The organism is Agromyces sp. GL_144 (genome assembly GCF_057834305.1).
This window is the reverse complement of record NZ_CM174399.1, coordinates 691,338-1,139,950: the sequence shown is the minus strand read 5'-3', so window position 1 is coordinate 1,139,950 and position 448,613 is coordinate 691,338. Positions and strand designations below refer to the sequence as shown.

At 71.0% G+C, this 448,613-nt stretch carries 416 protein-coding genes and 6 pseudogenes (2 of these 422 cut by a window edge); 176 read left to right on the top strand and 246 right to left on the bottom strand.

The window, feature by feature from the left end; translation table 11 throughout:
- From allB to AC3IPY_RS05065, 10 genes and pseudogenes are all read right to left on the bottom strand, one after another.
- Positions 1–475, bottom strand: a pseudogene (allB, locus tag AC3IPY_RS05110) (allantoinase AllB); its annotated part reaches 878 nt to the left of the window's first position; the annotation flags it as partial.
- Positions 476–883: pseudogene (locus AC3IPY_RS05105) on the bottom strand (glycerate kinase); the annotation flags it as partial.
- 207 nt (positions 884–1,090) lie between these two features.
- A pseudogene (locus AC3IPY_RS05100) lies at positions 1,091–1,807 on the bottom strand (glycerate kinase); the annotation flags it as partial.
- Between the two features lie 2 nt (positions 1,808–1,809).
- Positions 1,810–3,606 (bottom strand): glyoxylate carboligase, encoded by a 1,797-nt coding sequence (gcl, locus tag AC3IPY_RS05095; protein WP_489187129.1) that lies wholly within the window; start codon positions 3,604–3,606, stop codon positions 1,810–1,812.
- A 15-nt stretch (positions 3,607–3,621) separates the two neighbouring features.
- On the bottom strand, positions 3,622–4,500 hold the full coding sequence (locus AC3IPY_RS05090) for a 2-hydroxy-3-oxopropionate reductase (RefSeq protein WP_489187128.1): 879 nt from the start codon (positions 4,498–4,500) through the stop codon (positions 3,622–3,624).
- Positions 4,501–4,599: 99 nt separating this feature from the next.
- On the bottom strand, positions 4,600–5,415 hold the full coding sequence (locus tag AC3IPY_RS05085; protein WP_489188437.1) for a hydroxypyruvate isomerase family protein: 816 nt from the start codon (positions 5,413–5,415) through the stop codon (positions 4,600–4,602).
- 340 nt (positions 5,416–5,755) lie between these two features.
- A complete protein-coding gene (locus tag AC3IPY_RS05080) occupies positions 5,756–6,568 on the bottom strand; it encodes a bifunctional allantoicase/(S)-ureidoglycine aminohydrolase (RefSeq protein ID WP_489187126.1) in 813 nt (270 codons plus the stop codon).
- Positions 6,569–6,638: 70 nt separating this feature from the next.
- Positions 6,639–7,919, bottom strand: a complete 1,281-nt coding sequence (locus tag AC3IPY_RS05075; protein WP_489187124.1) for a DUF6986 family protein — start codon at positions 7,917–7,919, stop codon at positions 6,639–6,641.
- A 2-nt stretch (positions 7,920–7,921) separates the two neighbouring features.
- Positions 7,922–9,547: a malate synthase A gene (aceB, locus tag AC3IPY_RS05070; protein ID WP_489187123.1), complete on the bottom strand. Its 1,626-nt coding sequence runs from the start codon at positions 9,545–9,547 to the stop codon at positions 7,922–7,924.
- Positions 9,544–10,956 (bottom strand): NAD-dependent malic enzyme, encoded by a 1,413-nt coding sequence (locus AC3IPY_RS05065; protein ID WP_489187121.1) that lies wholly within the window; start codon positions 10,954–10,956, stop codon positions 9,544–9,546. The genes aceB (AC3IPY_RS05070) and AC3IPY_RS05065 overlap by 4 nt, the downstream gene beginning before the upstream one ends.
- A gap of 231 nt (positions 10,957–11,187) precedes the next feature.
- Here AC3IPY_RS05065 and AC3IPY_RS05060 point away from each other — a divergent pair, with 231 nt between their 5' ends.
- From AC3IPY_RS05060 to AC3IPY_RS05035, 6 genes are all read left to right on the top strand, one after another.
- The gene (locus AC3IPY_RS05060; RefSeq protein WP_489187119.1) at positions 11,188–11,937 is read left to right on the top strand and encodes an IclR family transcriptional regulator; all 750 of its coding nucleotides are present in this window, start codon (positions 11,188–11,190) and stop codon (positions 11,935–11,937) included.
- 205 nt (positions 11,938–12,142) lie between these two features.
- Positions 12,143–12,310 carry a hypothetical protein gene (locus AC3IPY_RS05055; protein WP_489187118.1) on the top strand — a complete coding sequence of 56 codons (168 nt, stop codon included), beginning with the start codon at positions 12,143–12,145 and terminating at the stop codon, positions 12,308–12,310.
- Positions 12,311–12,471: 161 nt separating this feature from the next.
- Positions 12,472–14,010, top strand: a complete 1,539-nt coding sequence (locus tag AC3IPY_RS05050; RefSeq protein WP_489187116.1) for a xanthine dehydrogenase small subunit — start codon at positions 12,472–12,474, stop codon at positions 14,008–14,010.
- Positions 14,007–16,451, top strand: coding sequence for a xanthine dehydrogenase molybdopterin binding subunit (gene xdhB, locus AC3IPY_RS05045; protein WP_489187115.1), 2,445 nt, complete (start codon positions 14,007–14,009; stop codon positions 16,449–16,451). The genes AC3IPY_RS05050 and xdhB overlap by 4 nt, the downstream gene beginning before the upstream one ends.
- Positions 16,451–17,512: a xanthine dehydrogenase accessory protein XdhC gene (xdhC, locus tag AC3IPY_RS05040; protein ID WP_489187114.1), complete on the top strand. Its 1,062-nt coding sequence runs from the start codon at positions 16,451–16,453 to the stop codon at positions 17,510–17,512. Before xdhB ends, xdhC begins: the two co-directional genes overlap by 1 nt.
- Positions 17,509–18,336, top strand: a complete 828-nt coding sequence (locus AC3IPY_RS05035) for an SDR family oxidoreductase (RefSeq protein WP_489187112.1) — start codon at positions 17,509–17,511, stop codon at positions 18,334–18,336. Before xdhC ends, AC3IPY_RS05035 begins: the two co-directional genes overlap by 4 nt.
- Positions 18,337–19,135: 799 nt before the next feature.
- Here the strand turns inward: AC3IPY_RS05035 and AC3IPY_RS05030 are convergent.
- Entirely contained in the window at positions 19,136–20,611 is a 1,476-nt protein-coding gene (locus tag AC3IPY_RS05030; RefSeq protein WP_489187111.1) for an NCS2 family permease, read from the bottom strand.
- Positions 20,612–20,627: 16 nt separating this feature from the next.
- Positions 20,628–21,227 (bottom strand): nucleoside deaminase, encoded by a 600-nt coding sequence (locus AC3IPY_RS05025; protein ID WP_489187110.1) that lies wholly within the window; start codon positions 21,225–21,227, stop codon positions 20,628–20,630.
- Positions 21,228–21,509: 282 nt separating this feature from the next.
- On the opposite strand from AC3IPY_RS05025, the gene moaA reads away from it, so the two are divergent.
- On the top strand, positions 21,510–22,703 hold the full coding sequence (gene moaA, locus AC3IPY_RS05020; RefSeq protein ID WP_489187109.1) for a GTP 3',8-cyclase MoaA: 1,194 nt from the start codon (positions 21,510–21,512) through the stop codon (positions 22,701–22,703).
- Between the two features lie 491 nt (positions 22,704–23,194).
- Here moaA and AC3IPY_RS05015 read toward each other — a convergent pair whose 3' ends face one another.
- Both AC3IPY_RS05015 and AC3IPY_RS05010 read right to left on the bottom strand, forming a co-directional pair.
- Entirely contained in the window at positions 23,195–23,803 is a 609-nt protein-coding gene (locus AC3IPY_RS05015) for an FMN-binding negative transcriptional regulator (RefSeq protein ID WP_489187108.1), read from the bottom strand.
- An 89-nt stretch (positions 23,804–23,892) separates the two neighbouring features.
- Entirely contained in the window at positions 23,893–25,122 is a 1,230-nt protein-coding gene (locus AC3IPY_RS05010) for a ThiF family adenylyltransferase (protein ID WP_489187107.1), read from the bottom strand.
- A 136-nt stretch (positions 25,123–25,258) separates the two neighbouring features.
- On the opposite strand from AC3IPY_RS05010, the gene AC3IPY_RS05005 reads away from it, so the two are divergent.
- Complete coding sequence (locus AC3IPY_RS05005; RefSeq protein WP_489187105.1) at positions 25,259–25,513, top strand: MoaD/ThiS family protein; 255 nt, start codon at positions 25,259–25,261, stop codon at positions 25,511–25,513.
- 85 nt (positions 25,514–25,598) lie between these two features.
- On the opposite strand, the gene AC3IPY_RS05000 is transcribed toward AC3IPY_RS05005, so the two are convergent.
- From AC3IPY_RS05000 to AC3IPY_RS04965, 8 genes are all read right to left on the bottom strand, one after another.
- Positions 25,599–26,828, bottom strand: a complete 1,230-nt coding sequence (locus tag AC3IPY_RS05000; RefSeq protein WP_489186172.1) for an IS30 family transposase — start codon at positions 26,826–26,828, stop codon at positions 25,599–25,601.
- A 97-nt stretch (positions 26,829–26,925) separates the two neighbouring features.
- Entirely contained in the window at positions 26,926–28,251 is a 1,326-nt protein-coding gene (locus AC3IPY_RS04995; RefSeq protein WP_489187104.1) for an FAD-binding protein, read from the bottom strand.
- A 545-nt stretch (positions 28,252–28,796) separates the two neighbouring features.
- Positions 28,797–29,816: a LacI family DNA-binding transcriptional regulator gene (locus AC3IPY_RS04990; RefSeq protein ID WP_489187103.1), complete on the bottom strand. Its 1,020-nt coding sequence runs from the start codon at positions 29,814–29,816 to the stop codon at positions 28,797–28,799.
- Between the two features lie 70 nt (positions 29,817–29,886).
- On the bottom strand, positions 29,887–30,645 hold the full coding sequence (locus tag AC3IPY_RS04985) for a phosphatase PAP2 family protein (protein ID WP_489187102.1): 759 nt from the start codon (positions 30,643–30,645) through the stop codon (positions 29,887–29,889).
- A 196-nt stretch (positions 30,646–30,841) separates the two neighbouring features.
- A complete protein-coding gene (locus AC3IPY_RS04980; RefSeq protein WP_489187100.1) occupies positions 30,842–32,014 on the bottom strand; it encodes a hypothetical protein in 1,173 nt (390 codons plus the stop codon).
- Positions 32,011–32,364, bottom strand: a complete 354-nt coding sequence (locus tag AC3IPY_RS04975; protein ID WP_489187099.1) for a GntR family transcriptional regulator — start codon at positions 32,362–32,364, stop codon at positions 32,011–32,013. Before AC3IPY_RS04975 ends, AC3IPY_RS04980 begins: the two co-directional genes overlap by 4 nt.
- A 333-nt stretch (positions 32,365–32,697) precedes the next feature.
- Entirely contained in the window at positions 32,698–33,972 is a 1,275-nt protein-coding gene (locus AC3IPY_RS04970; protein WP_489187097.1) for a multidrug effflux MFS transporter, read from the bottom strand.
- Between the two features lie 344 nt (positions 33,973–34,316).
- Positions 34,317–35,489, bottom strand: a complete 1,173-nt coding sequence (locus tag AC3IPY_RS04965) for an ROK family transcriptional regulator (RefSeq protein ID WP_489187095.1) — start codon at positions 35,487–35,489, stop codon at positions 34,317–34,319.
- 144 nt (positions 35,490–35,633) lie between these two features.
- Here AC3IPY_RS04965 and AC3IPY_RS04960 point away from each other — a divergent pair, with 144 nt between their 5' ends.
- The 5 genes from AC3IPY_RS04960 (at position 35,634) to AC3IPY_RS04940 (ending at position 45,068) form a co-directional block, all read left to right on the top strand.
- Complete coding sequence (locus AC3IPY_RS04960) at positions 35,634–36,959, top strand: extracellular solute-binding protein (protein WP_489187093.1); 1,326 nt, start codon at positions 35,634–35,636, stop codon at positions 36,957–36,959.
- A gap of 1 nt (position 36,960) precedes the next feature.
- Complete coding sequence (locus AC3IPY_RS04955; protein WP_489187092.1) at positions 36,961–37,947, top strand: carbohydrate ABC transporter permease; 987 nt, start codon at positions 36,961–36,963, stop codon at positions 37,945–37,947.
- Positions 37,947–38,843 carry a carbohydrate ABC transporter permease gene (locus tag AC3IPY_RS04950; protein WP_489187091.1) on the top strand — a complete coding sequence of 299 codons (897 nt, stop codon included), beginning with the start codon at positions 37,947–37,949 and terminating at the stop codon, positions 38,841–38,843. The genes AC3IPY_RS04955 and AC3IPY_RS04950 overlap by 1 nt, the downstream gene beginning before the upstream one ends.
- Positions 38,844–38,845: 2 nt before the next feature.
- Positions 38,846–41,227 (top strand): beta-xylosidase/alpha-l-arabinosidase, encoded by a 2,382-nt coding sequence (locus AC3IPY_RS04945; RefSeq protein ID WP_489187090.1) that lies wholly within the window; start codon positions 38,846–38,848, stop codon positions 41,225–41,227.
- Between the two features lie 148 nt (positions 41,228–41,375).
- Positions 41,376–45,068, top strand: a complete 3,693-nt coding sequence (locus tag AC3IPY_RS04940) for an endo-1,4-beta-xylanase (protein WP_489187089.1) — start codon at positions 41,376–41,378, stop codon at positions 45,066–45,068.
- Between the two features lie 111 nt (positions 45,069–45,179).
- Here the strand turns inward: AC3IPY_RS04940 and AC3IPY_RS04935 are convergent, their stop codons facing one another.
- Positions 45,180–46,223 carry a LacI family DNA-binding transcriptional regulator gene (locus tag AC3IPY_RS04935; protein ID WP_489187087.1) on the bottom strand — a complete coding sequence of 348 codons (1,044 nt, stop codon included), beginning with the start codon at positions 46,221–46,223 and terminating at the stop codon, positions 45,180–45,182.
- A gap of 114 nt (positions 46,224–46,337) precedes the next feature.
- Between AC3IPY_RS04935 and xylA the strand changes: the two genes are divergently transcribed.
- From xylA to AC3IPY_RS04910, 5 genes are all read left to right on the top strand, one after another.
- Positions 46,338–47,528 (top strand): xylose isomerase, encoded by a 1,191-nt coding sequence (gene xylA, locus AC3IPY_RS04930; RefSeq protein WP_489187086.1) that lies wholly within the window; start codon positions 46,338–46,340, stop codon positions 47,526–47,528.
- Positions 47,529–47,735: 207 nt separating this feature from the next.
- Positions 47,736–49,238, top strand: a complete 1,503-nt coding sequence (locus AC3IPY_RS04925; RefSeq protein WP_489187084.1) for a xylulokinase — start codon at positions 47,736–47,738, stop codon at positions 49,236–49,238.
- A gap of 199 nt (positions 49,239–49,437) precedes the next feature.
- A complete protein-coding gene (locus AC3IPY_RS04920) occupies positions 49,438–50,499 on the top strand; it encodes a sugar ABC transporter substrate-binding protein (protein ID WP_489187082.1) in 1,062 nt (353 codons plus the stop codon).
- 110 nt (positions 50,500–50,609) lie between these two features.
- Complete coding sequence (locus AC3IPY_RS04915; protein ID WP_489187081.1) at positions 50,610–51,362, top strand: ATP-binding cassette domain-containing protein; 753 nt, start codon at positions 50,610–50,612, stop codon at positions 51,360–51,362.
- Positions 51,359–52,654: a sugar ABC transporter permease gene (locus AC3IPY_RS04910; RefSeq protein ID WP_489187080.1), complete on the top strand. Its 1,296-nt coding sequence runs from the start codon at positions 51,359–51,361 to the stop codon at positions 52,652–52,654. The genes AC3IPY_RS04915 and AC3IPY_RS04910 overlap by 4 nt, the downstream gene beginning before the upstream one ends.
- 114 nt (positions 52,655–52,768) lie before the next feature.
- On the opposite strand, the gene AC3IPY_RS04905 is transcribed toward AC3IPY_RS04910, so the two are convergent.
- Entirely contained in the window at positions 52,769–53,875 is a 1,107-nt protein-coding gene (locus tag AC3IPY_RS04905; protein WP_489187079.1) for a glycerate kinase, read from the bottom strand.
- Positions 53,875–55,929, bottom strand: a complete 2,055-nt coding sequence (locus AC3IPY_RS04900; RefSeq protein ID WP_489187078.1) for a beta-galactosidase — start codon at positions 55,927–55,929, stop codon at positions 53,875–53,877. The genes AC3IPY_RS04905 and AC3IPY_RS04900 overlap by 1 nt, the downstream gene beginning before the upstream one ends.
- Before the next feature lie 312 nt (positions 55,930–56,241).
- Between AC3IPY_RS04900 and AC3IPY_RS04895 the strand changes: the two genes are divergently transcribed.
- The 5 genes from AC3IPY_RS04895 (at position 56,242) to AC3IPY_RS04875 (ending at position 62,030) form a co-directional block, all read left to right on the top strand.
- Positions 56,242–57,690: an NAD-dependent succinate-semialdehyde dehydrogenase gene (locus AC3IPY_RS04895; RefSeq protein ID WP_489187077.1), complete on the top strand. Its 1,449-nt coding sequence runs from the start codon at positions 56,242–56,244 to the stop codon at positions 57,688–57,690.
- 131 nt (positions 57,691–57,821) lie between these two features.
- Entirely contained in the window at positions 57,822–58,784 is a 963-nt protein-coding gene (locus AC3IPY_RS04890; RefSeq protein WP_489187075.1) for a hydroxyacid dehydrogenase, read from the top strand.
- A 52-nt stretch (positions 58,785–58,836) separates the two neighbouring features.
- On the top strand, positions 58,837–60,150 hold the full coding sequence (locus AC3IPY_RS04885; RefSeq protein WP_489187074.1) for an ABC transporter substrate-binding protein: 1,314 nt from the start codon (positions 58,837–58,839) through the stop codon (positions 60,148–60,150).
- 66 nt (positions 60,151–60,216) lie between these two features.
- Positions 60,217–61,116 (top strand): carbohydrate ABC transporter permease, encoded by a 900-nt coding sequence (locus AC3IPY_RS04880; protein ID WP_489187073.1) that lies wholly within the window; start codon positions 60,217–60,219, stop codon positions 61,114–61,116.
- Positions 61,113–62,030: a carbohydrate ABC transporter permease gene (locus tag AC3IPY_RS04875; RefSeq protein WP_489187071.1), complete on the top strand. Its 918-nt coding sequence runs from the start codon at positions 61,113–61,115 to the stop codon at positions 62,028–62,030. Before AC3IPY_RS04880 ends, AC3IPY_RS04875 begins: the two co-directional genes overlap by 4 nt.
- Before the next feature lie 38 nt (positions 62,031–62,068).
- Here AC3IPY_RS04875 and AC3IPY_RS04870 read toward each other — a convergent pair whose 3' ends face one another.
- Positions 62,069–63,073: a LacI family DNA-binding transcriptional regulator gene (locus AC3IPY_RS04870; protein WP_489187070.1), complete on the bottom strand. Its 1,005-nt coding sequence runs from the start codon at positions 63,071–63,073 to the stop codon at positions 62,069–62,071.
- A 197-nt stretch (positions 63,074–63,270) separates the two neighbouring features.
- On the opposite strand from AC3IPY_RS04870, the gene AC3IPY_RS04865 reads away from it, so the two are divergent.
- The gene (locus AC3IPY_RS04865) at positions 63,271–63,954 is read left to right on the top strand and encodes a ThuA domain-containing protein (protein WP_489187069.1); all 684 of its coding nucleotides are present in this window, start codon (positions 63,271–63,273) and stop codon (positions 63,952–63,954) included.
- A 42-nt stretch (positions 63,955–63,996) separates the two neighbouring features.
- Here the strand turns inward: AC3IPY_RS04865 and AC3IPY_RS04860 are convergent, their stop codons facing one another.
- Positions 63,997–64,953: a zinc-binding dehydrogenase gene (locus AC3IPY_RS04860; RefSeq protein WP_489187067.1), complete on the bottom strand. Its 957-nt coding sequence runs from the start codon at positions 64,951–64,953 to the stop codon at positions 63,997–63,999.
- Positions 64,954–65,029: 76 nt separating this feature from the next.
- Here AC3IPY_RS04860 and AC3IPY_RS04855 point away from each other — a divergent pair, with 76 nt between their 5' ends.
- Positions 65,030–65,461 (top strand): MarR family winged helix-turn-helix transcriptional regulator, encoded by a 432-nt coding sequence (locus tag AC3IPY_RS04855; protein ID WP_489187066.1) that lies wholly within the window; start codon positions 65,030–65,032, stop codon positions 65,459–65,461.
- A 21-nt stretch (positions 65,462–65,482) separates the two neighbouring features.
- Here AC3IPY_RS04855 and AC3IPY_RS04850 read toward each other — a convergent pair whose 3' ends face one another.
- The 12 genes from AC3IPY_RS04850 to AC3IPY_RS04795 form a co-directional block, all read right to left on the bottom strand.
- Entirely contained in the window at positions 65,483–66,685 is a 1,203-nt protein-coding gene (locus AC3IPY_RS04850; RefSeq protein WP_489187064.1) for an alpha-L-fucosidase, read from the bottom strand.
- Positions 66,682–67,389, bottom strand: coding sequence for a hypothetical protein (locus tag AC3IPY_RS04845; RefSeq protein ID WP_489187063.1), 708 nt, complete (start codon positions 67,387–67,389; stop codon positions 66,682–66,684). Before AC3IPY_RS04845 ends, AC3IPY_RS04850 begins: the two co-directional genes overlap by 4 nt.
- 7 nt (positions 67,390–67,396) lie before the next feature.
- Positions 67,397–68,314 carry a carbohydrate ABC transporter permease gene (locus AC3IPY_RS04840; RefSeq protein ID WP_489187061.1) on the bottom strand — a complete coding sequence of 306 codons (918 nt, stop codon included), beginning with the start codon at positions 68,312–68,314 and terminating at the stop codon, positions 67,397–67,399.
- Positions 68,311–69,219 (bottom strand): carbohydrate ABC transporter permease, encoded by a 909-nt coding sequence (locus tag AC3IPY_RS04835; RefSeq protein WP_489188436.1) that lies wholly within the window; start codon positions 69,217–69,219, stop codon positions 68,311–68,313. The genes AC3IPY_RS04840 and AC3IPY_RS04835 overlap by 4 nt, the downstream gene beginning before the upstream one ends.
- A 167-nt stretch (positions 69,220–69,386) precedes the next feature.
- Entirely contained in the window at positions 69,387–69,521 is a 135-nt protein-coding gene (locus AC3IPY_RS04830; RefSeq protein WP_489187060.1) for a hypothetical protein, read from the bottom strand.
- Between the two features lie 37 nt (positions 69,522–69,558).
- Positions 69,559–70,686 carry an ABC transporter substrate-binding protein gene (locus AC3IPY_RS04825; RefSeq protein WP_489187058.1) on the bottom strand — a complete coding sequence of 376 codons (1,128 nt, stop codon included), beginning with the start codon at positions 70,684–70,686 and terminating at the stop codon, positions 69,559–69,561.
- A gap of 257 nt (positions 70,687–70,943) precedes the next feature.
- Positions 70,944–71,093, bottom strand: coding sequence for a hypothetical protein (locus tag AC3IPY_RS04820; protein WP_489187057.1), 150 nt, complete (start codon positions 71,091–71,093; stop codon positions 70,944–70,946).
- Positions 71,086–72,213: a Gfo/Idh/MocA family protein gene (locus AC3IPY_RS04815; protein WP_489187056.1), complete on the bottom strand. Its 1,128-nt coding sequence runs from the start codon at positions 72,211–72,213 to the stop codon at positions 71,086–71,088. The genes AC3IPY_RS04820 and AC3IPY_RS04815 overlap by 8 nt, the downstream gene beginning before the upstream one ends.
- Positions 72,213–73,226, bottom strand: a complete 1,014-nt coding sequence (locus AC3IPY_RS04810) for a DUF6807 domain-containing protein (protein ID WP_489187055.1) — start codon at positions 73,224–73,226, stop codon at positions 72,213–72,215. Before AC3IPY_RS04810 ends, AC3IPY_RS04815 begins: the two co-directional genes overlap by 1 nt.
- A gap of 292 nt (positions 73,227–73,518) precedes the next feature.
- The gene (locus AC3IPY_RS04805; RefSeq protein WP_489187053.1) at positions 73,519–73,782 is read right to left on the bottom strand and encodes a hypothetical protein; all 264 of its coding nucleotides are present in this window, start codon (positions 73,780–73,782) and stop codon (positions 73,519–73,521) included.
- 380 nt (positions 73,783–74,162) lie between these two features.
- Positions 74,163–74,519, bottom strand: a complete 357-nt coding sequence (locus AC3IPY_RS04800; RefSeq protein ID WP_489187052.1) for an Imm8 family immunity protein — start codon at positions 74,517–74,519, stop codon at positions 74,163–74,165.
- A 214-nt stretch (positions 74,520–74,733) separates the two neighbouring features.
- Positions 74,734–76,395, bottom strand: a complete 1,662-nt coding sequence (locus AC3IPY_RS04795; protein ID WP_489186430.1) for an IS30 family transposase — start codon at positions 76,393–76,395, stop codon at positions 74,734–74,736.
- Between the two features lie 261 nt (positions 76,396–76,656).
- Here AC3IPY_RS04795 and AC3IPY_RS04790 point away from each other — a divergent pair, with 261 nt between their 5' ends.
- Together AC3IPY_RS04790 and AC3IPY_RS04785 are read left to right on the top strand one after the other, a co-directional pair.
- Positions 76,657–77,178 carry a GNAT family N-acetyltransferase gene (locus AC3IPY_RS04790; RefSeq protein ID WP_489187050.1) on the top strand — a complete coding sequence of 174 codons (522 nt, stop codon included), beginning with the start codon at positions 76,657–76,659 and terminating at the stop codon, positions 77,176–77,178.
- Positions 77,175–77,447: a hypothetical protein gene (locus AC3IPY_RS04785; RefSeq protein WP_489187048.1), complete on the top strand. Its 273-nt coding sequence runs from the start codon at positions 77,175–77,177 to the stop codon at positions 77,445–77,447. The genes AC3IPY_RS04790 and AC3IPY_RS04785 overlap by 4 nt, the downstream gene beginning before the upstream one ends.
- A gap of 184 nt (positions 77,448–77,631) precedes the next feature.
- Here AC3IPY_RS04785 and AC3IPY_RS04780 read toward each other — a convergent pair whose 3' ends face one another.
- The gene (locus AC3IPY_RS04780) at positions 77,632–77,853 is read right to left on the bottom strand and encodes a PLDc N-terminal domain-containing protein (RefSeq protein ID WP_489187047.1); all 222 of its coding nucleotides are present in this window, start codon (positions 77,851–77,853) and stop codon (positions 77,632–77,634) included.
- 89 nt (positions 77,854–77,942) lie between these two features.
- Here AC3IPY_RS04780 and AC3IPY_RS04775 point away from each other — a divergent pair, with 89 nt between their 5' ends.
- On the top strand, positions 77,943–78,401 hold the full coding sequence (locus tag AC3IPY_RS04775; RefSeq protein WP_489187046.1) for an SRPBCC family protein: 459 nt from the start codon (positions 77,943–77,945) through the stop codon (positions 78,399–78,401).
- Positions 78,398–78,874 (top strand): DUF1990 family protein, encoded by a 477-nt coding sequence (locus tag AC3IPY_RS04770; protein WP_489187044.1) that lies wholly within the window; start codon positions 78,398–78,400, stop codon positions 78,872–78,874. The genes AC3IPY_RS04775 and AC3IPY_RS04770 overlap by 4 nt, the downstream gene beginning before the upstream one ends.
- 18 nt (positions 78,875–78,892) lie before the next feature.
- On the opposite strand, the gene AC3IPY_RS04765 is transcribed toward AC3IPY_RS04770, so the two are convergent.
- From AC3IPY_RS04765 to AC3IPY_RS04755, 3 genes are all read right to left on the bottom strand, one after another.
- Entirely contained in the window at positions 78,893–80,464 is a 1,572-nt protein-coding gene (locus tag AC3IPY_RS04765; RefSeq protein WP_489187043.1) for a transporter, read from the bottom strand.
- Positions 80,446–81,234, bottom strand: a complete 789-nt coding sequence (locus tag AC3IPY_RS04760; RefSeq protein ID WP_489187042.1) for an ABC transporter ATP-binding protein — start codon at positions 81,232–81,234, stop codon at positions 80,446–80,448. The genes AC3IPY_RS04765 and AC3IPY_RS04760 overlap by 19 nt, the downstream gene beginning before the upstream one ends.
- 146 nt (positions 81,235–81,380) lie before the next feature.
- A complete protein-coding gene (locus AC3IPY_RS04755; RefSeq protein ID WP_489187041.1) occupies positions 81,381–82,196 on the bottom strand; it encodes an MBL fold metallo-hydrolase in 816 nt (271 codons plus the stop codon).
- A gap of 90 nt (positions 82,197–82,286) precedes the next feature.
- Between AC3IPY_RS04755 and soxR the strand changes: the two genes are divergently transcribed.
- From soxR to AC3IPY_RS04735, 4 genes and pseudogenes are all read left to right on the top strand, one after another.
- On the top strand, positions 82,287–82,784 hold the full coding sequence (gene soxR / locus AC3IPY_RS04750; RefSeq protein ID WP_489187040.1) for a redox-sensitive transcriptional activator SoxR: 498 nt from the start codon (positions 82,287–82,289) through the stop codon (positions 82,782–82,784).
- A gap of 49 nt (positions 82,785–82,833) precedes the next feature.
- Positions 82,834–83,784, top strand: a complete 951-nt coding sequence (locus AC3IPY_RS04745; RefSeq protein WP_489187039.1) for an NAD-dependent epimerase/dehydratase family protein — start codon at positions 82,834–82,836, stop codon at positions 83,782–83,784.
- Positions 83,781–84,701 (top strand): annotated as a pseudogene (locus AC3IPY_RS04740) (5-dehydro-4-deoxyglucarate dehydratase); the annotation flags it as partial. The gene AC3IPY_RS04745 and the pseudogene AC3IPY_RS04740, both read left to right, overlap by 4 nt.
- A gap of 143 nt (positions 84,702–84,844) precedes the next feature.
- Positions 84,845–85,909, top strand: a complete 1,065-nt coding sequence (locus tag AC3IPY_RS04735) for a mandelate racemase/muconate lactonizing enzyme family protein (protein WP_489187038.1) — start codon at positions 84,845–84,847, stop codon at positions 85,907–85,909.
- A 43-nt stretch (positions 85,910–85,952) separates the two neighbouring features.
- Here the strand turns inward: AC3IPY_RS04735 and AC3IPY_RS04730 are convergent, their stop codons facing one another.
- Positions 85,953–87,308: a Gfo/Idh/MocA family protein gene (locus tag AC3IPY_RS04730; RefSeq protein ID WP_489187037.1), complete on the bottom strand. Its 1,356-nt coding sequence runs from the start codon at positions 87,306–87,308 to the stop codon at positions 85,953–85,955.
- 262 nt (positions 87,309–87,570) lie between these two features.
- On the opposite strand from AC3IPY_RS04730, the gene AC3IPY_RS04725 reads away from it, so the two are divergent.
- The 4 genes from AC3IPY_RS04725 (at position 87,571) to AC3IPY_RS04710 (ending at position 92,773) form a co-directional block, all read left to right on the top strand.
- On the top strand, positions 87,571–88,653 hold the full coding sequence (locus tag AC3IPY_RS04725; RefSeq protein ID WP_489187036.1) for a LacI family DNA-binding transcriptional regulator: 1,083 nt from the start codon (positions 87,571–87,573) through the stop codon (positions 88,651–88,653).
- A gap of 714 nt (positions 88,654–89,367) precedes the next feature.
- On the top strand, positions 89,368–90,591 hold the full coding sequence (locus AC3IPY_RS04720; RefSeq protein ID WP_489188435.1) for a Gfo/Idh/MocA family protein: 1,224 nt from the start codon (positions 89,368–89,370) through the stop codon (positions 90,589–90,591).
- Positions 90,592–90,593: 2 nt separating this feature from the next.
- On the top strand, positions 90,594–91,898 hold the full coding sequence (locus tag AC3IPY_RS04715) for a dihydrodipicolinate synthase family protein (RefSeq protein WP_489187035.1): 1,305 nt from the start codon (positions 90,594–90,596) through the stop codon (positions 91,896–91,898).
- A complete protein-coding gene (locus tag AC3IPY_RS04710) occupies positions 91,895–92,773 on the top strand; it encodes a sugar phosphate isomerase/epimerase family protein (protein ID WP_489187033.1) in 879 nt (292 codons plus the stop codon). The genes AC3IPY_RS04715 and AC3IPY_RS04710 overlap by 4 nt, the downstream gene beginning before the upstream one ends.
- 119 nt (positions 92,774–92,892) lie before the next feature.
- Here AC3IPY_RS04710 and AC3IPY_RS04705 read toward each other — a convergent pair whose 3' ends face one another.
- Complete coding sequence (locus tag AC3IPY_RS04705) at positions 92,893–94,662, bottom strand: ABC transporter ATP-binding protein (RefSeq protein ID WP_489187031.1); 1,770 nt, start codon at positions 94,660–94,662, stop codon at positions 92,893–92,895.
- 45 nt (positions 94,663–94,707) lie between these two features.
- Between AC3IPY_RS04705 and AC3IPY_RS04700 the strand changes: the two genes are divergently transcribed.
- Entirely contained in the window at positions 94,708–96,084 is a 1,377-nt protein-coding gene (locus AC3IPY_RS04700; RefSeq protein ID WP_489187030.1) for a GNAT family N-acetyltransferase, read from the top strand.
- A 183-nt stretch (positions 96,085–96,267) separates the two neighbouring features.
- Entirely contained in the window at positions 96,268–97,833 is a 1,566-nt protein-coding gene (locus AC3IPY_RS04695; protein WP_489187029.1) for a peroxidase family protein, read from the top strand.
- Positions 97,834–97,909: 76 nt separating this feature from the next.
- Here AC3IPY_RS04695 and AC3IPY_RS04690 read toward each other — a convergent pair whose 3' ends face one another.
- On the bottom strand, positions 97,910–99,670 hold the full coding sequence (locus tag AC3IPY_RS04690) for a SulP family inorganic anion transporter (protein WP_489187027.1): 1,761 nt from the start codon (positions 99,668–99,670) through the stop codon (positions 97,910–97,912).
- The gene (locus tag AC3IPY_RS04685) at positions 99,660–100,787 is read right to left on the bottom strand and encodes an AI-2E family transporter (protein WP_489187026.1); all 1,128 of its coding nucleotides are present in this window, start codon (positions 100,785–100,787) and stop codon (positions 99,660–99,662) included. The genes AC3IPY_RS04690 and AC3IPY_RS04685 overlap by 11 nt, the downstream gene beginning before the upstream one ends.
- Before the next feature lie 249 nt (positions 100,788–101,036).
- Here AC3IPY_RS04685 and AC3IPY_RS04680 point away from each other — a divergent pair, with 249 nt between their 5' ends.
- Entirely contained in the window at positions 101,037–102,476 is a 1,440-nt protein-coding gene (locus tag AC3IPY_RS04680) for an MDR family MFS transporter (RefSeq protein WP_489187025.1), read from the top strand.
- 14 nt (positions 102,477–102,490) lie between these two features.
- On the opposite strand, the gene AC3IPY_RS04675 is transcribed toward AC3IPY_RS04680, so the two are convergent.
- From AC3IPY_RS04675 to AC3IPY_RS04665, 3 genes are all read right to left on the bottom strand, one after another.
- Positions 102,491–103,981 carry a lipase maturation factor family protein gene (locus AC3IPY_RS04675; RefSeq protein WP_489187024.1) on the bottom strand — a complete coding sequence of 497 codons (1,491 nt, stop codon included), beginning with the start codon at positions 103,979–103,981 and terminating at the stop codon, positions 102,491–102,493.
- Positions 103,982–104,075: 94 nt separating this feature from the next.
- On the bottom strand, positions 104,076–105,533 hold the full coding sequence (locus tag AC3IPY_RS04670; RefSeq protein WP_489187023.1) for a phytoene desaturase family protein: 1,458 nt from the start codon (positions 105,531–105,533) through the stop codon (positions 104,076–104,078).
- A 30-nt stretch (positions 105,534–105,563) separates the two neighbouring features.
- Complete coding sequence (locus AC3IPY_RS04665; protein WP_489187022.1) at positions 105,564–106,286, bottom strand: NUDIX domain-containing protein; 723 nt, start codon at positions 106,284–106,286, stop codon at positions 105,564–105,566.
- A 93-nt stretch (positions 106,287–106,379) separates the two neighbouring features.
- Here AC3IPY_RS04665 and AC3IPY_RS04660 point away from each other — a divergent pair, with 93 nt between their 5' ends.
- Positions 106,380–107,249 (top strand): MBL fold metallo-hydrolase, encoded by an 870-nt coding sequence (locus AC3IPY_RS04660; RefSeq protein WP_489187020.1) that lies wholly within the window; start codon positions 106,380–106,382, stop codon positions 107,247–107,249.
- Positions 107,250–107,332: 83 nt separating this feature from the next.
- Here AC3IPY_RS04660 and AC3IPY_RS04655 read toward each other — a convergent pair whose 3' ends face one another.
- Positions 107,333–107,635, bottom strand: coding sequence for a DUF1540 domain-containing protein (locus AC3IPY_RS04655; protein ID WP_489187018.1), 303 nt, complete (start codon positions 107,633–107,635; stop codon positions 107,333–107,335).
- Between the two features lie 454 nt (positions 107,636–108,089).
- Here AC3IPY_RS04655 and AC3IPY_RS04650 point away from each other — a divergent pair, with 454 nt between their 5' ends.
- Together AC3IPY_RS04650 and AC3IPY_RS04645 are read left to right on the top strand one after the other, a co-directional pair.
- Positions 108,090–109,175 carry a trans-sulfuration enzyme family protein gene (locus AC3IPY_RS04650; RefSeq protein WP_489187017.1) on the top strand — a complete coding sequence of 362 codons (1,086 nt, stop codon included), beginning with the start codon at positions 108,090–108,092 and terminating at the stop codon, positions 109,173–109,175.
- Positions 109,176–109,258: 83 nt separating this feature from the next.
- The gene (locus AC3IPY_RS04645) at positions 109,259–109,597 is read left to right on the top strand and encodes a YybH family protein (RefSeq protein ID WP_489187015.1); all 339 of its coding nucleotides are present in this window, start codon (positions 109,259–109,261) and stop codon (positions 109,595–109,597) included.
- Between the two features lie 127 nt (positions 109,598–109,724).
- Here the strand turns inward: AC3IPY_RS04645 and AC3IPY_RS04640 are convergent, their stop codons facing one another.
- Complete coding sequence (locus AC3IPY_RS04640; protein ID WP_489187014.1) at positions 109,725–110,630, bottom strand: alpha/beta fold hydrolase; 906 nt, start codon at positions 110,628–110,630, stop codon at positions 109,725–109,727.
- A gap of 58 nt (positions 110,631–110,688) precedes the next feature.
- On the opposite strand from AC3IPY_RS04640, the gene AC3IPY_RS04635 reads away from it, so the two are divergent.
- Positions 110,689–111,501 (top strand): EI24 domain-containing protein, encoded by an 813-nt coding sequence (locus AC3IPY_RS04635; protein ID WP_489187012.1) that lies wholly within the window; start codon positions 110,689–110,691, stop codon positions 111,499–111,501.
- Here the strand turns inward: AC3IPY_RS04635 and AC3IPY_RS04630 are convergent.
- The 3 genes from AC3IPY_RS04630 to AC3IPY_RS04620 all read right to left on the bottom strand — a co-directional run bounded on the left by AC3IPY_RS04630 (position 111,477) and on the right by AC3IPY_RS04620 (position 113,865).
- Positions 111,477–112,058, bottom strand: coding sequence for a class I SAM-dependent methyltransferase (locus AC3IPY_RS04630; protein WP_489187010.1), 582 nt, complete (start codon positions 112,056–112,058; stop codon positions 111,477–111,479). The genes AC3IPY_RS04635 and AC3IPY_RS04630 overlap by 25 nt on opposite strands.
- Positions 112,059–112,153: 95 nt before the next feature.
- Positions 112,154–113,095, bottom strand: coding sequence for a cytochrome b/b6 domain-containing protein (locus AC3IPY_RS04625; protein ID WP_489187009.1), 942 nt, complete (start codon positions 113,093–113,095; stop codon positions 112,154–112,156).
- A gap of 188 nt (positions 113,096–113,283) precedes the next feature.
- Positions 113,284–113,865: a TetR/AcrR family transcriptional regulator gene (locus AC3IPY_RS04620; RefSeq protein ID WP_489187007.1), complete on the bottom strand. Its 582-nt coding sequence runs from the start codon at positions 113,863–113,865 to the stop codon at positions 113,284–113,286.
- 113 nt (positions 113,866–113,978) lie between these two features.
- On the opposite strand from AC3IPY_RS04620, the gene AC3IPY_RS04615 reads away from it, so the two are divergent.
- The gene (locus AC3IPY_RS04615; protein WP_489187005.1) at positions 113,979–114,824 is read left to right on the top strand and encodes an alpha/beta hydrolase; all 846 of its coding nucleotides are present in this window, start codon (positions 113,979–113,981) and stop codon (positions 114,822–114,824) included.
- Positions 114,825–114,898: 74 nt separating this feature from the next.
- Here the strand turns inward: AC3IPY_RS04615 and AC3IPY_RS04610 are convergent, their stop codons facing one another.
- The 6 genes from AC3IPY_RS04610 to AC3IPY_RS04585 all read right to left on the bottom strand — a co-directional run bounded on the left by AC3IPY_RS04610 (position 114,899) and on the right by AC3IPY_RS04585 (position 119,714).
- Positions 114,899–115,321, bottom strand: a complete 423-nt coding sequence (locus tag AC3IPY_RS04610; RefSeq protein WP_489187004.1) for a DUF1801 domain-containing protein — start codon at positions 115,319–115,321, stop codon at positions 114,899–114,901.
- A gap of 20 nt (positions 115,322–115,341) precedes the next feature.
- Complete coding sequence (locus AC3IPY_RS04605) at positions 115,342–115,896, bottom strand: hypothetical protein (RefSeq protein ID WP_489187003.1); 555 nt, start codon at positions 115,894–115,896, stop codon at positions 115,342–115,344.
- Between the two features lie 84 nt (positions 115,897–115,980).
- On the bottom strand, positions 115,981–116,592 hold the full coding sequence (locus AC3IPY_RS04600) for a histidine phosphatase family protein (RefSeq protein WP_489187001.1): 612 nt from the start codon (positions 116,590–116,592) through the stop codon (positions 115,981–115,983).
- 89 nt (positions 116,593–116,681) lie between these two features.
- Positions 116,682–117,125 carry a VOC family protein gene (locus AC3IPY_RS04595; RefSeq protein ID WP_489187000.1) on the bottom strand — a complete coding sequence of 148 codons (444 nt, stop codon included), beginning with the start codon at positions 117,123–117,125 and terminating at the stop codon, positions 116,682–116,684.
- 319 nt (positions 117,126–117,444) lie between these two features.
- On the bottom strand, positions 117,445–117,831 hold the full coding sequence (locus AC3IPY_RS04590; protein WP_489186998.1) for a VOC family protein: 387 nt from the start codon (positions 117,829–117,831) through the stop codon (positions 117,445–117,447).
- 344 nt (positions 117,832–118,175) lie between these two features.
- Positions 118,176–119,714: an ATP-dependent DNA ligase gene (locus AC3IPY_RS04585; protein ID WP_489186996.1), complete on the bottom strand. Its 1,539-nt coding sequence runs from the start codon at positions 119,712–119,714 to the stop codon at positions 118,176–118,178.
- Positions 119,715–119,854: 140 nt separating this feature from the next.
- On the opposite strand from AC3IPY_RS04585, the gene AC3IPY_RS04580 reads away from it, so the two are divergent.
- The gene (locus AC3IPY_RS04580; RefSeq protein ID WP_489186994.1) at positions 119,855–120,322 is read left to right on the top strand and encodes a heme-degrading domain-containing protein; all 468 of its coding nucleotides are present in this window, start codon (positions 119,855–119,857) and stop codon (positions 120,320–120,322) included.
- 111 nt (positions 120,323–120,433) lie between these two features.
- On the opposite strand, the gene AC3IPY_RS04575 is transcribed toward AC3IPY_RS04580, so the two are convergent.
- Positions 120,434–120,868 carry a TA system VapC family ribonuclease toxin gene (locus AC3IPY_RS04575; protein ID WP_489186993.1) on the bottom strand — a complete coding sequence of 145 codons (435 nt, stop codon included), beginning with the start codon at positions 120,866–120,868 and terminating at the stop codon, positions 120,434–120,436.
- On the bottom strand, positions 120,865–121,113 hold the full coding sequence (locus tag AC3IPY_RS04570) for a hypothetical protein (RefSeq protein WP_489186991.1): 249 nt from the start codon (positions 121,111–121,113) through the stop codon (positions 120,865–120,867). The genes AC3IPY_RS04575 and AC3IPY_RS04570 overlap by 4 nt, the downstream gene beginning before the upstream one ends.
- Before the next feature lie 119 nt (positions 121,114–121,232).
- Between AC3IPY_RS04570 and AC3IPY_RS04565 the strand changes: the two genes are divergently transcribed.
- Positions 121,233–121,841 carry a dihydrofolate reductase family protein gene (locus AC3IPY_RS04565; RefSeq protein WP_489186989.1) on the top strand — a complete coding sequence of 203 codons (609 nt, stop codon included), beginning with the start codon at positions 121,233–121,235 and terminating at the stop codon, positions 121,839–121,841.
- A 39-nt stretch (positions 121,842–121,880) separates the two neighbouring features.
- On the top strand, positions 121,881–122,363 hold the full coding sequence (locus AC3IPY_RS04560; RefSeq protein WP_489186988.1) for a GNAT family N-acetyltransferase: 483 nt from the start codon (positions 121,881–121,883) through the stop codon (positions 122,361–122,363).
- Here AC3IPY_RS04560 and AC3IPY_RS04555 read toward each other — a convergent pair.
- Positions 122,301–123,089: an SDR family oxidoreductase gene (locus AC3IPY_RS04555; protein ID WP_489186986.1), complete on the bottom strand. Its 789-nt coding sequence runs from the start codon at positions 123,087–123,089 to the stop codon at positions 122,301–122,303. The two genes, AC3IPY_RS04560 and AC3IPY_RS04555, sit on opposite strands and share 63 nt — an antisense overlap.
- A gap of 25 nt (positions 123,090–123,114) precedes the next feature.
- On the bottom strand, positions 123,115–123,822 hold the full coding sequence (locus AC3IPY_RS04550) for an NUDIX hydrolase (protein ID WP_489186984.1): 708 nt from the start codon (positions 123,820–123,822) through the stop codon (positions 123,115–123,117).
- 124 nt (positions 123,823–123,946) lie between these two features.
- Between AC3IPY_RS04550 and AC3IPY_RS04545 the strand changes: the two genes are divergently transcribed.
- Complete coding sequence (locus AC3IPY_RS04545) at positions 123,947–124,678, top strand: endonuclease/exonuclease/phosphatase family protein (protein ID WP_489186982.1); 732 nt, start codon at positions 123,947–123,949, stop codon at positions 124,676–124,678.
- 234 nt (positions 124,679–124,912) lie between these two features.
- Here the strand turns inward: AC3IPY_RS04545 and AC3IPY_RS04540 are convergent, their stop codons facing one another.
- Positions 124,913–125,728 (bottom strand): siderophore-interacting protein, encoded by an 816-nt coding sequence (locus AC3IPY_RS04540; protein WP_489186980.1) that lies wholly within the window; start codon positions 125,726–125,728, stop codon positions 124,913–124,915.
- A gap of 123 nt (positions 125,729–125,851) precedes the next feature.
- Here AC3IPY_RS04540 and AC3IPY_RS04535 point away from each other — a divergent pair, with 123 nt between their 5' ends.
- Both AC3IPY_RS04535 and AC3IPY_RS04530 read left to right on the top strand, forming a co-directional pair.
- Positions 125,852–126,220, top strand: a complete 369-nt coding sequence (locus AC3IPY_RS04535) for an iron chaperone (protein ID WP_489186978.1) — start codon at positions 125,852–125,854, stop codon at positions 126,218–126,220.
- A 21-nt stretch (positions 126,221–126,241) separates the two neighbouring features.
- Positions 126,242–126,607, top strand: coding sequence for a hypothetical protein (locus AC3IPY_RS04530; RefSeq protein WP_489186976.1), 366 nt, complete (start codon positions 126,242–126,244; stop codon positions 126,605–126,607).
- 97 nt (positions 126,608–126,704) lie between these two features.
- Here AC3IPY_RS04530 and AC3IPY_RS04525 read toward each other — a convergent pair whose 3' ends face one another.
- The gene (locus tag AC3IPY_RS04525; protein WP_489186974.1) at positions 126,705–127,082 is read right to left on the bottom strand and encodes a PLDc N-terminal domain-containing protein; all 378 of its coding nucleotides are present in this window, start codon (positions 127,080–127,082) and stop codon (positions 126,705–126,707) included.
- Positions 127,083–127,239: 157 nt separating this feature from the next.
- Between AC3IPY_RS04525 and AC3IPY_RS04520 the strand changes: the two genes are divergently transcribed.
- Genes AC3IPY_RS04520 through AC3IPY_RS04510 form a run of 3 tightly spaced genes read left to right on the top strand, consistent with a single transcriptional unit; the run spans position 127,240 to position 129,802 of the window.
- Entirely contained in the window at positions 127,240–127,950 is a 711-nt protein-coding gene (locus AC3IPY_RS04520; protein ID WP_489186973.1) for a DUF2306 domain-containing protein, read from the top strand.
- Positions 127,947–129,158: a sensor histidine kinase gene (locus AC3IPY_RS04515; protein WP_489186971.1), complete on the top strand. Its 1,212-nt coding sequence runs from the start codon at positions 127,947–127,949 to the stop codon at positions 129,156–129,158. Before AC3IPY_RS04520 ends, AC3IPY_RS04515 begins: the two co-directional genes overlap by 4 nt.
- Positions 129,155–129,802 carry a response regulator gene (locus AC3IPY_RS04510; protein WP_489186969.1) on the top strand — a complete coding sequence of 216 codons (648 nt, stop codon included), beginning with the start codon at positions 129,155–129,157 and terminating at the stop codon, positions 129,800–129,802. Before AC3IPY_RS04515 ends, AC3IPY_RS04510 begins: the two co-directional genes overlap by 4 nt.
- A 228-nt stretch (positions 129,803–130,030) precedes the next feature.
- Here the strand turns inward: AC3IPY_RS04510 and AC3IPY_RS04505 are convergent, their stop codons facing one another.
- Together AC3IPY_RS04505 and AC3IPY_RS04500 are read right to left on the bottom strand one after the other, a co-directional pair.
- Complete coding sequence (locus AC3IPY_RS04505) at positions 130,031–131,392, bottom strand: serine hydrolase domain-containing protein (RefSeq protein ID WP_489186967.1); 1,362 nt, start codon at positions 131,390–131,392, stop codon at positions 130,031–130,033.
- A gap of 53 nt (positions 131,393–131,445) precedes the next feature.
- Positions 131,446–132,657: an MFS transporter gene (locus AC3IPY_RS04500; protein ID WP_489186965.1), complete on the bottom strand. Its 1,212-nt coding sequence runs from the start codon at positions 132,655–132,657 to the stop codon at positions 131,446–131,448.
- Positions 132,658–132,735: 78 nt separating this feature from the next.
- Between AC3IPY_RS04500 and AC3IPY_RS04495 the strand changes: the two genes are divergently transcribed.
- Positions 132,736–133,194: a winged helix-turn-helix transcriptional regulator gene (locus AC3IPY_RS04495; protein WP_489186964.1), complete on the top strand. Its 459-nt coding sequence runs from the start codon at positions 132,736–132,738 to the stop codon at positions 133,192–133,194.
- 51 nt (positions 133,195–133,245) lie between these two features.
- Here the strand turns inward: AC3IPY_RS04495 and AC3IPY_RS04490 are convergent, their stop codons facing one another.
- From AC3IPY_RS04490 to AC3IPY_RS04480, 3 genes are all read right to left on the bottom strand, one after another.
- A complete protein-coding gene (locus AC3IPY_RS04490) occupies positions 133,246–133,872 on the bottom strand; it encodes a VOC family protein (protein ID WP_489186963.1) in 627 nt (208 codons plus the stop codon).
- Positions 133,873–133,985: 113 nt separating this feature from the next.
- Positions 133,986–135,668, bottom strand: coding sequence for a carboxylesterase/lipase family protein (locus AC3IPY_RS04485; RefSeq protein WP_489186962.1), 1,683 nt, complete (start codon positions 135,666–135,668; stop codon positions 133,986–133,988).
- Positions 135,669–135,791: 123 nt separating this feature from the next.
- Positions 135,792–136,424, bottom strand: coding sequence for a CGNR zinc finger domain-containing protein (locus AC3IPY_RS04480; RefSeq protein WP_489186961.1), 633 nt, complete (start codon positions 136,422–136,424; stop codon positions 135,792–135,794).
- Between the two features lie 63 nt (positions 136,425–136,487).
- Between AC3IPY_RS04480 and AC3IPY_RS04475 the strand changes: the two genes are divergently transcribed.
- The 4 genes from AC3IPY_RS04475 (at position 136,488) to AC3IPY_RS04460 (ending at position 139,487) form a co-directional block, all read left to right on the top strand.
- A complete protein-coding gene (locus AC3IPY_RS04475; RefSeq protein ID WP_489186959.1) occupies positions 136,488–137,786 on the top strand; it encodes an MFS transporter in 1,299 nt (432 codons plus the stop codon).
- A 97-nt stretch (positions 137,787–137,883) separates the two neighbouring features.
- Positions 137,884–138,102, top strand: a complete 219-nt coding sequence (locus AC3IPY_RS04470; protein WP_489186957.1) for a DUF2188 domain-containing protein — start codon at positions 137,884–137,886, stop codon at positions 138,100–138,102.
- A gap of 236 nt (positions 138,103–138,338) precedes the next feature.
- A complete protein-coding gene (locus AC3IPY_RS04465) occupies positions 138,339–139,028 on the top strand; it encodes a class I SAM-dependent methyltransferase (protein ID WP_489186955.1) in 690 nt (229 codons plus the stop codon).
- 228 nt (positions 139,029–139,256) lie between these two features.
- Positions 139,257–139,487: a YybH family protein gene (locus AC3IPY_RS04460; RefSeq protein ID WP_489186954.1), complete on the top strand. Its 231-nt coding sequence runs from the start codon at positions 139,257–139,259 to the stop codon at positions 139,485–139,487.
- A 52-nt stretch (positions 139,488–139,539) separates the two neighbouring features.
- On the opposite strand, the gene AC3IPY_RS04455 is transcribed toward AC3IPY_RS04460, so the two are convergent.
- The 8 genes from AC3IPY_RS04455 to AC3IPY_RS04420 all read right to left on the bottom strand — a co-directional run bounded on the left by AC3IPY_RS04455 (position 139,540) and on the right by AC3IPY_RS04420 (position 149,216).
- Positions 139,540–140,463, bottom strand: a complete 924-nt coding sequence (locus AC3IPY_RS04455) for a carbohydrate ABC transporter permease (RefSeq protein ID WP_489186953.1) — start codon at positions 140,461–140,463, stop codon at positions 139,540–139,542.
- Positions 140,460–141,401 carry a carbohydrate ABC transporter permease gene (locus AC3IPY_RS04450; RefSeq protein ID WP_489186952.1) on the bottom strand — a complete coding sequence of 314 codons (942 nt, stop codon included), beginning with the start codon at positions 141,399–141,401 and terminating at the stop codon, positions 140,460–140,462. Before AC3IPY_RS04450 ends, AC3IPY_RS04455 begins: the two co-directional genes overlap by 4 nt.
- The gene (locus AC3IPY_RS04445) at positions 141,398–142,753 is read right to left on the bottom strand and encodes an ABC transporter substrate-binding protein (protein WP_489186951.1); all 1,356 of its coding nucleotides are present in this window, start codon (positions 142,751–142,753) and stop codon (positions 141,398–141,400) included. Before AC3IPY_RS04445 ends, AC3IPY_RS04450 begins: the two co-directional genes overlap by 4 nt.
- 30 nt (positions 142,754–142,783) lie before the next feature.
- Entirely contained in the window at positions 142,784–143,878 is a 1,095-nt protein-coding gene (locus tag AC3IPY_RS04440) for an enolase C-terminal domain-like protein (protein WP_489186950.1), read from the bottom strand.
- A gap of 69 nt (positions 143,879–143,947) precedes the next feature.
- Complete coding sequence (locus tag AC3IPY_RS04435) at positions 143,948–147,229, bottom strand: discoidin domain-containing protein (protein ID WP_489186949.1); 3,282 nt, start codon at positions 147,227–147,229, stop codon at positions 143,948–143,950.
- Positions 147,230–147,260: 31 nt separating this feature from the next.
- Positions 147,261–148,028, bottom strand: a complete 768-nt coding sequence (locus tag AC3IPY_RS04430) for a FadR/GntR family transcriptional regulator (protein ID WP_489186948.1) — start codon at positions 148,026–148,028, stop codon at positions 147,261–147,263.
- 237 nt (positions 148,029–148,265) lie between these two features.
- Positions 148,266–148,490, bottom strand: a complete 225-nt coding sequence (locus AC3IPY_RS04425) for a hypothetical protein (RefSeq protein WP_489186946.1) — start codon at positions 148,488–148,490, stop codon at positions 148,266–148,268.
- A 132-nt stretch (positions 148,491–148,622) separates the two neighbouring features.
- The gene (locus AC3IPY_RS04420; protein ID WP_489186945.1) at positions 148,623–149,216 is read right to left on the bottom strand and encodes a TetR/AcrR family transcriptional regulator; all 594 of its coding nucleotides are present in this window, start codon (positions 149,214–149,216) and stop codon (positions 148,623–148,625) included.
- Positions 149,217–149,260: 44 nt separating this feature from the next.
- Between AC3IPY_RS04420 and AC3IPY_RS04415 the strand changes: the two genes are divergently transcribed.
- Positions 149,261–150,094, top strand: coding sequence for an alpha/beta fold hydrolase (locus AC3IPY_RS04415; protein ID WP_489186943.1), 834 nt, complete (start codon positions 149,261–149,263; stop codon positions 150,092–150,094).
- A gap of 51 nt (positions 150,095–150,145) precedes the next feature.
- On the opposite strand, the gene AC3IPY_RS04410 is transcribed toward AC3IPY_RS04415, so the two are convergent.
- Positions 150,146–151,171, bottom strand: a complete 1,026-nt coding sequence (locus AC3IPY_RS04410; protein ID WP_489186942.1) for a hypothetical protein — start codon at positions 151,169–151,171, stop codon at positions 150,146–150,148.
- A gap of 279 nt (positions 151,172–151,450) precedes the next feature.
- Positions 151,451–154,054 carry an ATP-dependent Clp protease ATP-binding subunit gene (locus AC3IPY_RS04405; RefSeq protein WP_489186940.1) on the bottom strand — a complete coding sequence of 868 codons (2,604 nt, stop codon included), beginning with the start codon at positions 154,052–154,054 and terminating at the stop codon, positions 151,451–151,453.
- A 501-nt stretch (positions 154,055–154,555) separates the two neighbouring features.
- Here AC3IPY_RS04405 and AC3IPY_RS04400 point away from each other — a divergent pair.
- The 3 genes from AC3IPY_RS04400 to AC3IPY_RS04390 all read left to right on the top strand — a co-directional run bounded on the left by AC3IPY_RS04400 (position 154,556) and on the right by AC3IPY_RS04390 (position 156,641).
- Entirely contained in the window at positions 154,556–155,218 is a 663-nt protein-coding gene (locus AC3IPY_RS04400) for a PIN domain-containing protein (protein WP_489186939.1), read from the top strand.
- Between the two features lie 257 nt (positions 155,219–155,475).
- Positions 155,476–156,261, top strand: coding sequence for a DUF6414 family protein (locus tag AC3IPY_RS04395; protein ID WP_489186938.1), 786 nt, complete (start codon positions 155,476–155,478; stop codon positions 156,259–156,261).
- 167 nt (positions 156,262–156,428) lie between these two features.
- A complete protein-coding gene (locus AC3IPY_RS04390; RefSeq protein WP_489186936.1) occupies positions 156,429–156,641 on the top strand; it encodes a hypothetical protein in 213 nt (70 codons plus the stop codon).
- 289 nt (positions 156,642–156,930) lie between these two features.
- Here the strand turns inward: AC3IPY_RS04390 and AC3IPY_RS04385 are convergent, their stop codons facing one another.
- The gene (locus AC3IPY_RS04385; protein WP_489186935.1) at positions 156,931–158,091 is read right to left on the bottom strand and encodes a N(5)-(carboxyethyl)ornithine synthase; all 1,161 of its coding nucleotides are present in this window, start codon (positions 158,089–158,091) and stop codon (positions 156,931–156,933) included.
- Positions 158,092–158,286: 195 nt separating this feature from the next.
- Complete coding sequence (locus tag AC3IPY_RS04380; RefSeq protein WP_489186933.1) at positions 158,287–158,853, bottom strand: TetR/AcrR family transcriptional regulator; 567 nt, start codon at positions 158,851–158,853, stop codon at positions 158,287–158,289.
- 84 nt (positions 158,854–158,937) lie between these two features.
- On the opposite strand from AC3IPY_RS04380, the gene AC3IPY_RS04375 reads away from it, so the two are divergent.
- On the top strand, positions 158,938–159,372 hold the full coding sequence (locus AC3IPY_RS04375) for a tautomerase family protein (protein ID WP_489186931.1): 435 nt from the start codon (positions 158,938–158,940) through the stop codon (positions 159,370–159,372).
- Between the two features lie 211 nt (positions 159,373–159,583).
- Here AC3IPY_RS04375 and AC3IPY_RS04370 read toward each other — a convergent pair whose 3' ends face one another.
- On the bottom strand, positions 159,584–160,528 hold the full coding sequence (locus tag AC3IPY_RS04370; protein WP_489186930.1) for a LysR family transcriptional regulator: 945 nt from the start codon (positions 160,526–160,528) through the stop codon (positions 159,584–159,586).
- Between the two features lie 72 nt (positions 160,529–160,600).
- Here AC3IPY_RS04370 and AC3IPY_RS04365 point away from each other — a divergent pair, with 72 nt between their 5' ends.
- A complete protein-coding gene (locus AC3IPY_RS04365) occupies positions 160,601–161,620 on the top strand; it encodes an EamA family transporter (protein ID WP_489186929.1) in 1,020 nt (339 codons plus the stop codon).
- On the opposite strand, the gene AC3IPY_RS04360 is transcribed toward AC3IPY_RS04365, so the two are convergent.
- The 5 genes and pseudogenes from AC3IPY_RS04360 to AC3IPY_RS04340 form a co-directional block, all read right to left on the bottom strand.
- Positions 161,520–162,104, bottom strand: a complete 585-nt coding sequence (locus tag AC3IPY_RS04360) for a DUF6036 family nucleotidyltransferase (RefSeq protein WP_489186928.1) — start codon at positions 162,102–162,104, stop codon at positions 161,520–161,522. The two genes, AC3IPY_RS04365 and AC3IPY_RS04360, sit on opposite strands and share 101 nt — an antisense overlap.
- Complete coding sequence (locus AC3IPY_RS04355; protein WP_489186927.1) at positions 162,101–162,679, bottom strand: helix-turn-helix domain-containing protein; 579 nt, start codon at positions 162,677–162,679, stop codon at positions 162,101–162,103. Before AC3IPY_RS04355 ends, AC3IPY_RS04360 begins: the two co-directional genes overlap by 4 nt.
- Positions 162,680–162,743: 64 nt before the next feature.
- A complete protein-coding gene (locus AC3IPY_RS04350; RefSeq protein WP_489186926.1) occupies positions 162,744–163,094 on the bottom strand; it encodes a metallopeptidase family protein in 351 nt (116 codons plus the stop codon).
- A 60-nt stretch (positions 163,095–163,154) separates the two neighbouring features.
- Positions 163,155–163,508, bottom strand: coding sequence for a hypothetical protein (locus tag AC3IPY_RS04345; RefSeq protein ID WP_489188444.1), 354 nt, complete (start codon positions 163,506–163,508; stop codon positions 163,155–163,157).
- A 67-nt stretch (positions 163,509–163,575) separates the two neighbouring features.
- Positions 163,576–164,187: pseudogene (locus AC3IPY_RS04340) on the bottom strand (NAD(P)/FAD-dependent oxidoreductase); the annotation flags it as partial.
- Positions 164,188–164,269: 82 nt separating this feature from the next.
- Between AC3IPY_RS04340 and AC3IPY_RS04335 the strand changes: the two are divergent.
- The 4 genes from AC3IPY_RS04335 to AC3IPY_RS04320 all read left to right on the top strand — a co-directional run bounded on the left by AC3IPY_RS04335 (position 164,270) and on the right by AC3IPY_RS04320 (position 166,611).
- Complete coding sequence (locus AC3IPY_RS04335; protein WP_489186925.1) at positions 164,270–164,836, top strand: helix-turn-helix domain-containing protein; 567 nt, start codon at positions 164,270–164,272, stop codon at positions 164,834–164,836.
- 74 nt (positions 164,837–164,910) lie between these two features.
- Positions 164,911–165,486 carry a dienelactone hydrolase family protein gene (locus tag AC3IPY_RS04330; RefSeq protein WP_489186924.1) on the top strand — a complete coding sequence of 192 codons (576 nt, stop codon included), beginning with the start codon at positions 164,911–164,913 and terminating at the stop codon, positions 165,484–165,486.
- Positions 165,487–165,493: 7 nt separating this feature from the next.
- Entirely contained in the window at positions 165,494–165,946 is a 453-nt protein-coding gene (locus tag AC3IPY_RS04325) for an SRPBCC family protein (protein ID WP_489186923.1), read from the top strand.
- A gap of 8 nt (positions 165,947–165,954) precedes the next feature.
- The gene (locus AC3IPY_RS04320; protein WP_489186922.1) at positions 165,955–166,611 is read left to right on the top strand and encodes a CatA-like O-acetyltransferase; all 657 of its coding nucleotides are present in this window, start codon (positions 165,955–165,957) and stop codon (positions 166,609–166,611) included.
- A gap of 288 nt (positions 166,612–166,899) precedes the next feature.
- Here the strand turns inward: AC3IPY_RS04320 and AC3IPY_RS04315 are convergent, their stop codons facing one another.
- From AC3IPY_RS04315 to AC3IPY_RS04300, 4 genes are all read right to left on the bottom strand, one after another.
- Positions 166,900–167,199, bottom strand: coding sequence for a putative quinol monooxygenase (locus AC3IPY_RS04315; protein ID WP_489186921.1), 300 nt, complete (start codon positions 167,197–167,199; stop codon positions 166,900–166,902).
- On the bottom strand, positions 167,196–168,749 hold the full coding sequence (locus AC3IPY_RS04310; RefSeq protein WP_489186920.1) for an HNH endonuclease: 1,554 nt from the start codon (positions 168,747–168,749) through the stop codon (positions 167,196–167,198). Before AC3IPY_RS04310 ends, AC3IPY_RS04315 begins: the two co-directional genes overlap by 4 nt.
- 142 nt (positions 168,750–168,891) lie before the next feature.
- Positions 168,892–169,494, bottom strand: coding sequence for a hypothetical protein (locus AC3IPY_RS04305; RefSeq protein ID WP_489186918.1), 603 nt, complete (start codon positions 169,492–169,494; stop codon positions 168,892–168,894).
- The gene (locus AC3IPY_RS04300) at positions 169,487–170,083 is read right to left on the bottom strand and encodes a dihydrofolate reductase family protein (protein ID WP_489186916.1); all 597 of its coding nucleotides are present in this window, start codon (positions 170,081–170,083) and stop codon (positions 169,487–169,489) included. Before AC3IPY_RS04300 ends, AC3IPY_RS04305 begins: the two co-directional genes overlap by 8 nt.
- A 195-nt stretch (positions 170,084–170,278) precedes the next feature.
- On the opposite strand from AC3IPY_RS04300, the gene AC3IPY_RS04295 reads away from it, so the two are divergent.
- The 4 genes from AC3IPY_RS04295 (at position 170,279) to AC3IPY_RS04280 (ending at position 172,324) form a co-directional block, all read left to right on the top strand.
- Positions 170,279–170,989, top strand: coding sequence for a hypothetical protein (locus AC3IPY_RS04295; protein WP_489186915.1), 711 nt, complete (start codon positions 170,279–170,281; stop codon positions 170,987–170,989).
- Between the two features lie 9 nt (positions 170,990–170,998).
- Positions 170,999–171,310 (top strand): hypothetical protein, encoded by a 312-nt coding sequence (locus tag AC3IPY_RS04290; RefSeq protein WP_489186914.1) that lies wholly within the window; start codon positions 170,999–171,001, stop codon positions 171,308–171,310.
- 1 nt (position 171,311) lies between these two features.
- Positions 171,312–171,722 carry a hypothetical protein gene (locus AC3IPY_RS04285; RefSeq protein ID WP_489186913.1) on the top strand — a complete coding sequence of 137 codons (411 nt, stop codon included), beginning with the start codon at positions 171,312–171,314 and terminating at the stop codon, positions 171,720–171,722.
- Between the two features lie 152 nt (positions 171,723–171,874).
- Positions 171,875–172,324: a nitroreductase family deazaflavin-dependent oxidoreductase gene (locus tag AC3IPY_RS04280; RefSeq protein ID WP_489186912.1), complete on the top strand. Its 450-nt coding sequence runs from the start codon at positions 171,875–171,877 to the stop codon at positions 172,322–172,324.
- A 40-nt stretch (positions 172,325–172,364) separates the two neighbouring features.
- On the opposite strand, the gene AC3IPY_RS04275 is transcribed toward AC3IPY_RS04280, so the two are convergent.
- Together AC3IPY_RS04275 and AC3IPY_RS04270 are read right to left on the bottom strand one after the other, a co-directional pair.
- Positions 172,365–172,838 (bottom strand): cupin domain-containing protein, encoded by a 474-nt coding sequence (locus AC3IPY_RS04275; RefSeq protein WP_489186911.1) that lies wholly within the window; start codon positions 172,836–172,838, stop codon positions 172,365–172,367.
- A gap of 70 nt (positions 172,839–172,908) precedes the next feature.
- Complete coding sequence (locus AC3IPY_RS04270; protein ID WP_489186909.1) at positions 172,909–173,844, bottom strand: SDR family oxidoreductase; 936 nt, start codon at positions 173,842–173,844, stop codon at positions 172,909–172,911.
- A 50-nt stretch (positions 173,845–173,894) separates the two neighbouring features.
- Between AC3IPY_RS04270 and AC3IPY_RS04265 the strand changes: the two genes are divergently transcribed.
- Positions 173,895–174,464, top strand: a complete 570-nt coding sequence (locus AC3IPY_RS04265) for a TetR family transcriptional regulator (RefSeq protein WP_489186907.1) — start codon at positions 173,895–173,897, stop codon at positions 174,462–174,464.
- 10 nt (positions 174,465–174,474) lie between these two features.
- Complete coding sequence (locus AC3IPY_RS04260) at positions 174,475–174,891, top strand: DUF7144 family membrane protein (RefSeq protein WP_489186906.1); 417 nt, start codon at positions 174,475–174,477, stop codon at positions 174,889–174,891.
- Here AC3IPY_RS04260 and AC3IPY_RS04255 read toward each other — a convergent pair.
- The 7 genes from AC3IPY_RS04255 to AC3IPY_RS04225 form a co-directional block, all read right to left on the bottom strand.
- Positions 174,824–177,235: a cation-translocating P-type ATPase gene (locus AC3IPY_RS04255; protein WP_489186904.1), complete on the bottom strand. Its 2,412-nt coding sequence runs from the start codon at positions 177,233–177,235 to the stop codon at positions 174,824–174,826. The two genes, AC3IPY_RS04260 and AC3IPY_RS04255, sit on opposite strands and share 68 nt — an antisense overlap.
- Positions 177,236–177,245: 10 nt before the next feature.
- A complete protein-coding gene (locus tag AC3IPY_RS04250; protein WP_489186903.1) occupies positions 177,246–178,616 on the bottom strand; it encodes an NAD(P)/FAD-dependent oxidoreductase in 1,371 nt (456 codons plus the stop codon).
- Between the two features lie 49 nt (positions 178,617–178,665).
- On the bottom strand, positions 178,666–179,595 hold the full coding sequence (locus tag AC3IPY_RS04245) for a ferredoxin family protein (protein ID WP_489186902.1): 930 nt from the start codon (positions 179,593–179,595) through the stop codon (positions 178,666–178,668).
- On the bottom strand, positions 179,592–180,773 hold the full coding sequence (locus AC3IPY_RS04240) for a cupin domain-containing protein (RefSeq protein ID WP_489186901.1): 1,182 nt from the start codon (positions 180,771–180,773) through the stop codon (positions 179,592–179,594). The genes AC3IPY_RS04245 and AC3IPY_RS04240 overlap by 4 nt, the downstream gene beginning before the upstream one ends.
- Before the next feature lie 83 nt (positions 180,774–180,856).
- Positions 180,857–181,111: a BatC protein gene (locus AC3IPY_RS04235; RefSeq protein WP_489186900.1), complete on the bottom strand. Its 255-nt coding sequence runs from the start codon at positions 181,109–181,111 to the stop codon at positions 180,857–180,859.
- 126 nt (positions 181,112–181,237) lie between these two features.
- On the bottom strand, positions 181,238–182,113 hold the full coding sequence (locus AC3IPY_RS04230; RefSeq protein ID WP_489186898.1) for an RNA polymerase sigma-70 factor: 876 nt from the start codon (positions 182,111–182,113) through the stop codon (positions 181,238–181,240).
- The gene (locus tag AC3IPY_RS04225) at positions 182,110–182,706 is read right to left on the bottom strand and encodes a carboxymuconolactone decarboxylase family protein (protein WP_489186897.1); all 597 of its coding nucleotides are present in this window, start codon (positions 182,704–182,706) and stop codon (positions 182,110–182,112) included. The genes AC3IPY_RS04230 and AC3IPY_RS04225 overlap by 4 nt, the downstream gene beginning before the upstream one ends.
- 117 nt (positions 182,707–182,823) lie before the next feature.
- Between AC3IPY_RS04225 and AC3IPY_RS04220 the strand changes: the two genes are divergently transcribed.
- A complete protein-coding gene (locus AC3IPY_RS04220) occupies positions 182,824–183,858 on the top strand; it encodes an NADPH:quinone reductase (protein ID WP_489186895.1) in 1,035 nt (344 codons plus the stop codon).
- Positions 183,859–183,883: 25 nt separating this feature from the next.
- On the opposite strand, the gene AC3IPY_RS04215 is transcribed toward AC3IPY_RS04220, so the two are convergent.
- The gene (locus AC3IPY_RS04215) at positions 183,884–184,555 is read right to left on the bottom strand and encodes a LysE family translocator (RefSeq protein WP_489186894.1); all 672 of its coding nucleotides are present in this window, start codon (positions 184,553–184,555) and stop codon (positions 183,884–183,886) included.
- A 111-nt stretch (positions 184,556–184,666) separates the two neighbouring features.
- Between AC3IPY_RS04215 and AC3IPY_RS04210 the strand changes: the two genes are divergently transcribed.
- Positions 184,667–185,119, top strand: coding sequence for an Lrp/AsnC family transcriptional regulator (locus tag AC3IPY_RS04210; RefSeq protein WP_489186892.1), 453 nt, complete (start codon positions 184,667–184,669; stop codon positions 185,117–185,119).
- A gap of 42 nt (positions 185,120–185,161) precedes the next feature.
- On the opposite strand, the gene AC3IPY_RS04205 is transcribed toward AC3IPY_RS04210, so the two are convergent.
- Genes AC3IPY_RS04205 through AC3IPY_RS04195 form a run of 3 tightly spaced genes read right to left on the bottom strand, consistent with a single transcriptional unit; the run spans position 185,162 to position 187,397 of the window.
- A complete protein-coding gene (locus AC3IPY_RS04205; RefSeq protein ID WP_489186891.1) occupies positions 185,162–185,944 on the bottom strand; it encodes a hypothetical protein in 783 nt (260 codons plus the stop codon).
- On the bottom strand, positions 185,941–186,885 hold the full coding sequence (locus tag AC3IPY_RS04200) for an ABC transporter ATP-binding protein (RefSeq protein ID WP_489186890.1): 945 nt from the start codon (positions 186,883–186,885) through the stop codon (positions 185,941–185,943). The genes AC3IPY_RS04205 and AC3IPY_RS04200 overlap by 4 nt, the downstream gene beginning before the upstream one ends.
- Entirely contained in the window at positions 186,882–187,397 is a 516-nt protein-coding gene (locus AC3IPY_RS04195) for an NUDIX hydrolase (RefSeq protein WP_489186889.1), read from the bottom strand. The genes AC3IPY_RS04200 and AC3IPY_RS04195 overlap by 4 nt, the downstream gene beginning before the upstream one ends.
- Before the next feature lie 71 nt (positions 187,398–187,468).
- Between AC3IPY_RS04195 and AC3IPY_RS04190 the strand changes: the two genes are divergently transcribed.
- Complete coding sequence (locus AC3IPY_RS04190; RefSeq protein ID WP_489186888.1) at positions 187,469–187,939, top strand: CinA family protein; 471 nt, start codon at positions 187,469–187,471, stop codon at positions 187,937–187,939.
- 64 nt (positions 187,940–188,003) lie between these two features.
- Here the strand turns inward: AC3IPY_RS04190 and AC3IPY_RS04185 are convergent, their stop codons facing one another.
- The 5 genes from AC3IPY_RS04185 to AC3IPY_RS04165 all read right to left on the bottom strand — a co-directional run bounded on the left by AC3IPY_RS04185 (position 188,004) and on the right by AC3IPY_RS04165 (position 193,049).
- The gene (locus tag AC3IPY_RS04185; RefSeq protein ID WP_489186887.1) at positions 188,004–190,880 is read right to left on the bottom strand and encodes a lamin tail domain-containing protein; all 2,877 of its coding nucleotides are present in this window, start codon (positions 190,878–190,880) and stop codon (positions 188,004–188,006) included.
- A gap of 124 nt (positions 190,881–191,004) precedes the next feature.
- A complete protein-coding gene (locus AC3IPY_RS04180; protein WP_489186886.1) occupies positions 191,005–191,436 on the bottom strand; it encodes a hypothetical protein in 432 nt (143 codons plus the stop codon).
- A 41-nt stretch (positions 191,437–191,477) separates the two neighbouring features.
- Positions 191,478–191,810: an ArsR/SmtB family transcription factor gene (locus tag AC3IPY_RS04175; RefSeq protein ID WP_489186885.1), complete on the bottom strand. Its 333-nt coding sequence runs from the start codon at positions 191,808–191,810 to the stop codon at positions 191,478–191,480.
- The gene (locus AC3IPY_RS04170) at positions 191,807–192,283 is read right to left on the bottom strand and encodes an SRPBCC domain-containing protein (RefSeq protein ID WP_489186884.1); all 477 of its coding nucleotides are present in this window, start codon (positions 192,281–192,283) and stop codon (positions 191,807–191,809) included. The genes AC3IPY_RS04175 and AC3IPY_RS04170 overlap by 4 nt, the downstream gene beginning before the upstream one ends.
- 115 nt (positions 192,284–192,398) lie before the next feature.
- Positions 192,399–193,049 carry a GyrI-like domain-containing protein gene (locus tag AC3IPY_RS04165; RefSeq protein ID WP_489186883.1) on the bottom strand — a complete coding sequence of 217 codons (651 nt, stop codon included), beginning with the start codon at positions 193,047–193,049 and terminating at the stop codon, positions 192,399–192,401.
- A gap of 101 nt (positions 193,050–193,150) precedes the next feature.
- Here AC3IPY_RS04165 and AC3IPY_RS04160 point away from each other — a divergent pair, with 101 nt between their 5' ends.
- Positions 193,151–193,618 (top strand): VOC family protein, encoded by a 468-nt coding sequence (locus tag AC3IPY_RS04160; RefSeq protein WP_489186882.1) that lies wholly within the window; start codon positions 193,151–193,153, stop codon positions 193,616–193,618.
- 18 nt (positions 193,619–193,636) lie between these two features.
- Here AC3IPY_RS04160 and AC3IPY_RS04155 read toward each other — a convergent pair whose 3' ends face one another.
- The gene (locus AC3IPY_RS04155; protein ID WP_489186881.1) at positions 193,637–194,035 is read right to left on the bottom strand and encodes a PPOX class F420-dependent oxidoreductase; all 399 of its coding nucleotides are present in this window, start codon (positions 194,033–194,035) and stop codon (positions 193,637–193,639) included.
- 163 nt (positions 194,036–194,198) lie between these two features.
- A complete protein-coding gene (locus AC3IPY_RS04150) occupies positions 194,199–195,182 on the bottom strand; it encodes a helix-turn-helix transcriptional regulator (protein WP_489186879.1) in 984 nt (327 codons plus the stop codon).
- 67 nt (positions 195,183–195,249) lie between these two features.
- Here AC3IPY_RS04150 and AC3IPY_RS04145 point away from each other — a divergent pair, with 67 nt between their 5' ends.
- A complete protein-coding gene (locus tag AC3IPY_RS04145; RefSeq protein ID WP_489186877.1) occupies positions 195,250–196,407 on the top strand; it encodes an epoxide hydrolase family protein in 1,158 nt (385 codons plus the stop codon).
- A gap of 42 nt (positions 196,408–196,449) precedes the next feature.
- Here AC3IPY_RS04145 and AC3IPY_RS04140 read toward each other — a convergent pair whose 3' ends face one another.
- From AC3IPY_RS04140 to AC3IPY_RS04100, 9 genes are all read right to left on the bottom strand, one after another.
- Positions 196,450–197,337, bottom strand: coding sequence for a hypothetical protein (locus AC3IPY_RS04140; protein ID WP_489186876.1), 888 nt, complete (start codon positions 197,335–197,337; stop codon positions 196,450–196,452).
- A gap of 129 nt (positions 197,338–197,466) precedes the next feature.
- A complete protein-coding gene (locus AC3IPY_RS04135) occupies positions 197,467–197,943 on the bottom strand; it encodes a GNAT family N-acetyltransferase (RefSeq protein WP_489186875.1) in 477 nt (158 codons plus the stop codon).
- 57 nt (positions 197,944–198,000) lie between these two features.
- Positions 198,001–198,798, bottom strand: coding sequence for an MBL fold metallo-hydrolase (locus tag AC3IPY_RS04130; RefSeq protein ID WP_489186872.1), 798 nt, complete (start codon positions 198,796–198,798; stop codon positions 198,001–198,003).
- Between the two features lie 84 nt (positions 198,799–198,882).
- Positions 198,883–199,740, bottom strand: a complete 858-nt coding sequence (locus AC3IPY_RS04125; protein ID WP_489186871.1) for an ABC transporter ATP-binding protein — start codon at positions 199,738–199,740, stop codon at positions 198,883–198,885.
- On the bottom strand, positions 199,737–200,810 hold the full coding sequence (locus tag AC3IPY_RS04120; RefSeq protein WP_489186870.1) for a FecCD family ABC transporter permease: 1,074 nt from the start codon (positions 200,808–200,810) through the stop codon (positions 199,737–199,739). The genes AC3IPY_RS04125 and AC3IPY_RS04120 overlap by 4 nt, the downstream gene beginning before the upstream one ends.
- Positions 200,807–201,862: an iron chelate uptake ABC transporter family permease subunit gene (locus tag AC3IPY_RS04115; RefSeq protein WP_489186869.1), complete on the bottom strand. Its 1,056-nt coding sequence runs from the start codon at positions 201,860–201,862 to the stop codon at positions 200,807–200,809. The genes AC3IPY_RS04120 and AC3IPY_RS04115 overlap by 4 nt, the downstream gene beginning before the upstream one ends.
- A gap of 11 nt (positions 201,863–201,873) precedes the next feature.
- Positions 201,874–202,788, bottom strand: a complete 915-nt coding sequence (locus tag AC3IPY_RS04110; RefSeq protein WP_489186867.1) for a siderophore-interacting protein — start codon at positions 202,786–202,788, stop codon at positions 201,874–201,876.
- Entirely contained in the window at positions 202,785–203,753 is a 969-nt protein-coding gene (locus tag AC3IPY_RS04105; protein ID WP_489186866.1) for an ABC transporter substrate-binding protein, read from the bottom strand. Before AC3IPY_RS04105 ends, AC3IPY_RS04110 begins: the two co-directional genes overlap by 4 nt.
- A gap of 121 nt (positions 203,754–203,874) precedes the next feature.
- Positions 203,875–204,690, bottom strand: coding sequence for a helix-turn-helix transcriptional regulator (locus tag AC3IPY_RS04100; RefSeq protein ID WP_489186865.1), 816 nt, complete (start codon positions 204,688–204,690; stop codon positions 203,875–203,877).
- Between the two features lie 54 nt (positions 204,691–204,744).
- Between AC3IPY_RS04100 and AC3IPY_RS04095 the strand changes: the two genes are divergently transcribed.
- Positions 204,745–206,451: an ABC transporter transmembrane domain-containing protein gene (locus AC3IPY_RS04095; protein WP_489186864.1), complete on the top strand. Its 1,707-nt coding sequence runs from the start codon at positions 204,745–204,747 to the stop codon at positions 206,449–206,451.
- Positions 206,448–208,241: an ABC transporter ATP-binding protein gene (locus AC3IPY_RS04090; protein WP_489186863.1), complete on the top strand. Its 1,794-nt coding sequence runs from the start codon at positions 206,448–206,450 to the stop codon at positions 208,239–208,241. The genes AC3IPY_RS04095 and AC3IPY_RS04090 overlap by 4 nt, the downstream gene beginning before the upstream one ends.
- A 22-nt stretch (positions 208,242–208,263) precedes the next feature.
- On the opposite strand, the gene AC3IPY_RS04085 is transcribed toward AC3IPY_RS04090, so the two are convergent.
- From AC3IPY_RS04085 to AC3IPY_RS04075, 3 genes are all read right to left on the bottom strand, one after another.
- Positions 208,264–209,685: a mechanosensitive ion channel domain-containing protein gene (locus AC3IPY_RS04085; protein WP_489186862.1), complete on the bottom strand. Its 1,422-nt coding sequence runs from the start codon at positions 209,683–209,685 to the stop codon at positions 208,264–208,266.
- A 2-nt stretch (positions 209,686–209,687) separates the two neighbouring features.
- Entirely contained in the window at positions 209,688–211,853 is a 2,166-nt protein-coding gene (locus AC3IPY_RS04080) for an adenylate/guanylate cyclase domain-containing protein (RefSeq protein ID WP_489186860.1), read from the bottom strand.
- 117 nt (positions 211,854–211,970) lie between these two features.
- Positions 211,971–213,563 carry an ABC-F family ATP-binding cassette domain-containing protein gene (locus tag AC3IPY_RS04075; protein ID WP_489186858.1) on the bottom strand — a complete coding sequence of 531 codons (1,593 nt, stop codon included), beginning with the start codon at positions 213,561–213,563 and terminating at the stop codon, positions 211,971–211,973.
- 357 nt (positions 213,564–213,920) lie between these two features.
- On the opposite strand from AC3IPY_RS04075, the gene AC3IPY_RS04070 reads away from it, so the two are divergent.
- From AC3IPY_RS04070 to AC3IPY_RS04060, 3 genes are read left to right on the top strand one after another with little or no spacing between them, the layout of a single operon-like run.
- Positions 213,921–215,636, top strand: coding sequence for an ABC-F family ATP-binding cassette domain-containing protein (locus AC3IPY_RS04070; protein ID WP_489186856.1), 1,716 nt, complete (start codon positions 213,921–213,923; stop codon positions 215,634–215,636).
- Positions 215,637–215,666: 30 nt separating this feature from the next.
- On the top strand, positions 215,667–217,046 hold the full coding sequence (locus AC3IPY_RS04065) for an FAD-binding oxidoreductase (RefSeq protein ID WP_489186855.1): 1,380 nt from the start codon (positions 215,667–215,669) through the stop codon (positions 217,044–217,046).
- Positions 217,047–217,068: 22 nt separating this feature from the next.
- Positions 217,069–218,178, top strand: coding sequence for a DNA glycosylase AlkZ-like family protein (locus AC3IPY_RS04060; protein WP_489186854.1), 1,110 nt, complete (start codon positions 217,069–217,071; stop codon positions 218,176–218,178).
- Positions 218,179–218,190: 12 nt separating this feature from the next.
- On the opposite strand, the gene AC3IPY_RS04055 is transcribed toward AC3IPY_RS04060, so the two are convergent.
- The 6 genes from AC3IPY_RS04055 to AC3IPY_RS04030 all read right to left on the bottom strand — a co-directional run bounded on the left by AC3IPY_RS04055 (position 218,191) and on the right by AC3IPY_RS04030 (position 223,779).
- Positions 218,191–219,015, bottom strand: a complete 825-nt coding sequence (locus tag AC3IPY_RS04055; protein WP_489186853.1) for an alpha/beta fold hydrolase — start codon at positions 219,013–219,015, stop codon at positions 218,191–218,193.
- A 140-nt stretch (positions 219,016–219,155) separates the two neighbouring features.
- The gene (locus AC3IPY_RS04050; protein ID WP_489186852.1) at positions 219,156–220,700 is read right to left on the bottom strand and encodes an HNH endonuclease signature motif containing protein; all 1,545 of its coding nucleotides are present in this window, start codon (positions 220,698–220,700) and stop codon (positions 219,156–219,158) included.
- Positions 220,701–220,947: 247 nt separating this feature from the next.
- A complete protein-coding gene (locus AC3IPY_RS04045; protein WP_489186851.1) occupies positions 220,948–221,271 on the bottom strand; it encodes an L-rhamnose mutarotase in 324 nt (107 codons plus the stop codon).
- A complete protein-coding gene (locus tag AC3IPY_RS04040; RefSeq protein WP_489186850.1) occupies positions 221,268–222,053 on the bottom strand; it encodes an SDR family NAD(P)-dependent oxidoreductase in 786 nt (261 codons plus the stop codon). Before AC3IPY_RS04040 ends, AC3IPY_RS04045 begins: the two co-directional genes overlap by 4 nt.
- Complete coding sequence (locus AC3IPY_RS04035) at positions 222,050–222,904, bottom strand: fumarylacetoacetate hydrolase family protein (RefSeq protein WP_489186849.1); 855 nt, start codon at positions 222,902–222,904, stop codon at positions 222,050–222,052. Before AC3IPY_RS04035 ends, AC3IPY_RS04040 begins: the two co-directional genes overlap by 4 nt.
- A complete protein-coding gene (locus tag AC3IPY_RS04030) occupies positions 222,901–223,779 on the bottom strand; it encodes an amidohydrolase family protein (protein WP_489186848.1) in 879 nt (292 codons plus the stop codon). Before AC3IPY_RS04030 ends, AC3IPY_RS04035 begins: the two co-directional genes overlap by 4 nt.
- 65 nt (positions 223,780–223,844) lie before the next feature.
- Between AC3IPY_RS04030 and AC3IPY_RS04025 the strand changes: the two genes are divergently transcribed.
- Positions 223,845–224,630 (top strand): FadR/GntR family transcriptional regulator, encoded by a 786-nt coding sequence (locus AC3IPY_RS04025; protein ID WP_489186847.1) that lies wholly within the window; start codon positions 223,845–223,847, stop codon positions 224,628–224,630.
- Positions 224,631–224,649: 19 nt separating this feature from the next.
- On the opposite strand, the gene AC3IPY_RS04020 is transcribed toward AC3IPY_RS04025, so the two are convergent.
- From AC3IPY_RS04020 to AC3IPY_RS03995, 6 genes are all read right to left on the bottom strand, one after another.
- A complete protein-coding gene (locus AC3IPY_RS04020; RefSeq protein ID WP_489186846.1) occupies positions 224,650–225,624 on the bottom strand; it encodes an aldo/keto reductase in 975 nt (324 codons plus the stop codon).
- Between the two features lie 107 nt (positions 225,625–225,731).
- Positions 225,732–226,961 (bottom strand): fumarylacetoacetate hydrolase family protein, encoded by a 1,230-nt coding sequence (locus tag AC3IPY_RS04015; protein ID WP_489186845.1) that lies wholly within the window; start codon positions 226,959–226,961, stop codon positions 225,732–225,734.
- Between the two features lie 45 nt (positions 226,962–227,006).
- A complete protein-coding gene (locus AC3IPY_RS04010; protein ID WP_489186844.1) occupies positions 227,007–227,201 on the bottom strand; it encodes a hypothetical protein in 195 nt (64 codons plus the stop codon).
- Between the two features lie 124 nt (positions 227,202–227,325).
- Positions 227,326–227,613, bottom strand: a complete 288-nt coding sequence (locus AC3IPY_RS04005; protein ID WP_489186843.1) for an SRPBCC family protein — start codon at positions 227,611–227,613, stop codon at positions 227,326–227,328.
- Positions 227,610–227,756, bottom strand: a complete 147-nt coding sequence (locus AC3IPY_RS04000; RefSeq protein WP_489186841.1) for a hypothetical protein — start codon at positions 227,754–227,756, stop codon at positions 227,610–227,612. Before AC3IPY_RS04000 ends, AC3IPY_RS04005 begins: the two co-directional genes overlap by 4 nt.
- Positions 227,757–227,778: 22 nt before the next feature.
- Positions 227,779–228,771: an ArsR/SmtB family transcription factor gene (locus AC3IPY_RS03995; protein ID WP_489186840.1), complete on the bottom strand. Its 993-nt coding sequence runs from the start codon at positions 228,769–228,771 to the stop codon at positions 227,779–227,781.
- An 88-nt stretch (positions 228,772–228,859) separates the two neighbouring features.
- Here AC3IPY_RS03995 and AC3IPY_RS03990 point away from each other — a divergent pair, with 88 nt between their 5' ends.
- Both AC3IPY_RS03990 and AC3IPY_RS03985 read left to right on the top strand, forming a co-directional pair.
- On the top strand, positions 228,860–229,261 hold the full coding sequence (locus AC3IPY_RS03990; protein WP_489186838.1) for a cupin domain-containing protein: 402 nt from the start codon (positions 228,860–228,862) through the stop codon (positions 229,259–229,261).
- Positions 229,262–229,321: 60 nt separating this feature from the next.
- On the top strand, positions 229,322–229,612 hold the full coding sequence (locus AC3IPY_RS03985) for a DUF4287 domain-containing protein (protein WP_489186836.1): 291 nt from the start codon (positions 229,322–229,324) through the stop codon (positions 229,610–229,612).
- A 177-nt stretch (positions 229,613–229,789) separates the two neighbouring features.
- On the opposite strand, the gene AC3IPY_RS03980 is transcribed toward AC3IPY_RS03985, so the two are convergent.
- The 5 genes from AC3IPY_RS03980 to AC3IPY_RS03960 form a co-directional block, all read right to left on the bottom strand.
- A complete protein-coding gene (locus tag AC3IPY_RS03980; RefSeq protein WP_489186834.1) occupies positions 229,790–230,347 on the bottom strand; it encodes a hypothetical protein in 558 nt (185 codons plus the stop codon).
- 1 nt (position 230,348) lies between these two features.
- A complete protein-coding gene (locus AC3IPY_RS03975; protein WP_489186832.1) occupies positions 230,349–231,725 on the bottom strand; it encodes an aldehyde dehydrogenase family protein in 1,377 nt (458 codons plus the stop codon).
- Between the two features lie 49 nt (positions 231,726–231,774).
- On the bottom strand, positions 231,775–232,707 hold the full coding sequence (locus tag AC3IPY_RS03970) for a carbohydrate ABC transporter permease (protein ID WP_489186831.1): 933 nt from the start codon (positions 232,705–232,707) through the stop codon (positions 231,775–231,777).
- A gap of 9 nt (positions 232,708–232,716) precedes the next feature.
- The gene (locus AC3IPY_RS03965) at positions 232,717–233,601 is read right to left on the bottom strand and encodes a carbohydrate ABC transporter permease (RefSeq protein WP_489186829.1); all 885 of its coding nucleotides are present in this window, start codon (positions 233,599–233,601) and stop codon (positions 232,717–232,719) included.
- Between the two features lie 67 nt (positions 233,602–233,668).
- Positions 233,669–234,943 carry an ABC transporter substrate-binding protein gene (locus AC3IPY_RS03960; RefSeq protein ID WP_489186828.1) on the bottom strand — a complete coding sequence of 425 codons (1,275 nt, stop codon included), beginning with the start codon at positions 234,941–234,943 and terminating at the stop codon, positions 233,669–233,671.
- 209 nt (positions 234,944–235,152) lie between these two features.
- On the opposite strand from AC3IPY_RS03960, the gene AC3IPY_RS03955 reads away from it, so the two are divergent.
- The 6 genes from AC3IPY_RS03955 to AC3IPY_RS03930 all read left to right on the top strand — a co-directional run bounded on the left by AC3IPY_RS03955 (position 235,153) and on the right by AC3IPY_RS03930 (position 242,455).
- The gene (locus AC3IPY_RS03955; protein ID WP_489186827.1) at positions 235,153–236,190 is read left to right on the top strand and encodes a Gfo/Idh/MocA family protein; all 1,038 of its coding nucleotides are present in this window, start codon (positions 235,153–235,155) and stop codon (positions 236,188–236,190) included.
- A complete protein-coding gene (locus AC3IPY_RS03950) occupies positions 236,187–236,942 on the top strand; it encodes a GntR family transcriptional regulator (RefSeq protein WP_489186825.1) in 756 nt (251 codons plus the stop codon). The genes AC3IPY_RS03955 and AC3IPY_RS03950 overlap by 4 nt, the downstream gene beginning before the upstream one ends.
- A complete protein-coding gene (locus AC3IPY_RS03945; RefSeq protein ID WP_489186823.1) occupies positions 236,942–239,011 on the top strand; it encodes a primary-amine oxidase in 2,070 nt (689 codons plus the stop codon). Before AC3IPY_RS03950 ends, AC3IPY_RS03945 begins: the two co-directional genes overlap by 1 nt.
- Before the next feature lie 21 nt (positions 239,012–239,032).
- Complete coding sequence (locus AC3IPY_RS03940; RefSeq protein ID WP_489186822.1) at positions 239,033–240,058, top strand: SIS domain-containing protein; 1,026 nt, start codon at positions 239,033–239,035, stop codon at positions 240,056–240,058.
- Positions 240,055–240,942 carry an N-acetylglucosamine kinase gene (locus tag AC3IPY_RS03935; protein ID WP_489186821.1) on the top strand — a complete coding sequence of 296 codons (888 nt, stop codon included), beginning with the start codon at positions 240,055–240,057 and terminating at the stop codon, positions 240,940–240,942. The genes AC3IPY_RS03940 and AC3IPY_RS03935 overlap by 4 nt, the downstream gene beginning before the upstream one ends.
- Before the next feature lie 112 nt (positions 240,943–241,054).
- Positions 241,055–242,455, top strand: coding sequence for an APC family permease (locus AC3IPY_RS03930; RefSeq protein WP_489186819.1), 1,401 nt, complete (start codon positions 241,055–241,057; stop codon positions 242,453–242,455).
- Between the two features lie 85 nt (positions 242,456–242,540).
- Here the strand turns inward: AC3IPY_RS03930 and AC3IPY_RS03925 are convergent, their stop codons facing one another.
- Positions 242,541–243,299, bottom strand: coding sequence for a GntR family transcriptional regulator (locus tag AC3IPY_RS03925; protein WP_489186818.1), 759 nt, complete (start codon positions 243,297–243,299; stop codon positions 242,541–242,543).
- A gap of 200 nt (positions 243,300–243,499) precedes the next feature.
- On the opposite strand from AC3IPY_RS03925, the gene AC3IPY_RS03920 reads away from it, so the two are divergent.
- Genes AC3IPY_RS03920 through AC3IPY_RS03910 form a run of 3 tightly spaced genes read left to right on the top strand, consistent with a single transcriptional unit; the run spans position 243,500 to position 246,763 of the window.
- Positions 243,500–244,783, top strand: coding sequence for an ABC transporter substrate-binding protein (locus AC3IPY_RS03920; RefSeq protein ID WP_489186816.1), 1,284 nt, complete (start codon positions 243,500–243,502; stop codon positions 244,781–244,783).
- 58 nt (positions 244,784–244,841) lie between these two features.
- Positions 244,842–245,792, top strand: a complete 951-nt coding sequence (locus AC3IPY_RS03915) for a carbohydrate ABC transporter permease (RefSeq protein ID WP_489186815.1) — start codon at positions 244,842–244,844, stop codon at positions 245,790–245,792.
- A gap of 14 nt (positions 245,793–245,806) precedes the next feature.
- Positions 245,807–246,763: a carbohydrate ABC transporter permease gene (locus AC3IPY_RS03910; protein WP_489186813.1), complete on the top strand. Its 957-nt coding sequence runs from the start codon at positions 245,807–245,809 to the stop codon at positions 246,761–246,763.
- Here the strand turns inward: AC3IPY_RS03910 and AC3IPY_RS03905 are convergent.
- Complete coding sequence (locus tag AC3IPY_RS03905; protein WP_489186812.1) at positions 246,703–247,689, bottom strand: hypothetical protein; 987 nt, start codon at positions 247,687–247,689, stop codon at positions 246,703–246,705. The two genes, AC3IPY_RS03910 and AC3IPY_RS03905, sit on opposite strands and share 61 nt — an antisense overlap.
- Between AC3IPY_RS03905 and AC3IPY_RS03900 the strand changes: the two genes are divergently transcribed.
- Both AC3IPY_RS03900 and AC3IPY_RS03895 read left to right on the top strand, forming a co-directional pair.
- Positions 247,652–248,551: a hypothetical protein gene (locus AC3IPY_RS03900; protein WP_489186810.1), complete on the top strand. Its 900-nt coding sequence runs from the start codon at positions 247,652–247,654 to the stop codon at positions 248,549–248,551. The two genes, AC3IPY_RS03905 and AC3IPY_RS03900, sit on opposite strands and share 38 nt — an antisense overlap.
- A gap of 58 nt (positions 248,552–248,609) precedes the next feature.
- A complete protein-coding gene (locus tag AC3IPY_RS03895; protein WP_489186809.1) occupies positions 248,610–249,185 on the top strand; it encodes a GNAT family N-acetyltransferase in 576 nt (191 codons plus the stop codon).
- Here the strand turns inward: AC3IPY_RS03895 and AC3IPY_RS03890 are convergent.
- A complete protein-coding gene (locus AC3IPY_RS03890) occupies positions 249,160–249,678 on the bottom strand; it encodes a GNAT family N-acetyltransferase (protein WP_489186808.1) in 519 nt (172 codons plus the stop codon). The genes AC3IPY_RS03895 and AC3IPY_RS03890 overlap by 26 nt on opposite strands.
- Positions 249,679–249,759: 81 nt before the next feature.
- Between AC3IPY_RS03890 and AC3IPY_RS03885 the strand changes: the two genes are divergently transcribed.
- From AC3IPY_RS03885 to ectB, 4 genes are all read left to right on the top strand, one after another.
- Complete coding sequence (locus tag AC3IPY_RS03885; RefSeq protein ID WP_489186807.1) at positions 249,760–250,737, top strand: prenyltransferase/squalene oxidase repeat-containing protein; 978 nt, start codon at positions 249,760–249,762, stop codon at positions 250,735–250,737.
- 120 nt (positions 250,738–250,857) lie between these two features.
- Positions 250,858–252,165, top strand: coding sequence for an aminotransferase class V-fold PLP-dependent enzyme (locus AC3IPY_RS03880; protein WP_489188434.1), 1,308 nt, complete (start codon positions 250,858–250,860; stop codon positions 252,163–252,165).
- A complete protein-coding gene (sufU, locus tag AC3IPY_RS03875) occupies positions 252,162–252,629 on the top strand; it encodes a Fe-S cluster assembly sulfur transfer protein SufU (RefSeq protein ID WP_489186806.1) in 468 nt (155 codons plus the stop codon). Before AC3IPY_RS03880 ends, sufU begins: the two co-directional genes overlap by 4 nt.
- A gap of 42 nt (positions 252,630–252,671) precedes the next feature.
- Entirely contained in the window at positions 252,672–253,940 is a 1,269-nt protein-coding gene (gene ectB, locus AC3IPY_RS03870) for a diaminobutyrate--2-oxoglutarate transaminase (RefSeq protein WP_489186804.1), read from the top strand.
- Between the two features lie 75 nt (positions 253,941–254,015).
- Here the strand turns inward: ectB and AC3IPY_RS03865 are convergent, their stop codons facing one another.
- The 4 genes from AC3IPY_RS03865 to AC3IPY_RS03850 all read right to left on the bottom strand — a co-directional run bounded on the left by AC3IPY_RS03865 (position 254,016) and on the right by AC3IPY_RS03850 (position 258,885).
- On the bottom strand, positions 254,016–256,499 hold the full coding sequence (locus AC3IPY_RS03865; RefSeq protein WP_489186802.1) for a M1 family aminopeptidase: 2,484 nt from the start codon (positions 256,497–256,499) through the stop codon (positions 254,016–254,018).
- A 123-nt stretch (positions 256,500–256,622) separates the two neighbouring features.
- On the bottom strand, positions 256,623–257,093 hold the full coding sequence (locus tag AC3IPY_RS03860) for a recombinase family protein (protein ID WP_489186800.1): 471 nt from the start codon (positions 257,091–257,093) through the stop codon (positions 256,623–256,625).
- Positions 257,094–257,179: 86 nt separating this feature from the next.
- Positions 257,180–257,692 (bottom strand): MarR family winged helix-turn-helix transcriptional regulator, encoded by a 513-nt coding sequence (locus AC3IPY_RS03855; RefSeq protein ID WP_489186799.1) that lies wholly within the window; start codon positions 257,690–257,692, stop codon positions 257,180–257,182.
- 191 nt (positions 257,693–257,883) lie between these two features.
- Complete coding sequence (locus AC3IPY_RS03850; protein ID WP_489186798.1) at positions 257,884–258,885, bottom strand: SDR family NAD(P)-dependent oxidoreductase; 1,002 nt, start codon at positions 258,883–258,885, stop codon at positions 257,884–257,886.
- Between the two features lie 119 nt (positions 258,886–259,004).
- On the opposite strand from AC3IPY_RS03850, the gene AC3IPY_RS03845 reads away from it, so the two are divergent.
- Entirely contained in the window at positions 259,005–259,610 is a 606-nt protein-coding gene (locus AC3IPY_RS03845) for a TetR/AcrR family transcriptional regulator (RefSeq protein WP_489186797.1), read from the top strand.
- Between the two features lie 56 nt (positions 259,611–259,666).
- Here AC3IPY_RS03845 and AC3IPY_RS03840 read toward each other — a convergent pair whose 3' ends face one another.
- From AC3IPY_RS03840 to AC3IPY_RS03805, 8 genes are all read right to left on the bottom strand, one after another.
- Complete coding sequence (locus AC3IPY_RS03840; protein WP_489186795.1) at positions 259,667–260,554, bottom strand: alpha/beta fold hydrolase; 888 nt, start codon at positions 260,552–260,554, stop codon at positions 259,667–259,669.
- A gap of 16 nt (positions 260,555–260,570) precedes the next feature.
- The gene (locus tag AC3IPY_RS03835) at positions 260,571–261,401 is read right to left on the bottom strand and encodes an alpha/beta hydrolase (RefSeq protein WP_489186794.1); all 831 of its coding nucleotides are present in this window, start codon (positions 261,399–261,401) and stop codon (positions 260,571–260,573) included.
- Positions 261,402–261,512: 111 nt separating this feature from the next.
- Positions 261,513–262,337, bottom strand: coding sequence for an alpha/beta fold hydrolase (locus AC3IPY_RS03830; RefSeq protein ID WP_489186793.1), 825 nt, complete (start codon positions 262,335–262,337; stop codon positions 261,513–261,515).
- A gap of 108 nt (positions 262,338–262,445) precedes the next feature.
- Positions 262,446–265,196, bottom strand: a complete 2,751-nt coding sequence (locus tag AC3IPY_RS03825; protein ID WP_489186791.1) for a helix-turn-helix transcriptional regulator — start codon at positions 265,194–265,196, stop codon at positions 262,446–262,448.
- Positions 265,197–265,221: 25 nt separating this feature from the next.
- A complete protein-coding gene (locus tag AC3IPY_RS03820) occupies positions 265,222–265,740 on the bottom strand; it encodes a MarR family winged helix-turn-helix transcriptional regulator (protein ID WP_489186790.1) in 519 nt (172 codons plus the stop codon).
- Positions 265,737–267,032, bottom strand: coding sequence for a flavin-dependent oxidoreductase (locus AC3IPY_RS03815; RefSeq protein ID WP_489186789.1), 1,296 nt, complete (start codon positions 267,030–267,032; stop codon positions 265,737–265,739). The genes AC3IPY_RS03820 and AC3IPY_RS03815 overlap by 4 nt, the downstream gene beginning before the upstream one ends.
- A 69-nt stretch (positions 267,033–267,101) precedes the next feature.
- Positions 267,102–269,606 (bottom strand): glycoside hydrolase family 2 protein, encoded by a 2,505-nt coding sequence (locus tag AC3IPY_RS03810; protein ID WP_489186788.1) that lies wholly within the window; start codon positions 269,604–269,606, stop codon positions 267,102–267,104.
- Positions 269,607–269,615: 9 nt separating this feature from the next.
- Complete coding sequence (locus AC3IPY_RS03805) at positions 269,616–270,173, bottom strand: MarR family winged helix-turn-helix transcriptional regulator (protein WP_489186786.1); 558 nt, start codon at positions 270,171–270,173, stop codon at positions 269,616–269,618.
- Between the two features lie 124 nt (positions 270,174–270,297).
- Between AC3IPY_RS03805 and AC3IPY_RS03800 the strand changes: the two genes are divergently transcribed.
- The 3 genes from AC3IPY_RS03800 (at position 270,298) to AC3IPY_RS03790 (ending at position 272,955) form a co-directional block, all read left to right on the top strand.
- Positions 270,298–270,867, top strand: coding sequence for an NADPH-dependent F420 reductase (locus tag AC3IPY_RS03800; RefSeq protein WP_489186785.1), 570 nt, complete (start codon positions 270,298–270,300; stop codon positions 270,865–270,867).
- Between the two features lie 144 nt (positions 270,868–271,011).
- Positions 271,012–272,271: an AI-2E family transporter gene (locus AC3IPY_RS03795; protein ID WP_489186783.1), complete on the top strand. Its 1,260-nt coding sequence runs from the start codon at positions 271,012–271,014 to the stop codon at positions 272,269–272,271.
- 15 nt (positions 272,272–272,286) lie between these two features.
- Entirely contained in the window at positions 272,287–272,955 is a 669-nt protein-coding gene (locus AC3IPY_RS03790; protein WP_489186781.1) for a GAP family protein, read from the top strand.
- A 15-nt stretch (positions 272,956–272,970) separates the two neighbouring features.
- On the opposite strand, the gene AC3IPY_RS03785 is transcribed toward AC3IPY_RS03790, so the two are convergent.
- A complete protein-coding gene (locus AC3IPY_RS03785) occupies positions 272,971–273,669 on the bottom strand; it encodes a BMP family ABC transporter substrate-binding protein (protein ID WP_489186780.1) in 699 nt (232 codons plus the stop codon).
- A 152-nt stretch (positions 273,670–273,821) separates the two neighbouring features.
- Here AC3IPY_RS03785 and AC3IPY_RS03780 point away from each other — a divergent pair, with 152 nt between their 5' ends.
- The 4 genes from AC3IPY_RS03780 to AC3IPY_RS03765 all read left to right on the top strand — a co-directional run bounded on the left by AC3IPY_RS03780 (position 273,822) and on the right by AC3IPY_RS03765 (position 279,233).
- Positions 273,822–275,051, top strand: coding sequence for a HupE/UreJ family protein (locus tag AC3IPY_RS03780; RefSeq protein ID WP_489186779.1), 1,230 nt, complete (start codon positions 273,822–273,824; stop codon positions 275,049–275,051).
- A 148-nt stretch (positions 275,052–275,199) separates the two neighbouring features.
- Complete coding sequence (locus AC3IPY_RS03775; RefSeq protein WP_489186778.1) at positions 275,200–277,629, top strand: purple acid phosphatase family protein; 2,430 nt, start codon at positions 275,200–275,202, stop codon at positions 277,627–277,629.
- An 80-nt stretch (positions 277,630–277,709) separates the two neighbouring features.
- Positions 277,710–278,807, top strand: coding sequence for a hypothetical protein (locus tag AC3IPY_RS03770; RefSeq protein WP_489186777.1), 1,098 nt, complete (start codon positions 277,710–277,712; stop codon positions 278,805–278,807).
- A 27-nt stretch (positions 278,808–278,834) separates the two neighbouring features.
- Positions 278,835–279,233 carry a hypothetical protein gene (locus AC3IPY_RS03765; RefSeq protein ID WP_489186776.1) on the top strand — a complete coding sequence of 133 codons (399 nt, stop codon included), beginning with the start codon at positions 278,835–278,837 and terminating at the stop codon, positions 279,231–279,233.
- Positions 279,234–279,243: 10 nt separating this feature from the next.
- On the opposite strand, the gene prpB is transcribed toward AC3IPY_RS03765, so the two are convergent.
- Positions 279,244–280,143 carry a methylisocitrate lyase gene (gene prpB / locus AC3IPY_RS03760; protein WP_489186775.1) on the bottom strand — a complete coding sequence of 300 codons (900 nt, stop codon included), beginning with the start codon at positions 280,141–280,143 and terminating at the stop codon, positions 279,244–279,246.
- A 172-nt stretch (positions 280,144–280,315) separates the two neighbouring features.
- Between prpB and AC3IPY_RS03755 the strand changes: the two genes are divergently transcribed.
- The gene (locus AC3IPY_RS03755; RefSeq protein ID WP_489186774.1) at positions 280,316–281,323 is read left to right on the top strand and encodes an LLM class flavin-dependent oxidoreductase; all 1,008 of its coding nucleotides are present in this window, start codon (positions 280,316–280,318) and stop codon (positions 281,321–281,323) included.
- Positions 281,324–281,338: 15 nt separating this feature from the next.
- On the opposite strand, the gene AC3IPY_RS03750 is transcribed toward AC3IPY_RS03755, so the two are convergent.
- The 4 genes from AC3IPY_RS03750 to AC3IPY_RS03735 form a co-directional block, all read right to left on the bottom strand.
- Entirely contained in the window at positions 281,339–282,661 is a 1,323-nt protein-coding gene (locus AC3IPY_RS03750) for an LLM class flavin-dependent oxidoreductase (RefSeq protein WP_489186773.1), read from the bottom strand.
- The gene (locus AC3IPY_RS03745) at positions 282,658–284,058 is read right to left on the bottom strand and encodes an O-acetylhomoserine aminocarboxypropyltransferase/cysteine synthase family protein (RefSeq protein ID WP_489186772.1); all 1,401 of its coding nucleotides are present in this window, start codon (positions 284,056–284,058) and stop codon (positions 282,658–282,660) included. The genes AC3IPY_RS03750 and AC3IPY_RS03745 overlap by 4 nt, the downstream gene beginning before the upstream one ends.
- A 283-nt stretch (positions 284,059–284,341) precedes the next feature.
- Positions 284,342–285,271: an aldose 1-epimerase family protein gene (locus AC3IPY_RS03740; RefSeq protein WP_489186771.1), complete on the bottom strand. Its 930-nt coding sequence runs from the start codon at positions 285,269–285,271 to the stop codon at positions 284,342–284,344.
- Between the two features lie 41 nt (positions 285,272–285,312).
- Positions 285,313–286,509, bottom strand: a complete 1,197-nt coding sequence (locus AC3IPY_RS03735; RefSeq protein ID WP_489186770.1) for an MFS transporter — start codon at positions 286,507–286,509, stop codon at positions 285,313–285,315.
- Positions 286,510–286,777: 268 nt separating this feature from the next.
- Between AC3IPY_RS03735 and AC3IPY_RS03730 the strand changes: the two genes are divergently transcribed.
- Complete coding sequence (locus AC3IPY_RS03730) at positions 286,778–287,389, top strand: DNA alkylation repair protein (RefSeq protein WP_489188432.1); 612 nt, start codon at positions 286,778–286,780, stop codon at positions 287,387–287,389.
- A gap of 55 nt (positions 287,390–287,444) precedes the next feature.
- On the opposite strand, the gene AC3IPY_RS03725 is transcribed toward AC3IPY_RS03730, so the two are convergent.
- The 6 genes from AC3IPY_RS03725 to AC3IPY_RS03700 form a co-directional block, all read right to left on the bottom strand.
- Entirely contained in the window at positions 287,445–288,236 is a 792-nt protein-coding gene (locus tag AC3IPY_RS03725) for a PspA/IM30 family protein (RefSeq protein ID WP_489186769.1), read from the bottom strand.
- The gene (locus AC3IPY_RS03720; protein WP_489186768.1) at positions 288,233–288,892 is read right to left on the bottom strand and encodes a hypothetical protein; all 660 of its coding nucleotides are present in this window, start codon (positions 288,890–288,892) and stop codon (positions 288,233–288,235) included. Before AC3IPY_RS03720 ends, AC3IPY_RS03725 begins: the two co-directional genes overlap by 4 nt.
- A gap of 173 nt (positions 288,893–289,065) precedes the next feature.
- Entirely contained in the window at positions 289,066–289,989 is a 924-nt protein-coding gene (locus AC3IPY_RS03715; protein ID WP_489186767.1) for a lytic transglycosylase domain-containing protein, read from the bottom strand.
- A 179-nt stretch (positions 289,990–290,168) separates the two neighbouring features.
- Positions 290,169–290,654, bottom strand: coding sequence for a nucleoside deaminase (locus AC3IPY_RS03710; protein WP_489186766.1), 486 nt, complete (start codon positions 290,652–290,654; stop codon positions 290,169–290,171).
- A 77-nt stretch (positions 290,655–290,731) separates the two neighbouring features.
- Positions 290,732–292,951 carry a HelD family protein gene (locus AC3IPY_RS03705; RefSeq protein ID WP_489188431.1) on the bottom strand — a complete coding sequence of 740 codons (2,220 nt, stop codon included), beginning with the start codon at positions 292,949–292,951 and terminating at the stop codon, positions 290,732–290,734.
- A gap of 221 nt (positions 292,952–293,172) precedes the next feature.
- Positions 293,173–295,521 (bottom strand): hypothetical protein, encoded by a 2,349-nt coding sequence (locus AC3IPY_RS03700; protein ID WP_489186765.1) that lies wholly within the window; start codon positions 295,519–295,521, stop codon positions 293,173–293,175.
- A 410-nt stretch (positions 295,522–295,931) separates the two neighbouring features.
- On the opposite strand from AC3IPY_RS03700, the gene AC3IPY_RS03695 reads away from it, so the two are divergent.
- From AC3IPY_RS03695 to AC3IPY_RS03675, 5 genes are read left to right on the top strand one after another with little or no spacing between them, the layout of a single operon-like run.
- Positions 295,932–296,717 (top strand): IclR family transcriptional regulator, encoded by a 786-nt coding sequence (locus AC3IPY_RS03695; RefSeq protein WP_489186764.1) that lies wholly within the window; start codon positions 295,932–295,934, stop codon positions 296,715–296,717.
- A gap of 30 nt (positions 296,718–296,747) precedes the next feature.
- Positions 296,748–298,145, top strand: a complete 1,398-nt coding sequence (locus AC3IPY_RS03690; RefSeq protein ID WP_489186763.1) for an aldehyde dehydrogenase family protein — start codon at positions 296,748–296,750, stop codon at positions 298,143–298,145.
- Complete coding sequence (locus tag AC3IPY_RS03685; RefSeq protein ID WP_489186762.1) at positions 298,142–299,629, top strand: sugar ABC transporter ATP-binding protein; 1,488 nt, start codon at positions 298,142–298,144, stop codon at positions 299,627–299,629. Before AC3IPY_RS03690 ends, AC3IPY_RS03685 begins: the two co-directional genes overlap by 4 nt.
- The gene (locus tag AC3IPY_RS03680) at positions 299,626–300,624 is read left to right on the top strand and encodes an ABC transporter permease (RefSeq protein ID WP_489186760.1); all 999 of its coding nucleotides are present in this window, start codon (positions 299,626–299,628) and stop codon (positions 300,622–300,624) included. Before AC3IPY_RS03685 ends, AC3IPY_RS03680 begins: the two co-directional genes overlap by 4 nt.
- 55 nt (positions 300,625–300,679) lie before the next feature.
- Complete coding sequence (locus AC3IPY_RS03675) at positions 300,680–301,648, top strand: sugar ABC transporter substrate-binding protein (protein ID WP_489186758.1); 969 nt, start codon at positions 300,680–300,682, stop codon at positions 301,646–301,648.
- Between the two features lie 195 nt (positions 301,649–301,843).
- Here the strand turns inward: AC3IPY_RS03675 and AC3IPY_RS03670 are convergent, their stop codons facing one another.
- Positions 301,844–303,235 carry a class I SAM-dependent methyltransferase gene (locus AC3IPY_RS03670; protein WP_489186757.1) on the bottom strand — a complete coding sequence of 464 codons (1,392 nt, stop codon included), beginning with the start codon at positions 303,233–303,235 and terminating at the stop codon, positions 301,844–301,846.
- Positions 303,232–304,635 carry an FAD-binding oxidoreductase gene (locus tag AC3IPY_RS03665; protein ID WP_489186756.1) on the bottom strand — a complete coding sequence of 468 codons (1,404 nt, stop codon included), beginning with the start codon at positions 304,633–304,635 and terminating at the stop codon, positions 303,232–303,234. The genes AC3IPY_RS03670 and AC3IPY_RS03665 overlap by 4 nt, the downstream gene beginning before the upstream one ends.
- A gap of 133 nt (positions 304,636–304,768) precedes the next feature.
- On the opposite strand from AC3IPY_RS03665, the gene AC3IPY_RS03660 reads away from it, so the two are divergent.
- Positions 304,769–305,338, top strand: coding sequence for a TetR/AcrR family transcriptional regulator (locus AC3IPY_RS03660; RefSeq protein WP_489186755.1), 570 nt, complete (start codon positions 304,769–304,771; stop codon positions 305,336–305,338).
- Between the two features lie 90 nt (positions 305,339–305,428).
- A complete protein-coding gene (locus AC3IPY_RS03655) occupies positions 305,429–305,854 on the top strand; it encodes a hypothetical protein (protein ID WP_489186754.1) in 426 nt (141 codons plus the stop codon).
- 4 nt (positions 305,855–305,858) lie between these two features.
- Here AC3IPY_RS03655 and AC3IPY_RS03650 read toward each other — a convergent pair whose 3' ends face one another.
- A complete protein-coding gene (locus tag AC3IPY_RS03650; RefSeq protein ID WP_489186752.1) occupies positions 305,859–306,830 on the bottom strand; it encodes a LysR family transcriptional regulator in 972 nt (323 codons plus the stop codon).
- 77 nt (positions 306,831–306,907) lie between these two features.
- Here AC3IPY_RS03650 and AC3IPY_RS03645 point away from each other — a divergent pair, with 77 nt between their 5' ends.
- Positions 306,908–308,662, top strand: a complete 1,755-nt coding sequence (locus tag AC3IPY_RS03645) for an L-aspartate oxidase (RefSeq protein WP_489186751.1) — start codon at positions 306,908–306,910, stop codon at positions 308,660–308,662.
- Between the two features lie 47 nt (positions 308,663–308,709).
- Here AC3IPY_RS03645 and AC3IPY_RS03640 read toward each other — a convergent pair whose 3' ends face one another.
- Positions 308,710–309,006, bottom strand: coding sequence for a DUF2277 domain-containing protein (locus AC3IPY_RS03640; RefSeq protein ID WP_489186750.1), 297 nt, complete (start codon positions 309,004–309,006; stop codon positions 308,710–308,712).
- A gap of 244 nt (positions 309,007–309,250) precedes the next feature.
- On the opposite strand from AC3IPY_RS03640, the gene AC3IPY_RS03635 reads away from it, so the two are divergent.
- Complete coding sequence (locus AC3IPY_RS03635; protein ID WP_489186749.1) at positions 309,251–310,018, top strand: hypothetical protein; 768 nt, start codon at positions 309,251–309,253, stop codon at positions 310,016–310,018.
- A 24-nt stretch (positions 310,019–310,042) separates the two neighbouring features.
- On the opposite strand, the gene AC3IPY_RS03630 is transcribed toward AC3IPY_RS03635, so the two are convergent.
- Positions 310,043–310,753, bottom strand: coding sequence for a response regulator (locus tag AC3IPY_RS03630; protein WP_489186747.1), 711 nt, complete (start codon positions 310,751–310,753; stop codon positions 310,043–310,045).
- Entirely contained in the window at positions 310,750–312,501 is a 1,752-nt protein-coding gene (locus tag AC3IPY_RS03625; protein ID WP_489188430.1) for a sensor histidine kinase, read from the bottom strand. Before AC3IPY_RS03625 ends, AC3IPY_RS03630 begins: the two co-directional genes overlap by 4 nt.
- 117 nt (positions 312,502–312,618) lie before the next feature.
- Here AC3IPY_RS03625 and AC3IPY_RS03620 point away from each other — a divergent pair, with 117 nt between their 5' ends.
- Together AC3IPY_RS03620 and AC3IPY_RS03615 are read left to right on the top strand one after the other, a co-directional pair.
- On the top strand, positions 312,619–314,076 hold the full coding sequence (locus AC3IPY_RS03620; RefSeq protein WP_489186745.1) for a cation:dicarboxylate symporter family transporter: 1,458 nt from the start codon (positions 312,619–312,621) through the stop codon (positions 314,074–314,076).
- Positions 314,066–314,920 (top strand): HpcH/HpaI aldolase/citrate lyase family protein, encoded by an 855-nt coding sequence (locus AC3IPY_RS03615; RefSeq protein ID WP_489186743.1) that lies wholly within the window; start codon positions 314,066–314,068, stop codon positions 314,918–314,920. Before AC3IPY_RS03620 ends, AC3IPY_RS03615 begins: the two co-directional genes overlap by 11 nt.
- Here AC3IPY_RS03615 and AC3IPY_RS03610 read toward each other — a convergent pair.
- From AC3IPY_RS03610 to AC3IPY_RS03580, 7 genes are all read right to left on the bottom strand, one after another.
- A complete protein-coding gene (locus AC3IPY_RS03610; protein WP_489186742.1) occupies positions 314,908–315,759 on the bottom strand; it encodes a DUF6999 family protein in 852 nt (283 codons plus the stop codon). The genes AC3IPY_RS03615 and AC3IPY_RS03610 overlap by 13 nt on opposite strands.
- A 1-nt stretch (position 315,760) precedes the next feature.
- Positions 315,761–316,498, bottom strand: coding sequence for an iron-containing redox enzyme family protein (locus AC3IPY_RS03605; protein WP_489186741.1), 738 nt, complete (start codon positions 316,496–316,498; stop codon positions 315,761–315,763).
- Positions 316,495–317,667, bottom strand: a complete 1,173-nt coding sequence (locus tag AC3IPY_RS03600) for a 3-oxoacyl-[acyl-carrier-protein] synthase III C-terminal domain-containing protein (RefSeq protein WP_489186740.1) — start codon at positions 317,665–317,667, stop codon at positions 316,495–316,497. The genes AC3IPY_RS03605 and AC3IPY_RS03600 overlap by 4 nt, the downstream gene beginning before the upstream one ends.
- A gap of 80 nt (positions 317,668–317,747) precedes the next feature.
- Positions 317,748–318,491: a formylglycine-generating enzyme family protein gene (locus AC3IPY_RS03595; protein WP_489186738.1), complete on the bottom strand. Its 744-nt coding sequence runs from the start codon at positions 318,489–318,491 to the stop codon at positions 317,748–317,750.
- 43 nt (positions 318,492–318,534) lie between these two features.
- The gene (locus AC3IPY_RS03590) at positions 318,535–319,440 is read right to left on the bottom strand and encodes a transposase (RefSeq protein ID WP_489186737.1); all 906 of its coding nucleotides are present in this window, start codon (positions 319,438–319,440) and stop codon (positions 318,535–318,537) included.
- A gap of 61 nt (positions 319,441–319,501) precedes the next feature.
- Positions 319,502–320,647 (bottom strand): peptidoglycan-binding domain-containing protein, encoded by a 1,146-nt coding sequence (locus AC3IPY_RS03585; RefSeq protein ID WP_489186736.1) that lies wholly within the window; start codon positions 320,645–320,647, stop codon positions 319,502–319,504.
- A gap of 69 nt (positions 320,648–320,716) precedes the next feature.
- Entirely contained in the window at positions 320,717–321,187 is a 471-nt protein-coding gene (locus AC3IPY_RS03580) for a DNA alkylation repair protein (RefSeq protein WP_489186735.1), read from the bottom strand.
- 94 nt (positions 321,188–321,281) lie between these two features.
- Between AC3IPY_RS03580 and AC3IPY_RS03575 the strand changes: the two genes are divergently transcribed.
- Positions 321,282–321,689: a VOC family protein gene (locus AC3IPY_RS03575; protein WP_489186733.1), complete on the top strand. Its 408-nt coding sequence runs from the start codon at positions 321,282–321,284 to the stop codon at positions 321,687–321,689.
- Positions 321,690–321,731: 42 nt separating this feature from the next.
- Here AC3IPY_RS03575 and AC3IPY_RS03570 read toward each other — a convergent pair whose 3' ends face one another.
- On the bottom strand, positions 321,732–322,331 hold the full coding sequence (locus AC3IPY_RS03570; RefSeq protein ID WP_489186731.1) for a TetR/AcrR family transcriptional regulator: 600 nt from the start codon (positions 322,329–322,331) through the stop codon (positions 321,732–321,734).
- Between the two features lie 61 nt (positions 322,332–322,392).
- On the opposite strand from AC3IPY_RS03570, the gene AC3IPY_RS03565 reads away from it, so the two are divergent.
- The gene (locus tag AC3IPY_RS03565; protein ID WP_489186730.1) at positions 322,393–323,190 is read left to right on the top strand and encodes an SDR family NAD(P)-dependent oxidoreductase; all 798 of its coding nucleotides are present in this window, start codon (positions 322,393–322,395) and stop codon (positions 323,188–323,190) included.
- Positions 323,187–323,798, top strand: a complete 612-nt coding sequence (locus tag AC3IPY_RS03560; protein WP_489186728.1) for a LysE family translocator — start codon at positions 323,187–323,189, stop codon at positions 323,796–323,798. Before AC3IPY_RS03565 ends, AC3IPY_RS03560 begins: the two co-directional genes overlap by 4 nt.
- An 18-nt stretch (positions 323,799–323,816) precedes the next feature.
- Here the strand turns inward: AC3IPY_RS03560 and nrdF are convergent, their stop codons facing one another.
- The 5 genes from nrdF to AC3IPY_RS03535 form a co-directional block, all read right to left on the bottom strand.
- A complete protein-coding gene (nrdF, locus tag AC3IPY_RS03555) occupies positions 323,817–324,797 on the bottom strand; it encodes a class 1b ribonucleoside-diphosphate reductase subunit beta (RefSeq protein WP_489186726.1) in 981 nt (326 codons plus the stop codon).
- A gap of 42 nt (positions 324,798–324,839) precedes the next feature.
- A complete protein-coding gene (nrdE, locus tag AC3IPY_RS03550; RefSeq protein WP_489188429.1) occupies positions 324,840–326,945 on the bottom strand; it encodes a class 1b ribonucleoside-diphosphate reductase subunit alpha in 2,106 nt (701 codons plus the stop codon).
- A gap of 26 nt (positions 326,946–326,971) precedes the next feature.
- Positions 326,972–327,403 carry a class Ib ribonucleoside-diphosphate reductase assembly flavoprotein NrdI gene (nrdI, locus tag AC3IPY_RS03545; protein WP_489186725.1) on the bottom strand — a complete coding sequence of 144 codons (432 nt, stop codon included), beginning with the start codon at positions 327,401–327,403 and terminating at the stop codon, positions 326,972–326,974.
- Between the two features lie 78 nt (positions 327,404–327,481).
- Complete coding sequence (nrdH, locus tag AC3IPY_RS03540; RefSeq protein ID WP_489186724.1) at positions 327,482–327,715, bottom strand: glutaredoxin-like protein NrdH; 234 nt, start codon at positions 327,713–327,715, stop codon at positions 327,482–327,484.
- 397 nt (positions 327,716–328,112) lie between these two features.
- Positions 328,113–328,607, bottom strand: coding sequence for a winged helix-turn-helix transcriptional regulator (locus AC3IPY_RS03535; RefSeq protein WP_489186722.1), 495 nt, complete (start codon positions 328,605–328,607; stop codon positions 328,113–328,115).
- An 82-nt stretch (positions 328,608–328,689) separates the two neighbouring features.
- On the opposite strand from AC3IPY_RS03535, the gene AC3IPY_RS03530 reads away from it, so the two are divergent.
- Complete coding sequence (locus tag AC3IPY_RS03530; RefSeq protein ID WP_489186721.1) at positions 328,690–330,141, top strand: MFS transporter; 1,452 nt, start codon at positions 328,690–328,692, stop codon at positions 330,139–330,141.
- A 284-nt stretch (positions 330,142–330,425) separates the two neighbouring features.
- Here the strand turns inward: AC3IPY_RS03530 and AC3IPY_RS03525 are convergent.
- From AC3IPY_RS03525 to AC3IPY_RS03510, 4 genes and pseudogenes are all read right to left on the bottom strand, one after another.
- A pseudogene (locus tag AC3IPY_RS03525) lies at positions 330,426–331,313 on the bottom strand (acyltransferase family protein); the annotation flags it as partial.
- Between the two features lie 295 nt (positions 331,314–331,608).
- Positions 331,609–332,220: a LuxR C-terminal-related transcriptional regulator gene (locus tag AC3IPY_RS03520; protein WP_489186720.1), complete on the bottom strand. Its 612-nt coding sequence runs from the start codon at positions 332,218–332,220 to the stop codon at positions 331,609–331,611.
- A complete protein-coding gene (locus AC3IPY_RS03515) occupies positions 332,217–333,560 on the bottom strand; it encodes a sensor histidine kinase (protein ID WP_489186718.1) in 1,344 nt (447 codons plus the stop codon). The genes AC3IPY_RS03520 and AC3IPY_RS03515 overlap by 4 nt, the downstream gene beginning before the upstream one ends.
- 139 nt (positions 333,561–333,699) lie before the next feature.
- Positions 333,700–334,275, bottom strand: a complete 576-nt coding sequence (locus tag AC3IPY_RS03510; protein ID WP_489186716.1) for an HhH-GPD-type base excision DNA repair protein — start codon at positions 334,273–334,275, stop codon at positions 333,700–333,702.
- 124 nt (positions 334,276–334,399) lie between these two features.
- Here AC3IPY_RS03510 and AC3IPY_RS03505 point away from each other — a divergent pair, with 124 nt between their 5' ends.
- Positions 334,400–334,780 carry a glyoxalase superfamily protein gene (locus AC3IPY_RS03505; protein ID WP_489186715.1) on the top strand — a complete coding sequence of 127 codons (381 nt, stop codon included), beginning with the start codon at positions 334,400–334,402 and terminating at the stop codon, positions 334,778–334,780.
- A gap of 85 nt (positions 334,781–334,865) precedes the next feature.
- On the opposite strand, the gene AC3IPY_RS03500 is transcribed toward AC3IPY_RS03505, so the two are convergent.
- The 15 genes from AC3IPY_RS03500 to AC3IPY_RS03430 form a co-directional block, all read right to left on the bottom strand.
- Positions 334,866–335,984 carry a substrate-binding domain-containing protein gene (locus AC3IPY_RS03500; RefSeq protein ID WP_489186714.1) on the bottom strand — a complete coding sequence of 373 codons (1,119 nt, stop codon included), beginning with the start codon at positions 335,982–335,984 and terminating at the stop codon, positions 334,866–334,868.
- Between the two features lie 93 nt (positions 335,985–336,077).
- Positions 336,078–337,430 (bottom strand): multiple monosaccharide ABC transporter permease, encoded by a 1,353-nt coding sequence (mmsB, locus tag AC3IPY_RS03495; RefSeq protein WP_489186713.1) that lies wholly within the window; start codon positions 337,428–337,430, stop codon positions 336,078–336,080.
- Complete coding sequence (mmsA, locus tag AC3IPY_RS03490) at positions 337,427–338,947, bottom strand: multiple monosaccharide ABC transporter ATP-binding protein (RefSeq protein WP_489186712.1); 1,521 nt, start codon at positions 338,945–338,947, stop codon at positions 337,427–337,429. Before mmsA ends, mmsB begins: the two co-directional genes overlap by 4 nt.
- A 193-nt stretch (positions 338,948–339,140) precedes the next feature.
- Positions 339,141–340,148 (bottom strand): LacI family DNA-binding transcriptional regulator, encoded by a 1,008-nt coding sequence (locus tag AC3IPY_RS03485; RefSeq protein WP_489186711.1) that lies wholly within the window; start codon positions 340,146–340,148, stop codon positions 339,141–339,143.
- A gap of 340 nt (positions 340,149–340,488) precedes the next feature.
- Entirely contained in the window at positions 340,489–342,033 is a 1,545-nt protein-coding gene (locus tag AC3IPY_RS03480; RefSeq protein WP_489186709.1) for an MFS transporter, read from the bottom strand.
- A gap of 99 nt (positions 342,034–342,132) precedes the next feature.
- Positions 342,133–342,963: an aldo/keto reductase gene (locus AC3IPY_RS03475; protein WP_489186707.1), complete on the bottom strand. Its 831-nt coding sequence runs from the start codon at positions 342,961–342,963 to the stop codon at positions 342,133–342,135.
- A 120-nt stretch (positions 342,964–343,083) separates the two neighbouring features.
- Complete coding sequence (locus tag AC3IPY_RS03470) at positions 343,084–344,025, bottom strand: cyclase family protein (protein ID WP_489186705.1); 942 nt, start codon at positions 344,023–344,025, stop codon at positions 343,084–343,086.
- Positions 344,022–345,437 (bottom strand): APC family permease, encoded by a 1,416-nt coding sequence (locus AC3IPY_RS03465; protein WP_489186703.1) that lies wholly within the window; start codon positions 345,435–345,437, stop codon positions 344,022–344,024. Before AC3IPY_RS03465 ends, AC3IPY_RS03470 begins: the two co-directional genes overlap by 4 nt.
- Positions 345,438–345,729: 292 nt before the next feature.
- Complete coding sequence (locus tag AC3IPY_RS03460; protein WP_489186702.1) at positions 345,730–346,932, bottom strand: cystathionine gamma-synthase; 1,203 nt, start codon at positions 346,930–346,932, stop codon at positions 345,730–345,732.
- Positions 346,933–347,068: 136 nt separating this feature from the next.
- Positions 347,069–348,442 (bottom strand): cystathionine beta-synthase, encoded by a 1,374-nt coding sequence (locus tag AC3IPY_RS03455; RefSeq protein WP_489186701.1) that lies wholly within the window; start codon positions 348,440–348,442, stop codon positions 347,069–347,071.
- Positions 348,443–348,569: 127 nt separating this feature from the next.
- Positions 348,570–350,042 (bottom strand): sugar porter family MFS transporter, encoded by a 1,473-nt coding sequence (locus AC3IPY_RS03450; RefSeq protein WP_489186700.1) that lies wholly within the window; start codon positions 350,040–350,042, stop codon positions 348,570–348,572.
- Positions 350,043–350,155: 113 nt separating this feature from the next.
- Positions 350,156–352,096: an ABC transporter ATP-binding protein gene (locus tag AC3IPY_RS03445; protein ID WP_489186699.1), complete on the bottom strand. Its 1,941-nt coding sequence runs from the start codon at positions 352,094–352,096 to the stop codon at positions 350,156–350,158.
- Positions 352,097–352,204: 108 nt separating this feature from the next.
- Positions 352,205–353,200, bottom strand: a complete 996-nt coding sequence (locus tag AC3IPY_RS03440) for a carbohydrate ABC transporter permease (RefSeq protein ID WP_489186698.1) — start codon at positions 353,198–353,200, stop codon at positions 352,205–352,207.
- Positions 353,197–354,165, bottom strand: coding sequence for a carbohydrate ABC transporter permease (locus AC3IPY_RS03435; protein WP_489186697.1), 969 nt, complete (start codon positions 354,163–354,165; stop codon positions 353,197–353,199). Before AC3IPY_RS03435 ends, AC3IPY_RS03440 begins: the two co-directional genes overlap by 4 nt.
- Positions 354,166–354,294: 129 nt before the next feature.
- A complete protein-coding gene (locus tag AC3IPY_RS03430) occupies positions 354,295–355,653 on the bottom strand; it encodes an ABC transporter substrate-binding protein (RefSeq protein WP_489186696.1) in 1,359 nt (452 codons plus the stop codon).
- Between the two features lie 257 nt (positions 355,654–355,910).
- Here AC3IPY_RS03430 and AC3IPY_RS03425 point away from each other — a divergent pair, with 257 nt between their 5' ends.
- Positions 355,911–356,960 (top strand): LacI family DNA-binding transcriptional regulator, encoded by a 1,050-nt coding sequence (locus AC3IPY_RS03425; RefSeq protein WP_489186695.1) that lies wholly within the window; start codon positions 355,911–355,913, stop codon positions 356,958–356,960.
- A 40-nt stretch (positions 356,961–357,000) separates the two neighbouring features.
- Here AC3IPY_RS03425 and AC3IPY_RS03420 read toward each other — a convergent pair whose 3' ends face one another.
- From AC3IPY_RS03420 to rplJ, 4 genes are all read right to left on the bottom strand, one after another.
- Positions 357,001–358,239, bottom strand: coding sequence for an MFS transporter (locus AC3IPY_RS03420; protein WP_489186693.1), 1,239 nt, complete (start codon positions 358,237–358,239; stop codon positions 357,001–357,003).
- Positions 358,236–358,694: a MarR family winged helix-turn-helix transcriptional regulator gene (locus AC3IPY_RS03415; RefSeq protein ID WP_489186692.1), complete on the bottom strand. Its 459-nt coding sequence runs from the start codon at positions 358,692–358,694 to the stop codon at positions 358,236–358,238. Before AC3IPY_RS03415 ends, AC3IPY_RS03420 begins: the two co-directional genes overlap by 4 nt.
- A 148-nt stretch (positions 358,695–358,842) precedes the next feature.
- The gene (gene rplL, locus AC3IPY_RS03410; RefSeq protein WP_157425994.1) at positions 358,843–359,226 is read right to left on the bottom strand and encodes a 50S ribosomal protein L7/L12; all 384 of its coding nucleotides are present in this window, start codon (positions 359,224–359,226) and stop codon (positions 358,843–358,845) included.
- A gap of 49 nt (positions 359,227–359,275) precedes the next feature.
- A complete protein-coding gene (gene rplJ / locus AC3IPY_RS03405) occupies positions 359,276–359,764 on the bottom strand; it encodes a 50S ribosomal protein L10 (RefSeq protein WP_489186691.1) in 489 nt (162 codons plus the stop codon).
- Positions 359,765–360,409: 645 nt separating this feature from the next.
- Between rplJ and AC3IPY_RS03400 the strand changes: the two genes are divergently transcribed.
- Together AC3IPY_RS03400 and AC3IPY_RS03395 are read left to right on the top strand one after the other, a co-directional pair.
- Positions 360,410–362,056, top strand: coding sequence for an MDR family MFS transporter (locus AC3IPY_RS03400; protein WP_489188428.1), 1,647 nt, complete (start codon positions 360,410–360,412; stop codon positions 362,054–362,056).
- 1 nt (position 362,057) lies between these two features.
- Positions 362,058–362,510: a MarR family winged helix-turn-helix transcriptional regulator gene (locus tag AC3IPY_RS03395; protein ID WP_489186689.1), complete on the top strand. Its 453-nt coding sequence runs from the start codon at positions 362,058–362,060 to the stop codon at positions 362,508–362,510.
- Between the two features lie 150 nt (positions 362,511–362,660).
- Here the strand turns inward: AC3IPY_RS03395 and AC3IPY_RS03390 are convergent, their stop codons facing one another.
- The 6 genes from AC3IPY_RS03390 to AC3IPY_RS03365 form a co-directional block, all read right to left on the bottom strand.
- The gene (locus tag AC3IPY_RS03390) at positions 362,661–365,000 is read right to left on the bottom strand and encodes a Xaa-Pro dipeptidyl-peptidase (protein WP_489186688.1); all 2,340 of its coding nucleotides are present in this window, start codon (positions 364,998–365,000) and stop codon (positions 362,661–362,663) included.
- Positions 365,001–365,103: 103 nt separating this feature from the next.
- On the bottom strand, positions 365,104–367,500 hold the full coding sequence (locus AC3IPY_RS03385; protein WP_489186686.1) for a M64 family metallopeptidase: 2,397 nt from the start codon (positions 367,498–367,500) through the stop codon (positions 365,104–365,106).
- Positions 367,501–367,661: 161 nt separating this feature from the next.
- Positions 367,662–368,783 (bottom strand): COG1470 family protein, encoded by a 1,122-nt coding sequence (locus AC3IPY_RS03380; RefSeq protein ID WP_489186684.1) that lies wholly within the window; start codon positions 368,781–368,783, stop codon positions 367,662–367,664.
- Between the two features lie 199 nt (positions 368,784–368,982).
- Entirely contained in the window at positions 368,983–370,215 is a 1,233-nt protein-coding gene (locus tag AC3IPY_RS03375; RefSeq protein ID WP_489186682.1) for a PucR family transcriptional regulator, read from the bottom strand.
- A gap of 161 nt (positions 370,216–370,376) precedes the next feature.
- Entirely contained in the window at positions 370,377–371,948 is a 1,572-nt protein-coding gene (locus AC3IPY_RS03370) for a sensor histidine kinase (protein ID WP_489186681.1), read from the bottom strand.
- On the bottom strand, positions 371,945–372,685 hold the full coding sequence (locus tag AC3IPY_RS03365; protein ID WP_489186679.1) for a response regulator transcription factor: 741 nt from the start codon (positions 372,683–372,685) through the stop codon (positions 371,945–371,947). Before AC3IPY_RS03365 ends, AC3IPY_RS03370 begins: the two co-directional genes overlap by 4 nt.
- Positions 372,686–372,908: 223 nt before the next feature.
- On the opposite strand from AC3IPY_RS03365, the gene AC3IPY_RS03360 reads away from it, so the two are divergent.
- Both AC3IPY_RS03360 and AC3IPY_RS03355 read left to right on the top strand, forming a co-directional pair.
- Complete coding sequence (locus AC3IPY_RS03360; protein ID WP_489186677.1) at positions 372,909–374,462, top strand: ABC transporter permease; 1,554 nt, start codon at positions 372,909–372,911, stop codon at positions 374,460–374,462.
- Between the two features lie 85 nt (positions 374,463–374,547).
- The gene (locus AC3IPY_RS03355; protein WP_489186675.1) at positions 374,548–375,216 is read left to right on the top strand and encodes an ABC transporter ATP-binding protein; all 669 of its coding nucleotides are present in this window, start codon (positions 374,548–374,550) and stop codon (positions 375,214–375,216) included.
- A gap of 97 nt (positions 375,217–375,313) precedes the next feature.
- On the opposite strand, the gene AC3IPY_RS03350 is transcribed toward AC3IPY_RS03355, so the two are convergent.
- Positions 375,314–376,549 carry a sensor histidine kinase gene (locus AC3IPY_RS03350; protein ID WP_489186673.1) on the bottom strand — a complete coding sequence of 412 codons (1,236 nt, stop codon included), beginning with the start codon at positions 376,547–376,549 and terminating at the stop codon, positions 375,314–375,316.
- Positions 376,542–377,210, bottom strand: coding sequence for a response regulator transcription factor (locus tag AC3IPY_RS03345; protein ID WP_489186672.1), 669 nt, complete (start codon positions 377,208–377,210; stop codon positions 376,542–376,544). Before AC3IPY_RS03345 ends, AC3IPY_RS03350 begins: the two co-directional genes overlap by 8 nt.
- Before the next feature lie 153 nt (positions 377,211–377,363).
- On the opposite strand from AC3IPY_RS03345, the gene AC3IPY_RS03340 reads away from it, so the two are divergent.
- From AC3IPY_RS03340 to AC3IPY_RS03320, 5 genes are all read left to right on the top strand, one after another.
- The gene (locus tag AC3IPY_RS03340; protein WP_489186671.1) at positions 377,364–377,924 is read left to right on the top strand and encodes a hypothetical protein; all 561 of its coding nucleotides are present in this window, start codon (positions 377,364–377,366) and stop codon (positions 377,922–377,924) included.
- Positions 377,921–379,039 carry a peptidoglycan-binding protein gene (locus tag AC3IPY_RS03335; RefSeq protein WP_489186670.1) on the top strand — a complete coding sequence of 373 codons (1,119 nt, stop codon included), beginning with the start codon at positions 377,921–377,923 and terminating at the stop codon, positions 379,037–379,039. The genes AC3IPY_RS03340 and AC3IPY_RS03335 overlap by 4 nt, the downstream gene beginning before the upstream one ends.
- Positions 379,036–379,776: an ABC transporter ATP-binding protein gene (locus tag AC3IPY_RS03330; protein ID WP_489186668.1), complete on the top strand. Its 741-nt coding sequence runs from the start codon at positions 379,036–379,038 to the stop codon at positions 379,774–379,776. The genes AC3IPY_RS03335 and AC3IPY_RS03330 overlap by 4 nt, the downstream gene beginning before the upstream one ends.
- On the top strand, positions 379,773–380,960 hold the full coding sequence (locus AC3IPY_RS03325; RefSeq protein ID WP_489186667.1) for an ABC transporter permease: 1,188 nt from the start codon (positions 379,773–379,775) through the stop codon (positions 380,958–380,960). Before AC3IPY_RS03330 ends, AC3IPY_RS03325 begins: the two co-directional genes overlap by 4 nt.
- A 175-nt stretch (positions 380,961–381,135) precedes the next feature.
- Positions 381,136–381,858 (top strand): amidase domain-containing protein, encoded by a 723-nt coding sequence (locus AC3IPY_RS03320; protein ID WP_489186666.1) that lies wholly within the window; start codon positions 381,136–381,138, stop codon positions 381,856–381,858.
- Between the two features lie 330 nt (positions 381,859–382,188).
- Here the strand turns inward: AC3IPY_RS03320 and AC3IPY_RS03315 are convergent, their stop codons facing one another.
- Positions 382,189–383,013, bottom strand: a complete 825-nt coding sequence (locus AC3IPY_RS03315) for a class I SAM-dependent methyltransferase (protein WP_489186665.1) — start codon at positions 383,011–383,013, stop codon at positions 382,189–382,191.
- Between the two features lie 51 nt (positions 383,014–383,064).
- On the opposite strand from AC3IPY_RS03315, the gene AC3IPY_RS03310 reads away from it, so the two are divergent.
- Together AC3IPY_RS03310 and AC3IPY_RS03305 are read left to right on the top strand one after the other, a co-directional pair.
- Positions 383,065–383,667, top strand: coding sequence for a TetR/AcrR family transcriptional regulator (locus AC3IPY_RS03310; RefSeq protein WP_489186664.1), 603 nt, complete (start codon positions 383,065–383,067; stop codon positions 383,665–383,667).
- A 28-nt stretch (positions 383,668–383,695) separates the two neighbouring features.
- On the top strand, positions 383,696–384,142 hold the full coding sequence (locus tag AC3IPY_RS03305) for a bleomycin resistance protein (protein WP_489186662.1): 447 nt from the start codon (positions 383,696–383,698) through the stop codon (positions 384,140–384,142).
- Between the two features lie 298 nt (positions 384,143–384,440).
- Here the strand turns inward: AC3IPY_RS03305 and AC3IPY_RS03300 are convergent, their stop codons facing one another.
- Positions 384,441–384,803 carry a metalloregulator ArsR/SmtB family transcription factor gene (locus tag AC3IPY_RS03300; RefSeq protein ID WP_489186661.1) on the bottom strand — a complete coding sequence of 121 codons (363 nt, stop codon included), beginning with the start codon at positions 384,801–384,803 and terminating at the stop codon, positions 384,441–384,443.
- A gap of 89 nt (positions 384,804–384,892) precedes the next feature.
- Between AC3IPY_RS03300 and AC3IPY_RS03295 the strand changes: the two genes are divergently transcribed.
- The 7 genes from AC3IPY_RS03295 to trxB all read left to right on the top strand — a co-directional run bounded on the left by AC3IPY_RS03295 (position 384,893) and on the right by trxB (position 390,562).
- Positions 384,893–386,245, top strand: a complete 1,353-nt coding sequence (locus AC3IPY_RS03295) for an NAD(P)-binding domain-containing protein (RefSeq protein WP_489186659.1) — start codon at positions 384,893–384,895, stop codon at positions 386,243–386,245.
- 14 nt (positions 386,246–386,259) lie between these two features.
- A complete protein-coding gene (locus AC3IPY_RS03290) occupies positions 386,260–386,757 on the top strand; it encodes a GNAT family N-acetyltransferase (protein WP_489188427.1) in 498 nt (165 codons plus the stop codon).
- An 86-nt stretch (positions 386,758–386,843) separates the two neighbouring features.
- Entirely contained in the window at positions 386,844–387,698 is an 855-nt protein-coding gene (locus tag AC3IPY_RS03285; RefSeq protein WP_489186657.1) for a metalloregulator ArsR/SmtB family transcription factor, read from the top strand.
- Between the two features lie 16 nt (positions 387,699–387,714).
- Positions 387,715–388,470 (top strand): MIP/aquaporin family protein, encoded by a 756-nt coding sequence (locus AC3IPY_RS03280; protein ID WP_489186655.1) that lies wholly within the window; start codon positions 387,715–387,717, stop codon positions 388,468–388,470.
- A gap of 3 nt (positions 388,471–388,473) precedes the next feature.
- Positions 388,474–388,914, top strand: coding sequence for an arsenate reductase ArsC (locus AC3IPY_RS03275; RefSeq protein WP_489186653.1), 441 nt, complete (start codon positions 388,474–388,476; stop codon positions 388,912–388,914).
- 24 nt (positions 388,915–388,938) lie between these two features.
- The gene (locus AC3IPY_RS03270; RefSeq protein WP_489186651.1) at positions 388,939–389,589 is read left to right on the top strand and encodes an arsenate reductase ArsC; all 651 of its coding nucleotides are present in this window, start codon (positions 388,939–388,941) and stop codon (positions 389,587–389,589) included.
- A complete protein-coding gene (trxB, locus tag AC3IPY_RS03265; protein WP_489186649.1) occupies positions 389,582–390,562 on the top strand; it encodes a thioredoxin-disulfide reductase in 981 nt (326 codons plus the stop codon). Before AC3IPY_RS03270 ends, trxB begins: the two co-directional genes overlap by 8 nt.
- 37 nt (positions 390,563–390,599) lie before the next feature.
- Here trxB and AC3IPY_RS03260 read toward each other — a convergent pair whose 3' ends face one another.
- Positions 390,600–392,120 (bottom strand): SulP family inorganic anion transporter, encoded by a 1,521-nt coding sequence (locus AC3IPY_RS03260; RefSeq protein WP_489186647.1) that lies wholly within the window; start codon positions 392,118–392,120, stop codon positions 390,600–390,602.
- Between the two features lie 141 nt (positions 392,121–392,261).
- On the opposite strand from AC3IPY_RS03260, the gene AC3IPY_RS03255 reads away from it, so the two are divergent.
- Entirely contained in the window at positions 392,262–392,651 is a 390-nt protein-coding gene (locus tag AC3IPY_RS03255; protein WP_489186646.1) for a MerR family transcriptional regulator, read from the top strand.
- A 281-nt stretch (positions 392,652–392,932) separates the two neighbouring features.
- Here the strand turns inward: AC3IPY_RS03255 and AC3IPY_RS03250 are convergent, their stop codons facing one another.
- Entirely contained in the window at positions 392,933–393,322 is a 390-nt protein-coding gene (locus tag AC3IPY_RS03250) for an SIP domain-containing protein (protein ID WP_489186644.1), read from the bottom strand.
- A gap of 211 nt (positions 393,323–393,533) precedes the next feature.
- Here AC3IPY_RS03250 and AC3IPY_RS03245 point away from each other — a divergent pair, with 211 nt between their 5' ends.
- The 3 genes from AC3IPY_RS03245 to AC3IPY_RS03235 all read left to right on the top strand — a co-directional run bounded on the left by AC3IPY_RS03245 (position 393,534) and on the right by AC3IPY_RS03235 (position 396,829).
- Positions 393,534–393,926 carry a RidA family protein gene (locus AC3IPY_RS03245; protein WP_489186642.1) on the top strand — a complete coding sequence of 131 codons (393 nt, stop codon included), beginning with the start codon at positions 393,534–393,536 and terminating at the stop codon, positions 393,924–393,926.
- 109 nt (positions 393,927–394,035) lie between these two features.
- Entirely contained in the window at positions 394,036–395,763 is a 1,728-nt protein-coding gene (locus AC3IPY_RS03240) for a molybdopterin-dependent oxidoreductase (RefSeq protein WP_489186640.1), read from the top strand.
- Between the two features lie 55 nt (positions 395,764–395,818).
- Positions 395,819–396,829, top strand: coding sequence for an SDR family oxidoreductase (locus tag AC3IPY_RS03235; protein WP_489186638.1), 1,011 nt, complete (start codon positions 395,819–395,821; stop codon positions 396,827–396,829).
- 4 nt (positions 396,830–396,833) lie between these two features.
- On the opposite strand, the gene AC3IPY_RS03230 is transcribed toward AC3IPY_RS03235, so the two are convergent.
- From AC3IPY_RS03230 to AC3IPY_RS03200, 7 genes are all read right to left on the bottom strand, one after another.
- A complete protein-coding gene (locus AC3IPY_RS03230; RefSeq protein ID WP_489186637.1) occupies positions 396,834–397,865 on the bottom strand; it encodes a sugar phosphate isomerase/epimerase family protein in 1,032 nt (343 codons plus the stop codon).
- Complete coding sequence (locus AC3IPY_RS03225) at positions 397,862–398,740, bottom strand: sugar phosphate isomerase/epimerase family protein (protein ID WP_489186635.1); 879 nt, start codon at positions 398,738–398,740, stop codon at positions 397,862–397,864. The genes AC3IPY_RS03230 and AC3IPY_RS03225 overlap by 4 nt, the downstream gene beginning before the upstream one ends.
- Positions 398,741–398,886: 146 nt before the next feature.
- Entirely contained in the window at positions 398,887–400,098 is a 1,212-nt protein-coding gene (locus AC3IPY_RS03220; RefSeq protein ID WP_489186634.1) for a substrate-binding domain-containing protein, read from the bottom strand.
- Positions 400,098–401,288 (bottom strand): ABC transporter permease, encoded by a 1,191-nt coding sequence (locus tag AC3IPY_RS03215; protein WP_489186632.1) that lies wholly within the window; start codon positions 401,286–401,288, stop codon positions 400,098–400,100. Before AC3IPY_RS03215 ends, AC3IPY_RS03220 begins: the two co-directional genes overlap by 1 nt.
- On the bottom strand, positions 401,285–402,391 hold the full coding sequence (locus AC3IPY_RS03210; protein WP_489186630.1) for an ABC transporter permease: 1,107 nt from the start codon (positions 402,389–402,391) through the stop codon (positions 401,285–401,287). The genes AC3IPY_RS03215 and AC3IPY_RS03210 overlap by 4 nt, the downstream gene beginning before the upstream one ends.
- Complete coding sequence (locus AC3IPY_RS03205) at positions 402,388–403,995, bottom strand: sugar ABC transporter ATP-binding protein (protein WP_489186628.1); 1,608 nt, start codon at positions 403,993–403,995, stop codon at positions 402,388–402,390. Before AC3IPY_RS03205 ends, AC3IPY_RS03210 begins: the two co-directional genes overlap by 4 nt.
- On the bottom strand, positions 403,992–405,098 hold the full coding sequence (locus AC3IPY_RS03200) for a Gfo/Idh/MocA family protein (RefSeq protein WP_489186626.1): 1,107 nt from the start codon (positions 405,096–405,098) through the stop codon (positions 403,992–403,994). Before AC3IPY_RS03200 ends, AC3IPY_RS03205 begins: the two co-directional genes overlap by 4 nt.
- Before the next feature lie 117 nt (positions 405,099–405,215).
- Here AC3IPY_RS03200 and AC3IPY_RS03195 point away from each other — a divergent pair, with 117 nt between their 5' ends.
- The 4 genes from AC3IPY_RS03195 (at position 405,216) to AC3IPY_RS03180 (ending at position 409,115) form a co-directional block, all read left to right on the top strand.
- Positions 405,216–406,403 carry an ROK family transcriptional regulator gene (locus tag AC3IPY_RS03195; protein WP_489186625.1) on the top strand — a complete coding sequence of 396 codons (1,188 nt, stop codon included), beginning with the start codon at positions 405,216–405,218 and terminating at the stop codon, positions 406,401–406,403.
- Between the two features lie 50 nt (positions 406,404–406,453).
- On the top strand, positions 406,454–407,155 hold the full coding sequence (locus tag AC3IPY_RS03190; protein WP_489186624.1) for a YqaJ viral recombinase family protein: 702 nt from the start codon (positions 406,454–406,456) through the stop codon (positions 407,153–407,155).
- Entirely contained in the window at positions 407,152–407,937 is a 786-nt protein-coding gene (locus AC3IPY_RS03185; protein WP_489186622.1) for an alpha/beta fold hydrolase, read from the top strand. The genes AC3IPY_RS03190 and AC3IPY_RS03185 overlap by 4 nt, the downstream gene beginning before the upstream one ends.
- Positions 407,938–408,140: 203 nt before the next feature.
- Positions 408,141–409,115: an NADP-dependent oxidoreductase gene (locus AC3IPY_RS03180; protein WP_489186621.1), complete on the top strand. Its 975-nt coding sequence runs from the start codon at positions 408,141–408,143 to the stop codon at positions 409,113–409,115.
- 70 nt (positions 409,116–409,185) lie between these two features.
- Here AC3IPY_RS03180 and AC3IPY_RS03175 read toward each other — a convergent pair whose 3' ends face one another.
- Complete coding sequence (locus tag AC3IPY_RS03175) at positions 409,186–410,148, bottom strand: ArsR/SmtB family transcription factor (RefSeq protein ID WP_489186619.1); 963 nt, start codon at positions 410,146–410,148, stop codon at positions 409,186–409,188.
- Positions 410,149–410,204: 56 nt separating this feature from the next.
- On the opposite strand from AC3IPY_RS03175, the gene AC3IPY_RS03170 reads away from it, so the two are divergent.
- Positions 410,205–411,665, top strand: a complete 1,461-nt coding sequence (locus tag AC3IPY_RS03170) for an MFS transporter (protein ID WP_489186617.1) — start codon at positions 410,205–410,207, stop codon at positions 411,663–411,665.
- Positions 411,666–411,855: 190 nt separating this feature from the next.
- Positions 411,856–413,226, top strand: a complete 1,371-nt coding sequence (locus AC3IPY_RS03165) for a cryptochrome/photolyase family protein (protein ID WP_489186615.1) — start codon at positions 411,856–411,858, stop codon at positions 413,224–413,226.
- 16 nt (positions 413,227–413,242) lie between these two features.
- On the opposite strand, the gene AC3IPY_RS03160 is transcribed toward AC3IPY_RS03165, so the two are convergent.
- From AC3IPY_RS03160 to aceA, 3 genes are all read right to left on the bottom strand, one after another.
- Complete coding sequence (locus tag AC3IPY_RS03160) at positions 413,243–413,833, bottom strand: GNAT family N-acetyltransferase (protein WP_489186613.1); 591 nt, start codon at positions 413,831–413,833, stop codon at positions 413,243–413,245.
- Positions 413,834–413,971: 138 nt separating this feature from the next.
- On the bottom strand, positions 413,972–415,684 hold the full coding sequence (gene aceB / locus AC3IPY_RS03155) for a malate synthase A (RefSeq protein ID WP_489186611.1): 1,713 nt from the start codon (positions 415,682–415,684) through the stop codon (positions 413,972–413,974).
- 29 nt (positions 415,685–415,713) lie between these two features.
- Positions 415,714–417,048, bottom strand: coding sequence for an isocitrate lyase (aceA, locus tag AC3IPY_RS03150; RefSeq protein WP_489186609.1), 1,335 nt, complete (start codon positions 417,046–417,048; stop codon positions 415,714–415,716).
- A 373-nt stretch (positions 417,049–417,421) separates the two neighbouring features.
- Here aceA and AC3IPY_RS03145 point away from each other — a divergent pair, with 373 nt between their 5' ends.
- From AC3IPY_RS03145 to AC3IPY_RS03115, 7 genes are all read left to right on the top strand, one after another.
- Positions 417,422–417,793 carry a PadR family transcriptional regulator gene (locus AC3IPY_RS03145; RefSeq protein WP_489186607.1) on the top strand — a complete coding sequence of 124 codons (372 nt, stop codon included), beginning with the start codon at positions 417,422–417,424 and terminating at the stop codon, positions 417,791–417,793.
- Complete coding sequence (locus AC3IPY_RS03140; protein WP_489186605.1) at positions 417,790–419,283, top strand: permease prefix domain 1-containing protein; 1,494 nt, start codon at positions 417,790–417,792, stop codon at positions 419,281–419,283. Before AC3IPY_RS03145 ends, AC3IPY_RS03140 begins: the two co-directional genes overlap by 4 nt.
- 253 nt (positions 419,284–419,536) lie before the next feature.
- Positions 419,537–420,727 (top strand): ABC transporter ATP-binding protein, encoded by a 1,191-nt coding sequence (locus tag AC3IPY_RS03135; RefSeq protein ID WP_489186604.1) that lies wholly within the window; start codon positions 419,537–419,539, stop codon positions 420,725–420,727.
- 72 nt (positions 420,728–420,799) lie between these two features.
- Entirely contained in the window at positions 420,800–421,981 is a 1,182-nt protein-coding gene (locus AC3IPY_RS03130) for a polyamine ABC transporter substrate-binding protein (RefSeq protein WP_489186602.1), read from the top strand.
- Positions 421,974–422,858, top strand: a complete 885-nt coding sequence (locus tag AC3IPY_RS03125; RefSeq protein ID WP_489186601.1) for an ABC transporter permease — start codon at positions 421,974–421,976, stop codon at positions 422,856–422,858. Before AC3IPY_RS03130 ends, AC3IPY_RS03125 begins: the two co-directional genes overlap by 8 nt.
- Positions 422,855–423,817, top strand: a complete 963-nt coding sequence (locus AC3IPY_RS03120; RefSeq protein ID WP_489186599.1) for an ABC transporter permease — start codon at positions 422,855–422,857, stop codon at positions 423,815–423,817. Before AC3IPY_RS03125 ends, AC3IPY_RS03120 begins: the two co-directional genes overlap by 4 nt.
- Before the next feature lie 108 nt (positions 423,818–423,925).
- Positions 423,926–425,581 carry an amidohydrolase gene (locus AC3IPY_RS03115; RefSeq protein ID WP_489186597.1) on the top strand — a complete coding sequence of 552 codons (1,656 nt, stop codon included), beginning with the start codon at positions 423,926–423,928 and terminating at the stop codon, positions 425,579–425,581.
- Positions 425,582–425,723: 142 nt separating this feature from the next.
- On the opposite strand, the gene AC3IPY_RS03110 is transcribed toward AC3IPY_RS03115, so the two are convergent.
- On the bottom strand, positions 425,724–426,803 hold the full coding sequence (locus AC3IPY_RS03110; protein WP_489186595.1) for an NAD-dependent epimerase/dehydratase family protein: 1,080 nt from the start codon (positions 426,801–426,803) through the stop codon (positions 425,724–425,726).
- A gap of 506 nt (positions 426,804–427,309) precedes the next feature.
- Here AC3IPY_RS03110 and AC3IPY_RS03105 point away from each other — a divergent pair.
- Together AC3IPY_RS03105 and AC3IPY_RS03100 are read left to right on the top strand one after the other, a co-directional pair.
- Positions 427,310–428,887, top strand: a complete 1,578-nt coding sequence (locus AC3IPY_RS03105) for an HNH endonuclease signature motif containing protein (protein WP_489186594.1) — start codon at positions 427,310–427,312, stop codon at positions 428,885–428,887.
- A complete protein-coding gene (locus tag AC3IPY_RS03100) occupies positions 428,884–429,471 on the top strand; it encodes a cysteine hydrolase family protein (protein ID WP_489186592.1) in 588 nt (195 codons plus the stop codon). The genes AC3IPY_RS03105 and AC3IPY_RS03100 overlap by 4 nt, the downstream gene beginning before the upstream one ends.
- 40 nt (positions 429,472–429,511) lie before the next feature.
- Here AC3IPY_RS03100 and AC3IPY_RS03095 read toward each other — a convergent pair whose 3' ends face one another.
- On the bottom strand, positions 429,512–430,585 hold the full coding sequence (locus AC3IPY_RS03095; RefSeq protein WP_489186591.1) for a helix-turn-helix transcriptional regulator: 1,074 nt from the start codon (positions 430,583–430,585) through the stop codon (positions 429,512–429,514).
- A gap of 105 nt (positions 430,586–430,690) precedes the next feature.
- Between AC3IPY_RS03095 and AC3IPY_RS03090 the strand changes: the two genes are divergently transcribed.
- From AC3IPY_RS03090 to AC3IPY_RS03070, 5 genes are all read left to right on the top strand, one after another.
- Positions 430,691–431,104, top strand: a complete 414-nt coding sequence (locus tag AC3IPY_RS03090; RefSeq protein WP_489186589.1) for a VOC family protein — start codon at positions 430,691–430,693, stop codon at positions 431,102–431,104.
- A gap of 150 nt (positions 431,105–431,254) precedes the next feature.
- Positions 431,255–432,811 carry a helix-turn-helix domain-containing protein gene (locus tag AC3IPY_RS03085; protein WP_489186587.1) on the top strand — a complete coding sequence of 519 codons (1,557 nt, stop codon included), beginning with the start codon at positions 431,255–431,257 and terminating at the stop codon, positions 432,809–432,811.
- Between the two features lie 146 nt (positions 432,812–432,957).
- On the top strand, positions 432,958–434,406 hold the full coding sequence (locus tag AC3IPY_RS03080) for an NAD(P)/FAD-dependent oxidoreductase (RefSeq protein ID WP_489186586.1): 1,449 nt from the start codon (positions 432,958–432,960) through the stop codon (positions 434,404–434,406).
- Positions 434,403–434,789 (top strand): cupin domain-containing protein, encoded by a 387-nt coding sequence (locus AC3IPY_RS03075; RefSeq protein WP_489186584.1) that lies wholly within the window; start codon positions 434,403–434,405, stop codon positions 434,787–434,789. The genes AC3IPY_RS03080 and AC3IPY_RS03075 overlap by 4 nt, the downstream gene beginning before the upstream one ends.
- Positions 434,790–434,830: 41 nt before the next feature.
- Positions 434,831–435,400 (top strand): MOSC domain-containing protein, encoded by a 570-nt coding sequence (locus AC3IPY_RS03070; protein ID WP_489186583.1) that lies wholly within the window; start codon positions 434,831–434,833, stop codon positions 435,398–435,400.
- A gap of 23 nt (positions 435,401–435,423) precedes the next feature.
- Here AC3IPY_RS03070 and AC3IPY_RS03065 read toward each other — a convergent pair whose 3' ends face one another.
- From AC3IPY_RS03065 to AC3IPY_RS03050, 4 genes are all read right to left on the bottom strand, one after another.
- Positions 435,424–436,122, bottom strand: a complete 699-nt coding sequence (locus AC3IPY_RS03065) for a hypothetical protein (protein WP_489186581.1) — start codon at positions 436,120–436,122, stop codon at positions 435,424–435,426.
- A 112-nt stretch (positions 436,123–436,234) separates the two neighbouring features.
- Positions 436,235–436,969: a winged helix-turn-helix transcriptional regulator gene (locus AC3IPY_RS03060; protein ID WP_489186579.1), complete on the bottom strand. Its 735-nt coding sequence runs from the start codon at positions 436,967–436,969 to the stop codon at positions 436,235–436,237.
- Between the two features lie 2 nt (positions 436,970–436,971).
- Positions 436,972–437,406, bottom strand: coding sequence for a VOC family protein (locus AC3IPY_RS03055; RefSeq protein ID WP_489186578.1), 435 nt, complete (start codon positions 437,404–437,406; stop codon positions 436,972–436,974).
- 107 nt (positions 437,407–437,513) lie between these two features.
- Positions 437,514–439,190, bottom strand: a complete 1,677-nt coding sequence (locus AC3IPY_RS03050; protein WP_489186577.1) for a PucR family transcriptional regulator — start codon at positions 439,188–439,190, stop codon at positions 437,514–437,516.
- Positions 439,191–439,336: 146 nt separating this feature from the next.
- Between AC3IPY_RS03050 and AC3IPY_RS03045 the strand changes: the two genes are divergently transcribed.
- From AC3IPY_RS03045 to AC3IPY_RS03035, 3 genes are read left to right on the top strand one after another with little or no spacing between them, the layout of a single operon-like run.
- Complete coding sequence (locus AC3IPY_RS03045; protein WP_489186575.1) at positions 439,337–440,947, top strand: CoA-acylating methylmalonate-semialdehyde dehydrogenase; 1,611 nt, start codon at positions 439,337–439,339, stop codon at positions 440,945–440,947.
- A 35-nt stretch (positions 440,948–440,982) separates the two neighbouring features.
- On the top strand, positions 440,983–442,431 hold the full coding sequence (locus AC3IPY_RS03040) for an aspartate aminotransferase family protein (protein WP_489186574.1): 1,449 nt from the start codon (positions 440,983–440,985) through the stop codon (positions 442,429–442,431).
- Positions 442,432–442,455: 24 nt separating this feature from the next.
- Positions 442,456–443,997 (top strand): flavin monoamine oxidase family protein, encoded by a 1,542-nt coding sequence (locus tag AC3IPY_RS03035; protein WP_489186573.1) that lies wholly within the window; start codon positions 442,456–442,458, stop codon positions 443,995–443,997.
- Here AC3IPY_RS03035 and AC3IPY_RS03030 read toward each other — a convergent pair.
- The 4 genes from AC3IPY_RS03030 to AC3IPY_RS03015 form a co-directional block, all read right to left on the bottom strand.
- The gene (locus tag AC3IPY_RS03030; protein WP_489186572.1) at positions 443,894–444,646 is read right to left on the bottom strand and encodes a Pr6Pr family membrane protein; all 753 of its coding nucleotides are present in this window, start codon (positions 444,644–444,646) and stop codon (positions 443,894–443,896) included. The two genes, AC3IPY_RS03035 and AC3IPY_RS03030, sit on opposite strands and share 104 nt — an antisense overlap.
- Positions 444,647–444,707: 61 nt before the next feature.
- Positions 444,708–445,607, bottom strand: a complete 900-nt coding sequence (locus AC3IPY_RS03025) for an amino acid ABC transporter ATP-binding protein (RefSeq protein ID WP_489186570.1) — start codon at positions 445,605–445,607, stop codon at positions 444,708–444,710.
- On the bottom strand, positions 445,594–446,262 hold the full coding sequence (locus AC3IPY_RS03020) for an amino acid ABC transporter permease (RefSeq protein ID WP_489186568.1): 669 nt from the start codon (positions 446,260–446,262) through the stop codon (positions 445,594–445,596). The genes AC3IPY_RS03025 and AC3IPY_RS03020 overlap by 14 nt, the downstream gene beginning before the upstream one ends.
- Before the next feature lie 34 nt (positions 446,263–446,296).
- Complete coding sequence (locus tag AC3IPY_RS03015) at positions 446,297–447,103, bottom strand: amino acid ABC transporter substrate-binding protein (RefSeq protein ID WP_489186567.1); 807 nt, start codon at positions 447,101–447,103, stop codon at positions 446,297–446,299.
- Between the two features lie 360 nt (positions 447,104–447,463).
- On the opposite strand from AC3IPY_RS03015, the gene AC3IPY_RS03010 reads away from it, so the two are divergent.
- Positions 447,464–447,793 (top strand): hypothetical protein, encoded by a 330-nt coding sequence (locus AC3IPY_RS03010; RefSeq protein ID WP_489186566.1) that lies wholly within the window; start codon positions 447,464–447,466, stop codon positions 447,791–447,793.
- 100 nt (positions 447,794–447,893) lie between these two features.
- On the opposite strand, the gene AC3IPY_RS03005 is transcribed toward AC3IPY_RS03010, so the two are convergent.
- Positions 447,894–448,613, bottom strand: partial view of an acyl-CoA dehydrogenase family protein gene (locus AC3IPY_RS03005; protein ID WP_489186565.1) — the 3' portion only. 480 nt of this gene lie beyond the right edge of the window; only the last 720 of its 1,200 coding nucleotides appear in the window; its start codon lies beyond the right edge, outside the window; its stop codon occupies positions 447,894–447,896.

The following is a 448,613-nucleotide window of genomic DNA, read 5'->3' as shown; positions in this document are numbered from 1 at the left end:
ACTTGAAGCCGAAGACGCCCTCGTCGACGAGCGGCGCGAGGTGCTCGAGGCTGCCGGGGACGAACCCGCCCCAGAAGCCGACGTCGACGAACGCCTTGCCCTCGGCCGCGGCGCGCTTGACCTCGAGGGCCTCGACCGAGATCGTGGGCGGCACGCTGTTCAGCGGCATGTCGACGATGGTGGTGACCCCGCCGGCGGCCGCGGCACGCGTCGCCGAGGCGAAACCCTCCCATTCGGTGCGGCCGGGTTCGTTCACGTGCACATGCGTGTCGACGAGCCCCGGCAGCAGCACCTCGTCGAGGGCGAGGTCGACCGCCTGTACGGCCCGGAGGTTCGCGCCGAGCGGGGCGATGCGCGCGACGACGCCGTCACGGACCCCGACCTCGCGCGGCGCGAACTCGCCGTCGACGAGCACGCGGTCGCCTCGCACGACCAGGTCGAAGGGGGCGGATGCCGCGACGAGGTCCAGCTCGATCTGCTCCGCGAGCTCGGCGGCGAGGCGTTCGAGCAGCTCTGGCGCCTGGGCGATGGCGCGGTCGGCGTCGGGTTCGAGTTCGAGCAGCTGGCGCACGCCCGCGAACCCGGCGGCGCGGAGTGCGTCGTCGTCGAGCGTGGTGCGGCCGCAGAGCGCGTAGACGGGCACGCCCGCCTCGGCCGCCGCACGGGCCACGCCGATGGGCGTCTTGCCCATGAGGCTCTGCGCGTCGAGGCTGCCCTCGCCCGTGATGACCGCGTCGGCGCCGCGGAGCGCCTCGGCGAGGCCGGTGAGGGCGATCACCACGTCGACGCCGGGCCGGCGCTCGGCGCCGAGCACGGCGAGCGCGGCGAATCCGACGCCGCCGGCCGCGCCCGCGCCCGCGGTGGCCGCGGCGATGCGCGGCGGCACGGGGAACGCGCGGGCCGGCGCGCCCGTCGGAGACGCTGTGCCCGACGGAGACGCGGTGCCCGCCGACGACGCGGCATCCGTCGACGACGCGGCATCCGTCGACGACGCGGCATCCGTCGACACCGCGGCATCCGTCGACACCGCGGCATCCGTCGACACCGCGGCATCCGTCGACCCCGCGGCATCCGTCGACCCCGCGGCATCCGTCGACCCCGCGGCATCCGTCGCCTCGAGCACCTCGACGAACCGCGCGAGCGCGGCGTCGAGTGCGGCGACGTCGGCGTCGTCGGCGCCCTTCTGCGGGCCGAAGATCGCGGCCGCGCCCGTGACGCCGAGCAGCGGATTGTCGACGTCGCTCGCGAGCACGACGTGCGCGGTCGAGAGCCGCGGGTCGAGGCCCGCGAGGTCGACCGAGGCGAGGTGCGCGAGCGCGCCGCCGCCGATCGGCAGGTCTGAGCCGTCGGCGTCGAGCAGCCTCGCGCCGAGTGCCGTGATCAGGCCGGCGCCGCCGTCGGTCGAGGCGCTGCCGCCGATGCCGAGCACGAGCTCGCGGCATCCGGCGTCGAGGGCGGCACGCAGGAGTTCGCCGGTGCCGAAGCTCGTGGCCCCGAGCGGGTCGGGCGCGCCGCCCGGCAGGAGGTCGAGCCCCGACGCCTGCGCCAGCTCGATGACGGCGATCTCGCCGCGCACGGCGAACGCGGCCTCGTCGGGCGCACCCGTCGGGCCGGTCACGATCGCCGTGCGACGTTCGAAGCCTGCGGCGAGCGCGGCCTCGAGCGTGCCCTCGCCGCCGTCGGCGACCGGCACCGACACCACGTCGATCGAGGGATCGGCCGACCGCAGCCCCGAGGCGACGCGGTGCGCTGCCTCGGAGGCGGTCAGCGACCCCTTGAACTTGTCGGAAGCGACGACGATGCGCATGTTCAGACCCGCTGCAGCGACAGGATCGCGGTCGGCGCGTCTTCGGGCGAGGCGGCGATCTCCTCGAACTCGTTGACGCCGTCGATCTCGACGCCCATCGAGATGTTCGTGACGCGCTCGAGGATGACCTCGACCACCACGGGCACCCGGTGCTCCTCGAGCAGTGCCGCCGCCTCCGCGAACGCGGCGCCGAGGTCTTCGGGCCGCTCGACGCGCACGGCCTTGCAGCCGAGCCCCTCGGCGACCTTCACGTGGTCGACGCCGTACCCCTGCCCGGGGCCGCCCTCGACCTGGGGCGAGTTGATGTTGTCGAACGCGAGCGACACGTGGTAGTCCATCTCGAAGCCGCGCTGCGACTGGCGGATGAGTCCCAGGTAGCTGTTGTTCACCACGACGTGGATGTACGGCAGGTTGAACTGCGCGCCGACCGCGAGCTCCTCGATCATGAACTGGAAGTCGTAGTCGCCGCTGAGGGCGACCACCGTCTCGCCGGGCTTGCCGCGCACGACGCCGAGCGCCGCGGGGCCGGTCCAGCCGAGGGGGCCGGCCTGACCCGCGTTGATCCACTTGCGCGGACCGAAGACGTGCAGCATCTGGGCGCCCGCGATCTGCGAGAGGCCGATCGTCGTGACGTAGGTGGTGTCGGCGCCGAACGCGAGGTTCATCTCCTCGTAGACGCGCTGCGGCTTGATCGGCACGTTCTCGAAATGCGTCTTGCGCTGCAGGCGCGCCTTGCGCTCGCGCACCTCGTCGGCCCAGCCCGAGTAGTCGGGCAGCTGCCCGGCGCTCGCCCGCTCGCGAGCGACGACGAGGAGCGCGTCGAGTGCAGCCGCGGCATCCGACACGATGCCGTAATCGGGTGCGAACACGCGCCCGATCTGCGTCGGCTCGATGTCGACGTGCACGAAGGTGCGCCCGCGCGTGTAGGTGTCGAGGCCGCCCGTGTGGCGGTTGGCCCAGCGGTTGCCGATGCCGATCACGAAGTCGGAGGCCAGGAAGGTCTCGTTGCCGTAGCGGTGCGAGGTCTGCAGGCCGACCATGCCCGCCGCGAGGCGGTGGTCGTCGGGGATCGTGCCCCAGCCCATGAGGGTCGGCACGACGGGCACGCCGAGCAGTTCGGCGAGCTCGACGAGCTGCGCCGACGCGCCGGCGTTGATGATGCCGCCGCCGGCGACGATGAGCGGGCGCTCCGAGGCGGTCAGCAGGTCGAGCGCCTTCGCGGCCTGCGCGCGGGTCGCCGCGGGCTTGGCGACGGGCAGCGGCTCGTACGTGTCGATGTCGAACTCGATCTCGGCCATCTGCACGTCGATCGGCAGGTCGAGCAGCACGGGGCCCGGCCGGCCGCTGCGCATGAGCTGGAACGCCTGCTGGAACGCGCCCGGAACCTGGGCCGGCTCGAGCACCGTCATCGCCATCTTCGTGAGGGGCTTCGCGATCGACTGGATGTCGACGGCCTGGAAGTCCTCCTTGTGCAGCTTCGCGACCGGCGCCTGGCCGGTGATGCAGAGGATCGGGATCGAGTCGGCCATGGCCGCGTAGAGGCCGGTGATCATGTCGGTGCCCGCGGGGCCCGACGTGCCGATGCAGATGCCGATGTTGCCGTCGGCGGCGCGCGAGTAGCCGTCGGCCATATGCGAGGCGCCCTCGACGTGGCGGGCGAGGGTGTGCCGGATGCCGCCGTGCTTGCGCATCGCGGAGTAGAACGGGTTGATGGCGGCGCCGGGGAGGCCGAACGCCTCGGTGGCGCCCTCCTTCTCGAGGATCAGTACGGCGGCGTCGACGGTACGCATGCGAGTCATGGGAGTGTCCTTCGGTTACTCGCGGCCTGCGGCGGCGAGGGTGAGCTTGAAGAGTCCGGAGTGGTCGAGGCCGCCGTCGCCGCGGGCGACGGTCGAGCTCACGAGCTGGGCGACGTGCGCCCCGAGCGGCACGACGATGCCGGCCTCGCGGGCGGCGCCGGTGACGATGCCGAGGTCCTTGCTGTGCAGCGCGAGCCGGAAGCCGGGGGTGAAGTCGCGGTCGAGCATCTTGCGCCCCTTCTGGTCGAGCACCTTGGAGCCGGCGAGCCCGCCGCCGAGCACCTGCAGCGCGGCATCGGTGTCGACGCCGTAGGCCTCCAGAAAGAGGATCGCCTCAGCGAGCGCCTGGATGTTCACGGCGACGATGAGCTGGTTCGCGGCCTTCACGGTCTGGCCGGCGCCCGAGGGGCCGACGTGCACGATCGTCTTGCCGACGGCCTGCAGCACGGGCAGGGCCGCTTCGAAGTCGGATGCCTCGCCGCCGACCATGATCGAGAGCACGCCGTCGACGGCGCCCTGCTCGCCGCCCGAGACGGGCGCGTCGAGCGGGCGCAGGCCCGCGGCGCGGGCGTCGGCGGCGACCTGCTGCGCGACATCCGGGCGGATGCTCGAGGCATCGACCCAGATCGCGCCGGCCTTCGCATTCGCGATGATGCCGTCTTCGCCGCCCGCGACGGCCGCGACGTCGGGCGAGTCGGGCACCATCGTGATGATCACGTCGGCGTCGGCGACCGCGTCGGCGACGCTCGCCGCGCCCCGGCCGCCGGCCGCAACGAGCTGCTCGATGCGCTCGGGCGAGCGGTTGTAGCCGGCGACCGCGTGGCCTGCCTTCAGGAGGTTGCGGGCCATGGGCAGGCCCATGATGCCGAGTCCGATGACTGCGATGTTCGTCATGCTGTGGTCCTTTGCGATGCGTGAGGTGTGGGGCGGCGGGCCGTGCGGGGGTCCCGGTGCGGCCGGCCGCGAGTGCGTGGCGCGGTGACGCCCTGGTGTTCAGCGGGCGTCGGCGCCGGCGGCCGCGGGTTCTGCGGCCGGCCACGCGAACGCGGTGTCGATGGGGGCCTTGTACTCGAGGCCGATGGGGCCGGCGTAGCCGAGCTCGCGGCTGCGGGCGATCCACGCGTCGAGCGGGAGGGTGCCGGTACCGGGGGCGCCGCGACCGGGGTCGTCGGCGATCTGGATGTGGCCGAAGTCGGCCGCGTGGGCTTCGATGACGGATGCCACGTCGTCGCCGTTCACGGCCAGGTGGTAGAAGTCGGCGAGGAGCTTGACGTTCTCGACGCCCGACACGGCGCGGACGCCGTCGATGACCCGCAACGCGTCGGCTGCGGTGAGCAGCGGATAGCGGGCCGCGCCGCTGACCGGCTCGACGAGCACGGTGCCGCCGATGGCGCCGACGCCGGCCGCGGCCGCCGCGAGGTTCTCGATCGCCACGGCGTCCTGCTCGGCGGGGTCGACGCCCTCGACACGGTTGCCGTAGAGCGCGTTGAAGCCGCGCGTGCCGAGCTCGCGGCCGATGCCGGCGACGACGTCGACGTTGTCGCGGAACTCGGCCGCACGGGCGGGCCAGGAGAGGAGGCCGCGGTCGCCGCCCGGCATGTCGCCCGCGGCGAAGTTCAGGCCGGTGAGCTGCACTCCGGCGTCGCGGATCGCGGCGATGAAGGCGTCGACGTCGCGATCGGCCGGGACCGCCTCGGCGAAGGGCCACCAGAACTCGACCGCGCCGAACCCGGCCGCGGCGGCGGCCGCTGGGCGCTCGAGGAGCGGCAGCTCGGTGAGGAGGATCGAGCAGTTCACCGTGTACGTCATCATCGACTTCCTTCTTGTTTCCGCGATTCGGAATTTAACTTCTGCGTGATGAAATACTAAGCGAGGGTGGCGCGGGCGTCAACACCTTCTCGACCTCCGTCGGATGCGCGCCCCGCCGAATGCAGGAAGAACCGCCGACACGCCGAGGATTCGGGGCACGACACGCCGCGCGGCATCCGGAACTTCCTGCATCTCGCAGCGAGCGGATGTCACGGCGAGCGGATGCCGCGGCGAGCCAGCCCCGCACCCGCCGGCGGGCACGACGAAGCGCCCGGCGATGTCCCATGGATCGCCGGGCGCCGAGGCTCGTGCACGAGGGGCGAACCCCGCGACAACGCGCCTACGTCAGCCGGATCTGCCGATTGACGTCCTTGTACAGGAGGTACCGGAACGGGCCGGGCCCTCCCGCGTAGCAGGCCTGCGGGCAGAACGCGCGGAGCCACATGAAGTCGCCGGCCTCGACCTCGACCCAGTCGTCGTTGAGGCGGTAGACGGCCTTGCCCTCGAGCACGAAGAGCCCGTGCTCCATGACGTGGGTCTCGGCGAACGGGATGACCCCGCCCGGCTGGAACGTCACGATGTTCACGTGCATGTCGTGCGCCAGGTCGTCGGGGTCGGCGAAGCGCGTCGTCGCCCACGCGCCGTTCGTGCCGGGCATCTCGCGCGGCGCGACGTCCTGGTCGCGGGTGACGAAGGACGCGGGCGGCGCGATGCCGTCGACGGCCTCGTACGCCTTGCGGATCCAGTGGAAGCCTGTGATCTCGCCTCCGCGGTTCTCGAGCGACCACGAGGCACCGGCGGCCACGTAGGCGTATCCCCCGGCCTCGAGCAGGTGCTCCTCCCCCTCGAGCGTGAGGGTCAGTTCGCCCGTCGTGACGAAGACGACCCCCTCGACGCCCGCCTCCGGTTCGGGTCGCGCGGCCCCGCCGCCCGGCGAGATCTCGACGATGAGCTGGGCGAACGTGGTCGCGAACCCGGCGATGGGTCGCGCGATGATCCATGAGCGCGCCTGCTCGAAGCCGGGCAGGTTGCTCGTGACGATGTCGCGCAGCACGCCCTTCGGGATGACGGTGTACGCCTCCTTCACGACCGCACGGTCGGTCAGCAGGTCGGTCTGGGGCGGCAGCCCGCCCTCGGGGGTGTAGTAGCTCATCGGGGTTCCTGTTCGAGCGGGCCGACCTCGGTCGGGTGGGATGTGGTGGGGCGGATGCCGCGGGCCGGCGTCATCCGGCGGTCACGGGGTCCGCGGCGACCTCCGCGAGCCGCGGGTGCGCGAGGCCGACGAGCGCAGGGCGGTCGATGCCGATGTCGGCGGCGACCTCGTCGGTCGTGATCGCCCCGCAGGCGACGCCGCGCAGCACGACATCGGCGAGCGCCCGAGCGGTGGCCGGCTCGTCGAGCACGGCACCGGGCGTGCGCTCGAGATACGCACGCAGGCGGGCGGATGCCTCGGGGTAGGCCTCGCGGTAGAACGCGAACGTCGCGAGGTACCGCGTGGGCAGTTGGTGGGCGTGCAGGTCCCAGCCCTGGTAGTAGCCGCGCTCGAGCGAGCGGCGCACGAGTCTGGCGTGCAGCGCCCACGCCTCGTCGGCCCGTTCGCCGATCGGCAGCACGTTCGTCGAGCCGTCGGAGAGCCGGATGCCGGTGCCGGCGACCGCGAGCTGCATGACGCCCTTGGCGAGGTCGGCGACGGGGTGCTCCATCGACTGGTGGCGCGCGGCGATCGCGAGCGAAGCGCTGTAGTCGTAGGTGCCGTAGTGCAGGCCGCTGATGCGCCCGGGGGCGGCGAGCGGCAGCTGCGCGACGGGCGAGCGGCCGTCGGCGCCGAGCACGAGCTGCGGCGTCTCCACCTGCACCTCGAAGCGCAGGCGTCCGTCGGGCAGGCCATGGGCACGTTCGAGTGCGGCCGCGGCATCCGCCATCGCCTCGACCTGCGCGACCGTGGTGACCTTCGGCAGCGTGAGCACGAGGCCGTCGGGCAGCGGGCCGCGCTCGACGAGCCCGCTCACGAACAGGTCGAGGGTGCGAAGGGCCCGGCGCCTGGTCGACGCCTCGAGGCATTTGAAGCGGATGCCGATGAACGGCGGCGCGACGCCGGCCTCGACGGCATCGGCGACGCGGGCGGCCGCGAGCGCGGCATCCGCGTCTTCGGCCTCGTCGCCGCGGTCGCCGTAGCCGTCCTCGAAGTCCAGCCGCAGGTCTTCGATGGGCTCGCGCTCGAGCTTGGCCGCGACGCGCGGCACGACGTCGTCGGCGATGCCGGCCTGGATGCCGACGCGCTCCGCGAGCGCCGCGAGTCCCCCGGCGTCGTCGACGGCCGCGATCGCGGCGCGCCCCCACTGCGCGGGCAGCTCCGGAGCGAACCGGTCGGCCGGCACGTACACCGTGTGCACGGGCTGGCGCGAGCCGTCATCGCCCGGGTACGCGGTGGCGAGCAGTTCGTCGGTGGCCGCGAGCCGGGCGTCGATGCGGTCGAGGTCGGCCGCGGTGAGTGCGCTCGCCATGCTCAGTCCAGCAGCTCGTAGGCGGGCAGCGTGAGGAAGTCGACGTACTCCTCCGACAGGCAGATGTCGGCGATGAGCTCGGCGGCGGGCTCGTAGCAGCGGGCGAAGAGCTCGGGGGCGACCTCGCCGCGCAGGCGCCCGACCTCCTCGGCGAGCGCGGCCCGCACGAGCTCCGGCGTGATCCGCCGGCCGGTGTCGGCGAAGACGACGCCGTTGCGCAGCTGCTGCCACACCTGCGAGCGCGAGATCTCGGCGGTCGCGGCATCCTCCATGAGGTTGTGGATCGCGACCGCGCCGTTGCCCGAGAGCCACACGGCCGTGTAGGCGACGGCGACGTAGAGGTTGGCGTGCAGTCCGGCCTCGGTGACCTCGCCGTCGGCGGAGGCCACGTCGAGCAGCTGCGCGGCGGTGACCTCGACCTCGGGCCGCTGCCGGCCGAGCTGGTTCGGGCGGTCGCCGAGCACGGCGTCGAACACCTCGCGGCAGACGGGCACGAGATCGGGGTGGGCGACCCAGGAGCCGTCGAAGCCGTCGTTCGCCTCGCGCGTCTTGTCGGCGCGCACCTTCTCGAACGCGGCCGCGGTGACCTCGAGGTCGTTGCGGTTGGGCACGACCGCGGCCATGCCGCCCATCGCGGCGGCGCCACGGCGGTGGCACGCCTTCACGAGCAGCTCGGTGTACGCGCGCATGAACGGCGCCGTCATGGCGACCGAGGCGCGGTCGGGCAGCACGAAGGCCTCGCCCGCGTCGCGGAACACCTTGATCATGCTGAAGAGGTAGTCCCAGCGGCCGGCGTTCAGTCCGGAGGCGTGCTCGCGCAGTTCGAAGAGGATCTCGTCCATCTCGAAGGCGGCCGGGATCGTCTCGATGAGCACCGTGGCGCGGATCGTGCCGCGCTCGATGCCGAGGTGCTCCTGGGCGAAGACGAACACGTCGTTCCAGAGTCGGGCCTCGACGTGGCTCTCGAGCTTCGGCAGGTAGTAGTACGGGCCGTGGCCGTTCGCGATGAGCAGCTTCGCGGCGTGGAAGAAGTGCAGGCCGAAGTCGACGAGGGCGCCGACGGCCTGCTCGCCATCGATGCGCAGGTGCCGCTCGGGCAGGTGCCAGCCTCGCGGGCGGGTGACGACCGTCGGGCGGCGCAGGTCGGTGCGCAGCGCGTACGGCTTGCCGGCGGGCGAGGTGTAGGCGAGCGTGCCGCGGGCGGCGTCGCGCAGGTTCTTGACGCCGCCGACGACGTTGTCCCAGGTCGGGCTCGTGGCGTCCTCGAGGTCGGCGAGCCACACGCGCGCGCCCGAGTTCAGGGCGTTGATCGCCATCTTCGGCGGTGCGGCCGGACCCGTGATCTCGACGCGACGGTCGAGCAGGGCCTCGGGGGCGGATGCCACGTGCCAGTCGCCCTCTCGGACCTCGCGCGTCTCGGCGAGGAAGTCGAGCGTGCCGCCGGCGGCGATGCGCTCGCGTTTCACCTGCCGCTCGGCGAGGAGCTCGTCGCGCGTGCCGGCGAAGCGGCGGTGCAGTTCGGCGACGAAGGCGAGCGCCTCCGGCGAGAGGATCTCGTCGGCGCCCTCGATGCTCGTCGCGCGCGTGATCTCGACGACGGGTGCGGCCTGGACGGCTGGGGTGGTCATGCTGCGGATTCCTCCTGTGCGGATGCGGTGCGGTGCGCGGCGGCGGCGACCGCCTCGGCGACGACGCGGGCGACGTCGGGGTCGAAGACGCTCGGGATGATGTAGCTCGGGTTGAGCTCGTCTTCACCGACGCAGGAGGCGATCGCCTCGGCGGCCGCGACGAGCATGTCGGGCGTGATGTCGACGGCGCCGGAGTCGAGCAGGCCGCGGAAGAACCCGGGGAAGGCGAGCACGTTGTTGATCTGGTTCGGGAAGTCGCTGCGGCCGGTGGCGACGACCGCGGCGTGCCTTGCCGCCGCGACGGGGTCGACCTCGGGGTCGGGGTTCGCCATGGCGAACACGATCGAGCGGTCGGCCATCGAGGCGATCTCGGCCTCGCCGAGCAGGTTCGGCGCGCTCACGCCGATGAAGACGTCGGCGCCGACGAGCACCTCGGCGAGCGTGCCGTGCACGCCCTGCAGGTTGGTGTTCTCGGCGATCCAGGTGCGGTGCGGGTCGTCGTAGGTCTCGCCGCGGTGGATCGCGCCCGTTCGGCTGCACGCCACGATGTCGCGTGCGCCCTCGGCGACGAGCAGCTGGATGATCGCCGAGCCGGCCGCCCCGACGCCGGAGACGACGATGCGCACGTCGGAGAGCCGCTTGCCCACGAGGCGGAGCGCGTTCACGAGTGCGGCGAGCGTCACGATCGCGGTGCCGTGCTGGTCGTCGTGGAAGACGGGGATGTCCAGCTCCTCGCGGAGGCGGCGCTCGATCTCGAAGCAGCGCGGCGCCGCGATGTCCTCGAGGTTGATGCCGCCGTAGACGGGGGCCAGGGCCTTGACGATGCTGATGATCTGCTCGGTGTCCTGGGTGTCCAGGGCGACCGGCCAGGCGTCGACGTCGGCGAACTGCTTGAACAGGGCGGCCTTGCCCTCCATGACCGGGATCGAGGCGAGTGCGCCGATGTTGCCGAGGCCGAGCACGGCGGAGCCGTCGGTGACGACCGCGATGGTGTTGCCCTTGACGGTGAGGCGGCGGGCGTCGGCCGGCTGCTCGGCGATGGCGAGGCACACGCGCGCGACGCCCGGCGTGTAGGCGCGGGAGAGGTCGTCTCGGTTGCGCAGCGGCGTCTTCGGCACGATCTCGAGCTTGCCGCCGGCGTGCAGGCGGAAGGTGCGATCGGCGACGTCGTGCACGACCACGCCGTCGCGGGCCGCGAGCGCCTCGGCGACCTGCGTGGCGTGCTCGGCGCTGACGGCGTAGCAGGTGAGGTCGACGAGCACGCGGTCGCCCGTGGACTCGCTCACGTCGACGGCGGTGACCACGGCGCCCGCATCGGCGACCGTGACGACGAGCTCGCTCGTCGCCGTGACGCCCGCGGGGGCCTCCACGCGCAGCTGGATGGAATAGCCGGGACTCGGGTTCGCCATCGAAAGTCCTTCCCGGATGGCGGGGCCACCCTCTGTCGTGAAAACCGTTGGGACAAGTTTTCGTATGATGGACATTATTCTCTACAGTTCGGAAACACAACCCCGCGACGCCAAAATCCCCGGGCACCGTCACGGCGTGCGGTATCTTGGCTGAACCCCGACAGGTTTCCGCGATGCGGATAACTCGTGCCGCATGCGCACACGAGCCTCGAACGAACTGGAGCAGCACGGATGGCCGACAGCCCGACCGAAGGCGTCAAGTCCGTCGCCCGAGTCTTCGACCTGCTCGAACTCATCGCCGACGCCGGCGGCGACGTCACGCTGAGCGAGCTCTCGACCACGGCCGAGCTGCCGCTGCCGACGATCCACCGACTGCTGCGCACCCTCGTCTCGCTCGGCTACGCACGCCAGCTCGCGAACCGCCGGTACGCGCTCGGCCCGCGCCTCGTGCGCCTCGGCGAGGTCGCCAACCGCCAGTTCGGCCAGCTCGCGAAGCCGCAGCTGAAGGACCTCGTCGCACGCCTCGGCGAGACCGCCAACCTCGCCACGATCGACGGCGACCAGGTCATCTACGTCTCGCAGGCCCCGTCACCCCACGCGATGCGCATGTTCACCGAGGTCGGCCGACGGTCGGGGCTGCACAACACGGGCGTCGGCAAGGCGATCCTCTCGCAGTTCGACGACGAGGTGGTGCGCGACATCGTCGCGCGCACGGGGCTGCCGAAGACCACCGAGTACTCCATCGACTCGATCGACGCCCTGCTCGAGGACCTGCACCTCAGCCGCGAGCGCGGCTACGCGATCGACGACAACGAGCAGGAGATCGGCGTGCGCTGCTACGCCATGACCGTGCCCGGCGCCCCGGTGCCGACCGCGGTCTCCGTGTCGGGCCCGGTCGCGCGCGTCGACGAGGCGTTCGCCGAGCGCGCCATCCCCGTGCTGCGCGAGGTCGTCCAGGACATCGCGGCCGCCACGGCCTGACCCGGCTCGATCGGCCCACCGCCGCGCAGCGATGGCGCTCGGCGGCGCATCGTCGACCCCTGCGCCTACGGCCGCCCCGTGGCATCCGCTCGCCCACGACCGCCCACGATACCTCTTGACGGCGCACGGAACCTCGCCTACTCTTTCCGTAATTCAGAATCTAGATTCCACATCTCGGAATCGACTCATCGGAGAGGAGCGAGACATGTCCCACCACCGCCAGGAGGCCGCGGGCGTCGCCCGCCCCTATGCGTTCACCGCCTCCAACGTGATCGATCCCGACATCCACATGCCGCCGCGCGTGGTCCGGGAGCCCGGCCGGTTCGCGCGACTGCTGCACCGCATGCCGGTGCTGCGGTGGCTCACGCCGTAGGGTTTATCCGCTCTGCGGAATCCTGATTTCGGAGCGCAAGAACTTCCTGCACGGACGCAGTATCATGGGATGACTGCCCGAGGCAGGCGCGGCGCGAGGTGGGGCCATCGGGGCCCCGGTGCCGCAGGTGTCGATGCTGACGCCGAATCCGAGGAGATCCGATGCCCGACATCGCCGTCACCGTCAACGGGGCCGTTCGCCCCCTGCACGGAGTCCCCGCCCACACGACCGCCCTCGACTGGCTCCGCGAGACCGGCCTGCCCGGCAGCAAGGAGGGCTGCGCCGAGGGCGAATGCGGCGCCTGCGCGATGCTGCTCGCCACGCCCACCGCCGACGGCGGCACCGCCTGGACGCCCGTGAACGCGTGCCTCGTGCCCGTCGCGGCGTTGAACGGCCAGGAGATCGTCACGGCCGAGGGGCTCGGCGACCCCGACGACCTGCACCCCGTGCAGGCCAAGCTCGCCGAGGCCGGCGGCTCGCAGTGCGGGTACTGCACCCCCGGCTTCGCGTGCAGCATGGCCGGCGAGTACTACCGTCAGGACCGCACGGCGACGGATGCCTCGGGCGCGGCCTCCGGCCCCTCCCGCCCCTCCGGCCACGATGAGGGCTGCCCGGCCGACGCTGCGCCCGGCGATGCCTCGCATGACGCCGCCTCGCATGACGCCGAGCACGGCCCCAACGGCTTCGACCTGCACGCCCTCAGCGGAAACCTCTGCCGGTGCACGGGCTACCGCCCGATCCGCGACGCCGCGTACACGCTCGGATTCCCCGAGGCCGGCGACGAGCTCGCCGAACGGCGCCTGCGCCCGGCGCCCGAACCCGTGCCGACCGACGTCGAGGTCGACGGCAGCCGCTTCGTGCGGCCCGCGACGCTCGACGAGGCGCTGCGCCTGCTGAACGACGAGCCGACCGCCGTGCTCGTCGCGGGCTCCACCGACTGGGGCGTCGAGGTGAACCTCCGCGGCCGGCGCGCGCCGCTCGTCGTCGCGATCGAGCAGCTCGACGAGCTCCGCACGCTCTCCGTCGGCGAGCATGTCGTCGAGATCGGCGCCGCCCTCTCCCTCAGCGAGATCGAGCGACGCCTCGACGGCCGCGTGCCGCTGCTCGCCAAGCTCTTCCCGCAGTTCGCGTCACGGCTCATCCGCAACCGCGGCACCATCGGCGGCAACCTCGGCACGGGCTCCCCCATCGGCGACACCCCGCCCGCGCTCCTCGCCCTCGGCGCGAGCCTCGTGCTCGCCTCGGTCGACGGCGAGCGCGAGGTCGACCTCGCCGAGTACTTCACCGGCTACCGCCAGACGGTACGGGCGAAGAACGAGCTCATCCGCGCCATCCGCATCCCGCTGCCGCTCGCCGAGGTCACCGCGTTCCACAAGATCGCCAAGCGCCGCTTCGACGACATCTCCAGCGTCGCCGTCGCGTTCGCCCTCGACCTCCGCGACGGCATCGTCGTCGACGCCCGCATCGGCCTCGGCGGCGTCGCCGCGACCCCGCTCCGTGCCCGCGCCACCGAGGCGGCGCTCATCGGCCGGCCGTGGAACATCGCCACCGTGCGCGCCGCCTCCGCGGTGCTGCGCGGCGAGGGCACGCCGATGTCCGACCACCGCGCGAGCTCGGAGTACCGCTCCCTCATGCTCGGCACCGCGCTGCTGAAGCTCTACAGCGCAACCGTCATCGAATCCAAGGAGGTCTCGGCATGAGCAGCCTCGCCGAACGCCCCGCGAACTCCGTCGTCGGCCTCCGTGCCACCCACGAGAGCGCGAAGCTGCACGTGACCGGTGCCGCGATGTACACCGACGACCTCGCCGCGCAGACCGTCGGCACGCTCACCGCGTGGCCGGTGCAGTCGACGAAGGCGCACGCCAGGGTGCGCATCGACGTCGCCCCGGCCTACGACGTGCCCGGCGTCGTGCGCGTGCTCACCGCCGACGACGTGCCCGGCGTCAACGACGCCGGCATCAAGCACGACGAGCCGCTCTTCCCGAGCGAGGCCATGTTCTACGGGCACGCCCTCGTCTGGGTGCTCGGCGAGACGCAGGAGGCCGCGCGCCTCGGCGCCGAGGCCGTGCAGGTCGAGTACGAGCCGCTCCCCTCGTTCGTCACCGTGCGCGAGGCCATCGCGGCCGAGTCCTTCCAGGGCATCGCGCGCACGGTCGTCCGCGGCGACGCGGCGTCGGCCATGGCGGCATCCGACCGCGTGTTCGAGGGCGTCACCGAGTTCGGCGGGCAGGAGCACTTCTACCTCGAGACGCACGCCTCGTTCGCGATCCGCGACTCCGAGGGGCAGTACTTCGTGCAGTGCTCGACGCAGCACCCCTCCGAGACGCAGGAGATCATCGCGCATGTGCTCGACATCCCGAGCAACGAGGTCACCGTGCAGTCGCTCCGCATGGGCGGCGCGTTCGGCGGCAAGGAGATGCAGCCGCACGGGTTCGCGGCGATCGCGGCCCTCGGCGCGAAGCTCACCGGGCGCCCCGTGCGTCTGCGCCTGAACCGCACGCAGGACATCACGATGACCGGCAAGCGGCACCCGTTCCACATCGAGTGGAAGGCGGGCTTCGCCGCCGACGGCGCGATCCAGGCGCTCGAGGCCACGCTCACCGCCGACGGCGGCTGGAGCATCGACCTCTCCGAGCCCGTGCTCGGCCGAGCGCTCTGCCACCTCGACAACGCCTACTGGATCCCGAACGTGCACGCCGACGGGCGCATCGCGAAGACGAACAAGACCTCGCAGACCGCCTTCCGCGGGTTCGGCGGCCCGCAGGGCGTGTTCCTCATCGAGGACATCCTCGGCCGCGTGGCACCGCAGCTCGGCCTCGAGCCGGCCGACCTGCGTCGCCGCAACTTCTACCGGCCGGGGCAGACCACGCCCTACGGCCAGCTCGTGAAGGACGCCGAGCGCATCGAGGCCATCTGGAGCGAACTGCTCGCCGACAGCGACTTCGCCGCCCGTCGGGCCGAGATCGACGCGTTCAACGCTGCGCACCCCGACGTCAAGCGCGCCCTCGCGATCACGCCCGTGAAGTTCGGCATCTCGTTCAACTTCGCGGCGTTCAACCAGGCCGGCGCCCTCGTGCACGTCTACAAGGACGGCTCGGTGCTCATCAACCACGGCGGCACCGAGATGGGCCAGGGCCTGCACACGAAGATGCTGCAGGTCGCGGCCACCGCGCTCGGGCTCGAGCTGCACCAGGTGCGCCTCGCCCCCACGCGAACCGACAAGGTGCCGAACACCTCCGCGACCGCGGCATCCTCCGGCGCCGACCTCAACGGCGGCGCGGTGAAGAACGCCTGCGAGCAGATCCGCGAGCGCATCGCCAAGGTCGCCGGGCGCCTGCTCGGCGTCGACGAGCGCGACGTGCGCTTCGAGGGCGGCTTCATCACCGGCCTCGGCAAGCCCGAGCGCCTCCCCTTCGCCGAGGTCGTGAACGACGCCTACCTGCAGCGCGTGCAGCTCTGGGCCGCGGGCTACTACCGCACCGAGGGCCTGCACTGGAACCCCGACCTCATGCAGGGCTCCCCCTTCAAGTACTTCGCCTACGGCTGCGCGGCCACCGAGGTCGAGGTCGACGGCTTCACGGGCGCCTACCGCGTGCGCCGGGTCGACATCGTGCACGACGTCGGCGACTCGCTCTCGCCCATGATCGACATCGGCCAGGTCGAGGGCGCCTACGTGCAGGGCCTCGGCTGGCTCACGCTCGAAGAGCTGCGCTGGGACGAGTCCGACGGCCCGCACCGCGGCCGCCTGCAGACCCAGTCCGCGAGCACCTACAAGCTGCCGAGCTTCTCGGAGATGCCCGAGCAGTTCCACGTGCGCCTGTTCGAGCGCGCCACCGAGTCCGGTGCCGTCTACGGCTCGAAGGCCGTCGGCGAGCCGCCGTTCATGCTCGCCTTCAGCGCCCGCGAGGCGATCCGCGAGGCCGTCGGCGCCTTCGGCCCGGCCGGCCACAGTGTCGAGCTGGGCTCGCCCGCCACGCCCGAGGCCGTGTTCTGGGCCGTCGAGAACGCCCGCGCCGCGGCATCCGACCTCGATGCGTCGGTCGCGACGGCCTCGGCGCTCACCACGGCGGATGCCACGGCAACAGGCGAAGCGGATGCCGCGGGCGAGACATCCGGCCACCGGGTGACGGTCGACGCCTGATGGTCGCGCGCACCCTGGACTGGCTCGACGCCCTGCGGCGCCTGCGCGACGAGCGCACGCCCGCGGTCGTCGTGACGCTGGCCATGGTTCGCGGGCACGCGCCGCGCAACGGCGGCGCCAAGATGGTCGTCGCCCCGACGGAGCTCTTCGGCACCGTCGGCGGCGGCAACCTCGAGGCGACCGCCGCGCGGCGAGCCCGCGACATGCTCGAGGCCGGCGCCGGCGAACCCGAACTGCTGACGCTGAAGCTCAGCGACAAGACCACGACCGAGTACGGTGTGCAGTGCTGCGGAGGAGAGGTCACCATGCTGCTCGAACCCGTTCGGGTCGTGCCGTCGATCGCCGTGTTCGGCATCGGCCACGTCGGCCTCGAGCTCGCGCGCATCCTGTCGCGCCAGGAGCTCGACCTGCACCTGATCGACTCGCGCGCCGAGATGCTCGCCCCCGAGCGGCTCGGCACGGCGGGCGCCGACGGGCCGCTCCCCGACGGGTCGGGCGCCGACGGGCCGGTCCCCGACGGGTCGGGCGCCGACGGGCCGCTCGCCGACGCCGTCGCGACCGTGCACGTGCATCACGCCCCCGTGCCCGAGGCGGTGCTCGCGCAGCTCGAGCCGGGCGCGCACGTGCTCATCATGACCCACGACCACATGGAGGACCTCGCGATCACCGAGACCGCCCTGCGCACCACGGGCCTCGGTTCGATCGGACTCATCGGCTCGTCGTCGAAGTGGTCCAGGTTCCGCGCGCAACTGCTCGACCTCGGCCACGGCGAGGCGTCGCTGGCTCGCGTGACAACGCCCATCGGCATCCCCGAGGTCGCGGGCAAGGCGCCGGCGGTCATCGCCGTGAGCGTGGCGGCCCGCATGCTGCAGCTCATCGAGGAGGCGCCGGCGGCCGATGCGGAGTCGCCTGCCGAGGCTGTTCCGGCTGAGACCGCTGCCGCAGAAGATGCGCCCTCGGAGGCGGCTCCCCAGGAGGCAGCGCCTCCGGGGGCTCCTCCCTCGGAGGCTGCTCCCTCGGAGGCTGCTCCCGCGACCGCGGCGGCGTCGGTCTCGACGTGACCGCGCGCTCGGCGATCGTCACGGGTGCCGGCACCGGCATCGGGCGCGCGATCGCCGGGGCGCTGCTCGCCGACGGCTGGGGCGTGACCCTCGCCGGACGCACCCGCGAGACGCTCGCGGAGGCCGCGACGCTCTCACCCGACGCCGAGACCGCGGCCTCGGCGCCACGACCGCACCCCGGCCCGCACACCGGCCACGCCGCCTCGCACCACGGCGGCCATCCGAACGCGCTGGTCGTCGTCGCCGACGTGACCGACCCGGCGAGCGTCGAGGCCCTCTTCGCGGCCCACGTGGCCCGCTTCGGCCGCCTCGACCTGCTCGTGAACAACGCCGGATCGTTCGGCTCCCCGGCGGATGTCGGTGAGCTCACGCCCGCCGACTGGCAGGCCGTGCTCGCGGTCAACGTCACCGGTGCCGTGCTCTGCGCGGGCGCGGCGTTCCGGCAGATGAGCTCGCAGGCGCCCTCGGGCGGACGCATCGTCAACAACGCCTCGATCTCGGCCGAGTCGCCGCGCCCCCGGTCGGTCGCCTACACGACCACGAAGCACGCCATCACCGGCCTGTCGAGGTCGATCGAACTCGACGGACGCCCCCACGCCATCACCTGCACGCAGGTCGACATCGGCAACGTGCGCACGGAACTGCTCGACGGCATCGTCGGCGAGGGCGCCCTGCAGGCCGACGGCAGCCGCCGCATCGAGCCCACGATGTCCGCGGGTCCGCTCGCGGACCTCGTCGTGCACGTGGCGAACCTGCCGCTCGGGGTGAGCGTCCCGCGCCTCACGGTGACGGCGGCTGGCATGCCGTTCGTCGGCCGCGGCTGACGCCCCGCACGGCCGCGGCATCCGCCCGCCCCGCAGCATCCGCCCGCCCCGCAGCATCCGCCCGCCCCGCAGCATCCGCCCGCCCCGCAGCATCCGTCCGCCCCGCGGCATCCGCCCGCCCCGCAGCATCCGTCCGCCCCGCGGCATCCGCCCGCCCCGCAGCATCCGTCCGCCCCGCGGCATCCGCCCGCCCCGCAGCATCCGTCCGCCCCGCGGCATCCGCCCGCCCCGCAGCATCCGTCCGCCCCGCAGCATCCGCTTGGTTGCAGAATTCAGGAACGGACGTCGCGACAAGGCCGAACCCGCACCGGACCCCCATGCGCATCGGACCCATAACCCGCACATGTTCCTGAATTGTGAAGCAAGCAAGCAGCACCCGCAGCATCCGTCCGCTCCGCAGCGTCCGCTTGGTTGCAGAATTCAGGAACGGATGTCGCGACAAGGCCGAACCCGCACCGGACCCCCATGCGCATCGGACCCATAACCCGCACATGTTCCTGAATTGTGAAGCAAGCAAGCAGCACTCGCGGCATCCGCCGCCCCGCGGCATCCGCTTGGTTGCAGAATTCAGGAACGGACGTCGCGACAAGGCCGAACCCGCACCGGACCCCCACGCGCATCGGACCCATAACCCTCACATGTTCCTGAATTGTGAAGCAAGCAGGCAGGCACCCGCCCGCGAAGAACGCCCCGCACCGCTCGCGAGGAGCTGGTGCGGGGCGTCGTCACGGCCGCATCGTCGGGACCGTGGCCGCCGGCTCCGACGTGCGGAGCGTACAGAGCCGGCGGAGCCGCGGTGCTATCCGGCGCCGATGATCGACTCGATGGGTCCGCGCACGAAGTACAGCGCGAAGCCGGCGGCGACGATCCAGAGCAGCCAGTGCACCTTTCGCGCGCGACCGGATGCCGCGTTGATGAGCGCCCACGCGATGAAGCCCACGCCGATGCCGTTCGCGATCGAGTAGGTGAGCGGCATCGTGACGATGGTGAGGAACGCCGGAAGCGCGATCGAGAACTTGCGGAAGTCGATCTCGCGCACCTGGGCCATCATCATCGCGCCGACGACCACGAGCGCGGCCGAGCCGACCTCGATCGGCACCACGAGGGTGAGCGGCGTGAGGAACGTGGAGGCGAAGAACAGCAGGCCCGTGACGACCGACGCGAGGCCCGTGCGGGCGCCCTCGCCGATGCCCGACGCACTGTCGACGAAGACCGTGTTCGACGAGGTCGACGTCGCACCGCCGACGATGGCGCCGGCGCCCTCGATGATGAACGCCGAGCGCAGGCGCGGGAACGTGCCGTCCTTGTGCGCCAGGCCGGCGTTCTTCGCGAGGCCGGTCATCGTGCCCATCGCGTCGAAGAAGTTCGTGAACACGAGCGTGAACACGAGCATCGTCGCCGACAGCGCGCCGATGCGCTCGAACGCCCCGAACAGGTCGAACTGCCCCACGAGGCCGAAGTCGGGCACCGTGAAGATCTGCGTCGGCAGCTCGGGGATGGTCATGTGCCATCCGTTCGGGTCCTCGAAGCTCGGGCCGAGCTTGAGGATCGACTGCGCGATGATCGCCACGATCGTGGTCGCCACGATGCCGATCAGGATGCCGCCGGGCACCTTGCGCGCCACGAGGATGCCGATGAGCACCACGCCGAGCAGGAAGATCGCCGTCGGGATCGAGGTGATCGAGCCGGCGTCGCCGAGCTGCACGGGCGGACCGGCCGGCGTGCGGTTGACGAACCCGCTGTCGACGAAGCCGATGAACGCGATGAACAGGCCGATGCCGACCGTGATCGCGGCCTTCAGCGCCTTCGGCACCGCGCGGAAGATCGCCGTGCGCGCCCCGGTGGCCCCGAGCAGCACGATGATGACGCCGTTGATGACGACGAGGCCCATGGCCTCCTGCCACGTGACGTTGCCCACCACCGAGACGGCGAGGAAGGAGTTGATGCCGAGGCCCGCGGCGATGGCGAACGGGAGCCGCGCGACGACGCCGAACAGGATCGTCATGATGCCGGCGGTCAGCCCTGTGGCCGCGCCCACCTGAGCCGGGTCGAGGATGTGCCCGGTGACGTCGGGCGCACCGCCGATGATGAGCGGGTTGAGGATGACGATGTAGGCCATCGTCACGAACGTGACGATGCCGCCACGGATCTCACGGCCGAACGTCGAGCCGCGCTTCGTGATCTCGAAGAAGCGGTCGAGGCCGCCCTTGATCGTCGGGGGCGTCTCGGGTTCGGGGGTGCCCGCATCTTCGCGGACGGTGGTCGATTGTGACACTTGGTGGATCTCCTGCTCAGTAGTCGATACGAGAGATGGTGCTGTTCCACTCGGTGAAGGGAGCCACGCGCCGATCGGCGCCGAGGTCGATGTTCGCGACCGGCATGATCGCCTTGTCTTCACGGCCGCCTTCGAAGTAGCGGTAGAAGACGGCGTCGTCGAAGCCCGCATCCGCCGCGTCGTCGCGGTTCGCCGCGAAGTACACGCGGTCGATGCGGGCCCAGAGCGAGGAAGCCAGGCACATGGGGCACGGTTCGCAGCTCGTGTAGAGCGTCGCCCCGCTGAGGTCGAACGTTCCCTGGCCCTGGCACGCGTTGCGGATGGCCGAGACCTCCGCGTGCGCGGTCGGGTCGAGGTTCGCGGTGACGCGGTTGACGCCCTCGTAGACGCTGCCGTCGGCGGTGACGACGATGGCGCCGAACGGGCCGCCGTTCTCGCGCACGTTCTGCGTGGCGAGGTCGACGGCGCGTGCGAGGTACCACGCGGCGAGCTGCGCCGGGTCGGATGCCGCGTTGGAGTCGGTTCCGGATGCCGCGTCGGATCCGATGCCGGACGCCGCGTCGGATGCCGCGTCGTTCAGGAGGGTGGGCTGTGCCGTGCTGGCGAACGTGTCCATGGTGAGTCGAGCTTCCTTGCTGTCTCGCCGGTCGAGGAGCCCGTCTGCTCGGGTCTGCCTCTGACGGGGTGGATCCTCTTCGATCCGGCGGGGGTCTTCGTCAGGTGAGTGGGTGTGCGGGCATTCGGACCTTTGTGAGGGCGGTGACTCGCGGGTTCGACCCTAACAGCGGAAATCGTCATTGGCTACACCTTTTCGGAATGTCGTTTCCGGAGAGTGAAATCGGATTCGGGTGCAGATGACCCTTCCGGTGTTAGCGTTGACGCCACGAGAGGGGTTCGCATGACGCACGCGGCGACGACGCCGGCCATCGCGCCGGTGAGCCTCGGCATGCCCGCGACGCTTCGCGCGCCGGCAGCGAGCGGCACCGTGACCGCCGCCGACGGCGCATCGACGTCGCCACGGCGCGGGCTCGCGGCATCCGTTCGACGCCTGCCCTCGACCGGCGGGCTGAGCGACCTGCGCGGCCGCCCGCTGCACGACCTGCGCATCTCGGTGACCGATCGCTGCAACTTCCGCTGCGTGTACTGCATGCCGAAGGAGGTGTTCGGCCGCGACTACGCGTTCCTCGACCGCGACGAGCTGCTGAGCTTCGAGGAGATCACCCGCATCGCCCGCGTCGCGGCCGCGCACGGCGTCGAGAAGCTGCGGCTCACGGGCGGCGAGCCGCTGCTGCGCCGCGGGCTCGAGGAGCTCATCGCCCAGCTCGCCGAGCTGCGCACGCCCGACGGCCGTCCGCTCGAGATCGCGCTCACGACGAACGGCTCGGCGCTCGCGATGAAGGCGGCCTCGTTGGCCGCGGCGGGCCTCACCCGGGCCACGGTCTCGCTCGACTCGCTCGACGACGCGCTGTTCCAGTCGATGAACGACGTGCGCTTCCCGGTCGGCCGCGTGCTCGACGGCATCCAGGCCGCGCACGACGCCGGCCTCGGCCCCGTGAAGATCAACATGGTCGTCAAGCGCGGGCTCAACGACCACGAGATCCTGCCGATGGCCCGGCACTTCAAGGGCACGCCGTTCACGCTGCGCTTCATCGAGTACATGGACGTCGGCACCTCGAACGGCTGGGAGCTCGGCGAGGTCGTGCCCTCGGCCGAGATCGTCGAGCGCATCGGCGAGCAGATGCCGCTCGAACCGGTCGGTGCGACGACCCTCGGCGAGACGGCCGCCCGCTGGCGCTACGCCGACGGCGAGGGCGAGATCGGCGTGATCTCGAGCGTGACCCAGGCGTTCTGCGGCACCTGCAACCGCGCGCGCATCTCGACCGAGGGGCGCCTGTTCACGTGTCTGTTCGCCTCGAAGGGGCACGACCTGCGCGCCCTGCTGCGCGGCGGCATCGACGACGCGGGCCTCGCCGACGCGCTCGGCTCGATCTGGGGCGCGCGCGACGACCGCTACTCCGAGGTGCGTGCGACGCTCACGCCCGAGCTGCGGGCCGCACGCCCCAAGATCGAGATGAGCTACATCGGCGGATGACGCCGGCACGGCCGCAGTGCGGTCCCGCCCGCAGTCCGAGCGCGGCGCCGCGCTCGGCGCTCGCGGCGCAGGTGACTCGTGAGTCCGGCTGCGAGCGGACGACACGCACGCGACGACCCCGTCGAACGGGGAACTCCCTCGAACGTCGGTGCCGAAGTGCCGAAGTGCCGCGAACTTGAAGAGGGACACCCCGCATGAGCCCCGCCGGACGAAGACCTGTCCGGCCGGAAACCTCGCCGAACGGAACCTCGCCGAACGGAGACCCCGCCGAACGGAGACCCCGCCGGACGGAGACCTCACCCGGAAACTCGGTACCGAAGTACCGAAGTACCGAAGTACCGCGAACCTGAAGAGGGACACCCCGCCCGAACACGGCCACCCCGGGCGATCACGGCCACCCCGGCCGAACAAGGTCGCCCCACCCGAACACGTTCACCCCGCCCGAAGACGTTCACCCGCCCCGGCAACTCGACGCAGAGCCGAATCGGCCCCTACTGCGGCCCCGGGTGCACGCGGCGCATCTCGTCGGCGAGGCCGGGGTTGCGCTCGTCGAGGTGCGCGATGACGTTGTCCGCGACATCCGCCGCCTTGTTCTGGCTCAGCTTGGCGCGGGCGTCGAAGCGGTCGACGCGCATGCGCAGCCCGACCGTGCCCTTGGCGACGCGGCGCGTGCCGGCCTCGTCTTCGGCGAGGCTGCGGCCGCCCGCGTGGTGCTGCTCGAAGTGGTCGGTCAGGCGGCCGAGCATCTCGTAGTTCTCGTCGTCGGAGAGGATCTCGGGGGTTCCGTAGAGGTGCGCGGTGACGTGGTTCCAGGTCGGGATGACCTCGCCCGGCGCGTACCAACTCGGCGACACGTAGTCGTGCGGGCCCTGGATGATCACGAGGATCTCGTGCCGCCCGAGCTCATGCGCCACCTCGTCGGGCCGGCCGAAGTGGCTGATGATCGTGATGCCGTCGGTCTCCTCGTCGAGGATCACCGGGTAGTGGGAGGCCACGAGCCCCGTGCTCGCCGGCGACACGAACGTGGCCCAGGCGTTGCCGCGGATGAGCCGCTTGACCTCGTCGGGATCGGTCATGAGGTAGCGGGGCGTGTGGCGCATTCGGGATCCTTCGGGGTGGCTGGCGACTGTGCGTGGACGACGGGTGGAGACGGGCGAGCGGATGCCGCGGGCGAGCGGATGCCGCGGGGTCAGCGTTCCACGAGGTCGTCGGCGACGCTCGCGAAGCGGTCGATGCCGCCGACGAGGAACACGACGTCGGGGTGACCGCGCTCGAGCAGCAGGCGGGCCGCGCGGCGCGAGCGCAGGTCCTGCTCGCAGTAGACGATGAGCGGCGCGTCGCCAGCACCGGGCTCGGCGCCCGCGACGAGGTCGCCGAGCGGCAGCAGCTCGCTGCCGGCGATGCGCCGGAGCGCCGCCTCCTGGGGCTCCCGCACGTCGAGCAGGCGCACCGCCTCGCCGTCGCGCACCCTGGCGAGCACCTCGGCGGCGCTGACCCCGCGCGGGGCCGACGCCTCGGAAGCGGGCCCGGTCGCGGCATCCGCCCCTCGGGGGTCGCCGATGGCGTCCTCGGCAGGCGATCGCAGCCCGCAGAACAGCTCGTAGTCGACGAGCGAGGTGATCTCGGGAGCGTCGGCGATCGCCTCGTAGGTGATCTCGCGCGAGCGACCGGTGAGGGCGTCGACCGTCGTCACTCGGCCGAGCAGCGGCTCGCCGATGCCCGTCACGACCTTCACGACCTCGGTCGCCATGAGGGCGCCGACGAGCGCGCAGATGCTCGGCAGCACGCCGCCCTGCTCGCAGGAGAGCACCTCGTCGGGCGACGGCGGCACCGGGAACAGGTCGCGGTAGGTCGGCCCGAACTCACGCCAGGACACGCCGACCTGCCCGTGGAAGCGCAGGATCGAGCCCCACACGAGCGGGATGCCACGGAGCAGCGCCGCATCGTTCGCGAGGTACCTCGTCGGGAAGTTGTCGCTGCCGTCGACCAGCAGGTCGTAGTCGGCGAGCACGCCGGGCAGGTTCGCCGAGGTGAGGCGCTCGCGGTGACGGACGACCCGGCACTCGGGGTCGATCGCCGCGACCGTCTCGGCGAGGGAGTCGACCTTCGCGCGGCCCACGTCGGCCACGCCGTGGCTGACCTGGCGGTGCAGGTTCGAGAGCTCGACGGTGTCGTCGTCGGCGATGCCGATCGTGCCGACGCCACTGCCCGCGAGGTACGGCACGAGCGCGCTGCCGAGGCCTCCGGCCCCGATGACGAGCACCCGGGCCGCGGCGAGGCGACGCTGGGCGAGCTCGCCGAACCCGGGGAGCATGAGCTGCCGGCTGAACCGCGAGACGCGCGCGGCGCTCAGCGGCGGGCCCGGCTCGACGAGCGGGCCCGGACGCACGACGACCTGTGGCGGCGACACCGGATCCATACCGCCATCCTCGCACGCGGCGCCGGGCAGGTGGCCGGCGTCGGGCGTGGGCGACCGGCGGTCGGCGGCGCGGGTCTGATGCACGTCGGCGTCACGTCGACCTCGAGGCATCCGCTCGCGCGTTAGCATCGAACCCATGACCGCCGTGACCGTCCGCTACTTCGCCGCCGCCGCCGAGGCGGCCGGCCGCGAGGAGGAACGGCTCGAGGTCGAGGCGGCGGGCTCACCCACGGTCGGCGACCTGCGCGCCCTGCTCCTCGCGCGCTACGGCGCCCCCATGGAGCGCGTGCTGCGGTCGGGGTCGTTCCTCGTGGGCGGGCGCGTCGAGCGCGATCCGGCGGCGGCGCTGTCCGACCGCGTCGACATCCTGCCGCCCTTCGCCGGCGGCTGATCCCGCGCCACGAATGCGTTTCTCAGGAACGACCCCCTGATTCCGGCCGCTTCTCAGGAGGAATTCGGCGAATCCGCGGGCGGTCTCAATTGGCTAGCGCAACGCCGTTGATTAGTTGGTCCAGCTTGTGGGCTGGGCTGCGGAAGTTCAAGGTCTGTCGGGGGCGGATGTTCAAGAGCCGCTGGGCCTCGGCGAGTTCCTCGTCGGTGACGTCATTGAAGTTCGTGCCTTTGGGATAGAAATCGCGGATCAACCCGTTCGTGTTCTCGTTCGTGCCGCGCTGCCAGGGCGAGTGCGGGTCGCAGAAGAACACCGCACAGCCGGTCGCGACCGTGAACATCGAATGTGATGCCATCTCGGAGCCCTGGTCCCACGTGATCGTCTTGGTCAGCGCGGTCGGCAGGTCCTGGATCATGCCCGCGAGGACCCCGGTGACGGTCTCGCTGTCGCGTACCCCGGGGAGCCGGCCTAGCAGCGCGAACCTGGTCTGCCGTTCGACCAGCGTGACGATGCCGGAGTTACCCGGGCCGACCACGAGGTCCCCTTCCCAATGGCCGGGCACGGCCCGGTCATCGACCTCTGCTGGCCGGTCGACCAAGCGCGCCCCGTCCAGCCACGGACGGTTCGTCCGGGTCGGCAGCTTCGACCGCGGGACACGACCCTTCCGGCCTGACCGCAGCGCTTTCTCGACGGTCAGCTCGTGCCGCAGTGCGCCTCTGCCCTGCAGATAGAGCGCCTGATAGATGGTCTCGTGCGACACCCACATCTCCTCACGGCCCGGGAACGCAACCCGCAGCTCACCGGCAACTTGTTGCGGTGAGAACCGCTGGTTCAACCGTGACACGACTTGGGCGCGCAGCGCTGGATCATCCAGTTTCCGGGCCACATGCCGGGCCCGTCTGCTCAGCGCCCCGTGATGGGCCAGCTCGGCCGAGTAACGGCGTTCACCCCAATGGGTGACGAGATTCGCGCGGATCTCTCGCGACACCGTCGACACATCCACACCAAGCCCACCGGCGATCCTCCGCATCGACATCGGCGGACTGAACGACCTTGCTGATTGGATGAACGCCCGATCCGCAAGCGTCAACCGCCGATACGCCCGATCCTCGGACTCGGCGATCACCGCGTCCATCGGCACCGGCACAGCACCACCCGAGGCTCCCAGCTTCTGCTTCATGCCCACGAGCTTCGTCCAATGCCAGATCGTCACATCGTTGACACCCAGACGCTGCGCAACCTGAACAGCCGACACCCCACGAGCGAGCAACCCATACGCTTGCCCGCGTACCTCCCACGGAACCTTCTTCGCCACAGCACACCGCCTCCGCACCGAGGCGTTGCGCTAGAAACCTGAGACCGCCGCGGCATCCGCAGGAAAAACTCCTGAGCAAAGCTCCCGCTGGGGGAGGTCAGAGGCCGAGGCGCGCGAGCAGGTCGTTACGGAACACGCCCGCCGGGTCGAGCCTCGCCCGGAGCGCGGCGAAGTCGTTCCAGCGGGGGTAGAGGCGCGGCATCCGCTCGCTCGCCTCGTCGACGTCGAACAGCTTGCCCCAGTGCGGACGGGCGTCGAACGGCGCGAGCGTCGCCTGCAGCGTCGGCAGCAGCGCCTCGACGCCCGGCTGGTCGGGCACCCAGGTGAAGTGGATGCCCACGGCGGGCCGGCCGTACGCCGGCGAGAGCCACAGCGCGTCGGCGGCGACCGTGCGGATCTCGCTCACCTGCACCAGCGGCGCGATCGACTCCGCGAGTCCGCGCACGGCGGCGATCGCGTCTGCGGCATGCTCGCGCGGCACGAGGAACTCCGACTGCAGCTCGTCGCCGTTCGAGGGCGTGAACGCGAGCTTGAAATGCGGCAGGCGCTCGAACCACGGCCCGGGCACGCCGAGCTGGTCGGTGCAGTGCTCGGCCGAGACCTCGGGCAGCGGATGCCGCTTCACGGCCGCCGCCCGGACGCCCATGGCCTCGAGGGAGGCCGGCGCCGCAGCGACCGGAGCGTCGGCGGACGGCGCGTCCACACCGACCGACGGAGTACCGACGCCCGCGACATCCGCTCGCTGTTTCAGCCAGAGCTGGTCGACGACATCGGGATCGTGCCAGGTCGTGAACAGGCTCGTCGAGGTGGCGAGCCCCGTGACGGCGTCGAGGTCGGCGAGCACGGCCGCGAGGGGCAGCCGCTCGAAGACCGTCTGGGCGACCTCGTAGCTCGGCTCGATGTCGAGCTCGAGGGCCACGACGATGCCGAGCGCGCCGAGCGCCACGACCGCGCCGTCGAAGTCGGCGTCGCCCCGGCGCAGGCGCACCAGTGTGCCGTCTGCCGTGACGAGCTCGATCGCCGCCACGGCGGTCGCGAGCGACCCGAGACGGTCGCCGGATCCGTGCGTTCCGGTCGCGACCGCGCCGCCGACCGAGATGTGCGGCAGCGAGGCGAGGTTCGCGAGCGCCCAGCCCTCGCGATCGAGCGCCTCGGCGAGCTCGCCGTAGCGAAGGCCGGCCGACACGCGCACGGTGCGGGCCGCGTCGTCGATCTCGACGATCGCGGGCAGGCCGCCGGTCTCGATCGCCAGCCCTTCGGTGTCGGCGATGCGGTTGAACGAGTGCCGCGAGCCGAGCGCGCGCACGCGGAGTCCATCGTTCGCGGCCGCCGCGACCAGCGCGGCGAGCTCGTCGACCGAGCCGGGCCGGGCGAATCGGGCCGCCCCGTAGGCGAGGTTGCCGGCCCAGTTGCGTTCGGTCATCGTGCTCCAGTCGTCATGCGGGGCTCGCCGGTCGACCCATCGGTCGGCTCAGCTGCAGGAGATCGGGCCCTCTGCGCGCTGCGGGCGGGGGATGGGGCCTGATCTCCTGCACGGTATCAGCAGGTCAGCAGGCTCGCCCGAGCGAGCCGGCTCAGCCGGCTCATCCGGCTCGGCCGGCTCAGCCGGCTCATCCGGCTCGGCCGGCTCGGCCGGCTCATCCGACCCAGCCGAGCCAGCCGACCTGAAGACATCGTTCCCGGGCCCGCCGTCGGCGCCTCACCCGCGACACCGGATGGGACCTCACCCTCGCGACGGCTGCGGCGCCCCGGCGGGAAGACCGGATGGGACCTCACCCTCGCGACGGCTGTCGCCTCACCCGCGAGACCGGATGCAGGAAGAACTCCGGACACGCCGCAGCTGAGCACCCCGACACGCCGCACACAGCCCGAAACGTCCTGCAACCGCCACGACCGAGTGCGCCGGTCGGCCAGGTCGGCCCAGCCGCCCCCGGCCGGGTCAGCTCATGACCGAGCGACCGCCGCGACCTACGCGACCGCCGCGACCGCCGACTCGCGCTCGGCGATGCGGAAGTCCGCGAGCTGCAGGCGCGCGGGCCCGACGTCGGAACCCCGCGCGATGCGCTCGACGAGGGTCGCGACGGCGGTGCGCGCGATCCACTCCCGCCCGGGATCCACGGTCGTCAGCGACGGGATCGAGTACCTGGCCTCGTCGAGGTCGTCGAAGCCGATCACCGCGACATCCTCGGGCACCGGCCGCCCCGACACCTGCAGCACGCGCATCGCGCCGAGCGCGAGCGTGTCGTCGAGCCCGAACACGGCGTCGAACGAGGCGCCGCGCTCGAGCAGCTCGGTCATGCAGCGCGCACCGTTCGAGCGATGCCACAGCGTCGTGTAGCCGATGAGCGACTCGTCGTAGGCGATGCCGTGCGCCTCGAGCGCCTCGCGGTGCCCCTGCATACGCAGCGCGGCCGAACCCACCAGTTCGCCCTCGTGGGCGCCGACGACCGCGATGCGGCGCCGGCCCGACGCGATGAGGTACTCGGTCGCCGCTCGCGCCGCCTCCACGTTGCGCATCGTCACGTGGTCGGTGGGGCCGCCGAAGATGCGCTCGCCGAGCAGCACCAGCGGGTAGTCGACCGACAGGCTCGCGACATCCGCCTCGCTCATGCCGAGCGCGCTGAAGATCAGGCCATCGGTCATCTTCAGGCGGGGGCTGCGCAGCAGGTCGAGCTCGCGCTCGCGGTCGCCGCCCGTCTGCTCGACGAGCACGACGAGCCCGGCCGCCTCGGCCGCCTCGATGACGGATGCCGCGAGCTCGGCGAAGTAGCTCAGGCCGAGTTCGGGCACCGCGAGCGCGATCGCCCCGGTGCGACCCGACTTGAGGCTGCGGGCTGTGAGGTTGGGCACGTAGCCGAGCTCGGCGATGGCCGCCTCGACGCGTTTCCTGGTGGCCGGGCGGATGTGCGGATACGCGTTGATGACGTTCGAGACCGTCTTGATCGAGACGCCCGCCACGCGCGCCACATCGTGCAACGTCACGGACATGTGGCCTCCCGGGTTCCTGCGGGTACTCTACAACGTTGTAGTCGACGTGGCCGCCGACGGATGCCGCGGCTCATCGCCCTCGCGGCGGCGTCACGTGCGCCTGGGCGAACGCCGCGTTGCGCTCCGAGATGCGTGCGAGCCGCGCGAGCCGCTCGCGCTCGAGCGGCACGGCGAACGCCGCCCACAGCACGAGTGCGACGCCGGCGCCGACGAGCGCACCGCCGACCGTGTCCGAGAACCAGTGCACGCCGAGGTACGTGCGGCTGATCGCCATGAGCACCGTGTAGGCCGCACCCGCGACCCAGACCCAGACACGCGGGAAGATCACGCCGAGCGCGAGCGCGATGGTCGCCGCGTTCGCCACATGCCCCGACGGGAATGAACCGAAGTCGCTCGTGACCATCATGTCTTCAGGGCGCGGCCGGCCGACGAGTTCCTTCAGCAGCTGCACGACGAGCGCGCTCGCGGCCGAGGCGACGATGAAGTACAGCGCCGCCCACGGCCGCCGCAGCAGGAGCAGCACGACGGCGAGCGCGACCGGCACGAGGAACACGCCCACCACTCCCCCGCCGAGCATGTTCATGAACAGGGCGAACAGGTCGCCGACCGGCCCGTGGATCTCGAGGACCTCTTCGGCCCACTCCTCGTCGACCACGAGCGGAAGGTTGCCGTTGCGCCCCGCGATCAGCAGTCCGAGCAGCGCCGCCGTGACCACGGCCGCGACGCCGCCGATGAGCGGCGCCCGACGACGCATGCGATGCACCTGCGCCGCGCGCTGCGGCACGGACAGGTCGTCGGCCGGCGTCGCGGTCTCGTCGGGCTCGGTCATGCCCCCAACGTAGCGACGGCGACGGATGCCGCGACGACGGCACGCGGCATCCGTCGTCGCCCGCGCGGGGCGGCCGGGACCGCACCCGTCGACGACGCAGGCCTCTCGGCCGGGCAGGTCGACCCGGGCGGGACGAGCCGGGCCGGACGACCCGGGCAGGTCGCCTCGGCACGGCACCACGCGGGCACGCCCGGGCTCACCCGTCGGCGCGCGCCACCAGCCCGTTCAGCAGGGCTGCGCCGGTCGCGGCATCCGCCACCGTGACGACCAGCGGCGGCGAGGTGCGCCGAGCGACCTCGATCGCCGAACCGGAGCGGATGATGACGCCGCGCCGCCCCGTCGCGTCCCATCGGAAGCCCCAACCGCCGAACTCGCCCGCCGACAGCTGCACGGCCGCGGCCGAGACGACCTCGTCGACGGGCACCTGGGCCACGCGGAATCCGAGTGCCGTGCGCACCGAGAGCCCGCCGCCGTCGACCGTGACGCGGACGGCCGCCGTCGAGGCGAGGGCGATCACCGCGATGAGCAGGACGATCCCGATGACCCATCCGGTCTCGGGCGCGAGCACGACGGGCACGGCGCAGGCCAGCACGATGATTCCGGCGAGCGCCCAGATCGGCCACGGTGCTCGGGCGGTCGAAGTCCACACGGCCGTCTCTCCGGGTGCGAGTTCGAGCGCCGGCGTCGCGTCGGGCGTCGTGACGGGCTCGGACGCGGGCAGCAGGATCCAGGCGAGGAAGCCGACCGCCGCGCCGAGCAGGAGGCCGCCGATCACGATCAGGATCACGGCCGCATCCGTGGGCGCACCGCCGTCGAGCTGGAGCCCCGTGAGCGCGAGCATGATGAGGGTCAGCGAGGTGGCCACGGCGGGGGCGAACACGGCGGACGGACGTGCATATCCGGTCGCGCGCCGGCCCGCGGCATCCGCCGTTCGGCTGCCGGCGCCCGCCCCGGCTCCGGAGTAGACGGCCGCGGCGATGACGCCGCTCACGAACAGCGAGATGCCGATGTAGAAGGCGATGAAGCCGAGCGGCGGCATGTAGCCGTCGGGCCCGTCGACGCCCCAGTGCGTGATGAGCTCGTCTGGCAGGCGGGGCAGCCACGTGAGCAGCACCGTCGTGCCGATCGCGATGATGGCGAGCGGCACCCACACGACCACTGCGCGGAGCAGGCGCCGGTTGCGTCGATCGATCGCAGCCGCGTCGCCGGGGCGCTCGCCCTGGTGCGGGGCGGATGCCGGGGGGCCGGCCGGCTTCGTCGCGTCCGGCTTCGTCGCGTCGGCCCGGCTCGGAGCGGGGCTCGCCGAATCGGCGGGGTCGGGGTTGCGGTTCGCGGGGTTCATGCGGTTCGCGGGGTTCGTCGGGTTCATCGGGCGAGTTCCTCTCGGACGAGTGCGAGCACGGTGTCGGCCGCGAGCCCGTGCTCTCGGGCGACCCCGGCGAGTTCGGCGGCGAGGCGCCGCACGTCGTCGAGGTGCGGGTCGGCGTGCGTGACGATCGCGCCGCGACCGCGACGCAGTTCGATGAAGCCCTCGTCGCGCAGCGTCTGGTAGGCGTGCAGCACGGTGTGGGTGTTCACCTCGAGGGATGCCGCGAGCTCGCGCGCCGCGGGCAGGCGGTCGCCCCCGGCGAGTCGGCCGGCGAGCACCTCGGAGCGCACGGCGCGCGCGACCTGCTCGAAGATGGGGGCGCCCGATGCGGGGTCGATGCGGATGATCACACTTCTATTGTTCTATGAACAACTAGAACAATGCAACCCGGCGACGGCCGTCCCTGCAGCGAACGCGAGTAGGTGCGACGAGCGCGTGCGATCCGCAGGCGCTCGCTCGTCGCATGTGCTCGCGTTCGCGCACCGCGGCATCGGCCAAGTCGGACACTGCGTCGGCACGAGACATCCGCTCGCCTCGCCCTCTCGCGGCAGAACCTCGCCGGAACCGCGCCGGAACCAGGTCAGAACGCCGCTCGCGCGTCGGAACACGGATCGAGCGGTGTTCCGGCGAGCGAACGGTGTTCCCTGCCGGGGGCGGGCCCGACGCGATGAGCCGAACGCGCGTCAGTCGCTGAGCGGCGGCACCGTCTTCGGGCGCACGAGCAGCCAGAGCGCCGCGACCGCGATGAGCGCTGCGCCGATCTGCACGATCGCCATGGGCACGGCGCTGCCGACGCCCATGAGGCCGATGAGCGGCGAGATGACCCCGGCGAGGCCGAAGTTCAGCGCGCCGAGCAGGGATGCCGCGGTGCCGGCCTCGGCGCCGTGATGCGCGAGCGCGAGCACCTGCACGGCCGGGAACGAGAAGCCGCAGGCGAGGATGTAGATCCACAGCGGGATCGCCGTGCCCCAGAACCCGGCACCCGAGGAGTCGAGCACCATGATCGCGACGGCCATCGAGAGGTGCACGAGCGTGGTGATCGCGAGGATCCACTGCGGCGCGACGCTGCCGCGCATGAGGCGAGAGCTCGTCTGCACGCCGATGATGACGCCGACGGAGTTGACCGCGAAGAGCAGCCCGTACTGCTGCGCGCTGAACGCGTAGACCTCCTGGAAGAGGAACGACGAGGTCGAGAGGTACCCGAAGAGGCCCGTGAAGGTCATGCCGCCGATGATCGCGGCGCCGAGGTAGACGCGGTCGCGGAAGAGCGCGGCGTAGCGGTCGCGCAGCGTCGAGTGCCCGGCGACGTGACGGCGCGACGCGGGCAGCGTCTCGACGATGAGGAACGAGACGGCGAGCACGACGACGAGGCCGTAGACCGCGAGCACGACGAAGATGCCGCGCCAGTCCATGACGTTCAGCAGCTGCGATCCGATCACGGGCGCGAGCACCGGCGCGAGGCCGTTCACGAGCGCGAGGCGCGAGAGCATGCGCACGAGCGGCTTGCCGCCGAACAGGTCGCGCACCATGGCCATGGCGACGACGCCGCCGGCCGCGGCGCCGAAGCCCTGCAGCAGGCGGAAGACGCTCAGCCACACGATGTCGGGCGCGAACGCCGCACCGACGGATGCCGCGATGTGCAGCAGCGTCGCGAGGATGAGCGGCAGGCGGCGGCCGACCTTGTCGCTCCACGGGCCGACGATGAGCTGGCCGAGACCGAAGCCGATCATGGTGCCGGTGAGGGTGAGCTGCACGGCGGCGGCGGAGACGCCCAGTTCGTCCTGCAGCACGGGGAACGCGGGCAGGTAGAGGTCGATCGTGAAGGGCCCGAGCGCGGTGAGCGCGCCGAGCACGATGACGTAGACGAGTCGCTGGCGACGGCTCAGCAGGTCGCCCGGGTGGGTCGGGGCCGAGTAGTCGTCGGGGCGGATGATGGGGATGGAGGCGGTTGCAGACATGCGGATTCCAGGCGTGCTCGGATGCGGCGGCGCACGCCCTCGGACGCCGGGAGACGGGAAACGGCGCCCCGTGGGACGCCGCCGTGGTGCGATCCGGCCGCGCATGGCTCGAATCGATTCGACTGTGGTCGAGTCTACCGGGCGACCCCCTCCCCGGGGCAAGTCCGAACCGGGCTCGCCTTTCGGTCGCACGGGCAGGCGAATCCGCCTCGTCCTTCTGCCGGATTCGGAGTTCTGGCGACACGCCGCTCGAGGGGCGGGCCCAGCACGGCATGTCGCCGAATCGCCGAATCGAGCGAGAGGGGTCGCTCGGTCCGAGAGCGGATGCCGCGACGCGGCGCAGCTCAGCCCGCGAGCGGATCCGCCAGAAGGCCCGCGAACGCGAGCTCGGCCGCCCCGATGAGCAGGCGGTTCTCGCCGAGCTCGGCCACCCGGATGTCCAGGCTCTCGGATGCCACGGGCAGCGCCTGCGCGGCGACCGCGGCGTCGAGCGCCTCGGCGTCGTGCGTCGCGAGCGTGGCGAGGAATCCGCCGAGGACGATGAGCGAGGGGTTCAGCACGTTGATCGCGTTGCCGAGCGCGGTCGCGAGGATCCGCTGCTGCCTGGCGAGCTCGTCGGCGACGGCGGGGCTCCGCGATGCGGCGAGCGCGGCGGCGAGGGTCGGCTCGTCGGCGTGGGCATGGGCGAGACCGACGGCCTCGAGCAGGCGGGCACGGCTCACCTCGTCTTCGAGCACGCCGCCGGGCGCACGGCGATCGTCGGGGCTGGCGATGCCGGGGCGGTTCTGGCCGAACTCCCCCGCGTAGCCGCGCGTGCCGCCGACGAGGCGGCCGCCCACGACGAGGCCGCCGCCGATGCCGCTCGCGCCGCCGTTGAGGTAGACGAGGTCGTCGACACCCCGCCCGGCGCCGAAGAGGTGCTCGGCGCGCGCACCGAGGCTCGCGTCGTTCGCGACGCCGGCGGGCATTCCCGTCGCGGCTTCGACGAGCGCCCGCACCGGGGCATCCGTCCACTCGAGGTGCGGGGCCCAGCGCACGAGCCCGTCGTCGGAGCGCACCTGCCCCGGCACGGCGAGGCCGACGCCGACGAGCCGGGCGTCGGCCAGTTCGGTCGCGCGCCACCGCGCGACGAGGCCCGCCACGAGTTCGGCGGTCTCCTCGGGCGTGACGAGGTGGTCGACCTCGATGCGCTCGCGCGCGACGATCTGCGCGTTCAGGCCGACCGAGGCCACGGTCACGGCGTCGACCTCGGGGTTGACCGTAATGGCCTGCACCGCGGGGTGGGCCGCGACCACGGGCGACGGCCGGCCGACGCGGTTCGTCGGGTCGGGTGCGCGCTCCTCGACGAGGCCGAGGTCGACGAGCTCGGCCGCGAGTGACGCGACGGTGGAGCGGTTCAGGCCGGTCTCGGCGGTGAGGCGGGCGCGGGAGAGCGGCCCCTCGAGATGTGCGAGCACGAGGAGTTTCGAGAGGTTTCGCCGGTGGACGCCGTCGAAGGTGCCGGGTCGGTCTGCCACGGATGCCACTCTACGTTCCCGTCCGACGCGGAAAACCGGGCCGCGCCGGATTTGTTGCGCTTGACGGCAAATGGATGCCGACGTATATTCGAGACGTCCAGATCACTTTCGGCGTTGCGGCCGAAACTTTCGAGAGGTTCAATGATGAACAGACGCAGCACGAGGCTCGTCGCACTGGGAGCGGCCGCGGCATTCGCGGTCGGCGCCCTCGCCGGTTGCACGCCCGCCGGCGACGACGGCGACGGCGCCTCAGGCGACGAGGTCACCATCACCTGGTGGCACAACGGCACCGGCGAGCCGCTGAAGTCCTTCTGGGAGGACGTCGCCGGCGAGTTCGAGGCCGACCACCCCGGAGTCAACGTCGAGGTCGAGGCCTTCCAGAACGAAGACCTCCAGCGCACGCTCATCCCGAACGCCCTGCAGGCCGGCGGCGACGCCGCGCCCGACCTGTTCATGGTGTGGGCCGAGGGCGAGATCAAGGCCCAGGTCGAGGCCGGCTACCTCAAGGACCTCAGCGGCCTCACCGACGTCGTCGAGAGCGTCGGAGCCTCCGGCACCGGCTGGAACGTCGACGGCAAGCAGTACGGCATCCCGTTCCGCTTCGGCATCGAGGGCATCTGGTACAACGCCGACCTCTTCGAGAAGGCGGGCGTCACCGAGACGCCTGCCACGTTCACCGAGTACGACGCCGCCCTCGACAAGCTCGCGGCATCCGGCGTCGCTCCGATCGGCGTCGGCGCCGGCGACGGCTGGCCGGCGGCGCACTGGTGGTACCAGTTCGCCATCAAGACCTGCTCGCCCGAGTCGCTCGCCGAGGCGGCCGACACCCTCGACTTCAGCGACCCCTGCTTCGTCGAGGCCGGTGAGAACCTCAAGGCCTGGATGGACTCCTTCGACGGCGACCTGCCGTTCCAGTCGAACCCGACCAGCACCCCGGCGCAGAGCGTGCCGAACAGCTCGGCCGGCCTGCTCGCCTCGCAGACCACCGCGCAGGAGCTCATGGGCACCTGGCACCGCGGCGAGGTCGCGAAGCTCGTCCCCGGCGCGCCCGCCGACAACCCGCCCGCACCCGAGTGGCTCGCGTGGATGCCCGTGCCCGACATCGAGGGTGCCTCGGGTGCACCGGGTGCCGCGCTCGGCTCCGGTGACGCGTGGGGCGTCTACGCCGACGCTCCCGACGAGACGCTCGAGCTGCTCGAGTACGTCATGAGCGAAGACGTGCAGACGCGCTTCGCGGCGACGGGCGAGATCCCGACGGTCGCGGGCGCCGAGGCCGGCATCACCGACCCGGTGCTCAAGCAGATCGCCGAGGGCACGGTCAACGCCTCGCTCGTCGTGACCTGGCTCGACACCCAGTACGGCCCGGTCATCGGCCAGGCGATGAACGACGCCATCGTCAACCTCATGTTCGGCGACGGAACCCCCCAGTCCGTGCCCGACGCGATGAACGCAGCGGCGGCCACGCTCTAGCATGACCGCTCTCAAGACGGCCGGGCCCGCGGTGACCGCGGGCCCGGCCCCCTCCCGCACCCCGAGACGCACCGCACGGCGCAACACGCGCAAGTGGGGCGAGATCTCGCTCTTCGCCGGCCCCGCCGTGCTCGTCTACTTCCTCTTCGTCCTGCTTCCCGTCGCGCTCGCGGCGTACTACAGCTTCTTCAACTGGAACGGCCTCGGTCCGCTCGAGCGGTTCATCGGGCTCGACAACTACACCCGGCTCCTGGCGGATCCCGTCTTCCACCGCTCGGTGTACAACAACTTCTTCATCATCGTGATGTCGCTGCTCGTCCAGGGGCCGCTCGCGATCCTCGTCGCACTGCTCATGAACCGGCCGTTGCGCTTCCGCGGACTGCTTCGCGCGCTGATCTTCGTGCCCTACGTGCTGAGCGAGGTCACGGCGGGCCTGGCGTGGCAGATCCTGCTGCAGTCCGTGCCCCCGACGCGCATGGGTCCGGTCGACACGCTCCTGCAGGCGATCGGCATCGAGAATCCCCCGGCCTGGCTGGCCGACCCCGACGTCGTGATGTGGACCATGTTCGCCATCCTCACGTGGAAGTACCTCGGCCTCGCGATCATCCTGATGCTCGCCGGACTCGCCGGCGTGCCCGAGGAGCTCTACGAGGCCGCGTCGCTCGACGGCGCGGGCTGGTGGAAGACGCAGTGGTACATCACCGTTCCGCTGCTCGGACCCACCATTCGCATCTGGGCGTTCCTGTCGATCATCGGCGCGCTGCAGCTCTTCGACATGGTGTGGATCGTGACCGGGGGCGGACCGCTCAACGCCTCGTCGACGATGGCGGTCTACATGGTCAAGAACGGCCTGAACGTCACCCAGATCGGCTACGGCAGCGCCGTCGCCGTAGTCCTGTTCCTCATCTCCCTCGTCATCGCCCTCGTCTACCAGCGCTTCGCGCTGCGCCGGGACCTCGCGGGAGCCATCACCGGAGGAGTGCGCTGATGACCGCAACGACCGCCATCACCGTCGGCGACGGCGTCGCCGTCCCTCGGCGCCGCGCCGGCCAGCGCTTCGACTGGGGCCAGCCGATCGTCTACCTCGTCGCGCTGGCCGTCGCCGCCCTCGCGGTCGGACCCGTGCTCTACGTCTTCATCTCGGGCTTCCGCACGAACCCCGACTTCTTCACCGACCCGGCAGGCATGCCCGACCCGTGGACGACCGACAACTACGTGCGGGTGCTGACCGACCCCACGTTCTGGAACCAGGTGCTCGCGAGCACGGTGACGGCGCTCGGCACGACCCTCGGCGTCATGCTGCTCGGCGTCATGGCCGCGTTCGTGATCGCGCGCTACGACTTCAAGGGTCGCGAGTTCATGTACGCCATGTTCACGACGGGACTGCTGTTCCCCCTCACGATCTCGATCCTGCCGTTGACGGTGCTGCTGCGGCAGATGAACCTGTTCGGCAGCTGGTGGGGGCTCATCATCCCCCAGGTGGCGTTCGCGCTGCCCACGACGATCATCATCCTCGTGCCGTTCCTGCGCGCCATCCCCGGCGAGCTCGAGGACGCGGCGATGGTCGACGGCACGAGCCGGGTCGGGTTCTTCTGGCGCATCATGCTCCCGCTCTCGATGCCGGCCCTCATGACGGTGGGCGTGCTCGCCTTCGTCGGCAGCTGGAACGCGTACCTCCTGCCGCTCTTCGTGCTGCAGGCCGGCGGCGCCGGCGTCGACAGCTACACGCTGCCGTTGGGCGTGCAGTTCTTCTCGACGGCCTACGGGCAGGACACCACCGGCGTGCTCTCGTACACCGCACTCGCGATGCTGCCGGCCATCCTCTTCTTCACGCTGGCGGAGAAGCGCATCGTCGGCGGCCTGCAGGGAGCGGTGAAGGGATGACCATGCAGCAGTCCCCCGCGGACACCCCGCGCAGCTGGCAGGATGCCTCGCTGCCGGCCACCGACCGCATCGAGGCCCTCGTGCAGGCCCTCACGCTCGAGGAGAAGGTCGCCCAGCTCTACGGCGTGTGGGTGGGCGCCTCCGACGACGGCACCGACGTCGCGCCGAACCAGCACGAGATGATCGGCGACATCGACCTCGACGCCCTGCTCGCCAAGGGGCTCGGCCAGCTCACCCGGCCGTTCGGCACGGCTCCCGTCGACCCGGGCGTCGGTGCGCTGTCGCTGGCCCGAACCCAGCGGCGCATCGTCGCCGAGCACCGCCTCGGGGTGCCGGCGGTGGCGCACGAGGAGTGCCTCGCGGGCTTCGCCGCATGGGGCGCGACCGCCTACCCCGTGCCGCTCAGCTGGGCGGCCACCTTCGACCCCGAACTCATCGAGCGGATGTCGCGTCGCATCGGCGACGACCTGCGTTCCGTCGGCGTGCACCAGGGCCTCGCGCCCGTGCTCGACGTCGTGCGCGACGCGAGGTGGGGCCGGGTCGAGGAGACGATGGGCGAGGATCCGTACCTCATCGGCACCGTCGGCGCGGCCTACGTGCGCGGCCTCGAGTCGGCCGGCGTCGTCGCGACGCTCAAGCATTTCGTCGGCTACTCGGCCTCGAAGGCCGGGCGCAACCTCGCGCCCGTGTCGGTCGGGCCGCGCGAACTCGCCGACGTGCTGCTCCCGCCGTTCGAGATGGTGCTGCGCGAGGGCCGGCCCCGCTCGGTCATGAACGCGTACACCGACCTCGACGGCGTGCCGACGGCCGCCGACGCCTCGTTGCTCACCGACCTGCTCCGCGGGGTCTGGGGCTTCGAGGGCACCGTGGTCGCCGACTACTTCTCGGTCGCGTTCCTGCAGACCCTGCACGGCACGTCGGGTTCGCTCGCGGATGCCGCGGCTGCTGCCCTCATCGCCGGCATCGACGTCGAGCTGCCCACCGTGCACGCCTTCGGCGCCCCCCTGTTCGAGGCCGTGGCCGACGGCCGGCTCGACGTCGCGGTCATCGACCGGGCGCTCCGCCGGGTGCTCGCGCAGAAGCTCGAGCTCGGGCTCCTCGACGCCGGCTGGGATCCGACGCCGGAGGCGCTGCGCGGGGTCGCCGACGACCTCGACGCGGTACGCGGCACGATCGACCTCGACCCGCCCGCGAACCGGGCGCTCGCGGCCGAGATCGCCGAGCGCGCCATCGTGCTGCTGCACAACGACGGCACGCTGCCGCTCGCCGCGCCGACCCGCATCGCGGTGATCGGGCCGAACGGCGACGACCGGTTCGCCGTACTCGGCTGCTACTCGTTCCCGGCGCATGTCGGCGTGCATCACCCCGAGTTCGGCGACGGCATCGAGCTGCCGACGCTCGTGGAGTCGCTCGCCGCCGAGTTCCCCGGCGCCGAGGTCGTCTTCGCCCGCGGCACGAGCGTCGACGGCGGCGAGACCGAGGGGTTCGCCGAAGCCGTCGCCGCGGCATCCGATGCCGACGTCGTGGTGCTCGCCCTCGGCGACCGCGCCGGGCTCTTCGGCCGGGGCACGAGCGGCGAGGGCTGCGACGCCGAGTCCCTCGCGCTGCCCGGAGCGCAGGGCGACCTGCTCGAGGCGGTGCTGGACACCGGCACGCCGACCGTCGTGACCCTGCTCGCGGGCCGCCCCTACGTGCTCGGCACCGCTCCCGAGCGCGCGGCCGGAATCCTCGAGGCGTTCTTCGCGGGCGAGGAGGGCACGAGGGCGCTCGCGGGCATCCTGAGCGGGCGCGTGAACCCGAGCGGACGGCTTCCGGTCTCGGTCCCCGCGTCGGCCGGCGTGCACCCGTCGACCTACCTCGCGTCGCCCCTCGCCGCCCGGAACGGCGTCTCGAGCATCGACCCGACGCCCAGGTACCCGTTCGGCCACGGCCTCACGTACACGCGCTTCGCCTGGGGCGACGCGACCGGCGAGGCATCCGAGGTCCCGACCGACGGCGACGTCGCGGTCGGCGTGCGCGTCGCGAACGTTGGCGAGCGCGCGGGCGTCGAGGTCGTGCAGCTGTACCTGCACGACCCGGTCGCGAGCGTCGTGCGGCCCGTGCAACGGCTCATCGGCTATGCCCGAGTCGAGCTCGCGCCGGGCGAGGCCGCCGACGTGCGCTTCGTGGTGCCGGCCGACCTCGCGTCGTTCACGTCGCGAGGCGGCGAGCGCATCGTCGAGCCGGGCGAGCTCGTGCTCGGCCTCGGGCCTTCGAGCTCCGAGCTGAGCCGCACCCACCGGGTCCGGCTCACCGGCGCGGTGCGGCAGGTCGACCACACCAGGCGACTGCACCCGGAGTTGACCGTCGAACGGGTCCAGGTCGAGGCATCCGTGATCGCCTGACCCCTCCAGCCACCGGCCGACGGCGCACTCTCCCGCTGCCGTCGGCCGGTTCCCCCTCGAAAGGACTCCCGCAGCACCACGCACCACTCCGCACCGGATCCAGGGCCGCGACGACGCGGTCCGCTCGACGCGCGAAGGAGCGCACCTCATGCAACGACGCAGATCAGGAATCCTGGGACTCGTGACCGCCGCGGCGGTCGTGATCACGCTCGGCGCGATCGCATCCCCGGCTTCGGCGGCACCGACGACGGTGCTCGCGAACGACTTCGAGACCGGCGAGGCGCGCACCGGCGGCGGCAGCCTCTCGGTGTCGGATCGCACCGCGAACTGGCAGGGCGTGTCGCTCACCGCGGCGACCCTCGGACTCGTCCCCGGCAGCACGTATGCGTTCGAGGCGTGGGTGAAGCTGCCGGCGGGCACCGCGGGCACCAGCGGCATCCACTTCACCGCCGAGCAGACGCCCGCCGCCGGCGGCGACGACGTCTACACGTGGATCGGCGGCAACGTCACGACCGGATCCGGCGAGTGGGTGAAGATCGGTGGCGACTACGTCTTCCCGGCGGGCCTGTCGGGGGCGAACATCTACATCGAGGCCGATGATCTCGCGGGGGCGTCTCCGTCGTTCCTCGTCGACGACCTCGTGATCACGACCGAGGACGACGGCACCGTTCCCCCGCCGACCGGCGAGACGGTCATCGAGACCGACTTCGAAGACGGCCTCGACGGCTGGGGACTGCGCGGCGGCACCGGTTCGACGCCCGCGACCGTGCAACTGACGAGCCCGGGCCACGAGAGCGGTCAGGCCGCGATCGCGACGGGTCGCGCCGGCCAGGGCGACGGCCTCGGGCACGACGTGACGGGCCTGCTCGACCCGCGCGTGACCTACGAGCTCAGCGCGTGGGTGCGCTTCGCCGACGGACAACCCGTCGACGAGGTCTGGCTGAGCCGCGCGAACACGGTCGGCGACGCCGACCCCACGTTCTCGACGCTCGGCCAGTTCGACACCGTGACGAACGAGGGCTGGACGCAGGTCGCCGCGACCTTCCAGGGCTCAGCCGCCGACGCATCGCAGATCTACTTCGAGACGCGCTGGACGAGCGCCGACCCCGTCGGCAACACGAGCGACCTCCTCGTCGACGACATCTCCCTGCGCGTGCCCGCTCCCCCGGTGATCGAGGAGCTCACGCCCATCAAGGACACCGTCGACTTCCCGGTCGGCGTCGCGATCGACAGCCGGGAGACGGCGGGCGCGGCTTCCGAACTGCTGCTCCGCCACTTCGACCAGGTGACGCCGGAGAACTTCATGAAGCCCGAGGCGTGGTACGACGCCGAGGGGCATTTCGTCACGAGCAATGCCGAGTCCGACGCACTCATGGACTTCGCGCAGGCGAACGACCTGCGCGCATACGGTCACGTGCTCGTCTGGCACAGCCAGACGCCAGCCTGGTTCTTCCAGGACGACGCAGGCGACCCGCTCGCGGCAGACGACGCGGGCAGGGCGGTGCTGCGCGATCGCCTGCGCACGCACATCTTCGACGTCGCCGGCTACCTCGCCGACCGGTACGGCGAGTTCGGCTCCGACACGAACCCGCTCACCGCGATCGACGTCGTGAACGAGGTCGTCTCCGACGGCGGCGAGTTCGCCGACGGCCTGCGCCGCAGCGAGTGGTTCCGCATCCTCGGCGAGGACTTCATCGACCTCTCGTTCGCGTACGCCGACGAGGCGTTCAACGGCGAGTTCGCGGCCGAGGGCACCGGCCGTCCCGTGACGCTGTTCATCAACGACTACAACACCGAGCAGGGCGGCAAGCAGGGGCGCTACCACGCGCTCGTCTCGCGTCTGCTCGAGCGCGGCGTGCCGGTCGACGGCGTCGGGCATCAGTTCCACGTGAGCCTCGCGATGCCCGTGTCGGCCCTCGAAGGCGCGATCGAGTCGTTCGAGGATCTGCCCGTCACGCAGGCGGTCACCGAGCTCGACGTCACGACCGGGACCCCGGTCACGCAGGCGAGGCTCATCGACCAGAGATACTACTTCCGCGACGCCTTCCGGGTGTTCCGTGCGCACGCCGACGACCTGTTCGCGGTCACGGTGTGGGGCCTCACCGACGGTCGCAGCTGGCGGGCGTCATCGGGCGCCCCGCTCGTGTTCGACGACACGCTGAAGGCGAAGCCCGCGTACCACGGCATCGTCGACGGCGAACTGCCCCCGCGCGCACGCGCCGCGAACGTGTTCGCCGGCGACGTCGTGCTCGACGGTGCGGCGACCGCCGCGCCCGAGTGGGCGCTGCTGCCGTTGCACGCGATCGAGGACTCGGCACGGTTCCAGCTGCGCTGGGCTCCCGACCACCTGACCGCGCTCGTGTCGGTCGACGACGCGTCGACGGACGCCTCGGACGGTGTCGAGCTCACGCTCGGCGACACGACCTGGTCGGTCGACCGCGACGGAACCGGCGACGTGCCCGCGATCGCGACCGAGCGGGCGGGCGGATACGACCTGGTCGCGCACCTGCCACTGGCGGACGCCTCGAACGGCGACCTCCTCGCGTTCGACGTCGGGGCGATCGACGGCGGCGACACCGTGGCGTGGAACACGCCGGGCGAGCTCGGCACGCTGACCCTCGTCGAACCGCTCTCGGCCCTCGACGTCGTCGAGGCCGCCGAGGCGCCGGTCGTCGACGGTGAGATCGACGGGGCATGGGCCGACGCGAACACGGTGACGACCGAGAAGCAGGTGCAGGGCACCGACGGCGCCATCGCGGCCGTGCGCACGCTGTGGTCGGGCGACACGCTGTATGTGCTCGCCGAGGTGGCCGACCCGATCGTGGACGTCTCGGGCTCGGACCCGTGGGTGCAGGACTCGGTCGAGATCTACGTCGACCCCGGCAACGCCAAGAACGGCTCCTACCGCTACGACGACACCCAGATCCGTATCAGCGCGGTGAACGCGGTGTCGTTCGGCACCGGCGACGAGCCGTTCCAGCGGGCACGCGTGGTGTCGGCGACGGCGGCCACGGACGGCGGATACCTCGTCGAGGCGTCGGTGAGGCTGGGCGACTTCGCGGGCCTCGGCACCGTGCAGGGCCTCGACTTCCAGGTCAACGACGCGTCGGACGGCGCCCGCACCGCGATCCGCAACTGGGCCGACCCGACCGGAGCCGGCTACCAGTCGACCGCCCGTTGGGGCGTCGGCCTGTTCGTCGCGGCCGACGACGACCCGGGCGAGCCGGGAGAACCCGGTGAGCCCGGTGACCCCGACGGGCCGACGGTCTCGCTCGGCGCGTCGAGCGTGGCCGCAGGCGGGAGCATCGAGGTCGAGCTCAGCGGCTTCGATGCCGACGTCGAGGTGTCCCTGCTGCTGCAGGAGCCGACGACGGGCGTCGTGTCGCTCGCAGCTCCGTTCGCCGCTCCCTTCGCCGCCCCGTTCGCGTCGGCTCCCTCCGGCTCCGTCGCCGCGCTCCTCGCAGCCCCGGTCGAGCTCGCGACGGTGACGACGGATGCCTCGGGTGCCGCCCGTCTCGTCGCCACGGTGCCCGTGTCGACGGTGCCCGGCGCGTACGAACTCGCCGCGGTCTCGGACGGCGCGACGCTCGCCACGGCACCCGTCGAGGTCACCGCGGCGGGCACGGGCACCGATCCGGGTGCGGATCCCGGCACCGAGCCGGGATCCGGCGCGGAGGGCCCCGACGGCACGGACGGCGCCGGCACGGGCGGCGACACCGGCGGCGCGAACGGGTCGGACCTCGCCTCGACGGGCGTGGAGGCCGGTGTGTGGCTGCTGCTCGCCGCGCTGCTCGCGGCGGCCGGGACGCTCCTGATGGTGCGTCGACGCCGCGCCGCCTGAGATCGGGCTCGGACTGCGGGAATTCGGGGCTCCGTGCCCGCCACGGCGGGCATGGAGCCCGCTTTCCTGCACGGCGTGTCGTCGGCAGGCCACGGGGCCGGCGGGCGTGCGTCAGGCCTGCGCGGGGGGCGCCGTGCTCTCGCGCACGACGAGGCTCGTCGCGAGGTCCATGCGGGGCGTCGGTGCGGCGCCCGCGAGCGGGTCGTCGGACAGGCGGATGGCCAGGCGTGCCGCCTCCTCGCCCATGCGACGCAGGGGCTGGTGCACGGTGGTGAGCGGCGGGCTCACCCACCGTGCGAGCGTGATGTCGTCGTAGCCGACGATCGAGAGGTCCTCGGGCACCGAGAGCCCGACCTCGCGTGCCGCGTCGAGCGTGCCGAGCGCCTGCAGGTCGCTGCCGGCGAAGATCGCCGTGGGCCGGCGGTCTTCGGGCAGTGCGAGCATCTGCCTCGCGCGGTCGCGGCCGCCCGCGACCTCGAACGTGCCGAATCGCACCCACTCGGGATCGACCTCGAGGCCGGCGGAGTTCATCGCGCTGCGGTAGCCGTCGAGCCTGGCCAGCGAGCACATCATGTCTTCTGGCCCGGTGATCGCGGCGATGCGGCGGTGGCCGAGCTCGATGAGATGCCGGGTCGCGGCGAGCCCGCCCGACCAGTTGGCCGAGCCGACGCTCGGCACGTCGGGCGAGGGGTCGCCTGCCGGGTCGACGATCACGAACGAGATAGCCCTGGCGCGAAGGCGTTCGCGGTACTCGGCCGAGAGCTCCGAGAACACGAGCACGACGCCGACGGGACGCCGACGGATGACGCCCTCGATCCAGTCGGGGTCGGGGGCGTGCCGGTCGCCGCTCACGGTGAGCACCACGCTCAGGCCGTGCTCCTTGGCCACGGCCTCGACGCCGCCGATGAGCTCCATCGACCAGATCGGGTCGAGCCCGTGGAAGACGAGTTCGAGCAGCTCGGGGCGGGACTCGGATCGGCCGGTGCCGCGGCGCACGTACCCGCGCGCGTGGAGCACGCGCTCGACGCGCTGCCGTGTCGCCTTCGACACATCGGTGCGGCCGTTCAGCACCTTCGAGATGGTCGACAGGCTCGCGCCGGTCTCGTCGGCGATCTCGGCGAGGGTGACGCGTTCGCGCGTGGCATCCGTATTCATCTTTCGAATCATAATCGCGAAAGTTCCGAGCGCGAGGACTTGTGCGAATCTGATTCCGAGGTTTATGTTGTAATTATCAACAAATCACCGCAACACCTGAAAGGCGGACCGCTCATGGTCGATGCGCCCACCCGCGAAGACAAGTTCTCGTTCGGACTCTGGACCGTCGGTTACAACGGCACCGACCCGTTCGGCGGCCCGACCCGCGAACCCCTCGATGTCGTGCACGCCGTCGAGAAGCTCGCCGAACTCGGCGCCTACGGCCTCACGTTCCACGACGACGACCTGTTCGCGTTCGGCTCGAGCGATGCCGAGCGCCAGACGCAGATCGACCGCCTGAAGGGCGCGCTCTCCGACACCGGGCTCATCATCCCGATGGTGACGACGAACCTCTTCAGCGCCCCGGTCTTCAAGGACGGCGGCTTCACGGCCAACGACCGCGACGTGCGCCGGTACGCCCTCCGCAAGGTGTTCCGCCAGCTCGACCTCGGCGCCGAGCTCGGAGCGAAGACCTTCGTCATGTGGGGCGGGCGCGAGGGCGCCGAGTACGACTCCGCGAAGGACATCCGCCAGGCGCTCGAACGCTACCGCGAGGCCGTCAACCTGCTCGGCGACTACGTCACCGACAAGGGCTACGACATCCGCTTCGCGATCGAGCCCAAGCCCAACGAGCCCCGCGGTGACATCCTGCTCCCCACGCTCGGGCACGCCATCGCCTTCATCGACTCGCTCGAACGCCCCGAACTCGTGGGCCTGAACCCCGAGGTCGGCCACGAGCAGATGGCCGGGCTGAACTTCGCCGCCGGCATCGCGCAGGCGCTGTACCACGGCAAGCTCTTCCACATCGACCTCAACGGCCAGCGCGGCATCAAGTACGACCAGGACCTCGTGTTCGGCCACGGCGACCTGCACAACGCGTTCGCCCTCGTCGACCTGCTCGAGAACGGCGGGCCGGGCGGCGTGCCCGCCTACGAGGGCCCGCGCCACTTCGACTACAAGCCCTCGCGCACCGAAGACGAGAAGGGCGTGTGGGAGTCGGCCGCGGCCAACATGCGCACCTACCTGCTGCTCAAGGAGCGCGCCGCGGCCTTCCGCGCCGACCCCGACGTGCAGGAGGCCCTCGAGGCCGCGAAGGTGTACGAACTGGCGACGCCGACGCTCGCCGACGGCGAGACCTACGACGACTTCCTCGCCGACCGATCGGCATACGAGGACTTCGACGCCGGCGCCTACTACGGCGGCAAGGGCGGCGGCTTCGTGCGGCTGCAGCAGCTCGCGACCGAGCACCTCCTTGGAGCCCGCTAGCGCCCACCGACCCGCCCGGCGCGTCGTCGACGCGACGCGCCGGGCGTCAACCGGTTCACGATTCGGCAGGAGATCGGGCTTCGGGGCGATTCGGGGCCCGAGGCGGGGGTTCACCGGCCCGGCACCCCGCAGTCCTCCTGAATGGTGAACGACAGAGAAGTACAGAAGAGTACAGAAGTACAGAAGAACCGAGAGAGGGGGCGGGCGATGGCGCTCGTCGCAGGAGTCGACTCGTCGACGCAGTCGTGCAAGATCGTGATCCGGGATGCCGCGACGGGAGAACTCGTGCGCTCCGGGCGCGCGCCGCACCCCGACGGCACCGAGGTCGACCCGGCCGCCTGGTGGGGCGCGCTGCTCTCGGCGATCGCCGACGCCGGCGGGCTCGACGGCGTCGAGGCCGTCGCGATCGGCGGGCAGCAGCACGGCATGGTCGCGCTCGACGTCGACGGCCGGGTCATCCGCGACGCCCTGCTCTGGAACGACACACGCTCGGCGCAGGCCGCGCTCGACCTCATCGCCGAGGTCGGCGCCGACGCGTACGCGCGCCGCACCGGCGTCGTGCCCGTGGCCTCGTTCACGGCGACCAAGCTGCGGTGGCTGCGCGACGCCGAGCCCGCGCAGGCCGAACGCGTCGCCGCGGTGGCGCTCCCCCACGACTGGCTGACCTGGCGGCTGCGCGGATACGGGCCGGTCGACGAGTCCGTGCTCGGGCCCGTGCTCGACGAGCTCACGACCGACCGGTCGGACGCGAGCGGCACCGCCTACTGGGGCCCAGACGGCTACGACCGCGAACTGTTCGTGCGGGCGCTCGGGCACGACGCGGTGCTGCCGCGCGTGCTGGGCCCGCACGAGGCCGCGGGGCGCACGCCCGACGGCATCCTCGTGGGCGCGGGTGCGGGCGACAACGCCGCCGCGGCGCTCGGCCTCGACGCGGCCCCGGGTGACGTCGTCGTCTCGATCGGCACGAGCGGCACCGTCTTCGCGGTGACGGATGCCTCGATCGTCGACGCCTCCGGAACCGTGGCCGGGTTCGCCGACGCCACCGGCCGGTCGCTCCCCCTCGTCGCCACGCTCAACGCCGCACGGGTGCTCGACGCGTTCGCCCGGGTGCTCGGGGTCGACCACGACGGGCTCGGGCGGCTCGCGCTCGAGGCCGAGCCCGGGGCATCCGGAGCCGTGCTCGTGCCCTACTTCGAGGGCGAGCGCACGCCGAACCTGCCCGACGCGACGGCCCGGCTCGAGGGCCTGACGCTCGCGAACACGACGCCGCAGAACCTCGCGCGCGCCGCGATCGAGGGCATGCTGTGCGGACTGGCCGACGGGCTCGACGCGGTGACCGCGCTCGGGGTGGCGGCCGACCGCGTGCTGCTGATCGGCGGCGCCGCCCAGAATCCCGCGGTGCGCGCCGTCGCCGCCCAGGTGTTCGACGCCCCGATCGTGGTGCCCGCGCCCGGCGAGTACGTCGCCGACGGCGCCGCCCGACAGGCGGCCTGGGTGCTCACCGGGCACCGTCCGGAATGGACCCTCGAGATCGCCGCGAACCTGCCGATCGACCACCGTCGGGTCATCCGCGAACGCTATGCGCGGGCGTCGGCCACGGCGTCCGCGACCGGCTCCGAGGCGGCCTCGCCCGAGGCATCCGCGAACCGAATCGATTCGACCCCGAACTGGGGCCACGGCGACCGAGAGGAGGCCGAGTCGGCCCGGTGACCGGGCCATCCTTGCCAACACTGAGCACAACGCGTTCCACCCCTGATGTGACGTGTCACATCCCGACCGGCGTTACTCGATCGTTATCGAACCCGGTCTACCGATTCGCTTACAGAGCAGTCAGTATCCTCATGCCGACGTCAGTGCAGACGCGGCAGCAGTGAATGTCCTGCACACTCACCACGAGAAGGGGAGAACGATGAAGAAGTCTTCATTGATCTCGATCACAGCCCTCGCCGGAGCATCGATGCTGATGCTCGCGGGGTGCTCCGGCAACAGCGGTGACGGAGGCGACGGCGGCGGAGAGGCCGCGACCCTCGCCTGCGTCATCCTGCCCGACGCGGCCTCGTCGCCGCGATGGGAGAACGGCGACCGTCCTGCCCTCGAGAAGGCGATCACCGACGCCGGCTTCGAGGCCGACATCCAGAACGCCCAGGGCGACACCAGCAAGTACGCCACCATCGCCGACCAGCAGCTCAGCAAGGGCTGCGGCGTCATGCTCCTCGTCGACTACAACGGTGCCGCCGTCGCGGTCACCGCCAAGGCGCAGGAGCAGGGCATCCCCGTCATCGCGTACGACCGTCCGATCGAGGGCGCCGACTACTACGTCTCGTTCGACAACGAGCAGGTCGGAGCGCTCGAAGGCCAGTCGGTGCTCGACGGACTCGAGGCGGCCGGCAAGGACCCGGCCACCGCGATCGTCGTGTACATGGGCGGCGACCCCGCCGACGGCAACGCCAAGATGTTCCACGACGGCGCGGTCGGCGTCATGGAGGCCGCCGGCATCAAGCCCGCCCAGGAGCCCCCGGGAGTCTGGGACGGCGACAAGTCGGCGACCAACTTCGAGCAGGCCCTGACCGCCCTCGGCGGCAAGGTCGACGCCGTCTGGGTCGCCAACGACACGAACGCCGCCGGCGTCATCACGGTCCTCGACAAGAACGGCCTCACCGTTCCGGTCTCGGGTCAGGACGCCTCGATCGCCGGCCTGCAGAACGTGCTCCTCGGCAAGCAGACCGCCACGGTCTACAAGCCGTTCGCACTCGAGGCCGACGCCGCATCGCAGCTGGCCATCCAGCTCCTGAACGGCGAGACCCCCTCGGTCGACAAGAAGCTCGACGACGGCACGCCGTACATCGCGGTGACGCCGGTGCTCGTCGGACCCGATGACGTGCAGAAGGTCGTCGACGACGGCAACGCCGACGCCGCCGAGATCTGCACCGCCGACGTGGCCGACGCCTGCGCCGCCCACGGCGTGGGGTAGCCCCGAGCCGGAGACCGGCGGGAGGCTCCTGGACGATTCCGTCGTCCAGGAGCCTCCCGCTCCCGCATCGACACCAGGGACAGCGCAGTTCCACAGAGAAAGGACCCGGCATGGACATGCCGATCATCGAGCTGAAGGGGGTTGTGAAGAGCTTCGGGCCGGTCGACGTGCTGAAGGGCGTCAACTTCGCGGCGTACCCCGGAAAGATCACCGCCCTCGTCGGCGACAACGGCGCCGGCAAGTCGACGCTCATCAAGGGACTCGCCGGCGTGCAGCCCTACGACGGCGGCGAGGTGCTCTACGAGGGCTCGCCCGTGAACCTGCACAGCCCCCGCGATGCCGGCGACCTCGGCATCGAGGTCGTGTATCAAGACCTCGCGCTCTGCGACAACCTCGACATCGTGCAGAACATGTTCCTCGGCCGCGAGGAGCTCTCGTCGGGCACCTTCGACGAGGGCCGCATGGAACGCGAGGCCGCCGAGACCCTGCGCCAGCTCTCGGTGCGCACGGTCAAGTCCGTACGCCAGAAGGTCTCCTCGCTCTCGGGCGGGCAGCGCCAGACCGTCGCCATCGCGCGCTCGGTGCTGAAGAAGGCGAAGGTCGTCATCCTCGACGAGCCGACCGCCGCCCTCGGCGTCGCGCAGACCGCGCAGGTGCTCGCACTCGTCAAGCGCCTCGCCGAGCAGGGCGTCTCGGTCATCATCATCAGCCACAACCTGGTCGACGTGTTCGAGGTCGCCGACTACATCAGCGTGCTCTACCTCGGCCAGATGGTGGCCTCCGTCAAAGCGAGCGAGACCAACAACGAAGACGTCATCGGCTACATCACCGGCGTCAAGACCTACGAGGGGACTCCGGCATGAGCACGCAGAACACCGGTGCGCCGCCGACCGAGTCGACCACGGCACTGTCGGCGCTCAGCACCGAGCAGCTCATCGGCAGCGGCCAGGAGGGCGGACTGCTCGACCAGGTGCGCGCCTGGGTGCAGCGGGTGCGCGGCGGAGACATGGGCGCGCTGCCCGCCGTCGCCGGCTTCATCGTGCTCAGCATCCTCTTCACCGCCCTGAGCCCGTACTTCTTCACCGAGCGCAACTTCGCGAACCTGCTCACCCAGGCCGCCACGCTCGTCATGCTCGGCATGGCGCTCGTGTTCGTGCTGCTGCTCGGCGAGATCGACCTCTCCGCGGGTGTGACCGCGGGTCTGACCATGGTCATCTTCGTCGTGCTCATCGCGGTCGTGAACCTCAACTGGATCCTGGCGCTCGCGATCGCGTTCCTCACGGGCATCGCGATCGGCACGTTCATCGGGTTCTTCGTGGCGAAGGTCGGCATTCCGTCATTCGTGGTGACGCTGGGCCTCTTCCTCGGATTCCAGGGCCTCGAGCTCATCATCATCGGCGCGGGCGGCCTCTACCGCGTCGAGACGCCCGAGATCCTGGCGATCCAGAACAGCACGATGCCGCCGTGGGCGGGCTGGGTCATGATCGCGGTCATGCTCGCCATCTCGGCGACGATGTCGTTCGTCGACCGCGCCCGGCGCACCCGCGCCGGCGTGCCGAACCGCACGATCGCGCTCGTGTGGGCGAAGCTCATCGCCATCGCGGTGCTGGGCGGCGTGGTGGTGTTCATCCTGAACCAGAACCGCGGCACGGGGTTCAAGGCCATCGAGGGCGTGCCGATCGTGGTGCCGATCACGCTCGCCATCCTCTGGCTCGGCACGTTCGTGCTGGACCGCACGAAGTTCGGCCGCTACATCTACGCGGTCGGCGGCAACGCCGAGGCGGCGCGTCGTTCGGGCGTCAAGGTCGCGATGATCCGCTGGTGCGCGTTCATCGTGTGCTCCTCCCTCGCGGTGGTGTCGGGCCTGTTCAGCATCAGCAAGGTCGGTTCGGTGGATGCCGCGGCCGGGCGCGAGATCGTGCTGAGCGGCGTCGCGGCGGCCGTCGTCGGCGGCGTGAGCCTGTTCGGCGGTCGCGGTCGCCTGATCCACGCGGCCATCGGCGCGCTCGTCATCGCCGTCATCACGAACGGTCTCGGCCTGCTGAACCTGCCCGCCGGCGTCAACTACGCGGTCACGGGAGGCGTGCTCATCCTCGCCGCCACGATCGACGCGGTCTCGCGCAAGCGTGCCGGCGGCTCGATCCTGAGAATCTGACCGCGATCGTCACGACGGAACGGGCCCGAGCGGATGTCGCGCGGGCCCGTTCCTCGTTTCGTCGGCGTGCGTGCGGGGCTGAAGCCCGAAGATCGAGTGGATGGCGGGTCGCGGTCAGCCGACCTCGCGCGCGAGGCGGGCGCCGGCCTCCTCGAGCCAGTGCGCACCGTCGGCCATCGCCGCGGCGCCGCTGCCCGCGAGGTCGGTGAGCGAGACGGATGCCGCGAAGCGGCCGGTGCCAGCCGTGATCGCCCCGGCGACGAGGGCGACGTCGACACCGGCGCGCTCGGCGATGCGTGCGACCTCGGTCGGCGCCTTGCCCGCCTCGGACTGCCCGTCGTAGCGCCCTTCGCCGGTGATCACGAGGTCGGCTCCGGCGACGGCCTCGGCCAGGCCGACGGTGCGGGCGATGAGCTCGGCTCCCCCGCCGAGCTCCGCGCCCCAGGCGAGCATCGCGAAGCCCGTGCCGCCGGCCGCGCCCGTGCCGGACGCCGAAGCGTCTGCGCGGGCGCCGGTCGTCTCGTGCGCGGCCAGCCCCTCGGCCAGCCGCGAGAGGTTCGCCTCGATGATCGCGACGGTCGCGGCATCCGCCCCCTTCTGCGGCGCGAAGACGGCCGCGGCCCCGGCCGGGCCGAGCAGCGGGTTCGTCACGTCGCCGAGCACGACGGCGCCACCGGTCGGCAGGGCGCGGAGGCCCGAGAGGTCGACGTGCGCGAGGTCGGCGAGGCCGCGGTTGCCGTGCGGAACGGGCCGGCCCGCGGCATCCGCGAACCGTGCGCCGAGAGCCGCGAGCGCGCCCGCGCCGCCGTCGCTCGTCGCGCTGCCGCCGAGGCCGAGCAGCAGGCGTTCGACGCCGTGGTCGAGCGCTGCGGCGATGGCCTCGCCGAAGCCGATGGTGTGCGCGTCGAGCGGCTGCAGCGGATCGAGCATGGTGATGCCCGACGTCGACGCGAGTTCGACGACGCCCGTGCGGTCGGGAAGCAGCACCCAGCTCGTCGCCACGAGCCGCGAATCGGGGCCGTGCACCTCGACGGGCATGCGCACGGCGCCTGGCACCGCCGACAGGAACGCGTCGAGCGTGCCCTCGCCGCCGTCGGCCATGGGCATCTCGACGATCTCGTCGCCCGGCCGCTCGCGCGACCAGCCGCGGGCGATCGCCGCGGCGGCCTCGGTCGCCTCGACGGTGCCCTTGAGCGAGTCGGGCGCGATCACGATGCGCATCAGCGTGCCGCCTCGTCGTCGAGGTCGTCGAGGTCGTCGAGGTCGTCGACGAGCACGAGCGCCCAGTCGTAAGCGCCGAGCACGACCCGGTCGACGCGCTCGCCGGTGATCGCGTCGAGGCCGGCGATCTGCACCTCGACCGACTCGACCGTGCCGGCGCCGGCGTGGTTGACGAGCGTGACGAGCCCTCCGCGACGGGCCGCCTCGACGTGCTCGGGCAGGCCGGCCACGACCGGCCCGATGCCGGCATCGGCGAGCACGTGGTCGACGATCGCCTGCGCACCGCGCTCGTCGGGAACGGTCGCGAGGTAGCGCGCCGTGCCGCGGCCGGTGCGGCGAACCGTGAGCGCCGGGTCGCCGGTGCGACGACCGCCGGTGAACGAGGCCTCGACCGAGGCATCCGTCACGTGGATCTCTTCAGCGAGCAGGGTGCCGACCGACTCGGCGAGCCCTGATGCACCTTGCGAGGCGCCGCCGAACGGCGCGAACCGCTCCCCCGGCGCGCCGGCCGGGGCATCGGGCGCGACGAGCGCGCCGAAGTCCTCGAGCCGCACGCCGAACGTCGCGCCGAGCTGCGTGAGGAACCCGCCGACGCGGAACCGGTCGATCTCGTCGACGACGTCAGCGTACGGCCCGGCGAGCAGGTGCCCGCCGCCCTCGACGAACGAGGTGAGTGCCGTGGCATCCGCCTCGCGCACGAGTCCGAGCAGCGGCGCGATCGCGAGCTGATACCGGTCGTCGACCCGCGCGGCGGGCACGACGTCGACCTGCACGTGGCGGCGGTGCAGCGCGCGGTGCCAGCGCTGCACGACGGCGAGGTAGTCGAGCCCGTTCATGGGGTGGTCGGATGCCTCGACGGCCCACCAGTTCTCCCAGTCGAAGACGAGCGCCACCCGCGCGTCGCGACCGCCGACGGGAAGCTCGGGCAGCGCCGCGAGCTGCGCGCCGAGCGCGGTGACTTCGCGCCAGGTGCGCGTCTCGGTGCCCGCGTGCGGCAGCATCGCCGAGTGGAACTTCTCGGCGCCGGCGCGCGACTGCCGCCACTGGAAGAACAGGACGCCGTCGGCGCCGCGCCCGATCGCCTGGGCGCTGAGCGCGGCCATCTGGCCGGGAGCCTTCGGCGCGTTCGACGGCCGCCAGTTGAGCGCGTTCGTCGCCTGCTCCATGAGGTACCACGGAACCTCGGGCTTCAGCGAGCGCACGAGATCGCGCTGGAACGCGGCCGCTCGGAAGCTCTCTGGGTCGTTCGGGTCGGGGTAGCAGTCGTCGCTGATGAGGTCGAGATGCGGCGCCCACTGCTCGTAGTTCGCGGGCTTGAACGCGCCCATGAAGTTCGTCGTGATCGGCTGGGTCGCCCCGGCCGCGCGGATGAGATCGCGCTCCATGAGGTAGCACTCGAGCAGCATGTCGCTCGTGAACCGGTGGAAGTCGAGCATCTGCCCCGGGTTGCGGCTGTACGGCGCCTTGCGCGGAGGGAACACCTCGTCGAAGGACTGGTAGCGCTGGGCCCAGAAGTTCGTGCCCCAGGCGATGTTGAGCGCGTCGACGTCGCCGTAGCGGTCGGCGAGCCACCGGCGGAAGGCGTCGCGCGCGGCGTCGGAGTAGTCCATGTTCAGGTGGCAGCCGTACTCGTTGTTGACGTGCCACATGACGACGGCCGGATGCCGCGCATAGCGTTCGGCGATGGCGCTCACGAGCTCGCCGGCGAGGCGTCGGTACACCGGCGAGGAGGGCGCGAACTGCTGCCGGCTGCCCGGCCAGTACGCGGCGCCGTCCTCGTCCTGCGGCAGGAGCTCGGGGTACGCAGCGCTCGCCCACGGCGGCGGTGAGGCCGTCGCCGTGGCGAGGTCGACGGCGATGCCGCCCTCGTGCAGCAGGTCGATCACCCGGTCCAGCCAGGCGAAGTCGAACTCGCCCTCGCGCGGCTGGATGCGCGCCCACGAGAAGATGCCGAGGCTGACCATCGTGACGCCGGCCTCGCGCATGCGCGCGACATCCTCGGGCCAGATCTCCTCGGGCCACTGCTCGGGGTTGTAGTCGGCGCCGTAGTGCACGTGGATCCTCCGTCGTTGGGGTCGCGGACGCGGGAAAGCGTATTCCCCCAGCCTATCGGGGACGTGATCAGACTCGCACAGGATCGCCCGCCCCCACACCGCCGCGCGAAGGCCTCGACATCGGCCCTCGTGAAGCGCATCGCGAGACTGCGCATTCCTAGTTGTCCTGTCATCGGGCCTGAGAAGCCCGGAATACCAAGTGGAATGCGCTTGCTTGACAACGCCGAACGGGGCACGTATCTTGTTCCTGCGGGCGCCAGCGTCGATGCTGGAACGGCCCACCGATCTCGTCCGCACGAAGGAGACAACGACGTGACCACCCTGGCGACGCATCGCATTCCCGACGGCGAGCTGCTGATCGACGGCACGTGGATCCCCCTGTCCGGGCGCGCGACGATCGAGGTCGAGAACCCGGCGACCGGCACCATGGTCGGCGCCGTCGCCATCGCGACGACCACCGACATCGACGACGCGCTCGCGGCGGCCGACCGCAGTTGGGCGAACTGGCGCGAGACCAGCCCTCACGCCCGTTCGGCGATCATCGTCGCCGCCGCGCAGCTGCTCCGCGAACGGGCCGATGACATCGCGCACGCCATGACGCTCGAGAACGGCAAACTCCTCGCCGACTCGCTCGACGAGGTCTCGTACACCGCCGACATCATGGAGTCGCTCGCGACCGAGGCGCCCCGCTGCTTCGGCACGGTGCTGCCGACGGCGGCGTCCGAAGGCCGCATGATGGTGATCGATGAGCCGATCGGCCCGGTCGCGGCCTTCACCACGTGGAACTACCCGCTCACCGTTCCCGGGCGCAAGGTCGCGGCGGCTCTCGCCGCCGGCTGCACGGTCGTGCTCAAGCCCGCCGAGGAGACGCCGTCGAGCGCCGTGGCCCTTGCCCGCGCACTCGCCGATGCCGGCCTCCCCGACGGGGTGCTCAACGTGCTGTTCGGAGACGCCGCGCAGATCTCGTCCCGACTGATCGCATCACCGGTCATCCGCAAGGTGTCGTTCACCGGCTCCACCCCGGTCGGCAAGCTGCTCGCGGCACAGGCCGGCGCCCACGCGAAGCCGACCATGCTCGAGCTCGGCGGCCACGCCCCCGTCATCGTCTTCGACGACGTCGACATCGACGACGTGGCCCGACAGGCCCTCGGCGCGAAGATCCACAACTCGGGCCAGTCCTGCGGGTCCCCGGTGCGGTTCTACGTGCACGCGGCGGTCTACGAGCGATTCGTGGAGCGCTTCGCCGAACTGCTCGACGCGGTCGTCGTCGCCGACGGGTTCGCCGACGACGCCGAGATGGGGCCGCTCGCGAACGCCCGACGCTTCGCGGCGATGGCACCGATCATCGACGACGCGATCGCCCGTGGCGCCCGCGTCGTCACGGGCGGCACCGGCGACGACTCGTCGGGGTACTACTGGCGCCCGACCCTGCTCGCCGACGTCGCCGACGGCGCCGTCGTCATGAACGAAGAGCCGTTCGGCCCGATCGCGGCCGTGACGACCTTCACCGATGAAGACGAGGTCGTCGCCAGGGCCAACGGCCTTCCGTACGGCCTCGGCGCCTACCTGTTCACCGGCTCCGCAGACCGGGCCCTTCGCATCCCTCCTCGCCTGGACGTCGGCATGGTGAGCGTCAACCGCTTCGGCGTGGGGGCACGCGACACCTTCTTCGGCGGCCGCAAAGAGAGCGGGTACGGCTCCGAGGGCGGCCCGGAGGCCGTGGCGGAGTACACCGTCAGAAAGCTCATCGCGCAGGCATGAACCCCTCGACACAGGGCCGCACCGGCGGCCGCACGAGTTCTCAGCCCACTGGGAATGCGCTTCCCGACGTCCGTCCGATGCAGGCCGGCGCCGACGATGAGCTCGCCCCATCGCTTCGCGGCGCCTTCGCCATGGCACCGCATCTCCCGTCCGCCCTCTTCGACCGCGGAGCCGCCGCCGGCCTGCGCGCGCGCATGGACCTCCTGGTCGCCGCGCCCATCACCGACTTCGCCGCCGTGGATCCGCACCGGCTCACCGAGCTGGAGATCCTCATCACCGGCTGGGAATGCCCGAGAATCGGTCCTCGAGAGCTGGACCTCATGCCGAATCTCCGCGCCGTCTTCCACGCTGCCGGCACCGTGAAGAGCCATCTCGACGAGGAGGTGTGGCGACGCGGCATCCGCGTCACGACGGCTGCGGCGGCGAATGCCTATCCCGTCGCGGAGTACACGCTCGCGATGATCCTCCTGGCTGCGAAAGGCGTGCTGCCGCAGGCCTCCATCCTCGATGAAGGCAACGATCTGCGCGCCGCCGACATCGGCTCGTACCGCAAGACGGTCGGCATCATCGGAGCCTCGACGGTGGGCCGGCAGGTCATCCGCCTGCTCACCGCCTTCGATTTCCGCGTGCTGCTGTTCGATCCGCTGCTCGACGACGGCGATCCGATCCTCGACCTGGTCACCTGGTCGGGGCTCGACGAACTGCTGTCACAGTCCGCGATCGTGAGCATCCACGCACCGCTGCTGGCGTCGACCCGCGGCATGATCGGTGCCGACGAGCTGTCGCGTCTCCGCCCGGGGAGCACGATCATCAACACCGCACGCGCGCCGATCATCGATCAGGAGGCGCTCATCGTCGCCGTGCGCGAGCGCGGCGTGCGCGCCATCCTCGACGTGACCGATCCCGAGCCCCTGCCTTCGGCGCATCCGCTCCGGCTGCTGCCGGGCGTGCTCGTGACCCCCCACGTCGCCGGGGCGCTCGGCAACGAACTGCGACGACTCGGCGAGGCCGTCGTGCGCGAGCTCGAACGCTACGCGAAGGGGCTCCCTCCCGCGTATCCCGTGCGGCTGGAGGACCTGACGGCGATGGCGTGATCGGCACCGAGAACCTCCAAGAGACACCACCCAACACATGAAGGAGCAGTCAATGAAGACGAACACAGCTCGACGCATCGCGACCGCCGCGATGGTCGCGACGGCGACCACGGCGCTGATCGCCGGATGCACCGCCGGAACCTCGCCCGATGACGAGGGCACGTCCGGTCCGGTGGACCTCACGTTCACGTCGTGGGACCCGAACATGGACAAGATCGTCGACGTCTGGAACGACGAGAACCCCGACATCCAGGTCGAGCTCGTCAGCCCCAGCGAGAACGCCGACGAGCTCGTGACCAAGTGGATCGCGCAGAACTCGGCGGGCAACAACCCCGACATCGTCAAGGTCGAGTACCAGTCGCTGCCGGCCCTGATCGCGAACGGCGTCGTCGTCGACCTCGGGCCCTACGCCGACATCACGGGCAAGTTCGACGACGCCGCGCTGGCACAGGTGCAGTTCGACGACAAGATCTACGGCGTGCCGCAGGACTTCGCCCCCCTCGTGCTCTTCTATCGGCAGGACATCTACGAATCGCTCGGCCTGTCGGCGCCGAAGACGTGGGACGAGTACGCCGAACAGGCCCGAGCGATCCACACCGCCGATCCGAAGCGCTACATCTCGACGTTCAGCGCCGGAGACCCCGGCTGGTTCGCCGGGCTGGCGCAGCAGGCCGGTGCGAACTGGTGGAGCGTCGACGGTGATGCCTGGACCGTCAGCGTCGACGACGACGCCAGCGTCGAGGTCGCCGACTACTGGAACGGGCTCATCGACGAAGGCGTGGTCAAGTCCGATCCGTTCTGGTCGACGCAGTGGAACGCCGAGATGACCGACGGCACGCTCGCCACGTGGATCAGCGGCGCCTGGGCACCCGCCCAGCTCCCGAACATCGCCGGTGACACTGCCGGCAAGTGGGCGGCGGCTCCCCTGCCGGCTTGGACCGAGGGCGACGACGCGACCGGGATCTGGGGCGGCTCCGCCATGGCCGTCACCGCCAACTCGAAGCACCCCGCCGAGGCGGCGGCCTTCGTCGACTGGCTCAACACGAGCGACGAGGCCCTGAAGATGCAGATCTCGGAGATCAACATCTACCCGGCCGCGACCGCCGGCCGCAGCCTGCCCGAGCTCGCCGACCCGCCCGCGTTCATGTCGAATCAGCCCGACTACTATTCGATCGTCGGAGACATCGCCCCGAGCGCCCGCAGCTTCGACATCTGGGGCCCGAACGTGACGGTCACGTTCGGCGCGTACCGCGACGGCTTCGCCGCAGCACTCCAGAACGGCACGCCGCTCTCCGACGGGCTCGCTTCGATGCAGAAGGCGACGTTCGACGACATGGAGAAGCTCGGCTTCTCGGTCGAGCAGTAGATCCTCATGGAGGATGCGGTGCCGTCGTGAACGGCGCCGCATCCTCCCGACCACCTCGGAGAAACCATGCCCACCGCACCCGTGGCGCGCCGATCGCTGCACAGCAACAAGCTGGCGATCGCGCTCGTCGCACCCGCCATCGTGCTCCTGGCCGTCTTCACCGTCGCGCCCGCGATCTACGCCTTCATCCTCAGCCTCCTGCAGCGCCGCGTCAGCGGCGGCGTCTTCGGCGGCACCACCACCGAGGTGTTCGTCGGCTTCGAGAACTACCTCGCGTCCTTCCAGGACCCCGAGTTCTGGGCGAGCATCGGCCGGATGCTCGTGGTCGCCGGCATCGGCGTGCCGGCCACCGTCCTCCTCGCCACCGTGTTCGCGCTCTGCCTCGACGCCAAGGGGTCGAAGCTCGCCGGCTTCGCGCGCATCGTGATCTTCCTGCCGTATGCGGTCCCTGGCGTCATCGCGTCGCTCCTCTGGGGGTTCCTCTACCTTCCGGCGACGAGCCCCATCGGCGGCGACGTCATCGACTACTTCGGCAACACCGAGGTCTTCTTCTCGGTCGCGAACATCGCGGTCTGGACCGTCGTCGGATTCAACATGGTCATCCTCTATACCGCGCTCCGCGGCCTGCCGCAGGAGATCTACGACGCCGCCTCGCTCGACGGGGCGGGCGAACTGGCCATCGCCGTGCGCATCAAGCTCCCGATGATCGTACCCAGCATCGTGATGGTGTCGGTGCTGTCGGTGCTGGGGGCCCTCCAGCTCTACAACGAGCCGACGACGCTGCGTCCGCTCGCGAACGCGATCAGCTCCACCTGGGTCCCCTTGATGAAGGTCTACAACGACGCGTTCGTCGCGAACAACATCTATCAGGGCGCCGCCACGGCGCTGCTGATCGTGGCACTGACGATCGGCGCGACCGTCGTCGTGAACGTGATCGGATCGAGAATCGGGAGCCGCCAGCGATGACCACCCTGACCGAGACCATCACGACAGCAAACGCGCGAAACGCGCCGCGCGCGAGGCGCCGTGCACCGCTCAACCTCCCGGCGACGCTCATCCTCGCGATCGGCGCGATCTACACGATCGTCCCGGTGCTGTGGATCCTCGTCGCCTCGACCAAGACGAGCTCCGAGCTGTTCTCGACGCCGGCCTACCTCCCGTCGTTCAACGGCGGCCTGTGGCAGAACCTCAGCGACCTCTTCGCCTATCGCGACGGCGTGTTCGGTCGCTGGGCGCTCAATTCGCTCATCTACGCAGGTGGCGGCGGCCTCATTGCGACGCTCGTGGCGGCAGCGGCGGGCTACGCCCTCGGAAAGTACCGGTTCCGTGGCAGCAGGTGGCTGTTCCGTTTCATCGTCGCGGCCATCATGCTCCCGCCGATCGCCCTGGCGATCCCGCAGTGGCTTCTGCTCTCGCAGGTGAACATGACCAACAACTACCTGTCGGTCATCCTCCCGCTCCTGGTCAGTCCCTTCGCCATCTACCTGTGCAAGGTCTACGCCGAGGCTTCGGTGCCCGACGAGCTCATGGAAGCCGCTCGCATCGACGGCGCGAGCGAGCTTCCGCATCTTCGGCTCGGTGGGGCTGCGTCTCATGATGCCGGCGCTCGTCACCGTGTTCCTGCTGCAGTTCATCGGCATCTGGAACAACTTCCTGCTGCCCTCGATCATGCTCACCGATCCCGACCTGTACCCGCTGACCCTCGGCCTGTACGGCATGCTCCGCGTCAGCGGCAGTCAGGCCGCGCTCTACTCGAGCGTCGTCGTGGGGTCGGCCCTGTCGATCGTGCCGCTGGTGATCCTGTTCATGAGCCTGCAGCGCTTCTGGCGCGTCGACCTGATCTCGGGGGGCGTCAAGGCGTGAGCGGCGTCGAGGCGTGAGCTCCGGTCGAGGCATGGGCTCGCGTCGGGGCGCGAGCTCAGGCCAGTCTCGGCGTCGTGTCGCGCAGCACGACCGTGGAGGGGAGCATCGCGGGACTCTGCTTCTGACCCGTGATCAGCGAGATCACCTCACCACCGATGTCGCCGACCGGAACGTGCACGGTCGTCAGGCTCGGTACCACGTTGCGCAACGTGCGGATGTCGTCGAAGCCCGCGACGGCGATGTCCTCTGGCACGCGGATGCCCCGATGACGCAGACCCGCAATGGCCCCGAGCGCCATCTCATCGTTGACGGCGAAGATCACCTGCGTGTTCGTGAGCACGGCGTCGTCGAGGGTCGCGATCGCTGCGCGCGCGCCGTCCCAGCTGAACGGCGAGTAGGTGACGTCCTCCGCGGTGAGTTCGATTCCGCGCTCGGCGAGTCCGGCCCGGAGTCCGTCGATGCGATCACGGGTGGCGACCAGATGCTCCTCGCCGCCGAGCACGTGGAACGAGCGGTATCCCAGACGCGCGAGCGCTGTGGCCAACCGCCGGGCTCCCCCGACGTTGTCGAGGTCGAGCGAGTCGAACGGCAGGCTCGTGCTGCTGACGACGACGACCTTGCCGCCCGCCCGTTCGTAGGTCTGCAACTCCTCGACGAGGCGCTCGGTGCCGTCGGCCGAGAGCGAGCCGCTCTCGGCGAGCACGATCGCCCGTGCGCGCTGACCGCGCAGTTCGCGCACGAGCTCGATCTCGCGTCCGACCCGGCGCTCCGTGACCGCGACGGTCACGCGCAGGCCGACCTGCTCCGCGCTGGCCATGAGGGCCGCGGCCATCGACGAGAAGTAGTCGGATGCGATGTCGCTCACCAGCAGGGCGACCGTCGAGGTCGTGCCCTTGGCCACGGCCTGCGCCTGCACGTTCGCCGCGTAGTGGAGCTCCGCCGCCGCCGCCATGACCCGCCGTGCGAGATCGTCGCTCACACTGCGCGCGCTGCCGTTGATGACACGAGAGGCCGTCGACTGGGACACGCCCGCCCGCCGTGCGACATCGGAGAGCGTCACCGATTGCGCATGCTGGTCGGACGGCGTCATCGCCTCGCACCCCCGTCTCGTCAGGTTTCCCTCACTCTAGTGGCGCGCGAGGCCGCCCCTGAACGGGTCGCGCACAGGATTCGCCCAGTCGAGGATCCGCTCCACGCCGGGCCTCGGCACCCGATCCCCACGCTTCCGTTCGACTCCGGCAGAGAGGCATGATCCGCATGACGAGCAGCAACCCGAAGACCACGATCGTGGTGGGCCACGGCCGCTATGCCGACCCGTGGCATCCCTACGAGCAGGTCGCAGGAGGCCTGTCGGACCTCCTCGCGGCCGACGGATGGCAGGTGACCGTCGACGATGACGTCGACGGCGCGATGACCAGGCTCGATGGGGAGGATCTCCTGGTCGTCTCGGCGGGCGACCCGTGGCGCATGCCGACTCCCCGGTTCGGCGCACCCGGAGCCTCGATCGCGGGTCTGCGTGCCGCGCTCGACCGCGGCATCGGCGTGCTCGCCCTGCATTCCGCCGCCGCGAGCCTGCGCGACTATCCCGAATGGGCGCCGGCGATCGGGGCCGTCTGGGTACCGGGGGCGTCGATGCACCCGCCCTTCGAAGAGCACGCGCCCGTACGCGTGCTCGACCATGCGCTGACGCGCGGGCTCGGGGAGTTCACCGTCGCCGACGAGCGGTACTCCTGGTTGCAGCCCGCCGGCGACCGCGAGGTCCTGCTCGACCACGACCACGACGGCGTGCCCCACCCGCTCGTCTGGGTTCGGCGATTCGGACGATCGCGCGTCGCCTATGACGGGCTCGGTCACGACTCGCGGTCCTACGACTCCGCGCCGCATCGGGAACTCGTGCGCCGTCTCGCGAGGTGGGCCGGCGGGAGCGTCGACGCAGTGTGATCGAACGGCACGCCGTCGAGCCCGCCGTCGCGCACAAGTGCGTCAGGGCACGAGTACGATGCGCCGGCCCGAGCGGCCGTCATCGGCCCAGGCCGCCGCGACGTCGGCCAGCGGCACCGCATCGGCGTCGACCGCGAAGGTGCCCGCGGCGATCTCGTCGGCGAGCGACGGAAGCAGTCCGACGATGTCGCGCGTCGGCACGGAGCCCTGCCCGCTGCCGACGATGGTCAGGCGTGCGGCCCGGAGCGCCGCCGACGGGATGCTCGCCTCCTGCCCGGCGACCGACCCGATCTCGACCCAGGCGAGCGGATGCCCCCGATCGGCGCGTGCCGTCACGATGGCGACCATCGCCGCGGCGGCCGGCTCGCCCCAGACGTAGTCGAGCACGACGTCGACGTCGGCAGCGGATGCCGCGAGCCGACGTGCGACCTCGGCGGAATCACCGGCGAGCGAGACGAGTTCGCCCGCCCCGAGCGCCTCGAGGCCCGCGAGGCGGCCGGCGTCGCGGCCGGCTGCCACCACACGGCTCGCACCGAGGCGGACGGCGGCCTGCACGGCCATGCGCCCGGCGTTGCCGGTGGCCCCGAGCACGAGCACCGACTGGCCGGGCTCGAAGGCGATGCGCTGCCGCAGCGCGATCCACGAGGACATCGCTGGGTTCATCGCGGCGGCGACGGCGATCGGGTCGGCGTCGTCGGCCAGCGTGATCGTGCGGCGGGGATCGACCGCGACCCGCTCGGCCATGGCCCCGAGGTTCGCACCGTCGAGCGCGAAGTAGCGCAGGCGACCGGATGCGTCCCGACCGACGCCGTCGACGCCCGGGATGAGCGGCAGCTCGCCCGTGCTCGAGTAGTGCGAGCCGGCGGCCCGCGACCTGACCAGCGGATGCAACCCGCACGCGACGACGTCGAGCACGATCTCGCCGACCGCGGGCTCGGCGTCGGCGAACGTCTCGTACGCGGGCGCCTGCCCGAACGACCTGACCACTGCTGCCTGCATGTCCACTCCCTGTTTTGATTCGTGTTACGAACCATTATTAGTTGGGAGTACGAACCATGTCAAGTAGACTGCTCGCATGACCAGTCCAGGGAGCGCCGACGACCGCCTCATCGACGCCCTCGCGCAATCGGCGTACGCCACCATGGCCGTGCTCAATCGCGCCGCCGCCGACCACGACCTCTCGCTCACCCAGCTGCGGGTCATCGGAATCCTGCGCGACCGTCGCCTGCGCATGTCCGCACTGGCCGACCACCTCGGCCTCGAGCGCTCGACCATGTCGGGCCTCGTCGACCGTGCCGTGCAACGCGGCCTCCTCGAGCGCGCGCCGAGCGCCGAGGACCGCCGGGCGATCGAGGTCGGCATCAGCCCTGCGGGGCTCGAGCTCGCCGACCGGGTGCTCGCCGAGATCCGCTCGGGCCTCGGTCCTGCGGCCGGCGCGCTGCCCGCGGCCGATCAACTGCAGCTGGCGTCGCTCCTCGAGCGCACTCTTCCGACGGCCGGCGCCTGAGGGCCGCCTCGCCGATCGGCCTCAGTCGGGCAGCACCACCACGGTCACGGGGCGACCATCCACAGCCCGAGCGGATGCCGCGGCCCCGTCGGCGACCACCACGACACGCTCCGGCGTGGCCCACGCCCGCCACCACGCGGCATCCGTCACCTCGACCTCGCCCGGATCGAGCGGGCGACGCCCGAGCGTGAACGGCTTGATCGCGGTCATCCAGGCGGCGACGCCCTCGAGCGTGCGGCGCTGCACCGCCGGGATCTCGCCCTCCGCCGTGGGCCCCACGTTCAGCAGCAGACGCCCGCCGCGCGACACGACGTCGGCGTAGAGGCGGGCGAACTCGCGCGGCGAGAGCGTGAGCGACTCGTCCTCGACGCGGTTGTAGCCGAACGAGAAGCCGAGGCCGCGGCAGTGCTCCCACCCGGCACCCGCCTCGTGGTCGGTGTCGTGCGCGTACTCGCTCGTGGCGTAGTCGCCGACCGGCGCTCCCCAGCGGTCGTTGACGATGCCCTCGGGCACCGCCGCGCGGTACCGGGCGAGCAGCGTCTCGATCGAGTGCGGCCCGGGCCGCTTGCCCGCGTCGGGCCAGTCGATGTCGTTCCAGATCAGGTCGGGAGCGTATCGGTCGACGAGGTCGGCGACCTGCGCGAACGCGTACGCGTTGTACGCGGCATCCGTGGGCCGAAGGGTCGTGACGTCGGCGCCGGACCGCAGCGGCGGCAGTTCGGTGAACGCCCAATCGAGCCCGCCCGAGTAGTAGACGCCGAAGCGCAGCCCCTCGGCGCGCACGGCGTCGGCGAGCGGGCCGATGAGGTCGCGGCGCGGCCCGCGGGCGACGGTCGTGAGTGAACCCGCCCCGGGTGCGTCCCAGAGGGCGATGCCGTCGTGGTGCTTGGTCGTGGGCACGACGTAATCGGCCCCGACCGAGCGGAACAGCCGCGCCCAGTCGGCCGGATCATGGGCTTCGGCATGCCACCGGTCGAGCAGCGCATCGTAGGGCGCGCCGCCGAATTCGCGCGCGTGATGCCGCGCGGCCGGCGACCCCTCGATGCGGATCGTGTTCGCGTACCACTCCGCGTACGCGTTGTGCTCGAACCACTCGCCGTCGGGCACCGTGCCGAGCGCACCCGACGGCTCGGCCCACGCCGGCACCGAGTACGCGCCCCAGTGCACGAAGATGCCGAGGCTCGCCTCTCGCGCCCACTCGGGCAGCGGCCGCGCAGAACTCATGCGTCTCGGGCGTCCCGAGGGTCGCGGGCATCCAGGGTGTCTCCGTCGGCGTCGCCATGCCGCCGCGGCCGCTCGGGCACCGCCACGATCGCGAGCGCGACGCAACCGAGCGCCGGGATGATGAGCGGGAACAGCTGCCACGTCACGACCCCGGCGAAGCCCGCGGTCGCCAGCAGGTAGGCCGCGCCGGCAGGGTCCGCCCGCAGCACCGACGGCACCGACCTCAGCGCCGCGAGCCAGCCCGTCTCGGGGGTCCAGCGAGCGGATGCCGCGAACAGCGCGAGCACGAGGGCGGCGAGTCCGATCCATCCGACGATCGCGATCAGCGGCCCGCCGGGCAGCGCACCCGAAGCGGCCAGGTCGAGATCGAGCACGAGGATGAGGGCGAGCAGGGCGGATGCCGCGCCGACGGCGGTGCCGCCGAGCAGCCCCGCCCGCACATCGCGCCAGAACCAGGCGAGGCCGGAGTCCTCGGCCAGGAGGAACCGGCGCAGGTGCCGCACCCCGGCGGCCAGCGCGGCCGGCAGCGTGATGACCGGCAGCGACACGAGGGCGATCAGCACGCCGATCACCAGCACCTCGCCGAGCAGTCCGAACGCGCTCTTGGCACCCGGGAACCGGGCCTGCCCGGCCGCGTCGTCGTGCGTCGGGCCGGCGCCCGTCGCCGCGGCGCGACGGGCGGCGCGATCGGCTGCTCGCGACATCCGGAACCTAGCCCTTCAGCCCTTGGGTGGCGACGCCGTCGACGAGGAACCGTTGGAAGACGATGAAGAAGATGAGGATCGGCAGCAGCGCCAGGAACGACACGGCCATGGTCGCCCCGTAGTCGGACGTCGAGGTCTGGTCGTTGTAGAGCTTCAGCGCGATCGGCAGCGGGTACTTCTCGGGCGAGTTCACGTAGAGCAACGGACCCAGGAAGTCGTTCCAGGTCCAGATGAACGTGAAGATCGCCGAGGTGATCAGGGCCGGCTTGATGAGCGGGAGGATGATCGAGAAGAAGATGCGGATGTGTCCGGCGCCGTCGATGCGGGCGGCCTCGTCCATGTCGCGCGGGATGTTTCGGATGAACTGCACGATGAGGAAGACGAAGAACGCCTCGGTCGCGAGGAACTTCGGCAGGATCAGCGGCCAGTACGTGTCGACGAGCTCGAGCTTGTTGAACAGGATGTACTGCGGAATGATGATGACGTGGAACGGCAGCAGCAGCGTTCCGATCATCGCCGCGAACAGCAGCCCGACCCCGCGGAACCTGATGCGGGCGAACGCGTAGGCCGCGAGGGCTGATGAGAACAGGGTGCCGATCACGGCCATCGCCGCGATGAACAGCGAGTTCGCGAAGAACCGCCACAGCGGGGTGCCCGCGATGCCCTCGACGACCTTGAAGTAGTTGTCGACCGTCGGGTTGTCGGGAATCAGGCCGGGGTTCTGGCCGAACTCGCTCGAGGGCTTGAACGTCGCGAACAGCATCCACACGAGCGGATAGAGCACGATCGCGGTGAGTGCGAGCAGCACCACGAACCAGATGATCGTGTTGACCGTCTTGCGCTTGATGCGACGACGGCGCTGGGGGGCGGCCGGTTCGGTCGCGACCTCGAGCATCTCGGCGCGGGGGACTTCGATCGTGCTCATCGGCTCTCTCCTGCGTAGTGCACCCAGCTCTTGGACGTCTTGAAGAGGATGAACGCGATGATGGCGACCACGATCACGAGCACCCAGGCCATGGCGGCCGCGTAGCCGAACTGGCCGTCGGCGAAGCCGCGCTTGTAGAGGTAGACGGTGTAGAAGTTGGTCATGCCGGCCGGGCCGCCCGAGCCGTTCGAGATGATGTAGGCCGACGCGAACACCTGGAACGCGTTGATGATCTCGAGCAGCAGGTTGAAGAAGATGACGCTCGACAGCATCGGTATCGTGACCGACCGGAACTTGCGCACCGGGCCGGCGCCGTCGACCTCGGCGGCCTCGTAGAGCTCCAGCGGGATCTGCTTGAGTCCGGCGAGGAAGATCACCATCGGAGCGCCGAACTGCCAGACCGCGAGCAGGATCATCATCGGCACGACGAGGGCGACATTTCCCACCCATCCGCCGAGCTCGATGCCGAAGAAGCTCAGGCCGTTGTCGACCGGGCCGTTCGTGGAGAACATCGCCCGCCACACGATCGCGACCGAGACGGAGGCCCCGATGAGTGACGGGGCGTAGAACGAGGAGCGGAAGAAGCCGGACCCCTTGTTGCGGTAGTTGAGCAGCATCGCGATGCCGAGTGCGGCGGCGAGCTTGATCGGCGTGCCCACGAGCACGTAGACCAGCGTGATCTGCACCGACTGGATGAACTGCGGGTCGTTCGTGAACATGCGCACGAAGTTGTCGAACCCGACCCACTCGGGGTCCTTGAACAGGTTGTACTTCGTGAAGGCCAGGTAGAGGGAGTAGATCATCGGCCCGAGCGTGAGCCCGAGGAACCCGATCATCCACGGCACGAGGAACCCGAACCCGGCGAGCGACTCGCGTCTCGCGGCGCGACGTCGGCCCGGACTCATCGAGGGCCCGCCGCGTTCGGCTCGGCGCAGTTCTCGGCGCATGGCCTTCGCGTCGGCTCCCGCCGTCACGATGGACTGGGTGGTGGTCACGTGGAACTCCGATTCTTCCTGAGGGTACTCCGGGCGGGGCTGCCTGCCCCGCCCGGAGTCGCGGCGCGAGCGCCGGGTTACTGGTTCAGGACGACGTCCATCTCGCTGAAGAACTGCGAGACCGCGTCATCGACCGTGAGCGTGCCGTAGACGAGCTCCGTGCCGATCTGCCGGAACTTCTCCTCGAGGGTGCCGTAGCCGACGATCGGCACGGGCGGGGCGTCGCCGAGGCGGTCGGCGATGGAGGCCTCATAGTCGGCGATCTGCTGGCTCAGCGGGTCGAGGTCCGCGCCCTCGAGCGCGGTCGTCGAGGCCGGCAGGCCGCGGTTGGTGCCGAACGCAGCGCCCGACTCGGGGCTGTTGATGAGGAAGTTCACGAGCGTCGCGGCGGCCTCGGGGTGCTCGGTCTTGGCCGAGATCGAGTGCAGCATCGAGGGCTTGAGGTACAGGTCCTTCGCCCCCTCTTCGGTGATCGGCGGGGCGATCAGGCCGAGCTCGGTGTACGACTCGCCCAGGTTGCCGAGGTAGCCGGCGCCGAAGTTGTCCCACGTGCAGCTCGCTCGCGGTGAGTGCCGCGTCGAAGCCCGAGAGCGGGTAGACCTCCTCGAGGCGCTGCTGGTCGATGACCGTGCCGTCGGTACGGATGGTGTCGCCCTGCTCCCAGAACGCCTTCAGGTCCTCTTCGGTGAAGTTCGGCTCGCCGTCCTCGGTGAAGAGGTCCTCGCCGGCGGCCCGCTGCTGGATCTCGAAGTTCTGGATGCGACCGGTCCAGTCGGTGCCGCCCCAGAGCTCGGCGCCCTTCGCGGATGCCGCGTCGGTGACCTCCTTCATCCAGGCGTCGTAGTCCTTCCAGTCACCGCCCGCGAACTCGTCGATGCCGACCGAGTCGAGCAGCTTCGGGTTCGTGTACAGGCCCCACGCGTTCGTGGAGGTCGGGATGCCGGTGGTCTCGTCGCCGACGACGCCGATGTCGAGGATGTTCTGCGCGAGCGGCTCGGTGTCGATGATGTTGCCGAGGTAGGGGTTCAGGTCGAGCAGGAGCCCGTTCTCGGAGTACTGGCGCAGGTACGAGTAGTCGAACTGCATGACGTCGGGCAGGCCGCCGCCGGCCGCCTCGGTCTGGCGCTTCTCCCAGAACTCGGGGAAGCCGAGGAACGAGGTGTTCACCGTGATGTTCGGGTACTCCTCGTTGAACGCGGCGATCGCCTGGTCGTAGAGGTCGGCGCGCACGTCGTTGCCCCAGAAGGCGAGGTCGAGCGTGACCTTCTCGTCGGGGTCGTAGGTGGCGGCTGCATCGGAACCGCCGCCCGAGCACCCCGTGAGCACGAGTGCCGCGCTCGCGGTCAGTGCGGCCGCGGCGAGCGCTGTGCGTCGCATGCGAATGTTGAACATCGTTGTCCTCCCGGAAACGTCAGTGTCTGCCTGGTGCCTGTGAGCGCTCTCGGAAAGCGCTTGCCCAAATGTAACCGAGCGATGCCGGGCGGTCAACCAAAATCGCAAAATCGTTTCAATTCGTGATCATCCAGGGATGCCGCGACCCACGCCGGATCACGAGAACTCCAGATCAGCGGATGATTCGTCCGATTCGATCCGGCGCCCGTCTTCGGGCGCCGGGCCATCGCATCGGAGCTCGCTCAGGCCTCGGGCAGGGCCGAGACCGGCGCGTCGCGGTCGCAGTCCAGCCTGCCATGCTCCACGCGCAACTCGGCCGCGAAGATCGCGCTCGCCTGCGCGGCCGGCGCGCGTCGTCGACTGGAGGCTCGGCGCACGCCGTCGTCAGCCACGGCGCAGGTCGGTCACCGGGCTCTCGAGGCTGCGCCGGTGCGCGGCATCCGCTCGCAGCGTCTCGGGCGTGACGACCTGGCCGCTCGCGGCCGACGCGTAGATCGCGGTGACGATCTCGAACGAACGCGCGACGCCGCTCGCCGTCGACGGAAGCGGGGCGCCCGAGCGCAGCGCCGCGTAGATGTCGCGCACGAGCGGATCGTGGCCGCTGCCCTCCTCGACGTCGGGCAGCGCCCAGGCCGCCTGCACCTCGGGCGAGACATCCGGAGCCGGCGTGATGCGCCAGTGCTCGTGCGCGTGCCCGTAGAGGTGATCGACCGTGATCGTCGCCAGCTCGGTGTCGATGCGCACCGAGCTCGTCTGCCGCGGCGAGAGGGCGCTCGTGACGACGGATGCCACGACCCCGCCCTCGAACGTCACGACCGCGGTCGAGACATCCTCCATCTGGGTCTCGCGGTCGAGGCGCCAGAGCTGGCCCCTCACGCTCGTCCAGTCACCGAGCAGCCAGGCGAGCAGGTCGATCTGGTGGATGCCGAGACCGAGCGTCGGACCGCCGCCCTCGGTGGCCCACTTGCCGCGCCACGGCACGGCGAAGTACGCCGGGTCGCGGTACCAGAGCGTGCTGCAGGTGGCCACGAGCGGACGCCCCAACGCACCGGAGTGCAGCAGGTCGCGCACCTGCGCCGGAGCGGTGCCGGTGCGCTGCTGGAACACGACCGCGAGGCGACGGTCGTTGCGGGCCGCGGCATCCGTCATCGCGTCGAGCTCGTCGAGGCTCAATGCCGCGGGCTTCTCGCAGACCACGTGCACGCCCGCGTCGAGCGCGGCGATCGTCTGCTCGGCGTGCACCCCCGGGGGCGTGAGCACGTGCAGCACGTCGACGCCGCCACGCTTCAGCAGGTCGGCGAGCGAGTCGTCGACGCGCGGCACGTTCCACCGGTCGGCGAAGCGGCGGGCGTGCGCCGGGTCACGATCGGTGATCGCCACGAGTTCGGCGTCTGGCGAGGCGGTGAGGGCCGCGGCATGCGAGTCGGCGATGGCACCGGTGCCGACGAGGGCGGCGCGCAGGGGGCGGGTCGCGGGCGGCATCGTGCCTGCGGTGTCAGGGTTCGCGGTCATCAGTTTCCTTCTGCGGTTCGGACTTCGAGCTCCAGCAGGCCGTCGAGCGCGGCGGCGCCGGCCGCGGCGAGCCGCTCGGCCCGGTGGGGATCGCTCGCGCCGTCGGCGATCACCACGCCGTAGCGCAGCTCGAGCGTCGCGCCGGGCGCGACGATGTGCTCCTCGCTGAAGAACGGCGCAGGGCAGAGACAGGCGAACTCCTCGGCGCGCGCGAACCACTGCGGCGGATGCTGCACGTTCGCCGCGTGATCGACCATGACCACGGTCGACGCCGTTCCGGTGCCGTCGTGCCGTCCGCTGAACCCCATCCACGGCGAGCGGATGCCTCGCAGCTCATCGCCGCCCGCAACCCCCGGCGCGAGCAACGAGCCGCCCGTGAACGAACGCGGACCTCGCCAGAAGAGTCCGCCGTAGCCGGCGTTCTCGCGGCCGCGCGTCGTCGGCGACCCGATCGGGATCCCCCGGTCGGTCGTGTTGCGCAACCTGGTCTCGAAGCCGAGCAGCCAGGCGTCGTCGGCGAGCGTCGTCGCCGCGATCGTGCGCTCCTCCGCGAAGACGTGCTCGCCGGCCTCGGTCACCCAGTCGAGGCGCTCGACACGACGGGCGCCGGTCGTGGCATCCGATCGCGGTGCGGCGTCCGCCCGCCCGTCGGCAGTCGTACGCTCCGAGGCATCCGCTCGCCCTGGGCCCTCTGGTGCGCCGAACGCGCAGTGCCGCTGCTCGCCGTTGTTCGGCAGCTGCACGTAGCCCTCGCCGCGCACGAAGGTTGGTCCGCCCCAGAAGTTCTCGTCGCCGACGACCGGCAGCGACCAGGCGATGCCCTTGTGCCAGACGTGGTCGTGCGGGCGGAACAGCGAGACGACCTCGCCGCCGAGCGTGCGGATCGGGCTGAAGTACGGGCGCGGCGACTCGAGGCGCACATCGGCCGGTCGGAACACGTACTCGGCGAGCACCGTCTCGCCACCACGGATCAGCAGGCGGTCGTCGGCCTCGTCGATGCGGATGTCGGGCATCGGTCTCCTTCGATCGTCGTCGATCCGGCGGTCTGCGTGCGCAAGCTGCTCGGGAAAGCGTTATCCAACCCTACACGGCGCACCGGTCGATGCGAGGGCCGACGCACGCTCGCGGCACCCAGCCCTCAGCCGACGAGCAGCACGACGGCCACTCCGACGAGCACGACCAGCATGGCGGCGCCGAGCACGATGAGCAGGGTCCGATTCACAGCCGAAGCCTACCGGCGGACCCGCCCCGCCATCAGGTGCCCCTGCACCCGCGCCGGTCGCCGACCGCCTGACCGCAGCGGAGCTACCTCTGCCGCCTGCCGAGCGCGAACCCCACGGCGCCCGCCAGCACGATGAAGCCGAGCGCCACCGCCGCCCCGCCGACCAGGACCGGTGTCGTGAGCAGGATGCCGAACCCCGGAGCGAACACGGACGCCGCCAGCGGCTGGTAGGCGAACCAGCCGAACGACGCGGCCGGCTGCGCGACGCCGGCGAGCAGCATGACGACCACGCCTCCGACGACGAGCACGGCGGCGCCCGCGAGCACGATCAGCATGGTGCGCGGCATCCGTTCCACCCTCGAAGCGTAGCGGGCTGCAGCACGGCGCTTCCGATTCGCATCGAGTGAACGACTCACAGGAGCCACCTGCACGACACGCGCAACGCCACGGCGCATCACCTCGAGTCGTCCTGCACCTTGCGGAGACTCCCACGTGTTGCCTTGTCCGCAAGCGGATTGCTGCCAGGACGGTCACGGCGACGGTCGTCCAGAAGGCCGGGCGGCGTAGCAGCGGCGGCTTCCCTGTCCCGGGAGTCTGCTCGGATGTCATTCAGAAAAGATAGCGGCCCCGTGAACGTGGTAGTCGAACACCTGCACGCGGCCTACGCCGCGAGATAGCCGTCCAATCGCGAGGCTTTGCAGACGGATCCCTCTGCAGGGCCCCTCGATCAGGGCCGGTAGTCTTCGAACTCCCAGTGGCCGAGTCGACCGAGGCGTTCCGCGATCTCGACCCAGGTGTCCCCTTCCACGCGCTCCACTCTGAGGGCGAGCCAGTCGTGGAGCGCCCGCTTGTCAAATTCGTCGAGGTTGACGATTAGGTGATGCCTGGCGTCGTAGATACCACCGGCGGTTCGGCAAGCGCGCGCGAGCCATTCGGGCGTGCAAACGGTGATGTCGAAGCTTTCGTCGCCGGGGCTGTCAGCAGGGCCGACGATCAATCGAGCGTGGAGACAGAATTCAGTCGGTTCGGCGGAGAGACTCGCCGGATCCGGCTCGAAAGCAAGGCTTCTCAAGGTCGCGTGCATGAGACGATCGTGCCGCATGAAGTGGATGCGAGGGCACCGACCATGCGTGCTGCGGTTCAGAGCCCGCAAGCCGGTCAGACAGCGGACGTTGAGCCGATAGCGGAGAAACGCGCCCGCCTGGCGAATGAGGTGCCCGTTCACCCCGCCCGATGAAAATGCCCGCCGAGGTGCGGCGGATTCTGGTGGTCGACGCAACGGGACAGGTGTTTGCAGGCTATCGGAGTGCTGTTGCCGGGGCGCGGTGTTCTTGTCGGAGGCGTCGTGCTGGGGTGTCGTAGTCGAGGGTTTTCCGTGGGCGGTGGTTGATCTCGTTGACGACGCGGGCGACGTGCGCGGTGGTGTGTTGGGCGAGGTTCGTGCCTTTCGGGAAGTACTGGCGGAGGAGTCCGTTGAAGTTCTCGTTCGCGCCGCGTTGCCAGGGGCTGGCGCGTTCGGCGAAGTAGATCGGGATTCCGGTCGCGTTCGTGAGGGCTTCGTGGCTGGACATTTCCACGCCCTGGTCCCAGGTCAGGGAACGCTTCAAGTGTTTGGGCAGGGTCGCGAACGCGCCGATCACGGCGTGGTTCACGGACGCGGCGGTGTGGTCCTTGGGCAGGTTGATGACCATCCCGTACTGGGTTTTCCGTTCACGGAGGGTGACCATCGCGGACACGGATCCGACCCCGACGATGAGGTCGCCTTCCCAGTGTCCGGCGGTCAGTTTCGTTTCGATCTCAGCGGGTCGTTGGTCGATCATGGTCATGTTCCGGATCCTTGAGCCCTGCCCGGTGCGGGTGCGCCAGCGGGTCTTCCGGATCCGCCGTCCGGTGCGCAGCTTCGACGCGTACCGCTGGTGCAGTCCGCCGGGTTCGCGGAGGAGCAGGGCACGGTAGATGGTCTCGTGACAGACGTGCATGCTGGGCTCGTCGGGGTAGGCCTTCCGGAGCCACCCGGCGATCTCCTCGGGTGACCAGCACCGGTTCAGCTTGCGTTGCACGAGCCGTCGCAACACGGCGTTGCCGACGAGCCTTGGGGTCTTCGGTCGGGCGCGTTGCCGGTGCGCGTCATGGTCCGCGGTGCGGGGCAGGTAGTTCCCGGCCTGGTCGGTGTGCCGGCGTAGTTCCCGGCTGATGGTCGACGGGTGCCGGCCGAGTTGGCGGCCGATCTGACGTATCGAGCATCCCAATCGGAGCAGGTCCGCGATCTGCATCCGCTCCCGCCCGGTCAGGTACCGCCCTGTCGATGGCCGTGGTGGGGTGAGTGAGGGGATGAGGAAGTTGTTCTGCTTCCGGATCTGGGTTCCAGCACGACGCGACATACCGAGGATTCTGCAAGCGTCGACGTTGCTGACGCCCTCGCGCATCAACTGCCAGTACCGGTCGGTGCGTTCCCGACGACGTGTCGTGGCATCGGTTTCGCCGAGCATGGCGTCGACCAGCCCGGCCGACGCATGCAACGCGTCCCGGTGTGCCGCGGTTGCTGCGTTCCGTTTGCGGCGTTCCGTGGCCTGCCGGTCGAGTTCGAAGGCGTCGGCCCGACCCGGGGTGATTCGTAGCCGGTGGGCGCACCGCGTCACCCTGACTCCGCTGGAGCGAAGTTCATCGAAGCGGCGTTGGATCCACCGGTAGCCCGTGGAACGAGCCACGCCCGCCGCCCGGGACGCGGCATCGCAGCCCGCACCCGACTCGAACGCGACCCAGAACACCTGCTCGCGTGACGGATCGACACGCAGATGATGGCGGCCATCACGCCCGACTACCGCTTCCCAGTCCGGCAACCGACTCGAACGGAACCCGAGCGCATCGACCGCGTCACCAGGACTCAGCCCGCCACGACGGAGCTGGACATACCGGTCACGCAGGAACCGGTACCCGACCTCCTTATCGATCCCCGCCATCCGGGCGGACCCTTTGAGGCCGTGCCCTTGACTGATCGCCGCGAGAAACCGCACAGCCGCGGGAGAAGAGAACAACGCCACCACGAGCAACAACCTCCAGAACGGGGTGTTGCATCGATCAATAGAATCCGGGGTGCGCCTACTGCGACGGCACCGCCGGGAGCTTCGGTTTCCATCGACTTGGCGATTGTCGGCGTGTGCGAGAAACCCTCGGGGGTTGTGCGAGAACCTCCGCACAACATCCGTGACTACCGTTGACCCATGACGATCGACTTCGCCGTGCGCCGCGCCGAACTCGCGGACGTGCCCGGCATGGCGCGCGTCATCGTGGAGTCCTGGCGCGAGACCTACCGCGGCCTGATGCGCGACGACGTGCTCGACGACCCCGACTTCCCGCACCGGCGCGAGGCGTACTGGACGGCCGCCCTGAGCGATCCGAAGTACGCGCAGAACGTCGCCGCCGTCGCCGTGCACGACGGCTCGGTGGTCGGCGTCGCAATGTCGGGTTCGTCGCTCGACGAGGCCGACGGGCCGCGGCAGCTGTACGTGCTCTATGTGCTCGCCCGGCTCCACGGCTCGGGCGCGGGCGCGGCGCTCCTCGACGCCGTCCTCGACCCGGCCGAGCCCGCGGTGCTCTGGGTCGCGGATCCGAACCCCCGCGCACAGGCGTTCTACCGAAGGCACGGCTTCGCCGCCGACGGGTCGACCAGGGTCGAAGAGGATGTGCGCTCCATCCGAATGGTCCGGGCCAGGGAATCCGATGCAGCCGAGGCGACCGCATGACCGCGCCAGCGCCGAAGCCTCGGCCGTACACGCGGAGCGCCGGCGCGCTGCGCTGGCCCTGGATCTTCCTCGCCGCGATGATCGGTATCGCCGTGTTCCTGCTGACCAGCGTCAGTCAGGGCGCTTGCTCCGACTCGCCGGACCCGGCGGCGAGCCACTGCGAGACCGGCCCGGCGATCGGCGTCGCCGGCGTGTGGATCGCCTGGATCGCCTACGCCGTCTTCGTCGTCTTCTGCCTGGTCAAGACGATTCGAGCGCGTCGCGCCTGAGCGCCGAGGGCCTTGCCGGTCGGCACTTCGACGACGAGCCGGTCGAGATCAGCGGATGTCGCGAGTCAGCGGATGTCGCAGGTCAGCGGATGTCGCAGGTCAGCGGATGTCGCAGGTCAGCGGATGTCGCAGGTCAGCGGATGTCGCAGGTCAGCGGATGTCGCAGGTCAGCGGATGTCGCAGGTCAGCGGATGTCGCAGGTCAGCCGGATTCCGAACGGATGCGGCCCGGCGGCGAACCAGACGATCGCGGTCACGAACGGGAAGAAGACGACGGCCGCGACCCAGACCCAGCGCTCGAGCTCCTCGAATTCGGCTGACCTCATGATCTGCGTGATCGCGAATACGATGGCACCCAGGTACGCGACGGCGACCACGATCGCGATCGCAGCGCTGAAAGGATCCATGTTCGGACCATAGCGCGCCCCGCGCGGCGACACCACCGCCACAGCCGCATCGGACGGCCATCCGTGCCGCCGCCTGAGATGATCGACGGGTGGTCAGCACCTTCAGGATCGTCACCCGCACCGACGTCTCCGTCGAGCGCCTGTTCGAGGCATCCCTCAGCATCGACGAGCACGTGGCGTCGATGGCGGGTTCGGGTGAGCGGGCGATCGGCGGCGTGACGAGCGGATCGATCGCGCTCGGCGAGACGGTCACGTGGCGTGCGAGGCATTTCGGCATCTGGTTCACGATGAGCTCGCAGATCACGAGCCTCGACCGGCCGCACCGGTTCGTGGACGAGCAGGTCGCGGGTCCCTTCCGCTCGTTCGTTCACGAGCACACGTTCGCCGACGACGGGGAGACGAATGTGATGGTCGACACGCTCACGATCGCCTCGCCGATCTTCGGACGGCTCGCCGAGCGCCTCGTGCTCGTTCCCTACCTGCGCCGACTCATCGAGCAGCGCAATCGCCACCTCATCGAGGCGCTCGGCTCGACGAGCACCGCATGACGGACCCGCAGCTGCCGGTCTGGCCTGCGGGCGACGCCGCCGGGTTCCGGCGCTCGGAGGCGTCGGCGCTGATCGGCAGCGGCGAGGCCCTGTGGGAGCGTGCCGCCCGCGACATCCTGAGCTGGAAGGTGAAGACCAGGAGCGGATTCAGCGTCGAGGATGCCCGCCCCGTGGCATCCGGCGCTCGCCTGATCGTCACGGCCCGGGTGCTCTGGATCACGGTGCGCGAACCCGTCGAGGTCGTCGCCGTGGTCGAGACTCAGTCGCGCGTCGGATTCTCGTATCGCACGCTGCCCGGTCACCCGGTCTCGGGCGAGGAGGCGTTCATCGTCCACCGTGACGGTGCCGACGTCGTGTTCACGGTGCGATCGCTCACGCGGCCGGCGCCGCAGCAACCGTGGCGCGCCCTCTACCCGATGCTGCGCGTCGCGCAGGTGATCGCCAGGCGCAGGTACCTGCGCGCGCTGCGGTAGCCCGGATCGCGGCCGTCACTACTTCTGTCGCTGCAGTTCCGCGAGCAGCTCGGGGCCCCTGCGGTCGAGAATCCGGCCGCCGACACGAACGCCGATGACGAGCAGCACCGTTCCGAGCACGATGCCGACGACGAGCGAGATCCAGCCGTAGAGGACCTGGCCGGTCGCGAAGCCGACGATCGCGAGCACGAGTTCGGGCAGCACGAGGACCGCGAGGATGCCCCACGTCGCGAACAGCGACAGCATCAGGCTGAAACCGCCGCCGGGCTTCGACTTGAAGGGGCTCTCGCCCGGAGCGGGCACGGCGAAGACGAATCGACCCGAGATCAGCGACGACAACGCGAACCCGCTGAGCAGCACGCCGATCGTGATGCCGAGCAGGCCCGGAAGCGCCGTCCACGTGTCGGACAGCCAGACGGTGGCGAGCACGACAACGAGCGAGAGCGGCACGGCGAAGACCGCGAGGGCGAGCACCCGGCCGATGCGATCGTCGCGTCCGCTCACGCCCTTCTGCAGGTGCAGTGCGAAGGCGGTGTTGTCGTACGAGACATCCGTGTAGATCGACATGGAGAGCAGCACGGCGATGATCGGGCCGACCCAGTTGAACGCGGCCAGATCGCCGTTCGTGCCCGAGTAGACGAGGATGAACACCGGCACGAGCGGCAGCGTGATGAGCGACTGCGAGTACCGGGGGTCGCGGATCCAGTACGTCAGCGCCCTGGCCGCGACAGCTCCGGCCGGCGTGCCGGGGAAGATGCCGAAGAAGCCGAGTCCGCGCTTGGCCGCCTTCGCCGGTGCGGACCGCGCGGGGGTCTCGAGCGCCTTGGCCAACCCCCACCGCCAGACGAGCCAGAACGCGGCCAATGTGGCGAGGCCGATGAGGAACTCGAGGCCGGCGCGACCGAACTCGCCGGCCGCGACGTCGGCCGGAACCGCCCAGACGGCGCCGAGCGGCGTCCATGCGATGACCGAGGCGATCTGCGGAAGCGCGTCGAAGCTGTCGCTCAGCAGCCGCTGCACGCCGAGGATGATCGGCCCGAGGAGCACCAGCGGGATGAAGACGACCAGGCCCTTGGCTTCGCGGAACCGACGACCCTCGCCGATGATCGAGGCGATCGCGACGAGCATCCGCGATCCGACGACGCAGGTGAGCACGCCGATCACCGCGCACACGATCGCGACGAGCGCGGCGAGCGGATGCTGCCACCATGTCAGGGCCGTCGCGAGAGACGCGATCGAGGTCACGATGCCGGGCACACCGAGGATCCCGCTCACCGTGAGCCCCACGAGGAGCGTGCGAAGCGGGATCGGGAACGTCACGAGCCGCGAAGGCTCGACGGTCTGGTCGATGCCGGATGTCAGCACGGGCAGGACCGTCCACCCGAGGATGAGAGCGGCGCCCGCGAGCACGATGACCGCACGGGCGACCTCGGTCGGCGCGAAGCTGAGACCGATGAGCCCGACGACGATTCCGATCATGATGCCGAGACCGTAGAGCCCGCCGATCACGAACGCGACGAGCTGCCACGGGCTGCGCCTCAGCGAGTTCGCGAGCAGGAGGAACCGGAGCCTTACGAGAGTCGCAACCATTCCGGCCCTCCTCCCGATCGACGGCCGCCCACGAGGTCCATGAAGCGATCCTCGAGCGTCGAGTCCCCGCGCACCTCGTCGGTCGTGCCCGACGCGAGCACTCGACCCTCGGCGATGATCGCGACGTGATCGCACATGCGCTGCACGAGGTCCATCACGTGGCTCGAGACGATGACGGTGCCGCCCGACCGCACGAACCCCTCGAGGATGTCGCGGATGTTCGCCGCCGAGACCGGGTCGACAGATTCGAACGGCTCGTCGAGCACGAGGAGCCGTGGGGCGTGCACCAGCGCGCAGGCGAGCGCGATCTTCTTGGTCATGCCCGCGGAGTAGTCGACGACGAGCGTGCCGCCGGCGCTCTCGAGATCGAGCAGGTGCAACAGGTCGGCGCCGCGCTCGGCGGCGACGTCGCGGTCCATGCCGCTCAGCAGGCCCGCATAGGTCACGAGTTGGATGCCGGTGAGCCGGTCGAAGAGCCGCACGCCGTCGCTGAGGATCCCGACGAGCCTCTTCGCCTCGAGCAGGTCGCTCCAGACGTCGACGCCGTGGATGCTGATCGCGCCGGCATCCGGTCTCAACAGGCCGGTGGCCATCGACAGCGTCGTCGTCTTGCCGGCGCCGTTCGGTCCGACCAACCCGAAGAACGAGCCGTTCGGCACGTCGAGGTCGAGTCCCGCGACGGCGGCCTTGTCGCCGAAGGCCTTGGCCAGGCCCCGGATCTCGAGGGCGGGCGCCTCATTCGCCACCGTGGGCCGAGCTTCGTCCGTCATGCACATCTCCGATCCGATCGTGTTCCGCGAACCCGACCCACGATACGAACTCGAGGCCGCCGGCGTATCCCCCGCACGGGGGATACGGGAGCTGCGGATGCCTCGCAACGACCCGGTCGGAGACGCATCGCTCGGGGGCGCGAACGTCACTCCGACACTTCGTCGCGCAGCCAACTGATGTAGCGGCGCAGCGAGCGGCCCGTGATCTCATGCGCCTGCGCGGGCAGTTCGCCGAAGGCGCCGTACAGCCGGTCGAACTCCAGCGCCAGCACCGTGTCCATGATGCGACGCACCGCTCGCTCGGGCAGCGGGATGTTGTTGACGAAGCTGCGCATGACGTTGACGGAGCTGCGGTCGGCTCCGATCGCGATCGTGTCGCCGGTCAGCAGGACGCCCCGCCCCTCGGCCCCGGCCGGCCAGTGCACGACGCTGCTGCCCGCGAAGTGGCCACCGCATTCGAGCATCACGAGTCCGGGCAGGAGCTCGACGCGGTCCTGCCAGAGCGTGATGGCCGGGTCTGGTCGCCTGATCCACGCCTCGTCCTTCGCCGCGACGTAGACGGGCGCATGGTCGAAGGCGTGGCTCCATTGAATGGACGATCCGGTGAGGTGCGGATGACTCGATGCGATCGCCGCGACGCCGCCGAGAGCGCGGACCGCCTCCACTCCGGCGTCGTCGATGAAGCCCGGAGGCTCGAAGAGCAGGTTGCCGGCCCCGGTCTGCACGAGCAGCCCGCGCTGCCCGATGCCGAGCCCGGGCTCGGTCGTGATGCCGTGCAGGCCCGGCTCGATCTCGAACGCGGCGATGCGATGGCCCCGCTCGGCCAGCTGCGCGCGCGTCGTCCACCGCTGCCCGCCCGCCGGAACGTACTGGCGGTCGTCGGAGCAGATGGCGCACGACGCCGGCGGCGTCTCGGTGTCGGAGTGCTCGATCGCGCACGTGGCACAGGTCCAGATCGTCATGGGAGAAGCCCTTCGTTCGGTGACGGCACGGCCAGCCTGCATGCTCAAGTGGACTTGAGGTCAACCCCGTCCCGCATCGAGAATGGCGACATGGCCCCGATCGCCCCGAACGAGCTGCTGTCCATCGGCGAGACGGCGTCGCGCGCCGGCGTCACCGTGCCCACGCTCCGGTACTACGAGGAGCGCGGCCTGGTCACCGCCGTCCGCGAGGCGGGCGGACGGCGCCGGTTCCCGCGGCATACCCTGCGTCGTCTGGCCGTCATCGCGGCCGGCCAGCGCGTGGGGCTCTCCTTGGAGCAGATCCGGCTCGCCATGGCCGAGCTGCCCACGGATCGCGCTCCGAACCAGCGGGAATGGCGCAGGATGAGCGCCGGTTGGGCGAGCCTGCTCGCCGTGCGGGTGCGCGAACTGCAGGCGTTGCAGACCGACCTCGACGGATGCATCGGCTGCGGCTGCCTCTCGCTCGGGCGCTGCGTGCTGTTCAATCCCGACGACGAGGCCCGCACCGAGGGCTCCGGCAGCAGGTGGCTCCGGCACGCGATCGAGGACGGCGCCTCGTCGCCGGAGTTGTCGCCGCCCCGGCCGTGATCTACGGTAGGAGGGAAAGCGATTTCCCAAGGGCGGGCGAAGGAGCGACATGCGGGTCATCGTCACCGGATCAGCCGGGCGGCTCGGGCGCAGCGTCGCCGTCGGGCTCGCGGCATCCGGCCATCAGGTCATCGGCGTCGACCGCGTCACCGCCGGGCTCGACGGCGTGGAGGAACGCACGGCCGACCTCACCGACGCCCTCGCGACCCGGTCCCTCTTCGACGAGGTCCGGCCTGAGGCCGTCGTGCACCTCGCCGGCATCGCCGTGCCGTTCAGCGCTCCCGAGCACCACATCCTCATGACGAACACCGCGCTCGTGCACACCGTGCTGGCCGCCGCGGTCGACGCGGGCGCCGAACGCGTGCTCGCCGCGAGCAGTCCGACCGTGCTCGGCTACAGCGATCCGGCCTGGCGTGCATCGCGGGTGCCGCTCGACGAGACGGTGCCGCCCGAACCGGCCAACGCCTACGCGCTCTCGAAGCTCGTCATCGAAGAGACGGTGCGCATGTTCGCCCGCACCTCCCCCGGCGCGTTCGGGTTCTTCCGCCCCTGCTACGTCATCTCCCCCGAGGAATGGGCCGGCGCGCCGACCCAGCAGGGCCACACCCTCGAGCGGCGTCTCATCGACCCGGCGCTCGCGGCCGTCAGCCTGTTCAACTACCTCGACGCGCGCGACGCCGCCGCGTTCGTCGACGCCTGGCTCGCCGCGCCGGCCGAGGCGGTCGACGGCGAGGGGTTCTTCGTGGGAGCGGCCGACGCACTGGCCGTGCACCGCATCGCCGACCTCTGGCGGGAGTACGCACCCGCGCTCGGTGAACCGGCCGACGCGCTCGGCCGGGGCCGGCCCGTGTTCGCGATCGACAAGGCCGAGCGGCTGCTCGGCTGGCGGCCCGAACGCGCCTGGCGCACCGAACTCGACCCCGCCGCGCTCGAGCGCGTGCTCGCGGCATCCGACGCGTTCACCGCACACGACGAACTCACCGAAACGAGTCCCCGATGACCACGACCGCTCCCCTGCCCGGCCCGTCGTTCGACGGCGTGCTCTTCTTCCCGGTCACGCCGTTCGGCGCCGACGGCGCGCCCGACCACGAGCTGCTCGCCGAGCACGTCGCCTCGCGGATGCCATTCGGCCCCGGCGGGGTGTTCCCGGCGTGCGGCACGGGCGAGTTCCACGCGCTCTCGGCCGGTGAGGCCATCGAGGTCGTCCGCACGACGGTGCAGACCGTGAACCGACGCGTGCCCGTGATCGCGGGCGCCGGCGGTCCGCTCGGCCACGCGATCGAGCTCGCGCGCGGCGCCGAGGCCGCTGGCGCCGACGGCCTGCTGCTGCTCCCGCCGTACCTCGTCTCGGGCACTGCGGACGGGCTCGTCGCCTGGGTCGAGGCCGTCGCCGCGGCATCCGACCTGCCCGTGATCGTGTACCACCGCGGCACGGCCCGGTACACCGCCGACGCGATCACGCGCCTCGCCGCGAACCCGAAGGTCGTGGGCTTCAAGGACGGCACCGGCGACATCGGCCTCGCTCAGGAGATCGTGCTCGCCGCAGAGGCCACCGGCCGCGACTTCGCGTTCTTCAACGGCCTGCTCACCGCCGAGCTCAGTCAGGGCGCCTACCGCGGCATCGGCATCCCGCTGTACTCGTCGGCGGCGTTCGCGATGATCCCCGAGCTCGCCGCCCTGCACTACCGCGCCTACACCGACGGCGACGAGGCGACGCGCCTGCGCCTGCTCGCGGAGTTCTACCGGCCCCTCGTGAACCTCCGCGACGAGACGCCGGGCTTCGGCGTCTCGCTCATCAAGGCGGGCCTGCGCCTGCGCGGCCTGCCCGTCGGCCCGGTGCGCCCGCCGCTCGTCGACCCGACCCCCGAGCAGGAGGCGCGCCTCGGCGCGATCCTCGAGCGCGGACTCGAGCTCGCCGACGAACTCGGCGACGGCGGCGATGCCGCGAGAACCGAGCAGCGAGCGGATGCCTCGCAGCGGTCGGATGCCTCGCAGCGGGCGGATGCCTCCGGCGCGAGCGCCGCCGATGCTGCGGCGAGCGCGGCGGCGGTGCCGGCCCGGTGACCGCCGAGATCCGCAGCCTCGCGACCCGCCGCATCCGCGTGCCGCTCAGCCGCCCGTGGGGGCCAGACGTGCGCGACCTCTCCCTCGTCGAGGTCGTCGTCGAGGACGCCGACGGTGCAGAGGGGCGCGGCTTCTCGTGGACCCCGTCGATCGGCGCGGCCGCCGTCGAGGCGCATCTCGCGAACGACATCGCCGCGTTCGCACTCGGACGCGACGCCGACGCGTCGGCCATGTGGCATCCGCTCTGGGCGCACCTGCACGAGGGCGGCAGCGGCGGCATCACGACGATCGCGATGGCGGGACTCGACCTCGCCCTCTGGGACCTCGCCGCCCGCCGCGCCGGCCTCGGCATCGCCGACCACCTCGGCCGGCACCACGAGACCGCGACCGTCTACGGCAGCGGCGTCAACCTGCACTACCCGCTGCCCGAGCTCGTCGCGCAGGCCGAACGGTGGGTCGAGGCGGGCTTCGAGGCCGTCAAGGTCAAGGTCGGCAGCCCCGACCTGGCCGACGACGTCGCCCGCATCCGGGCGGTGCGCCAAGTGCTCGGCCCCGACCGCGGCCTCATGATCGACGCGAACCAGCGGTGGAGCCTCGAGCAGGCCGAACGCGCCGTCGGCGAGCTCTCGGCGTTCGACCCGACCTGGATCGAGGAGCCCCTGCGCGCCGACGACCTCGCCGGCCACGTCGCCCTGCGGCAGCGCATCGACGTGCCGATCGCGCTCGGCGAGAACCTGCACACGCGCTACCGCTTCGCCGAGTTCATCGACGCCGGCGCCGTCGACCTCGTGCAGCCGAACATCGTGCGCGTCGGCGGCATCACGCCATTCCTCGAGATCGCCTCGCTCGCGGCCTCGCGCGGGGTCGGCCTCGCGCCGCACCTGCTGCTCGAGCTCTCGGCGCAGCTCGCGCTCACGCTGCCCGGCGACCACCTCGTCGAGGCCGTCGAGGACGCCTCCTTCGAGGCGCTCGGCGCACTCGCCTCCCCCTCACCGGTCGAGGTCGACGGATGCCTCGTGCACACCACGGGGCAGCCGGGCCTCGGCCTGCGCTTCGCCTGAACGCCCGAGCCGCGGATCACCCCGGCCCGCGGCATCCGCTCGCTCAGACGCCGAGCTCGAGCTCGCTGATCAGCACGGGGCGACCGGTCTCGAGCGAGAGGTTGCCCGCGATGCCGACGGACACCGCGCGCACGCCGTCGGCGTAGCCGGCGACGCGGCCGAGCGGCGCGTCGTCCGTCACCCGCCGGAAGAGGTGGTCGAGCAGGAACGCGTCGCCGCCGCCGTGGCTGCCGATGCCCTCGGGAATGGGCACGACCTCGGCGCCCTCCCAGTGGCGCTGCACGACGAGCCGCTCGCCGTCGGGGCGAACGCCGTCGACGGCCGAGGCATCCGGATGCATCGAGGGGTCGACGATCACGCGACCGTCCTCGCCGATGAGCACGGCGCCGCGCTCGACGACCTCGAGCTCGGCGCGGCCCTCGGTGCCGTTCACGGTCACGCGATACCCCTCCCAGGGCGCGTGGGCGTTCAGCGAATAGCTCATGGTCGCGCCGGAGTCGTAGTCGACGAGGGCGGCGAGGTTGTCCTCGATGGTGATGCCGGCGTCGAACACGTCGCGGTCGCGCAGGTAGCCGTCGTGGTGCTCCTGGTCGAGGTAGAGCTCCTTCATGCGCGCGTCGCCCGCGAGGTCGAGCGCGAACGGGTCGCCGGATGCCCCGGTGCCGGTGCCGGTGCCGCGGGCCGGCCGCTCGCCCAGCCCGCGCGCCTCGGCGTTCTCGGCGCCGTAGAACCGCAGGCCGCCGCTCGCGAAGACGCGCACGGGCGCCGCGCCGATCCACCAGTTCACGAGGTCGAAGTGGTGCGAGGCCTTGTGGATGAACAGCCCGCCCGAGTTCTGCTTCTGCCGGTGCCAGCGGCGGAAGTAGTCGGCCCCGTGCACCGTGTCGAGCGCCCACTCGAAGTGCACGCTCGTGACCCGGCCGATGCGGCCGTCGGCGATGACCTGCCGCAGCGTCGAGTTGCGCGGGCTGTAGCGGTAGTTGAACGTCGTGATGACCTCGCGGCCCGTCTCGGCGATGGCCTGGCCGATGCGGCGCACGCTCTCGGCGTCGATCGTGAGCGGCTTCTCGACCACGACGTCGGCGCCGGCCCTCAACGCGCGCACGACGTACTCGGCGTGCGTGAAGTCGGGCGTGGTGATGACGACCCGGTCGATGCGCTCGTCGGCGATCATGCGCTCGAGGTCGCCGACGTCGTATCGGGCGGGGGCCGGATGCCGCGACGCGACGACCTCGCGTTCGTAGACGTCGAGGCGCCCGGGGTTCACATCGCACCACGCCACGAGGTCGGCGATCTCGGCGACGTGCTCGGCGCCGAACGCGGTTCCGGACATCGCCGCGATGTACATGCCCGCCCTGCTGCCCGTGCCGATGAGTGCGTACCGTTCGTGCTGCGTCATGCCGTGCTCCATCGCGTGGTCGGTCGATCGGCGGCACCTGCGGAAATCGCTCGCCCAGCGACATCCGACCTGCGCCTCGTTCCGCAGGAAACCAGCGGGAAAGCGCTATCTCAACCTGCAGTACAGTTCTACCAGCAACACCGGGCGATGCGAAACCCCGCCGCGCGACCCGCGCGGTAGAGTCGAGGCGCTCGGCCGAGACGCGACCCCGCGCGACGCGACCCACCCACGCGACGCGGCCGACCTGCGACCAGGAGGACCCATGGCTGAGGGCGGCCCCACCACCCGGCGATCGACGCCGGCCACCCTGCACGACGTCGCCCGCGAGGCGGGCGTCTCGCTCGCCACCGCCTCCCGCTCGCTGAACGGCAGCGCCCGCAAGGTCAACGAGGAGTACCGCGAACGCGTGCTCGCCGCCGCCGCCAAGCTCGGGTACACCCCCAACCTCTCGGCGCAGGCCGTCGCCCGCGGCACGTCGACCACGGTCGCGCTGCTCGTGGCCGACATCGCCGACCCGTACTTCTCCTCGATCGCCGCGGGCGTCGTCGGCGCCGCGGGCGAAGACCGCCTCATCGTCACCATGGCCGAGACCAAGCGCGACGCCGAGCGCGAGCTCGAGCTCGTGCGGGCGATGCGCGGGCAGCGGCCTCGCGTGATGATCCTCTCCGGATCCCGCAACATCGGCGACCCCAACGCCGCCGCCCTCGAGGCCGAGCTCACCGCCTACGAGCAGACCGGCGGCCGTGCCGTGTTCATCAGCGAGAGCGACCTGCCGTTCCGCACCCTGCCGCTCGCGAACCGCGCCGGCGCACGCGACCTCGCCGTCGAGCTGCACGCGCTCGGCTACCGTCACTTCGCCGCCCTCACCGGCCCCGAGACGCTGCGCACCGCGCACGATCGCATCGCCGGATTCTCCGAGGGGCTCGCCTCCTCGGACGCCCGCCTGCCCGACGACCGGCTCTTGCGCAGCGCCTTCACGCGCGACGGCGGCTACGACGCCATGCGCCGCCTGCTCGAGTCCGGCCTCGGCGACACCCAGGTCGTCTTCGCGCTCAACGACGTCATGGCCATGGGCGCCATGTCGGCCATCCGCGACGCCGGGCTCGAACCCGGCCGCGACCTCGCCGTCGCCGGCTTCGACGACATCCCCACCGTTCGCGACGTCACGCCCCGCCTCACGAGCGTGCGCATGCCGCTCGAGCGCATCGGCGAGCAGGCCCTGCGCCTCGCACTCGATGACGACGCGGATGCCTCGACCGAGCGCGCCTCGCCGGTCGGCACCTCGTCGGGCGACATCTCGCCCGAGGTCGTCATCCGTGAGAGCACGCCCCGCCTCGAGGCCTAACACCCCGACCACGCCAAGCTCGCGGGCGCCGCTCGCCATGCCCAGGTGACGACCTGCAGGAGAATTCGCCGCGCAGCGCCACCTGCGCTGCGTCCGGCCCACATCCTCCGACATTCCGACCCCGACCCCGACCCCGGCCGGGGCGGGCGCCGCTCGCCACCCCGCCATGCCCAGGTGACGACCTGCAGGAGAACTCGCCGCGCAGCGCCACTTGCGCTGCGTCCGGCCCACATCCTCCGACATTCCGACCCCGACCCCGACCCCGGCCCCGGCCGCGGCGGACGACCTGCAGGAGAACTCGCCGCGCAGCGCCACTTGCGCTGCGTCCGGCCCACATCCTCCGACATTCCGACCGCGACCCCGACCCCGGCCCCGGCCGCGGCGGACGACCTGCAGGAGAACTCGCCGCGCAGCGCCACTTGCGCTGCGTCCGGCCCACATCCTCCGACATTCCGACCGCGACCCAGGGGGCGGCCGGGGCCGCGGCCGGGGTCGCCCCCGACCCAGGGGCAGTTGCCGCTCCGATACCGGTCTTGCGCGTCGCGCACCCGTGTGGCACACTCTGGTAAACGCTTTCCCAGTGCAGGGAGTGGCATCGCCCACCTCCTGCCCCGTCGAACAGGATTCACCGTGGCAGACACCGCAGCCAACGCAGGCGCAGCACCCGCAGGCACCTCCACCTCAGCAGCCGCGCCGCAGAGCATCGGCATCATCATGAACGGCGTCTCGGGCCGCATGGGGTACCGTCAGCACCTCGTGCGCTCGATCCTCGCGATCCGCGAGCAGGGCGGCGTGCTCCTCGCCGACGGCGAGACCCGGGTGCAGGTCGAGCCGATCCTCGTCGGGCGCAGCGAGAAGAAGCTCGCCGACCTCGCCGCCAAGCACGGCATCGAGCACTACACGACGAATCTCGACGAGGCGCTGGCCGACGACCGCTGGCAGATCTACGCCGACTTCCTCGTGACGAAGGCGCGCAAGGCCGCGATCACGAAGGCCATCGCCGCCGGCAAGGCGATCTACACCGAGAAGCCGACGGCCGAGTCGTTCGAGGAGGCCCTCGAGCTCGCCCGCCTGGCCGACGAGGCCGGCATCAAGAACGGCGTCGTGCACGACAAGCTCTACCTGCCCGGCCTGCAGAAGCTCAAGCGCCTCATCGACTCGGGCTTCTTCGGCCGCATCCTGAGCGTGCGCGGCGAGTTCGGCTACTGGGTCTTCGAGGGCGACTGGCAGCCCGCCCAGCGCCCCAGCTGGAACTACCGCGCAGAAGACGGCGGCGGCATCATCGTCGACATGTTCCCGCACTGGAACTACGTGCTCGAGAACCTCTTCGGCCGCGTCGAGTCGGTCTACGCGAAGGCCGTCACCGAGATCCCCGAGCGCGTCGACGAGCGTGGCGAGGCCTACCCGGCCACGGCCGACGACGCCGCCTACGCGATCTTCGAGCTCGAGGGCGGCGTGGTCGCCCAGCTCAACTCGAGTTGGACCACGCGAGTCAACCGCGACGAGCTCGTCGAGTTCCAGGTCGACGGCACGCACGGATCGGCCGTGGTTGGCCTCTTCGGCTGCAAGATCCAGCCGCGCAACGCGACGCCCAAGCCGGTGTGGAACCCCGACCTCGCCGACGAGCACGACTACGCCGGCGACTGGATCGAGAGCCCCGGCAACCGCGAGTTCGAGAACGGCTTCAAGACCCAGTGGGAGGAGTTCATCCGCCACGTCGTCGAAGACGGCCCCAACGAGTTCGACTTCCTCGCCGGCGCGCGCGGCGTGCTGCTCGCCGAGCAGGGCCTCGCGTCGAGCCGCGAGGGTCGCCGCATCGAGCTCCCGGTCGTCACGCTCGCCACGAGCACGAGCACGAGCACGAGCACGAGCACGAGCGAGAACCGAGCGGATGTCGCAGCCGACGTCGAGGCTCCCGAGTTCGTCGGAGCGCGCTGACCATGACCTCGCTCACCCTCCTCGACCCTGACGGAACGCTGCGTTCCGCGGGCCTCGCCGAGGCTCCGGCGTTCGCGAAGCCGCGGCATCCGCTCGCCGGCAGAGTCGCGTACGCGGCCGCGCATGTCGTGCCCAAGGCCCACGCCGACAACACGCCGGGGCAGCCGGCCGAGATCGACTGGGACGCGACGCTGGCGTTCCGCCACCACGTGTGGTCGTGGGGTCTCGGGGTGGCCGACGCCATGGACACGGCCCAGCGCAACATGGGCCTCGACGCGGCGGCCACGCGCGAGCTCATCTCGCGCAGCGCGGCCGAGGCGGCGTCGGTCGGCGGCAAGCTCGTCGTGGGCGTGAACACCGACCACATCGACGAGGAGCAGATCTCGCTCGACCGGGTCATCGACGCCTACAAGGAGCAGCTGCACCACACCGAGGACGCGGGTGCGGGCGTCGTGCTCATGGCGAGCCGCCATCTCGCGCGCGCGGCACGCACGGCCGACGACTACCGCCGGGTCTACCGCGAGGTGCTCGCCGCCGCGAGCACGCCGGTGGTGCTGCACTGGCTCGGCACCGCGTTCGACCCCAGCCTGGCCGGCTACTTCGGTTCCGAGGACACGGATGCCGCGGCCGAGACCCTGCTGCAGATCATCGGCTACAACGGCGACAAGGTGCAGGGCGTCAAGATGAGCCTGCTCGACGCCGACGCCGAAATCGCCGTTCGGCGACGCCTGCCTGCGTCGGCGCGCATGTTCACGGGCGACGACTTCCACTACGTGGGGCTCATCGAGGGTGACGAGCAGGGCCACTCCGACGCGCTGCTCGGCGCGTTCTCGTGCCTCGCGCCGAACGCGTCGGCGGCGATCCAGGCGCTCGACCGCGGCGACGTCGCGGCGTACCGCGAGATCCTCGCGCCGACCGAGCCGCTCTCGCAGCAGGTCTTCGCCGCGCCCACGTACTACTACAAGACGGGCGTCGCATTCCTGGCCTGGCTGAACGGCCACCAGGCGGCATTCCAGATGGTGGGCGGCCTGCACGCGGCTCGCAGCCTGCCGCACCTCTCGCGCATCGTCGAACTCGCGAACGCGTCGGGCGCCCTCGAGCGCCCCGAACTCGCGGCGGCCCGCTGGCACTCGCTCCTCACGCTGAACGGCGTCGAGGTCACGTCGGCACCGGCGACGGATGCCGCGAGCCGAGCGGATGCCGCGACCCGGGCGCGCGGCGCGGCCGATGCCGCCGGCACGTCAGAGGACTCCGCGTCGGCGGATGCCGTCGACGCGGCATCCGTCGACGAGGAGGTGCTCGCATGAGCGCCCACCCACGCCTCTCGATGAACCAGGCCACGATCAAGTACGCCTCGCTCGCGGAGGCCCTGCGGGTCACGGCCGACGGCGGATACGAGTCGATCGGCTTCTGGCGCGAGCCCGTGCAGGCCGTCGGGCTCGACGAGGCGGCCCGCCGTCTCGCGGACTCGGGCCTGCGGTTCTCGACGTATTGCCGCGGGGGCTTCTTCACCATGCCCGAGGGCCCCGAGCGACGTGCCTCGATCGACGACAACCGTCGCGGCATCGACGAGACGGCGACCCTCGCGGCCGCCGGGGCTCCGGGCAGCACGCCCGTGTTCGTGCTCGTCGCGGGCGGCCTGCCCGAGGGGTCGACCGACCTCCTCGGCGCCCGGTCGCGCGTGGCGGACGCCCTCGACGAGCTGGCCCCGCACGCGGCATCCGCTGGGGTCACGCTCGCGATCGAGCCGCTGCACCCGATGTACGCGTCCGACCGGGCCGTGGTCTCCACGCTGCGTCAGGCGCTCGACCTCGCACGGCCGTTCGACCCTGCGGTCGTCGGTGTCGCGGTCGACACGTTCCACATCTGGTGGGATCCCGACGTGCTCGCGCAGATCGCCCGCGCCGGGGCATCCGGCCGCATCGCGACCTACCAGGTCTGCGACTGGAGGGCCCCGCTCGAGGCCGACGTGCTGCTCTCGCGGCATGAGCCGGGCGACGGCGTGATCGACTTCGCGAGCCTCACGGCAGCCGTCGAGGCCACCGGGTACGACCGCGACATCGAGGTCGAGATCTTCAACCAGGAGATCTGGGACACCGCATGGCCCGACGTCGTCGACCGCACCGCGCGCGCGTTCGAGACGGCCGTGGCGCCGCATCTGCGGGCGTCGGTGCGCGCGTAGGCTCGCGCGGCAGCGCCGCACACGGCAGCGCCGCACACCGCAGCGCCGCTCACCGCATCGCCTCGATCCCCTCTCGTCATCTCGACGGGAGGGGATCGAGGCGTTCGGGGGGGCGATCACTACGCCGACTGGACCCGGTGCAGCTCGGCGTAGCGCCCGCCGGCGGCGAGCAGCTGGGCATGCGACCCGATCTCGACGATGCGCCCGTGCTCGAGCACGACGATGCGGTCGGCCGAACGGATCGTCGAGAGCCGGTGCGCGACCACGAGGGTCGTCCGCCCGCGCATGAGGTGCTCGAGCGCGACCTTGATCTTCGCCTCGGACTCGGGGTCGAGCGCGCTCGTGGCCTCGTCGAGCAGCAGCACGCGCGGGTCGCGCACGAGCGCCCGGGCGATCGAGAGGCGTTGCCGTTGGCCGCCCGAGAGGCGTGCTCCGCGCTCGCCGACCACGGTGCTCCACCCGTCGGGCTGGGCCTCGACGATCTCGAGCGCGTTCGCGTCTCGGAGGGCGGCGAGCACCCGGGCGTCGTCGACCTCGCCGAGACCGTAGACGATGTTCTCGCGGATGCTCCCCTCGAAGAGCACGGACTCCTGCGGCACGACCGAAACGAAGCTGCGGAAGGTGCGCAGGTCGAGTTCCTCCATGTCGGCGCCGTCGAGGAGCACGCGCCCGCTCGTGGGCCGCAGGAACCCCAGCACGAGGTTGAGCAGCGTCGACTTGCCAGATCCGGACGAGCCCACGAAGGCGACGGTCTCCCCCGCGCGGATGTCGAGGGTCACGTCGTCGAGGGCCGCACCCGGCCCGTCGTCGTAGCGGTAGCCGACGCGCTCGAGGCTCAGGTCGCCGCGCACCTCGGTGACGTGGCGCTTGCCCTCGTTGCGTTCGAGGTCGGGGTCCTGCATGACCTCGCCGATGGAGCGGATCGATTCCGTGCCGCGCGCGATGATCGGCAGCAGCATGAGCAGGTTCGTCGCGGCACCCGTGAGCAGCGCGAAATACGAGCTCAGCAGCACGACCTGGCCCGGCGTGATCGGGATGAGTCCGGTGATCGAGATCCAGGCGGCGAGCACGAGGCATCCGACGCCCAGGAGCTGCAGGCTCACCCACGAGAGCGAGGCGAAGCGGCCGTTCAGCAGGTCGAGCTGGAAGCCCGCCACGCGCACGCCCTCCGCGCCGTGCGCGACCCGATCGACGGCGGTCTGCTCGAGCCCATGGGCGCGCGTGATCGGCAGGAGCGTGGCCATCTCGCCGACGCGCGCCGAGAACTGCTCGACCTCACGTCGGAACGTGGCGTTGCGCGTGGCGCTGCGGCGGTTGAGCACGGCTCGCAGCATCACCGCGAGAGGGATCGCGAGCGCGTACACGGGCAGGAACGCGGGCACATTGATCGCCGTCATGACGACGGCGCCGACGAGCACCATGGTCGCCGAGAGCAGCGGATGCGCCGTCTGCTGGAGCATGACCTCGATGTTCTCGACGTCGCGCACGACCTTGGTCTGCACGACGGCCGAGTTGGCCCGCGAGTGGAACCCGATCGACAGGGCCTGCAGCCGGGCCGCGAGCGCATTGCGCAACTCGGCGCCGATGGCCCGAACGGCCCCCATGTACAAGCGGGTGTACTGCACGTGGTTCGGGTAGTTCTGCGCGAGCGCGACGACGGCGACGGCCGCCCAGACCATGAGCGTCGACAGCGGTCCGCCCGCCACGACGACGTCGATGATGGCAGCCGTGATGACGGGCAGCAGCCAGAGCGGGGTGTCCTTCACGCTGAAGAAGGCGACTGCACCGAGCACCCGACCGCGATGCAGGCCGAGCAGCCGGAACACGGATCGCGACGGATGTCTCCCGTCGATCGCGTGCTCGATTCGGGAAAGCGCTTGCCCACTCATGGGTCCATTCTGCCCCGGATGTGCGCCCATGGGTACGCTGGGGAGATGTTCGATCCGCACAGCGTTCAGGCCGATCCCACCGCGGTGAACGCGCTCGCCGGACGCGGACTCGACTATCGCGCACTCGACCCGGCGGACGAAGCGGCGCTGCAGGCCTGGGTGCAGGCCGAGACCCGCGGGTTCCACCATGCGCGCCCCGAAGCGGCCGAGCTGCGACGCTCGCTGCAGATCGCGCGCCAGCGCAACGTCCGCGGCGTCTACGACCCCACGGCGCACGACCCGCAGGTGCCGGTCGCGACGGTCGACGGCTGGCCGTCGGGCCTCAGCGTGCCGGGCGGCCGCAGCGTCGACGCGTGGGCCGTGAGCGCCGTCACCGTCTCGCCCACGCATCGCCGTCGCGGCATCGCCCGGGCGCTGCTCGAGGCCCAACTCCGCTACGCGAAGGCCGCCGGCGCCTCGCTCGCCATGCTCACGGTCACCGAGGCGACCATCTACGGTCGCTACGGCTTCGGCCCCGCGGCATCCGCTGCGACCGTGCACGTCGACCGGCGGCGCGTGCACTGGACCGGCCCCGAGGCGCCCGGCCGCGTGCAGTTCGTGGAGCCCGCCGACCTCATCGGCAAGGCCCCGGCCGTCGCCCGCCGCGCCGTCGCCCGCACCCCGGGCGAGATCGATCGCTGGCCGGGGCTGCTCGAGCGCCACCTCGGGCTCGTCGACCCGAACAGCGCCGACGCCCGCGCGATCCGCTTGGCGCGCTACGACGACGCGTCGGGGCAGGCGCAGGGCTTCGTCGCGTTCCGCGTGGTGCGGGCGCCCGATGAGCCCGGCGCCGTCGAATGCGACCTCTTCGTCGCCGCGACCGACGACGCCGAGCGCGCGCTCTGGCGCTTCCTCGTCGAGCAGGACTTCGTGACCGAGATCCGCGTGCGCCTGCGCAGCGTCGACGAACCGCTGCCGTGGCTCCTCGAGGACCCGCGCGCGGTGAGCCTGCACGACGTATCCGACCACCTCTGGCTGCGCGTGCTCGACCCGGTCGCGGCCCTCACAGCCCGCGGCTACAGCGCGGCAGGCACGCTCACCCTCGAGATCGCCGACCCGCTCGGGCACGCCGACGGCACGTTCGTGCTCGACGTCTCGGGCGACGGCCGCGCCGAGGTGCGCAGGGCCGACGACGCACGCCGGGCCGATGAGGCGACGGATGCCGCGAGCAGCCACCCCCGCTCCGGTCGTCGTTCGCGCGTGCAGGCCGCGCATGGCCTGCGGCTCGACGCCCGCGAGCTCGCGTCGATCTACCTGGGCGGCACGCGCCCGTCGGTGCTCGCCCGCGCCGGACGCATCGCCGAGCTCGCTCCGGGCTCGCTCGCCCTCGCCGACCGGCTCTTCCACGCGCCGCGAACCCCGCACCTCAGCATCTGGTTCTGAGGCCCGGCGGGCTCGCCCGACGAACGCAACGCCGACCCCGCGGCATCCGCTCTCCGCTCGTCAGGGTCAGCACTGATGAGCATTGCTCATCTCGAACGTACGCTCGCGGTGTTCACCCGGAGCCGCTGCGACGACCTGCCGCGCCGTCGCAGCACTCCGGCGCCACCCCGAAGGACGAGAGCCATGCCACACGCCAGAGCGCACTCGATCGTGCACCAGGAAGTCCCGCACTCCCGCAGTCATGAGGGGCGCTTCGGGCGACTCTTCGGCCGAGGGTTCACCACGTGGTCGCCGCCCGGAACGACCGAGGCCGACCAGCTCCAGGCGATCAGCGATTTCGCCGTCGACGAGATGTTCACGGAGGACACCCCGCCCGACAGCGCGACGCCCGTGGGCTACACGTACTTCGGCCAGTTCATCGACCACGACATCACCTTCGACCCGCAGTCGAGCCTGACCAGGCACAACGACCCCGACGGGCTGCAGAACTTCCGCTCGCCGCGGTTCGACCTCGACAGTCTCTACGGCCGGGGCCCCGACGACCAGCCCTACCTCTACGACCATGCCGAGGTGCTGCACGACGGCTTCAGCGGATTCCTCAAGACCGGGTTCGGCGCCAACCCGTCGGGCATCGAGCCCGACCTGCAGCGCAACGCCGACGGCGTCGCGATGATCGGCGACCCCCGCAACGACGAGAACATCATCGTGTCGCAGCTCCAGCTCGCGTTCGCGCGTGCGCACAACGCCACGCTGCGCAAGCTCGCGGCGGCGTCGGATGCCACGACGAAGTCGGGTCGGGAGCAGTTCCTCGAGGCCCAGCGCATCACGGTCTGGTTCTACCAGTACCTGGTCTGGAACGATTTCGTGTCGCGGATCGTCGACCCCGAGGTGTTCGCCAGGGCCATCGCGTTCGACGAGGATGCCGGGGACGGCGACGGCCCCTTCTACACCGTGACCTACGGGCTCAAGGACGTCTACGACTGGAGCGAGAACCCGTTCATGCCGGTCGAGTTCTCGGCGGCGGCCTACCGCTTCGGGCACTCCATGATCCGCGGCGGGTACCAGATCAACTTCCCGCTGCAGGGCGGCGTCGGCGCGCAATTCGGCAAGCCCATCTTCGCGTCGCCGGGCACGACCCGACCGGCCGTCCCGGTGCCGGGCCCGGCAGACCTGCGCGGGGGATCGAAGCTGCCGGCCAAGCACACCCTGCAGTGGGACTGGTACTTCGATTTCGCGTCATCCGTGAAGCCGATCTTCCCGCAGATGGCCCACAAGATCGACACGCACCTCAGCAGGTCGGTGTTCGACATCCCCGGCGGCCCGAACCCGAACCCGTTGGCCGTGCTGAACATCCGTCGGGGCTGGAAGATGGAACTGCCGCCCGCCACGGAGATCGCGCATGCCCTGCACATCCGGCCGCTCGAGGGCCTGCAGCCCCTGGAGGAGTCGTTGTGGGTCTACATCCTCAAGGAGGCGAGCGTGCAGCACGACGGCGAGCGACTCGGCGCCGTCGGCTCCACGATCGTCGCCGCCGTGTTCTCGGGGCTGCTGCGCGGTGACGCCTTCTCGTACCTGAACCGCAGACCGCACTGGACCCCGGCGCAGGAGCTCGTCGACGGGCAGCCGCTCTTCGTCAAGGCCTCGGACGAGCGCGACGATCACGACCCCGAGAAGTGGGAGATCGTCGACCTGATCCGCGCATCGGGCCTGCCCGAGGCGGTGCCCGACATGGCGGCGTTCGTCGACTGACCGCTCGGCGCCGGCCCGGCGCCATCCGCTCGCCGTGTTCCTGCGGGAGATCGCCGCGTTCCTGCGGGAGTACCGATCAGCCGCGATCGGGGTCGGCCCGCACCCAGCTGCGCGCGTCGTGCACGGCGTCGCGCACGCCGGCGCCGATCCACTCGTTGCCGCGCACGATGCCGCCCTCGCCGAGCTCGGCCGCGAGTCCGGCGAGCTCGAGCTGCTTCATGACCCGGTCGCTCGAGACGACGAGCACGAGACGCGAGCCCCGCTGTTCGAGGTCGCGTCCGTACCGCTTCAGCACGTCGATCGCGGCGAAGCCGAGCTGGTCGATGCCGCGCAGGCGCAGCACGACGACCGCGCGTCGCGTGCGCTCGTCGACCGTGGGCAGCTGCGACTCGAAGCGGGGTGCGCTCGCAAAGAAGAGGCTGCCGTAGGGCTGGAGCACGACGACGCGGTTCGAGCCGATGTGGTCGACGGGCGCGACCTCGCGCATGCGTCCGTCCTCGACGAGCTCGAGCTGGCGCACGCGCACCGAGTTCGACTGGTCGGCGACGAAGAGCACGATGCCGAGCGCGACGCCCACGAGCACCGCGAACTGCAGCGGGATCACGAGCGTGAGCACGAACGTGACCGCCATGATCGTGAGCGGGAACGCCCCGGAGCGTGCAACCGAGTAGACCTGCGCCGGCTTGATCGTGCCGAACCCGACGACGATGAGCAGCGCCGCGAGCGCGGGCATCGCGACGAAGCCGACGAGCCCTGAGAACAGCAGGATGGTCACCGCCATCACCGCGCCCGCGATGAAGAGCGAGAGCCGGGTCTTCGCACCGCCCGCGACGGCGAGCGCCGATGCCGACATCGAGCCGCCGACGGGCATGCCCTGGAAGACGCCCGCCACGAGGTTGCCCGCCCCCTGGCCGAGGAAGTCCCGTGAGGCCGGGACCGGCCGGCCGTCGGGATTCGGGAAGGCGGCCGAGACCGCCGCGCCCTGCACGAGCCCGACGAACGCGAGCGACAGCGCGGGCACGAGCAGGAACACCACGTCGTCGAGCACCGGCAGCACCGGCCCCGGCAGGCCCCTCGGCACGTCGACCATCTGCTGGATCGTCATCACCGAGGCCCCGAACCAGCCGTTCAACGCCGCGGCGAGCGCAGACCCGAGCACGATCGCGACGACGAGGCCGAGCGAGCGCAGACGGGTGCGCTGCAGCCAGAGGATGAGGCCGACGGTGACGAGTCCGACGACCGTCGTCGGCAGGTCGACGCGCCAGAGGTGGGCGACCAGGTCGAGCGTGCGCACGATGCGGTTGCCGCCCTCGGCGTCGTAGCCGGTGAAGTTCGACAGCTGGCCGAGGATGATGTTGACGCCGACGGCGGTGATGAACCCGGTCATGACGGCGGTGGGCACGAATCGCAGCAGGCGCCCGGCGCGCAGCAGCCCCGCGATGAGCATCATCACGCCGGTCAGGATCGCGAGCGTGTAGAGCGCCCGGTCGGGGTCGGGCCGGGTGTCGAGCCCGCTGTCCGAGACGACGAGCGACATCGCGCCCGTCGCCTGCACGGCCAGGAACGCACTGCCCGTGGCGAAGGCCGCCCCGACCATGCCGAAGAGGTAGCCGTACAGGCCCGCGAGCGGGTTGACGCCGGCGAGCAGCCCCGATGCGAGCCCGTCGGGCACGCTCTCGAGACCGAGCACGAGGCCCGACGAGACATCCGACTTCAGCGTGCGGCGGTCGAAGAGCCCTCGCGCGCGCCGCACCCCGTCTGAGAGCGAACTCCGCACGCCCGACCAGAGGTTGCCGACGCGCCCCCGTGAGGGCGAGTCGCCCTCGTCAGTGGGCATCCTGCCTGGGGAAGATGACCTTCTCGACGATGATGATGAGCGAGGCCGCCACCGGGATCGCCACGAGCGCGCCGAGCACGCCGCCGAGGGTGCCGCCGGCGACCGCGGCGATGACGACGAGCGCACCGGGAACGGCCACCGCCCGGTTCATGATGCGCGGGCTCAGCACGTATGCCTCGACCTGCATGTAGACGACGTAGTAGATCGCCGCGACGAGCGCGGTGAGCGGCGAGGCCGCGAGGCAGACCAGCGAGATGATGATCGCGCCGCTCAGGGTTCCGACGAGCGGCACGAGCGAGAGCAGGAAGGCGATGAACGCCAGCAGGATCGGGGCGGGCGCACCGATGATCGACAGGAAGATCAGGCTCAGCACGCCGTTGATCGCACCGAGCGAGAACTGGCCGATCACGTACCGGCCGACCGATCCCGTGATCTCCTCGGTCACCTCGCGGTAGCTGCCGCGCGAGCTGGCGGGCACGAACCGCACCGAGTAGCGCTTCATCGAGTCGAGCGAGGCGAGGAAGTAGAGGGTGAGGATCAGCACGATCGTCGCGCCGGTGAAGCCGCCCGCGATGCCGACCCCGACCGCGAGGATGCCGCCGCCGAGGGCGCCGAGGTTCGCGGGGTCGGCGAGCCAGTCGCCGGCCGAGGCGATGGCGTCGTCGATCGCGTGATCGCCGCCGCCGAGCGCGTTCAGCCAGGCCACGAAGTCGCTGTGCAGCACGTTGTCGCGGATCTCGTCCCAGTTCTTGACGATGAACTGGGTCTGCTCGACGATGATCGGCACGATCGCGGCGATGAGGCCGACGAAGATGCCGATGACCCCCGCGAACACGATGAGGATCGCCGCCCATCTCGGCAGCTTCCGCCGCTGCAGCCAACTGACGACCGGGTCGAGGCCGAGGGCGAGGAACAGCGCGAGCGCGACGTAGAGCAGCACGGTGCCGAGCTCTGCGAGGATTCCGCCGAGCAGGAGCGCGAGCAGCACCCCGAGCGCACCGATGAAGCCGATGCGGAACGAGCGGATCTTCACCTCGGGCGCGTGCGAGGCGCTGTCGGTCGTGATCTGGGTGGCCGGCGGCGCCTGGGGCGCCACTCGCTTCGTTCGGATCGGCATGATCCGAACGTAGCCCGCGGCTGCGCCGGGCGCATCTGCTTGACCCGGCGAGTTCGATCCGCTATTCGCCCAGAGCTTTTCTCAGGAGTTTTCGGCCGGATGCCCGGAATCGGGCGAAATCCTCCTGAGAACAGCCCTGTTTCCGGAGGTGGCTCCTGAGAAAAGCGATTGACGGCGCGGAATGAATCCGGCGCGAGCGCGTTGGCCTTCTGTGTGCGCGCTCGAACGCGCCCGCACGCGAGGGGGAACGTGACCGAGACCGCTGCCGTCGGATTCCGCTCTGAGCGCGGGCCCGTGCTCGTCGCCGTGATGCTGGCCACGGGCCTCATCGCGATCGACTCCACGATCCTCGCGACGGCGGTGCCGTCGATCGTGGCCGACCTGGGCGGCTTCACGCAGTTCCCGTGGCTGTTCTCGATCTACCTGCTCGCGCAGGCCGTGTCGGTGCCGGTGTACTCCAAGCTCGCAGACACCGTGGGCCGCAAGCCCATCATGCTCATCGGCATCGGCCTGTTCCTCGTGGGCTCCGTGCTCTGCGGATTCGCATGGGACATGACCTCGCTCATCGTGTTCCGTGCCGTGCAGGGCCTCGGCGCCGGCGCCGTGCTGCCCGTGTCGATCACGATCACGGGCGACATCTACACGGTGCGCGAGCGGGCGCGGGTGCAGGGCTACATCGCGAGCGTCTGGGCGGTCTCCTCGGTCGTCGGCCCGACGCTCGGCGGGCTCTTCGCCGAGTTCGCGTCGTGGCGCTGGATCTTCTTCGTCAACATCCCGCTGTGCCTGATCGCCGCCTGGATGCTGATCCGCGGCTACCACGAGTCCGTCGCCCGCGAGAAGCACCGCATCGACTTCGCGGGCGCGACGGCGCTGACGATCGCGTCGACCCTGATCATTCTCGCGGTGCTCGAGGGCGGCCAGGCGTGGGCCTGGCTCTCGTGGCAGTCGATCGGCGCCTTCGCCGTCGGCGCGCTGCTCCTCGTCGCGTTCGTGTTCATCGAGCGCCGGGCGGCCGAGCCGGTGCTGCCGCTGTGGGTGTTCTCGCGCCGGCTCATCGTGACGACCTCGCTCATCTCGCTCGGCGTCGGGGCCGTGCTCATCGGGCTGACCTCGTACGTTCCGACCTTCCTCGAGGCGACCGCAGGCGCGAGCCCGCTCATCTCGGGTCTCGCGGTCGCGGCGCTGACGCTCGGCTGGCCCATCGCGGCGAGCCAGTCGGGGCGGCTGTTCCTGCGCATCGGCTTCCGGCGCACGGCGCTCATCGGCCTCGCGGTCGCGGTGCTCGGCTCGGCGGCGCTCGTCGCGGCCTCGCTCGAGCCGAACGTCTGGACCACCGCGATCGCCTGCTTCATCGTCGGCCTCGGCCTGGGCCTCGTGGCCTCGCCCACCCTCATCGCCGCGCAGTCGTCGGTGCCGTGGTCCGAGCGCGGCGTCGTCACGGGCGCCAACATGTTCCTGCGCTCCATGGGCAGCGCGGTCGGCGTCGCGATCTTCGGCGCGGTCGCCAACGGCGTCATCGCCCGGTCGGGGCTCGGCGACCACTCCCCCGTCGCGATCCACGCCGCGTCGACGGCCGTCTTCGTCGCGGTGCTCGTGGCCGCGGTCGTCACGATCGCGGGCGGCATCGCGATGCCGAGGGCGCATGTCGACGACATCGAGCACCGCCCCGCTGAGGCCGCACAGGCCTGACCCGGGCCGGCGAGTCAGCCCCGCAGCGACGTCGGCGCCATGACCTCGCCCTCGAGCGTGCGCACCCAGCGCACCCGCGACTCGCGATGCTCCCGGTGCGTCGCGAACCGGTAGTGGTACGCCCTCACGCGCACCCGCGCCGGAGGCGCCCCGCCGAACGGATCGCGGGCGAGCAGGCGCAGCGTCGCGGCATCCGCCTGCAGCAGTCGCAGCAGGAACACCTCGAACCACGGCTCCCACATGCGCCCGAGCGGCAGGAACCACATGAGCCAGTCGAGCCGCAGGTGGTAGGGCGCCCACTGCCGCGGCACCGCGCGCACGTCGCCGGGCTTGCCCTTGAACGCGTACTCGCGCCAGTCCTCGTCGAGCTCGACCCCGCCCGGCCCACCCGGCGAGGGCGCCAGAGTGCCCTCGACGACGATCTCGATGCGACGCTTGGTCACCGTGCCGAACGCGCCGTAGGCGTTCACGAGCATCCACCGGTTGAAGCTCGCGTTCATGAGCTGACGGCGCGACACGAGGTTGCGCAGCGGCCACCAGCTGAGCACGAGCAGCAGGGCGGATGCCGCGAGCACGACGATGATCCACCAGAGAGGGCTCGTCGTGGCATCCGTCCCTGACGCGCCCGGCGCGAGCGACGCCGGGATCGCCGGCATGACCGCATGCCACACCGAGTCGGGGATCGCCGCCGCAGCCAGCACCACCGTGATCGCGTTGAGCCACGCGAAGTTGCCCGTGACGATGAGCCAGAGCTGCGTGAGGACGACCACGGCGGCCGCGATCGCGCCGACCGGCACGGGGCCGATCCATGGCACGAACAGCAGGAACGGCACGACGAGCTGAGCGACGTGGTTGCCGAGCACCTCGGCGCGGTGGAACCACGGCGGCAGCAGATGCGCCTGCCGGCTGAGCGGGCCCGGCATCGGCTGCGTCTCGTGGTGGTACATGAGCGCGGTGAGGTCGCGCCACTCGCGCCCGCCGCGGATCTTGATCGTGCCCGCGCCGAACTCGAGGCGGAACACGAGCCACCACACCGCGATGAGCACGAGCAGCGGCGGCGGCACCTGCTGCGACCCGAGGAACGCGACGGTGAAGAGCGCCTCGCAGAGCAGCATCTCCCAGCCGAAGCCGTAGAAGGTCTGCCCGACGTTCACGATCGACAGGTAGCTCACCCAGAGCGCGACGAAGACGAGCAGCGGCACCCAGGGCGGACCCAGCTGCGGCAGGCCGAGCACGACGGATGCCGCGAGCACGGCCCCCGTCGTCGCGACGGCCACGAGGCGACGATCGGTGTACCCCCAGCGGAACACGCTCGGACCGCGCAGCCGCCCGCCGGTCGCGCGCAGCAGTTCGGGCACGGGCAGCAGGCCGTGCTCGCCGAGCAGTGGCCGGAACTGGTTCAGCGTCGAGACGAACGCCACCAGCGCGAGCACGGCGACCCCGCGCTGCAGCACCTCGCGGGCGATCTCGTAGTCGTGCGCATCGAACCAGCCGAACCAGTCCACGCCCTCACGCTACGCCCGCACGCCTTCCGCCGGTCGAGGAGGCGCGCCAGCGCCGTATCGAGACCACGCGGCGCCAGGGTCTCGATACGCTCCGCTACTCGACCGACCGCACCCCGAACCGCTCGCGCAGCGCGAGCCTGGCCGCGAACCAGCCGTTCATGCCGTGCACGGCCGGCCCGGGCGGCGTCGCGCTCGAGCAGAGGTAGACGCCTGGCAACGGGGTGCGCCACGGCGCCGGCGAGACCACGGGCCGCTTCACGAGCTGCGCGAGCGTCATCTCGCCCGCGTAGATGTCGCCGCCGAGGTAGTTGGCGTTGCGCGCCGCCATGTCGGTCGCCGTGCTCGACGCCGACGCGAGCACGAGGTCGCGGAACCCCGGTGCGAACCGCTCGACCTCGGCCGTGACGAGCTCGGTCGCGTCGAACGTCGAACCGGCGGGAACATGCGTGTACGCCCAGAGCACGTGCTTGCCCGCCGGCGCGCGGGTCGGGTCGAGCACGCTCGGCTGGGTCGCGAGCACGTACGGATGCCGCGGCGCGGCGCCGACCCCGGGTTGGCGTCCGCCGTGCACGGCGTTCTCGGCGGCCGCGATCTCGGCGCGCGTGCCGCCGAGGTGCACGGTCGGCGCCCGCCCGACGAGCGGATTCGCCCATGGCACCGGCCCGTCGAGGGCGAAGTCGACCTTCGCGACGCCCGAACCGTACCGGTACCGCTGCAGCGCGCGCCGGTATCGGGGCGGCAGGCCGGCCTCGCCGAGCAGCAGCTCGGGGTTGGTGTCGAGCAGCACCACGCGCGAGTCGCGCACCTCGGAGAGGCGCTGCACCGCGGCATCCGTCACGATCTCGACGCCCCGCTCGCGCAGCTCGTCGAGCATCGCATCGGCGATGGCCTGCGAGCCGCCGCGCGGGAACCCCCAGCCGACGCCGTGCCCGTGCATCGCGAGCAGCAGCCCGGCGCCGGCGGACGCGAGCGAGGGCATCCGTCCGGCCGCATGGGCGACGACGCCCGTCAGCAGCGCCTCGGCGATCTCGCCGGGGAGGCCGCCGGGGAAGCGGGCGTTCCAGAGCGCGGGCAACCCCTGTTCGAGCGCACGCAGGCCGAAGCGCACGGCGGCCACAGGGTCGCGGGGCACGCGCAGCAGCTGCGAGCCGGTGAACGCCACGACGCCGCGCTCGCGGGCGAGCAGCGGCGCGACGAGCCGGCGCCAGGCGGGCCCCGCAGCACCCAGTTCGTCGACCGTGCGGTCGAGGTCGCGCCAGGCGATGCCCGCCCGGCCACCGTCGAGCGGATGCGCGTACGACGCCTCGGGCACGAGCCAGTCGACCTGCTCGAGCAGCCCGAGCCGCCGGAACACCGGCGAGGCGAGCGCGGCCGGATGCACCGCGGAGCCGACGTCGTGCCGGAACCCCGGCAGGGTGAGCTCGGCCGTGCGCACGCCCCCGCCGAGCGTCGAGGCGGCCTCGAGCACGCGCACCGAGAGTCCGGCTCGCGCCGCGACGACCGCGGCGACGAGCCCGTTCGGCCCGCTGCCGACGACGGTGACGTCGGTCATCGGGTCACCGCCTGCACGCCGATCGCCGCATCAGAACGTGTTCATGTAGATCCACGGCAGCCGGTCCATCATGAGCCGGTGCCGGTTGCCCTGCGCGTCCGGCGCGTCATCGGGCACGGCATGCGATTGCGCATGCTCGGCGTCGGCGTCGAACGCCTCGTCCTCCTGCCAGAGGACGGCCGTGCGGTCGTCGTTGTAGCGCGAGATGTAGGGGCGGATCTCGCCCCCGCGCAGCTCGGCGAGCGCCTCGTCGACGGATGCCGCGTGCGTGAGTCCGTGCACCGTCACCCAGGTCGGCGGCCAGAGCGTCATGCCGCCGGTCGCGTGCCGTTCGAGCACGTCGATCGGGCGGATCCACTGCACGGCGACGAGCTCGTCGGGCGCGAGCACGAGCTCGCCCTCCGGCACGCGCGCCGCGAAGAACCAGGTGCGCAGGCGCTTGGGCGATCCGGGCGGCGGCGTCCAGTGCGAGAACGGCACCAGGTCTTCGGCGGCCAGCTCGAGGCCGACCTCCTCGAACGTCTCGCGCACGGCGGCGCGCCGCGCGGCGACCTCTGCGTCGAGGCTTCCGCCCGCGGCATCCGCTGCATCGACCGCCCCGCCGGGGAACACCCACGCGTCGGCGAAGGAACCGCGGTGCGGGCGTTCGGCGAGGAGCACCTCGACGCCGCGTTCGCCGTCGCGGAGGAGCACCACGGTCGCGGCGAACCCGTCGACCGTGTCGTCCATGAGGGCATCGAGCTCGGCGGACATGCCTTCCACAGTAGAGCGGTCGGCCCCGAACCGCACCCGGCTGCCGTCTCGCGGCGAGCCCGGGCGCCACTGCGGAGTCGTACACTTCGGAGCATGAGCGATCGGCTTCGGCATCCCCTGCGCGCCTCGACTCCCCCGGTGGCCGTCTCGCGGTTCGCGACCTGCGTGCTCGCCCCGAATCCGGGGCCGATGACCCTCGAGGGCACGAACTCGTACGTGCTGCGCGCACCCGGCGCCGCGGGCGTCGTCGTCGTGGACCCGGGCCCGCTCGACGAGGCGCACCTCGAACGCCTGGCGGGCTTCGGCACCGTCGAGCTCGTGCTGCTCACCCACAACCACGGCGACCATCGCGACGGCCTCGCGCGCTTCGCCGAGCTGGCCTCCGCCCCGGTGCGCGCGATCGACCCCGTGTACTGCGTCGACGCGAAGCCGCTCGTCGACGGCGAGCGCATCGAGGCTGCGGGCGTCGTGATCGACGTGCTGGCGACGCCGGGCCACACGGCCGACTCGGTCTGCTTCTCGCTGCCCGACGACAGCCCGCACGGGTCGGTGCTCACGGGCGACACGATCCTCGGCCGCGGCACGAGCATCATCGCCGACCCCGACGGCGCGCTCGGCCCCTACCTCGACTCGCTCGAACACCTGCGCACACTCGGCCGCGCGGGCGACCGCCCCGGCAACCGCACCGGCGGCCATGCCGTTCGCGCGCACGTCGCGGTGCTCCCCGGCCACGGGCCGGTGCTGCAGGACCTCGGCGACATCTGCGACGAGTACCTCGCCCACCGCGCCGAACGGCTCGACCAGGTGCGTGCCGTGCTGCGCCGCCTCGACGCCGATCCGGCCGACCCGGCGACCGTCGCCCGCGTCGTCGACACGGTCTACGCCGAGACCGATGCCGCGGTGCGGCCGGCCGCCGAGGCCTCGGTGCGGGCACAGCTCGCCTACCTGCGCGAGCACGGCTGAGCGCACTCGGTCGCTCGCCCGCTGCACGTCACGAAGCCCGACGCGTCTGCGCCGGGCCCCGGAGTTCGGTGGTGTTCGAGCCGCTACTCGGTCGCGTAGGTGAGGCAGTCGGCGCTGTCGGCGCCGGCCCCGATGCGAACGGATGCCGCGGTGCATTCGAGCGAGTCGTTGTGCACGCACTCCGACCGCTGGCAAGCGCCCACGTGCGTGACGACCTTGTCGAGGCCGCCGCGCGTGCCGAGCGGGATGAACGTGGCGCACTCCGCGTCGCCGACGGCGCCCGCGATCGTGACGGCCGCGGCGTGGCAATGCGAGTGGTCGTTGTAGGAACAGCCGGCCACCGAACACTCGGAGACGGCGGGCAGTTCGTCGAGGGTCATGCTCATCGGGACCTCCACGGTGACTCGGATGCGTACCGCGATGGTACGCCCGAGCCTGCGGTGCCCGCCATGCATGGGGCCCGCTTTTCCCCAGATCAGTGCCAGTTTTCTTCTTAGGAGAGCCTCACCTGACCGCCTCGGTCGCGGGCGATTCGCGGATGTCTCGTGCGCGGCGGGGTCGACCCGTCGGCGCGCTCGCGACAGAATGGGACGCACACACGTCGAAGGGGAACGCAATGTCGATCGAAACCGTGATCTGGTCCGTCTTCGCGCTCATCGCCACCGTCGGGGGCATCGGCCTCGTGGCGGCCCTCCTCGCACTCATCAAGGCGCCGAAGAACTGAGTCGGGCGCGCACGCGACGGTCGGTCGCGGCGTCGGGCGCGCCCCGCCGTGCGGGTTACGCTGGCTGAGCCCGTGCGTGCGGCACGAGGCATCCGCTCGCTTCCTGGAGGTTCTTCGTGCCCGATTCGACGACGGCTGCGCCGGTGCTGCACCCCGAGACGCGTCTGATCATCGCCGGCAGGCCGCCGCACGTGCCCGACCAGCCCATGAACGTGCCGGTGCACCTCACGTCGACCTACGTCGCGGGCGGCGACCTCGAGTACGCCCGCTACGGCAACCCGTCGTGGACGGCCTTCGAAGACGCGCTCGGCGGGCTCGAGGGCGGCCGGTGCACCTCGTTCGCGTCGGGCATGGCCGCGATCACCGCGGTGCTCGACCTCGTGCCGGAGGGCGGCACGGTCGTCGCGCCCCGGCACTCGTACACGGGCACCGTCGCGCAGCTCGACCAGCTCGCGGCGAAGGGCCGCCTGCGGGTCGTCTACGTCGACATCAGCGACACCGCTGCCGTCGCTTCGGCGCTCGAGGGCGCGTCGCTCGTGTGGATCGAGTCGCCCACGAACCCGGCGCTCGAGCTGGCCGAGATCCCGGCGCTCGTCGCCGCCGCGCACGAGCACGGCGCACTCGTCGCCGTCGACAACACGTTCGCGACGCCGCTGCTGCAGCGCCCGCTCGAGTCGGGCGCCGACCTCGTCGTGCACTCGGCGACCAAGTACATCTCGGGCCACAGCGACGTGCTCATGGGCGCCGTCATCGCGGCGACCGACGAGCTGGCCGAGAAGGTGCTCGCGTACCGGTCGCTGTTCGGTGCGATCCCGGGCCCCTTCGAGGCCTACCTGGCCCTGCGCGGCCTGCGCACCCTGCCCGTGCGGCTCGAACGCGCGCAGGCCACCGCGAAGGAGCTCGCCTCGCGACTGGCCGGCCACCCCGCGCTCGAGGAGGTGCGCTACCCCGGATTCGGTGCGATCATCTCGATCGTCGTGCGCGGCGGCAAGGAGCCCGCCGACCTGCTCGTGCAGCGCACCGCGCTCTGGGTGCACGCCACGAGCCTCGGCGGCGTGGAGTCCACCTTCGAGCGCCGCCGCCGCTGGCAGCTCGAGCAGCCGACGATCCCCGACGGTCTCGTGCGGCTCTCGGTCGGCCTCGAGCACGTCGACGACCTGTACCGCGACCTCGTGGGCGCCCTCGACTCGCTCGGGGCCTGACCGCCGGCCCTCGCGAACTCCCCCTCTCGCGGAATCGGCCGCCGGCCCGCAGACTGGGAGGCGACCGATCCAAGGGGGACGACATGACCGACCTGCAGGTTCCCGTGGCGCTGCGCGCCTTCATCGAGAGCACGAACCGCGGTGACACCGCGGCGTTCCTCGACGGCTTCACCGACGACGCGACGCTCGACGACTGGGGCCGCGTGTTCCACGGCCGCGACGGCATCGCCTCGTGGAACGAGACCGACAACATCGGCAAGCGATCGCATTTCGAGGTCGTGGGCATCGAGCCGACCGACGACCCCGACACCGTCATCGCGAACCTCGAGGTCACCGGCGACGGCTACAACGGCACCGGGCCGATCACCTTCACCTCGGCGGGCGACAAGCTGCGCCGCGTGGTCATCGCGCCCACCCACTGACCCGCGGTGCGGGGCACGTCCGGGCTCGGCACCGCCCGCGCGCGACCGACGCGGTCTCGTGGACGCAACCACCGCGTCAGCCCGCCCGCCACCTCGGCCTGCCCGCAACGTCGGCCCGCGCGCCGCGTCAGCGCTCGAGCAGCCAGTCCATCGCGTCGGGCACGACGTCGAGCACCGAGACGTGGCCGTCGTCGAGGCGCATCCAGAGGGTCGCGTCGGGCAGATGCGCGAGCAACCACGAGGCGTGCGTGCGCGGTACCACGCGATCGCCCTCGCCCTGCACGATGAGCACGGGCGCAGCGACCTCGGCGAGGTCGAACCCCCACGGGTTCACGAAGGCGACGTCGTCGTCGATGAGGCCGTCGTCGCCGAACTCCGCCGACTTCGCGACATCCGCTCCCAAGTCCGACCAGCCCCCGTCGAGCGCGGCGAAGTCGACGGCCAGGAACTGCTCGGGGTCGAACTCCGCGGTCCCCGCGTAGCGTGCGCGGCCGGCGCGGCCGCCCTCGAGCGCGGACCGCAGGCCGCCCGGCGAGCGCATGCCGGCGAACCAGTCGAAGCGGTCGGTGCACGGGGCGAGGCCGGCGAGCGTCACGACGCCGGTCACACGCTCCGGATGCCGCGCCGCGACCGCCAGCGCATGCGGGCCGCCGCCCGACGCGCCCATCGAGTCGAACCGGTCGACGCCGAACGCATCGGCGACGGCGATCGCGTCATCGCCGGCCGAGGCCACATCGCGCCCGGGTCGCGCGGTCGACCCGCCGTACGACGGGCGCCCGTACGAGATCACGCGGATGCCTCGACGCGTCGCCGCGGCCACCACGGGCTCGAGCGGGGCACCCGTCTGCGGCGAACCGTGATGCCACATGAGCACGCGGCCGGTCGAGGCATCCGCCGTCGAGGCATCGGGCGAGGCATCCGTCGTCGACGCAGCCGTCGTCGACGCAGCCGCGGCCCCGTCGGGAACCCCCGTGTCGTAGGCGCGCAGCACGCGGCCGTCGGGCAGGGGAACGTCGAGGGCGATGGTCGGCATGGCGTCTCCTCGGTCGGTTCGACAATGGCCCGGGAGCACCAGCCTAGGCTGAGCAGCGATGATCGAACGGTTCCTCCTCGGGGTGCGCATGCTGCTGCGCGGCTTCGGTTTCTGGCGACGGCAGCCGGGCGCGATGCTGCTCGGCCTCGTGCCCGCCGCGATCGTGTGGGTCGTCGTGCTCATCGGGCTCGTGGCGCTCGGCGTCAGCCTGCCGAGCATCACCGTGTGGGCGACGCCGTTCGCCGCCGGCTGGGTCGAGCCGTGGGCGACGATTGTGCGCACGGCCGTCGGCGCCGTCATGCTCGGCGGGGCGATCGTGCTCGCCGCGGTCACGTTCACGGGGCTCACGCTCATGGTCGGCGATCCGTTCTACGAGCGCATCTGGCGCGCGGTCGAGGCCGACCTCGGCGGCGAGCCGACCGGCGACGGCATCGGGTTCTGGCGCTCGGCGCGCGACGCACTGGGCTTCATCGGGCTCGGCGTGCTCGTCTCGATCGGGGTCGCGCTCAGCGGACTCGTGCCGCTCATCGGCGGCGTGCTCGCGCCCGTGCTCGGCGTCGTGCTCTCGGGGCGGCTGCTCGCCTGGGAGCTCACGGGTCGCGCCTTCGAGTCGCGGGGCATCGGGGCCGAGGAGCGCGCCGCACTGCTCCGCGGGCACCGCACCCGCCTGCTCGGGTTCGGCGTCGCGACCCAGCTCTGCTTCATGGTGCCGCTCGGAGCGATCTTCACGATGCCCGCGGCCGTCGCCGGGGCGACCATGCTCGCGCGCGGCGTGCTCGACGACGTCGCGGCGCGCGCGGCGCAGGCACCCGCGGCATCGACCGCGCGGCCGACCCGATCCGGCGATCAGCCCGGCGCGACCCCCTCGTAGAGCAGCACCGGGACCGCCCCGAACGGCAGCGACCGCACGCGGAGCCGACGTGCGTCGACGCCCGTGAACCCGGCGGCCTCGAGCACGGGCTGCGGATCGCGGTTCCAGTGGCAGCCGTGGTCGAGCCAGGTCGAAAGGGGCGTCGCGACGTCTTGGATCACGCGCTTGAGCGTGCCGCGCGGCGCAGCGACGTGGTCGACGAAGACGACGCGCCCGCCTGGCACGAGCACGCGGCGCACCTCGGCGAGCGCGGCTGCGACGTCGTGCACGGAGCAGAGCACGTAGGTTCCGACGACGGCGTCGACCGAGGCATCGGGCAGCGGGATGTGCTCGGCCGTCGCGTCGAGCGGAGTCGACGCATGCCGCCATTCGCGGGCGCGGGTGGCCAGCTCGGCACGGCGGCCGGCGTCGGGCTCGAGTCCCGTCCATGCGACATCGGGATCGAACGCGCCGAAGTTCTCGCCGTCACCGGCGCCGATCTCGAGCACACGGCCCCGCACGCGGCCGATGAGCTCGCGTTCGAGGTCGTCGAGGTCGTCGTTCGTGATCAGGTCCACGCCCGGCCACGATACCCGGCGGCACCGACGGCGTCAGCCCCGCGGCATCCGCAGCTCAGCCCCGTCGGCCCCGCGGCATCCGCGGACCAGCCGGCTCAGCCCCTGACCGTGCCGCCCTTGGCCGCGATGCGCTTCAGCAGCGGCGGCTTCGCGAGCACCCAGGCGACCGCGATGACGACGACGGATGCCGCGAACACGACGAACCCGATCCAGTCGTCGGCGTCGCGCGAGGCGTACATCTGGTTGAGCTTGCGGAGTGCCCCGGTGGTGAACACGAGCACGACGTGCACGAACGTGAACACGATGAAGAAGAGCATCACCGGGTAGTGCACGGCGCGTGCGAGGCGCTCGGGCACGGCGCGCGCGAGGCGCCCCGCGGGCGGCCAGACCGACGAGAGCCGCAGGCCGGTGAGGATCGCGAGGGGCGCCGCGACGAACACCACGGCGAAGTAGGCGAGCTGCTGCAGCGCGTTGTAGACGACCCACGAGTTCTCGGTCGGCCACTCGAGCGAGGCGTACTGCAGCGCGGCCGAGATCGCGTTCGGCACGACCGACCAGTCGGTGGGCACGATGCGCAGCCACTGGCCGGTCGCGAAGAGCAGCACGAGGTAGAGCACGCCGTTCAGCACCCAGAACGCGTCGAGCCAGAGGTGCAGCCAGAGGAAGATGCCGAGGCGGCGCGGCGCGCGCTTGGTGCGCGGCCAGCGCGTGTTGTCACGGGTGAAGAAGCCGGGCGGGCGCTTCTTGGAGCGCAACTGGTACCCGGTGCGCACGATGAGCACGAGGAAGAACACGTTGAGGAAGTGCTGCCAGCCGAGCCAGGCCGGGATGCCGACGGGGGTGCCCTCGGGCGGGGGCACGATGCCCGGATACGTCGTGATGAAGTCTTCACCGGCGGGGCTCTGCCGCAGCCAGCGGGCCACGAGCACGATCACGACCACCGCCACGACGGAGACGAGGGTCGTCCAGCCGACGAGCCGGCGACGCGCCTTCACCCACTCGACGGCGCGCGAGGTCTTCGAGGCGGTCTCGGTCATCGCGCGGTGGAGTCCTTCCGGAGGGCAGACACGATCGGCCTCTGCGGCCGGTCGTTGCGGGGGCGATCACGTACGGGTCGCGGCAGGGCGACGACGACGGATGCCTCGACGATAGCGCCGCGACCTGAGCGGTGCGAGTCGGGCGCGCAACACATCGCCACAGCGCCGGCCCCGCGGCATCCGCTCGCTCAGGCCGGCAGCCCCGCCGCCTGCCGCGCCGCGCCGACGAACGCGGGGCGCACGCGCTCCCAGCCGTCGAGGTAGCCGCCGACCATCGCGGCGTCGCGCAGCAGCACGAGCTGGCCCGCCGCGAGCGCGGGGTCGGGGTTTCCGGCGGCGGTGAGCAGCGACTCGAGCGTGCCGCGGAACCAGTCCCGGTGCTCCCCCACGGCGACGCGCACGCCGCTGGCGGCCTCGGGGTACTCGGCGGCCGCGTTGATGAACGGGCAGCCCCGCGTGTGCAGGCGCGCCACGTCGTCGGCCAGTGCCTCGATCACGAGCTCGAGCAACTGTTCGGGGTCGTCGGTCACCTCGCCCGCGCGCTCGAACGCGCCGCGGATGGTGGCGTCCTCGACGCCGAGATACGCCTCGACGAGGTCCTCCTTGCCCGGGAAGTGGCGGTAGAAGGTGGCGCGGGTGACGCCGGCCTCGCCGATGATGCGGTCGACGCCGACGGCGTGGATGCCCTCGCGATAGAAGAGGTCGGATGCCGCGGCGACGAGCTTCTCGCGCGCCACGGAGGTGCCTGCTGAGGTGGTTCGAGTGGCCATACACAACATGATAGAACGATCTTTCTCTTTTTGCTTGACAAAACGAGAACGGGTGGTCTACCTTGAGGTCAACAGCAAAACAAGACCGATCGTTCTACTTAGGAGCAGGCATCATGACCACCACCGACAAGACCCCGATCGTCCTCATCCACGGCCTCTGGATGACCCCGAAGAGCTGGAACACGTGGGCCGAGTACTTCGAGGCCCGCGGCCACCAGGTGATCCGCCCGGGGTGGCCCGGCATCGACGACCGCGAGGTCGCCGACATCCGCTCGAATCCCGAAGCCCTCAAGGGCGTCGGCCTGAAGCAGATCGCCGACCACTACGAGCGCATCATCCGCGCCCTCCCCCAGAAGCCGATCATCATGGGCCACTCGTTCGGCGGCCTGCTCACCCAGATGCTCGCCGATCGCGGCCTCGGGGTCGCCTACGTCGGCGTGACGCCCGGCCAGCCAGCCGGCATCACGACGCTGCCGCTCTCGACGCTCTGGACCGGCACGCCGATCCTCTCCAACCCGTTCGCGAAGAACGGCGCGAAGCCCATCTCGAAGTCGCACTTCCACTTCACGTTCGGCAACGACCTCTCGCGGGCCGAGTCCGACGCGATCTGGCAGGACTTCGCGGTGAACTCCTACAACCGGGTCTTCTTCGAGGGCGTCGCGGGCGCCTTCAACGAGAAGGGCGGCGTCAGCCACGTCGACTACGCCCGCGCCGACCGCGCCCCGCTGCTGGTCATCACCGGCGGCATCGACCACGTCGTGCCGCCGGCCATCGGCAAGGCCATCGTGAAGAAGTACCACGCCACCGGCAGCCCGTCGGTCGTCGAGTACCGGGAATTCGCCGGCCGCACGCACCGCATCGTCAGCCAGGACGGCTGGCAGGAGGTCGCCGAGTACGCCCTCACCTGGGCTCTCGAGCACGCGGTGGGCGCAGACACCGACGCCCCCGCCGACGCGTGAGCGGATGCCGCGACCGTCGCATCTCGCATCGCATGACGCCCGCACCGGCCGAGCCGGGGCGGGCGTCGGCTCGTTCAGCCGAGCTGTGACCTCGTCTCGGCGAGGGAACGCTCGAGCAGCTCGCGCAGCACATCGCGATCCACCCCGTCCAATCGCGTGAGGTGGAGGCAGACCTTGCTCGCGCGGTGCTTGCCGAGTGCGGCCAGGAGATCGGGCCAGCGCGTCGCGAAATCGTCGGCGAGGTAGATCGTGTGATTCCTGGGGCCCGGCGCGAAGGCGAGCAGCGGTTCCCGGCCGCCGCGGCCGCTCTCGTAGCGGTACTCGACCTCGCCGAACCCGACGATGCGGCCGGCCCACACGACGGGCGGCTCGCCGGTGATCCCGCCGAGCAGTTCGACCAGTTCGCCGACCTCGGCCCGGCGCGGACCGGTGGCGCGGTCGAGCACGACCTCGACCGGCAGGTCGGATGGGGACATCGCGGGCTGACTGGTGGTCACGGCGACTCCTTCGTTGCGATTCACTCAGTGTCGCCGTGCGCCTCCGGACCGCGCAGCCCGACCCGGTCGGGCACCGACATCGGCACGCGCGGCAACCAGGCGTTCACCTCGGGCCAGGCACGGCCGGTGGGCAGCCGGCGCAGCAACGCCGCCAGCGAGGCATCCGCCGACGGCCAGGGAATGACGCGCGTCGGCGACTCCGCGGCCAGCACGCCGAGCCACCAGTGCTTCCAGGTGACCGGCAGGTCTTCGGGGTGCAGCACGACGTAGTAGTCGGGCACGTTCATCTCGCGGCGGCCCGCGGCATCGAGCGCGCGTTCGATCTCGAGTTCGAGCACGCCGAACGTGGACTGGTCGTCGAAGAACTCCACCCACGCCGCCGCCACGTGGCCGAGCGGGTCGTGGTCGTGCACGACGTACGGGGCGTTCGATCCGGCCGACCAGCGCACGACCTCGTCGTCGGAGGCATCCGCGAGGCTGGCCGCCTGCACGTTCGGGAAGCGCTCGAGCGAGCGGATGGCCTGCGACGCCTCGTCGCCGACCACGACCAGAGTCGTGCTGACCGGTGGCTCCATTTTCGGAGTCTACGTCGGCGTCGCGGCCGGGCCACCGTCGGCGCGCGATCCGACTCCGAACCGAAACACGGCCCCGGCCGAGAACTACGCGGCGCGCTCGTCTCCGGCCGCGCGCGCCTCGATGCCGACGGCGACCTCGGCGAACTCGATGCCGGCGACGGTGTGCACCCGCCACGCGGCATCCTCGAACCGCACATGCGAGCTCGACAGGTTGTCGAGTCGCGGGTAGTGCCGGGGGTCGTGGCCCGAGATGCCCGAGAGCGTGTAGCGGATGAGGCTGCCGTGCGCGATCGCGAGCATCGGCGCTCCGCCGTGGTCGGCCGCGATGCGCTCGAGCCCGCGGAGGCCGCGCAGGGCCACCTCGGTCTCGGGCTCCTTGCCCGGGATGTCACGATCGGGCCAGCGCTTGGCGATCTCGGCAACGTGCACGCCCTCGGCCTGGCCGTACTCCTGCTCGAGCAGCTCGTCGTACGTGCCGCCGAGCGGCAGCGCGAGCGCGTCGGCGAGGATCTCGGCCGTCTCGCGGGCGCGCCCGAGCGGCGAGCTCACGACGCCCTGCCACAACCCGCCCGAGAAGGCGGATGCCGCGGCGCGGGCCTGCGCCCGCCCCACATCGTTCAGCGGAATGTCGGTGCGCCCCTGCAGGCGTCCGGCGGCGTTCCAGTCGGTCTGACCGTGGCGGATGAGGGCGAGCATGACCTTCAGCCTAGGCAGATGCGGCTGGGAAGGCGCTCACCGCACGCCGGTCACGCGCGCATCACCCGCCCATCGCGACCACCGTGCCGTCACCCGCCCATCGCGACCGTGCCGTCGGAGAGCACGGGCGAGAGCACGCCGAAGAGGTTGCCGTCGGGGTCGAGGAGGTACCCGCCCCGGCCGATGCCCTGCATGTCTTCGAGCGGCGAGGACACCGTGCCGCCGAGTTCGAGCCCCCTGGCGAAGATCGCCTCGACGTCGTCGACGCCGACCACGAAGTTCGCGCCGTTGACGGGTGCGCCGGCCTCTGGCCTCGGCCCCTGGCGCTGGGTCAGCCCGCCGTTGATGCCGAGTCCGGCCTCGGCCTCGGCGTTGCCGATCGCCCCCTCACCGGTGTCGATCATCCAGTAGGGCGCATCGCCGAACTGCGTGAACCGCCAGCCGAACAGCTCGGAGTAGTAGTCGACGAGCTGCTGCGGCTCGGATGCGTGGATCTCGAAGTGGACGACGAGGTTGGCCATGATCTCCCCCATGATTCGACGATGGCGACGATTCGACGGCGCCGGCGGTTGCGCGAGCGGATGTCGCGGCCGGGCCGCGGCTCGCGGGCGCCGGCGCCCGACGCGGCACACGTTACCCGCTGCCTCCGACGGCCACCACCGGTCTGCGGCCTGCACGGTCGCGGCGTCGCGGTCGCGGCGTCGCGAATTCAGGACGCGTGGGCGCCACGCCGTGCACACGCCCCTTTCGCCACGGCGTGTCGGCGCGGCATCCTGAATTCGACACGTGACCGGCCCCGCAGCATCCGCCGGACGTCCGGCATCGCCGGGTACCAGTCGGCATCGCCACGCGTCAGTCGAGCTCCTCGAAGAGGGTCAGCTGCACGGCGGCTGGCCCGCGCAGTCGCGAGTTCATCGACCGCCAGGGCGTCTCGCGCGGCTCGGCGATGAGCTCGGCGCCGGCCTCGACGAGGCGGGCCGTCACCGTGACGGCGTCGTCGACCTCGAGCGCGACGCGCAGGTGATCGCTCGGCCGCCCCTCTGCCTCGACGCGGTCGATGTAGCGCACCTGCGCCGGGTTCGAGAGCTCGAGGGTCGCCCGCCCGGCATCGAGGATCACGACCTCGGCCCCGTCGTCGCCGCTGTACGCCTCTTGCGTCGGCATGCCGAGCACGTCGCGGTAGAACGCGAGCGCCGCCTCGAAGTCTTCAGCCTCGACGACGAGCCGCAGCTGTCGCACGCGGCCCGCCGCCTCGTTCGGTTCCGTCGGTTGCGTCGACTCCGTCGAGTCCGTCGGTTCCGTCGGTTCCGCCGGTTCCGTCGGTTGCGTCGGTTGCGTCTGTCCCACCTGCCCACCCATGCGTCTTCCTCTCGATCGCGTGTGCTCCTGCTCCGCCCAACGCGCCGTTCGCACCGTTCCTTCCCGACGGCGGTGTCGCGAATTCAGGATGTGCGTCCGACACGCCGCGCGCGGGACGGCTCGCCACGGCGTGTCGGTCGCCCTTCCTGAACTGGACACGCGCGCACGCGCGTCCCGCGCCCCGCGCCCGGCGCCGACACGCGCACACGCAATGCGCGTGCCTGCTACTCGCGCAGCAGCCCGCGCAGCGTCTGGATCGTGTCGGCCTCGGCGGCCGGCTTGTCGTCGCGGTAACGCTTGACGCGCGCGAAGCGCAGCGCGATGCCGCCGGGGTATCGGCTGGAGCGTTGCACGCCGTCGATGGCGATCTCGACGACGGTGATCGGCTCGACGAACACCGTGTGCGCGGTGCTGCGCGTCTCGATCTGCGGGAAGCGTTCGGTCTGCCACCGCAGCAGCTCGTCGGTGAGCCCCTTGAACGTCTTGCCGACCATGACGTACTCGCCCGGCGGCCCGAACTCGCCGACGGCGTCGAGCGCTCCGAGGTGCAGGTTCGACAGCAGCCCGGTGCGCCGCCCGGAACCCCATTCACAGGCGAGCACCACGAGGTCGTAGGTGTGCACGGGCTTGACCTTGATCCAGCTCGCGCCGCGGCGCCCGGCCGCGTAGGGCGCGTCGACCGCCTTGACCACGACGCCCTCTTGGCCTGCGGCGAGCGCCTCACGCGAGACGCGCTCGGCGACCTCGGCGTCGGCGGTGATCTCGCCCGGGATGCGATGCGCGCCCGCGATGCGCTCGAGTTCGCCGATGCGGGCCCGCAGCGGTTCGTCGAGCAGGTCGCGCCCGTCGACGTGCAGCACGTCGAAGAACCACGGATGCAGCAGCGTCTCGCGCGCGAGATCGGCACCGAACCTCGACATCGTCTCTTGGAACGGGCGCGGCGCGCCGTCTTCGTCGAGCGCGAGGGTCTCGCCGTCGAGGATCACGTCGCGCACGGGCATGCCGCGCACGATCTCGACGACCTCTGGCAGCCGGTGCGTGACATCGGCGAGGGTGCGGGTGAAGATGCGCACGTCGTCGCCGCTGCGGTGCACCTGGATGCGCGCACCGTCGAGCTTGTACTCGACGGAGGCCTCGCCGGTGGTCTCGAGGGCGGCCGAGGGGCTCGCCGCGGTCGCGGCCAGCATGGGCTGCACGGGCCGGCCGACGACGAGCCCCACGGCGTCGAGCTCGTCGGCCGTGCCGGTGAGGGCGAGCCGCGCCGTCGCGCCGAGGTCGCCCTGCAGCATGGCCGCGCGCCGCACGCTCGCGACCGGACGATCGGCGGCCTTCGCGATCGCGTCGGTGAGCACGCCCTCGAGCGCGCCCGTGCGCATCTCGCCGAGCAGCGCGCGGGCGATGAACTGCTGCTCACGGGCGGTGGCCGAGGCGATGAGGTCGTGCAGCTCTCGGCCGCGATCGAGGTTCGAGCCGGCGCCGGATGCCGCGGCGAGACGCTCGAGCACGGCATCGAGCTCTGAGACCGTGAGCGACGCGGCATCCGCCGGCTCGGCCGTGGCCAGCACGGACTGCATGCCGCGCCACCCGACGCCGAGGCGACCCTGTCGCGGCTTGCCCACGAGCAGGCCGATCGCGGGCTCGATCTCGTCGGGAGCCGTCTGCGCCAGCCGCGCGAGCAGGTCGGCGAGCGCCTCGACCTTCGCCAGCCGCGAGCGGGTCGCGGTGACGGCGTCGGTGGTGGTGACGAGGTCGTCGAGCAGCACGGGGCCAGTCTCGCACCGACGACCGACACGCGGGCCGAAGGTCTCGATACGCTCGCTGCGCTCGCACTCGACCGGCCGGCGGGTTCGCCGGTCGGCCGCGGGCCGGACTACTCTGGGCGAACCGCACCTGAGGAGTCTTGATGTCGGAACTTCCCGTCTTCACCGTCGCCGATCTCGAGGCGCAGCCCCAGCTCGACCTGCCGTCGTTCGTCAACGACGACGCCGTCGACCTCGGCGTCACGGCGATCGAGGTCATCCGCAAGCGGCACCTGAACCTCGCCGTTCGAGTCGTGCTCCGCGGCGACGAGGTGTTCCTCGCGAAGCTGCGCGACACCGGTCCGGGCAACGACGAGTGGCTCGCAGGCAAGGCCGCGGTCGTCGAGCGCTTCGGCGAGCCGTCGCTGCTCGTGCGCCGCCGGCACGAAGAGGCGGGCACGCCCTTCCGCGAACGCGACGACGTCGACCACGACGCCCTTCGCGCGTACGGCGGTTCGCTGCCGATCCGCGTCGACGGCGAGCTCGTGGGCACGATCACGGTCTCGGGCGAGCCCGACGTGATCGACCACGAGGTGGCCAGTGAAGCCGTGCGGCGGTTCCTGACGCGCTGACGCCGGCTCGCGGCATCCGCTCGCGTCAGGCGTGCGAGCTCAGCCTGCGAGCTCAGGTCGGCCAGCTCAGCCCGGCCCGGCCCAGGCAGGCCGGCCCAGTCAGGCCAACGCTCAGACGGGCACGACCTCGACATGCGCACGATCGGGCTCGGCGAGTGCCGCGGCGAGCTTCGCATCGAATGTCGCGAGCACGAGGCCGGCACCGGCGGCGAGGTTCACGAGATGGAAGTCGGTGGCTTGGCGGTGCCCGACCAGCGCCGACATCTCGATGCGCGGATCGGCGAATGACGCTTCGTCGCCGACGAAGCGCTGACCCGGTTGTTCACGCAGCCGCCTCAGCAGTTGGATCGCGTCGGCCGGCGAGAACGCCGCACCCGTGACCGCGGGGTTGGCGACGAGCCGCAGGAGACCCGCCTCGGTCATGGGCGTCGTCGCCCACGAGTGCACGCCGGCGAACCATCGGTGCGCGGCCACATGGTGCTCGTGCGCGGGCGCCACGAGCGCGAGCAGCACGTTCACGTCGAGCAGTCGGGTCGGCTCGCTCATGCGTCGTCGCGCAGTTCGGCCACCAGGTCATCGGTGATCACGTGGTCGACCGGCCCGAGGGGCAGCACCGGAAACCCCTTCGGCGCCGCCGGAGACGCCGCGCCCGAGGCATCCGCAGTCAGGCCGGCAGACAGCCCGCGCAACGCGAGATCGGAGACCGCCGTGCCGATCGAGCCGCCGTTCTGCGCCACCAGCGCCTTGGCCGCGCGAACCACGCGGTCGTCGAGATCGAGCGTGGTCCTCATGATCTGATGCTACCGCATCACCGCATCGCCGCATCACGCCGGGTCGCGAACGGTCCTAAGCTGTTCGCGCCGGATTGCGATGGAGCACACGCGAGCGAGGACACGCGAGGGAGCACACCATGGGAACCATCTCGGTCGACCTGTTCGTCACGCTCGACGGGGTCTACCAGGGGCCCGGCGGCCCCGACGAAGACGAGTCGGGCGGCTTCGCGTTCGGCGGCTGGCAGGGCGCCTATCTCGACGACGAGAACGGCGCCGTGATCGGCGAGGGCATCGAGCACATGGACGCGCTGCTGCTCGGCCGTCGCACGTACGACATCTTCGCCGGGTTCTGGCCGCACCGCGGCGAGGAGGAGATCGCCGTGAAGTTCAACGCGATGCCGAAGTTCGTGGTGTCGCGCACACTCGCCGAGCCCGAGTGGGCCGGAACGACGGCGCTGTCGGATGTCGCGGAGGTCGCCGCCCTCACGCAGCGATTCGACGACATCCACGTGATCGGCAGCGGTGACCTGGCGCGCTCGCTCATCGAGGCGGGCCTCGTCGACCGGCTGAACCTGTACGTGTACCCGATCGCCCTCGGATCGGGCAAGCGGCTGTTCGGCGGCGAGTTCGGCGTTCCGACCGCGTTCCGGCTGGCCGAGCCGCCCCGCGTGTTCGACACCGGCGCGATGCTGCTCGTCTACGAGCCCGTCGGCCCGGCGGTCACGGGCTTCGACATGTCGAAGTAGCGCTGCGGATGCCTCGGGCCGATGCCCGATGATGGGGTGATGCAGCACGGATACCGCCTCTCCACCGACCCGGCCGAGCTCGATCGCGAGCGCGTGCACCGCTGGCTGTCGACCGACGCCTACTGGGCGCTCGGCCGGCCGCGGGAGCGGCAGGACGCCGCGATCGACGCCTCGCGCAACTACGGCGTCTTCGACGAGGCATCCGGCGATCAGGTCGCGTACGCGCGGGTCGTGACCGACGGCGTGAGCTTCGCGTGGCTCTGCGACGTCTACGTCGACCCGGCCGTGCGCGGGAACGGCGTCGGCGTCGGCCTCATCGAGGGCGTCGTCGCCGACCTCGAACCGTTCGGGCTCCGCCGCATCATGCTCGCGACGGCCGACGCGCACGGCCTGTACGCGAAGTTCGGCTTCGAGCCGCTCGCCGAGCCGGCCCGCTGGATGGTCAGGCTCGCGCCGACGTCAGGGGCGGGCGGCATCGCCGGCGGCAGCAGCAGTGGCGGCAGCACCGTCGGGGCTTCGTAGCCAGGTCTCGAACGTCTGCGTGCCGAGCACCGCGTCGGAGCCCGGCAGCGTCTCGCCGTGACGCATGGCGGCGAACTGCGGGCCGGGCACGGTCACCGGCACGACGGGGCCACGAAGCCCGCGAGCCTGCGCGAGCCGGCGCACCATGTCGCCGATGTCCTCCCGCTGCGGTCCGGCGAAGTCCGCGCTGCGCCCGGCCGGGCCCCGCTCGGCGAGCGCGACGAGCCGCTCCCCCACCTCTCGCGCGGCGACCGGCTGCGACGGGAACCTCGGCGCGAGGTGCACGCCCGCGAACGAGAACGCCCGCAGCATCTGGTCGGCGAACTCGTGGAACTGCGAGGCCCGCATGATCGTGAACGGAACCGCACCCGCCTCGACGGCCCGCTCCTGGGCTACCTTGCCGGCGTAGTAGCCGTACGATCCGCGATCGACGCCCACGATCGAGAGCACGACGTGGTGCCCGACCCCGGCCGCCTGCTCGGCGTCGAGCAGCGTCTTCGTCACGAACGTGAAGAACGCGGTCGACGCACCGGCCGACATCGAGTTCGTGTTCGCGGTGTCGATCACCGCGTCGACCCCCTCGAGCGCCGCCCGCACACCGGTGCCGCCGATCAGGTCGACGCCGTTCGAGCGGGTCAGCACTACCACCTCGTGCCCTCGTTCGCGAGCGGATGCCACGACCCGGCGTCCGACGGTGCCGGTTCCTCCGGCGACGGCGACTCTCATGCGGTTCGTCCTCTCGTTCAGGCGCTCATTGCGCCAGGTCGTCGCGCTCGACGATGCGGTCCTCGTTCCACGGCACGCTCCAGCCGAGCTCGTCGAACATGCGCGCGAGCACGAGGGCCGTGAAGCCCCAGACGACGCGTCCGCCGACGGTGAACGCCGCACCGCGGTACACGGTGCCGCCGAACGTCATCTCGGTGCTGCCCCGGTTGGCGGGGTCGAGCAGGTCGGCGACGGGCACGCGGAACACCTCGACGGATTCGTCGTGGTCGACGGCCGCGACCTCGGACGGCCTCGTCCACCACGCGGGAACCGGCGTCACGAGGTGGTTGCTCACGGGTACCGGCAGGGGTGCGAGCGTGCCGAGCGGCTCGACGTCGTCGGGATCGACCCCGGTCTCCTCAGCAGCTTCGCGGAGCGCCCCGGCGATCGGGCCGTCGTCGGACTCCTCGATGCGCCCGCCGGGGAACGCGATCTGGCCCGGATGGCTGCCGAGCGTCGACGCCCGGCGCAGGAGCAGCACGTCGAGGTCCCGGGCGACCACGGCCGTCGGCGCCCCGTCGCCGCCGCCGCCTCCGGCCCGCGCGGGCAGGTCGTCGAGCACCCCGAAGAGCACGAGCACCGCGGCCGGGCGTCTCGCCGCGGCATCCGTCGCCCATCTCGGCAGGTCGGTGAGCCAGGTGATGCCTCGCTCGCAGAGGGCGATCAGCTCGGCACGGGCGTCTGCAGTGCTCATGACCGGGTTCCGACCTCGCGACGCAGCATGTCTGCCATCCTGCCACTTCGACCAGCCCGTGAACCCACGGTGAAACGCGAGGCAACCCCAGCCGAAACCCACGCCGGAGGCTTACGCTGGAGCAATGCTGGTGATCAGCTACAACCTCCGCAAGCATCGCGCGATCTCCGAACTCGCGGCGCTCGATGAGCGCTACTCGCCCGACGTCGTCTGCCTGCAGGAATGCGACACGCTCGACCTCGCCGAGCAGGTGGGCCGCCTGCGCTTCGCCCACTCGACCATCGGCAGCCGACTCGGGCTCGCGATCTACTACCGGGCCGACCGCATCGAGATCCGCGGGTTGCGCACGGTCGCGCTGAAGAAGTCGATGCACGACCGCGTGCTGCGGCCCGCGCACGAGCGCCTGCTCGGCGCCCGCCTCTACGACCGGCAGCACGACCGCGAGGCCATCGTCGCCTCGTTCCACGCTGCGCCGCTCACCGCGCTGAACTCGCTTCGCCGGCACCAGATCAACGCCGCGCTCGGCGAGCTGCAGCTGCTCGGGCCGAACCTGCCGACGCTCATGGTCGGCGACTACAACTATCCGATCTTCAAGGACAACCTGGCCGAGAAGGTGCGCGAGGCGGGCTACGACCTGACCCTCAGCGACAGCCGCACGTACACGCGCTACAAGTTCTTCCGCGGGCACTTCGACCTCGCGACCTCGGCCGGGTTCGACATCCGCAAGGTCGAGACGCTGCCGCGCGGGTCGAGCGACCACCTGCCGATCATGGTCGACGCGGTCTACTCCGACTCCGCGGCCGCGCACGCGGCGGCCCGCGACGAGCCCGTCGACGGCACGCCGATCGTCGCCTGAGCTTCGCGATCCGGCCGCGGTGCCTCGATGCCGATGCCGGTGCCGGTGCCGACCGCGGTGCCTCGATGGGTCGGCCACGGTGCCCGGACGTCGCGGAGCCGTCGGTGTGTGCGGGGCATGGCACGTGCGAATACGGTGCCGAAGTGCCGAAGTACCGCGCGTTCCAGGAGCGACCCCACCGCGCCCGCCGGTCGCGTCCTCCGGGCGCCCGACCCGCCGACCCGCCGGCCCGCCTCAGTGCCCGCGCTTGGCGGCCTTCCAGTACCCGCAGAAGACGACGTTCGCCTTCGGCACGCCGCGCTCGTTGACGAGGTGCCGGCGGGCGCCGGTCGCGAGCGCCGACTCCCCGGCGGCGAACGCCGCGACCGTGCCCGACGGGAACTCGAGGCCCATCACGAACTCGAGCGCCCGCACGCCGGCGGGCTCGTCGTGGTCGCGCACGATCCAGTGCACGGTGACGCCGTGCGGCTCGCCGCAGTCCTGCCGGTCCGCGGCATCCGGGACCTCGATGATCGCGTGGCCCCTGGCGTCGCGCGGCAGGTCGCGCAGGATCCCGGCGACCGCCGGCAGCGCACTCTCGTCGCCGATGAGCAGACTCCAGTCGGCGTCGATCGCCTTGTAGCCGCAGCCCTGGTCGATGAGCCCGACGGATGCCCCGACGGGGAGCGACTCGGCCCACGGCCCGGCGACGCCCTCGCTGCCGTGCACGACGAAGTCGATGTCGAGCTCGGCCGTGGTGCCGGCCGAGGCGGCACGGAACTCGCGGACCGTGTAGTTGCGGATCACGGGCCTCGTCGCCTTCGGCAGCACGAGGTACTTGAGATAGCCGCCCATGTCGTACTTGTCGGACAGGTTGTCGAAGCGGGTGTGGTCCGAGGTCGGCACCGCGAGTCGGAACCACTGGTCGAATCCGATATGCCGCCAGTCGGCGAGTTCGGGCCCGCTCAGCGTGATGCGCACGAAATGCGGCGAGATGCGCTCGGCGCGCACGACCTCCGCGGTGACGACGCCGGTGTCGGCATGGGTGATCTCGAGGTTGCTGATGGCCACGGGTGCTCCTGGGGATGAAGGTAAGGCTCACCTTACCTGATTGGGATCAGGGTGGGAACCATTCGGCGACGGCCTCGCAACGGGCGGATGCCGCGGCCCCGCCTCTCGGCTAACCTGTGCGCCATGACCGACAAGCCCACCACCGTCGACGAGTACCTCGCCGCCTTCGAAGGCGAGTCCGCCGCTCGCCTCGCGGCCGTGCGCGCCGCGATCCACGAGGTGCTGCCGGGCGCGGAGGAGAAGCTCCGCTACGGCATCCCGGCCGTCGCGATCCGGGGTCGCTACTGGATCCACTTCGCCGGCTGGAAGCAGCACATCGGCCTGTACCCGGTCGCTCGCGGCGACGAGGAGCTCGAGGCGCGCATCGCGCCCTGGCGCGCGGCCAAGGACACGGTGAACCTCCCGTACTCCAAGCCGCTGCCGCTCGACCTCGTGCGCGACATCACGCGGCACGCCCTCGAACTGCACGGCGGCGACGACCACCTCGTCTGAGAGGTCTGGCAGACTCTCGGGATGACCAGCCCCGAACAGGTTCCCACTTCCGCCACCGCCGCCGCACCGGCATCCGCCCGCCCGTTCCCGCTCGGCCTCGTGTCCTTCATCGCCGGGGCGGCGGCGATCCTGCTGCAGTTCGCCATGCAGTTCGTCTTCGTGCTGCTCGTGAGCTCGGTGGGCTACCTGGCGGTCGCGCCCGTGCAGATGGTGGCGTCCGTGATCGCCTTCGTGCTCGGCGCGGGCGCGCTCGTCGCCGGAATCATCGTGCTGCTGAGGCGCGGCGCGCCCAAGGCGCTCGCCGCAGCGGGCACGACGCTCGGTGCCGTCGTGGTGCTCGGCATCGTGGTGAGCCTGATCCAGGGCCTGCTGCTGAACCTGGTCTGACCGGCCGGGCTGCACGCCGGCCACCACGAGAGACGGCGGATGCCGCGACCGCGCGTGCTGCCGCGGCATCCGCGTTGCTCGTGTCGGTGCGGCCGGGTCAGCCGCCCGCTTCGCCCTCGACCTCGCGCTTGCGGCGCTCGAGTTCGGCGCGACGCCGGTAGTACTCGATCTCGCGATCGAGCTCGGCCAGTTGCTCTTCGGTGGAGCGGGCATCGGCGCGTGGCGCACGCGGGGCCGGCGTGCTGCGTCGGGTGCGGTCGGCGCGGATCGCCTCGAGCGCGGGGTTCGGCGCGCCGCTGCCGTACTCGCGCCCGAGCGTGAACCACAGCAGCGTTCCGATGAGCGGCAGCAGGATGACGAGCAGGAGCCAGCCGAACTTCGGCAGGTGCCTCACCTGCGATTCGTCTCGCATGATGATGTCGACGAGGGCGGCGATCATCGCGGCGAGCACGATGAGCGGGAGGACTGCGACCATGGCCGCCAGCCTAGAGGGAGCGCGTTCTCGGCTGCAGCCCTTCACGGCGAGCCGGTTCGCGTTCACCGCCCGGGTCGCACTCCCTCGGCCGATCGGCCGATCCGATCCGAGCCGGACGGCGGATGTCGCGGGGCCGGCGCCGAGCCAGCATCGAGGCATGACCGCAACGGACCGACTCGCGCAGCCCGCCGCCCGCCGCACCCACCGGAGCCGCCGCCGACGCCGCGAGTGGCTCGCACCCGCCGGCCTCATCGCGCTCACGCTCGTGCCGATGGCGGCGGGCGCGTCGCGCCTGACCCAGCTCGGCACGGGCGCGACCGTGACCGCCGAGAACGCCCGGTTCTTCGACTCCCCCGTGCCGGTGATCGCGCATATCGTCGGGTCGAGCCTGTTCCTCCTGCTCGGCGCGCTGCAGTTCGCGCCGTCGTTGCGGCGGCGGCGCTGGCACCGCTGGTCGGGCAGGATCGTCGCGCCGGCCGGACTCGTCGCCGCGGCATCCGGACTGTGGATGGCGGTCGCCTACGACCTGCCGGCGAACAGCGGCGTGGCGCTCATGCTCATCCGCATCGTGCTCGGCGTCGGGATGGCGGCGGCCATCGTCGTCGCCTACCTCGCGATCCGGCGCGGAGGCGGCACCCCGCAGAGCGTCACGACGCACAGCGCGTGGATGACGCGCGCCTACGCGATCGGACTCGGCGCCGGCACCCAGGTGCTCACGATCATGCCGTGGGCCCTGCTCGTCGGCGAACCCGCGGAGCTCGAGTACACGCTGCTCATGGCGCTCGGCTGGGCGATCAACCTCGCGATCGCCGAGGTCGTCATCCGCCGCCGCGCCCGTCGCACCCGCGCCCCTATCATGAGGGCATGACGAGCCCCGTGCGGTCGCTGTGGAACGCACCGGCCGCGGTGCCGCCGCCTCCGCGCCGGGTGTGGCGCGACTGGGCGCTCGTCGGCGTGCTCGCGCCGCTCGCCCTCGTCGAGGCATCCCTTCGACCGGATGTCCCGTGGCGCTGGCTCTGGGCGGTCGTGCTCGTCGCCCTCGTGCCGACGCTGCTCTGGCGGCGAACGCGGCCGTTCACGATGCTGGCCGTCGCGTTCACCGTCGGCACGGTCGTCGGCCTCGCCCTCGGCGACGACCCGCAACTGTTCACGACGGCGTACTTGCTGCTGCTCGTCTACGCCGTGCTGCGCTGGGGATCCGGCCGCGCGATGCTCGGCGGCCTCGCCCTCGTGACCGCGGGCACGCTGCTGTCGCTGGTGTGGCAGTCGTCGACCGTCGGCGACGTGATCGGCGGCATCGCGGTGGTCGTCACCGTCTGCTCGCTCGGCCTCGCGTTCCGCTGGCGGGCCGGCGCGCGGGCGCGCGAGCTCGAGCGGCTGCGACTCGTCGAGCGCGAGCGGTTCGCGCGCGACCTGCACGACACGGTCGCCCATCACGTGTCGGCCATCGCGATCCAGGCGCAGGCGGGCTCCGCGGTCATCGAGCGGAATCCGGATGCCGCAGCCGACGTGCTGCGCGTCATCGAGGTCGAGGCGTCCCGAACGCTCGACGAGATGCGGTCCATGGTGCGCGTGCTCCGGCGGGACGACGACGCCGTGGAGCTCGGCCCGACCCCCGCGGCATCCGACCTGAAGCGGCTCGCGACGCCGACGGGCATCGCCGGTGGCGCCGCCGGCCCGGTCGTCGCGGTCGACGTCGCCGGCGACCTCCGCTCGCTGCCGCCGGCGGTCGGCGCGACCGTCTTCCGCATCGCGCAGGAGGCCGTGACCAATGCGCGTCGGCACGCGCGCGACGCGACCCGAGTCGACGTGCGCGTCGAGGTCGACGACTCGGGCGTGCGACTCGAGGTGCACGATGACGGCCGGGGCGCGGCATCCGCTCGCCCTGGTTCCGGGCCCGGGGCTGCGCCCGGTGCTGCACCCGCGCACACGGCCGGCTACGGCATCAGGGGCATGATCGAGCGGGCGACGCTCCTCGGCGGCACCTGTTCGGCGGGGCCATCGGGTGCGGACGGCGCCGGCTGGACCGTGACGGCCGTGCTCCCGCGCACCGACCGGCTCGGAGGGTCCCGATGAGCGAACCCGTGCGCGTGCTCATCGCCGACGACCAGGAACTCGTGCGAGCGGGGCTGCGGATGATCCTCGACGCGCAGCCCGGCATCGAGGTGATCGGCGAGGCGCGCGACGGCGTCGAGGCGGTCGCGATGGCGCGGTCGCTGCGGCCGGACGTGTGCCTCTTCGACATCCGGATGCCGCGGGCCGACGGCCTCGCCGCCACCCGTGAGCTCGCGGGGCCCGGCGTCGCCGACCCGCTGCCCGTGGTCGTGATCACCACGTTCGACCTCGACGAGTACGTCTACGAGGCGTTGCGGTCGGGCGCGAGGGGCTTCCTGCTGAAGAACGCCGGGCCCGCGCTGCTGCGCGAGGCGGTGCATGCGGCCGCGCGCGGCGATGCGCTCATCGACCCGAACGTGACCGTGCGACTCATCGAGGCGTTCGCGGGGTCGACTCCTGCGCGCGGGGCGCAGCCGTCGACCCCGCTCACGGACCGTGAGGAGGACGTGGTCGCCGCCGTCGCCCGCGGCCTCGGCAACGCCGAGATCGGCCGCGAACTGCACATCTCGCTCAGCACCGTGAAGACGCATATCGCGAGCGCCATGGCGAAGGTCGGCGCCCGCAATCGCGTCGAGCTGGCGATCTGGGCGATCGAGCGACGCTGACCGCCCGCACCGGGCCCGCGCGCCTCGCGCCGGGGCTGAGTGAACGCCCGGCTCCGCGCTTGGGGGGTGAGAGCCGGGCGCCCGTTCGGCGGGAGAACCCCGCCTCACCCGCGACCTGAGACGGTCGCGTATGTGCGGGCGACGCTACGCCGCCCCGCCGAGATCCGCGAGCGCACTCGGCGCACTGCGAGCGACCTCCCAGCCCGCTGTCGGACTCCGCGGCGCGCGTCAGCCGAGCGCGGCGATCGCGTCGGCGACGAGCCGCACCTCGGACGCCTCGTCGTCGAACGCCGGCGTGAAGCCCATGCGCACGACGACGAGGTCCTCGGAGGGCACGATGACGACCTTCTGGCCGTCGTGGCCGCTCATGTGGAACGTGTCGGCGGGCAGCTCGGGCCAGCGCAGGCTGCCGTCGGGCAGCGCGTTGACGCGGAAGCCCATGCCGTAGCCCGGGTCGTCGGTCTGCTCGACGTCGGTGACGGTGAGGCTCTGCGTCATCCAGTCCACTGGCAGCATCCGCTCGCCGTTCCACTCGCCGTCCTGCAGCGCGAACTGCCCGACGGCGGCCCAGTCCCGCGGGGTCGCCCAGAGATACGAGGAGCAGACCGGTGTGCCCGCGGCATCCGGCTCGAAGATCGCCGACGACAGGCCGAGCGGACCGAGCAGGGTCTGCCGCGGCAGGTCGGCGCCGAGGCCCGTGCGCTCGGCGAGCACCGAGCAGAGCAGGGTCGTGCTGCCGCTGGAGTACTGCTGGTACGTTCCCGGCTCGTGCAGCAGGGGCAGGCTCGCGACGTAGGCGCCCATGTCGGGCTCGAGGTAGAGCATGCGCGTGATGGGCGTGCCGAGGTCGTAGGTCTCGTCCCACTCGAGGCCGCTCTGCATGCGCAGCAGGTCTTCGACGGTGATGTCGGCGCGCTCGTCGTTCCACTCGGGGCGCAGGTGGTCGTCGTCGAGCGAGACCACGCCCTGCTCGACGAGCACGCCGGTCATGAGGTCGGTCACGCTCTTGGACATCGACCAGCCGAGCTGCGGGGTCGAGGCGTCGAAGCCGTCGGCGTAGCGTTCGGCGACGAGTGCGCCGCCCTTCGCGATGACGACGGCGCGCGTGCCGAGCGCTTCGGTGTCGGATGCCGCGAGCCCGTCGCCGAACGCACGCCCCATCGCCTGCTCGAGGGCGGCCCCCGCCTCGGGGGTCGGCGCCTCGGCGCTCGCGTCGCCGGCGAACGGGTTGCCGTCGTCGTCGATGGGCGTCGCGTCGCCGAGTTCGGGGCGATCCCAGGCGAGCGTGCAGCCGAAGCCCTCGGTGAACCAGGCGCGCTGGTGCGCGATCGCGCCCAGGACCGAGGCCGTCGTCGTACCGGCATCCGCGTCGGCGTCGACCTGCAGGTACGGCACGAGAGGGTTCGGCGGCAGGTCGGTCGCGGGGTCGTCGCGACCGGCGACCTCGGTGACGGCGCAGGCGTTGTGCGCCGCATAGCCGGTGCCCGTGAGCAGGATGGGCTTCTGCCATAGGTAGACCCCGGTGAACGCGGCGATGAGGACGAGGGCGGTGACGGCGACGATGACGATCACCCGACGGAGGATGTGCACCAGCGGATGCTAGCAAGCACCTCGCCCGCGACCGAATCGCGGTCGGTTTCCGCTCAGAGTGCGCCCTCGGCCGGCAGCGCCCCGGTCGTCGCCGGGCGAGGGCGCGGCCCGAAGTTGGCGACGACGAGCGCGGCGAATCCGATCAGCAGGATCAGCGGGGTGCCCACTTCGAGCGCGACCTGCAGGCCGACGGTCGTTGCGAGCGCGCCCAGCCCCAGCGCGGCGAGGGCCTGCACGAGGTAGCCGACCACGTACGCCGCCGAGATGACCGCCGCCCGCTCGTCGGCAGGGGCGGTCGCGGTGACGAGTCCGAGGCCGCCGGAGAACATGAGACTGTAGCCTCCGCCGGCCACGATGGACGCGGTGATGAACGCGGGCAGCGAGTGCGCCGCACCGGCCAGCACGAGCAGGCCCAGCCCTGCCACGGCGAGCAGCGGGCCGATGGTCACGGCGAGGCGCGGCCGCATGCGCCTGGCGACGATTGCGACCACGCCGATCACGACCGCCGAGAGCGCGATGATCGAGCCGTCGACGAAGGCATCGTCGGATCGCACGAGGTCTCGGGCGATCTGCGCCCCGAGCGCGAGGAAGATCGCGCCCATCGCGTAGGCGGCGGTGATGCCGAGTGTGCCGGCGACGAACGGCCGGCGCTCGGCACGCGGCATCCGCGGCACTCGGGGTCGCCAGGGGGCGGCGGCCTCTTCACGGGTGTGGCGCGGCAGCGCGAACGTGAACGCGGCGACGACGACCGTCACGGCGGTCAGCACCCAGAAGCTGAGATGCATGGGAGCCGGGGCGTACTGGACGAGGAATCCGCCGAGGACGGTCGAGAGCGCCAGCCCGGTCGCGGTCGCGGCCGTGGTCGCCGAACTGGCCCGGCTCGCCCCGTCGGGGCCGCCGAACTCGACCATCGCGGCCGTTGCCGGACTCAGCGAGAGGCCGACGCCGACGCCCATGAGCCCCCGCCCGATGAACACCCAGGTGAGGTCGGGCGCGAGCCCGAACGCGATCGCCCCGAGGCCGAGGGCGGTGAGGCCCATGAGGATCACGGCGCGACGGCCGATGACGTCGGAAAGGTTGCCGAACACGATCAGCACGGGCACCAGCACGATCGGGTAGATCGCGAAGATCGCCGTGGTCACCGTCGGCGGCACGTTCCACTCCGCGGCGTAGAGCGGATAGACCACGGTCGGCGCCCCGCTCGCCCAGAGCGCGAGCCCGGCGACGGCGGCGGCCGTGAAGAAGCTTGCTCGTCTGCCCAGCATGCGACACCCCTCTGAGTTGGAATGCACAACGTAGCATGCTGAATCTGATTCTCCTATCCAGGCGGGTATCATCGATGCATGGCCGACACCGCCCCCTCACTGCAGCGCTGCTCGATCGCGCGCACCCTCGACGTGCTCGGCCAGAAGTGGTCGCTGCTCATCGTGCGCGAGGCGATGTGGGGGCGAACCCGGTTCGCCGAGTTCCGCGAGCGGTTGGGGGTCGCGCCCGACATCCTCACCGACCGCCTGGGCCGCCTGGTCGAGGCGGGCATCCTCACCCGTCGCCCCTACCGCGATGAAGGCGAGCGCGAGCGCGAGGAGTACGTGCTCACCGACGCCGGGCGCGCCCTCACCCCCGTGCTCGCGGCCATGGTCGCGTGGGGCGACGAGTTCCGCCCGACCGGAGTCGGGCCGGCGAGCATCTACACCGCACGCGATACCGGGGCGCCCGTGCGACTGGCCTTCCTCGACGCCGACGGCGTGGAGCATGCCCGCGCCGAGGTCGTGCCGGTGCGCGGACCGGGCGCGCTCGGCTGAGCCGCGCCGCCGGTCCCGGTCGCACGTCGAGGCGGCCTGATCCGAGCTCGTCTACGCCCAGACGAACCCGTCGGGGTCGATGAACGCGCCGCCGTCGGAGTCGACGCGGATGCGGTGCGAGCCCGTGCCCTCGGCGTCGACGCCGGCCTGCTTGGCGAGGGCGCGGCGCTTGTAGAGGCCGAGGCCGATGGGGCTCTCGCCGGTCGCGAAGTCGACGTAGCTGCCGAAGCTCTTGCCGACGGCGAGGCCGCGGGCCGTGTAGAACCTCTTGCTCGCCGACACGTCTTCGGCGCCGAGGAGCAGCACGAGGTGCTCGAACGCCTTGGTGGCGGGGCCGGTGTCCTTCTTGTTCGAGGTCGCGAGGTTCCAGATGGCGCCGTCGGGCGCCTGCACGACGCCGCCGAAGCCCCAGAGCGACTTCTCCATGGGCTTCAACGGGGTCGCGCCCGCGTCGATCGCCGCAGAGAACAGCGCCTGCACGTTCGCGGGCTGGGCGACCACGAGCGACAGCGTGTATCCGCGGAAGCCGCCGGTCGCGGCATCCGATGCCACGGTGCGCACCTGCTGCTCGAGGCCGAACGCGTCCTGATAGAACCGCGCGGCCGCGTCGGGGTCGGAGGCCTCGATCGTGATCGAGGCGATGGTCGAGATGGTCTGAGTGGTGTCGGTGGTGTTCATGGTCTTGAACCTACGCAGGGCCGCGGCATCCGGCTTCTTGATTTCTGATCGATCGATCGGCCCCCGGTCTCGATACGGCGCCGGCGCGCCTGCTCGACCAGCGTTCGAGGCCGTCACCCCGCCAGCGACGGCGCGAACGCGTCCCAGGCGCGGCGGCGTTCGGCGCGCGGATCCGACTCGATGCGATCCGTCGCGTCGATCACGAGCGTCGCCCGTGTGCCCTCGTCGTAGCGGGGCCAGAGCTGACCCGGGCCGCCGCGCTCGGGACTGCCGCGCCCCGGCTCGCCGCGCTCGGCGAAGTGCAGCCAGAGCCGACGCATCCGCTCGCCCGCGTCCTTGTACGCCTCGTACCCGCCGAGCGAGGTGATCATGCGAGCCAGCGGAACGTCGGTGCGGTCGAACAGGGCGAACATCTCGATGCCGTGGGTCGCGTCGAGACCGACGAGCTTGAGCAGCCGCGGCGCGAAGTCGAAGCGGTAGACCCAGACCGGCGCCCACCGCGAGGCGACGTCGGCGACGCGCGTGCTCGGATACCAGAAGCCGTAGTCGCCGCCGAAGTCCGCCGCCGGGCGCCGGGCCGGCAGGTCGGGGTACGCGTCGCGCATCGGCTGCCGGGCGTCGCCGGGGGCGCGCGCGAACAGATCGTCGATGCGACTCGCGCTGCGCGGCAGGATGTCGACGCGGCCGCGGAAGATCGACCCCTCCCGCGCGTTCGTGCCGATGATGAGCGGCACCCGGTGCGCGCGCCCCTCGCGGAACGCGACGAACGGCCGCTCGGGCACGATCTCGCCGTCGACGACGGGTGCGAAGCAGAAGGCGCCGGGGTAGGCCTCGGGCGTGCGCACCTGCAGGGCGACGGATGCCGCGACGAGATCATCGACGTCGGCGTCGGCCAGCAGGCGATCCGCGGATGCCGCGGCGCGGTCGGATGCGTCACGATCCGACGAGGCACGGTCGAGGGCGTTCTCCCGAACGGTCTCGCGCAGGAGCGCGACGTACTCCGACGCCCACCGCGCCGCGAGTTCGCGCGAGTAGACCGCGTCGGGCGGCGGACTCTGCGCGATGGCCCCGGCGAAGAGTCCGCGCGCCGAGGGCATCGTCATGAGCGTGGTGACCGCGTTGCCGCCGGCCGATTCGCCGAAGATCGTCACCCGCGACGGGTCGCCGCCGAACGCGGCGATGTTCTCGCGCACCCAGCGCAGGGCGGCGACCTGGTCGCGCAGGCCGAGGTTGCTCTCGAAGACGCGGCTCGCGCTGCCGTACCTGGTGAAGTCGAGGTACCCGAGCGCGCCGAGCCGGTAGTTGAAGCTCACGTAGACGACCCGCCCGCTGCGCACGAAGCCCTCGCCCTGGCCCGAGAAGTCGCGCGACGAGCCCGCGCTGTAGCCGCCGCCGTGCAGGAACACCATGACCGGGAGGGGCGGTGCGCCGCGCGAGTCGGGCGCGCGCGGCACGCCCGGCTCGCCCGGCACGCCCTGCTCGCGCTCGGGCGCGAACACGTTCACGCTGAGGCAGTCCTCATCGGCGTGCGCGAGCACGGCGCCCGGCCGCACGAGCCGCACGACGCGGGCCTGCGGCGCCATGGCACCGAACCTCGCCGCCTCGCGGATGCCGTCCCACGGCTCGACCGGTGCCGGCGCCCGGAACCGTCGCGACCCCGTCGGCGCTGCCGCGTACGGCATGCCCCGCCACGCGAGCACCCCGCCCTCGCGCACGCCGCGCACGAGGCCGCCGGTGACGCGGACCAGCAGTCCGTCGTCGCCGGTTCCCCCGGTGCTGCCGAGGTCTTCGCTCATCCGTTCACGCGGCTCACCGGCCCATTCAATGCCCGGGAGCGGGTGGCCGCCAGTGCTTGCGCCGAACGGAGGGGGGCGGTATCGGTGTCGGCCCGGCCGGTCTCAGGGTCTCGATGCGCTCCGCTACTCGACCGACAGGGCTTCGGATGTCGCGGCCGCTGCATCGCGCACGCGCGCGTAGTGCTCGCGCACCCGGTTGCGGTTGCCGCAGTCGGAGGCGACGCACCAGCGGCGGTTGTGCCGGGGCGACGTGTCGAGGAACACCCAGCCGCACTCCGCGTCGGAGCACTGGCCGAGCCGGTCGAGGTCGTCGCGCAGCAGCAGGTCGACCGCGGCGAGCGCGATGCGCCGACGCGGCAGCGCGAGGTCGAGCGGGAACGCCCAGCTCCACCCGTCGCCGTCGCGCTCGAGTCGCCCGGCCGCAACCGCGGCCGCATGCTCGCGTACGACCGGTTCGCTCGGCGCCGCCTCGTAGGCGGCGGCGTACAGCGCCTCGCGGAGGTCGAGCACCGCACGGAGTTCGTCGGCGGCGCCGGCGGCATCCGTCTCGCCGAGGCGTGACAGTTCGGCCCCCGTGACGGCGTCGATGAGCCCGACCTGCTCGGTCCAGCGCACGACATCGGCGTATGCACCGACGTGTTCGAGACGCCGCTCGGGGCTGAGCCGCCACGACACGGTGTTGACGAGATCGAGCGCCACGGCCCCCGCGACCTGCGGATAGGTCTCGCGTGAGACGTAGGGTGCGGCATCCGTCATGCGACGAGTCTAATGCCTGACCGAGGCTTTACCCATTCGCGCCGATCTGCCATCGTATAACGCATGACCTCCGCTACAACCATTAGCAGCGAGACGCGATGGAAGCGCGACTTCGGCTCGCTCTGGACCTCGCAGGGCGCGTCGGTGATCGCCCAGCAGGTCGGCGAGCTCGCGCTGCCCCTGCTCGCGGTGCTCGTGCTGCACGCCTCCGCGGCCGAGCTCGGCCTGCTCGCCCTCGCGCGCTGGGTGCCGTTCCTGCTGCTGGCGCTGCCGCTCGGCGTGCTCGTCGACCGAGTTCGGGGCCGCCCGCTCATCGTCACGGCCGACTGGTCGCGCGCGGCACTCAGCCTCGCGATCGCGGCGACCGCCATCGCCGGGGTGCTCTCGTTCCCCCTGCTCGCCGCGCTGGTCGCGATCATCGGATGCTTCACCGTGCTGTTCGAGGTCTCGTACCAGTCGGTCGTGCCGGGCATCGTGCCCGCCTCGCACCTCTCGTCGGCGAACGCGAGGCTGCAGGCGACCTCGGCGGCCGTGGAGATCGGCGGACCGGGCCTCGGCGGACTGCTCGTGCAGCTGCTCACCGCGCCGTTCGCGATGCTCGCCGACGTCGTCGCCTACGCGGTCTCGGCGATCGCGATCGGCCGCATCCGCACGCCCGAGATCCCGGCCGGGCGCACCGGCACCTTCGTCGCCGAGCTCCGCGGCGGCCTGCGCCATGTGCGCGGCGACCGCTACCTGATGGCGAACCTCGGCTTCTCGGCGCTCTACAACCCGTTCGCGCAATGGATCATGGTGCTCTTCACGCTGCACGCCGTGACGTCGCTCGGCCTCGACCCGGCGCGACTCGGGCTCGTGCTCGCGATCGGAGCGGGCGGCGCGCTCATCGGTTCGCTGCTCGCCGCGCCCGCCGTGCGCCGGTTCGGGGCCGGGCCGCCGCTGCTCTGGTGCGCGGTCGTCGAGTGCGTCGTGCTCCTGCTGGTCCCCGTGGCGGATGCCTCGTGGGGCGACCTGCTCGTCATCGCCATGCTCGGCGGGGTGTTCGCCGTCAACGGCTTCGGCACGGCCATGTCGAGCGTGATCCTCGTGACGATCCGCCAACTGCGCACGCCCGACCGACTGCTCGGACGCGTCAATGCGAGCATGCGGTGGATCACCTACGGCACGATCTCGCTCGGCGCCGCCGCAGGCGGCTTCGTCGGCGAGCTCGTGGGGACCCGCGCAGGACTCGCGATCGGTGCCGCGCTCTGCCTCGGCACCGTGGTGTGGGTCGCGCTGTCGCCGCTCCCCCGCATCGGCGACCCGGCCGAACTCGCGATCGCGGGTCGCACGGATCCCGTGCCGGCCGCGGCATCCGACAGATGAACACCACGTCAACCTGCTGACACGCGACCCTCATCGGCGTACCGTGGCGCTCAGCGCGGCCTCACGGTGCGCGCGACACGACACGAGGGGGCGGCACATGGCCGATGGCGACGTCGAGACGCATTCCAATCGCGGGCAGTGGGAGAACCGCGTCGAGGGGCATCCGGAGGATTCCCAGAGCTACGCCGACCGCGACGAGGCGATCGAGGCCGGGCGGATCTACGCCGAGGAGCACGGCACGGCGCACACGGTGATCGACAGCGATCCGACCGGCGTGATCACCGACGAGGACCCGCCGACGGACGAGCCGGCGTAGCTCGGCCGAGGGACGACCAGCGAGCCGGCGTAGCCAGGCCGGGGCCGCTGTCGGGCGGTGTCCGTTGCCGATCGGACGCTACACGGCTAAACGGCTGCATGGCTGCATGGCTGCATGGCTGCATGGCTGCATCATCTCCGAACGGATGCCTCGAGCCGAGCCTTTCCCCAGCGCGCGGCGTTGCCGAACCGGCAACCCGGCGTGCCATCGCCGCGCCCGAACCGTACGCTCGTGACATGACCGCACCTGCCCACGAGGCCGAACACGAGCACGACCACGAGCATGAGCGCGGGCACCAGCACGACGAGGCCGCCTCGATGTTCGAGGCGCCCGGCTGGGAGCAGCGCTACTCGGGCGAGCAGACCGTCTGGAGCGGCAACCCCAACGCGCAGCTCGTGGCCGAGGCATCCGCGTTGACCCCTGGCACCGCGCTCGACGTGGGCTGCGGCGAGGGCGGCGACGTGATCTGGTTGGCGCAGCAGGGCTGGCGCGTGACCGGGGCCGACTTCTCGACGAACGGCCTCGCCCGTGCCGCCGGCCACGCCGAGGCCGCCGGCGTCGCCGGGAACACCGACTGGTGGCAGGTCGACGCCCGCACGTTCGCCGCGGGCGGTCGGCAGTACGACCTCGTCACGACGCATTTCCTGCATCCGCCGGACGGCGGCATGGTCGACGTGACCCGCCGCCTCGCGGAGGCCGTCGCGCCCGGCGGTCACCTGCTCGTCGTCGGCCACGCCCCGTCCGAGAAGTTCACCCACCTGAGCGAGAGCCATCGGTCGGCGATGTTCCTCGCCGATGGCCTGCTGCCCGCCCTGCCCGAGGACTTCGACGTGCTCGTGGCCGAGCAACGCCCGCGCACGATGACGCGCGACGGCGTGACGATGGACGTCGAGGACGCCACCCTGCTCGCCCGCCGCCGCGCCTGACGCACCCGGATCGTGCCGGCCGGTGATTGTGGCCGGCCGCAGACCGGAGGATCCTGTGATCCATGAACGACCGTGAAGAGTTCCTGATCTGGGTGCAGAACGAGTTCGTGCGGGCCGAGCGGGCGATGTTCGACGGCGACGACGGCCCGCGTCGCGCGATCTGGTCGAGTGAGGAGCCGGTCAGCGTGCTCGGCGCGTGGCGCAACGCCGCGAATCGCGCCGAGCTGCGTGGAGGCGTTCGAGGTGCTCTCGGCGACCTTCTCGAACTGCACCGAGTATTCGTACGACCTGATCACCTTCGACGTGCGAGGCGACCTCGCCTACACCGTGGGCTACGAGCGCGTCTCGGCCTCGATCGACGGCGAGCCTCGCACGTTCACGCTGCGCGCGACACAGGTCTACCGCCGCGAGCCCGGCGGCTGGCGCATCGTGCACCGCCACGCCGACGACGTCGGGTAGGGGCGAGCCGGTAGACGAAGGCCCACCCGCTCGACGCGGGCGGGCCCTCGGATCATTCCTTCGTCGAGCCGGCGAGCATTCCGGAAACGAGCGCTCGCTGCGAGAAGAGGAACAGCACCAGCACCGGGAGGATCGCGATGACGATCGCGAGTGCCAGTTCGGGGCTGGTGATGTCCAGACCCGCTCCCGCGACCGGGTTGAACGACGGTGTCGACGACAGCAGTTGGTTCAGGCCCACCTGGATCGGGAACTGGCTGCTCTTGGGCAGCACCAGGTACGGCAGGAAGAAGTTGTTCCAGTTGCCGACGAAACTGAAGAAGGCGACCAGGGCAACGACGGGCTTCGCGAGCGGCAATGCGATGCGCACGAAGATCTGCCACTCGTTCGCGCCGTCGATGCGCGCCGCCTCGAGCATCGATCGCTGCAGGCTCGTCGCGAAGTAGATGTACACGAGGTACACGCCGAACGGGTAGAACGAGAACGGCAGGATGACCGACCAGATGGTGCCGATCAGTCCGAACAGGTTCAGCTCGAGGAAGATCGGGAGCACGAGCGCCGACGACGGCATGATCATGACGATGAGGGTCGTCATGAGCAGCAGCTTGCGCCCGCGGAACCGCGTGAGCGCGAGTGCGTAGCCCGCGGGCACGCTCGTGACGAGTGTGAGCAGCAGCGCGATACCGGAGTACACGGCCGAGTTGCCGAGCCATTGGAAGACCGCGCCGCCCTGGAAGTCCATGAGGTGGTTCCACGCGACGGCGAGCTGCTCGAAGGAGCCGAACGACAACGGCGGCCGGTCGATGAGCTCCGAGGCCGTCTTGGTCGGGGCGAGCAGCACCCAGATCGCCGGGATGACGAAGAACACCAGGAGGGCGGCCAGCACGATGACGACCACGGCCATCGAGGCGAACGAACCGGCCCTGGGCCGACGCGACCTGACGGGCGAGGAGTCGACCGTCGAATTGAGTGCACTCATTCTTCTTCATCCACCTTGAACAGACCGGAGCGGGTGACGAGCACCACGGCGAGGATCACGCCGATCACCAGCAGGAACAGCGAGATCGCGGCGGCGCCGTTGAAGTCGCCGTTCTGGAAGGCGAACACGTACGCCAGCTGGTTCGGCGACCATGTCGGGCTGACGCGCCCGAGACTCGCCGTCTGCAGGAGCTGCGGCTCGACGAAGAGCTGGGTGCCGGCGGCGAACGCGAGGATCGCCATGTACACGATCCACTTTCGGATCATGGGGATCTGCACGTGCCAGGCCGTCTTCCACGGCCCGGCGCCGTCCATGCGCGCGGCCTCGAGCACCTCGTCGGGAATGTTGTTGAGTGCGCCGTACATGACGACGATCCATCCGCCCGCGCCCGTCCAGAAGGCGATGATGACGAAGATCACCGGCAGGTTGGCCGGGTCGAGCACCTGGCCGAAGGTGTCCATGCCCATGGCACGCAGCAGGCCTGCGGCCGGGCTCACGTTCGGATCGAGCATGAAGAGCCAGACGAGCACGCTGGCGACCCCGGCCAGCGCTCCGGGGATGTAGTAGAGGAACCGGAACACCGCCGACAGACCGGGGCGCATGCGGCCGCGGAGGATCACGGCGACGACGACCGTGAGCACGATGACGGCCGTGAGCCACATCACGAGGTACACGGTGATGTTCAGGAACGCCGGCGCGAACCGGTAGTCGCCCATCACCTTGACGAACTGGCCGAGACCCGTGAACTGCCCGAGGTCGTTCGTGAACGCCAGGTAGATGGCGTAGACCGTGGGGAACACGCCGAAGGCCAGCAGCAGCACCACGTACGGGGCGGCGAAGACGAGCCCCGCCCAGCCCACCCGGCGGCGCGGAGCGCGCCGCCGGACGGGCTGGGCTTCGACGAGGGCGGCTGCGCGCCCGGCATCGAGAGCGGTCATTCGTTGACGACCGTGTACCCGACCGACTCCGCCTCGTCGGTGATCGCCTGCTGCCAGGCCGGGAGGGTGTCGGTCAGGGACGCACCGCCAGTGATGGCCGGCAGCACGACGCTCGACCAGGCCGTCGCGCTGTTGAAGCGGGTGTTCCCCCAGCCCGTCCAGACGGCGTCGGCGGCGACGGTGAACGCCTCGGTGATGTCGTTCGCGAAGTAGTCGCTGTTCGCGGGGTTCTCGAGCCACACCTTCGCGCCGTCGACGTACGCGGGGTACGTCGGGGCGTTCTCGAGGTTCTCGTCGGAGGTCGTGAGCCACTCGGCGAGCGCCGTCGAGGCCTCGAGGTTCTTGCTGTGCGCGGACACCATCCACGTGCCGCCGCCGACGTTGCCGGTCACGGCGTCACTCTCGCCGTCCCACTTGAGCGGGACCGCAGCGCCGATCTGGCCCGCGGGCACCTTGAACGCCGAGTCGAAGAGGTACTTGCCGTACCACGAGGGGCCATTGGCCATGAGCACCTTGCTGCCGTCGAAGCCCTGGCTGAAGAAGCCCTCGGTGCTCACGGAACCGGCGTCGATGAGCGTGTCGAGCAGCGTCGACATGCGCGTGCACGCCGGATCGTCGAGCGCGACCCGCAGGGTGTCCGCAGACTGCAGCTCCTGCGCCGGGCAGGCCGCCGACCAGAAGTACGACTCGTGCGAGTTGGTGTCGCCGACCGAGCCGACCAGGTAACCGGGGTGCTCGGCCGCGACCTTCTCGCCGAGGGCCTGGTACTCCTCCCAGGTGGTCGGGACGTCGTAGCCGAACTCGGTCATGAGCGCGTCGTTGTACCAGAGCACGACCTGCGCGATGTCGTTGCGGAGGCAGTACGTGTCGCCGTCGACTTCGCACGGGGTGAGCGATCCGGCCGCGAAACCGTCGAGCACGTCCTGGTCGACGAGGCCCTCGTTCAGCGGGGCGGCGAACGGTGTCTTGCCGGGCGAGGTGGGCTTGGTCGCCCAGGTGATGTCGGTCGGCGTACCGAAGACGACGTCTGGCCACCCTTCGCCGGTGCGGTCGAAGAGCTGCACCTTCGTCTGCAGGTAGGTGGAGCCGTCGGCGCCGCCGTCATAGGTGACGATGTCCATCTTCACGTCGGGGTTGGCCTCCTGGTACGCCTCGACCGACGCGAGGCGGGTGGAGTCGGCCCAGACGACGATCTCGGACCCGGCGACCTGGTCGACGGGCTCGAACGCCGCCGACGTGTCGGTGGCGGACTGCTCGGCGCTGGCGCAGCCGGCGAGCAGGGCGATGGTCGTGATCGCCGTTGCGACGAGCGCTCCGCGTCGGGCGACGCGGAGGGGCGGGGTTGACTGCATTGTCGTTCCTTTCATGGGGGTTTGCGTGAGTCAGGCGGCTCGGGCGAACGAGGCGACCGATGCCGGGTAGTCGAGACCGGCGGGAAGCGCGATGCCGGGTTCGGTTGGGGCGTGCACGAGGCCGTTCTCGTCGACGGCGGCCTCTCGCCGCACCGGGTTCGAGGTGACGAGCGACTCGTAGTACGTCGTGTTCGAGATGGCCATGCACAGGTGCTGGTTCGGGATGTCGGACCCGTGCACCTCGGCGCGCAGGCGGAACCCGTCGGCGAGGTGCGCGGTGCGCATCGCACCGGTGATCCCGCCGCGGAGCGTCGTGCTGGCCCGCACGCCGAACGTCGCGGCCCCGGCTGCGATGAAGTCGGCCGAGTTCATGTGCGCGCCGTCGGATGTCTCGGCGACGACGAGCGGCACCGAGATCGCGCTCGCGAGTCGGCCGTAGGCGGTGATGCTGAACTCCCGCATCGGCTCCTCGTACCAGAGGTAGTGCGCTTCGGAGAGCGCACGTCCGAGCTGGATCGCATCGGGAAGGTCGAAGCCCGCCGATCCGTCGTACATGAGGGGCACGTCGTCGCCGACGTGCTCGCGCAGTGCGAGCGCGAGTTCGGCGTCCTTCCTGGCGTCGCCCCAGGCGTGCAGCTTGATGCCGTGGTAGCCGAGCGCGAGGGACTGGTCGGCCACGTCGAGGAACTCCTCGATCGTGGCGAAGGTCGTGGTCGACGCGTAGGCCGGGATCGACGTGCGGTACCCGCCGAGCACGCGCCAGACCGGTTCGTTCGCGATGCGTCCGGCCAGGTCCCAGAGTGCGACGTCGACGAGCCCGAAGGCCGGCAGCGGCAGCTCGTGGATGCGGTCGAGCTCCCAGATGCGGTGCCAGATCCATTCGCGGTTGAGCGGGTCGGCGCCGATCAGCTCGGGTCGGTACACGCGTTCGACGAGGTCCTCGAGCATGACCGCCGCGCCGGGGCGCGAGAAGAAGGCGACGCCTTCGGCTCCGGTGTCCGTGCCGATGCGCAGCACCGCGCCGTCACCGGCGGGCGCGCTTCCGGCGAGTCCCTCCCGCCACTTGAAGGGCGGGTCGGCCGCGGGCACGTACACCCGATGGACCTCGACGTGGGTGATTCTCATTGCTGCTCTCTCGTTCGTGTGGTGCTGGTGGTGCGCGGCCCGCGCGGTCGCACCGTACGGGCCGGTGGTTCAGTAGTCGCCGTAGACCTTGATCTCCCAGAGGCTGCCGCCGTTCCAGCTGGAGTCGGTGACCGTCAGCCGCAGGTAGCGCATCATCACGGGTAGCTCGGCGATGCTGATGTTCTCGTTCTGGGTGGTCTTGCGCCCGGTGCGGTCGTCGAACATCGACCAGGTCTCGCCGTCGAGCGACGACTCGAGCCGGTAGGCGTATCCGCGCGGCAGTTCGAAGACCGACACGACGCTCGTGACGTCGATCGCCTCGCCGAGGTCGACCTGGATCCATGACGGGTCGGGCATGCCGATGCCCTGGGCCCATCTGGTTCCGGGGTCGCCGTCGACGGCGTGCTCGGGCAGGTTCGGCTCGGAGAACGAGGAGACCGTGACCGGGCGACCCGTGGCGAGGTTCGTGTCGGCCGGCATCGTCACGTCTGCGGCGGCACTCGGCGCCGAGCGGTTCAGCGCCGCGTCACGGGCGACGACCGTGAAGCTGTGCGCCGATTCGGGTTCGAGCCCGCTGACGCGGTAGGTCGTCGAGGTCGTCACGGCCAGGCGCGTGTCGCCGTCCCAGAGCTCGTAGCTCGCGGGGTCGCCGGCAGGCGGCGTCCAGCTCAGGTCGACGACGCTCGGCAGCAGGATCCGTGCTTGCGGGGCATCCGGAGCCGCCGGGGGTTCGGTGTCCTCGCCGGGCGCAGCCTCGGCGCCGTAGACCTCGAGTTCGTAGATGCTGCCGCCGTTGCCGCTGGTGCCGGTCACGTCGAGACGCACGTAGCGTCCGCGAACGGGCTGCGCGAGGCTCGTGTAGTTGGCCGAGGCGGTCGTGTTCTCACCGGTGTGGTCCTCGAGGGTGATCCAGTCGAGCTCGTCGGTCGACGTCTCGAGCCGGTAGCGGTAGCCGCTCGACAGCTCGAAGGTCGTGATGAGCCCGTCGAGGTCGTACTCGGCGCCGAGGTCGACCTGGATCCACGAGGGGTCGGGAAGGCCGCGGCCCTGCGCCCAGCGCGTGGAGAGGTCGCCGTCGAACGCCCGCTCGGGGACGTTCTCGTCGGAGAACGACGAGGCGGTCACGCTCTTGCCGACCGCCACGTTCGGCGTCGCGGGCATCGTGAGCGTCGTCGCAGGGCCGGCCTCGGACTCGTTGGCCGCCGCATCGCGTGCGGTCACGGTCACCCGGTACTCGCGTCCGACCTCGAGGCCGGTCAGCCGCACCTCGGGCTTCTTCGACGCGGCCACGAGCTCGCCGTCGAGGAACACGGAGTACCCGGTGACGCCGATGTCGTCGGTCGCGGGCGCCCAGCTCAGTTCGGCGATGGTCGGGAACGGGGCGGATGCCTCGATGGCGCCCGGCTTCGACGGGTGGACCGTGTCGGCGGCCGGGGCCTGCGGGTCGAGGTGGCGGTACGCGGGCTGGAGGCCGGCGTTGTTCACGACGCTCGCCGGCAGCTGCTCGCAGCCGTCGACGACCGAGTTGTTCGCGACGAGCGATTCGATGGTGTTGCCCTGCGTCGAGAACCGCCCGGTCGAGGTGACGTTGTGCTGCACGTCGAGCCCGATGCCGCGGTTGACGAGCAGCCACTGGAACTCGACGTTGCAGAACGCGTTGTTGAACGTGCGGAACTTGCTCGACGCCTCGTCGTGGTAGATCGCGCCGTAGGCCGCGTGCGGGACATCCGTGATGAGGTTGCCGGCCACGATGCTCTCGGGCGCGTTGCTCAGCGTGTAGATCGCCCCGCCGTCGGCCTGCGAGCGCATGATGTCGCTGATGTGGTTGTACCGAACGATCGTCTCGCGGCTCGGCGTGTCGGTCTCGTAGGGCGTGATGCCGCCGTTCGTCGGGAAGTAGTTCTCGTTGCCGCCCTTGTCGGTGAGGCCCCAGCCCCAGCCGACCGAGATGCCGCTGTAGGGCAGGTGCGAGATGCGGTTGTGCTCGATGACGGTGTGGTCGGTGTAGCCCGCGAGGATCGCGACCGAGCCGCGGTAGTTCGTCGCGACGTCGGTGATGACGTTGTTCTGCACGGTCGTGTCCTTCGTCACGGAGCGAAGGTCGTCGGGATGGTGGTCGACGATGTCGGTGCCGCCGATCTGCACCCCGGTGGCGGCGACGTCGCGGAAGACGTTGCCGATGATGTCGGTGCCCTGGGTGCCGGTGTTGAGGTTCAGGCCGACGGCGCCGAGGTGCGTGAAGACGTTGCCCTCGAAGTCGATGTCGTGGCCGTAGTCGACGTTGACCGCGCCGGGGGTCTTCTTCCAGTTCAGGCGGGTCGAGTCGAACGTCGGGTTGTCCTTGCCGACCATGCGGAATCCGGCCTGTCCCTCGATGAGCCCGTCGGGGCTGCTCGGCTCGAGCCAGGTGGAGTGCGAGAAGGTGAGGCCCTCGAACGCCACGTTCGTCACGGGCTTGTCGATCGTGCCGGCGAGCTCGACGAGCGACTGCACGCGGGGCAGCACGATCTCGGAGCTGTTCGGGTCCTTGCCGTCGAGCGGCAGGTAGAAGAGGCGCTTGGCGGTCTTGTCGAGGTACCACTCACCGGGCTCGTCGAGCAACTCGTACGCGTTCTCGAGCCAGGTGGGGTTCTGGATCTCCTGGCCCTCCTGCAGGTGGGCGTTGTGCCAGCACGGCTGCTGCATGACCATGCGGTCGGCACTGATCGAGTCGACCAGGCAGCGCTGCAGCTTCCACCCCCATGACGAGGCGACCTCGACGTCCTTCTGGTTCTTCCACGACTGCATCGAGGCGTCGGTGATCGCGTATCCGGTGTCGGTCTTCGAGAAGCCGCCCGGGTTCTGGCCGCTGCGCGCGCGGGTCGCGGGCGCGCCGTCGACGTAGAGCTGTCGTGCGTCGGCCGATCCGACGTTCGCGCTCCAGATGCCGCGCCCCGCGTCGCTGACCTGCCACTTCTTGACGAGCGTGCCGCCGCTGATGACGGGCTCGGCACCGGGCGCGGCCTCCCAGGTGATGGTGTGGCCGTTGGTGCCGGAGTCCCGCGAGGTGAGCGTGAACGTGTCGTTCAGTCGGTAGGTGCCGTCGAGCAGGCGCACGTTGATGTCGGTGATCATGTGGCGGTTCACCAGGCGCACCGCGCTGCGCGCGTTCTCGATCGTCTTGAACGGACGCTTCTTGGTGCCGAGTTGCAGCCCGGTGGCGTCGGGTGAGACGTAGATGTTCAGCGCGGGCAGCGACTTCGCCGCCACGGGCGCCGCCGAGGCGGACCCGGCGGTGACGACCGGCACGAGGGCGACGGTCGCGGCGAGTGCGACGCCGAGAAGGCGCGCGAAAGCTCTGGAGCTCTTCATTGAATTCCTTGCGTGTGGTGTGCGGGAAGGGTCAGTCGGGCAGTCGGGTGAACAGTCGCGTGCGGATGCGATGCTCGAACTGCGCCCGGGTGGTGTCGATGTGGGCTACCATCAACGTCGAGGCGAGCTCGCTGTCACCCGCGGCGATGGCCTCGGCGATCTCGATGTGCTGTGCGCCGGCGTCTGAGAGCGGCCCTGCGGCGTCGCCGTGGAAGAGCAGCACGTCGGACTGCGCGGCGAACCGCCGGGTGTTGGCGACGCTCGCCTGGAGGAAGACGTTGCCGGCCGCGGTGGCGATGGCGGTGTGGAACGCCGCGTCGGCCGTGGCGAACGCGTCTGGGTCGTTCGCCGCGCCGGCGTCGAGCGAGGTCTTCGCCGAGTCGCGGATGGCGCGCACCTGGATCGGCGTCGCCGACGTCGCGGCACGCCGCGCGGTCTCGGCCTCGGTGAACTGCCGGTAGTCGATCAGCATGAGCACCTGCTCCATGTCGGTCGGCTGGAAGTTCGCGAGCTCGGCGTCGGCGAGGACGCCGATGGACTCGGCCACGAAGATGCCGGCGCCGCGACGAACGCTGAGCCGGCCGAGCGCGGAGAGCACCTTGACCGCCTCGCGGGTCACGTTGCGCGTGACGCCGAGGATCTCGGCGAGACCCTGCTCGGTGGGCAGGCGATCACCAGGGCGGAGCCCTTCGCGGGAGATGTACTGCAGCAGTTGCTCGGCGACGAGTTCGTAGCCCGGTCGATACGGCGCCGCCGCCTCGACTGGCTCATCGATCGCCCCGGCCGCCTCTGCCACCATGCTGCTCTCCTTCGAATCGAACGTTCGATGAGTATTACACAACACGCGGCGTTTCCACAATGAATCACATTAACTTGCCGAAGAACGGCGCAATCTCGCCGTAGCTACAGAATGAATCAGATCCATTTGCGATCTTGATGAACCGCTCGACATGGATCCGGCCTCGCAACGACGAAGTGGCCGCAACCCTGGTCCAGGGTTGCGGCCACCGCGATGTCGCGAGCGGATGTCTCGAGATCAGGCCGCGTGCCGCCCGCGCGCGGCGCGAGTCGTCAGCGTCCGCAACGAGACGGCACGGCGTCGATGCCCGGCCGCATGCCCGGCCCCGAGCTGCAGCTCCGCGGATGCCGCGGCGAGCGCGATCGACCCCGGTCGTTCGTGATCCGCGTCGCGCCCGCACACGCACGGCAGGGCGGTTCGCTCACCGAGCGTCCCGGTCACGTATTCCAGGTGGGTCGTCATGGGCGCGGGTCCTTCCTCGGTCGCGGGCGGTGGCATTCGCCCTCACCCCTAGAGATGCAGGATGCCGCGGATCATGACGCGCGACATCCGGATCAACCCTGAGGATCCGCCTCGACTCCCCCACTCCCGGCGTCAGCGATTCGACCGACCCTCGGCGACCGGGCCGCTCTCGGCGAGCAGCGGAAGCAGCAGCTCGCGAAGCGCGCGCTCCGTCTCGTGCACGTCGAGGCCGCCGTCCAGGCGCAGGATGCGCCACGTCGTGGCATCGCAGACCGCGATGATCTGCGCCAGCCGGCGGGCACGCGCCCCGACGTCGAGCGTCGCCGGCAGTGCGAACGCCCGACGGCACCAGTCGACGTGGTACGCCCGTCCGCGGGCGGCGAGTTCTGGCAGGCCCGCGACCTGCGGGGCCTCGGAGTAGGTCTTCAGGATGAGCGCGCCGTACCGCTCGTAGTGCTCGACCAGGGCGCGGATCGTCTCGTCGGGCGAGGCACCCCTCGCCGACTCGCGGGCCGCGGCGATCCTGCCCAGCTCACGCTCGACGGTGGCGTTCATGAGCGCGGGCTTGCTGCCGAAGCGACGGATCACGGTCTGGCCGGTCACGCCGGCGTCGTCGGCCACGTCGTCGAGGCGGATCTGGTCGTACGGCGTCGTCGCGAAGCGCGCGAGCATGGCGTCGATGATCCGCTGCCCCGTGAGTTCGGCGGCCTCGGCGCGTGCGGTCATCCGATAGGGTCGACGATTCATGTTAGTTAAGCTAACATCAAAAAATGAACACGATGACGGAACACGCCGAGCGCATCCCGACGCGACTCGGCGCACTGCACGCTCGCATCATCGGCTCGGGGCGCACGACGATCCTCTGGTCCTCGATGTTCGTCGACAGCCACACGTGGGACGACCTCGTGCCGCTGCTCGCGGACGCCGATGACGAACGCCGCCGATTCGTGCTGATCGACCCGCCGGGGCTGGGCGCCAGCGACCCGCTCGGTCGACGCAGCACGATCGCCGAGGCAGCGGATGCCGCGCGCGACGCGCTCGACGCCCTCGACACCGGAGGCCCGGTCGACTGGGTGGGCAACGCCTTCGGCGGGCACGTGGGGCTGAACCTCGCGACCGATCCCGCACGCCTGCGCAGCCTGGTCGCGATCAGCTCCCCGACCGAGGCGATCGCGCCCGACCTCCGACGCAAGATCCAGCTCCTCAAGCCGCTGCTGCAACTGGCCGGCCCGGTCGGGCCCATGCGCGCGGCCGTCATCGACGCGATGCTGACCGAGCGGTCGGCGGCCACGCCTCATATGCGCCAGGTCGTGCTCGACAGCCTGCAGCGCCCCACTCGCCGCAGCATGGCGCTGGCCCTGCGCTCGTTCATCCTCGACCGCGTCGACGTGACCGACCGGCTCGCCGACATCCGCGTGCCCAGCCTGTTCGTCGCCTCCGACGACCGCGGCGACTGGAGCCCCGCCGACGCCGAGCGTGCCGCCTCCCTCACACCGCACGCGCAAGTGCTGACGATCGAGGGGGCGCGCACGCTCGTTCCCCTCGAGCAGCCGCAGGCGCTCGCCGCCGCGATCCGCGCCTTCTGGCGAGGGTTCGCGGGCTGAGCCGTCACGCAGTCTGCCGAACGCCCCGAAGTCCGACGTTCGCGCTCGACGTCAGGAGTCGCACGAGAGGACGTTGATGCCGCCGTTGGCCCACTCGTAGCTCCACGGGCTCGACATGCCTGATTCCAGTCCGTTGCCGAAGTCGTTCGTGGGGAACGACTTCACCACCCTCGGAGTTCCGCACTCCTCCTTGGGCACCCAGTACTCGTCCCAGAGCATCGGCCAGAGCTCGCTCACCGGCGGCGTCTCCACGATCGGGTCCTCGGGCAGCGCAGGAGTGCTCGGCCCCATCGCGATGGGAATCGGAATGTCGGGCGTCGACCCGGAGACCGGCGCCTGAGCGCCGCTCCAGTCACCCTCGACGTCGACGTCGACGTCCTGCTCCTCGCGGGCGAGCCTGGCGGCGGCCTCGGCCGTCGACGCTTCGAGCGCGGTGATCGCGTCGATCCATTCCCGCAGGCCGTCTGCGGTCCACTCTTCGCCGAGAGCGGCCAACACCGTTCGGACTCGATCCGATGACTCGACGGATGCCGCGGCATTCACGACCAGGATGCCCTCGGTGCCGCCGATCACCCCGTCGACCAGTGTCTTCGCCGAGGATCGAGCCGCACCCATCGCGTCGGCGAGTCCCGAACGTGCGACATCGAGTTCGGCAGCCCGATCGTCGAGGTCCTTCATCGCATCGGCCAGGGCCACCCGGGCGGTTCGCAACTCGTCGACGCCGGCGTCGTCATGCACCAGGACGGTCGTTTCGACCGATGCGGGCAGTGGCGACGACGCGATCGTGAGCTGCTCGAGGGATCGCTCGACCTCCGTCCTCGCGGAGGGGTCGAACCGCTGCGGCGGCAGCTGCAACGTGGCGGAGAGCTCGGCGGCCAGCTCGGCGGCCTCCGCGAGGTCCGCGTCGTACTTCGCAGCGACCGCGCTGAGGGACTCCGCCTCGGACTCGAATTCGGATGCCGTGGTCTCGACGTCCGCGAGGAGCGCCCGACGCTGATCCTCTTGCGCGCCGAGGGCGGCTGCGACGGATGCCCCGGCGCCGAGCACGAGCAGGGCGACGACTCCGAACACGATCACTCGCCGGCGCCCGACGCTGCGCAGCATCCCGGAGAGACGCGCGGCCACGCCCGTCACGAAGGGTTCACACGGGCGTGCGGGTGAGACCCGGGGGCGATCATCATGGCAAGAACGTAGCAAATGCAGGGCGCCTGCACATGGCCGATGCATGACGCAGGCCCGGTCCCTCGAGAGGGACCGGGCCTTGCCTGAAATCGTCCGGCACTTCGGTACTTCGCCACCGCGATTCCGAGCGGATGCCTCCGGCTGCGCCGACAGCGCCGAACCAGACGACGCCGGCTACGCCGCCAGTGGCACCGCCACGGTCGCGCGGGGCACGGGCGTCACGATGAACGAGCCGTCCGCGGCATCCACCCGCACGCCCTCGCCGTCGCCGAGCGCACCCGACACGAAGAGGTCCGCGATGCGGTCGTCGACCTCGCGCTGGATGGTGCGACGCAGGGGTCGGGCGCCGTATTCGGGCTCGTATCCGCGTTCGGCAAGCAGCGCGACCGCGGCATCCGTCGCCTCGAACTCGACCTCGCGGGCCGCGAGACGAGCGGAGGTCGCACCGAGCATGAGGCGCACGATCTGGGAGAGCTCCGAAGCGCCGAGCTTCTGGAACAGCACGATCTCGTCGATGCGGTTCAGGAACTCGGGGCGCATGGCCTCGCGCACCTTGCCCATGACGCGGTTGCGCACGTCGGCCGCGGAGCTGAAGCCCGAGGCATCCGTGCCCGCGACGAACCCGAGCGCACCCGAGCGCGACGCGAGGAACTCCGAACCGAGGTTCGAGGTCATCACGATCACCGTGTTGCGGAAGTCGACCGTGCGGCCCTGGCCGTCGGTCAGGCGACCGTCGTCGAGCACCTGCAGCAGCAGGTTGAACACGTCGGGGTGCGCCTTCTCGATCTCGTCGAACAGCACGATCGAGTACGGGTTGCGCCGCACGCGCTCGGTGAGCTGCCCGGCCTCGTCGTAGCCGACGTATCCGGGAGGGGCGCCGACGAGGCGCGACACCGTGTGCCGCTCGCCGAACTCGCTCATGTCGAAGCGGATGATCGCGCCCTCGTCGTCGAACAGCCGGTCGGCCAGCGCACGCGCCAGCTCCGTCTTGCCGACGCCCGTCGGGCCGAGGAACAGGAACGATCCGACCGGTCGACGCGCGTCGCCCATGCCGGTGCGGCTGCGGCGCACGGCCTTGGCGACCGCGGTGACCGCGTCGTCCTGGCCGATGACGCGCGCGTGCAGCTCGCCCTCGAGGTCGCCGAGGCGCTCGCGCTCGGTCTCGGTGAGGCGGTTCACCGGAATGCCGGTGGCCCGCGAGATCACCGCGGCGATCTCGGGCTCATCGATGACGGTCGAACGCTCAGCACCGTCGGAGCCGAGACCAGCGGATGCCGCGGCCTGCCCCTTCTCGGTCGCCTCGTCGAGCTTGCCCTGCACCTTCGAGATCTCGTCGCGGATGCGCGAGGCCTCCTCGTAGTGCTCGGCGCTCACGGCGGCGTTCTTGTCGGCCTCGAGGTCGGCCAGTCGCGCGATGAGCGCGGAGACATCCGTCTTCATGCCGAGCTTGAGGCGCAGTCGCGCCCCGGCCTGATCGATGAGGTCGATGGCCTTGTCGGGCAGCACGCGGTCGGTGAGGTACCTGGCCGAGAGCTCGACGGAGGCCCGCAGCGCGGCATCCGTGTACTCGACGCCGTGGTGCTCCTCGTAGGCCGAGCGCAGGCCCTGCAGGATGAGCACGGCGTCTTCGATCGAGGGCTCGCCGACGCGAACCGGCTGGAACCGGCGCTCGAGGGCGGGGTCCTTCTCGATCGTGCGGTACTCCTTGAGCGTGGTCGCGCCCACGAGGTGCAGGTCGCCGCGCGCGAGGCGGGGCTTCAGGATGTTGCCGGCGTCGGTTCCGCCGTCGCCAGAGCCGCCCGCGCCGACGACCGTGTGGATCTCATCGATGAAGATGATGAACTCGCCCTTGTTCGAGGCGATCTCCTCCATGGTCTTGGTGAGGCGCTCCTCGAAGTCGCCGCGGTAGCGGGTGCCGGCGAGCATGCCGGGCAGGTCGAGCGAGATGACGCGCTTGCCGAGCAGGGCCTCGGGCACCGACTCCTCGACGATCGCGCGGGCGAGGCCCTCGACGATCGCCGTCTTGCCGACGCCGGCCTCGCCGATCAGCACGGGGTTGTTCTTCGTGCGGCGGCTGAGGATCTCGATCGTCTGCTCGATCTCGTCGACGCGCCCGATCACGGGGTCGAGCTCGCCGTCCTCGGCGAGGGCCGTGAGGTCGGTGCCGAACTTGTCCAGCATGGGGGTCGCGGATGCCTCGGAGCCGGCGCCGTTCGCACCGTACTGCTCGTCGTCGCCCTCGAACCCGGCCTCGACCGTCTCGCGGATCTGCTGGGTCAGCGCCTCGGCGGTGACGCCGGCGCGCGCCAGCACCTGGCCGGCGGGGGCGTCCTGCCCGAGCACGAGTGCGAAGAAGAGGTGCTCGGGGTCGATGTAGGTCGAGCCGGCCGAGCGTGCCACCTGGTAGCTGTGGAACAGCGCGCGGGAAGCGCTCGGCGTGATCGTGGCCGCATTGATGTCGGCGACGTCGGATGCCGCGGGCAGGCGTGCCTCGGTCGCGGTGATGATGCGCTCGGGCGCGACGCCGACGCGGGCGACGGCCTGCTTCACGCTGTCGTCTTCGACGATCACGCGCAGGATGTGCAGGGCGTCGAGCTCGGTCTGGCCGCGTTCGAGCGCGAAGCGTCCTGCCTTCTGCAGGATGCCTTGCGTGCGAGCGGTCAGGAACCGGCTGAGGTCGATCGACCGAGCCTGGCGAGCCTGCTCACCCGCGAGATACCGGCTCAGAAACTCGTCGAACGAGCTCGCACCGGCTTCGGGGTTGAAGTCTTCGGGCACCAATCCTCCTGGAACTTGAGTGGCATACGCTCAAGTTCAACGCGGAGGGGTCCGCGGTATTCCCGCGCGTCCAGCATGCGTTTACGGAAGGGCGTGCATCACATCTGCGAGCGGTAACCGACGTCACCGCGGGGAATCGTCGACGTAGCGTTGAGGCCCCGACTCGACCCATAAGCCAGCCTCGGCGGCGATAGATTTAGTCCCTTCATCGAAACCCCTTCGACGTGAGCATTGCCAGGGACTTGGTCTCCGAGAGGCAGCGTGCACAACTAACTCGAACTAGGCGCTGGACCCGGTCCGCACGCGCTGATCCCATGGTTCGCGACAAGATTCTCAGAGCCGCAATATCGATGCATGCAAAGCCTGTCAATCCCCCGGAATGGGGCGGTCTGCCAGAGGGGATGAGTTTGCGATCGATGCGTCAGCGTGCAAGTATGAGACACATAACTCCCCACCGTCCTCCGGGACTGGTGGGGCTTTTTTTACCCATTTGGAGCGCCGATGCCCGACCTCAGAGCTGCTGTGATCATCGACTATCAGAATGTGCATCTCACCGGCAGGGGGCTTTTCGAGCCATATCAGCCTCCACATGAGCACCTTGTGCACCCCCTCCACTTCGCAAACCAACTAGTTTCCCGGCGCAACGCGAATCAACGAGCGGGAATGGCGCACGCTGTCCTCACCAAGGTCCTCGTCTATCGCGGGTTGCCGTCCGTAGATGTGGACCCCAAGGCCTACGCACGAAACCTCGCCCAGAAAGCAAACTGGGAACTGGACCCCCGGGTGAACGTGACGCTGAGACCGCTCAAGTACCGTTACCAACGCACGGCGGATGGGCGAAAAGCAACCGATGCGCGCGGGCATTTCATGATCGACGGCAAGCCGCAGGAGAAAGGCGTAGACGTACTCTGTGCACTAGCACTCGTGCGTGAAGCAAGCGATCCGAACGTCGATCTCGTAGTCCTCGCCTCGCAGGATTCTGACTTGGAGCCCGCACTCGATGAGGCGTGCGCGCTGGGAAGTGCAAAAGTTGAGACAGTCTCCTGGTTTGACCATGGTCAATGGCACAGCCGCGAAATACGCCCTGCGACACAAAAGATTTGGAACACGCGGCTGAATGCTAACGCCTTCTCCGCCTGCCGGGATGTTGAGGACTACAGCTAACGAACCGTGGCGCCATCTGGCCCAACAGCAGGGGCGAGCTATCCGTCATCATCTCTCGCCGCACCGGCGTCGACCAGTGACGTCGACGCTCTGGCGCAAGTGTCCTAGTCTTTGGCCGCGATCGAACATCGGAACCTCGAGCGGACTGCGGTGGTGTCAGAGAAACACGAGGGAGGTGTGCCCGTGAACTGGGGGTTCCATGTCCGGTGCGCACAGTACGTTCGAAGGAACTGTCTCCTAGGTCGAATGGATTAATCTTGCTCCGCAATTTCCTGTATCTGAACGAACCGCAGCTCGACCAGTACATCGCCCAAGTGGAGGACGGGCTGCGCAAGGCGATGAGTCGTTCTGAAAAGGATGGGACTCGCGCAGGTGGGGCCCTTGGAACGAAGGTCCTCGGGGTGAGCGGTGAGAAATCTGGCGAGCAGACCGTCACTGAGGAACTTGCCGACACTAGTCCGGCGAAATTCGAACGACTGCAGCAACTCGTTGATGGCGCAGAGGAGCAGTTCGGGTGGGTGACGATTCTGCAGGAGGCGGATCTCGAAGGGGTCCGTCTCGGCAACCTCGTCGATGTCACATGCGAGCTCTACGAAGCAGATGCTTCCAAGATCGCGAGCCCTGGGGGCCTGCTCGACGCCATTCCGCTGATGAAGATGATGGCGAATCTTTCAAGAGGGCAGGGAACGAACCCGCTTGCCGGGATGCCGGACAACGAGTCATTGGACACTATGGCGGCATTCGGCGCGGCCATGCCGACCAGCATCGTCTTGGGCGATGTCGTGGATTCTGCTTGGCGCATCGTGGGCTCGTTGAAGGGCGAGCCTCTCGACGAGATCGACGGAGACGCTCGAGTTGTCGGCAAGGTCTCGAAACTGTGGGGAGCGTCGGCATGGCGCCCGCTGCCTGGGCTGCCAATCATTTCTCAGATGCCCCGTGATCAGCGTCGGGAGTTCGAGCGGAAGGGGCCGACGCCCGGGCAGGAGATGTTCTGGGTTGAAGGTCCCGCGCTCCAATTAGATGTTCTTGCGATCTACCGCTAAGCAGCGTCCGGCCGAAATGACGAAACCCTTCTCGCTGGTGTGGTCCTGGTTTTGGGCAGCATCCATACCGAGGTCGGATGCGCGCTCGATGTCGGCCAAGGTGAGTCACCAAGGCCGACGAGGTACCGCTCCGATCCACTGAGCCGCCCGCATCCTAGGGTCGCCACATGCCCCACCACCCACGCACCGCGATCACCGGCGGCGCCGGCTTCGTCGGACGCCCCCTGGCCCAACAGTTCGGGCCCGAGGCATCCGTCATCATCTTCAGGCGCACCGGCGTCGACACCGGGGACGTCGACGCGCTCACGCAGGCGTTCGAGGGGTGCGAGGTCGTCGCGCACTGCGCGGGCATCAACCGCGAGATCGGCGGCCAGACCTAACGGGTCCACGTCGAGGGCACCGCGAACGTGATCGAGGCAGCCAAGCGCGCCGAGGTGCGCAAGGTCATCATGCTGAGGTTCCTGCGGGCGCGCCCCGACTGCGGGTCCGCGTACCACGAGCCGAAATGGGCGGCCGGGTCTCGATACGCGTCGCTTCGCGGCGCCACTCGACCACCGGGACAGCGACTCCACGATCTTCAAGGCCGGCATACCAGCTGCCACGGCGCTGCGTGCACGCCACGAGCGTTACGACGCCAGCCAAGGAGTTGCCACCATCACCCCGTAACGCTCACACGAGCGCGGGATACGGGTACTCGGCCGAGCGCCCCTGGAACTGCAGGACCGCCTCGTTGCGCACGCGACCGCCCTCGATCTCGATCGCACGGCTGATCGTGTCCGACTCGGCCCACGCCCCGGGGCCCTCCATCACGGTGCGGAGGAACGGCATCAGGGCTTCGCTGATCTCCCACGTGGCCGAGTTCCACAGGTACGACGGGCTGTGATCGACGGCGTAGTAGTTGGTCGAATCACCGACCGTGAACATCGGGTCGGCGAACGAGGTGGGCCGCGCCCACTCGAATCCCATGCCCTCGTCGATCGAGACGTCGACGATGAGGCTGCCGGGGCGGAAGGCCCCGAGGTCCTCGGTGCGCAGGTAGGTGAGCGGTGCGTTCGGATCCTGCAGGGTGCAGTTGACGACGATGTCGTGCGCGGCGAGGAACGGGGCGAGTGGGACCGGGCCGTCCTCCGTGTTCACGGTGCTCGCGAACGGCGCCTCGGGGTCGTGTTCGAACTGGATGATGTCGACGGACGGGATCGGGGAGCCGACGGCCGCCGTGTCGCGGTTGGTCAGCACGCGCACGTCGTGGATGCCATGCGCGTTCAACACGGTGACGGCGCCGCGCGCGGTCGCGCCGAAGCCGATCACCACCGCGTTGAGCCGCCGCCCGTAGTCGCCCGTCGAGCCGCACAGTTGCAGGGCGTGCAGCACGGAGCAGTACCCCGCGATCTCGTTGTTCTTGTGGAACACGTGCAGCCCGAACCCGCCGTCGGCCTTCCAGTGGTTCATGGCCTCCCACGCGATGAGCGTGAGGCCCTTGTCGATGGCGTATTGGGTCATGTCCCGGTCCTGCACGCAGTGCGGCCAGCCCCACAGCACCTGTCCGTCTCGGAAATCGGCGAGGTCGGATGCGAGCGGCTTCGGCAGGGCGATGACGTCGGCCTCGGCGATGATGGCCTCGCGGGTGGCCATCGCGCCCACCAGCGGAGCGAGCTGTTCGTCCGAGAAGCCGAAACGCTCGCCGTAGCCGTGCTCGAGGATCATGTTCGCGCGCAGGTCGGCGTCGATCCGCTCGAGGTGGGAGGGATGGATCGGCAGTCGCCGCTCGTCGGTCTTGCGCGAGGTGACCAACACCCCGAGTGTGAGCAGAGCGGGTGTCGGCGTGTTCATGTGGGCTCCAGTTGTGCGGCTGCCGGTGTCGGCTCGAGCTCGCTCACCGGCATCCGTCATGGCAGGTGTGGACCACGGGTGAACCGCCGTCCGTCGAACCGGCGTCCTTCCCTGAGGGTACGTCACGGACGTTCGCGCGATCGCAGGTCGCGGTGAGGCCGCGCGCAGAATGCAGATCCGCGACTCGGACATCGCCTACGCCGCCTCGACTGCAGCCTCGACCGCCGCGACCGTCTCGGCCGCCACCGCGTCGAACACGGCGATGTCGCGCTCGGCCCGCGCCAGCAGCACGCCGCCCTCGCTCGCCCCGAGGAGCAGCGCCGCCAAGCCGGCCGCACGGTCGGATGCCACGCCGCCGGCGATGAGCAGTTCGGTGAGGCGCCCGCGCCACGAGCGGAACACCTCGCCGGCACCCTGGAGCAGATCGCCTGACTCGGCGTCGACCGTGACGGCGGCCACGGCGCATCCGACGCCGAAATCTGTCGCGGTGAGCAGCGCCCGCCACATGCCGAAGAACCGCGAGGCCACCTCGCCGGCTGGCAGGCCGTCGAACTCGGCGAGTTGAGCCAGCGACCGGTCGCCGGCCGCCTCCACCGCGGCGCGCACCAACTGCTCCTTGCCCTGCGGGAAGTGGTGGTACAGCGAACCACGCGGGGCGCCGGATGCCTCCAGTACCTCGGTGAACGAGGTGCCACGTGAACCGTGGCGTGCGACGAGCACGGCGGCGCTGTCGATCATGCGACGTCGGGTGTCGGTGGCCATGTGCCCTCCTGAGCCTTGACTACGATGCTCGTCATAATCTACAGTTATGACGAGCATCATATTTCTTGAACCGGGGGTTCCACCATGCCGATGATCGATCTCTACGCTCCGCGCGGCACCTTCGCCGACACCCACGACCTCGCCGAGCGCGCCGCGAACATCGTGAAGAACGTCGAGCAGGTGCCCGACATCCCCATGTTCCGCAACAACACGGCCGCCTTCGTTCACGAGCTCGAACCCACTGCGATCTCGGATGCCGCGGGGGCGGGCGATCACGTTCGCGTTCAGGTGCTCACGAACGCCGGGGCACTCGACCGCGACAAGCAGCTCGCGGTCGTGGCCGAGCTCACCGCACTCGTGGTCGAGGCATCCGACGCTCACATCCCGACCGAACGCGTGTGGGTGCTGCTCACCGAGGCCGCGCCCGGCGGATGGGGCCTCTTCGGTCACGCCCACACCAACGACGAGATCGTCGCGGCGGCTCGCGCCGAGATCGGTCGGTTGCAGTCGGGCAGCTGAGCGCGGTCGTGCGCCCACCGGCCCACCCCTGAAGTGGGGCGCTGACCGGTGCGGTCCTGGCGATGCTCGGCAACGGTGACGGCGGAACGGGCGACGCATCGACTGCGGTGCTGAAGGCGCTGGCGCCGCTGCTCCGTCCGGTGCTCAACGGCTCGCCGACCGCGCCGTGCGCCGCCCCGTGGGGGTGAGCGCCCGACGCCGATGAGGCCCGTCAGTCGGCGCGCCCGGCCACCGCTGCCCGCACCGCATCGAGCACTGCCTGCAGCGCGGGCGAGTCGGCCTGGCTGCGCCGATGCACCGCCGCGATGTCGCGCGTCGACGCCGGCTGCACGGTCGGCACCGCCACGAGATCGGGATGCAACGGCGGCCGCCCCATGCGCGGCACCAGCGCGACGCCGAGGCCCGCCCGCACGAGCTCGAGGTGGTTCTCGAACTCCATGGACTCGTGCACGATGCGCGGCGCGTTCGAGACGCCGTCGAAGAGGCGGCGCAGCCATTGCCGGCAGATCGTCGAGTCGAAGGTCGCGATCCATTCCTCGTGGGCGAGGTCGAGGGGCGTCAACTCGCGCCGATCGGCCAAGGGGTGATCGTGGCGCAGGATCACGTCCGCGACATCCGTGAACAGGGGCGTCTCGACGAGGTGCTCGGGCATCGCGAGCGCCAGCCCGCCCCACCGGTGCACGATGCCGAGGTCGCGCTGACCGGATGCCACGAGCGCGACGGTCTCCCACGGCTCGCTCTCGCGCAGCGGCACCCGCAGGTCGGGGTGCGCGGCACGCAGGCCGGGCAGCACATCGACGAGCAGGCCGCGCACCGCGGACGAGAACGCGCCGAGGCGCACCTCCCCGGTGACTCGGCGGCCGGCGTCGCCGGAGGCATCCGCCCCACTGCTGCCGCCGGCCAGGTGCAGGTCGGCCTCGATGCGCTCGAGGTCGGCGAGCACGGTCGACGACGAGGTCACGAGCCGACGCCCGGCATCGGTCAACACGACGCCACGGCCCACTCGCTCGAGGAGCGCGACACGGGTGCCGCGCTCGAGGCGCTTGATCTGCTGCGACACCGCCGAGGGCGTGAAGCCGAGCGAGTCGGCCGCCGCCGCGACGCTGCCGTTCGTGGCCACGGCCCGCAGCGCGACGACGGCTTCGAGATCGATCATGCAGCGATGCTACCGAATCAGTCGGAGAAATGATCGCTGGTGTTTCCGGATGCCGCGAGCCAACCTGAATCCATGACGAGACGCGACATGCTCCTGGCCGCCCTGGTGGCAACCCTGTGGGGCTTCAACTTCGTCGTGATCGACTGGGGCATGCACGGCATCCCGCCGCTCTTCTTCGTCGCCGTGCGCTTCGCGATCGTCGCACTCGCGGTGGTCGTCGTGCCACGCCCGCTCGCGAACTGGAAGACCGTCGTCGGCGTCGGGCTCTTCATGAGCCTCGGCCAGTTCGCCCTGCTCTACACGTCGATCTCGTTGGGGCTGCAGCCCGGCATCGCGGCCCTGCTGCTGCAGGCGCAGGTCGTGCTGACGATCGTGGTCGCGGCGCTCGCCCTGCGCGAGCGCCCCAGTCGTGTGCAGACGATCGGCGTGCTCGTCGGCACGGTCGGGCTCGGCGTCGTCGCCCTCGGTCGCGGCGGCGATGCGCCGGTGCTCGCGGTCGTGCTGTGCCTGCTCGCCGCCCTCTCGTGGGCGATCGGCAACGTCATCTCGCGCCAGGCCGGTGTGGTCGCGCCCGCCAAGCGACTCGGCGCGCTCTCCCTCACGGTGTGGTCGTCGCTCGTCGTGCCGTTGCCGGCGCTCGGCCTGTCGGCGCTCATCGAGGGGCCCGACGCGATCGCCGCCGGCATCGCAGCGTTCGGCTGGCGCCCGATCCTCTCGACGCTGTACACGGCTGGGCTCTGCACCCTCGTCGGCTACGCGATCTTCAACGCGCTGCTCGCACGAAACCGCTCCGCGTCGGTCGTGCCGTGGGTGCTGCTCGCGCCGGTGGTCGCGATGGCCTCTGCAGCGCTGCTGCTCGGGCAGGTGCCGAACCTCTGGGAGACGATCGGTGGGCTCGTGCTCGTCGCCGGGGTATTCATCGCGAACGCAGCGGCGCGGAAGCGCGCCGAGCACGCGGCATCCGCACCCGAACCGGTCAGCCTCGACGCCGCTATGACCGGGGCCACAGGTCTGCCGGCGGCGGCGACACCGGCGGATGGAGGGGCCCATCGGCGAGGATCCGCTGCACCATCGCCCAGGTTCGATCAGTGAGCGCGTCGCCGGGGTAGAACTCGCCGAAGAGATCGTCTGCGGCCTGCACCGACTCGACACCGCACAACGCGAGCAGTTGGCGGATGTCGTCGGTGTCACGCCCGGGCCGGCCGGCCTTCAACTTCATCGCGAGCAGTGCGTCGGCGGGTGCGACCTCGATCGTCACGAGGTCGTCGTGATGGATCGGCTCCCATCGGATGTCTCGTCCCCACCATGGCGCAAGCTGCGCGGCCTTGAAGTTCAGCCAGTCGAGCTGCCATCCCCGCCGCTCGGCAATGCGCTCGGCAGCCTCGACGACCTCGGACTCGTTGCCCGGGCTCACCTGCACGGCATCGACATCGACCGTGGTACGCCGGTCGAAGTGCCGAAGCGCGAGTGCCCCGCCGCCGATGATGCGCAGCCCGATCGGATGACCGGCCGCGTGCAGCTCGGCGACGAGCTCGCGGAGCCCGTCGATCAGGTCATCTCGGTCGAGCAGGATCACACGCTCTCCAGGGAGTCCCGCCAGACCAGCACCCCATGCTCGAGGAACTCCTCGGGCACGGCCGAGCGCGGCGGCACCGGATCGGCCGGATCGACCGCCAGCGGCCGGGCTCGCTCGAGGCGACGCTCGCGCGCACTCGTCCACTCGGGTGCCGGAACACCCGCGTGCCCGAGGCGGTAGTCGACGAGGGCTGCGATGGCGGCATCCCACGTCTTGGATCCCGTCGATTCGGGCTCGGTGATCGCCAACACGCCGCGCAGCAGCCCTCGCTCGGCGACGAGGTTGTCGTTCATCTGGATGAAGGCGCGGAACGCGGACCGGACGTCGTCGCGCCCGAGCGCGTGCCTGATATCAGCCGCGACGGTCGCGACGTCGTCGCGCGTGGTCGGTGCCGCGTAGAGGCGATGGCCCGCGCCGGCGAGCAGGCGCGTCGCCGTCGCGAACCGTGGGTCTTCGCCCGCGCTCTCGGCGAGGGCGACACGGCTCTGCGAGAGCCCCGCTCGGTGAGCGAGCTCCCGCTGCGTGTAGCGACGAGCACGCCGGGCGGAACGCACCAACGTTGCGATCTCGGCCATGCTCACCTCACTTATGATTCGGTATACCTCATCATAACAGCCACTACTGCTGCTAGGGCAACGACTACGCCCAGCCCAGCTCCCCGAGCCGCTTGTCGTCGAGCCCGAAGTAGTGGCCGATCTCGTGCACGAGCGTGATGCGCACCCGGGCGCGCAGCGCGTCGAGGTCGGCGCTGTGCTCCTGCATGGTGTTCTTGAACAGCGTGATGCGGTCGGGCAGCTCGCCGTAGCCGTAGACCCCGCGCGTCTTCAGCGGGCGACCGCTGTACAGCCCGTAGAGGCGCGGACGCTCGTTGACGGGCTGGTTCGCGGTGAGGATCGCGACGTTCTCGAGCCCCTTCACCATCTCGTCGGGCAGCGCGTCGAACACGTCGGCGACCATGCGCTCGAACTCGTCATCGGAGATCTCGACCATGAGCCCATTCTGCGCGCGGCACTTCGACACGGGGGCGATGTTCGCCCTGAGCGCTTCCGATCACCGAGCGGATGCCACCGCCATGGCGATGTCGTCAGCCACGAGGTCGGCGTTCAGCGCCCCGGCCACGAGCGAGCCGAGGCCCAGCGACACCGAGACGTTCGCGCGCAGGTTCACGACGTTGCCGACCGCCCAGACGCCGGGCACGGAGGTGCGCCCGTCGTCGTCGATCTCGACCCAGCCCTCGGGTCCGGCCCCGCCCGAGGCATCCGTCGTCGCCGCCCCGAGCGAGCGCAGCAGGGCATCGCGCGGGCGCAGCGTCGGGCCGGTGAAGATCACGCCGACGGCGACCACGCGCCCGCCGACCTGCACGCCCGCGAGACGGTCTGCGCCATCGATGACGAGGCCGGTCACGGCCCCGGGTTTCGATGCGGATGCCGCGTGCCTCCAGTCGCTCGAGTTCGAGGGCGGATGCCTCGCCGACGGCGTTCTCGAAGTACACGACCCGGTCCGACCACTGCCGCAGGAGCTGCGCCTGCTCGACGCTGCGCGGTGAGGTCGCGACGATGCCGATGACGTCGTCGCGGTGCTCCCATCCGTCGCAGTACGGGCAGACGACGACGCCGCGACCCCACTGCTCGCGGAAGCCGGGGATGTCGGGCAGCACGTCCTCGAGGCCGGTCGCGACGAGGAGTCGGCGGGTGCGGATCGTGCCCTCCGCGGTGTCGACCTCGATGGTGCCGGCTTCGATGGCGCCGGCCGCGATGGTGCCGGCTTGCCCGGTGTCGTCACCCGCTCGGGCTGCCGACACCCCGCCGTCGATGAACCGCACGCCGTAGCCGGCGGCCTCCTCGCGCCCGCGCTCGCGCAGCCGCAGCGGCGGGAGCCCGTCGTGGCCGAGCACCCCGTGCATGTGGGCGGCGGTCCTGTTGCGGGGCCGGCCCTCGTCGACCACGACGACCCGTCGACGCGCTCGCCCGAGCGAGAGTGCCGCGCTGAGGCCGGCCGGGCCTCCGCCGACGATGACGACGTCCGCTGTGCCCGAGGCATCCGCTGTGCTCGAGGCATCCGCTCGTTCCTGTGCTGTGTCCATGCCGTCAATGCTTGCGCGGCACCCGACGGAACAGCAATACTGATTGCCGGAACAGCAACAGCGAGCAGCGGGGAACAGCAGCATGGAGCAGCGCGACGAACTGGCCGGAATCGGCGAACGGCTGCGCGCGATCCGCGAGTCCAGGGGCATGACGCTGCGCGCGGTGAGCGAGGCGAGCGGCATCTCGACGAGCACCCTGTCGCGCCTCGAGTCCGGTTCGCGGCGGGCGCAGCTCGACCTGCTGCTGCCGCTCGCACGGCTGTACCGGCTGCCGCTCGACGACCTCGTCGGGGCCCCGGCCCTCGGCGATCCGCGCATCCACCCGCGACCCCGGCTGCGGCACGGCGTCGTGACGGTGCCGCTTTCGGGCGGCTCCGGGTCGTGGGAGGCGTTCAAGCAGGTGCATCCGCCGACGCCCGAGAAGCCCATCCGGCAGTTCGTGCACCCCGGCTGGGACTGGGTCTACGTGATCTCGGGGCGCATGCGGCTGCTCCTCGGCGACGACGACCTCATCATCGAGGCCGGCGAGGCCGCCGAGTTCGACACCCGGGTGCCGCACGGGTACGCCAACCCCGGCCCCGACATGCTCGAAGTGCTGTGCCTCTTCAACGCGGACGGCGCGCGGGTGCACACGCGCACGTCCGCGTGACCTGCCCCTGTCGACACTGCGCTGTCGACACCGGGCTGTCGACACTGTCGCACCCCGCGAGTATCGTCACGCACATGTCAGAGGTCCTGCTCTTCCACCATGCGCTCGGCCCCAACGAGGGCCTGCGCGCCTTCGCCGACGAACTGCGCCAGGCGGGCCATACGGTGCACGCGCCCGATCTCTTCGAGGGGCGCACGTTCGGCTCGATCGACGAGGGGGTCGGCTACGCCCGCGAGGTGGGCTGGGGCGAGATCATGGCCCGCGGCGAGCGCGCGGCTGAAGCGCTGCCGAACGGACTCGTCTACGCGGGCTTCTCGCTCGGCGTCCTGCCGGCGCAGATGCTCGCACAGACCCGGCCCGGGGCGAAGGGTGCGCTGTTCTTCTACTCCTGCGTGCCGGCCGACGAGTTCGGCACGTGGCCGGCGGGGCTGCCCGCGCAGATCCACGGCGCCGAGGGCGACCCCATCTTCATGGACGAGGGTGATGTCGACGCCGCACGCGCCCTCGTCGCGGCATCCGACGCCGTCGAGCTCTTCCTCTACCCCGGCGACCAGCACTACTTCGCCGACTCCAGCCTGCCGAGCTACGACGCCGCGGCGACGCGACTGCTCACCGAGCGTGTGCTCGAGTTCCTCGCGCGGGTCGGCTGAGAGCCCGATGCCCCAACGCCGCATGCGCCACGAGTTCGCGCTTCGTGCCGCACCCCGCGAGATCGCCGAGCACCTCGCCGAGCCGCGCAACTACGTCGGCCTCTCGCCGCTCGTCGTCGAGGTGCGCGACATCGCGCGCGACGGCACGGCGAGCCGGTACGTCGCGGTCGAGCGCTTCCCGCTGCCGTTCGGGCGTCATCTCGACAACGCCATCGACGTCACGCTCGGGCTCGACGACACCGACCCGGCGGCGCTCGTCGTCGGCGGCGACGTGGTGAGCCCCGGTCGCGTTCGCATGCGGTATCGATACGACATCCGAGCGGATGCCGCGGGCTCGCGCGTCATCGACACGCTCGACCTGCGTGCGCCGTTCGGCCTGCTCCGCTTCGCGGCGTCGCGTGCCCGCGCCGTGCAGCTCGAGCGCGCCAAGGTGCTCGCGCGGCGCCTCGAAGTATCGTGAATCGCACGATGAGCACTCCCGACCCGATCGACCTCGACACCTGGAACCGCCGCGAGACGTTCGAGCACTACCACCACCGGGTGCCGTGCACCTACGCGATCACGGTCGAGCTCGACGTGACCGCGTTCGCCGCAGCGCTGCGCACGTCGTCGCGCAAGACGTACGTCGCGCAGATCTGGGCGATCGCGACGGTCGTGAACCGACACCGCGAGTTCCGCTTGGCGCTGACCGAGGCCGGCGAGCCGGCCGTCTGGCCGGTCGTGCACCCCGCCTTCACGGTGTTCAATGCCGAGCGCGAGACGTTCGCCGCGGTGTTCGCGACGTACGACGCCGACTTCGGGCGCTTCCACGACCGTGCGGCCGAACTGCTCGCGGGCGCGGCGAGCGCGACCACGATGTTCCCGCAGGGCGAGCTGCCGCCGAACGCGTTCGACGTGTCGAGCCTGCCGTGGACGAGCTTCACCGGGTTCACCCTGCAGATCGACGGCGGCACCGACCACCTACTGCCGATCTTCACGCTCGGGCGCTACATCGAGCGCGGCGAGCGCGTCTTCATGCCGATCGCGGTGCAGATCCACCATGCGGCGGCCGACGGATTCCACACGGCACGACTCGTGCGCGAGCTCGAGGAGCTGTTCGCCGAGCCGAGCTGGGTGAGCGCGTGAGCGCGTGAGCGCGTGAGCGCGTGAGCGCGTGAGCGCGTGAGCGCGTGAGCGCGTGAGCGCGTGGCATCCGCTCGCTGAGAGGCTGCTCGTCGCTGCGCTCAGGGCCAGCCGCGATCGCGTGCGACGGTGAACGCCTCGAGGGAGTTGCCCACGGTGCTCGTCGAGAGGGAGCACTCCGGCGCGATGTCGTCGATCGTCGCCCTCGCCGGCCGATGCCCGCAACACCTCGCCCCTCGCTCTCGGTGAGCGGGCTGTCTCGCATACCGAGCGCCACGGAGACGAGCAGTTCTAGAGGCCGGTCGGGGCCAACTTCTGGACTCGGGCGGGACCGGCGCGGAACGCGCGGTTCGCAGCGTCGGCGGCCACCATGTGGGGTGCGACGTCGTGGGCGTCGATGGCCTGCTGGGACTCCCACTCCTCGAGGATCACGAATCGGTCGGTCTCGTCTTCGACGGCGTAGAGCTCGTAGCGACGGCATCCGGGCTCCGCGCGAACGAGCGGCGCGAGCGTTCGGAAGGCCTCCCGCTGCCGCTCGCCCTGCCCCGGCAGGGTGGTGATCTCGACGACGATGCTGATGGGTTCTGTCACGCGGGCGAGTCTATCGACGCCGAGAGCGCTCCGAACGGACGCTCGGGGTAGGTGCGCGTGACGTGGCCGGTCGGTGAGGTCCAGCGGATGACGCCCCCGGGCTCCTGCGTCATGCGCCAGCGGGTTCGGTGCTTGAGCCGGTGATGGGAGCGGCAGAGATGGGCGAGGTTCTCATGGCCGGTCTGCCCGCCGCGCGCCCAGTCGACGGTGTGGTCGATGTCGGTCTGGCGGGCGCGGCGACCGCACCCCGGGAACCGGCAACCGCCGTCGCGGACGGCGAGGTAGCCGGCCAGGTCTGCGGGAACCCGATAGGTCGTGCGCCCGTAGGAGAGGAAGGCGCCGGTCTCGGGGTGCGTCAGGATGCGCTGGAAGCTCGGCGCGTGGGCCGCGAGCCTGCGTGCGGTCTCGGCGTCGATCGGGCCGTAGCCATCGAGTTCGGCCGGTTCGTCGGTGTGGCCGAGCAGCGAGAGCACCGGCACGGTCACGAGGATGCGGGGCACCACGGCTCCGATCGCCGTGAGCCGTGCGAGCGGCGCGAGCGCAGGGTCGTCGAACTCGCCGGCGCCTTCTGCGCACAGTTCGCCGGCCAGCTCACCGGACAGCTCGCCCGCCAGCAGGAGGTCGGCCGCGAGGTCGGCGGCGCGCTGTGCCGAGGTGCGCGTGTCAGCCCGACCACCGAGGCTGGCACTCGGGTCGTTCGGGTCGTTCGGGGCGCCGGCGAGACCCGCGGCGTCTGGCGCATCGGCGGCGTCCGCGACGCCCGTGGCGTTTGCGACGCCCGCGGCGCCCGTCGCGTCCGCGACGCCCGTGGCATTCGCGGAGTCCGTGCCTTCGGCGCGACCCGCGGCATTCGCCCTGATCAGGCCACCCACGACCGCATCACCCGCGCGAACCGCGATCGCGTCGAGCCTCGCCTTGATGGCGTGGGCGCGCTCGGCCCGCAGCAACACGCTGAGCCAGGCCATGCCGTCGCGCGCGGGCTCGATGCAGACGCGGCGCTCGAGCTCGGCCTCGGCACGCCGCTGCTCGAGCGGAAGGGGTTCGAGGCGCTCGCGCAATCGGAGCAGGCTTCGACGCAGCGATGCATTGGTCTGCCGAGCCGCACGATCGACGGCCTCCGTCTCGAGGCGCGTGGCCAGGGCCGCGGATGCGCCCGTGGTGACCTCGATGATCGTGCGCACCTGCTCGAGCCCGAGGTCGCCGGCGGCGAACGCGGCGGCCGCGATCGGCAGCTGTTCGAGCCGCATCGCGTCGCCGAGCATGCCCGACGCGCGCGCGCCGGAGACGACCAGCCTCGTCGCGAGCTCGGCGACGAACGCGCGCGTGGCGAACTCGCGATCGCTCGACGAGCTGCCGTCGTGCACGCCCTCGAGCAGCGCCGCCCGGTCGCGAGCGCGCGCCACGAGACGCAGTTGCTCGGCCTGAGCCACGCGGATGCCGCGCTCGAGCTCAACGATCGCCGCGAGTTCGGCCGCGAGTTCGGCCTCGAGCTCTGCGGCGGTGCCGTCGGGACGCGGCGCTCCTGCCGACGGCGTCTCGAGGGGTTCCATGCTTCGATTCCATCACGACCCACCGACATTCATCGGCCATCAGAAACCAGCCTTGACCAGCACTATTCCCTGTGGACAATCTGCCGCGACCGGCGCCTGTGGAGGACGAGTCGAAGAAGCACGGAGCCCGACGAGAAGAGCGTCAGACCCCGCTCCGCATCGCCCTGATCCACCGCCGCCGCGCGGCGAGCAACGGCTCCACGTCGAGCACTCGCTCGAGCGCGACATCCGCCATCGGATGCCCGATCGCGACGACGACCACGGTGGCCGGGCCGATGCGTCCGGCGGCCCAGGCTCGATCGCCGTCGACCCAGAGTTCGAACGGCTCGGCCACGCCGTCGACCGGGATGTCGATGATCTCATCGGGCGCCGACGGACCGACGGCGAACGGCGACCTCGCCGGCGGCGACCCAGGCAGCGACCCAGGCAGCGACCTAGGCGGCCGTTCATCACTGCCCGCAGCGGAGGCGGCGAACGCCCGCCGCTCGGCGACGAACGCCCGCGGCTCGAGGTCGTCGACCATGACCTCCACGCGCGGCCCGGTCTCGGCCGTGAGCACGCCATCGGCGATACACGTCACCGCGCGGATGCCGCTGCCGAACGACCACTCGCCGAGCATCGTCGCGCCGTGCCATCCGCTCACCGTGTAGGCCGGTCGATCGGCGAATCCGCGGCGCACCTCGCCGTCGGTGTCGTCGAGCACCGACCAGAACTCGTCGGGATCGAGCCTGCCGACCTCATGCATGCCGCGACCCAGCCGGCGCCCCAGCCGGCGCCCCAGCCGGCGTCCCCGCCGACGACCCCGCCTGCGACCCCGGCGCGTACCTCGCGGCGATGATGCCCGACTCGTACGACTCGACGCCGAGCAGCCGGAGCCCGACCGGATGCGGCGAGCGCAGCCGGACCTCGGCGTCGCCGATGAGGAACGGATGGATGCCGACGTGCACCTCGTCGACCAGGCCCGCGTCGACGAGGGTCGCGGCCAGCTCGCCGTAGCCGTGCGAGATGATCGAGCCGTACCGATCGCGCAGCGCGCGCACCGCCTCGGCGACGTCGCCCTCGATGAGCGTCGCGTTCCAGTCGAGCGGCCCGGTCAGCGTTCGCGAGGCGACGAACTTCGGCAGCGCGTTGTAGTGCGCCGCGAAGCCGCGATCGTCCGTCTGCTTCGGCCAGTACTCGCGGAAGAACTCGTAGCTCTCCCGCCCGATCAGCACCGCGTCGGCACCGAAGACGAGGGCGTCGGAGGCCCGCTCCAGCCCGGGATCGTGCTCGTCGAACCACTGGTCCATCTGGTCGAACACCCCGTCGAGCGTCATTTCGAATGAGATCGTCACGGTTCCCATGTCCTCCAGCATGCGCCGAAGGCCGGCGGATGTCACGGGCCGGCCTCGCGGGCGGATGTCACGGGGCCGACCTCACGGAGTCGACCTCACGGAGCCGACCTCACGGGACATCCGTGACCGCCCGGATGCCGCACGACGCGACTCGGCGTACCGTACCGGTCGTCACCGTTCCACCGAGGAGGAGCCATGACCGAGCGCATCGTCGCCGACGTGGGCGACACGGACAGCGAGCGGATGCCGCGACGACAACGATGGGCGCGCGTCGTCGTCGGGGCGACTGCGGGCCTCGCGTGGGCGGGCGCCCTGCGCGCGTGGATGGCCGAACTCAGCGGGCCCATGTCCGTCGTCAGCTGGGCGACGTTCGAGGCCGTGCTGCTGCCCGGGCTGGTCGTGGGCGCGGCGGTCGGATGGGCCTCGAGCGTCGGCCCCGCGGCATCCGCTCGGGAACGACGGATGCTGCGCTGGTGCGCGGCTTCCCCGCTGGCCTTCGCGATCGCCCCGATGCTGCAGCCGGGGGCGCTCGTCGACTTCGTGACGCAGGGCCTCGGCGGCGGCGCCGTGCTCGTGGCGCTCACGGCGATCGTCGGCGGCTGGGCGCTCGGAGGCGGGCGCCCGACCTGGGCCCGGATCGTCTGCGGCATCCTGGCCTTCGGCATCTCGCTCGTGGGCGCGCTGCTGACCGGCCCGCTCGTGCGCGGAAGCACCCTCGCGCTCACGCTGCCGCGCGGTGCATGGATCGCCGTGTTCGACCTCGCCCTCATGTGCGTGCTCATCGCGGCGTCGAGCATCCCGTTCCGCCGGCTCTCCGCGCTCCGATCCTCTGCACTCCGATCCTCTGCACTCCGATCCCCTGCGCTCCGATCCTCTGCGCCCCGGCTTCCCGAGGATCACGGCTAGCCTTGGCGGGTGACCGACTCCAGGGCGAAGACGACCCGCCGCATCGAACTCACCCTGCACCGGCCGTGGTTCGCGCTGCACCGGGGCGTGAGGCCGACGCTCGTGATCGGCGGGCTCGGACATCCGGCGCAATGGGGCGTCGGCACCTGGCAGGTTCCGACCGACGAGTCGGTGACGATCGGCGTGTTCCTCTTCAACCGTGTCTGGCGCTTCGGCCAGGCCGAGTTCGCGCTCGAGCCGCGGCATGCGCCGGCCCTCGTGTACCGGGCCCCGGTGCTGCCGTTCCTGCGTGGACGCCTTCGCCCGAGCGGTTCGGCGTAACGTGCGCATCCGTGCCGTCGATGTCGTCGACGTGTTCGTCTACCTCGTCGTGCTCGGCCTGTTCACGCAGTTCTTCCCCGACGTGATCGCCGAGTCGTTCCTCGTGTCGCTGCTCACCGCAGTGCTGTTCAAGCTCGCGCTCGAGGTCATCGCCGTCCTGAAGACCCGGATCCTCGACCGCATGCGCGCGTCGCGCACGGCGGCGCGCAGGGTGGCGAACGTCGCCCTGCTGATGCTGCTCGGCGGCGGCAGCAAGTTCCTGATCCTGTGGATCACCGACCTGGTGTTCGGCGACGCCGTGCAGCTCGGCGGATTCCTCTCCGTCACGCTGCTGATCGTCGTGCTCATGCTCGCCCGCGCCGGCATCCGGCGACTCGTGGACGGTCCCCGCCCGCGCGACGGTTCGGCATAGCGCCGCCCAACGCCCGGCACGCACCGCCCGACGCCCACCGCCCGGCTCCCGGCGCCCCGGCTGCAAGCCGAGGCCTCCGGGCGCAACCCCCTTGAGGCACTCGTGACCGGCAATGAGACTTCGAGAACCGCGAACCGGATCGGAGGAACACGATGAGCGAACAGGATGCACCGAAGAAGTACGAGCCGAACGGCGCCATGAAGGCCGCGAACGCCGTGATGCGAGTGCTGGCCCGCGCCGGCCTGATCCCGAAGACCTCGGTGCTCTCGGTGCGCGGCCGCAAGAGCGGCGAGCTCCGCTCGATGCCGGTCACGCCCATCGAGGTCGGCGGGTCGGTGTGGCTGGTCTCGCCGTACGGCACGGTCGCGTGGGTGCACAACGTGCGAGCCGCCCCAGAGGTGCGGCTCTCGCGCGGCCGCGCGAGCCGGAGGTTCGCCGCACGCGAGGCCCGACCCGACGAGATCGGACCGGTGCTGAAGCGCTACGTCGCGGTCGCCCCGCTCGTGCTGCCCTACTTCACGGCGAAGCCCGACGACGCCCCGGAGGCCTTCGCCGCCGAGGCCGATCGGCATCCGGTGTTCGAGCTGACAGCACTGAGCTGACCGCGCTGAGCTGACGCCGGCGAGCTGATCGCGCCTCGACTCAGGCGTGCTCGTCGGGCTGGCCGCCCGGGGGCTGCACGCTCCAGGCCGGCGGTTCGTCGACGCCGGCCTCCTCATCGCGGTCGGCGTCCTCCTTGGTGGCCTGCACGATGCCCGCGGCATGGTGCACCGGTGCGTAGACCACGTAGAGGCGCATGGGCTCGTCGCCGATGTTCTCGACGTCGTGCCAGGTGCCCGCCGGCACCTGGATGCTCCAGCCGTCGGAGACCTCCTGCTGGAGCGGGAGGTCGTCTTCGGCCGGACCCATCTTGACGAGGCCGCGGCCCGCGTCGAGCCGCAGGAACTGGTCGGTCTCGGGGTGCGCCTCGAGCCCGATCGACTCCCCCACGGGAATCGACATGAGGGTCACCTGCAGGTACTTTCCGCTCCAGGCGACCGTGCGATACGTGGCGTTCTGCTTCGTCGCCGTCTCGAGGTCGAACACGTTCGGCTGAGGTCCGTTGTCGATGCTCATGTTCTGAAGCTATGCCCGGATGCCGCGACCCGGCCAGCCCTTGCGAACGATCCGCTCCTCGTGCAACGACTCAGAAGTACGCGCCCGCGGCGAGGTCCTCGAGCAGGGTGGGGTGCGTCGGCTCCCATCCGAGCAGCGCGCGAGTCTGCTCGCTCGAGGCCGGGATGTCGGCGCCGAAGAAGCCTCCGACCCAGCCGAAGTGCTCGGCCGCGGCATCCGGCGCGATCGACGCGGTCGGCAGGCCGAGTCCGCGGCCGATGGCCTCGGCGATCTCGCGCGTGGCGATGCCCTCCTCGGCGACCGCGTGCACGCGACTGCCGGCCGGCGCGCCGTCGACGGCGAGGGCGACGAGGTGCGCGGCGTCGAGGCGGTGCACGGCCGGCCACCGGTTCGCGCCGTCGCCGAGGTAGCCCGCGACGCCGCGATCGCGCGCGATGCCGACGAGCGCGGACATGAAGCCGTGGTCGCCGACGCCGTGCACGGTCGGGGCGAAGCGCAGGGCGACCGAGCGGATGCCGCGCTCGGTGAACCCGAGGGCGAGCGTCTCGCCGCCGCCACGCGGGGATTCGGGCGTGCTGTGCGGCGAGGCATCCGCTTCGGTGGAGGGTCGGCCGTCGGCGAGCCCGACCATGCCCGAGGCGAAGAGCAGCGGCTTGCCCGAGCCCTCGAGCGCGTCGCCGAAGGTCTCGATGGCGGCGCGTTCGGTGCGGCCGGCGGCCTGGTAGTCGCTGAAGTCGTGCACGAAGCCGAGGTGCAGCACGCCGTCGGCGGCGGCGGCCTGCTCGCGCAGCGTGTCGAGGTCGGCGAGCGTGCCCCGAACGGCGGTGGCGCCCTGCGCCTCGATGGCGGCGGCGGATGCCTCGGAGCGGGCGAGCCCGACGACCCGGTGGCCTGCGGCGAGGAGTTCGGCGACGGCGGCGGATCCGATCCAGCCGGATGCACCGGTGACGAAGAGGTTCATGGTGGTGTCCTTTCCTGTCAGGCTCGTGATGTCATAGCCTGACATCACTCAGGATAGCACCGATGTCAGCATCTGTCATCACCTAGACTGAACCCATGGCACGATGGGAAGGCGGCTCGCAGGAGCGACTCGGCAGGGCGGCGCTCGAACTCTTCGGCGAGCGCGGCTACGAGCAGACGACCGTCGCCGCGATCGCCGAACGAGCGGGCGTGACCGAGCGCACGTTCTTCCGCTACTTCACCGACAAGCGCGAGGTGCTCTTCGACCGCTCCGGGGGGCTGCAGCAGGCCGTCGTCGCCGCCATCGCCGCCGCACCCGACGACCTGCCGGTCCTCGAGACCATGGTCGGTGCGTTCGCCGCGGCCGGCACGCTCATCGAGGGCGACCGCGCCTTCTCCGTGCAGCGGGCCGCGGTCATCGCCTCCGACGCGAGCCTGCAGGAGCGCGAGCTGCTCAAGCTCGAACGCCTCCGGCTGGCCTCGGCGGCCGCGCTCCGCGAGCGCGGTACTCCCGACGCCGCCGCCGAGGTCGCGGCCTCCGCCGGCGTCGCGCTCTTCCACGTCGGCTTCGCCCGCTGGCTCCTCGACGACGGGGCGTCGCTTCCCGACTGCATCCGGGCGGCGCACCGCGACCTGCGGGCCGTGGTCGACGAGCGGGTCGGCTAGGGTCGCCCCTATGACCACGCGTGCGCCGCGTCCGCCGACCGAGCTCATCGTCGCCGTCGTGCTCGGCTACCTCAACGGCGTCGTGCAGGTCATCGCGGGCATCGCGCTGATGTTCGGCCGCTACCTGCCCGACACCTCCGAGACCGAGCGGTTCGTCGTCACCATCGTGGGCGCCTGCGGCATCCTGCTCGGCCTGTTCATGATCACGATCGCGTCGGGCCTCACCCGGGCGCGCCGCGACGCGCGCGTGCTCGTGACCGTGCTGCTCGGCATCTCGATCGCGCTCGACGTGGTCAGCGTGGTGGCCTCGCCCGATCAGTGGTTCCTGTACGTCGAACTCGTGCTCGCGGCATCCGCCGTCACGGTGCTGTGGACGGGTCGAACCGCACGGTTCTTCGCACGTACCGAAGGTGCGCGTACCGGATGACCTCGATCGCGGCGATGCTCACGACCGACACGAGCAGCACGAGCGCCGCCGTCACGATGGTCGGGTCCTCGAACATCAGGAACTCGGTCACGAGCGGCACCGAGTAGACGAGGATCAGGCCGATCATCATCGAGCCGATGATGAGGATCTTCCAGCCGTCGATCGGGCGCGAGAGCACCGTGAGCACCCAGAGGCCGATGATCGTGAGCAGCAGCGTCGACCCCGTGCGCAGCTCGTCTTCGCCGATGCCGGCCTGCGTCGCCGCCCAGCTGTAGACGAGCAGCGCCACCGCGATGACGATGCCCGCCGGGATCGCGAAGCTCAGCGACCTCCGCAGGAACCCCGGCTCGTAGCGTCTGGCGTTCGGCATGAGCGCGAGGAAGAACGCGGGCAGCCCGATCGTGAGGCCGTCGATGACCGAGAGCTGGCGGGGCAGGAACGGGAACTCCAGCACGAACGCGCCGAACAGCACCGCGAGCCCGGTCGCGTAGACCGTCTTCGTGAGGAACAGCATCGAGACGCGCTCGATGTTCGCGATGACCTGGCGGCCCTCGGCGACCACGCCGGGCAGATGCGAGAACCTGCCGTCGAGCAGCACGATGCGCGCGACCGCCTTCGTCGCCGACGCCCCCGACTCCATCGCGATGCCGATGTCGGCCTCCTTGATCGCGAGCGCGTCGTTGACGCCGTCGCCGGTCATCGCGACCGTGTGCCCGTCCTGCTTCAGCGCGACGACGATGGCCTTCTTCTGCTGCGGGGTCACGCGGCCGAAGACGAGGTGGTTGCGCAGCACCGCGGCGAGCTGCACCGGGTCTTCGGGCAGCTGCCGCGCGTCGTATCCGGTCGGCGCGTCGAGGCCGACGCTCCTGGCGATCGCGGCGACGGTGTCGGGGTTGTCGCCCGAGATGATGCGCACGGCGACGTCCTGCTCGGCGAAGTACGCCAGCGTCTCCGCGGCATCCGACCTGATGCGCTCGCGGAACGTGACGAGCGCGACCGGCTCGAGGTCGCCGGGCAGCAGCTCGGTCTCCTCGTCGAGCGGCTCACGGCCGTGCGCGAGCACGAGCGTGCGAAGGCCGGATGCCGCGAGCTCACGTGCGTCGCCCGCGAGCCGGTCGTCGGGGAAGACCATCTCGGGCCCGCCGAGCACCCAGCTGCCCGCGGCCCCGCTGCCTTCGGCGTCACCGCCCGCGGCGAACTCGACCGCGCTCCACTTGCGGGCCGATGAGAACGGGATGCGGGCGACCGGCGCGGCGGCGGGCACCTCGTCGTAGGGCTCGGCGAGGCAGCGGGCGGTGGCGTTCGCGTCGGGGTCGGCGCCGTACCAGGCGAGCACGTGGCGCCAGCCCGAGGCATCCGTGATGGGGTGCTCCGCGTCGAACACGATGCTGCCCTCGGTGAGCGTGCCCGTCTTGTCGAGGCAGATGAGGTCGACGCGCGCCAGCCCCTCGACGGCCGCGAGCTCCTGCACGAGCACCTGCTGCCGCGCGAGCTTCACCGCGCCGACCGCGAACGCGATGCTCGTCATGAGCACGAGGCCGAGCGGGATCATCGCCACGAGCGCGGCGATCGTGTTCACGGCGGCCTGGCGCCAGTCGCCCGACTCGAGGGCCTGCTCCCAGCCGCCGAACACGAACATCTGCGCGTTGAACACGAGCAGGGCGATCGGCCCGACGATCCAGCTCACGACGCGCAGCACCCTGTCGATCGAGGAGCGCAGCTCGCTCGCGACGAGCGAGAACTTCTTCGCCTCGGCGGCGAGCTTGTTCGCGAACGAGTCGGCCCCGACCCGCACCACGACGGCCTCGCCCTCGCCCGCCATCACGACCGAGCCCGAGAGCACCTCGTCGCCCGGCACCTTGTCGACCGCGTCGGACTCGCCGGTGAGCATCGACTCGTCGAGCTGCAGGTGAGCGGATGCCGCGACGCGGGCATCGGCCGGAACCTGATCGCCCGCGCGCAGCACGAGCACGTCGTCGAGCACGACCTCGGCGACGGCGACCTCGCTCACCCCGCCGTCTCGGCGCACGCGCGCCCGAGGCGCGTGCAGCAGCGCCAGCCTGTCGAGTGCGGCCTTCGCGCGGAACTCCTGCACCGAGCCGATGACCGTGTTCGCGATGGCGCTGATGCCGAACAGGGCGTCCTGCCAGCGGCCGAGCAGCAGCAGCACGAGGAAGCAGGCGGCGATGATGCCGTTGAACAGCGTGAGCACGTTCGCCCGCACGATGCTCGCGACGCTGCGGCTCGACTGCTGCGTGAACGCGTTCGAGCGGCCGTCGGCTGTGCGCTCGGCGACCTCGGCGGCGGTGAGGCCGGTCGGGGTCTCGAGGTCGGTCGCGGTCATGGCCGGCCCCTCAGCGCCCCGCGACGAGGTCGGCGACGTGCGCGATCGGCGACGTGGTCGCTCGGCCGCGCAGTTCGGCGCGATCGGCCGCGTGGTACGCGCCGTAGATCGCCTGCACCGCGAGCCAGCGCAGCGGCTCGACCTCCCACCTGCGCGCGCGATGACCCACCCACGGCAGTCGGGTGAGCGGGGTGTCGTGGCCGAGCACGAGGTCGCGCAGCGTGCGGCCGGCGAGGTTCGTCGCCGTCACCCCGGTGCCGACGTAGCCTCCGGCCCAGCCGAGTCCGGTCGAGCGGTCGTGCACGACGGTCGCGGCCCAGTCGCGGGGAACGCCGAGCACCCCCGACCAGGCGTGATCGATCGAGGCATCCGCCGCTGCCGGGAAGAAGCGGGTGAGCAGTGCCGTGAGGCTCTCGATCGTGCGCGGCTGCGTGCGGCCGTCCTGATCGACGCGCGAGCCGTAGCGGTAGGGCACGCCGCGGCCGCCGAATGCGATGCGGTCGTCGGCGGTGCGCTGGGCGTACATGTAGACATGCGCCATGTCGCCGAGCGTGTCGCGATCGTTCCAGCCCAGGTCTTGCCAGACGGATGCCGCGAGCGGTTCGGTCACGATGAGCGAGGAGTTCATGGGCAGCCAGGTGCGGTGCTCGCCCTGCAGGTCGGGCGTGAAGCCCTCGGTCGCGCGCAGGATGTGCGCGGCGCGCACGGTGCCGTGGTCGGTGCGCGCCTCGCCCTCGCGGATCTCGGTGACGGTCGTGTTCTCGTAGATCGTGACGCCCAGGCGCTCGACCGCCTCGGCGAGCCCGAGCGCGAGCTTCGCGGGGTGCACGCGCGCGCAATGCGGATGCCACGCACCGCCGAGGGTGCCCGCCACGTTCACGCGCGCCGAACTCTGCGCGGCGTCGAGCAGCTCGAGGTCGGTCGCCGGCCACGACTGCTCCGACGCGGCGAAGGCCTTCAGCCGGCCGAGCTGCGCGGGCGTGTTCGCGATGGTGAGTTCGCCGCCCTTGTGGATGTCGGCGTCGATGCCCTCGGCCGCGGCGACCGTGATCACCTCGTCGACGGTCTCGTTGAGCGCGACCTGCTGGGCGATCGCGGCGTCGCGCCCATGGCGCTTCACATACTGCTCGCGCCCGCCCGTGACCGAGTTGGTGAGCCACCCGCCGTTGCGTCCCGAGGCGCCGTAGCCGGCGAAGCGCCGCTCGAGCACGGCGACGCGCAGGTCGGGCTGGTCGCGCTTGAGGTAGTACGCCGCCCAGAGTCCCGTGTAGCCGGCGCCGACGATCGCGACATCTGCGTACAGGTCGCCCGGCAGCGCCGGGCGGGGCGAGGGCAGGCCGACCTGCTGCAGCCAGAACGAGACGCCGCCGTTCTGCGTCATCGGTGATGCTCCGTCATGTGCGCTCCTGTCGAATCGACGCCTGCCCAGCCTAGGAGGAAACGATTCGCCGCAGGGCGTACTGCCGCACCCGGACCGGCCGCGTCGCCGCGCAGGTGGAGAGCAGCGGCGGCGAGGCCTCCTCGACGAGGTCGACGACGATCGAGGCGTCGGCGCCGTCCCCGGTGGGGTCGCCGTCGACCGCGAGGCGCACGCGCCATCCGTCGGCGGTCGCGACCTCCTCGATCGGCGGGTACGCGACGATGCGGTCGTCGCCGAACGCTCGCCGCGCATAGTGCTGGGCGGCCTGCACTGCGTGGCTGAGCGAACTGCGCCCGCGCAGGCGATCGGGCACCACGAGGCCCGAGTCGAACGCATCGGCGATGCGCCTCGGATCGCCGTCGTCGGCGTACCCGTAGTAGAGGCCGTGCGGGAACACGACCATCGTGCCGGCGAACCGGTCGCCGCCGACGTGCGAGCACTCCCAGGTCTGCTCGGGCCTCGCCGCGGCGAGCGCGGCGGCGACGCGGCGACCCCGCACGGCGCAGCATCGATCGTGGCGGCCATGTGCGCACACCGCGTAGACGGGTTCGCTCGAGGCCGTGCCCGCCGAGCCGTCGAGCGGCAGGTCGAGCAGTTCCGCGGCATCCGTCGCCTCACCCCAGGCGATCGACTCGCTGCCGGGCCGGGAATCGACGACCGCCCAGCGCTGCACGGGTGGCGGCGTGCGACGCCCCGGTCGGCGGATCGCGAGGATCCGCAGGTCGGCCGCCTCCGCACGGCGCACGAGCCGGCGCCCGACCTCACGGTCGAACGGCGCATCGAGCAGCGCGTTCGGACCCCAGCTCGTCGCGACCTCGAGGAGCAGCCAGCGCATGCCGCGCGGCGCCGTGCCCGCGAGCGGATCTGCTCGCTCGCGGGCACGGTCGCTGCACGGCGCCCATGGCGTCGAGAGCGTCGAGGGCTCGGCCGCGAGGCTCACGCCGGCGACACCGCGAAGCCCTCGCGCACGAGCCGGCGCGCGACGACGACCGCGCTCTCGGCGTCGAGTCCCGGCAGGTCGCCGATGACGACGGGCCCGCCCTCGACCAGGCGCCGCACGGCGGCCTCCGCCTCGATCGGCAGCGACAGCGTCTTCGCGCGCGACACGAGTCGGACCCGATCGCCGGTCGCCTCGACATGCGCCGCCAGCGATGCGCGCCAGCGGACGGTGGATGCCGCGTCGAGCTCCGCGATCGCGGCCAGCGTGGCCAGCGGTGCGAGCGGTTCGGGGCGGATGTCGCGCTCGAAGCGTCGCGCGAGCGCGGAGGCCGTGCCCGCGGCATCCGCTCGCTGGAGCAGGTCGACCAGCCCGTCGATCGTCTCGCGCAGGATGGCGCCGGACTGCCCGTGGTCGTCGGGGTCGACGCCGAGGGGCAACGAGGCCCGCAGGCGCTCGCTCTCGCCGATGCGGGCGAGGAGCTCGGTCACGACGTCGGCGTGGGTGTACGCCGAGATGCCGATCGTGAGGTGCACAGAGGTGGCGTCGCCGCCGGCGGTCGCGGAGTGGATCCATCCGCGCGGCAGGTAGAGCGCGTCGCCCGGTCGCAGGACGGCGTCGATGACCGGCGGCTCGAGGGCGGCGGCCGCGACCTCGTCGGCGTGCTCGCTCCACGGCTGCGAGCTCAGCGGGTCGACGTGCACGGGTGCGTGGATGCGCCAGTGCTTCTCGCCAGAGATCTGCAGCACGAACACGTCGTGCGTGTCGTAGTGCGCATCGAATCCCTGCGCCGACGGCGGAGTGATGTACGCGTTGACCTGCACCGGATGCCGCAGCTCGTCGGCCAGCTCCCGTGTGAAGTCGATGATCGGCGGCCACAGCCGGTGCAGGCCCTGCAGCACGATCGTGGCGCCGTCGGCGAATCGGTCGAGCACCTTCTCGCTCGCGACCTGGTCGCCGACCTCGGCGCCGTAGCCGCCCGAGGCCGTGTACGCCGAGGCCGGCAGCACCGCGCCGTCGCGAGCCATGCGGATGAACGGGGTGCGCAGGCCCCGGCGCGTGATCAGCTCGTCGACCGCATCGGCACTGAACAGGTCGTCGAAGCCCAGCGGCAGCTCGGCCGCCCGCGAGAGCAGGGCCGTCGTGGCCCAGACCTCGTCGGCGAACTGCCGAACGGGCATGCCGACGCATCGCGACAGCGCCGGCCGCGAGGGTGCCGGCCGCGAGGGGGCCGGCCGAGCCGACGCGGGCTCCGCTGCCGCCATCAGGCCGATCCGTCGGCGCCGCCGTCGTGCCCCTCGCGGTTCGCGCCGCCGTCGGCCGTTCCCTCGCCGGCATCCGCCGAACCGTCCGCGCCGCCGTCGTGCCCGTGCGGGTTGGCCCCGCCGTCGGCCGCGCCCTCGCCGCCCTGGTCGGTCGAGTTCGGCTCGGAGAGATCCTGTCGGCCGTTCTCCGGCTCGGCGATGCCCTCGCGGCCGTCCTTCGGCTCGAGCGTGATGTCTTCGTCTCCGATGGACATGGCGTCCCCCTTCTCGATCGCCGCGACCCAGCGCCGCGGCCCGTCTCCGGGCAGCGTATCGAGCGCGTCGCGCGGCGGCCATGGGTTGACAGACGGCCGGTCGCGACCGCGCGCGACCGGCCCCGGTCAGCGGGCCAACGAGGCCTCCACGTCGAAATGCGCCAGCTTGTCGGGGTTCGCGATCGAGTAGATGCGCGTGACGAGCCCGCGCTCGACCGTGAAGCTGACGATGCCCACGAGCCGTCCGTCGACCTCGATCCGCACGCCCGGCTGGCCGTTCACCTGCGCCATCGACATGACGACCTCGCCCGCGGCCTTCGAGAAGCCGCCCACGAGGTACCGCGCCAGTCGCTCGGATCCCACGATCGGGCGGCGGGCCGCGCCGTGCACCTTGCCGCCGCCGTCGGCGACCGAGACGATGTCGGGGGCCATCACGTCCATGAGGCCCTGCACGTCGCCGCTCGCGAGCGCCGCCAGCAGCCGCCCGACCACCTGCTCGTGCTCGGACCTGGCGACCTCGACGCGCGGGCGGCGCGCGGCGACATGCGTCTTCGCCCGATGCGCGATCTGCCGCACCGCGGCGGGCTCCTTGTCGACGGCTCCCGCGATCTCGTCGTACGGCACGTCGAAGACCTCGCGCAGCACGAACACGGCGCGCTCGGTCGGGCCGAGCGTCTCGAGCACGGTGAGCATCGCGATCGACAGGCTCTCGGCCAGTTCGACGTCGTCGGCGACATCCGGACTCGTCAGCAGCGGTTCGGGCAGCCACTCGCCCACGTACTCCTCGCGGCGCCTCGCCTGCGTGCGGATCTGGTTCAGCGCCTGCCGCGTGACGATGCGCACGAGGTACGCGCGCGGCTCGCGCACCGTCGACCGATCGACCTCGGCCCACCGCAGCCAGGACTCCTGCAGCACGTCCTCGGCGTCGGCCGCGGAGCCGAGCATCTCGTAGGCGACGGTGAAGAGCAGCCCGCGGTGGGTGAGGAACGGATCGTCGGTCATGCCGGCGACACCGCCTCGGGGGCCGGCCTGGTTGCGAGGGGCGCCAGTCCGCAGGCATCCGCGAACTCCTCCGAGTGGATGCCGAGCGCGACGTTCATGCGCGCGCTCATGTTCATGAACGCGACGCGGGCGGCGAGCTCGACCAGTGCGGCCGGGCCCAGCTCGCCGAGCAGCGCGTCGGAGAGCTCGTCGGTCACGGCCGGCGGGGTCTGGCTGGCAGCCTCGGCGTACTCCATGACGCGTCGTTCGGTCGGCGTGAACACGGCCGACTCGCGCCAGCGCGGCACCTCGCGCACCTTCGCCTCGTCGAGGCCGTGGTCGTGCGCCATGAAGTAGTTGAAGTCGAGGCAGAAGCTGCAGCCGACCGTGGCCGCGGCCGACATGGCGGCGTACGACGCGAGCTGCGGGTCGAGCTCCTTCCAGCCCTCGACCTTGCGGCCGATGCCCATCGCGTCCTTCATGACCGAGCGCTGGTGCCAGAGCACGCCGACCGAGTCGGGCACGCGGCCCATCATCTTGCGGGCCATCGTCTTCACGAGGGCGCCGTAGACGCCGGTGACCTCGGCGGGCGGGATGCGGGTGTCGGTGGACATGTCTCCTCCAGTGTGTCGTCGACGGATCATTCCGTCGACATGGAGACACCGCCCGGCGCCGGGTTGTGACATGCCCGGCCGCGGAAGGTTCAGGGCCCCCGGTGCGTTGGCCACAGCATGAGAGCGATCGCGTACTCGAAGACCGGTGACTCGTCCGTGCTGCAGCTCGTCGAGCGGGAGGCGGCCGAGCCGGCAGCCGGCGAGGTGCGCGTGCGCATCGTCGTCTCCGGCGTGAATCCGACCGACTGGAAGGCGAGGGCGGGCTCGAAGCCCGGGCAGGCCGCGCCGTTCGACGAGGTCGTGCCGAACCAGGACGGCGCCGGCGTCGTCGACGCCGTGGGCGCCGGCGTGGCCGGGTTCTCCGTGGGCGACCGGGTGTGGGCGTACCTCGCCGCGCACGAGCGGCCGACCGGCACCGCGCAGCAGTTCGCGGTGCTCTCGGCCGATCATGTCGTGCAGCTTCCGGATGCCGCGGGCTTCGACGTCGGCGCATCGCTCGGCGTGCCCGCCATGACCGCGCACCGCGCCCTCACCGTCTCCGAGGCCGGTCCGGCGCGGCTCGGGCCCGGCGCACTCGCCGGCCGCACCGTGCTCGTCGCCGGCGGCGCCGGCGCGGTCGGGCATGCCGCCATCCAGCTGGCGCGCTGGTCGGGAGCCACCGTCATCACGACCGTGAGCTCGCCCGAGAAGGCGGCACTCGCGACCGCGGCCGGTGCGCACCACGTCGTGAACTACCGCACCGAGGACGCCGCGGCGGCCATCCGCGCCATCGCCCCCGACGGCGTCGACCAGGTCGTCGAGGTCTCCCCCGCCCGCAACGCCGAGCTCAACGCGGCCGTCATCGCGAACCACGGCAGCATCTCGGTCTACGCCACCGACGGGGGCGCCGAGATGACGCTCGACGTGCGCCGGCACTTCGCACTCAACGTGCGCTACCAGTTCCTGCTGCTCTACACGGTGGGCGAGGCGGCGCTCTCGGCCGCAGCCGAGGACATCGGCCTCGCGCTCCGCGACGGCGCGCTGCCCGTCGGCGCGGAGGCCGGGCTGCCCCTCACCCGATTCCCGCTCGAGCGCGCGGCCGAGGCGCATGACGCGGTCGAGGCGGGCGCCGTGGGCAAGGTGCTCATCGACGTGGATCCCGGCGCGGCCTGAGCCGTCGCGCCGGCCTCAGCCGGCCTCAGCCGGCGAGGGAGAGATGCGACAGCTGCTCGACCACGAGCACCACGGCGAGCACGACCATCGCGGCGCCCGACACTCGGGAGACGACGTTCAGGGCCGTCGGGCGGGCGCGCAGCACGGCCCGCGCGCTGACGCCGACGACGGTGTAGACGAGCGCGCAGCTGCCCACGAAGATCAGGCCGAGCACCGCGAGCTGCACGGGCATCGGCCAGGCTCCCGCGGCATCCGTGAACTGCGGCAGCAGCACCACGAGCACGAGCAGCCCCTTCGGGTTCAGCCCGCTGACGCCGGCCCCCTGCGCGAGGCGCAGCCACGGTCGAGGGGCGGATGCCACGACGGAGCCTCCGACGGACGCGTCGATGCCGGCAGGGGCACCCGCGACGGCCGGCGGCTGCAGCAGCACGCGCACCCCGAGCCACACGAGGTACCCGGCCGCCGCGAACGTCAGCACGGCCAGCACCCACGGCAGGGCCGCGACCGCGGCGCCGACCCCGACCGCGACCGCCGTCACCGCGGCGAGGTAGCCGACGAGGATGCCGGCCAGCGACGGCACGATCGACCGATCGCGCAGGCCCGAGGCGATGATGTACGCCCAGTCGGGTCCGGGCAGCACGACCATGAGCGTCATCATGCCCCAGCAGGCGAGCAGCAGCTCGGGATTCATCGCCATGCCTCTCGTTCGTACACCTCAGGGTTCGATACGACGAACCTAGGCAAGAACCCGCCGAAGAGGTTCCCGAAGTTCTCCCCTCAGGCGCGCTGGAGTGGAAGAATTCACCCCATGGACGCCATCGATCGACGAATCCTTGCCGAGCTGCAGGAAGACGGCCGTCTGAGCCTCACCGAGCTCGCCGATCGCGTGCAGCTCAGCATGTCGCCGACGCACCGCCGATTGCGCGCGCTCGAGGCATCCGGCGCCATCAGCGGGTACCGCGCGATCATCGACGCCGAGGTCGTCGGCCTCGGATTCGGCGCGCTCGTCTTCGTCACGATGGAGCAGGCGAACCGGGCGACCGTGCCCGCGTTCGACGAGGCGGTGGCCGAGATCCCCGAGGTGATCCAGGCGCTGCGGCTCTTCGGCGACCCCGACTACCTGCTGCGCGTCGCCGTGCCCGACCTGCCCGCGTACCAGCGTCTGTGGGACGAGAAGCTCTCGGCCCTGCCGGGCGTGCGCCGCGTCGAGTCGACGCTCGTCATGAAGACCATCGTCGACGACCGCCCGCTGCCGATCTGAGCGGGCCCGGCAATCCGGGCGAACGGGTGTCGCGGCATCCGCTCAGGCGTTGCGGCGCTTCACCCGCACGGTCGCGAAGACGACGAGCACGATCGTCCAGGCGACCGACCAGATCGCCCCGGCGACGGGATCGAGCTGGCTCGGGTCCGGCGTGACGCCGAAGAAGTTGCTCGACGCCTTGCCCGGGAACGTCTCGCTGAAGGCCATGAAGACGTCGAACGGCACGAGGCTGATGAGCGTCGGCACGATGTAGAGGTACCCGATCAGGACGCCGAGCGTGGCGATGGTCGAGTGGAAGACGAGGCCGAAGGCGGTCGCCGAGACCGCGAGCACCGCGGCGAAGAGCGTCGTGTCGCCGAGCACGCGCAGCACCTCGGGGTCGCCGAGGCTCGCACCGCCGCCGTGCAGGGCGATCGACAGCGCGAGCCCGGCCGCCGTGGCGATGCCGCCGACCACGATGCCGACGAGCGCCGAGAGCAGCACCTTCGCCAGCACGAGCGGCGTGCGCGAGGGCACCGCGGCGAAGTAGACGGTGATCGCGTGGTTCTCGTGATCGGCCGTCGCGATCGTCGCGCCGAGCAGCAGCACGAGCAGGCCGGTGACCACGAAGCCCTTCGCCACCGCATCGAGCACGTTCGCCTCGGTCGCGTCGGGGATCGCCGTCGTCCAGAATGCGACGACGAGCAGCAGCCCGACGACGGCCGACCCGGCGAACCACCACGACGCGCGCAGCGACGTGAGCTTCAGGAGCTCCGAGGCGAACACGCCGCCGAAGGAGACCCTCGTGCGCTCGAGTGCGGCGGCGTCTGCGGTCGTGGCGGTCATCGCACTGCTCCGTCCTGCGCGCCGTCGGCGGCGACGCCGGCCCCCGACGCGTACTCCTGGTCGTCCTTCGTGAGGCTGAGGAACGCGTCCTCGAGCGAGCCCTGCTGCGGCGTCAACTCGAAGAGCACGATCGCGTGGGATGCCGCGAGCTCGCCCACCTGCCTGGCCGTCGCGTTCGCGACGAGGAGCGCGCCGTCGGGCGACCGCTGCGCGGAGGCGCCGATCGCCGTGAGGGCCGCCGACAGCTGGTCGGCCTGCGGGGTGCGCACGAGCACGTCGGACTGCGTCGCCCTGGCGATGACCTCGGCGACCGGCCCCTGCGTGATGAGACGCCCGCGCCCCATGACCACGAGGTGGTCGGCCGTGAGCGCCATCTCGCTCATGAGGTGGCTGGACACGAGCACCGTGCGCCCGGCGGCCGCGAGCGACTTCATGAGCTCGCGGACCCAGTGCACGCCGTCGGGGTCGAGCCCGTTGACCGGCTCGTCGAGCACGAGCACCTGCGGGTCGCCGAGCAGGGCGGCGGCGATGCCGAGGCGCTGGCGCATGCCGAGCGAGTAGGTGCCGACCCGCCGCGAGGCGGCCTCGGTCATGCCGGTCAGCCGCAGCACCTCGTCGACGCGCGACACCGGGATGCCGTTCGTCAGGGCGAGTGCCCGCAGGTGCACGCGGCCGGCACGCCCCGAGTGCAGGGCGGCCGGATCGAGCAGCGCACCGAGCTCGTGCAGCGGCCGCTCGGAGCGGCGGAAGTCGCCGCCGTTGACCGTCACGGTGCCCTTCACCGGCCGGTCGAGGCCCACGATCATGCGCATCGTCGTCGACTTGCCGGCGCCGTTCGGGCCGAGCAGGCCCGTCACCGCGCCGGGGCGAACCGTGAAGCTCACGTCGTCGACCGCCGTCTTCGCGCCGAAGACCTGCGTGAGTCCCTCGATCTCGATCATCGGATCCCTTCCCTGCGATCGGTTGATCCGCCGTCTGCGCTGCCACCCTCGAAGCGCGACGGGCCGGCGGATGCCTCGAGCGCGAGTTCGATGCGCCGGCGGTGCTGTTCCTGCACGCCGTCGAGGTCGTCGAGCGGATGCCACGCGACCTCCGTCATCTCGCCGTCGGCGGGGTACGGCTCACCCTCGATCCAGGAGCAGCGGAACACGAGGTCGAGGTAGTCGACCACGTCGCCGTTGCCGTACGTGACGCGCGGCATCTGGTGCACCCAGGCGAGCCGGTCGGCGCGGATGCGCACGCCGGCCTCCTCGAGCGCCTCGCGGCACGCGGCATCCGCCGGCTCCTCGCCGGGATCGACGATGCCCGTGATCGGCGTGAGCGCGCCGTTGTCGGAGCGGCGCCCGAGCAGGATCTCGTCGCCGCGCACGATCACGGCCGTGACGCCGACGAGCGCGAGGGGGGCGTGGCCGACGTGGCGACGCAGGTCGAGGACGAAGTCGGGGGTCGCCATGCCGCAACGCTACGCGAGCGACCGGCCCCGGCGCGAGCACCGTGCCGGACAGGGTGACTACGATCTCTCGCATGACCGATCTGCAGGATGCGGCGGAGCTCGTCGCCAGGGCTGCTTCGGCGACCGGCGCTCGCGTCGCGGTCGCCGAGTCGCTCACGAGCGGGCGCCTCGCGAGCGAACTCGGCCATGCGAGCGACGCCTCCGAGTGGTTCCGGGGCGGCGTCGTGGCCTACGACACGCGCGTCAAGCAGGAGGTGCTCGGCGTCACGCCGGGGCCCGTCGTGAGCGCCAGGTGCGCGACCGAGATGGCCGTCGGCGTTCGAGCCCTCTGCCACGCGGATGTCGCGGTCGCGGTGACCGGCGTCGGCGGGCCGGGGCCCGACGAGGGCGAACCGGAGGGCACCGTCTTCCTCGGCTGGGCGACCCCCGACGACTCGGGCAGCGAACGACGGAGCTTCGACGGCGACCCCGCCGCGGTCGTCGAGCAGACGGTCGCCGAGGCGCTCGCGATCCTCGCGAAGCTGCTCTCCGCCGGCCCCTGAGACGGCGGATGCCGCGACAGCACGTGCTGTCGCGGCATCCGCGTGGGTCGGTGATGGGTGCTGCCTAGCGTGCAGCCTCCGCACGACGGCGGCGCAGGGCGATCGCGCCGGCACCCAGGCCGAGCAGCAGCAGGACGCCCGCCGCCCAGAGCGCGCCCTGCACCTCGGCGCCCGTGTGCGCGAGGCCCGAGCCGGTGCCCGACGTCGAGGCATCCGTGCCGGAGTCGCCCGAACCCGAGTCGCCCGTGCCGGGCTCGCCTGCGCCGGGCAGGTCGGTGCCGCCGTCGGTCGCGACGGTCACCGTGATGGGCGTCCAGCCGACGAGCGAACCGTCGGCCGCCTGGATCACGAGCTTGTGCTCGCCCTCCGCGAGGTCCGCGGGCAGGGTGACCGTCACGGTGCCGTCGGCCGCGACCTCCGCCGAGCCGAGCGAGACCGGAGCCGAGTACACCCAGGCCCAGATCGTCTCGCCGGCGTGGTCCGTGCCGACGCCGATCCGAACCGTCTCACCCGGCGCGGCCGTGGCCGGCCCGGTGACGCCGCCGCGGTTCGCGTCGGTGAGGAGCGACTCGTCGATCGGGGTCGGAGCGCCGGGGTCGGTCGGGTCCGTGACCGTGACGCCGGGCAGGGTGCCGGTGCGCAGCGCGGCCGGCTGCTCGCCGTCGGCGAACCACCAGACCGGGCGCGTCGTGACGAGCGACGGAGCCGGGTCGGCCGAGCTCAGCGAGGCCGGCGCCGTGGCGAAGCCCTCGTTGTTGAGGTTCGGCATGCCGGCCGGGCGGGCCACGTGCACGATCGCGGGCTCGGCGCCCGTGAACGCGATGCGCGCGGCCTCGCCCTCGCAGCCGTCGTCGCACACGGCCCAGAGCTGGTCGAGCACGGTGTCGTAGTCGAGGGCCATGACGCCGCCGAGGCCGGGGTCGATCGCGGCGATCTGGGCGAAGGAGCCGTCGGCGTTCAGCGCGTAGGCGTAGACCACGCCGTTGTCCTCGACCGCGACGAAGAAGAGGCCGTCGCCGTGACCGGGGTAGTCGGCCGGGTCGTACACGGAACCCGTGTTCGCATCGACGAGGCCGGTGAGGTCGGAGTCCGCCACCCACTCGACCGCCTCGAGGCCCGTGTTCGCGGCGACGTCGGGCAGCGAGGCCGTGAGGTCCCACTCCTGCGAGGCGACGACGTCGGGGCCGGGCGCCTCGGGGTCGACCGCGAGCACGACGTTGGCGTTGACGCCCTTGTTCGCGTTGTCGCGTTCGGAGGCGATGTAGAGCAGGCCGTCTCCGGCGGACGTGATGCCCTCGGTGTCGGGGCCGGCCTTGGCCGGGGCGTCGGCATCGCGCTGGAAGCGCACGCGCTTGCCCTCCGTCCAGCCGTCGGCGAAGGCGACGCTGCCGTCGGCGGACGCGTCGAGCTTCCAGAAGGTGCCGGTGCCGTTGTCGACGGCCCAGAGCACGACGCCGTCGGCGGTCTGCTGCGTGTCGAGTCCCGACGAGTCCTCGAGGAACATCGTGGCCTCGTCGACGACGCTCACCTCTGCCGAGCCGGGCCAGGCCACGACGTCGCCCGGTTCACCGGGTTCGCCCGGCTCGCCGGGGTCGGTGCCGCAGGCGTTCGCGGCGCCCTTCGTCGAGGCGGTCGAGTCGCCGAACTCACCGGTGCCGTCGGGGCAGCGCGCGTAGGTGACGGCCGCGTGCGGCCCCCACGAGTACTCCGCCACGGTCGTGCCCGCCGCGTTGCGCACGGTGGCCGTCTCGTTGTTGCCGAGCCCGAAGTCGAAATGCGTGTTCTGGTCGAACACGAAGAATGCGCCGGGCGCGAGCGTCGTGCCGGATGCCACCGGCGTGACGTCGGCGGCGTGGCCGATCGGGTCGTTGTCCATGAGGGTCCAGCCCGAGAGGTCGACGGGCGTCCTGCCCGTGTTCACGATCTCCACCCAGTCGGTCGCGTCGCCGTTGGACTCGACCTCGTTGATCGCGACGGAGGGCAGCACGCAGTCGTTCGGCTCGCCGGGCGTGACGCGGGCGAGGCTCCACGGGCCGGTGGCGTCGGGGCAGCGGGCGTAGCTGGCGGCCGCCTCGTTGCCGTCGATCGCGGGGTGGGCCGTCCACGAGTACTCGTCGAGCTTCGTGCCTGCGGTGTCGTAGAGGCGGATCGAGTCGGCGCCGCCGATGCCGATCGGCGACTGGAACTCGAGGGGCTCGCCCGCGGCATCCGCACCGATGGTCGTGCCCTCGACGACGAGTCGCTCGCCGGCGCCGATCTGGGTGCCGGCCGCGAAGAACCAGCGGTGGTCGTCGCTGTTGTCGCGCAGCTCGTAACCCGAGACGTCGATGGCCGAGGTGCCGGGGTTGATCAGCTCGACCCAGTCGGCGGGGCCGGAGTCGATCTCGTTGAGCAGCACCGAGCCCGGCGTCGCGGGCTCCTCGGGCGCGGCGCAGACGTTCGGCGCTCCGAGCGTGACCGCCGTGGCGTGCGCCCACTCGCCGCCGTCGGCGCAGCGCGACCAGTCGGCCAGCGGCGCCGTGTTCACGAAGGTGTACGAGTCGACGACCGTGTCGGCGGCATCGAACAGGGTGACGGCGTCGCCCTTGCCGAGGCCGAACGGGAACCCGGGCACGGCGTCCTTCGCCAGCACGAGGAATCCGCCGGGCGCGATCGTGGTGCCGGCCGGGATGACGCCGGTGGCGGCGGGGTCGAGCTTGTCGTCCTGCACCTTCCACCCCGAGACGTCCACCGGGGCGGATGCCGCGTTGAAGAGCTCGATCGAGTCGGGGGTGCCGTGCGACGCGGGGTCGTACACGATCTCGTTGACGACGACGCCGGCGTCGGCGCCTCCGTCGGCCGCGACCGCGGCCCCGGATGACGCGAGCAGCGCCGCGCCGGAGATCACGGCGACGGCCGCGATCATCGCGGACGCGCGACGGATGGATGGGGAGGACGACATGAGGGCGCTCCTGACGAGGGGTGAGGGGTCGCCGCCTACTCGACCGTTCGGCGCTGAACGGAGCGTGTCGCGAGGGTGAACCGCCGGGGTCGGAGCCGTGTCGAGGTGGGGTGCCGGCGCGTCGTCAGGGGCCGAGCATCCCGGCCCGGCAGAGCCGTCGACGCACCCAGTCGGCGGCATCGGCCTGCGCGAGCTCGCCCGAGCGCACGACCCGCACGAACTCAATGGCCTCGGCGCTCAGTCGCCCGTCGGGGCTGCCCGGGTCGTCGCGCAGCACGTGCACGGTGAGCCACCACGAAACGCGCCCGCCGACGCGCGCCGTGACGGCGACCGTGCCGGCGAAGTGCCTGGCCTGTCCGTCGGTGCCGTCGTCGACGGGCGCGCGGAACCCACGGCCCTTCAGGTGGTTTCGGCCCCCGGACGCGGCATCCGTGACCCAGAAGGGCCCTCGGCGCACGCCGCCGACGCGACCGAGCTCCTTGAGGAAGTGCCGGTTCGAGAGCCCGCGCGCGGCGAGTCGCTCGATCGAGTCCGCGAGGGCGGCGCAGGCGTCCATCCGTCCACCGTACCGACGGCGGTGGCCGGTGCGGCGCGCCTTCAGAGTCCCTCGGCGATCTCCTTGATCGCGGCGAGGCGGCGGTCCCACTGCGTGCCGATGGTCTCGAGGCTGCGGGCGGTGTCGCCGAGCTGCGCGCCGATCACGCGGAAGCGGATCTCTCGGCCCACGCGCACGGGCTCGACGAGCCCGACCTCCTGCAGCACGACGAGGTGCTTGGCGATCGCCTGGCGAGTGACGGGCAGCCGCCCGGCGAGGGCCGACGCCGACGCGTCGCCCTCGCCGAGCGCGGCCAGGATCGACCACCGGGTCTCGTCGCCGAGTGCGGCGAACACCGGAACCAGCGTCGCGCCGTCGATGGCCGCGGAGCTCACGCGCCGCCCTCGAGCAGGGCGACGAGCTTGTCGAGTTCGGAGACCCACCCGGCGGCGTGCTCGGCCATGTTCCTGCTCGGGTCGGAGGTGCGGTCGAACCCGGTCTCGACGACCGTGAGCTCGGTGCCGTCGCCGACGGGCTCGAGCGTGAAGGTGAAGACCGTGGCGTGGTCGTCGAGCTCGTCGGGCAGGTGACCGAGGGCGTCGTCGTTGGCCCAGCGGTACGAGATGCTGCGGGGCGCCTCGACGGCCTCGACGGCGAGCGGCACGCGCCCGTACCCCTCGAACGTGATGCTCCCCCGCGCACCGGGGCCGGCGCCGTCGAGTTCGGCGCGCCCGAACCAGCGGCTGATCTGCTCGGGTTCGGTCACGGCCCGCCACACCTTCTCGACGGGTGCGGCGATGCGGATGGTGCGGCGCACCGTGTAGTCGGCCTCGTCGATGACGGATGCCTCGTTGTCGGTCATGCTCATGATGATCGTTCCTCTCGCTGGGTCATGCAACCCTTCGGTTGCGCGAATGACTGCAACCTCAGAGTTGCATATTGCGGCGGGAGGCGCAACCCGTGGGTTGCAATTCATTCGTCGGTCAGATCGTCCGAACCGGCTGGCGCAGCACCGTCCTCAGCTTCTCGGGCGCGGTGCGCCGCGCATCACTCAGGTAGATCTCGTGGTGCGCCCCGTTGAAGGCGAGGCCGTGCTGCGGCATCCACTCGTCGTGCAGGCGCGCGAGCGTCGGCGCCTCGTCGTCGTACGAGCCGACGTGCAGGATCTGCACCGAACGCCCCTCGTCGAGATGCTCGAGGCGCAGCAGGTCGAGCGCGGGATTCGGTTCGGCGCGCTTCGACGCCGCCTTGGCGCGCGCCGCCTCGACCGCCGCGGCGACGGCCTGCTCGTCGATCCAGTCGGGCTGGTCGATGAGCATGGTCCAGCTCCACGACGCCTTGTCGCGCGCGACGAACGCACCGCGATCCTCAGCCCACCAGAGCCCCTCGAGCGGTGCGACCGCGAAGTCGCGGCCGAGCTCCCGCTTGCTCGCGAACTTCACTGCGTAGGCGACGCCGAACAGCGCCTCGACGGCCTGCACGTAGGCGGGAGTCGTGTTCGGATCGCCGTGTCCGTCGATCGCGAGGTAGCGCATCGGCGGCACGTCGACGATCGCGAAGTCCTTCGCCGAGGGCGCGTAGAGCTCGCGGTGCGACCGCTTGACGTCGTACTTCTCCTGGGTCGGCTCGGTCATGTCGCCGAGCGTACGCCCGGCCGCGGACGGTTCTCGACCGGATGCCGCGCGCCGGACATCGGCGTAACGTGGGCGGCGCCCACGGAACAAGGAGGTCGCCGATGGCCGAGCTCTCGCCCATCCAGCCGTGCCTGTGGTTCGACAGCCAGGCGCGCGAAGCCATGGAGTACTACGTCGGGGTCTTCCCGGACTCGCGCATCGTCTCGATCGAGCCGTACCCCGACGAGTCCCTCGACGAGCATTTCGCCGGCATGTCGGGCAAGGTGCTGAACGGGCGGTTCACGCTGAACGGCGTGGACTTCGTCTGCCTCGACGGCGGGCCGCTGTTCACGTTCACCGAATCGATCTCGTTCGTCGTCTCCTGCGCCGACCAGGCCGAGATCGACCACTACTGGTCGAAGCTCTCGCATGTGCCCGAGTCGGAGCAGTGCGGCTGGTGCAAGGACCGCTTCGGCCTGAGCTGGCAGATCATCCCGGCGAACATGGACGAGCTCACGCGCCGCCCCGAGCAGATCCAGGTGATGATGCGTCAGAGCAAGGTCGTCATCGCCGAGCTCGAGAACGCCTGAGGGTCAGCGCACCGAACGTCAGCGCCCGTTCACCTTCTCGATGCGCATCTCGAGGATGACGCGATCGGCCTTGTCATCGGGCGCCTGCTGCCCGGGGTTGCCGTAGCGCTTGCCGAGGTGCACGTAGAACGCCCCCTCGGGGTCGGGGGTCACCTCGGCGAGCCGCCCGCGCACCTCGACGTAGCGCAGCGGGTTCTCGGGGTCGAGCGCCTCGAGCGTCATGTGCGGGTTCGCCTGCAGGTTGCGGTACTTCGCGCGCTTGGTCGTGTGCGTGAAGCGGATGACGCCCGCCTCGGCGTCGAGCTCGAACCACATCGGGTTCACCTGCACGCTCCCGTCAGGTCGCACGGTGGCGAGGTGCCCGAAGACGGGTGCGGTCAGGATGCGGGTGGCGTGCTCGTCGAGTTCGATCGTCATGCCTCCAGTCAACCGCACGGATGCCGCGTGCCGCACACACTCAGATCTCGGTGTGACCCGGGTCGGCGGCCGCGGGGCTTCCTCCACCTGGAATCGGCGCCAGAGTGCGGAATCGGCAGCCCCGCGTGCGCACTCCCGCACCGAATCCGCACTCAGGCGAGACTCAGGCGAGCGACGGGTGGCCGTCGGCCGCCCGGCGGTACCGGTCGGCGTAGACGCGCAGCAGGTCGCGCAGCTCGGGCGGCGACTCGACCGTGAAGTCCATGCCGAGCATGCCGATGTACGCGGCGATCGTGTCGAGGCTGTCGGCGCCCGTGAGCAGCACCGATTCGTCGGCCGAGACCTCCTCGACGATGCCGACGGCCGGGTGGATGCGATCGAGCACGGCGGATGCCGCGGCCTCGACCCGCAGGCGGGCGTGCACATTCCATCCGCTCACCGCGACCTGCCGCATCGTGAACGCGGTGTAGTCCCCGCCGGGAACGAGGCGCGGCTCGAACCGTCGCCGGGTCGGCATGCGCGGACGCAGCCGGTCGGCGCGGAAGACGTCCCACTCACCCGACTCGGGATCGCGCGCGACGAGGTACCACCGCCGCAGCCAGGAGAGCAGGCGGTAGGGCTCGACGAGGCGCGGCATGTCGTCGCCGGCATCGCGGGCGTCGTCGAACCGCAGCCACTCGACCGAGCGGATCGCCGTCGCGATCGCACGCAGCACCTCGGGGTCGACCTCGGGATCGGGGGCATCGGTGTCGTTGTTCTCGGGCGCGCGGTCGATGACGCTCGCGACCGCCTCGACCATGGGCCGCAGCCGCGGCGGCAGCACCTGCTCGAGCTTGGACAGCGCGCGCCGGCTCGACTCGCCGACCCCGGCGACGCCCGTGGCCGCGCGCAGGCCGATGGCCACGGCGACGGCCTCCTCGTCGTCGAGGAGCAGCGGCGGCAGGTGCCCGCCCGCGCCGAGCCGGTAGCCGCCGACCGAGCCGCGCGTCGCCTCGACGGGGTAGTCGAGGCCGCGCAGGCGCTCGACGTCGTTGCGGATCGTGCGCGTGGTGACGCCGAGGCGCTCGGCGAGCTCGGGCCCCGACCAGCTCGGGCGCGATTGGAGCAGCCCGAGCAGGGCCAGCAGCCGGCCCGCGGTGTCGGTCATGCGCGCCTCCGACGAATTTCGACCATCAGGAACGATCCTTTCCGCTATCGACCGTACCGTCGAAGACATGAACAACGCAGCCATGAACAACGCCAGCGCATCCCAGACCGACATCCGTCCCTTCACCGTGGCCGTGCCGCAGGCCGGCCTCGACGACCTCGCCGACCGCCTCGCCCGCACGCGCCTGCCGCAGGCCGCGCCCGCCGACGACTGGACCACCGGCACCCCGAACCACTACCTGCGCGACGCGGTCGAGCAGTGGAAGACGTTCGACTGGCGAGCCATCGAGGCCCGCATCAACGCCGTGCCCCACTTCATCACCGAGGTCGACGGCCAGCCGATCCACTTCATCCACGTCGTCTCGCCGCACGCCGAGGCGACGCCGCTGCTGCTCGCGCACACCTACCCCGGGTCGTCCGCCGATTACCTCGACCTCATCGCCCGCCTCGTCGACCCGGTCGCGCACGGCGGCCGCGCTGAAGACGCGTTCACGGTCGTGATCCCGGATGCCCCGGGCTTCGGCTTCTCGAACCCGGTGCGCGAGTCGGGCTGGACGATCGCCCGGGTCGCCCGCGCCTACGACACGCTCATGCGGCGTCTCGGCTATGAGCGCTACGGCGTGCACGGCTCGGACAACGGCGCGATGGTCGCCCGCGAGCTGGGCCTGCTGAATCCCGAGGGCTTCCTCGGCCTGCACGTGCTGCAGCTCTTCTCATTCCCCTCGGGCGACCCGAGCGAGTTCGAGCGGCTCGAGCCGGCCGACTACGCGGGCCTCGAGCACATGCAGTGGTTCCAGAAGGTCGGCGGCTACAACACGATGAACGCGTCGCGGCCGCAGACCATCGCGGCGGCCCTCAGCGACTCCCCCGTCGGCCTGCTGGCCTACAGCGAGCTGTTCGAGTCGTTCGGCAACGGCACGTCGAAGGTGCCGCTCGAGAAGATCCTCACGGCGGTGAGCATCGCCTGGTTCACGAACTCGGCCGCGGGCATGAGCCGTGCCTACTACGAGAACGCGCAGGTCGAGCCCGAGCCCGCCGTGAACCACGCCCCGACCGGCGTCGCCGTCTTCGCCGACGACTTCCAGACGATCCGGGTGTTCGCCGAGCGCGACAACGACGCCATCGTGCACTGGAGCCGGTTCGCCGAGGGCGGTCACTTCGCCTCGCTCGAGGTGCCCGAAGTGCTCGCCGGCGACATCGCGGCGTTCTTCTCCGCGCTCAGCTGACTCCCGCATGCGCCCCGGTCACTCGCCGGGGCGCTTGCACGGTCAGGCGAGCAGCAGCGGCAGCAGTTGGATGCCGATCGCGCTCGCCACGAACCGGTCGCGGCGGTCGCCCGTGAGCTGCGCGACCCAGTCGAAGCGCCCGACGTCGACGAGCTCGACGAAGTCGCCCACGGGCGAGTGCACCCCGTAGCCGACGCGCAGCCCGTCGTAGTAGGCCTCGTTGGCGAGCGCCTCGCGCACGACCTCGGTCTGCGGCCAACGCTCGGCGATGGCGGCGGCGACCCGGTCGCCGAGCACGGCATGGCCGCCGTCGACGCGCACGATCGCCCTCGATCGGGCGCCCGCTCCGAATCCGGCTGCCGCCGCGCTCTCCAGCAGCCGCCGGTACGCACCGAGCTGGCCGAGCACCGCGTCGACCTCGAAGCCGTCGTCGGCCCGAGCACGGCCGGCATCGGCGAGCGCGAACATGCGGAAGTGCCGGGTTCGACCCCGACCGCCCGGTGCCGGCTGCATCCGCAACGTCTGGTGCAGCGTGCAGAGTCGCACGGTCTCGCTCGGCGTGCGCCGCAGTCGCGACGCCGCCTCGAGCGCGAGCACGTTCGTGGGGTCCGACACCACCTCGACCGGCCGGATCGTCGAGAGCACGCGGTCCTGCGAGGTCGGCGCGAGCACCGAGGTCGCCCCGAGCGGCGCGACCGGCGAGAGCAGCAGCGCCTCGTGATCGGATGCCGCGGCGAGCGCGATCCCGTCGAGCGCCACGCTCGTGCGCAGGTCGACGGGCGACGGGGCCACGAGCCCGTCGTCCGCCCACTGGGCGAGCAGCTGCGCGGGGCGCCGTCGGCCCGCGGCGTCCCGCATCTCCGCAAGCAGGGCACCGCGACGATCGTGCACGGGCGGGGCAGCGGATGCCGCGGACCGGTCGTCGTTCATCGCCCCATCATGCCGCGCGCCGTGTCGACGGTACGGTCGAATCGGCGCCCGAGTGCCGAATCGGCGGGCGCGGATCCGCACTCACGCGCCGATTCCGCACTCCAGCACGGCAGCGCCCGAGCATCAGCCTCAGTCGCGCGCGGCGAGCTCCAGCGTGTAGAAGACGCTGTTCGGGTCGAGGTCGTACGACCCGAACGGCGGGCACTGCGCGAATCCGGCCTTCTCGTAGAGCGAGCGCGCGGGGGCGAAGAACGGTTCGGTGCCGGTCTCGAGGCTGACGCGCGCGTATCCGCGCCGCCGCGCCTCGTCGAGCACATGCTCGAGCAGGCGCCGACCGAGGCCGCGACCGCGCGCCGCGGCATCCGCCCGCATCGACTTGAGCTCGCCGTGATCGGGTGCGAGCTGCTTCAGGGCGACGCAGCCGAGCACGTCGTCGCCGTCGGAGATGGCCCAGAAGGTGACCGCGGGGTCGGACAGGCCCGACACGTCGAGCGCGTGCACGCTCTCGGCGGGCGAGGTCGCGTGCATGTCGGCGAGATGGTCTTCGAGGAGGCGCAGCACGCGCGGGTCGGCGAGGTCGCCGCGGTCGATCAGGAGTTCTGGCACTCGAGGATTCTCGCAGTCGAATGCGTCGGCGTGGTTACGCGCCGCAGCGGCCGGCGCTCACACCTCGACCGCGATGCCGTCGACGAGCCACACGGCGCGATCGTGATCGGATGCCGCGGCCTCGTCGATCGCGTCGCGGAGGCCGCGCTCGCCGTCGACGAAATGCGACCAGCCGTCGTAGTGCGCGAATACGGCGGCCCGCGGCGCCGCGATGCCGACGAGCTCGACGACGTCTCGGCCGGTCATCGTGAAGCGCAGGGGCCCGGTGACGCCGAAGCGCACGCCGCCCGCATTGGCGAGCATGACGTCGATCTCGAGCTCCTCAGCCGTGCGCCGGAGCGGCCCGAAGAGCACCGTGTCGCCGGTGACCCAGAGCGCGACGCGCTGCTCGCCCTGCCGTCTGATGGCGAAGCCGATGACGTCGCCGACGATGGCGTGCGTCAGCGGCGGGCCGTGCCGGCACGGCGTGGCCGTGATCACGAGGGCGGGCAGCCCGGGTCGCACCCCGGGCAGCGTGACGGACTCACCCGCCGCGAGCCCGTGCAGCCGGGCGGCGTCGAGCGCCTCCGCGAGCCGGCCCGCACCGCTGGCGGTCGTGACGACGGCGCCGACCGACGGCAGCATCGCGCGCCCGGCGTCGTCGAGGTTGTCGGCGTGGTGGTCGTGGCTGACGAGGGCGACGTCGACGGCTCCGAGCTCGTCGGCGGTGATCGCGGGATCGAGGGTCTTCGTCGAGCCGGTGCCCCACCCGAACTCGTAGTGGCGCCCAGCGGGATCGAACGTCGGATCGACGATCAGGCGCCACCCGTCGAGCTCGACGAGCACGGTCGGGCCGCCGATGCGCGTCAGCTTCATGCCCGTGACACTAGGGCACGCGGTGCCGCCGCGTCGAGAGCCCCGAACGGGCCGGGCCCGCGCCGTGCGCGCCGCCCGCGCGCATCACGCGGGGCGCGGCACGACCATCGGGGTGCCCGTGTGCGGGTCGGGGATGATCGTGCAGGGCAGGCCGAAGACCTCCTCGACGAGGTCGGCGGTCAGCACGTCGCCCGGCGAACCCGTCGTGACGACCCGACCGCCCTTCATGACGACGAGGTGGTCGGCGTACCTGGCGGCCTGGTTGAGGTCGTGCAGCACGGCCACGAGCGTTCGACCGCCCTCGAGATGCAGGCGGCGCAGCAGCTCGAGCAGCTCGTACTGGTGGGCGATGTCGAGGAAGGTGGTCGGCTCGTCGAGCAGCAGCAGCGGCGTCTGCTGCGCGAGCACCATGGCGACCCAGACGCGCTGCCGCTGCCCGCCCGAGAGCTCCTCGACGAGACGGCCCGAGAGGTCGGCGGTGTTCGTCGCGGCGAGCGCTTCGGCGACCGCGCGCTGGTCGGCGGTGCTCCACTGCCGGAAGACGCCCTGGTGCGGGTGCCGCCCTCGCGCGACGAGGTCGGCGACCGTGATGCCGTCGGGCGAGAGGGAGGTCTGCGGCAGCAGGCCGAGTCGTCTGGCGACCTCCTTGGCCGGGTACTCGGTGATCGCCCGGCCGTCGAGCACGATGCGACCGGATGCCGGCGCCATCACCCGCGCGAGCGAGCGCAGCAGCGTCGACTTGCCGCAGGCGTTCGGGCCGACGACGACCGTGAACGAGTCGGTCGGGATCTGCACCGAGAGGTTCTCGGCGATCACGCGCCGGTCGTAGCCGAGCGTCACGCCCTCGGCGGCGAGCCGCGACGGGGCGAGTCGCTCCGGCCGGGGCCGGGTCGCGGCATCCGTCTCGGTCGTCGTCTCGTGTTCGGTCACGACATCGGTCATCGTCGTCTCGCCTCCGTGATGAGCAGCCAGATCAGGTACACGCCGCCGATGCTCACCGTGACGATGCCGACGGGCAGCTGCGTCGGCGCGAAGAGGTGCTGGGCGACGAAGTCGCTCGCGATGAGCACGAGCGCGCCCATCGCGGCGGCGGCCGAGAGGGTGACCCCCGCCGAGCGGGTGAGCCGGCGCGCGAGCTGCGGCGCGGCGAGCGCCACGAACGCGATCGGCCCGGCCGCCGCGGTGGCGGTGGCCGTGAGGGCGACGCCGAGCACGACGAGGCCGAGTCGCGTGCTGCGCGTGCGCACGCCGAGCGCGACGGCTGCGTCGTCTCCGAGCTCGAGCAGGTGCATGCGCCCCGACAGGCTCGCGGCGACGGCCCAGAGCACCGCGAGGATCGCCACGGCGGGCACGGCCTGCTCCCAGCCCACGGTGTTCAGCGAGCCGGCGCCCCAGGCCGCCGCGGCCATCGCGATCACGAGGTCGGCCTTCAGCAGCAGCCAGGTGTTGAACGAGGCGAGCATGGCGGCGACGGCGATGCCCACGATGATGAGGCGGAACCCGTGGAACCCGCGCCGGTAGGCGAGCAGGTAGACCACGAGCGCGGTGCCCAGTCCGCCGACGAGGGCGCCGGCGGCCGTCGCCAGGTATCCGGTGCCGAACCCGATGATCACGAGCAGCGCGCCCGTGTAGGCCCCCGCGTCGAAGCCGATGATGTCGGGGCTGCCGAGCGGGTTGCGCGTGAGCGATTGGAAGATCGCGCCCGACGCCCCGAGCGCTGCCCCGAGCACGAGGGCGAGCAGCACCCGCGGCATGCGCCAGTCGAGCACGACGAGCTGCGAGCGCGCATCGCCGCCGCCGAAGACGGTCGCGATCACGTCGGGCACGGGCACGACGTAGTCGCCCGTCGCGAGGCTCACGACGCCGACGGCGAGCGCGGCGAGCACGAGCAGGGAGACGACCACGAGGTGGCGCACCCCGACTCGCGCGCCGAACCGGCCCCGCCGCGACCGGACGACGATCGAGCGGTAGCCGTGATCGACCTCGGGTGCAGGGGCCTCGACGGCGCTCACAGTCCGCTCACCCTTCGACGGCGCACGAGCGCGATGAGCACGGGCGCGCCGACGAACGCCGTGACGATGCCGACCGGCAGTTCGCCGCTCGGCAGCACGATGCGGCCGAGCACGTCGCTCGCGAGGAGCAGCACGGGAGCGGCGATGAGCGTGCCGGCGAAGATCCATCGCTGGTCGGGGCCCGTGAACCAGCGCACGGCGTGCGGCACCATGAGGCCGACGAAGCCGATGGGGCCGGCGGCCGCGGTGGCCGCCCCGCAGAGCAGCGTGACCGAGACGATCGAGAGCACCCGGGTCGCGACGACGCGCGAGCCGAGGGCGACGGCGAGCTCGTCGCCGAGCGCGGCCGCGTTCAGCGGCTTCGCGACGAGGAACGCGAGCGCGAGCCCGACGACGATGAACGGCGCGACGGCGAGCGTCAGGTCGGCCGGGGCGACGGCGATGCTGCCCGCGTTCCACCCGCGCATGAGGTCGAAGACCTTCGGCAGCAGCAGGGTGATGCCCGACGTGAGCCCGCCGAGGAACGCGCCGATGGCCACGCCCGCGAGCATCACGCGCAGCGGGTCGGGCCCGCCCCGCCCGATCGCCCCGATCGCGTAGACCGCGAAGGTCGCGACGACCGCCCCGAGGAAGCTGAACCAGACCGTGCCGGTGAGCGAGGTGATGCCGAAGGCCGCGGCGCCGAGCGTCACGGCGAACGCCGCACCCGCGTTCACGCCGAGGATGCCGGGGTCGGCGAGCGGGTTGCGCGTGAACGCCTGCATGACCGCCCCCGCGACGCCGAGCGCGGCCCCCGCGAGGATGCCGAGCACGGTGCGCGGGATGCGCATCTCGCGAACGATCGTCCCGGCCTCGTCGGCCGAGCCCCCGAGGCCCGCGAGCACCTGGTCGATCGAGAGTCCCTTCGATCCGACCGCCAGGCTGAGCATCACGCAGAGCGCCAGCGCCCCGACCGCGGCGCCGAAGCCCAGGAGCCTCCGGCCGTTCGCCGCCGCGATCGCGCGTCGCGCGCCCTCGGCCGCGGCGACCGTGGGGGCCGAGGCATCCGTCATGGTCATTCCGATCAGAGCCCGTGCGCCTCGAGCGTCTGCTCGTACTCGTCCTCGACCTCTTCGGCGTCTCGGCTCTCGTCGCCCCACATCTCGCTGAGGCGCGTGCGCACGTCGTCGGGCAGGGCCTCGTAGCGCTCGGTCCACTGCTCGGCACGCTCGGTCCAGTAGCCGACGACCTTGTAGGCCGTCGAGGGCAGCTTCAGCTCGTGGCGCAGGTAGCGGCGCACGCCGCGGGTCGTGCGCGTCTCGCCGGCGACCCAGACGTATCCGGGCTCGGTCGGGAACTCGCTCGCCCGCACGATCTCCTCCAGCCGGCTCGGCGAGTGGCCGTTGCCGCCGTGCACCCAGCTCAGCTCCACGTGCGGGGGCAGCTCGGGCCGCTGCTCGTCGCGGTCGTCGGAGACCTCGAGCACCACTCGGGTGCGCACGCCGGCTGGCGCCTGCTCGGCGAGCCGAAGCGCGGCGGGGAGCCCGGTCGCATCGGCGACGAGCAACTGCCAGCGGATGTCTCGTGCCGGTTCGTAGAGCCCGCGGGGCGTGTTGACGCCGACGACGTCGCCGACCTTCGCGCCGAGCGCCCAGGCTGCTGCGACACCGCCCTCGTGCACGACGAAGTCGATGACGAGCCGGCGCTCGGCCTCGTTCCACCCGCGCACCGTGTAGGTGCGCACCTCGGCGGGCTCGACGTCATCGGGGAACGCCCAGTAGCCGTCATCCGTCGCGGTCGGCAGGTTCGGCTCGGCGTGGCCGGTCGCGGGCAGGAAGACGCGGAGGTACTCGTCGCCCACGCCCGAGCTGACGAACCCCTCGAGGCCCTCGCCCTCGAAGGCGATGCGCAGCATGCCCGGCGTCAGGCGCCGGATGTCGGCGACCTCGACGCGGTGCACGCGGTTCACGGCGCGATTCTCGGCGGCGGAGCGGCTCACGGCAGCAGCGCCTTCTCGATGACCTCGAGCAGGCCGTCCTGGCCGCTCGGCGAGCCGTAGCTCATCTCGTAGTTGTAGCCGTACACCCGGCCGCCGGCCACGGCGGGCAGCGCCGTCCAGAGCGCGTTGGACTTCAGCGCCTCCTCGTCGGTGATGAGGCCCGAGCCGTCTTCGGCGACACCCGTGAAGATCACGTCGATGCCGGCGAGGTCGCCGAGCTGCTCGGCGCTGAGGCCGGTGCCGGTCGAGTCGACGACGCCGTCGCCGTCGCCGTCGGCGAGCGGGCTGATCTCGAGGCCGAGGTCGGCGAACACGAGGCAGGAGATGCTGTAGCAACCCACCGAGACCTGGCCGTCCCAGTACGACACGTCGGCGACCACCGGGGCGATGCCCTCGGCCTCGAGCTGCGCCTTCACGTCGGCGATGCGCGCCTCGTAATCGTCGAGCCAGGCCTGTGCCTGCGCCTCTCGACCGAGGTCGGCGGCCACCTTCGCGAACTTGTCGCGCCAGTCGCCGCCGTCGAACCCGTTGTAGGTGTACGTCGGCGCGATGGGCGTGAGCATGTCGTGCAGGTCGGTCTCGTAGCCGAGGCCGTTGAGGATGAAGTCGGGGCCGACCTCGAGGATGTGCTCGAGGTTGAACTCGGGGTAGTTGTGGAACCCGGTGATGCCCTCGAGCTCCTCCTGCGGGAAGAAGCCCGGGAAGGAGTCCCAGTCGTCGCGGATCGGCTGCTCGTCGGCCAGCGGGTAGCCGAGCGTGATGAGCATGTCGACGTCGGTCGTGTAGAAGCCGAGCGCCGCCTTCGGCTCGGCGGGCACGCTCACCTCGCCGAACTCGGTGTCGACGGTGATGGTCTCGTCGGCGGCCTCCTCGGAGGCGCTCGCGGAGGCGCAGGAGGCGAGCAGTGCGGTGGCGGCGACGGCCACGAGGGCGGCGCGGAGGGCGCGCGTGGGAGAAGTCTTCATGTCGGCTTTCATTTCCGGGAATCGGAGAAGGAGGGAAGCTTAGGCTTACCTAAGCAGCGTCTTCGATCCTGCATCACCCGGATGTCGCGCCCCGGCCATCCGGTTGCGCGGAGCGGACAGATCAGGCGCCGCGCCCGACGAAGGCGCCCGGCGTCGTGCCGAGCTCGCGGCGGAAGGCCTGCACGAACGCACTCGGCGTTCGATACCCGACGCGACGGCTCACCGCACCGACCGGATGCTCCGCCGCGAGCAGTTCGATCGCCGCGCGCATGCGCGCCTTGGTGCGCCATTCGGCGAAGGAGAGCCCGGTCTCCAGCTTGAAGAGACGGGTGAGATTGCGCTCGCTCGCGCCCACGAGGCCGCCCCACTCCCCCAGCGTGCGATCGTCGGCCGGATCGGAACGCACCGCCTCGGCGATGCGACGCGTGCGGTCGTCTTCGGGCATCGGCACGTCGAGCCGCACCAGGTCCGCTCGGTGCAGCAGCCGCACGGCGAGCTGCTCGGCCATCGCACGCGTCTCGTCGTCGAGGTCGCGCGTCGAGAGCTCCTCGAGGATCGCCCGCACGACGGCCGGAACCGCGACCGCCCCCGTTCCGGTGCGCGGTGCTCCGAGCGCATGACCGACGTACGTGCAGGAGAACTCGGTGCCCGATCCCGCAGAGACACGGTGCGGCGTGCCCGCCGGGAGCCAGAGCCCGACCGTCCACGGCACGGCGTGCACGCCCTCGTCGGTCTCGACCACGAGCGAGCCGCGCGTGCCCCACAGCAGTTCGTGCACGTCGTGACGGTGCCAGCCCCATTCCTCGTCGCGCTGCACCGCGAAGGAACTCGTGACGACGCCCTCGACCCCGACGGCGACCTCGAAGACGTCGCCATCTGCGTGTGCCGTGCGAGCGGCTCGGGCAGGAACGCTGCGGGTTTGGCCGGTATGCGACATTCTTCGGCTCCTTATCGCCGATTCTGTGAGCGAAGGCTATCCTAAGCTTTCGTCGTGCCCGATCCAACCCTGCCCGATCCAACCCCCCTTCCCAAGCCGATCCCACGCGCGGTCGCGACGATCTTCCGGCGCCGCCGGCTGCTCGTGCTCGCCTCGATCATCGGACTCATCGGGCACCAGGTCGCCGAAGCGCTCGTCCCCGTCGTGATGGGCGCCGTCATCGACCGCGCGATCGCCCCCGGCGACGTCGCCGCCCTCGCATGGGGCCTCGCCGCACTCGCGCTGCTCTTCGTCGGACTCCTGTTCGCGTGGCGCCTGGGCGAACTCGCCGCCACCCGTTCCGTCGAGCAGGGCGGTCGCGACGTGCGCCGCGGGCTCGTCAGCCGCATGCTGGCCCCTCGCGGCTTCGCCGTGCGACGCACGCCCGGCGAACTGCTCAGCATCGCCGGCACCGACGTCGACCGCACCGCGGCGATCGTCTGGGTCGTCGGCAGTGCCGCGGCGCAGCTCGCGGCCGTGCTCACGGCCGCCGTCTCGCTCCTGCTCATCTCGACCACGCTGGGAATCCTCGTGCTGGTCGCGACGCCCGTGCTCGTGCTGCTCATGCACGTCGTCACCGCGCCCCTCGAGCGTCGTCTGCACGCCGAGCAGGCGGCGGTCGCCGCGGCCAGCTCGACGGCGGGCGACCTGTTGACGGGCCTGCGCACGATCACCGGGCTCGGCGCCGAGCAGGCCGCGATCGACCGATTCACCGTCGTCAGCCGTCGCTCGCTCGACGCCTCGCGCCGCGCCGTGACCGCCAAGGCCTCGTACACCGCGGCGAGCATGTCGGGGTCGGCCCTGCTGCTGGCCGCGATCGCATGGGCCGCGGGGGCCGAGGCGCTCGCCGGCACGATCACGGTCGGACAGCTCATCGCCGTGCTCGGACTCGCCCAGTTCCTCTCCTGGCCCGTCGCCGGGCTGGCCTTCCTCGGGGCCGAGATCGCCTCGACGCGCGCGTCGGCCCGGCGCGTCGACGCCGTGCTCGATGCGGCGCCGGCCGTGCCGGAGCGAGATGCGTCCATGCCCGCGACCGCCGCCGGCGCCCCCGGACTCGTGCTCGTGCTCGACGCGCTCGAGACCCCGCACCTGCCCGCGCTCGATCTCCGCATCCCGACCGGCGCCCTCGCGGCGATCCGGCTCGCCGACGGGCTCGCGGCGATCGAGCTCGCCGAGGTGCTCGCCGGCGCCCGGGTGCCATCGGCCGGCCGCGTGCTCGTCGACGGCGCCGAACCGCAGAGCCTGCTCGCTCCTCCCCACCAGGCCGCCCTCTTCGCGGGCACGCTGCGCGACAACCTCCGACTCCACGCCGAACACGACGACGAACGCCTGCTGGCCGCCGCGCACGCGGCCGCGCTCGAGGACGTCATCGACGGCCACGACGCACTCGACCGGGCCGTCGGCGAGCGCGGACTCACCCTCTCGGGCGGTCAGCGGCAACGCGTGGCCCTCGCCCGCGCCCTCGCCCGCGATGCGCGGGTGCTCGTGCTGCACGACCCGACGAGCGCGGTCGACTCCGTGACCGAGGCGCGCATCGCCGAGCGCCTGCCCGCCCTGCGCGAGGGCCGAACCACGATCCTCCTCACGAGCAGCCCCGCCCTGATCGGCGCCTGCGACCTCGTGATCGACGTGCCCGCCACGAGCGGACGAGCGGATGCCGCAGGGCCGGCGGATGCCGCGACCCCGACGTTCCTGCACGACGACGTGGAGGTCCGCGCATGACGACCACGCCCCTCCCCACTTCCTCTCCGACGCGGACGCGTCGAGCCGTCGGCGGACTGCTCCGCGGTCGCCGGAGTGCGCTCGTCGCCGCGAGCGCGGTGCTGCTCGCGGCATCCGTCGCCGGGCTCATGCTGCCCGCCGCGTTCGGCGGCATCGTCGACGCGGTGATCGACGGCGACGGAGGTCGCCTGGCCCCGCTGCTCGTCGTGATCGCCGTCGTCGGCGTGGCGAACGCCGTGCTCACGGGCCTCGGCCGACTGCTCGTCGCGCGCGTCGGCGAGGGCGTGCTCGCCGAGCTCCGCGAGCGCGTGCTCGCCCGTCTCATCCGCCTCCCGTCGACGGTCGTCGAGCGCGCCGGCCGGGGCGACCTCGTCTCCCGCGCATCGAACGACACCCGCATCGTCGGCGATGTCGTCAACGGCGTGCTGCCGGCCTTCGTGGGCGCCGCCTTCACGATCGCCGTGACCGTCGTCGGCCTCGGCGTGCTCGACTGGCGGTTCGCCCTCGCGGCCCTCGCGGCCGTGCCCGTGCAGGTCATCGCGCTCCGGCGGTACCTGCGACGGGCTCGGCCGATCTACCGCGACGCGCGTGCGGCCGAGGGCGAGCGTGCGCAACGGATCCTCGAGTCGGTCGACGCGGCCGACACCGTGCGCGCGATGGGCGTCTCACGACAGCGGGAGGCCGTGATCGACGAGGCCGCCGGCGTCTCGGTCGACCTCGAGCTGCGTGCAGCCCGGGTGGGCGTCGGGTTCTGGAACGAGCTCAACCTGGCGGAGTTCATCGGCCTCGGCGCGGTGCTCGCCGTCGGCTTCGTCCTGGTGAACGGCGACGTCGCGACGGTGGGCGCGGCCACGGCCGCCGCCCTGTACTTCCACTCGTTGTTCGGCCCCATCGGATCCGTGCTGGCGAGCATCGACGACCTGCAGCGTGCCGCCGCCGGCCTCGCACGGCTCGTCGGAGTGCTCGAGCTTCCCGAGCGGCCGGCGCGCCCCGAGCCCCTGCGCGGCGTCGCGGCCGACGTGGAGTTCGACGGCGTCGGATTCGCCTACGACGGTGACCCGGCCGGCCCTGGCGACGGGAAGGCGACACCGGTGCTCGAGGGCATCAGCTTCGGCATCCGCGCCGGAGAGACCGTCGCACTCGTCGGCGCCAGCGGCGCGGGCAAGAGCACCGTCGCCGCGCTCGTGCTCGGGTCGCTCACCGCCGGGCGCGGCACGGTCTCGGTGACGGCCGGCGCCGGTGCCGCATCCGAGCGAGCCGACGCCGAGGCATCCGCCATGCACCGTGTGCCCAGCGTGGGCCTCGCCGACCAGGACCCGCATGTGTTCGCCGGCACGCTCGCCGAGGATCTGCGGCTCGCCAAGCCCGCCGCAGACGAGGCGGAACTGCGCGCCGCGCTCGCGGCGGTCGATGCCGCCGCCTGGGCCGACCGCCTGCCCGACGGGCTCGACACGACGGTGGGCTCAGGTGGTCACGCCCTCACGCTCGTGGAGCGTCAGCAGGTGGCCCTCGCGAGGCTGCTGCTGCACGACCCCGCGGTGCTCGTGCTCGACGAGGCCACGGCAGCGGCCGGCGGCGACGGCACGCATGTGCTCGACCGGGCCGCCGCGAGGATCGCAGAGGGGCGCACCACGATCACGATCGCGCACCGCCTCGACCAGGCCGCACGAGCGGACCGCATCGTCGTGCTCGACCGCGGCCGGGTCGTCGAGATCGGCAGCCACGCCGAACTCGCCGCTGCCGACGGGGTCTACGCGCGCCTGTGGGCGGCCTGGTCGGCGGGGCGCTGAGCGAGCACGCGGACCCGAGCGATCAGCCCAGCCCCAGCGTCCCCCGCATGACCCCCGCCGAGGCGAGCGCCTCCGACGCGAGCTTGCGCTTGAGCTCGATCGACTGGCCCATCTCCTGGGCGAGCAGCGGACGCTTGCGCACGAGCTCGTCGAGCGTCTCGAGGGGCACGACGAGCACCGTGAGCACGTCGGCCGCGATCGCCGTCGTGAGCGTCTTCTCGCGCGTGAGCGCCGTCTGGCCGATGTAGTCGCCGGGCTCGGCCGTCGCGAACTCGATGCGCCCGCCGCCTGCCTCGACGGCGAGCCGCACGCGACCCTCGATGATGAACCGCACGTCGTGCGGCAGGACGCCCTCCGGCAGCACGACCTCGCCGAGCCCGTACCGCTCGAGCCTGGCCGTCTCCAGCACGAGCTCGCGCTCCGCCTCGCCGAGGTGCAGCGTGGGGCCGACCACCTGCAGCGACCGTTCGAGCCGGCCGGGCTCGGCGATCGGGTCCGTCGAGTCGCCGTCGAGTGCGAGGCCCCGCCGTCTCGCCGCGTACCAGAGCCACGCGAGGTACAGGCTCAGCGCCTGCGGCGCGAACTCGGGGCCGTTGATCGGCAGCGTCACCTCGTACTTGCCGGCGCCCTGGTAGTCGGCGCTCGCGCGCCGTCCGTCCGCTCGCATGGGCAGGGAGTCGGCCACCTCCACGAGGAGCTCGATGACCTCGTGCGGCGGGTCGTCGGTCGTGAACGCCACCGCCGAGGTCACGAAGTGGGTGCCGGCCGGCTCGCTCATGTTCGTGAACGAGGCGCCCGACAGCGTCGAGTTCGGGATGATCTGGATGCCGGCGTCCGTCTCGATGTGCACGGCACGCCAGTTGACCTCGATGACGCGACCCTGCACGCCGGCCGCGTCGAGCCAGTCGCCGATCTTGAACGGCTGCTCGAACAGGAGCAGCAGGCCCGAGATCACCCCGCCGACGGCGTTCTGCAGCGCGAGGCCGATCACGATCGACGTGACGCCGAGCGCGGCGATCAACCCGCCGACATCCGCGTTCCAGACCCATTGGAAGAGCAGGGCGAGTCCGACCACCACCAGGACGAGCCGTGCGAGCTCGACGAAGATCGAGGGGATGCGCTCACGCCATGACCCGGGCGCCGCGTTCGAGAACAGCGCAACGTTGAATGCGGAGAGCACGAGCAGGATCAGGAGGAACCCGAGCACCGTCGCCACCACGCGCACCCACACCTGGTCGGCGGGCGACTGGATCGCGAAGGCGAGCAGGGCGAACAGCGCCGCGACGGGCACGACCCAGTTGCGCAGGAGGCGCACCGGACGGGCCGCGGGATGGTTGCGCCTGGTGAGCGCACCGAGCAGCTCGGTCAGGACGACGAGGAGGATCGGCACGCCGAGCCCGATGGCCAGGGCCCACCAGATCCATCCGTCCTCGAAGGCGTCCACGGCTACTCGATCCGCCAGACGGTCTGCGTCTTGCCGCGCAGCTCGACCGTGCCCGCCTCGGTGAAGGTGATGCTGTCCTGCATGCGGTCGCGCACGGCCTGGCTCACGTAGATGCCGGGCCGACCGGCCACACTGCGAACGCGGTACGCGAGGCTCACCGCGTCGCCCCACAGGTCGTACGCGAGGCTCGTGCGCGCCACCAGCCCGCTCGTCACGGTTCCGGTGTCGACGCCCGCGCGGATGTCGATGGCGGTGTCGTTCTGCGAGTTGAACCGTTCGACGACCGCGCGCATCTCCTTGGCGAACTCGACGGCCCGCCGCACGTTGTCGACCCGAGGGACGATGAGTCCCGAGCTCACGAGGTAGCCGCCGCGAAGCGTTCGCACCTTCTCGACACCGGCCTTGGTCGCGGCCTCGTCGAACCCGCGCATGAGGGAGTTGAGCAGCGAGGTCTCGCGATCACCCGAGAGCGCGTCGGCGTACTCCTCGAACCCGACGAGCTCGGCGAAGACGACCGAGACGTTCTCGTGCTCCTCGGAGATCGTCTCCTCGCCCTCCTTGTACCGCTTCGCGACGTTCTCGGGCATGAGCGTGAGCATGAGCTTGCGGTTCTCGGTCTGCTGCTCGTCGATGAGCTCCTGCTTCACGCGCAGGCTCGCGGCCATGTCGTTGAAGGCGGTGCCGAGGTCGCCGATCTCGTCGCGGGAGCCGAGCGGCACCGAGACGGCGAGGTCTCCGCCGGCCACGCGCCGAACGGCGTCGACGAGCTTCCGGATCGGGCGGGTGAACACCTGGGCGAGCACCAGCGAGAGCAGGCTGACGGCGAGCATGATGACGAGCAGCGAGATCACGAGCGTGCGGGTGAAGTCGGCCACCGGCGCGAAGGCCTCGGCCGTGTCGATGCGCGCGACGGCGATCCAGTCGAGGCCGTCGATCTCGACCGGCGTGTACGCCGTGATGTTCTCGCTGCCGAGGTATCCGATCGACAGCGAGGTGCCGCTCCGGCCCTTCAGCGCCTCGTCGACCGAGAGCGTGTTCACGGGCTGCAGCAGCACGGTGCCGTTCACCTCGACGACCCGGTCGGCCGTCGTCGGCGGCGTGCCCGTCGAGATCGCCCGCTCCCGATAGTCCTCCGGATCCTCGGCGAGCACCCTCGAGATGCTGCGCATCAGGTGATCGCGACCGACGAGGTAGACCTCGCCGGTGTCGCCGAGCCCCTGCTCCTTCCAGCGCTCGTGGCCGGTCATCACGTTGTTGATGGTGTCGAACGGGATCTGGGCCGCGAGCACCCCGGTGATACCGGAATCGTTGCCGACCGGCGAGAGCACCCACAGCGTCGGGGCGTTCAGCGACGGGATCCACCGCTCGTAGTCGGTGGTCTCGAGCGCACCGACGCTGTTGCTGGCGACGACCTCGCGATACGCGTCGGCGAACAGGGAGTCCCGGAACGGCCCGTCGAGCACGTTGGTGCCGAGGTCCACGCCCTTGTACGCGGAGTAGACGACGTCCCCCTCGAGGTTGAGCAGGAGCAGGTCCTCGTACCCGACCTGGTCGACGAGCCGTGTCAGGTAGTCCCCGTACTGCGCGGTCGCCTCCGAGTACGCCGTGCCGTCGCCGGCATCGTTCACCAGGAGCGCGGCGTCGAAGTCGTCGAACTGCGCCGTCAGGTGGTACTGCGCCCACTTGCCGGCGTTGGATTCCGGGATGAAGGCCGTGGGGCTGTAGGCGTCGCCGGTCGCCGCCTCCAGCTGCGGGTTGAACGTGTCCGTGTAGTAGGCCTCGAGCTCCGCCTCCTGGTCGGCGGTGAGCTCGCGGTTCTGCAGCTCGTCCCAGCCCGCGTTGATCTCCCGCGACGCGGTCTGCGCGCTGAGGTTGCGCGAGTCGAGGGTGACGCCGTTCTGGACGCCCTCCATCGCGGACTCGAGTTCACCGACCCGCAGTTCGCGGATCGTGGTGAGCTGGTCGAGCGCGGCCGCCTGCAACGAGTCGCGCCCGTTCACGTACCCGATGACGCCGACGATCACCGAAGAGGCGAGGCTCACGCCGAGCAGCATGATGAGCAGCTTCGACTGGATGCTGAGACCGCCACGACGGACTCGACGCTTGCGCGGCGACGGGGGTTCCGAGTCCGCACTCGCCTGCGCGCGCAGGCGCTCGCTCTCGGTCACTGGGCTCCGCGATTCCGCAACGCTCACTGCGTTCCCCCCGGTCGGCTCACGCGTCACTCTATTGACACGCCGAACGCGGGGGCAAGGAAAAGCGCGAGACTGCGGATGCCTCGGGGTCTACAGCGCGCCGGTCGCCGGCGTCTCGCGCACGCGGCCGGCGCCCTCGAAGACGAGCAGCCGGTCGGCGAGCTTGTCGACGAAGAACCGGTCGTGGGACACCACGATCACGGCGCCCGGGAAATGCGTGAGCGCCCGCTCCATGACCTGGGTCGAGGTGATGTCGAGGTGGTTCGTCGGCTCGTCGAGCACGATGACTCCGGCCCCCGAGAGCAGGCACTGGGCGATCGCGACCCTCGCCCGCTGGCCGCCAGAGAGGGTGCCGATCTTCTGCTTCAGGTCGGCCTCGGAGAACTGCAGCATCGCGAGGAACCGGTTGACGGACTTCTTCGTCGCCGTGAACGCGAGCGAGTCGGGGTACGCGTTCACGGCATGGCCGACCGTGTCCTCGAGGTCGAGCTCGGCGTAGACGCGGTTGTACGACACGAACCGCACGCCCTTCGCCCAGCGAACGCTGCCGGCATCGGCCTCGGTCTCGCCCGTGAGCACGTCGAGCAGCGTGGACTTGCCCGAGCCGTTCGAGCCGAGCACCGCGACCCGGTCGCCCCGGTGCAGGTCGAACGAGAGGTTCTCGAACAGCGGCGCGCCGCCGAAGCTCTTCGTCAGCCCGGTCACGGTGAGCAGGTCGTTGCTGACGCGCAGGCCCTCGTAGATGCCCGTGATGATCTGGTCGATCGGACGCGGCGCCTGCCGCTTCTTGATGTCGGCGAGGCGCCGTGCGACCGCGTTCGACGGGTTGCGTGCCGCCTCGCGGCGCGCGGCAGAGGCGGACTGCTCGTAGGCGAGCAGCTCCTCTTCATGCGCGAACTGCTTCTCGAGCATCTTCAGGCGCGACTGCTTCGCGTGCACGTACGCCGAGTAGTCGCCCTCGTACTCCTGCAGGCGGTAGTTCTCGAGCTCGATGATGCGCGTGACGACGCCGTCGAGGAACTGCCGGTCGTGCGAGACCACGAGCACGGCGCCCGCGAACGAGGCGAGCCAGTTCTCGATCCACTTCACGCCGTCGAGGTCGAGGAAGTTCGTCGGCTCGTCGAGCAGCAGCACGTCTGGCGACTGCACGAGGATCTGCGCGAGCGCGGCCCGGTTGCGCCATCCGCCCGACAGCCGGCCCACGGGCAGCGCGCGACGCTCCTCATCGAAGCCGAGACGGGTGAGCACGGTGTCGATCGTCGTCTCGTAGGTCCAGCCGCCGACGTGGTCCATGCGCTCGAACAGCTCGCCCTGCTCGGTGAGCAGCCGGGTCATCTCGTCGTCTGGCATGGGTTCGGCGAGCGCCAGCCCGATCTCATCGAGCCGCGCCTGGGTCTCGTGCACGTCGGTGAAATGCGCGCTCAGCGTCTGCTGGATGCTGAGCTCGCCGTCGAGCTCGGAGAACTGCGAGAAGTACCCGATCGTGGTGCCGAGCGTGAGGTCGCGGGTGCCACTGCTCGGCTCGCGCCGCCCGAGCACGACCTCGAGCAGGCTCGTCTTGCCGGTGCCGTTCTTGCCGATGAGGCCGACGCGGTCGCCCTGCTTGAGCTTGAGGAACGCCTCCTTCAGCACCGGGCGCCCGTCGAACTCGATGCTCACGTCGTTCAGGCGGATCAGGCTCACGGAAGGTTCCTTGCGATCGGGGTTCAGAAGGGCGACGGCGAGCGGATGCCTCGAGCCGGCCCTCGCCGTCAACCCTACGCGGCCCGCCCTGTGCACTTCGGTCGCATCGGGTCTTGCGCGGGACCATCCCGGTCGGTAACCTCTCCGGGATGGGTACGCTGATTTTCCAGTAGGTGGCCGACCGCGTCGAGCTCTGCTCCGCGGTCGCTGTTCCGACCTGCACGATTCAGCTCCGCACCACCTGAACCCTCGACCGTCGCCGCACGCCGCGAACGCACCCTGAGGCGCCACCCACCGGCGCATCCACGACGGGTGTACCCCGCGGCATCCCGCGACGGTCCGGAAGGACCGGTCCCCTTGACCACCGCACATCCGACCTCCGCACGTCCCACCACCGCGCGCCCGGCCGCCTCGCAACTGTCGCTCCGCTCGGTCACGAAGCGGTTCGCCGACCACGTCGTGCTCGACCGCGTCGACCTCACGGCCCGGCCCGGCGAGCACATCGGCGTCATCGGCGACAACGGCGCAGGAAAGTCCACCCTGCTCCGCGTGATCGCGGGCGAGCTCGAGCCCGACGACGGCGAGGCCGTCGTGATCGCGCCCGGCGGGCGCAGCGCGCTCGACCAGGTGCTCGAACTCGCAGACGACGCGACCGTGCAGCACGCCGTCGACGCGTGCTGGCACGAGCTCCGCACGCTCGAACGCGAGCTGCGCGACGCCGAGGACGCCATGGGCGCGGCCTCCACCCGAGCCGACGACACCGCGTTGGCGGCCGAGCTCGAACGCTACGCCGAGCTGCGCGACCGATTCGACGCCCGCGACGGCTACGGTGCGCCCGCCCGATTGGAGGCCGCACTCGCGGTGCTCGGCGTCGGCCGCATCGGGCGCGGGCGCCGGTGGACCTCGCTGTCGGGCGGCGAGCGGCGCCGCGTCGCCCTCGCCGCGGTGCTGGCCGCGAACGCCGAGCTGCTGCTGCTCGACGAGCCGACGAACGACCTCGACGACGCCGCATGGGACTGGCTCCTCGGCGTGCTGCGCGCCCACCGCGGCACCGTCGTCGCGGTCACGCACGACCGCGCGTTCCTCGAGGCCTTCACGCAGACGATCTGGGAGGTCGACGCGGCGTCGGTCGCCAGGTACGGCGACGGGTACGCCGGCTACCGGGCCGCGAAGGCCGCCGAGCGCGAGCGGCAGCGACTCGCCCACGAGGAGTGGAAGGCCGAGCTCGTCCGGCATCGCTCCCTCCTCACGGCGAACGCCGGCAGGCTCGACGCGATCCCGCGCAAGCTCGAGAAGGCCGGCATGGGCGCCGGGGCATTCCGCATGCGCGGCCGCGACCACGGCGCGATGGGCCGCATCCGCAACGCGAAGGAGCGCATCGCACGGCTCGAGGAGCTCCCGGTCGCGCCGCCGCCCGAGCCGCTGTCGTTCGCGCATGGGCTCGAGCGAGCGCAGCAGGCGCCGGATGCCGCGACGCAGCCACTCGTCGCCCTCGAGGACGTGCGGGTGGCCGGCGTGCACGTCGAGCAGCTCGTGCTGCACGCGGGCGATCGCCTGCTCGTCACCGGCCCGAACGGCGTCGGCAAGACGAGCCTGCTCCGCGCGATCTCGGGCGAGGCTCAGCCCGAGGCCGGATCCGTGCGCGTGCACGGGCGCGTCGGTCACCTGCGACAGGAGGCGTCGCGCCCGAACGGGAATGGCACGGGCGGGCGGTGGACGCTCCTCGAGGCGTACGCACGAGGCATCCGCCATGACGAGGCGACCGCGGCGGAACGGCTGCTGCGCCTCGGCCTCTTCCACGAGCGGGAGCTGGGGGTTCCGGTGGGCGGCCTCTCCTATGGGCAGCGCCGACGCCTCGAGCTCGCCCTGCTCGTGAGCCGCCCGCACGACGTGCTGCTGCTCGACGAGCCGACGAACCACCTCGCGCCCGAACTCGTCGACGAGCTCGAGCAGGCGCTCGTCGGCTTCGAGGGGGCGGTCGTGCTCGTCACGCACGATCGGCGCATGCGCGAGCGCTTCCGCGGTCGACGGCTCGTGGCCGGGTCACGTAACGATGTCCGAGGCCGCGAGTAACGTGGCCGCCGGACGAGAGGGGCTCCACCGATGACCGATCCGACGACCGATGCCCGCGCGAAGGCGCTCGAAGACCTGCGAACCGACCTCACCGGCACGCTCGTGCTGCCCGGCGACGAGGCGTACGACGCCGCGAGGGCGCCATGGAACCTGAGCATCGACCAGCGACCGGCGGCCGTGGCGGTGCCGGCGGATGTCGCGGACGTGCAGGCGATCCTCGCGGCTGCGGCGGCCGTCGGGCTCGGCGTCACGACGCAGCCCAACGGGCACGGGGCCGCCGGCGACCTCGAGGGCGTCATCGTGATCCGTCCGTCGGCGTTCGACGAACTGAGCGTCGACGTCGAGGGGCGCGTGCTGCGCGCCGGGGCCGGCGTCAACTGGGGCGCCGCGCTGCAGGCGCTCGACGGCACCGGGCTCATCGCGCTCGCGGGCTCGAATCCCGAGGTCAACGTCGTCGGGCTCGCCATCAACGGCGGGCATTCCATGTTCAGCCGACGCAACGGGCTCACCGCCCGATCGATCGTGGCCGTCGAACTCGTCGACGCCTCGGGCGAGGTGCGCCGCGTCTCCGACGTCGACGACGACGTCTCGCTCATCTGGGCGCTGCGCGGCGGCGGCGGGCACTTCGGTGTCGTGACCGCGATCGAGCTCGCCCTGCACGAGGGCGGCGCGCTCTTCGGCGGCGGCCTCGTGTTCTCTGCCGAGGCCGCGGTGCCCGTGATCTCGGCCGCGTTCGCGCTGGCGCGCGATGTGCCGGAGCTCGGTCTCGACATCGGCATGATGCGTTTTCCCGATCTCGAGGCGATGCCGCCGCATCTGCGCGGGCGCACCGTCGCCTCGATCGGACTCGTCCACGTCGGCGACGAGGCGACCGGTCGCGGGTACGCCGAACGGCTGCTCGCCGTCGCCGAGCCCATCGCCGATGCACTCACCGTGTTCACGATCGGGCAGCTCGCCGCCGTGGCGGCCGAGCCCGTCGACCCGATGCCCACGGCCGACTTCGGCGCGACGATCGGCAGCGACGACGACGCGTTCGCCGCCGAATTCGTCGAGGCGTTCCTCGCTGGTGCCGAGCACGGGCTCATGCGCTGCGGCCTGCGCGCCATGGGCGGGGCCACGGCCGAAGAGCTCGGCTCCGAGTTCGCCGCGGTCGGCGCCATCCGTGCACCGCTGCTGCTCAACGCCGGGGTGCTGCTCATGAACCCGTCGATCGACCCGGTCGCCGCCCTGCAGCCGCTGCGAGACCTCTCGGCGCGGCACGGAGTCATCGGCGGCGTGCCGTCGATGCTCGGCGCCGGGCCGCTCGCCGACGCCTACCCGCCGGCGGTGCTCGAGCGCCTCGCCTCCGTCAAGCATCGGGTCGATCCCGCGGGCGTCATCCGCAGCAATCGGGCGATCCACGCGGAGTGACGGCCTGCACCGGCGATCCTCGATGAGCGTTCACCAGCTCGATGCGGCGACAGCGCGTCGCGTGGCCGTGCGCGCGCAGATGCTCGACGCAGAGCGTCCGTCGGGCCTGCTTCCGATGGTCGAGCGCCTCACGCTGCTGCAGGTCGACCCGACCGCCGCCATCGCGCCCAACGCCGACCTCGTGGCGTTCAGTCGGCTCGGCTCGACGTACCGTCCAGCCGACCTCGTGCGAGCGCTCGAGCACGACCGGTCCCTGTTCGAGCTCGACGCCCTGATCCGGCCGATCGGCGACCTGCCGTTCTTCCGGGCCGAGATGGCCGCGTGGCCGACGTGGGAGCGCGCCAGGGTGTGGCTCGAGCAGAATGCCGGGTTCCGACGAGACGTGCTGCGCCGGCTCGCGGCCTCACCCGAGCCCCTGCCGTCACGCGACATCGAGGACACCAGCGTCGTGCCATGGGAGTCGACCGGCTGGACCCACAATCGCAACGTCGGCCGCATGCTCGAGTACCTCGCGCTCCAGGGCGAGCTCGCGATCGCCGGGCGACGCGGGCGTGAGCGGCTGTTCACGATCGCCGATCGCGTCTACCCTGCCGAGACCGCATCGCCCACGTTCGAGCAGGCCACCCGGGCACGCGACGAACGGCGCCTCGCGGCGCTCGGCATCGCGCGGGCGAAGTCGACGAAGATGCCGCTCGAACCCGTCGATGTCGGCGAGGCCGGCGAGCCCGCCGTGGTCGAGGGCGTGCCGGGCGAGTGGCGCGTCGATCCCGCCGTGCTCGACGAGGTGCGCTCGGGCTTCACCGGGCGCACCGCCCTGCTCTCGCCGTTCGATCGGCTGGCCTACGACCGGCTGCGGGCGCAGCAGCTCTTCGATTTCGAGTACTCGCTCGAGATGTACAAGCCGGCCGCGAAGCGGCGCTGGGGCTACTTCGCGTTGCCGATCCTGCACGGCGACCGTCTGGTGGGCAAGCTCGACGCCGTCGCCGATCGCAAGCGGGGCGTGCTCGTCGTCAACGCCGTCCACGAAGATGCGGGCTTCGACTCTTCGACGAGAGCGGGCGTCGAGGCCGAGATCGCCGACCTCGCCGACTGGCTCGGACTCGAGATCGACCGGACGGCGCTCGAGAGCTGACGTTCGTGCGGCTCAGGCCTCGTCGAGGAACGCGACCGCACCCTGCCGGAACTCCCGTGAGACCGGTGCGTTGAAGTGGTGGCGCCCCGGCAGTTCGAGGAAGCGGCTGCCGGGGGTGGCATCCGCCAGTGCCCGCGATCGCTCGAGGATCGCGTCCTCACTGCCGGTGGCGAACAGCACGGGCTGCGTCGGCGGGTTGGCGACATCCGGATCCGCGTCCCCCAGGCGCATGCCCTCGGCCAGTGCGATGAGGGCGCGCAGGTCGTTGCCGGGCACGCGCTCGGTCAACTGCACGTAGTTGCGGGTGACCTGGTCCTCGACGGGCGTGCCGTGGTCGACGTAGGCGCGGGCCTGGTCGATCTGCAGGCGCGCGAGCGGGCGCCCGTCGGGGATGCCGCCGAGAACGGCCCGATCGACACGCTCGGGGTGGGCGACGGCGACCTGCCAGCCGACCCGGGCGCCGAGCGAGTACCCGATGTAGTGCGCGCTGTCGAGCAGGTAGGTGTCGAGCACGGTGACGATGTCCTCGACGAAGAGCTCCATGACGTAGGCGCGGTCGAGGTAGGGCTTGTCGCTGGCGCCGTGTCCGCGCTGGTCGATCGCGAGCACGCGGTAGCCGGCCCGAGTGAGGTCGCGCACCCAACCGGTGATGACCCAGTTGTCGCGCGCGCTCGACGCGAAACCGTGGACGAGCAGCACGGGCGTCGCCTCGTCGTCGCCCCAGGTGTAGGTCGCGATGCGCCGTCCGTTGGTGCTCATCACGAACTGCGGGGCGGGAACCTCGGTGATGCCGGGGATGCCGGGGACGTCAGGGGTGCCAGGGGTGCCAGGGGCCATACGGCCCATCATGCCGTGCCGGGTGCCCCGCGGGTTCCAACAGGGACCGTCACGGACGGGCTCTCGACGATGATGCCGATGCGTGACGGGTCACGAACGCACGACGGAATCCTCGAGGGCACAGCCGCGGAACCGAGACCTCAGAACGGTGGAGCGTCGCCGGGTGACGCCTTCGACTGCCGGGGCACCTCGGACGGTGCTGATGGTGGTGGTGCTGATGGTGGTGGTACTGGTGGTGCTGCCGATTCGCCGGTTGGGATGTGGTGTTCGGGGTGTGTGGTGTGGGTGCTTCCGCCGGGTGAGGTCCATTCGAGGACGCCGCCGGCATGGTGTCGTACCGCCCAGGAGGTCTCGTGTTTGAGGTGGTGGTGTGCGGCGCAGAGGTGGGCGAGGTTGTCGAACGCGGTCGTGTTGCCGTACGCCCAGTCTTGGGTGTGATCGATCTCGCAGCGTGCGGCACTCCGGTTGCAGCCCGGGAATCGGCAGGACCGGTCGCGGACCTCGAGCCACCGCTTCAGGTCCGCCGGCGGGCGGTACCGGGTGCGGTCCACGTCGAGCACGGTACCGGTGACGGGGTGGGTCAGGATGCGGGTGAACGAGGGTGCGTGCGCTGCGAGGCCGCGGGCGGTGTCGTCATCGATGGGGCCGTACCCGTCGAGCACGGCCGATGCGACGGGCACATCGGCAACGGTGCGCGCAGCCGGGTCGGCGAGGAGAGTGAGCACCGGGACCGTGACGTGCACGCTCGGACGCACCGACGCGACCGCGCCGGCCAACGCCGCCCCGCACGGCAACGCCCCGTAGAGCAGCAGATCGCGCGCGGTATCGGCACGCACCTGATCGGGTGCGACGTGACCCGAAGCCGTGGAATATGCGACACCGGAAGCTTCGTCACCGGCCAACACGACCCGGGCCGTGCCGTCGAGACGGTCGGCGATCAGCGCGGCATCGGCCGCGGGCAACAGCAGGTGCAACCAGCTCATGCCGTCACGCGCCGGTTCGAGCTCGACCCGACGAGTCGCACGCGCCGCCCGATGCCGGTCGGCGAGGGACTCGGCCAGCAGCTCTTCACGAAGCGCTCGCGCCTTGCGTCGCAACGTCGCCGCCGACACCGTGACGGCCGCCTGCGCGAGACGCTCATCGAGGCGGGACAACACCCCGTGCTCGTCATCGACGCCGGCGGTCTGCTCGATGATGACCCGCGCATGCTGCAGCGACAGATCACCGGCCCGCATCGCCGCCAACGTCGCCGGCAACGACGTCGACAACGTCCACGCCTCATCGACCTGACGTTGCATGCTGCGCTCGGACACCCGCAACGCCGTCGCCAACTCCGCCACGACACTGCGGTGCGCCATCTCACGACGACGCGACCCCGACACCGACGACGCCACGAACACCGCCTCAGCCCGCAAAGCGTGACCCAGCGCGAGGAACATCAGATCCACCCGCATCGACGCCTGCATCGCCTCGACCCGCTGCGCCCCCACCACCGCATCCACCAGGCCCGCGAGCTGATCTTGCGCGAGGGCATACGGCGAACGCACCACCAGGCCAGCCGCCGATTCAGCCGCCGGTTCGGTCGCCGATTCAGCCGCCTCGCCAGCAACCTCGACGCCCTCAACGGACCGCGACGCATGCGCCGAATCACCACCGAGATGGGGTGCTGAACCGTCGCTTCGCATACCTCGATTCTAACGTGTCTCACCTCGAGTTTCGAACAAATGTTCGACTTGCGGAGACGGTGATCTCACCGTTGAAGATCGCCGCGACCGTCGGCCGCTCACGACGGGGCATCCGTTTCGCACTGCACTCGCAAGGCCGGCCGACCAGCCGACCAGACGCCCGAGCTCCCGGCCACTCGACCACCCGGCCACTCGGCCACGCCCCGGAGCGAACGCGGAAGCCCCCGCACCTCGGTCGAAGGACACCTCAGTCGAGGTGGAAGACCTCGGGGATCTCCATCCACCACTCGCCCTCGACGCGCTCGGCGAAGGGGCGCTGCAGCGGCTCGCATACCGACCACCAACGCTGCGTCTCGGTGTCGGCGGCGATCGCCGCCATGTCGGCCTCGAGATCGTCGCCGACGTACTCCATGTACGAGAACAGCACGTCGCCGTGGCGGTAGATCGAGTAGTTGCGCACGTTGCTCGCCGTGAGGCGCGCGAGCACCGCGGGCCAGACCTCGGCGTGCAGGCGCTCGTACTCCTCACGGTTCTCGGGAGGCAGGCCGATGACCGACGCGAGGCGTCTCACGCGCGCGCTCCCGCCGGCCGCGGACGCAGGTGCGAGACGCCGCCGTCGACATCGAGCGCCATGCCGGTCGTCGAGACCGAGCGCGGGTCCGCGAGGTAGGCGATCGCGACCGCGACCTCCTCGGGCGCGACCATCTTGCCCGTGGCCTGTCGGGCGTCGAGCGCCGCACGTTCGGCGACCGGGTCTGCGAAGCCCTGCAGCATCCGGTCGACGAAGGGGGTGTGCACCGTGCCGGGGCACACGCAGTTGACCCGGATGCCCTCGGCGACGTGGTCGGTCGCCATCGCGTAGGTGAGCGCGAGCACGGCGCCCTTCGACGCGGAGTAGAGGGCGCGCTGCGGCAGGCCGTTGAGCGCCGCGATCGACGAGACGTTGACGACGGATGCCGCATCCGAGCGTCGCAGCCACGGCAGCGCCGCGGCGGTGACCCGTGCCATGCCGATGACGTTGACGTCGAGCACGCGCGCCCACTCGGCGTCGTCGTTCTCGGCGACCGTGCCGACCGCGCTGATGCCGGCGTTGTTCACGACGATGTCGATGCCGCCGAGCCGCTCAGCGGCCGCGGCGACGGCCGCGTCGATCGAAGCCCGGTCCGTGACATCCGCCGTGAACCCGATGAGCGGGTCGGGCAGGCCGTCGAGGTTGCGATCGAGCACTGCGACGGTCGCGCCGCCCGCGACGAGCTCCTTCGCGGTCGCGAGCCCGATGCCCGATGCCCCGCCCGTGACGATCGCGACCAGGCCGTCGAACGGGCCGGCTCCGGAGAGCGCCCCGGCGCTCATGCCTGCACCAGCTTCTGGCTCGCGCGGCCGAGGCCGTCGATCTCGAGCTCGACGGTGTCGCCGGCCCGCAGGTACGGATTGCCCTCGAGTCCGAGCGCGACGCCCGCGGGGGTTCCGGTGTTGATGAGGTCGCCCGGGCGCAGCACCATGAACTGGCTGAGATACCAGATGACGTGCGCGACGGAGAAGAGCATGTCGGCCGTCGTGCCGTTCTGGCGGGTCTCGCCGTTGACCCAGAGCCGCAGGCCGAGCGCCTGCGGGTCGGCCACGTCGGACGCCGGCACCAGCACCGGTCCGAGCGGGTTGAACGTCTCGCAGCTCTTGCCCTTGTCCCACTGGCCGCCGCGCTCGAGCTGGAACTCGCGCTCCGAGACGTCGTGCGAGACCGCGTAGCCGGCGACATGCGCGAGCGCCTCGTCGGGCGATGCGAGGTAGCGCGCGGTCGTGCCGATGACGACGCCGAGCTCGACCTCCCAGTCGGTCTTCGTCGAGTTGCGCGGGATGAACACGTCGTCGAACGGGCCGACGACGGTCGAGGGGTCCTTCATGAAGACGACGGGTTCCTCGGGCAGTGCGGCGCCGGTCTCCTCCGCGTGATCGCGGTAGTTCAGGCCGATGCAGACGACCTTGCCGGGCGCCGCGATGGGCGCACCGACGCGCAGCCCCGTCGGGTCGAGCGACGGCAGCGTGTCGAGGGCGGCCGCGACGCGGGCGATTCCGTCGGCGGCGAAGAACGCGCCGTCGAAGTCGGCGGTCAGCGACCGCGCGTCGAGGGTGCGGGCACCGACCCGGACGACGGGCACCTCGTGCCCCGCATCGCCGAGACGCGCCAAGGTGAACTGGTCAGTCATTCAGGGAGCTCCGATTCAGAAGAGGGAAGGGAATAGAACCTGCGGGCGGTTCCCGCGAGGATGCCGGCGCGCTCGGCGTCGGCGAGTTCGGCGAAGAGCTCGGAGAGCCCCTGCCAGACGTGGACGTACCCGCCCGCGACGAGAGAGACGGGCCAGTCGCCGCCGTACATGAGCCGGTCGGGCCCGAAGACCGCGAGGGCGTGCTCGAACACCGGGCGCACCGAGTCGACCGTCCATGCCGCCGGGTCGCCCGCCGCGCCGTAGAGTCCCGAAACCTTGCCGTGCACGCGCGGGTTCTCGGCGACGCGGGCGATGAGCGAGGCCCACCGCTCGAACGCGTCGGGCGAATCGAGCCCGATCGGCGGCTTGTTCAGGTGGTCGAGCACGAGGTCGAGCTGCGGATGCCGCGACGAGATCTCGAGCACCGCTTCGAGGTGCTCGGGCAGCACGCCGACCACGTCGAACGGCACGCCCGCGGCGGCGAGCAGGCCGAGGCTCTCATCGACGTCGGGGCGCCGCAGCCAGCGCGGATCGGGCCGATCGTGGATGAGGTTGCGCACCCCGCAGAAGCCCGGCCGCTGCTGCAGCTCGGCCAGGCGCTCGGCCGCGCGGGCGGGTTCGTGCAACGGCACGTAGCCGACGACGCCCAGCACCTCGGGGTGGCGGCCGGCCACCTCGAACATGTGGTCGGTGTCGTCGTCGTTGTCGGCCGCCTGCACGAGCACGCTGCCCGTGACGCCCGACGCTGCGAACTCGGGCAGCGCCTCGGCCATCTCGAACGTGCGGTGCAGCACGCCGGCCTCGGGCGTGAGCCACGAGTACTCGGCGCGCTCGAGATCCCAGACGTGCTGGTGAGCGTCGATGATGTCGCTCATGCGACCTCCTTCAAAGATCTGATGAATTCAGCGGATGCCGCGGGGCCGTCGCCTAGGCTGTGGCCATGACGAGCGCGGACACCCCCGAAACCGGCCAGACGCGGTCGCGCGCCCAGGTCGTGATCGACGGCATCCGCCAGATGATCACGAGCGGCGAACTCGTCGCCGGCTCGCGCCTGCCGGTCGAGCGTGAACTCGGTGCGCGACTCGGCGTCTCGCGCGGCCCGCTGCGCGAGGGCGTGCGCGCCCTCGTGATCCTCGGAATCCTCGAGACGAGGCAGGGCGACGGCACCTACGTGACCTCGCTCGAGCCGGGCCGGCTGTTCGAACCGCTCGGCATGCTCGCCGAGCTGCAGAGCCCCGAGAACAACGTGCACCTGCTCGGCGTGCGCCGCGTGCTCGAGCCCGAGGCCGCCGCGCATGCGGCGCTGCGCATCAGTGACGACGACCTCGCCGAGGCCGGCCGCATCCTCGACCGGGGCGAGGCGCTGCTCACCGGCGAGCCGATCGACCTCGAGGGCGCGATCGACGTCGACACCGACTTCCACCGGCTCATCGCGACGGCGAGCGGCAACCCCGCCTTCGCGGCCATCATCGACGCCCTCGTGAGCCGAACCGCCCGCGCGCGCCTGTGGCGTGCGATCCATCAGCAGGACGCCGTGCACTCGACCCAGCAGGAGCACCGCGCCATCCTCGCCGCGCTCGCGGCCCACGACCCCGACCGGGCCCGCATCCGCATGATGGTGCACGTGCTGGGCGTCGAGGAGTACACGGCCGCCCACCTCGACGAGTCGGCCCCCGAGATCGCCGACACCGGAAGCGCGCCGGCGGGCGAGGCCGCCGGCATCTGAGGCCTGCGGCATCCGCTCGTCATGCATCGCGCAGCAGCCCGCGCTCGGCCAGCGTCGACCAGAGCTCGTCGGGCACGTCGGCCGCCTGTCGCTCGATCGTCTGCTCGACCTGGTCGGCCGTGCGCATGCCCACGACGACCGAGACGACGGCCGGATGCCGCAGCGCGAACGCGATCGCGGCCTCCGGCAGGGTCACGCCGAACGACTCGCACACGTCGGCGATGGCGTTGGCGCGCGCGATGATCTCGGCCGGGGCCTGCTCGTAGTTGTAGCGCGCATCGGCGGGCGGGCGGGGAAGGGACAACAGGCCGGAGTTGTAGACGCCGGCCGCGACGATGCCGACGCCGCGCTCCGCGGCCGCGGGCAGCAGGTCGTCGAGGGCACCCTGCTCGAGCAGGGTGTAGCGCCCGGCGAGCATGATGAGGTCGATGTCGTGCCGCAGCACGAACCGGGTCGGCATGGCCGACTGGTTCATGCCGGCGCCGACGGCGCGCACGACGCCCTCGTCACGCAGCTCGATGAGCGCGGGGATGGCCTCGGCGTGCGCCTCGGGCCCGTAGGCGTCGGGGTCGTGCAGGTAGGCGATGTCGATGCGGTCGAGGCCGAGGCGCACGAGGCTCTCGTCGACCGAGCGTCGGATGCCGTCGCGGCTGAGGTCGAACCGGCGGCGCACGTCGGCGGGCACGTCGAAGCCCTCGTCGTCGCGCGCGCTGCCGTCGTAGGACTCGTTCGGCACGAGGAGGCGGCCGACCTTGGTCGAGAGCACGTATTCATCGCGCGGGTACGCCGACAGTGCGGCGCCGAGCCGGCGTTCCGAGAGACCGAGGCCGTAGTGCGGCGCCGTGTCGAAGTATCGGATGCCGCGGTCGTAGGCCGTCGCGACGGCGGCCGCCGCCTCGTCGTCGGTCGTGACGTGGGCGAGGTTGCCGAGCTGCGCGGCGCCGAAGCCGAGTTCGGTCAGCGACAGGCCGGATCGCAGCGTGCGACTCTTCATCGAGTTTCCTCCAGGCGTGGGAACGGGGTGCCTAAAGGTTAGATGATTCTGACGCCGGATGCCACGTGGGAGCAGAATTCGCCCGTGATCTCAGTCGATTGATCTGTTCAATCCGACGTGAGCAGCCCTCGCGCGGCGAGGGAGCGGTACAGCGCGTCGATGCCGAACGTCCACGGCTCGGCCTCCGCGGTCGAGCGCACGCGGTTCACGAGCGCACCGAGTCGGGGCTCGGCGATGCGCACGAGGTCGCCGTCGTGGTGGGTGAAGCCGTGACCGGGCTCGTCGCGGTCCTCGACCGGCGCGAACATCGTGCCGAGGTAGAGCGCGAACCCGTCGGGGTAGCGATGATGCTCGCCGACGACCTGGCCGACGAGGTCGACCGGATCGCGGCTGATGCGCGCGAGCTCGCTCGTGCCCTCGAGGCGGAACCCGTCGGCGCCGTCGATCGTGAGCGACACGACGGCCCGGCGCAGGTCGTCGAGCGCATAGCCGTCGTCGAACAGGCGGATGAACGGCCCGACCGCGGCCGAGGCGTTGTTGTCCTTCGCCTTGCCGAGCAGCAGCGCGCTGCGGCCCTCGACGTCGCGCAGGTTCACGTCGTTGCCGAGGCTCGCGCCCACGACGCGCCCGTCGGCGGCGACGATGAGCACGATCTCGGGCTCGGGGTTGTTCCACTGCGACGCCGGATGCACGCCGACGTCGACGTTCGTGCCGACCGTCGCGAGCACGGGCGCCTTGGTGAACACCTCGGCGTCGGGCCCGATGCCGACCTCGAGGTACTGGCTCCACCACCCGCGCTCGAGGAGCAGCGCCTTGAGCGCGGCCGCCTCCGCGGACCCCGGCTTCAACTCGTCGAGGCTGCCGCCGATGGCGGCCAGGATGTCGCCGCGGATCACGGCCGCGGCATCCTGGTCGCCTCGCGCCCGCTCCTCGATGACGCGCTCGAGCATCGACACCGGGAACGTCACGCCCGCGGCCTTCACCACGTGCAGGTCGATCGGCGAGAGCAGCCACGGCCGCGAGGCATCCCTCGACTCCGGCGGGGTGTTCGCGACGACCTCGTCGAGCCTTCCGATGCGCTCGCCCGCACCGCCCTGCAGTGCTCGGGTGAGAGCAGCAGCGGGATCGGATGCCTCGGTGAGGGCGCGCATCGTGGGGAAGGCGCGCGACACGTCGACCAGGTCGCCGCCGCGCACCGCGACGACGGCGGGTCCGGCGGCGGCCGGGCCGGCAGCAACAGACGCACTCGCGACGCCCGGCGGAAGCCACGCACGACCGACGAGGGTCGCGACGTCGGCATCGATGGGCAGCAGGTCTCGTGCGTCGGGCCAGGTCATGCTGCCATCGTGGCACCGTCGGCCGTCGGTGAAGAACCGAACCGGTCAGTCGACGAGCGCCCCCGCGGTGAGGTTCGACACCACGCCCGTGAGCGACGCCGCCCGATCGGATGCCGCGAACGCGAGGTACTCCGCGACCTCGTCGACTTCGGGCAGGCGCCCGAGCAGGGTCGACGAGGCGAGCGAGTCCCACCAGTCCTCGATCGCGATGCCGCTCGACTCGGCGATGCGGCCGAACATGCCGGCGGTGTACGACCCCGAGGCATCCGACAGCAGCCCTCGGTGTGCAGTCGCACGGCCTCGGCGTCGGGCAGCCGTTCGTGGCGCACCTCGACGATCGTCGCGTCGCCGTCGGGCTCGAAGCTCACCGCACGACCGAGTCCGACGCGTGCGTCGCATGCGAGCGCCAGCTGAACTCGAGCAGGCGCGGCCGGTCGATCACGAGGTAGGTGCCCGCGTGCACGAACTCGCCCGACGGGTCGTGCATCGTGATCGTGAACGACCCGCCGACGCGCGGGTCGGCGACGGCGGTCGACGGGCCGCTGCCATCGCGTCGCATCCACACGGCGAGCGCGGCCGGGTCGAGCCAGGCGTCGAAGAGCCGGTCTGCGGATGCCGCGATGCGGCGACTCACCGTGACGACGGCGCTCATCGCGCTTCACCCTCGTGTTCGGGGTCGGCGCCTGCCGGCGCCTCGTCGTCGGCACCGGTCGGCTCGTCGTCGAGCACGAACGCCTCGAGCGCCTCGGCCCGGAGCGAGAGCACGTGGTCGCGCCCGCGAACCTCGCGGCGCAATCCAGGACGTCAACGGCCGGATCTACAGCGCCGCGCCCACGACCGCCTCGCCGAGCGGCGTGCGCAGGTGCAGCACGCTCGCGCCGTCGCGCCGGCTCGCGATGAGTCCACTCCCCCGGAGCACGGTGAGGTGGTGCGAGGCCGTGGAGATCGCGAGCCCGGCATCGGCGGCGACCTGCGAGGTCGTTCGCTCGACATGCGCCTCGAGCAGGATGTGCGCCCGCGCCGGCCCGAGCAGCGCACCCAGCGCCTCGGCCGCCGAACCCGGATCCCGCGCCCAGGTCTCGGTCACGCCCTGCGCCGGGTAGAACACGGTCGGCTGCGCGGGCGGTTCGGTGAGCACCGAGCAACCGGCCGCCGAGGTCATGACCGATGGCACGAGCACGAGCCCGCTGCCCCGGCAGTCGAGCGCTTCACGGTGCAGGCGCAGCTCGACGCGCACCGCATCGTCGCTCCAGCTCACCGTGCGATGCAGCGATCCGACCATGCCCGCGAGCCCCTCGGTCGTCATGCGCCTGGCCCGCACGGCGATGTCGGCACGGAGGATGCGCTCCAGCTGCACCCAGACCGGCGCGAGCACCGCCTGCCACATCGCCTCGAACGCGTCGGCGAGCATCGCGCGGGCCCGCAGCGGGTCGTCGAGCATGCGCTGGATCGCGCGCTGCCTCGCGCCCGTGGACCGCAGCACCATCTTCGCCAGGTCGACGCGCATGAGATCCGGCGAGACGTCCCGCAGGCGCGCGAACTCGTCGGCCGGCTGCATGTCCCAGGTCGGCGTCGCGGTGAAGAAGTCGGGGAAGTACCCCTCGGCCCCGATCACCGTCGCGAGCAGATCGAACGGCTGCTGCGGCATCCGGGATCGCACGCTGCGCAGCCACCCCCACTGCAGCGGATGCTCCTCGGGCCGCTGCAGCACCCGCATCGCGTTGGCGAGCTCGTGCCCCGGAGAGACGCCGAACCTGATCGCCGAGATGTCTCCCGGCGCGAGTCGGAACTCGACGAAGTTTCGATCCACATCGAAACACTAACGCGAGCGGATGCCTCGGGGCGAGCCTGTTCTCACACCGTCGTTCTCACCGCGACCTCGACTCAGGAGGAACCTCATGATCGCGTCTTCGACGCCGGCCGAGATCACCCTCGCGCCGACGACCGACCCGACTGCAGCGCCCGGACTCGTGCACGCCGCCGACCTGCTCATCAACGCCACGAGCCGCACCCGCCGCTTCGTCGGCGCCGAGCACGGGGCGGGCATCTCGTACTTCTTCGTCGACTACGACAACGGCCAGGGCACCGACCTGCACTGGCACCCGTACCCCGAGACCTGGGTCGTGCTCGAGGGCGAGGCGACGATCACGATCGGCGACCGGCAGGTGACCGCCGGCGCCGGCGACACGGCGACCGTGCCGACCAGCGTCTGGCACCGGTTCGTCAACGACGGGACGGCGCGACTGAAGATGCTGTGCATCCACGCCTCGCCCGTCATCATCCAGACGTGGGCCGACTGAGCGCCCTCACCGCCTCCCGCTCCTCATCAGTCTCCCGCTCCCCATCAGAAGGACACCGACATGACGTTCCAGGCGTATCTCGACAACATCGAGGCGAAGACCGGCATCACGCCGCGCAGGTTCATCGAGCTCGCGCATGAGCAGGGCTTCGACGAGACCACGAAGGCGACGCCCATCGTCGCCTGGCTCAAGGCCGACTACGGCCTCGGCCAGGGGCACGCGATGGCGCTCGTGCACGTCATCACGAAGGGCCCGCAGATCAGCGACAAGCACGTCGGCACGGGCACCGCGCACAGCGATCCGAGCAACCTGCTCTGGCTCGACGGGGCGGCGACGAACCCGAATCGGTAGGGCGGGGTTCCGCCGGGCCGCCGAGCCGCCGACCGTGTGCCTGCAGCCAATTCAGGATGGCGGGGGCGCATTGCGGCGTGTCGCACGGCGACACGCCGCGTGACACGTCGCCGGTCCTGAGTCGCGCGCGCGAACGAGGTCGTTCGACGACCGTCTGTCCACGCGGGTGCCCGCGCCTCAGGCGTGCACGCCGAACACCATCGCGACCGACATCGCGACGAGCATGCCGCCGCCGAGCAGGATGCCGACGAGACCCGACGAACCCGCGGAGCCGGTCGACGCCATCGAGTCCCGGCCTCGTCGCGGCATCCGCGCCCTGAACCGGAGCCACGCCCAGCCGAAAGTGAGCGCGAGGGCGGCGAGACCGGTCAGGACCCGCGACGACCCCGCGTGGGCGTGGGAACCGGCGAACGCCGGCAGCACGAGCGGGAGCGCCACGATCGCCGCCATCGCGAAGGGGTCGAGCATCGCGTGCGGGGCGACGCCGGCGCGACGGGCCAGCGCGGCCGCGATGCCCGCCCACGCGAGCAGCAGCAGGGCCGCCGCAGCGCTCCGCAGCGCCGAGTGGCCGGGCAGCATCGCCCAGAGCATGATGCCGGCCATGCCGACGTGAGAGGCGACCCGGCGCACCCGGCGCAGTCGGCGCTGCCGCCCCACGAGCGGCCGCGGCAGGGTCGGCCATCGCAGGTCCACCCGTGGGCGCGCACGCCCCAGCGGCCGGGTCGCGGTGGTCACCTCACGCGGTCCAGCGCGTCTTCGCGTTCACGAACTCGCGAATGCCGAACTCGCCGAGCTCCCGCCCGTAGCCCGAGTCCTTCACGCCGCCGAACGGCAGCCCGAAGAACGAGGCGCTGTTGCCGTTCGCGAACACGCCGCCGAACTCCAGCTCCGACTGCAGACGGGCGATCTCGCCCTCGTCGCTCGTCCAGACGCTCGCGGCGAGCCCGAAGTCGGAGTCGTTCGCCGCGTCGATCGCCTCCTCGATCGACGAGACCCGGTAGACGGATGCCACGGGGCCGAAGCACTCCTCGCGGAAGATGCGCATCTCGGACGTGACGCCGGTGAGCACCGTCGGCGGGTAGAAGAAGCCCGGGCCGTCGGGCAGCACGCCGCCGGTGTGCACCTGCACGCCCTTCGCCACGGCGTCGGCCACGAGCTCGTGCGCCTCGGCGCGCACGCTCGCGGTCGCCATCGGGCCGATGCCCGTGGCGGCGTCGAACGGGTCGCCGTAGGCGGTCGCCGACATCCTGGCGACGAAGGCCTCGAACCACGCGTCGTAGACGTCGGCGTGCACGTAGAACCGCTTCGCGCAGATGCAGGACTGCCCACTGTTCTGGGTGCGCGAATTCGCGCCGAACTCGGCCGACCGCGCGACATCCGCCGTCGGCATGACGATGAAGGCGTCGGTGCCGCCGAGCTCGAGCACGCTCTTCTTGAGGTTGCGGCCGGCCGCCTCGGCGACCGCGGCCCCGGCGCCGGTCGAACCCGTGAGCGTGACCGCGCGGATGCGGCGGTCGGCGATGAGCTCGGAGGCCGCGGCGCCCTCGATGAGCAGCGTCTGGAACGCGCCGACGGGGAACCCGGCACGCTCGAAGAGCTCGCCCAGGTAGATCGCCGTCTGCGGCACGCTCGAGGCGTGCTTCAACAGCCCCGTGTTGCCGGCCATCAGCGCGGGCGCGGCGAACCGGATGACCTGCCAGAACGGGTAGTTCCACGGCATGACCGCGAGGATCGTGCCGATGGGCTGGAACACGACGTCGGCGGCGCTCGCCCCGACCGAGGCGGCGGGCACCGGCGTCTCGGCCGCGAGGTACGCCTCGGCGTGCTCGGCGTACCAGCGCATGCCGTTGGCCGACTTCGTCACCTCGTACTTCGCGGTGCCGATGGTCTTGCCCATCTCGCGGGACGCGAGCCCGGCGGCGAGCTCGAGGTCGGCGTCGAGCAGGTCGGCGGCGCGACGCATCCATTCGGCGCGCTGCGCGAAGGTCGTGCCGCGAAGCGCAGCGTTCGCGTCGGCGGCGCGGGCGAGGATGCCCTCGACCTCGTCGGGCGTGTGGGCGGCGAACTCGCGCTCGACCTCGCCGGTCGTGGGGTTGATGGTTGCGATGGTCATGGGTGCTCCAAACGGATCGTCGGTCGGATGTGGGAACGGAAGCGGGCGGCTACTTGCCGTAGCCCTTGCTGAGGCCCGCGATGTACTGCCGGGAGAACACGGCGAAGAGGATCACGAGGGGCACGGCGCCGATCGTGAGCGCGGCCAGCAGGGCGGGATAGTCGCTCTGGAACTGGCCGACGAACTGCTGTACGCCGAGCGTGACGGTCTGGTTCTCTTTGCCGGGGGCGAGGATCAGCGGGAACCAGAGGTCGTTCCAGACGGGCAGCATCGTGATCGACGCGACGGCCGCGATGCCCACCCGCACGAGCGGCAGGGTGATGCCGAGCGTGCGCCACTCCCCCGCGCCGTCCATGCGCGCCGCCTCCTTGAGCTCGGTCGGCACGGCGCGGAAGTACGTGGTCATCAGCGCGATCGCGAGCGGCAGCTGCATCGCGGTGTACACGAGGATCAGCGCGGTGAGGGTGTCCATGATGCCCCAGGCGATCATCGTCTTCAGCAGCGGCACCGTGCCGAGCCTGATCGGCAGCATGATGCCGACGACGAAGAAGCCCGCGATGAGCGGCGCGATGCGCACCTTGTACTCGACGAGCGCCCACGCGGCGAGGGTTCCGAGCACGATCGTGAGCACGATCGTGGCGACGGTCACGATGAGGCTGTTCTGGTAGTTCAACAGGAAGTTGCCGCGGGAGAACAGGTTCAGGTAGCCCTGCACGCTGAAGGTCTCGGCATCGGGCAGTGAGAACGGCGCACCGAAGATGCCCGGCGTCGTCTTGAAGGAGTTCATGACGATGATCAGCACGGGCACGACCGCGCAGAGGGCCATCACGATGAGCACACCGTGCAGCGAGACATCCGCGAGCCGGTCGGCGGGCCGCTTGCGGCGGCGTTCGGGCACCGCGCTGCGCGGCGACCCGGTTCGAGCGGATGCCGCAGCGGTCGCGATCGCCGCGGAGGTCGTGTTCTCGTCGAGCGTGGTCATGATGCGCTCCTAGAGCTCGTAGGTCTTCAGCCGGCGCTGGAGGACCCAGAAGTACGCGGCGGTCGTGGCGAGGATGATGAAGAAGATGACCGACGCCACCGTGGCGCCGAGGTCGAGGTCGGCGACCTGCCCGCTCGACCCGAAGAACGAGCGGTAGAAGAAGGTGCCGAGGATGTCGGTCGAGTAGTTCGGGCCCGGTGCGCTGCCGTTGAGGGCGTAGACGATGTCGAACCCGTTGAACGTCCAGATGTACGTGAGGATCGTGATGAGCCCGAACTGCGGTGCGATGAGCGGGAACTTGATACGCCAGAAGGTCGTCCACCCGCCGGCCCCGTCGATGCGCGAGGCCTCGACGACATCGTCGGGGATCGCGAGCAGGGCCGTGTAGAGGAACACCATCGGGATGCCGATGTACTGCCACACCGACATGAGCGAGATCGTCGGCAGTGCCGTCGCCTCGGTGCCCAGCAGCGGGAACTCGACGAGACCCCAGAGCGGGTTGATGATCAGGCGCCACATGAACCCGACGATCACGACCGAGAGCGTGGCCGGAATGAAGAGCAGGGTGCGGTAGAGGCCGACCGACCGGCGCAGGCGCCCCGAGGTGAGCAGCGCCGCCATGAGGAGGGCGATGGGCAGTTCGACGATGAGGTGGATCGCGAAGAACTCGACGTTGTTCACGAGCGCGTTCCAGAACCGCTCGCTCGTGGTCGGGTTCGTGAACAGCTCGACGTAGTTGCCGAGGCCGACGAACGCGCTCTCCGCGCCGCTCGAGTCGAAGAAGCTGAGCACGACCGAGCTGATGAGCGGGTACACCGAGAAGGCGACGTACACGATGAGCGCCGGAAGCACGAACATCGCGAGCAATCGGTACCGGGATGCGGTTCGGATCATGCCTGACTTTCCTCTGTTCGACGAGCGGGGGTGGCCGGGGCGGGCGCGAGCCCGCCCCGGCGTGCCGCTATTGGGCGGCGGGCGTGTACCAGGAGTCGAGCCCGGCCTGCAGCTCGGCGGTGGCGTCCTCGGGCGAGAGGCCCGTGTTGTACATCAGCTGGGCGACGCGCCAGATCTCGTCGTCGAGCGGCGGCTGGCCGGCGCTCAGGCGGTCGAGGGCGAGGCGCGACGTGAGCTCGGCGCCCTCCTTGAGGTCGGCGAACTCCTGCGCGAGCTCGTTGTCGTAGGTCACCGGCTCGCTGCCCATCGAGAAGAAGCCGGGCAGCTTGTTCACGTACAGCTGCTGGAACTCGGGGGTGCCGAGCCACTCGAGGAACTCGGTCGCCGCCTCCTTCTGCGTGCCCGCGGCGTTCAGGCCGAAGGCCATGTCGGCCATCTCCTGCTGGTAGCGCTGGTCGCCTGCGGCGGCGGGCGGCGCACCGAACACGCCGACGTCGAGCCCGGTCGACGTGACCTGGGGGATCTGCCATGAGCCGTCCGGCAGGATCGCGGCCCGGCCGAGGTTGAAGAGCTGGGTCATGTCCTCGTAGGAGATCGACTCGTAGCCGTTCGGCAGGTAGTCCTTGAACTCGTCGAAGACCGTGAAGCCCTCGACGAAGTCGGGATCGGTCAGCTTCTTCGTGCCGTCGATGAGGCCGAGGCGGCCGTCTTCGCCCTTCCAGTAGTTGGGGCCGACCTGGTAGAGCATGTTGTAGGCGAGCTGCCAGCCGTCGGCCGTGCCGAGCGCGAGCGGCTCATACGTTCCGTCGTCCTTCACCTTCTCGAGCAGGTCGATGAACTCGGCCTGGGTCTCGGGCACCTCGAGGCCGAGCTCGTCGAAGATCGCCTTGTTGTAGAAGAAGCCGGCGAGCACCGACGCCACCGGGACGCAGTACGGCGTGCCGTCGTCGCCCTCCCACGCGGCGAGCGCGGATTCGGGGAAGGTGCCGATGGCGTCGAGGTCGGTCAGCGGGTCGAAGTAGCCCTGCTCGATCCACGAGCGGTTCACGTCGAAGGGCCGGCACATGATGACGTCGGGGCCGGTGCCACCCTCGATCTGCGACTGGATGGCCGCGTTGTAGTCGTTCGTGTCGACCGGTGCGTACTCGACGGCGATGTCGGGGTGGCTCGCCTCGAACGCGGGGATGATGTCGGCCTCCCACATGGCGGCGTCCTCGGTGCGCCAGGTACCGAGCACGATGGTGGTCTTGTCCTCGTCGCCTGCACCGGAGGCGCACCCGGCGAGCCCGAGTGCGACGGCGGTGACGGCGAGTGCGGCGAGCGGAGCGAGTTTCGAACGCATGGTTCCTTCTCTCTTGATGGGTGTCGCTCGATCAGGGGGACCGCGTTCGAGGTGCTGCCCTCCGGTGCGCGGTGGTGGTCAGCATAGCCATGTATTCATGAGGTAGCAAGAGGTATCTTTCAAGACCGATGATTGTGCACTGTTGTCTCATCTGGTAGAAATTGGTATGCCAGCGGTTTACCTCTGGCTCACTCAGGTTTGGAGATCTCGTGATTCGTGTGGGCATCCTCGGCTCCGGCTTCATCGCCGACTGCTATGCGGACTCGCTGCTCGATGTGCGCGAGGCCGAGCTCGCGGCGAACTTCTCGCGCGACCCTGCTCGAGCCGCCGCCTTCGCCGAGCGGTGGAGCAGTCCGGCCGCGTACACCGACCTCGCGGAGCTCTGCGACGACCCGTCGATCGACCTCGTCGTGATCGCCCTGCCGAACGAGGCGCATGTCGAAGCGGTGCGCATCGCGGCCGCGGCCGGCAAGGGCGTGATCTGCACGAAGCCGCTCGCGCGCACCGGCGCGGAGGCCGCCGAGATCCTCCGCATCGTGAACGAGGCCGGCGTCTGGCACGGCTATGCGGAGAGCTCGGTGTTCTCGCCGAACATCCAGAAGGCGCACGAGATGGTGCAGGCGGGCGGCATCGGCGAGCTGCTCACGATGCGTGCCCGCGAGGCGCACTCCGGCCCGCACGCCGCCCACTTCTGGGACGCCGACACCGCGGGTGGCGGCGCCCTCCTCGACATGGGCTGCCACACCGTCGAGTCGGCCCGGCACTTCTTCGGCAAGGACAATGCCGTCGTGGAGGCATTCGCCTGGGGCGGCACCCTCCTCCACACCGACAAGACCACCGGCGAGGACACCGCCGTCGCGCTCCTGAAGTTCACCGGCGGCCAGCTCGCGATCATCGAGTCCTCCTGGGCCGAGCAGGGCGGCATGCAACTGCGCCACGAGTTCACCGGCAGCGCGGGGCGCCTCGTCACCGACTCGTCCGTCAGTCCCGTGTGGGGCTTCATCACGCAGCCCGTCGGCTACCTCGTCGAGAAGGCCGACGTCGACACCGGCTGGGTGCATCCCGTGCCGGAGGAGACCCGCGCCTACGGCTTCTCCCAGCAGATGCGGCACTTCGTGCAGCGGTTCGCCGCCGGCGAGACCCCACTCGAGACCTTCGAAGACGGCTGGGTCGTCAACTGCGTCCTCGACGCGTGCTACCGCGCGATGCGCTCCGGCACGTGGGAGAAGGTCCGACTCGAGCCATGAACCTCGCCCACGAGACGCCCGCCCTGCTGGGCGGCGACCACCCCGGACCGCTGTGGTCCCGCATCTCCGACGCGATCTCGTCGGAGATCGCCGAGGGGCGCTATCCGGTCGGCGCGAGGCTGCCGGCCGAACGCGAACTCTGCGCGCAGCTCGACGTGTCGCGCGTGACGCTGCGACGCGCCCTGCAGCACCTCGTGCAGCTCGGCACCCTCACCTCGCAGCAGGGGCGCGGATGGTTCGTCGCCGGCGCCGATCGCGGCGACTGGCCGGCGAGCCTCGAGTCGTTCAGCGAGACCGCGTCTCGACTCGCGCTCACCCCGAGCTCCTCGGTCGTCGCCGCCGAGCGCGAACTCGCGACCATCGACGACGCCGAGGTGCTCTCGATCGCCCCCGGCACCCCCGTTCTGCGCATCAAGCGGGTGCGCCGCCTCGATGGGGTCGCGACCGCACTCGACACCGCCCTCGTGCCCGAGTCCGTCGCCCCCGACCTGCTCGAGCTCGACTTCAGCACCGCGAGCCTGTACACCGCGCTCGCCGATCGCGACGCCAGGGTGCATCGCGCGGACTCGGTGCTCGAGGCACGACCGGCCGACGACGAGGCGAGCGCCGCGCTCGGCATCGCGCCCGGCTCGCCGATGCTCGTGATCCGCGAGGTCGTGTACGACGAGCACGGTCGCGCGGTGCTGCTCTCGGTCGTCGAGTACGCCGGCGACCGCTACCGCCTGCGCACCACGTTCGCGAGGAGCGCCTGATGCCCACGCAGACCACCCGGACCACGCCCACCCAGCCGACCAACGATGCGCCGACCGCCCGGCGAGAGGGAGACACCATGACCGCGCACCCCGAGAGCATGCCGCGCATGCTCGAGACCCTGCGAGTCGACGAGATCGCGACGAATCGCGCAGTGCTCGAGCGCGAGGGACTCGTGACCGCCGACACGCATTTCTCCTACGTCGGCCTGCTCGAGCCCGACAAGCGCGACCTCTTCGCCGGGCGACCGGCCACCAGGCGCGTGCGGTCCTTCCTCATCGACATGCGCACGGGTCGTTCGCACGACGTCGTCGTCGACCCGGCGGCCGACCGTCTGGAGTCGGCGCGCGAGCTCGACCTCGACGTCGACGGCGCCGTGCCCGTGGTGCTCCGCGAGTTCTCGTACGTCGAAGAGGTCGTGCACCGCGATGAACGGTGGCTGGCGGCGATGGCCAGGCGAGGACTCACGGATGTCTCGAAGCTGCGGGTCAACCCCCTGTCGGCCGGCGTGCTCGCCGACACCGAACGCGGTCGCCGCATCCAGCGCTGCTTCACGTTCGTGCAGCACACCCCCGAAGATCTCGGCTGGGCGCACCCGGTCGACGGCGTGACCGTCATGGTCGACGTGGTCACCGGCGACGTGCTCGACGTCGTCGACCACATCGCGCTCCCCGTGCCCGAAGAAGAAGGCAACTACCACCTGCCCTCCTGGCGCGGACCCGACCGCCGGGGACTCAAGCCCATCGAGATCAGTCAGCCAGAGGGCCCGAGCTTCACGATCGACGAGCACGGCGTGCTCGACTGGGCCGGCTGGCACCTGCAGGTCGGCTTCGACCAGCGCGAGGGCCTCGTGCTGCACGACATCGGCATCGACGACGACGGGGTCACCCGGCCGGTGGTCTACCGCGCGTCGATCGCCGAGATGGTCGTGCCCTACGGCGACCCGAGCCCGCAGCGCTGGTTCCAGAACTTCTTCGACGGCGGCGAATACCTCTTCGGCGGCTTCGCGAACTCCCTCGAGCTGGGCTGCGACTGCGTCGGCGACATCACCTACCTCGACGCGATCGTCGCCGGCAACGACGGCGCGCCCAAGGTGATCCCGCAGGCCATCTGCATCCACGAGGAGGATGCAGGGGTGCTCTGGAAGCATTCCGACAACTGGAACGGCTCGTCCGAGACGCGACGCAACCGACGGCTCGTCGTCAGCTTCTTCATGACCGTCGGCAACTACGACTACGGCTTCTACTGGTACTTCGGCCTCGACGGCACGATCGAATTCGAGATCAAGGCGACCGGCATCGTCTTCACCTCGTCCTACCCCGGTGCCGGGTACCCGTGGGCGACCGAGGTCGCGCCCGGCCTCGGCGCACCCAACCACCAGCACCTCTTCAGCGCCCGGCTCGACATGATGGTCGACGGCCACCTGAACACCGTCGACGAGGTCGACGCGGTCGCGGTGCCGAGGGGCCCGGGCAATGAGAGCGGCACGGGCTTCACGCAGACCTTCACGAGGCTCACGACCGAGCTCGATGCGCAACGCGAGGCCGACAACAAGCGTGGACGCGTGTGGCTGATCGGCAGCGCCGAGGCGAGGAACCGACTCGGTCGACCCACCGCGTGGACCCTGTTCCCCGAGGGAGGCCCGCTGCTGCTCGCCGACGCCGACTCCGACATCGCCAAGCGCGCGGCCTATACGACGAAGCACCTCTGGGTCACCCCGTACGAGCCGGCCGAGGCGTACCCCGCCGGAGACTTCGTGAACCTGCACCGGGGCGGTGCCGGCCTGCCGGAGTGGACCGCGGCCGATCGGCCGATCGACGGCGTCGACCTCGTCGTGTGGCACACGTTCGGACTCACGCACTTCCCACGGGTCGAGGACTGGCCGATCATGCCGGTCGACACGACGGGCTTCGTGCTCAAGCCGCACGGGTTCTTCGGACGCAATCCGTCGCTCGACATCCCCGCGACCGATCACTGCTCACCGGCGGGGCACGACGCGCATGACCACAACGACCACGCGGGGCACGACCACGATCATGCCGGGCATGCGCCCGGCCACGACCACCACTGATACACGAGCAACGAGGAACCTGTGGACGGATACATCAGCTTCGCCGAAGCCACGGCCGGTCAGGCCGACGCGCTCGAGGCGCTCATCCCGCGTCTCGATGCGCAACTGACGTCGCTCCGCGGAGCCGGCGCACTCTCCGGCCCTGCGCCGGTGCTCCTCGGCATCGGCGCGAGCCTCGCCGCCGCGGCGCCCGCGGTCTGGCACCTGCGCGCACGCGGTATCGGGGCGTGGCGACTCGGCGCGGGCGACACCCCGCTGCCGCTGACGACCGGCGACCACCCCGTGCTCGGCATCTCGCAGAGCGGCCGCAGCTCCGAGACGATCGCCGCGCTGCAGACCGTCGACCCGCCGCTCAGGTACGGCGTCGTGAACACGACGCCGTCACCGCTCGCCGACCTCGCGGGCCGGCTCATCGAGCTCGGCAACGTGCCCGACAGCTACGCGTCGACGATCGGATACACGGCGACGGTGTCCGCGCTGTCGATGTTCGCCGAGGCATGGAACGGAGGCACGGTGGATCCCGGTTGGCACGGGCTCGCCGCCGTGTTCCGTCGTGCAGGGTCGGAGTCGGAGTTCGCGGACGCGCTCGACACGGCGGCGGCGAGCTTCGCAGGGGCATCCAGCGCCGACTTCGTCGGTGCAGGGCCGTCCGCGGGCTCCGCCGAGGCGGGCGCCCTGCTCTTCCGCGAGGCCGCGCGCATCCCGTCGACGGCGATGGGCACGAGGCAGTACCTCCACGGATCGATGGAGTCGGCGGGCGACAGCGTGCATGTGCTGTTCGGCGGCGACCGCGAGGCCCTCGTCGGGCGCATGCTCGCCGATGCCGGACACGCCGTGGTGCTCGTCACCGAAGAGGAGTTCGAGGCGGTGGACCGGCTCGCGATCATCCGCCTGCCGCGCAGTTCCGATACGGCCAGGGCGGTGCTCGAGGCACTCGTGATGCAGGGACTCGTGCATCGAGCCGCCCGCCTGCGAGGCGTCGACATCGAGGAGTTCGTCTTCCACAATGACGACACCAAGATCGAGACGGGCGACGGAGCCGCATGAGCGGCCTGCGGGTGGGGCTCGACATCGGCGGCACCAAGACCGCATTGAGAGCCGCGGATGCCTCGGGCACGATCGTGTCCGACGTCATCATCCCGTCGGGCGAATGGGATGCGGAGCCGGTGCACCGGTCGGCAGGCGTCATCCGCCGCCTGCTGGCGCACGCACTCCCCGGTGCCGAGATCCACGCGCTGGCCGTCGGAGCGCAGGGACTCGACAACGTCGAGGTCGCCCGCGCGCTCGAGGTCGAGCTGGCCGCGGTCGGCTTCGCACAGGTGACCTGCGTGAACGATGCCGCGCTCCTCGTGCCGGCCGCGGGGCTCGACGAGGGGCTCGGGCTCATCGCGGGCACCGGCGCGATCGGGGTCGGGCGCACCGCCGATGGCCGCGAGTTCGTCACCGGGGGCTGGGGCTGGGTGATCGGCGACGAGGCCGGCGCGGCCGGGCTCGTCCGGGAGGCGACGAGGGCGGCGCTGCTCGCCCATGACGACGGACGGCCCGACGACGGCCTGCTCGGTGCGCTCCTGGTCGCGTTCGAGGTCGCCGACGCGGAACGGCTCGCCCGCTCGGTCAACGACGAACCGACGATGGCGAACTGGGCGCCGCGCGCGCCCGCGGTGTTCGCCGCGGCCGATGCCGGCTCGGCGCTCGCGGCCGCCGTCGTGGACGCCGGCGCCGAACACCTGGCACACCTCGTCGACCAGCTGCTGAAGCGCGGCGCCCTCGGGCGACACGTCGTCGCCGGAGGCAGCGTCATCGCCGGGCAGGCACGCCTCGCCGACGGACTGCGCGAGCGGCTCGCCTCGAGACATCCGGAGCTGGAGCTCCGCATCCTCAGGGAGCCCCCGGTGGCCGGCGCACTGCTGCTCGCGCAACGACTCGGCTGATTTCCGCCGTTTTCAATACCACCCTGTACCAATTTGTCCTTGAGGTATATGCTCCGGTAAACGGTTTCCAAGCGATGCATCCGCACCGCGCCGACCTCGAGAGAGGAACCCGATGAGCGCACTCGACACCGCAGGCCCCCGGCTTCGCCGGAGCCTCGGCACACCCGCCCTGCTGCTGTTCGGTCTCGCCTACATGCTGCCCCTCGCGGTCTTCACGACGTACGGTCTCGTCACCGAGATCACCGACGGCCACCTCGCGGGTGCCTACGTGCTCACGACCGTCGTGATGCTGTTCACCGCCTACAGCTACGCGAACATGGTGCGCGCCTATCCCGTCGCCGGGTCGGCGTACACGTACACGCAGCGCACCTTCGGCTCGCATCTCGGGTTCCTCACCGGATGGACGCTGCTGCTCGACTACCTCGCACTCCCCCTGCTCAACTACCTCGTCATCGGCATCTACCTGAACGCGGCCTTCCCGGCGATTCCCGCCTGGGTGTTCATCGTGGCCTCGGTCCTGCTCGTGACCGTGCTGAACGTCGTCGGCGTGCTGCTCGTGTCGAGCGTGAACCTCGCGCTGGTCGGCGTGCAGCTGATCTTCCTGGTCGTGTTCATCGCGACCGGGGTGTCGTTCCTCGGCGGACAGACTGAGGCCGTCGACGTGTTCGGCCCGCTCTTCGACGGCGACGCCTCGATCGGATCGCTCGCGAGCGGCGCCGCGGTGCTCGCCCTCGCCTTCCTCGGCTTCGATGCGGTCTCGACGCTCTCCGAGGAGGCCAAGGACCCGAAGCGCTCGATCCCCAGGGCCATCCTGCTCTGCACACTCGTCGGCGGCCTGCTGTTCACGATCACGGCGTTCGTCGCCGGGCTCGTCTTCCCCGACTACCAGAACTTCACCGACCTCGACTCGGCCGCCCTCGACGTGATGACCCGCATCGGCGGCGCCGCCCTGTTCACCTTCTTCACGGCTGCCTACATCGCGGGTTCCTTCGCCTCGGCGATCACCTCGCAGGCCTCGGTCGCCCGCATCCTCTTCGCGATGGGCCGTGACGGGCAGTTGCCCAAGCGAGTGTTCGCGACGCTGCACGACCGCTTCCGCACCCCGTGGATCGCGATCATGATCGTCGGCGCGGTCGGTCTCGTCGGAGCGCTCTTCCTTCCGCTCGACATCGCCGCCTCGGTCATCAGTTTCGGCGCGCTCGTCGCGTTCAGCTTCGTGAACCTCGCCGTCGTCAAGCACTACCTCATCGACCGCAAGGAGCGCGGTGCGCGCGCCGTGCTCACGTTCGGCGTCGCTCCGATCATCGGGTTCGCGCTCACCGTGTGGCTCTGGACGAGCCTCACCCAGACCACGCTCATCGCCGGCGCCGTGTGGGTGCTCATCGGAGTCGTGCTCCTGGCGGTGCTGACCCGCGGCTTCCGCAGGCGGCCGCCCGTGATGGACTTCACCGAGGAGGACCCGGCCGAGCCCGCCGATGCGGTCGCGATCGACCGCGACCCGGCACCGCTCTGATCCGGCTCATGGACCGACGGCCGGGCGCCTGCTGCAGCGCCCGGCCGTCGCCGTCGCCACCGTCGCGCTCGACGCCCCCGCGAGATCAGCGCCCGCGCGCGAAGACGGTGCGCAGCCGATAGCGCTCGCCCACGTAGCGGATCGTCGAGAGCAGCAGCGCGCGTCCGTCGCCTCCGTGCACGAGCTGGCGCATGACGAGCAGCGGCTTGCCGGGCTCGAGGTCGAGCGCCGCAGCCGACTGCGCGTCGGCCGCGCGAGCCTCGATCGTGCTGTCGGCACGGTCGGGGGCGGCGCCGGCACGCTCGAGTTCGTCGTACAGCGAGCCGTGCGCGAAGTCCACCGACTCGGCATCGGGCAGCACCGACGCCGGCACGATCGTCGTGTCGAGCGCGGTCGGCACGTCCTCGAGCAAGCGGATGCGATCGAGGTGGAACACCGGCGTTCCCGGCGCGATCGACAGCGCCTCGGCCTCGTCGAGGTCGGCGGGCGAGACCTCGGCGCGGATGACGCGCGACGATGCGCGCAGTCCCATCTTGCGTGCGGTCTCGGTGAACGACTCGAGGTTGTTCGGCCACTCCTTCGCGACCTTCGCGGATGCCACGTACCACCCGCGCCCGTGGGATGACGCGAGCACGCCGTCGTCGACGAGCTGGAGCAGCGCCTTGCGCAGGGTCACCCGACTGATGCCGAGCTGCTGGCAGAGCTCGCGTTCCGGCGGCAGGCGCATGCCCTCGGCGAGCCGGCCGGCGGCGATCTCGGCATTGATGAGGTTGACCGCCTGGATCCAGAGCGGCTCGGGATAATCCGACCGGATCGGCGAATCGGTCGCGCCCTGGTCCGCCACGGGGTCCCCCTCTGGTCTCGATCAATACCAGTCAGTACCGTACACGACCACTCCGGCCGTGCAAGGGCTCCGCGCCGCTGCGCCACGCCCCGCAGATGGCGCCAGACAAAACGAATACCAGCATTGACCACATATAGTCCGACGTGTACCATCGCACTCAATGCGCCGGCGTCGGCCCGGCCGAGATGGAGGCGAATACCGTGAGGAACCCCCTGTCCACCACCCTCGCCGGGGCGGGAGCGTTGGCGCTCGTCGCGACGCTCGGAGCCTGCGCGAGCGGCGGCGATGCAGCGACCGAGGACCAGATCGTCGTGCAGACCAACTGGACCTCGAGCCAGGCCCAGAACAAGCCGTTGTTCGACGCGTTCGAATCCTTCACCGAGGAGACCGGCATCGAGGTCAAGGTGCTCGAGAGCGGCGACAACCTCAACCAGGTCTACGAGACGTCGCTGCTCGCGGGAGAAGAGGCCGACGTGCTGCTCGTCGGACTGCTCGAGAAGCAGCTCGACTGGGCCGTCAACGGCGCCGTCGTCCCGGTGAACGACTACATCGAGGAATGGGGCATCGCCGACCGCATCCCGGCCGACGCGCTCGTCGACTGGACGGACTCCGAGGGCAACCTCCGCGCGTTCCCGTACTCCGGCTTCACGTGGCCGTGGTGGTTCAACACCGCGCTGCTCGAGCAGGCGGGCGTCGAGGGCGTGCCGCAGACGACCGAGGAGCTCGTCGACGCCGCGGTCAAGCTCAGGGCGGCCGGCATCGATCCCGTCGTCTTCGGCGGCATCGACTGGTCGGGCCAGAAGATCTTCCTCCAGCTCCTCGAGACCTACCTGTCCGAGGACGAGGCGAAGGACGTCTACGCGAACGGCGGCATCTGCGAGAACCCGAAGGCGATGCAGGGCATCGAGCTGCTCATCGAACTCCGCGATGCCGGCGTCTTCGTCGACGGCATCGAGGGATACACGGCCGACCAGGCGCAGGCGGCGTACCTCGACGGCCAGGCCGCGATCGCACCGCTCGGATCGTGGGCGTACCCCGCGGCATCCGAGGACCTCGCGGCCTCGACCGTGCTGGGCGGCCTGCCCCTCCCCGCCGACGCGGCGTACGACCAGCCCATCGCCTACCGCGGCTCGACCTCGGCCGGATGGTGGATCAGCCCGAACGGCGAGGCGAAGATCGACAAGGTCGAGCAGCTCATCGCGCACATGTACGAGAACTCGGTGCTGAAGGGCATCCTCGACGAGGGCGGGGTCATCCCCGTGGCGGACTTCGGCGGCGACACGTCCGGCGTGACGAGCGAGCTCCTCGCGCAGTCGCTCACCGACTTCCCCGAGCGCGTCGAGTTCCCGGTGATGCCCGACATCTACGTCCCCGCCGACGTGTCGAACCCGATGTACCGCGCGACGTCGATCGCGTTCACGCCGGGCACCGACGCCCAGACCATCTGCTCGACCGTCGACGACATCTACGCCGCTGCGCAGTAGTCGACCCAGGAGCGGCCCGGCGATTCGTCACCGGGCCGCTCCCCGCACCGAGGACGCCATGACCACGCTCATCACCCCCACCCCGTCCGCACCGCCCGACCCGACGCCGCGCTCGACCGAGCTGCGCGCCCGGCACCGGCTGCACCGTCGACGCGAGCTCGCGCAGCTCACCGCGACGCTCCCCGCGCTGATCTGGTTCCTCGTCTTCACGGTCGGCCCGCTCGTCAGCCTCTTCTACTTCTCCACCGTCAACTGGCGCGGGCTCATCGCCCCGCGCACGCCGGCGGGCGCGGGCAACTTCGAGAAGCTGTTCACCGACCCCGTCGTCGGACTCGCCGCGGTGAACACCGCCCTCCAACTGGTGGTCTCGCTGCCGATCGTCGTCGTCGGCGCCTTCATGATCGCGTACTACCTCACGCTGAAGCCACGGGGACACCGGTTCATCCGCGCGCTGATGTTCACCCCCGTGCTGCTCTCGGCCTCCGCCCTCGCCATGGTCTTCGTCGGCGTCTTCGCCCCCACGGGGATGGTGAACGCCTTCCTCGACGTGATCGGGCTGCACGAGCTCGCCCGCCCCTGGCTGGCCGACGGCACGAGCGCGCTCTGGGCCATCATCATCGTCACGATCTGGTGCAGCATGTCGGTCTCGGCGATCATGCTCGCCGCCCGCCTCAACTCCATCGACGACGCGATCTTCGAGGCGGCCGAGATCGACGGCGCCGGTCACTGGAGGCGCATGTGGTCCATCGCCTGGCCGATGTGCCGCGAGTTCATCGGCGTCGTGGCGATGCTGCAGTTCCTCTGGACCCTGTTCGCTTCCGCCGCCGTCGTGCTGCTGCTCACCCGCGGGGGGCCGGGCAACGCCACGGTCACCCTGTCGTTCCTCGTCTACGACTTCGCCTTCAACCAGTCCAAGGTCGGCTACAGCCAGGCGGTCGCCGTCGTGCTCTTCGTCGTCGGCGTGATCGGCATCCTCGTCATCCGCCGGGTGTTCCGGCAGAAGTACTGATGGAGGCCTCCTCGATGACCGCCACCCCGATGGGAGACACCACCGTGACCGAGACCACCCCGATGTTCGGCGCCACCGCCGCGACCGTCGTTGCCGGCGCATCGGGCCGGCGACGTCGCCGCTCCCGACGCTCCTCCGCCCTCGACCGCACCGGCCCGTTCAAGTACGTCGCCCACCTCGGCGTCTGGGTGTACGTCGTGCTGCTCGCGGCGCCGCTCTACTACCTCGTGATCTCGGCGTTCAAGCACAACACCGACATCTTCAATCACCCGTTCTCGCCGTTCACGCCGCTCACGATCGAGAACTTCGGCCTCGCCTTCTCGCAGGCGTCCCTCGGCACCGCGATGGTGAACTCGGTCTACATCACGGTCGGAGCAGAGCTCGTCACGCTCCTCCTCGCGCTTCCGGCGGCGTACGCCCTCGCGCGGTCGAAGGGTGCGGTCGGCCGAGCGGTCGAGCGGGTGTTCGCGCTGGGATTCCTGATCCCCGGCTTCGCCGCGCTCGTGCCGACCGTGCTGCTCTCGATCTCGCTCGGCCTGTTCCACACGAGGGAGTTCCTGATCCTCTTCCTCCCGGCCTCGGCGCTGCCGCTCACCGTGATCCTGCTCACGCAGGCCATGCGTGCCGTGCCGGCCGAGCTCGAGGAGTCGGCCGTCCTCGACGGCGCCGGGCCGGCGCGCGTGCTCTGGTCGATCTACGTCCCGCTCTCGGTGCCGACGCTCACCGTGGTCGCGATCCTGAACTTCCTCGGGTTCTGGAACGAGTACTTCTTCTCCCTCGTGATCATCGGGCCGGATGCCGCGCTCCGCACCGCGCAGGTGGCCCTTCCGACGCTCTCGATCGCGAACTCGGCCCAGTACGGGGTGCTCGCCGCGGGCATCATCATCACGCTGATCCCCGCCTACCTCGTCTACTCGGTGTTCGCCGACAAGATGGAGAACGCCGTGCTCGCCGGAGCGCTGAAGGGATGATCCGCATGACGAACGCACCCGCGCCCGGCGCCCCGCGCCGCGGACTGCCCCGCGTGCTCGTGAGCCACCTCGGATACGACGTCGAGGCCGCCAAGCGCGCCGTGGTCGCGGGCCTCGCGCCCGGCGAGACGCCCGACTGCGTGCTCGTGAACCTCGACGACGGCCTGCGGCTGCCGCTCACTGCGGCCCCGGCCGTCGAGGTCGACGCCTGGGGCGGAGGCGCGTACTCGGCCGTCGACTTCTCGGCGGCCACCGCGGCCGGACGCTGGGCCGTCGAGGTGCGCACGTCCGAGGCATCCGTCGTCTCCGAACCCTTCCGGATCGCGACCGAGCAGCTGCATGCGAACGCGCTCTCCGACGTGCTCTACGCCTTCAAGGCGGTGCGCTCGAGCGGCGAGATCGACCGCAAGGATGCCGCGGCACGGCGCTTCGGCGATGATCGCGGCCCCCTCGTCGATGCCCGAGGCGGCTGGCTCGACGCGAGCGGTGACACCAGCAAGTTCCTCAGCCACCTCACCTACACGCCGACGATGAGCCCGCAGCAGATCCCGCTGTGCGCGTGGGCCTTCCTCGAGGCGCGGGATCGCCTCGCGACGCGGCATCCGCGCTTCCACCGGGTGCTCGGCGCTCGACTGCGCGACGAGGCGCTCTTCGGCGCCGACTTCCTCGTGCGCTTCCGCACGCCGGAGGGCACGTTCTACACGGGGATCTTCGACGCGCTGACGAAGCGCCTCGAGGAGCGGATCGTCAACGCGCCCCTCCCCGAGTGCGTGCGCACCGACCGGTACCGGGCCTCGTACCGCGGCGGTGGCGGACTCGCGATCGCCGCCCTCGCGCGTGCGTCGCGAGAGTCCGAGCACGGCGAGTCGACGTCGCAGGAGTACCTGGATGCCGCGGTGCTGGCGTTCGACGACCTCGAGGCGCACAACGCCGAGTACCTCTTCGGGCTCGACCTCGCCTCGGGCGAGCTGCACGGCGAGCTCCGAGTCGATCGTCGACGACTACTGCGCCCTGCTCGCCGCGAGCGAGCTCGCCGCCGCGCGACCCCGGGAGCGACGCTTCGCCGACGCCGCCGAGCGGCGGGCGTCCTCGCTGATCGGCCGGTACCGCGACGGCGACGGCGAGTCGCACGGGGCGGGCTGGTTCGAGGCATGGGGCGACGGCCGTCCGTTCTTCAGCGCCGTCGAGGCCGGGCTGCCCGTGCTCGCGCTCCTCCGCTTCGCGGCCGTTCTGCCCGACGCGCCGAACGCCGCCGCGGCCCGCGAGCTGGCGATCCGCGCCATGCACGACGTCATGCGCCGCACCGACGCCGTCGAGAACCCCTTCGGCTATCCGCGCCAGCGCGTGCAGCCGAGCGGGGGCGTTGCGCACGACGCGTACTTCTTCCCGCACGAGAACGACACCGGGTACTGGTGGCAGGGCGAGAACGCGTCGCTCGGCTCGCTCGCCTCGGCGGCGCTCGCGGTCGCGGCGCTGCCCGAGTGCGCCCGCGAGCTCCGGACCCGCCTCGAGCGCTTCGCCGCCGACCAGGTGAGCTGGATCGTCGGACTGAACCCGTTCGACGTGTGCATGCTGCAGGGCCGCGGGCGCAACAACGTCGAGTACTCGCCCGACCACCCGAACGTGCCGGGCGGCATCGTCAACGGCATCACGAGCGGGGTCGATGACGAGCACGGCATCGCGTTCCTCACCGCGGCGACCGCCGACGGTCCCGACGCCTGGCGGTGGGCCGAGCAGTGGATCCCCCACTCCGCGTGGTTCCTGCTCGCCGGCAGCATGCTGCCCTGAGTGCGTCGTCCCACGACGCCCACCGCCCGGTGTCGGAGGTCCGTGGCATCGTGGGCGCATGGGGATCGAGGTGCGACCGGCGACCGTCTTCGACGACGTCGCCACGATGGTGGGGCCCAAGCGGCCCGACGCGAACGTATGCTTCTGCCTGAGCTATCGCGTCGGGTCCAAGCAGAATCTCGCGCTCGCGGGGCCCGCCCGCGGCGAGCGCGTGCGCGAGCTCTGCGCCGAAGACCCGCCGCCGGGCGTACTCGCGTACGACGGCGACGAGGTCGTGGGGTGGGCGGCGGTGCATCCGCGGGCCGACACGAGTTTCGCGCGCAACCGCAAGATCCCGCACGTCGACGACCTCGACGTGTGGTCGGTGTGGTGCATGCGCGTGCGACCCGGCCACCGCGGCACGGGGCTCTCGCACGCCCTGCTCGCGGGCGCGGTCGACTTCGCCCGCCAGCACGGCGCCCCCGCCATCGAGGGCTATCCCGTCGACAACCGGGGCGAGAAGGTCGACCTGACCATGGCCTACGTCGGCACGCGGGCGCTGTTCGAGCGGGCCGGGTTCCGCAAGGCCGCCGACACGACCTCGGTGATCAACGGCTTCCCGCGAGTGCTCATGCGCTTGCGACTCGATACTTGAATCCCACGTGCGAGGCCGCGAAGCCGAGCCGCTCGTAGAAGCGGTGGGCGTCGGTGCGCGCGGCATCCGATGTCAACTGCACGAGCGTCGACCCGAGGGCCGGGGCCGCGACATCCGTCACCCATCGCATCATCGCGCCGCCGATGCCCGCCGAGCGCAGGTCGCTCGCCACGCGCACCGCCTCGACGAGCAGGCGCGTCGACCCGCGGCGGGCCATGCCCGGAATCCGGGTGAGCTGCATCGTGCCGACCAGCCGGCCGTCGTCGTCGACCGCGACGAGCAGCTCGTTCGCCGCGTCGCCGACGATCTCCTCGAGCGCGCGGCGGTAGGCGGGCGCATCCTCGTCGGAGGCCACGTCGCCCCGCGACGCGCTGATCGCGTCATCCGACAGCAACCGCATGAGCGATTCGAGGTCGGCGGATGTCGCGCGCCGGAGCAGCACCTCACCTGAACGGGTCTCGAGGGGAACGGGGAGGGCGAGCGGTTCGAGCATGCGTCAAGTCTGACGCCGCACGGCCCCTCCCGTGACCCGCAAGGCCTTGGCAGCGGCATCCGCACGCGACAGCATGGGGGGATGGAACGCGTCGACCTCATCGAATGGCTGCTCGAATCCGATCCGTCCGTGCGTTGGCAGGTGATGCGCGACCTCACCGACCAGCCGGCCGAGACGCTCGCGACCGAGCGGGCGCGCGTCGCGACCGAGGGCCACGGGGCGAACCTGCTCGAGCTGCAGGCCGAAGACGGCTACTGGGGCGGCGAGGCCTACGGCATCGACGGCGATCGGCGCAGCGTCATGTGGACGCTGCAGTCCCTGCGCCGGTTCGGCATCGATCCGGATGCCGCGCCGGTGCGCACCGCGATCGAACGCGTGCGAGCGGGCGTGTGGTTCAACGAGCACGACGGCGGGCGCCGGTTCTTCACGGGCGAGACGGAGGCGTGCGTCAACGGCGGCGTACTCGCGGCATCCGCGTACTTCGGGGTGCTCGGCGAGGGCGCCGAGCGCATGGTCGACCTGCTGCTCGAGGGGCAACTCGACGACGGCGGGTGGAACTGCGAGCCGCCCGAGGAGTCGGTGCGCTCGTCGTTCGACTCCACGCTCTGCGTGCTCGAGGGGCTGCTCGCGTACGAGCTCGCGCTCGGTTCTCCGGACGAAGCTGCGCCGGCCGAGGAGGTGCCGGCCGAGGTGACCGCCGCCCGCCTTCGCGGCGAGGAGTACCTGCTCGAACGCAACCTCTACCGCCGCAGGTCGACCGGCGGCATCGTGCGCGAACGCTACGAGAACCTCATCTTCCCGCCGTACTGGGTCTACGACGTGCTGCGCGCGCTCGACCACTTCCGCTCGGCGGGTGTCGCGGCGGGCACGGGGCCCGACCCGCGCCTCGAGCCGGCGCTCGACCTGCTGCTCTCGCAACGACGCGACGACGGCCGCTGGTCGGCCGGAGACCCGTGGAACGGCGAGGTCTTCTTCGCGATCGACGCGCCCGCCGGCGAGCCGAGCCCGTGGAACACGTTGCGCGCGCTGCGGGTGCTCGACTGGGCATCGGCCGCCTGAACCCCGATCTGGGCCGAACCGGGCCGCACACAGCCGAAGTGCGAGAGAATTGACGGGCACCGCGCACGCGAACCCACGCGACCGATCAGGTGCAGGAGACCACACGTGACCTTCGAATCCATGACGACGTCCGAGCCGCTCGACCTCGCGGGCATCCGGCGCGACTTCCCGTACCTCGCGCAGGAGCTCAACGGGTTCCCGCTCGCCTACCTCGACTCCGGTGCCACCGCCCAACGGCCGGTGCAGGTGCTCGACGCCGAACGTGCGTTCCTCGAACACGCGAACGCGGCCGTGCACCGCGGCGCCTCGACGCTCGTCGGCACCTCGACCACGGCGTTCGAGGAGGCGCGTGCGACCGTCGCCCGCTTCGTCGGCGCCGGCGAGCGCGAGATCGTCTGGGCCGAGAACGCCACCGACGCGATCAACATCGTCGCGCTGGGCATGGCGGATGCCGCAGCCGGCCTGGGCGGCTCGGAGGCCGACGTGTTCCGACTCGGCCCCGGCGACGAGATCGTCGTGACCGAGGCCGAGCACCACGCGAACCTCATCCCGTGGCAGCGCCTCGCCGCGAAGACCGGGGCGACCCTGCGTTGGGTTCCCGTGAACGACGACGGCACGTGGAACATCGACGACGCGGCATCCGTCATCGGCCCTGCGACGAAGCTCGTCGCCTTCGCGCACGTCTCGAACGTGACCGGCCACGTCGCGCCCGTGACCGACGTCGTCGAGCTCGCACACCGGCACGGCGCGCTCGTGCTGCTCGACGCCTGCCAGTCGGTGCCGCACCGCGCCGTCGACTTCGGGTCGCTCGGCGTGGACTTCGCCGCATTCTCTGCGCACAAGATGCTCGGCCCCAACGGCATCGGCGTGCTCTACGGCCGCGAGCACCTGCTCGACGCGCTGCCGCCGGCCCGCACCGGCGGCTCGACCATCACGACCGTGACCATGCAGACGGCCGAGTTCCTGCCGTCGCCGCAGCGGTTCGAGGCCGGCACGCAGCCCGTGTCGCAGACCGTCGGCCTCGCCGAGGCCGTGCGCTACCTCGAACGACTCGACATGCAACGCGTGCACGAGCACGAGGTCGAGCTCGGGCGACTCCTCGTCGACGAGGTCGCGCGCATTCCCGGCATCCGCCTGGTGGGCAGCGGCCCCGGCGTCGAGCGCGCCGCCCTCGCGAGCGTCGACGTGCCCGGCGTGCACGCGCACGACGTCGGCCAGTTCCTCGACTCCCGCGGCATCGCCGTGCGGGTCGGGCACCACTGCGCGCAACCGCTGCACCGCCGACTCGGGCTGCGGGCGACGACCCGTGCGAGCGCCTACGTCTACACGACCGCCGACGAGGTGCGCCGCTTCACGGCCGCCCTCGCCGAGGTGCGCGCGTTCTTCGGCGTCGAGGCCGCGACCGGGGCGAGCGGGGCGAGCGCATGAGCGACCTCTCCGGCCTCTATCAGGAGCTCATCCTCGACCACTCCAAGCGGCGCATCGGCGACGGCGCCCTCGCCGACCCGCACGCCTCGCACCACGAGCTGAATCCCACGTGCGGCGACGAGATCACGCTCGGCATCCGGCTCGACGCATCCGGAACCAAGGTCGAAGCCATCGGCTGGCAGGGCGACGGATGCAGCATCTCGATGGCCTCCGCGTCGGCCCTCACCGAGCTCGCGGTCGGCGCCGACACGGCGCACGTGCGCGAACTCATCGACGCCTTCCGCGCGATGCTGCGCTCGAAGGGCGCCGGCGAGCCCGACGAAGAGCTGCTCGGCGACGCGATCGCCTTCCACGGCGTCTCGAAGTACGTCATGCGCGTCAAATGCGCGATGCTCTCGTGGGTCGCGCTCGAGGCGTGCCTCACCGAGGCGGGCGCGGCGCAGACGCCCAGCCAAGACGCCTAGGCTCGTAGCACCGCCGCCGTACAGAAAGAGGAAACGCCTGCCATGAGCGACGCCCTGGACGTCTTCGACCGCCGCGAGTCGGAGGTGCGCGGATACGTGCGCGCCTTCCCGACCGTCTTCGATCGGGCCGTCGGCTCGACTCTCATCGGCGAAGACGGCCGCGAGTACCTCGACTTCTTCGCCGGCGCCGGCGTGCTGAACTACGGGCACAACAACCCCCTCTTCACACGCGCGCTCATCGAGTACCTCGAGCACGACGGCATCATCCACGGCCTCGACATGGCGACCTCGGCCAAGAAGGCCTTCATCGAGGCGTTCGAGCGGCTCGTGCTCGAACCCCGCGGGCTCGACCACAAGCTGCAGTTCACCGGCCCCACCGGCGCGAACGCCGTCGAGGCCGCGCTCAAGGTCGCCCGTCAGGCCACCGGGCGCACGAACGTCATCGCGTTCACGAACGCGTTCCACGGCCTGAGCATCGGCGCCCTCGCCGCGACCGGCAACAGCCACTACCGCGGTGCCGCCGGCATCACGCTCGACAACATCACGCGCCTGCCCTTCGACGGCTACCTCGGCGCCGAGGTCGACACGCTCGACCTGCTCGAGAAGATGCTCGACGACCCGGGGTCGGGCGTCGACCTGCCCGCCGCGGTCATCGTCGAGGCCGTGCAGGGCGAGGGCGGCATCAACGTCGCGAGCGTCCCGTGGCTGCAGCGCCTGCGGGCGATCACCGCCGAGCGCGGCATCCTGCTGATCCTCGACGAGATCCAGGCGGGCGTCGGCCGCACGGGCGCGTTCTTCGCGTTCGAGGAGTCCGGCATCGTGCCCGACCTCGTGACCGTGTCGAAGTCGATCTCGGGCTCGGGCCTGCCCATGTCGCTCGTGCTGCTGCGTCCCGAGGTCGACGTGTGGAAGCCGGGTGCCCACACCGGCACGTTCCGCGGCAACAACCTCGCCTTCGTCTCCGCTCGGGCGGCCCTCGAGAACTACTGGGCCGACACCGCGTTCGTCGACGGCGTGGCCACGAAGTCGGCGCTGCTCGCCGAGGAGCTGAAGAAGATCGCCGACGAGTACCCCGACCTCGGGTTCGTCGTGCGCGGCCGCGGCCTCATGTACGGCCTCGCCTGCGACGCCGACCGCGGACTGGCCGGTCGCATCTCGAAGCAGGCGTTCTCGCGCGGCCTCGTGATCGAGACCTCCGGCGCCCACGACGAGGTGCTGAAGTTCCTCCCGGCGCTCACGATCGCCGACGACGAGCTGCGGCGCGGCCTCGCGATCGTGCGCGAGAGCCTCGCGGCGGCGCTGGCCGAGTAGCGGCGCGGCGCGTCACCGAAGCGAGGCCCCTCCCGAAGGAGGGGCCTCGCGGTCGAGCCGATCGGATGGCCCCCGCTAGTTCAGGGTGAACACCACCGTCTGCGCGTTGCCGGCGACGTCGTAGACCACGATCGTGTTCTCACCCTGCACGGCGCCGAAGACGCCGGGCTTCAGGAAGTTCACGTCGGACCACTGGTTGTCGGTCAGGTCCTTGACCTTGCCGTTGATCACGACCCGATCGACCTTGCCTGCGTCGTAGAGCTTGTAGCTCACGAGGTCGTACGACCCGCCCGTCGGCACCGTGAAGGACGCGCCGTCCTTCACCGTGACCGTCGGCTTCGTCGCGTCGATCGTGAACGCGAACGTCGAGGTGGCGGAGATGTTGCCGGCGAGGTCCTGCGAGTTGTACTTCACGGTGTAGTTGCCGTCGGGCAGCTGCACCGTCGCGGTGTGGGTGCCGCTCTTCGCGCCGCCCGCGACCGCCGACTGCGTGCTCTTGACGAGCGTGCCGTCGCGGTAGATGTTCGCCACGATGCGCTGCAGGCCGGCGTTGTCGGTCGCGTCGACCTTCACCGAGAGCGACGGGAACGGCCCCGCCGTCGTCGGGGCGACGAGCGTCGCGGTCGGACGCACGGTGTCGCGCGCGACCTCGAGCGTCGACGTGCAGTCCGCGCAGGTGCCGCCCAGGGTGGCGACGGACGCGGTCGCCGTGAGCGGACCGCCCGCCGCGGCAGCCTTGACGTTCGCCGTGAACGAGACCGACACGGCCGGCGCGCCGACGGGCGTCGCCGGAACCGCCCAGGTGAGCGTCGAGCCGTCGAGGATGACGCCGGCCGGCAACGAGGCCTGGTCGATGGCGGCCTGGCCGAGCACGCCCGTGAGATCGACGGTCACGACCGAGGTCGCCAACGGGACGCGGCCGGTGTTCGTCGCGCTCAGCGTGTAGCTGACGGAGTCGCCCGCGGCCACGCCGCCCGAGGCGGGCGTGCTGGCGAGCGAGGCCGTGAGCTTCTCGGGCCAGGCCGGCTTGCCCGGCTCGAGGATCCAGTCGGTGTAGAACGCCGTGAGGTCACGGCCCGAGAGCTCCTCGGCGAGCGCCTTCAGGTCGGCGCCCGTGCGGCTCGTGCCCGCGTACCGGATCTGCCATTGTTCGATGAGCTCGAAGAAGGCCTCGTCGCCGATCGCCACCCGCAGTGCGGCCCAGAACTGCGCCCCGCGCGTGTAGGTCTGGTACTCGTAGAGCTCGGCCGAGTCGGTCTGCGCGCCGGGAGCGATCGCCCAGTTGGCGCTGGTCGGGGCCGAGGCGTTCCACGAGTTGAAGTACGTGAGCTCCGACGGCGTCGTGCCGGTGCCGAAGCCCTCGGTCGTGTTGTAGAACGTCGGGCCCCACGTGGCCATGCCCTCGCCGATCCAGATGTCGGTCCACGTCACGGGCGACACGTTGTCGCCGTACCACTGGTGCACGAACTCGTGGATGAGCGTGTTGCCGCCGACCGAGCCGGCCGAGGGGAAGAAGGAGCGGTCCTGCGTCTCGAGCGCATAGTTGATGCCGCCCGGCACCGTGTCGACGATCACGCCGGTGCTCTTGCCCGGGTACGGCCCGTAGAGCGTCTCGAGGTTGCGGAGGATGGTGCCGAACTGCGCCTCGCGGGCGCGGATCGTGTTCTTGTTCGCCTCGGACAGTGCGGAGTCCATGAACGACCACGAGGGGATGGTGCTGCCGTCGCTGAGCTGCACCTGCGACTCGAGGACGTCGTAGCGGCCGATGGAGACCACCGCGAGCTCCGACGCCATCTGGTTGGTCTGCTCCCACACCCACGTGGTGCGCGTGCCGTCGGACGACGGGCTCTTCGCGACGAGCTCGCCGTTGCTGACGGCCGCGGCCGTGCCCGGCGCAGTGCCGGCGACATTGTTCAGGATCGTCGGGATGTCGAGGCTGAAGGTGTACGTGGCCTTGTCGGCGGGCGTGTTGTTGTGGGGGTACCCGGTCATCGCACCGATCGGCTGGCCGAGGAAGGTCGCCCCGTCGGAGGTGCGGTTCCACCCCTCGGACGAGCCGTCGAGGTCGGTGTGCGAGCTGGGCGTGCCGTGGTACGCCACGGCGACCGAGAACTCACCGCTCACCGGCGTCGCCGGGGTGACGACGAGCTTGTACCGGATGGCGGCGGGGTCGATCTCGCGGGTCCAGGCGGCGGGCGCTCCGTCGACGGTGACCGAGTCCACCTCCAGGCCCTCGAAGTCGAGGGAGAAGCTCTTCAGCGGCTGCGGCGCGGTCGCCGTCATGGTGCTGGTGGCCTCGATCGTGCCGGCGATCGTCGATCCGGCCTGCGTCGCGTTCGGGGTCCACGCGATCGCCACATCGTAGTCGAGTGCGTCGTAGCCGCCGTTGCCGACGTTCGGGAACATCGGGTCACCCGCCGTGTGCGCGCCGTCGATCGGCTCGTCGGCGAACGCGGCGCCGGCCGGCGCGGCCGTGAGCAGGGCGGCGGCGAGCAGGCTCGGCAGCGCAAGCGCGACGAGTCTGCCTCGTCTGGGGTCTGGAAGGGATCGGGACGTCATCAGCTCTCCTTCATCGCAGAGGCCACCTTCGGGCCATCCGTGCGCTCACCATATCGACGACGTGTTTCGCGTGGATAGCGGTCACGTTGCGCGAGGTGCGGCACGACTGCGTGAGGAGGCGGATCAGGCCTCGGCGTCGGTGAGGTGCCTGGCCCCGTGGCTCAGCACCTTGACGACGATGCCGCGACGGCGGAGCGCCGCGATCGTGCGCGTCTCTTCGTCGACGCTGCGACCCATGGCGTGGCGGTTCGCCACGACGAGCACGTCGCCCGAGTGGAGCGTGCCGAAGAAGCGCTCGAGGCGGTCTTCCCAGGAGTCGTCGTTCTCGGGTGCCGGGTGCCGGAAGTCGGGGATCGCGACGCCGAACTCCGTGAGATCGCGACGCTGCTCGACGATCGGCGGCATGTCGTCGCGGGCCACGACGAGGCCGACGAGCCGGGACCCCTCCGGCCTCGCCTTCCACCAGTCGCTGTCGCGCTGCAGCTCGACGAAGCACTCGGGGCAGTCGTTCGGCACGTGCACATGCGTCGCGGTCGACCCGTGCCCCGCGGAGTCCGCGTGCCCGCTCGAGGTCGCACTCGTCACATCACCCATGATCTGCCCTTCCGGTTTCGTCCATTGTCCCAGTTCCGACCGCCATCGCGAGACATTCCGGACTCGGAATGCGTGAGCCTGCGCGGCTATTCGCCCGACGGCGCCTGGGACAGCAGACGCAGCAGCTTGGCGAGCGCAGCCTGCTCGTCACGGCTGAGCGCCGCGAGCTCGACCGCCTCGCGCGCGACGAGCCCGCGCATGGCCTCGTCGACGCGTTCGACGCCCTCCGGACGCAGACGCACGAGCACGCTCCGTCCGTCGCGCGGGTTCGGCCGCCGCTCGACGAGCCCGCGCACCACGAGGTTCTCGAGTCGGTTCGTCATCGCGGCGCTGCCGATCATGGTCGCCGAGATGAGCTGGGCCGGGCTGAGTTCGTGCGGCTCCTCTTGACGACGCAGTGCGGCGAGCACGTCGAACTCCCATGAGGCCAGGCCCGCGTCCTTGAACGCGGCGGCGCGCAGCCGCGCGAGCCGGTTCGCCGCCCGCCTCAGCCGGGACATCACGTCGAGCGGCGACAGGTCGGTCTCTGGCAACCGCCGCGACCACGCGTCGATCAGCAGATCGACCTCGTCGTCGCGCTCGCTCGGCCTGGGGTTCACGCTCTCGACAGTAGCGAACGCGCTGCGGCTCGACACCCCGGGCGGATGCCGCGACCCGGCGGAGGTCTCAGGTGTCGAGCACGGCGAGCGAGCGGATGCCACGTCCAGGCGGGATCCGACGCGAAACGGGCGGGCCGGACGCCGAGGCATCCGACCCGCCCGTCAGTCGTGCGAGGCGGGGGAAACGTCGCCTACTGCACCGACCACCCGCCGTCGGAGGCGAGGATCGCGCCGTTGATGTTGACGGCGTCTTCGCTCAGCAGGAACGTGATCGAGGCGGCGAGCGCCTCGGCCGTGGCGACCGACGGGATCGCACCCTGGAACGGCGCGAGTCGGGCCGAGCCGACCTCGGACACGTGCGGGGGGAACGGGATGCCAGTCGCGACGCCGCCAGGGGCGACGGCGTTGACGCGCACACCCTGCAGGGCGTACATGAAGGCGGCCGACTTGGTGAGGCCCACGACGGCGTGCTTCGAGGTCGTGTAGGCGTTGCCCGACGCGTTGCCGCGCAGGCCCGCCTCGCTCGCGACGTTGACGATCGAGCCCTTGCCGGCCTCGAGCATGAACGGCACGACGGCGCGCGTGAGCTTGAACGTGCCGGTGACGTTCACGGCCATCACGCGCTCCCAGATGGCGTCGGGCGTCTCGTGGATCGGCGAGAAGTCGTCGTTGATGCCGGCGACGTTCGCAAGGCCCCAGATCTTCTCGCCCGCGGCGGCGACGATCGCATCGATCGACTCCTGCTTGGTGATGTCGCCCGCGACGGGCACGATCTCGGTGCCGGGCACGGATGCCGCGAACTCGTCGAGCTTCTCGGCCGAGATGTCGACGGCGACGACACGGCCGCCCTCGCGGGCGATGCGGCTCGCGGTGGCGCGGCCGATGCCCGACGCGGCGCCGGTCACGATGACGGTCTTGCCGGCGAAGCGGCCGGTGGTGATCTTCTCGGCCCAGGCGGAGGACTCGGCGTCTTCGGGGATGACGCCGCCGTTCACGGCCTTGACGAGCTCATCGACGGCCGACTGCGGCATCTGGCCCTGGCTCATGACGACGAGCTGCTGCAGCGGCAGGCTCACGATCGGTGCGAGCTGGTCGGTCGAGCCGCCACCCTGGCTCACGAGGCCCTGCAGCGCGGCCTTGCCCGCGGGGTCGGCGAGCCATTCGGCGATGGTGGAGTTGGCGGTGAGGGCCATGGTGGGTTCCTTTTCTGCTCCGAACTGGATGTCTCCAGAATAAACGACATCTGTCGGATATCCGACGATTGTCGGCGAAGTCACGGGTTCGCGAGACGCAGGCGTGCGAGGATGCCGGAGTGAGCGAACCGAGCGACGATCGGGTGGATGCGCGCGTCGAGCGCACCCGCGCCGCGCTGCAGCAGGCGGCGCTCCAGCTCGCGCGCGAGGATCGGTTCGACGACGCGACCATCGCCGAGATCACCGACGCGGCGGGCGTCAACCGCTCGAGCTTCTACCAGCACTACGACGACCGGCAGGTGCTGCTCGCCGATGCGATCGAGGCCGCCGAGATCGAGGCGGCGGCCGCGGTCGGCACGCCGACGAACGTGCCCGCCCAGCTGCCGCCGTCGATGATCGCCGCGCTGCGGCACTTCGAGACCGATGCCGACCTCTACCGGCGCCTGCTCGGCGAGCGCGGCTCCCCCATCGTCGCGGCCCGCATCCGCAGCCGGTTCGAGGCGCAGGCGCGCGCCGGCGTCGTGTCGTCGGGCACGACGGCGTTCGAGGGCCTCCCGATCGACATCGTCGCGGCCGGCATCGCCGGGTCGTGCCTGGCCGTCATCCAGGCCTGGCTCGAGCTCGACCCCCGCCCGAGCATCGAGACCGCGGCCGGCTGGGTCTGGCGCGTGCTCGTCGGTCCGGGCGAACCGATCTCGGCGCCCGAGCGCGCCCCGGAGCTCTAGGCACGACGAGGCCGGCCCGCCGGGATCCGACGGGCCGACCAGGAGCGCGGAGCGCGCTACTTCGCCGCGTCGAGGATCAGCGAGATCACCTTGAGCGGCTGGCTGATCATCGGCACGTGCGAACTGCTCACCTCGACCGTCTTCGCGCCGGCACGGGCCGCCATGGCACGCTCGGCCTCGGGCGGGATGATGCGGTCGTTCTTGGCGACCATGTACCAGCTCGGGATCGTCTCCCAGGCCGCGGGTCCCGACGGGGCGACGAGCGAGGCCAGCGCTCCCGGCCGCTGCGAGCCGGCCATGTTCTGCGCGACGAGTTTCGGCACGTCCTGCGCGAACAGCTGCGGGAAGAACGCCGGGTCGATGTACGCGTCCGCGTCGCCCTCGCTCGCGCCCGGGAACGGCCGCAGCACGAGGTGGTCGATGACGTCGGTGTGTCCGCCGCCGAGGGCGTTCGCGGCCTGCACCGATTCACCCTCCGCCAACGCGTAGGCGGCGATGAACACGAGCGACTTCACGTTCGGGTTGCCGGTGGCGGCATTGCCGATGACGGCACCGCCGTACGAGTGGCCGACGAGCACGACCGGGCCGGTAATGGTGCTGAGGAACTGCCGCAGGTACTCGCCGTCGGCCTGCGGCCCGCGGAGCGGGTTCGAGAATGCGATGACGGGGTACCCCTTGGCCTGCAGCGCCGTCGAGACGAGGCTCCACCCGCTGGAGTCCGCGAACGCGCCGTGCACGAGCACGACGGTGGGCTTGACCGCCTTCTTGGCGGCGGTGGTGCCGGCGGCGGCGGCAGCAGTGACAGTGGTGACCGAATCGCCGACCGCGTGAGGGCGGGCGTCGGGGGCGGCGGTCGCCGGCAGGGCGGCGGCGCCGAGGGCGACGAGTGAGAACACGGCGGCCACCGCGAGTGCGGCGACGCCCCTTCGCTTGGACGTGATCATGATCGTTCCTTCCGGTTCACATGCGGGGGCTGGACAGAGTGCGGGCGTGCGCCAGCCCCCACTCGAGGGCATGGTCGGCGACCTCCTCCCATCCGGGTTCGGCGCAGATCCAGTGCGAGCGTCCGGGGAACTCGACGTACTCGGTGAGGGCCGGCGACTTCGCGTAGTGCTTCGCGTTCGACCTGTTGACCGAGGGCGGCATGATGTGGTCCTTCTCGCCGCCGATGAACAGCAGGGGCGCCCGGTCGGCGGTGTAGTCGACCCAGGTCTCCTGCCTGCCCGGCTTGAAGTTCGCGATGAGCCCGTAGGCCCACACCCAGTTCGCGGGTGCGGGAATGGCGAACTCCTGCCACACCGCGTCGGAGTCCTCGCGGGAGAGCGTGTTCGCGAACGCGTAGTGGAACTCCTCGGGGGTGAAGCCGACGGCCTTGTGCCGGTTCGCGGGGTTCTTCAGCGCCGGGAACAGCGATTTCACCTGCGAGAGCGGGTTCACGCGCACGCCCTCGGTGGGCGCGGAGTCGACGACGACCGATGACGCCCCGAGCCCGCGGGCGAGCAGCAGTTGCGTGAGCGTTCCGCCGAACGAGTGGCCCATGATGATGGGCGGCTTCGGCAGCGCCTCGATCTGCGCGGCGATGTGGTCGACGGTCTCGGGCACGGTGAGCTTCGCGATGGCCTCGGGGTTCTCGCGGAGCGCCTCGACCTCGATCTCGAAGCCGGGATAGGCGGGCGTGAGCACGGTGAAGCCCTTGGCCTCGAAGCGCTCCTTCCAGCCGCGCCAACTCCGTGGCGTCATCCAGAGTCCGTGCACGAGCACGATCGTGTCGGGAGCAGCGGGGTCGTTCATGGGGTGTCCTTTCGTCGGTGGTGGCGGTGCTGCGGGCCCGGCCGCGCCGGCAGGGCGAGCGGATGTCGCGGGGCGGGCGGATGCGACGGGGTCGGCGCCGCGGCATCCGGTTCAGGAGTCGATGAAGGCGAGCAGGTCGGCGTGCAGCCGGTCGCGCTCGGTGTCGGGCAGGCCGTGGGCGCCGTTCTCGTAGACGAGCAGCGTGGCCCCGTCGATGAGCTCGGCCGATCGTGCGCCGCCGACCTGGAACGGCACGATCTGGTCGTCGTCGCCGTGGATCACGAGCGTCGGCACGTCGATCTTCGCCAGGTCGGGCCGGAAGTCCGTCGCCGAGAACGCGGCGATGCACTCGTACGCGGCGCGGTGTCCGCAGGCCATGCTCGCCAGCCAGAATGCGTCGCGCACGCCCTGCGAGACGTCGGTGTTGCGGTTGTGGCCGAAGAACGGCCCGTCGGCGAGGTCGCGGTAGAGCTGCGAGCGATCGGATGCCTCGCCCGCACGGATCCCGTCGAACACGGCGATCGGCAGGCCGGCGGGGTTGTCATCCGTGGCGAGCATGAGCGGCGGCACCGCGGAGACGAGCACGAGCTTGACGACCCGTGCCGAGCCGTGCCGGCCGATGTAGCGGGCGATCTCCCCGCCGCCGGTCGAGTGCCCGACGAGGGTGAGCTCGGTCAGGTCGAGGTGCTCGATGAGGCAGGCGAGGTCGTCGGCGTAGGTGTCCATCTCGTTGCCGTTCCAGGTCTGGCTCGAGCGCCCGTGGCCGCGCCGGTCGTGCGCGATCGCGCGGTGGCCGTGCTCGGCGAGGAAGAGCGCCGCGGCCTCCCAGGCGTCGGCGTTCAACGGCCAGCCGTGGCTCAGCAGCACGGGCGTGCCGCCCGACCCCCAGTCCTTGTAGAAGATCTGCGCGCCGTCGTCGGCGGTGATGAAGGGCATGGCACCTCCCGGATGCGGGGCGAGTCGCGGAACTCGCGATTCGCGGATGCCTCGATGCTGGCGTGCACGGGCCCCGCACCGAACCACGTGGTGCACGTAGTCGGGAGGTCAGGGCGCCGGGAAGCGCTCCGCCAGTTGCCGCCTCGACGTGATGCCGAGCTTCCGGAACACCTTGCGCAGGTGGTAGTCGACCGTGTTCGCGCTGATGAAGAGTTCGGCGGCGATCTCGGCGTTGGTGCGACCGGCCGATGCCAGGCGGGCGACCGTCGCCTCCTGCGGCGTGAGGGCGTCGGCGATGGGCTCGCCGGGCGCATGCGGGACGACGTGCTCCCCCGTGGCCTCGAGCTCGCGGCGGGCTCGTGCGGCGAAGGCCGGCGCCTCGACCCGCTCGAAGACCTCGAGCGCCGCGCGCAGCTCGGCGCGTGCCTCGCGCCGGCGCTTCAGCCGTCGCAGCCACTCGCCGTACACGAGATGTGCGCGGCCGAGTTCGGCGGGCGACGTCGCGCGGCCGAAGTGCTCGATGGCCTCGAGGTAGAGCGGCTCGGCGGTCTCGGGTTCGGCGAGGAGCGCCGCAGCACGTGCGGCGATGCCGCGGATCCACGGCGTGCCGCCGGCGGCGGCGAACTCGGCGAGTCGTCCGGCAGCGGCGCGCACCTGATCGGGGTGTCCGCTGCGGACGCCGGACTCGACGAGGTCGGGCAGCTGCTGATATGTCACCTGCAGGAACTCGAGGGCGACCATCGGACGCAGCCGCTCGTAGGCGTCGCGGTAGTGGCCGTCGGCGATCTCGCGGATCGCCACGCCCGTCATCGCGACCGTCCACACGCCTGCGAACCCGGTCGCGAGGGTTCCGTCGGCGATCTGCCGGACGAGCTCCACCGGTGCTCCCGACCAGGCCAGGTACGAAGGATTCACGACCTGCTCGGCGTCGTAGCCGATGGCGCGGCGCAGTTCTCGCACCTGCTCCACGTATCGACCGGATGCCGCGGGGTCGCCCCGCACGAGTTCGACGAGTCCGAGCACCCACAGCGTGGTGTCGAGCACGCGCAGGTTTCCCGCCTCGGTGGCGGCGCGCATGGTGCGTTCGAGCAGTTCGACGCAGGTGCGTTCGTCCCACAGTGCCATCGTCAGCGCGACGCCCTCCGAGCCGAGCTCGAGGAGCTGCGCGTCATCCGAGGCGCGCAGCATCGCCACGGCCTCGCGCATGATCGGCGCGGCTTCGGCGTACGGCCGCAGGATGTGGGCGCCGAGCGCGCGCAGCGAGAGGGACATGCTTCCGTCTGCGACCTCTGCACCGTCCTCGAGTCGCCGCCCGAGCTCCCGCAGGGTTCCGCTGCGGACGGCCGACTCCGACGTGAGTTCGGCGTTGAACGCGCCGAGCAGCGCTCGCTGCTCGAGCTCGGGCGCCCGATCGTGGAAGAGCTCGGCCGCCCGCAGCATCGTCGCCACACCGTCGGTGATGCCCTGCGGATCGCCGACGAAGAGCGCGAGCCTCGCCCGAAGCGAGACGCCCCGGCCTGCCGCGACGGAGTCGAGGATGCCGAGATCGATCCGGTCGAGCAGCTCGAGCGCGAACTGCGCCGCGCCCGCATCGGCAGCGGCCTCGGCCGCCGAGAGGAGTCGGGCGTCTCGCGGCGGTCCCTCGGGGGTGAGGTCGGCAGCGCGCGCGAGCAGCCGCGCACGCGACGCCGAACCGCCTCGACTGCCTGCGGCATCCGCGGCCCGCTCCATGCGCTCCGCGACCGTGACGTCGGTGCCGACGACGGCCGCCGCCGCGTGCCAGACCGCGAGCTCGTCGCGACCGAGCTCGTCTGCGGCATCCCGCAGGGCCTCGTGCACGCGGCGGCGGTCGACCGCCGGCATGCCGTTGTAGACCGCGGCTCGAACGAGCGGGTGCCGGAACCCGACGGTGTCGCGCACGGAGGCGAGCCCTGCCTGTTCGGCGGCGGTGGCGGCATCGATCGGCACCCCCAGGCGGAGCGCGGCGGCCTCGATCACCGCCGGATCGCCGGTGGACTCCGCCGCGGCGATGCCCAGCCAACGTCGCGTCGCGGGCGGGAGTGCTGCGACACGGCGGAGGTACGTGGTCTCGAGGCGGAGCCCGATGGGCGTCGGCGCGGGCGCGAGCGACGAGTCCGTGAGTTGGCGCGCCGTGAACTCGTGGCCGAGGTCGATGAGCGCGAGCGGGTTTCCGCCGGTCTCCTCGACGATGCGGGTGGCGAGGAACGGATCGATTCCGGCACTCACCGAACGGCTCAGCAGGTCCAGTGCCGCGCGCCGGTCGAGACCGCCGAGCTCGAGGGTCGGCAGGCCCGCGGCGGCCTCGTCGACCCGGGGCCTCGGCCGCGCACCGAGCAGCAGCGTGATGGGTTCGGCCTCCAGCCGGCGCCCCACGAATGCGAGCACCTGGAGCGACTCGGCGTCGACGAGGTGCGCGTCGTCGACCACGCAGACGAGCGGTTCGCGCTCGGCCGCGACCGCGAGCAGCGAGAGCATCCCGAGGCCGACCAGGTAGCGATCGGGCACGGGGCCGTCATCGACGCCCGCGGCGATGCGCAACGCCGAGGCCTGTCGTGGCGGGAGCGCGGGAAGCAGCCGGGCGAATGGGCCGCCGAGCCGCTGCAGGGCCGCGAACGGCATCGCCGACTCGGCCTCGACGCCGTCGGTGCGGATGACGCGAACCCCCGCGAGGCCGCGCGTCGCCTCCCCGAGCAGGGCGGTCTTGCCCACGCCGGGCTCGCCGCGCACGAGCAGCGCCGATCCGTGCCCGTTGCGCGCGGATGCGACAAGTTCGGAGAGGCGCTCGAGTTCATCGGCGCGGCCGAGGAGCGAGGGCGGGGTCTGGTCGATGCAATCCACGGTAGTGGAGCGCTCTCACGCCCCGCTACGGTGTCGGCCGGATGGCGCGATCGGGCGTCGAGCGGATGTCGCGGGTCGCCCTCGTGCGCAGCTGCAGGGTGTCGCGCAGTCGTTCGAGCGCCGGCACGGCAGCTTCGAGTGCGGCCGCATCGGCCGGCTCGAGGTCGACGAGCGCCTCGGCGAGGATCGCGGCGCTCGCGGCGTCGAACCGCTCGAGGAGGCCGCGCGCCCTCGGCGAGGCGCGCACCTCGACGCGGCGCCGGTCGAGCGCACCGGGTTCGCGCCTGATGAGGCCGTCGGCCTCCATCGCCTTCAGCAGGTTGCTCACCGTCGTGCGGTTCAGGCTGAGGTCGTCGGCGAGCTCGACGGGGCTGCGCGTCGTGCCCGCGGGCAGCGCCCGCAGCACCTCGATCTGCGCGTCGGGGATGTCGGGCAGGTGCTCGGACTCGCGGGCGGCACGCAACAGGCTGCGCCGCAGCGGTGAGATGAGGCCGCTGAGGCGGGCGACGTCGACGCGATCGGCGCCGGACCCAGCACCGTTCATGCCCGAACCACCGGCGGGTTCAGCGATGAGCGCTCGTTGAGCAGGTCGGGGTGGAATCCAGCGGCGACCTTGTAGTCATCGGCGATCTGCCGCAGTTCGGCCTCGGGGATCACGTCGTGGATGTCGGCGAAGCCCTGCGGCGCGCGTTCGTAGGCGAGCTGCATGACCCGCTCGGGGCCGAGCTGACGCGTCATCCCGTTGAGACGCGTGGTGACCGGGCGGCGATCGGCCTCGTACGCGGCGAGCGCGGCGTCGAGGTCGCCGCCCGGCCGGTCGGCCCCGGCGAGGTGGAACGCGAGCGACCGCGCATCGAGGATCGCCTGCGAGGCACCGTTCGATCCGTTGGGGTAGAGCGCGTGCGCGGCGTCTCCCAGCAGCGTGGTGCGACCGACCGTCCAGCGGTCGAGCGGCTCGCGGTCGACCATCGGGTACTCGAGGATCTCGTCGGCGGCGGCGATGACCGCCGGCACGTCGAGCCAGTCGAAGCGCCAGTCGGCGAAGAGCTCGACGATGGGTGCCGGGTCGACGGCGTGGTTCCAGTCGGCGGTCTCGTCGACGCCCTCCGGTGCCTGTCGCTCGGCGATGAAGTTCACGCGCGTCATGCCGTCGTCGGCGCCGGGCGCGACGAGCGGGTACGCCACGAACTTCTGCTCGGCGTCGCCCGCCATGATCATCGTGCGGCCGTCGAGGTAGGTCGGCGCGATCGCGGTGCCGCGCCAGAGCACGAGGCGATTCCACGGCGGCGCACCTTCGCTCGGGTGCGCCTGCGCCCGCAGGGCCGAGTGGATGCCGTCGGCCCCGACGACCACGTCGGCCTCGAGCACGAGCTCGGCGCCCGAGGTATCCGCGAATCGCACCCGCTCGCAGACGCCGCCGTTCGCGCCCTCGGCGCCGTGCTCGACGCCGGTCGCGCGCCGGCCGAGCCGGATCGCGTCCGCCCCGAACCGCCCCCGCACCTCGTCGGCGAGCAGCAGCTGGAACTCGCCGCGGTGCACCGAGAGCTGCGGCCAGTGATACCCCGCCTCGAGGCCGCGGGGCTCGCTCCAGATGCGCTGGCCGAAGCGGTTGAAGTACGAGAGCCGGCCGGGCGCGGTGCCGATCGCGGCCACGGCGTCGGCGAGGCCGAGCTCGGTGAGCTCGCGCACGGCGTGCGGCAGCAGGTTGATGCCGACCCCGAGGGGCCGCAGCTGCTGCGCCCGTTCGACGACGGTCACGTCGTCGAACCCGGCCGTGCCGAGACTCAGGGCGGTTGCCAGGCCGCCGATGCCGGCTCCGACGATGACGATCTTCACGCTGCCTCCTTGCAAGTGGTGAATTGAGTTTGAAACAAACACAATCGCCTGTCAAGGGGCTCGTGCATCTCAGCCGATGCCCGTCGCCAACTGGTTGCCGCTGCGGAGCACGCGCGGGTCGCGCACGGCGTCGACGTCGAGTGTCTCGATGCCGCGCACGACGAAGGTCCACGACTCACCGGGCAACAGGGTCACGAGGCCGGAGTCGACCGAGGCCCGGGGGTCGAGCCGGTCGACGAGCAGGGTCAGGTCGCGCACCACGGAGCCCACCGCGGTCACAGTGAGGGCGACGCCGTCCTCGGCACCGGCCGTCTCGACCGCCAGGTCGTCCGCCGCGAGCGAACTGTCGCGCGGCTCCGCGAACCACCACAGGCCACGAGCACCGCCGAGCGAGGCCACGAGCAGTTCGCCCGCGGCATCCGTCGCCTGAGCGACCTCGAGCGGAATCGGCACGGTGACCGACCCGCGGGCCGCGACCGTGACGGATGCCTCGACGCGCGCTGCGACCGAGCCGTCGAAGCCGCGCCGCTCGAGCACGACCTCGCCCGCCCAGACCTCGCCCGTGTCGTTGCCGAGGATCGCGGCGAGCCCGTCGCCCCTGGGCTGGATCGTCACGACGCGCGGCGCGAAGGCGTTGCGGATCGCGTGCAGCAGCGGCTTGGCGTGCCCGTCGCCGTCGATCGCCGCCCACGAGGTGACCGGCCAGCAGTCGTTCAACTGCCAGACGACCGCGCCGGAGGTCTTCGGCCAGTGCGAGCGGTAGTGGTCGAGCGCGCACGAGATCGCGTTCGCCTGATTCAGCTGCATGGCCCAGTGCCAGGTCTGCATGTCGTCGGGCACCCGGTAGTGGCGCACGAGACCCGCGGTGAGCTTCGCGTTGCCGTCGATCGCCTTCTGGTGCACGATCATGCCGGGCGACGCGGGCGTCAGCGGGTCGTCGCTGATCGAGCGCGTCAGCGTCGACCACGCGGGCGGCCCCTGCCAGCCGAACTCGGCCACGAAGCGCGGCACGCGGTCGCGGTAGTGCGGCCAGTCCTGCTGGTTCCAGAGGTCCCACACGTGCATGGTGCCGTGGGCCTCGGCGTTCGGGTGCTCGCCGTTCGGGCTGAACGGGCTGCCCGGGGCGTACGGGACGTGCGGCGCGAGCTCGGCCACGAGGCCCGGGAAGAGCTCGTGGTAGTAGTACGCGCCCCAGGTCCTGCCGTCGAGCGCGAGCTTCCAGCCCCAGTCCTCGTAGCCCCAGAGGTTCTCGTTGTTGCCCGTGAGCAGGGCGAGCGAGGCGTGGTGCGCGAGTCGCACGATGGTGTCGCGCGCCTCGGCGGCCACCTCGGAGCGCAGCGGCTCCTCCTCGGCGTACGCCGAGCACGCGAACAGGAAGTCCTGCCAGGTGAGCAGGCCCAGCTCGTCGGCCAGGTCGTAGAAGTCGTCGGCCTCGTAGATGCCCCCTCCCCACACGCGGATGAGGTTGAGCCCCGCGGATGCCGCCTGCTCGAGCCGTGCGCGGTACCCGGCGCGGTCGACGCGAGACGGGAACGCGTCGTCGGGAATCCAGTTGACGCCCTTCACGAGGACGGGCTGCCCGTTGACCACGAGCTGGAACGGGGTGCCGTCGGCGTCGGGCGTCGTGTCCCAGTGGAGCTCGCGGAAGCCGACGACGCGGTGCGTCGAGTCGATCACCTGATCGGCATGGAGCCGCACGTCGACGACGTATCGCGGCTGCTCGCCGTAGCCGATCGGCCACCAGAGCTCGACGTCGTCCAGCTCGAGCCGCAGGCTCGCCCGGCCGTCCACCACCTCGACGATGTCGGAGGGGATCTCCACGAGGCCCGGGCCGTTGACCGCGACGGACACGAGCATCGGCGACGCGGCCGGGGTCCCGGGTGCTCGCGCGATCAGGACCTCGGCGACGATGACGCCGCCGTCGCCATCGACGTCGGCCCGCACGAGCACCTCGTCGAACCGGGCGGTCGACCAGGACTCGAGCCGCACGGGCCGCCAGATGCCGCTCGTGGCGGTCGCGATGCCCCAGTCCCAGCCGAAGCTGCAGGCCGACTTGCGAATCGCGTCGAACGGCGTCGGATACGGGCGCGGCCTGGCCCCGAGCGCGACGCTCTGCGCGTTCGCGTACCTGATCGGGCTGCGGAAGGCGACGACGAGGTCGTTGCCCCCGGCGCGCAGCAGCTCGGTGACGTCGACGCGGTGCGACCGGTGCTGGTTCGCGACCTCGGCGACGACCGTGCCGTTCAGCGAGACCGTCGCCACGGTGTCGAGTCCGTCGAAGACGAACTCGTGCACGGATGCCTCGGCGAGGTCGGCCTCGGCGAGGTCGAACGTCGTCTCGTACGTCCAGTCGACGAGCCCGATCCACGCGACGGCCGATTCGTTGTCGTCGAGATAGGGGTCGGGAATGAGCCCCTCGCGCATGAGGTCGAGGTGCACGACGCCCGGCACGACCGCCGGGATCGCCGCATCGGCCACGGACGCCGGCACCGGGCCGGATGCGGCGCGCACGCGCCATCCGCTGTGCAGGGGTCGTTCGACCTTGTGCAGGTGCTGCCGGCTCGGTGCGCTCATGTACCGAGGCTACGGGCGAGCGGATGCCTCGGGTTCGGACGCGCCCGCGGTCATGGCCGAGGTCGTGGCCGAGGTCGTGGCCGCATCGCACTGCGTCGCCGACAGCCGCCCCTCGGGGTCGAGCCTCGCGAGGATGCTCGCCGTGATCGCCGCGAGCTGGTCGAGTTCAGCGGGCGCGAGGGCGTCGAGCACGTTGGAACGCACGGTCGCGACATGACCGGGGGCCGCCCGGTCGAGCACGTCGAGGCCCGCCGCCGTGATGCGGGCGTTGGTGGCGCGCTTGTCCTGAGGGCACGGGAACCGCTCGAGCAGCCCACGTTCCTCGAGGCGACGTGCGACGTGCGAGAGACGCGGCAGCGTTGCGTTCGTCTGCGAGGCGACCCTCGTCATGCGGCTCGTGCGGTCGGGCGAGGCGGCCAGCACCGAGAGCACGAGGTACTCGAAGTGGGTGAGCTCGACGTCGCGCAGCAGCTGCGCGTCGAGCATGGTCGGCAGCAGTTCGCTCACGGCGACGAGCCTGGCCCACGCCGTGGACTCGGCGGGAGAGAAGGGCTGGATCGCGGTCATGGTCACGAGTCTAGCGCATTGGTTGTCAAGACAACTAAACCATGCTACGGTTTGGTTGTTCCAACAAGTAATCGCCTCGGCGGCGCGGGCACCCTCGCATCCGGGCATGACAAGGAGTCGCACAATGAGCACGGTCAGCATCATCGGCAAGGGCAACATGGGCCAGGCGATCGCCGCCCTCGTCACCGACGGCGGCAACGAGGTCGAGTTCGTCGGCCGCGAGTCCGCCCCCGTGACCGGCGACATCGTCGTCCTCGCGGTCCCCTACCCCGCACTCGCCGACGTCGTCGCCGTGCACGGCCCGCAGCTCGCCGGCAAGGTCGTCATCGACATCACCAACCCGCTCGACTTCGCCACGTTCGACGGCCTCGTCGTCGCCGCCGACGGCTCCGCCGCGGCCGAGCTCGCCGAGTCGCTCCCCGAGTCGAGCGTGCTCAAGGCGTTCAACACGAACTTCGCGGCCACCCTCGCCGCGAAGTCGGTCGGCGACGTGAAGACCACCGTGCTCGTCGCCGGCGACGACGAGACGTCGAAGCAGCAGGTGAGCTCGGTGTTCACCGCCGGCGGCGTGAACGTCGTCGACGCCGGAGCCCTCAAGCGCGCCCGCGAGCTCGAGTCGCTCGGGTTCCTCCAGCTCACCCTCGCCGCGCAGGAGAAGATCTCCTGGGCCGGCGGGTTCCCCCTCGCCGCGTAACGCTCCACCCGCTCCCGGGGTCGTTCTGCGACACGATCGCGCGCCGTTCGGGCCGCGGATGTCGCGGAACGACCCCGGGAGCGTTCTCGACGCCTCCGCGCGAACTCCCACGCCCCGCGGCACTCGGGCACTAACCTGACCTCGATGTGGTGGAATCGGAAGCACCCGAAGCCCGAGCCGGAGCCTGACGGCCCGGACGCCGCCGCGGCGGCCGCGGCGGCCACGCCCCTGCACCGCAACGCGTTCATCCTCGCGGGCCTCGGCGGCGCGACCCTCGCGGTGTTCGGCATCGCCCAGATCTCCTCGATCGTGGCGCCCGTCTTCCTCGCCCTCGTGCTGACGATCTGCGTGCACCCGCTGCGGGTCGCCCTCGAACGTCGCGGTGTCCCGCGCGGCATCGCGACCGGAGCGGTGATCTTCGCGGTCGCCGCCCTCATCGTGCTGTTCGCCTACGCCGTGCTCGTCGCGTTCAGCCAGTTCGCCGAGCTGCTCCCCCAGTTCGCGCCCGAGATCCAGGCGTGGATCGCGGGCATCGCGGCCTGGCTCGCCTCGATCGGCGTCGAATCGGCCGAGATCCACGAGGCGCTCGGCGGCTTCGACGCGGGCCAGATCATGCAGGTGATCTGGGGCGTCGCGGGCGGCGCCGTCGGCCTGACCTCGACCTTCGTCATCATCTTCACGATGCTCATGCTGATGGCGATGGACGCCGCGCTGCTGCCCGCGGTGCTGCGCCAGATCGAGCCGCGCCGCGCCCTGCTCGTGCACTCGCTGCGCGACTACGCCACCAACGTGCGCCGCTACATGGTGGTCACCACCGCGCTCGGCGTCGCGCAGGGCCTCATCAACTGGCTCGTGCTCGAACTGCTCGGCGTGCCCGGCTCGTTCATCTGGGGTCTGCTCTCGTTCATCTGCAGCTTCATCCCCAACGTCGGCTACTTCATCGCGATCATCCCGCCCATCGTCTTCGGTGCGCTCACGGGCGGATGGCCCACCGTCCTCGCCGTCATCGTGCTCTACGGCATCGTGAACGCCGGCGTGCAGTCGATCGTGCAGCCGCGCGTGGTCGGCAACGCCGTCGCCCTCAGCCAGAGCATCACGTTCTTCTCGGTGCTGTTCTGGGCGATCGTGCTCGGCCCCACCGGCGCCATCCTCGCGATCCCCCTCACGCTCCTCGTGCGGCTCATGCTCGTCGACACGAATCCGCGCATGCCGTGGGTCAAGCCGCTGCTCGGCGACCTCGACGAGACGAAGGCGCGCCTCGCGACATCGGATGCCGCACGCCGGGCCGAGCGCAAGGCGAAGAGGTCCGGGCAGGTCGTCGACCCCGCCGGCCCCGTGGCATCCGATGCCTCGGCCGACCCCGCGGCATCCGCCGGCCCGCCCGACGGCGCGAACCGCGCCTGAGCCGGATCCACGACCGTGCTCGCAGCCATCGGCCACCTGCTCCCGATCGCCATCGCGATGGCGATCAGCATCGTGCCGATCATGGCCACGATCGTGCTGCTGCTCGCACCGAATCGCGACCGAACGGCCCTGCCCTTCCTGATCGGCTGGACCGGCGGGCTGCTGCTCGTCGTCACGCTCTGCGCGCTCGGCGCCCAGCTCATCCCCGTGCCGAAGTTCGGCCTGCGGCCCAACACCGCCGTCGGCGCGTGGGAGATCGCGATCGGGCTGGCCCTCATCGTGCTCGCGGTCGTGTCCTGGCTGCGCTCCCGGCGTGCCGCCCGCACCGAGCTGCCCACCTGGCTCCGTTCCGTCGACAAGCTCGGGCCCTGGCGCGCGCTCGGGCTCGCCCTCGTGCTCAATGTGCGCCCGAAGGCGATCCTGCTCGCGATCGCCGCCGGGCTGGCGATCCGCGGCGAGGAGCTCGACCTCAGCGGCGCCGCGATCGCCATCGCGGTCTACACGGTCATCGCGGCCTCGACGGTCGCCGTGCCGATCATCGTCACGCTCGTCGCCCCCGAACGCATGGAGCCCAGGCTCGTGTCGGCGCAGGACTGGCTCATCCGCAACAGCGCCGTCGTCTCCTCGCTCATCGTGCTGCTGGTCGGCGTCGTCGTGCTCGGCAGCGGCATCAGCCGGTTCTGAGTCGGGAACCCGCGCTCACTCCGGCAGCGAGACGACGATGCCGGTCACGCCGTGCAGCACCGCGGCCACGCCCGCGTCGATGGCCCGATACGCCCGCGCCGGGGTCACCGCCGCGGCATCCTGCGCATCGTCGGTGATGCCCGTGCCGCGGAACGTCGCCCCCGGCCAGATCACCGAGGTGACGTTGCCGGTGGGCTCGCCGAGCTGGGCGCCCAGCACGAGGTACTGCTGCTCGAGGTGCTGCGCGGTGCCGTAGGCGAACTCGTCGACGACGCCCGCGCCCGCGCCGATCACGAGGTCGGCTCCCGCCGCGGTCGCCTGCTCGAACCGGTGGATGAGCTGCTCGGAGTCCGCCGCATCGGGCAGCGCCTGCACCACGGCCCCAGAACGGTCGGCCCAATCGGTGATCGCGGCGAGGATCGTGGTCGTGGCCTCGTCGCCACCGGCCGTCACCACGACGACGCGGTACCCCGCGGGCACCTCGACGCCGGTCCAGGAACCCGGCTCGGGCGCGATCGTGGCCTCGGGCGACGGGCTGACCTCGCCGCCCAGGAATGCCGGGTCGAGCACCCCGACCGGTGCGGCGTCGCGAGGCGTGCCGGCCGCGCACCCGGTCGCGCCGACGACGAGTGAGAGCCCGACGGCGATGAGGCCCGCGGCGGGGCGACCGAGGAAGGGACGGGCACGGGAGTGGCGGGCACGGGGTCGAGGCACCCGGCGATCCTGCCCCTGGCGCACGACCTGGCCGCGGCCCGCCGGTGCCGCGCAGGTGAACGCGGGGCGAACGCTCGGCTGTTCGCCTCGCGGTCGCCGCTCGTTCACCTCGCTGGGGCAGGGTTCCCGGCGACCCGAAGGAGTCCCCCACGATGCCCCCCACACCCATCCGCAGGCCCGCCCTCGCCGCGTGCCTGCTGGCACTCGCGCTCGGCGTGTTCGGCGTCTCGGTGGGCGCCGTCCCGGCCTCGGCGCACGGATTCTCGTCCACCGTCTACGTGAACGCCGCCGAGGGGCCGAGCGGCGACATCCGCGCCGACCTCGACCTCGAGTACGACCTGCTCGTGGTCTCCGCATCCGAGAACGAGCAGGACCCGGCCTTCTTCGACGACGGGATGTCGCTCTTCGAGACGGGCAGCGAGGCCGACGCCCTGAACGCACATGCCGACACCGTCGTCGCCTACGTGGCGGAACGATTGACCGTCTCCTCCGAGGGCGCCGCGTGCGTCCCGTCGCGCGTCGGCGATCTCGGGGCACATGAGCGCGACGGCGTGCCGTACGCACAGCTCACCCTCGACTTCGACTGCCCCGCGGCATCCGGGAGCGAATCGGACCTCACGGTGCGGAGCAGCCTCTTCGCCGACGACGAGGGCTACGTCACGGGCACCGAGACGATCCTCGTCTACGACTTCGGCGACGACGCCGGCAGCGTCGCGCTCGACGCCGGCAATCCCGAGTTCTCGACCGGGCAGGCCTGGACCGATCGGTTCGGCGAGTTCTTCGCGCTCGGCGCGGAGCACCTGCTGAGCGGCGCCGACCACCTGCTGTTCCTCCTGGCGCTCATCGTCGGCTCGCGCCGCCTCCGCGACGTGGTGCTCGCCGCGACGAGCTTCACGATCGCCCACTCGGTGACCTTCCTGCTGGCCGCGGTCGGCGTCGTGTCGGTGCCGGCCGCGATCGTAGAGCCGGTCATCGCCCTGTCGATCGCCGTCGTGGCGATCGTGTACCTCTGGCAGGTCGCGCGGCAGCGCAGCAGCGCGACCGCGACCCCTGCGCCGCCGGCCGGGCGCCTCGGCCTGACCCGCACGGATTGGCTGCGGCTCGCGGTGGTCTTCGGGTTCGGCCTCATCCACGGGCTCGGCTTCGCCGGTGCCCTCGGCATCGACGAGCCGTGGTCGTGGTCGCTGCTCGGCTCGCTGCTGGTCTTCAACGTCGGCATCGAGTCCGTGCAGATCGCGATCATCCTCGTGGTGTTCCCGCTGCTCGCGACCACGCGGTCACGAGCGCCGCGCACCGGACTGTGGGTCGGCATCGCCGTCTCGGCGGGCGTCGCGCTCATGGGCCTGTTCTGGTTCGGCGAGCGGATCCTCGGCCTCGGCTGACCCGTCGGCGCGGCGGCGAGTGCACGGGCTTCGGCTGCGGGCCACCGGCCGTCGGACGGATGTTCAACTGCGGTTCACGCCGTACCGCGACGGTGAAGCCGCGCACTCCGCGCATCTCACACGCATCCGAAAGGTATTGCACCCCTCCATGAAGATGACAAGCGAAGCGGGCGGGCGGGCCTCCCGCACCCCCCGAGTAGCAGTCGCGACCGGCACCCTGATCTCGCTCATCGCGGGCTCGGTCGCCATGGGCTCGCTCTCGGCCGGTGCGGCCGAACTGCCCGCGACCCTGCTCACCACGGCTTCCACGTGGAAGTTCTCCGACGACGGCACCGACCCCGCCGCCGGCAGCCCCGACCGACTCGCGTGGACCGTCGACGGCTTCGACGACTCCGCCTGGAAGACCGGCGCCGGTGCGTTCGGCGCGAAGAACGGCGCCGCCGCGCCCAACCTCGGCAGCGGCTTCCCGGTGTCGACCGTGCTGAACCAGTACCTCGACCCCGCCGCCGCGAGCAAGGTCGACGTGCCGACGTACCACTTCCGCACGACGTTCGAGCTGACGAACGACCAGCTCGGGGCGCTCTCGGGTCTGACCGGCTCGATCGTCTACGACGACGCGGTGCAGATCTTCGTCAACGGCACCAAGGTCGCGGGCTTCGCCGACGACCGCGTGAACGCCGCCGACCCGGCGACGCAGAACCTCACCTACGCGGGCAACGGCCTGAGCGACCCCGTGACGAGCGCATTCACGGTGCCCGACGCCGTGCTGCACTCCGGCACGAACACCGTCGCCGTGGCGCTCTACCAGGATCGCGCGAGCTCGAGCGACATCTACCTCGACCTGACGTCGCTCGCGCCGGTGGCCGAAGAGGCCGGCGCCGCGACGCTCTCGGACCTCGTGCTCGGCATCGGCTCCGACGAGACCCAGCGCAACCTCGCCTGGTATTCCTCGGCCGACACCGCGCAGGCCGTGCAGTTCGCACCGGCCGCCGCGTACACGGGCGAGGCCTTCCCGGCCTCGGCCACCACGGTCGCCGCGACCGGCGGAAAGACGACGAGCGGCGAGTTCAACCGCTTCGCCACGATCTCGGGCCTCGCCTCGAACACCGCCTACGTGTACCGCGTCGGTGCCGAGGGAGCCTGGTCGGCCGTGGAGTCCTTCCGCACCCGGGACTTCGAGGGCGCGTTCGACCTGCTGTTCTTCGGCGACCCGCAGATCGGTTCGTCGGGCAACGTCGCGGGCGACGCCGCCGGATGGCTCGACACGCTCAACGTGGCCACGCAGACCTACCCCGAAGCCGAGCTGCTCTTCTCGGCCGGCGACCAGGTCGAATCGGCGTCGAACGAGGCGCAGTACGAGGCGTTCCTCGGCCCCGACCAGCTCCGCGAGATTCCGTTCGTCGCCACGAACGGCAACCACGACGTCGGATCGAAGGCGTACGAGCAGCACTTCAACACGCCGAACACCGACCGCACGGCCGGTGCGGGCTCGGCGACGGCCTCGGGCGGCGACTACTGGTTCATCTACAAGGACGTCCTGTTCATGAACCTGAACTCGAACAGCCGCGACTACAGCACCCACATCCCGTGGATGCAGCAGATCGTGGCCGAGCACGGCGACGAGGCGAAGTGGAAGGTGCTCGCCTTCCACCACTCGATCTACTCGGCCGGCCCGCATGCGACCGACAGCGACGTGGCCGACCGCCGCGCCAACCTGCCGACCGTGATCTCGGACCTCGGCATCGACCTCGTGCTCCAGGGCCACGACCACAGTTACGCGCGCAGCTACCTGCTGCGCAACGGCGAGAAGGCCGACGCCGATGAGGCGGCCGGCGCCGACCAGGTCGTCGCCGGTCCGGGCGGCGTGCTCTACGTGACCGCCAACTCTGCGTCCGGCTCGAAGTACTACGGCCTCCAGGCCTCGGGCTTCCCGTGGCTCTCGGCCTCGAACCAGGAGAACGTGCGCAACTACTCCGCCGTCGAGATCACCGACACCGCGATCACCGTGAAGACCCTGCGTTCGCAGGCGAACGGCAGCGCGAAGCCCGTCAACAGCGTCGTCGACCAGGTCACGCTCACGCGTGCGACCGACGACTCCGGTGTGACCCAGCAGGTGCAGGTCACCGTTCCCGACGCGGCACCCGGGGAGTTCGCGTGGAGCATCGACGGCACCAACGGGCTCGTCGACCTCGGCACCGCCGTGCAGAAGGCCGATGCGTTCGAGGCGACCGGCGCGATCAACCCGATCCGCGTCTCGGACACCCGCAAGGGCTCGCCCGTCTGGTCGATCTCGGCCCAGGCCGGCGAGTTCGCCGCCGGCGGCCGGACCTTCTCCGGCAAGTACCTCGGCTGGACGCCGAAGGTCACCGACGCGGGCGGCGGCGCCGTCGCCGGCCCCGCGATCGGTTCGGGCTTCGACGCGGGCGAGGGCATCTCGGTCGCCTCGACGCTCGGTTCGGCCGCGGCGGGCCACGCGTTCGGCGCGGCCAAGCTCGGGGCGGATCTGTTCCTCAAGATCCCCGCGAACATCGCCGAGGGCACGTACACGACGACCCTCACGCTCACGGCGCTGAGCTAGTCGAACCCACGGCCGGGGCGGGCGCAGCCCGCCCCGGCCACTCCCGTTCCACCAGACCCACCAGATCCACCGAGGACCCCATGCACGCACACCGCCCGACCGCATCCGCCCGACCGCGCCGCATCCGCCGCGCGCTCCTCGCCGCTTCCGTCGCCATCGCCGCCTTCGCGGGCCTCGCCGCGGCCGCGCCGAACGCGGCGCCGGCCTTCGCGGCCGACGACCCGGTGAGCTGGGGCGTGCGCACCGCGGCGAACGAGCAGGGCACCGACCGGGCGAACTACGCGTACGTGCTCGACCCGGGCGCAGGACTGGACGACGCCATCGTCGTGACGAACAACGACGACGTCGCGGTCGACCTCGACCTCCTCGCGGCCGACGGGTTCACGACCGACACGGGCGTGCTCGACCTCGTGACCGCAGACACCCCGTCCACGACCGTCGGCACGTGGATCACGCTCTCCCAGCCGACCGTGCATCTCGAAGCCGGCGAATCCGCCGAGATCCCGTTCCACGTCGAGGTGCCCTCCGACGTCGCACCCGGCGACTACTCGGGCGGCATCGTGACCGCGCTGCCCTCCCCCGAGGCATCCGCCGGAGTCAGCGTCGACCGACGCCTCGGCATCCGCGTGCAGCTGCGCGTCGGCGGCGAGCTGGCTCCCGCGCTCACCGTCGAGGACCTGCGCGTCGACTACGACGGCACCGCCGACCCATTCGCCGTGGGTGCCGCGACCGTCTCGTTCACCGTGCACAACACGGGCAATGCCCGGCTCGCCGCCGATCAGGAGATCGCCGTGGCCGGCCCATTCGGCATGCTCCGCGTCGATGCGACGGAGCTCGATGCGCTGCCGGAACTCCTTCCGGGCGACACCTGGGGCGTCACCGTGACCCTGCCCGGCATCGTGCCGACCGGCCTGCTGACGGCGACGGTCTCGCTCTCGCCGCGACTGCCCGTCGAGGGGAGCACCACGTCCAATGCGCCGCTGCCCGGCATCGAGGCCTCGGCCACCGGCTGGGCCGTGCCGTGGACGCTGCTCGTGCTCCTGCTCCTGCTCGCCGCGGTCATCCTCGCCGTCGCGCTGTCGCGCCGCAGCCGCAAGCGCCGGGAGGCCGCGCGCATCGAGGCGGCAGTGGCCGAGGCCCTGCAGCAGCGCGAACCGGAGAAGGTCTCGGTTCCGTAGCGACGCGAAGCCTGCGAGCATCGGACCATGACCCGCTTCGCCATCGATGCCGCCGTCGCCCTGCGACTCATCCGCGAGCCGTTCGCGGTGCCCGCCCGCCACCAGCTGGTGGCGCCCTCCGTACTGCGCTCGCATGTGCTCGCGGCGATCTACGACGACGCGCGGGCCGCACGCATCGACGCGGCATCCGCACGCGCGCAGCTCGAGGGGCTCGCCGAACTGAAGATGCGGCTCCTCGGCGACCGCGTGTCACGCGCGACGGCATTCAGGCTGGCCGAGCAGTTCGACTGGCCCGAGGTGACGCCGGCCGAGTACCTCGCGGTCGCGAAGCTGCAGGCCGACGCCCTCGTCACCGAGGACCCGCGCCTGCGCGCGGCGGCCGAGGGGCTGATCCCGCTGGCGGAGTTCGACGACCTGCGGAACTGAGAACGAGTCTTCAGCGCGCGATCTCGAAGTTGAACACGTCTTGGTCGAAGTGGTTGTAGGCCTCGTAGTCGATGAGGTCGTAGAGGTCGGCGCGGTGCTGCATCTCGCCGAGCTTGGACGTGAGGTGGCCCTCGTCGATGATCGTGTCGAGGCCGCGCCCGGCGGCGCCCATCGCGATGCGCAGCAGCGAGACCGGCCAGATCACGATGTTGACGCCGACGTCGCGGAGCTGGTCGACCGAGAACAGGTCGCTCTTGCCGAACTCGGTCATGTTCGCCAGGATCGGCACGTCGAGCGCGTTGCGCATGGCCTCGAACTCGGCGAGGTCGCGCATCGCCTCGGGGAAGATCGCGTCGGCCCCGGCGTCGACGAGGGCCTTGGCCCGGTCGATCGCGGCATCGAGGCCCTCGACGGCGCGGATGTCGGTGCGCGCCATGATGAGGAAGTTCGGGTCGCGCCGGGCATCGGCCGCCGCGCGGATGCGCTTGATCGCGGTGTTCTCATCGACCACGGCCTTGCCGTCGAGGTGTCCGCACCGCTTGGGGTTGACCTGGTCCTCGATATGCGCGCCCGCGATGCCGGCGTCTTCGAGGGTCTGGATCGTGCGGGCCACGTTCATCGGCTCGCCGAAGCCGGTGTCGGCGTCGATGATGGCCGGCAGCTCGGTCATGCGCGCGATCTGCTGGCCACGACCGGCGACCTCGGTCAGCGTCGTCAGGCCGATGTCGGGCAGCCCGAGATCAGCCGCGAGCACCGCGCCCGAGATGTAGACGCCCTCGAAGCCCTTGCGCTCGATCAGCCGCGCACTCAACGGGTTGAACGCCCCCGGGAAGCGGAGCAGCTCGCCCGACGCGAGCCGCTCCCGGAACAGACGGCGCTTCTCGGCTGCAGGAGTCTGAGAGTAGAGCATCGGGGATGTCCTTTCGTGGCCGCACCCGGGCACCGTTCGTCGAGCCTGCGGGAACCATCTCTCAGGCTACCCGCCCACCGGGCGCCGCCGGCCGGTGCTCCCACTCTTCGGAATCGCCCGACGACCGGTCGTTCCTCCGTGGGGGCGCAGCTTGATCTGGGAGGATGCCACCGTGCCCACCACCGCTTCCGCGCGCATCGGCGTGCTGCTCCCCCGCGACCTGCCCATCGACCAGGTGCTGCCCTACGCGCGCCGGGCCGAGGAGCTCGGCTTCGACGAGGTCTGGCTCGTCGAGGACCTCGGGTTCCGAGGCGGCCTCGCCCAGGCCGGCGCCGTGCTCGCGGCGACGGAGCGCATCACGGTCGGCGTCGGCATCCTGCCCGCCGGCGCCCGCAACGCCGCCTTCACCGCGATGGAGCTGGCCACGCTCGCCCAGCTCTTCCCGGGCCGGTTCATCGCGGGCATCGGGCACGGCATGCCCGCGTGGATGCGGCAGGTCGGCGCCTGGCCAGCGAGCCCGCTCACGCTGCTCGGCGAATACGCGACCGCCGTGCGCACGCTGCTGCGCGGCGAGCCCGGCCCCGCTGCCGGCCGGTACGTGAACGTCGAGGGCGTCGTGCTCTCGGAGGTGCCGGATGCGGTGCCGCCCGTGCTGCTCGGCGTGCGCGGGCCGAAATCGCTCGCGGTCGCCGGAGCGGTCGCCGACGGCGTCGTGCTCGCCGAGCCCGCGCCGCCCTCGTACCTCGCGGCGGCGCTCGCGCACGTGCGATCGGGCGCCGCCTCGGCCCGCGCCGTCTCGGCGGGCGCCGCAACCGATGCGCCCTTCACGGTCGCGAGCTACGACGTGGCCGCCGTCGACGACGACGCCGCCGCGGCCATCGCCCGAGTGCGCCCCGGCCTCGCGTGGATCGGCGAACCCGACTGGGCACCCCATCTCGTCGGGCTGGCGTTCGCAGAGGACCTCGCCCGCCTCCGCGCGGAATGCTCCGGCCCCGAGGAGTTCGCCGGCCGCCTGCCCGACGAATGGGTCGCCGAACTCGCCCTCGCCGGCACCCCCGCCCAGGTTCGCGAACGCATCGCGGCCCGGCACGCGGCCGGCGCGACCACCGTGGTGCTCGCGCCCGTCGGCGACGACCGCCTCGGCGAGCTCGTGCGGCTCGCCGAGGTGCTTCGGGACTGAGTCCGCTGATCTCCCCTAGAAGTCGTGCAGGTTGCCCTGGATGCCGCCTCCGCCGTACTCGGTGCGCAGCACCCCGCGGCGACGCAGGATCGGCACGAGCTCGTCGAGGTAACGGTGCACCGTCACCGGATGCAGGTCGCCCGAGAAGATGAAGCCGTCGTTGTCGGCCTCCTCGCCGAACTCCTCGATGAAGTCGGCGACCTGCTCGGCGGTGCCGACGAACCCGGCGTGATCGCTGATGCGACCCTTGCGGGCCTTGGCCACGAGCAGGTCGCGCAGCGTGACATCCGCGAAGCTCGGCGCGGTCTTGCCGAGCAGGCCCTTGATGCTGCCCTGCGAGACGTGGTCGCCGAAGATCGAAGGGTCGAGCGGGCGATCGAGCGGCTGGGTCGACAGGTCGGTCTCGAGGTCGCTCGACTGCCCCTCGAGGATCGCCGCGAGCACCTCGTCGCTCGGGTCGAGCGAGGCCCGCACGACGCGGTCGGCCTCTTCTTCGCTCGAGACGATCTCGGGCTTGAACACGAACAGCGTCTTGACGGCGTTCGCCGGCCGGCCGTGCGCGAGCGCCGCGTCGATGATCTTCTGCCGGTAGGCGCGCACGACGTCGAGGTCGAGCGGGGCGTAGGCGAGCTGCACGTCGGAGTGCGTGCCGGCGAACGCGAGGCCCTTCGGGGACCCGCCGGGTGAGACGATCGCGGGGTCGCCGTCGGTGAACGGGATCGCGTTCAGCGGCCCGGTCACGTCGAAGTACTCGCCCTGGAACCGCCACGGCGGGATCTTCGACCCGTCGGCGAAACGCCCGGTCGCGGCATCCTCGATGAGGGCGCCGTCCTCCCAGCTGTGCCAGAGGCCGCGCACCGCCGTCAGCCACTCGCTCGCCCGGTCGTAGGCCTGGTCGTGCGTCACGGGCGGCACGGCGAAATGCCGGGTGCTCGGCACGTCGGTGACGACGTTGATGCCCACGCGATGCCCGCTCAGGTGATGCAGCGACGCGAAGTGGCGCGCCGCGAGGTAGGGCGGATACGCGCCCGCGTTCACCGTCGGCGCGAAGCCGAGGTGCGAGGTCGCGGCGAGCAGGTAGGGCGTGAGCGCGACGGGGTCGTGCTTGGGTCCGCCGTAGGCGCGCCGCACGCGCAGGTCGATGGTCTCGGGCGTGCCGATCGAGAGGGCGTCCTCGAGGATCACGAGGTCGAGCCCCGCCTGCTCGAGCTCGCGCACCGACTGCTGGTAGAGGTGCGGCTCGGTCCACCGGTAGTTCCACTCCCAGGTCGGATGGCCCCAGCCCTGAGGGCCGAATCCACGGGAGAAGAACCAGCCGAAGTGCTGGAGGCGGGTCATCGGGTGCTCCTCTCGGAAGCGAGTTCAGGAGTGGGTTGCGGAGTGGATTGCGGCTCGGCCTCGAACTCCGGCTCGAGCGCGGCGAGCTCCTGCGCGAGCCGCACGGCCGCGAAGCCGCGCTCGAGGTCGCGCACGAGGTCTTCGGGCTCCTCGAGCCCGATCGAGAGTCGCAGCAGCCCCGCCGAGATGCGGCCGCGGGCGCGGGTCTCGGCGTCGAGGTGCGCATGCGTCGTCGTGGCCGGGTGCAGGATCAGCGACCGCGTGTCGCCGAGGTGGCTCATGCGGCTGAACAGCCCGACGGCGTCGAAGAAGGCCTGAGCGGATGCCTCGCCGTCGAGCACGAACGAGAGCACGGCGCCCTGGCCGCGCGGCAGGTAGCGCTCGGCGAGGTCGTGCGACGCGCTGGAGGCCAGGCCCGCATAGTTGACCGAGCGCACCTCGGGCCGCCGCTCGAGCCATTCGGCGAGCGCGGCCGCGGTCGAGGACTGCCGGCCGACCCGCAGCGAGAGCGTCTCGATGCCCTGCTGGATGAGGAACGCGTTGAACGGCGAGAGCACGGGCCCGAACAGCGCCGCGGTCACGCCGCGCACGTAGGCCGTGTACGCGCCGTCGCCGTACGCCTCGAGGTAGCTCGCGCCCTGCAGGCCGGTATCGGGTTCGCTCAGGTGCGGGAACGCGCCGGGCCTGGCGGACCAGTCGAAGGTTCCGGCGTCGACGATGACGCCGCCGAGCGCGGCTCCGTGCCCCGAGAGGAACTTGCTCGCCGAGTGCACGACGAGGTCGGCGCCATGCTCGGCGGGACGCACGAGGTACGGCGTCGCGAGCGTGTTGTCGACGATGAACGGCACGCCCGCGTCGTGCGCGACCTCGGCCACTCCCGCGAGGTCGACGACCTCGTTCGTCGGGTTCGCGATCGACTCGGCGTAGACGGCCCGCGTGTTCGGGCGGATGCGCCGGCGCCACTCGGCGAGGTCGCGCGGGTCGTCGACGAACTCGACCTCGATGCCGAACCGGCCGAATCCCTGCGTGAACAGGCTGCGCGTGCCCGAGTAGATGCTCTGCGCCGAGAGCACGTGGTCACCGGCCTTCGCGACGGCGAGCACGGCGACCGTGAGCGCCGCCTGTCCGCTCGCGACGACCACCGCGTCGCGCCCGCGTTCGAGCTCGGCGAGCCGGCGCTCGAGGGCCGCGTTGGTCGGGTTGCCCGCCCGCGTGTACACGTAGCCCTGGTCGTCGCCCGCGAACCGATCGCGGGCCTGCGCGAAGTCGTCGAAGCGGAACCCCGCGCTCAGGTAGATCGGCGTGATGCGCGCACCGAAGGCGGCGTCCTCGTGCTCGCCGGCGTGCACCTGGCGGGTGGCGAAGCCCGGCTCGTCGGGCGCTGGTCGGAATGGCATGGTTCATCGTGCGCCGGGCCGGGCCCGACCGCGAATGCGTGACGACGTACGAGGTCACCGCCGGTCACGGCAGGTCACGGTCCGTCACGAGCGGTCATCGGCCGTCACGTGCTTGCGCGGCCGGGGCCCGGTCGACCACCGCTCCCGTCGAGAAGCGGTGACCGGCCGCGCCCCAGCCGTGCGTGGCGTCTGCCGGATTCGGAGAATCGGCGACACGCCGATGCGCGGCCTCACTCCACGCGCCGTGTCGCTGAAAGTCCGAATCGGGCAGACGACGAGGGCGTCAGATCGCGAAGATCGTCCATTCCGCGGATGCCTCGGCGCCGGGCTCGAGCACGAGGAGGTCGGTGCCCGAGTTGAACGCGTCGGGCGGGCAGGTCATCGGCTCGACCGCGAGGCCCGTGCGCCCGCTGCCGTCGGCGGTGTGGATCTGCACCCACGGGCAGTCCTCACCCCACGACATGCCGACGCCGCGGCCGTCCGCCGCGGTGACGCGCACCTGCACGAGATGCTCGGCGTCGTAGACCAGCCCCGTGAAGGCGTGATCGATCTCGGTCGAGGCGATGGCTCGCGGCATCCGGAAGTCGAAGGACCCGCCGTCGCGCGGGGCGTCCACCGCGGCCGTGCCCGTGGGGATGAGCCGGTCGGGCGTCACCTCGAGCACGGTCGTGGCGGGCAGCTCGAGCGTCCAGTCGTCGACGGCGCCGGCGCCGGCCACGAGGTACGGGTGCGGGCCGGTGCCGAAGGGAGCGGCATCCGACCCCGTGTTCACGGCCGTGACCGTGGTGTGCAGGCCGGCCTCGTCGAGGCGGAACTCGACCTCGATGCCGAGCCGGTGCGGGTAGCCCGCCTGCGCCTGGATCGTGGCCGCGAGCACGACCCGGGCGCTCTCGGCGTGCACGGGCGCGAAGTCCAGCCAGGCCGCGAGGCCGTGCAGCGCGTGCCCGCGGGCGGGCTCGGTGATCGGAAGCCGCTGCTCGACCCCGCCGAACGCGTAGCGGCCGTCGACCACGCGGTTCGGCCACGGCGCGAGCGTCACGCCGCGGTAGGCGGGGCGCACCTCGTCGGCGTCGAAGGGCACGACGAGGTCGCGGCCCTCGAACCTCAGCGATCGCAGCGAGGCCCCGATGCTCGCGACGGTCGCGACGTAGCCGTGCGCGGCGATCTCGAATCGTCGGCCCGTGATCGGGTGGTCGGGCATCTCATCTTCCATGTCACCCATCCTCACAGCCCCGAGGCGTGATCGCCCGTGCGCTACTCGGGCGTGGCCGGGAAGGCGCGCCGCGCGAGCACCACGACGAAGATGCCCGCGAGCACGAGCGCCGCGCCGACGTATGGAACCCACTCGAGCCCGGCCCCGGCGAGCACGAGGCCGCCGAGGGCGGCTCCGGCACCGATGCCGATGTTCGCGGTGGCGTTGACGAGGGCGCCGATGATGTCGGGCGTCGCGCCGCGCGTGCGGATCGCCGCCGTCTGGAATCCCGACGCGATCGCCCCGAAGCCGATGCCCCAGACCGCGGCCGCCGCGAGCACGCCCGGCAGCCCCGGGAACGCGATGCCGATCGCGACGAGCCCGGCCACCATGACGCTCAGCGCGAGGATCAGGCTCGAGCGCGGCCGGCGGTCGAGCGTGACGCCGGCGTACCAGGTGCCGAGCAGGCTCACCGCGCCGATGCCGAGCAGCACCGGGCCGACCCCGGTCGCGGCCAGGCCCGCCGCGAGCAGGATCACCGCCACGTAGGTGTAGACCGTGTACTGCCCGAGGTAGACGAGGGCGTTCGTGACCGACACCGCGGCGAGGCGCCCCCGCCGCGCGCGCCGCTCGGGGTGGGCGCCATCGCTCGGCGGTTCGACGGCCACCGCCGGCAGCAGCAGCGCGACGAGCAGGAGCGTGAGCGCGCATCCGGCCGCGAGCACGCCGAACGCGACCCGCCACCCGACCGCGGTGCCGAGCGCCGTCGACAGCGGAACGCCGAGCACGAAGCCCGCCGAGGCACCGGTGGTGATGATCGCGAGTGCGCGCCCGGTGAAGGCCGGCGCCACGAGGCGCGAGCCGTAGGCGATGCTCAGCGAGAAGAACAGGGCGTGTGCGACGCCGCCGATCGCCCGGCCCGCCGCGACGACGGCGAAGGTCGGGGCGACCGCGACGACGAGGTTGGCGACCGTGTACGCGGCGAGCGTTCCGAGCAGGAGTCCCTTGCGCGGCAGCCGGCGCGTCCACAGCGTCAGCGGAATCGCGAGGGCCGCGACCATGAACGCGTAGACCGTGACCAACAGCCCGGCGATCGACTCGGTCACGCCGAGCTCGTGCCCCATGGCCGGCAGGACCCCGACGGGCAGCATCTCGGTCGTCAGCGCCAGGAACGTCGCGAGGGTGAGCGCCACGATGCCGCCGGCCGCCTCGCGAACGGTTCCGGGGCGCCAGGTCTGCGGGTCGGGCGCGCTGGTCATCCCGTCAGGCTATCGACGGCCGACGACCTCGCGAACACGAGCACCGGATGTCGCGGCATCCGCTCGCCCCGCCCCGCCGGGTCGCAGGTGGCCGACGTAGGCTGGAAGCCCGGTGCAGGCAACCCGCTGCGCAGACGAAGGAGCCAACGTGACGATCGACGCGGCCACGACCCGAACGGCCTCGCTCGAGGCCGGCGCACTCGAGCCCGGCACCGACGACCAGGTCGGCGAGGTGCTCGCCGAGCTCGCGGCGCTCGAAGACCCGAAGATGCGCGCGGTCAACGAGCGGCACGGCGACGACCACGGCGTGAACCTGACCAGGCTGCGCGCGGTGGCCAAGCGGCTGAAGACCGATCACGACCTCGCCCTTCGCCTCTGGGACACCGACGACACCCCTGCCCGCCTCGTCGCGCTGCTCATCTGCCGGCCGAAGCTGTACAGCGCGGCCGAGCTCGACGCGATGCTCCGCGAGGCCCGTGCGGCCAAGGTGCACGACTGGCTCGTGAACTACGTGGTGAAGAAGAGCCCGCACGTCGAGCAGCTGCGCGTCGCGTGGTTCGACGACGCCGACCCGGTGGTGGCGAGCGCCGGCTGGGCGCTGACCACGACCCGGGTCCAGAAGTCGCCGGAGGGGCTCGACCTCGAGGGCCTGCTCGACCTCATCAAGGCCGACATGAAGGACGCACCCGACCGCCTGCAGTGGGCCATGAACGAATGCCTCGCGAACATCGGCATCTTCAACCCCGGGCTGCGGGCCCGCGCGCTCGAGATCGGCGAGCGCCTCGAGGTGCTGAAGGACTATCCGACGCCGCCGAACTGCACCTCGCCGTTCGCCCCGAGCTGGATCGCCGAGATCGTGCGCCGCCGCGAGGGGGCGTAGCCGCGCGCATCGGCTGAGTCGAACGGATGCCTCGATCGGATGCCGCTGGCCGGCCCTACGCGGACGTTCCGCCCTGCCCGATGCTCGTCCATCCGCCCGAACCGGGCTGCTGCGTGGCCGAGGCGCCGCTCCCGCCGGGCGCGGCCCCGCCCTTCAGCGCCTGCAGCTGCCGCTCGATCTCGGCCTGCGCCGAGACCGCGGCGAGCTGGCGCTCGATGTCGGCGTCGGGTGCGGCCGTGAGGTCGGTCAGCGCGCCGCTCGCGAGCAGCTCATCGGTCGCAGCCGCACGCGCCTGCATCTGCGCGACGCGGTCGCGCGCACGGTCGAGACTGGACCCCACATCGGTGATGCTGTTGCTGATGCCCGACACGGCCTCGTTCGCGCGCACCTGCGCCTCGGAGGCGGTGTAGGTCGCCTTGATCGTCTCCTTCTCGATGCGGAACGCGGCGACCTGGTCGGTGAGGCGGCGCTCGCGCTCCTGCAGCTGGGCGGTCTGCTGCTGCAGCGAGGCGAACTGGTTCTGCAGCTGCGCCACCTGGCCCTCGAGCATCGCGCGGCGTTCGAGCGCGGCACGGGCGAGGTCTTCGCGACCCTGCGCGAGCGCCTCGGCTGCCTGCGAGCCGAGGCGCTGGTAGCGCGCACCCATCTCTTCACCCTGCAGCTCGATGCGCTTCTTCGCGGTCGCGACGTCGGCGACGGCGACGCGCACCTGCTGGAGCAGTTTCACCTGCTGGTCGTAACTGTCGTCGAGGGTCTCGCGCGGGTCCTCCATGCGGTCGAGCGCCTTGGTGGTCTTGCTGCGGAAGATCGTCTTCATCCTCGCCGAATTGCTGTTGCTGCTGCTCATGATCGGTTCCCCTCATCTCGAACGGTCGAAGTCGTGGTCGGATGCGTCGTCGTCGGGCCGGTCGCGCGCCCGTCACGCCGATTCAGCGCCTGAAGCTGCTCGATTCCCGCGTGCAGGGAGGCGACCTCGCGGTCGACCTCCGAGCCGAGGGCGGAGAGCATGTCGTCGGTCGAACCCGAGAGGGCGGATGCCACGGCCGAGCGCACCTGCTTCACGAGGCCTTCGACCTGCTCGACGCGATGCCGGGCCGCGGGCAGCTCGTCGGCCAGCGCCGCGGAATCGGTCTCGGATTCCATGAGCCGCAGCTGGAGGTCGAGCACCCGGCCCTCGTCGGCGATGCGCCGGAACAGTCGGGGCAGTTCGTATCGGGAGCCGGCGGCCGCGGGCGCGGCGCCGTCGGCGACGACCTCGATGGCGGCGCCGCCGCTTCGCAGCGTCTCATCGAGGCGCACGCGCAGGGCGAGCACGGTGCGCTGCGGACCGCGAGCGAGCCGCGCCTTCGTGCGCAGGGTCGCTCCGCTGAGCGCCCGGTTGCGTCGCGCCCGCCGGATCATGGAACGGACCACCAGCACGAAGGTCACCATGACGCCGATGGAGAGCAGCACGATCACGCCGAGCCCGATCAGGATCGCCTCGATGCCCGTCACGAGCACCACCCCCACTCACTCCGACGACCGCGTCAACACGCGATATAACGCGTGTCGCGAGAATACCCCGGAATCATGTGATTCCCCAGCCCCGTCGGCAGATTCGCAGGTGCGGCGCCGCTCGGCGCCTTCGTCGGACCGCGCCGATCGATGCCGAACGACGGCTCGCGGCATCCGCGGTGCTACCCGGCGGAGTCGGCGTACTCGAGCGCGACCTTCGCCACCTGGTCGACATAGGCGTTGTCGTGGTTGTACGAGAACACCGCCGCGCGCCAGCCCTCGGAGGTCGTCATCGGGCCCGACGCGCAGAGGTAGAGCGCCGTCGTGAGGGCGGCGTCGTCGATCTGGTTCGGGTCGGCCACGCCGTCGCCGCTCGCGTCGGCCGCCCACTTCGACCACGTCGACGGGATGAACTGCATCGGTCCGACCGCGCGGTCCCACGTGGTGTCGCCGTCGAGCCGGCCGCCGTCGGTGTCGGCGACCTTCGCCGTGCCGTTGCCGTCGAGCGCGCGCCCGATGATGGGCGGCTGGGCGCGGCCCTCGTCGTCGAGCGAGGTCTTGCCGTGACCGGCGTGGCCGGACTCGATCTTGCCGATCGCGGCGATGGTCGCCCAGTCGAGGCCGCATTCGGGATCTTCGGCGGAGATCAGCACATGCGCGAGCGCGTAGGCCGACAGGGCGCGCTCGGGAATGCCGGTGGCCGAGGCGACGCTCGCGATCCAGGCCTCGTCGACGACCTCGAGCGGTGAGGTGCCGGAGCCCGCCCCCGAGAGCTCGGTCGGGTCCTCGAGCGGTGCGGCGTCGGTGACGTTCTCGTCGTCGAGACCCTCGTCGTCGTTGCCGCGCACATCGGACCCGGGCCGGTCGACCGTCGGCGGCAGCGCCGCTCGCGGCCCGCCGGCCGCCGGGGCCGCGAACCCGCCCGGATTGGTCGCCGTGCCGACGACGTTGAACGCGAAGACCGCGCCGACGACCAGCGCGACGACGCCGACCACGGCGCCCGTGTAGGCGGCGACGAGGCGCACGACACGCCAACCCGTGACCGGCGCCTTGGCACGGCGACGGTCGCCGTGCTCGTCGGCGTCGAATTCGTCGTCCCAGGACATGGTCGGTCGCTCCGTTCGGGCGTCGGTGAGGGCGTGCCCGCCGGGTCGCTCGGGGGTCGGCCTCATTCGAGGTCGACGCCGATGACCCGCTCACTCACCATACGCGCGTCCTGCGGGCGCCGCATCGGGTTCTCCCCATCGGGCAGCGGCCGCCGGAAAGGCCGCGGGGCCCGTGCCGCTCAGCCCCGCCCGACGGACCATTCGATGAGCGCCCGCACCTCTGGCACGAGTTCGTCGGCCGGGCCCTCGACCACGAGGCCCGGTGCGATCGACGTGATCGGCAGTGGCGCAACCGCCGACGGGCCGCTGCCGGCGTCGCGGCGCCACCCCGAGATCTGCTCCGACGAGGCGACGTACACGATGCGCCCGAGCCCGACCCACGCGTGCGCCGCCGAGCACATCGGGCAGTGCTCGCCCGACGTGTAGACCGTCGCGGTCGCACGCTCCTCGGGCGTCAGGTTCGCCACCGCCCAGCGGACGATGTCGAACTCCGGATGCCTCGTGGGGTCGGCCTCGCTCCGCTCGCGATTGCGCTCGGCGAAGCGTTCGACGCCCGCGGCATCGACGAGCACCGACCCGAACGGGCCGTCGCCCGCCTCGACCGCCTCGCGGGCGAGGTCGACGGCGCGACGCAGGTGGATGAGGTCGGTGCCGGAGATCGCCATGGGCCAAGTCTGCCGCGGCATGGTCCTCGCCGACGAGGTTGTGACGATGGAAGGCGCGCTGACCGTCGGCAGCCCGATCAGCCGATCGCGTCGCCCGCCTCGACCACGGTGAGCCGCTGCGTCGGCCGGGTGAGCGCGACGTAGAGCCGCTTCCAGGTGGCGGAGGTCACCGCCTGCGGTGCCGGCATCGGCGGCACGGCGACGACCACGGCATCGAACTCGAGGCCCTTCGCGTCGTCGGGCGTGCCGATCCAGAGTCGGTCGGATGCCGCGGGGCGGGTGGAACCCGCGCCGTCGACGGGCCCCTCACCGGCGGTACCGGCCGAGCTCGCGGCATCCGGCGCTCGCAGCCCCCGCAGCACCCCGTGCAGGCCGAGCGGCGCGATGACGCCGACGGTGCCCTCGCTCTCGGCGAGCGCCTCGGCGGCGGCGCGGGCGGTGGCCTCGCCGAGTGCGGCCGGAGCGACGCGCACGATGCGCGGCTCGTGGTCGCCGTCGCGGGCCGAGGTCGGTTCGGGTGCTCCGGGGTCGACGCGGCGCAGCACGCCGGTCGCGATGCGCATGATGCGGCCGGGCGTGCGGTAGTTGACGGTGAGGTCGGTGCGGCTCCACCTCGGCACCTGCGGGTCGAGGAGGCCGTTCCAGGTGAAGGGGGAATCGGTCGCCGTGTACTGGTTCGCATCGCCGACGAGGGTCATCGACCGGGTCGGGCAGCGACGGATGAGCGCGCGCAGCAGCATCGGGCTCGTCTCCTGCGCCTCGTCGACGATGATGTGCCCGTAGACCCACTCCCGGTCGTGCATCGCGCGCTCTGCCGGGGTGCGGCCGTCGCCCGCGGCCTGCCGGTCGGCGAGCGCGGCGGCGCTCACGATCGAGACGGGCGCGCTCACGTGGTCGGCGTCGGCATCGGCGTCGGTGACCATGTCGAGCACGTTCTGCGCGTACTCGACGTCGGTCGCGCGATCGGATCGGGCGCGAGCCGCTGCGGCCGCCGCCGGTCGCGGGTCTTCACCGAGCAACTCGGCGAGTTCGTCGACGAGCGGGATGTCGGCGGGCGTCAGGCCGTGCTCGCGCGGGCGCAGCAGCGCCTGGCGCAGGGCGGGTTCGAGCCCGGGGAACGCGGCGTCGAACCGGTCGACGTCGCCGAACAGCCCGCGCACGACCTCGACCGGGTCGAGCAGCGGCCAGAGCTCGTCGAACAGGTCCTGCACCGCCGGGTCTTCGGCCCAGTCGGCGCGGCGCTCCCAGTCCTCCATCGACGAGGCGCCGTGCTCCTCGTCTTCGATGCGGAGGATCTCGGTGAGCAGCGCCTTCTCGAACTTCGGCCTGGCGGCGTTGTGCGGGGTGCCGCCCGAGCGGCCTCGGGTGCGCACGCGGTGCAGCATCCGCCCGTCGAGGGTCATCGGCTTGAGGCCGGCCGGACGCAGCACGCGCGACCCGCCGCCGGTCGGCACCTCGAGGGCGCGTACGGCCTGCTTGAGCGCGTCGACGATCGCGAGGCGGCCCTTGAACTCGGCCGCGAGCGGCGACTCGGTCGCGGTCGCGGTGACGCCGGGCACGAGGGTGCTCGGCGTGACGAGCACGGCCGAGTCCTCGCCGAGCGAGGGCAGCACCTGCGAGATGTACTCGAGGAAGCGGAGGTTCGGGCCGACGATGAGCACGACCGACTTCGCCAGCCGGTTGCGGTGCTCGTAGAGCAGGTACGCGGCGCGCTGCAGCGCGACCGCCGTCTTGCCGGTGCCCGGGCCGCCCTGCACGACGAGCGTGCCCGCGAGGGGACCGCGGATGATCGCGTCCTGCTCGCGCTGGATCGTGCCGACGATGTCGCTCATGTGCTGCGTGCGCGGCCGGTCGAGGGCGGCCATCAGCGCGGCGTCGCGGCTGTCGGCGTCGCCGAGGTCGTCGAGGTCGTCGACGAGCAGCGGCTCGTCGTACACCGCCGTGACCGTGCGGTCGGTCGAGGTGATGCGGCGCCTGGCCTTCAGGCCCTCGCGGTGCAGCGGCGTCGCCGTGTAGAACGCGCGCGCCACGGGAGCGCGCCAGTCGATGAGCAGCCGCTCGCCGTCGTCGGGGTCGCTCAGGCCGATGCGCCCGATGCGGAACCGCCCGCCGTCGTCGGTCTCGACGCCGCCGAAGAGCAGGCCGTACGACGCGGTGCGCAGCCCCTGCAGCCGCTGCGCGTGGTGCGCCGCGAGCGCATCGCGCTCGGTGAGGTTCAGGCCCTCGCGCGGTCGGCCGAGCGTCACGCGAAGGTTCTCGGTCTCCTGCGCGACGAGTTCGGCGACGACCTCGCGGATGCGGTCGAGCGCCGCCTGCTCCTCAGCGACGGGCGTGGTGGGAAGGATGCTGCTGATGTCGGTTCCCCTCGTACGACGGAACCGTCGATTCTACCGGCCCCGGATGCCGCGCCGGCACGCCCGCCCTCGCGCCACCGCCCGGGCGCCCCCGCTCACGCGACGAGGGGCGGATGCCACGTGGCATCCGCCCCTCGCAGTGCTGGGCCTGCGCCCTCAGCGCATCATGCCGGACCGGGCTCGGCGGCGACGAGGGTGAACTCGGTCGTGGACGTGTTGCCGGCCACGTCGTGAACGACCAGCGTGTTCGTTCCGAGAACGGCCCCGAATGCGCCGGGCTTGACGTAGTTCAGGTCGGACCAGGCGTTGTCGGTGAGGTTCTTCTCCACTCCGTTCAGGACGAGCTTGTCGACCTTGCCGGCATCGAACAGCTTGAACGACACCTTCGAGTACGTGCCGTCGGCACCGACCGTCTCGCCCGCTCCGGTCTTCACCGTCGCGGTCGGGGCGGTCTTGTCGATCACGACGGTCTGCTCCCGGGTCGCCGAGATGTTCCCGGCGAGGTCCTGCGAGTTGTAGCGCACCCGGTAGGTGCCCTCCGGGAGATCGACGGTCGCCTTGTGGCTCACCGCGGTCGCGCCGTTCCCGGCGGTCTGGGTGGACTTGACGAGCTTGCCGTCCTGATAGACGTTGGCCACCACGCGTGCCAGCCCGTCCTCGTCGGTCGCATCGACCTGGACGTTCAGCGCCGCGAACGGGCCCTCCGTCGTCGGCGAGACCAACGTCGACTCCGGCTTGGTGGTGTCCTTGCCCGGGACCAGGAGCCGGATCGAGTCGATCGTCGCACTTCCCTCGCCGGCGTCCGTGTACGGGTCGCCGATGATCGGGAAGTCCGGGTAGGCCGAGTCATCCGGCCACTGGTCGTCCCACTGCTGCTGGCCGTAGACCCCGTTCTGCACGAGCGCCCGGTTGTAGCGGCCGTCGTACTGATCCGGGGTGTTGTTGTAGTGCCAGATCGGCGTCGCACCCCCGATGAACGGCGAGTAGAAGCGCAGCGTCTTGTGGCCCGCGTGCAGGAAGTCGCCCGTCACCTCGAGCGTGTAGCCCGTGGTGCTGCGTTCGACCGCGAACACGTAGTCCGACTCCGGCATGATCTCCGGCTGCATCTCGGCAGCGGCGTACGGCGAGATCGGGACCGGGAGCCCCCTGGTGCAGGTCGTGGAGAACCACTGCGAGTTGCCGGTGATCCCGCCCTTGCCGGGCGTGAAGTTCGGGAGCCCGTTGAACCACATGTCGATGACGTTCGCCGTGCTGTCGCGATAGGCGTAGGTCGAGTTGTCGGCGGGGTTGCAGACCTGGCCGCCGCTGCCCGAACCGACCCGGTCGGGGTGCTGGGCGAAGGAGTCCATCAGGATCTTCCGACGGTAGTGCCAGAAGTGCAGGTTGGCGGGTTCGGGGTTGTCGAAGTCGACGATCCCGAGCAGGTGGAAGGCGTTGTACCCGAACGGGCCGTCGACGACGTTCTGCCAGGCGCAGGGGTCGGGATCGGTCGGATCACTGGCCCATCCGGGTGAGCCGATGCCCTCGGCGTAGGGGAACTGGGTCTTGCACTGGTCCGTGATCGTGTACCCGTTCTCCTTGCCGTCGTAGAGGATGCTGCCGTTGCGCTCACCGCCGAAGTCGAGCGTCTTGAGGTGGTACTCGAGCCGGTACTCGGGCGGCAGCTTCTCGGTCGTCGTGACGAAGGCCCCGTCGTAGGAGTTGGGCGAATCGATCTTGAGCGCCTTCTCGCCCGTGGACAGCTGCGTCGTCGAGATCCGCGGCGGCTCCTGGGGCGATCCCGCATCCTCGGTGTCGCGGGCCGACAGCGTCGCCGTCAGCCAGCCGTCCTTGCCGAACTGCACGTTCTTGCGATAGGTCGCGAAGCTGTTGAGGACGTTCTCCTCCCACTCCGGCCCGTAGTCGTTCTTCCACCAGTCACCGTCGTCGTCCATGATCGTGTCGGTCGAGCGGTCGTAGTTGTACCGGACCCAGTCGCTCTGGTCGGTGTCGACCGCTCGGGCGTCGGACTGGAAGTCCTCCGAGTGGAGCACCTTCCACGTGGTCGTCGGGGCGGCGTCGCCGGCGGAACAGGGCAGCGTGACGCCGTCGTCGTCCTCGATGATCGTCAGCGAGACGCTGTGGATGGTGGCACCACCCGACCCGGTCGAGAGTCGGAAGTCGGCGCCGCCGTTCTGACGGTTGGCGAACCGTCCGTCGACGATGTTGTACTCCGCCGTCTGCCACGTCTTCGTGTCGGCACGGGTCACCGTCCCGGCAGCGGCGAATGCGCCGGTGCGGGAGTCGTACTGCAGGGTCAGGCCGTCCTTGCCTTCGTCGTAGTAGTCGGCTCGAACGCACGCGACGTACGTGCTGTCGAAGGCGATCGCGTCGTCGATCCTGATGTACAGGTACTTGGCGCCTGCGTTGGTCAACTGGCGAGCGCTCTTCCCGTCCACCGTGACGGGCGCCGTTCGTCCGTCGCCCTCCTCGATCTGGACGAGTCCGTTCGGCTCGTTGGGATCCCCCAACACGATCGATGCATCTGGTGCGTCCGGTTCTGCCGCCGCCGCTACGCTCGCGAGCCCGACTGGGGCGACGAGCGTGCCGGCGCACAAGGCAGCGGTGGCCACCAGGGTCGCAAGAGTCACGCTCTTGTGCCTAGTCCTCATGGCGTTGTGCTCCTTCATTGCAGTCACAAGTTCGGCCGGTCGACACAATTGCATTCGACATATCCGAACGGGTGTCGACTATTTCGACTCCCGAGGGAGACGTTAGGGCCGCGGAGACCAAGCTGTCAACGACGCTCCACCAAACTTGGATTCGAGGGAACCGGGATCGATTCGAGCAATTCGAATCGACGTTGTCACTTGACAGTGGTGTCCGAGCGCGTCAGAGTATCCACACGTATTCGCAAGAGTAGAAGTGGATTCGAGTCATTCGAATGGAAAGTACGACAGGGAAGTCGACGAGCGTCGCAAAGGCCTTCGATCTGATCGACGTCATCGCCCAGAGCGGCACCGACGGTGTGGGGTTGCGCGAGCTCGCTGCGCACATGCACGTGGCCGTCAGCACGGCGCATCGCTACGCCACGACATTGCTCGACCTCGGTGTCGTCGTTCGCGACGGCGCGGGAACCTACCGGCTCGGCGTCCGGCTGGTGCAATTGGCGAGCCAGTACCTCCACGAGGACCTCTTCCGACAGATCGCCCATCCGTACCTCGTCGAGCTCGCCGAGATCAGCGGCGAGACCGCCCACCTCGGCGTGCGACTCGGCGACCGGATCGTGTACGTCGACAAGGTCGAGAGCGAGCAGTCGGTGCGGCTCGTCTCACGCATCGGCAAGCAGGTCCCCCTGCACTGCACCGCGATGGGCAAGGCGATGCTCTCGCTCATGTCGCGTTCCGAACAGGAGGCGCTTCTCGTGGGCGAGCTCGTGCGGCCGACCGACAAGACGCATGTCGGAGCCGACCTCTACGCCGAACTCGATCGCGTGAGGATCCAGGGCTACGCCCTCGACGACGAAGAGAACGAACTCGGCGTCCGCTGCATCGGCGTGCCGATCGTCAATGCGACCGGCCAGGCGGTCGGCGCGTTCAGCGTCTCGGCACCCGCCACCCGCATCAGTGCCGACGACTGGCGAGAGTTCTCTCCCACCGCTCTTCGCGTCGCGCGAGAGATCGGGCAGTCCCTCGGACGCACGGGCTCCATCCGCGCCGTTGCCGGATAAGCCACAGACCACCTCACGGAGACAGCACTCATGACCCTCGCAACGATCGACATCACCAACCCTGGTACGGGCGAGATCCTCGGCCAGATCCTCGACATGACCGAAGCGGAGGTGCTCCGCGCCGTCGAAGACGCCCAAGAGGGCCAGCGCGCCATCTCCTCGATGCCCTCGTACGAGCGTGCGCAACTCCTCCTCGCCGTCGCGCAGCAGATCGCGGACGAGCGCGACGACCTCGCCTTCCTCCTCGCCACCGAGAACGGCAAGCCGCTCCCCCAGACCGAGGGCGAGGTCGACGCCGCGATCCGCATCTTCCGCGGGTACGCCGCGGAGGCGACCCGCATCTTCGGCCGTCAGATCCCGCTCGATGCCGTGCCCGGCCTCGAGCGGAACCTCGCCGTCACGGTGCGCGAGCCGCTCGGCGTCGTGGCCGCGATCGTCCCCTTCAACTACCCCGTCGAGCTGTACGCGCACAAGGCGGCCGCCGCGATCGCCGCGGGCAACGCCGTGATCGTGCAGCCGCCGTCGCGGTGCCCGCTCTCGCTCGTGCGCATCCAGGCGATGTTCGAGCAAGCCGGCGCCCCACGTCATGTGCACCAACTCGTGACCGGAGGCATTCCCGTCACGCAGGCGCTCGCGTCGCTCCCCGGCATCGCGGCGGTCACGATCACGGGGTCCACGATCGCCGGTCGCGAGATCGCCCGGCGCGGTGCCGACACGTTCAAGAAGGTCCTGCTCGAGCTCGGTGGGAACGACGCGCTCATCGTCTGCTCCGACGCCGATCTCGAGAAGGCGACCGATGCGGTCGTCCTGGGCCGGCTCGCTCGGGGCAACGGCCAGATCTGCTGCGCCGTCAAGCGCGTCTACGTCGACGATGCGGTGCACGACGAGTTCCTCGAGATGCTGTTGCCCAAGGCTGCGGCCCTGAGTCTCGGCGACCAACTCGACCGCGCCACCGACGTCGGCCCGCTCATCGCGGAGCGATCGGCCGCCTCGGTCGAGACCGCCGTCGCCCAGCTGGTCTCCGACGGCGCCAAGCTGCTCACCGGTGGTGCGCGCGACGGCGCCTTCTACCAGCCGACGGTGCTGTCGGATGTCCCGGTCGAGAGCGCCGCCTTCAACGAGGAGATCTTCGGCCCGGTCGCACCCATCGCGCGCTTCACGAGCACCGACGAGGCAGTGCGCCTCGCGAACGAGTCGCCCTACGGCCTGCAGGCGGCCGTCTTCACCCGCGACATCTCGCGCGCGTTCTCGATCGCGAAGAAGCTCGAGGTCGGCGGGGTCGTCATCAACGGTTCCACCGCGCTCCGTGCCGAGAACCTGCCGTTCGGCGGCACGAAGGCCACGGGCGGCTACCGCGAGGGCCTGCACGAGACCGTCACCGACCTCACGCGCCAGAAGACGATGATCGTCATGGAGGCGTTCGAGTGACCCTCGGCATGCATGGCGTTCACAAGTCGTACGGCCCGACCGAGGTGCTGAAGGGCATCGACATCGTCGGAGACCGCGGACAGGTGGTCGCGATCGTCGGCGCGAACGGCGCCGGAAAGTCGACACTCATCAAGATCCTCTCGGGTGCCGAACCGATGACGTCGGGCGAGCTGCGGTGGGACGGCGAAGTGCTCGACCTGCGTTCGCCGCACGACGCCGGCAGTCGAGGCATCCGCACGGTCTACCAGGAGCTCACCCTCATCGGCGAGCTGACCGTGACCGAGAACCTCTTGATGGGCGCCCTCCCCCGCAAGCGCGGCTTCATCGACTGGGCCGGCGCGCACGCGCGTGCGCAGGGCATCCTCGACGAGCTCGGCTTCGGCGACATCGATGCCCGTCAGCAGGCCGGCGGCCTCACCGTCGCGCGCCAGCAGATGGTCGAGATCGCCAAGGCGGTGGCGACGGAGCCGAGTGTGCTCATCCTCGATGAACCGTCGGCAGTGCTCGCCGGCAGCGACCTCGAGTCGCTGTTCGCGCTCATCCGTCGGCTGCAGGCGCGCGGCGTCATCGTCATCTACGTGTCGCATCGCCTCGACGAGGTCACCCACCTCGCCGACACGATCGTCGTGATCCGCGACGGCGTGGTCGTCGAGACGACCACGCCGGCCGAGACATCCGAAGACGCCCTCATCACCGCGATGGCGGGCCGCCGTCTCGAGCGCATCTATCCCGAGCGTCGCGACGGGCGCGGCGAGGCGATCCTCGAGGTCGACGCGCTCAGCCGCGACGGCGAGTTCGCCGACGTGTCGTTCACCCTGCACGGCGGCGAGGTCGTCGGCATGTTCGGGCTCGTCGGCGCCGGACGCAGCGAACTCGCGCAGTGCCTCTTCGGCGGCACATCGGCCGACCGCGGCGGCATCTCGATCTCAGGCGAACGGGTCAGGCTCGACCGCCCGCGCGCGGCCATCCGCCGCGGTGTCGCGCTCGTGACCGAGGATCGCAAGCGCTCCGGCCTCGTCGCCGAGATGACCGTGCGCGACAACATCACGCTCGCGTCACTCGGTGATGACACCGTCGCCGGCATGATCAGCCGCAAACGGCGCGACGCTCGCGTCGACGAGATGGTCGATCGGTTCGACATCCGGCCGAAGCACTCGGCCGACATGCAGATCGTGCGGCTCTCGGGCGGCAACCAGCAGAAGGCGATCCTCGCGAAGTGGCTGCTGCTCGACCCGCACGTGCTCATCCTCGACGAGCCGACGCGCGGCGTCGACATGGCGACGCGCGTCGAGATCTACCGGGTCATCGACGCGCTCGCGCGCTCGGGCCACACGATCCTGCTCATCTCGAGCGACCTGACCGAGGCGATCGGTGCCACCGATCGCCTGCTCGTCATGCACGAGGGCCGCATCGCCGGCCAGCTCACCTCCGCGAACACCGACGAAGACGAAGTGCTCGCCCTCGCGATTGGAAAGACCCTGTGACCGTCGGCACCTCGACACCACCGAACACCCAGGAGCGCCGCGCGCCCCGCAAGCTCCCCCGCATCGTCATCGCGAACCGCGACGTCACCGTTGCGGTCGGATTCCTCGTCCTGCTCGTCGCGCTCGTGGTCGTCGCGTCGATCACGACCGAGACGTTCCTCTCACCGCAGAACCTCACGAACCTGCTCAAGCAGATGGTGACGACGGGCCTGCTCGCGTTCGGCATGCTCGTGGTCATCCTGACGGGAGGCATCGACCTCTCGGTCGGCTCGGTCGTCGCGTTCTCGGGCATCGTGAGCGCCGGCCTCGTGGCGAACCTGCCGCTGCCGCTCGCACTCCTCATCGGCGTCGCGACGGGCATCGGATTCGGAGCCGTCAACGGCGCCCTCGTCGCGGGGTTCAACCTCGCCCCGTTCGTCGTGACCCTCGCGACCCTGACGACCATCCGCGGTCTCGCATTCGTCTACTCCGACGTGCCCATCGCGCCTGAGGACCCGAGCTTCTTCTGGCTCGGCACCTTCTCGCTCGGGCCGGTCCCCCTCACGACCGTCATCATGCTCGTGATCTTCCTCGTCGGCGGAATCTTCCTGACCCGGACACCGGCGGGCCGCGCCATCGTCGCGATCGGCGGCAACCCCGAGACGGTTCGGCTCGCGGGTATCAGCGTCAAGAAGCACCTCGTGCTCGCCTACACGATCAGCGGCCTCTGCGCGGGTCTCGCGGGCGTCATCCTCGCGAGCCGCGTCGGCATCGCACAGCCGAGCGTCGGCGTCGGGTTCGAACTCGACGCGATCGCGGCGTGCGTCATCGGCGGTGCGAGCCTCGCGGGCGGCAAGGGCTCGGTCCGCGCCACCCTCGGTGGCGTGCTCGTGCTCGCGCTGATCAACAACCTGCTCAACCTCTACGGCGTCCAGAGTTTCTGGCAACAGGTCCTCAAGGGCCTCATCATCCTCGTGGTCATCATCATCCAGGCGCGTTCGCGTCGCGGACGGTGACCGCGCGGCACCAACCCGCCCCACCTGCACCATCCCCAACGAAGGAGAAAGACACATGCACATCACACGCATCAGCGCCCTGATCGTCGCGGGCACGGTCGCCCTCGGCCTCAGCGCCTGCGCGTCCGACTCGGGCGACGGCGCCACGACCGGCGATGACACCTACACCATCGGCATCGCGAACTTCACGCTCGACGGCCCCTACTTCGGCGGCATGGACAAGGCGATCAAGGACGAGGCCGTGAAGAAGGGCGCTGAGACCATCAGCACCGACGCCGACGGCGACGCCGCCAAGCTCGCGTCCAACGTCGAGGACCTCATCAGCAAGAACGTCGACGCGGTCGTCATCTCGGGCGGACCGCTCGAGTCGGCACCCGCGGTGCTCAACTCGCTGTCCGCGGCGAACATCCCGGTCGTCCTGGTCGACCGGAAGTTCGCGACGGGTGAGTACACGAGCTGGATCGGCCCCGACAACGAGCAGATCGGCGTGCAGGACGGCGAGTACCTGGAGTCGATCCTTCCCGACGGCGGCGAGGTCGGCGTCATCAAGGGCGGTCCCGCTGACAACAGCATCGGCCTCGCGCGCACCGACGGACTCAAGTCGGTGCTCGGCGGGAACTCGGCGTTCACGATCGTCGAAGCACCCGACTTCGGGGGCTGGGGCTCGGATGGCGGTCTCTCGGTCATGGAGGGCCTGCTCGCGACCAACCCCGACCTCGCGGCGGTGTTCTGCGAGAACGACGCGATGTGCCTCGGCGCGCAGCGCGCGATCGACAACGCGGGCCTCACCGACCAGATCGTGCTCGCCGCGGTCGACGGCCAGCTCGAAGCCCTCGAGGCGATCGCGAAGCCGAGCAACTACGTCGTCACGGGCCTCAACAGCGCCGACGAGATCGGCCGCCTCGGCCTCAACCGCGCGCTCGAGATCCTCGCCGGCGATGACGTCGAGAAGGACACGGTCGTGCCGTCGCCGCAGATCACGAAGGACAACGCCCAGGAGTTCATCGACAAGGGCACGTTCTGAGCTTCGGCGTGAACCGGCGGGTTCGAGGCTGACGAGTCACCACGTCGACCCGCACGCAGCATCATCGAAAGGCCTCGGAGGCTCCGCTTGCGGATGCTCCGGGGCCTTTCCGCTCGAAGGCACGCGCTGACGACGCGACCTGGGAGGGGTGGATGCCACGTGGCATCCGCCCCTCGCCGTCTCAGGGCATTCGCGTCACGGCGTCCACCAGGGCCGCAGCGGCAGGTCGCCGGAGCCGCCATCAGCACGGCCCCCCTGCTCGTCGGGCCGCACGGCCAGCACCTGGTGCAGTTGGATGCCACCGGACTCGAAGGCGAGCCGCGACCCGGCCATGTAGAGGCCCCAGATCTTCGCGGTCGGCAGGCCGACCTCGGCGACGGCCTCGTCCCAGTGGGCGACGAGGTTCGCGCACCAGTCGCGCAGCGTCAGCGCGTAGTGCGGGCGCAGGTTCTCTTCGTGCAGCACCTCAAAGCCGACGTCCTGCGCCTCGCGGATGATGCGTCCAGAGCCCGTGAGCTCCCCGTCGGGAAAGACGTAGCGGTCGATGAAGCCGCGCGCCGAGGCCTGCGAGGTGTTGTCGGGGCGGGTGATGCAGTGGTTGAGCAGCAGCCCGCCGGGGCGGAGCCGCGACTGCAGGAAGCGGAAGTACGACGCGTAGTTGCGCACCCCGATGTGCTCGAGCAGCCCGATCGACGAGACGGCGTCGAACCCCGTCTCGCGGATGTCGCGATAGTCGCCGAAGCGCACCTCGGCCAGGTCGCCGAGCCCCTCCTCGTGGATCGCATGCTTGGCCCACGCCGTCTGCTGCTCCGACAGCGTGACGCCGACGGCCCGCACACCGCGCCGGGCCGCGTAGCGCACCATGCCGCCCCAGCCGCAGCCGACGTCGAGCAGCCGGTCGCCGGGCTTCAGGCGCAGCTTCTCGAACACGAGCCGGTACTTGTTCTCCTGGGCCTCGTCGAGCCTCGCCTCGAGCGACGGATAGCAGGCGCAGGTGTACGTCATCGACGGCCCGAGCACCCACTCGTAGAACGTGTTCGAGACGTCGTAGTGGTGGTGGATCGCCTCGGCGTCGCGGCCCTTGCTGTGCCGCAGCCCCTCGGCGACCCGGCGCCACCTCGGCGGCACCTCCTGCGGCGGCGGGGCGATGGGGCGCAGGTGCCTGGCACCGATCGACCGCACGACCTTGGCCATGACCTTGGGCGAGGGCAGCGTGAACACGAGGTCGTCGGCCAGGGCCTTCAGCAACTCGTACGGATCGCCCGGATGCACGCCGTGGATCTCGAGGTCGCCGGCGATGTACGCGCGGGCGAGGCCGAGGTCGCCGCGACCGGTGGCGAGGTAGGTCGTGCCCCGCGGCGTCGTCAGGTCGATGCCGAAGGGCGCGTCCGGCGGCCCGGCCGTGCTCCCGTCGTAGGCGCTGAACCGCAGCGGGAGCCGCACGCCGGCGAAGATCTCGAGCACCTCGGCGAGCGTGAACAGGTCGGCGGCATCCGTGTCGCCCGAGGCATCCGCCCGGCTCTCGGGGGCGTCGGGATCGAGCGCACCCCCGCCCGTGCCGGTCGCCGGCCCCTTGGTCGTGGTCATCGTCGTTGCACCGCCTTCGCGTAGAGATCGAGCAGTCGTGAGTCGGGGTCGTACCGCGCCTTCACGGCCCGGTAGGCGTCGCCGCCGTAGAGCTCGTCGAACTCCGAGCGGTCGTAGAAGCTGTCGGAGTAGAGGGACTTGTGCCCCTCGAGCGCGCCGACCTCGCGCTCGATCGCGCGGTTGGTCGCCCCCTCGGTGTCGCCCACGGGCACCGTCGACCAGAAGCCGACGTTGACGTACGTGCGCTGCGGCTCGAGCGGGTAGAGCGGCCAGGCCGTGCCGCGCTCAGGGCCGTCGCCGCGCAGCCGCAGCGGGCAGAGCCAGATCGGCTCGATCGGCACGTTCGCGAGGAACCAGTCGAGGAACTCGGCGGTGCGCCCGATCGGCACCTCGACGTCTTGGATGACGCGTTCGCGCGGCGGCCGGCCCTGCAGTCGCTCGAGGCGGTCGCCGAGGTCGTACCGGCGTTCGAGGCGCATGAGCTTCGCGTAGGTGCTGCTGCGTCGCAGCCGACGAGGCCAGAGCCTTCGGACGAGCGGATGCTGCGCCCCGAACGCCTGCGAGCACCAGAACCAGTCCGTGTCCCAGCGCCAGAGGTAGTCATGGATCGTGAGCCGGTCGTGTTTCACGCCGTCGGCGTGCTGGATCGAGCGGTAGTACGTCTGCTGCCCGGTGTAGTCGCTGAGGGGGCCGTCCTCGGCCGTCTGCGTGCCGAGGCACAGATAGCTCTCGTCGGCGCCGAACACGACGCCGTCCAGGTAGTCGACGCGCATGCCGTCGTGCTCGCCCGTCGAGACGATGCGCTCCATCGCCGCGACGAGGCCGGCGAGCGCGTGGAACCGCACGTGCCGCAGCGCGACGAACGGCTCGACCGGCTCGAGCTCGATGCGCAGTTGCACGGCGTACCCGAGCGTGCCGTACGAGTTCGGGAAGGCGCGGAACAGGTCTGCGTGCGCATCGTGCTCGTCGCGCGTCACCGTGATCACCTCGCCGGCGCCCGTCAGCACGTCCATCTCGAGCACCGACTCGTGCGGCAGCCCGTTGCGGAACGACGTCGACTCGATGCCGAGGCCCGTGACCGCTCCCCCGAGCGTGATGGTCTTCAGCTGCGGCACGACGAGCGGCGCGAGGCCGTGCGGCAGCGTCGCGGCGACGAGGTCCTCGTACGTGCACATGCCCGCGACGTCCGCGGTGCGCGCGTCGGCGTCGACCGCGATCACGTGCGTCAGGCCCGAGGTGTCGAGCCCCGCGGCATCCGCCCTCGCCCGCGTGCGGAACAGGTTCGACGTGCGCTTCGCGAGTCGGACCGCGGATGCCTCGGGCACGGCCCGATAGCTCTCGAGCAGGCGCTCGACGCCGGCGGCGTGGGCGGTGCGTGCGTCGATCGCGGGTGCGGACACGTGGCCAACGCTAGTCCGCCGGCGGCGTCGTGACCACCGGCCCACGCCGACCGGATCGGCCGCCGGCGTCGCTCGCGAACAGGTTCCCGAGTGCCGCTTGCGAATTTTACTCATGTGAGTAATACTGTTACTCATGCAAGTAAACTCGGACCGACGAACGCAGATCATCGAGGCGATGATCGAGGTGATCGCCGCCGACGGGTTGGCCGCGGCATCGTTCGCGCGCATCCGCGAGCACGCCGGGCTCTCGAGCACCCGCCTCATCTCGTACCACTTCGAGTCGCGCGACGAACTCGTGACGGCCGTGATGCAGCACATCCTCGCCCGCGCGGGCGAGGAGATGTCGCCGCAGATCGCAGCGGCGACGACCTGGCGCGACAAGCTCGCCGCCTACATCCGCTCCAACCTCGCGTTCCTCGGCGCGCAGCCGTCCGCAGCGGTCGCCGCCGTGCAGATCGTCGCCGCCTCGGCGGTGCCGACCGACTCCGGCCAGCAGCGCAGCGAGGACCTGCTCGCGCAGCTCTTCGAGGCAGGTCGGGCCGCAGGCGAGCTGCGACCGCTCGATCCGGGCATCGCGGCGGCCACGGTGCGCGCCGCGATCGACCGCGCGGTCGGCGCGTTCGCCATCGACCGATCGGTCGACCTCGACCACTATGCCGACGAACTGGTCGAGCTGTTCGACCGCGCCGTTCGCGCGGGCTGACCAAGGCCCGCACCCACACCACCCATCCGACACCCGGCGCCTCGCCGGGAGACGCCGCGCGCCCGCGCGCCCCGATTCGAAAGGCACCTCGTGCACACCACCCTCGACACCCCCGCCCACCCCGAACTGCAGCGATCGTTCCGCGCGATCCGCGCACTCCTCGTCGCCCTGCTCGTGTTCAGCCTGGCCGCGGTGGGGTTCGCCATCGCCGAACAGGGCGATCCCAGCCTCGTGAACACCGTGGTCTGGATCCGCAGCATCGCCGTCGTGATCGGCGCGGCGATCCTCTACGCGTTCGCATTCTTCGCCGCGCAGGGCCGCGACTGGGCGTATCGCCGCCTTCGCCTGCTGTCGTTCCTCATCCCGGCCGGCGTGGTCCTGCTCATCGCCGCCCCCGGCGAGTTCCCGCTCTGGATCAAGGTGCAGCAGGGCGTCTGCGGCGCACTGATCCTCGCGGTGGGCGTGATCCTCAGCACGCCGCGCATGCGCCGCGCGTTCCCGAAGCACGCTCGCTGACGGCTCACGCGCTCAGGTCGGCGAGCCGCATGGTCGCGCCCGCCCGTGCCGCGAACGCCGTCGCGCCGGCGGTGATCGTGCGCCGCATGACCTCGACCGCGGCGGTCGGGGCGACGTCGGCCGGGCGTGCGACGCTGATGGTGCGGGCGAGCACGGGCGAGCCGGCACCGCTCGAGCCCGCACCACCCCGGCCCGCCCCGAGACGAACCGACCGCAGGCCCGGCCGGTCGATGAGCACCATCGCCGGCACGATCGCGACGCCGAGCCCGCGCTCGACGAACCGCAGCACGGCGTCCATCTCCGCTCCCTCGAGCACGACCTCTGGTGTCAGATCGAGCGCCTGGAACGCGGCATCCGTCGCGGCCCGCAGGTCGTAGCTCGAACTGAAGACGATCTGCGGCAGCTCCGCGACCTCCGCCAGGTGCATGCTGTCGCGCGTGGTGACCGGCGGCGCCCCGGCCGACGAGACGAGCACGAGCTCCTCGACGAGCAACGGGGTCACGGTGAAGCGTGCGGCGGTCGTGGCATCCGACGTCGTGATGAGCGCGAGGTCGAGTTCGCCGGCGGCCAGTTCGTCGAGCAGCTGCAGCGACCCGTGCTCCGAGAGGTGCAGGTCGACGGCCGGATGCTCCGTGTGGAACGCGCTCAGCACCTCGGCCACGAGGCTGATGCAGAGGGTCGGCGTGGCGCCGAGCCGCACCCGTCCCCGCTCGAGGCCGGCGAGCTCGGCGAGTTCGCGGCGCACCGACTCGGCGTCGGCGAGCATGCGGCGCGCGAGCGGCAGCAGCGACTCCCCCGCGACGGTCAGCGTGCTGCCGCCGCGAGCCCGGTGGAACAGCTCGGCGCCGAGGTCGTGCTCGAGCGCGGCGATCTGCCGGCTCAGCGAGGGTTGGGCGAGGTAGAGCTCCTCGGCGGCCCTGGTGAAGTTGCCGAAGCGGGCCACCTCGACGAAGCCGCGCAGTTGCTCGAGGTTCATATCCATAGCGTAGACGTATGGTCGCGACCACTTATATGCATTGGAGTAATCGGATGCCGCTGCCTAGCGTTGTCGGCATGAGCACCACGACCCCCGCCGAGGCGCCGGCAGAGCGCCAGATCTCCACGACCGTCCTCGTCATCGGCACGGGCGGATCAGGCCTCCGCGCCGCCATCGAACTCGCCGAGGCCGGCGTCGACGTGCTGGCCCTCGGCAAGCGCGCCAAGTCCGACGCGCACACCTCGCTCGCCGCCGGCGGCATCAACGCCGCCCTCGCCACGATGGACGCCGACGACAGCTGGCAGCAGCACGCCGCCGACACGCTGAAGGAGAGCTACCTGCTCGCCGACCCGCGCACCGTCGTCACGGTCACCGAGGGCGCGGCCCGCGGCATCGACGACCTCGAGCGCTACGGCATGCCCTTCGCCCGCGAAGACGACGGCCGCATCTCGCAGCGCTTCTTCGGCGCGCACACCTACCGCCGCACCGCGTTCGCGGGCGACTACACGGGCCTCGAGATCCAGCGCACGCTCGTCAACCGCGCCGCGCAGCTGAACGTGCCGATCCTCGACACGGTCTACGTCACGCGCATCCTCGTGAACGAGGACGGTGCGGTCTTCGGCGCCTACGGGTTCGACCTCGAAGACGGCACGCGCACCCTCATCCACGCCGACGCGGTCGTCCTCGCCGCCGGCGGCCACAACCGCATCTGGCGTCGCACCTCCTCGCGCCGCGACGAGAACACCGGCGACTCGTGGCGCCTCGCCGTCGAGGCGGGCGGCCGGGTGCGCGACCCCGAGCTGGTGCAGTTCCACCCGTCGGGCATCATCGAGCCCGAGAACGCGGCCGGCACCCTCATCTCCGAGGCCGCTCGCGGCGAGGGCGGGATCCTCACCAACGGCCTCGGCGAGCGCTTCATGCACAAGTACGACCCGGAGCGCCTCGAGCTCTCGACCCGCGATCGCGTGGCCCTGGCCTGCTACACCGAGATCAAGGAGGGCCGCGGAACCCCCAACGGCGGTGTCTGGCTGGATGTCTCGCACCTGCCCCGCGAGACGATCATGCAGCGCCTCCCCCGGGTGTACCAGACCATGCTCGAGCTGCAGATGCTCGACATCACGAAGGAGCCGATCGAGATCGCGCCCACCGCGCACTACTCGATGGGCGGCGTGTGGGTTCGGCCCGACGACCACGGCACCGATGTGCCGGGCCTCTACGCCATCGGCGAGGCATCCAGTGGTCTTCATGGAGCCAACCGCCTCGGCGGCAACTCGCTCATCGAGCTGCTCGTCTTCGGACGCATCGTGGGTCAGGCCGCCGTGTCGTACTCGCGCGCGCTCACGGCGCAGCGGCGCTCGGCCGCCGCCGTGCAGACCGCGCGCGACGAGATCGCCGGGCTGCTCGCCTCCGACGGCACCGAGAACGTGCGCGCCCTGCAGCGCGCGATCCGCAACACGATGACCGAGCACGCCGGCGTCGTGCGCGACGAGGCGGGCCTGCTGGCCGGACTCGCCGAGCTCGACGCGATCGAGGCGCGCATGTCCGACATCGGCGTGCACCCCGACATCGCCGGCTACCAGGACCTCGCCCACGCGTTCGACCTCAAGTCGGCCGCCCTCGCCGCCCGCGCGACGCTGTCGGCCGCGTTGGAGCGACGCGAGACCCGCGGATGCCACAACCGGAGCGACTACCCCTCGCTCGACGAGTCACTGCAGGTCAACCTCGTCTGGTCGCCCTCGTCCGGCGTGACCCGCGAGTCCATCCCGCCCATCCCCGACGAGATCGCGGAGCTCATGCGCGAGGTCTCGACGGTCGGCAAGCTCGTCGAGTAGCCGGGCCTCGCGGCGGTAGCGGCGGATGCCACGTGGCATCCGCTCGCTCACGCCGGCGCCGTGCGGATCCTGACCTCCCGCTCCATGCGCTTCTCATGCCGCTGGCGGCCCTTGATCGCCTCGACCTCGCGACTCTTCGGCGGGGCGTTCGTGACGAGGTCGTCGAGCATGCGGCGCGTGGCCGCGGCGATCTCGTCGATCGCACGCTCGAACGCCTCGGTGTTCGCCCGCGAGGGACGCGTCGACCCGCTGACCTTGCGGACGAACTGGAGGGCGGCCTCCCGCACCTCTTCATCGGTGGTCGCCGGTTCGAAGTTGTGGAGGCAGCGGATGTTGCGGCACATGCCTTCGACGATACGCGCGGCCTCAGTGCGAGGCGAGATCGCGGACCGCCCTCGTTCGATCTGCCAGAGTATGTGCGTGCCCGATCCCTCGCCGTTCGCTCCGCCCGGAGCGCCGCCCGCGCAGCGCCGCCCTCCCACCCCCGCGGAGCCACCGCCCCCATCGACACCGTCGTACTTCTCGCGAGATGTCGCGTCGCCCGCCGGATCCAGGTCCGGCCTGAGCGGGCCGGGCACGACATCGGTCGTGCTGGGCGGAGCCGCGCTCCTGCTCTCGCCGGTGCCGCTCCTGAACGTGGTCGGCGCGCTCGGCGCCCTCGTCGGCATCGTGCTGGGCGTCGTCGGCCTGGCGCAGCGCCGCAGAGGCAGGCTCACCGCGATCATCGGCGTGCCGCTCGCCGCTCTGGGGCTCGCAATGTCGGTCGTGCTCATCGTCGTGTACGCCAACGCCGTCGTCGGAATCGTCGAGGCCACGTATCGGGCCGCAACGCCACCGATCATCACCGAGCAGGAGTCGGTCGTGTTCCTGCCCGGCTCGACCGAACCCGCCCAGGGCGGGGTGGGGCTGAGTCCCGACGACCCCGCACCGTTCGGGTCGACGGTGCACTTCGAGAGCGATCCCGACGACTCCTTCAGGATGGGATGGGACGTGACGGTCGGCGCTCCGAACCTCGACGCGACCGAGGTGGCGGCCCTCTACCCGCCCACCGACCTCGAGGCGGGCGAGCAGGTCGCCTCCGTCCCGGTCACGGTGACGAACCTCGGGTCGATGCCCGCCGTGCCCGCCGTCCAGTTGAAGTTCGAGTACGTCACCCCCGACCTCCAGGTCATCGAGAAGCCGTGGACCACGGCAGACGGTTCCCTCGAGACGTTGGGCAGCATCGACCCCGAGGCATCCGCGACCGGCGACGTCGTCATCGACATCCCGACCGCGGGTGCCGACCGAGGTGTCTGGGGCGTCAGGTTCTTCCTGAACTCGCAGGTCGTGTACTTCGGCGCGCCCTCGGGCGACTGACGGACGTCTCGATCGCTCGGGGCCTCAGCCCTGCCGCCATCGGTACTCGAGCTCGGGCCTGCCGGGGGTGCCGTAGCGCGGCGCCCGCTCGACGGAGCCCTCCTCCGCCAGGTGCTCGAGGTATCGACGTGCCGTCACCCTCGAGATCGCGAGGTCGACGGCGATCTCGCTCGCCGAAGCCGCGGCGTCCCGCTCGCGCAGGGCCTTGACGATGCGTCCGAGCGTGTCGCCGGCGAGGCCCTTGTCGAGCGCTACCGGTCCGGGAGCGCGAAGGCGTGCCAGCGACTGGTCGACCTCCTCCTGGGTGGTGACGCCGGCAGCCTGATCGAATCCGGCGCGGAACCCCAGGTAGCCGCGCATCCGTTCGGCGAAGACCGGGAACGTGAACGGCTTGATGAGGTACGCGACGATGCCGAGATGCACCGAGGCACGCACCACCGCGACGTCCCGCACCGCCGAGATGGCGATGACGTCGACCTCGAGGCCGGCCGTGCGGATGCGGCGGCACAGCTCGATGCCGTGGATGTCGGGAAGGTTCATGTCGAGCAGCACGAGGTCGATGGAGCCGCGGCGCGAGTCCGTGCCCGAGAGCGAGTCCCGCAGCAGCCGGATCGCCTCCTTGCCGTCGTGCGCCACGCCGGCGACCGCGAAGCCGTCGAGGCGGCGCAGGTATTCGGCGTGCGCCTCGGCCGTGATCGGCTCGTCGTCGACGACCAGGACTGCCACGTCGGTCATCGGCTGCTCCCGTTCGAGGCAGCGCGTGGCGATCGGCCGCCACGCGGGTCGACGCCCGCGGGGCCGGGCATGACGGGTGCCGGCTGCGGGAGCAGCACCGTGAACACGGCACCCGTGCCGCCGTCGGCGGGAGCCACTGCGATCGTCCCGCCGAGGCGGCGCACGGACTGGCCCACGAGAGCCAGGCCGAGTCCGCGACCACCCTGCCCGTGGTCCTTCGTCGAGAAGCCGCGCTGGAACACCCGTTCGGGGTCGACGACACCCGGGCCGTTGTCCGAGACGCGGATGCGCGCGGCCGCCCCGCCCACGGCCACCCCTTCCGCGGACATCGCCGCCGCCACGTCGATCGCCACGTGCACCGCCGGCTCGCGGACCGCGACGGAGGGCTCCATGGTCGCCGCCACGGCATCGACCGCGTTGTCGATGAGGTTGCCGACGATCGTCACCCACTCCGCCGGCGGGACATCCGTCGACGCGACCGCCGGACTCACCGAGACGGTCAATGCCACGCCGCGCTCACTCGCCTGCGCCGCCTTGCCGAACAGCAGGGCCGCGAGCACCGGCTCCTCGACGGCGCCCATCACGTCGTCGGCGAGCTCCTGGCGCGAGTCGAGCTCGTCGGCGGCGAAGGCGAGCGCCTGTTCGGGCCGGCCGAGCTCGATGAGCGCCACGATCGTGTGCAGCCGGTTGGCGAACTCGTGCGTCTGCGAGCGGAGCGCATCCGAGAGGGTGCGCATGGAGGCCAGCTCGCCCGTGAGCTGCTGCAGTTCGGTGTGGTCGCGCACGGTCGTGACCGTGCCCAGGATTCGGGCCGGGCCCGGGTCCGTCGGCGACGGCGTCGAGACGGCGACGGCCTGGTTCACCACGAGCACCCGGTCGTCGGTGAGGTGCACCTCGTCGACGGCGACCGCCCCTCCGGCGAGCAGGTCGCGCAACGACGGCGGCAGCGAGAGGTCCACGACGGGGACCGGTTCCTCGGATGCCGCGGGCGGATGCCTCGGCAGGCCGAGGAGTTCGATCGCCTGGTCGTTGGCGAGCACGAGCCGGCCCTGCGTGTCGACGAGCAGCAGGCCCTCGCGTACGGAATGGAGCACGCCCTCGTAGTAGGCGAACATGCGCCCCATCTCCTCGGGCCCTCGACCCCAGGTGACCCGGCGCAGGTAGCGGCTGAGCAGCCACGCGGCGAGCGCGCCGAGCAGCAGCGTCGCCAGCGCCGCCCCGAACACGATGGGCAGGCGGGCGCCGAGCACGGCCGAGAGGTTCGAGACCGTCACGCCGGCCGAGACGATGCCGACGACCTCGCCATCCGCATCCTCGATCGGCACCGTGGAGCGCACCGACGGGCCGAGGGTGCCCGTGTAGGTCTCGGTGAACGACTCTCCGCGCAGCGCCGGGGCGATCGTGCCCTGGAACGGAAGGCCGATCTGCGCGACATCGGGGTGCGTGTACCGGGTTCGGTCGGGATCCATGATCGTCACGAAGTCGGTGGCCGTGTCGGCCATCACGGCGACTGCGTACGGCTGCAGGTCGGCGGTCGGATCGTCCTCGGCGAGCGCGGCGACCACGAACGGATTGTCGGCGATCGAGGTGGCGACCGCCATCGTCTTCGCCGCGGCATCCGCCTCGACATCCGCTCGCGCGTCGGACCACAGCCAGATCGTCGCCGCAACGGTGAGCACCACGATGAAGCCGATCTGCAGCACGAACAGGCGCGTGGCGATGCTCCACCGCCTCCCCCACGCCGTCATGTGCACGAGACCAGTATGAACACAACGTCGTGGCCGACGCGTGCCCGGTCGAAGCTGTCAGCACTGATCACCGGGCCGGTCGCACCGCGGCGACCGCCATGAGGACGAGGAAGACCAATGGCAACGACGCATGCGGTGTCCGCACCGAAGAACCGGAAGACGCGACGACTCGATCGCTCGCACTACCTCTACATCGCCGTCATCGTGGCGGTGGCGGCCGGCATCGGCGTCGGGCTGGTGTTCCCCGACTTCGCCGTGGGCCTCAAGCCCGTCGGTGAGGCGTTCATCGCCCTCATCAAGATGATGATCGCGCCGATCATCTTCTGCACGATCGTGCTCGGCGTCGGCTCGGTCGCCAAGGCCGCCACGGTCGGCAAGGTGGGCGGACTCGCCCTCGGCTACTTCGTGGTGATGTCCACCTTCGCGCTGGCGATCGGCCTGCTGGTGGGCAACCTCATCCACCCCGGAGCCGGACTCGACATCTCGTCGACCACCTTCGACACGTCGGAGCTCAAGGCGGCCTCGTCGACGGAGTTCATCCTCGGCATCATCCCGACCACGTTCTTCTCGGCCCTCACCAGCGGCAGCATCCTGCAGACGCTGTTCGTGGCGCTGCTCGTCGGCTTCGCGCTGCAGAAGATGGGGCAGAAGGGTGCTCCGATCCTCGAGGCGATCCGGCACCTCCAGGTGCTCGTGTTCCGCATCCTGGCCATGATCATGTGGCTCGCGCCCATCGGCGCGTTCGGGGCGATCGCCGCCGTCGTCGGGGCGACGGGCGTCGCCGCGCTGGTCGCCCTCGGCACGCTCATGGTCGCGTTCTACCTCACGTGCATCGTGTTCATCGTCGTCGTGCTCGGCCTGCTGTTGAAGCTGGTCACGGGCGTCAACATCTTCCGCATGATGAAGTACCTCGGCCGGGAGTACCTGCTCATCGTGTCGACGTCGTCGAGCGAGGTCGCCCTGCCCCGGCTCATCGCGAAGATGGAGCATCTCGGCGTCTCGAAGCCGGTGGTCGGCATCACCGTGCCGACCGGTTACTCGTTCAACCTCGACGGCACGGCCATCTACCTCACGATGACCTCGCTCTTCATCGCGAGCGCACTGGGCACGCCGCTCAGCACCGGCGAGCAGATCTCGCTGCTCGTGTTCATGATGATCGCCTCCAAGGGCGCAGCGGGCGTCACCGGCGCCGGCCTCGCGACCCTCGCCGGCGGCCTGCAGGCGCACCGACCCGATCTCGTCGACGGCGTCGGGCTCATCGTCGGCATCGACCGCTTCATGAGCGAGGCTCGCGCCCTCACGAACTTCACGGGGAACGCGGTGGCCACGGTGCTCATCGGCACCTGGACCAAGCAGATCGACACCGTGCAGGTCGAGGACGTGCTCTCGGGTCGTCGCCCGTTCGATGAGGCGACCATGAGCGCAGACGACCACCTCGGCGCCGACGAGCAGGCGTACGAGTCGGCTGCGAAGTCGGGCGGCGCCGACGAGCACATCTCGACCGGCGTCGTGGCGAGCATCGTCAACGGGGAGACCCCCGCCACCACCGAGAAGGAGTCCGCGCGTGTTCACTGACCTCGACCCCCGTCCGGCGACCGCGGTCGCGGTCGCGCCCGCCATCGCCCGGTCCTGGCTGCTCGTCTCCGCGGCGAAGCCGGAGGGATTCGCGGAGGCCGCGGCATCCGGAGCCGATGCGCTCGTGCTCGACCTCGAGGACGCCGTGGCGGTCGGCGCGAAGGAGGCAGCGCGCACCGCGGCGGTCGACTGGCTCGCGACCGGCAACCGCGCGTGGGCACGGATCAACGATGCGACGACGACGCACTGGAGTGCCGACCTCGACGCGCTGCGGGAGCTGGACGGGCTCGAGGGCGTGATGCTGGCCAAGGCCGAGTCCGTCGGGCAGGTCTCGGCGACGGCCGACCGCCTGCGGCCGGGCATCCCGATCGTCGCGCTCATCGAGAGCGCGGTCGGGCTCGAGGAGGCTTCGGCGATCGCGCGGCATCCGTCGACCTTCCGCCTGGCCTTCGGGGTCGGCGACTTCCGGCGCGACACGGGCATGGGCGCGAGCGAGATCGCGCTGGCCTATCCGCGCTCGCGCCTCGTCGTCGCCAGCCGCGCGGGCGGGCTGCCGGGGCCGATCGACGGGCCGTCGCTCAGCACCGAGCCCGACGTGGTGCGTGACCAGTCGGCGCACGCCGCGTCGCTCGGCATGACCGGCCGCCTCTGCCTGCAGGTCGCCCAGGTCGCATCGGTGAACGACGCGCTGAGCCCTTCGGGCGACGATGTCGCATGGGCGGCGCGGGTGATCGCGGACTTCGAGGCCGGTGGCGGCGTGATCCGCGACGGCAGCGACCTGCCGCGGCTCGCCCGCGCCAGGGCGATCACGGCGGATGCCGCGGCGTTCGCCTACCCCGCCTGACGATCGTCGTGCGCCGCCTCGGCGAGCTTCACGAGGTGCGCATGCGCGTACTCGCAGACGAGCGCGTGCCGGTAGACCATGCGCGGCACGTCGACGTTGGAGTCCATCCAGACGCTCAGCTCGCCGACCTTCCAGTGCCGGAACGTGTCGTCGTCGCAGAGCACCGCGAGGATCTCGAGGAACGAGTCGTCGAACCGCATCGAGTGCACGGCGCGGCGGTACTCCTCCATCGTGAGCGCCATCGAGAACGGGATGTTCATGAAGCAGAGCGCGGTCTGGATGTCGAGGCGCAGCAACCGGCGGCGTCGCCGCTCGGCATCGATGGGCGGCACGTCGAGCTCCGAGAAGTCGAGCAGGTCGGGCGGTGACGGCGGCGTCAGCGGCACGCCGTCGAGTGCGATGAGCACGTCGTAGACGTTGACGTCGTGCTCGACGACCGCATGATCGTCGAGTTCGGCCAGACTCACGGGTCGGAGCGTGACCGGCGGGATCGCGGCATCCGTGTTGCGCAGCACGAAGTTGACGAGGTTGGTCTCGATGACGAAGTGCCGGATCAGCAGCTCGACGGCGTCGGGTGAGACGAACCGCCGCAGGTACCAGATGCAGAGCCGGTCCATCGTGTTCAGCGGCATCCACCGGAACGGCAGCACTCGCTTCACGATCGAGATGAGCGCGACCACGACGCGCGAGAACGGCCGGGCGAGCGGGTGGAGCCAACGCCGCGAGAGGCGCCGCTGGTCGTCGATGATCTTGCGCACCACCGCGCGATCGAGCGGAACGGCGGGGTCGACGGCGACCGCCTCCCACATGCTCGGATCGGATCGCGCGGGCTCGGTCATCTCAGTGGTCCAGTTCTTCCAACTGCAGCGCGTAGAGGCGGGCGACGACCTGCGCGCAGCGCACGATCTCGTCGGCGGCGGCATCGTCGATGATGCCCGACGTGAGGATCGCCTCGAGGGCACCGGTGTGCTCGCTGTCGGCCTCCTGGTGGTACTGCATGAAATGCACCTGGTTGTCGGCGAGGCCCAGCACCTCCTGGAACCGCTCGGCCCATCCGGCGGCGCGCTTGGCCCCGAGCCCCTCGATGATGAACATCGCGCCGAGCAGCCCGGTGGGGTTCGGCCGGTCGGCGTAGTGGAACATGTAGCCCGACAGCGCCTCGGAGCCGAGGTTCTTGCGGCCGGCGCGCAGCTCGGCGAGCGAGCCGCCGATGGCCACGTAGTCGCGCTCGAGCATGAGGTAGTCGCGGTGCTCCTCTTCGGCGTGGCGGATCGCGGCGGTGCGCAGTTCGAAATGCTCGATGTCGAAGTTCGACGCCGCCCGTGAGATCCACGGCGACCCGTCGACGACCTGCTGGCGCAGGTTGAAGAGCAGCCGCTCGTAGTCGTGCAGCGTCACCGTTCCGGCCGCGAGCCGACTCAGCACGGGCACCCGGTCGAGCCGTGCCTCGAGCTGCTCCCAGACGTCGGCGAGCCGGTCGGCGAGGGTCGCGACCCCGCCGGTCGAGGCATCCGCAGTGCTGATGGCGGATGTCGCGGGGCTCGCGGATGTCGCGGGGCCGGTCGTGTCGGTCGTCATGCTGCTGCTCCTTGCTGGTCGAGGATGTGCTGGTCGGGGATGTACTGCGCGGGCGGTGCCACCACGGTGAGGTGGGCGAAGGCGAACGAGAAGCGGCCGGACTCGGGCACGGCGAGCAGCACCGTCTCGCCGGGCTTGAAGCGGCCGGTGCGCCAGGCCTCCTCGAGGGCGATGAAGATGCTCGCCGACCCCGTGTTGCCTCGCGTCTCGAGGTTCGAGTACCAACGGTCGGTGTTCAGGTTCGGGATGCGGCGGCTCAGCGCGTCGAACGCGAGGTCGCGGAACGCGTTGGTGCTGTAGTGGCAGACGACGTGGTCGAGGTGGGTGACGTCGACGAGCCCGATGTCGACGAGTTCCTCGAACTGGCGGAAGCCCGCCTCGGCGAGGTCGTCGAGCATGCTCACGTCTTGGCGCAGCACGAACATGCCGGCGGCCTCGGCTGCGGCGATGTCGAGGTCCTGCCAGGTGGCGCCGACGGTCGGCTCGGCCCCGCTCATGCCGGCGCGCATGCAGACGTCGTGCTCGTGCGCGAGCGAGACCTGCCGAACCCAGTCGACGCGCAGCGACGGCTTGGTCGGATGCGGCTGGAACTCGACGATCGCCGCACCGGCGCCATCGGAGAGCATCCAGCGCAGGAAATGGGAGTCCATGCCCGCGCGGATGCCGTCGAACCGGCGCTGCCGCAGGCTGCGGCTCGACAGCTCCGAGCCGACGACGGCCGCGCGAGGATGGTCGCCGAGCCGGATCTTGCTCACCGCGGCATCGAGTGCCGCGAGGCTCGAGGCGCACACGCCCGACGCCGTGAGCGTCTGCATCGGGCCGCCGCCGAGCCGCCCGTGCACCATCGACGCGAAGCCGGGCACGAGCACGTCGCCCATGGTCGTCGCGCAGGCGAGCATGCGCAGGTCTTCGGCCCGGATGCCTCGATCATCGAGCGCCGCCCGCAGCGCCTTAACGGCGAGCTCCTCGTTCAGCTCGGTCGGCTCGCCCTGCTCGTCGAGCGCGTAGTGCCGCTGCCGGATGCCGTTCGCGTCGAGCACCCGCCGCCGGATGCGCTCGGTCACCGCGTCGTCGCCGCCGAGCCTCGCCGCGATGCCGTCGTTGTCGACCGGGTCACCGGGAAGGTACGCGCCGAAGCCGGTGAGGTACGCGGTCGCCGTTGAACCCATGCAGCGACACTAGGGCACGCGGGCGCGGTTCGTTTCCCACCGTGCACAGGCTGACGGTGAATGCTCAGCCGGTGATCGCCTCACCCCCGCGGCGTCCACCCCGACGGCAGCGGGCCGTCGACCTGCGCCCGCTCGAGGTCCGCCGCCGCAGACCATCCCTGCGCGGCATCCGTCGCATCGAAGCCGCCGCGCGCGACGCGGAACCCGACGTCTTCGTGGTGCATGCGCGGCGCTCCCCCGCGGCGCACCGAGGCCCGAACGCTCCACGCGTCGTCGGCGTACCCGCCGCCGCGGAACACCCGGTACGCGTCGTAACGCGCCGGGTCGAGCAGGTCCCAGCACCACTCCCAGACGTTGCCGAGCGTGTCGAAGAGCCCGTTGAGGTTCGGATGCTTGGCGCCGACGTCCTGCGGCGCGGTCACGCCGTCGGCGCTCGTCCAGGCGACCTCGTCGAGCGGGCCGTAGTGCGGGCGCGTCGACCCCGCCCGGCAGGCGAACTCCCACTCGGCCTCGGTCGGCAGGCGGAAGCCGTCGGCGTCGACATGCCAGGTGACGTCTTCGCCGTCGTAGGTGTAGGCGGGCTCGAGCCCCTCCCACTCGGATGCCGCGTTGCAGAAGCGAATGGCCCGCAGCCAGCTCACGTCGGTCGCCGGGCGTCGCGGATGCGTCGCCGTCTCGCCGAGCAGCTCGGCGAGCTGCTCCTGCGTCACCGGGTACACCCCGAGCTCGAACGGTTCGAGCTCGACGCTCCAGCGCACCTTGCGCCGCGCGTCGTGCAGGCCGACGGTGCCGCCGGCGATGCGCGCCATCTCGATGTCCGTCACCGGGGCAGTCTCGCACGCCCCGGCGACGTCGGTGCCGCGAGGGTCAGTCGTGTGACGCGCCCAGCTCGTCGACCGCCGTTCGCGCCTCCTCGGCGGCTCGGGCGGCCGCATCGGCTTCGCGCTCGCGTTCGTCGGCTGCACGTTCCGCCTCGGCGAGCGCGTGCTCGGCGTCGCCGAGGCGCCGCTCGAGCTCCGACAGGGCCGCCTTCAGCTCGTCGCGGGTCGACCTGACCGTCTGCACCTCCGCGCGCGCATCACCAGAGCGAGCGGATGCCGCGTGCTCGGCCGCTTCGGCCGCCGCTGCCGCCTGCTCGGCCTCGGCGAGTTCGGCGGCCCGTCTCTCGGCCTCGGCCTCGTCGGCCCGCCGCTGCTTCTTCGCGCGGCGTTCGCCGACCTCGTCGGGCGGCAGCGGTCGGCTCGCACGAGTCGCGTCGCTGCCGCCCGACCACGCGGCCACCGAGTCGGTCAGGTCCACCTCGGTGCCGATCGCCTCGAGGCTGCGAGTGAGTCGGCCGGTGCGCACGGCGTCGGCGGCCGAGGCATCCGTCATCGCAGCCTGCAGGGTCGCGGCGACGTCGTCGAGCACCGGCCCGCGCACCGGATGCCCCAGCTCTTCGGCGAGCGCGCCCGCATCCTGCGCGAGGGCGCGCACCACCTTGCGCCGCTCCTTCGCGAGCGCGACCAGCGCGGATGCGTCGACCTCGGCCTGCGCCGCCCGCAACTGCTCCCCGAGCTGGAGCAACTGCTCGAGCTCATCGTTGCGAAGTCGCGCCAGCCGGTTCACGAGCCAGGCCGGAGCCGAGGGACGGCGGAGCTCGCCGATCGCCTTCGCCAGGGCGCGGTCACTGCCCCGCAACGCCTTCGCACGGGCGTTGCGAGCCGCCGTGAACTCGTCGGGCGGCAGCTCGTACAGCTCGGCGGCGATCTCGGCGAGCATGTCGTCGGCCATGCCCTCATCCTTCCACCGCGGCACGCGACCGCACCGAGTCATCCGCCCGACCGGCTGCCGGTCAGGAGCTCGGGGCCGTGGTCTCCGGCGGCGCCGAGGGGCTCGGTGAGGCATCCGGCGCCGTGAACTCGGCGATCGCGCGCTGGAACGCGGCGATCGTGGCGGCGTCGACGGCGCCCGTCGGATCCACGCCGAGCTCGATCTGGAACGCCTGCACCGCCGCCGTCAGGGCGTCGGTCCACACGCCGTCGACCGGTCCGTCCCAGAAGCCGGCGAGCTTCAGCGTCTGCTGCACGGCGGCCGTCGACGCCAGCGACTCCTGCGCTGCGGCGCCGCCGAGCGCCACGAGTTCGGCCTGGAGCGCCGCGGATGTCGCCTTGTCGACCGTGCCCGTCACCGGCAACCCGTTCGCCTCCTGGAGGTCCTCGACCGCCTGCACGGTCAGCGGTCCCGAGACGCCGTCGACGGCGCCGGTGTAGTACCCGGCCGTGGCGAGGTCCTGCTGCAGCGCGAGGGTGTACGCGCTGACGGCGGCCTCGGCCTGCACCTGCTGATCGTCGGTGAGGCACCCAGCATCGGCGAAGAGCTTGAGCCACGCCATCTCGAGCGCGACGACCGCACTGTTGAACTGCTCGGATGCCTCGGCCAGGGGCGTCTGCTCGGTGATGGCGGCCTGCGCGTCGGCGAAGTCGGCGTCGGCCTGCTTCACCCGGTCGACGGTGGCGGCCGGAGCCAGCGGGGTCGCGGTCGGGGGCTCGGTCTGCTCGGCGATCGACGGCGTGCCGGTCGGCCCCGCCTCGGCGGCGGCCAGGGCCGCCTGCGCCTCGACGAGTTCCTGCTGCGCGGTCACGAGCGCGTGCTGGGCTTCGACCGCGGCCTCGGCGCCGTCGAACGCGTCGTCGCGCGGATCGGCCAGGTCGGCGCCCGCCGCCTGCACGTCGCCGACGGTCGGCGCCGTGTCGTTCAGCACGTCGCCGTAGCCGTCGAGCGCGTCGATGTAGTCACGACTCGCCCCGCAGAACTCCTCCGACGCCGAATCGAAATCGGCCTGGGCGCTCGCCACGGCCTTCTCCTTCGCGGTGACCTGCGCCCTCGCCCGGTCGACGCTGTCGGCACCCTCGGCGCATCCGGCGAGCCCGATCACGAGGACGAACGACAGCACGGCGGTTGCGAGGAGCCCCGGCATCCTCGCGCGATCTGCGTTCACGCATATCCCCCGATCATGAGCTGAATCTGTTCACATCATGGCACCGCGGCGACCCGGGATGCGGGATCTTCAGCCCAGGCGTTCAGGATCCGTCAGGCCTTCGCGCGCCCACCGGTCGACGATGCGTCGGGCCCGCTCCGCGTCGACACCGGCCAACCTGGCGAGCAGCGGGCGCACGACGTCGGCCACGAGCGGCTCGACGAGCTCTGTCACACCGCCCGCCGAGCGCAGCAGTTGCTCGAGGCGCGTGAAGTCGCTCACGAGCAGTGTGGGCACCTGCCGTTGCAGCAGCACGATCGCGGCGAGCCGCCGCTCGTACACGGGCTCGTCCCACAGCTCGGACGCGAGCGCGGTGACCTCGTCATGCGTCAGCTCCGGATGCCGCCGGCCGGCGTCTCTGACCGCGCCCCTCACAGCCCCGACCGAGGCGCCGTAGAACCGCAGCCCACCGCCGATGCGCGCGGCATCCGCGCTCGCACGCTCGTCCGACCCCTCGGCCCGAAGGGTGAGGTCGATGAAGTCCGCGGCGGGCGTGGTCACGGTTCGATTCTGCTGCCTCGACGATGGCGGGGGCCCGTCTACGCCCGTCGCGCCTGCCGCATCTGCGCCTGCCGCGCCTGCATAGGATGTTCGGATGCCTCTCTTCGACCACATCGGAATCTCCGTCGACGACCTGCCCCGCGCGATCGCGCAGTTCGACCCGGTGATGACGGCCCTCGGTTGCACGCGGCAGGATTCCGACAACGGCGTGTCGTGGTACCAGGGCGAGGAGGAGCTGATCCTCCTCCCCGCCCGCGAGCAGGGCAGCGGCCCCCACCGGCACGGCCGGGTCGGCTGGCAGCATCTCGCGTTCGCGGTCGAGTCGCGCGCCGAGGTCGACCGGCTGCACGCGATCGCCGTGGATGCCGGCTGGACGGCCGTGCGCGACCCGAAGCCGTACCCGAGGTTCAACGAGCGCTACTACGCCACCTTCGTCGAGGACGAGAACGGCATCCGCCTCGAGTTCATGCACAACCCGCCCCGCGAGCCCGCCGCCGGCTGAGTTCCAGGCCCGAAGCGCGGCAGCCGCTCCCCCGCACCGCACTCACCGCGCCCGAACGCCGGTGAGCGAGCCGACCACGACGTCGAGGGTCGCCTCGGCCGCATCGCGCCAGTCGACGCCGTCGAGCAGATCGTCGGTGGCGAGGGCCGCGACGCCGTGCACCGCGGCGAACACGACGAGCGACTGACGCTCGACGTCGCCGGGCACGACCTCACCCCGAGCCTGCGCTTCGGCGACGAGCGTCACCACGACGGCCATGCTGGCACGGCTGAGTTCGACGAGTGCGGGTGAGGCGTCGGGGTGATGCTTGGCCTTGTACATGAGGTCGAGGATCGCCGGGTGCTCGACCGCGAAGCCGATGTAGGCGAAGCCGGCGGTGCGCGATCGTGCGGCGAACGTCTCTTCGCTCGCCACCGCGACGGCGAGCGCCTCGTTCATGCGCTCGAAGCCCGCCACGGCGATCGCGTCGAGCAGGGCGGCACGATCGGCGAAATGACGAGCGGATGCCCCGTGACTGACGCCGACGTCGCGTGCGAGTTGCCGCAGCGAGAGCGCATCGAGTCCGTCGAGGTCGATCGTCTCCCACGCGCGCGCGAGCAGCGCTTGGCGCAGGTTTCCGTGGTGGTAGCCGCGTTCCGTCACATCCGCAGCCTATCCGAAAGTAGCCATTGACAACAATGCTGGCGCTGCCTACATTGGCACCATGACCATCGACTACAGCGACACCACCGCCCTCATCACCGGCGCCAGCTCGGGGCTCGGCGCCGAGTTCGCGAATCAGCTCGCCCGCCGAGGCGCCGATGTCGTCCTCGTCGCCAGGCGCGAGGATCGCCTGCGCGAGCTCGCGGACCGCATCGCACGGCAACATGGCGTGCGTGCGACCCCGATCGCGCTCGACCTGGCAGGGCCCGACGCGCACACGGCTCTTCGCGCCGAACTCGTCGGTCGCGGCATCCGCATCCAGACCCTCGTCAACAACGCCGGCTTCGGCGTCAAGGGCGCCTTCGTCGATGCCGATCCTGCGCGCATCGCCGAGATGGTGCAGCTGAACGTCGGCGCGGTCGTCGCGATCACGCGCGAGTTCCTGCCCGACCTCGTGAGCGCCGCGCGCGGGGCCCTCGTGAACATCGCGAGCACGGCCGCGTACCAGCCGTGCCCCGACATGGCGGTCTACGGCGCGTCGAAGGCCTTCGTGCTGAGCTTCACCGAGGCTCTCGCCTACGAGACGCGTGACTCGGGACTGCGGGTGCTCACCCTCAGCCCGGGCGCGACGAGCACCGAGTTCTTCGACGTCGTCGGCACCGAGAACGCCGCGGTCGGCCGCTTCCAGACCCCCGAGCAGGTCGTCGCGCTCGCGCTGCGGCGACTCGACGGTCGCAGCACTCCGCCGAGCGTGGTGTCAGGTCGGGCCAACGCATTCACGAGCAGGCTCGTCGGGTTCATGCCCCGACGGCTCTCGCTCGCGGCCAGCGGTCGGGTGCTCGCGGAGCCGGCCCGATGAGCCTCGCCTTCCTGCTCACGACGCTCGTCGTCGTCGCGACCCCCGGCACCGGCGCGGTGTACTCCATCGCCGCAGGCCTGTCGCGCGGCGCGAGAGCCGGCATCGTCGCCGCGTTCGGGTGCACGCTCGGGGTGATCCCGCACATGGTCGCGGCGATCACCGGCCTCGCGGCGGTGCTCAACGCCTCTGCGGTCGCCTTCGAGACGATCAAGTGGCTCGGCGTCGCCTACCTGCTCACCCTCGCCTGGCGGGCGCTCCGCGACCGATCCGCGATCGCAGTCGACGATGCGACAACGCCGACGTCGTTCTGGAGAGTCATCCGTACGGCCGTGCTCATCAACCTGCTGAACCCGAAGCTGACGATCTTCTTCTTCGCGTTCCTGCCCCAGTTCGTGCCCAGCGCATCGGGCGACAGCACGTGGAGCATGGTGTGGCTGAGCCTCGTCTTCATGGCGGTCACGTTCGTCGTCTTCGCGCTCTACGGGCTGTTCGCCGCAACCATGCGCAGCCACGTGATCACCCGACCGAAGGTGATGGCCTGGCTGCGCCGCACGTTCGCCGCGAGCTACGTGCTCCTCGCCGGCCGCCTCGCCCTCGAAGCGCGGTGACCGGCGCGGGAGGAGCCGCTAGAAGTCCCAGTCCTCGTCTTCGGTCGAGACGGCCTTGCCGATGACGTACGAGGAGCCCGAGCCCGAGAAGAAGTCGTGGTTCTCGTCGGCGTTCGGCGAGAGCGCCGAGAGGATGGCCGGGTTCACGTCGGTGACGGTCTTCGGGAACATCGCCTCGTAGCCGAGGTTCATCAGGGCCTTGTTGGCGTTGTAGTGCAGGAACTTCTTGACGTCTTCGGTCAGGCCGACGCCGTCGTAGAGGTCTTGCGTGTACTGCACCTCGTTGTCGTAGAGCTCGTAGAGCAGCGAGAACGTGTAGTCCTTGATGTCGTCGCGCTCCTCCTGCGTGACCTTCTCGAGGCCCTTCTGGAACTTGTACCCGATGTAGTACCCGTGCACGGCCTCGTCACGGATGATGAGGCGAATGAGGTCGGCCGTGTTGGTGAGCTTCGCCCGCGACGACCAGTACATCGGCAGGTAGAAGCCCGAGTAGAAGAGGAAGCTCTCGAGCAGCGTCGAGGCGACCTTGCGCTTCAGCGGCGAGTCGCCCTGGTAGTACTCCATGACGATCGAGGCCTTCTTCTGAAGGTTCTCGTTCTCGACCGACCAGCGGAACGCGTCGTCGATGTCCTTCGTCGAGCACAGCGTCGAGAAGATCGACGAGTAGCTCTTCGCGTGCACCGACTCCATGAACGCGATGTTCGTGTAGACGGCCTCTTCGTGCGGCGTGATCGCGTCGGGGATGAGCGAGACCGCGCCGACCGTGCCCTGGATCGTGTCGAGCAGGGTCAGGCCGGTGAACACGCGCTGCGTGAGCAGCTGCTCTTCACGAGTCAGCGTGTTCCACGACTGGATGTCGTTCGACAGCGGGATCTTCTCGGGCAGCCAGAAGTTGTTGACCAGACGGTTCCAGACCTCGAGGTCCTTGTCGTCCTGGATCTTGTTCCAGTTGATGGCCTGTACATGGTCGACGAGCTTGAGCTTCTCGGGAGGAGTCATTTCCGCATTCTCTCTAAGAATAAATACCTGATCAAACGGCAATTACAACATGCAGCTGACGCACTCCGTCATGTCCGTGCCCTCGAGCGCCATCTGCCGCAGGCGGATGTAGTAGATCGTCTTGATCCCCTTCTTCCACGCGTAGATCTGCGCCTTGTTGATGTCGCGGGTCGTCGCCGTGTCCTTGAAGAACAGCGTGAGCGAGAGGCCCTGGTCGACGTGCTGCGTCGCCGCGGCGTAGGTGTCGATGACCTTCTCGTAGCCGATCTCGTAGGCGTCCTGGTAGTACTCCAGGTTGTCGTTCGTCATGAACGCCGCCGGGTAGTAGACGCGACCGAGCTTGCCTTCCTTGCGGATCTCGATCTTCGACGCGATCGGGTGGATCGAGGCCGTCGAGTTGTTGATGTACGAGATCGACCCGGTGGGCGGCACGGCCTGCAGGTTCTGGTTGTAGATGCCGTGCTCTTGAATGGACGCCTTCAGCGCCTTCCAGTCCTCTTGGGTGGGGATGTGCACGTTCGAGTCGGCGAAGAGTTGCGTGACCTTGGCGGTCGCGGGCACCCACGCGGAATCGGTGTACTTGTCGAAGAACTCGCCCGACGCGTACTTCGAATCCCAGAAGCCGTCGAAGACCTCACCGCGCTCCTTCGCGATGGCGTTCGACGCGCGCAGGGCGTGGAACAGCACCGTGTAGAAGTAGATGTTCGTGAAGTCGATGCCCTCTTCGCTGCCGTAGAAGATGCGCTCGCGGGCGAGGTAGCCGTGCAGGTTCATCTGGCCGAGGCCGATGGCGTGCGACTTGTCGTTGCCGTCTTCGATGGAGCGCACCGAGGTGATGTGGCTCATGTTCGACACGGCGGTGAGGCCGCGGATCGCGGTGTCGACGGTCTTGCCGAAGTCGGGCGAGTCCATGGTGAGGGCGATGTTCAGCGAACCGAGGTTGCACGAGATGTCTTTGCCGATCTCGTTGTACGAGAGGTCCTCGTTGTACGTGGTCGGCGTGTTCACCTGCAGGATCTCGCTGCAGAGGTTCGACATGTTGATGCGGCCCTTGATCGGGTTCGCCTTGTTCACCGTGTCTTCGAACACGATGTAGGGGTATCCGCTCTCGAACTGGATCTCGGCGAGCGTCTGGAAGAACTCGCGCGCGTTGATCTTCGTCTTCTTGATGCGCGGGTCGTCGACCATCTCGCGGTACTTCTCGCTGACCGAGATGTCGCCGAACGGCTTGCCGTAGACGCGCTCGACGTCGTACGGCGAGAAGAGGTACATGTCTTCGCCGTTCTTGGCGAGCTCGAACGTGATGTCGGGCACGACGACGCCGAGCGAGAGCGTCTTGATGCGGATCTTCTCGTCGGCGTTCTCGCGCTTGGTGTCGAGGAACCGCATGATGTCGGGGTGGTGCGCGCTGAGGTACACCGCGCCGGCGCCCTGGCGGGCACCGAGCTGGTTGGCGTAGCTGAAGCTGTCTTCGAGGAGCTTCATCACGGGGATGATGCCGGAGGACTGGTTCTCGATCTGCTTGATCGGGGCGCCGGCCTCGCGGATGTTCGAGAGCGAGAGCGCCACGCCGCCACCGCGCTTGGAGAGCTGCAGCGCGGAGTTGATGCCGCGCGAGATCGACTCCATGTTGTCTTCGATGCGCAGCAGGAAGCAGGAGACGAGTTCACCGCGCTGCGCCTTGCCCGTGTTGAGGAAGGTCGGCGTGGCCGGCTGGAAACGGCCGCCGATGATCTCTTCGACGAGGTTGACGGCGAGCTTCTCGTCGCCCTGCGCGAGGCCGAGGGCCGTCATGACGACGCGGTCTTCGAAGCGCTCGAGGTAGCGCTTGCCGTCGAACGTCTTGAGCGTGTAGCTCGTGTAGTACTTGAACGCGCCGAGGAACGTCTCGAACCGGAACTTCTTCGAGTAGGCGAGGTCGTTGAGCTTCGTGATGAACTCGAACGAGTACTGGTCGAGCACGGCCTGCTCGTAGTACTCCTTCTCGACGAGGTAATCGAGCCGTTCCTTCAGCGAGTGGAAGAAGACCGTGTTCTGGTTGACGTGCTGCAGGAAGTACTCGCGCGCCGCCTCGCGGTCCTTGTCGAACTGGATCTCGCCGTTCGGGCCGTAGAGGTTCAGCATCGCGTTGAGCGAGTGGTAGTCCATGCCCACGCGCGGCGCGTCGATCACGGCTACACCGCTGTCGGTAGCTGCTGCGTTGACCGCTGTGTTGACCAAAATGCGTCCAATCCCTCGTTGACGGCGTTCACGTCGTCAGATGTTCCGAATACTTCGAAGCGATACATGAGCGGCACATGGCATTTGACCGCGATGATGTCTGCGGCCAGGCAGTAGCCCGTGCCGAAGTTGGTGTTGCCGGCGCCGATGACCCCGCGGATCAGCGACCGATTGTGCTCGTCGTTGAGGAAGCGGATGACCTGCTTGGGCACGGCGCCGTTGCCGTCGCCCCCGCCGTAGGTGGGGAGGACGAGCACATAGGGCTCGGATGCCTCGAGCTGCGCATCTCTCGCGTGGAGCGGGATGCGATCGGCCGGACGACCGAGTTTCTCGATGAAGCGTGCCGTGTTGCCGGAGACGCTCGAGAAGTAGACCAGGTTCGTCATGCTGCGTGCTCTCCCTTCGCGTTCCGTTTCACTCTGCCGAGTTGTTCACTCTGCTGAGTTCGGGCGGCGGGTGGAGGATCAGCCCAGGCGCGAGGCGAGCTCAGCGATCTTGTCGGGGCGGAAGCCCGACCAGTGGTCTTCGTCGGTGATGACGACGGGGGCCTGCAGGTAGCCCAGCTCTTTGACCTGTGCGAGCGCCGTTTCGTCGACCGAGAGGTCGAGCACTTCGTACTCGATGCCCTTGCTGTCGAGCGCCCGGTAGGTGGCGTTGCACTGGACGCAGGAAGGCTTGGTGTAGACCGTGACCGTCATGTTCTCCCCTGTTCTCTCTCGGGCTCCGGAGGAGCCCGCCCCCGTGATTTCTAGCGAGTTCAATACTACATCTAGTGGCTGATGAACTGAACCGCCACAACATGCTGTAGTTACATCACTGTAGTTTTCCACCGCTTCATCCACAGTCCATCCCCAATCGGATGCCCCGGTGACCCGCGGATTCTCGCGGAGCCGGCCGAGGTTATCCACAGCAGGCGACCGAACCGATTTCCCGCTTGTGGATGGATGCCCGGGCGTGTCGCCCGATTCGATACCTAGTGGCTGTCGGATGCCGCGACCCCTACATGTGGTGTTGTGCTCTTCATGCTGCCACCACCCACCGACATTGCCGTGGGGGTGCTGCGCGTGTCGCGCGCAGCGAGGCCGGACCGGTGCGTCAGCGCGTTGCGGGTGCGATGCCGACCGGCTCGAGCGCGCGGTCGTACCGGTCGCGCGCACCGATGATGTCCTCCTGGTGCCGCTCGGTCCAGACGACGAGCGACTGCACGGTCGCGTGCAGCGAACGCCCCAGCTCGGTCAGCTCGTAGTCGACGCGCGGCGGCACGACCGGGTGCACCGTGCGCCGCACCATGCCGTCGCGTTCGAGTTGGCGCAGGGTCACGGTCAGCATGCGCTGGCTCACGCCGTCGATGAGGCGCCGCAGCTCGGTGAACCGCAGCGTGCGGTCGTCGAGCAGGGCGATCACGAGCAGCGACCACTTGTCGGCGATGCGGTCGAGGATCTGCCGCACCTCGCAGTCCTCTCGCGAGTCCCACTGGAACGCGTCGTTCCAGTCGGCGCCGTGGTGATCGTCGCCCGGCTCGCGCCGCTCGGCGGGCTGGTCGGTTCCTCCGGGGGTACCGAGTGACTTCGAAGTGCCGTCTTCCGTCATGACCCAATGGTGACGCAACATGTGGTCAGGCACAAGAAGTAACCGACCGCACGAACGAGAACGAGCAGACGAGGAACGACGCATGACGACCGACACCGGCACGACGCCCGCCGCAGCACCATCGGCGACCCCGCCCCCGCCACGCACCGACGCACGTCTGCGCGGCCGCGCACTCGGCCTGCTCGTCGTGCTCTGCGGCGCGGCCTTCCTCGAGGGCGTCGACGTCGGCATGTTCGGCGTCGCCCTGCCGGCGATCCGCGCCGACCTCGGCCTCGCCACCGGCGAGCTGCAGTGGGTCGTGAGCGCGTACATCCTCGGCTACGGCGGGTTCATGCTGCTCGGCGGCCGCACGGCCGACCTGCTCGGACGTCGTCGCGTGTTCCTCGTCTCGCTCGCCGTCTTCATCGTCTTCTCGGGGCTCGGCGGCCTCGCGACCGAGCCGTGGATGCTCCTCACTGCTCGCGCGGCCACCGGCGTCGCCGCCGCGTTCATGATGCCCGCCGGCCTGTCGATCATCACGACGAGCTTCGAGGAGGGCCAGCTTCGCACGCGCGCACTCCTCATCTACGCCGGCATCGGCGCCGCGGGCTTCTCGCTCGGGCTGGTGGCCGGCGGACTGCTGACGATGCTCGGCTGGCGATGGGTGTTCTTCGCCCCGGTGCTCGTGTCGGCCGTGCTGCTGGCGCTCGCGATCCCGCTCGTGCCCCGCCCCGCCGTGGGCGCGGTCGGCAGCCTGCGCGGGCGAGCTGATGTCGCGGGCGCGGTCACCGTGACGGCGGCGTTCCTCCTGCTCATCCTGGCCGTCGAGCAGTCCTCGCACGCCGACCCGCTCGTCACGGCGACGCTCTTCGTCGGCAGCGCGGCACTCTTCGCCGCGTTCGTCGCGATCGAGCGCCGCGCGAGGCATCCGCTCGTCCCGCTCGCATTCCTGCGCCGGATGCCGCTGCTCCGCGCCTATGCGGGCGCCGCGTCGCTCGCCGCGGGGTTCCTCGGCTTCCAGTTCCTCGTGGTGCTGTTCCTGCAGGAGCAGCTCGGATGGACGAGCCTGCAGACCTCGCTCGCGATGCTGGTGCTCGGCATCGACGCGATCCTCGCGCCCACGCTCACCCCGCGGCTCGTCGCGCGTTTCGGGCTGTGGCCGGTGATCCTCGGCGGTCTCGTGCTCGCGGCCGCGTCGTTCCTGCTGTTCCTGCCGGTCGGCCCGGACTGGACGTATGCGGCCATGTTCCCGAGCTTCCTCGCACTGGGCCTCGCCTTCACGTTCGCCTACGGCCCGCTGACGGTCGCCGCCACCGACGGGGTCGACGACGACGACCAGGGCCTGAGCGGCGGCCTGCTCTACACGGCCTTCCAGTTCGGTGCGGCGATCGGGCTCGCCGCGACGAGCGCCGCGCTGACCTTCGCGAGCGACGTGGCGAGCGACCCGGTCGAGGCGACGCGGATGGCCCTCACGGTGCCGATCGGGCTCTCGGTGCTCGGCATCGCGGTGGCCGTCGCCGGCGTCGTGGCGAGGCGACGCAGCCCGGTCGTGTGACCGCGGGCCGGGTCGTCGGTCGTGGCGGACGAGGAGCCGCGCAGCGCCACGCCGAGCAGCCCGAGCGCGACGAGCGAGGTGACGACGCCGAAGCCGAGCACGAGCACCAGGCCGACGCCGATCACCCCGGCCGGCACGGCGACGCCGACCGGCACCGCGACGCCGACCTGCACCGACGCGCGGGCGGCGCCGTGCTCGAACCGCGCGAACGCCCGCACGAGCGCGGCGGTGCCGAGGGCCGCGACGGCGAGCCACGCCGCACGGCTCCCCCACCACTCGTGGGCGAGCGGCACGGGCAGCGACAGCCCCACGGCGTCGTGCAGTACGAGCAGCACCCCGGCGAGCGCCACGAACGCGGGCATGTGCCAGAGGTAGAGCGTCATGCCCCACCTCCCGAATCCGGCGATCACGCGCGCGGGGCGCGGACGCTCGGCCCATCGCCGCAGCGCGGGCCGAACGAGCGAGAACAGGGCGAGCTGCGCGATGCCGAGCACGACGAGGCAGACGGTCGGCGGGTTGAGGTTCATGAGCAGGTCGGGCGAGTACGGCCCGGCGATGGTGAGCAGCAGGAGCACCCCGAGTGCGGCGAGCGCGACGCCGAGACGTGCGGCACGAGGCATCCGCTCGACGCTGCCGTCGGCCAGGAAGAACCCGCCCTGCTGCACGAGCAGCCACACCGCGAGCAGGTTGGCGAAGCCGATGGCGTCGACGCCGGTGACGAGCCGCGCCACGTCGATCGCGACGACGACCCCCAGCAACGCGGCCACGGTCACGAGCGGATGCCGCGCATGCAGCCCCGACATCACGGGAACGAGCGACGAGCAGGCGATGTACACCGCGAGGAACCACAGCGGCTGCCCGATGCGGTACCCGGCCGTCGCCACGAGCTCGGCGGGCAGCCCGGCGAGTGCGAGCGCGGCGAGGGCCGTCGCCACGACCGCGACGAGCGCGATCGCCGGGCGCACGAGTCGGGCGAGCCGCCCGCGCGCGAAGTCGGCGGCGCCCTGGCCGCGCTGCTGCATGCGGCGCCAGCTCGTCCACCCGGCGAAGCCGCCGATCACGAAGAAGAGCGGCATGATCTGCACGACCCAGGTCGCGGGCGCGAACCACGCCCATCCCTCGAGCGCGTTCTCGAGCACGGGCCCGTCGGCGCCCGCGCTGACCCCGACCATCATCGCGTGCAGCAGGAAGACGACCACGAGGCATCCGGCCCGCGCGGCGTCGATCGAGGCGTCGCGGCGGGTGGCGGCCGGGCGCGAGGCGTTCTGCGCGTCACCGGTCGGCCGCGATGTCGGCCGCCGGGTCGTCGCGGTGCGTTCTGCGTTCAGCGTCACGGTGACGCTCCTCCCCGGGGCGGCGTCTCCGCCCGTGCGGGCAGGTTAGGAACGCGGTGGGTCGGGAGGCATCACCCGGCGGAGCGGTTCCGGCCCCCTACCCAGGTACGGGGTGACAGGGCGGAACGCCCGATCAGCGGCCGGGCTGCACCAGGCCGATGTCGTAGGCGAGCACCACGGCGTGCACGCGGTCGCGCAGGGCGAGCTTGGAGAGGATCTTGCCGACATGCGTCTTCACCGTCTGCTCGGCGATGAAGAGGTCACCGGCGATCTCCTGGTTGGAGCGTCCGCGGGCGATGAGCTCGAGCACCTCGCGCTCGCGCGCGGTCAGCGGCGAAAGCAGGTGCTCGTCGACGCGCGGCGCGGGCGTCTCGCGGGCGACCTGCTCGATGAGCCGGCGCGTGACGCTCGGCGCGAGCAGCGCATCGCCCGCGGCGATGACGCGCACGGCCTGCACGACGTCGGCGGGCAGGGCGTCCTTCAGCAGGAAACCGCTCGCGCCCGCACGCAGCGCCGCGTACACGTAGTCGTCGATGTCGAACGTCGTCAGCATGAGCACGCGCGGCACGTAGTCGCTCGAGCGCGGCGGCGTCTGCAGGGCGCGCGTCGCCTCGATGCCGTTCATGACGGGCATGCGCACGTCCATGACGACCACGTCGGGTCGCAGTTCATGCGCGAGCCGCACGGCCGCGAAGCCCGCCCGCACCATCGCCTGGTCGTCGGCGATGAGCACCGTGATCGTCATCGCGCCTCCTCCGACGACACGGCGAGCGGGAGCACGGCGTGCACCTCGAAACCTCCACTGGGAGACCCGCCGCTCTCGATGCTGCCACCCAGCAGGCGGGCGCGCTCGCGGATGCCGACGAGCCCGTGCCCGCCGCGCGGCGCGGACCCCGGGTCGAGCCCGATCGACGCGTCGCCGGAAGGCCCCGTCGTGGCATCCGGTGCCGCCTCGTTCCTGATCGTCACGTCGAGCCCGGCCCGCTCGCCGACCGCCGCGCGCACGGTCACGACCGTCGTCGCGCCGGGGGCGTGCCGCAGCACGTTGCTCAGCGACTCCTGCACGATGCGATAGGCCGCGCGGGCGGCCAGTCCGCCGTCGACCGCGCCCGCCGCGATGTCGAGCGTGATCGGCACGCCCGCCCGTTCGACGCTCGCGACGAGCTCTGGCAGCTCGGCGAGCCCCGGCTGCGGCGCGGTCTCGGCCTCGCCCGCGGGGTCGCGCAGCACCGTCAGCAGCTCGCGCATCTCGGCCATCGCCGAGCGGGCGGATGCCGCGATCTCGGCGAACTCGGCCGTCGTCGCCTCGTCGAGGCCCGTGAGCCGGTACGGCGCGCTCGCCGCCTGCACCTGGATGATCGACATGCTGTGCGCGACGACGTCGTGCATCTCGCGGGCGATGCGGGTGCGCTCCTCGGCGACGAGGCGGCGCTCGTACTCGGCGGCGGTCGTGGCGCGCTGCTCGTCGAGCTCCGCGTCCATGCGCGCGCGCCCCGACAGCACGGCGACGGCCGCCCCGAGCACGAGGGCGCTGACCGCGGCGCTCGTCACGAGGTTCGCGATGACGCCGTCGGGCGTGGCGCCGTGATCGGGAAGGAACGCGACGGCGAGCGGCACCACGATCGCGCCGGCCCAGAGGATCATCGCCCACCGGATGCGCCCCCGCAGCGTCAGCACGACGAGCAGCGCGCAGAGCAGGATCAGCTGCGGCACGGTCATCGGCCACGGCAGCCCCGGGTCGGCGGACCCGAACACGCCCACGAGCAGCTGCCCCACGAGGAAGGCCGTGACCGCGACCCAGCCGCTCCACATCGCGACGAGCAGGCTGCCCGCCTGCAGCAGGGCGACGCCGAAGGCGATCGCGACGTGCACGTGGTAGACCGCCGCATCGATCGGCACCGACACCGCGTACAGCACGACCGCGACGAACGCGGTCAGGGTCCAGACCGCCATCTCGGGAGCACCCAGGGCGGATGCCGCGACCGAGCGCCGGGCCGCGGCCGCGGCGGAGTTCGCCGACGGCGCCATCGCGGGCGACGGAGGCGGGGGTGGGACGGGCGGGCCCGGGCGTGCGGAGGTGACCATGCCGCTCACTCTGGCACGCGGCATCCGTCGGCACATCCCTCTGCGGTGGGGTTCCGCCCTCCCGCCGGGGTATGGGGCGCGCGGGGATCGGCCGCCGTGCAACACCGGCAACCCCGCGGCCCCGCGGCCCCGTCGGTGCTCAGCCCTTCGCGGCCTTCGCGGCGGCCTTGGCGGCCTGCTTCGTGGCCCGCACCTTGGCGAGCGACTCGGGGTCGACGATGTCGGCGACCGACCGGTACGCGTCGGCCTCGCCGTACGCGCCGGCGGCCTCGCGCCACCCGGGAGCCTCGAGCCCGCACTGCTTGCCGAGCAGGGCGAGGAAGATGCGCGCCTTCTGGTCGCCGAACCCCGGCAGCGCCTTCAGCCGCTTCAGCACCTCGGCGCCCGTGGGCTCGCCGCGGGTCCAGATCTGCGTCGCGTCGCCACCCCACTCGTCGCGCACGGCGGTGGCGAGCGTCTGCACTCGCTCGGCCATCGAGCCCGGGAAGCGGTGCACGGCGGGCGTCTGCTTGAACGCCTCGACGAACGCGTCGGGTGCGACGTCGGCGATGACGACCGGATCGATCGACCCGACGCGGTCGCGGATCTTCACGGGCCCGGCGAAGGCCGACTCCATCGTGACCTGCTGGTCGAGCAGCATGCCCGTGAGCAGCGCGAACGCGTCGTCGCTCAGCAGTTCGTCGGCGGCGGGGTCTCCGGTGACGTGCAGTGCCATGCCCCCATCCTCCCACCACGGCGGATGCCGCATCCGGACGGAAACCGTCCGCATGCGTTGCCAGACTCGACGCATGGCGATTCGATTGAACGGATCGTGCCGAATCCCCACCGAGGAGCGAACCATGGACTGGAAGATCGAACTCATCTTCGTGCCCGTCACCGACGTCGACCGCGCGAAGGCCTTCTACGTCGACAAGCTCGGCTTCAACGCCGACCACGACCACCGCGTCAGCGAGGACCTGCGGTTCGTGCAGCTGACGCCGCCCGGCTCGGCGTGCTCGATCGCGATCGGCGAGGGGCTCGGCGGCACCCTCGAGCCCGGCACGCTCGACGTGATCCAGGTCGTCATCCCCGATGCGGATGCCGTGCTCGCCGACCTCCGGGCCAAGGGCGTCGAGGCCGAGGGCGTCGACGAGCAGGCCTGGGGCCGGTTCATCTCGCTGAGGGATCCCGACGGCAACCGCTGGACCCTGCAGGAGCTGCCCGACTACTCGGCGGCCTGACCCGCGCGCGCCCGCTTGCGGCGCGAACGCGGAACGACCCCCGCTCCGATCGGAGCGGGGGCCGTTCTGCCGTGCGGTGGTGCGACTACTTCGACGAGTTCACGATGTCGAGGAGGTTCGGGTTGTTGGCGTACGCCTCGGCCGCGTTCTCCTTGGTGACGATGACCGGAGCCAGCAGGTAGGCCGGAACGACCTTCACGCCGTTGTCGTACTGCTCGGTGTCGTTGACGTCGACGTCCTCGCCCTTCTGGAGCTGGCCGATCATCTTGATCGTCTGCTCCACGAGGAGGGTCGTGTCCTTGTTGATGGTCGAGTACTGCTCGCCGGCCATGATCGACTTGACCGACTCGACCTCGGAGTCCTGACCGGTGACGGTGATCTTGCTGATGTCCTTGCCGGCCTGCTTGATCGAGGTGATGATCGCGCGGGCGAGCGTGTCGTTCGGCGAGAGCACGCCGTCGATCTCAGCGCTCGAGTAGGTCGAGGTCAGGATCGAGTCCATGCGGCTCTGGGCGTTCTCGGCTTCCCAGCCCTGCGTCGCGGTCTGCGCGACCTCGGTCTGGCCGGAGGAGACGACGAGCGTGCCGTCGTCGATCTTCGGCTGGAGCACGTCCATCGCACCGTTGAAGAACACGGCGGCGTTGGCGTCATCCGGCGAACCCGAGAAGAGCTCGATGTTCCACGGTGCCGCGTGGCCCGAGCGAGCCTCGAGGCCCTCGAGCAGCGCCTCGCCCTGGAGCTGGCCGACCTTGAAGTTGTCGAACGCGACGTAGTAGTCGACGTTCGGCGTGTTCTCGATCAGGCGGTCGTACGCGATGATCTTGACGCCGGCGTCGGCGGCCTGCTGCAGCTGCGTGCCGAGCTGCTTGCCGTCCTTCGCGCCGATGACGATGACCTTGGCGCCGTTGGTGACCATGGCCGAGATCTGGTTCTGCTGCTCGGCGACGGTGTTCGAGGCGGGTGCGTACTGCACGTCGCCCTTGAAGCCGGCCGCCTTCAGGCCGTCTTCGAACAGGCCGCCCGCGAGCACCCAGTTCTCCGACGTCTTGTCGGGCAGCGCGACGCCGATGGTCGAGTCGGCTGCGAAGCCGGCCGCCTCGGTGGAGCCGCCGGTGTCGCCACCGCGGTCGCCGCCGGCGCAGCCCGTCAGCGCGAGTGCTGCGGCCGCAGCGAGTGCGGTGGCCGCAAGAGTGATTTTCTTCATTGATCATTCACTTTCTTAGTTGGGATTACGGAACTCTTGGATGGAACGGTTGCGGGATGCCGCGGCCGGATGCTTCGCCGCCGCACCGGTGGGTCAGCGCTGGGCGTCTTCGGGCTGCGATGAGACGTTGGACTGCGCGGTGGGCGCGACGGCCGGCGTCTCCTCGGGCGCCTGGGTCTCGAGGCGCGCCTTGCGCCTGCTGCCCCAGAGGCCGATGATCGACGGGCCACCCTGACGCTTGCTCCAGACGTCGACGCCGACGGCCAGGAGGAGCACGAGGCCCTTGATGATCTGCACGACGTCGGCGCCGGCGCCGATGAGCTGCAGGCCGTTGTTCAGGAACGCCATCACCAGGCCACCGACGATGGAGCCGATGACCGTGCCGATGCCGCCCGAGACGGCCGCGCCGCCGATGAAGACCGAGGCGATCGCGTCGAGCTCCCAGCCGTTGCCGTCCTGCGGGCCGGAGGCCGTCGAACGGGCGACGAAGATCATGCCGGCCAGCGCTGCCAGCACCGACATGTTCATCATGACGAAGAAGTCGATGCGGCGGTCCTTCACGCCCGACAGCGTGGCCGCGAGGCGGTTGCCGCCGACGGCGTAGATGTGGCGGCCGAAGATCGTGTTGCGCGTGATGAACGAGTAGAGGATCACGAGCGCGACGAGGATGATGCCCGAGATCGGGAAGCTGGTGCCGGGGCGACCGGTCGCGAAGAGCCATGCAGCCCAGAGGATGATGCCGGCGAGCACGATGACCTTGACGATGCTCACCCAGGCCGGAGCCGTCTCGGAGCCCATCTTCTTCTGCACGTTGCGCAGGTGGATCTCGTTCCAGACGATCCAGCCGGCTCCGAGCACGCCGAGCACCATCGTGAGCACGTTGAAGTTCAGCGGGATGGCGAGCTCGGGCAGGTACCCCGCACCGATGATGCCGAACTCCTGCGGCACCGGCACGGTCGTCGACTGGCCGATGAACTGGTTGCCGCCGCGGAAGATGAGCATGCCGGCGAGCGTCACGATGAAGGCCGGCACCCCGACGTAGGCCACCCAGAATCCCTGCCACGCGCCGATCGCCGCACCCACGAGGATGCCGAGCACGATCGCCGCCGGCCAGGGCAGGTTCCACTCGGCCATCGACTTCGCGACGATGATGCCGGTGAAGGCGGCGACCGAGCCGACCGAGAGGTCGATGTGGCCCATGATGATGACCATCACCATGCCGATCGCGAGGATCAGGATGTACGAGTACTGGTTGACGACGTTGATGAGGTTCGTCGACGACAGCGTCAGCCCGCTCGTCCAGATCTGGAAGATCACGATGATGACGATGAGGCTGCCGAGGATGCCGAACTGACGGAGGCTGGACTGGCCGCCGCCGAAGATCTTTCGGATGTCGGAGAACCCGCCCTTCTTGGGGGCGGCGGGGTCGGTCGCGGTCGTGCTCATGCGTTCGCCTTCTTCTTGGCGGAGGTCATGCTGCGCATGAGCGCCTCCGGGTTCGCTTCGGATGCCGGGATGTTGTCGGTGATCTGGCCTTCGAACACCGTGTAGATGCGATCTGCGATGCCGAGCAGCTCGGGCAGCTCGCTCGAGATGAGGATGACGCCCTTGCCCTGTGCCGCGAGCGCCTGGATGATCGTGTAGATCTCGTACTTCGCACCGACGTCGATGCCGCGCGTCGGCTCGTCGAGGATGAGCAGGTCGGGGTCGGTGAACATCCACTTCGCCAGCACGACCTTCTGCTGGTTGCCGCCCGAGAGCTTGGAGACGCCCACATCGACGCTGGGCGTCTTGATGCGCAGCTGCTTGCGGTAGTCCTCGGCGATGCCGAACTCCTGGGAATCGTCGATGACCCCGCGCTTGGCGATCTTGGTCAGCTTCGCGGCGACGATCGAGCGCTTGATCGAGTCGAGCAGGTTCAGTCCGAGCTGCTTGCGGTCCTCACTGACGTAGGCGAGGCCGTGGTCGATCGCGGACTCGACGTCCTTCATCACGATCTCCTTGCCGTCCTTCACGATGGTGCCGGAGATGTAGTTGCCGTAGGAGCGCCCGAAGATGCTCATGGCGAGCTCGGTGCGCCCCGCGCCCATGAGCCCCGCGATGCCGACGATCTCGCCGCGGCGCACGGTGAAGCTCGACCCCTTGACCACGAGGCGCTCGGACACCTGCGGGTGCTGGATCGTCCAGTCCTTCACCTCGAAGAAGACCTCGCCGATGTGCGGCGTGCGGTCGGGGAACCGGCTCTCGAGCGAACGGCCGACCATGCCGCGGATGATGCGATCCTCGTCGACCCCGCCCGCCTTGACGTCGAGCGTCTCGATCGTGTGCCCGTCGCGGATGATCGTGATCTCGTCGGCGACCTCTTCGATCTCGTTGAGCTTGTGGGAGATCATGATCGAGGTGATGCCGCGGCCCTTGAGCCCGCGGATCAGGTCGAGCAGGTGCTGGGAGTCGTCTTCGTTCAGGGCCGCCGTCGGCTCGTCGAGGATGAGCAGCTTCACGTCCTTCGCGAGCGCCTTGGCGATCTCGACGAGCTGCTGCTTGCCGACGCCGAGGTGCTTGATCTGGGTGTCGGGGTCTTCGTCGAGCCCGACGCGCGCCAGCAGCTCGGTGGCCCGCATCTTGGCCGCGCGCCAGTCGATGCGCCCGCCGTGGTTGATCTCGTTGCCGAGGAAGATGTTCTCGGTGATCGAGAGTTCGGGGATCAGCGCGAGCTCCTGGTGGATGATCGCGATGCCGGCGCGCTCCGAGGAGCGGATGTCCTTGAACTCGACCTTCTCGCCGCGGAACCAGATCTCGCCGGTGAACGTGCCGGCCGGGTAGACGCCCGAGAGCACCTTCATGAGCGTGGACTTGCCCGCGCCGTTCTCGCCGCAGATCGCGTGGATCTCGGCCGTGCGAACGGTGATCGACACGTCGGAGAGCGCCTTGACCCCGGGGAACTCCTTGGTGATCGACCGCATCTCGAGGATGGGTGGCTGATCACGCCGCTCGTCGTTCACAGTGACCTCGCTGTCGTCAATTGCTTGGTGGGTCCAGATGATGCGACGGCCGTGTGACCGTTCACATCGGAGACAATCGTGCATCGCGACTCGGCGTGTGTCAAGTTGCGCAGGTCACGTCTCGGCAACGGAGTGGCCTGCCGACGTGCCGGCATCAGAACACCACTCTCATCGGGGTCGGCGCCGCGGTGGAGTCCCGCGTGACGAGCAGAGGTTCGATGACCGAACCCGGCTCGACGCTCTCGCCGGCCATCTTCCTGAGCAGCGACGCCACCGCCCGGGAGCCGAGCTCGTCGAAGTCCTGGTGCACCGTCGTCAGCGGCGGCCAGACGTGCGGCGCGACCGGGATGTCGTCGAATCCGACGACGCTCACCGCGCGCGGCACGTCGAGGCCGGCGTCCCGGAACCCGTGCATGAGCCCGATCGCCATCAGGTCGTTCGCCGCGAAGACCGCCGTGAAGTCGCGCCTCCGCGCCAGTTCGCGCCCGGCGAAGTACCCGAAGTCGGCCGTCCAGTCGCCCAGGATCGGCGGATGCGTCGCCAGGTCGGCGTCGGAGATCGCATCGAGGAAGCCGCGCATGCGGCTCTCCGCCTCGATCCAGTCCTGCGGGCCCGCGAGATGCACGATCTCGTGGTGGCCGAGCTCGATGAGATGCTCGGTCGCCAGCCTCGCCCCGCGCACCTGATCGGCCGCGAGACCGGTGCGTTCGGCGCCGGAGGCGCTCTGCAGGGTCACATGCGGGACGCCGATGGCCATCTCGGCGAGCACGTCGAACACGCGGACCTGCGGGGCGATCACGATGAGTCCCTCGACCGCCTGCTCCATGAGGTGCGTGACGGCTTCGGCGATGGCGTCGGGCGTCTTGTCGCGAAGGTTCGCGGTGTTGACCCAGTACCCCTGCTCCCGTGCCACGTTCTCGATCGCGGCGACCGAAGAGGACGGCCCGTACTCCCCCGAGGTGGCCAGCAGCACGCCGATCGTGCGGGAACGACTCGTGACCAGCGCCCGCGCCGCGCGGTTCGGGCGGTACTGCAGCTGCTCCATGGCGTCGAGCACGCGCTGCTTGGTCTCGGGCCTGAGGCTCGGATGGTGGTTCAGCACGCGGGACACCGTCTGGTGCGAGACCTCCGCGAGGCGCGCCACGTCGCGGATGCTCGGCATCCGCCCAGGCTCAGAGTCCGCCATCACCGCTACCGTTCGAATCCGCCGATGTGCACGTTCACATTGGCGACCTCCATTATGCATGCCGAAGCGCGCCGTGGCGATCTCGAGGAGACGAGGGCGGCCTGGGCCGGCCCCGAGCGGCTCGCGCAGCCCCTGTGACAGTCACATGCGGATCAGTCGGCGACGTTCAGCGTCGCGATGTCCGCCGTCGAGACGTTCAGCGTCGCGATGTTCGCCCTCACCGTCGCCGTCGCTCGCCATCGTGCGCTCGGCCGGGCGCATCGACGCGCCGACGGAACGGTCGCCGTGTCGACGGCGGTGCGATGCGGCGGGCGCCTCAGATCGCGGGCTTCGCCGGCGGCCGCACGCGGCTCGCGATGAGCAGGGCGACGACGGCGATGCCGAGCGTCACGGCGAAGTCGGCCGAGAACGCGCCGGCGCCGGCCGCCGAGGACACGAGCGCCGTGACCGCGAGGGCGATCGACGCGCCGAGCGACTCGGAGATGGTGAGCGCGGCGCTGTTGAACCCCTGTTCGTCGCGGCGGGACTGGGCCAGCACCGAGACCGAGAACCGCGGGTACATGAAGCCCATCGAGGCCCCGGCGAGCGCCCAGGCGACGAACGCGATGACGGGCGACAGGGTGAACAGGGCGACGACGAGCACGACCGCGAGCGCGACGACGAGCGTGAGCGTGCCGATCTCGACGGCGCGGGTGTCGCTCATGCGATCGGTGAGCCGGCCCTGCAGCCAGGATGCCGCGGCCCAGGTCAGGCCGGCTCCCGTGAGCACGACCCCGGCGAGGCTGGGCGACATGTCGTAGCGATCGATGAACAGGTACGGCAGGTAGACCTCGCTGCCGAAGAACGCCCCGGCGACGACGAACTTGACCGCGACCGTGGCCGGCATGCCGCGCACGGCATGCAGCGTGCCCGGCGGCAGCAGGGGGCGGGCGGCGAGCGCGGCGACGACGATGCCGAGCCCGGCCGCGATCCAGCGCCAGGGGTCGTCGAGCTCCTTCGACAGCGACACCGCGAGCGCCGCCGCGGCCACGAGCACCGACCACCCGACGCGCCCGAGGCTCCATGGCACCGAGACGTCGCCCTGCACGAGGTCGCGCACGCGGAGGATCGGCGGCACCATCATGGCGGCGGCCGGCACGACGATCACGATGACGCCGAGGAACACCCAGTGCCAGCTGAAGGTCTCGGCGACGAGGCCGGCGAGCGCCGGTCCGATGATCGACGGGATGACCCACGCGGCCGCGAACCCGGCGAACACCCGCGCGCGCAGCGCCTCGGGGTAGGCGCGGGCGACGATCACGTAGAGCGGCACGATGACGGCGGCGCCGCTGAGTCCGTGCACGAACCGCCCGATGATGAAGACGGTCATGTCGGTCGCGGTGCCCGCGATGACGAGGCCGATCACGAACAGCACCGCGGCCGTGATGAGCGAGGGCAGCGGCCCTGATCGGTCGGTCCAGTTGCCGGCGAGCACCATGCCGATGATGCCGGCCGCGAGCGGCACGGCGAAGGCGAGCGCGAAGAGCGCCACGCCGTCGAGGTCGCGCACGACGAGCGGCATGATCGTGGTCACGGCCATGGCCTCGAACGCCGCGAGGAAGATCGTCGCGAACATGCCGATCGACAGCCAGGTGTACGGCTTGGAGAGCGGTCCGTTCGCCGCGGGCAGCCGGTCGAGCGGATCGGTCGCGGTCGCGGTGTCGCCGCCGCCCGCGCCCTTGTGAGCGGATGCCTCGGCCGCACCGCCCTCGTGCGCCGACGCCCCGCGAGCGGAGGTCTCATGGGCGGATGCCTCGGCGGAGACGTATGCCTCGGCCGCCGGGGCGACGGAGTGGTCGCCCGTCTCGATCTCGTCGTTCATCGCCCGCCGCCTCGCATCACTCGATCGAGCCTACGTGCTGCCGCCGACACCGCGGACGCAGGGCGGCGATGAGTGCGGCGCCGAGCGGGCGCGCCGAGCTCAGAGCTCTTCGTGCGTGTCGGGGTCGGCGCCCCAGATGCGTCCGCGCTCGAGACCGGCGATCGCGGCGAGCTCGGACTCGTTCAGCTCGAACGAGAACACGTCGAGGTTCGCACGCCGGCGCGCGGCATCCGAGGACTTGGGAATGGGAACCGAGCCCTGCTGCACGTGCCAGCGCAGCACGACCTTCGGCACGGTGAGCCCTCTGGCCGCGGCGATCTCGGTGAGCACGGGTTCGTTCAGCAGGTCGCTCTTGCGCCCGAGCGGGCTCCAGCTCTCGGTGCGGATGCCGTGCTCGGCGTGATAGGCCCGCAGCTCGCCCTGCGGGAAGTAGGGGTGCATCTCGACCTGGTTCACGACGGGCACGACGCCGGTCTCGCGCTCGAGTCGGTCGAGCATGGGTTCGGTGAAGTTCGACACGCCGATCGAGCGCACGAGCCCCTTCTCGCGCAGCCGGATCATCGCCTTCCAGCTCTCGACGTACTTGTCGATGCGGGGGTTGGGCCAGTGGATGAGGTAGAGGTCGACCCAGTCGAGGTCGAGCTTGGCGCGCGACTCCTCGAAGCTCGCGAGGGTCTCGTCGAATCCGTGGTGGCGGCCGGGGAGCTTGGTCGCGACGACGAGGTCGCTGCGGTCGACGCCCGAGCGGCGGATCGCCTCGCCGACCACGTCTTCGTTGCCGTAGTTGTAGGCCGTGTCGATGAGGCGGTAGCCGTCGCCGATGGCCGTCGAGATCGCCTCGATGCCACCCTGCTCGTTCAGCCCGTAGGTGCCGAGCCCGATCGCGGGAATGGTGTTGCCGTCGTGCAGGGCGTATCTCGGGGTCGTCATCCCCCCATCCTCACGCACCGTGGCGCTCGAAGCCACAGTCACGCGCCGAACGGCGAGCCTTCGATGAGCGGATGCCGCGAGCGAGCGGATGCCTCGAGCGAGCGGATGCCGCGAGCGAGGTCAGGCCCGCGCCTCGGCGGGCACCTCGGCGAACGCGCGCACGGGGAACGTGCCGAACCCCTCGACGCGCGGCGGCACGGCCGTGAAGGTCGCGCCGCGCGCGGGCACCCGGTCGAGCGCGGTGAGATGCTCGACGACGTGGATGCCCGCTTCGAGCAGCAGGCTGTGCGCCGGGCGCTCGCCGCCCGACTCGGTGTCGTCGATGTTGAGCGAGTCGATGCCCACGAGCGCGACGCCTGCCTCGACGAGGTGCCGGGCGCCGTCCTCGGTGAGGAACGGGGATCCGTGCGCGTACTCGGGCGTGCCGAAGTGCCGGTCCCATCCGGTGTGCAGCAGCACCGCGGTGCCGGCGAGCTCGCGATCGAGGAACACCGCTGCGGGGATGCCGCGCTCCGAGGCATCCGTCAACCGGAAGACCTCGGCGGGCAGGCCGACGAGGGTCTCGAGGCGCAGGCTCGCGAGGTCGCCGCCGCCGGCGTAGCGGTGGAACGGGCTGTCGAGGTAGGTGCCCGTGTTGCCCGCCATGCGGATGACGTCGATCTCGAACTCGGTGCCCGGTGCGTAGACGCCGCGCGACGCCTCGCGCGTGAGATGCGGCGTGATCTCGGGCACCGGGATGCCGGGGTAGGTCACGAGCCCCGCACGGATCGGGTGGCTGAGGTCGACGATCGTGCGGTGCACGCGAGCGGCGGATGCCTCGTGGCCGGCCGGGCCCGCGTCGGCGACGCCGCGCGACCCCTTGTGCGCCTCCTCGACGATCGCGAGGTTCGTGAGCTCCACGCGCCCGACCATCGCGAGGCCCAGGTGGCGCACGAGCAGCGCGCCGATCTCGGCCTCGGAGAGGTCGGCCGACGGCAGGTCGAGCCGGAACGCCTCTGCGCGCAGCCCTCCCCCGTTCACGAACGCGATGTCGGCGTCGAATGCGGCACGGTACTCGGTCACGCGGGGTCCTTCGGGTCGGTGGCGGTGGCGGTGGCGATGCCGGGGTCGGGGTCGGGGTCGAGGTCGGGGTCGAGGTCGGGGTCGGGGTCGGGGTCGATCGCCGAGAGCACGGCGGCATCGGTGCGACGGCGCGCGCGCACGCGGCGGATGATCGTCACGAGCACGGCTGCGGCGGCGAGCACGAGCGGCACCACCAGGTTCGCCCAGGCGAGCACGAGGAGTCCGGCCGTCATGATCGTCGCCACGACCGCGAGCCACCAGCCGAACGACCAGCGCTTCAGCAGCAGCGTGGCGGCGAGCATGCCCGCGGCGTAGATGGCCACCATGTTGCTCGTGTGCACGAGGATGAACCCCGTGAGGTCCAGGTCGTTGAGCAGCATGAGGCCGAAGTAACCGAGGATCAGCACCCCGGTGAGGGCGAGCGCCCGGCGCGGCACCTCGCCGTCGGCGGCGCCCTTCGCGAAGAACCTCGGCAGGTCGCCGTCGCGGCCGAGGGCGGCGCCGAGCTTGCCGAAGGCCGGCAGGTAGGCGTTCATGACGCCGAGCGTGACGATCGCCGCGACGATCGCGACGAGCACGGGCCCGATGCCCGGCGCGGTCGCCTCGACGAGGTCGAGGAGCGGCACCTGGCTGTCGCCCGCGCGATCGCCGAGCACCGCGACCGTGACGAACTGCAGCGCGAGGTAGCTCGCGCCGACCACGACGACGGCGATGCCGGTGGCCAGCGGGATGACCCTGCGCGGGTTCGCGAACTCCCCCGCGATGTGCGTGCCGACCTCCCAGCCGGCGAACGCCCACACGAAGAGGCTGATCGCGACCCCGACGCCCGCCCAGCCGTTCGGCAGGAACGGCTCGAAGTTGGAGGTGTCGACCGCCGGCACGGTCACCGCGACCACGCCGACCACGACCGCGACGAGGAGCCCCGTGAGCACGAACTGCACCCAGCCGGCGACGCGCACGCCGAACCAGTTGACGATGAAGGGCGGCACGAAGACCGCGAAGCCGATGATCGGCACGGCCGAGCGGTCGACGTCGAGCACGGCCACGACGTACTCGCCGCCGAGGATCGCGAGCACCGGGGCGCCCACGCAGACGCCGAAGAAGAACCAGTATCCGGCCATGCGAGCCGCGGTGTCGCCGAGCGCGCGCCGCACGAAGCTCGCGACGCCGCCGGCGTCGGGGTAGCGCGAGGCGAGCGCCGCGAAGGTTCCGGCGAGCGGGATCGAGAGCACGAGCACGACGGCCACCGCCACGATCGAGGCGGGCCCGGCTGCCGCGGCGGCCAGTCCGGGCAGCACGAGGATGCCGGTGCCGAGCACGCTCGCGATGTAGAGGGCCGTGCCCTGCACGAGCCCGAGACGGCCGCGGTGGGCGGTCGAGGTCGTGGGCGGGGCATCCGTCGTCGTGGTCACCGGTTCAGTCTGCGGCATCCGCTCGCCCGCTCGCGATGGCAGGGCTGACGTCGTTCGTTCATTTCCTGCCAACGACGGATGCCTCGAGCCGAGCGGATGCCTCGAGCCGAGCGGATGTCACAGCTCGGCGTGAACCCGGCGACGGCACCCGCCCGCGTCATCCGCCCCGCAGCCCCCGCCCCGCGTCGCCGATTCAGGATGCACCGACGCCACGCCGAGCGATCCGCACCAGGATGACGGCGTGTCGCCGAGGCATCCTGAATCCGCCACCGGAGACCGTGCCGCCTCTCGCTCAGAGCCGGGCGAGCGCCTCGTCGATGTCGGCGAGCAGGTCGGCGGGGTCCTCGATGCCGACCGAGAGGCGCACGATCGACTCGGGCACCTCGGCCTCGGTGCCGCGCACCGACGCATGCGTCATCGACCACGGGTGGTTCACGAGCGACTCGACCCCGCCGAGCGACTCGGCGAGCTGGAACAGCGTCGTCGACTCGGCGAACCGACGCGCGGCCTCGCCGCCGCCGGTGAGCGCGATCGAGATCATGCCTCCGAAACCCGACATCTGGCGCGCCGCGAGCTCGTGCCCCGGGTGGGATTCGAGCCCCGGGTAGAAGACCCGCGCGACGCCCGCGTGGCCCTCGAGTCGCTGCGCGATCGCGAGCGCGTTGCTGCTGTGCCGCTGCATGCGGATGCCGAGCGTCTTGATGCCGCGCGTCGTCAGGAACGCGTCGAACGGGCCGGAGACGGCGCCCGCGGCGAACTGCGTGAACGTGACCTGCTCGGCGAGCTCCTCCTGCCCCGCGGCGAACACGAGCGCACCGCCGATGATGTCGGAGTGCCCGCCGAGGTACTTCGTCGTCGAGTGCACGACGACGTCGGCGCCGAGCGCGATCGGCTGCTGCAGCGCGGGCGAGGCGAAGGTGTTGTCGACGACCACGAGCGCACCGGCCTCGCGGCCGAGGGCGGCCAGCGCCGCGACATCCGTGATCTTCATGAGGGGGTTCGACGGCGTCTCGACCCAGAGCACCTTCGTGACCCCCGGCTCGATCGCGGCGCGCACCGCGTCGAGGTCGCCGAGGTCGACCGTCGAGTGCCGCACCCCCCACGCGCCGTGCACCCTGCGGATCAGCCGATGCGTGCCGCCGTAGACGTCGTTGCCGACGACGACGTGATCGCCCGGGGTCAGCACCGTGCGCAGCAGCGCGTCTTCGGCGGCGAGCCCCGAGGCGAACGAGAGCCCGCGGATGCCGCCCTCGAGCGCCGCGAGCTGGGTCTCGAGCGCCGTGCGCGTCGGGTTGCCGCCGCGCGAGTACTCGTAGCCCTCGCGGAGGCCGCCGATGCCGTCTTGAACGTACGTCGAGGTGAGATACACGGGCGGGATCACCGCGCCCGTGGTCGGGTCGAACGCCTGGCCGGCGTGGATCGCGCGGGTGTCGAACCCCGCACCGTTTTCAGGAACGCTCGTCGTTCCGCGTGCACTGTTTTCAGGAACGCTCATCGTTCAGTCATCCGTTCGCTCGGGGAAGTAAGCCTGTGGGGTTGATTCGGTCGCCAGGAGCATCGCGCATCGCGGGACGTTCCTGAATTCTGAAGGAACCGAGAGTCGGGCGTTCCTGAAAAGTGAAACGCGCGGCTCATGCGGAGAGGTACGTGAGCAGGTCGGTGCGGGTGATCACGCCGAGCGCCTTGCCGCCGTCGGTGACGAGCATGGCGGATGCCTCGGCGAACGCCGATCGCGCCGTCGAGACCGGCTCGTTCACGCCGATGAGGGGCAGGCCGTCGCCCACGACGCCGCCCACCTCGTCGGTGAGCTTCGCCTTGCCGGTGAACACGAGGTCGAGCAGCACCTCTTCGTGCACGGCGCCGACGACCTCGCCGAGCACGACGGGCGGCTCGGCCGAGAGCACGAGCACCTGAGAGACGCCGGTCGACGCCATGACGTCGATCGTCTCGCGCACGCTCTGGCTCGGGTGCACGTACACGAGCGGGGCCGTGCGGTCGGCCTTCGAGGCGAGCACGTCGGCGATCGTGTGGCCGGCTGGTGCGTTCGAGAAGCCGTAGGCGCGCATCCACTTGTCGTTGAAGATCTTGCCGAGGTACCCGCGGCCGCTGTCGGGCAGCAGCACCACGAACACGTCGTCGGCCGTCACGCCCGGAGCGGATGCCGCCTTCAGCGCCGCGACGACGGCCATGCCGCTCGACCCGCCGACGAGGACGCCCTCCTCGCGCGCGAGCCGGCGCGTCATCGCGAACGACTCGGCGTCGCTGACCTCGATGATCTCGTGCGGCACGGCCGGGTCGTAGGCCGTCGGCCAGAAGTCCTCGCCCACGCCCTCGACGAAGTACGGCCGGCCCGTGCCGCCCGAGTACACGGACCCCTCGGGGTCGGCGCCGATGATGCGGACGCGGCCGTCGGATGCCTCGCGCAGGAACCGGCCCGTGCCCGTGATCGTGCCACCGGTGCCGATGCCCGCGACGAAATGCGTGATCGCACCGTCGGTGTCGCGCCAGATCTCTGGGCCCGTGGTCTCGTAGTGCGAACGCGGGCCGTTCGGGTTGGAGTACTGGTCGGGCTTGAACGCCCCCGGCGTCTCGCGCACGATGCGGTCGGAGACCGAGTAGTACGAATCGGGGCTGTCGGGTGCGACGGAGGTGGGCGTCACGACGACCTCGGCGCCGTAGGCCTTCAGCACGTTGCGCTTGTCTTCGCTGACCTTGTCGGGGCAGACGAAGATGCACTTGTACCCCTTCTGCTGGGCGAAGAGCGCGAGGCCGACCCCGGTGTTGCCGCTCGTGGGCTCCACGATCGTGCCGCCGGGCTGCAGCCGCCCGTCGCGCTCGGCCGCCTCGATGATGTTGCGGGCGATGCGGTCCTTCGACGAGCCGCCCGGGTTCAGGTATTCGAGCTTGACCAGCACCGTGGCATCCGTCACGCCTTCGACGACGCGGTTGAGCTTCACGAGCGGGGTGTCGCCGACGAGGTCGACGATGGATTCTGCGTACTTCATGCGAGGGTGCTCCCCTGGTTGTCAGCGTGCGGCGCCCGCGAGACCCGCTTCGGCGGGTGCAGGGCGCGAATGGTCATGGTCGCGGGTGGCGACGACAACAGCGGCACGTGAACAGCACGGGACCACCCTATCCTGAGGCGGCCTGGTTCGCGCGACGACGTTGGTCGCGAGCGGTTCCGGCGGCGAAGACCGACTCGGAGTCCTCGAGCGCCATGCCCTTGGTCTCCGGCACCTTCGCGAGCACGAAGAGGAAGGAGAGCACCGCGAACGCGGCGTACATGGCGTAGGTCCAGAACAGCGAGAACTCCGACATCGGCGGGAACGAGACCGTGACGAGGAAGTTCGCGATCCACTGGGCCGCCGCGGCGAGGCCGAGGGCGCGGCCGCGGATGCTGTTCGGGAAGATCTCGCCGAGCAGCACCCAGACGAGCGGGCCCCACGAGAACCCGAACGAGACGACGAACAGGTTCGCCGCGATGAGCGCGATCGGCCCCCAGGCGCCGGGAAGGCTCACCTCGCCGTCGACGGTCACCGAGTTGGCGAACGCGATCGCCATCGTGGTGAGCGTCACGGCCATGCCCGTTGAGCCGATGAGCAGCAGTGGCCGGCGGCCGACCTTGTCGACCAGGGCGATCGCGATGAACGTCACGACGATGTTCGTCACCGAGGTGAGCACGCTGATCGTGAACGAGTCCGACTCGTCGAACCCGACCGCCTTCCAGAGCGTCGTCGAGTAGTAGAAGATCACGTTGATGCCGACGAACTGCTGGAACACCGACAGCAGGATGCCGATCCAGACGATGCCCTTGAGCCCGAGCACCGGCCCGCGCAGGGTGCCGGAGGCCTCGGCCGCCTCGTCCTTGTGCAGCGAGCCCGTGATGTCGGCGACGGCCTCGGCCGGATCGGCCGTGCCGATGCGCTCCAGCACCTCTTCGGCCTGCTTCTCGCGACCCGCCTTGACGAGGAACCTCGGCGACTCCGGAAGCACGAGCGCGATCACGCCGTAGACGATCGACGGCACGGCGCAGGCGATGAACATCCACCGCCAGGCTTCGAGCCCGAACCAGAACGGCTGGTCGGCGCCCCCGGCCGCGGCGGCGAACAGCGCGTCGGAGAGCAGCGCCGCGAAGATGCCGAACACGATCGCGAGCTGCTGCAGCGAGGCCAGCCGACCGCGGATGGCCTTCGGCGAGATCTCGGCGATGTAGGCCGGAGCCACGACCGAGGCGATGCCGATGCCCATGCCGCCGAGCACGCGCCAGACGATGAGGTCCACGACGCCGAACGCGAAGCCCGCGCCGAGCGAGGAGACGAGGAAGAGCACCGCGCCGATGATCATCACGGGGATGCGGCCGAACCGGTCGGCCAGGCGGCCGCCGACCTCCGCGCCGATGGCGCAGCCGAGCAGTGCGCTCGCCACCGCGAACCCGGTCACCGCCGCCGACAGCGCGAACTCGTCTTGGATCGCGTCGACCGCGCCGTTGACGACCGACGAGTCGAAGCCGAACAGGAACCCGCCGACGGCGCCCGCCGCAGCGAGCCCGATGACCTTCGCATTGACGTTCTTGGGCAGCTTCTGCTCCGCAGACCCGTCGCTCATGGAGCCCCCCTCTTCGCCGCCATCGGCGCTTCCCCTCGGCCGTAGGGCGAGCCTATCGCCAACCCTCGGGGCGGCGCAGGGGTTGACGGTCGCGCGTCGCGCGCCCCGTGTGCTCAGCCCTCGGCGGGCGCCGCCATCACGGGCGCGTGCTCCTGCTGCCGGTACAGCGACGCGTAGACGCCGCCGGCGGCGATGAGCTCGGCATGCGCGCCCTGCTCGACGATGCGCCCGGCGACGACCACGAAGATGACGTCGGCCGCGACCACCGTCGACAGGCGGTGCGCGATCGCGATGGTCGTTCGGCCGCGCGCGGCGTCGTCGAGGGCCTGCTGCACGACCCGCTCGGAGATCGTGTCGAGCGCGCTCGTGGCCTCGTCGAGCACGAGCACGGGCGGGTCCTTGAGCAGCACGCGCGCGATCGCGATGCGCTGCTTCTCGCCGCCGGAGAGCCGGTAGCCGCGCTCGCCAACGGTCGTGTCGTAACCGTCGGGGAAGGACATGATCGTCTCGTGGATGTTGGCCGAACGCGCCGCGGCCTCGAGTTCGTCCTGCGTCGCATCGGGCTTCGCGTAGCGGAGGTTCTCGGCGATCGTCGCGTGGAAGAGGTACGTCTCCTGGCTCACGATGCCGATGCTGCCCACGAGCGAGGCCTGTCGCAGTTCGCGCACGTCGTCGCCCGCGAACCGCACCGCGCCCCCGGTGACCTCGTACAGGCGCGGCACGAGGTAGGAGACCGTCGTCTTGCCGGCCCCCGACGGACCGACGAACGCCGCGTACTGCCCCGGCTCGATCGTGAAGCTCACGCCGTCGAGCGTGGGCACCGTGTCATCGGTCGCATCGGGGTACCGGAAGGTCACGTCGTCGAACTCGACCCTGCCGAGCTCGGTGCCGGATGCCACGTCGCGGGCGTCGGGCGCATCGGTGATGGTGGGTCTCAGGTCGAGGTACTCGAAGATGCGCGCGAACAGGGCGCTCGAGGTCTGCAGGTCGAGCGAGACGCGCATGAGCGCCATGAGCGGGAAGAGCAGTCGCGCCTGCACGGTCGTGAACGCGACGATCGTTCCGGCCGTGACATCCGCAGCGCCGCCGCCGATGAGCAGGCCGGCGACCAGGTAGACGATCGCCGGGATCGAGGACATGAAGATGTTGACCATCGCGAAGAACCACTGGCCCGTCATCTGCTGTCGCACCTGCAGGCGGATCTGGTTGCGGTTCTCGTCGGCGTAGCGGTCGATCTCGTTCTGCTGCCTCGTGAACGACTTCGACAGCAGGATGCCCGAGACGCTCAGCGTCTCTTGGGTGATCGCGGTCATCTCGGAGAGCGACTCCTGCGTCTGCCCCGCGATGCGGGCGCGCACCTTGCCCACCTGGCGCTGCGCGATGACCATGAACGGCATGAGCACGATCGCCACGAGGGTCAGCTGCCAGTTCAGCAGCCACATGGCGATGAACGCCGAGATCACGGTCACGGTGTTGCCGAGCACGCTCGACACCGTGTTCGTGAGCACGCTCGCTACGCCGCCGACGTCGTTCTGCAGGCGCGACTGGATGACCCCGGTCTTGGTCCGCGTGAAGAAGCTCAGCTCCATCGACTGCAGATGCGTGAACATGCGCACGCGCAGCGCGCCCATGACCCTGTTGCCGATCGTCGAGGTGAGCCACGTCTGCCACACCGCGAGCAGCGCCGAGACGATGTAGACGGCGATCATGGCGCCGACGACCCACGCGAGCACGGGCAGGTTCGGCGGCATGACCTGGCCGGGCTCGGTCGGATCGACCGGGAAGAGCCCGTCGTCGAACGCGCGCTGGGTGAGCAGCGGCGGGATGACGCTGAGCCCCGCGGCGATCAGCACGAGCACGATCGTGAGGCTCAGCGCCGCTCGGTGCGGCGAGAACAGCTCCGCGATGCGGCCGAGCAGGTTCGGGATGACGGGCGCCGCGGCGTTCTCGGCCTTCTGCGCGGACTCGTCTGCCGCCGAGATGCGGGTGCGCGGCTTGCCCATGCGGCCGCTCTGCCCGCCGGGCGCGCCGCCGCCTCCTCCATGCATGCTCATGGGCCAACCCTACGTCCGGCCTGCGACGGTGCGGCCGACCCCGCCCTGCACGCGAGCGGATGCCGCAGGCCCCCAGCCCGCGGCATCCGTTCCCCCACTCGCGGCGACCTACCCCTTGGTCGCCCCCGCGAGAAGTCCGCGCACGAAGTAGCGCTGCAGGCTGAAGAACACGATCAGCGGGATGATGATCGAGATGAAGGCGGCCGCGGTGAGCAGCTGCCAGTCCTGTCCCCTGGTGCCGACCAGCTCCGCCAATCGCTGCGTGATCGGCGCGACGTCTTGGGTGCCGCCCGAGAAGATGAGGGCGACGAGCAGGTCGTTCCAGACCCAGATGAACTGGAAGATCGCGAACGAGGCCAGCGCCGGCGTGGCGAGCGGCAGCACGATGCGGAAGAAGATCTGCCCGTGCGTCGCGCCGTCGACCTTGGCCGCCTCGATGACGTCGGCCGGGATGTCGGAGATGAAGTTGTGCAGCAGGAAGATCGCGAGCGGCAGGCCGAACATCGCGTGCGCGAGCCACAGCGGCAGGTAGTTCTGCTCGGGGATGATCGGCACGACGTCGTGCAGCCAGGCCTGCATCGGGCGCAGCACGGTCGAGAAGATCTGCAGCAGCGGCACGAGCGACATCTGCAACGGGATGATCTGCAGGGCGAACACGAAGATGAACAGCCAGTTGACCCACTTGAACCTGATCCACGCGAACGCGTAGGCCGCCATGGCCGCGAAGACCAGCGTGATCAGCGTGCCGAGCAGGGTGATCGCGATCGAGTTGACGATGTAGGCGCCGAGCTGCGGCGACGACTGCGAGGTCGAGAAGAGCACGCCGGCGTAGTTGTCGAGCGTGAAGCCCGGGTTCTGGAAGATCGTCCACCAGCCCGTGGTGCGGATGAGCTCCGCGGGGCGGAACGAGGAGATCAGCAGGCCGAACGTCGGGATCGTCCAGAGCACGGCGATGACGATCGACGCGATCGTCGCCGTGCGCGAGGTGAGCCGCTTCTTGACCCGCCCGGCCTTCGTGGGCGGCTCGTGCTCGGCGACCTCGGCGGCCTCGCCGCGGGCGAGCTCCTCGTCGATCGGGAGTCCGGATGGGGCGACGCTGCTCATCGGATCTCCCTCTGCTTGCGAAGCACGTTCACGTTGTAGATGATGATCGGCATCACCATCAGGAACAGGATGAGCGCGAGGGCCGACCCGCGCCCGACCTCGCTCGCCCGGAACGCCTGCGTGTACATCTCGTTCGCGACCACGCTGGTGTTGAAGTTTCCGGCGGTCATCGTTCGCACGATGTCGAAGACCTTCAGCGTCGCGATCGAGATCGTCGTGAACACCACCACCAGCGAGCCTCTGATGCCCGGCACCGTCACGTTCCTGAACCGCTGCCAGGCGTTGGTGCCGTCGAGCTGGGCCGCCTCGATCTGCTCGGTCGGCACGCCCTTGATGGCCGCGCTCAGCAGCACCATCGCGAATCCGGTCTGGATCCAGATCATGATGGCGATCAGCAGGATCGTGTTGATCGGGTCGGTCTGCAGCCACTGCACGGGTTCGCCGCCGAAGGCGACGACGATCGCGTTCAGGAGGCCGATCTGCTCGCGATCGCCCGAGCGGTACTCGTAGACGAAGCGCCAGATGACGCTCGCCCCGACGAACGAGATGGCGATCGGCATGAACAGGATCACCTTGTAGTACTTCTCGCCGCGCGACCGGTCGATGAACACGGCGTACGCGAGGCCGATCGCGGTCGAGATGACCGGCACGAGCGCGACCCAGATGACGGTGTTGATCAGCGTGCGGATGGCGGCAGGCTGCGTGAACATCCAGACGAAGTTGTCGAGCGTCCAGTCGCCGGCGTTGTTCTGGAACGCGAGGAAGCTCGTGCGGATCGCGGGGTAGACCAGCCCGACCGCGAGGAAGAGCATCGCGGGCAGCAGGAAGCCCGCCAGCTGCCAGTAGTCGCGCCCCTTCTTGGGCGCCTTGTCGATGAAGAAGATGAGGAGGCCGACGATCGCCGCGAACACGGCGAGCCCCATCACCACCTGCAGGATCTTGCCGAGCAGATCGGCCGTGGTCATCGCGCCTCCTGGATTCGTCGTCGAATACAGCCATCGTTGGAGCTGGGGTGCCGAGGGGCGGGGTTCTCCGAACCCCACCCCTCGACTATGCCGTACGCCCGCGTTGCCTCGGGCGCGACACGAGGACGATCAGCTCGTCGGCCAGGAGGACTCGATGGTGTCGAGCACCTGCGAGGTGCTCTCGCCACCGACCCACGACACGATGCCCTTCCAGAAGGAGTCGGCGCCGACGGCGCCCGGCATCAGGTCGGACCCGTCGAAGCGGAACGTCGTCTCGGGATCCTGGAGGATCTCGATCGACTGCTCGAGCAGCTCGCTCGACGCGTTCGCAGGGTCGACGCCCGTGTTGGCGCTGATCACGCCGCCGAGGCTGACGCGGTTGTTGGCCCACGTGTCGCTGGAGAGGTAGGTGCGGAACGCCTCGACCTCAGGGGCATCGCGGAAGGCGACCGGGAACTCGCCGCCACCGGTGACCGACAGCGGGTCGTCGGCGCTGGCGGGCGGGAGCAGGAAGCCGAACACGTCGCCGTCGGAGGCGACCTTCACGTCGTCGCCGCCCTCGGGGTTCCAGAAGGTCTCGTAGAACGAGGCCTGGTGGTGCAGCGAGCACTCGCCGTCGAGGATCGGCAGGCCGGCGGTCTGGAACGCCTCGGTGACCTGGGTGGACACGTTGCCGATGCCGCCGTTGACCATGTCCTCGTTCTTGAGGTAGCCGCCGACCGCGTCGAACGCCGCCGCGACCTGCGGGTCGTTGAACGGGATCTCGTGCGTCACCCACTGGTCGTAGGCGTCGGGCCCGTTCAGGCGCAGCATGTAGTCCTCGACCCAGTCGGTGCCGGGCCAGCCGGTCGCGTCACCGGACTCGAGGCCGACGCACCACGGCTTGTGGTCGCCCTCGGCCGCGATCGTCTCGGAGAGCTCGGTCAGCTCGTCGAGGGTCTTCGGGATCTCGTAGCCCTTCTCCTCGAACTCGGCCGGCGAGTACCAGACGTAGCCCTTGATGCTGGCCATGAGCGGCGCGGCGTAGAACGTGCCGTCGTAGGTGCCGTACTGCTTCCAGTCCTCGGACCAGAACTCGTCGACATTGGCCTCGACGTCTGCGGATGCCGGGATCAGCCAGCCGCCGACGGCGAGTCGGGCGAGCAGGCCGGGCTGGGGCACGATGCCGACGTCGGGGGCGTTGCCGCCCTCGGCGAGCACGGCGATCTGGGCCTCGAACTCGCTGGAGCCCTGGTACTCGACCGAGATGCCGGTGCAGGTCTCGAAGTCGGACCACGACTGGTCGAGACGGTCGGCCTCGAGGTCGAGGATCGTGCCCGCGACCGTGACCTCGGCGCCGTCGAACGTGCCGTACGCCTCGTAGTCGGCGCAATCGACGTCGCCGGCGTCTTCGTTCGCGATGTCACCCGTGCAGGCCGAGAGCGTGAGGCCCAGTGCTGCGGCCGCCACGATCGACGCCGTCCATCGACGATGCCGTGTGTTTCTCATGTCATCTCCTCATTGAGTACCGAATATGACGCAGACGGAGCCGGAACCGGTTCCATCGTCAACGCTAGGGGACGTGCGCGAGGGCGCACAACCCGTTCGCGATCACGATCCGGCCACATGCCGGAGCGGCCCGGATGCCGGTTGAGAACGCTCTCCCGCCGGTCTCGGCGCCGCTCGCGCCGCGCCGGAACCGGTTCCATCGAAGGTCGGGCGCCCGGTACCATCGGGTACGGATGCTGCCCGACGGAGGAGGCGCGATGCCCGCCATCAGCGATGTCGCCCGACTCGCGGGCGTGTCGAAGGCGACCGCCTCGCGGGCGCTGTCGGGTCGGGGCCAGGTGGCCGAGCAGACCCGCCTGCGGGTCGTGCAGGCGGCCTCAGAGATCGGCTACATCGCCTCTCCGGATGCCGCGAGCCTCGTCACCGGTCGCACGAAGAACGTGGGCGTGGTCATCCCCTTCGTGAACAGCTGGTTCTTCGGCGAGATGCTCGAGGGCATCGAGCGCACGCTCCTCGGAGCCGGCTACGACCTCACCCTCTACAACCTCCCCGTGTCGGGTCCGGCCCGTGCACGGGTCTTCGACTTCTTCCTCGCCCGCAAGCGCGTCGACGCCGTCATCGTCATCGCGGTCGACCTGACCGAGGGCGAGGTGCGCGGGCTCGAGCGGCGCGAGAAGCCCATCGTGTGCATCGGCGGCAGCGGCGAGGCATCCGCACGGCTCTCGATCGACGACCGCGCCGTCGGACTGCTCGCGACCGAGCACCTGCTGCACCTGGGTCACACGCGCATCGCCCACCTCGCGGGCGCCGGCGCCACGCTGCATCCGGCCGGCGTTGCGGGATTGCGCGCGGCCGGCTTCCGGGACGCGATCGAGGCGGCCGGCCCGGCGGCCGGCTCGGGTGCCGGATCCTCGGACCCGATCGAACCGGTCGTGATCGAGACCGAGATGAGCATGCCGGGCGGCTTCGAGGCCGGACTGCAGCTGCTCGGGCATCCGGCGCATCGCCCGACGGCGGTGTTCGCGGCGACCGACGAGATCGCGTTCGGCGTGATCCGCGCGGCCGAACGGCTCGGGCTGTCGATCCCGCGCGACCTCTCGGTGATCGGCATCGACGATCACGAGCACGCTGCACTCTTCGACCTGACGACCATCGCGCAGACCCCGGCCGAGCAGGGCCGGCTCGCGGTCGAGGTCGCGCTGCGCATGCTCGGCGACGACACCAGGGCCGATCCGTTGCCCGACTCGGGCGCCCCGCTGGCGACGCGACTCGTGGTGCGCGGGAGCACCGCGCGCGCGACCGGCTGAGCCGCGCGCCGGACGCCGGACGCCGGGCGAGCGTCGGCGCCTACGCCGCGTCGCCGACCGCGATCGCCTCGGCCTCGACGAGTGCCGGCTCGGCCGAGCCGTCGACCCGCTTCAGGACGCGGTGGCCGATGACGATGATGAGCGTCGCGACGAGCACCGAGCCGGCGGCCGCGTAGTACGGCGCCTGGGGCGAGATGAGGCGTGCGAGCTCGGCCGCGGCGGGCGGCGCCGCGGCGCCGCCCAGGAAGCGCACGGCCGAGTAGGCGCTCGAGGCCACCGAACGCTGCAGGTCGGTCGCCTCCATGACGCACTCGGTGAGCACGGTGTTCAGCACGCCGAGCACGAGTCCGCCGACGATGATCCAGACCACGAGCCAGGTCGGCGAGTCGATCGAGAGGCCGGCCGCGACCAGCACGACGGCCAGGAGCGGCAACGCGATGCGCAGCACGACCGTTCGCGGCATCCGCGCGGTCAGCAGTGGTGCGACGAAGACCGACGTGATCGCGAGCGCGACGCCCCATCCGAAGAACGTGAAGCCGAGGCCGAGCGCGTCGAAGCCGAGCGGGAACGGCGAGTAGGCCAGCAGCACGAAGAAGCCGATGTTGTAGAACAGCGCCGCGGCGGCGAGCACCGCGAGGGCGGGCTGCCCGAGCGCGCGGATGGGCGCCGAGAGCCTCGTCGGCTCGGGCTTCGGGTCGTCGGGGGCGCCCTTCAGCAGCACGACGATGGCGATGAAGCCGATGGCCATGAGCACGGCGGTGCCGAAGAACGGACCCCGCCAGCTGAGGTGGCCGAGCAGTCCGCCGAGCAGCGGGCCGATCGCGATGCCGAGCCCGAGCGCGGCCTCGTAGAGGATGATCGCCGCACCAGACCCGCCCGACGCGGCGCCCACGATGGTCGCGAGCGCGGTCGAGATGAAGAGCGCGTTGCCGAGGCCCCAGCCCGCGCGGAAGCCGATGATCGACTCCACGTTCTGCGAGAGGCCGGCGGCGGCCGCGAACACCACGATGATGGCGAGCCCGATGAGCAGGGTCTTCTTGGCACCGATGCGGCTCGAGATGTAGCTCGTGCCGAGCATCGCGAGACCCGTCACGAGCAGGTAGCTCGTGAAGAGCATCTCGGTCTCGGTGGGGGTCGCCTGCAGGCTCTCGGCGATGGCCGGGAGGATCGGGTCGACCAGGCCGATGCCCATGAACGCGATGACGCTCGCGAACGCGACGGCCCAGACGGCCTTCGGCTGCTTCAGGATCGACCCGGATGCCGCGTGCCCGGCGCTCACGCGACGTCGCCGGTCTGCATCGCGGCGCGTGCGCGCTCGAGTCGGGCGCGCACGATCTCGACGGATGCCGCGAGCGTGTCGATCTCGTCGTCGGTGAGGTCGTCGAACGTGGGCTCGAGCACCGTGGCGATCTCGTCGCGCCACGCGGTCAGCGCCGCGATGCCGCTCGGATCGGCCGAGATGAGCCAGGCGCGCGCGTCGCCGGCATCGGCGATGCGCCGCACCCAGCCGCGCTCGTCGAGCGTGTGCACGAGCTTCGTCATCGTGGGCTGGCTGACCCGGCTGACGCGGGCGAGCTCGCCGAGGCGCATCGGCCCGAGGTCGCGGAGCACGGCGATCGTACGCCAGATGGCGGGCGACTCGGTGTTGCCGCTGGCGGAGGCCGCCAGGCGGGTGAGTCGGCTGTTCACGGCGACGAGGTCGCCGAGCACGGTGCGGAGGTCTTGCTGAGGCATGCCTCCAGTATACATAGCTTGGCTATGTAACTGCCGCGCGGCGGCGAGAACGACGGATGCCCCGTGGCTCATGCCGAGCCACGGGGCATCCGTGTCATTCAGGTGACGCGAGCCACCTCATGCAGCGACCCTCTCGCGAGGGCGACGACTACTTGAGGGTGACGGTGGCGCCGGCGGCCTCGAGGGCCTCCTTGGCCTTCTCGGCGGCTTCCTTGTTCGCGCCCTCGAGCACGGCCTTGGGAGCACCGTCGACGACGGCCTTGGCCTCGCCGAGACCGAGCGAGGTGAGCTCGCGGACGGTCTTGATGACCTGGATCTTCTTGTCGCCTGCAGCCTCGAGGATGACGTCGAAGGAGTCCTTCTCCTCGACCTCTTCGGCACCGGCACCGGCACCGGCGGCGCCTGCGACGGCGACGGGGGCGGCCGCGGTGACCTCGAACTTCTCCTCGAACGCCTTCACGAACTCGCTGAGCTCGACAAGCGTCAGACCGGCAAACTGCTCGAGCAGCTCTTCAGTGGTGAGCTTCGCCATGATGTATCTCCTAGATTTTCGGTTTGTGTAGAACGAGATCGTCGGGCGCTTACGCGGCCTCGGCGGTCTCCAGCTTTTCGCGAAGCGCGTCGATGGTGGCGGCAGCCTTGCCCATCGTCGCCTTCATCATTCCCGCCGCCTTCGCAAGCAGAACCTCACGGCTCTCGAGCGAGGCGTACTTGTTGACCTCGTCGGCGTTGAGGGTCTTGCCCTCGAAGACGCCGCCCTTGATCACAAGATTCGGGTTCGCCTTGGCGAAGTCACGAACGGCCTTGGCGGTGGCGACGAAGTCGCCGTGCACGAAGGCGACGGCGGACGGACCGGTGAGGTCGTCGTCCAGCGTCGAGATCCCCGCGTTGTTCGCGGCGATCTTGGTCAGCGTGTTCTTCACCACGGCGTAGCTCGCGTCCTGACGGATGCTGTTGCGCAGGTGCTTGAGCTGGGCAACCGTCAGGCCGCGGTATTCGGTCAGCAGAACGGCAGCGGAGCTCTCGAACAGGTTCGTGAGTTCGGCAACCGAGGCTTCCTTGTTCGCCATGGCCACTCCTAGATGTCTTCTTCGTGCATCACGGTGGCGATGCACGGCGTCTGATCGCGGGGGCGAGGTCGTGCGGGCAACAAAAAAGCTCCGGCGCAGTTGCGCGGAGCCCGGCCCGATTCTCATCGGAAAGTCTTCGTCACACCTGCGCGGGCCCTTGCTTTCGCAAGACTTCGGTCGGCATATCTCTCGATGCGCACGACAACCAGCGGTCTTCGGCTTCGGGACACATTACCGGATGCCGCGTGCGCGGCCAAATCGGGCCGGCCCCGTCTGCTCGATTCGGACTTCCGGCGACCGCCGCGACCTCCAGGCAAGAACGACGGCGCGTCGCCGAATCTCCGAATCCGGAAGACTCACGCGGCGTGCACGCGCGAGCGACGCCGGCTCGAGACATCCGCAGATCTTTCCCGGATCACGGGAATAGTTGACCCAGGTCCAAAGTTGACTCAGTGCAACCAAAAACATATAGTTGTTGAATATCAACGATCTAGCGACCACGCTACGCACGCAACTCGTAAGGAACCGACCTTGACTTCTGTGTCAGACAAGCCCGCGACCGGGGCCGTACCCGCCGCCGCGGCCTCTTCGGAGCAACGCACCCCGCGCGAGGTGATCATCGCGATCTCCGGCCTCGTCGTGGCGATGTTCGTCGCCGTCATCTCGGGCACGGTCGTCTCGACCTCGATGCCGCTCATCATCGCCGACCTCGGCGGCGACCAGACCGCCTACACCTGGGTCATCACCGCGAGCCTGCTCGCCATGGCCGTCTCGACCCCGATCTGGGGCAAGCTCGCCGACCTGGTCAATCGCAAGGCGCTGCTCATGGCGGCGATCGGCCTGTTCGTCGTCGGCACCGCGATCGCCGGCTTCGCCCAGGACACCACGACCCTCATCGCCGTGCGCGTGATCCAGGGCCTCGGCGCGGGCGGCCTCATGTCGCTCGTCATGATCCTCATCGCCGTCATCATCTCGCCGCGCGAGCGCGGCAAGTACATGGGCTTCGTCGGCGGCATCATGGCCGTCGCGACCATCGGCGGGCCGCTGCTCGGCGGCGTCATCACCGACGCCTGGGGCTGGCGCGCCAACTTCTTCCTGCCGGTGCCGCTCGCGATCATCGCGCTCATCGTCATCTCGCGCACCCTGCACCTGCCCCCCATGCCGAAGCGCGCCGTGAAGATCGACTACCTCGGCATCGTGCTGCTCGCCGTCGGCGTCTCACTGCTGCTCGTCTGGGTGTCGCTCGGCGGCAGCGAGTTCGAGTGGGACTCGATGACCAGCTACGTCATGATCGGCGTCTCGGCGCTCGCGATCATCGCCTTCGTCATCACCGAGTTCTTCGTGCCCGAGCCGATCGTGCCGATGACGCTCTTCAAGAACCGCACGTTCACCCTCGCCGTGATCGCCTCGGTCGCGATCGGCGTCTCGATGTTCGCGACCAGCGTCTTCCTCGCGCAGTACTTCCAGCTCGCGCGCGGCGCCACACCGACCGAGTCCGGCCTCATGACGATCCCCATGATCGTCGGCCAGATGGGTGCCTCGATCATCATCGGCGCGCTCATCAGCAAGTTCGGCAAGTGGAAGCGCTTCATGCTCCTCGGGTCCGTGCTCGTCGTCGCCGGCTCCTACCTCATGACGACGCTCAGCTACGACACCGACTACCTGTGGGTCAGCGTCTACATGGTCATCCTCGGCGCGGGCCTCGGCATGGTCATGCAGAACCTCACGCTCGTCGTGCAGAACGACACCCCCGCCTCGCAGCTGGGTGCCGCGAGCTCGAACGTGAACTTCTTCCGCACGATCGCCGGAACCATCGGCGTCACCATCATGGGCTCGCTGCTCGCCACCCAGGTCACGACGCACATCACGTCGGGGCTGAAGAGCTACACGCCCACCTCCCCTGAGGAGATCGACGCGCTCAAGGGCCTCGCCGGCGGCGGCATCCCCCACGTCTCCGCGCTTCCCGACGGCATCCGCGTCATCATCGAGAACGCGTACGGCAACGGCATCGCCGATGTCTTCTGGGTCGCCGTGCCCCTCGCGGTGCTCAGCGTGATCGCGATCGCGTTCCTGCCGAACAAGGCGCTCTCGACCAAGACCTCGGCCGAGCAGCTGAAGGAGGAGTTCGAGCAGGTCGCGATCGACCTGGCCGAGGCCGAGATCGGTTCGCCCGTCACCTCGTCCATCGAGATGGTCGAAGCGGATGCCGCGGCGGAGCGTTCCGCGACGGCAACCCGTCCGCGCGGGGCCGACGCCGAGACCACCCCGTCGGCCACGGGCGGCGACCGATAACATGACCATCGTGACCGAGGCATCCGCACCCGTCGACGAGGCCATCGCCGAGGTCGAGGAGCAGATGAGCCTGCTCTTCAACCGGGCCCGCCTCATCTGGAAGGAAGCGGCGCAGAAGGTCCACCCCGACCTGCAGCCCGCGGCCTACAAGCTGCTCTCGACGATCGTGCGGCACGGCTCGGCCAACGCGCATGCGCTCGCCGACCTGTTCGAGATGGACAAGTCGGTGGTCAGTCGTCAGGTGCGCGTGCTCGAGGAGCTGGGTCTCGTCGAGACCAGGCCGGACGAGCGCGACGGGCGCGTGCGCGTGCTCGTCGCCACGCCCGCGGCGATCGAGCGGGTGAACGAGGTGCGCGAGGGCAACCAGCAGCGCATGCGCGACGTGCTGCGCGATCACTCCGAGGCCGAGCTGCGCGGCTTCGCCGAGCTGCTGCGGCGCATCGCCGAGGCCTGAGCCCCGGTCACGCAGCCCCGGTCATGCACCACCGGTCACGCAGTCGAACGCACGAAGGCCCGTCCTCCATGGGCGGGCCTTCGTCGTACCGGAGGCGCCGTGCGAGCCGAGGCATCCCCGACCCGCACGGTGCTCGCACGAGCGTGACGATCACATGAGCGTGAGCGTCAGCACCCCCGCGTAGGTGCCGAGGCGCGTCGAACCCGGGATGCCGAGCACGAGGTCGGCCCCGCAGCTGAATGCGCCGGCGCTCTGGCCGCGCGCTGCGGTGCACATCGCAGCGGATTCCCCGATGCCCGCGCCGGGTTCGGCCGAGGCGCCCGGCGTGACCGCGCCCTCCTGCCCGTCGGGGGTCGGGAGTCCGCCCGTCACCGTGGCCGCCTTCGGCGACCATCCCAGGTTGTCGGCGACGATCGTGCCGGTGCCGCTCGTGAAGTCCGACACCTGGGCCGTCAGGTCCCAGCCGGCCGCGGTGCCGCGGGAGTCGCGGACCTCGACGTCGTGCAGGGCGCCGGTCGTGCGCTGGTCGACGCCCGAGAGGGCGACCGGCTCGAGGGTGACCGGCTCATCGCTCGAGACCGACAGCGACAGCGCACCGCCCGAGATCTCGGTCGTGATGACCTGGTGATCGATGCCGGGACCGCTCGCACCGAGCACGGAGACGAGCGTCGCCGCGCCGCCGACGATCGGCAGCGAGACCGACGACTTCGCCGGGTTCACCGTGAGGCGCGTTCCCGCCGCGGGACGCACGGTGTACTCGTTGTCGGAGGACATGACCACGATGCCGAGCTTCGATCCGGCCGCGAAGACGTAGTCCTTCGGCTCGAAGTCGAACTCGAACTCGGCGAACGCACCGGGCTCGATCGGGTCGGTCACCGAGTCGGAGACCCGATTCTGCACGTCCATCCAGCCGCGCGAGACGATCGTCGCCGTGCCGTTCGACTTGTAGTCGACGAGCAGCGCGGTCAGGTTCGCCTTCTCGCGGTCGACCGCCAGCTCGAGCGAGACGCTCGGCGTGCCCGACAGGCGCACCGCCTCCGAGACCGCACGCGTCTGGTAGGCGAGACGGTTCTCGGATTGCGCCGCCGTGGCGAGGGCGGCCGCCTTCTTCGACGCGTCGTCGATCAGGAACTCCGTACGGCCCGAACGGTCGGCGCCGAAGTCGAGCACGCCGACGGTGTTGGCCGTGGAAGCCGAGCCGAGGTCGAGCGAGACGTCGGCCGCAGCCGGGTCCGGCCACTCGGGGTACTCGGTGAGCACCTTGTCCTCGCGGACGACGTAGGCCTTCGGCAGGTCTTCGACGCCGTTGGGCACCTGGTAGAGGTACCGGGTGAACCAGCGGTTGAGCATCGTGTCGGTCGGGTTGCCGCCATGACCGCCCTGGTGCAGGTAGATCTGGTGCGGCACGCCGCGAACCTTGAGCGCCTCGTAGAGGTCGGAGGCGTTCTTGGTCATGACGTTCCAGTCGTTGAGACCGTGCGCCACGAGCGTCGCCGCGTGGATGTCGTCGGCGTTCGCGAGGTAGTCGCGCTCCTTCCAGAAGTCGCTGCGATCACCGGTCGCACGGTCCTGTTCGGCGCGCAGCTCGTCGATGACCGGCTGGCAGATCGCCTGGTCCGCCCGCGTGTACACGTAGTCGGCCAGGACGTCGAGGTCCTCGCCCTGGTACCCGCCCGGCGCACGGACCGCGCCGTTCGCGCGGTAGTAGTTGTACCAGTCGGAGATCGCGGACACCGGGACGATCGCATCGAGCCCCTCGACCCCGGTGCTCGCCACGCCGATCGGCAGCGTGCCGTTGTACGAGGTGCCGATCATGCCCACGCTGCCGGTCGTCCAGTCGGCCGAGACCTCCTGGGAGCGCGCGGTGCTCGTGTACGCCTTCGCCCGGCCGTTCAGCCAGTCGACGACCGCCTTGCCTCCGAGCGACTCGTTCGTGCCGCCCGAGGTCGGGCAGCCCTCCGAGAAGCCGGAACCGAGCGACTCCGCGTGCACGATCGCGAAGCCGCGCGGCACCCAGGTCGCCTCGAGCGAGGTCGAGATCTTCGGACTCGTGCGCGGGGCCGCCGGAGCCGGGAAGCCCGGCTTCGACGTCGGGGGCTCGCCGATCTCGTGATCCACGTTCCAGTTGCCGACATCGCTGCCGCCGGCGTAGTACGGGCTCATCTCCATGATGACCGGCACGTCGAGGCCGGCTGCGGTCTCGGGGGTGCGGGTCACGTCGATGTGCACGAGATCGGGCTTGCCGTCGCGGTCGGAGTCGACCTCGCTCTCGACCCACGCCTCCTGGCGGATCCAGGCGTTGCGATCGGTCGTGAAGACGGACTGCGAGAGACCGTCCTGGAAGGTCGGCTCCGCCGGGCCCGGAGCGGGGGCGGCGACGGCCGGCGCCGCCGAGGCGAGCAGCCCGCAGGTGATGATCGGGACGACGACGAGCGCCGTTGCGGCGCCGAGCCGTCGGCGGCGCGTCGCGCCGCGTTTCGTGGTGTGCATGGTCGTGGTGTCCTCCTGTTGGGTTGGCGGGTGGTCGGGACGTGTGCGGCGACTCGCGCCGCCGCACACGCCGCGCGTCCGATGACTCGGTTCGCGGATCGGATCAGATGAGGGTGAGCGTCAGCACTCCGGCGTAGAGGCCGGCCGGCGTCGACCCGGGCACGCCGAGCCGGAGCCCGCCGCCGCACGAGAACGCACCTGCGCTGTGGCCGGACGGCGCCGAGCACAGGCTCGCCGGCGAGCCGAGACCGGTGCCCGGCTCCTCGGGCGACCCGGGCGTCACCTTCGGCGCCTGCCCCGGCGTCGTCGGCAGCGAACCGGTGACCGATTCCGCGTTCGGTTCCCAACCCAGGTTGTCGGCGAGGATCGAGCCGGATCCACTCGTCAGATCCGAGACCTGCCCGGTGAGGTCCCAGCCAGGGGCGGTGCCGCGCGCATCGACGACGCCGAAGGGCGCGAGGATCCCGGATGTCTCGTCGTCGACGCCCGAGAGCACGACGCGCTCGAGTTCGACGCCCTCGGCATCCGGTGCCTGCAGCGTCAGGCCGCCGGCGACCTCGACGGGCGCCGTGATGATCTGCCGCGGATCGGCGTCGTCGCCGCCGAGCACGGTGACGGTGAACGCCTCGACGGGACCGATGTTGCCCGCGGCATCCGTCGCCCGGTACTCCACGCGGTGCGTGCCGTAGCCCGGCTCGCGCTCGACGAACGGCGAGAGCGACATGCCCTGCGGGCCGAGGTTGCCGTAGACGAGGTCGTCGATGTTCGTGCCCGTCGGCGTGAACAGGAACGGCGCTTCGGGATCGGTGGGCCAGCCGTAGTAGTTGTGCCAGCCGTCGCCGTCGAGCCGGAACTCGCTCACGAGCGCGCCGTCGCGGTCGTCGGACGCCTCGAGCTTCATCGTGAACGACTCGTTGACCAGGTAGTGCGGCTCGCCGTTCGCGCCGACGCTCGTCGAGACCGGGGCCGAGACGGTCGCCTCGACGGTCGGCCCGGCGTTATCGACGTCCCAGCTGACCGTCGCGGCGGGCACGGCCGCATCGCCGGGATCGGAGACCCTCGCCTCGACGGTGTGCGAGCCGGCGGCCAGGTCGAGCCGGCCGAGATCCAGCGCGGCCTTGCCGTAGGGGTCGGCGACCGGCCGGCCGTCGACGGTCCACGTCACGGCGAACTCGCGGTCGGCCCGATGGGTGGTGTTGACGTAGAGCACGTCGTCGGCGCCGGCCGCGCGGTCGGTCGGGCTCGACTCGGTCACCGCGGGGGCGACGTCGGCCGTGCCGGCCGTGGCGTCGCCCACCGTCCAGCTGCGCACGTGCGTCATCGACGGCTTGGCCCGGAGCGCAGGATCGCGGACGAACTCGGTGTTGTCGACGACGGTCGCGGTGACCGTGTCCCCCGGCTTCGCACCCTGTGCGGCCAGATCGAGCGTGCGCAGGTTGCCGGGGTTGGCGATCTCGGCATCGTTGATCGCCCAGGTCACGTCGACCTCGTGGGAGACCGGGTGGGCCGTCTCGAGCCAGAGCACCTGGTCGGCCGCGACGGGGGCCGTCGTCGGCGTCGAGTCCGGCACGAGGGGTGCCCGCGATGCCACGCGCTCGGTCACGATCTCGCGGCCGACCTGGTCGTACTGGTACCCGAGCGTCTTCATCATCGAGTGGCGGCTCGGTCGGAAGATGCCGGTCGAGTAGTACTGGCCGCCCTCGTACGTGCCGATGGTCCCGCCGGACTCGCTCGGCTCCCCGAGCCAGCGCCACCACTTCGTCTTGGTCGCCGCCATCTGCTCGGCCGTCATGATCGTGTGGTGCTTCGAGCTCGGCTCGCCACCGGTGTAGTCGCCGGTCGTGACGCCTCGGGTGTAGTAGTCGTACTCATCCTGGAGCGAGCCGAGCGAGTGCCCGATCTCGTGGGGCGAGATGAGTGCCGAGAGCGCGTTGCCGCCGCTCGCCGTCGCGTAGCTGCCGCCGGCGCCGCCGTACGTGTCGCTGTTGGCGAGCGCGAGGATCTGGTCGACCTTGGGCGCCTTGCTCGCGAACTGGCGGGCGAGGGTGTTGTCGACGGTGAGCAGTCGCTCGACGCTGTTCGCATTGCATCCGCCCCAGAAGGCCATCTTCAGGGGGGTGTTGCGTCGTGGCGCGTCGAGGGTGCGGTCGCAGCTCACGCCGGATTCGCCCGAGACGATGCCGATCGCGTAGACGTTGAAGTTGTTGCGATAGCTCTTGTAGGGCTCGATGCTCCACATGGTCTCGAGGTGGGTCTCGACCTGCTCGTAGAACTTGTCCTGCTCGGCGGCCGTGTAGCCGTCGCCGAGGATGACGAGCGAGAAGCGCTCCTGCGGATCGCCGGTGACCTGCATGGGCACGAGCGTCGAACTGCCGACCTCGTCGGCTGCGTGTGCGGGGGCGCTCGCGACGACGGCCAACGAGACCGCCATCAGTGGTACGACGAACGCCGCAGCGGCGCGTCGAGCGCGGCGGTGCGCGCGCATTCGAGATGCTGCCATTCTCTTTCCTTCCGGTTCGGTGCTTCTGGGGCTCCGGACGGTGCGGACGCATGGCGAAGCATCCTCGAGCCGTCAGATCATCGCCCGAGGCAGGATGCGACGCGGGCGGGGAGAATCGGGAGATCGCGTGGTTCGGGGTCGCGCAGCGGTCGGCCGAGCGGTCAGCTCGTTCCGACGGTCGCGGGTTGCTCCCGCCCAGGGCTTCCCGTCGGTTCGGTGCCGTCGGGATCGCCACCGGTGCGAGGCCCGTCTGCGTCTGCGACGGGCTCACTCGGGCTCGCGCATGCCTCGTCGGCACGATTCGCGGCGGCGACGGCCGCCTCGGCGTCGCGCAGGCGGCGGCGCAGGCGGCGTCCGCGACGCACGAGGAGCACGATGACGGCGACGACCACGAGGAGCGCGGCGACGAGCAACCACGGAACGGCCCACGCCGATCCGGTGGCCTGGTGGATGCCCGCGACGTCGCCTTCGCGGCCCTCGCGCTGGCGCGGCTCGACGTCGACGGAGCCGGTCAGCAGCATGGCGGGCGGCACGTCCGCGAACTCCTGCGTGAGTCGCACCTCGCCGCCGGGAAGGAGTTCGGGCAGCGCCTGCGGCTCGGCGGCGCCGAGCGCCCAGCCGAACGGCCCCGACATGTCGACTCGCACATCGCCGCCGAGGCGCTGGTTGCCCGGATTGGAGACGGTGTAGCTCACGACCGCCGGCGCGCCCGTCAGCCCCAGCCCGCCTCGGTAGTCGACCTCGACATCGGAGACCACGAGTTCGGGTGCCGCTTCGCCGGGCACGTCGACGTAGACCCGCACGCCGACGCGGCGGTCGACGGCGACCTGTTGACCGCCCTCGCTCGCCGGAGAGAGCTCGGCGAGGGAGGCGACGATGCCTCCGGCGTGATCACCCGGTTCGGCGTTCGGCGGCAGGGTGAGGCGGAACGGGATGTCGGCACGGGTGCCCGGCTCGATCGTGAAGACCCCGTCGCCGTCGATGCCGACCCAGGCTCCGACGTCCTCGGAGGCGGTGCCCGCCGGCGGGAGGGAGAACGCACCGTCGGCCGTCATCAGCGCGTCCATCGCGTAGACGCGCACGGTCACCGGTTCGGCGCCGAGGTTGGAGACGCCGACGTAGTCGGTGGTCGTCTCCCCGGGCGCGAGGGAGTACGCCAGCGCATCCCGGCCGTCGGGCCCGTCGGCCGAGGAGGGCTGCACCGCCCAGGTGATCTGGACGTCGTCGGTCGCCGGCTCCTCGGCGAACGCCGCCCCGGCATCGAGGGTCGGCCCGAGTGCCACGAGTGCGATCCCGAGCGAGAGGAGAGCCCCTGCGTGTCTGGCTGCGAACCGTCGCCTGACCGCCATCTGCGCCTCCCGGTCTGCGACGAGCAGACCTCGCCGCGGTGATGGTCACAGCCTATGAAGAGCCTGTGAACACGCGCATCGCGCCGTTGTCGCATCGTTGATCGCCCCGATGCGACGTTCGTCGAACGCCGCCTCAGCGTTCGAGCGCGGTCGGCGGCGGGCCGTCGAGCTTGGCGAGCAGGATGCCGAGATGCAGGCCGAGCCGTTGCACGCCGTCTTGGAGATCGAGGTCGAGGATGCGCTCGACCCTGGCGAGTCGGTGATAGAGGGAGCTTCGGTGCACGCTGAGCAGCGCGGCGGCCTCCTGGGCGCGCCCGCCCACCCGCAGATAGACCTCGAGCGTCTCGACCAGTACCGCACCGTCGCGCTCCTCGCGCAGGCGATCCAGGTCCACTCGGAAGTCCGCGGCGCGCAGCCCGCGGGCCGCGGCCGCGTGCAGGCCGCGGTACGCACGCAGTTCGTCCCAGCGCTGCACCCCGGGGTCGAGCTCGAAGGCGCCCGCGATCTGCACCGCTCGTCGCGCCTGGCCGTAGCTGGCACGGGCCTCGTGGAGCGCGGCTCCCGGACCGCCGACGCCCACGTCGATGCGGAGCACGCCGGGAAGCCGGCCGATGGAGGTGCTCGCCTCCTCGAACAGGCCCAGTGCGGCGGCGGCGACCCCGGCCGAGCGCACCGGGCCGCCGGCCGGCGCCACGAGCACGAGGTGGTCCTTGCGCACGAGCGCGAGTCCGCTCTTGAACCCGAGGGCCTTGGCCGAATGCCGTGCCATGCGTTCGAGTGCGTCGCGCAGCTGCATGGGGTCCGGCGCCACCGGCCCAGGACTCGAGCGCACGACGAAGGCACGCACGCCGTCGTCGGCGAGGAATCCCCCGTCGCCGACGATGCTCTCGGCCGCGCGGAACCGGTGCTTCTCGGTGCCGAGCAGGAGCCGGCGGGTGTGGTCGCCCGCTCGGGAGGCCTTGAGCTCCAGGAGCTGCTTCACCCTCGCCCATTCCTCGGCGATGCGTTCGGCGAACTCGTCGGCCCTCGCGACTGACTCGTCGTCGATCGAATCGGGCGCCTCGATGAACCAGAGGTGCCCCATGGAGGCGTCGGCGCGCCGGATCGGCACGACGAGACGGGGCAGCATGCCGAGCGCGTGGTTGCCCGGCACGTGCACCGCGCGCTCGGCGCGATAGACCCCGGTGCGGTCCAGCCACGACCGCACATCGGGATCGGCCAGGTGGCGCAGGATCGAGTTGCGCCGGACCTCGTCGATGACACCGTGCTGCGGGCTGTAGGCGACCATGCGACGCCGACCGTCTTCGAGCAGAGCCGGGCGCCCGACGATCTGCGCAACATGGTTGACGAGCTGGGGGACGCTCATGGGACTCGCTCGGTCGACGTGGGCACCGGGCAGCGGGTGTCTGCCCGACTCCCGATTCTACGCGTCGGAGGACGCGGGTGTCGGCTCGTCGGGCATCGGCTCGTCGGGCCGTGCGCCCGCTCGCGGGGCGGCCCGATCAGCACGGGGCGACGAGAGGGCCGTCAGGGCGCTGCGGGCAGGCGCACGGTGAACACGGTCGAGCCGGGCTCGCTCGCCACCTCGACCTCGCCGTGGTGCGCCTCGACGACGGCGCGCACGATCGCGAGCCCGAGGCCCGTGCTGCCGGCGCGGCGCGAGCGTGACGAGTCGCCGCGCGCGAAGCGCTCGAACAGCGAGCCGAGGAGCTCGGGCGGGATGCCGGGTCCGTCGTCGGCGACGCGCAGCACGACCTCGTCGCCGTCGCGTTCGAGCGAGGCGACGACGTGGGTGCCCTCGGGCGTGTGCACGCGGGCATTGGCGAGCAGGTTCGTGACGACCTGGCGCAGGCGCGGCTCGTCGCCGACGACGTCGGTCGCGGCATCCGTCGCCCGCACCTCCCAGTCGTGACCGTGACCCGCCGCCTGCGCGTCGCCGACGGCCTCGCCGAGCATGCGTTCGAGGTCGACGGGCAGCGCGGCGAGCTCGCGGCCCTCGTCGAGCCTCGCGAGCAGCAGGAGGTCTTCGACGAGTTCGGTCATGCGCACCGACTCGGACTCGATGCGCGAGATCGCGTGCGTGACGTCGGGCGGCAGGTCGCCGCCGTGCAGGCGGGTGAGCTCGGCGTATCCGCGGATCGAGGCGAGGGGCGTGCGCAGCTCGTGCGAGGCGTCGGCGACGAACCGGCGCACCTTGCGTTCGCTGTGCTCACGGGCGGTCAGGGCGGATGCCACGTGCCCGAGCATGCGGTTGAACGCGGTGCCGAGCCGGCCGACCTCGGTGCGCTCGTCGTCGACGGGCACGCGTTCGGCGAGCGCGACGTCGCCGCGCTCGAGCGGCAGCTCCGAGACCCGCTGGGCGGTCTCGGTGACGGCCGCGAGCGGGCTGAGCGCACGCCGCACGACGAGCGAGCCCACGATGAGGGCGAGCACGAGGCCGATGACCGCGACGATCGAGATCGTGAGGGCGAGCTGGGTCGTCGTGGCCGTCACCTCGGCGAGCGGCAGCGCGAGCACGACCTTGAGGCCGTTCCATTCGGGAAGCTCCACCGCCTGCGCCCGGTACTCGCCGAGCCGGCCGACCGAGATCGAATGCGGCTGGTCGTCGGCGGGGACCGTGCCGAGGAGTTCGGCGAGGTCTGCCGGCAGCTCGATCAGGTTGCCGCGGTCGGCGATGTACCGGGCCGTCACGGTGCCGTCGGACTGCACGAGTGCGGCGAGGGTCCCGGCCTGCTGGCCGGGGATGTCGAGCAGGATGCTCGGCCCCTCGGTGGGATCGCCGGGGAACCCGGGAGTGGAGGCGCGCAGGTTCGTGCGCGAGATCGCGTCGTCGAGGTTGCCGTCGAGCCGGTCCATCGAGGCGCTGTGGAAGACGGCGACGGTCACGAGGCCGACCGTCGCGCTCACCGCGACGAGCAGCGCGGCGACGATGACGAGCAGGCGCCGGTGCAGCGTCCATGGTCGGCCACGACGGCGGCCGGACCCATCGGCGGGGGCGTCGGTCGAGGCATCCGGGCCGCTGAGGACGGCGGCCGCACCGGTGTGCACGGCGGCGACCCGGGCGGCGGCCGCGTGACCGGGATCGCCCGGTCGGGTCATCCGACGGCCTTGATCATGTAGCCGGCGCCGCGCACCGTGTGGATCATGGGCTCGCGACCGGCGTCGATCTTCTTGCGCAGGTACGAGATGTAGAGCTCGACGACCGACTCCTTGCCGCCGAAGTCGTAGGACCACACGCGGTCGAGGATCTGCGCCTTGCTGAGCACGCGGCGCGGGTTGCGCATGAGGTAGCGCAGCAGCTCGAACTCCGTCGCCGTCAGCTCGACGGGCGTGCCGCCGCGCTCGACCTCGTAGCTGTCCTCGTCGAGCGTGAGGTCGCCGACGGCGAGCACGGGGTCCTTCTGGTTCGCGAGCGTGATCGAGGAGCGGCGGATGAGTCCGCGCAGTCGCGCGACGACCTCCTCGAGGCTGAACGGCTTGGTGACGTAGTCGTCGCCGCCGGCGGTGAGCCCGGCGATGCGGTCGTCGAGCGAGTCCTTCGCGGTGAGGAAGAGCACGGGCGTCTCGGTGCCGTCGGCGCGCACGCGCTGCAGCACCTCGAGGCCGTCGATGTCGGGGAGCATGATGTCGAGCACGATCGCGTCGGGCCGGAACTCGCGGGCGACCTTGACGGCGCCGACGCCGTCGGCGGCGGTGCGCACGTCCCAGCCCTCGTAGCGCAGGGCCATCTTCAGCAGGTCGGTGAGCGAGTGCTCGTCGTCGACCACGAGCACGCGCACCATGGAGCCGTCGCCCTTGGCGATCTGCGGGGAACGGTGCGGAGTGGTCGTCGTCATGTCTCCAGTATCCGCGCCGCGCTATGCGTTTCCTATGAACTTCTCGAGCGGATGCCGCGTGCCGGCCTCGCGGGTCGCGCGGCCCGGTGGCGCCCGGCGGCCCCCGGCGACGACGCTGCGGCGACCGGGCATCACATAGGCGGGCATGGGCGAGGGCATAGGCGCCGCATAGCGCCGGTGCCTACCGTCGAGCCGATCGAATCCCACCGACCCGAGGATGTCCATGTTCTTCACGTATCTCCGGCGAGAACTCGCCGGGCGCCGCAGGCAGACGGCGATCATCGCCATCGGGATGGCGCTCGCGATCGCCCTCGTCATCATCGTCAACTCCGTGGCCTCCGGGGTGAAGGCGGCGCAGGCCTCCGTGCTCGAGTCCGTCTACGGCGTCGGCACCGACATCACCGTGACCCAGTCTCCGACGCCGCCGGAGGACGGCGAGGCCGGTCAGGGCGGCGGCCGCCGCTTCGAGTTCGACGCCGGCGCCGGCACGACGACGGACGGCACGACCGAGATCAGCCAGTCCCGCCTCATGGCCGGGTTCGGCGCGAGCACGTTCGACGCCTCCGCGCTCGACACCGTGCTCGGGGTCGACGACGTGGCCGCGGCATCCGCGACGCTGTCGCTGACCAACACGACGTTCAACGGCGAGATGCCGCAGTTCCGGCAGGACGGCGACGGCACGGCGCAGGCGGGTCCGAGCGCCGACGGGGGCACCGACGGGGGCGACGACGCGCAGGCGACTCCCCCGCAGGGCGGCCCCGACGGCGCGGGCGGCAGCGCGTTCGACGTCGACTCGTTCAGCGTGCTGGGGCTGGACCCGTCGGCCGACGCGATCGGCCCGCTCTCTGCCGTGACGCTCGCCGAGGGCCGCACGCTCGATGCCGACGACGGGGGCGAGAACGTCGCCGTGCTCGACGCCGACTACGCCACGAGCGCCGAACTCGCCGTGGGCGACACGCTGGACCTCGGCGGCACCGAGTTCGAGATCGTCGGCACGGTCGCCTCGAATGCCGCGGACTCGGCGAGCGCGGCGAACGTCTACATCCCGCTCGACGTCGCCCAGGCGCTCTCCGGCGAGGACGGCATGATCTCGAACGTCTACGTCCAGGCCGCGTCGTCGACCGACATCGCGCAGGTGCAGGCCGACCTCGAGGCCGCGCTGCCCGACGCGACCGTGTCGACGCAGGAGGACCTCGCGTCCAGCGTCTCGGGCTCGCTCAGCACGGCATCGGACCTCGTGTCGAACCTCGGCCTCTGGCTCTCGCTCGCCGTGCTCGTCGCCGCGTTCCTCATCGCGATCCTGTTCACGATCTCGGGCGTCACCCGGCGCACGCGCGAGTTCGGCACGCTGAAGGCGATCGGCTGGTCGAACCGTCGCATCGTCGGCCAGGTCGCCGGCGAGTCCCTCGTGCAGGGCCTCATCGGCGGTGCGCTCGGCATCGCGATCGGCCTCGTCGGCATCGTCGTGATCAACGTCATCGCGCCGACCCTGTCGGGCAGCGCGTCCGGCGGCGGCTTCGACCTGGCCGGCGGCGGCCCGGGCGGGGGTGCGGCGGGCGGCGATGCGGCCGGCGGCCAGGCCGTGCGCGGCTTCGGCGGCCCGATGTCGCAGACCGCGGCGACCACGACCGAGGTCGTGCTGAACGCCCCGGTCACGGTGTCGGTCATCGCGATCGCCGTCGGCATCGCGATCCTCGGCGGCCTGCTCGCCGGCGCGATCGGCGGATGGCGCGCCTCGCGCCTGCGCCCCGCCGAGGCCCTGCGGAGCGTCGGTTGACCGGCCCTGCGACGCCCGACCCGGCGACACCCGACCCGGCGACATCCGCTCGAGACATCCGCTCGCGCTAGGAACAGAGGAGACCATGTACACGCTCACGAGACTCACGAAGACCTACCGGCAGGGCAACCGCACCGTGCACGCCCTGAAGAACGTCGACCTGCAGATCGGCGCCGGCCAGCACGTGGCCATCCAGGGGCCGACGGGCGGAGGCAAGTCGACCCTGCTGCAGATGCTCGGCGGGCTCGACCGGCCGACCTCGGGTTCGATCACCATCGGCGCCGACGACATCTCGAACATGCCGGACGGCCGGCTCGCGAAGATCCGCGCGAAGGAGATCGGGTTCGTGTTCCAGGGGTTCAACCTGATCCCGACGCTCACGGCGCAGGAGAACGTCGAGACCGCGCTCGAACCGCTCGGCATCTCGGGCGAGGTGCGGGCGAAGCGGGCGACCGAGGCGCTGGCCTCCGTCGGGCTCGCCGACCGCGCCGGGCACCTGCCGAGCGAGCTCTCGGGCGGGCAGCAGCAGCGCGTCGCCATCGCGCGGGCGCTCGTGAAGGAGCCCGACGTGCTGCTCGCCGACGAACCGACGGGCGCCCTCGACGAGGAGACCCGCGACGAGATCCTCGACATCCTCGAGGGGCTCTGGCGCGACCGTGGACTGACGCTCATCGTCGTCACGCACGACTCCGCCGTGGCCCGCCGGGCCGAGCGCCGCCTGCACATCAAGGCGGGCACGGTCACCGAGCGCTGACCGCGCCCCTCGCGAGCGGATGCCGCGGCCACGACCTGCGGCCGCGGCATCCGCTCTGCGGCATGTCTGCGTCGGCGCTCCGCGTCGGCGCCGCGCGTCAGCGCGGGAAGCGCACCGTGGCGCGCAGGCCGCCGCCGGGCCTCGGAGCGAGCTCGAGGCCCGCGTCGTGCCGGTCGGCGATCGCCGCCACGATCGAGAGGCCGAGACCCCGGCCACGGTCGGCCGCGTCCCGCGTGCGCCCTCCGCCACGCGTGAACGGCGCGGTGAAGGTCGCGACGGCCGAGGCATCGAGCACGACACCGCCGTTCTCGACCACGAGCGTCGAGCTCGCGGCATCCGTCGTCACCGTCACGAATCCGCCCGGCACGTTGTGGCGGATCGCGTTCTGCACGAGGTTGGCGACGAGCTGGCGCAACAGCTGCGCCTCGCCGTCGACGCGGAGCCCTCCGAGCGCCGTGCTGACGCGGATGCCGCTCCGGTCGGCCTCCGGCCCGGCCTCGTCGGCGACGGATGCGGCGAGCGCCGCGAGCTCGACCGGTGCGCGTCGTCCGGGCTCGGCCGAGTCGACCTGCGAGAGGTCGAGCAACGCCTCGACCGTGTCGATGCTGCGCTCGTTCATCTCGCGCAGCCGTTCGAGCAGCGCCATGTCAGCCGTTGCGCGTGAGGTGAGCGCCACGTCGAGCATCGCCCTGGTCGTCGCCAGCGGTGTTCGCAGCTCGTGCGAGGCGTTCGCGGCGAACCGCCGGTCGGCGTTCACCGAACGCTCGAGGGCGGCGAGCATCGCGTCGAACGTGTCGGCGAGGTCGGTGATCTCGTCGCGCGGGCCCCCGAGGGCGATGCGGTGGTCGAGGTGCCCGTGCGACGCCAGGCCGGCGGCCCGGTTGACGGCCTGGAGCGGCCGGAGCATGCGCCCGGCGACGAACCAGCCGGCCCACGCCCCGCCCGCCACGAGGAGCACGAGGGCGCCGGCCGAGACCCAGAGCAGCAGCTGCACGATGTCGGCCCGCGAGCTCACGACGACCGCGGAGGCTCCGGTCGTCCCGGCGAGCAGGCCCACGTCGGTCGTCTCCGCGTACTCAGGGAACGCCTCGGTCGGGAGGGCTGCAGCGGGCACGGACTGCACGGAGAGCGTGTCGGCCGTGGTCCCGGAGACGGCCAGCGGCGTCGCGAACTCGTACGTCGGCACGAGGCCCACGATCACGGCGATGATCAGGAGCAGCACGGCGCCCGCCACCGCGAGCAGCACCGCGTAGGTGAGCGCGAGCCGCGCGCGCACCGTCAGCCGGAACGTGCGAGGGGCGGATGCCGCGGGGCCGACCGCGACCTCAGCCACGGGCGACGTCGATCGCATACCCGGCGCCCGGATCGGTGCGGATCATCCACGGTTCGCCGAGCCTGCGCCGCAGCGTCGAGATCGTGACCTTCACCGAGTTCGTGAACGGGTTCGCGTTCTCGTCCCAGGCCTTCTCGAGCAGGGTCTCGGCGCTGACCACCCCGCCGTTCGCGCGCATGAGCACCTCGAGCACCGAGAACTCCTTGCGGCTGAGGCGCACGAAGCGTCCGTCGCGGAAGACCTCGCGCCGGAACGGGTCCAGCGTCACCCCCGCCGCCTCGAGCTGCGGCGGCAGGGCCGTGAACCTGCGCCTGCCGAGCGCGCGCACGCGGGCGACGAGCTCGGGGAACTCGAAGGGCTTCGCGAGGTAGTCGTCGGCGCCGAGTTCGAGTCCGCCGACCTTGTCGCCGACGCGGCGGGCCGCCGTGAGCATGAGGATCGCCGGCCGCTCCTCGCGGGCCGCGAGGGTGCGGCACACGTCGTCGCCGTGCACACCGGGCAGGTCGCGGTCCAGCAGCACGACGTCGTAGTCGTTCACGTCGAGGTTGAACAGGGCGCTCTCGCCGTCGACGGCGACGTCGGCGGCGATCGCCTCGAGCGCGAGCCCCGCCCGCACGGCCTCGGCGAGGTAGGGCTCGTCCTCCACGATCAGCACGCGCATCTTCGGTCTCCGTTCGTCTGCAGCATCCGGTCGCCCCCAGTGAACCCGGCGGAGGGTAAGGAAATCGTCAGGACTGCCTTTTACCCCGCTACGACCCCGCTGTGAGTGTGCTGGGACGAGCGCCCGTTCCGGCGCGAACGAAAGGATCCCCTGATGAGAACACGCACCCCCCGCCGCACCCGAGCGAGCCTCGCGCTCGCCGGCATCGGCGTGCTGCTCGCCGCGCTCACGGCCTGCACTCCCGGCCCGGCGGAGAGCCCCGACCTCGCCGCCGGTGACTCGGATGCCGCCTACGACGACTGGTCCATCGACTTCGAGGCCTGCATGAAGGCGGAGGGCGTCGACATGGCGACGACCTTCAGCAGTGCCACCGGCAGCGTGAGCGGCGGCGAGAGCCAAGGCGAGACCCTCGAGATCGACCCCGGCGAGATCGACCTCGAGGCGATGAACGCCGCGAACGAGAAGTGCATCGACGAGGTCGGCGAGCCGCCCGTGCGGCCGGGCATGCCCGACCAGGAGGAGATGCAGGAGTCGATGCTCGCCTTCGCCGCGTGCATGCGCGAGGCGGGCTACGACTTCCCCGACCCCGAGATCTCGGGCGACGGCAACGGCATCGCGGTTCAGGCGATGCCCGCCGACGAGATGGATCCCGAGGTGATGGACGCCTGCAGCGACGAGGCCGGCTTCCCCGACATGCCGGAGTCGCAGCAGTGACGGCCGCGCGAACGGAGGGGCCGGAGGCGACGGATGTCGCGGCGCCCACGCGCCCCTCGCGACGACCCCGCACCGTCCTGCTCGTCGCGGCCGCCTGCGTGGCGGTGATCGGCATCGTCGCGGCGGTCTTCGTCGCCACGCGACCGACCGCCTCCGCGGCCGATGACGCGAACGACGTCGTCGATGCCGCGACGTCGACCGTGACGCGCGGCGACCTCACCGAACGCATCCGCCTGAGCGGGCGGCTCGGCTACGGCGAGGCGCACGACCTCGGCACCGTGCTCGGCGGCACCGTGACCTCGATGCCCGCCGTCGGCACGGTGCTCGATCGCGGCGCGGAGCTGTTCCGCGTCGACGACCGCCCCGTCATGCTGCTGCTCGGCGACCTCCCGATGTGGCGTGCCTTCGCGTACGGCATGGACGACGGCCCCGACGTGCTGCAGCTCGAGCAGAACCTCGCCGCCCTCGGCTTCTTCGAGCGCGAGCCCGACGAGGAGTTCGCGGAGTCCACCGCCGCCGCGATCGAGGCCTGGCAGGAGTCGCTCGGCCTCGAGGAGACCGGTTCGATCGAGCCGGGGCGCATCGTCTTCCTGCCGCAGCCGATGCGCGTCGCATCGCAGAAGGTCGCCGTGGGCGATGCCGCGGGTGCGTCCGTCCTCTCGGTCTCGGGCACGGTCAAGCAGGTGCTCGCCTTCCTCGCCCCGAACCTGAAGGAGACCGCCGCGGTCGGCACGCCGGTGCAGCTGAGCCTGCCCGGCGGCACGACGGCGATGGGCGCCGTCGCAGCCGTCGGGGCTCCCGTCGAGCAGGACGACGGCCAGGGCGGCAAGAAGTTGAAGCTCCCCGTGACGATCACGCTCGACGACCCGGCATCCGCCGACGGGCTCGACGACGTGACCGTGAGCGGCGAGCTGACCGCCGTCAAGCGTGAGGACGCCCTCCTCGTGCCCGTCATCGCCCTGCTCGCCCGCCCGGGCGGCGGGTTCGGGGTCGAGGTGCTCGCCGACGGTGCGACCTCGCTCGTGCCGGTCGAGCTCGGCGCCTTCGCCGACGGCCTGGTCGAGGTCACCGGCGGCGACCTCGAGGCCGGCGACGAGGTCGTGGTGCCCGAATGAGCGCGCCGCTGATCAGCATGTCGGCGATCACGCGCTCGTACGGCTCGCCGCCGACGGTCGCCCTCTCGCAGGTCGACCTCCACGTCGAGCGTGGCGAGATGCTCGCCATCGTGGGGCCGAGCGGCTCGGGCAAGTCGACGCTCCTGAACCTCATGGGCACGCTCGACCGGCCGAGCTCGGGCGGCATCGACATCGACGGGCTCGACACGGGCGCGATGAGCGATGCCGAGCTCTCGGCGCTGCGCGCGCACACGATCGGGTTCGTCTTCCAGCAGTACCACCTCGCCGAGGGCGTCAGCGCCCTGGACAACGTGGCCGCCGGCCTGCTCTACACGGGCGTCCCGGCACGCGAGCGGCGGGCACGTGCCGCGATCGCGCTCGAGCGGGTCGGCCTCGCCGCCCGTGCGAGGCACCGCCCGCAGGAGCTGTCGGGCGGTGAGCGCCAGCGCGTCGCCATCGCCAGGGCCGTCGTCGGCGAGCCCGCGCTCATCCTCGCCGACGAGCCGACCGGCGCCCTCGACTCGCGTTCCGGCGCCGGCGTGGTCTCGATCCTCGCCGAGCTGAACGCGGCGGGCACCACGGTCGTCGTGATCACGCACGACCCGCAGGTCGCCGAGCGGATGCCGCGACAGGTCGCGATCCGCGACGGCGTCATCGTCGGCGATTCGGGCGCGGGATCGGCCACGGGCGCCGGCCCGGCCACGGCGGTCGGATCGCTCGTGGGAGCGGCGACGTGAGCGGCATCCGCTCGCGCCTGCGGGCCGGCGACCTCGTCGGGCTCGGCTTCCACGGGATCCGCGCCCGACCGCTCCGGGCCGCGCTCTCGGCGCTCGGCATCGCGATCGGCATCGCCGCGATGATCGCCGTCGTCGGCATCTCGACCTCGAGCGAGGCGCTCGTGAAGGAGCGCCTGGCATCCCTCGGCACGAACCTGCTCACCGCGTCGGCAGGGTCGGACTTCTTCGGCGAGGACACGCAGCTGCCGGCCGACGCGGTCGATCGCGTGCGCCGCATCGACGGCGTCGAGAACGCGAGCTGGACGGCGAAGCTCGCCGACGTCGGCGTGTACCGCAGCGCGCGCATCGATCCCGGGGCGACCGGCGGCCTCTCGGCGGTCGCCGCCGACCTCGAGCTGCTCGAGGCCACCGGCTCGACGCTCGCGTCGGGCGCGTGGCTGAACGACGCGACCGAGCAGTATCCCGCCGTCGTCCTCGGCTCCAAGGCCGCCGAGCGCCTCGGCATCGTCACGATCGGCAGCCAGGTGCTCATCGGCGGTCAGCAGTTCACCGTCGTGGGCATCCTCGACCGCTCGCCGCTCGCCCCAGAGCTGGACACGGTCGCGATCGTCGGCGCGCCGATCGCCGCCGCGCTCTTCGGATTCGACGGCTCGCCGACGATCGTCTACGAGCGTTCGGCCGACGACCGGGTCGCCGACGTGCGCGACCTGCTGCCCGCGACGATCGACCCCGAGTCGCCGAACGAGGTGAAGGTCAGCCGCCCGTCGGACGCGCTCGCCGCGAAGAACACGATCGACCAGGCGTTCACCGGCCTGCTCGTGGGGGTCGGCTCGATCGCCCTGCTCGTCGGCGGCATCGGCGTGGCGAACACGATGGTGATCTCGGTGCTCGAGCGTCGCCAGGAGATCGGCCTGCGACGCTCGCTCGGTGCCACGCGCGGGCACATCCGCTCGCAGTTCCTCGTCGAGGCGATGCTGCTCGCCCTGTACGGCGGCATCGCCGGCACCGCGCTGGGCCTGGCGATCACCGCGATCGTCGCGGGGGCGAACGGATGGCTCGTGGCGGTGCCGCCAGCCGTGCTCGCGGCGGGAGTGCTGGCCACCGTGCTCGTCGGGGCGATCGCCGGCGCGCTGCCCGCCGTTCGCGCCGCCCGCACCTCGCCGACGGCGGCGCTGAACACCTGAGCGGTGCTCCGCACCGGATCGAGAGCGGATGCCGCGGCCACGACCTGCGGCTGCGGCATCCGCTCTGGTGCGTCATCCGCTCCGCCGCCGGCCGGCGGGAAACCGGTAACCGGACATGGCGGGTTCACGCGTGGCGCAAGGCCGCAGCACAGGATCGCGACGTAGCGTCGAAGCGATGTCGAACCCTGCCCGCGTCCCCCGCAGCCGAGCCTTCCGCCGGCGCCGCGCCCTCGTGCTGCTCGCCGCCGCGACGGTCGTGATCATGACGTGCGGGTTCGTCGCCCTCGGTTGGGCCTCGGCCGTCCAGGGCGCACAGGGTCCGGCGAGCCGCGGCGACGACACCACGACCGTCGACATCGCCGACGACGAGCTCGACCCCGAGACGGCCGCCGTGCTCGACTGGGCCTCGCTCGACCCCGCCGTCACCGCGCAGATGCGGTACGTGCACGAGCACTGGGGCGACACCGAGAGCGAGCAGTACGGCTTCATCGACGAGAACGACTGCATGGCCTTCGCGAGCCAGTCGCTGCTCGCCCGCGGGTGGACCGAAGACGACGAGTGGTGGTATGCCGTGGGCGACGGCTACACGAGCTCGGTGGCCTGGCGCAGCTCGACGGGGTTCATGCGCTACCTCGAGGAGCACCCCGAGAAGGCGACGCTGCTCACCGACGTCCAGCGGGATCAGGTGAAGATCGGCGACCTCGTGCAGTTCGACTGGGACGACTCGGGCGACCGCGACCACACCGGCATCGTCACCGCCGTGGTGACCGCCGACGACGGTTCGATCGACGTCGAGTACGCGGGCCACACGGATCCGACCTGGGACCGCTCGGTCGAGTGGTCGATCACCGAGCAGCACCCCGGCGCGATCGCGACCTACTGGAGCATCGCCGACTGAGCGTCGATTCTCGCGTGACCTTTCCCGGTCGACCCGTCACGACGACCCTACGGTTGCGCAGGTCCTCGACCCTGAACCGAACCAGGAAGCGGAACGCGTGGCGGTCGGGGAACCGTGGACTCGATCAGAGTTCTGACGCCGCCTGATCGCCGAGCCGCAAGGCGCGCACCGAACCGTCGGCCACCATATCCACGGATGGAACCGAATGTGGCTCCCATCTTCTCCGGATCGACGACCGATCGGTTGCGGGCGGGCGTTGAGCCCGCTGTGACATCGCGGTCCAGAGCGCGGCGACCGGGGCGGGCGGACAGAGGCGCGCGGTCGGCAGGGTCAACCAGGCAGGCGCTCGGTGATCGCTGCGACCGTCGTGTAGTCGATCACGAGCGTCCCGCCGATGGCGTCGATCGCGTCGCTCATGCCCTTGAGCAGTGGGTCGAGCTTGTCCCGAGGGAGGCGGTTGATGCCGCCGGCCGTCGAGGCCTGCTCGAGCCAGGCGTCGCGGCCGATCGTCGCCTGCCACTCGACGGCCAGGCGTTGCGTCGGGCCGAAGGCGCCGGTCGCCCGGAGACCATCGGCCGCCTGGTCGATGATCGAGCCGTAGGGGTCGGCCTGCGGTGCGGCGGTCCAAGGGTTGAATGGGAGCCCGGTGTCGAGGGACGCGAAGGCTTTCGCGAACTCGCCGGCGACCTCTGGCGAAGGGACGGCGGCATTCCAGAAGATCGCCAACCGACCGCCGGGATGCAGCACGCTCGCGGCCTTGCCTGCACCGGCAACCGGATCGACCCAATGCCAGGTCTGCCCGGCGATGACGCCGTCGAAGGTGCGCCCTTCCGGGTCCCAGTCCTCGAATCGTCCGAGTTCGACCGCGAAGCCCTTCGCGCGCGCGACCGCGGCCATCTTCGGATCGGGCTCGACACCGAGCACCGCGAACCCGCGGCCGCGGAACGGTTCGGCCGAGATGCCGGTGCCGATCCCGACGTCCAGGATCGAGTGGCCGGGCAGCTGCTCGGCGATCGCGTCGATGAGTGCGGCCGGGTACCGCGGCCGCACGCGGTCGTACTTCTCGGCATCCGATCCGAAGCCCTGGGCGATCTCGGGGTGGAGGTGCGCGGCATCGTTCGCCGGAGGGGTTGGAGAAGTAGATAGAGTGACCATGCGCCCACTCTAAGTGGGGCGGTTGCCCATTCTCAAGCGGACGGAACTCGCATGCCCACTGGAGTCGACCTCCGCGATGCACGCTCCCAGCTTCTGGCGGCCGGTGAGCGGATCCTGCGCCGTAGCGGGCCGGCGGGCCTGACCAGTCGCACCGTCACTGACGAGGCGGGCGTCGCAAAAGGCGTCCTCCACCGGCACTTCGCCGATTTCGCCGACTTCCTCGCGGCGCTTGTTCTGGAACGGATCGCAGCCGTCGACGCCATATCGGCAGACCTCGTCGGTCAGGCGGGAGAGGGAACCGTGGTCGGCAACCTCCAGGCGGGGATCATCCGGCTGTTCGACCCGGTCGGGTTGGCGATCATTCGACTCGTGCTCTCCCGCGATGAACTCCACACGCTTCTTCAGGAGCAGACCCGCCAAGGGATCCCGACACTCACCGAAGCGGTGGACGGCTTCACGCGCTATCTGATTGCCGAGCAACGTGCGGGCCGCATCCGTCCCGACGCCGCACCTGCTGTTCTCGCGCAGACGTTGATCGGCACCGGGCATCTGCTCTTCGCCGGTGAACTCGGCGGGCTCCCCGACGAGTCCGCGGTTCAGGAGATCGTCGAGGCCATCATGGTCGGCGCCGAACTCCGTACCGACAGGGTCTGAGAAATGTGGTCGGTCGTAGGCTTGCGTCATGACCGATCATGCGGTGCCGAATCTGCCGTCTCGTGACTTCGAGCGCACGATCGCGTTCTATGGCGGGTTCGGTTTCGAGTTGGCGTATCGCGATGACGGCTGGCTGATTCTCCGCCGCGAGGAGCTTCGGTTGGAGTTCTTCCTGTTTCCTGAACTCGTGCCCGGGGAGAGTTCCTTCATGTGCAGCGTCCGGGTCGATGACGTGGATGAGCTGTATCGGCAGATCAAGGGTGCGGGCGTCGTCGAGAAGACCGTCGGGCGTCCGCGACTGCACCCTGTGCGGTTGCAGATCTGGGGGCAACGAGCAGGATTCCTTGTCGATCCTGATGGGACGCAGTTGCATCTGATCGAGAACGTCGCCGAGCGCCGTTCCGACGATCGTCTGATCCAAGCGACCTCAGCGTTGACGAGCACAGTCGGTCTGGGATCCGTCAGCGATCCTTGAGAAACTCTGGCCGCACCTGCACTGCATGCGGCAACCCTTCCCGGCCTCCAGCCGCTCCCGAGCACTCCTCGCCGAGCCTCGTGCCACTCAGCTCATGAGCGAGCAGTTGCCGCCGCCTGGATGGCTCGATGATGCAGAGCGTGATGGTCGCGACGCTCCAGCCGGCCTCCTCCGCGATCGAGGTGCGGCGATGATCAGCGCGTAGTAGAGGATGCCCCAGCTGATGACCTGCCCGATGGAAAGCGCGGCAAGGCGCACTCCGAGCGGAAACTTGAACACGGTCGGCGGCTGGCCGGGCTCAGCGGGAGGCCGTGACGTCGAGCAGCTGGGACAGCTGTCCGAGCGCGCCGGGCACGAGCTTGTAGTACGCCCAGGTGCCGCGCTTTCTCCGGGTCAGGAAGCCGGCCTCCATGAGGATCTTCAGGTGGTGCGACACGGTCGGCTGGCTGAGGCCGACGGGTTCGGTGAGATCGCAGACGCACGCCTCGGTGCCTTCGGATGCGGCGACGATCGACACCAGCCGGAGCCGGGTCGGGTCGGCCAGGGCCTTCAGCTTCTTCGCGAGGGTGTCTGCACGCTCGGCGTCCATGGCCTCGCTGGTCAGCGGCGTGCAGCACACAGCCGCGTCGGGCTGGATCACGGGCAGCAGCGTGGTGGACATGTCGACCACTCTATCCGAATATTGACAAACATCGATGAAGTGGGCACACTCAATATCGAAGTTCATCGATGCCTGAGGAGGCGCCTGTCATGACGTTGATCGATCTCACTGTGCCGAGTCTGCAGCAGCGCGCTCTCGACAGCCTGCCCGTCGCGATCATCGGCGCGGGTCCGGTCGGGCTGGCCGCTGCGGCGAATCTCGTCGAGCGCGGCATCGACTTCGTGATCTACGAAGCAGGTGACCAGATCGGTTCCAGTATTCGGCAGTGGGGCCACACCCGGCTGTTCTCGCCGTGGAAGCACGTCGTCGACCCGGCCTCGCGTCGCCTGCTCGAAGCGACCGGATGGCAGCTCCCCGCACCCGAGAGCCTCCCCACGGGCACCGAGCTCGTCGAGCGGTATCTCGAGCCGCTGGCCGCGCTCGACGAGATCGCCGGTCGCATCCGCACCGGAGTCCAGGTCGAAGCGGTGACCCGTCAGGGCATGGACCGCACCCGCACCGCGCGTCGCGCATCCACCCCGTTCCTGCTCCGCGCGCACACCGTCGACGGCGTCGAGGAGTTCACCGCGCGCGCCGTGATCGATACCTCGGGCACCTACGCGCACCCGAACAGCCTCGCCTCCTCCGGCCTGAACCCGCTGGGCCTCGGCGACGTCGCCGACCGGGTCAGCCACGCACTGCCCGACGTCCTCGGCCGCGAACGGGCCCGCTTCACCGGCCGGCACACCACCGTTGTGGGCGCCGGACACTCGGCAGCCAACACGCTCCTGGCCCTGGCAGAACTCGCCGAGCAGGAGCCCGACACCCGCATCACCTGGCTGATCCGCAACGCCAGCGCCGTCCGCGTCACCACCTCCGACGACGATGGGCTCGCGGCCCGCGCGTCGATCGGCCGCCGCGTCGACGCCCTCGTCGCCGCCGGCCGCATCACCGTGCTCGACCGGTTCGAGATCGTGCGCCTCGGCCGCACCGACGACGGCGTCCGACTCGTCGGCGCCCGCGCAGGCGAGCTCGTCGAGCACGACACCGACCTCGTCGTCAGTGCCACGGGCTTCCGTCCCGACCTCGACATGCTCCGCGAGATCCGCCTCGAACTCGACGAGATCGTCGAGGCACCCAAGCGCCTCGCACCGCTCATCGACCCGAACGTGCACACCTGCGGCACGGTCGAGCCGCACGGATTCGCCGAGCTCACCCACCCCGAGCCCGGGTTCTTCCTCGCGGGCATGAAGAGCTACGGCCGTGCACCGACCTTCCTCCTCGCAACCGGGTACGAGCAGGTCCGCTCGATCACGGCCTGGCTCGCCGGCGACATCGAGGCGGCCAGCAACGTCGAGCTCGTGCTGCCCGAGACGGGTGTCTGCTCGACGAGTCTCGCGCCCGACGGGTCGTCGTGCGGCACGAGCGATGCGTCGAGTGGCGCCTCGAGCTGCTGCTCGTGACGACCGTCCGGCGGATGGAGGCATCGGACTGGCTGGCCGTGCAGGCGATCTACGCCGCGGGTATCGGCACCGGCAACGCCACGTTCGAGGCAGAGCCGCCGAGCTGGGACGCCTTCGACCAATCCCGGGTGCCCGATGCCCGGTTGGTCGCCTGCGATACGGGTGGCAGCGTGATCGGGTGGGCCGCGGCATCCCGGGTCTCCGCGCGTGAGGTGTACCGGGGCGTGATCGAGCACTCGATCTACGTCGACCCCGCCGCGCAGGGAACCGGCGCCGGGCGGCAGCTGCTCACCGCCTTCATCGAGGCGGCGAACGCGGCCGGGTACTGGATGATCCAGTCCTCGATCTTCCCCGAGAACGTCGCGAGCCTCACCCTCCACGAACGCGCCGGCTTCCGCACCGTCGGCCGACGCGAACGCATCGCACGCATGGGCTACGGCCCCCACGCAGGCAATTGGCGGGACACGATCCTGATCGAGCTCCGCCGCGCTGACGATACCGAGGATGGGTAGGCGTCCGATCTGAGCATCCTCGCATCTGCAGACGATCGTTAGATAGACTTTGGTCTATGGATGCTTCGGTGGACTCTGCTCGCGAGTTGCGGCTCGTCGCCGACCCGACGCGGGCCCACATCCTGCGCAGCATCCTCGAAGCCGCCGACGGCCGCGCGCTCGTCGGCCGGCTCGCCGAGGAACTCGGATTGCGGCAGCCGACCGTGAGTCACCACATGAAGGCGCTCCTCGACGAGGGCCTGGTGCAGCGGCAGCCCGACGGGCGTCGCACTTGGTATTCACTTGCTGACGAGCACGCGGACCGGTTGGCTGAGATCCTTCGCGCCCAGGAGCCATCCGTGCCGGTCGATCCGGTGCTGGAGCGGGTGGTGCGAGATCTCAGCGAGCGGTACCGCGGAACCTTCAGCCCGGAGACGGTCGAGCGGTACGTACGCGAGAGCTATGACCTCCTGGCCGAACGGCCTGCGCCGGGCCGGCGCCTGCCGTCGCTCGCGGCGCAGTTCGCGGCGGACCGGCTCGACGCCCTCGCCCGAGTGGCGCCAGCGTCGAGCCCGGTCCCGGAGGTGCTGTTCGTCTGCGTCCAGAACGCCGGAAGGTCGCAGATGGCCTCCGCAATCCTCCGACACCTCGCCGGCGACCGGGTGCACGTGCGCACGGCCGGGTCCGATCCCGCCGGTGTGGTGCGCAGCTCCGTCCTGACTGCACTGGATGAGATCGGCGTCCCGCTGGCTGGCGAATACCCCAAGCCCCTGACCGACGAGGTCGTTCGGGCTGCGGATGTCGTGATCACGATGGGCTGCGGCGACGCCTGCCCGATCTACCCCGGCCGCCGCTACCTCGACTGGGACCTCCCCGACCCCGTGGGCAAGCCCATCTCCGAGGTACGGGAGATCCGCGATGACATCGAGCGCCGCATCCGCGAACTGCTCTCCACGCTCTGATCGATCGACAGGACCGATGACCGACGAGTCACCCCAGCCCAGCCCTGCCCCGCTCGCCCGCCGCCTCGTCGCCGAGTTCCTCGGAACCGGGCTGCTCGTCGCGATCGTCGTCGGCTCCGGGATCGCCGCATCATCACTCTCCCCGGAGGACGTCGGCCTGCAGTTGCTTGAGAACAGCCTTGCCACCACGCTCGGTCTCGCGGTTCTGATCTCGGTCCTCGCGCCGCTCTCCGGTGCGCACTTCAACCCCGTGGTCTCGCTCGCCGACTGGTGGCTCTCCCGCAGGAGCGGCGGCCCCGGAATCGCCCTCCACGACCTCGCACCCTACGTCGCCGCCCAGGTGCTCGGCGCTATTGCGGGTGCAGTGCTCGCGAACGCGATGTTCGACGTGCCCACCGCCATCGCCACCACGGGGCGCGCGACACCGTCCACGCTGCTCGCCGAGCTCGTCGCGACCGCCGGACTCGTGCTCGTGATCTTCGCGCTCGTGCGCAGCGGCAACACCCGCATCATCCCGGCTGCGGTCGGCGCGTACATCGGCGCGGCGTACTGGTTCACCAGCTCCACTTCGTTCGCGAATCCAGCCGTGACAATCGGCCGCGTCTTCTCGGACACCTTCGCCGGCATCTCGCCCACCTCAGTCCTCCCGTTCGTCGGCGCCCAGATCGTCGGCGCGGTCCTTGGAATCGTGCTGGTCGGCTTTCTCTTCCCCATTCGGGCCGCAACGACAGGGCGAGAGGAGAAGAAGGTTCCCACCCGAGTAGCCAAATGATAGATGGCGGTCTATGATTTATATATGAGCACTGAGAAGCCTTCCGTCCTGTTCGTCTGCGTCCACAATGCCGGCCGCTCCCAGATGGCCGCCGGGTACCTGCGTGAGCTCGGCGGGGACCGGGTCGAGGTCCGCTCGGCAGGGTCCGAGCCGAAGGACCAGATCAATCCGATCGCCGTCGAAGCCATGGGTGAAGAGGGCATCGACATCACCGGCAACACCCCGAAGATCCTCACCGTCGACGCGGTGAAGGAATCCGACGTCGTGATCACCATGGGCTGCGGCGACGCCTGCCCGATCTTCCCCGGCAAGCGCTACGAGGACTGGGAGCTCGAGGACCCGGCCGGCCAGGGCATCGAGTCCGTGCGCCCGATCCGTGACGAGATCCGCCGCCGCGTGGAAGAACTCATCAGCGAACTCCTGCCCGCGAACGCCACGGTCTGATCCGCCCGACGGACGGTCAGGATCATGACGCGCACCGAGCAACCGCCGCTCCTCACACCCGACTCCGTGCTGCACCGGGCCAGTGAACGCCTTGCCGTCCGGTTCGACGGAATCTTCAGCGAAGAGACCGTCGAACGGGTGGTCTTCGAGTCGTACACCGCGCTCGCGCGCACCGCGACGGTCAACACCCACCTGCCCAGCCTCGCCACTCGCTTCGCGCAGGATCGGCTCATGGCGCTGGCGCAGTCCAAGGGTGCGATCGCGAAGCCGGTGCCCGAGGTCCTGTTCGTGTGCGTGCAGAACGCCGGTAGGTCGCAGATGGCCGCCGCGTACCTCCGCGAACTCGGCGGCGACCGTGTTCACGTTCGGTCGGCAGGATCCCAGCCCGCATCCGACCTCGGAGCATCCGTCGTCCAGGTCATGACCGAGGCCGGCATCGATCTTGCCCAGGAGTTCCCGAAGCCGCTCACCGATGACGTCGTCCGTGCCGCGGACGTCGTGATCACGATGGGCTGCGGCGATGCCTGCCCGGTCTACCCGGGCAAGCAGTACCTCGACTGGCACCTCGACGACCCCGACGAGCTCACCCTCGACGGGGTCCGCCGGGTCCGTGACCAGATCCGTTCCAAGGTCGAACACCTGCTGCACAGCCTGGAGGCTGCACCCCATGCATGAACCCGCCATCGAGAACGTCGTCGTCATCGGCTCAGGACCCTCCGGCTACACCGCAGCGGTGTACCTCGCCCGCGCAGGGCTCGCGCCGGTCGTGCTCGCGAGCTCCGTGGAAGCCGGCGGCGCCCTGGTCACCACGACCGAGGTCGAGAACTACCCCGGCTTCTCGACCGGCATCATGGGCCCCGAACTCATGGACCAGATGCGCGAACAGGCCGAACGCTTCGGCGCCCGCATCGTCTACGACGACGCGACCGAGGTCGAGCTGACCGGACCGGTCAAGACCATCCGCACCATCAACGGCGTCGAATACCGGGCGCATGCCGTCGTGCTCGCGATGGGCTCGGCGTACCGCAAGCTCGGCATCGAGGGCGAAGAACGCCTGACCGGTCGTGGCATCTCCTGGTGCGCCACCTGCGACGGATTCTTCTTCAAGGGCAAGGACATCGCCGTCGTCGGCGGCGGCGACTCAGCACTCGAGGAGGCCATGTTCCTCACCCGCTTCGCCGACTCCGTCACCCTCGTGCACCGCCGCGACTCACTCCGCGGATCCCGCATCATGCAGGAACGCGCCCTCGCCAACCCGAAGATCCGCCCCTACTGGAACGCGGAAGTCATCGCCGTCGAAGGCGAGGACGGGCTCGAGCGCCTCCGACTCCGCGACACCACGACCGGCGACGACACCGCACTCGATGCGACCGGGCTCTTCATCGCGATCGGACACGACCCGCGCAGCGAACTCGTGACCGGCCAGATCGACCTCGACGACGACGGCTACGTGAAAGTCGCGCACCCCTCCACCCGGACCAACCTCGACGGGGTCTTCGCCTGCGGCGACCTCGTCGACAAGCGTTACCGTCAGGCCATCACGGCCGCCGGCACCGGTTGCGCGGCCGCGCTCGACGCCGAGCACTACCTCGCTGCGAACGGACTCGCCGACTCGGTTGAGGTGCAACCGGCGATTCTCCGAGCCTGACCCGAAAGACGCGGACTCGGGCACGAGCTCCCGGACGCTAGTGGCCGGCGCCGAGGTTGCCGGCGAGGCGGGTGTGCAGGTTGGTGCTGGCCTCGTTCATGCCGACGATGACGGCGCGTTTGCCGTGGTGTTCATATTTCGTGGTGATCGCGTCGAGCGCGGCGACGGTCGAGGCGTCCCAGATGTGGGATCCGGACATGTCGATCACGACCCGGTCGGGGTCCTCGGCGTATTCGAACTGGGTGGTCAGGTCGTTGCTGGACGCGAAGAAGAGCTCCCCGTTCACGGTGTAGTAGGCCGACGGCACCGGTTCATCCAGTGCGAGCGTTCGTTCGACGCTGGCGAAGTGCGCGACGCGGCGGGCGAACGCGATCATCGCGACGATGACGCCGACGATGACGCCGATCGCGAGGTTGTGTGTGGCGACCACCACGGCGACCGTTGCGACCATCACGATCGTCTCGGATGCCGGCATCCGCTTCAGTGTGGACCAGCGGATGGAATGCCAGTCGAAGGTCGCGACGGAGACCATGATCATCACGGCCACGAGTGCGGCCATCGGGATGATCGAGACCACGTCGCCGAGCACGAGCACGAGGATCAGCAGGAACACGCCGGCGAGGAACGTGGAAATGCGGGTGCGGGCGCCGGACGCCTTCACGTTGATCATCGTCTGGCCGATCATCGCGCAGCCTCCCATGCCGCCGAACAGCCCGGAGAGCACGTTCGCGGCGCCCTGCCCCAAGGCTTCGCGGGTCTTGTGGGAGTGGGTGTCGGTGACGTCGTCGACGAGCTTGGCGGTCATCAGCGACTCGAGCAGGCCGACGAGGGCCATTGCGAGCGCGTACGGCGCGATGATCGCGAAGGTGTCCCAGGTGAGCGGGACGTTCGGGATGAACAGTTCGGGCAGGCTCTCGGGCAGCTCGCCCTGATCACCGACCGTGGGCACGTTCAGCCCGGTGACGACGACGGCGACCGTGATGAGGATGATCGCGACCAACGGTGCCGGGATCACCTTCGTGAGCCTGGGCATGAACACCATGATCAGGATGCCTGCTGCGACCAGCGGGTAGACCAGCCACGGTACGCCGATCAGATGCGGCAGTTGAGCGGTGAGGATCAGGATCGCGAGTGCGTTGACGAAGCCGACCATGACGCTGCGCGGGATGAAGCGCATCAGTTTCGCGACGCCGAGCACGCCCATCAGGAGCTGGAAGATGCCCGCGAGGATGACCGTGGCGATGAAATAGTCCATGCCGTAGTCGCGGGCCACAGGGGCGATGACCAAGGCGACGGCGCCAGTCGCGGCGGTGATCATGGCCGGGCGGCCACCGAGGAACGCGATCGACACCGCCATCACGAACGAGGAGAACAAGCCCACCCGCGGGTCCACGCCGGCGAGGATCGAGAACGAGATGGCCTCCGGGATCAGGGCGAGGGCGACGACGAGCCCGGCGAGGACCTCACGGGTCAGGATGCGCGGGGTGCGTAGCGCGGTGAGGACCGACGGATCGGCCTTGTATCGATCGGGCGCGTCAGAACGCTGACGGATGGCCATGGGTTACTCCAAGAGGGCGGGGGGCTTCCAGCAAGCCGCGGATAAAGTCAGGATGCGAGCGCCCCATTGCGCCAGGGCCGACGTTGTCGGCCGACTCAGGAACTCTACCCTAACGTTAGGGTAGGTTTGGGAATCGAGGAGATGACCGTGACCACGACCGACGCCACCATGCACATCGGTGAGCTCGCCGACCGGACCGGACTCTCCCTGCGGACGATCCGCCACTACGACGAGATCGGCCTGCTCAAGCCCACTGGTCGAAGTGAGGGAGGCTTTCGGCTCTACACCGGCAGCGACCTGGAGCGTCTGCTCGTCATCCGGCGGATGAAGCCGCTCGGCTTCTCACTCGACGAGATGGCCGAACTACTCCGTATCATCGACGCCCGCTCCGCCGAAGACGCGACCGTCGACACCGCGGAAGCGGAAGAGATCTTCCAGCGATTCGTCACCGACGCGCGCGCCCGCCGCGAGAGGCTTCGGCAACAGCTCGAGATGGCCGACGAATTCCTCGAACGCCTCGCACAGCTCTGAGCATTCACGTACCTGAGTTCAGTGTGCGTCGAAACCACCTCGCCGCTGTACTGCAACTCGCGAACGACACAGGAATCCGCGATAGACGGCCCATCTGCCATCTAGATGCCAAGTTTCGCGGAATGTGCCATCTTCACGCGGAACCAACCGCTCCCCCGCGTACGAATGCATTGGATTCGGCGGCACAGCGACGTCTCCGCGCGGAACCTGCACTGAGACCACGGACCACGCTCACGCCGCAGTGCCGATTCGCACCGACTGCCCAGCCTTCGCGAACTCGGTCAGCGGATGGCGGCGAGCTCGCGCTCGAGCGCATGCGCGAAGGTGTTGACGAGCGTCGAGCTGCGGGCGCCGAGCCAGATGACGACCTCTGCGCCGCCCTCGGGGCGCATCCACTCGTCGAGCCAGGCGTCGACGGCGGTCACGAGCGCCTCGCCGCGCGGCACGAGCGTGCCACGGCGGTTCTCGCGGAAGACCCAGTGCACGGCGATGCCGGCCGGCGCCTCGAGGTGCACGATCTGCACGGTGTTGAACACCTCGATGATCGCGATGCCCGTGGCGTTCGCGGGGCAGTCGGCGAGGCGCGAGCGGATCGAGGTCACGTCGCCGGCATCGCCGGCGAACAGCATGACCGGGCCCGGCTGCGAGCGCGGCCGCATGCGGCTCACCATCTGTCGCTCCTCGCCGTTGGGGCGGCGCCGGGAACGACCGGCTGGAGGCGGGGGAAGGCTTGCACGCCTTCAGTTTAGGTAAGGCTTACCTGATGGGCAAGCCGACGCCGAGAAGTCACAGGTTCGGATGCCTCGGGAGCCGACGAAATCCGCCGAGCCTGCGGATGCAACGGGGTCGACGAATGTCGGTGGGCAGGCGTAGACCGGAGTGATGGAGATCACGCACATCAACCCCGCCACGATGCATTCCAGTCCGGCATTCAGCCAAGGCGTCCTCGTCAGCGGAGCCCACAGCACGCTCTACGTCGGCGGCCAGAACGGCCGCAACGCCGACGGCAGCGTGGTCGAGGGCGGACTCGGCCCCCAGACCGTGAAGGCGCTCGAGAACGTGCTCGCGGTGCTCGCCGAGGCCGGAGCCGACCAGACCAACGTCGTCTCGATGACCATCACGCTCGCCGGCGGCGCCGACGCGAACGAGGGCTTCGCCGCCTCGGCGCAGGTCTGGGGCCGGCACGCGACCGCCGTGCAGGTGAACCAGGTCGCGTCGCTGGCCAACCCCGAGTTCCTCGTCGAGGTGAGCGCGGTCGCGGTCATCCCCGCCTGAGCGCGGCGGGCCAACGAGCCGGCCGAACCCGTCTCCCGGCCCAATCCACCGGCGCGGCCGTGTCGAACCACCTCCAGCGGGAGATCGTGCCCGCCCGATGGAGGCCGACATGCAGCACGCCGCGCAGCAACCCGTCCGAGCGAACGACGACGAGGGTGAATACGCGGGCCGCGCCGGCGGGTCGCGCCTGCGCTGGTGGTCGCTCGCCGCGCTCGCGGGCGTCGTCAGCGCGGGCGTGTTCCTCGCGGCGGCCGAGCTCGTCGCGTTCCTCGTGGCGCGCGACGGCAGCCCGATCCTCGCCGTCGGCTCGTTCGTCATCGACATCGTGCCGCAGTGGGCCAAAGAGCTCGCGATCGAGCTGTTCGGCGCGAACGACAAGCTCGCGCTGCTCGGCGGGCTCGGGCTCGCGGTGCTCGTGGCCGCAGGCGTCTCGGGCGTGCTGCAGTTCCTGCGTCCGCCGCTCGGTGCCGTCGCGCTCGGTCTGGCCGGCGCGCTCTCGCTCGCGGCCATCGTCACGCGCACCGGGGCGACGGCGTTCGCCTGGGCTCCGCCCCTCGTCGGCACCGCGGCCGGCATCCTCGTGCTGCAGTTGCTCGTGCGGCGGCTCCGGGCGTGGCACGACGGCGCGTCCGCCGTGGCGACCGCGTCCGCCGTGGCGACCGCCGACGCGGCGGGCGGCATCACGGCGAACGGCATCACCGCGGGCGACGCCGGCTCCGCTCCCCCCGATCCCGGCGAACGGGCGAAGCGCGGCCGGCCAGAGGCATCCGTCGACCGTCGCGGGTTCTTCGTGCTCGCCGGCATCGCCGCGGCATCCGCACTCGTCGTGGGGGTCGGCTCACGCGTGGCCGGAGCCGCGACGAGCTCGATCGCGGCGATCCGCAGGGCGCTGAAGCTGCCCGCCCCGAACTCGACCGTGACGATCCCAGAGGGCGCCGAACTCGACATCCCCGGCATCACGCCGCTGTACACGCCGAACGCCGACTTCTACCGGGTCGACACCGCGCTGACGGTGCCGTCCATCGATCCGGGAACGTGGCGGCTCGTGGTCGACGGCCTGGTCGGCGAGCGCGTGGAACTGGGCTTCGACGACCTCGTCGCGATGGGGCTCGACGAGTACTCGATCACGCTCACCTGCGTCTCGAACGAGGTCGGAGGCGACCTGCTCGGCACCGCGAAATGGCTCGGCGTGCCGGTGCGCGACGTGCTCGCGAGGGCGCGGCCCGCGGCCGACGCCGACATGGTGCTCTCGCGCAGCATCGACGGGTTCACGGCGTCGACGCCGCTCGCCTCGCTCACCGACGACGGGCTCGACGCGATCCTCGCGGTCGCGATGAACGGCGAGCCGCTGCCCCTCGAGCACGGCTTCCCGGTGCGCATGGTCGTGCCGGGCCTCTACGGGTACGTCTCGGCGACGAAGTGGCTCACCGAACTGAAGGTCACGCGCTTCGACGCCGACGAGGCGTACTGGACCCCGCGCGGCTACAGCGCGAAGGCGCCGATCAAGCTCTCGTCGCGCATCGACACGCCTCGCCTCGAGAAGGCGATCGACACCGGCACGACCGTCATCGCGGGTGTGGCGTGGGCGCAGACCGTGGGCATCGACCACGTCGAGGTCAAGATCGACGACGCCGCCTGGCAGCGGGCGACGCTCTCGAACCCCGTGAACGCCGACACCTGGGTGCAGTGGTTCCTCGAGTGGGAGGCCACGAGCGGCAACCACAACGTCACCGTGCGCGCCACCGACCGCGACGGCAACCTGCAGATCGAGGAACGTGCGCCGATCGCCCCCGACGGCTCGAGCGGCTGGCAACGACGGCTGGTCCGGGTGAACTGAGCCGGACGCACGGCGCGGGGTCGCGACATCCGCTCGGGCCTGACAGCATCGAGGGATGAGCAGCAAGCGCATCCTCTTCATCGGCGGCAGTGGCGTCATCAGCTCGGCCTGCGTGGCCAGGGCGGTCGACCTCGGGCACGAGGTGACCGTGCTGAACCGCGGGACCTCGTCGACGCTGCGGCCGCTGCCGGCCGGCGTGCGGTCGATCACCGCCGACATCCGCGAGCCCGACGCGGTGCGCGCCGCGCTCGGACGCGACACCGCGAGCCCGCTCGAGTTCGACGTCGTCTGCGAGTTCCTCGCGTTCACCCCCGAGCATGTGCGCACCGACCTCGAGCTGTTCGAGGGGCGCGTCGGGCAGTACGTCTTCATCAGCAGCGCCTCGGCGTACCAGACGCCGCCGAGCCGCCTGCCCGTGACCGAGTCGACGCCGCTCGTGAACCCCGAATGGCAGTACTCGCGCGACAAGATCGCCTGCGAGGACCTGCTCGTCGAGGCCGTTCGCGAACGCCGGTTCCCGGCGACGATCGTGCGTCCGTCGCACACCTACGACCGCACCCTGCTGCCGACGCTCGCCGGGTACACCGACCTCGCCCGCATGCGCGTCGGCAAGCCCGTGCTCGTGCACGGCGACGGCACGAGCCTCTGGACCATCACGCACCACCGCGACTTCGCGGTCGCGTTCGTCGGCCTCCTGGGCAATCCGTTCGCGATCGGCGACGCGTTCCACATCACGGGAGACCACGCCCCCACCTGGAACCAGATCTACGGGTGGCTCGCCGACGCCGCCGGGGTCGCGGAGCCCGAGCTCGTGCACGTGGCCTCCGAGACGATCGCGGCGGTGCACCCCGAGTGGGGCCCGGGCCTCATCGGCGACAAGGCGAACTCGATGGTGTTCGACAACGCGAAGGTGAAGGCCCTCGTGCCGGAGTTCGCGACGACGATCACCTTCGACGAGGGCGCCCGCGAGATCGTCGACTTCATCGATGCGACGCCGTCACTGCAGCGCATCGACGCCGAGGCGGACGCCGCGTTCGAGCGCATCCTCGCGCTGCCGCGCCGGTAGCGCGCTACTGGTTCGAGAACGCCGCGTCGAACGACGCCGTCGGCTTGGGCCACAGGAGCGAGCGGATGTAGCCGACGGCCTCCCCCGCCCCGTGCAGGCGATCCATGCCGGCGTCCTCCCACTCGACCGAGATCGGCCCGGTGTAGCCGATCGCGTCGAGCGCGCGGAAGGCGTCCTCCCACGGCACGTCGCCGTGCCCGGTCGAGACGAAGTCCCAGCCCCGGCGCGGGTCGCCCCATGGCAGGTGCGAGCCGAGCACGCCCGCGCGACCGTTCTGCGGCCGCATGCGCGTGTCCTTGCAGTCGACGTGGTAGATGCGGTCCGCGAACTCGACGATGAACGCGACCGGGTCGATGTTCTGCCACATCATGTGCGACGGGTCCCAGTTGAAGCCGAACGCCTCGCGGTGCCCGATCGCCTCGAGGGCGCGCACCGAGCTCCAGTAGTCGTAGGCGATCTCGCTCGGGTGCACCTCGTGCGCGAACCGCACGCCCTCGGCGTCGAAGACGTCGAGGATCGGGTTCCAGCGGTTCGCGAAGTCCTCGAACCCGCCCTCGATGACCGACGCCGGCACCGGAGGGAACATCGCCACGTACGGCCAGATCGACGAGCCGGTGAAGCCCACCACGGTGTCGACGCCGAGCTTGCGCGCCACGCGCGCCGAGCGCTGCATGTCGGCGGCGGCCCGCTGCCGCACGCCCTCGGCATCGCCGTCGCCCCAGACGTACGGGCGCACGATCGCCTCGTGCCGGAAGTCGATGGGCGCATCGCACACCGCCTGCCCCGCGAGGTGGTTCGAGATCGCGTACACTTCGAGGCCGTGCCGCTTCAGGATCTCGCGCCGCTCCTCGAGGTAGCCGGGCTCCTCGTCGGCGAGCTTCAGGTCGAGGTGGTCGCCGGAGCAGGCGATCTCGAGCCCGTCGTATCCCCACCCGGCGGCGAGACGTGCGACCTCCTCGAACGGGAGGTCGGCCCACTGGCCCGTGAAGAGCGTGATCGGGTGGCCGCCGGAGCGGCTCGTCGTGGCATCCGTCATCGTGATTCCCCGTGTTCCCTTTCGTTCTGCAGTGCTTCGAGATAGCGGATGCTGCGCTCGGCGAGCGCGTCCTGCGACGGTGCGAGCGGCCGCCACACCGAAGCCGCCACCGCGATGGTGTCGTTCTCGCCGGTGAACGACTCGAGCCCGAGCGCACCGTCGTAGCCGACGTCGTCGAGCGCGTCGAGGAAGGCCGGCCAGTCGAAGTGGTCGTCGCCGACGGCCCCCCGGTCGTTGCCGCACACCTGCACGTACGCGAGGTGTTCCCCTGCCGCGCGCACGGCGTCGCCGATGTGCTTCTCCTCGATGTTCAGGTGGTAGCTGTCGAGCGCGAGTCCGAGGCCCGGCCCGAGCAGCGGCCCCAGCACCTCGAGCGCCTGCTCGACGGTGTTGACGAGGCTCGTCTCGTAGCGGTTCAGCGGCTCGATCGCGAGGCGGATGCCGCCGCGCTCGGCCGCGCGCACGACCGGGGCGAGGCTCGCGCGAAGCTCGCGGGTGCGCTCGGCCCGCTCCTCGGCGTCCATGCGCCAGGTGCGCCCGGTGGCCGCGGTGAACGGACCGGCGACGACCGGGGCGCCGAGGCGCTCGGCGACGCCGATGCAGTGCACGAGGTAGTTCTGCGTCGCGACGACCTCGGAGCCGGGCGCGGCGATGAGGTTGCGTCCGGGTCCCATGGCCCCGATGACCACGGGGGCGAGCGCGTGCTCGGCGAGCACGTCGGCCGCGGCATCCGGAGACCAGTCCCCCGGCTGCTCGACCGGGAGCTCGATGGCGCCGAACCCCATGCCCGCCGCCTTCGCCGCGATCTCGCGGAGCGAGGCGTCGTCGAGCGGAGAGGTCCAGACCCAGGTGTTGACGCCGATGGTGCGGCGCATGCTGCCTCCTTGCAGACGGGTTCGCCGGTCGAGTAGCGGCGGAGCCGCGTGTCGAGACCAGTGTGTCAGGTCTCGATACGGCCCCGGCGGGCCCACTCGACCGGCGGTCGTCACCCTCTCGGGCTAGTCGTCCAGGTCGATCCCGGTCACGGGATGATCCGGTCCTCCCAGACCTGCGGGTAGCCGGGCAGGTCCTCGCCGCCGAACTTCGCGTAGTGGCCGTCGGGCATGTTCTCGTTCAGCGCGAGGTACTCGTCGACCTCCTCCGCGGTGATGGGGCTCTGCGGGAGCACCCACTCGCTCGGGACCTCTTCGCCCGCGAAGATCTTCTGGGCGGCGAGGAGCGGCGTGCGCCACTGGAAGTTCGAGTACACGGGTGCGAGACCCGTGAGCCCGGTGTCCTTCCACTTGCGCAGGAAGCTCATCTCGTCTTCACCCGTCATGACGGGGTAGTCGACGCCGGCGTCCTCGAACGCCTCGATGGCCGCGACCGCGCCGTCGCCGGCATCCATCCAGATGCCCTTGACGTCGCCCTTGGCGAGCTCGTCGGAGATGATCTTCTTGATCTCGGTCGGGTCGGCTCCGGTGAAGTAGTCGACCGCCTCGATGCCGGCCTCGTCGAACAGCTTCTCGGCCGCGGCCCAGCGCTGTTCGAGCACGTCGACGCCCGGGAGGATGCGCAGCGCCACGACCTTGTCGCCCTCTTCGAGCTCGTCGATGAGGAACTCGGCCGTGTCGATGCCCCACGCGAATCCGCCGATGGGGTGGATGAACGTGACCGGGCAGTCGGTCTGCACGCCGCGGTCGAAGACCACGACGGGCTTGCCGGTGTCGCAGGCACGCTCGACCGCCGGCGTCATGGCCGCCGTCGAGTTCGGCGAGATGAGGAAGATGTCGCAGTCGCCGTCGGTGATGAAGTAGTCGATGTCGGCGATCTGCGTGTCATCGGAGTCCTGCGCGTCGCGGGTCTCCATCTCGGAGATGGCGCCCGCGTCCTGCAGCACCTCGAGCTGCTGGTTCATGGTGATCCAGCCGGTCGTGCGCCACGGGTTGGAGATCGACGCGTTCGCGAAGCACGCCTTCTTCGCGCCGTCGCTCTTGAACTCGGTCGTGTCGATCATCTCGGCGTTGATGTGCTGGAGCCATGGCTGGCCCTCCGGTCCTTCGGGCACGACGTCGCGCTCGGCGTCCTGCTTGTCGAAGAGCTCCTGGTCGAACCACTCGACCGATTCCTCCGTGGCAGCGGTGTCGTCGTCCGACGGCGGTGCGGCCACATTGGGGTCGGTGGTACATCCGGCGAGCGTGAACAGCGCGAGAGCGCCGACCATGGCTGATACCACGGTGATCCTGCGTCGCATCACGAACCTCCCTTGGTTTCGTTGTCAGCCCTCTGCGTCGAGGGAATGGGTGCAGGGCGAGCCGAAACCTCGGTGGGATCGGGCTCCTTCGCCACGGGTGGTGCGGGCGAAGTCTGGTCCACCGGGGCGGTGCCGGGTGGGGTCCGGCCGGTCGGCTCGAGGGCCGCCGGAGTCTCGAGGGCGCGGCCGCGACGGCGGGCCCTGACGGTCGTGGCGGCATAGGCCACGGCGAGGATGATGATGGCGCCCTGGACGGCATCGCGGTAGGTCGAGGGCACGCCCGCGAAGTTCAGCAGCGTGAACAGCGCCTCGAGGGCGAAGGCTCCGGCCGCGGCCGCGACGACCCAGCCCCGGCCTCCGCCGAGCACGACGCCGCCGAGCACGACCGCGGTGATCGCGGTGAACTCGTAGCCGCGGCCGACGCTCGGGTGCACGCCCGCATAGCCGACGAGCAGGATGCCGGCGACCGTCGCCGAGAGCGAGGAGATGATGAACGTCGAGGTCTTCACCCACCAGTTGCGGGCGCCGGCGTAGCGCACGGTCGTCGCGTTGTCGCCGAGCGCGATGATGGTGCGCCCGAACGGCCGCCGAGCGAACCAGATCGCGAGGGCGAGCACGACCGCGAGCACCACGACCGCCCACGGCAGGATGTCGATGACCGGCAGGTTGCGGATGCCGCCGCGCCCGACCTCGCGGAACGCGTCGGCGGGGTTGCCCGTCGCCGCGCCGCCCGTCCAGTACAGGACGCCCCCGAGGAGGGCGAGCATCATGCCAAGGGTGACGATGAAGCTCGGCACCCGGAGGAACGAGACGATGAGTCCGTTGACGAGGCCGACGAGCGCGCCGAACACGAACATGAAGATCGTCACCGGCACGATCTTGGCGTCGTCCTGGCCGATGAGGTTGCCGGCGATCACGACCTGCGCGGTGACGACGGAGCCCATGGAGAGGTCGAACTCGCCGCCGACGATCACGAAGTACTGCCCGATCGCGACGATGGCGACGGGGGCGACGCGCTGGATGAAGCGGATGAACTGGCTCGGTTCGGCGAACGACGGGTTGAGCACCGCGATCATGACGAGCAGCACGATGAGCAGCAGGAACACGGCGCCGCGCGGGCTGACGAGCGTGCGGCCGAGGCTCGCGAGGCGGTCGAGCAGCGAGGGCTGCGCCTGGGTGGTGGCGGTCATGCCTTCGCCTCCGATCGGGCGGCCGTGTCGGATGCCGCGGGGCCCGCGGCGGTCGAGGGAGGGGCGGATGCCGCGGAGCCGGGTCCGAAGCGGGGTCGGCGCCGATCGAGCTGACGGCTCGTGTACACCGCGACCGCGGCGACGATGACGATGCCGCGCACGACGTCCTTCAGGAACGGGTTCACCTGCATGACGCTCATGACGTTGTCGACCACGGCGAAGATCGCGACGCCGCCGACGGTGCCCCAGATCGACCCGCGGCCGCCCATGAGCAGGGTGCCGCCGAGCACGACCGCGGCGATCGAGAGCAGGTCGTAGCCGCCCTGAGTGCCGACCGTCGGGCTTCCGACGCCGAGTCGGCTCGCGAGCAGCAGGCCCGCGAACGCGGCGGTGATCGAGCAGAGCATGTGGGCGACGATGACCGGGCGGGCGGTGCGGATGCCCGAGAGCCGTGCGACCTGCTCGTTGCCGCCGACCGCGAACATGTGGTTGCCGGTGCGGGTGCGGGCCAGGAAGAACGCGCCGGCGAGCGCCACCGCGAGCATCAGGATCGTCGAGATCGGCACGGGTCCGACGCCGGTCGCGCCGATGAGCTGGAACTCCCACGGCACCTGGCCGCTCGTGCCCTTGTAGTTGGAGTCGAGGTAGCCCTTGATGATGAGGCCGGTGCCGAGCGTGGCGATGAAGCCGTTGACCTTGAGCTTGGTGACGATGAGCCCGTTGACCAGTCCGATGACCGCGGCCGTCACGATCACGGCGAGCACGGCGACGGGGATGTTCGCGGGGTCGCCGGCCATGAGGTCGGCGGCGATGAGGCTCGAGAGGCTCACCACGTAGGGCACCGACAGGTCGAGCGAGGCGCAGAGGATGACGAGTGTCTGGCCGATCGCGACGAACCCGAGCACGCTCATGCCCGTGAGGATGTCGCGGATGTTGCCGGCGCTGAAGAAGTTGCGTCCGACGCTCGCGACGAGGATCGCACCGATCACGATGATGGCGACGAGCGCGATGCCCACGATGAGGCTGGAGTCGAGGCGGCGGCGTCGGCGCTTGGTGGCCGGCGGCCGTGCGGCCGGCGTGGTCGGGGTGGCGGGGGCGCTCATCGGGTCTCCTCGCCCTCGATACGCGGATGGCCCCCGACGCGGAGCGTTCCCTCGACCCGCAGCGCGCCGTCGACGCGCAGCGTGCCCGTCGCCGCCGAGAGGATCGTGGCCTCGTCGCTCTTCGCGGGGAGCTCCGCCGAGGCGCGTCCGTCGTGCATCACGACGATGCGATCGGACATGCCGATCACCTCCGGCAGCTCCGACGAGATCATGAGCATGGCGACGCCCTCCTTCGCGAGCCGGCGCATGAGCTGGTAGACGGCGACCTTGGCGCCGACGTCGATGCCGCGGGTCGGCTCGTCGAGCAGCACGACGCCGGGCTTCGTGGCGAGCCACTTGGCGAGCACGACCTTCTGCTGGTTGCCGCCCGAGAGGTACTGCACCTCCTGGTCGACGCCCTGCGAGGCGACCTCGAGCGAGGTGAGCACTCCGGGGAGCTCGCGCCTGACCTCCCGCGTTCGGCGCGAGAACACGGACCGGATGACGAGCAGCGCGTTGTCGACGACCGACTGGTTGAGGGCGAGGCCCTGCGCCTTGCGGTCCTCGGTGATGAGCGCGACCCCGGCCTTCACGGCCTGCCGGGCGCCCGTCATGCGCACAACCCGGCCGTCGAGCCGCATCTCGCCGCGGGTGAACGGCGTGATGCCGAAGATGCCCTCGAGCAGTTCGGTGCGCCCCGAACCCTGGAGGCCGGCGACGCCGACGATCTCGCCCGCCCTGAGTTCGAGGTCGACGCCGTCGACGTACCCGTTGCCCGCGCCGCGCAGCACGAGGCGCGGCTCGCCGACGAGCGTGCCCGCTTCGGCATCGGGGAAGTAGGCGGAGATCGGTCGCCCGACCATGCGGCGCACGAGCTCGTCGGTGTCGAGCTCGGCGGCGGGGCCGGTCGAGACGAGCGCACCGTCCTTCAGCACGGTGATGGTGTCGCAGAGGTCGAAGATCTCCTTGAGGCGGTGCGAGACGTAGAGGATCGCGACGCCGCGCTCGGCGAGCCGGCGCACGATCGCGTAGAGCAGGGCGACCTCGTGGTCGGCGAGGGCCGCGGTCGGCTCGTCCATCTGGATGACGCGCGCGTCGACCGCGAGCGCCTTCACGATCTCGACGATCTGCTGCTCGGCGACGGTGAGCGTGCGCACGGGTGCGTCGGGGTCGATGCCGTCGATGCCGAGCTCGGCGAGGAGCTCGCGCGTCTCGCGTTCCATGGCCTTGCGGTCGACGAGACCGCGGCGCTTGGGCTCGCGCCCGAGGAAGACGTTCTGCGCGACCGTGCGCTCGGGCAGCAGGTTGAACTCCTGGAACACGGTGGCGAGGCCCGCGTGCGCCGCCTCGACGGGGTGGGAGAACCGCACCTCGCTGCCGCCCAGGGTGATCGAACCGGCGTCGCGCTCGTAGACGCCCGCGAGGATCTTCATGAAGGTCGACTTGCCCGCGCCGTTCTCGCCGACGAGGCCGTGCACCTCGCCCGGTCGCAGCGTGAGTCCGACGCCGCGGAGCACCGTGACGCCGAAGAACGACTTCTCGAGGCCCTCGGCCACGAGCACGGGCTCGCGTTCGGCGACCGGCCGAGCCGCGGCATCCGCCGTCTGCCCGTGCTGCGCGCTCATGCGGCCACCTCCGCCCAGGTTCCGGATGCCGCGGACCTCAGCACCGCGTCGGTCACGCGCACCGCGCGAGCGCCGTCGGCGAAGCCCGGCAGGCCGTCGGGCGACGCACCGGCGATGGCCGCGTAGACATCGGCGACGAAGGCGTTGAAGGCGTCTTGGTAGCCCATCGGATGCCCGGCCGGCACGAGCGAGAGGCGGGCGGCGTCGGGGGCGAGTCGTGCGGGGTCGCGCTCGATGAGCGTCGAGGCCTCGGCCCGGCCCACCCAGAGGCGGTCGGGCCGCTCCTGCTCGAAGCGCACGCTCGCGTCGGTGCCCGAGAGCTCGATCGAGAGGGCGTTCTTGCGGCCGGGCGCCACCTGCGAGACGAGGAGCGTGCCGACGGCGCCGGAGGCGAGCTCGACGACGACGGCCACGAGGTCTTCGGTGGCGATGTCGACGTTGGTGGTGCGCCGATCGTAGACGGTGCGGATGGTCGAGTTCAGGCGCACGATGCGGTCGCCCGCGACGAACTCGACGAGGTCGACGAGGTGCGAGCCGATGTCGGCGAACGCGCGAGACGGGCCGCCGAGTGCGCGGTCGACGCGCCAGTCGTCGTCGTGCGGGGTCGCGAGCCAGTCCTGCAGGTAGGCGCCGTGCACGCTGAGGAGGCGGCCGGTCTCGCCCGCGGCGACCCTGGCCCTGGCCTCTCGCGCCATCGGGTGGAACCGGTACACGAAGGGCACGGCGGCCACGAGCCCGCGGTCGGCGGCGAGCGAGCGGAGGCGCTCGGCATCGGCGACCGTGGTGGCCAGCGGCTTCTCGCAGATGACGTGCTTGCCCGCCGCGAGGGCGGCCTCGGCGATCGCGGCGTGCGTCGTATTGGGAGTGCACACGTGCACCACGTCGATGTCGGGATCAGCGAGGAGCTCGTCGACCGAGCGGAAGGCGTTGCCGAGGCCGAGCCGCTCGACCGCGGCGGATGCCCGCTCGGGCGAGGACGACGCGCCGCCCGTGAGATCGGCCCCGGCGGCCCGTGCGGCCCTGGAGTGCACGGTGGCCATGAAGCCGGCGCCGACGAAGCCGGCGCGGAGGGTTCGCGCCGAGGCGGTGACGTCCGTTGTCATGTCGGTCATGCTGACACAGCGGCGGCAGCTTTTGCTAGTCCTTCGGCAAAAGTTGTTCGGGTCGTGACATGTTCGTTACCGAAGCATCGATGAAGACGGTGTGCTTTACTTCATTCCATGGTGGACATCAGCCGAGGTTCGGCCCTCGGCGCTTCAGGGGCGAGCGAGCTCTTCCAGCTGCTCCGCGACGGCGCGCCGCGCACGCGCGCCTCGCTCGCGCAGACCACCGGCCTCGCGAGGTCGACCGTGGCCGCGCGCGTCGACGAGCTCATGCGGCTCGGCCTCGTGACCCCCGTCGCCGATGCCGCCTCCACCGGCGGGCGCCCGCCGTCGCAGTTCGCCCTGAACCCGTCGGCGCGCATCGTGCTCGCCGCCGACCTCGGCGCCTCGCATGCCACGCTCGCCGTCACCGACCTCGAGGGCTCGGTGCTCGCCCAGCACGGCGAGCCCATGGACATCACCGACGGACCAGAGGCGGTGCTCGGCTGGATGGTCGGCGCCGCGCACGACCTCATCGACGGCCTCGGCCGCGATCGCGGCGACCTCGCGGCCATCGGCATCGGGGTGCCCGGCCCCGTCGAGCACGACAGCGGCCGGCCGGTCAACCCTCCGATCATGCCCGGCTGGGACCGCTTCGACGTGCCCGGCTGGGTGCAGCAGCACCTCGAGGTGCCCGTGCTCGTCGACAACGACGTGAACATCATGGCGCTCGGCGAACGCGCCCTCGCCTGGCCGCAGGTCGAGCACCTCGTGTTCGTGAAGGTCGCGACCGGCATCGGCTCGGGCATCATCTCGGGCGGCCTCCTGCAGCGCGGCGCCCAGGGCATCGCCGGCGACCTCGGGCATGTGCGCGTCGCGCGCGGCGCCGACGTGCCGTGCCACTGCGGCAACCGCGGATGCCTCGAGGCCCTCGCCTCGGGCCCCGCGATCGCGCGGGCGCTCCGCGAACAGGGCGTCGACGCCCGCACCGGCTCCGACGTCGTCGAACTCGTCAAGCGCGGCGACCTCGACGCGATCCAGGCCGTGCGCCAGGCCGGACGGGACATCGGCGAGGTGCTCACCGCCTGCGTGAGCCTCGTGAATCCCTCGGTCATCGCGATCGGCGGCTCGATGGCGCGCGCCGGCGAGCACCTCATCGCCGGGGTGCGAGAGGTCGTCTACACGCGTTCGATGCCGCTGGCCACCGAGCACCTCGCCATCGTGCAGTCGGCCGCCGCCGAGAACGCCGCCGTGCTCGGCGGTGCCATGCTCGCGATCCACCACGCCCTCTCCCCAGAGGGCATCGTGGCACTCGCGTCGCGCTGACACGCCAGACGGGCCCGCCGAGGGTGGGCGGCCCGCGCTACGCTCGTTCCGTGCCCGACTCCCCCTTCGCGCTCTTCGATCTCACGCCGTCAGGCGAGATCCGCGAGAGCATCGCGCCTCCCGCGCGGCTCCCGCACGAGACGCGGGTCGTGGCCGACTCCACCGACCGCGTCGCCTGGCTCCGAGCGCGGTCGCAGGGCGTGACCGCGACCGATGCCGCGAAGCTCGCCACCCGGGCCTCCGTGAAGTCGACCGCATGGGAGAAACTGCACGGTTCGCCCCGCAGCTTCGGCGGCAGCCGCTACACCGACCACGGGCGCGAACGCGAGCCCGTGATCGCCGAGTGGGCGGCCCGCACGCACGGCATGTCGCATTCGTCGCTGCTCTACCACGCGGCATCCGACCGCCGTCATCTCGCGACGCCCGACGGCCTGCGCGTCGAGGGCGGCGTGCTCGAGCTCTGCGAGATCAAGACCACGTCCAAGCCGTGGCGGGCCGTGCCCCGCAGCTACCTGCGGCAGGTGTGGTGGCAGCAGTACGTGCTCGGCGCCGAGCGCACGCTCATCGTCTGGGAGCAGCACGACGACTTCGTGCCCGTCGCCCCCGAACCGCTGTGCCGGTGGATCGAGCGCGACGACGACCAGATCGCGATCCTCGTGTCGCTCGCCGACGAACTGCTCGACGCCCTGCGTCCGGCCCAGGCCCCCGCGCAGGAGGCGCGAGCCGCGTTCCGGCCGAGCGTGCTCGCATGACGACGGTCCTCCTGCACGGCCTGGGTGCCGACCGCCGCCAGCCGCTGACCCTGCTCGAGCCGATGCTGCGCGAGGTCTCGAACGACGACGAGCTCATCATCGCCCCAGACGTGCGCGCCCACGGCGGGTTCCTCGAGGTCGGCGAGGCAGCCGACTTCGCCATCGACGCGCTCGCCGCCGAGGTCGCCGCGGCGGTGCGCCACGGCATCGACGAGGCCGGCGGCTCGCACGAGCAGCCGGTCACCGTCCTCGGCATCTCCATGGGCGCCGCGCTCGCGCTGCGCATCACGCTCGACGAACTGCTCCCGGTGGAGCGCGCGGTGTTCATCCGCCCCTCGTTCGACGACCGGCCGCTGCCCGAGAACCTGCGGGCCTTCCCCGTCATCGGGCAGGTGCTCGCCGACGCGGGCCCCTCTGGCGCGGCCGAGTTCCAGGAGCGCGAGGTCTACCATCGTGTGGCCGAGGTGTCGCCGCTCGGGGCGCGGGGCCTGCTCGCGCAATTCACCGCACCGGATGCCGCGCGGCGGGCCATGCGGCTCGTCGAGATCCCGCGCAACCGGGCGTTCCGCGACGACGACGAGCTCGCCGAACTCGAGACCCGAGGCATTCGCTCGCTCGTGGTCGGGGCGCTCCGCGACCCCGTGCACCCCATGCCCACGGCCGAGCGGTGGGCGGCCGGCACCGCATCGCCCATGCTCGTGCTGCCCGCGCGAGACGACGGGCCCGCCGCGCAGGCGCATGTGCTCACCGAGCAGGTCGCCCGCTGGATGGTGAACTTCTAGCGCTGCCGCCGCGCGCCCTGTCGCCGCGCCACGCGCCCGCCGCCGCGCCGGACGACCTCATGCCGCGTGACGACCTTTCGCCCCGCGCCCGCGGGCGTCGTCTGATGGCAAAAGGACGTCACACCGACGGGACCCGAGCGCAGGCGGCGACATCCGGGCGCAGCCTGGTGGCGGCGACGGGGGCGGGCCGGGAGGATGGAGCCATGACCGACACGATGCGCGCCCTGGTGATCGACCGCACGGGCGAAGCCGATGAGCTCCACCTCGCCGACGTGCCGAAGCCCGTGCGGGTGAGCGACGAGGTCGTCGTGCGGGTCATCGCCGCGGGCGTGAACCCGATCGACGCCAAGACGCGCGCCGGTCGCGGCGTGTCCGCGGCCATCGGGGCGTACCCGGCCGTGCTCGGCAACGACTTCGCGGGCATCGTCGAGACGGTGCCGTACGCCGGCCACCCGCTGCACGTCGGCGACCGGGTCTACGGCGCCGCCCGCCCGCCGCGCACCTCTGGCAGCCACGCCGAGTTCGTGACCGTCTCGTCGATGAGCGTCGCGCCGATGCCCGCGTCGCTCGGCTTCGTCGAGGCCGCCGCGCTGCCGATCGCGGCGCTCACCGCGTGGGGCGCGGTCGTCGACGTGGCGCGGGTGCACGACGGGCAGCGCGTGCTCGTGCACGCGGGTGCGGGCGGCGTCGGACATCTCGCGGTGCAGCTGGCGGCGTACTTCGGTGCGCGCGTCACGGCGACCTGCTCGGCCGCGAACGTCGAGTTCGTCGAGGGGCTGGGCGCCGAGCATGTCATCGACTACCGCGCCGAGCGGTTCGAGGAGGTCGCCGGCGAGCAGGACGTCGTCATCGACCTCATCGGCAACGTGAAGGACGACACCGGCACCCGATCCCTCGAGGTGCTCCGCCGCGACGGGCTCATCGTCAACGTGCCCACCGGATCGTGGCCGACCATGGCCGAAGAGGCCGCGGCACGGGGCATCCGCTCGACCGGGTACTCCTGCTCGCCCGACGCGCGCACGCTCGCCGTGCTCACCCGGCTCGTCGACGACGGGGCGCTGCGCGTGCACGTCGACCGAGAGCTGGCGCTCGCCGATGGCGCCGAGGCGCACCGGCTCATCGAGGGCGGTCACGTGCGCGGCAAGGTCGTGCTGCGCGTCGCGCCCGATCCCGAATAGCGCGGCGGTGCGGACGAGCGGATGCCGCGGCATCCGCTCGCTCGTCGGGTTCGGCCCGTCTTGCGAGCCCTCAGACCGCACCCGTCGCGAGCAGGGCCGACCCCAGCTCGCTGCGTAGATAGAGCACGCTGCGGCCGTAGCGCGTGCTGACGAGCAGGCCCGCGTCGCGGAGCACGCGCAGGTGCTGGTTGACCGCCGAGGCGCTGACGCCGAAGCGCACGCCGAGCTCGGTCGACGACGCCGGGTCGGCGAGCGCGGTGAGCAGTGCCGCGCGCGTCTCGCCGAGCACCGCGGCGACGGCGGCGGGGTTGGCGACGCGCTCGGTCTCCCAGAGCGCGCCCTGCCCGCGGGCCGAGTACATGATCATGGGCGGGCCGTCGCCCACCGGTGCCGACGCCCGGCGCGTGAACATCGTCGGCACGAGCGTGAGGCCCTCGCCGTCGATCGCCTGCGTGCGCTCGGCCGGGTCGCGCAGGTGCACGACGACCACGCCGTGCTCGTACTCGACGCGCGGCGGCGCGAGGTGGTTCAACATCGACGCGACGCCCGACTGCGCGATCTGGCGCCCGCGGAAGACGATGTCGGCCTCGAGCACGGCGCGCATGCGCGGCCAGTACGGCTCGAAGCAGGTCTCCCAGAGCTGGCGCAGCGTGGTGATGATGCGGTTCAGCGCGCGCTCGGGCGAGCCTGCGAACACGTCGGGCACGTGGCCGTGCACCGCCACGAGATCGGCGCGGAACACCTCGGGCGGCGTCGCCGCGAGCGCACGGAGCTCGTCTTCGAGGCGCGTCAGCGGCGACGTGGGCCTGGGGTTCAGGAAGTCGGGCGTCCAGAGGCGGTCGTCGATGAGCCCCATGAGCACGCGCTGGTCGAGCCTGGCCCTGGCCGCCTCGGTGCGGCGCAGCCAGCCGAGCTGCAGCGGAAACCTCGAGGGGTCGCGGATCGCGCGGATCGACAGCCCGAGCTCGCACAGCGGCGAGAGGCCGAAGCGCACGGATCCGACGTCGTCCTCGGTCATCAGGTAGCGCAACATGTAGCACTACGCTACATCGGTTTCTCCGGGGCATCCGCCTCGCCAAGATCGTGGATGTGAGCCCTACCTCCCCCGGCACCGACACCTCGTCGCTGCCCGTCATCGATCAGAACCTCGACGCCGCGGCCGCGAGCGTCGACGAGGCCGCGAGCATCGACGGGACGGATGCCTCGGGGGCGACCCCCGCCGACGCGAAGCCCGGCCTCGGAGCCCGGCTCGCGGCATCCGTCGCCGATCCCGTGCTGCGGATCCTCGTCGGCGCGACCCTCATCTCGCGCGTCGGCCGCGGCATCTTCCTCACGGTCACGGTGCTCTACTTCACCCTCATCGTCGGGCTCACGCCCGGTCAGGTCGCGATCGTGCTCGCCTCGGCGAGCGCGGCGGGCGTGCTCGCCTCCTTCGCGGGAGGTTGGCTCGCCGACCGGTTCAGCGCGAAGCGGCTGCTCATCACGTTCACGAGCATCGAGGGCGTCGCCCTCATCGCCTACGTGTTCGCGGGCGACTTCGTCACGGCGCTCGTCATCGCCGTCGTCTGCGGCCTGTTCGAGCAGGGCGCGAACTCGACTCGATCGGCCATCATCGCGCGCGCGTTCACGGGCGAGTCCCGGGTGCACGCCCGCGCCGTGCTGCGTACCGTGACGAACGTGTCGATCGCCGTCGGCTCCGGGCTCGGCGCGCTCGCCCTCGCGATCGGCACCGCCGAGGCCTACCGGTGGCTCATCGCCGGGGCGGGACTGCTCTACCTGCTCGGCCTGTTCCAGCTCGTGCGGCTGCCCTCGCGCGTCGATGCCCCGTCGCGCCCGACCGTCGCCGACATCGTGACCGAGACCGGGTCGGTGGATGCCGCGGCCACGGCCGAGGCGATCGCGGCCGAGCGGCGCACCTGGCGCCGGCACTCGCCGTGGCGCGACCCCCGCTACCTGCTGCTCACGGTGCTCAGCGCGATCTTCGGCATGCAGTTCGGCGTCGCCGAGCTCGGCGTCCCACTCTGGATCACTCGCGAGACGGCCGCCCCCGAGGTGCTCATCTCGGCGCTGCTGATCCTGAACACGATCATCGTCGTCATCTTCCAGGTGCCGATGTCGCGCGGTACCCACGACCTGCGGGTCGCCGCTCGGGTGTCGGGCATCGCCGCGTGGCTCATGGCCGCGACCTGCCTCATCTACGCCGCGGCGGCGGGCCTTCCCGTCGGGTTCGCGATCGCCGTGCTCGTCATCGCCGCGATCGCGCACGCCTTCGCCGAGGTGCTCTCGCAGGCCGGCGGCTGGGGTCTGAGCTTCGAGCTCGCCGATCCCGTGCAGGCCGGCAGCTACCAGGGCGTGTTCGGCATGGGCTACTCGGTCGGTGCGCTCGCCGCGCCGCTCGTCGTCAACGCGACCGCGATCTCGCACGGGCTCTCGGGCTGGGCGGTGCTCTCCGGCATCTTCCTCGCCTCGGGCCTCGGCATCTGGTGGATCGCGCGTCGCGCGGCCGCGAGCCGAGCGGATGCCACCGGCGCGGGCGCCGCGATCGCCTGACGCGCCTGCGCGCCCGCGTGCCTGCGTGCCTGCGCGCCTGCGCGCCTGCGTGCCTGCGTGCCTGAGTGCCTGAGTGCCTGTGTGCGGGCATAGGGCAACCGATTCCGCACTCAGGCGCCGATTCGGCGTTCGGGGGCGGCGGCGGGGCGGCGGGCACGCGGGCACGCCCGGCGCGGGTATCGTCGGGCGCATGCCCGCCGCGCCGACGATCGTCTGGTTCCGCGACGACCTGCGCGTCGCCGATCACCCGGCTCTCACCGCGGCCGTGGAGCGAGGCGTGCCCGTCGTCTGCGTGTTCGTGCTCGACGAGGAGTCGGCCGGCGTCCGTCCGCTCGGCGGGGCGTCGCGCTGGTGGCTGCGCGGCTCTCTTCAGGCGCTCGGCGCGGATCTCGAACGACTGGGCGCGCGGCTCCTGCTGCGACGGGGAGCGGCGGGCCGCGTCATCCGCTCGCTCGTCGAAGAGACCGGCGCAGACGCCGTGTCCTGGAACCGTCGCTACGGCGGACCCGAGCGCGAGGTCGACACCGCGCTCAAGGCCGAACTCGGCGATGCCGGTGTCGAGGTCCGCAGCTTCGCAGCGAGCCTGCTCTTCGAACCGTGGACGATCCGCACGGGCCAGGGCACGCCGTACTCGGTGTTCACCCCGTACTGGCGAGCCTGCCTCGCCGCTCCGGAGCCGCGGCATCCGCTGCCCGCTCCCGACTCGATCGAGCCTTCGACCACCGAGATCCCGAGCGACGACCTCACCTCGTGGGGGCTGCTGCCCACGCGTCCCGACTGGGCCGAGGGCCTGCGCGAGACCTGGACGCCGGGTTCGGCTGCGGCGCACGAGCGGCTCGAGACCTTCCTCGACGAGCGCCTGCCCGACTACGCCGACGACCGCGACCGCCCCGCCGTCGACGCGACCTCGCGCCTGTCGCCGCATCTGCGATGGGGTGAGATCAGCCCGTTCGAGGTCTGGCACGCCCTGCGCGAGCGCCGGGCGCACGGCGAGGGTGCGAGCCGGTTCCGCGCCGAGCTCGGTTGGCGCGAGTTCGCATGGCACGTGCTCTTCCACGCGCCCGACCTCGCCACCCGCAACTGGCGGCCGGAGTTCGACGCGTTCCCCTGGCCGCGGCTGCACCCGGCCGCGCTGCGGGCGTGGGAGCAGGGCCGAACCGGGGTGCCCCTCGTCGACGCCGGCATGCGCGAGCTCTGGCGCACGGGCACCATGCACAACCGCGTGCGCATGGTCGCCGCGTCGTTCCTCACGAAGAACCTGCTCATCGACTGGCGCCGCGGCGAGCAGTGGTTCTGGGACACCCTCGTCGACGCCGACGCGGCATCCAACCCGTTCAACTGGCAGTGGGTCGCGGGATCGGGGGCCGACGCCGCACCCTACTTCCGCGTGTTCAACCCCGTGCTGCAGGCCTCGAAGTTCGACCGCGACGGCACGTACGTGCGCCGCTGGATTCCAGAGGCCGACACCGAGGCCTACCCCGAGCCGATCGTGGAGCTCGGCGAGTCCCGCGAGGCGGCCCTCGCCGCGTACCGGGCGGTGCGCGGCGCCGCTGGACGCTGACCGCAGGCTCCGGCGATCAGCCGGCGGTCGGGGAGGCCGTGCGCACGAGCACCCAGTCGTCTTCATCACGGTCGCCGAGACGGAAGTGCTTGCGGCCCGTCTTCACGAAGCCGTGCTTCTCGTAGAAGCGGATCGCGCGTGCGTTCTCCTCGTTGACACCGAGCCAGACCGACGCGACGCCCGTGGCCTCGGCCGCCTCGAGGGTGCCCGCCATGAGGGGTGCGGCGACCGAGCCCGTGCCGTGCAGCACCTTGCGCGTGTAGAACTTGCTGAGCTCGATCGTCGGTCGCGCCGTGACGGCGGCCGCGACATCCGCATCGGACGGTTCGCCCGCGATGAGCATGGCGTAGCCGACGAGCTCGGCTGCCTCGCGCGCCTCGCGCGCCTCGCGCGCCTCGTCCGCCTCGTGCTCGGCGACGACGAGGATGCGACCGGCATCGGCGAGGTACGCATCGAAGCGCTCGACCGTGAAGTTCGCGGCGATGAAGGCGGCGATCGCCTCGGGCGTCGTCGAGGGCGGGCAGGCCAGCGGGAACGTCTCGGCCGCGAGCGACGCGAGCGCCGCGGCATCCGTCGGCCTCGCCTGGCGAATCGTGGTTCGGGTCACGACTCGCCATTCTGTCAGGCCGACGGATGTCGCGGGGCTCGCGTGAGCTCGAAAGACGGGTGAGGGCCGCGCCGACCGTTGCACCTTCGGGGTCACCGGATGCGGTCGACGCGGCCCCTCGGGCACGCGAGCGTCGGCTCAGAGGAACCGGGCGTACGCCCCCACCGTGAGGAAGGTCGGGAACTCGGGCTCGAGCGCCACGGTGCGGAACACCGAGATCGCGTCGTCGAACCGGTCGCCCTCGAAGCGCGGCAGCGCGGCGACCGCCTCGGCCATGAGCCGCACGATCGAGGTCTGGTCGATGCGCGTGCCCTCGGCGGTGACGGTGTTGTTGTCGAGCCACTGCCAGATCTGCGAGCGCGAGATCTCGGCGGTCGCGGCGTCCTCCATGAGGTTGTCGATCGCCGCGGCGCCCGTGCCGCGCAGCCACGACTCGATGTAGCGGATCGCGATCGAGACGTTGTCGCGCACGCCGGCCTCGGTCACCTCGCCGCCGATCGACGGGATGTCGAGCAGGTCGGATGCCGCGACCTCGACGTCTTCGCGCAGGCGATCGACCTGGTTCGGCCGGTCGCCGAGCACGGCGTCGAACTCGGCGCGGGCCGTCGGGATGAGGTCGGGGTGGGCCACCCAGGTGCCGTCGAAGCCGTCGCCGGCCTCGCGGCGCTTGTCGGCCGTCACCGCGGCGAGCGCGCGCTCGGTCACCTCGGGGTCGCGGCGGTTCGGGATGAACGCGCTCATGCCGCCGATCGCATGTGCTCCGCGCTTGTGGCACGTCTGCACGAGCAGCTCGGTGTAGGCCCGCATGAACGGCACCGTCATGGTGATCGCCTTGCGGTCGGGGAAGACCCAGCGGCGACCCCGCGAGCGGAACGTCTTCACGATCGAGAAGATGTAGTCCCAGCGGCCGGCGTTGAGGCCCGCGCAGTGCTCGCGCAGCTCGTAGAGGATCTCGTCCATCTGGAACGCGGCCTGGATCGTCTCGATGAGCACGGTCGCGCGGATCGTGCCCTGCGGGATGCCGAGCTCCTGCTGCGCGAAGACGAAGATGTCGTTCCAGAGCTTGGCCTCGCGGTGCGACTCGAGCTTCGGCAGGTAGAAGTACGGCCCGCGACCCGAGGCGATGAGCGCCTTCGCGTTGTGGAAGAAGTACAGGCCGAAGTCGACGAGCGAACCCGAGGCGTGCATGGCGCGCCCGGCCCGGTCGTGGAACGTCAGGTGCTTCTCGACGAGGTGCCAGCCGCGCGGACGCATCACGATCGTCGGGGTCTGCTCGGCCGTGACGCGGTACTCCTTGCCCTCTCGGCTGGTGTACTCGAGGTCGCCGCGCAGGAAGTCGAAGAGGGTCAGCTGGCCCTCGATGACGTTCGTCCAGGTGGGGCTCGTGGCGTCCTCCTGGTCGGCGAGCCAGACCTTCGCGCCCGAGTTCAGGGCGTTGATCGCCATCTTGCGGTCGGTCGGACCGGTGATCTCGACGCGGCGGTCCTCGAGGCCGGGGCCGGGGCCGGCGACGCGCCACGACGCGTCGTCGCGGATCCATGCCGTCTCGGGCATGAAGCGCGGGTCGCGGCCGTTCGCCGCGTCGACGCGGGTCTGCAGGCGCTCGGCGAGCAGTTCGTGGCGGGTGCCGGCGAAGCGGTCGTGCAATGCCGCGAGGAACGCGAGCGCCTCGGGCGTGAGGATCTCGCCGTAGCGGGCGCCGAGCTCGCCGCCCGTCGCGCCGGCCGGCGCGATCTCGAGGCGGGGCTCGACGGTCGCGAAGCTGCCGGTCGCGGGCTTCGGTTCGGGCAGGCGTGCGGATGCGGCATCCGCTCGCTCGCGTTCGAGGGTCATGGTCGGGGTCGTGTTCATGATGCTCTCCTGTCGGGCGTGAGCCCTGGTCAGTGCTGGAACTGGTCTTCCTCGGTCGATCCGACGAGGGCGAGCGTGGCGCTGGCGGGGTTCAGCGCCGTGGCGATCCGGTCGAAGTAGCCGGTGCCCACCTCGCGCTGGTGGCGCGTGGCGGTGTATCCGGACGTCTCCGAGGCGAATTCCGCCTCCTGGAGCTCGACGTATGCGCTCATGTGCCGCTCGTTGTAGTCCTTCGCGAGCGTGAACATGGAGTGGTTGAGGGCGTGGAAGCCCGCGAGGGTGATGAACTGGAACGCGTAGCCCATCGACGCGAGCTCGCGCTGGAACTTCGCGATCTGGTCGTCGTCGAGGTGGCGCTTCCAGTTGAACGACGGCGAGCAGTTGTACGAGAGGCGCTTGCCCGGGAACTTCGCGTGCACGGCCTCGGCGAAGCGGCGGGCGAGGTCGAGGTCGGGCTCGGCGGACTCGACCCAGAGCAGGTCGGCGTACTCGGCGTAGGCGAGGCCACGGGCGATGACCGGCTCGATGCCGTTCTGCACCTCGTAGAAGCCCTCGGCGGTGCGGTCGCCGGTGACGAACGGCTTGTCGCGCTCGTCGTGGTCGCTCGTGAGCAGCGTCGCGGCGAGCGCGTCGGTGCGGGCGATGATGATCGACGGCACGCCGGCGACATCCGCCGCCAGCCGCGCCGCGTTGATCGTGCGGATGTGCTGCGAGGTCGGGATCAAGACCTTGCCGCCCATGTGGCCGCACTTCTTCTCGCTCGCGAGCTGATCCTCCCAGTGCACGCCGGCGGCGCCCGCCTCGATCATCTGGTGCATGAGCTCGTAGGCGTTCAGCGGGCCGCCGAAGCCGGCCTCGGCGTCGGCGACGATCGGGGCCATCCAGTCGGAGACACCGGTCTGCGCCTCGTTGCCCTGCTCGATCTGGCCGGTGCGCAGCAGCGCGTTGTTGATGCGGCGCACGACCGCCGGCACCGAGTTCGCGGGGTAGAGCGACTGGTCGGGGTAGGTCTGGCCGCTGAGGTTCGCGTCCGCCGCGACCTGCCAGCCGCTCAGGTAGATCGCCTTGAGGCCCGCGCGCACCTGCTGCACGGCCTGGTTGCCGGTGAGTGCGCCGAGCGCGGCCGACCACTGCGGGTCCTCCTGCGGGGCGAAGGCGGTGCCGGTGTTGCGCTGGATGTCCTCCCACAGGCGCTCGGCGCCGCGCTTGGCGAGCGTGCGCTCCTCGCGCACCGGGCCGCGCAGGGCGATGACGTCCTCGGCGGTGTAGTCGCGGCTGACACCCTCCCAGCGCGGGTTCGCGTCCCACTCGAGCTGCAGTTCGGCTGCGGTCTGGGTCTGGTCGCCGGGGCGGTTGGTGCTCATCGTCGTGCTCCTTCGGTGGTGCGGCTTCGGTGCTGCGGTTTCGGTGGCGGGGCTCCGATGCAAGCGGATGCCTCGTGGTGCTCCCTTGGGCGTCTGCTGCGGCGCCGTCGGGGTGGTGTGCATCCACTCTGCGGGCGGTGCGGGCACCGCCGACCACGATTCGAGGGGTGAACTTCCGCCGAAGTTCTGCGGCGCGGAACAACCTCGTTCGGTCGGGGACGTCTCGGGCCTTCAGGCCGTGCTGCGGCATCCGCGCTGGGTTGATGCCATGCAGATCTTTGTACCTTGCACTTCTTTGTACCTTGCAGCACTATGTATGTGGCGGTGCTACGTATCTGCGGGCTCGACCGCCGCACCGAGACCAGGAGGACCCATGCGCATCGGCAAAGACCTCGTCGCCGCGGCCGCGACCCCGGTCGTGCTCGGCATCCTCGCCGAGGGCGAGTCATACGGCTACGCGATCCTGCAGCGCGTGGCGACCCTCTCGGGCGGCGAGCTCGAGTGGAGCGACGGCATGCTCTACCCGCTGCTGCACCGGCTCGAGCGGCTCGGCCACGTGCACTCCGAGTGGCGGCAGTCCGACGCCGGCCGCCCGCGCAAGCACTATCGGCTGAGCGAGCAGGGCGCCGCCGTGCTGGCCGATCAGCGGCGGCAGTGGTCGGTCGTCGGCGACGTGCTCGGCAAGGTCTGGCCCGACGACGGCGGCCCGCGCATGCGGCTCGCGTTCGACGGAGGCCTCTCGTGAGCCCCGAGACCTCTGGCGGCCTCACCCCCGACGCACCCGACTCCCCCGACGCCCCCGCACTCGACGTGCTCGTCGCCTCCTGGCGCCGGTGGATGCTGCGCCACGACACCCTGACCGAGGTCGACGTCGACGAGCTCGAGGGCCACCTGCTCGACCGGGTCGACCAGTTCACCGCGTCGGGGCTCACGCCCGACGAGGCGTTCCTCATCGCCGTGAAGCGGCTCGGCCGCACCGACGACCTCTCGCGCGAGTACGCCCACGAGCACTCCGAGCGGCTTTGGAAGCAGCTCGTGCTCGACGGCTCGGGCGGCGGCATCGGCGCGGGTTCAGCCGGCGGGTCAGGCACCGCAGACGACCGTGAAGCGGATGCCTCGGGCCGGCCGCTCCCCTTCCACCGTCGTGCGAACGGGCTGGCCGTCGCCCTGCTGCTCGGCGTCGGCGCCGGCCTCGCGGTCAAGGCGGTCGACGCCGCGACGGGCGACCCCACGACGGTGGTGAGCAACGCCGCCGTGATCGTGCTGCCCTTCCTCGCGCTGTGGTTCGCGTGGCGCAGACGGCCACCGATCGCGACGCTCGTCGGGGTCGCCGTCGCCTTCGTGGTGGCCGGGCTCGCCCTGAACCTGTACCCGTTCGCGGGCTCGAACGCCGGCGTCAGCATGGCCGGGGTCACCTCCGCGACCGGCATCCTCGCGATGCTCGGCTCGTTCGTCGGGCTGTGGCTCGTCGTCGGCATCGTCGACGCCGGCGGCGCCTGGCGCAGCGACGTCGCCCGCATGCACTTCGTGCGGTTCAGCGGCGAATGGGCCGTGTACTTCGTGCTCATCGCCCTCGTCGGCGGCGCACTCAGCGGCCTCACGGTCGCCGTGTTCGCCTCGATCGGCGTCGACGTCGCGCCGTTCGTCGGCGAGTGGGTGCTGCCCTGCGGCGCGGCAGGGGCCGTGCTCGTCGCCGCGTGGCTCGTCGAGGCGAAGCAGCGCGTCATCGAGAACATCGCCCCCGTGCTCACACGGGTGTTCACCCCGCTGTTCACGCTCATGATGCTCGCGCTCATCGTCGCCGCCCTCGTGCAGTGGAACGTCGTCGACGCGAACCGCGACCTGCTCATCGCCTTCGACCTCGTGCTGGTCGTCGTGGTCGCCCTGCTCGTCTACTCGCTCTCGGCGCGCGACCCGCTGCTGCCGCCCGGATGGTTCGACCGGCTCCTGGTCGTCATGCTCGCGGCGGCCCTCGTGGTCGACGTCATCGTGCTCGTCGCGATGATCGGGCGCACGGGCGAGTTCGGCTTCAGCGCGAACAAGACGGCGTCGCTCGGGCTCAACCTGATCCTGCTCGCGAACCTCGCGTGGGCGACCCGCCTGCAGGTCGCCTTCCTGCGCCGCCGCACGGGCTTCGCCGCCCTCGAGCGCTGGCAGACGGCCTACCTGCCCGTGTACCTCGCGTGGGCCGCCGCGCTGCTGCTCGTCTTCCCGCCCGTGTTCGCCTTCGCCTGACGCAGCCCGTCCCCGCCCGTGCCGTGCCCTGCCGTGCCGTGCCGTGCCGTGCCGGTCGTACCATCGGCGCGGCGCACCGAACGCCCGTTGGGTTTCAGCTGTGTAACGACCTGCCGGACGATCTGTCAGGCACGCGGCATCCGTGCGATGGTTTGTCCCGTTCGGTCCTGCGCCCATTGCTTCCCGGTCGGCGCGAGGATTGAATGGCGCAACGCGGACGCGCTGCTGCGTCACGATGAACGGAGGCCACTTGGTGAGCACGACGATGACGACCGAGTCGGGCCAGGCCGGGGCGGCGAGCGCGAACTCCGCCGAGGGCACGGGTGCGGTGGTGCTCGACGGCGTCACCAAGCACTACGGCGACGCGACCGCGGTGCGCGACATGTCGCTCACGATCCAGCCGGGCGAGTTCATCTCGCTGCTCGGCCCGTCGGGCTGCGGCAAGACGACGACCCTGCGCATGATCGCCGGATTCGAGCAGCCCGATGCCGGCGACATCCGCGTGTCCGGACGATCCGTGCTCGGCGTTCCCGCGTACCGGCGCGACGTGAACACCGTGTTCCAGGCGTATGCGCTCTTCCCGCACATGAGCGTCGCCGAGAACGTCGCTTACGGCCTGCAGCAGCGCCGCACGCCCAAGTCCGAGATCCGCGAGCGCGTCGCCTCGGCGCTCGACCTCGTGCAGATGCGCCGGTTCGCCGACCGCAAGTCGACGCAGCTCTCGGGCGGGCAGCAGCAGCGCATCGCGCTCGCCCGCGCCCTCGTGAACCGCCCGTCGGTGCTGCTGCTCGACGAGCCCCTCGGCGCACTCGACCGGCAGCTCCGCGAAGAGATGCAGCTCGAGCTGAAGCTGCTGCAGTCGCGGCTCGGCATCACGTTCGTGTTCGTCACGCACGACCAGGGCGAGGCCCTCTCGATGAGCGATCGCATCGCGATCATGCGCGACGGCCGCATCGAGCAGCTCGCCGACGCCGACACCGTCTACGCGCGCCCGAGCTCGGCGTACGTGGCCGCGTTCGTCGGCCAGCAGAACTTCATCGAGGGCGCGCTCACGGCATCGCGCGACGGCATCGCGACCGCCCACGGCATCGTGCAGGCGACCAGCCCGCGCACCGAGCTCGCGGCCGGATCGGTCGCGCAGGCCGCCGTGCGCCCCGAGTTCGTCGAGATCGCGGATGCCGCCGGCACGGCCGACGACGCCCCGGCCCGCCCCAACCTCGTGCGCGGCACGCTCATCGGCGTCTCGCACCTCGGCGAGACGATGCAGTACCTCGTGCGCGTGGGCGAGGACCTGAGCGTCATCGCCCGCCGACCCACCCCCGATGCCCCGCGCCTCGCGGTCGGCGATGAGGTCGTCTGCTCATGGCGTACCGAGAGCGTGCAGCTGTTCACCCTCGACACCGCGGCCGCCGAGGCCGGATACGTCGAGCCGCCGACCCTCTGACCGACCCCGAGGCATCCGCCCGCGGCATCCGCAACCCGCAGCACCCGCACCGATCCGAACCCAGGAGCGCACATGGCCGACCAGACCCCCCTCCGCATCCTCGCCAGCGCCGAGGCGGCCCCGATCATCCGACGCGAGCTCTCGCGTCGGCGCTTCCTGAGCTTCGCCGCGGCGGCCGGCAGCGTGGGCCTGCTCGCGGCGTGCACGCCCGGCGGCGCGACCTCCGCGGGCCCGCAGGCCACCGGCGGCGCACTCGAGGACCGCCTCAGCATCTACACGTGGGGCGACTACGACTCCCCCGACGTGATCGAGGCGTTCACGAAGGAGCTCGGCCCCAAGGTCACGCTCGACTCCTACGGCTCGAATGAAGAGCTCATCTCGAAGCTCGTCGCCGCCAAGGGCACCAGCGGATACGACCTCATCGTGCCGACGGGCGCGTACATCCCGCAGATGGTCGAGAACAAGCTCATCCAGCCACTGAACAAGGACCTGCTGCCGAACCTCGAGTTCATGGACCCCGCGTTCCTCGGCCGCGGCTGGGACCCCGACAACGAGTACTCCGTCTGCAAGGCGTGGGGCACCACGGGCTTCGTCTACGACAAGACCGTCATCACGCGCGAGCTCAAGACCTGGAACGACTTCCTCGACGCGGCGCAGAACGAGGCGAGCGGCAAGACCAGCGTGCTCGACGACCCGGCCGAGGTCACGGGCATCTACTACTGGGCCAACGGCATCGACTGGAACACGACCGACCAGGCCGAGATCGACGCCTGCGAGGACTACATCGTGAACACCCTCGCGCCGCACATCTCGGCGTTCGACTCCTACCCCGGCGGCCAGGCGATCCCGCAGGCCACGCAGGTGCTCATGCAGTCCTGGAACGGCGACGCGCGCCTCGGCATCATGGAGAGCCCCGACCCCGACCGCTGGCAGTGGGTGCTCGGCGCGCCCGACACCGAGCTGTGGATGGACAACTGGTCGATCCCCGTCGGCGCCCCGAACCCCGAGGCCGCGCACGCCTTCATCAACTACACGATGGTGCCCGAGAACCAGCTGCTGCAGGTCGACTACATCGGCTACCACACGGGCGCCGCCGACATCGAGGCGGCCGCGGAGGCCGAGGGCCTCGAGATGCTCGACCTCGTGTTCTTCACGCCCGAGCAGCTCGAGACCATGCACGACGGCGAGGTGAACGAGGCGCAGCAGCGCACCGTCGACATCTGGAACAAGGCGAAGGCCGCCGCTGGTGAGTAGGCTCCGCTTCGGGCTGGCCATCCCGGCTTGGGCGTGGCTGCTGTTCTTCTTCGTGCTGCCCGTGGGCGCGGTGATCTGGTTCAGCTTCGGATACAAGCCGGGCATGTTCGGCACCCACGCGAACGACATCCTCTCGTTCGACCGATACGCCGAGGCGCTCACCCCCACGTTCTTCTCCGTGTTCCTCAACACGCTCTGGGTCGGCCTCTCGGGCACGGTCATCTGCCTGCTCATCGGCCTTCCGGTCGCGTACTGGATGGCCGTGAAGTCGCCGCCCTCGATGCGTGGCCTGCTCATCGCGCTCGTCATGGTGCCGTACTGGGCGAACTTCCTGGTGCGCACGATCGGCTGGCAGATCATCCTCGCCCCCGAGGGCTGGTTCTCGGTGCTGCTGCAGGAGGTCGGCCTCATCAACGGGCCGCTCGACATCCTCTACACCCGCCCCGCGGTGCTGCTCGGCGTGGTCTACAACTACCTGCCGCTCATGATCCTGCCGCTCTACGTCGCGTTCGACCGCGTGGGCGGGCCGCTCCGCGAGGCGAGCAAGGACCTGGGCGCCAACCGGTTCTCGACGTTCCTGCGGGTCACGCTCCCGCTCGCCCGACCGGGCATCATCGTCGGCGCGCTGCTCGTCTACATCCCGCTCATGGGCGACTACATCACGGCGACCGTGCTCGGCGGCGCGCAGGGCAACATGGTCGGCCAGCTCGTCGCGAGCCAGTTCCAGACCGCGCAGAACTGGGCGCTGGGCTCGGCCATGGCGGTGCTGCTGATCCTCGTGATCATGGCCTCGGCGGCGGTGATCGGCCTCCTGCTGTGGCTCGTCGCCCTCCCGTTCCGCAACCGCTACCGCGTCACGCTCGAGGAGGCACGATGACGAACAGCACCGTGAGCAGCGCACCCGACACGCAGGCGGTGGCGGCGACGGGCATCGGCCCGTCAGGAGCCGCGGATGCCCCGGGGCGGCCGGTCGCGACATCCGCCCCCCGTCGGCGTCGGCGCAGGTCCGCGCTCGACGTGGGCATGACGGTGTGGAGCATCCTGGTCTTCCTGTTCCTGTTCGCGCCGATCCTCGTGATCATCGTGTACTCGTTCAACACGGGCCGACTGCTCATCGCGTGGGAGGGCTTCGGCTTCGACCCGTACCTGACGATCCTGCACAAGCCCGCCGTGCAGGACGCCGTGATGGTGTCGCTGCGCACGGGCGTCATCGCGGCACTCGTCGCGACCCTGCTCGGCACGCTCGCGGGCATCGCGCTCGCCCGGCGTCCCGGCAAGTGGACCTTCTGGTTCGTCGGCCTGCTGCTGCTCGTGTCGGTCACCCCCGAGATCGTCGACGCCGTGGCGCTGCTGCCGTGGCTCGTCTTCCTCGGCCAAGACCTCGGCCTCAGCCTCTTCAACGACGGCACCGTGCGACTCGTGATCGGCCACTCGCTGTTCGCGACGGCGGTCGTGACGTACATCGTGCGCGCCCGCCTCGTCGGCCTCGACGAGCAGCTCGAGGAGGCGTCCGCCGATCTCTATGCGACCCCGTTCACGACGTTCCGCCGGGTGACGCTGCCGCTCGCGATGCCCGCCGTGCTCGCCGGCGCCCTGCTCTCGTTCACGCTCTCGCTCGACAACACCGTGGTCGCGTCGTTCGTGCAGGTCTCGGGCTCGACCCCGTGGCCGGTGTACGTGCTGAGTGCGCTGCGCAGCGGCCTGCGGCCCGAGATCGCCGCGGTCTCGACGCTCATGCTGCTGCTCACCCTCGGCGCGCTCGCCCTCGTCGCCGTCGTGCTGAAACGCGCCGGCGACTCGGCGACGCAGATCGCGCGCACCATGGCGGGCGGCTGACGCGCGGCCCGTGCTCCCGGAATCGTTCGCCTGCGGCATCCGGATGCCGCGTGCCGGCACCCGTGCGCGCCGTGACCCCCGCGCCCTGCGCGCCGTGAAAGGAACCCCATGACCTACGCCGACCTCGTCTTCTCGGGCGGACCCGTCTTCACCGCGACGACGCAGCGCACGCGCGCGAGCGCCGTCGCCGTCACCGGCGGACGCATCGTCGCGGTCGGGCACGACGAGGTGCGCGAGCTCATCGGCCCCGACACCGAGCACGTCGACCTCGCCGGCCGCATGCTCGTTCCCGGCTTCCAGGACGCGCATGTGCACCCGGTGTGGGGCGGCCTCGACCTCATGCGCTGCAACCTGGCCGAGCTCGAGACGCGCGACGACTACCTCGAGCAGATCGCCTCCTACGCGGCGGCGAACCCCGACGCCGAGTGGGTCCTCGGCGGCGGCTGGTCGATGTCGGCGTTCCCGGGCGGCACGCCGACCGCCGCCGATCTCGACACGGTCGTTCCCGACCGTCCGGCGTTCCTGCCGAACCGCGACGGGCACGGCGCCTGGGTCAACACGGCTGCACTGCGTCTGGCGGGCATCGACCGGAACACGCCCGACCCGAGCGACGGCCGCATCGAGCGGGACGCGTCGGGCGAGGCATCCGGAACCCTGCACGAAGGGGCCATGGCCCTCGTCAACCGGCTGCTGCCGCGCACGACCGACGAGGAGCTCGAGCAGGCGCTGCTGCTCGGCCAGGAGTACCTGCACTCGTACGGCATCACGGCGTGGCAGGACGCGATCGTCGGCACCTACGGTGATGCGGGCGACCCCGGGCCCGCGTACGTGCGCGCCGCCTCGTCGGGCAAGCTGACCGGACGCGTCGTCGGCGCGATCTGGTGGGACCGCCTGCGCGGCCTCGAGCAGATCGACGAGCTCGTGTCCAAGCGCGACGCCTACCGGGCCGGGCGGTTCGCCGCGACGAGCATCAAGATCATGCAGGACGGCGTCGCCGAGAACTTCACGGCCTCGATGCTCGAGCCGTACTGCGACGGCCACGGCCACTTCACGGACAACTCGGGCATCTCGTTCGTGGACCCCGCGGTGCTGCTTCCGGCTGCCGCCCGGCTCGACGCGCTCGGGTTCCAGCTGCACTTCCACGCGATCGGCGACCGCGCCGTGCGCGAATGCCTCGACGCGGTGTCGCATGCCATCGCGCTGAACGGGCGCAGCGACCACCGGCACCACATCGCGCACATCCAGGTCGTGCACCCCGACGACATCTCGCGATTCCGCGAGCTCGGCGTCGTGGCGAACATGCAGTCGCTCTGGGCCGCGCTCGAGCCGCAGATGGTCGAGCTGACGCTGCCGTTCCTCGGCTCGCCGCGCGACGCCTGGCAGTACCCGTTCGGCGACCTGCAGCGCTCGGGCGCGGTGCTCGCCGCCGGCAGCGACTGGTCGGTGTCGACGCCGAACCCGATGGCGGCGATCCACGTGGCCGTCAACCGGGTCTCGGCGCCCGGGTACGAGGAAGGGGAGTTCGACGTGTTCCTTCCCGAGCAGGCCATCGACCTCGCCACCTCGCTCACGGCGTACACGGCCGGATCCGCCTATGTGAACCACCTCGACGAGGTCACCGGCACGATCGAGGTCGGCAAGTATGCCGACCTCGTCGTGCTCGACCGCGACCCGTTCGCCGGGCCCGCATCGGAGATCGGGGCGACCCGGGTGCTGGCGACCTTCGTCGAAGGGGAGCGCGTGTACGCGGCATCCGCGGATTGAGCGGTTCCCGGACGCTGCGTGCGCCGGGCGGGTGGCCGAGGTTGCTGGTTTGGGTCGCCGGCCAGGTGGCCGGGCTCGGCGGGGTCGCCGGCCGGGTGGCCGGGTGGCCGGGCTCGTCTGCGTGCCGAACTGCGGATGCGGCTCAGGCGGCCGGGTCCTCCCGCGACTCGCCTGCCGTGTTCGGCACCTTCGCACCGCTCGGGCGCGCGACCTCGTCGAGCACGCTCGGATGCAGGGGCACCCAGCCGAGCGACCTGGCCTTCGCGCCGTCGGCGACCTGGTCCAGCAGCAGCGCGTCGGCGAAAGCTGCGCCGAGCCGGTCGCGGGTCGCCTGGATCGATTCGGTGACGACGCCGGTGGGGCCGGTGGCTGCGTCGGGGTCGGTGGGGCCGGTGGCTCCGGCGGCTCCGGATGCCACGACGGCAGCCTCGGCGATCGCGCGGACGGTCACGGGCGAGCCGTCGACACCGACCAGACGGCCGGATGCCGCGGGATGCGTGAGCGCGACCACGTAGAGCCGCGCGAGATCGTCGACGTGCACGAACGACCAGTGCTGTTCGCCGTCGCCGAGCAGGATGAACTCGCCTGCCGCGCTCGTCGGCGCCTCGGTGATGAGGTTCAGGAGGCCCGGGCGACGGCCGTAGACCACGCCAGGGGCGAGGACGACCGCATCGACCTCGGAGTCGAGCAGTCGCTGCTCGATCGGCACGCGCCACGCGGTCAGCTCGGGCGGTGCGCCGACGACGTCGTCGTCGATCACGCCGGCGCCGTACTCCCAGACCCCGCTCGTCAGGACGAACCGCTTGCCCGTGCCCGCGTACGCGCGCACCGCCGCCTCGACCACCGCGGCGTTGAAGCCCTCGGCGTCGGCCTCGGGCGCTGCCGCATGGATCGCGCCGTCGGCACCGGCGAGCACGCCCGCGAACCACGTGGCATCCGTCACGTCTCCGACGATCGCGGTCACGTCGCCGTTGCTGGACGTGTCGGCGCGCGGTCGCGGGCTCCCGCCTGACGCCGGCGTGGCCGCCGTCGCTGCCGCGGTTGTCGCTGCTGCGGTCGCTGCAGTCGTCGTCGCTGCAGTCGTCGTCGCTGCGGTCGTCGCCACGCGTTCGGCGGCCGATTCGCTGCGAACCACGGCGATCACGTCATGTCCGTCGGCGAGCAGCGCCTCGAGGACGGCCGAGCCGATGTATCCGGTTGCCCCGGTCAGAACGATTCCCATGGCGACCACGCTACGGACTGCGCGGCGCGGTCGCTGCCGGAGCGTCATCGGAGGGTCATCGAAGCGCCTCGGGACGACGCCGGACGTCATATGACGTACCGACCGGCCCGGTGGATTCCTCGCACTGCACCCGCACCCGCGCCCTTCGGCGAGTTCGCGCTTCGGCGAGCCGCGCTTCGGCGAGTTCGCGCTTCGGCGAGCCGCGCTTCGGCGAGTTCGCCCTTCGCCGAGTTCGCCCTTCGCCGAGTTCGCCCTTCGGCGAGCCGCGCTCCTCTCATCACCCGTGCTCCTGCCGGAGCCCTTCCACCTCCGCCGCCCCGCGCCCCGCCCGCCGTCGACTCTCGCACGAACGCGCGCGTCAGTTCCGCCTTACTCGAACATACATACGACGGTTCTGCCGACTGCCCGAAGATCGATCTTGAATCCTCGCTCCTCGAAAGTACGTTCTTATCCACAATATTCGAACACATCTTCGATTTTCACCTCGAACATGAGAGACTATACACATGCCCGAATCGCTCGCCCTGCAGCCTCTCGAAGAGGCCACCGCACGCGCGACCGAGGCATGGCTCGGTGCACTCACGAGGCATGCCGAGACCGATGGTCGCGCGGCAGATGCCGATGCTCGGGCGATGAGTGACGACGGGCTGGTCCGCACCATCGACGCCCTCGCGGCGCTCGCTCGCAAGGTCGACGCGCTTCAGACTCGTTGCGCGGCTGAACTCGCCGATCGCTCGCGCGGTGACATCGGCGCCGACGTCGCTCGCACGCACGGCTTCGCGAGCGCCGAGCGATTGATCATGCAGACGACCGGCGGCAGGTACGCCGACGCCGCCAGACTCGTTCGCGTGGGGCAGGCGACCGCAGGGCGCCCGAGCCTTCTCGGCGAAGTGCTTCCGCCGAGGCATCCGCAGCTCGCGGCGGCTCTCGACACCGGAGCCGTCTGCATCGGTTCGGCCGACCTGATCCGTGCATTCCTCGACCGACTCGCTGTGCATGCGGAGCCCGACGAGCTCGAGGCCGCCGAAGAGCTCCTGGTCGACCGCGCCCCGGTCATCTGCACCGACGGACTCCCACGCCTCGTCAAGCACCTCGAGGCGCATCTCGACGTCGACGGCGTGCAGCCGCGCGAAGAAGAGCTCCGAGAGCGGCGATCACTGAGAATCTGGGAGGACCGATTCGGCATGATCCGACTGCAGGGCGCGTTCGATCCCGTCGACGGCGCCCCGATCAAGACGGCGGTCGAGGCACTCGTCACAGCCGAGTTGCGTGCCGCTCGCGATGGCGCCGAGCACCCGGCCGCCGACCACTCGGCCGCCGATCACACAGCCGCCGATCACACAGCCGCCGACCACACGGCACCGTCAGACTCGGCACCCGCAGACCGTGTCGGCATCGGATGCGACCGCATCGGCACCAGCATCGATCAGCTGTTCGCAGACCAACGCTCGATCCCGCAGTTGAACGCCGATGCCCTCGCCGATCTGGCGCGTCATGCCCTCGGCTGTTCCGATACCCCGACTGCGCTGCGCGGGGTCACCGTGGTCGCCCGTATCGATGCCGAGGCGCTCGTCTCCGGCGATGGGTTCGCCACGATCGACGGCATCGAGATGCCCGTCTCGGCGCTCTCGGCCCGTGAGTTGGCGCTCAGCGCAGGCATCACGCCGCTGCTCATCGGCAAGGGGTGCGCCGCGCTCGACCTCGGTCGCGCCGCGCGACTCTTCACCCGCGGGCAGAAGCTCGCCCTCGTCGAACGCGACGGCGGGTGCGCCTGGCCGGGCTGCGGTCGGTCGGCCGCCTACAGCGAGGCGCATCACCTGCTCTGGTGGAGCCGCGACAACGGCACGACCTCGCTCGAGAACGGCATCATGCTCTGCAGCCACCACCATCATCGCGTGCATGCCGACGGATGGCAGATCTTCATCGAAGACGGCTGCAGTTGGTTCGTTCCGCCTGCCCACCTCGACCATGAACGCACTCCGCGCGCAGGCAACCAGGCGCCCGGGCATCTCATCGCCAGGCACCTCGCGAAACGACGACGCGCGAGAAGCGGCGCGCCCGAACGCGCTACGGTGAGCGCGTGACCCGAACGCTCGTCATCATCGACATCCAGAACGACTACTTCGACGGCGGCGCGCACCCGCTGGTCGGGCCCGACGCGGCCGCCGCGAACGCCGCGCGCCTGCTCGCCGCGCACCGCGAGGCGGGCAGGCCCGTCGTGCATGTGCAGCACGTCTGGGATTCCCCCGACGCCGCATTCTTCGCGCCGGGAACGCGCGGCGTCGAGATCCATCCGCTCGTCGCCCCCGTCGAGGGCGAGCCCGTCGTCGTCAAGGCGCATCCGAACGCGTTCCTCGGCACCGACCTCGATGAGCGGCTCCGCGAGGCCGGCGCCGCCGGCGACGACGGCGACCGCGACGACGGCGACGACGGCGACAGCGACGGCGTGGTGATCGTCGGCATGATGTCGAGCATGTGCGTCGACGCGACCGTGCGGGCGGCCGCCGACGCCGGCTACGCGGTGACCGTCGCGCACGACGCGTGCGCGGCCCCCGACCTGACCTTCGGCGACACGGTCGTTCCCGCGGCGCAGGTGCAGGCGGCGTTCATGGCTGCCCTCGGCGACAGCTACGCCGAGGTCACGACCGTCGACGACCTGCTCCGCTGACGGAACGGCGTTCGAGCAGCGTCGGGTGGGCAACCGCCCGTCACCGTTGGTCGGAGAGCACCTCGGAGCCGCCAGTCGAACCGTACGTCGCCACGAGCCGCGCCCCGATCCCGGCGAGCCGGTCTCGGACCGCCTGCGGCTCGACGACCTCCACCTCCTCGACCCACGCGGTCAGGCGACGGGCGAGTGCGATCTCGCTCGGGGCGGTGACCCGCACGTGGACGTGGGCGGCAGAAGCCGGAGGGGCGTCCGGCCCGGCGTCCAGACCGGCGTCGGCGACGAGCTCGGTGCCGCCGACCCATCCGCGGAACTCCTCGAGCACGTCGCGCCGCACGCGCACGGTCGCGGTCGCGAGTGCGCGTGCACGCCCGACCTCGCCGCCGACCTCGGCCCATGCCGTCTCGAGGTCGAAGCCCTCCGGCGGCTCGAAGCCCTCGTCCAGCAGCACCGCATGCGAGAGCCGATCCACGCGGTAACTGCGAAAGGCGGTTCCGGATGCCGCGGGCGAGCCGGATGCCGCCGCCGGAACGCTCGCGGCATCCGCACGGGTCGAGGCATCCGTCGGCCGTGCGATGAGGTACCAGGTTCCGCCCTTGTCGATGAGTCCGAGCGGATGCACCGTGCGCGCCCGCGTGGGCTTTCCCCATGCCGTGTAGTCGAAGTGCACGGTACGGCGTTCGACCACCGCCCGCTGCAGCAGCTCGACGCCGGGCGGGCGCAGTGCGGGCATGCCCCAGCCGCCGGCCTCGACGATGACCGACTCGGCCGCCGCCGAGGCGTCGGCCCGGAAGGTCTCGGGCAGGGCGCGCATGACCTTGCGCAACGCCGACCGCGCCGCGTCGCTCTCTCGGACGCGGGGGCCGAGCGTGAGGAAGAGCGCCCGCGCCTCCGACGCGGTGAACCCGCTCAGGTCGGTGCGCCCTTCACCGAGCAACCGCCATCCGCCGCCGCGACCGGCCTGCGGGTAGACGGGGATGCCCGCTGAGGAGAGCGCCTCGAGGTCGCGGCGAGCCGTGGCGACCGAGATCTCGAGCTCCTCGGCGAGCTCGCGTGCGGTCACGCGACCGCGCGCCTGCATGAGCAGGAGGGTGGCCACGAGACGGTCTGCGCGCATGGTTCCATTCTCGTCGGAAAAGTAGTCAGAAGGTGAGCACTTCTCCGGCGCACCATGGACTCGCACCGGAACACACCGGGATCACACCGGAACGAAGGAGACATCATGCTTCGAGGCATCGCCACCGTCAACTGCTACGTCGAGGACCCCGCGGCGGCCGCGGCCTGGTACGCCGAGGTGCTCGGCATCGAGCCGTACTTCAACCGCCCGGGTCCCGACGGGCGCGCCGCCTACGTCGAGTTCCGCATCGGCGACCACCAGCAGGAACTCGGCTTCATCGACCGCCGCTTCAGCCCCGCCGGCCTCGCACCGGGCGCCGGCGGTGCGATCATCCATTGGCACACCGACGACCTCGAGGGGGCGCTCGCGCGGCTCATCGAGCTCGGCGCGACCCCGCTCCTGCCGATCACCGAGCACGGGCCGGGGTTCGTCACGGCCTCCGTCGTCGACCCGTTCGGCACGGTGCTCGGCATCATGACGAACACGCACTACCTCGACATGCTCGACCGCGAGTCCTGAGCAGGGTCTGCAGCGCAGACGGCAGGAACGTGATTCTTCCGGATGCATCGAGGCCCGAGCACGTCGAAATGGCCTGCTCGTGCGCCGGCACGCAGAACTTTCGAGAGACTTCTGTTTGCGGCATCCGCTCGCCCGTGTGACCATCGGAAGATGATCACCGCCGATCGCAGTCCTCGCCCAGCATCCTCCGCCCCGCACAGCGCGGGTCGGGTCGCCGTCGAGCACGCCGGCGGCGAGCACGCCGGCCGCGAGCGCGAGCTCGACGACGCAGCGACGACCGAGGTCGACGCGCTCACGCTCGGCCGGCGCATCCGCGGGCACCGCACCGCCCGCTCGATGACACTCGGCGAGCTCGCGGCCGCGATCGACCGCGCCCCGAGCCAGGTGAGCGCGATCGAGAACGGCAAGCGCGAACCCCGGCTCTCGATGCTGCGCACGATCGCGCTCGCGCTCGGGACCTCCGTCGACGAGCTCCTGAAGCCGGATGCCCCGTCCGAGCGCGCGGCCCTCGAGATCGCCGTGGAGCGGGCGCAGCGTGGGCCGGTGTTCTCGGCGCTCGGCCTCGAGCCGTTCCGCGTGGCGAAGGGCATGACCGACCAGACGCTCGCGACGATCCTCGCGCTGCACAACGAGATCGACCGACTGCACCGCGAGCGCGCGGCGACGCCGGAGGAGGCACGGCGGGCGAACGCGCAACTGCGGGCCGAGATGCGCGCCCGCGACAACTTCTACCCCGAGCTCGAGGCGAAGGCCGCCGAGCTGCTCGAGGCGGTCGGACACACGGGCGGGCCGGTCTCGCACCAGCTCGTGGCCGACATGGCCAGCCACCTCGGCTACTCGCTGCACTACGTCGGCGACCTGCCGCATTCGACCCGTTCGGTGACCGACAAGCGCAACGGGCGCATCTACCTGCCGACGCAGCAGTCGCCGTCGCGCGACTCGCGCTCGCCGATCCTGCAGGCGCTCGCGAGCCACCTGCTCGGCCACGAGGAGCCGCGCGGCTACGCCGACTTCCTGCGCCAGCGCATCGAGACGAACTACCTCACGGCCGCGATCCTGCTGCCCGAGCAGGCCGCCGTGCGCTTCCTCACCGAGGCGAAGAACCTGCGCCGCATCTCCATGGAGGACCTCCGCGATGCGTTCGCCGTGTCGTACGAGACCGCGGCGCACCGGTTCACGAACCTGGCGACGGCCCGCCTCGGCATCCCGGTGCACTTCACGAAGGTGCACGAGTCGGGCACGATCATCAAGGCCTACGAGAACGACCGCGTGCGCTTCCCGAGCGACGCGCTCGGCGCCATCGAGGGCACCACGATGTGCCGCAACTGGACCGCGCGCACCGTGTTCGACGTCGAGGACCGCTTCAGCCCCTGGTACCAGTACACCGACACCCCGTCGGGCACCTTCTGGTGCACCTCGCGCATCGAGAAGGCGAAGGAGGGCGAGTACTCCGTGTCGGTGGGCGTGCCGTTCGAGCACGTCAAGTGGTTCCGCGGCCGCGAGACACCCCACCGTGCGGTTTCACGCTGCCCCGACCCGGCCTGCTGCCAGGCGCCCGCGGGCCTCGCCGATCGATGGGCGGATGCCTCGTGGCCGGCCGCCCGCACCCCGACGTCGCTGCTCGCGGCGTTGCCGACGGGCACGTTCCCCGGCGTCGACCAGACCGAGGTGTTCGCGTTCCTCGAGGCGCACGCGCCGCGCGACTGATCGCGGCGGTTCGGCGCACGACAGCGAGCGTCCGGCAGCACACCCTGTCCGGGAGCGAGCGGATGTCCCGACACGGCGCCCGTAGCGCCGTTGCACCGCCGCGCGGGAGGATGGAGACCAGCCCAGACCGCCTTGGAGTGATCACCGTGGGAACGACCGTATTCGAACGACGCCGGCCCCCGGCATCCGTTGTCGAACATGCACTGAAGCCGACCCGTCAGGCGGTGTTCTGGCTCGAGGACCTGCCGGAGGGGGCCGTCGGAGGGCGGCCGAAGCTCACCGGCACGAAGATCGCCGACCTCGTCGTCGTGGGCGGAGGCTACACGGGCCTGTGGAGCGCCGTGCTCGCGAAGCGGCGCAACCCGGCCGCGCGCGTCGTGCTCGTCGAGGCGAAGTCGATCGGCTGGGCGGCGTCCGGTCGCAACGGCGGGTTCTGCGAGTCGAGCCTCACGCACGGCCACGAGAACGGCATGGCCCGCTGGCCCGACGAGATGCCGCTGCTGAACCGTCTGGGGCTCGAGAACCTCGACGCGATCGAGGCGTCCGAAGCCGAGCTCGGCATGGACTTCCACTTCGAGCGCACGGGCCAGCTCGCGCCCGCGACCGAGGAGCACCAGGTCGAGTGGCTCCGCGAGATGCACGCCGACGCGGTCGCCGAGGGCGATGGCGACGTCGTGTTCCTCGATGAGCACGAGGTCCAGGCATCCGTCGCCTCGCCCACCTATCTCGCGGGCGTGTGGGAGAAGCGCACGAACGGCATGGTGCACCCGGCGCGGCTCGCGTCCGAGCTGGCGCGCGTCGCCGAGGAGCTCGGCGTCGAGGTCTTCGAGCACTCCCCCGCGAAGCGCATCGAGACGCCAGGATCGACCGGCGCGGTGAGCGTCATCACCGAGCACGGTCGCGTCGATGCGACGCACGCCGTGCTCGGCACGAACGTGTTCCCGTCGCTGCTGAAGCGCAACCGGCTCATGACCGTTCCCGTCTACGACTACGTGCTCATGACCGAGCCGCTCAGCGAGGCCCAGCTCGCGAGCATCGGATGGCGCGACCGCCAGGGCATCGGCGACATGGCGAACCAGTTCCACTACTACCGGCTCTCGAAGGACAACCGCATCCTCTTCGGCGGGTACGACGCGATCTACCACTACGGCCGCCGGGTGCGCAGCGACTACGAGCGCCGCCCCGAGACCTGGGCGAAGCTCGCGAGCCACTTCTTCACGACGTTCCCGCAGCTCGAGGGCCTGCAGTTCAGCCACCAGTGGGCGGGCGCCATCGACACCAGCACGCAGTTCACCGCGTTCTTCGGCACGGCGCGCGACCACCGCGTCGCGTACGCCGCCGGCTTCACCGGCCTCGGCGTCGGCTCGACCCGGTTCGCCGCCGAGACCATGCTCGACCTGCTCGAGCGCCGCGACAACGAGCGCACGCAGCTGCAGATGGTGCGCAAGCGCCCGCTGCCCTTCCCGCCCGAGCCCGCGGCCGCGATCGGCATCAACGCGACGCGCTGGTCGCTCGACCGCGCCGACCACAACCGCGGCGAGCGCAACCTGCTCCTGAAGACGCTCGATGCGCTCGGGCTGGGGTTCGACTCGTGAGCGACCTCGCCGGTCCGGCGCGTCTCACGCCGGGTGCGATGACGGATGCCGCGGGGCTGGCCCTCGAGCACGAGCCGGTGCCGGCCGACCAGGTCGTGTCGGGCTCGCCGACGACGGCGTACGCACCGCTCGAGGAGCCCGCCGCCGACGCCGAGATCGGCACCGACGAGATCGGCGTCTGGGAGATGACGCCCGGCGCGATGCGCGACGTCGAGGTCGACGAGGTGTTCGTCGTGCTCGCGGGCGAGGCCACGGTGGAGTTCACGTCCCCCGAGCTCGCCCCGATCGCATTGCACCCGGGCTCGATCGTGCGCCTGACCGCCGGCATGCAGACCGTCTGGACGGTGCGCCAGACCCTGCGCAAGGTGTTCATCGCGCGCTAGCCGCGCCCGCGGGTGGCGCCGACATCCCATACGCTCGAACCATGGCCACCCTCGACGAGCTCCTCACCGCGCCCGCCTCCGTCGTCGCCGTGTCACGCGACGACGAGCACCGCTTCAGCAAGCCGACGCACGATGAGATCCGCCTCGTCACCGGGCTCGGCGTCGAGGGCGACGCCCACTACGGCCGCACGGTGCAGCACCTCTCCCGGGTGAAGCGCGACCCGTCGACGCCGAACCTGCGTCAGGTGCACCTCATCCACGCCGAACTGCTCGACGAGCTCGCGGCAGACGGCTACGAGGTCGCGCCGGGCGCCCTCGGCGAGAACGTGCTGACCCGCGGCGTCGACCTGCTCGGCCTGCCGCGCGGCACGCGCGTTCGCCTCGGCGACGACGCCGACCTCGAGATCACCGGGCTCCGAAACCCGTGCGTGCAGATCGACCAGCTGGGCGACGGCCTCATGAAGCGCCTCGTGTCCCGCGGCGACGACGGCGAGGTCGTGCGGCTCGCGGGGGTCATGGCGGTCGTGCTCGCCGACGGCGAGGTGCACCCCGGGGATGCGATCACCCTGACGTTGCCCGAGGGTGCGCACGAGGCGCTGCAGCCGGTCTGAGCGCCGCGCGGCCGGCGGGTCGATCAGCCGCAGAATTCCTTCGGCGTTCGCGGCACCTCGGACGAGCCCATCATGGTCACCACGTCGCCCTCCACGATGACGTCGATCCAGCCCGACGCGTCGTCGCCGATCGCGTAGCCGTAGGTGTCGGCGCCCATCTGCGCGACCGGCACGAGATCGGGGTACGCCGCCGCGAACTCGTCGGACGACGAGCCGAGGTGGATCCCGGTCGCCGTCATCGGTGAGGCCGGAACGGTTCCGTTCGCACCGGCACGCCCGCTCACCCAGACGCTCGCGATCCGTGACCCGTCGGCCGAGAGCATCACGAGGACACCGGCCGTCGCGTCCTTCGAGAAGGTCACGACCCCCGGGCACATCTCCGACGCCTCGAACGTCCCCAACTGATCGGTCATCTCGGGGTACGCGGCGCCCCGGTCGATCGGCCCGATGCCGGCGGCGGAGACCTCCCACGACGTGACGTCGGCGGGGTCCGCGGCGACGGGCTGCGGTGCAGCCTCGGTCGGCGTCGCCTCCGGCGGGGTAGGCACCTCGATGGGCGTCGTCTCGGCGGCGGCCGGCACCTCGCTCGGCGTCGCCACGTCGGACGCCGTCGCCGTGGTGGGCTCGCTCGCCTGCGCTCCCCCGGGTGTGCAGGCCGCCAGCGCGGCAACGGCGAACACCGCCAGGCCGAGCGCCGATGCGGGCCTGCGGGATCGTGACATGGGTTCTCCTCCGAACGGGTGCGGGGAACCGCGTAGCCAAGCTATCGAGGCGAGCACGCGTTCGACAGGATCCCCGCATCTCGCTTCGATAACGCCGTCACGCCCGCAACGCTCACGCCGCGGCCTGGGCCGAGGGCCGTTCGGTCGGCGGCGAGGCCGGATCGATGCGGAAGGTCTCGACGAACCTGCCGAGCAGGTCGATCTCGCCTGAGAGCACGATCGCCGCACCGGCGTCGCCCACGAGCAACCGGCGCAGGGAGCCCGCCGCCACCTCGACCTCGAGGACGGCCGTCGGAACGGGCTCGAACGCCGAACGCCGCCGCGGCGCGGCCAGCGCGCCTGGCCCGACCTGCACGATGTCGAGCGAGGAGCCCACGACGATGATCGAGAGGGACACCTGACCGCCGTGCCCATCGACACCGACATGCAGCACGTACTCGGTCGGCGGGAGGTCGGCCGCGGCATCCGCTCGGAATGCGGCGCGAAGCGACATCACGAGCGCATCGGCACCGACGGACTCGCCGTCACCCGGGTCGCCGAGCACCGCCCACCCCCAGCGTTCGAGCGCGATGACGACCGGCTCGAGGGCCCGCCCGGAGGCGGTGAGCTCGTAGCCGCCGCGCACGGTGGGCACGCGACGGACGACTCCGGCCTCCTGCAGTTCCTTGAGCCGGTCGCTGAGGATGTTCGTCGGGATGCGGGGCAGCGACGCCTTCAGGTCGCCGTAGCGACGCGGACCCGCGAGCAGGTCGCGCACGATGAGCAGCGCCCATCGGTCGCCGACCCGCTCGAGCGCGCGGGCCGTGCCACTGTACTGGCCGTACCCGCGCGCCGCGCGCGTCGCCAAGGTCAGGCCTTGGCCATGTACGCGTCGGGGCCCTGCTCGGCGGCCACGGGGTCCATGTAGAGGAACCCGAGGATGTTGCCGTCGGGGTCTTCGAGGTCGCGGGAGTACATGAAGCCGTAGTCCTGCGCCTCGCGCGGCTCGACGCCGCCCGCGGCGAGGCCCTTGGCGAGCACGGCGTCGACCTCGTCGCGCGAGTCGCGGGTGAACGCGATGCTCGTCTGCGCGTGCGTCTTCGGGTCGATGATCTGCTTGTCGGTGAAGGTGCCGAGGTACTCGCGCGTGAGCACCATGAAGTAGATGTTCTCGTCGAGCACGACGCAGGCGGCGTTCTCATCGGTGAACTGCGGGTTGATGCTGAACCCGAGCCCCTCGTAGAACGCCTTCGAACGGTCGAGGTCGCTGGTGGGCAGGTTCACGAAGATGCTGGTGGCGGGCATGATCTCCTCCAAGGGATCGTTGATCGGATGTTCGTTCGTGAAGCCTAGCTTGCTCTTTGCAAGTGCGCTTGTCAATAGCAAGTAACCATCAGTTCGACCCGCGCAGCTCAGCGCGCGGCGCTGCGCCGCACGAGCAACGCCAGGTGCAGCCCGGTGAGCACCTCGCCGTCGTCGAGGTCGAGTCCGAGCAGGTCGCCGATGAGCGCGAGCCGCTGGTAGAACACCGACCGCGAGAGATGCGATGCGGCGGCGGCGGCGGTGCGATTGCCCGGATGCGCGAGCATCGCACCGAGCACGCTCAGCAGGTCGCCGCCGCGCGCGAGATCGTACTCGATGAGCGGCGCGAGCATGCGCTCGCTGTGCCGCAGCAGTCGGTGGTCGTCGCGCAGCGAGGTGACGAGCCGCATGAGCGGACGGTCGTCGGCGCGTCGCACGAGCACGCCCCTGACCCCGCGCTGGCGAACCCCGCGAGCGAGGTCGGTCGCCTCCTGCACCGAGCCGAGCACGCCCTCGAGCCCGACCGCGGCCGCACCGATCGAGAGCACGAGCCGGTCGACGGATGCCGCGTCCCGGCCGACGAGCGCCGAGCCGAACTCCTTCGCCTGGGCGTCGGTCAAGGCCTTCGGCACCGACAGCAGCACGATGCGGGCCCCCGTGGGCGCGCCCGCGGCGTTCGCGGCGCCGTCGATCGCGCGCCCGGCGAGCGCCCGCGCCGCGGCATCCGCCGCTCCTGGCGAGACCGGTGCGCCCGTCGCGACGATGCCGTACAGCGTCGAGCCGTCGATCGGCAGGCCGGCGGCCCTGACCCGCGCCTCGGCACCGGCGAGCCCCGCGAAGCGACCGGCCACGAGCCCGTCGACGAGGCGCTGACGGCCGATGCGGGTCCACTCGTCGGCCTCGCCGTCGGCGAGGCGACCGAGCGCGAGGGCGATGGCGCCCTGCTCGAGCACGCTCGTGCGGCCGGCGGCGTGCGCCGGGCCCGGCAGCGCGATGAGGTGGCCCCACCGGGTGCCCCGCGCCTCGACGGGCACGACGAGCCATTCGTCGGCGGACACGGGCGAACCCGGCGGCATGGCGGCCGTGCGGCGATGTGCGAGCCGGGAGCGCGCCTCCCAGTTCGTGAAGAGCTCCTCCTCTGCGGCGGGCGGCACCTCTGCGGCGACGACCTCGTGCGCGAGGTTCTCCAGCACGACCGCCGAGCCGAGCGTCTGGGCGAGCTGGTGCACGATGAAGTCGGCGGGCGACCCGCGCAGGCTCAATGCCGTGAACCGCTCGCGCACCTCGTCGCGCGCCCGCAGCGCCGCCGTCTGCTCCGAGATGATGCGGTTGTGCACGGCCTCGGTGAGGGCCACGAACTTGACCTCGCGGTGCAGCACGACGAGCGCGAGCCCGCGGTCGCGGGCGGCCTTCTCGACCACGGCCGGCACGTACCGGTAGTGCACGCCGAGCTCGAGCACGAGGCCCGCGAGCCCGGCGTCGACCAGCCCTCCGATGAACTCGTCGAGGTCGGCCGGCTCGGTCGGCCAGCCCGACCCGGTCGACAGCAGCAGCTCGCCGCCGTCGAGCAGGCGGGCGACGCCGGCGCTGTCGGACACGTGCACCCAGCGCACCCGCGCGTCGAGGGCCTCCTCGCCCGCGAGCACCTCGGGCAGCCCGTCGACCACGGCGTCGAGCGAGATGATCTCGCGCACCGTCGGCAGTCCGTCCTCGGCGACGGCGGCGGTCGGCACACGGCCTGCCAGACGATCCGTCTGGATCGCCGATTCTTCGCGACGTTCTGACATCCGTGCACCCTCACACCCTCTGAAAAGCTTGAAGTCGAAAGCCTAACCGACGGTCGGGCGAAGTGTCCGGTCGCGCAGACGACCGGCACGCGGCATCCGTCACCGCATCAGTATCACCAGTCACCACCCCGTCACGAAGGAACAGCATGAGCCTCACCGAGACCGCCCCCACGCCCGCGTCGACCCCCGGAGTCCCGCTGATCGGGCACTGGATCGACGGCGCCCCGCGCACCTCGACGAGCGGCCGCACCGCGCCCGTCTACAACCCGGCGACGGGTGCTGTGCAGGCCGAGGTCGCACTGGCCGACCAGGCGGAGATCGACGCGGCGATCGCCTCGGCGCAGGCCGGGTTCCGCGAGTGGAGCGGCTTCTCGATCGCGAAGCGGCAGACCGTGCTGTTCTCGTTCCGCGAGCTGCTCAACGCGCGCAAGGGCGAGCTGGCCGCCATCATCACCGCCGAGCACGGCAAGGTGCTCTCCGACGCGATGGGCGAGATCCTGCGCGGCCAGGAGGTCGTCGAACTCGCCACCGGGTTCCCGAACCTCATCAAGGGCGCGTACTCCGAGAACGCGTCGTCGGGCATCGACGTCTACTCGCTGAAGCAGCCGCTCGGCGTGGTCGGCATCATCAGCCCGTTCAACTTCCCGGCCATGGTGCCGATGTGGTTCTTCCCGATCGCGATCGCCGCCGGCAACGCCGTCGTGCTGAAGCCGAGCGAGAAGGACCCCTCGGCCGCGCTCTGGATCGCACAGCTCTGGAAGGAGGCCGGACTGCCCGACGGCGTCTTCACCGTGCTGCAGGGCGACAAGCTCGCCGTCGACGGCCTGCTCACCTCGCCGCTCGTGCAGTCGATCTCGTTCGTCGGTTCGACGCCGATCGCCCAGTACATCTACGAGACCGCCTCCAAGCACGGCAAGCGGGTGCAGGCGCTCGGCGGCGCGAAGAACCACATGCTCGTGCTGCCCGACGCCGACCTCGACCTCGTCGCCGACCAGGCCGTGAACGCCGGATACGGCGCTGCGGGCGAGCGCTGCATGGCCATCTCGGTCGTGCTCGCCGTCGAGCCGGTCGCCGACGACCTGATCGCCAAGATCCGGGAGCGCATCGCGACGCTGAAGATCGGCAACGGCGCCGGCATCGACGCCGGTGACGGCGAGCTCAGCGAGCCCGACATGGGCCCGCTCATCACCGACCTGCACCGCGACAAGGTCGCCTCGTACGTCGACATCGCCGAGGCCGACGGTGCGACGGTCGTCGTCGACGGCCGCGGACTCACGGTCGACGGGCATGAAGACGGCTTCTTCTTCGGTCCGACCCTGCTCGACCACGTGCCCACCACCTCGCGTGCCTACACCGAGGAGATCTTCGGCCCGGTGCTCTCGATCGTGCGCGTGGCGAGCTACGACGAGGGCCTCGACCTCATCAACTCCGGCCGGTTCGGCAACGGCACCGCGATCTTCACCAACGACGGCGGCGCCGCGCGCCGGTTCCAGACCGAGGTGCAGGTCGGCATGATCGGCATCAACGTGCCGATCCCGGTGCCCGTGGCCTACCACTCGTTCGGCGGCTGGAAGCAGTCGCTCTTCGGCGACGCGAAGGCCTACGGCACCCACGGGTTCGACTTCTTCACCCGCGAGAAGGCCATCACGAGCCGCTGGCTCGACCCGGCCACGCGCAGCGACTCCGCCCACAGCGGCTCGCCGAACAGCGGCTCGCCGAACAGCGGCATCAACCTGGGCTTCCCCCAGAACCACTGACCGAGAACCTGCGTTCCAGAAGCGAGGCGACAGACATGACCGACACCCTTCTTCCCGAGACGACCGCAGCGGATGCCTCAGCGGCATCGGATGCCACGGCGCCGACGTTCCTCGACCGGGCAGGCTCGCGGCATCCGCTGCCCGACGCCGCCACCGAGGCGCAGGTGCGCGCCGACGACCGCGCGCACGTGTTCCACTCGTGGAGCGCGCAGGCGCTCATCGACCCGCTGCCGATCGCCGCGGGCGAGGGCGCGACGTTCTGGGACTACCGGGGCAACGCCTACCTCGACTTCAGCTCGCAGCTCGTGAACCTGAACCTCGGGCACCAGCACCCCGACCTCGTGGCGGCGATCCAGCAGCAGGCGGGGCGTCTCGCGACGATCCAGCCGTCGATGGCGAACGACGTGCGCGGCGAGCTCGCCCGCCGCATCGCCGAGGTGGCGCCAGGCGATCTCGACCGGGTGTTCTTCACGAACGCGGGCGCCGACGCGAACGAGTACGCGGTGCGCATGGCGCGCGCCGTGACCGGTCGGCGCGGCGTGCTCTCGGCGTACCGCAGCTACCACGGCGGCACGGCAGGCGCGATCTCGCTCACGGGCGACCCGCGTCGATGGGCGAACGAGCCCTCCGACGGCAGCGTGGTGCACTTCTTCGGGCCGTACGCCTACCGCTCGCCGTTCCACTCCGAGACGCCCGAGCAGGAGACCGAGCGGGCGCTCGAGCACCTCGAGCAGACGATCCTGCTGCAGGGCGCGAACACGATCGCGGCGATCGTGCTCGAGACGATCGTGGGCACGAACGGCGTGCTCGTGCCGCCGCCCGGCTACCTCGCGGGCGTGCGCGCGCTCGCCGACGAGTACGGCATCGTGTACATCGCCGACGAGGTCATGGTCGGCTTCGGCCGCGTCGGCGAGTGGTTCGCGGTGAACCACTTCGGCGTCACCCCCGACCTCATCACCTTCGCCAAGGGCGTGAACTCGGGGTACGTGCCGCTCGGCGGCGTCGTGATCTCCAAGCGCATCGCCGAGCACTTCGACACGGTCGTGTTCGCGGGCGGGCTCACCTACTCGGGCCACCCGCTCGCCTGCGCCCCCGGCGTCGCGACGTTCGAGGTGTTCGAGCGCGACGGGATCCTCGAGCGCGTGCGCGACCTCGGGTCGCGCGTCGTCGAGCCGCGCCTGCGCGAGATCGCCGCGAAGCACCCGAGCGTCGGCGAGGTGCGCGGGCTCGGGCTCTTCTGGGCGATCGAGCTCGTTCGCGACACCGCGACGCGCGAGCCGCTCGTGCCGTTCAACGCCGCGGGGGCGGATGCCGCGCCCATGGGCGCCGTCGCCGCAGCCTGCAAGCAGGCGGGCCTGTGGCCGTTCGTGCACTTCAACCGCCTGCACGTCGCGCCGCCGCTCGTGATCTCGGAGGCCGACCTCGTGCGCGGCCTCGACATCATCGACGAGGCGCTCTCGGTGGCCGACGCGTACGTCGTGTGACCCTCGTCGGCTAGCCTGAGTCGCATGGACGAACGGGGCGCGTCGGGCGGCATGGCCCGGCGCAGCTTCCTCGCGGCAGGGCTGGCCGGCGTCGTCACCGTCGCCCTGTCGAGCTGCAGGTGGGGCGACGAGCCCGTCCCGACGCGCACCCCGGCGCCGACACCGGGCCCCACCATGACCCCTGCGCCGTCGGCAGTGCCGCGCCCGACGCATATGCGGCGTTCGGCTTGGGGCTCGGACCCGTACGCACGCGGGTCGTTCAGCTTCTCGGAGTTCGGCTCGACCGACGAGATGCGCGAGCGACTCGCGACCCCGGTGGGCGACCGGCTCGTCTTCGCCGGCGAGGCCACCTCGACCGCAGCGCCCGGCACGCTCGACGGGGCACGGCGCTCGGGCCTGCGCGCGGCGATCGACGTCGCCGGGCTCGCCAAGCCCGGCGAGCGCATCGCCGTCATCGGCGCCGGCATGGCCGGCCTCACGGCGGCCAGGCGCCTCGCCGACGACGGCTACGAGGTGCTCGTCCTCGAGGCGCGGGAGCGCATCGGCGGGCGGGTCGAGTCCATCGACGACTCCGACCTCGGCGGCACGGTCGAGCTCGGCACCTGGCTGCTCCCGAACGACGACGGCCTGCTCGAGGCGCTGGCCGAGGCATCCGTCGCGACGACCTCGATGGGCGGCGTCTCCGTCGTGCACCGGGCCGACGGCACCGTCGTGGCGCCGTCGTCGGTCGGCGTCGAGGCGCTCGAGCAGGCGCATGTCTGGGCCGAGGGGCGCCCGCACGACGTGTCCGTCGCGACGGCGCTGCTCGGCGCGGGCCTGATCCCGATGGACGAGTCGCCGGCCGACGACGGCGTGAGCCCCGCCGCGTGGCTGCGGCATTCGCTCACGAGCGGGCTGCAGCCGCTCACCGGTTCGACGCCCACGATCGTGTCGGCGCAGCAGTTCGATCCGGCGCGGCTGCGCACCCCGATCGCCGACCTGCGCCTGCCCGCCGATCCCATCGCCGAGGTGTTCACGCCGCTCGCCGACGGCCTCGACCTCGTGCTCTCGAGCGCCGTGAGCCGCATCGCCTACGACGACGAGCGCGTGAGCCTGCGCCTCGACACGGGCGAGTCCATCAACGTCGACCGCGCGATCGTCACGCTGCCGCTCGGCGTGCTGAAGACCGACCAGGTGCGCTTCGAGCCGACCCTCCCCCGTCCGCACCAGCAGGCCATCGCGGGGCTCGGCATGGGCGTGGTCGACGTCGTCTGGCTCGCCTTCGACGGGCCCTTCTGGCGAGCGGATGCCACGACCGAGGCGGATCCCACGGGCGAATCGGATGCCACGGGCGAGGCGGATGCCGCGGGGCCGGCCGTGCCCGAGGCATCCGTGCTCACCGTGGTCGGCGGGTTCCCGACCGTCGCGGCCTGGATCGACGCGGGCGTCGCCACCGGAAGCGGCGACGCCGTGCTCGTCGGCGTCATCGCGTCGACGCAGGCGACGAGGCTCGAGCAGCTGTCGGATCAGGACTTCGTGACGGCCGTGCTCGCCGATCTCGAGCCCTTCGCCACAGCAGGCGGTTGACGAGCACGAGCGTCGAGGTCAGGGCGAGGAAGATCACGAGCACGATCGCGCACGCCACGACGACGCCCGTCACACTGCCGACCTGCGCCTCGTCGAGGAAGAAGTACGGATACCACCCCACGTCGGCACCGCGGATCAGCGTGTAGACGAGCCAGATCACGGGGAACACGAGCACCCAGCCGACCGTCGACCACGGCACCCGCGGGTTCACCCCGAGCACGCTGTCGGTCGTCCACGCGACGAGGGCGAGGCCCGGCACGACGAAGTGCAGGAGCGTGTCCGACCACGGCACGTCGACCCGGTAACCGTGCGACGAGGACTCGGCGACGATGATCGCGAAGACCACGCCCGAGAGCACCACGTACACCGTGACCATCGTGCGCAGGATGCCGAGCCAGGCGGGATCACGCGGCGCCCGCAGCGCGTACACGCCGGCGATCGTGAGCGTGATCACCGCGAGGAACGCCGATTGGATCGTGAAGTAGCTGAAGAAGTTCGCCGTCGCGAAGGTGCGGAACCCGAGCACGTAGCGGAAGTTGCCGACGATCGCGACGAGCTCGAGCACGACGAGGCCGAGACGGAACACGCCGAGCAGGCGCCGGGCCCGCCTGATCCGGGCCTCTGGCGAGAGTCCGGTGACGGCGGGCATGCCTCAACGCTACGCCAGCGTTTTCGCCGGTCGAGTCGCGACGTGCTCAGTCACGACCCGCTCAGTCCAGGGGCCGCAGGAGGCGATCGAGGAAGCGGCGCGTGCGCTCCTCGCGCGGGTTCGTGAAGATGTGCTTCGGCGCGCCCCGCTCGACCACGACGCCGCCGTCCATGAACAGCACCTCGTCGGCGACCTGCCTGGCGAACCCGAGCTCATGCGTGACGACGACCATGGTCCAGCCCTCGTCGGCGAGCTCCTTGATGACCTTCAGCACCTCGCCCACGAGTTCGGGATCGAGCGCGCTCGTCGGCTCGTCGAAGAGCAGCAGGTCGGGCTTCAGGGCGAGCGCGCGCACGATGCCGACGCGCTGCTGCTGCCCGCCCGAGAGCGCGAACGGGTAGGCGTCGCGCTTCTCGGCGAGCCCGACGCGCTCGAGCAGCGCCTCGGCCTCGGCGCCCGCCCGCTTGCGGGGCACGCGCTGCACGCGCACCGGCCCCTCGATGACGTTCTCGAGCACGGTCATGTGCGGGAAGAGGTTGTGCTGCTGGAACACCATGGCCGAGCGGTCGCGCATGGCGAGCCGGCCCTGCTTCGTCACGCGCCCGGCGAAGTCGAGCTCGGGCCCGCCGGCGAAGCTCAGGATGCCGCCGTCGGGCGTCTCGAGCCCGTTGAGCGACCTCAGCACGGTCGTCTTGCCCGACCCGCTCGGGCCGATGAGCACGACGACCTCGCCGCGGCGCACCTCGAGGTCGATGGAGCGCAGCACCTCGTTGTCGCCGAAGGACTTGCGGATGCCCCGTGCGGTCAGCAGCACGTCGTCGTCAGGCGTCGCGGCGGGCGCGAGCGGGTCGTGCTGACCAGGGTCGTGCTCACCAGGGTCGTGCTCAGACGGCGACTCTGCTGCATCCGCCCGCTCCGAGGCATCCGCTCGCCCATGAGGGTCGTGCTCAGACGGCGACATAACGGTCCAACCTCTTCTCGATCACGCTCTGCCCGCTCGAGAGCACGAGGCAGAACAGCCAGTAGACGAGCGCCGCCTCGAGGTAGATGAGCATGAACTCCTGGCTGAACGCGGCGATCTGCTGCGACACGCGGAACAACTCGGTCACGAGGATGAGCGACGCGAGGGAGGTGTCCTTCACGAGCGAGATGAAGGTGTTCGACAGCGGCGGAACCGAGACCCGGGCGGCCTGCGGCAGGATGATGCGACGCAACGTCGTGCCCGAGCCCATGCCGATCGTGTACCCGGCCTCCCACTGGCCCTTCGGCACCGACAGGATCGCGGCCCGGATGACCTCGGCCGCGTACCCGCCCACGTTGAGCGAGAAGGCGATGATCGCGCTCGGCCACGGGTCGAGCACGATGCCGATCGCGGGCATGCCGTAGAAGATCACGAAGAGCTGCACGAGCAGCGGCGTGCCCCTGATGACGGAGATGTAGAAGCGCGCCGCGCCCGAGAGCACCCGGTTCTTCGAGAGCCGCGCGAGCGCGACGCCGAGGGCGAGCACGAGGCCGATCGCGAACGAGGCGAGGGCGAGCGGGATGGTGCCGCTCAGCCCGCCCCACACGATCGGCCAGAACGAGTCGAGGAACAGCTGCCAGCCGGAGGAATCCACGTCGGCCTCCCTTCGAGGTCGTGTGGTTGCGAGGCTACTCGGAGACGTCGGCGCCGAAGTACTTCTCGCCGATCTCGGCGAGCGTGCCGTCGGTGCGCAGCTTCTCGAGGGCCTCGTCGACGGCCTTCACGAGCGCCGTCTTGTCCTTCGTGAACGCGAGGGCGCTCTGGCTGGGGTCGGTCTCGGCGGCCACGTCGAGCTTCGCGTCGGGGTTCTCCTTGACGTAGTCGAGGTAGGTCAGCTCGTCGTTCACGGTCGCGTCGACCCGACCCTGCTCGAGCAGCGCGACGGCCTGCGCCCAGCCCTCGACGGCCTCGACGTTCGCACCGGCGTCGACGGCGAGCTGGTAGAAGTTGCTCGTGAGCGACTGCGCCGTGGTCTTGCCTGCGAGGTCGTCGAAGCTCGAGATCGAGGTGTCGCCCCGGTTGACGACCACGACGCTCGGCGACACCGTGTACGGCGTGCTGAAGAGGTACTTCTGCTCGCGCTCGGGGTTGATCGAGACCTGGTTCGCGATGACGTCGGAACGCCCCGCCTCGAGGCCCGCGAAGATCGCGTCCCACTGGGTCTCCTGGAACTCGACCTTCAGGCCGAGCTCGTCGGCGACGGCCTCGGCGATCTCGACGTCGTAGCCGACGAGGTCGCCCGACCCCTCGTCGTGGTAGCTGAACGGGCGGTACGTGCCCTCGGTCGCGACGGTGAGCGTGCCCGCCTTGGCGAGGCCGTACTCGTTGCCGGCCGCGTCGTCGCCCGACTCGGGAGCGCTGCTCGAGCAGGCGGCGAGGGCGAGGACGGCGGCGGAAGCGGCGGCGAGGCCGAGGATCTTGCGGACGCGTGACATGCGGTGGTGCTCCGTTCGTGACGTTCTGACGTGCGGCCGTGTGAGCCGCGTGCTGAGGGGCGCGGTGTGATGGGCCGCTGTGACGAGTCCATCACGCGGACGCCTCAGGGTGAAACCTGATGACCTCGCGTTGCATTCCCGACCGGCACGATGGGAATTCACCGTCGTCGGCCCGTGCGCGCGCCGCGAAGCGCCGACAAGCGCCGCGCGGACACGGCTACATGCGGCGCGCGGCATACACGGATCGGCCGGCCGGCCGCAACCCCTCGCGACCCGATCCACGCCGCCGATAGTGTTCAGGTCCGGCGGAACCCCCTCCGCCGACCCGGTGCCACCCGCACCACACCCGAAGGGAACCTCTTGATCACCCTGACCTGGCTCCTGCTCATCGCCCTCATCGGCGGCATCCTCGCCCTCGTCGACGGCATCCTCCGTCTCCGCGCCCGCGGCGGCTCGACCGTCGTCGGCGTCATCGAGGTCATCGTCGCCGCGCTGTTCCTGCTCTCGTTCTTCGTGCCCGGCATCCCGTGGGGCTCGCTCGTGCTCGGCGTCGCGACGCTCATCGCCCTCGTGGTCGCCCTGTTCCTCGGTGGCCGCACGGGTCGCGGCATCACCCTCACCGCGCTCGTCGTCACGGCGGTCTGGGTCGTGCTCGTGAACGAGTGGCTCATCGTGCCCGGCGTCAACTGACCCGTACGACGCGCACGCGAAGGACGCCCCGTGGCTGCGATCCCGGGGCGCCCTCCGCGTGCAGCAGCGACTCGGCAGCAGCGCCTCAGGCGGCGCCTGTTCAGAACGCGGCGATGCCGGTGAGCGCCCGACCGAGCACGAGCTGGTGGATCTCGTCGGTGCCCTCGTAGGTGCGCACCGACTCGAGGTTCGCCGCGTGGCGCATGACGGGGAACGCGTTCGTGATGCCGTCGCCCGCGAGGATCGAGCGCGCCTGATGCGCGATCTCGAGCGCCTCGCGCACGCTGTTCAGCTTGCCGACCGAGATCTGCGCGGGCGTCAGCGCACCGCGCTCCTTGAGCCGGCCGAGGTGCAGGGCGAGCAGCACGCCCTTCTCGACCTCGACGAACATGTCGGCGAGCTTGGCCTGCGTGAGCTGGTTCGCGCCGATCGGCCTGCCGAACACCTCGCGGGTGATCGAGCGCTCGAGCGCGGCCTCGAGGCAGGAGCGGGCGGCCCCCATGGCGCCCCAGACGATGCCGTAGCGCGCCTCGTTGAGGCAGCCGAACGGCCCGGAGAGGCCGGATGCCCCGGGCAGCATGGCATCCGCCGGAATCCGTACACCCTCGAGGTCGACGTCGCACTGCACCGAGGCGCGCATCGAGAGCTTGCCGTCGATCGGCGTCGCCGTGAAGCCGGCGGTCGTGGTCGGCACGAGGAACCCGCGCACCGCGCCACCGCCGGAACCGTACGCACCCGACGGGTCCTCGACGCGCGCCCACACGACGGCGACGTCGGCGAGCGAGGCGAGCCCGATCCAGCGCTTGGCGCCGTCGAGGAC

Excerpts from the sequence above, each read along its gene's own strand:
- gcl (WP_489187129.1), bottom strand. The coding sequence starts at position 3,606 with ATGACTCGCATGCGTACCGTCGACGCCGCCGTACTGATCCTCGAGAAG.
- AC3IPY_RS05090 (WP_489187128.1), bottom strand. The coding sequence starts at position 4,500 with ATGACGAACATCGCAGTCATCGGACTCGGCATCATGGGCCTGCCCATG.
- AC3IPY_RS05085 (WP_489188437.1), bottom strand. The coding sequence starts at position 5,415 with ATGACGTACACGGTGAACTGCTCGATCCTCCTCACCGAGCTGCCGCTC.
- AC3IPY_RS05080 (WP_489187126.1), bottom strand. The coding sequence starts at position 6,568 with ATGAGCTACTACACCCCCGAGGGCGGGCTGCCGCCCCAGACCGACCTG.
- AC3IPY_RS05075 (WP_489187124.1), bottom strand. The coding sequence starts at position 7,919 with ATGGCGAGCGCACTCACCGCGGCCGACCTCGACCGCATCGACGCCCGG.
- aceB (WP_489187123.1), bottom strand. The coding sequence starts at position 9,547 with ATGACCACCCCAGCCGTCCAGGCCGCACCCGTCGTCGAGATCACGCGC.
- AC3IPY_RS05065 (WP_489187121.1), bottom strand. The coding sequence starts at position 10,956 with ATGGCGAACCCGAGTCCCGGCTATTCCATCCAGCTGCGCGTGGAGGCC.
- AC3IPY_RS05060 (WP_489187119.1), top strand. The coding sequence starts at position 11,188 with ATGGCCGACAGCCCGACCGAAGGCGTCAAGTCCGTCGCCCGAGTCTTC.
- AC3IPY_RS05055 (WP_489187118.1), top strand. The coding sequence starts at position 12,143 with ATGTCCCACCACCGCCAGGAGGCCGCGGGCGTCGCCCGCCCCTATGCG.
- AC3IPY_RS05050 (WP_489187116.1), top strand. The coding sequence starts at position 12,472 with ATGCCCGACATCGCCGTCACCGTCAACGGGGCCGTTCGCCCCCTGCAC.
- xdhB (WP_489187115.1), top strand. The coding sequence starts at position 14,007 with ATGAGCAGCCTCGCCGAACGCCCCGCGAACTCCGTCGTCGGCCTCCGT.
- xdhC (WP_489187114.1), top strand. The coding sequence starts at position 16,451 with ATGGTCGCGCGCACCCTGGACTGGCTCGACGCCCTGCGGCGCCTGCGC.
- AC3IPY_RS05025 (WP_489187110.1), bottom strand. The coding sequence starts at position 21,227 with ATGGACACGTTCGCCAGCACGGCACAGCCCACCCTCCTGAACGACGCG.
- moaA (WP_489187109.1), top strand. The coding sequence starts at position 21,510 with ATGACGCACGCGGCGACGACGCCGGCCATCGCGCCGGTGAGCCTCGGC.
- AC3IPY_RS05015 (WP_489187108.1), bottom strand. The coding sequence starts at position 23,803 with ATGCGCCACACGCCCCGCTACCTCATGACCGATCCCGACGAGGTCAAG.
- AC3IPY_RS05010 (WP_489187107.1), bottom strand. The coding sequence starts at position 25,122 with ATGGATCCGGTGTCGCCGCCACAGGTCGTCGTGCGTCCGGGCCCGCTC.
- AC3IPY_RS05005 (WP_489187105.1), top strand. The coding sequence starts at position 25,259 with ATGACCGCCGTGACCGTCCGCTACTTCGCCGCCGCCGCCGAGGCGGCC.
- AC3IPY_RS04995 (WP_489187104.1), bottom strand. The coding sequence starts at position 28,251 with ATGACCGAACGCAACTGGGCCGGCAACCTCGCCTACGGGGCGGCCCGA.
- AC3IPY_RS04990 (WP_489187103.1), bottom strand. The coding sequence starts at position 29,816 with ATGTCCGTGACGTTGCACGATGTGGCGCGCGTGGCGGGCGTCTCGATC.
- AC3IPY_RS04985 (WP_489187102.1), bottom strand. The coding sequence starts at position 30,645 with ATGACCGAGCCCGACGAGACCGCGACGCCGGCCGACGACCTGTCCGTG.
- AC3IPY_RS04980 (WP_489187100.1), bottom strand. The coding sequence starts at position 32,014 with ATGAACCCGACGAACCCCGCGAACCGCATGAACCCCGCGAACCGCAAC.
- AC3IPY_RS04970 (WP_489187097.1), bottom strand. The coding sequence starts at position 33,972 with ATGTCTGCAACCGCCTCCATCCCCATCATCCGCCCCGACGACTACTCG.
- AC3IPY_RS04960 (WP_489187093.1), top strand. The coding sequence starts at position 35,634 with ATGAACAGACGCAGCACGAGGCTCGTCGCACTGGGAGCGGCCGCGGCA.
- AC3IPY_RS04955 (WP_489187092.1), top strand. The coding sequence starts at position 36,961 with ATGACCGCTCTCAAGACGGCCGGGCCCGCGGTGACCGCGGGCCCGGCC.
- AC3IPY_RS04950 (WP_489187091.1), top strand. The coding sequence starts at position 37,947 with ATGACCGCAACGACCGCCATCACCGTCGGCGACGGCGTCGCCGTCCCT.
- AC3IPY_RS04945 (WP_489187090.1), top strand. The coding sequence starts at position 38,846 with ATGCAGCAGTCCCCCGCGGACACCCCGCGCAGCTGGCAGGATGCCTCG.
- AC3IPY_RS04940 (WP_489187089.1), top strand. The coding sequence starts at position 41,376 with ATGCAACGACGCAGATCAGGAATCCTGGGACTCGTGACCGCCGCGGCG.
- AC3IPY_RS04935 (WP_489187087.1), bottom strand. The coding sequence starts at position 46,223 with ATGAATACGGATGCCACGCGCGAACGCGTCACCCTCGCCGAGATCGCC.
- xylA (WP_489187086.1), top strand. The coding sequence starts at position 46,338 with ATGGTCGATGCGCCCACCCGCGAAGACAAGTTCTCGTTCGGACTCTGG.
- AC3IPY_RS04925 (WP_489187084.1), top strand. The coding sequence starts at position 47,736 with ATGGCGCTCGTCGCAGGAGTCGACTCGTCGACGCAGTCGTGCAAGATC.
- AC3IPY_RS04920 (WP_489187082.1), top strand. The coding sequence starts at position 49,438 with ATGAAGAAGTCTTCATTGATCTCGATCACAGCCCTCGCCGGAGCATCG.
- AC3IPY_RS04915 (WP_489187081.1), top strand. The coding sequence starts at position 50,610 with ATGGACATGCCGATCATCGAGCTGAAGGGGGTTGTGAAGAGCTTCGGG.
- AC3IPY_RS04910 (WP_489187080.1), top strand. The coding sequence starts at position 51,359 with ATGAGCACGCAGAACACCGGTGCGCCGCCGACCGAGTCGACCACGGCA.
- AC3IPY_RS04905 (WP_489187079.1), bottom strand. The coding sequence starts at position 53,875 with ATGCGCATCGTGATCGCGCCCGACTCGCTCAAGGGCACCGTCGAGGCG.
- AC3IPY_RS04890 (WP_489187075.1), top strand. The coding sequence starts at position 57,822 with ATGGCACCGCATCTCCCGTCCGCCCTCTTCGACCGCGGAGCCGCCGCC.
- AC3IPY_RS04885 (WP_489187074.1), top strand. The coding sequence starts at position 58,837 with ATGAAGACGAACACAGCTCGACGCATCGCGACCGCCGCGATGGTCGCG.
- AC3IPY_RS04880 (WP_489187073.1), top strand. The coding sequence starts at position 60,217 with ATGCCCACCGCACCCGTGGCGCGCCGATCGCTGCACAGCAACAAGCTG.
- AC3IPY_RS04875 (WP_489187071.1), top strand. The coding sequence starts at position 61,113 with ATGACCACCCTGACCGAGACCATCACGACAGCAAACGCGCGAAACGCG.
- AC3IPY_RS04865 (WP_489187069.1), top strand. The coding sequence starts at position 63,271 with ATGACGAGCAGCAACCCGAAGACCACGATCGTGGTGGGCCACGGCCGC.
- AC3IPY_RS04860 (WP_489187067.1), bottom strand. The coding sequence starts at position 64,953 with ATGCAGGCAGCAGTGGTCAGGTCGTTCGGGCAGGCGCCCGCGTACGAG.
- AC3IPY_RS04855 (WP_489187066.1), top strand. The coding sequence starts at position 65,030 with ATGACCAGTCCAGGGAGCGCCGACGACCGCCTCATCGACGCCCTCGCG.
- AC3IPY_RS04850 (WP_489187064.1), bottom strand. The coding sequence starts at position 66,685 with ATGAGTTCTGCGCGGCCGCTGCCCGAGTGGGCGCGAGAGGCGAGCCTC.
- AC3IPY_RS04845 (WP_489187063.1), bottom strand. The coding sequence starts at position 67,389 with ATGTCGCGAGCAGCCGATCGCGCCGCCCGTCGCGCCGCGGCGACGGGC.
- AC3IPY_RS04840 (WP_489187061.1), bottom strand. The coding sequence starts at position 68,314 with ATGAGCACGATCGAAGTCCCCCGCGCCGAGATGCTCGAGGTCGCGACC.
- AC3IPY_RS04835 (WP_489188436.1), bottom strand. The coding sequence starts at position 69,219 with ATGAGTCCGGGCCGACGTCGCGCCGCGAGACGCGAGTCGCTCGCCGGG.
- AC3IPY_RS04825 (WP_489187058.1), bottom strand. The coding sequence starts at position 70,686 with ATGCGACGCACAGCGCTCGCCGCGGCCGCACTGACCGCGAGCGCGGCA.
- AC3IPY_RS04815 (WP_489187056.1), bottom strand. The coding sequence starts at position 72,213 with ATGACCGCGAACCCTGACACCGCAGGCACGATGCCGCCCGCGACCCGC.
- AC3IPY_RS04810 (WP_489187055.1), bottom strand. The coding sequence starts at position 73,226 with ATGCCCGACATCCGCATCGACGAGGCCGACGACCGCCTGCTGATCCGT.
- AC3IPY_RS04805 (WP_489187053.1), bottom strand. The coding sequence starts at position 73,782 with ATGCCGCGCACCATGCTGATCGTGCTCGCGGGCGCCGCCGTGCTCGTC.
- AC3IPY_RS04800 (WP_489187052.1), bottom strand. The coding sequence starts at position 74,519 with ATGCACGCGACCTTGAGAAGCCTTGCTTTCGAGCCGGATCCGGCGAGT.
- AC3IPY_RS04795 (WP_489186430.1), bottom strand. The coding sequence starts at position 76,395 with ATGGCGGGGATCGATAAGGAGGTCGGGTACCGGTTCCTGCGTGACCGG.
- AC3IPY_RS04790 (WP_489187050.1), top strand. The coding sequence starts at position 76,657 with ATGACGATCGACTTCGCCGTGCGCCGCGCCGAACTCGCGGACGTGCCC.
- AC3IPY_RS04785 (WP_489187048.1), top strand. The coding sequence starts at position 77,175 with ATGACCGCGCCAGCGCCGAAGCCTCGGCCGTACACGCGGAGCGCCGGC.
- AC3IPY_RS04780 (WP_489187047.1), bottom strand. The coding sequence starts at position 77,853 with ATGGATCCTTTCAGCGCTGCGATCGCGATCGTGGTCGCCGTCGCGTAC.
- AC3IPY_RS04770 (WP_489187044.1), top strand. The coding sequence starts at position 78,398 with ATGACGGACCCGCAGCTGCCGGTCTGGCCTGCGGGCGACGCCGCCGGG.
- AC3IPY_RS04765 (WP_489187043.1), bottom strand. The coding sequence starts at position 80,464 with ATGGTTGCGACTCTCGTAAGGCTCCGGTTCCTCCTGCTCGCGAACTCG.
- AC3IPY_RS04760 (WP_489187042.1), bottom strand. The coding sequence starts at position 81,234 with ATGACGGACGAAGCTCGGCCCACGGTGGCGAATGAGGCGCCCGCCCTC.
- AC3IPY_RS04755 (WP_489187041.1), bottom strand. The coding sequence starts at position 82,196 with ATGACGATCTGGACCTGTGCCACGTGCGCGATCGAGCACTCCGACACC.
- soxR (WP_489187040.1), top strand. The coding sequence starts at position 82,287 with ATGGCCCCGATCGCCCCGAACGAGCTGCTGTCCATCGGCGAGACGGCG.
- AC3IPY_RS04745 (WP_489187039.1), top strand. The coding sequence starts at position 82,834 with ATGCGGGTCATCGTCACCGGATCAGCCGGGCGGCTCGGGCGCAGCGTC.
- AC3IPY_RS04730 (WP_489187037.1), bottom strand. The coding sequence starts at position 87,308 with ATGACGCAGCACGAACGGTACGCACTCATCGGCACGGGCAGCAGGGCG.
- AC3IPY_RS04725 (WP_489187036.1), top strand. The coding sequence starts at position 87,571 with ATGGCTGAGGGCGGCCCCACCACCCGGCGATCGACGCCGGCCACCCTG.
- AC3IPY_RS04720 (WP_489188435.1), top strand. The coding sequence starts at position 89,368 with ATGAACGGCGTCTCGGGCCGCATGGGGTACCGTCAGCACCTCGTGCGC.
- AC3IPY_RS04715 (WP_489187035.1), top strand. The coding sequence starts at position 90,594 with ATGACCTCGCTCACCCTCCTCGACCCTGACGGAACGCTGCGTTCCGCG.
- AC3IPY_RS04710 (WP_489187033.1), top strand. The coding sequence starts at position 91,895 with ATGAGCGCCCACCCACGCCTCTCGATGAACCAGGCCACGATCAAGTAC.
- AC3IPY_RS04705 (WP_489187031.1), bottom strand. The coding sequence starts at position 94,662 with ATGAGTGGGCAAGCGCTTTCCCGAATCGAGCACGCGATCGACGGGAGA.
- AC3IPY_RS04700 (WP_489187030.1), top strand. The coding sequence starts at position 94,708 with ATGTTCGATCCGCACAGCGTTCAGGCCGATCCCACCGCGGTGAACGCG.
- AC3IPY_RS04695 (WP_489187029.1), top strand. The coding sequence starts at position 96,268 with ATGCCACACGCCAGAGCGCACTCGATCGTGCACCAGGAAGTCCCGCAC.
- AC3IPY_RS04690 (WP_489187027.1), bottom strand. The coding sequence starts at position 99,670 with ATGCCCACTGACGAGGGCGACTCGCCCTCACGGGGGCGCGTCGGCAAC.
- AC3IPY_RS04685 (WP_489187026.1), bottom strand. The coding sequence starts at position 100,787 with ATGCCGATCCGAACGAAGCGAGTGGCGCCCCAGGCGCCGCCGGCCACC.
- AC3IPY_RS04670 (WP_489187023.1), bottom strand. The coding sequence starts at position 105,533 with ATGACCGACGTCACCGTCGTCGGCAGCGGGCCGAACGGGCTCGTCGCC.
- AC3IPY_RS04665 (WP_489187022.1), bottom strand. The coding sequence starts at position 106,286 with ATGTCCGCCGAGCTCGATGCCCTCATGGACGACACGGTCGACGGGTTC.
- AC3IPY_RS04660 (WP_489187020.1), top strand. The coding sequence starts at position 106,380 with ATGAGCGATCGGCTTCGGCATCCCCTGCGCGCCTCGACTCCCCCGGTG.
- AC3IPY_RS04655 (WP_489187018.1), bottom strand. The coding sequence starts at position 107,635 with ATGAGCATGACCCTCGACGAACTGCCCGCCGTCTCCGAGTGTTCGGTG.
- AC3IPY_RS04645 (WP_489187015.1), top strand. The coding sequence starts at position 109,259 with ATGACCGACCTGCAGGTTCCCGTGGCGCTGCGCGCCTTCATCGAGAGC.
- AC3IPY_RS04640 (WP_489187014.1), bottom strand. The coding sequence starts at position 110,630 with ATGCCGACCATCGCCCTCGACGTTCCCCTGCCCGACGGCCGCGTGCTG.
- AC3IPY_RS04635 (WP_489187012.1), top strand. The coding sequence starts at position 110,689 with ATGATCGAACGGTTCCTCCTCGGGGTGCGCATGCTGCTGCGCGGCTTC.
- AC3IPY_RS04625 (WP_489187009.1), bottom strand. The coding sequence starts at position 113,095 with ATGACCGAGACCGCCTCGAAGACCTCGCGCGCCGTCGAGTGGGTGAAG.
- AC3IPY_RS04620 (WP_489187007.1), bottom strand. The coding sequence starts at position 113,865 with ATGGCCACTCGAACCACCTCAGCAGGCACCTCCGTGGCGCGCGAGAAG.
- AC3IPY_RS04615 (WP_489187005.1), top strand. The coding sequence starts at position 113,979 with ATGACCACCACCGACAAGACCCCGATCGTCCTCATCCACGGCCTCTGG.
- AC3IPY_RS04605 (WP_489187003.1), bottom strand. The coding sequence starts at position 115,896 with ATGGAGCCACCGGTCAGCACGACTCTGGTCGTGGTCGGCGACGAGGCG.
- AC3IPY_RS04600 (WP_489187001.1), bottom strand. The coding sequence starts at position 116,592 with ATGCTCGCCCTCATCCGCCACGGTCAGACCGACTGGAACGCCGCCGGA.
- AC3IPY_RS04595 (WP_489187000.1), bottom strand. The coding sequence starts at position 117,125 with ATGGGGGAGATCATGGCCAACCTCGTCGTCCACTTCGAGATCCACGCA.
- AC3IPY_RS04580 (WP_489186994.1), top strand. The coding sequence starts at position 119,855 with ATGTCGGAACTTCCCGTCTTCACCGTCGCCGATCTCGAGGCGCAGCCC.
- AC3IPY_RS04575 (WP_489186993.1), bottom strand. The coding sequence starts at position 120,868 with ATGAGCGAGCCGACCCGACTGCTCGACGTGAACGTGCTGCTCGCGCTC.
- AC3IPY_RS04570 (WP_489186991.1), bottom strand. The coding sequence starts at position 121,113 with ATGAGGACCACGCTCGATCTCGACGACCGCGTGGTTCGCGCGGCCAAG.
- AC3IPY_RS04565 (WP_489186989.1), top strand. The coding sequence starts at position 121,233 with ATGGGAACCATCTCGGTCGACCTGTTCGTCACGCTCGACGGGGTCTAC.
- AC3IPY_RS04560 (WP_489186988.1), top strand. The coding sequence starts at position 121,881 with ATGCAGCACGGATACCGCCTCTCCACCGACCCGGCCGAGCTCGATCGC.
- AC3IPY_RS04555 (WP_489186986.1), bottom strand. The coding sequence starts at position 123,089 with ATGAGAGTCGCCGTCGCCGGAGGAACCGGCACCGTCGGACGCCGGGTC.
- AC3IPY_RS04550 (WP_489186984.1), bottom strand. The coding sequence starts at position 123,822 with ATGAGCACTGCAGACGCCCGTGCCGAGCTGATCGCCCTCTGCGAGCGA.
- AC3IPY_RS04545 (WP_489186982.1), top strand. The coding sequence starts at position 123,947 with ATGCTGGTGATCAGCTACAACCTCCGCAAGCATCGCGCGATCTCCGAA.
- AC3IPY_RS04535 (WP_489186978.1), top strand. The coding sequence starts at position 125,852 with ATGACCGACAAGCCCACCACCGTCGACGAGTACCTCGCCGCCTTCGAA.
- AC3IPY_RS04530 (WP_489186976.1), top strand. The coding sequence starts at position 126,242 with ATGACCAGCCCCGAACAGGTTCCCACTTCCGCCACCGCCGCCGCACCG.
- AC3IPY_RS04525 (WP_489186974.1), bottom strand. The coding sequence starts at position 127,082 with ATGGTCGCAGTCCTCCCGCTCATCGTGCTCGCCGCGATGATCGCCGCC.
- AC3IPY_RS04520 (WP_489186973.1), top strand. The coding sequence starts at position 127,240 with ATGACCGCAACGGACCGACTCGCGCAGCCCGCCGCCCGCCGCACCCAC.
- AC3IPY_RS04515 (WP_489186971.1), top strand. The coding sequence starts at position 127,947 with ATGACGAGCCCCGTGCGGTCGCTGTGGAACGCACCGGCCGCGGTGCCG.
- AC3IPY_RS04510 (WP_489186969.1), top strand. The coding sequence starts at position 129,155 with ATGAGCGAACCCGTGCGCGTGCTCATCGCCGACGACCAGGAACTCGTG.
- AC3IPY_RS04500 (WP_489186965.1), bottom strand. The coding sequence starts at position 132,657 with ATGCTGGGCAGACGAGCAAGCTTCTTCACGGCCGCCGCCGTCGCCGGG.
- AC3IPY_RS04495 (WP_489186964.1), top strand. The coding sequence starts at position 132,736 with ATGGCCGACACCGCCCCCTCACTGCAGCGCTGCTCGATCGCGCGCACC.
- AC3IPY_RS04490 (WP_489186963.1), bottom strand. The coding sequence starts at position 133,872 with ATGAACACCACCGACACCACTCAGACCATCTCGACCATCGCCTCGATC.
- AC3IPY_RS04485 (WP_489186962.1), bottom strand. The coding sequence starts at position 135,668 with ATGAGCGAAGACCTCGGCAGCACCGGGGGAACCGGCGACGACGGACTG.
- AC3IPY_RS04480 (WP_489186961.1), bottom strand. The coding sequence starts at position 136,424 with ATGACGGATGCCGCACCCTACGTCTCACGCGAGACCTATCCGCAGGTC.
- AC3IPY_RS04475 (WP_489186959.1), top strand. The coding sequence starts at position 136,488 with ATGACCTCCGCTACAACCATTAGCAGCGAGACGCGATGGAAGCGCGAC.
- AC3IPY_RS04470 (WP_489186957.1), top strand. The coding sequence starts at position 137,884 with ATGGCCGATGGCGACGTCGAGACGCATTCCAATCGCGGGCAGTGGGAG.
- AC3IPY_RS04465 (WP_489186955.1), top strand. The coding sequence starts at position 138,339 with ATGACCGCACCTGCCCACGAGGCCGAACACGAGCACGACCACGAGCAT.
- AC3IPY_RS04455 (WP_489186953.1), bottom strand. The coding sequence starts at position 140,463 with ATGAGTGCACTCAATTCGACGGTCGACTCCTCGCCCGTCAGGTCGCGT.
- AC3IPY_RS04450 (WP_489186952.1), bottom strand. The coding sequence starts at position 141,401 with ATGACCGCTCTCGATGCCGGGCGCGCAGCCGCCCTCGTCGAAGCCCAG.
- AC3IPY_RS04445 (WP_489186951.1), bottom strand. The coding sequence starts at position 142,753 with ATGCAGTCAACCCCGCCCCTCCGCGTCGCCCGACGCGGAGCGCTCGTC.
- AC3IPY_RS04440 (WP_489186950.1), bottom strand. The coding sequence starts at position 143,878 with ATGAGAATCACCCACGTCGAGGTCCATCGGGTGTACGTGCCCGCGGCC.
- AC3IPY_RS04435 (WP_489186949.1), bottom strand. The coding sequence starts at position 147,229 with ATGAAGAGCTCCAGAGCTTTCGCGCGCCTTCTCGGCGTCGCACTCGCC.
- AC3IPY_RS04430 (WP_489186948.1), bottom strand. The coding sequence starts at position 148,028 with ATGGTGGCAGAGGCGGCCGGGGCGATCGATGAGCCAGTCGAGGCGGCG.
- AC3IPY_RS04425 (WP_489186946.1), bottom strand. The coding sequence starts at position 148,490 with ATGACGACCCACCTGGAATACGTGACCGGGACGCTCGGTGAGCGAACC.
- AC3IPY_RS04420 (WP_489186945.1), bottom strand. The coding sequence starts at position 149,216 with ATGACCGCACGCGCCGAGGCCGCCGAACTCACGGGGCAGCGGATCATC.
- AC3IPY_RS04415 (WP_489186943.1), top strand. The coding sequence starts at position 149,261 with ATGAACACGATGACGGAACACGCCGAGCGCATCCCGACGCGACTCGGC.
- AC3IPY_RS04400 (WP_489186939.1), top strand. The coding sequence starts at position 154,556 with ATGCCCGACCTCAGAGCTGCTGTGATCATCGACTATCAGAATGTGCAT.
- AC3IPY_RS04390 (WP_489186936.1), top strand. The coding sequence starts at position 156,429 with ATGCCCCACCACCCACGCACCGCGATCACCGGCGGCGCCGGCTTCGTC.
- AC3IPY_RS04385 (WP_489186935.1), bottom strand. The coding sequence starts at position 158,091 with ATGAACACGCCGACACCCGCTCTGCTCACACTCGGGGTGTTGGTCACC.
- AC3IPY_RS04380 (WP_489186933.1), bottom strand. The coding sequence starts at position 158,853 with ATGGCCACCGACACCCGACGTCGCATGATCGACAGCGCCGCCGTGCTC.
- AC3IPY_RS04375 (WP_489186931.1), top strand. The coding sequence starts at position 158,938 with ATGCCGATGATCGATCTCTACGCTCCGCGCGGCACCTTCGCCGACACC.
- AC3IPY_RS04370 (WP_489186930.1), bottom strand. The coding sequence starts at position 160,528 with ATGATCGATCTCGAAGCCGTCGTCGCGCTGCGGGCCGTGGCCACGAAC.
- AC3IPY_RS04365 (WP_489186929.1), top strand. The coding sequence starts at position 160,601 with ATGACGAGACGCGACATGCTCCTGGCCGCCCTGGTGGCAACCCTGTGG.
- AC3IPY_RS04355 (WP_489186927.1), bottom strand. The coding sequence starts at position 162,679 with ATGGCCGAGATCGCAACGTTGGTGCGTTCCGCCCGGCGTGCTCGTCGC.
- AC3IPY_RS04350 (WP_489186926.1), bottom strand. The coding sequence starts at position 163,094 with ATGGTCGAGATCTCCGATGACGAGTTCGAGCGCATGGTCGCCGACGTG.
- AC3IPY_RS04335 (WP_489186925.1), top strand. The coding sequence starts at position 164,270 with ATGGAGCAGCGCGACGAACTGGCCGGAATCGGCGAACGGCTGCGCGCG.
- AC3IPY_RS04330 (WP_489186924.1), top strand. The coding sequence starts at position 164,911 with ATGTCAGAGGTCCTGCTCTTCCACCATGCGCTCGGCCCCAACGAGGGC.
- AC3IPY_RS04325 (WP_489186923.1), top strand. The coding sequence starts at position 165,494 with ATGCCCCAACGCCGCATGCGCCACGAGTTCGCGCTTCGTGCCGCACCC.
- AC3IPY_RS04320 (WP_489186922.1), top strand. The coding sequence starts at position 165,955 with ATGAGCACTCCCGACCCGATCGACCTCGACACCTGGAACCGCCGCGAG.
- AC3IPY_RS04310 (WP_489186920.1), bottom strand. The coding sequence starts at position 168,749 with ATGGAACCCCTCGAGACGCCGTCGGCAGGAGCGCCGCGTCCCGACGGC.
- AC3IPY_RS04305 (WP_489186918.1), bottom strand. The coding sequence starts at position 169,494 with ATGCATGAGGTCGGCAGGCTCGATCCCGACGAGTTCTGGTCGGTGCTC.
- AC3IPY_RS04295 (WP_489186915.1), top strand. The coding sequence starts at position 170,279 with ATGACCGAGCGCATCGTCGCCGACGTGGGCGACACGGACAGCGAGCGG.
- AC3IPY_RS04280 (WP_489186912.1), top strand. The coding sequence starts at position 171,875 with ATGAGCGAACAGGATGCACCGAAGAAGTACGAGCCGAACGGCGCCATG.
- AC3IPY_RS04275 (WP_489186911.1), bottom strand. The coding sequence starts at position 172,838 with ATGAGCATCGACAACGGACCTCAGCCGAACGTGTTCGACCTCGAGACG.
- AC3IPY_RS04270 (WP_489186909.1), bottom strand. The coding sequence starts at position 173,844 with ATGTCAGGCTATGACATCACGAGCCTGACAGGAAAGGACACCACCATG.
- AC3IPY_RS04265 (WP_489186907.1), top strand. The coding sequence starts at position 173,895 with ATGGCACGATGGGAAGGCGGCTCGCAGGAGCGACTCGGCAGGGCGGCG.
- AC3IPY_RS04260 (WP_489186906.1), top strand. The coding sequence starts at position 174,475 with ATGACCACGCGTGCGCCGCGTCCGCCGACCGAGCTCATCGTCGCCGTC.
- AC3IPY_RS04255 (WP_489186904.1), bottom strand. The coding sequence starts at position 177,235 with ATGACCGCGACCGACCTCGAGACCCCGACCGGCCTCACCGCCGCCGAG.
- AC3IPY_RS04250 (WP_489186903.1), bottom strand. The coding sequence starts at position 178,616 with ATGACGCAGAACGGCGGCGTCTCGTTCTGGCTGCAGCAGGTCGGCCTG.
- AC3IPY_RS04240 (WP_489186901.1), bottom strand. The coding sequence starts at position 180,773 with ATGCCCGTTCGGCAGTTCGCCGACGAGGTCTGGGCCACGACGGCCCTG.
- AC3IPY_RS04235 (WP_489186900.1), bottom strand. The coding sequence starts at position 181,111 with ATGTCCATCGGAGACGAAGACATCACGCTCGAGCCGAAGGACGGCCGC.
- AC3IPY_RS04230 (WP_489186898.1), bottom strand. The coding sequence starts at position 182,113 with ATGACCGACGATCCGTTCCTCACCCACCGCGGGCTGCTCTTCACCGTC.
- AC3IPY_RS04225 (WP_489186897.1), bottom strand. The coding sequence starts at position 182,706 with ATGTCCACCGACACCCGCATCCCGCCCGCCGAGGTCACCGGCGTCTAC.
- AC3IPY_RS04220 (WP_489186895.1), top strand. The coding sequence starts at position 182,824 with ATGAGAGCGATCGCGTACTCGAAGACCGGTGACTCGTCCGTGCTGCAG.
- AC3IPY_RS04215 (WP_489186894.1), bottom strand. The coding sequence starts at position 184,555 with ATGGCGATGAATCCCGAGCTGCTGCTCGCCTGCTGGGGCATGATGACG.
- AC3IPY_RS04210 (WP_489186892.1), top strand. The coding sequence starts at position 184,667 with ATGGACGCCATCGATCGACGAATCCTTGCCGAGCTGCAGGAAGACGGC.
- AC3IPY_RS04205 (WP_489186891.1), bottom strand. The coding sequence starts at position 185,944 with ATGACCGCCACGACCGCAGACGCCGCCGCACTCGAGCGCACGAGGGTC.
- AC3IPY_RS04200 (WP_489186890.1), bottom strand. The coding sequence starts at position 186,885 with ATGATCGAGATCGAGGGACTCACGCAGGTCTTCGGCGCGAAGACGGCG.
- AC3IPY_RS04195 (WP_489186889.1), bottom strand. The coding sequence starts at position 187,397 with ATGGCGACCCCCGACTTCGTCCTCGACCTGCGTCGCCACGTCGGCCAC.
- AC3IPY_RS04190 (WP_489186888.1), top strand. The coding sequence starts at position 187,469 with ATGACCGATCTGCAGGATGCGGCGGAGCTCGTCGCCAGGGCTGCTTCG.
- AC3IPY_RS04185 (WP_489186887.1), bottom strand. The coding sequence starts at position 190,880 with ATGTCGTCCTCCCCATCCATCCGTCGCGCGTCCGCGATGATCGCGGCC.
- AC3IPY_RS04180 (WP_489186886.1), bottom strand. The coding sequence starts at position 191,436 with ATGGACGCCTGCGCCGCCCTCGCGGACTCGATCGAGCGACTCGCCGCG.
- AC3IPY_RS04170 (WP_489186884.1), bottom strand. The coding sequence starts at position 192,283 with ATGAGCATGACCGACAACGAGGCATCCGTCATCGACGAGGCCGACTAC.
- AC3IPY_RS04165 (WP_489186883.1), bottom strand. The coding sequence starts at position 193,049 with ATGACCGAGCCGACCCAGGAGAAGTACGACGTCAAGCGGTCGCACCGC.
- AC3IPY_RS04160 (WP_489186882.1), top strand. The coding sequence starts at position 193,151 with ATGGCCGAGCTCTCGCCCATCCAGCCGTGCCTGTGGTTCGACAGCCAG.
- AC3IPY_RS04155 (WP_489186881.1), bottom strand. The coding sequence starts at position 194,035 with ATGACGATCGAACTCGACGAGCACGCCACCCGCATCCTGACCGCACCC.
- AC3IPY_RS04150 (WP_489186879.1), bottom strand. The coding sequence starts at position 195,182 with ATGACCGACACCGCGGGCCGGCTGCTGGCCCTGCTCGGGCTGCTCCAA.
- AC3IPY_RS04145 (WP_489186877.1), top strand. The coding sequence starts at position 195,250 with ATGAACAACGCAGCCATGAACAACGCCAGCGCATCCCAGACCGACATC.
- AC3IPY_RS04140 (WP_489186876.1), bottom strand. The coding sequence starts at position 197,337 with ATGAACGACGACCGGTCCGCGGCATCCGCTGCCCCGCCCGTGCACGAT.
- AC3IPY_RS04130 (WP_489186872.1), bottom strand. The coding sequence starts at position 198,798 with ATGAAGCTGACGCGCATCGGCGGCCCGACCGTGCTCGTCGAGCTCGAC.
- AC3IPY_RS04125 (WP_489186871.1), bottom strand. The coding sequence starts at position 199,740 with ATGACCGATGTCGTGACCGAACACGAGACGACGACCGAGACGGATGCC.
- AC3IPY_RS04115 (WP_489186869.1), bottom strand. The coding sequence starts at position 201,862 with ATGACGGATGCCTCGGCCCCCACGGTCGCCGCGGCCGAGGGCGCGCGA.
- AC3IPY_RS04105 (WP_489186866.1), bottom strand. The coding sequence starts at position 203,753 with ATGAAGACTTCTCCCACGCGCGCCCTCCGCGCCGCCCTCGTGGCCGTC.
- AC3IPY_RS04100 (WP_489186865.1), bottom strand. The coding sequence starts at position 204,690 with ATGTCGCATACCGGCCAAACCCGCAGCGTTCCTGCCCGAGCCGCTCGC.
- AC3IPY_RS04090 (WP_489186863.1), top strand. The coding sequence starts at position 206,448 with ATGACGACCACGCCCCTCCCCACTTCCTCTCCGACGCGGACGCGTCGA.
- AC3IPY_RS04065 (WP_489186855.1), top strand. The coding sequence starts at position 215,667 with ATGACCGATCCGACGACCGATGCCCGCGCGAAGGCGCTCGAAGACCTG.
- AC3IPY_RS04060 (WP_489186854.1), top strand. The coding sequence starts at position 217,069 with ATGAGCGTTCACCAGCTCGATGCGGCGACAGCGCGTCGCGTGGCCGTG.
- AC3IPY_RS04055 (WP_489186853.1), bottom strand. The coding sequence starts at position 219,015 with ATGGCCCCTGGCACCCCTGGCACCCCTGACGTCCCCGGCATCCCCGGC.
- AC3IPY_RS04050 (WP_489186852.1), bottom strand. The coding sequence starts at position 220,700 with ATGCGAAGCGACGGTTCAGCACCCCATCTCGGTGGTGATTCGGCGCAT.
- AC3IPY_RS04040 (WP_489186850.1), bottom strand. The coding sequence starts at position 222,053 with ATGAGCGCCGGGGCGCTCTCCGGAGCCGGCCCGTTCGACGGCCTGGTC.
- AC3IPY_RS04035 (WP_489186849.1), bottom strand. The coding sequence starts at position 222,904 with ATGACTGACCAGTTCACCTTGGCGCGTCTCGGCGATGCGGGGCACGAG.
- AC3IPY_RS04030 (WP_489186848.1), bottom strand. The coding sequence starts at position 223,779 with ATGAGCGACATCATCGACGCTCACCAGCACGTCTGGGATCTCGAGCGC.
- AC3IPY_RS04025 (WP_489186847.1), top strand. The coding sequence starts at position 223,845 with ATGACGAGCGCGGACACCCCCGAAACCGGCCAGACGCGGTCGCGCGCC.
- AC3IPY_RS04020 (WP_489186846.1), bottom strand. The coding sequence starts at position 225,624 with ATGAAGAGTCGCACGCTGCGATCCGGCCTGTCGCTGACCGAACTCGGC.
- AC3IPY_RS04015 (WP_489186845.1), bottom strand. The coding sequence starts at position 226,961 with ATGACCTGGCCCGACGCACGAGACCTGCTGCCCATCGATGCCGACGTC.
- AC3IPY_RS04010 (WP_489186844.1), bottom strand. The coding sequence starts at position 227,201 with ATGTTCGGCCGCATCGCCGAGTCGAGCGGCATCGCGATCGAGGACTGG.
- AC3IPY_RS04005 (WP_489186843.1), bottom strand. The coding sequence starts at position 227,613 with ATGAGCGCCGTCGTCACGGTGAGTCGCCGCATCGCGGCATCCGCAGAC.
- AC3IPY_RS03990 (WP_489186838.1), top strand. The coding sequence starts at position 228,860 with ATGATCGCGTCTTCGACGCCGGCCGAGATCACCCTCGCGCCGACGACC.
- AC3IPY_RS03985 (WP_489186836.1), top strand. The coding sequence starts at position 229,322 with ATGACGTTCCAGGCGTATCTCGACAACATCGAGGCGAAGACCGGCATC.
- AC3IPY_RS03975 (WP_489186832.1), bottom strand. The coding sequence starts at position 231,725 with ATGACCATCGCAACCATCAACCCCACGACCGGCGAGGTCGAGCGCGAG.
- AC3IPY_RS03970 (WP_489186831.1), bottom strand. The coding sequence starts at position 232,707 with ATGACCACGCTCGACGAGAACACGACCTCCGCGGCGATCGCGACCGCT.
- AC3IPY_RS03965 (WP_489186829.1), bottom strand. The coding sequence starts at position 233,601 with ATGATCCGAACCGCATCCCGGTACCGATTGCTCGCGATGTTCGTGCTT.
- AC3IPY_RS03960 (WP_489186828.1), bottom strand. The coding sequence starts at position 234,943 with ATGCGTTCGAAACTCGCTCCGCTCGCCGCACTCGCCGTCACCGCCGTC.
- AC3IPY_RS03950 (WP_489186825.1), top strand. The coding sequence starts at position 236,187 with ATGAACCTCGCCCACGAGACGCCCGCCCTGCTGGGCGGCGACCACCCC.
- AC3IPY_RS03945 (WP_489186823.1), top strand. The coding sequence starts at position 236,942 with ATGCCCACGCAGACCACCCGGACCACGCCCACCCAGCCGACCAACGAT.
- AC3IPY_RS03935 (WP_489186821.1), top strand. The coding sequence starts at position 240,055 with ATGAGCGGCCTGCGGGTGGGGCTCGACATCGGCGGCACCAAGACCGCA.
- AC3IPY_RS03930 (WP_489186819.1), top strand. The coding sequence starts at position 241,055 with ATGAGCGCACTCGACACCGCAGGCCCCCGGCTTCGCCGGAGCCTCGGC.
- AC3IPY_RS03915 (WP_489186815.1), top strand. The coding sequence starts at position 244,842 with ATGACCACGCTCATCACCCCCACCCCGTCCGCACCGCCCGACCCGACG.
- AC3IPY_RS03910 (WP_489186813.1), top strand. The coding sequence starts at position 245,807 with ATGACCGCCACCCCGATGGGAGACACCACCGTGACCGAGACCACCCCG.
- AC3IPY_RS03900 (WP_489186810.1), top strand. The coding sequence starts at position 247,652 with ATGCCGCGGTGCTGGCGTTCGACGACCTCGAGGCGCACAACGCCGAGT.
- AC3IPY_RS03895 (WP_489186809.1), top strand. The coding sequence starts at position 248,610 with ATGGGGATCGAGGTGCGACCGGCGACCGTCTTCGACGACGTCGCCACG.
- AC3IPY_RS03890 (WP_489186808.1), bottom strand. The coding sequence starts at position 249,678 with ATGCTCGAACCGCTCGCCCTCCCCGTTCCCCTCGAGACCCGTTCAGGT.
- AC3IPY_RS03885 (WP_489186807.1), top strand. The coding sequence starts at position 249,760 with ATGGAACGCGTCGACCTCATCGAATGGCTGCTCGAATCCGATCCGTCC.
- AC3IPY_RS03880 (WP_489188434.1), top strand. The coding sequence starts at position 250,858 with ATGACGACGTCCGAGCCGCTCGACCTCGCGGGCATCCGGCGCGACTTC.
- sufU (WP_489186806.1), top strand. The coding sequence starts at position 252,162 with ATGAGCGACCTCTCCGGCCTCTATCAGGAGCTCATCCTCGACCACTCC.
- ectB (WP_489186804.1), top strand. The coding sequence starts at position 252,672 with ATGAGCGACGCCCTGGACGTCTTCGACCGCCGCGAGTCGGAGGTGCGC.
- AC3IPY_RS03865 (WP_489186802.1), bottom strand. The coding sequence starts at position 256,499 with ATGACGTCCCGATCCCTTCCAGACCCCAGACGAGGCAGACTCGTCGCG.
- AC3IPY_RS03860 (WP_489186800.1), bottom strand. The coding sequence starts at position 257,093 with ATGGGTGATGTGACGAGTGCGACCTCGAGCGGGCACGCGGACTCCGCG.
- AC3IPY_RS03850 (WP_489186798.1), bottom strand. The coding sequence starts at position 258,885 with ATGGCCCTCACCGCCAACTCCACCATCGCCGAATGGCTCGCCGACCCC.
- AC3IPY_RS03840 (WP_489186795.1), bottom strand. The coding sequence starts at position 260,554 with ATGATCACGTCCAAGCGAAGGGGCGTCGCCGCACTCGCGGTGGCCGCC.
- AC3IPY_RS03835 (WP_489186794.1), bottom strand. The coding sequence starts at position 261,401 with ATGAACGACCCCGCTGCTCCCGACACGATCGTGCTCGTGCACGGACTC.
- AC3IPY_RS03830 (WP_489186793.1), bottom strand. The coding sequence starts at position 262,337 with ATGCCCTTCATCACCGCCGACGACGGCGCGCAGATCTTCTACAAGGAC.
- AC3IPY_RS03820 (WP_489186790.1), bottom strand. The coding sequence starts at position 265,740 with ATGAACGGTGCTGGGTCCGGCGCCGATCGCGTCGACGTCGCCCGCCTC.
- AC3IPY_RS03810 (WP_489186788.1), bottom strand. The coding sequence starts at position 269,606 with ATGAGCGCACCGAGCCGGCAGCACCTGCACAAGGTCGAACGACCCCTG.
- AC3IPY_RS03805 (WP_489186786.1), bottom strand. The coding sequence starts at position 270,173 with ATGACCGCGATCCAGCCCTTCTCTCCCGCCGAGTCCACGGCGTGGGCC.
- AC3IPY_RS03800 (WP_489186785.1), top strand. The coding sequence starts at position 270,298 with ATGAGCACGGTCAGCATCATCGGCAAGGGCAACATGGGCCAGGCGATC.
- AC3IPY_RS03795 (WP_489186783.1), top strand. The coding sequence starts at position 271,012 with ATGTGGTGGAATCGGAAGCACCCGAAGCCCGAGCCGGAGCCTGACGGC.
- AC3IPY_RS03780 (WP_489186779.1), top strand. The coding sequence starts at position 273,822 with ATGCCCCCCACACCCATCCGCAGGCCCGCCCTCGCCGCGTGCCTGCTG.
- AC3IPY_RS03775 (WP_489186778.1), top strand. The coding sequence starts at position 275,200 with ATGAAGATGACAAGCGAAGCGGGCGGGCGGGCCTCCCGCACCCCCCGA.
- AC3IPY_RS03770 (WP_489186777.1), top strand. The coding sequence starts at position 277,710 with ATGCACGCACACCGCCCGACCGCATCCGCCCGACCGCGCCGCATCCGC.
- AC3IPY_RS03765 (WP_489186776.1), top strand. The coding sequence starts at position 278,835 with ATGACCCGCTTCGCCATCGATGCCGCCGTCGCCCTGCGACTCATCCGC.
- prpB (WP_489186775.1), bottom strand. The coding sequence starts at position 280,143 with ATGCTCTACTCTCAGACTCCTGCAGCCGAGAAGCGCCGTCTGTTCCGG.
- AC3IPY_RS03750 (WP_489186773.1), bottom strand. The coding sequence starts at position 282,661 with ATGACCCGCCTCCAGCACTTCGGCTGGTTCTTCTCCCGTGGATTCGGC.
- AC3IPY_RS03745 (WP_489186772.1), bottom strand. The coding sequence starts at position 284,058 with ATGCCATTCCGACCAGCGCCCGACGAGCCGGGCTTCGCCACCCGCCAG.
- AC3IPY_RS03740 (WP_489186771.1), bottom strand. The coding sequence starts at position 285,271 with ATGGAAGATGAGATGCCCGACCACCCGATCACGGGCCGACGATTCGAG.
- AC3IPY_RS03735 (WP_489186770.1), bottom strand. The coding sequence starts at position 286,509 with ATGACCAGCGCGCCCGACCCGCAGACCTGGCGCCCCGGAACCGTTCGC.
- AC3IPY_RS03730 (WP_489188432.1), top strand. The coding sequence starts at position 286,778 with ATGCGCGCGGTCAACGAGCGGCACGGCGACGACCACGGCGTGAACCTG.
- AC3IPY_RS03725 (WP_489186769.1), bottom strand. The coding sequence starts at position 288,236 with ATGAGCAGCAGCAACAGCAATTCGGCGAGGATGAAGACGATCTTCCGC.
- AC3IPY_RS03715 (WP_489186767.1), bottom strand. The coding sequence starts at position 289,989 with ATGTCCTGGGACGACGAATTCGACGCCGACGAGCACGGCGACCGTCGC.
- AC3IPY_RS03710 (WP_489186766.1), bottom strand. The coding sequence starts at position 290,654 with ATGGCGATCTCCGGCACCGACCTCATCCACCTGCGTCGCGCCGTCGAC.
- AC3IPY_RS03695 (WP_489186764.1), top strand. The coding sequence starts at position 295,932 with ATGGAAAGTACGACAGGGAAGTCGACGAGCGTCGCAAAGGCCTTCGAT.
- AC3IPY_RS03690 (WP_489186763.1), top strand. The coding sequence starts at position 296,748 with ATGACCCTCGCAACGATCGACATCACCAACCCTGGTACGGGCGAGATC.
- AC3IPY_RS03675 (WP_489186758.1), top strand. The coding sequence starts at position 300,680 with ATGCACATCACACGCATCAGCGCCCTGATCGTCGCGGGCACGGTCGCC.
- AC3IPY_RS03670 (WP_489186757.1), bottom strand. The coding sequence starts at position 303,235 with ATGACCACGACCAAGGGGCCGGCGACCGGCACGGGCGGGGGTGCGCTC.
- AC3IPY_RS03660 (WP_489186755.1), top strand. The coding sequence starts at position 304,769 with ATGCAAGTAAACTCGGACCGACGAACGCAGATCATCGAGGCGATGATC.
- AC3IPY_RS03650 (WP_489186752.1), bottom strand. The coding sequence starts at position 306,830 with ATGAACCTCGAGCAACTGCGCGGCTTCGTCGAGGTGGCCCGCTTCGGC.
- AC3IPY_RS03645 (WP_489186751.1), top strand. The coding sequence starts at position 306,908 with ATGAGCACCACGACCCCCGCCGAGGCGCCGGCAGAGCGCCAGATCTCC.
- AC3IPY_RS03640 (WP_489186750.1), bottom strand. The coding sequence starts at position 309,006 with ATGTGCCGCAACATCCGCTGCCTCCACAACTTCGAACCGGCGACCACC.
- AC3IPY_RS03630 (WP_489186747.1), bottom strand. The coding sequence starts at position 310,753 with ATGACCGACGTGGCAGTCCTGGTCGTCGACGACGAGCCGATCACGGCC.
- AC3IPY_RS03625 (WP_489188430.1), bottom strand. The coding sequence starts at position 312,501 with ATGACGGCGTGGGGGAGGCGGTGGAGCATCGCCACGCGCCTGTTCGTG.
- AC3IPY_RS03620 (WP_489186745.1), top strand. The coding sequence starts at position 312,619 with ATGGCAACGACGCATGCGGTGTCCGCACCGAAGAACCGGAAGACGCGA.
- AC3IPY_RS03610 (WP_489186742.1), bottom strand. The coding sequence starts at position 315,759 with ATGACCGAGCCCGCGCGATCCGATCCGAGCATGTGGGAGGCGGTCGCC.
- AC3IPY_RS03605 (WP_489186741.1), bottom strand. The coding sequence starts at position 316,498 with ATGACGACCGACACGACCGGCCCCGCGACATCCGCGAGCCCCGCGACA.
- AC3IPY_RS03600 (WP_489186740.1), bottom strand. The coding sequence starts at position 317,667 with ATGGGTTCAACGGCGACCGCGTACCTCACCGGCTTCGGCGCGTACCTT.
- AC3IPY_RS03590 (WP_489186737.1), bottom strand. The coding sequence starts at position 319,440 with ATGGCCGACGACATGCTCGCCGAGATCGCCGCCGAGCTGTACGAGCTG.
- AC3IPY_RS03575 (WP_489186733.1), top strand. The coding sequence starts at position 321,282 with ATGCCTCTCTTCGACCACATCGGAATCTCCGTCGACGACCTGCCCCGC.
- AC3IPY_RS03565 (WP_489186730.1), top strand. The coding sequence starts at position 322,393 with ATGACCATCGACTACAGCGACACCACCGCCCTCATCACCGGCGCCAGC.
- AC3IPY_RS03560 (WP_489186728.1), top strand. The coding sequence starts at position 323,187 with ATGAGCCTCGCCTTCCTGCTCACGACGCTCGTCGTCGTCGCGACCCCC.
- nrdF (WP_489186726.1), bottom strand. The coding sequence starts at position 324,797 with ATGACTCCTCCCGAGAAGCTCAAGCTCGTCGACCATGTACAGGCCATC.
- nrdE (WP_489188429.1), bottom strand. The coding sequence starts at position 326,945 with ATGGACTACCACTCGCTCAACGCGATGCTGAACCTCTACGGCCCGAAC.
- nrdI (WP_489186725.1), bottom strand. The coding sequence starts at position 327,403 with ATGACGAACCTGGTCTACTTCTCGAGCGTCTCCGGCAACACGGCACGC.
- nrdH (WP_489186724.1), bottom strand. The coding sequence starts at position 327,715 with ATGACGGTCACGGTCTACACCAAGCCTTCCTGCGTCCAGTGCAACGCC.
- AC3IPY_RS03535 (WP_489186722.1), bottom strand. The coding sequence starts at position 328,607 with ATGACGGAAGACGGCACTTCGAAGTCACTCGGTACCCCCGGAGGAACC.
- AC3IPY_RS03530 (WP_489186721.1), top strand. The coding sequence starts at position 328,690 with ATGACGACCGACACCGGCACGACGCCCGCCGCAGCACCATCGGCGACC.
- AC3IPY_RS03520 (WP_489186720.1), bottom strand. The coding sequence starts at position 332,220 with ATGACGATCACGGTGCTCATCGCCGACGACCAGGCGATGGTGCGGGCG.
- AC3IPY_RS03515 (WP_489186718.1), bottom strand. The coding sequence starts at position 333,560 with ATGGTCACCTCCGCACGCCCGGGCCCGCCCGTCCCACCCCCGCCTCCG.
- AC3IPY_RS03510 (WP_489186716.1), bottom strand. The coding sequence starts at position 334,275 with ATGGCACTGCACGTCACCGGAGACCCCGCCGCCGACGAACTGCTGAGC.
- AC3IPY_RS03505 (WP_489186715.1), top strand. The coding sequence starts at position 334,400 with ATGGACTGGAAGATCGAACTCATCTTCGTGCCCGTCACCGACGTCGAC.
- AC3IPY_RS03500 (WP_489186714.1), bottom strand. The coding sequence starts at position 335,984 with ATGAAGAAAATCACTCTTGCGGCCACCGCACTCGCTGCGGCCGCAGCA.
- mmsB (WP_489186713.1), bottom strand. The coding sequence starts at position 337,430 with ATGAGCACGACCGCGACCGACCCCGCCGCCCCCAAGAAGGGCGGGTTC.
- mmsA (WP_489186712.1), bottom strand. The coding sequence starts at position 338,947 with ATGCGGTCGATCACCAAGGAGTTCCCCGGGGTCAAGGCGCTCTCCGAC.
- AC3IPY_RS03485 (WP_489186711.1), bottom strand. The coding sequence starts at position 340,148 with ATGCCGAGCATCCGCGACGTGGCGCGCCTCGCGGAGGTCTCGCACCAG.
- AC3IPY_RS03480 (WP_489186709.1), bottom strand. The coding sequence starts at position 342,033 with ATGAACGACGAGATCGAGACGGGCGACCACTCCGTCGCCCCGGCGGCC.
- AC3IPY_RS03475 (WP_489186707.1), bottom strand. The coding sequence starts at position 342,963 with ATGACGACCCCGAGATACGCCCTGCACGACGGCAACACCATTCCCGCG.
- AC3IPY_RS03460 (WP_489186702.1), bottom strand. The coding sequence starts at position 346,932 with ATGAGCGTTCCTGAAAACAGTGCACGCGGAACGACGAGCGTTCCTGAA.
- AC3IPY_RS03455 (WP_489186701.1), bottom strand. The coding sequence starts at position 348,442 with ATGAAGTACGCAGAATCCATCGTCGACCTCGTCGGCGACACCCCGCTC.
- AC3IPY_RS03450 (WP_489186700.1), bottom strand. The coding sequence starts at position 350,042 with ATGAGCGACGGGTCTGCGGAGCAGAAGCTGCCCAAGAACGTCAATGCG.
- AC3IPY_RS03445 (WP_489186699.1), bottom strand. The coding sequence starts at position 352,096 with ATGAGCATGCATGGAGGAGGCGGCGGCGCGCCCGGCGGGCAGAGCGGC.
- AC3IPY_RS03440 (WP_489186698.1), bottom strand. The coding sequence starts at position 353,200 with ATGAGCAGCGTCGCCCCATCCGGACTCCCGATCGACGAGGAGCTCGCC.
- AC3IPY_RS03435 (WP_489186697.1), bottom strand. The coding sequence starts at position 354,165 with ATGACCACGGCCGATCTGCTCGGCAAGATCCTGCAGGTGGTGATGGGG.
- AC3IPY_RS03430 (WP_489186696.1), bottom strand. The coding sequence starts at position 355,653 with ATGAGAAACACACGGCATCGTCGATGGACGGCGTCGATCGTGGCGGCC.
- AC3IPY_RS03425 (WP_489186695.1), top strand. The coding sequence starts at position 355,911 with ATGCCCGCCATCAGCGATGTCGCCCGACTCGCGGGCGTGTCGAAGGCG.
- AC3IPY_RS03415 (WP_489186692.1), bottom strand. The coding sequence starts at position 358,694 with ATGCCTCAGCAAGACCTCCGCACCGTGCTCGGCGACCTCGTCGCCGTG.
- rplL (WP_157425994.1), bottom strand. The coding sequence starts at position 359,226 with ATGGCGAAGCTCACCACTGAAGAGCTGCTCGAGCAGTTTGCCGGTCTG.
- rplJ (WP_489186691.1), bottom strand. The coding sequence starts at position 359,764 with ATGGCGAACAAGGAAGCCTCGGTTGCCGAACTCACGAACCTGTTCGAG.
- AC3IPY_RS03400 (WP_489188428.1), top strand. The coding sequence starts at position 360,410 with ATGTTCGTCGCCGTCATCTCGGGCACGGTCGTCTCGACCTCGATGCCG.
- AC3IPY_RS03395 (WP_489186689.1), top strand. The coding sequence starts at position 362,058 with ATGACCATCGTGACCGAGGCATCCGCACCCGTCGACGAGGCCATCGCC.
- AC3IPY_RS03390 (WP_489186688.1), bottom strand. The coding sequence starts at position 365,000 with ATGCACACCACGAAACGCGGCGCGACGCGCCGCCGACGGCTCGGCGCC.
- AC3IPY_RS03385 (WP_489186686.1), bottom strand. The coding sequence starts at position 367,500 with ATGGCAGCATCTCGAATGCGCGCGCACCGCCGCGCTCGACGCGCCGCT.
- AC3IPY_RS03375 (WP_489186682.1), bottom strand. The coding sequence starts at position 370,215 with ATGAGCGTCCCCCAGCTCGTCAACCATGTTGCGCAGATCGTCGGGCGC.
- AC3IPY_RS03370 (WP_489186681.1), bottom strand. The coding sequence starts at position 371,948 with ATGACCCGACCGGGCGATCCCGGTCACGCGGCCGCCGCCCGGGTCGCC.
- AC3IPY_RS03365 (WP_489186679.1), bottom strand. The coding sequence starts at position 372,685 with ATGACGACGACCACTCCGCACCGTTCCCCGCAGATCGCCAAGGGCGAC.
- AC3IPY_RS03360 (WP_489186677.1), top strand. The coding sequence starts at position 372,909 with ATGTTCTTCACGTATCTCCGGCGAGAACTCGCCGGGCGCCGCAGGCAG.
- AC3IPY_RS03355 (WP_489186675.1), top strand. The coding sequence starts at position 374,548 with ATGTACACGCTCACGAGACTCACGAAGACCTACCGGCAGGGCAACCGC.
- AC3IPY_RS03345 (WP_489186672.1), bottom strand. The coding sequence starts at position 377,210 with ATGCGCGTGCTGATCGTGGAGGACGAGCCCTACCTCGCCGAGGCCGTG.
- AC3IPY_RS03340 (WP_489186671.1), top strand. The coding sequence starts at position 377,364 with ATGAGAACACGCACCCCCCGCCGCACCCGAGCGAGCCTCGCGCTCGCC.
- AC3IPY_RS03330 (WP_489186668.1), top strand. The coding sequence starts at position 379,036 with ATGAGCGCGCCGCTGATCAGCATGTCGGCGATCACGCGCTCGTACGGC.
- AC3IPY_RS03320 (WP_489186666.1), top strand. The coding sequence starts at position 381,136 with ATGTCGAACCCTGCCCGCGTCCCCCGCAGCCGAGCCTTCCGCCGGCGC.
- AC3IPY_RS03315 (WP_489186665.1), bottom strand. The coding sequence starts at position 383,013 with ATGGTCACTCTATCTACTTCTCCAACCCCTCCGGCGAACGATGCCGCG.
- AC3IPY_RS03310 (WP_489186664.1), top strand. The coding sequence starts at position 383,065 with ATGCCCACTGGAGTCGACCTCCGCGATGCACGCTCCCAGCTTCTGGCG.
- AC3IPY_RS03305 (WP_489186662.1), top strand. The coding sequence starts at position 383,696 with ATGACCGATCATGCGGTGCCGAATCTGCCGTCTCGTGACTTCGAGCGC.
- AC3IPY_RS03300 (WP_489186661.1), bottom strand. The coding sequence starts at position 384,803 with ATGTCCACCACGCTGCTGCCCGTGATCCAGCCCGACGCGGCTGTGTGC.
- AC3IPY_RS03295 (WP_489186659.1), top strand. The coding sequence starts at position 384,893 with ATGACGTTGATCGATCTCACTGTGCCGAGTCTGCAGCAGCGCGCTCTC.
- AC3IPY_RS03290 (WP_489188427.1), top strand. The coding sequence starts at position 386,260 with ATGGAGGCATCGGACTGGCTGGCCGTGCAGGCGATCTACGCCGCGGGT.
- AC3IPY_RS03280 (WP_489186655.1), top strand. The coding sequence starts at position 387,715 with ATGACCGACGAGTCACCCCAGCCCAGCCCTGCCCCGCTCGCCCGCCGC.
- AC3IPY_RS03275 (WP_489186653.1), top strand. The coding sequence starts at position 388,474 with ATGGCGGTCTATGATTTATATATGAGCACTGAGAAGCCTTCCGTCCTG.
- AC3IPY_RS03270 (WP_489186651.1), top strand. The coding sequence starts at position 388,939 with ATGACGCGCACCGAGCAACCGCCGCTCCTCACACCCGACTCCGTGCTG.
- trxB (WP_489186649.1), top strand. The coding sequence starts at position 389,582 with ATGCATGAACCCGCCATCGAGAACGTCGTCGTCATCGGCTCAGGACCC.
- AC3IPY_RS03260 (WP_489186647.1), bottom strand. The coding sequence starts at position 392,120 with ATGGCCATCCGTCAGCGTTCTGACGCGCCCGATCGATACAAGGCCGAT.
- AC3IPY_RS03255 (WP_489186646.1), top strand. The coding sequence starts at position 392,262 with ATGACCGTGACCACGACCGACGCCACCATGCACATCGGTGAGCTCGCC.
- AC3IPY_RS03250 (WP_489186644.1), bottom strand. The coding sequence starts at position 393,322 with ATGGTGAGCCGCATGCGGCCGCGCTCGCAGCCGGGCCCGGTCATGCTG.
- AC3IPY_RS03245 (WP_489186642.1), top strand. The coding sequence starts at position 393,534 with ATGGAGATCACGCACATCAACCCCGCCACGATGCATTCCAGTCCGGCA.
- AC3IPY_RS03240 (WP_489186640.1), top strand. The coding sequence starts at position 394,036 with ATGCAGCACGCCGCGCAGCAACCCGTCCGAGCGAACGACGACGAGGGT.
- AC3IPY_RS03235 (WP_489186638.1), top strand. The coding sequence starts at position 395,819 with ATGAGCAGCAAGCGCATCCTCTTCATCGGCGGCAGTGGCGTCATCAGC.
- AC3IPY_RS03230 (WP_489186637.1), bottom strand. The coding sequence starts at position 397,865 with ATGACGGATGCCACGACGAGCCGCTCCGGCGGCCACCCGATCACGCTC.
- AC3IPY_RS03225 (WP_489186635.1), bottom strand. The coding sequence starts at position 398,740 with ATGCGCCGCACCATCGGCGTCAACACCTGGGTCTGGACCTCTCCGCTC.
- AC3IPY_RS03220 (WP_489186634.1), bottom strand. The coding sequence starts at position 400,098 with ATGCGACGCAGGATCACCGTGGTATCAGCCATGGTCGGCGCTCTCGCG.
- AC3IPY_RS03215 (WP_489186632.1), bottom strand. The coding sequence starts at position 401,288 with ATGACCGCCACCACCCAGGCGCAGCCCTCGCTGCTCGACCGCCTCGCG.
- AC3IPY_RS03210 (WP_489186630.1), bottom strand. The coding sequence starts at position 402,391 with ATGAGCGCCCCCGCCACCCCGACCACGCCGGCCGCACGGCCGCCGGCC.
- AC3IPY_RS03205 (WP_489186628.1), bottom strand. The coding sequence starts at position 403,995 with ATGAGCGCGCAGCACGGGCAGACGGCGGATGCCGCGGCTCGGCCGGTC.
- AC3IPY_RS03200 (WP_489186626.1), bottom strand. The coding sequence starts at position 405,098 with ATGACAACGGACGTCACCGCCTCGGCGCGAACCCTCCGCGCCGGCTTC.
- AC3IPY_RS03195 (WP_489186625.1), top strand. The coding sequence starts at position 405,216 with ATGGTGGACATCAGCCGAGGTTCGGCCCTCGGCGCTTCAGGGGCGAGC.
- AC3IPY_RS03185 (WP_489186622.1), top strand. The coding sequence starts at position 407,152 with ATGACGACGGTCCTCCTGCACGGCCTGGGTGCCGACCGCCGCCAGCCG.
- AC3IPY_RS03180 (WP_489186621.1), top strand. The coding sequence starts at position 408,141 with ATGACCGACACGATGCGCGCCCTGGTGATCGACCGCACGGGCGAAGCC.
- AC3IPY_RS03175 (WP_489186619.1), bottom strand. The coding sequence starts at position 410,148 with ATGTTGCGCTACCTGATGACCGAGGACGACGTCGGATCCGTGCGCTTC.
- AC3IPY_RS03165 (WP_489186615.1), top strand. The coding sequence starts at position 411,856 with ATGCCCGCCGCGCCGACGATCGTCTGGTTCCGCGACGACCTGCGCGTC.
- aceB (WP_489186611.1), bottom strand. The coding sequence starts at position 415,684 with ATGAACACGACCCCGACCATGACCCTCGAACGCGAGCGAGCGGATGCC.
- aceA (WP_489186609.1), bottom strand. The coding sequence starts at position 417,048 with ATGAGCACCAACCGCCCCGGCGACCAGACCCAGACCGCAGCCGAACTG.
- AC3IPY_RS03145 (WP_489186607.1), top strand. The coding sequence starts at position 417,422 with ATGCGCATCGGCAAAGACCTCGTCGCCGCGGCCGCGACCCCGGTCGTG.
- AC3IPY_RS03130 (WP_489186602.1), top strand. The coding sequence starts at position 420,800 with ATGGCCGACCAGACCCCCCTCCGCATCCTCGCCAGCGCCGAGGCGGCC.
- AC3IPY_RS03120 (WP_489186599.1), top strand. The coding sequence starts at position 422,855 with ATGACGAACAGCACCGTGAGCAGCGCACCCGACACGCAGGCGGTGGCG.
- AC3IPY_RS03115 (WP_489186597.1), top strand. The coding sequence starts at position 423,926 with ATGACCTACGCCGACCTCGTCTTCTCGGGCGGACCCGTCTTCACCGCG.
- AC3IPY_RS03110 (WP_489186595.1), bottom strand. The coding sequence starts at position 426,803 with ATGGGAATCGTTCTGACCGGGGCAACCGGATACATCGGCTCGGCCGTC.
- AC3IPY_RS03105 (WP_489186594.1), top strand. The coding sequence starts at position 427,310 with ATGCCCGAATCGCTCGCCCTGCAGCCTCTCGAAGAGGCCACCGCACGC.
- AC3IPY_RS03095 (WP_489186591.1), bottom strand. The coding sequence starts at position 430,585 with ATGCGCGCAGACCGTCTCGTGGCCACCCTCCTGCTCATGCAGGCGCGC.
- AC3IPY_RS03090 (WP_489186589.1), top strand. The coding sequence starts at position 430,691 with ATGCTTCGAGGCATCGCCACCGTCAACTGCTACGTCGAGGACCCCGCG.
- AC3IPY_RS03085 (WP_489186587.1), top strand. The coding sequence starts at position 431,255 with ATGATCACCGCCGATCGCAGTCCTCGCCCAGCATCCTCCGCCCCGCAC.
- AC3IPY_RS03070 (WP_489186583.1), top strand. The coding sequence starts at position 434,831 with ATGGCCACCCTCGACGAGCTCCTCACCGCGCCCGCCTCCGTCGTCGCC.
- AC3IPY_RS03065 (WP_489186581.1), bottom strand. The coding sequence starts at position 436,122 with ATGTCACGATCCCGCAGGCCCGCATCGGCGCTCGGCCTGGCGGTGTTC.
- AC3IPY_RS03055 (WP_489186578.1), bottom strand. The coding sequence starts at position 437,406 with ATGCCCGCCACCAGCATCTTCGTGAACCTGCCCACCAGCGACCTCGAC.
- AC3IPY_RS03050 (WP_489186577.1), bottom strand. The coding sequence starts at position 439,190 with ATGTCAGAACGTCGCGAAGAATCGGCGATCCAGACGGATCGTCTGGCA.
- AC3IPY_RS03045 (WP_489186575.1), top strand. The coding sequence starts at position 439,337 with ATGAGCCTCACCGAGACCGCCCCCACGCCCGCGTCGACCCCCGGAGTC.
- AC3IPY_RS03040 (WP_489186574.1), top strand. The coding sequence starts at position 440,983 with ATGACCGACACCCTTCTTCCCGAGACGACCGCAGCGGATGCCTCAGCG.
- AC3IPY_RS03035 (WP_489186573.1), top strand. The coding sequence starts at position 442,456 with ATGGACGAACGGGGCGCGTCGGGCGGCATGGCCCGGCGCAGCTTCCTC.
- AC3IPY_RS03030 (WP_489186572.1), bottom strand. The coding sequence starts at position 444,646 with ATGCCCGCCGTCACCGGACTCTCGCCAGAGGCCCGGATCAGGCGGGCC.
- AC3IPY_RS03025 (WP_489186570.1), bottom strand. The coding sequence starts at position 445,607 with ATGTCGCCGTCTGAGCACGACCCTCATGGGCGAGCGGATGCCTCGGAG.
- AC3IPY_RS03015 (WP_489186567.1), bottom strand. The coding sequence starts at position 447,103 with ATGTCACGCGTCCGCAAGATCCTCGGCCTCGCCGCCGCTTCCGCCGCC.